The organism is Afipia massiliensis, assembly GCF_014203115.1.
GTDB classification, from domain to species: Bacteria; Pseudomonadota; Alphaproteobacteria; order Rhizobiales; family Xanthobacteraceae; genus Afipia; species Afipia massiliensis.
This window is the reverse complement of sequence record NZ_JACHIJ010000002.1, coordinates 340255-786396: the sequence shown is the minus strand read 5'-3', so window position 1 is coordinate 786396 and position 446142 is coordinate 340255. Positions and strand designations below refer to the sequence as shown.

Sequence of the window (446142 nt, the reverse complement as noted above, 5' to 3'; positions counted from 1 at the left end):
GAGATCCGGCCGCGTCGGCTTTGCCAGGATGTGAATCCGTTTGGTCGCACCTGTCCCGCTTTCAGTGTCGCCGATCACCCAGCGCACCGTGTCGCCCGCGGCGACCGGACCCGATCCCACCAGTTGCTCGCCATCCTGCAACGCGATGTCGGTGACTTGTCCCGGCGCGGTATAGACCTGATAGAGCGCGCCCTCGACAAAGGGATAGACCTGCACGGCGTTGAGATAGCCGTGACGTGTCGGCTGCACCCGCGCGGCGTCATTGGCCTTGGCGACCCGCTCCTTCGGATCCTTCGGCTCGGGTTTCGCCGTGGTCTTTCCCGGCAACGGCTTGAGCTGGCCGGGAAGGGGCAGGGGTTTCGGTAGTTCGACCACCTGGACAGGCTTCGGCGGGTCGGCCTGCAGCACCGCCGGCTCGAGATCGTCATAGCCGATCTGCGGCGGCTTCCAGGTGTTGGCGCAACCCGCGGCCGGCAACGTGCATATAATAATGTGAAGAAGGGTGCGGGGTCGCATCAGCCAAGCTCCTTTGACCAGTTGAGGGCGTGAATGAAGACCCCGAGCGGGTTGCGGCGCAGCTTTTCCGTGTCGCGCGGGGTCTCGATGACGATGGTGAGAATGGCGGTCCAGCGTTCGGTCGCGGCGAGAGAGCCGTTCTCGTAGCGGCGCTCAGTCCAGGCGATCCGGAACGAGTCCGATGAAGCCCGGATCACGCTGGAGACATCGACCGCGACCTGGCTCTTGCCGACCTTGGCGAAGGGATCGTTGGTGCGCGCATAGTCGTTGAGCGCCAGCGCGCCGCGATCGGTGACGAAGTCGTAGGCCGACAGCCAGTTCTGCCGCACGATGACGGGATCGACCGGGATCGCGCGCACCTGCTCGATGAAACGCGCCAGGTGCCAGGCGATCTGTGCATCGGTCGGCTTGTAGTCGGCGACCGCTGGTGCCACCGCCTGCGCCTGGCCGAACTGATCGACCTGCACCACCCAGGGCACGACGGTGCCGCGTGTCGCATGCCAGACCAGACCACCCGCGAGACCGGCCGCGAGCGCGAGATTGCCGAAGGCGATCAGCCGCCAGTTGCGGGCCTGGACTCGCGCCGAGCCGATGCGCTCGTCCCAGACCTGGGCTGCCTTCTGATACGGCGTCTCGGGCGCGGGCGTCTTGCCGTAACGGACACTCGGTCGGCGGAACAGAGTCATGCGCGGTCATCCTGATTGAGAGGAACGGAATTCGAGCCGCCGCCGTGGTCGCCGGAGCGCACGGCATGAATGGCGGCGGAGGCGCCATGCTTAATGGTCTGGCTGCCGGCCTGGCGCTGCGCCCAGGCAGGTGGGCCGCTTGAAGTCGACGCGGTTGAGGCCGGCGATAGTCCTGCGGCTGATGCCACGCCGCGTGTGCTGGCACCGATTGCACCGCCGGCAACGCCCACGGCGCCGCTTGCCGCCATTGCGCCGGCGACGCCAAGTCCGCCTGCGGCCACAGCAGTCCCGACCGCGGCGCCCGCGCCGAGCTGCGGCGCGCCCGACACAAGCCCCGCGGCGATCGAGGGCGCGAAGATGCCGAGCCCGAACAGCGCCAGCGCCGCCAGCATGATCGCGAGCGCGTCCTCGATGGTCGGCTGGTTGCCGCCGAATCCTTGAGTGAATTCGCTGAACAGAGACGTGCCGATACCGACGATAACGGCGAGCACCAGGACCTTGACGCCGGAGGCGACGACATTGCCGAGCACTTTTTCGGCGAGGAACGAGGTCTTGTTGAACAGGGCGAACGGGATCAGCACGAAGCCCGCAAGCGTCGTCAGTTTGAATTCGATCAGCGTCATAAAGAGCTGCACCGCCAGGATGAAGAAGGCGATGACCACGACCAGAAACGCCACCAGCAGCACGAAGATCTGGACGAAGTTGGTGAAGAAGGAGACGTAGCCCATCAGGCCGGAGGCGGCGTCGAGCAGCGGCTTGCCGGCGTCGACGCCGACTTGCGCCAGTTTCCCCGGCCGCAGAAAATCCGCCGACGACAGCGCCGAGCCCGACGCCTTGAGCCCCAATTGGGAGAAGCTCTCGAACACCACGCGGCACAGCGAATTGAAGTTGCCGATGATGAAGGCGAAGAAGCCGATATAGAGCGTCTTCTTGATCAGCCGTGCGATGACGTCTTCGTCCGCGGCCATCGCCCAGAACAGGCCGGCCAGCGTGATGTCGATCGCAATCAGGGTGGCGCTGAGATACTGGACATCGCTGCCGAGCAGGCCGAAGCCGGAATCGATGTAGCGGGTGAAGACGTCGAGGAAATGATCGATCACGCCGGTGTTGTTCATGGTTATTTCCCCGATGGTGTTGGCAGGATGCGCTTGCGGGCTTCCGCCCAGGCGCTTTTGCAGTCGGCGTCGTCGGCGGCGACCTTCGGGTCGAGCGCGCTGCAACGCACGAGCCGGCCATCGAGTGCGCTAGGCTCGGTGGCATGGCCAATCGCGGCCTCCGGCCCGCAGCGCAGCGGCACGCTGCAGCCCGCAACACAGGCAGCGAGAAGGATCGTAATGGCCACGCGGGTGCGCATTGGCGTTACCCTTCAATGAAACATCTGGACGGATTGCGGCTGATAGCCCCGGCCGCCAGTCAGGAAGCGGCGGACCTGTTCGCGCGCCTGGTCCTCGCCTGCTGCTTGCCGGGCTTGTTCGACCGACTGCGCCCGGCCTTGCGCCGCCATCAGCGCGGTGAGATCGGCGAGCTGCCGCGCCTGCACCGCGAGCAGTTGATTGCCGGCCTGGCTGACCTGCAGCACGCCGACCGCCGACTGGCTGGCACCGACCAAGGTGTCGGTGTGGGCTTGCGTCGCGGGAAGGTTATTCACCGTGGCGGCGCCGATGCTCATCGAATGCTGAAACGCCGACACCGATGTCTGCCAGCGGTCACGCGCGCCGTTGATCAACTGCTGATCGCTCTGCGATGCGCCAAAGCCCTGATACTTCTGAAACGTCTGCTCGATCGCCTGCACGTCATAGGCGATCTTGTCGACCTGCCGGAGCAGGTTCTGGGTCTGGGTGAAGGTGCGATCGATGTCGTTGAGCAGCGACGTCGGCAAGCTGGTCAGATGCCGCGCCTGGTTGAGCAGCATCTGGGTCTGGTTCTGGATCGCCGTGAGCTGATTGTCGATCTGCCTGAGCGTATTCGCCGCGGTCATCAGGTTCTGGCTGTAGTTCGACGGATCGAACACCGCGATCTGGGCTGACGATGGCGTGGCCGCGAAGAGGGAGGCGGCGAGAGCGGCGATTGCGGCAAGCGAACGGATGCGGGTCATGGGGATGGCTCCGGGGTGAAGGTGGGAAGGAGATCGGCCGCCCAGGCGTTGCCCTTGCGCCGCAGCCAGGCCGCGGCGAAGCCGTCGCGTCCGTGTTCGGCGACAAGTTCGGCAATGGTGACCTGGTCGGTCTTGGAGGAGGCCGCGACGAAGGCGAGCGCGGCGTCGCCGAGGCCCAATTCAAACAGCCGGTTGCCGCGGCGGGATTGGCAGTAGTAGTCGCGTTTCGGCGTGGCCCGGCTGACGATCTCGATCTGGCGGTCGTTGAGCCCGAAGCGGCGATAGACCGCCGTGATCTGTGGCTCGATTGCGCGCTCGTTCGGCAGGAACAGCCGGGTCGGGCAGCTCTCGATGATGGCGGCGGCAATCGCGCTATCCTCGATGTCGGCGAGCGACTGGGTAGCGAACACCACCGAGGCATTTTTCTTGCGCAGGGTCTTCAGCCATTCACGCAATTGCTGGGCGAAGCGGATGTCGTCGAGCGCTAGCCAGCCTTCGTCGATAATCAGAAGCGTCGGCGAGCCGTCGAGCCGGCCTTCAATGCGGTGGAACAGATAGGAGAGCGTGGCCGATGCAGCCGCGCTGCCGATCAGCCCTTCGGTCTCGAAGGCCTGCACCGGAGCATCGCCGAGATGCTCGGCTTCGGCATCGAGCAGCCGCCCGAACGGACCGCCGAGACAATAGGGACGCAGCGCCTGCTTCAGCGCACTGGATTGCAGCAGCACCGACAGACCCGTGAGGGTCCGCTCGCTTGGCGGTGCGGAGGCCAGCGAGGTCAGCGCCGTCCACAGATGTTCCTTGGCTTCAGGCGTGACGGTGATGCCCTCCCGCGCGAGGATCGCCGCGATCCATTCCGCCGCCCAGCCACGTTCGGCCGCATCATCGATGGCCGCCAGCGGCTGCAGGGTGACGGAGGCGGCGCTGTCGTCCGACAGCGCGCCGCCGAGATCGTGCCAGTCGCCGCCCATCCCGATCGCTGCGGCGCGGATCGAGCCGCCGAAATCGAACGCGAAGATCTGGTTGCGTTCGTAACGGCGGAACTGCAGCGCCATCAGCGCCAGCAGTACCGACTTGCCGGCGCCGGTCGGTCCGACGATCAGGGTGTGGCCGACATCGCCGACATGGAGAGAGAACCGGAACGGGGTCGCGCCTTCGGTCTTGGCGAAGAACAGCGGGGGTGAACCGAGATGCTCGTCCCGTTCCGGCCCCGCCCACACCGCGGACAGCGGAATCATGTGGGCGAGATTGAGGGTGGAGACCGGCGGCTGCCGGACGTTGGCGTAGACATGGCCGGGCAGGGAGCCAAGCCAGGCCTCGATCGCATTCACCGTCTCGACCATGCAGGTGAAGTCGCGGCCCTGGATCACCTTCTCGACAAGACGGAGTTTCTCATCGGCTGTGGCGGGGTCGGTGTCCGACACCGTGATGGTGGCGGTGACATAGGCCTGGCCGATCATGTCGCTGCCGAGTTCCTGCAAGGCAGCATCGGCATCGGCGGCCTTGTTGGCGGCGTCCGTATCCAGCAGCGTCGAGGCCTCGTTGGTCATCACCTCCTTCAGGATCGCCGCGACGCTCTTTCGTTTGGCGAACCATTGCCGGCGGATCTTGGTGAGCAGCCTGGTGGCATCCGTCTTGTCGAGCATGATGGCGCGCGTCGACCAGCGATACGGAAAGGCCAACTGATTGAGTTCATCGAGCACGCCCGGATAGGTCGCGGTCGGAAACCCGATCACACTGAGCGTGCGCAGATGCTGCGCCCCCAATCTCGGCTCAAGTCCGCCGGTCATGGGTTCATCCACCAGCAGCGCATCGATCTGCATCGGGATCTCGGGGACACGGACGCGATGACGTTTGGTCGAGATGCAGGCGTGCAGATAGGTCAGCGTTTCCGCGTCATCGAGCCACGCCGCGTCGGGCACGAAGCCTTCGATCAGTTGCAACACGCGAGAGGTGCGATCGACGAAGCCGCGCAGCACTTCATGGCCGTCGACGCCGGTGCGGGCACGGCCCTCGTAGAGCCAGGCCTCGGCGCGGGCGGCGTCCTCCGCCGGCGGCAGCCAGCACAGCGTCAGGAAATACGCGCTCTCGAAATGCGATCCCTGTTCCTCGAATTGCGCACGGCGTTCCATATCGACAAGCGCCGAAACCGCATCGGGAAAGCGGCTGTCGGGATAGCGGTTGGCGGGATTGCGCTGCGCCTCGACGAAGATCGCCCAGCCGGAGCCGAGCCGACGAAGTGCGTTGTTCAGCCGCGCCGTGGTGCCGACGAGTTCGGCGGGTGTTGCGCTGTCCAGATCCGGCCCGCGAAACCGCGCGGTGCGCTGGAAGCTGCCGTCCTTGTTGAGGACGACGCCGGGCGCAATCAATGCAGCCCAGGGCAGGAAGTCCGCGAGGAGAGCAGGGCGTTTGCGATATTCAGCGAGGTTCATCATCACAGCACCTCACGAGCCAAAATGCGCGGGGTAGCGCAGGTGACGGCGCACCACGTCGACGAATTGCGCGTCGCGCTTGGCGGCCCAGACCGCGGCCGCGTGACCGATCGCCCAGAGCAGCAGCCCCGGAATCCATAAGCGCAGGCCGAGACCGAGCGCGGCGGCCAGCGTGCCGTTGGCGATCGCTACCGTGCGGGGCGCGCCGCCGAGCAGGATCGGATCGCTGAGGGAGCGACGCACGGGCGCGGTGAAACCGGCGATGGGTTCATTGGGCTCGGCCATCAGATCACCGCCCCGCCGCCGAACGAGAAAAACGACAAGAAGAAGCTTGAGGCCGCGAAGGCGATCGAGAGCCCGAACACGATTTGGATCAGCCGCCGGAAGCCGCCCGAGGTGTCGCCAAACGCCAGTGTGAGACCCGTGGTGACGATGATGATCACCGCGATGATCTTCGCGACCGGGCCTTCGACCGATTGCAGGATCTGGTTGAGCGGCTGCTCCCACGGCATGTTGGAGCCGGCGGCGTGCGCAGGCAGCGTGGTCGCCGCGAACACAAGGATCGCCGGGAGGAGCGCGAGCAAATGACGAGACTTGGGGCGAATGGACATCATGTGCGGTCACTTTCGGGATTGGCTTCGTGGGTGCTGGAGAGGAGGACGTAGTCGCCGTTCGGCGCGAGTTCGCGCACGGCCGCCAGTTCAGCAACGCGGCGTTTGGAGCCGCGGCCGGCGAGCACGACGATGAGATTGATGGTCTCGGCGATCAGCGCGCGAGGCACGGTGATCACCGCTTCCTGGATCAGTTGTTCGAGCCGGCGCAGCGCGCCGATCGCGCTTCCTGCGTGAATCGTGCCGATGCCCCCGGGGTGTCCCGTTCCCCAGGCTTTCAGAAGTTCAAGCGCCTCAGCGCCGCGCACCTCGCCGACGGGGATGCGATCCGGCCGGAGGCGCAATGACGAACGCACCAGATCGGAGAGCGTGGCGACGCCGTCCTTGGTGCGCAGCGCGACAAGATTGGGCGCGGCGCATTGCAGCTCGCGGGTGTCCTCGATCAGCACCACGCGATCGGACGTCTTGGCGACTTCAGCGAGCAGCGCATTGACCAACGTGGTCTTGCCCGTCGAGGTGCCGCCGGCGACCAGGACGTTCTTTCGCTTCTCGACCGCGAGCCGCAGCAGCTCAGCCTGCTTCGGCCGCATGATGCCGGCCGCGACATAATCGTCGAGGGTGAACACCGCGACCGCCGGCTTGCGAATGGCGAAGGTCGGTGCGGCGACGACCGGCGGGATCAATCCCTCGAAACGCTCACCGGTCTCCGGCAGTTCAGCGGACACGCGCGGGGAGGCGGGATGGACTTCGACGCCGACATGGTGCGCGACAAGGCGCACGATGCGTTCGCCATCCGCAGGGGAAAGCCGCTCACCCGTGTCCTCGAGGCCGCCCTTCAGGCGATCGATCCAGAGCCGGCCGTCGGGATTGAGCATCACCTCGACGACGGAGGCGTCCTGCAGATAAGTCGCGATGGCTGGGCCAAGCGCGGTGCGCAGCATCCGCGCCCCGCGCGAGGCGGAGTCATTGTTGTGTCCGGTCCCAGCCATCGCGTCCCCCAAGAGGCGCGGCGAGAATTCGCCGAGCGCCGGGGATGAATACAAAAGGCATCATCGGGAGCGGAGCAACAAGCCAGTCGTGGCCGTCGTAGTCTGGCGTAGAATGACCTAGCAACGGCGAAATGGCTGAAATCGCTGCGTGCGTGCGCAGTGGATTGAGGGGACAACGCGCAACGGCATACGATGACGGGATGCGTGATGCGTGGAAGACACGGCGAAGTTTGAGGAGAACTACTTCAGCGCGGCATTCAGAAGATTGGCGAGCCGCACGGCCGCGAGAGCGGCTTGCTTGCGCGCAACCGCGCGCGCATTCGTCTCATAGTCGCGCGTGAGCAGAACGGACGTTTTGTCGAGCCCGATCGGCGGCGCATACACGAATTGCTTCGCAATCTCCGCGCTCTCTTGAATCCAGGCATCCGGATCGGAGATCTGCGCCGACGTCTCGTTCACGGCGACGCTCCCAAGCCCGTCCTTGTTGTCCGCGTCGAACACAGCACCGAAGGAAGATGTATAGCCGCCGAACATGCGGTCCCAATAGGCATGAAGAATGACGGTTTCGCCCGTCGCGGGGATCACGGACTCCGCGTTGCCGCCTGAATCTCCCTTCGGGATGGATTGGGTAAACCGCGAGACGGCATGAAGCGGCTGATGGGCGTCGCCGACAAGATGCAGAATCCAGGCAAGGTCATACGAGCGCACATCGTCGGAGGCGTTGGACGATGCTGGCAAGGCGGCAATCATCAGCTTGAGCTGGGTGACGAGATCGACGGGATCGGACGCTGGCCACGACGTTCCGTCGGGTGAGAAGTTGACGTCCTTGTAGTGCCAATAGGCATGCTGATAGTGGTCGGAATAGCCGATGTTCTGTCCGGCGGTCGGACTCGTGACGGCGTCGCGGGCGTATCCGTAAGGTTTGGTCTTGATGTCGTCGGCCCAGGTCGCCGCATGAATGAAGGCGTAGAGTTTCGCCGTCTTCTCGTCAGGCGCACCGGCAGTCCACTTTGGATAATCCGTGTTGAGCTTCAGCAGCGCGTCCGCCTTGTCCTTCACGGTGTCATCCAGTTTTTTGTAGGCGAGGTAGGCGATCTGCATGTGGCCGGCGTCCCACCAGGCGGCAGCGGGAGACGAGGCCACGGCTACGCAGACGGAAACAATGACGATCCGAATAAGCCAACGCATCGTCCTGCCTCTTCCATGTTGGGTGCGAGACGCAAACTCTATTCCAAGAATGATGCAGAATTCGGACAGCACTCGGGCGGAGAGATTGCGCGTCAGCGGAAGTCTCTCGGGTTGGGCTTGCGCCAGTTCTTCAGCGGCTTCAGTTCCGGCAGGTTCGCCGGGCGTTCGGGATAGTGAAACTCCTCGCCCACGAGCCAGCGACCTTCGAACCTGTCCCAGAACAGGATGGCATCCATCTGTTGTGCGAATTCATGGACGCGCCAGGCTCCGCCATTGTGAATGATCTCGCCGGTCGGATTGAATGGCAGACTGTTGAGACGGCAGAGTGCGTCGATCTCGCCCCAGTGGGTGCGAAGATAAGCGTCCTCCAGCGCGACATGATAGGGGCGGCTCGGCTTCTACCGGTATCCGCCGCCGCCGCGCTGAAAGAATCCGCGACGCTGCTTCAGGAATTCGGGCAGGCGCGCGATCGCATTCGCAATCCGCCGCGCCTCGTCAAAGCTCAGTCCAAGTGCGCCCAGATGGTAACACGACGAAGCCTCGCGATGATGGATCCATGCGACCTTCGTTCCGTTGGCGTCGGTGACCACGAATGTCTCGGCGTTTTCCTCTTCAACCCGCCAGGGCGGCGTAAACCGGCGTTTTTCGTTGCTTGACTCCATGAGAACAAAATAAGAACATAGGCCAAGCAAAGTCAATCAGGAACTCGAAATGTCAGAGGTGGCGGAAGCCGATTCCATGTCGGAATCGGAACGGCTCGACCTGGCCGTGGATCAGGCAATTGCGGCGCATGATGGCGATCCGCGACGCACGGTCCGGAGCCTGCTTCTGGTGCAGTGGCAGCTGGAGGCGAAGGTCTCGCAAGGCTTCATCAGGGGCGTCCGATACGGCCGCTTTCATTGTTACAACGGCTAGGTACTCGCGCCCGGCACCTTCCAACCCGATCTTAACGGTTAAGCGGGTATTGATTGTGATCGACAAACGACGTCATCGACAGCGCGATGTGGGAACGGTCATGGCCGAGACGCAAATCGAATGGACCGACGCCACCTGGAATCCGGTTGCTGGCTGCTCCATTGTCAGCGCCGGCTGCACCAACTGCTACGCCATGGAAATGGCGCGGCGCCTTCAGGCAATGAATGTCCCGAAATATAAGAGACTGACGCGCCGTAGTGGAAAACGAACCGTCTGGAACGGCGTGGTCCGCGAAGACAAGGCGGCCCTGGACATTCCGCTGCGCTGGAAGAAGCCGCGGAAAATCTTTGTCAACTCGATGTCTGACCTGTTTCACGACCGGGTGACCGACGCCTTCATCCTGAAAGTGTGGGCCGTCATGCGTGCCACACCCCATCATCATTATCAGATCCTGACCAAGCGTCCGGAGCGGATGGGAGCGCTGGTCCGCTCCAAGATCGGCGAAGTCCTGCCCAACGTGTGGCTCGGTACCAGCGTCGAGAATGCCGCCGTCACTGGCCGTATCGATCATTTGCGTACTGTCCCGGCGGCGATCCGTTTTATCTCATTTGAGCCGCTGATCGGCCCGGTGGGGGCGGTCGATCTCCGCGAGATCCATTGGGCCATCGTCGGCGGAGAGAGCGGAAGATCGGCCCGCCCGATCCGCGAGGAATGGATCGATGAAATCTTCGACCGGTGTGCGATGCACAACACCGCGTTCTTCTTCAAGCAGTGGGGGACATGGGGGAAAGACAACAAGCGCCGTTCCAAAAAGGCCAATGGGCGCGTATATCGCGATCAGGTCTGGGACGAAATGCCGAAGGCTTCGCTCGCGCTCTGAGAATGACGCCTCTGGATAGCAGGATTCATTCGGGGGCGAATGTCGAAAAAGCCGTATTTATGGGTTACGGGCGCGGTTCTTGAGGAGCACTCAAGACGCAAGCATAAGGTCATCGCCGAATACGTCGCGCGCTATCTGGCTGTGCGCTGCCAGCTTCCCCAGCAGTCCCGGTTTCGTCTTGCCATTGTCGATGGTTTTGCGGGCGGCGGCCGATACAAGTGCGGCAGCCCTGGGTCGCCGCTGATCTTCATCAACGAGCTTCGTGTCGCGACGGAGCAATTCAACATCAAGCGCCAGGCAGAGGGGATGTCGCCGCTCGACATCGAATGCCTGCTCATCCTGAACGACTTCGACAAAGAGACTGTCGAGTTGCTGAGAACGAATGCTGCTCCGCTGATTGCCGGAATCAAGGAGAGCGTGCCAAAGCTCCATCTTCGCATCGAGTACCGAAATCAGAAGTTCGACGAACTCTATCCCGAGGTGAAGCAGTTGCTGGAACGCGGTGGCTATCACAACGTCCTCTTCAACCTGGACCAGTGCGGAACAGGCAGTGTTGAAATCAACACAATCAGCGACATCGTCGCGTCGTTCACATCGGTTGAAATCTTCTACACGTTCGGCATTCAGACGCTGCTGACGTTTTTGCATCAGACGGATCGGGCCGCACTGGCCAGGCAACTCGCACCGTTTGGCGTCAGTCCGGATGATCTGTCGCAGCTCGATGGTCTGATGACCAAGGACGCCTGGCTTGGCGCAGCGGAACGCCTCGTGTTCGAGTCGTTTCGGCGTTGCGCGAACTATGTCAGTCCGTTTTCCATCCACAATCCTGACGGATGGCGCTATTGGCTCATCCACTTCGCAAATTCAGTTCGCGCGCGTCAGGAATACAACAATATCCTGCATCAAAACAGCAGCGCCCAGGCCCATTTCGGCCGATCCGGTTTGCACATGCTGTCCTACGACCCAAGTGAAGCCGACAGCATGCTTTATGTGTTCGATGAAGCGGGACGGGCGGAAGCGAAAAAGCAGCTTCACGATGATATTCCGCGGCTTATCACAAATTACGGCGATGCGCTTCTGGTTGGCGACTTTTACGCCAGCATCTACAACGCGACCCCGGCTCACATGCTCGATATCAATTCAGCGATCATCGAGAACCCGGATCTGGAGGTTATCACCGAACAAGGTGGCGGGGAGCGGCGCAAGGCCAACACGATCAGGACCAGCGACATCCTGCGCTTGAAACAGCAGCGCAGCTTCTTTCCCATCTTCTTTGATGATCAAAGCAAGAAAGGGAAGAAGTGACCCGTGCCATCGCGATCGCATGACGATTGGTACCTGAATGAATGACAATCGAAATACGCTTGCCCTTATCGCAGCTGCGGCGGTGCTGGCGCTTGTCTTGGGGTTTTCTTATGGCGCAACCTTCAATGGCGGGTGCGAGCAAATCAAGGACGCTCCGTTCGGCTGCATCGAATGGTGGTTTTCCCGATATCAGACACTGTTGGCGATGTTTGGCGCGATTTTCGTTGCTTGGCTTAGCGTTCAGCCTGTTCTGAAGCAGCTCAAGCTGTCCTCGGTGCAGACCGCCGTCGCCTTGCAGCAGGTTCACGCAGACCGTGAAAAACGGCTGGAGAATTGGCTCAAGCCAGAATTGGCCGCGCTCGAAAAACTGTCCGAAGACCTGGCGCGTGGCTATTATGAACGTGAGGATGACCATGGGGTGCTTCCTCACTGGGTATGGGATATGAACCAAACGGTCGACAGCACCCGCGATCGTTTAATTCGACGGCAGGACAGAAACTTCGGGCCTGCCGAGATAACAGGCGCCCGTCAAAACCTCATCGACATCCTCGGGCGGCTCAGCAAGTGCATGTCGGACTACAATGGGTCAGTCTATGCGGACGACCCGGAGTACGATCTCTCCGACGACGACCGGGCGAAGATCGACGCAGCCGAGGACGCGGCGCAGAAGGATCTGCCGATTAGGATTGATGAAACGTCCGTAGCTATCAATAAATTCGGCGAGGTTGTGGCAAAGGACCTCCGAGAGTTACGTATGAGGCGCCGGTTCTACGATCAGATGCTGGCGAGCGCTGATCTTTCCAGGCCGGAGGTGGAATAAGCGCGCTGGGACGTTCGGCTTTTGGCTGCAAGACGCATGCAGGGTCGTCGCTCGAGGTGTGAACATAACCACCACATCGAACAAATATCTATTTTAACAAGGTGGATGGTTAGCCAGACACGCGTTTGAGATATCGGCGCCCAGCTCCTGTGTCCGGGACAGCGTCGACCAGACGGTCAAACAAACCGGCGTCGCTGGTTAAGCGTCGAAAACTTCGCGGATCGAGGTCGGCGCTCACATAGGCTCGCGCCACGGCGAGGCGAAGCCTGCGACACGTGTCCCATTGGTCCCACCAATATAGATTCGGCAGGAAGCGGGACAGGGCATCGAACGCATCATAAGGTAGCCGGGACGACCAGATATCGGCATGGACGCTCTCGAACGCCACCTCGAACAAAGGCTCGCAGCCTGGACTCGGTCGGGCCAAGGCCAATGCGAGGAGATAACTCAGTAGTCGCTGCCGTGCCGGGCCACGAACGTCGTCTTGGGCCCGACGCAGTGTTTCAGCCCAGACGGCAGGTGAGGCCCGCAAACCCGACGTCACGTTCGATCCAAGCCATCCGACGAGGACGCCAAGCTCAGTCGTCGTTGCAACCCGATTCAGGATGTGGGCCGCCAGGTCCGGGCTGCGCTGCCGTACAGCGTCCGGCCAAACGTGCGGCAGCAGTGGTTTCGAGTGAGCCTGCTCGGCAACCAACGCCCCGAAAACCTGGTTCTCCGTCACTGAGAGAAACCGATCGGTAAAAGTCGCGGCCACATCGGCATTGTCAACACACAGAAGACGACCGAGGACTTTGCTGGCCAAATCTTCGCTGTCCGGTAACACGGTCAATAGGTCGAGGAGTTCGTCTGCAGGAAGAGTCCCGAGATCCGCGCTATCGAGCAAGGCCGGATTCTCCATAACCACGCGCTTGCGAACGACGGAATGATCGCGAGACAAGCCGATGAAGCTTGCCGGCTCCGCGGTCGCTGCGAGTGGTTTGAGTATCTTCTCAAAAGTTGCTTCGTCGCTGTTGGCGGCGCTTTCGGCCAAACCCAGCACGTCCGCGGCGCGGGCTGGCCACGAATCCACAAGCGCAGCAAAGGTCGCCTCAGGCACTGCAGGAAGCGCCTTCAAATCCGGATGCTCGACGACGTAGCGAAGGGCGTCGACGGCGCTGGCTGGCGGGAGAAGAGAATAGGGGCTCCGGCCGCAGGAAAGAAAATCATCCTTGAGCAGCTTGCCGTCGTCAGGCTCCGGCAGCACCTCGGCGACGAGGCCAAGTGTTCGGTCAAATGTTCTTGCGTCAAATGCCGGCACCCGGGTCGTCAAGAAGAGTTGGGCAAGAAACCGATACTTCTCGCGGCCACGCCGCATGTCCGAGCCGTAGCGCCACAAGAACCGCCGATATGGTGTGACCTCGAGTGCGGTCAGATCGTCGACAGCCGCGTCTTCCCAGTCCGCGCGCGCGTCAGCGCTGCTGGTCCGCGCGGGAGGTGATGAAGCCAAGGCGTCACGCGTGATCCGCAGATCAAAACGCGCAGCCGATGGTTCATTGGCAGGTCCGGCGGTTCGGAATGAAAAAGCTCGCCTCAGCCGCGGCCATTGCTGGGACCACGCGGCAAAAACAGCCGCGTCCAGCGGTTCACCCTGATCCATAACCACGCCACTTGCGCCCGGCGCGTAGAGCGCCCGGACCACGCTCAGGCCATTTTGGATTGAGAAAGGCGTCCTGACCGATGGTTCTGTTGGATCAATGGCGAGAGGCCCCGCATAGGATGAGTAGTTCGGCGAGACGCTGGGGCGAGTCAAAACAGAATTGAGAACGCCCAGATCGGGAAACCGGGCCATGTCCGCAAGAGCTATCAAGATCACATGGGTCCAGACGCATCCAGGGCGCGGCATTTCCGGTGCCGGCCAGGTCCGCATCAGCGCATAGACCTTGGCGGCTGATAGCGGCAGCCCGGTCCAATAGCTGTCGAACTGGCTTCCACTCAGCCCGGGGACCAGGTCGCTATGCTGCAACAACAGTGCTGCAGCATCATCCGGTAACTTATGCGAAGTCGACAGAAGACGATGCCCGTTGTCGTACCCGAACAAGCATTGGTGAAGCCTCACCGACGTATGGGGCTCAACCGCCAACTTCTTGATCTCCTGTCAGCCACAACAGTGGCGCCGTAATATCGTGGGCATCAGCTTCCGGACCGACGCACTCGATTCGGTGGCTTGGAGTCTGCTGTAACAGCGTGGTGCGTTGTGCGCCCGTCACATCGCCGCCCTGGGCGGAAACGCCGTAGACCCGCACATCGAAGCTCTCGGGATTGTTGAGAAGAAACTGATGCAGCAACGGAAGCTCGCGCTTCAGCCATTGTTCCGGCGATGGCTTTGGCTCCATGACGACATCCCAGGCCGATACGACCACTACCAAACGACGCTGACGTCGCGCAAAAGGTGGCCGGAGCAGGAACTGTAGCAAATCAACCAACCGCACCTGCTCTGGTACGACGTCGGCAGTCCAATCCTTCTCGATCGGCGTCTCACCTTGCTCGCCGGAATCCGCAAGGGCGGGCTGTATGTCCGCGAGAGTCAGGCCGTCGTTTGGACGGTTTGCGTTGACAAACAGGAGGATCCCGCCAGCGTCGGAAAATCCCTGGACATAGTCCGGCGTGCAGGTTCGCGTCGCGAACTGCTGCTTGAACGACTCCCCTGACAGATCTGGAAACCGCAAGATGACCTTTGTCCCGTTCGCGGGGACATGGCTGTGAATGACGATTTGCTTTTCGTCCTGCATCGAGGTCCGTGGCACTTCCTCGCAGCGGCGCCATGCCTCCACGATTCTGTTCAGGTACTCGTTGTCGCCAACAAGTTTGTCGAGAACGAGCTTGGTCTGGACCTCACCGGCGTCAAGCACATGCCACAGCGCTGCGAGATAAGTGGTCTTACCCGACCCTGGAAGGCCCAAAATCGAATGATACTGGTCATTCATGGCAGAAGTTCCATCGGTGTCCGATCCAGCAGCCGATCGAACTCGCTCTGCAAGACGATCGGACGCGGAACGTACCGCGCGCTGCGGGACTGCGGCGTCGTCCAGTCCTGGAGGAGGGCTTCGAGGCCGTGAGCGGGCGCAAGTCCACCGGTTGGATCACGCGCGGCAATGTCGTGAAAGGACAGGGAATGTAGCCTGGTGCCAAAGTCTGCCGTCAATCTCTGACAAAATGCGGAAATGCTGTCCCGGCAGGTTTGTGCCTCGCCACTCGCCGATATCAGATCGACCTTGGTCGTGACGATCTGCACGATGGAGGTGTCATCGATGGCTCCGTTATCGAGAAGAACGCGCAAGGTTTGACGAACGGAGTGCAAAGCGCCGTGACGTTCAACCGGATCTGCGACACGGCCTCCGTCAAGCAACAAGACAACCCTGTTAGCCTGGGCGATTTCCGGCAGGTTCTTGACCTCGGCCGCATTGTCTCGGGCCTTGCGGTATGTCTCCCCGGATCGATCCGACAGCAGAAGGTCTGTGCGTTTGCCGGGATCGCCGCTTGCGACCACGGCGAAGTGGAAATACCGCAGCCCATCCTGGAGCGAGGTATGCGCGGTCTCCGGGCTCAGCCGCCCGGAATCCACGCGGGCATGGTGCGAACGGCGCTCCAGCGCCACGAGGCTGCGACTTCCCGCAAAGCCCGATCCTGCGAAATCGCCTCTCAGAAACCTGTCGTAGAGAGCGGAGATGAGTGTGGTCTTGCCGCTGTGGCTGTCGCCGATGATGCAAACAAAGGTGCCATCCCGCCAACGCAGAAATTGATCGACGTCATCGGGCGTCAAGGCATCGCCCGCGGGAAGCTGGATGCGCTCGGCGGTAATGGCGGCGCTCTCCGTGGAATCGAGCTCGCCGTCATAGTCTTCGCTCGATTCAACGGCGTGAGTGCCGTAGTTGGGGCAAGACGCAAGCGGGTCGTGCCCGTCGGCGCATTTTCCGGTCGCTGCGACCTGACAGTCGGTTTTTCGACACGCTGTTTGCTGTACGCTGTCCGCCATGGTCGTGACTCATGCCAAATCGCGCAGGAGCAACCGCTCACGGTACACTTGAACGGCAATATCTAACGGCGAAAACTGAGATCCCGCCGCAAGTCCGGTTGCCCGGGCGTAGGCCGCATGCCAGGCCTGACCGGCGCCAATTTCTTTGGCCTTCGGGAACGCGCTCAAAACAGGGCATATTTCGGAGACGTTGCCGAGTTCTTCCCCAAGATCCAAAAGATCGAGTTGATCCTGAGGAAAGGCGTCGACGACGTCGCGAATGGCGATCTTCGACGCCATGTCTTTGTTCGTCGCGGCAAGCGTTCTTTGCAAGATCGCGGCCGTTGCTGCCGGACCGGTCGCCGAACGGCTCATGTCCGCCATGTCGATGCCGGCGAGCACGGCGGCGACGCCGGGGGTGAACTCAGAGAACGGCTTATCGAGCAATCGGCTCCATCCACCAACATGCCACCACAGCATCTCCACCTCTTCGCGGAGCCTCTGCACTTCCGCGGAGAGAGAAACCGTGACCCCGAACACCTGATTGGTGAGGGACTTGGTATTCGCCGTCGCCTCGTCACTCACCTGCTTCAGGAGATTCGAGGCCTTCCCGATTTCGGGCGCCTGGAGAAGAGCGTCAATCTCAGCCGGCAGCTTGCTCGCTGCAGGGAGCTTGATCTTTTTTGGGTCTGTTGGCGCCTGGTTGCTGGCCGCAACCGCCTTATCCCGAAGCACGAACTTCATCGCGTCGATCAGGTCCTGCCGAACCTTTGGCTCGCGCAGGCCGCCCGCGGCGGTCGTCAGTATGGCCAACGCCGCAAAGACCTTGCCGTCGCTGGCTGCTGACTCCAGCAAGCCGGCCGCCAGAACAGCGGCCTCCCTCGCGTTATCGATCAAGGAAAAGGACGTATCGGTCTCGCCGAAGGCGTCACGAAACCAATCCGTGCCGCCGGGGACGGGGAGGCCGAAATACAGACGCACAAGGTTGATCGCGGTGGCCGGATCAATAGCCTTGCGCAGTTTGTCGAATGGCTCCTGCCGCGTCTTGAGGATTTCAGGACCGACCGACAGGCCTGCCGCCCGATAATTGTCCGCAAAATTGAATTCAGTCACGTTGCTCCCCCCATTTTCCCAGCGATGTCAGCGACCCTTCGCGGCCACCTCTTTGATTTCACGGTCCAGGTCGCCGACAAGCCCGCGATCACGCGCGCGCACGAACACGCGCCTGAACCGCTCAAAGTCCGGCTGGTTAGCATCTTCCTCTTCAAGAAGATTGAGCTTGCCGGCGATTGCCGATTTCTGACTCAGCGTGAGTTTGAAAAATCGAACGCTGATATCCCGCAACGTGTCCATCGGATCGCTCCTTGCGGCTTCGGGTTTGATCGGCTCATCTGCCGCGACAGCGACAGATGGCGCAGTTGGCGCGGCGGGCGCTTGGCTCGGTTGAGGCGACGTCCAGGCGTCCAGCCGAATGCTCTGGCCAAAAAAGTCAGAGCCGCGATGAGTCTTCGCACGAAATTCGCCAGGCCTTTGCTGCCAGACCCTGACGTGCGAGCGAATGTTCAGCTTGCGCTCACCGTCCTGACCATCCACGCTGAGCTCGATCAGATTATATCCCGGCTCCCAACCTGGTTCGGTCCGGTCGGGATGGGCCGCGCTGGCTGCGATACGGACCCAGTCTTGTCCCATCTCGATGCGATTGGTGTGCTCATGTCCGAACAAGTGGATCCTGGCGACGTCGTTCAAAAAGTCGCGCAACACGTCTCCCTGTCGCAACCAGTTATAAGGATGGTGGCACATGACAAGGTGCTCGACGCCGCGCTCACGGATCAATTGTGTGCAAGCAGGGTCCACGAAGAGATCCCCGGCCTTGTCGGCGGCACTTGACACGAATGCCGAATTAAAGCCTGACACGCGCAGAATAGAGCCATCGTTTAACACAAGATCGCGATGCGCGATGGTGCGTTCGGGTGGTAACAGGTCGCAAAAGAATTGGCCTGCAAAGGTGTTATACGGTCCGATTGACTCGTATAACAATCGTAATGTTTCCGGGTCGCTGAGGAGGCCGCGAAGCACTCCATCCAACGCCGCCACACTCGCGCTCTTGATGTCGTGGTGTAGTGCTTGGATCAGGCGTCGTCCTGCGATGTTCCGAACAACGTCATGATTGCCGGGGATCGTGAACACCGCAGACAGCGTTGTTCCACACTGTGTGCAGAGTTTGTCGAGCCAATCCAACGCATAGGCGTACTCGTCGACGTCGCCGCCAAAGGCGATATCGCCGGACACCAGAACCGCCTCCGGCGTCGCTCCGATTTTTTGACATTGCGCCACCGCGTCCAGCAAGAGCTCGTTGCGCAAATGCGCGTTCGGGTCCATGGCGGTGCCAACTTCGCCCTTGCGAAAGTGAATATCCGACAGGTGAAGCAGAAGCACTGATCCACTCCCTATCGCAGCGACTGCGAAGTCAATCGCGGAGAGGGTGGAGCATCAGAGCAGGCAGACTTTTCGCCAGCAATCGCGATCCATAAAATCATCTTGCGTCATCCATGACCTGAAAGATTCAAGAAATATCGGGTATGCCGCAATTCGCCTGTTCTGGTCAGCGCGCCGCTCTCGACCAGATCCTGCAAATCGCGCGTCGCGGTTGCCCGCGAAGTCTTGCTGATATTGATGTAATTTTCGGCGCTAAGGCCACCCTTAAATCCGTCGATGCCTTCCCGGAATATGCGCACGATGACCTTCGATTGGCGTCCGTTGAACCGGTCGCGGAATTTTTCGTAGAATTTCGCCTTGGCGACATAAAATTCCACGCGCTTGAGCGTGTTGTCCTGCGCCTCAAGGATCATATTGGCGAAATAACTCATCCAGCCATCAATCGTCAGCTCTTTGTTATTTTCCTCCAATGCTTGATAGTAGTCGTTGCGCTTGCGTTCGATCGTGTACGCGATCGCGATGAGGCTCGGCTGGCCAAGGCTCTGCGCCAGCGATTTTTCGGCGAGCGCCCGGGCAATCCGCCCGTTGCCGTCTTCGAATGGATGGATGCACACGAAATAGAGATGCGTCAGTGCTGCTCGCGTCAGTGCGGGGAGGGCTTTTCCGCCCCCAGGGCTGGTGTCGTTGAACCACTGAACAAAGCGCTTCATCTCTTCCGGCACACGCGCGGAAGGAGGGGCCTCGAAATGGACTTTTCGTTTGTGGATCGGTCCGGACACCACCTGCATCGGCTCCGGATGGGTTCTATAGCCACCGATGACCTTGATCTCACCATCCCCCGCGAGCAGGGAGGCATGCCAGTCGAACATGGTCTGGTCTGTGAGAGGGACAGCAAAGCTATGGTATAAGCCTGCCATCATCTTTGAGATGCCGCGTTCTGCGGGTTTGACGCCCGGTTTCTCTGCACCGAGCCCAAACTGGGCGCGCAGTGACGACTGCACGCTATCCCGGTTGAGGATCTCTCCCTCGATCTCCGAGGTCTTGACCGCTTCCTCACTGATCAGTTCGATCTTGAGGCTTTCCTGATCGTCGGCGCTGACATGCTTATAGGCGCCGATGAACTGGCCGGATTGCAGCAGAAAGCGTTGTTCCAAAGCCTCCAGGGGCTTGGAATCGAACACAAAGTTCGGCCAGTTCGGATTTTCCCAGTTCCAGGTCATGAGCTATAGAAATTCCATCTATAGCTCACATCTAGCACAATTATGAGCTATAGCAAGCCGATCCTATAGCTCATCCTGGAACCCGGGCTTCCAAGGTGGGTGCTGGCGGCTGGGTTGATAGTCGGGTGCCATTCGGTTATATATCAACCTCGGTATCAACCCTAAGAATGGGCGCCAGCTCGATGAACACCGAGCACGAAACACCAGAAATCCAGCCACAGGCGATGGAACTCGATCCGGTCGTACGAGCGATTGCGGAAGCGCGCGCTCGGGATGCCGGAAAGACTCTATCGGAGTACCTCTCCGAGATATTGTTAGCCCCTGCTGTGGGACATACAGGGCCTCTAGTGCCGTTGCTCATTCCGTCTGCTTCCCGCTTTGCGCGGTCGCATGTCGGACTGCCTTGGGCGGTGACAGCGGCAGCAGGGGGCTCGCCCTTTGCTTCCGGCCCGGTCGAGGGGGGATTGATGGCCGTAACGCACGAAATCAGAGAGCGAGATCCAGCTCCCTTTGCTCCACGGCTGTTTCCGGAGATTGGCGGCAGTCCGGCGCTCAACCTTGTATTCGTCTTCAACTACCGGATTCAGAGTGCCGCGCTTTTGATGAGTGCGGCATTTCATGAGGCGGCTGTCGACGACTTTGATTTTGTCAGCCTGCGATCGTCATTCAACCATCGCCGCCAAGCCAAATCCACTTGGTATCGCAGCATCGTTCACAATGTCCTGGATTGCTCCAACCAGCTACGAAATGCCCTGATGCACCACTGGACGCCAACGCCACGCGCCGAACGGTTGGCGATCGATGCGTTCGTGGTTCTTAGTGATTTGACGCCGGCAGGTACGGAGCTTCTTCGTCTCTGCCGTTATGACCGGCCGCGAGCATTTTCTGAACTCGCCAAACATATCGACTTGGCCACGAACCAGTTCCGCCTTTCCGCCGATTTGTTGGCGGAAGTTGAGGGCGCGACACGAACGCCAGAATTATCTGACAAGGAACGGTTCTCCGTGATCAGTCGCTCAGTCTTGCGGCATGCTGGCGGCAGTCTGTCACTCACCGAAGCGGCAAAATTGCTTGGCGTGACCCGGCAGGCGCTTCACAAGCGAGTCAAGCTTGGGACAGCGCTCGGGCTCATGGAGGGCTCCGAGCTGACCTTGCCGAAATTCCAGTTCGTTGGCGAAGGAAAGAAGACAAAAATTGTCGAAGGACTTGGTCCGATCGTCAAGCTTTTCGACACCGCGAAAGCCGGACGTTGGTCGGCGCTGCAGTTCCTGACCGAGCGAGATCCAAACTTGGGCAGTACGCCGAGCCAGGCGCTCCAGGATGGCAGAGCCCGCGAAGCTCTGGATGCTGCCATCGCATACCTCGATGCAGGCGAGGTATGAATCTTGCCGCTGCCGTTCGCGCCCACGGCCCGCTTTCCTGCCGGACTGCTCCCTGAACGACTGGATGCGGGAGAAGTCATCGTGCGGGTCCATCGTGAGAAGCAGGGACCAATCTTCTTCGGCCCACCAGCAGGTAGTCCGCCGCAAAACCGCTTTGACGCGCCGAACGGAGAGTACCAGGTTCTGTACGCAGCGGAGCGGCTTGAAGGAGCGTTTGTAGAGACGGTGCTGCGGCGGCCAGCCCACCGCATCGTGAAGCGGTCATTCATTGAGGAGCGCATGTGGTCGCCGCTACGGCTCAATCGCCCCATCGTCCTGGCTAAAATCATGGACGAGGGTTTGCTGTTTCACGGAGTCGACGCGTCCGTGAGTGCAAATGATGACTATGGGCCGTCCCAAACACTGGCGCTGCAACTCTATCAGGATTTCCCTGAACTCGATGGGTTGGCCTATCGTTCCCGCCACAACAACGGTGAGATTTGCTACGCAATATTCGACCGGGTTCTTCCAACCGACCTAATTCAACTGGCGGGTCAACACTTCAGAGATCATCGCAAGCGTACCGACGAACTTGTGCGCCTCCACGGCGCTGTGCTTGACACGAGTCCCGATGTGTAGAGTATCGCCGCATCCAAATATCTGCGCTACATTTTGGGATACGCAGTGGGATACACGTCGATCGGGTTGATCTAAATTCGCTTGTTACTTCAATTACATGCGAATTAGTTTAAGGCGCTTCACCCGCTCCAAACTTCCCTGAAAATTGATACTCGCCGCGATCCGCGAGACCGCCTCACGAATCGTCGAGCTTGTTGAGGTCGCGCACCGACTGCATGATCGGCTCGAAATTCGATCGCGCGTCCAGCGCGTCGAACAGTTGGGCCGTATCTGACAATAGCGCGTGGGAGCGCTGAATCGCGATCCTCACGTCATCATGCGGCGTATCCGACAGGCGGCCGTGCCCGGACAGCAGGATTTTCGAGTCCAGCCCCTTCAAGCGCTCCAGCGACTGGATGTAGTCGCTGATGCTTCCCGACCCGAACACGCCGCCCATCACGCCGCCGGGCATCAACGTGTCGGCGGCGAACAGCAGCCCCTTGTCCTGATCGAACAGGCTGATGCACGCGGAGGTATGGCCCGGCGTATACATCACATTCAGCCTGAAGTTGCCGAGATCGATCAGGTTGCCTTCCTCAAGCCAGATGTCGACGTCGATCGGCATATTCGGCTCATTGAACATTTTGCGCAGCATCGAGAAGTCGTCGCGCAGCATGATCTTGTTCGCGGCCAGGCGATGCGCGGCGATGATCGTCTTCCCGGTGAAGTGGTAGGCCGCGCCGATATGGTCGAGATGCTCATGGCTGAGGATGACCATGTCGATGTCGGAAGGCTTTACGCCGAGATGCGCAAGGCATTCCAGCAGATGCGGAAAGTTCGAGGACAGGCCGACATCGATCATGATGGTCCGCTTGCTGCCGCGCACCAGATAGGCATTGGCGGCGCGGTTCTTGAACCGGATCTGATAGACGTCCTCGGCGGCCTGAATCAGCGAACAGACATCGTCGTTGCGAAGAATGGGAAAGGGTGAGGGCTTGCGGTCGCTCATGGCGTTGCGGCCTTGAAGGTGATCGCGTTCGAGGCCCGCAATCGCTTGCTGAGGGCATCCATGATCATCAGCGCGAAGGCCGGCTGCTGGCTGACGAGGTAGACGAAGCGGGCGTGATTGATCCGCATCACCTTCGTGCCGGACACGGCGGCAACCGCCGTTGCCGAGCGCGACGAGCCGTCGATGACAGCCATCTCGCCGAAGAACTCACCTTTGCCGAGGCTGACGATCACCGCTCGGCCTGCGCCCGTATCCTTGACGATGTCGATCTTGCCTTCGAGCACCACAAACAGCTCGCGCCCGGTCGATCCCTCCTCGAAAACGACTTCGGAGGCATCGTACTCGTTGATACATTTTTCGATTGTCATGGAACGCTCACAGCCTCTCGCCGCCGGTTCTGCCTAGATACTAGGCTGGAATTCGGCCGACGCAATCAGTCGCCTGCGGCAATCTTCCGGACGATCTTGAAAAAGGCCGTCATCGCGGGCGAGGGCGTGCGGTGACGCTGGGTGATGAGCCCGAATTCGATATCGATCGGGGTCGGGTTCATCACCAGGTGGGCTAGTTCGCCGCGGCGCCAATAGGGCTCAAGCAGCGGGATCGGCGCCCAGCTGATCGCATCGCTGGCGATCACAGCTCCACGCATTGCCGCAAAGCTCTCGACCCAGATTCGGGGGACGAAGCCGCCGGACTTCGGGACGGTCAGCGCACGATTGTCACCGGCGCTGTCCATGACGTCAGACGAGTAGTGCGACGGCCGAGGGCCGGCCAGTGGATAATCAGCGAGATCCATTTCTCCGATCACGCCGCGTTGCAGCAGCGGATGACCGGGTCGGCAGAACAACGCCACGTTGACGGTGATCAGCTTTTCGAAGGCGAGGTCATCGAGCCCTCGCACTTCGACGCGGTCGCCGATCGCGATGTCCGCGGTACCGTTGAGAACTTCCTTCACGGCGCGGCGGCTTTCGCTGGAGCGCAGGCGGCAACGGACATTCGGAAATTCCATGGCGAGCCGTCCGAGCGCCTGAGGCACCCAAAGCTCCGATGGAAACGTGCCTGCGACGACCGTGAGTTCACCGACCTCGAGCCCCTTCGCCAGTCGTATCTCGCGGGTGAGGTTGTCCATGCTGCGCGCGACCGGCTGACCCCACTCCAGCAGGATCTTGCCAAACATTGTTGGCTCGGGAACGCCCGTCCCGCGGTCGAACAGCCGGACGTCCAGTTCGGTCTCCAGCGCCTGGAGCGCGCGCGTCAGGGCGGATTGGGTGATGCCCAGCGCTTCCGCTGCCCGCCCGAAATGGCGGTGGCGTTCAAGCTCCGTGACGATCTCGATGTGTCTCAGAGTAATCACGATGCATATTTCTCATTAATATTTGAATTCCATGAATTTGACACATCAAGCGACGCTTTGCCATCCATTTGATGGGGCGATGACGCGATTCGCGTCGCGTCGATTTGCTTCGGTCGTTTTTGCGTGACCAGGAATCGGGGGCTTACTTTGCTGTCAGGTTGTCGTCTGGGTGTTCGCCCGTTTTCGCTCGCGCGCCGCGCGTTTTTTGGAATAGCCAGCATTGGCATCCTGTTTTGTGGGAGCGGTGAAGCCCGGGCCTCGGCAGGTTGCGACAGCGTGAATGCTGGAACATGGAACGTCACGCAAACTGATGGGCCGGCATTCTCCCAGAAAACGGTCACAGGCTTTGAGGTCGGCGACAAGATCACGTTCACCGTCACCGGCGTCAATGCGACGCTTGCGGCAAGCGCACAGTGGTGGATCACGTCGGTCTCGGTTCCCGGAACGCTGCTTGATCAATACGGCATCTACTCCAGTGGTACGGTGGTTCGCACCTATACGGTGACCGGCAACGGCGGCGACACTTCACTCAGGCAAACCTTCCGGTTTCAGGTTCAGAATATCGGGCAAACCATCAGCGTGACGGCCGCCTGCTTGCCGATCTACAGTGGCCCTACCAACAGCCAGAAACTGCGGGCGGTGCAGGTGCAGGGCTCGACGATGGTGGCTCAGGCCTCCGGTGCGGCGCTCACCGGTGCGGTTGATGGCGCGATCGGCGATGCCTTTGCCAATGGCGGCAGGCCGGTCACGTTCGGAGCGAACGGAATGTCGTTCAACTTCGCGGCTGAACCGGATGCGGGTGTCGGCACGCGATCCGATGTGACACGCCGCGCCGATGATGCTTTCGCAGCGCTGGCCTATGCCGGTGGTCCCACCAAGGCGCCGCGCGTGCCGACGCTTGAGCGGCAATGGAGCTTGTGGGCCGATATTCGCGGCACCGGCTGGGATCGCAACAATGCTGCCGGCGATCTTCGCGGTACGCAGATCAATGCCACCGCCGGTATCGGTTACAAGCTTCGCCCCGACGTTCTGGTCGGCGTGTTCGCCGGCTTCGAGAACTTCAGTTACGACTTCGTTTCGCTCGCGGGCAATCTCAAAGGCAGCGGCGGCACCGTTGGCGGCTACGCTGCATGGCGGATCACCCCGATGCTGCGCTGGGATGCCATAGCGGGCTGGTCGGGCCTTTCGTACGACGGCGTGGCCGGCACCGCGAGCGGCAGCTTCAACGGCTCGCGATGGATCGCGTCCACCGGGCTGACCGGCAACACCCGCGTCGCAGCTTTCGTCTTCGAGCCGTCTGCCAAAATCTACGCGTTGTGGGAGCACCAGGGCGCGTGGACCGACAGCCTCAAGGCGTCGCAGGCGTCTCGCGACTTCGCCACCGGCCGCATCTCGGCGGGCGGTCGCGTCATCGCGCCGTGGCAGGTGTCGGCCACGACGACGCTGTCACCTTATCTTGGCTTCTATGGTGACTGGCGCTTCGCGACGGACAATGCACTGCCGGTGGGTGTGCCGTTCATCGGCATCAGCGACGGCTGGTCCGGCCGTGTCACCGGCGGCGTCAATGTCGCCATGGCTGGTGGCGGATCGTTTGCGCTCGGCGGCGAATACGGCGGCATCGGTGCGAACTACGGCGTGTGGACCGCGAACGCGCGGGCCAACTGGCCGTTCTGACTTATCTGCGACAAGGCTTGAGGTTGCCTCGCATCAGCTTCCTGCTTCTGGTGGATAACAAAGAAGGCGCGGAGCGATCCGCGCCTTCGATGTTTTTTGCAGCGAAGGCTGGTTGCGCCGCTCGTTGGTTTTACGTTGCCGGACGTGCGGACTCTACGGAAGTCACGTCTGCTTCTGTGGCTGCTTCAGGATAGCGGCCGAGAGACAGGAACAAGGCTGCGGGGATCAATTGCAGCGCGGCCAGCAAGAACAGCGGCACCACGGCGCCGCCGTAGGCAGCTGATAGCTGCGCGAATGCAACTGGCCCGATCGCCGCGCCGATGAAGAATGCGAACAGAAACCAGCCAAATGTCTTCGAGACAGCGCGTGTGCCGAAGTAGCGGCTGGCGAGATAGGGCATAAGGTCCGTTTCGCCGCCGACCGCGATACCGCCAATCGCGGCCGCGACGAAGATCAGCGCCGGTGCCGTCGCTGTTGCATAGAGTCCGAAACAGGCCGCGGCGAGCGTGACCGTCAGGATGCCGACGACCGGGGCCTGCAGCTTGTCCAGCAGATAGCCGAACCCGATGCGCCCAAGCAGAACGGAGAGGCCCGACACGGCTTGTATCATCGCCACGTCGGCGAGGGGCATGCCCGCGGTCTCGGTCAGAATGAAGGCGATGTTGGCTGCGATCGCGTAAAGCGACAGGCCCATGATCGCGAAGCAGCCAGCGAGTTTCCAGAACGTCGCGGTGCGGACGATGGCGCGGACGTCCATGCCAGCGGCTTCGCGCTGCGCGCCAGGTGTTGTTTCGGTCGGTTGAGTGCCGTCCTGCTGCAGATCACCGGGTGCCGGACTATCCTTCACGAGGAGAGCGACAAGAGGCAGGCAGACGAGCAGTTCGACAGCAGCCAGTGAGAGCAGGGCGGCCGACCATCCGGACTGCGCGATGATTTTCTGCGCCAGGATGGGAATGAGGAACGAGCCGACGGCCTGCGCGCTGGCGGCAAGCCCCAGAGCCAGTCCCCGCCTGCGATCGAACCAGAGGGCAATGGCCCTCGCATAGGACACCACGTTGGTGCCGGCACTGACCAGACTGACCAGCGCAAAGGCGAGATACATCTCGGTCAGCGAATTTACGATCTGGCTCAAGAGAATGAGCGAGATCGCGAAGAGCGCGATGCTGCCCGTCGCAACCTTGCGGGACCCCCACCGGTCGAGCATCCACCCGCAAACCGGATACATCGCCGTCTGGACAAGCAGGAAAATCGTGGCGGCTTTGGCAAGCTCGGGTTGGGTCCAGCCAAACTGGCGTGCCCAAGCGCTGGCGAGGAGGGCAAAGCCCGCACCCATGAAAACGAGTGAACCGAAGGAAATTCCGATCCCCGATCCGATAACAACTTTCCATCCCGCATGGGATGTTGGCGCCGCCATAGTGATTCTTGCCTCAACCCTGAACTTAAGTGACGCTTTAGGGAAAGAGGCGGCTAGCGCAAGGTCCGCTTGTCGGTGGAGCCTGCGGCGATCCCACGCGGAGGCCGGCGTCCGATTTTCGCGGTCACGCCGGCTTCATGTTCGACATCACCATGGTGGCGACCTCAGTGTAGGTATTCACCAGCGGCCCGACGACCTTGTGCATCGCGTTCTTCGACACCAGCGTGTCGTGCATCACCAGATGGTCGATGCCGGTGGTCAGAAAGCAGATCACGGCGTCGCGCGGCGTCTCGATGATCGGCTCGCCCTTGACGTTGAATGACGTGTTGATCAGCACAGGCACACCGGTGAGGGCGTCGAATTCCTTCAGCAGCCGGTAAAGCGTCGGATTGGTTTCCTCTCGCACCGTCTGCACCCGCGCGGTGCCGTCGACATGCACGATCGCGGGAATTTTATCGCGCCATTCGGGACGGACATTCTTGGCGATCAGCATGAAGGGCGAGTCTTCCTCGCCCTCAAAGATTTCCTTCGCGCGCTCATGGAGCACGATGGGCGCGAACGGCCGGAACGGCTGGCGATGCTTGACGCGGCTGTTCAGGATGTCCTTCATTTCGGGCTTTCGCGGATCGGCCAGCAGGCTGCGATTGCCCAAGGCACGCGGGCCGAACTCGGACCGGTCCTGAAACCAGCCGATCACCTTCTGATCGGCGAGCAGTTTCGCGGTATCTTTCGCGATGTCGTTGCTTTTGGTTTGCGTGGTCTGGATACGAACCAAGAACTTGCTGGTTGAGTCGGCGACTTCCTGATCGGAGTAGCGCTTGCCGACATAGGAATGGTCCATCACAAAACTGCGGCGCTGCTTGAGGATTTCCACCCAGCCGTAATAGGCGCAGCCAATCGCGATGCCGTCGTCACCGGCCGCCGGCTGAATCCAGACGTTCTCGAAACCGGATTCTCGCGCGACGCGGCCGTTGGCGACGCAGTTCAGTGCGACACCGCCTGCGATGCAGAGATTTTTCGCGTCCGTGGTCTCACGCAGCCATGCCGCGCGGGCGAGAAGCACCTTCTCGGTGTCGTCCTGAACGCGCCAGGCGAGATCTTCCCAGTGCTTCATCAGCGGGCTGGTCTCCCACTTCTGGTCGCTGTCCATGATGTAGGGTTTGTTCAGTTCGGACGTCCAGCGCGGGACGGTGAGCGTGTTGTCCTTGATCTGCATCAGCGACGGGACGTTGCCGTGACGTCCGTAAGGCGCAAGTCCCATCAGTTCGCCGCACTTGTTCCAGTCGCCGAAGATGTAGGTGGAGGCGCGGCTGTAGAGTGCGCCGAGGCCGGGCATGTTGTAGAACTCGTCGCTGAGAAATCCGCGATCGGGCTCCATCCAGACCTTCTTGAGGCATTCGAGCTTCGAGCCCGAGAATTTATAGTAGCTCTCCGACTCGCGCGCCAAGGGCGTGGCGGCGTCGCTTTCGGGAAACGCTTCGTTGACGTCGGAGCGATAGCTGCCGACGCCATCGACGATCATCACGACGCCTTCCTCGAAAGGGGAGACGGCGAAGGCGCTGTAGGCGTGCGCGAGGTGATGCGAGATCGACACCACCTTGTCGGATCGCGACAGGAAGTGGGGATGGCTCTTGGCGTCCGCCCGTTCATATTCGGGCAGGAAGCCCGGCAGATCCTGGTACAGCAGCCGGTCTTCCATTTCAGGCACAGGCAGGATGTAGCAATTGCGGACCACCAGATCGACGTCGTCGAGCGTGATCCCTTCGGCGTCCAAGCAGTAATCGATGACTTCCTTGTAGAAGCCAGTGGCGTGCTTCTCGCGGGTGATGCGCTCCTTCGCGATTGCATAAGCGATCTCGCCATCCCGCAGCAGACAGGCGCTCACGTCGTGGTCGTAGGTGTTGAGGCCGAGAACGTAAGTATGTTTTTTGGGCATGGACCAACTTTCGGAGCGGCGGGCTTAAACGTTTAGTGGTGGGAATGGTTCGGAAGGTTCAACCGTGTCTCGCACTTGCGAAGATTTTCGTTCAGCATGATGAACACCCGTTCAGCATGGGTATGGCAGTATCGAGATTAGCATGAACAGATTGTGATGCTTTCTAAGTAAACGCCAACGCGATCGGGCCGAGGTTGCTTGACCCATGGGGCAGGTTGACCCTAGTCTGTTACCGGATGAATCGTGCGGTAGTCTTGTTTTTGACTATCTATTTTCCGAACGTGCCTGAACGGGACGCAGGCTCGCGGGTTTAATACGCGGAAGTGCTCCACTGCGTTTCCGGAATTGGAGGTGCCCTTTATGACTCAGATCAAGACGCGTTCGAACTTCTTGAAGCGTGCCCTTGCGGCTGCGGCCTTGGTGTTGGTCTATTCGATCAGCTTCGTAGGCACATCGTTTGTCGTCGCGACATCGACTTCGACTTCCGCGGAAGCGCGTGGCCGCGGTCGGGGTGGTGGCCGTGGGCGCGGCGTTGGTCGCGGCCGTGGTCGAGGCGGCGGTTGGGCTCGTGGCCGTGGTCGCGGTCGTGGCTACTATCGCGGCCGTGGCCGTGGTTATGGCTTCATTGCTCCGGGCTGCTACTGGAGCCCGCGCTGGGGCCGGACGATCTGCCCGTACTAAGAGTTACGCGCTCGCGTAAAGCGAGTTTGCAAACGAATACGAGGTGCGCCGGTTCTCCGTCGCACCTCGTTTCGTTTTTATGACGTGTTTGGATTCTGATCTTGAACCGGATCACCGTCAGGATTTACGAGAACCTGACGCACGCACCGCAAGCGGAGTCGCGGCATCGGTGCCGCCCCCGAGCGCAGCCCGCGCTGTGGACACAATCCGCCGGATGATGTCGTCGGTGTCGTTGAGATCGCACAATCCGCCTGACAGCTTCTTCAGCCGCTCGCTGTCCGTCACGGTTTGCCGGATCATCGCCAGCGCGAAATGCAGGCCCCAGTAGATGTCGACTTCGTCGCGATGGGGCAGGGCGAGACGCAATGCCGTCGCAAACCGCTGCAGATGCCGGAACTCGCGATCGACGATCTTCTTGATCGGCGGCACGGTCTCGACCGAGGCGCGGGTCATGAACCTGGCTGCGGCGGAGCGTTGAAGATCGGGGCTGAGGCACCATCGCAACGGCGGACCGACCAGCGCGCGCAGGATCGCATCGACGCTCGGACGGCCGCCGCCCTCCAGCTCCGCAGCCTTCAACTCGGCAAATCGCTCGCGGTTCAGAACGGTGGTGCGGCTGACGAACAGGTCGGCCAGCAGTTCATCCTTGGAGCCGAAATGATAATTCACCGCTGCGAGATTGACGCCGGCGGCGGCCACAATGTCACGCATCGTGACTTCGCCGAAGCTGCGCTCGGCCCAGAGCATTTCTGCGGCGGTGAGAATGGCGTTTTTCGTCTGATCGCTCGACATCGAAGCCAACGGTAAGAGGTGCCATGCAAAAGCGCGAAGGGTGTTCCGCGCTGCGAAACAAAATCATACATTTGTTTGATCGTCACTTGCCATTCAAACAAATGTATGAAATCAACCTAGCAGCAAGATTGCAGCGCGGCAAGACATCCATGCGACGATCAGACAACGTCAACACTGCTGACGTTGATTGTCGGGTAGACAGCCGGTCGCGAGTGTTGCAAGACCGTCGACAACCAACAACAAGAGAGGACCGTTCTATGGATTTCACCATGTCTGCGCGCCAAACCGAATGGCGCAACCGCGTTATCGCGTTCATGGACAAGCACGTTCGCCCTGCCGCTCCGATCTACAAGGAGCAGGACGCCAAGGGTGATCGCTGGAAGGTAATCCCGGTTCTCGAAGATCTGAAGAAGAAGGCCAAAGCCGAAGGCCTCTGGAACATGTTTATGCCGCCAAACGAGCATGAGGACGATGAATTCCGCGGCGCCGGCCTGACCAATCTTGAATATGCGCCGCTCGCAGAGCAGATGGGTCACTTCTACTGGGCGTCCGAAGTGTTCAATTGCTCGGCTCCGGATACCGGCAACATGGAAGTGTTCATGCGCTACGGCTCCAAGGAGCACAAGCGCCAGTGGCTGAAGCCGCTGATGAACGGTGAAATCCGCTCGGCGTTCCTGATGACCGAACCGGCGGTGGCGTCGTCTGACGCGACCAACATCGAAACCAGCATCAAGCGAGATGGCGATCACTACGTCATCAACGGCCGCAAGTGGTGGTCGTCCGGCGCAGGCGATCCGCGCTGCAAGATCGCGATCCTGATGGGCAAGACTGATACGAGCGCCGCGCGCCATCAGCAGCAGTCGCAAATCCTCGTGCCGCTCGACGCGCCCGGCATCACGATCGAAAAGATGCTGCCGGTGTTCGGCTTCGACGATGCACCGCACGGTCATGCGCAGATTCTGCTCGAGAACGTGCGCGTGCCTGCCAGCAACATTTTGCTCGGCGAAGGACGCGGTTTCGAAATCGCGCAGGGCCGTCTCGGTCCGGGCCGCATCCATCACTGCATGCGCACCATTGGCGTCGCCGAGGCCGCGCTCGAGAAGATGGTCAAGCGTTTGTCGTCGCGTACCGCGTTCGGCAAGAAGATCATCGAGCAGTCGGTGTGGGAACAGCGCATCGGCGAAGCGCGCACCAACATCGACATGACCCGTCTGCTCTGCCTCAAGGCGGCGGACATGATGGACAAGGTCGGCAACAAGGCTGCGCAAACCGAAATCGCGATGATCAAGGTTGCGGCGCCGAACATCGCGCTCAAGATCATCGACGACGCCATCCAGGCATTCGGTGCCGCGGGCGTGTCCGACGAAGCCGGTCTGGCGAAATCCTACGCCGGAATCCGCACGCTGCGTCTGGCGGATGGTCCCGACGAAGTTCACAACCGGGCCATTGCGCGGCTTGAGCTTCGGAAGTATTCCAATCAATAACTGAACTAAGAAGATTGGAAGACGGTATGGGTCTCGGTGTGAGAAACGACTCTGACTTCTCCGGTACAATGCCGGTCGAAGAGCGCCATCGTGTTGACGAAGCCAATCTCGCCAAGTGGATGGCCGAACACGTCGAAGGCTACGCGGGACCGTTAACGGTCACGCAGTTCAAGGGTGGTCAGTCGAATCCGACATACCGCCTCGACACACCGAAGACCGCTTACGTGATGCGGCGTAAGCCGTTCGGCAAACTTTTGCCGTCGGCTCACGCCGTGGATCGCGAATTCAAGGTGATCGCGGCCCTGCACGCGCAGGGTTTTCCGGTAGCGCGCGCTTACGCGCTCTGCATGGATGACGCGGTGATCGGCACGGCCTTCTACGTCATGTCGATGGAAGAGGGGCGCGTGTTCTGGAATCCGACGCTTCCGAGTCTTGAGCCCAAGGAACGTCACGCGGTCTTCACGTCGAAGATCGAGACATTGGCGAAGCTGCACAGTTACGATCCGGAGAAGATCGGGCTGGGCGACTTCGGCAAGCCCGGCAATTATTTCGCGCGTCAGGTCGATCGCTGGACCAAGCAGTATCGCGCGTCCGAGACCGATGTGATCCCTGAGATGGATCGCCTGATCGAATGGCTGCCGAAAACCGTGCCGCATCAGGCGCGTGTTTCGGTCGTGCACGGCGACTATCGCCTCGACAACATGATCTTTCACACGGACAAGCCGCAGGTGAAGGCTGTGCTGGACTGGGAGTTGTCCACGCTCGGCGATCCGATGGCCGACTTCGCCTATCTGCTCATGCAGTGGACGATGCCTGGACTCGATGGCGCCGATTTCAAGGCGCTCAACATTCCGACCATGGACGAGGCAGAGGCCATTTATTGCAAGGCGGCGGGCGTTCCTCCGATTGCGGACCTCAACTGGTACTTCTCTTACAACCTGTTCCGGCTCGCCGGCATCGTGCAGGGCATCGCCAAGCGTATTGTGGATGGCACCGCGGCGAATGCGAAAGCGCAGGAATCCGCCTCTCGCCGCATTCCGCTGGCGCAGGCGGCCTGGGCTTATGCCCAGAAGGCCGGCGCAAGCTAAGGTAACAACAACAGCTTCGGTGTGACGCGCGGTAGCGCGCGTCCGCTCAATTCAATCAAAAATTCTGGAGAACGTCATGGGTCGCCTCGAGGGCAAGTCCGTTATCATCACCGGCGCGGGCAGCGGCATTGGCCGCGCGGCATCGCTGATGTTCACCAAGGAAGGTGCAAAGCTGATCGCGGTCGACAAGACCGAGGGCGTCAACGAAACCGTCGAGCAGGTGCGCAAGGCCGGCGGCACCGCCGAGGCTGTGATTGCTGACGCTGGCATCGAAAACGATGTGAAGGCTTTCATCGCCAAGGCGATCTCGGCCTACGGCAAGCTCGACGCGATCTGGGCCAACGCCGGCATCGGCGGCGGTCTGATCCCGCTGGCAGAGCAGACGCCGGAGCACTGGCAGGAAGTTTTGCGCGTCAACCTGATCGGGCCGTTCCTCGCCGTGAAGCACTCCATTCCGCACATGGTGAAGCAGGGCCATGGCGCCATCGTCTGCACCGCGTCGGTTGCGGGCCTGAAGGCCAACGCCAGCGGTCATCCATATGCCGCCAGCAAGGCGGGCGTGATCAGCCTCGTGCAGACCACAGCCTATTCGCTCTCGGGCACCAACGTTCGCATCAACGCGGTGTGCCCCGGCTTGATCGAGACCGGCATGACCAAGCCGATTTTCGACGGCGCGAAGGAGCGCGGCACCGAAGGCAAGATCGGCCAACTCAACCCGCTGAAGCGTCCGGGCCAGCCGCACGAACTTGCGGCGATGGGTCTATTCCTCGCCAGCGACGAAGCTTCTTACGTCAACGGTCAGGCGTTCCCGGTCGACGGCGGTCTGACCGCGTCGATGCCGTACGCCGGGAAGCCGATCTGATGTCGAGCGCTCCCGCCAAGCCGTTCGTTGCGCAGCATGCCGTCCCGGTGGGCGTGACATCGACGCGCTGGTGGTGGGTGCGTCATGCTCCGGTGCGCGAGGACGGCGGCAACATCTACGGCCAATCCGACATCGGTTGCGATTGCAGCGACAGCGTTGTGTTCGCGGGTGTTGCGAAATTCCTGCCGAGGGATGCTGTCTGGTTTTCCAGCAATCTGAAACGCACGCACCAGACCGCCGCGGCGATCTGGGCGGCGGGGTTGCCGAAGCCCGATCAGATGCTTCACGAAAAGGCGTTCGCGGAGCAGGATCTCGGCGAGTGGCAGGGCATGAATCGCGCCGCGTTCTTTGCAGCGCGTCCAGCATCGATCGCCAGTTACTGGTTCGCGCCCGCGCATGAGCGCGCGCCGGGAGGCGAGAGCTTCAACGATCTGTCGGATCGGACGGTGGCGGGTATCCGGCGCATCAATGCCGCGCACGCTGGCAAGGACATCATCTGCGTATCGCATGGCGGTCCGATCAAGGCGGCGATCGCGCATGCGCTCGGACTTGAGGCGGGGGCGGGATTCGCGTTCACCATCGACAACTGCTCGGTAACGCGGCTGGATTATCTGGCGAGCGATAGCCACAGCGGCTGGCGGGTGCCGATGATCAACCAACAGCCCTGGATTGCCAGCCATGCGCATGATGCGATGCATCAGCCCGCTGGACCGGAAGTCACCAACAAACTCGGATAACAATAAGCGGCAGTGCCGCACGTATAGGGAGAGAACGCATGACTTTGTTCGATATGACCGGAAAGTCGGCCGTCATCACCGGCTCCACCAAGGGCATCGGCCGCGCCATTGCCGAGCGGATGGTGGAGCATGGCGCGCAGGTCGTGATTTCGTCGCGCAAGCAGGATCAGTGCGATCAGGTGGCGAAGGAAATCAACGACAAGTTCGGCAAGGGCAAGGCGATCGCGGTCGCCGCAAATATTTCGAGCAAGGAGAATCTCCAGAACCTCGTCGATGAAAGCACGCGCGCCTTCGGCAAGATCGACGTGCTGGTCTGCAATGCGGCCTCGAATCCGTATTACGGGCCGCTCGCTGGCATTTCCGACGATCAGTTCACCAAGATTCTCGGCAACAACATCGTCGCCAACAACTGGATCATCAGCATGGTGGTGCCGCAGATGATCGCGCGCAAGGACGGCTCGATCATCATCGTCTCCTCGATCGGCGGCCTGAAGGGCTCGACCATTCTCGGCGCCTACGCGATCTCGAAGGCGGCCGACATGCAGCTCGCGCGCAATCTGGCCTGCGAGTACGGCCCGCACAACGTGCGCGTCAATTGCATCGCGCCCGGCCTGATCAAGACCGATTTCGCCAAGGCGCTGTGGGACAATCCGGATAACCTGAAGGCATCCACCGCGCGCTCGCCGCTGCTGCGCATCGGAATTCCCGATGAAATCGCGGGTGCTGCGGTGTTCATGGGGTCGGCTGCCGGTAACTTCATGACCGGGCAGACGGTTGTCATCGACGGCGGCGCAACGATCAGCTGATCGCCTTAAGAATCAAAAAGCCGAACGCGAGTTGCCTCGCGTCCGGCTTTTTTCATGTCGCTTATTCCACAGCCGCGTAGACGAGGCTGCGCACCAGTGTGCGGAAATATTCGCGCTGGCCGGGGCCCTGCGACAGGAAGATCGCAAACAGATCTTCCTGCGGGTCGATCCAGAAGAACGTGCCTGCGACACCGCTCCAGAAAAACTGTCCGACGGAGCCCGCATAAGGAGCCATGCCCGCATCGGTGCGCACCGCGAAGCCGAGGCCGAAGCCATGGCCTGGCGGCAGCAGGTGCGACTCAACCTTGACGTTTGCTGCGAGATGATTGGACGCCATGAACGCGAGCGTCGTGCGCCCGATCACGCGGTTGCCGTCGAGCGTGCCGCCCTTCAGCAGCATCTGGCAGAAGCGCGCATAGTCCATCGCAGTCGAGACCAGTCCGCCGCCACCGGATTCCATCTTCGCGACTTCCAACGGATCGAACAGTGCGACCTTGTCGCCGGTCCATGGATCGGCCGGGAAGGGCTGCGCGATGCGCGACTTGTTGTCCTGCGCGGTATGAAATCCGGTCTCGTTCATTTGAAGCGGGGTGAGGATGCGCTCGCTCAGGAAGGCGCTCAGCGGCTTGCCGGACACAACTTCGATGACGCGGCCCAGAATGTCGGTGGAGCGGCTGTAGTTCCACTCCGTGCCCGGCTGGCACATCAGCGGCATGCTGGCGATCAGCTTGGCGTGTTCCTCGTTGGTGATGTCGCGGCGGAAGGTCTTTGCCTTCGCGTACATCCGCTGCACCATGCCGGCGCCGGTGATCTCGTATGAAATGCCCGAGGTGTGACGCAGCAGGTCCTGAATCGTGATCGGATGCACCGGCAGCGCGAATTCCAGCGCGCCGTTGCGCTCGACACCGACCTTCTGGCTGCCGAATTCCGGAATGTACTTGGCCAGCGGATCGTTGAGCAGGAGATGGCCGTCCTCGACCAGCATCATGATGCCGAGCGACACCAGCGGCTTGGTCATCGAGAAGATGCGGAAGATGCTGTTCGTCGCCATCGCCGTGCTGCCAGCGGGGTCCTGTTTGCCCTGCGCCTCGAACCAGCCGATCTGGCCTCGCCGCGCCACCATCGACACCACGCCCGGCGTCGTGCCCTTGTCGATCTCGCGCTGGAACGCGTCGCGCATCCGCTGTAGCCGCTGTGCGGAAAGGCCAATCGTCTCCGGCTTGGCGGAGGGAAGGGCTGGGGTTGCCTTGGCGGCGCTTGGCGTGGCGTGGACGTTCATGTTGCCTCCGGTTTTTTTGTTCTGAAATCAATGCCAGCCGAAGCTTGGCCCAGAACGCCTGACTTGAACAGAGTGTCATCGCAACGCAATACAATTATAAGTAGACAATCTGCTTTGCTCTCCCCTAACTTTCGCCTGGGCTGAGTAAAGCAAAAACAGCGGGGGCTGTATGTCGAGGATGATGGGGCTGGCACGGCTTGCCGTGCTTGCGGGAGCGCTTGCGCTCGCTGGCTGCAAGACAATCGAGAATTCTCTATCGCAAAACGACATAGCGGGCATGAAACTGACGGACATCTCCGTCAGCTTTGCTCCTGACGCAACCATCCAGTGGGACGATGGCATCCGGGCCTACGCCACGTCGAAATCGATCCCGGACGATCAGATTGCGACAGCGACGAACACACCTGAGGGCAAGGCCTACGTTCGGAATCTTCTGGCGCAACGGATCAAGGCTGGAGTCGACAAGACGATGGCCGGTCATCTGAACGGCTCGCGGCCTGTACGGCTTAACATCGTGGTCCACAGCTTCACGATTTCACCCGCGATCCAGCGAATTGTTGTCGGCGGAGGCCATGGCATGCTTGCCGACGCAAATCTGGTCGATGCACGAACCGGCGCCAGTATCGTGGCTTACCCGAAAATGAATGTTTTTCTTGTCGTCGGACAAGGGGTTTTAGGAACCGCGGTTCAGGCCGCGATCGATCATGCTTCCGAGCAGAGCACGGTCGATAAAATTGCCAGCCGCTACGGCGATAGCTATCGTGATTGGCTGCTTCGAAAATCCTGAGGGCCACTGTTTCGTTGGCCTTCCGCGAATATCTAGAGTGAAGGGTCAATGACGGACGCAGGTGCCAGGAAACTGGCGGAAGACGGCTGGACGATCGTCGAGGACGATGGATTTCTCAATCTGGTGGGGCCGCTCTGGCACCGCGCCAACGACACGACGGGCGAATACGCCATCGTTGCGCAGGCGAAACACAAGAACCGGCGTGGGTTCGTTCAGGGCGGGTTGCTGATGACGCTGGCGGACCGTTCGCTCGGCATGGCTGCGCGAGCCGGGAGCGGCTCTTCCGCCGTCGTCACGATCCAGATGGATACGCACTTCATCGATGCGGCCAAAATCGGAGAAATCCTGATCTCGACGCCGCGCGTGGTGCGCAGCACGCGCACGCTGATTTTCCTGAATACCGAACTGACGGCTGAGGGCCGCTGCGTCGTGATGGCAAGCGGCGTGTTCAAGATCATGAAGGGCGCGGGCTGACCGATCACAAGCTAGCGGCCGGAACGACAAAGGCCGCCCCACCAAGTGGAGCGGCCTTTATTGTGAAACACATCATTTAGAGGCGAACTTACGCCGCCCGCACTTCGCGCAGGAAGGCATCGACCTGCGCCTTCAGCGTTTCGCCGTTCATGGACAGTTCGGCGGCCGATGCGACGACCTGATCGGCAGCGACGCCGGTTTCCCGGGCCGCATCACGAACGCCGACGATGTTCGCCGAGACTTCGCCGGTGCCGCGCGCGGCCTCGGCAACGTTATGGGCAATCTCGCGGGTCGCCGCGCCTTGCTCCTCGACCGCGGACGCAATGGCGCTCGCGATCTCGTTGACCTTGCTGATGGTGTGGGTGATCCCGTTGATGGCCTCGGCGGACGTCTTTGTCGCGGACTGGATGGCGCCGACCTGCGCCGAGATTTCGTCGGTCGCCTTCGACGTCTGGCTTGCCAGTGCCTTCACTTCGGATGCGACGACGGCAAATCCCCGTCCGGCTTCGCCGGCGCGCGCCGCTTCGATGGTGGCGTTGAGCGCGAGCAGGTTGGTCTGTTCGGCGATCTCGCTGATCAGTTTCACCACGTCGCCTATCTTCTGGGCGGCCAGCGCCAGTCCCTGAACTTCCGCATTGGTGTCGTTCGCCTGCTTGGCGGCGTGACCGGCCACCTGCGCTGATTCATTGACCTGCTGGGCGATCTCGTTGATCGAGGCGTTGAGTTCCTCGATCGCGGCGGCGACAGCCTGGGCATTCTGCGATGCTTCTTCCGATGCATCGGCAACCGTCGCGGTCTGCTGCGTCGCTTCTTCCGCCGTGCGGGCCATATTTTCGGCCGTGCTGCGCAACTCGGTCGATGCCGCGCCCACCGCATTCACGACGCTGCCGACGCCTGTTTCGAACCGCTCGGCGAGGGCCAGCACGGTGCTGCGGCGTTCGGCCTCCGAGGCGACACGCTGTTCTTCCTGCGCGGCACGCAACCGGCCGGTTTCAATCAGGCTGTCCTTGAACACCTCGACAGCGCGCGACATCGAGCCGATCTCGTCGCGGCGATCTGCGCCCGGCACGATGATGTCGTGCTTGCCGGACGTCATCACGCGCATCGCGCCTTCGAGTGCCACGATCGGTCGTGCCAGTCCGCGACCTACCCAGGCGGCAATCAGGCCGGCGATCAACACCGCGGCAATGGCGCCGACTGCGAGCCACTTCGCGGAGTTGCTCGCGATCTCGGCGTAAGCCTTCGTGTTGCGTGCGATCTCGATGACGGCGACCGGCTGTCCGGAGAAATTCTTGATTTGGCCGAAGGTGGTCGAAACGGGCTCACCCTTGCGTTCTCCCGACACGATAACGGACTCGCCGGCAAGCGCGCGCTTGACGATGTCGCCGGAAGGTGCGGCTCCTCCGATGGTCGATGCGAGGGTCTTGACGTTGCCGTCATTGATCTGGTGGATCGCGACATCGACTGAAAAGCGGTCCTTCATCGATTTGACGAAAGCATCACCGAACGGCGCGCCCATATCGACCGTGCCCAGCAGGGTGTCACCGTCGAGGATCGGCGTGGTGCCGAAGATATTGAGGACGTCGCGCCCGGCCTCGACGCCGCCGACGGGCTTCTTGGTGGCGAACGCCTGCACGACCATCTTGCGACGGGCGGTGACGTCGTCGCCGAATGCGGTCGGGTTATGCAACCTCGCAAGGGTCACACCCGGCGGAATCTGGATCGTGATGAGTTCGACGCCGAGCGGCTTGATCGAATTCAGGGTGCTGGCGAGCAGTTTTAGCGTGGCATCCCGGTCGCGCGCCTTCACCACCGTCTTGAGTTCGGGCATGGTCGCGAGGGCATTCGCGACAACCTGAACCGTGCGCGTATCCGAGTCCATCGCGCTCATCATGTTGTCGTAGTCGGATTTCAGTTCGCGCTGAAGCGCCAGATCGACCGCGGTCTGTTGCTGCCAAAGGCCGAAGGCGGCGAGGCCGGCACAGGAGGCCGCCGCCACCAGTGAAATTGCGACCATTATCCGGGCAGAAACGGACCAAAGCTTACGCATCGTGTCTCCAAACAATCCTGAGCCAATGACAGAAAATCTGTTGGCAATAACCTAGGAAATTTGAATCAACATCGCGTTAAGGAGTGTCGTTAGGGCGGCTTCGCCGGGCACGCGATGTTCGCCAGGCAGACTTGGCGATTCCGTGAAGGCGCAACCATGCTTCGAAAAGCTAGTTTCTCGGCTCTGTGTCCGGCGCAATCATGCTCAGGTGAAAGACGAGCCCCGACGGCGGGTAGCGGAAGGTGCAATCGCCGCCGAGTTGCCGGCTGAGATTCGAAATCAGCCGCGTGCCGAAACCTTCTTCGTCGGGCGGCGCGACCGAGGGGCCGCCGCTCTCACTCCATATCAGGCTGACGGCGGTGCCTGCATCATCGGGCTGCGCCGTCCAACCGATGGTGACGCGGCCGCTGTCGTTCGCCAGCGCGCCGTACTTCATTGCGTTGGTGCAAAGCTCGTGCAGGATCATCGCCATCGGCACGGCCGTCGTTGGCGGCAGGTCCACCGGCGGTCCCGAAATCACGAAACGATGTCCTCGTTCCTCCTGTAGCGGGGCAATCGCGGCTTCCGCGATTTCAGACAGATCCGCGTGCTGCCAGTTCTTCCGGGTCAGGAGATCGTGGCCGCGCACCAGCGCCTGCAAGCGTTCGTGGAACTGGCGCAGGGCTTCCGGCCCCTGGCTGTGGCGAAAGCTCAAGGACGCGATCGATTGCACGGTGGCGAGGGTGTTCTTGACCCGGTGGGCGAGTTCATGAACCAGAATCTCGCGGCGTTCCTCGGCGGTGGCGCGCTGTTCCTCCCGCATGGCGTTTTCGTCCATCAGCCGGTCGAAGGTCTGCCCGAGCACGCCGATTTCGTCACTTCGGCCCACAATGCCGGTGCGGACGGCATCGTGACCGCGCCGCCAGGCTTCAGCCGTCGCCACCATGCGCATCAATGGCCTGCGGATGATGCCCTCGCCGACAAGCCAGGCCAGCAGGAACGCTACCGCGCTTCCCAGTGCAAACAGCGCAATGCTGTTGCGCACGGCACGGTCAATCGGCTCGAATGCTTCGCTGCGCGCGATGCCGCTACTGACGTAAAGCCCGAACGGGGTCACCGATGCCGGGATGTAGCCGATGATGCGGGGCACACCGTCGATACCGATGATGTCCTCGGTTCCAGGCGCCGCTGCACCGATTCTGCCGAGACTGTCGTCGATCTTCTTGCCGACATATTTTTCGGGGGCCGGTTCGCGTGACACCACGATGCCGTTGCGGTCGGCGATCAGGATGGTGCCGCCGCGTTGTACTCCGCGCTGCTTCAACTGCTTTCCCAGCCAATCAACATTGAGGCCGGCGACAATTGCGCCTGTAACCTTTCCGCCGCGAATGATGGGTGTCGCCAGTGGAATGACGTTGCGGTCGGACACCTGGCTGGCGATGAACGTCCCGATCGCGAATTTCTGCTGGCCTATGGCGGTGCGAAAATAGTCGCGGGTCGCGAGATTGGGGGCTGCCAGGCTTGGCTCGCTGAAACAGCGGATGTTGCCGTCCAGCCCGACGACCAGAATGGAGGTCAGCGGTTCGATATGGGGCCGGACCCGCATGATGTAATCGGTGCATGCCGTGCTGTTGAGCAGGTGGACCTCGTCGGCCTCCGCCACCGTGCGAAGCGCGCCCTGGATGCCGTCGAAAATCTGGCCCACCTCGGAGGCAACGACCTGCGCACTGCGCAGGGCGTCGGCGCGGGCTTCCGCGTACCGGGCGTTTCGCAGGTCAAATGCACCGTAACTGACCGCCGCGAGACCGGGCAGGGACGCAACGAGAGTAAGCGCCAGCAGCCGGTGGGTGAGCGACATGCGGCGTATGGCATTGCGAAGCGGCAAACCGTTTGTTTCCCCCACCGGTTGAGCTTTTCTTGAATGTACGCGGCGCGCCGGATGGCGGCAATCGCCGCAGGGCGGGTTCCGTGACCAAGCGAAAATCGCTGTGAGGGGGCGTGGACGGCGCGAAAATGGTTCGCTATAGAGGCGACTCTGTAGGAGCGTAGCTCAGTTGGTAGAGCATCGGTCTCCAAAACCGAGGGTCGCAGGTTCGAGCCCTGCCGCTCCTGCCAGTTTCTGGCACAATATCCGTACCTTGACCTGACGCCCGTCCCACAGTAGATAACGGCACCTGCTGTCGGCCCGTTTTGACGGATTTCCGGCGCGGCATTGAAATCCCCGGACAATCGAGCCCGCTTGGCGGCTCATCCTTCTAAAGAGGGTTGGGCGCAAGAAACTGTGGCGTGCGAGGGCTGTCCGGATCCCTGAAATAATTCAATCACGCCTGGAACGACGTTCCCGGCACTACGGATGCGGACCCGACGATGGCTTTCAGCCCGTTCAAATTCCTGCAGGAAGTGCGCTCGGAGACCGCCAAGGTCACCTGGCCGACGCGCCGCGAGACCATGATCACCACGATCATGGTGTTCATTATGGTCGCGGTGTCCTCGATTTTCTTCTTCGTCGCGGACCAGATCATTCGCGTCCTGATCACTTTCATTCTCGGCATTCAGGCCTGAGCGCGGAACCGAAACAATGAGCATGCGCTGGTATATCGTTCACGCCTATTCGAACTTCGAGAAGAAGGTCTCCGAATCCATTCGCGAGCAGGCCAAGCAGCGCGGACTGGAAGATCTGTTCGAGCAGGTGCTGGTGCCGACCGAGAAGGTCACGGAAGTGCGCCGCGGCCGCAAGATCGACGCTGAGCGCAAGTTCTTCCCGGGCTACGTGCTGGTGAAGATGAACCTCACCGACGAGGCGTTCCATCTCATCAAGAACACGCCCAAGGTAACGGGCTTCCTCGGCGCGGAAAACAAGCCGATGCCGATCTCGGAAGCTGAAGCCATGCGCATCCTGCATCAGGTGCAGGAAGGCGTGGAGCGGCCGAAGGCGTCGGTGTCGTTCGAAATCGGCGAGAACGTGCGCGTGGCCGATGGCCCGTTCGCGTCGTTCTCCGGTGTGGTCGAGGAAATCGACGAGGCGCGTTCGCGCGTGAAGGTCGCGGTGTCGATCTTCGGACGTGCGACGCCGGTCGAACTGGAATTCGGTCAGGTCGAAAAGGTCTGATCGTTTTCACCGTCACGGTGTGATGGTGATGAGAATGCCGTGGGAGGAGACAGCCGGTCGCCAGCCGCCTGTCGAACCGCACCACGGTCCTTAAGAAGGTCCGGAATGGTCCGGGTCGTTTGAAGGAGTGAAGTATGGCTAAGAAAGTGACCGGATACCTGAAGCTTCAGGTGCCGGCCGGTGCGGCGAACCCGTCGCCACCGATCGGTCCCGCGCTTGGTCAGCGCGGCCTCAACATCATGGAATTCTGCAAGGCGTTCAACGCGCAGACGCAGAAGGAAGAAAAGAACACCCCGATCCCGGTGGTCATCACCATTTATGCGGACCGGTCGTTCACGTTTGAAATGAAGACCCCGCCGATGTCCTACTTCTTGAAGCAGGCGGCGAAGATCCAGTCCGGTTCGAAAGCGCCGGGCCGCGACTCCGCAGGCAAGGTGACCCAAGCGCAAGTGCGCGAGATCGCCGAAAAGAAGATGAAGGATCTCAACTGTGACACCGTCGAAGCGGCCATGAAGATGGTTGAGGGCTCTGCCCGTTCGATGGGTCTCCAGGTAGCGGGGTAACGATCATGGCTGTTGGCAAGAAACTGGTCAAAGCCCGTGAGGGTATCGACCGCGAAAAGCTCTATCCGATCGCTGATGCGGTCAAGATGATCAAGGAACGCGCTTCGGCGAAGTTCGACGAAACCATCGAGATTGCGATCAACCTCGGCGTCGATCCGCGTCACGCTGACCAGATGGTCCGCGGCGTGGTGACGCTGCCGAACGGCACCGGCCGCACGTTGCGCGTCGGCGTGTTCGCCCGCGGCGCCAAGGCGGAAGAAGCCAAGGCTGCGGGGGCTGACGTTGTCGGCGCTGAAGATCTCGTTGAGAAGGTGCAGGGCGGCGCGATCGATTTCGATCGTTGTATCGCAACTCCTGACATGATGCCGCTGGTCGGTCGTCTCGGTAAGGTGCTCGGCCCGCGTGGCATGATGCCGAACCCGAAGATCGGCACCGTCACCATGGACATCGCCAACGCGGTCAAGGGCGCCAAGGGCGGCTCGGTCGAGTTTCGTGTCGAGAAGGCCGGCATCGTGCAGGCTGGCATCGGCAAGGTCTCGTTCTCGGAAGAGAAGCTCGTTGAGAACATCAAGGCGCTGGCCGACGCGGTTGTGAAGGCGAAGCCTGCTGGGTCGAAGGGCACCTACGTTCAGCGCGTTGCGGTCTCCTCGACGATGGGCCCGGGCGTCAAGGTCGAGCCGGGCAGCCTCAACTCCTGATCGGCATTGGCTTGAATGATTTGAAGGCGGAGCAGGGCTAACACCTGCTCCGCCTTTTTCTTTATGTTCCAGTGGAAGTTCAGCAATGCCCCATCAAGTCCTGATCTATTCGCGGTTTCCAAAAGCGCAGATGGTGCGCATCGGCGAGCGCTACGAGTTACTCGACGGCAAGGGCAGGCCACCGACTGCGACCTTCAGCGCCGAACAACTCAAGCCGATCCGCGCGATGATCACGGCGGGCGGGCAGGCGATTCCTCCGGCGGTGCTCGATATGCTGCCGTCGCTGGGCGCGATCATTTGCTACGGCACGGGTTATGACGGCGTCGATCTCGCGGAGACCGCGCGGCGCAAGATTGCCGTCGGCAACAGTCCTGCGGCGAACGCGGCTTCGGTTGCCGATCTTGCGATGACGCTGATGCTGGCGACGACACGACGATTGGTGCCCGCGGACGACTACGTGCGCAGCGGCGGATGGTCCGGCGCGAAACCGTCGCCATCGATGCGTCCGCCCCACGGCATGACCGGGCGAAAGATCGGGATCTACGGCATGGGCGAAATAGGCCGCAAGATCGCGGCGCGTTGCGCGGCATTCGAAACCGAAGTTGCCTACCACAGCCGCAGCAAGCACGACGTGCCGTATGCATATCACGCCAGTCTCGCAACGCTGGCGGAATGGGCCGACATTCTGATGGTGGCGGTGCGCGCAGGCGCGGATACACAGCATGCGGTCGATGCCGGCATTCTCAAGAAGCTTGGCCCGCTGGGAACCATCGTCAACATTTCGCGCGGCTCGGTGATTGATCAAGCGGCACTGGTCGCAGCGCTTGAAGGCAATGTGATTGCGGGTGCGGGTCTCGATGTGTACGAGAAAGAACCGCACGCGCCGGATGCGCTGACGACATTACCTAACGTGGTACTGACACCACACATCGGCGGCCACACCGTCGAGGCTCACATCGCCATGCAGGATTGCGTCATGGCCAATCTCGATGCCTTCTTTTCAGGCAAACCGCTGCGCTATTCGGTGACTGAGGCCGGGAAATAAATCTGTCATCATCGGGGACGCGGATGGGGACAGACATAAGGAACCAGAACACACATTGCGAGGGTTCGTTCCTCGCGTATCGAAAAATATCGCTTCGCCGCAGCGCACATTAGTTTGATTGCTGTTTAGAACGAGTCGAATGTAGGCTTCGCCTTCGATTTTCGAAGGAGATTCCGCGATGGCGGCATTCGTACTCAAGATCAACGGCGGCGAACATCGTGTGGATGTCGATCCGCAAACACCTCTGCTCTGGGCGATCCGCGACGGCGCGGGACTGATGGGCACCAAGTATGGCTGCGGCGTCGCGCAATGTGGCGCGTGCACCGTGCATGTCGATGGCCAGCCGGTGCGATCATGTTCGCTGCCGGTGTCGGCGGTCGGCGCTAGCGAAATCATCACCATCGAAGGCATCAAGAGCCGCGAAGCTCAGGCCGTGCAGAAGGCGTGGGTCGCACTCGATGTGCCGCAATGCGGCTATTGCCAGTCCGGACAGGTCATGAGCGCGGCATCGCTGCTCTCGCTCAATCCGAAGCCGACGGACGAGGACATCGATCTGGCGATGACCGGCAACATCTGCCGCTGCGCCACCTATGTCCGCATCCGCGCCGCGATCCACGACGCTGCCAAGTCGCTGGAGGGCTGAGCCATGAACGTACACATCAAAGACACAGTCACGCGCGCATCCGCTCTCTCGCGCCGCTCGCTTCTCAAGGCGGGAGCGGGACTCGCGATCGGCGTTTACATCGCAAGGAGCGGCAAGGCGTTCGCGCAAGGTGCGCCCGCTGCGGCGCAGGTCAACATCGTGCCGAACACGTTCCTCATCATCAAGCCGGACAACACGGTCACGGTGCTCTGCAAGCACATCGAATTTGGACAGGGACCGTTCACCGGCATGGCGACGCTGGTCGCCGAAGAGCTCGACGCCGACTGGTCGCAGATGCGCGCCGATCACGCGCCGTCCAATCCCGTGCTCTACAAGAATCTGGGGTTCGGCGTGCAGGGCACAGGCGGATCGAGCGCCATCTCCAATTCCTACGAACAGATGCGCAAGGTTGGTGCAGCTGCGCGTGAAATGCTGGTGGCCGCCGCCGCTAAGCAGTGGAATGTGCCTGCGTCCGAGATCACCGTCGAGAACGGCGTGATCAAGCATCCATCAGGCAAGGAAGGCCGGTTCGGCGCGTTTGCCGAGAAGGCGAACCAGTTGCCGGTGCCGGCCAATCCAAAGTTGAAGGATCCGTCGCAGTTCAAGTTGATCGGCAAGGAAGGCGCGGTCAAACGCCTCGACAGCGCGGAGAAATCGAACGGCACCGCGGTGTTCACGCTCGACATCAACGAGCCTGACATGCTGACGGTGGTGATCGCGCGGCCGCCGCGCTTCGGCGGTACGGTTGCGTCATTCGACGCGACAGCGGCCAAGGCCGTGGCCGGCGTGGTCGATGTGAAGCAGGTGCCAACCGGTGTCGCAGTCTATGCCAAAGGCTTCTGGCCGGCGAAGACCGCGCGCGATCTTTTGAAAATCACCTGGGATGACAGCAAAGCCGAGAAGCGCGGCACAGCGCAGTTGCTGACCGAGTTTCGCGGCCTGTCGAAGACGCCGGGCAAGACGGTGAAGACGGAAGGCGACTTCGACGCGGAAGTCGCCAAGCCGGGCAGCCGTATCATCGAGTCCGAATACGTCTTTCCGTATCTGGCCCACGCGGCGATGGAGCCGCTGAATGCGTTCATCCACTGGCAGGGCGATACGGCATCGTCGCGCTTCGGCAGCCAATTCCCGACACCGGATCACGCGACCATCGCGAGGATACTCGGTTTGCCGATGGAAAAGGTCCAGCTCAAGACCATTCTCGCCGGCGGCAGCTTCGGGCGACGCGCGCAGCAGACGGTCCATGTGGCCGCTGAACTCGCGGAAGTTGCGAAAGCCATCGGTCCCGGCAAGCCGATCAAGCTGGTATGGACCCGCGAGGACGACATGCGCGGCGGATACTACCGTCCGTTCAGCATTCACCGCATGCGCGGCGTGGTGCGCGATGGAAAGATCCAGGCATGGAGCGACACCATCGTCGGGCAGTCGATCATGAAGGGATCGCCGTTCGAGGCGATGACGATGAAAGACGGATTGGACGCGACTGCTTACGAAGGCTCGAATGAAATCCCCTACGACGTCGCCAACTTCAAGTGCGACCTGCATCAGGTCGACGTCGGCGTGCCGGTGCTGTGGTGGCGTTCGGTTGGGCACACGCACACCGGCTATGCCGTCGAAGCCTTCGTCGATGAGTTGCTGGAGGCGGCCGGAAAAGATCCGGTCGAGGGGCGTCTTGAACTGATGAGCAAGAAGCCGCGCCATGCCGGCGTGCTCCGCGCGGTCGCGGAACTGGCGGACTGGAAGAACGCAAAGCTCGAGCCTGGCCGCGCACGCGGCGTCGCGGTGGTCGAGAGCTTCAAGACATTCGTCGCGCAGATCGTTGAGGTATCGATGGGCGACGAAGGCCCCAAGGTCCACAAGGTCTGGTGTGCGGTGGATTGCGGCGTCGCCGTCAATCCGGACATCATCCGCGCGCAGATGGAGGGCGGCATCGGGTTCGGCCTCGGTCACATCCTCTATGCGGATGTGCCGATGGAGGATGGCCGCGTGGTGCCGGGCAATTTCGACACATACCGGTCGCTTCGCATCAACGAGATGCCTGCGGTTGAAGTCACCATCGTCAAGTCGAGCGAGAGCCCGACCGGTGTCGGTGAACCGGGTGTGCCGCCGATCGGCCCTGCGGTAGCCAATGCGATGGCCAAACTCGGTCAGGTGCGTCCGCGGCAATTGCCGATCGTGCCGGGAGCATCGGCATGAGGGTGCTCAGACAGGGCGGGATGGCGCTCGGCGCAGGCGCTTTTGCCGCAGCGTTGCTGGCCTTCGCCGGACCCGCATTTCGCGGCGAGGCGGATGCCGCGATGGAGCCGCCGGTCAATCCGGTCAAACTGAAGCCGGTGTCGGCCTTCGACGACATCAAGAGCAAGAACGAGCGCGCCGTCGCGCTGTTCGAGGAAGCCGGCAAGGTGATCATGTCGCCGCGCTGCATGAACTGCCATCCTGCGACGGAGCGTCCGACGCAGACCAACAAGATGACTCCGCATCAGCCGTTGGTGGTGCGCGGGGAAGGCGGCATGGGGGCTGCGAGCGGTCTCGCCTGCAACACCTGCCACCGTGAGACGAACTTCGATCCCGCCGGTGTGCCGGGTCATCCCCAGTGGCACCTCGCACCGCTGGAGATGGCGTGGCAGGGCAGATCGCTCGGTCAGATCTGCGAGCAGATCAAGGACCCGAAGCGCAACGACGGCAAGGACATGGCCGCGCTTGTGAAGCATATGGCCGAGGACAGTCTGGTCGGCTGGGCCTGGTCGCCCGGCGCCAACCGGACGCCAGCGCCCGGAAGCCAGAAGGAGTTCGGGGATTTGATCAAGGCCTGGGCTGCAGCGGGTGCTGCGTGTCCGAAAATTCCGGCGAGCAGTGGGAGAGGGTGAGCCTCTCTTGTGCTCGCCCCTAAGTTGCGGGATTGTCTCCCTCGGTCTGGGGAGATCAACAAAGTGCGGATTCTTGGAAGTGCGCTGCGGCGCGTGTTTGCGCTTGGCTTTTGTATTCTGCTTTCCGGTTGTATGACGCCGTGGCTAAAAGCGAGATATGAAACCGCCGATGCTGCTCAAGGCCTTGTTACTCCTGCTATAGTTGCCGATTGTTCTGAGAAGGTTGTAAAGGCTTTTCCCCATCTGACGATCGCCGGGCCGTTTGCGTTAAATGGATATGCGGCAGCAAGGGTCGCCAGTTCGAAGCCAACCCTTGAAGCCGTCCCCCAAAAAAATCTGGTGGCCCTCGTCGCGCGCACGACCAACAAGGGCCTTTTCGGCCAAGAAAACAAAGGGCATGCGGGCTGCTCCTATCTCGTTGAGAGCGGGCGCCTTGTGTTCCAGGAAGTGCACGGTATTGCCGCATTTATGCCACAAACAATCTATGTTCTAAGTACCGTTGTCAGACGGTAGCCAAGCATTATCGTCTTCTGGCCCGGAAAATGCTTTGGGAACTCAGAATCCCCTTGGCAAGGCGAACTTGACCCGTTAAACATTCCTTTCCGGGCGTGCTGGCTGTCGCTGGCGCGTCCGTGCTCGTTTTCCGAAAATCAAACCAATAGGAGTCCATTCCTCGTCGATCATTCCGCATGGATTGCTCACAGGAACGGAAAGCTTTTGTTTTGACTGACGAAAATGAGCCGGGGCTGTCTCAGGTGTCAAAAGCCGGAGAAAGCTCCATCCTGTCCAAGACTGCAGGTGCCTGGCCGAATCCCTTGTGGAAGCGGCTTCGCTTAATCTCCTGCACAGACGGGTGAAAACCGGATTTCGTGACCCACCCCCGATTCGGCGGTGGCTGCGGATTTGGTTCGAACCTCGACACCTCGTTCAGGCGAGCCGCAAGGCAAGCCAGGGCGAGAGGGCAGGCTTCCGAAAATGTCGTCGTGCCCGACGTGTTGAGAGATGAATGTCTCGAGGCTTAGCGGGCAGGACGATCGGTGCAACCCGGCGGTTCTGTCTCAAGCGGACCGCCAACCGGAAAGAGCTTGCTGTGGAACGAGCGGCAAAAAAAGAGGCGGTCGAAACGCTGAACGGGGTCTTCAAGGCCACGGGCGTTGCGGTCGTTGCTCATTATTCCGGCCTGACCGTTGCCCAGATGCAGACTCTGCGGACGCAGATGAAGCAGGCTGGCGCCTCGGTAAAGGTCTCGAAGAACCGTCTCGCCAAAATTGCTCTGGAAGGCACGGATGTTGTTTCCATCGGCTCCCTGTTGAAGGGGCCGACCGTGATCGCGACTTCAAACGATCCGGTTGCAGCACCGAAAGTTGCCGTCGAATTCGCCAAGGCGAACGAAAAGTTCGTCATCCTTGGCGGCGCGATGGGAACCACTGTCCTGAATCCCGACGCTGTGAAGGCTCTTGCCTCGCTGCCGTCGCTTGATGAACTGCGCGCGAAGATCGTTGGCCTCCTTGTGGCGCCTGCGACCAAGATCGCTCAGCTCTCCACCGCGCCTGCTGCGAAGCTGGCCCGTGTGGTTCAGGCCTATGCCTCCAAGAGTGAAGCGGCGTGATGCCATTCTCCATCTCAACTGGTTCGAACTGATACGCTAAGGAAAGACAAAATGGCTGATTTGCAGAAGATTGTAGACGACCTCTCGAGCCTCACGGTTCTCGAGGCTGCTGAACTCGCGAAGCTTCTCGAAGAGAAGTGGGGCGTTTCGGCTGCTGCCGCTGTTGCGGTTGCTGCTGCTCCGGGTGCTGGCGGCGGTGCTGCCGCTGCTGAAGAGAAGACCGAGTTCTCGGTTGTTCTCGCCTCGGCTGGCGACAAGAAGATCGAAGTCATCAAGGAAGTCCGCGCCATCACCGGCCTGGGCCTCAAGGAAGCCAAGGACCTCGTCGAAGGCGCACCGAAGCCCGTCAAGGACGGCGTTGCCAAGGACGAAGCCGAGAAGATCAAGGCTCAGCTCGAGAAGGCTGGCGCCAAGGTCGAACTCAAGTAAGTCGATATGTTCCCGGCCGGTCCTTCGGGGCCGGCCGGACACTTTAATGTGTGACGGTTCGATGATTTGACCCCCTCGAATCGCCGCGATTGCCGCCTACATAGGCGGAGGCACGAAAGGACGGATCGCCCTTTGAAACCCGGAACGAGTTCAAGGCGGGACGTCGGGAGACGAGAGATTTCGGGCTTTAATAAGCCGTAGGATTTGTTTGACGGGCAGGGCGCCACCAGCGCCCCGCGCGTCATTTTGCGTCTTGAGATTCGGATCGGGAAAGCCCGGAGCCAGAAGCTCGGATGCCGCGAAGCCCAGGCAGGTCGTTTGGGCAATTTGAAATTTACCCCGGGGGCGGTGCCCATCGCACTCCGGAAGATGCCGCCAATCAAGGGCGGCGAAATGAGAGGCCACGATGGCGCAGTCGCAGCAAACTTTTACTGGTCGCAAACGCGTTCGTAAGTTTTTCGGACACATCAAGGAAGTTGCCGAGATGCCGAACCTCATCGAGGTTCAGAAGGCGTCGTACGACCAGTTCCTGATGGTCGATGAACCTACCGGCGGACGGCTGGACGAAGGCTTGCAGGCGGTGTTCCGCTCGGTGTTCCCGATCAACGATTTCTCGGGCACCTCGCAGCTCGAGTTCGTCCGCTATGAATTCGAACAGCCGAAGTATGATGTCGACGAGTGTCGCCAGCGCGGCATGACGTTTGCTGCGCCGCTGAAGGTGACGCTGCGCCTCATCGTGTTCGATATCGACGAAGAAACCGGCGCCAAGTCCGTCAAGGACATCAAGGAGCAGGACGTCTACATGGGCGACATTCCGCTCATGACGATGAACGGCACCTTCGTGGTCAACGGCACCGAGCGCGTCATCGTCTCGCAGATGCACCGTTCGCCGGGCGTGTTCTTCGATCACGACAAGGGCAAGACACACTCATCGGGCAAGCTGCTGTTTGCCGCGCGCGTGATTCCGTATCGCGGTTCGTGGCTCGACATCGAGTTCGACGCCAAGGACATCGTGTTCGCGCGTATCGACCGCCGCCGCAAGATTCCGGTGACGTCGCTGATGTTCGCCCTCGGTCTCGATGGCGAAGAAATCCTGTCCACGTTCTACAAGAAGATTCAGTACAAGCGGATCAAGGAAGGCTGGCGCGTGCCTTTCGTCGCCGACCGTTTCCGCGGCTATTCGACGATCAATGACCTGATCGACGCCGACAGCGGCAAGGTCGTGCTCGAAGCCGGCAAGAAGCTGACCGTGCGCACGGCGCGTCAGCTCCAGGAAAAGGGCCTCAAGGCGCTGCGCCTGTCTGATGATGAACTCATCACCAACTATCTCGCGGAAGATCTCGTCAATCCGAAGACCGGCGAAATCCACGCCGAGGCGGGCGAGGAAATCACCGAGAAGCTGCTGAAGGCGCTGAACGAGCAGGGCTACAAGGAACTGCCCATCCTCGACATCGACCACGTCAACATCGGTCCCTACATCCGCAACACGCTGAACGCCGACAAGAACATGACGCGTGAAGACGCGCTGTTCGACATCTATCGCGTGATGCGTCCGGGTGAGCCGCCGACGATCGATTCGGCGCAGGCCATGTTCCAGTCGCTGTTCTTCGACTCGGAACGTTACGACCTCTCGGCCGTTGGCCGCGTGAAGATGAACATGCGTCTCGAACTCGATGCGCCGGACACCATGCGCACGCTGCGCAAGGAAGACATCCTGGCCGTCATCAAGACGCTGGTCGACCTGCGCGACGGCAAGGGCGAAATCGACGACATCGATCACCTTGGCAACCGCCGTGTGCGTTCGGTCGGCGAGTTGATGGAGAACCAGTACCGCATCGGTCTGCTGCGCATGGAGCGCGCGATCAAGGAGCGCATGTCGTCGGTCGATATCGACACCGTCATGCCGCAGGACCTGATCAACGCGAAGCCTGCCGCCGCCGCCGTGCGCGAGTTCTTCGGTTCGTCGCAGCTGTCGCAGTTCATGGACCAGACCAATCCGCTGTCGGAAATCACCCACAAGCGCCGTCTCTCGGCGCTTGGACCGGGCGGTCTGACGCGCGAACGCGCGGGCTTCGAAGTTCGCGACGTGCATCCGACGCACTACGGCCGTATCTGCCCGATTGAGACGCCGGAAGGCCCGAACATCGGTCTGATCAACTCGCTCGCGACCTTCGCGCGCGTGAACAAGTACGGCTTCGTGGAAACGCCTTACCGCAAGGTGAAGGACGGCCGCGTGACCGACGATGTGGTCTATCTCTCCGCGATGGAAGAGGGCCGCTACCGCGTCGCTCAGGCGAACGTGCCGCTCGATAACAAGGGCCGCTTCACCGACGATCTGGTGATCTGCCGCCACGCCGGCGAAGTTCTGCAGATCACGCCGGACAAGGTCGACTACATGGACGTGTCGCCGAAGCAGCTCGTTTCGGTCGCTGCGGCACTGATCCCGTTCCTCGAGAACGACGACGCCAACCGCGCGCTGATGGGCTCGAACATGCAGCGTCAGGCCGTGCCTCTGGTGCGCGCCGAAGCGCCGTTCGTCGGCACCGGCATGGAAGGTGTCGTGGCGCGCGATTCGGGCGCTGCGATCGCGGCCCGCCGCACCGGCGTGATCGACCAGATCGACGCGACCCGTATCGTTATCCGCGCGACGGAAGATCTCGATCCGACCAAGTCGGGCGTCGATATCTACCGCCTGATGAAGTACCAGCGCTCGAACCAGTCAACCTGCATCAACCAGCGTCCGCTGGTGAAGGTGGGCGATCAGGTGCGCAAGGGCGACATCATCGCTGACGGTCCGTCGACCGATCTCGGCGAGCTGGCGCTCGGCCGCAACGTGCTCGTCGCGTTCATGCCGTGGAATGGCTACAACTTCGAAGACTCGATCCTGCTTTCCGAGCGGATCGTGAAGGACGACGTCTTCACCTCGATCCACATCGAGGAATTCGAAGTCATGGCCCGCGACACCAAGCTCGGACCTGAGGAAATCACGCGCGACATTCCGAACGTTTCGGAAGAAGCGCTGAAGAACCTCGACGAAGCAGGCATCGTGTACATCGGTGCGGAAGTCCGCGCCGGCGACATCCTGTGCGGCAAGATCACTCCGAAGGGCGAAAGCCCGATGACGCCGGAAGAAAAGCTTCTGCGCGCCATCTTCGGTGAGAAGGCGTCCGACGTCCGCGATACATCGCTGCGCGTGCCTCCGGGCGTGCAGGGCACGATCGTGGAAGTCCGCGTGTTCAACCGTCACGGCGTCGACAAGGACGAACGTGCTCTGGCGATCGAGCGGGAAGAGATCGAGCGTCTCGCCAAGGACCGCGACGACGAACAGGCCATTCTCGACCGTAACGTCTACGGCCGTCTCGCCGAGTTGCTTGAAAACCGTCAGGGCATTGCTGGCCCGAAGGGATTCAAGAAGGACACCAAGATCACCCGTGCGGTGCTCGAAGAGTATCCGAAGTCGCAGTGGTGGCAGTTCGCGTCGCCGAACGACAAGCTGATGGCTGAAATCGAAGCCATGCGGAAACAGTACGACGAATCGAAGAAGGGCCTTGAACAGCGCTTCCTCGACAAGGTCGAAAAGCTGCAGCGTGGCGACGAATTGCCTCCGGGCGTGATGAAGATGGTCAAGGTCTTCGTCGCGGTGAAGCGCAAGATCCAGCCGGGCGACAAGATGGCCGGACGTCACGGCAACAAGGGCGTGGTGTCGAAGATCGTGCCGATCGAAGACATGCCGTTCCTTGAAGATGGAACGCATGCGGACATCGTGCTCAATCCGCTCGGCGTGCCTTCGCGCATGAACGTCGGCCAGATTCTCGAAACGCATCTCGGCTGGGCCTGCGCAGGCCTCGGCAAGCGGATCGGGCAGGCGGTTGATGCCTACTACGGTCACGGCAAGTCGGACATCAAGCCGCTCAAGGAGACCTTGAAGAAGGTCTACGGCGACGACGAGGTGATCAAGACGCTGAACGACGCAGAGCTGATGGAACTCGGCAAGAATCTGCGCGCTGGCGTTCCGATTGCAACGCCGGTGTTCGACGGCGCGAAGGAGAAGGACATCGAGGACATGCTCGAACTCGCCGGGATGAACAAATCCGGCCAGTCGACGGTCTACGACGGACGAACCGGCGATCAGTTCGATCGAAACGTGACGGTGGGCTACATCTACATGCTCAAGCTGCACCATCTCGTGGACGACAAGATCCACGCGCGTTCGATCGGTCCTTACTCGCTCGTCACCCAGCAGCCGCTGGGCGGCAAGGCGCAGTTCGGCGGACAGCGTTTCGGAGAAATGGAAGTGTGGGCGCTCGAGGCTTACGGCGCAGCGTACACGCTCCAGGAAATGCTGACCGTGAAGTCGGACGACGTGGCCGGCCGTACCAAGGTGTACGAGGCCATCGTGCGCGGCGACGACACGTTCGAAGCTGGTATTCCGGAATCGTTCAACGTGCTGGTCAAGGAAATGCGCTCGCTCGGCCTCAACGTCGATCTGCACAATTCCAAGCTTGCGACGCCGACCTCCGAGGCGGCCGAATAACAAGAATACTTCATGCCCGGCTTCATGCCGGGCATCTCGCCTTGCTCGGACGTTGAGCGGGGCGCGAGACGACAGACGATTTTCGAATTTGCTGCCGGTGACGATCGGCACGCGAGGAGAATACGATGAACCAAGAAATTATGAATCTCTTCAATCCGACGACTCCGGCCCAGGTCTTCGACCAGATCCGGATTTCGATCGCTTCGCCTGAGAAGATTCTGTCGTGGTCCTACGGCGAGATCAAGAAGCCGGAAACCATCAACTACCGCACGTTCAAGCCGGAGCGTGACGGCCTGTTCTGCGCGCGCATCTTCGGGCCGATCAAGGACTACGAATGTCTTTGCGGCAAGTACAAGCGCATGAAGTACAAGGGCATCATCTGCGAGAAGTGCTCGGTCGAAGTGACCCTGTCGCGCGTCCGACGCGAGCGCATGGGCCATATCGAACTGGCCGCGCCGGTCGCGCACATCTGGTTCCTGAAGTCGCTGCCTTCGCGTATCGGCCAGCTGCTCGATATGACGCTGAAAGACCTCGAACGCATTCTTTACTTCGAGTACTACGTCGTTCTGGAGCCGGGTCTCACCGCGCTCAAGGACCGTCAGCTGCTGTCTGAGGAAGAGTATCTCCGTGCCCAGGACGAGTACGGTCAGGACAGCTTCACCGCCATGATCGGCGCGGAAGCGATCCGTGAACTGCTGAAGGGGCTTGAGCTCGAGAAGCTCGATGGTCAGCTTCGCGCCGAGATGGCCGAGACTGAGTCCGACATCAAGCACAAGAAGCTCGCCAAGCGCCTGAAGATCGTCGAAGCGTTCCGCGTGTCCGGCAACAAGCCGGAGTGGATGATCATGACGGTGGTGCCGGTGATTCCGCCGGACCTGCGTCCGCTGGTGCCGCTCGACGGCGGCCGCTTTGCGACCTCCGACCTGAATGACCTGTACCGCCGCGTCATCAACCGCAACAACCGCCTGAAGCGGCTGATGGAACTGCGTGCGCCGGACATCATCATCCGCAACGAAAAGCGCATGTTGCAAGAGGCCGTCGACGCACTGTTCGACAACGGCCGCCGCGGCCGCGTCATCACCGGCGCCAACAAGCGTCCGCTGAAGTCGCTCGCCGACATGCTCAAGGGCAAGCAGGGCCGCTTCCGTCAGAACCTGCTCGGCAAGCGCGTCGACTACTCGGGCCGTTCGGTCATCGTCGTCGGTCCGGAACTGCGCCTGCATCAGTGCGGCCTGCCGAAGAAGATGGCGCTCGAACTGTTCAAGCCGTTCATCTACTCGCGGCTCGACGCCAAGGGCCTGTCCACCACCGTGAAGCAGGCGAAGAAGCTCGTTGAGAAGGAGCGTCCCGAGGTCTGGGATATTCTCGACGAGGTCATTCGCGAGCATCCGGTGCTGCTGAATCGCGCGCCGACCCTGCATCGTCTCGGCATTCAGGCGTTCGAGCCTGTGCTGATCGAAGGCAAGGCGATCCAGCTTCATCCGCTGGTCTGCGCGGCGTTCAACGCCGACTTCGACGGCGACCAGATGGCCGTGCACGTTCCGCTGTCGCTCGAAGCGCAGCTGGAAGCGCGCGTCCTGATGATGTCGACCAACAACATCCTGCATCCCGCGAACGGTCAGCCGATCATCGTGCCGTCGCAGGACATCGTGCTGGGTCTCTACTATCTCTCGATCCTGCGCGAAGGCCTGCAGGGCGAAGGCAAGGTCTACCGCGACATGGCGGAGATCGAGCATGCGCTGTTCTCGAAGGTCATCCACCTGCACACCAAGATCAAGTATCGGTGGACCGGTATCGACGAGGAAGGCAAGACGATCTCGAAGATCTACGACACCACCGCTGGCCGCGTCATGCTCGGGCAGGTTCTGCCGAAGCACGGCAAGGTGCCCTTCGACACCATCAACAAGCTGATGACGAAGCGCGAAATCTCCGGCGTGATCGATCAGGTGTACCGTCACTGCGGTCAGAAGGAGACGGTGATCTTCTGCGACCGCATCATGGCGCTCGGCTTCTACAACGCCTTCAAGGCGGGCATTTCGTTCGGCAAGGACGACATGGTCGTTCCGCACGGCAAGTGGAAGATCGTCGATGACACCCGCACGCTGGCGAAGGACTTCGAGCAGCAATACAACGACGGCCTGATCACGCAGGGCGAAAAGTACAACAAGGTGGTCGACGCCTGGGCGAAAGCCTCGGAGAAGATCGCCGAGCAGATGATGAAGGAAATTTCGTCCGTCAAGAAGAACGCGAAGGGCGAAGATTCCCAGATCAACTCGATCTACATGATGGCTCACTCGGGCGCGCGCGGTTCGCCGGCCCAGATGCGTCAGCTTGCCGGCATGCGCGGCCTGATGGCCAAGCCGGACGGCTCGATCATCGAAACGCCGATCGTGTCGAACTTCAAGGAAGGCCTTACGGTTATGGAGTACTTCAACTCCACCCACGGCGCCCGTAAGGGTCTCGCGGATACGGCGTTGAAAACTGCTAACTCGGGCTATCTTACCCGTCGTCTGGTGGACGTGGCGCAGGACTGCATCATCACGCAGGACGATTGCGGCACCAAGCTTGGCATCAAGATGCGCGCCATCATCGACGCGGGCACGGTCGTTGCCTCGCTGGCGTCGCGCATTCTCGGCCGCACCGCGGGCGAGGATCTGCGTGATGCCGCCACCAACAGGGTGGTGGTCAAGCGTGGCACGCTGATGGAGGAGACGCACGTCGACGCCATCCAGCAGGCCGGCATCCAGGAAGTGAAGATCCGCTCTGCGCTGACCTGCGAACTGGTCAACGGCATCTGTGGCAAGTGCTACGGGCGCGATCTCGCCCGCGGTACGCCCGTCAATCACGGCGAGGCTGTCGGCGTTATCGCCGCGCAGTCGATCGGCGAGCCGGGTACGCAGCTCACCATGCGTACGTTCCACATCGGTGGCGCGGCGCAGATCAACGAGCAGTCGTTCATCGAGTCGAACTTCGACGGCAAGATCGTCATCAAGAACAAGGCGATCGCGACCAACAGCGAAGGTTTCAACGCTGCCATGGTCCGCAACATGGTCATTGCGGTTGTTGATCCGGACGGCACCGAGCGTGCGACGCATCGCATTCAGTACGGCGCGCGCATGCGCGTCGACGACGGCGATATGATCAAGCGCGGCCAGCGCATCGCGGAGTGGGATCCATACTCACGCCCGATCCTGACCGAAGTCGAAGGCATCATCGCATTCGAGGATCTGGTCGAAGGTCAGTCGATCTCGGAAACGCTCGACGAATCCACCGGTATCGCAAAGCGCGTGGTTATCGACTGGCGTACGACCGGCCGTGGCGCGGATTTGCGTCCCGCCATCGTCGTCAAGGGCAAGGACGGCAAGGTGCTGAAGCTGGCGCGCGGCGGTGACGCCCGTTACATGCTCTCGGTCGATGCCATTCTGTCGGTGGACGTCGGCGCCAAGGTCAAGGCCGGCGACATTCTTGCCCGTGTTTCGACGGAAAGCGCCAAGACCCGCGACATCACCGGCGGTTTGCCGCGTGTTGCCGAGTTGTTCGAAGCCCGCAAGCCGAAGGATGCCGCCATCATCGCGGAAATCAGCGGCACGATCCGCTTCGGACGTGACTACAAGAACAAGCGTCGCATTTCGATTGAGCCTGTCGACAAGAACGAGGAGACTCGCGAGTACCTCATTCCGAAGGGCAAGCACATCCATCTGCAGGACGGCGACATCGTCGAAAAGGGCGATTTCATCGTCGAAGGCAATCCGGCGCCGCACGACATTCTGGCGATCAAGGGTATCGAGGAACTCGCTGCCTATCTGGTCAACGAAATCCAGGAAGTTTACCGGCTCCAGGGCGTGCTCATCAACGACAAGCACATCGAAGTGATTGTTCGTCAGATGCTGCAGAAGGTCGAGATCACCGATCAGGGTGAGACCGACATGATTTCGGGCGAGCAGATCGACAAGATCGAATTCGACCAGATCAACGCCAAGGCCAAGGACGAAGGCAAGAAGATCGCAACCGGAAACCCGGTGCTGCTCGGCATCACCAAGGCGAGCCTGCAGACGCGGTCGTTCTTCTCGGCGGCGTCGTTCCAGGAGACTACACGCGTGCTCACCGAAGCTGCCGTCAACGGCAAGGTGGACCCGCTCGAAGGCCTCAAGGAAAACGTCATCGTCGGCCGCCTGATCCCGGCCGGTACCGGCGCCTCGATGGCGAAGATCCGCGAAGTCGCAACCAAGCGCGACAAGCTGATCCTCGACGAGCGCGAGAAGCAGGCGGCGATCACGCCGGCTGCTCCGGAAGCGGAACCGCTGGCTTTGCCGCCTGCGGAATAGTTTCATGCCAGTTGGCGTGTCAGCCGTGAAGAAAGGCCGCCCCAGGGCGGCCTTTTTGTTTATGATGAGGAACTATTTCAGCGCGCCGAGTGTCTAACGTACTGTGACTGTCTTCCGGCTTTTCGCCGGTTCCACCAGATACTTGAAGATTTCAGTTTTGACGTTTCGCGACATCGAGGACCCATTTGCAGCAGCAAGACCGTCTCATTGCGGCGATTGAAGCAATCTACGCGGCGGCAGCCGAGCCATCGCGTTGGCCGTCAACTCTCGAGGTCGTCACGAGATGCTTCGACGATGTCGGGGCGATCCTTATTTACGGAAGGGACGACGGCAGCTTCGGCGTCATTGAATCGCCATCGCTCAGGGAGGTGAGCGCGGACTACGCCGCAGGCTGGAGCGATCGCGATCTTCGCGCGATCCGCGCGCGCGAACGGGGTTACTTCTTCAAACGCGACGTCATTACCGACCGCGACGTTGTGTCTCCCGAGGACGTCGAAAACGATCCTTTCTACAATGATTTTCTGCGGCGACACGGCTTGCGCTACTTTGCCGCCGCGACGGTCTCTCCGGACCCTCATATTGAAGTTGCGTTGAGCGTGCAGCGCGCGATCGGCCGCCCGGAATACTCGGAAGAAGAGTTGAACATGCTGGAGCGGCTTGCTCCGCATGTAGAAACGTCGCTGCGACTGAGCATTCACTTGATGGACTCACAAGCCGTTAATGCCGGTATGGGTACGGCGATGGCCCGGATTGGAATCGGCGTGTTTGCGCTGGATTCGATGGGCCGCGTGGTGTCGTCCAACGCGGCCTCTCAGGCGCTGCTCGGCGACGGATTGAACATCGTGAACGATCGTCTGGTGCTGGCGAATCCGGCAGCGAGCGGAGAGGCGGTGGCCGCGATCCGGAATGCTCTCGATGGCAACAGGATTATGCTGTCGCAGGAAACCAAACCGATCCTGGTCCATCGGCAGAACGCCAGCCGGCCGCTGGCGCTGTATGTGCTGCCGATCCCGGCGAAGAATGTGGGCAATGGTTTTCTGACACGGGCGCGGGCGATCGTGCTTCTGATGAACCCGACGGCGGACGGCGTTCCTGATCCGACGCTGATCCGCGATGTTCTCGGTGTGACGCTGGGGGAAGCCCGCATTGCCGCGCTGGTCGGCTCCGGCCTGTCGCCGAAGGATGCTGCGGAGCGGCTCGGCATCGCCGAAGAAACCGCGCGCTCGGTTTTGAAACGGGTGTTTTCCAAGGTCGGCGTGTCGCGCCAGAGCGAGCTCGCCGCCATGATGGCGAGACTCGTTATCAAGTAGAGGCTCATCAACGAGAGGCTTGGTGACTGAAGTCTCGTGTCGAATAAGCCCAAGTTGGCAGAACAACTCGCTCTTTTGGCGGGTACGTCGGACAGCTTTCACCCATTTGGGGGATGAAACATACCGTCACCGTCTTAGTCTGTGGCCATTCTGTGACCAACCAAGACGTGCACACGATTTGGGGCAGGGCATACAAAGGGCGCGATAATTTGAAGCCATAGGACATGATCGCCTCGCGGTGATTATTTTGGTGTTCGTGGCTCCGGATAGTGAGTTTCATCTTCCATGGGTCGGCTCTTGCCGGCCCATTTTCTTTGCCGGAGTATTCCGCTCCGCGGAACCGACATGGCTAATCCGCCCAAGCCCATGGCTTCTGATCCGGCGAATCCGGCCAAAATCGTCGGGAAATACCCCAGATTTCCGCACATTCAGCCTTTTTCGCTTCGGATCGTGGTTTGTTCATCTTCCCTTCAGATGAAAAACGCATTTGTTTAGGCAGAGTTAGACCGGCGGTATTTCAGGAACGCCGGCGAGGGGCGAAGGACAGCATGCTCGATCTGGCGATAGTCGGCGGTGGCCCAGGCGGGCTGATGAGTGCGTGGTACCTCAAGAAGAAGCTTGGGGCGCTCTGCCGTATCACCATCTACGAGGCCTCCGATCGGGTCGGCGGCAAAGTCCTGACGAAAAAATTCGACACCGCGCCTGCCATGTACGAAGCGGGCGTCGCCGAAATCTACGACTACTCCATGACGGGGCCGGACCCACTGCGTGAGCTGGTTCAGCATTTCGGATTGCAGACCATCCCGATGGACGCCGAGCAGGTGCAGATCGACGGCGAACTGCTGGACGACGTGCCGGGCATGCGCCGCAAGTACGGAGCGCAGACCGCGAAAGCCATCGAGGATTTCCGCAAGCTCTGCGCCGGCATGGTGTCGCCGATCGAATACTATGAAGGCGTCGGCGCGCACGACAACGAGCATCCCTGGGCGTACATCAGCGCCGAAGAACTGCTGGATCGCGAGGTGGCCGATCCGGTCGCCAAACGCTTCCTGAAGGTCATGGCGCGCTCTGACATCGCCACCGAACCACACAACACCAACGGCCTCAATGCGCTGAAGAACTTTGTGATGGATGTGGAGGGCTACATCGGCCTCTACTCGATCCAGAACGGCAACGAGCAGTTGATCCACAGCCTGCAGAGCGAGATCGAGGCTGACATCCAGTTGAACCACCGCGTGCTGAAAGTCGGCAAGGCAGACTCCGGGCGCTATGCCATCAACATGATGAACGGCAAGGGGCCGATCACCAAGGAGCACGATCTCGTGGTGATGTGCCTGCCGCATTCGTGGCTCACCACCATGCGCTGGGACGGCGAGCTGCTGCGCCATTCGATGGTGAAGCACATCGCCTATTTCGATCGTCCCGCGCACTATCTGCGGGTCTCGATCCTGTTCGACGAACCGTTCTGGGGCGACAAGGTGCCCGGCGCGTGGTGGATGTCCGAGGCGTTCGGCGGCTGCTGCGTCTATGTCGAAGGCGCGCGGCACGATGTCGGCCGCCACGGCGTGCTGAACTGGCTGATCCCGGGCTCCGATGCGCTGGCCTTCGCCAATCTCAGCGACAAGGAACTGATCGACGCGGCGATCAAGTCGCTGCCGAAGTCGTTCGGCAATGCGCGCGCGCATTTCCTGGAGGGCAAGACCCATCGCTGGCTGTCGTCGGTGAACAGCATTCCGGGCGGGTTGCCTGCGCGCGATGTGATGACCAATCATCACCCCGAGCCGCACGAGCATCCGGGTCTGGTCGTCGTCGGCGACTATCTGTTCGATTCGACGCTGAACGGCCTGCTGGATTCCTCGGACGCCGCCACCGACATCATCCTGACGCAGATGATCAAGCTGCGCTACGAGCGCGGCGAGGGCGGCAACGTGCCGTCCGACAAGATCGACCGCGCCTATTTCGACAACTATCGAAACCAGGGTCCCTACGGCGAGGTCTGGAGCAAGTTCACTGATCCGGACTATCTCACCAACCTGATCAAGATCGTCTGGAATCGTGCCAAGGGCTACAAGCTGCTGGTTGCGGGGTCGGCGAGCGGCGAACTGGTCGGCGCGCTGCGCGAACGCGGCATCGATGCCTGGGGCGTCGAGAACAACCGCTACATTCACGGCAAGACGCCGAAGGCGCTGCGCAAGTACAACAAGCTTGGCTCGCTCACGAAACTGCCGTTCAAGGCGGGCGAGTTTGACTTCGTGTTCGAAACCAGCCTGTGTCATGTATCTGACAAACAGGTGAAGCGCGCCGTGCGCGAGCTCAACCGCGTGGTGAAGACTGGTTTCGTGTTCGGATCGGTCACCAGCGACATGGTGCCCGCGCTGATCGATCGTTACGATCTGCTACGCGGTGTCAAGAAACTGGGTACCTGGTGGGAATGGTCCGAGCTGTTCTTTGGCAACGGTTTCGACCTGTCCATGCATCGGTGTGACACTACAGACGCGGTATGGGATGCGACGCTCGCAGCCAACAAGGGGCCGGGCGACTGGTACGCCGACGCGGACAGCCTGCGCTATTCGTTCTTTGACAAGATTGCGGACGACGACTAATCGCTAGTGTGGTGGTTCGCAAGTCCTCATCATCTCTACAGCACCTCCATTTGCGGACTTGCGAACCAAAACCACACTAGAATTATAATTTCTAGTGTCCTTTTGAATCCGAAGTTCGCTATGGAAGATGCTGCAAAGTGAAGCGAACTTCGGATTCAGGACACTAGGGACGCACCGGCCATCCGGCCGCTGCGACAAGTGATTGCGGCCGTTTGGCCGTGCAGCGACGGTTTTAGATGTCGACCAAGCCGCCCACCCCGGATACCGACAAGCCAGAGTCGGGCAAGCCGCTCGATGATGAAGCTGCGCGCCTTGCCGCAGCGGCCGATATTCCGGCACCGCCGGACCCGGACGACATCGACGACGATGACGACGACGAGGATCTCGTCGCCTATACCGCGAGCGAGGCCGCGGGCGCGTTCGCAACGCTGTGGCGGTTTACCTGGCCGCAACTGCGCAACTACAAGACCTGGCTCAGCTTCGTCGCGATCGGTCTTTTCATCGAGACGTTGTTCAACGTCATCATGCCGCTCAGCCTGAAGTTCCTGATCGACGACGCGCTCGGCGAGGAAGACTTCCAGGCGCTCTACACCATTCTGACCGTGCTGGCCGTCGCCGGCATCATCACCTCTATTGTGGCGGTCTGGTACGAGCGCTGGGATGCGCGGCTGGCCGCCGCCGTCATCTCCGATGTTCGCGGGCGGCTTTTCTCGCATGTCCAGAATCTGCCTGCCGCGTTCTTCGGACGCACCAAGCGCGGCGAGATCCTGTCGCGGTTCTCCGTCGACATGGCGGGCTACGAATCCTCGATCAAGCACTTCGCCAACGGCGCGATGCTGCCGTTCCTCGAACTGATAGCCGGCATCGGGCTGATGATCTGGCTGAACTGGCAGTTGGCGGCCGTGGCGCTGCTGATTTTCCCGATCACGCTGATCGGTCCGCGCATCCTGACCCCGAAGGCGGTGCAGGCGAACTACGAGCAGAAGGTCAACGAATCCGCGATCCTCGGCGTGGTGCAGGAGAATGTCGCGGCGCAGATGGTGGTGAAGGCTTTCGGCCTGCAGCGCAAGGCGTTTGGCTGGTTCACCTTCCGCAACAACGCGGCGCGCCGCTCGATGGCGGACGCGACGTTTCTCTCAACCATGGTGGAGCGCACCGTCACGGTGTCGGTGCTGCTGCTGCATCTGATCGTGCTGGCGATCGGCGCCTATCTCGCCACCATCGGCAAGATTTCGATCGGCACCTTCGTTACCTTCGAAAGCGCGTTCTGGGAAATTTCCTACAACATCGCGCATCTGATGCACTTTATTCCGGTCGCTATCCAGGCCGCCGCCTCTGTTCGGCACATGGAGGAACTCCTTGACGAGCCGACCTGCGGCGCCGACCGGCCCGGCGCGCCGGATCTGCCGCGCATCACCGACAACATCAACTTCGACCGTGTCGTCTTCAAGTATGAAGGAAGTGACGCCGCGGTGCTCGACGGTCTCTCGCTCAAGATCGGCGTCGGCAAGAATATCGCCATCGTGGGACCGAGCGGGTCCGGCAAGAGCACGCTGCTCAATCTCATTCTGCGTCTCTACGAACCGAGCGAAGGCAAGGTGACCATCGACGGCGTCGATATTCGCAAGGTGACGCGCGACTCGCTGCGCAACAGCATGGCTGTGGTGTTTCAGGAAAACATGCTGTTCAACATGTCGATCCGCGAGAACATCCGTCTCGGCAAGGAAGGCGCGACCGACGCCGAGGTCGTGGATGCGGCGAAGAAGGCCGAGATCCATCGCTACATCATGACGCTGCCGCAGAAGTACGACACGGTGGTCGGCGAGCGGGGCGACACGTTGTCCGGCGGCCAGCGCCAGCGCATCGCGATCGCGCGTGCCATCGTGCGCAACCCGTCGGTGCTGCTGCTCGATGAAGCGACGTCGGCGCTCGACCAGACCACGGAAGCCGCGATCAACCGCACGCTGTTGAAGGTCGCCAAGGGCCGCACCATGATCTTCTCGACCCACCGGCTGACGTCGGTAGTCGACATGGATGAAATCATCGTCATCAGCAACGGCCAGGCCATCGAGCGCGGCCCGCATGCCGAACTGCTCAAGGCTAACGGCATGTACCGGAAGCTATGGGACGACCAGCTTCACAAGTCGCATCATCCCACCGAGGATGACGACGACGATGATGACGACGATTGACCGGTGAGGGGCAGCCGTTACGGCTGCGCCGTCCGCCGGACCGACAGCGTTTCGCGCGTATGACGCAACGCGCCGACCACGGCGCGATGCAGGAAGCGGGTCCAGCGCCGCAGATGCCACGACAAACCGGTATCGATGGAAATCGAACGCAGGTCGTAGGCCTGACGCTGTGAGGAGGCGTCGTTGGCGCACTTTTCCGGATCGTCGTAGAACTGCGAGATCTTTGCTGTGTCCATGCCCGTGCTGGCCAGCCACGCCGGGATGTAGGCGTTGCACAGCCGTTGCACATCCATGAACACCTTGCCGGTTCCGGTGCCGGCAGCAGGGCACGATGTGCAGAACGCGTCGCCGACCAGAACGATGCCGGCCTGCCGGTGCCCCTTGGTGACGTACAGGTCCGCCGGGCGAATCTTGATCACACCATCGACCTTGAACTCGCCGGAGAGAGCGCGAAGGTTCGGCATCAGCTCGTGAATGGCATTCTCGGGCGTCTGGCGCATGCGCCGCAGCCACGGATCATCCATGCCGCGATAGACCATGAGGTTGGCGCGCATGGCGGAGCCGATCGGGAACAGCGTCAGATAGGACATCTGCGCCGCCGAGTTTTCCGTGAAATAGGTCAGGGCGGGAAATTCGAACGTGTCGCGGCCCACCGGTGCGACATTGAATCCGACGGTGATGGAATGACAGGGGCTAATGACCTCGCGCTCGATGCCGAGGGTGTGGCGCAGGCCGATGTTCAGGCCGTTCGCCAGCACGATCAGCCGCGCGGAAATTTCTTCGCCATTTGATAGCGTCAACGTCTGGCGATCGGGACTGGTTGCGACGGCTGTGACCTTGGCTTCGATGAAATCGACGCTGTCCGGAATCTGGCGGCGGACGGCGTTGACGAGGTCGTCGTAGATGATGCCGTGCTGATCACTGGGCTTTTTGTCGAGCAGGCGTCCCAGCCGGGCGGTCCAGGCGCTGCGGTCGAGCGTGGTGGCGGCAAGCACCGCATCCGAAATTCCGGTCTTGCGCAGGAGGTCGAGCTGATAGCCGCCGAGCTTTTCGCAGCGGAAGTCAGGCGGATAGATTTTGTGAGGATCGACCAGGATCGCGGAAATGCCGGCGCGGCCAAGCATCGCGGCGGCCGTCGATCCGGCAAGCCCGCCACCAATGATGGCGATGTCCGTATGCCGCATGTTTTTGGCCTCTTTCGAGGTACTTAGCACCGCGGCTGCAAACTCGACTAAAGCTTGAACGAAATATGGTGAACGGTTGGTTAAGCGAATGCTGCAGAAACACGTGTATTAACGATTAAAATGGTTGCGACTTGCCTGCGTCGTGCGGTCGCAGCACTAATGTTCCGGGGCGGCTTTTGGTTCTTGGATATCAGTCGTGCACCCGCAATCAGGTACCGCGAGAATGCGGCTTCGAGGCGCATTGGCGCAGGTTTGGCCCTCATGATTTCAGTTACCGTCGCAACGCCGGGCCAGGACCTCACCGCGCAGTGGAATGATCTCATTCGCCGCGCGCCCGGCAATGCATTCATGAATCCGGTGGCGCTCAAGGCTGCGTTCGACACCATGTTCGCGGCTGTTTATGTGCTGCTGGCATGGGAAGAGGGCGTCGAGTCCGCGCGGCTGGTGGGGCTTTGGGCCTTGCAGCATCGCAACGTCATGATGCTCTGGCCGGCGCTGCTCGAAGCCCGCCCGTTCAATTACGCATTTTTATCGACGCCGGTGATCGATTCCGCCTTCGCCGCCGAAGTCATGCCTGCATTCTTCGCCGCGATCCGCAAAAACCCCGCGCTGCCGAATGTGGTCAGCCTGAAGGAAATGGATGCGGACTCGCAGGCCTATGCGGCAATTCAAAAGACGATCGCGGACGAGCATCACGCGCATCTGACGCTCACCCGGAGTTTGCGGCCGTCGGTGTCGCGCGAAAAGGGCGTCAAGAATTCAGGCTCGACCCGCAAGAAGCTGCGACAGGACTGGAACAGGCTGTCCGCTCTGGGCAGGCTGGAGATGGTCAACGAGCGCACCGCGGACGCGACAAAGGCCGCTTACGAACAGTTTCTCGATCTCGAAAAGCGGAGCTGGAAGGGCGACAAGGGCACCGCGATCCTCTGCAGCGAGCGGGATACCGCATTCACCCGGCGGCTGATTGGCGACCTCGCGGCGGAGGGCAACGCCTCGGTGGCCCTGCTGCGCCTCGATGGGCGGGCCATCGCGGCCCAGGTGCTGATGTATTGCGGGACCACGGCCTTTACGTGGAAAATCGCGTTCGACGCCGAATTCGCCAAATATTCCCCTGGCGTGCTGCTGGTCGACAAAATGACCGAGCAGCTCTTCGCTGAGACCGATGTTCAGGCCATCGATTCGTGCTCGGCGGAGGGGAGTTTCATGGCCCAGATCTGGACCGGCCGGAAAACCATGGTCGACATGGTGGTCGACGTCGGCTCCACCCGTTCGCTGGTGTTCGGCATGGAGGCTGCCCGGCAGTACGGCTATGAGCGGCTGCGCGACCTGCGGGACTGGTTGCGATCGACCTCCCTAAGCCCGGCAAAGCGGCGGTTGGCGCCATCGTCATAGCGCGAGTGATTTACGCGAAAATCTGTATAAATAGTTGAAATATAACAGATTTATTCTGAATTTGACGCCGCAAGTCTGCCGGTGTGGCGCCCGTTGCCAGTCTGTCCCGCCCCAAACAGGCGCTCGGAAGCTCTCCGTCTGACCAGATCAGCAGCCTGTGGAATCAGCGGAATCGGCGCTGCGCGGATTCGCGCGGTATGTCATAAATAGCCCGTTCGGGTTTCGCTGAGAGTGCAAGAAGTGGCTCTGCCGCTTGCGCTTTTGCGATGTCGTTTAGTCTTGACTTGGCATCGCATGACTTATAAAACCCGGCCACTTCACGACAGGCGGTGAGCTTCTCTTACGTCGGAACGGACCACCATTTCACCCTACGGGATGAAACGGCACCAACCTCGACGAACGTCGCTCAAACGCTGTCGGCACTAGCCAGGCAATGCCAGGACAATATTTGGTCTTAAGAGCAATCGCTCCTGAGATCAGTCTCGGATGCATGATCTCGGTGAGCCGAACAGGCGAGCTGCGGTCCTCTGTGGCGTCAAGCGCTTTCCGTTCAGCAATGAATGGTTGGCGTGATTTCGTTTTGCGCGATCAAGCGCGCGAGGCGAGGTCAGTGGGCCGAAGACGTGAAGCGAGTGGGGCGGTGGCCCCGAACGAATTTGCGGAGCCGATAAGGTTTCGCGCGAACAAGGGTGAACGATGCCGACGATCAACCAGCTGATCGCGAAACCACGCGAAGCGCAGAAGTCGCGCAAGAAGGTGCCAGCGCTGCAGCAGTCGCCGCAGAAGCGTGGCGTTTGCACGCGCGTCTATACGACGACTCCGAAGAAGCCGAACTCCGCGCTTCGTAAGGTCGCCAAGGTGCGTCTGACCAACGGCTTCGAGGTCATCGGCTACATTCCGGGTGAAGGCCACAACCTTCAGGAACACTCGGTGGTCATGATCCGCGGCGGCCGCGTCAAGGATTTGCCCGGCGTTCGTTACCACATTCTCCGCGGCGTCCTCGATACGCAGGGCGTCAAGAACCGCAAGCAGCGTCGTTCGAAGTACGGCGCGAAGCGTCCGAAGTAATCGGGGATCTGATCGATGTCGCGTCGCCATTCTGCAGAAAAGCGTGAAGTGAACCCGGATCCGAAGTTCGGGAACATCATCATCACGAAGTTCATGAATTCGATCATGTATGACGGCAAGAAGTCTGCCGCCGAAAGCATCGTTTACGGTGCGCTCGAGATGATCGAGAACAAGACCAAGCAGGGCCCGCTGCCGGTGTTCGAGCAGGCTTTGGAAAACGTCATGCCGACCATCGAAGTGCGCTCGCGCCGCGTCGGTGGCGCCACCTACCAGGTGCCGGTTGAAGTTCGCTCTGTGCGCCGTCAGGCGCTGGGCATCCGCTGGATCATTACGGCCGCGCGTGGCCGCAACGAGAAGACGATGACCGAGCGGCTCTCCGCTGAGCTGCTTGATGCGTCGAACAATCGTGGCAACGCGGTCAAGAAGCGTGAAGACGTGCACAAGATGGCGGAAGCCAACCGTGCCTTCTCGCACTATCGCTGGTAACGGCGAAACGAACGGAAATTAAGGAAGCTCCTATGCCCCGCCTTCATGCCATCGAGGATTACCGGAATTTCGGTATCATGGCGCACATCGACGCCGGTAAAACGACGACGACTGAGCGCATCCTCTACTATACCGGCAAGAGCCACAAAATCGGCGAAGTGCACGAAGGTGCTGCGACGATGGACTGGATGACGCAGGAGCAGGAGCGCGGCATCACCATTACGTCGGCTGCTACGACCGCGTTCTGGGACGGCAAGCGTCTGAACATCATCGACACCCCCGGCCACGTCGACTTCACCATTGAAGTCGAGCGTTCGCTGCGCGTGCTCGACGGCGCCGTTTGCGTTCTCGACTCCAACCAGGGCGTCGAGCCGCAGACCGAAACCGTCTGGCGCCAGGGCGACAAGTATAAAGTGCCGCGCATCGTCTTCGCCAACAAGATGGATAAGACCGGCGCGGACTTCTACAAGTGCCTGCAGGACATCATCGATCGTCTCGGCGCGAAGCCGGTCGCGATCCAGTTGCCGATCGGTTCCGAGAACAACTTCAAGGGCATGGTCGATCTTGTCCTGATGAAGGCCTACGTCTGGAATAACGAGGCGCTCGGTGCGATGTACGACGTTGTCGACATCCCGGCCGATCTCGCCGACAAGGCGAAGGAATATCGCGAGAAGCTCGTTGAAGCCGCCGTCGAACTCGACGACGACGCCATGGCTGCCTATCTCGACGGCAAGGAGCCGGACGAAGCGACGCTGAAGCGGCTCATCCGCAAGGCGGTGCTGACCGGCGCGTTCTATCCTGTGCTGTGCGGTTCGGCCTTCAAGAACAAGGGCGTGCAGCCGCTGCTCGACGCCGTCGTTGCGTATCTTCCGTCGCCGGTCGACGTGCCTGCGATCAAGGGCACCGATGAAGACGGCAACGAAGTCGTGCGCAAGGCCGACGACAAGGAGCCGCTGGCTCTGCTCGCGTTCAAGATCATGGACGATCCGTTCGTCGGCACCATCACGTTCTGCCGCATCTATTCGGGCGTCCTCGTCAGCGGCACCGGCGTCGTCAATTCGACCCGTGATAAGAAAGAGCGTATCGGCCGTATGCTGTTGATGCATGCGAACAACCGCGAAGACATCAAGGAGGCCTATGCCGGCGACATCGTTGCGCTGGCTGGCCTCAAGGAAGCTCGTACCGGCGACACGCTGTGCGACTCCAACAATCCGGTCATCCTTGAAAAGATGGAATTCCCGGAGCCGGTGATCGAAATCGCGATCGAGCCGAAGTCGAAGGCCGATCAGGAGAAGCTGGGCGTCGCTCTGGCGAAGCTCGCGAACGAAGATCCTTCGTTCCGCGTGTCGACCGACCACGAGTCCGGCCAGACCATCCTGAAGGGCATGGGCGAACTCCATCTCGACATCAAGGTCGACATTCTCCGCCGCACCTACAAGGTCGATGCCAACATTGGCGCGCCGCAGGTGGCGTTCCGCGAGAAGATCACCAAGAAGGCCGAGGTCAAGTACACCCATAAGAAGCAGACCGGCGGTACCGGTCAGTTCGCTGAAGTGTCGATCGTGGTCGAGCCGAACGAGCCAGGTGCTGGTTACGAGTTCGAATCGAAGATCGTCGGTGGTTCGGTTCCGAAGGAATACATCCCCGGCGTCGAAAAGGGCCTCAACAGCGTGATGGGTTCGGGCGTCGTTGCCGGCTTCCCGGTGGTCGACGTCAAGGTCTCGCTCGTGGACGGCAAGTATCACGACGTCGACTCGTCGGCGCTCGCCTTCGAAATCGCGGCGCGTGCTGCGTTCCGTGAAGCGCTGCAGAAGGGCAAGTCGGTCCTCCTTGAGCCGATCATGAAGGTCGAGGTGGTGACGCCTGAGGATTACACCGGTTCGGTGATCGGCGATCTCAACTCTCGTCGTGGCCAGATCCAGGGCCAGGACATGCGCGGCAACGCCAACGTCGTCAACGCGATGGTGCCGCTCATGAACATGTTCGGTTACGTGAACAACCTGCGCTCGATGAGCCAGGGCCGCGCGACCTTCACGATGCAATTCGATCACTACGCTGAAGCGCCGGCCAACGTGTCGGCAGAAGTCCAGAAGAAGTTTGCTTGATTTCTTTGACGCAAGTCAAAGTTGAACGGAGAACGTCATGGCTAAAGCTAAATTTGAACGTAACAAACCGCACTGTAACATCGGCACCATCGGTCACGTCGACCATGGCAAGACATCGCTGACCGCAGCGATCACCAAGGTTCTGGCGGAAACGGGCGGTGCCACGTTCACGGCATACGACATGATCGACAAGGCGCCTGAAGAAAAGGCGCGCGGCATCACCATCTCGACCGCTCACGTTGAGTACGAGACGGCGAACCGCCACTACGCTCACGTCGATTGCCCCGGCCACGCCGACTACGTGAAGAACATGATCACCGGTGCTGCGCAGATGGACGGCGCGATCCTGGTCGTTTCGGCTGCTGACGGCCCGATGCCGCAGACCCGCGAGCACATCCTGCTTGCCCGTCAGGTCGGCGTTCCTGCGATCGTCGTGTTCCTGAACAAGTGCGACATGGTCGACGATCCGGAACTGCTCGAACTGGTCGAGATGGAAGTTCGCGAACTGCTCTCGAAGTACAACTTCCCGGGCGACGACATTCCGATCATCCGCGGCTCGGCGCTCGCAGCGCTCGAGAACAAGGATCCGGCTCTGGGCCACGACGCCGTTCTGGCGCTGATGAAGGCCGTTGACGAAAACATTCCCCAGCCGGCGCGTCCGATCGACCAACCGTTCCTGATGCCGGTCGAAGACGTGTTCTCGATCTCGGGCCGTGGCACCGTCGTCACCGGCCGTGTCGAGCGCGGCATCATCAAGGTTGGCGAAGAAATCGAAATCGTCGGTCTGAAGGACACCCAGAAGACCATCGTCACCGGCGTTGAAATGTTCCGCAAGCTGCTCGATCAGGGCCAGGCTGGCGACAACATCGGTGCGCTGCTTCGCGGCACCAAGCGCGAGGAAGTCGAGCGCGGCCAGATTCTCTGCAAGCCGGGTTCGGTCAAGCCGCACACCAAGTTCAAGGCTGAGGCTTACATCCTCACCAAGGAAGAGGGTGGCCGTCACACGCCGTTCTTCACCAACTACCGTCCGCAGTTCTACTTCCGCACGACCGACGTGACGGGCGTGGTTCATCTGCCGGAAGGCACCGAGATGGTGATGCCTGGCGACAACATTGCGATGGAAGTGCACCTGATTGTGCCGATCGCGATGGAAGAGAAGCTCCGCTTCGCGATCCGTGAAGGCGGCCGTACCGTTGGTTCGGGCGTCGTCTCCAGCATCATCGAGTAACAAACGATCCGTCGCATGCCCGGTCGGAAGACCGGGCATTCACGACCCTCTTGATAAAAACGTGGATGGCCGGGCTGACCGGTCGTGACGGACAAGAAAGACAGCGGCAATGAACGGCCAGAATATTCGCATTCGTCTCAAGGCGTTCGACCATCGAATTCTCGATACGTCGACCCGCGAGATCGTGAACACGGCAAAACGCACCGGTGCACAGGTTCGCGGACCCATTCCGCTTCCGACTCGCATCGAGAAGTTCACCGTCAACCGTTCGCCGCACGTCGACAAGAAGAGCCGCGAGCAGTTCGAGATGCGCACTCACAAGCGCCTTCTCGATATCGTCGATCCGACACCCCAGACCGTGGACGCGCTGATGAAGCTCGACCTGGCCGCAGGTGTCGACGTCGAGATCAAGCTGTAAGAATTTTTGTTAAGTTCGCAGATCGCGGACAGAAAGACAGGAAGCACGCCGATGCGCTCCGGAGTGATCGCACAAAAGGTCGGGATGACGCGGGTCTTTACGGAGACCGGTGAACATATCCCTGTGACTGTGCTCAAGTTGGGCAATTGCCAGGTTGTTGGCCATCGCACCACTGACAAGAATGGTTATGTCGCTTTGCAGCTCGGTTCGGGCTCGCGCAAAAGCGTCTATCTGCCGAAGGCTGAGCGCGGCCAGTTCGCCGTCGCCAAGGTCGAGCCAAAGCGCAAGGTCGCGGAATTCCGCGTCTCGGAAGATTCGCTGATCCCGGTCGGCGCTGAAATCCAGGCGGACCATTTCGTTGTCGGCCAGTTCGTCGACGTGACGGGCACCTCGGTCGGTAAGGGCTTCGCGGGCGGCATGAAGCGCTGGAATTTCGGCGGTTTGCGCGCAACCCACGGCGTCTCGGTCTCGCATCGTTCGATCGGTTCGACCGGCGGCCGTCAGGATCCCGGCAAGACCTTCAAGAACAAGAAGATGCCTGGCCATATGGGCGTCGATCGGATCACCACGCTGAACCTGCGCGTCGTCCAGACGGACGTGGCGCGCGGACTTCTGCTCATCGAAGGCGCCGTTCCCGGCTCCAAGGGTGGATGGATCACCGTGCGCGATGCCGTGAAGAAAGCATTGCCGAAGGATGCGCCGAAGCCCGGCAAGTTCAAGCTGGCTGGCGGAACCGACGCTGCTCCTGAAGCGGCACCGGCAGAGGAGGGCGCGTGATGGAATTGAAGGTCACAACCCTGGAAGGTAAGTCGGCTGGCTCCGTTCAGCTGTCGGACGAGATCTTCGGTCTCGAGCCGCGCAAGGATCTGATCCAGCGCGTCGTCAACTGGCAGCTCGCGAAGCGTCAGGCCGGCACCCACAAGACCAAGGGCCGCGCTGAAGTCTGGCGCACCGGCAAGAAGATGTACAAGCAGAAGGGCACCGGCGGTGCTCGTCACGGTTCGGCTCGCGTTCCGCAGTTCCGCGGCGGTGGCCGTGCGTTCGGTCCGGTCGTTCGCTCCCATGCGCACGATCTGCCGAAGAAGGTTCGCGCGCTCGGTTTGCGGCACGCCCTGTCGGCGAAGGCCAAGGACGGCGGTCTCATCGTGATCGAGAACGCGGATCTCAAGGAAGCCAAGACCAAGGCGCTGCTCGGACACTTCTCGAGCCTGGAGATCACCAACGCGCTCATCATCGACGGCGCCGAAGTGAACACCGGTTTCGCGACCGCTGCGCGTAACATTCCGCACATCGACGTGCTGCCGATTCAGGGCATCAACGTCTATGACATTCTGCGCCGTCAGAAGCTCGTTCTGACCAAGGCCGCTCTCGATGCGTTGGAGGCGCGCTTCAAATGACAACCGCTGATGTGCGCCACTACGACATCATCGTGGCTCCGGTCGTGACCGAAAAGGCAACCGTCGCTTCCGAGCACAACAAGATTGTGTTCAAGGTTGCGGCGAAGGCGACCAAGCCGCAGATCAAGGACGCGATTGAGAAGCTGTTCGACGTCAAGGTGAAGAGCGTCAACACGCTGGTTCGCAAGGGCAAGACGAAAGTCTTCCGCGGCCAGTTCGGTTCTCAGTCGGATACGAAGCGTGCGATCGTGACCCTCGAAGAAGGTCATCGCATCGACGTGACCACCGGACTGTAAGGCACACGACGATGGCATTGAAAACATTCAACCCCACGACGCCAGGCCAGCGCCAGCTGGTGATGGTCGATCGTTCGGCGCTGTACAAGGGCAAGCCCGTCAAGGCTTTGACCGAAGGCAAGCACTCGTCCGGCGGACGTGGCAATACCGGCCGCATCACCGTGCGTTTCCGCGGCGGCGGCCACAAGCAGACGTACCGCATCGTCGACTTCAAGCGTAAGAAGGTCGACGTGCCGGCCAAGGTCGAGCGTCTCGAGTACGATCCGAACCGCACCGCGTTCATCGCGCTGATCAAGTACGCCGATGGCGAGCAGGCCTATATCCTGGCGCCGCAGCGTCTGGCCGTTGGCGACACCGTTGTCGCCGGCAGCTACGTCGACGTGAAGCCGGGCAACGTCATGCCGCTCGGCAACATGCCGGTCGGCACCATCGTGCACAACGTCGAGCTGAAGATCGGGAAGGGCGGCCAGATCGCTCGCTCCGCGGGCACCTACGCCCAGATCGTCGGCCGCGACCATGATTTCGTGATCCTGCGCTTGAACTCGGGCGAACAGCGCCTGGTTCACGGCCGCTGCATCGGCACCATCGGCGCGGTGTCGAACCCGGATCACATGAACATCTCGATCGGCAAGGCCGGTCGTAAGCGTTGGATGGGCCGTCGTCCGCATAACCGCGGCGTCGTGATGAACCCAGTCGACCATCCGCACGGCGGCGGCGAAGGCCGCACCTCGGGCGGCCGTCACCCGGTTACTCCGTGGGGCAAGCCGACCAAGGGCAAGAAGACGCGTTCTAACAAGTCGACAAACAAGTTCATTCTCATCAGCCGCCACAAGCGGAAGAAGAAGTAAGGATCGCCGGACATGGTTCGTTCAGTCTGGAAAGGCCCGTTCGTTGAAGGCTCTCTGCTCAAGAAGGCAGATGCCGCGCGTTCGTCCGGCCGTCACGACGTTATCAAGATCTGGAGCCGCCGCTCGACGATCCTCCCGCAGTTCGTGGGGCTCACCTTCGGCGTCTACAACGGTCAGAAGCATGTTCCGGTCGCAGTGAACGAGGAAATGGTCGGTCACAAGTTCGGCGAGTTCTCGCCGACGCGGACCTTCCACGGCCATTCGGGCGACAAGAAAGCCAAGAAGTAAGGGCTTGAGGACTTAGTCATGAGCAAACCAAAGCGCGAACGGGTTCTCCCGGAAAACGAAGCCAAGGCGGTAGCCCGCATGCTTCGCGTCAGCCCGCAGAAGCTGAACCTTGTTGCGCAGCTGATTCGCGGCAAGAAGGCATCGTCTGCGCTCGCCGACCTGCAGTTCTCGCGCAAGCGGATCGCCGGCGACGTCAAGAAGTGTCTGGAGTCCGCGATTGCGAACGCCGAGAACAACCATGACCTCGATGTCGACGCTCTGGTCGTCGCAGAGGCGCATGTTGGCAACGGCATCGTGATGAAGCGTTTCGCACCGCGCGGCCGTGGCCGTTCGGGTCGTGTATTTAAACCGTTCTCGCAGCTGACGATCGTCGTTCGTCAGGTCGAGGCCGAGGCGAGCGCCTAAGGGCGGGAGAAGACGATGGGTCAGAAGATCAATCCAATCGGGCTGCGTCTGGGCATTAACCGGACTTGGGATTCCCGTTGGTTCGCCGGCAAGAACGAGTATGCGAAGCTCCTCCACGAGGACATCCGCATCCGCGCCATGCTGATGAAGGAACTGAAGCAGGCTGCGGTCGCACGTATCGTGATCGAGCGCCCGCACAAGAAGTGCCGCGTGTCGATTCACTCGGCGCGTCCGGGCGTCGTGATCGGCAAGAAGGGCGCTGACATCGACAAGTTGCGCCAGAAGGTTGCCGCGATCACCGAGTCCGACGTGGTCATCAACATCATCGAAATCCGCAAGCCGGAGCTCGATGCGACCCTGGTCGCCGAATCGATTGCGCAGCAGCTTGAGCGCCGCGTTGCGTTCCGTCGCGCCATGAAGCGCGCCGTTCAGTCGGCGATGCGTCTGGGCGCTGAAGGCATCCGCATCAACTGCTCGGGCCGTCTCGGCGGCGCTGAAATCGCGCGTATGGAATGGTATCGTGAAGGCCGCGTGCCTTTGCACACGCTGCGCGCTGACGTGGATTACGGTGTCGCCACCGCGTTCACGACCTTCGGCACCTGCGGCGTCAAGGTCTGGATCTTCAAGGGTGAAATCCTCGAGCACGATCCGATGGCTCAGGACAAGCGTATGGCCGAAGGCGACAGCGGACGTCCGCGTCGCGATGCGGCTTGATTGAAATTCGAAGAAGGTTTGAGGGCGTAAGCCATGATGCAACCAAAGAAGACAAAGTTCCGCAAGGCGCATAAGGGCCGTATTCACGGCGTCGCCTCGTCGGGCGCGACGTTGTCTTTCGGCCAGTTCGGCCTGAAGGCGATGGCGCCGGAGCGCATCACCGCGCGCCAGATCGAAGCCGCTCGTCGCGCGCTGACCCGTCACATGAAGCGTGCCGGCCGCGTCTGGATCCGCGTGTTTCCGGATCTGCCAGTCTCGAAGAAGCCCGCCGAAGTGCGAATGGGCTCGGGCAAGGGTACGCCGGAGTTGTGGGTTGCACGGGTGAAGCCAGGTCGTCTCATTTTTGAGATCGACGGCGTGACCCAGCAGACCGCGAAGGAAGCACTGTCGCTCGCCGCCGCCAAACTTCCGATCAAGACGCGCTTCGTTGCGCGCATTGCGGAGTAAGGAACCGATCATGGCCGATTTGAAAGTCGAAGATATCCGCGCGATGAGCCCCGATCAGATGGACGAAGCCGTCCTCAATCTGAAGAAGGAGCGGTTCAACCTGCGTTTCCAGCGCGCCACCGGGCAGCTCGAGAACACCTCGCGCCTGCGTGAGGCTCGCCGCGATATCGCACGCATCAAGACTGTCGCGGCGCAGAAGCGCGCCGCGCAGACCAAGAAGTAAGGGGCGAAAGATGCCGAAGCGTACTCTCCAGGGCGTCGTCGTCAGCGACAAGCAGGACAAGACCATTGTCGTGCGCGTCGACCGCCGCTTCACCCACCCGATCTACAAGAAGACGATCCGACGTTCGAAGAACTATCACGCGCACGACGAGAACAATCAGTTCAAGGCAGGCGACGTGGTTCGAATTGAGGAAAGCAAACCACTCTCGAAGTTGAAGCGCTGGACGGTAGTCCAGGCCGAAACAAAAACAGCTTAAGCGCAACAAGCGCATCAGAAAGAGGACGAGGTGCATCAATGATTCAGATGCAGACCAACCTCGACGTGGCCGATAATTCCGGCGCGCGCCGTGTCATGTGCATCAAGGTTCTTGGAGGTTCCAAGCGCCGGTACGCGACTGTGGGTGACATTATTGTCGTTTCCATCAAGGAAGCCATCCCTCGCGGGAAGGTGAAGAAGGGCGACGTGATGAAAGCCGTCGTCGTTCGCGTTGCGAAGGATATTCGCCGCGCCGATGGTTCCGTTATCCGTTTCGACCGCAACGCGGCTGTGTTGATCAACAACCAGTCCGAACCGGTCGGCACCCGTATCTTCGGGCCGGTGCCGCGCGAGCTTCGCGCCAAGAACCACATGAAGATCATCTCGCTTGCGCCGGAGGTGCTGTAATGGCTGCCAAGATCCGCAAGGGTGACAAGGTTATCGTGCTGAACGGCCGCGACAAGGGCCGGACTGGTGAAGTGTTCGAGGTGCGTCCCACCGAGAGCAAGGCGCTGGTGCGTGGCGTCAACCTGGTGAAGCGTCACCAGAAGCAGACGCAGGCCCAGGAGGGCGGCATCATCACCAAGGAGTCGCCGATCCACCTGTCGAACATCGCGATCGTCGGCAAGGACGGCAAGCCGACCCGCGTCGGCTTCAAGATTCAGAAAGATGGCACCAAGGTGCGCGTCGCCAAGCGCTCGGGAGCAGAGATCGATGGCTGAGACCGCATACGTTCCGCGTCTCCGGACGCAATTCGACAAAGAGATTCGCGGCAAGCTGGTTGAGCAGTTCGGTTACACGAACGCCCTGCAGGTGCCGGTTCTCGATAAGGTCGTGCTCAACATGGGCATCGGCGAAGCCGTCAACGACCGCAAGAAGGTCGAACTGGCTGCCGCCGATCTCGCGCTGATCGCCGGCCAGAAGCCGATCGTCACGCATTCGCGCATGGCAATCGCGACCTTCAAGCTGCGTGAAGGCCAGGCCATCGGCGCCAAGGTGACGCTGCGCAAGTCCAAGATGTACGATTTCGTCGATCGTCTTGTGAACATCGCGCTGCCTCGCGTTCGCGACTTCCGTGGCCTCAATCCGAAGAGCTTCGACGGCAGGGGCAATTACTCCCTCGGCCTCAAGGAGCATCTGGTGTTCCCGGAAATCGACTACGACAAGTCGGGCGAGACCTGGGGCATGGACATTACGATCTGCACCACCGCTGCCACCGATGACGAGGCGCGTGCGTTGCTGACCGCATTCAATTTTCCGTTCCGGCAGTGAGACACTGAACTAGTCAGCGTCTCAAACGCGGAAAGGTATGGAGACTACTCGTATGGCGAAGAAAAGTTCAGTCGAGAAGAATAACCGGCGTCAGAAGATGACGAAGAACGCTGCGGCCAAGCGCTCGCGCTTGAAGGCGATCATCGCCGACAAGAAGAAGCCGATGGAAGAGCGTTTTGCGGCGACGATCAAGCTCGCCGAGATGCCGCGCAATTCGTCGGCGACCCGCATCCGCAACCGCTGCGAAATCAGCGGCCGGTCGCGCGCGGTCTATCGCAAGAACAAGATGAGCCGCATCGCGCTCCGTGATTATGGCTCGAAGGGCCTGATCCCGGGTCTCGTGAAGTCCAGCTGGTAAGGAGGGTCGGACATGTCAACGCACGATCCCATCAGCGATCTGATCACCCGCATCCGCAACGCGCAGATGCGCTCCAAGTCCAAGGTTTCGACCCCGGGCTCGAAGATGCGCGCCAACGTTCTCGAAGTGCTGAAGGCCGAGGGTTATATCCGCGGCTACGCAGCGGTCGAGCATGCCGGCGGCCACAACGAGCTTGAGATCGAGCTGAAGTATTTCGATGGCGAGCCAGTTATCCGCGAAATCGAGCGGGTTTCGAAGCCAGGGCGTCGCGTGTACGCCTCGGTGAAGAACCTGCCGCGCGTGAAGAACGGTCTCGGCATTTCTGTGCTGTCGACGCCAAAGGGAATTATGGCTGACCACGACGCGCGTGACGCGAATGTGGGCGGCGAAGTTCTCTTCACGGTGTTCTAAGGAAGGAACGATTATGTCACGCGTAGGCAAACGACCCGTTCCGATTGTCTCGGGCGTCACCGCGAATCTCGAAGGCCAGACCGTCAAGATGAAGGGGCCGAAAGGCGCACTTCAGTTTGTCGTGCACGACGACGTGTCGGTTGAAATGAAGGACGGCGCGATCACCGTTGCGCCGCGCTTTGAGACCAAGCGCGCGCGTTCGCTGTACGGAACCGCTCGCGCTCAGATCGCGAATCTGGTCGAAGGCGTCACCAAGGGCTTCGAGAAGAAGCTGGAAATTACCGGCGTCGGTTACCGCGCCGCGCTGCAGGGCAAGAACCTTCAGCTCGCGCTCGGTTACAGCCACGACGTGATCTATCCGATCCCGGAAGGGATCACGATCACCGTGCCGAAGCCGACCGAAATCACCATCGTCGGCAACGACAGCCAGCGCGTCGGCCAGGTTGCCGCCGAGATCCGCAGCTATCGTCCGCCGGAGCCCTACAAGGGCAAGGGCGTGAAGTACGCCAACGAATTTATCTTCCGCAAGGAAGGCAAGAAGAAGTAACGGAGCCGGTCATGTCGAAACTCAAGGTCACGAATGCCCGGCGCAAGCAGCGCGTACGTCTCGCGCTGCGCCGGACAGCGAACGGACGTCCGCGCCTGTCGGTGTTCCGCTCGTCGAAGCACATCTACGCTCAGGTCATCGACGATCTGAAGGGCGAAACGCTGGCTTCGGCCTCGTCGCTGGAAAAGACGATGCGCGATGCCGGAAAGACCGGCGCCGACATCGATGCGGCGAAGGCTGTCGGCAAGCTGCTGGCGGAACGCGCTGTGAAGAACGGCGTCAAGGAAGTGGTTTTCGACCGTGGTGGCTATCTGTACCACGGCCGCGTCAAGGCGCTCGGCGAAGCCGCGCGGGAAAGCGGCTTGAGCTTCTAAGCTCAGCCTTTTGAATTTGGTTTGAACGGACACAAGGTCAGAGGCGCGAGCCTCACAAGGATTGGAAAACACCATGGCAGGTGAACGCGAACGCGGCGGACGCGAGCGGGGCGGTCGGGATCGGGAAGAGCGCGACAGCGAGTTCGTCGACAAGCTCGTCCACATCAATCGTGTTGCGAAGGTCGTCAAGGGCGGCAAGCGCTTCGGTTTCGCAGCTCTGGTCGTCATCGGCGATCAGAAGGGCCGGGTCGGGTTCGGTCACGGCAAGGCGCGCGAAGTGCCTGAAGCGATCCGCAAGGCGACCGAGTCGGCCAAGCGCAACCTGACGCGCGTTGCTCTGCGCGAAGGCCGCACGCTGCACCACGACATCGCTGGCCGTCATGGTGCCGGCCGCGTCTATCTGCGCGCCGCTCCCGCCGGTACCGGCATCATCGCGGGCGGCCCGATGCGCGCTGTGTTCGAGACGCTCGGCATTCAGGACGTGGTGGCGAAGTCGATCGGTTCGTCGAACCCCTACAACATGGTTCGCGCGACGTTCGACGCGCTGAAGCATCAGGATTCGCCGCGTTCGGTTGCGAACCGCCGCAACATCAAGGTTTCCACGTTGCAGTCCCGCCGCGTCGGCGGCGATGCGGAAGCTGTCGCGGAATAATTCACGCGCCGTTTTGGAGTTTAGACAATGGCCAAGGCCGCAACGAAAACCATCAAGGTCGAGCAGACCGGTAGCCCGATCCGCCGTCAGGCCGCGCAGCGTGCGACGCTGATCGGTCTGCGTCTCAACAAGATCGGCCGTGTCTCCGAGTTGCAGGATTCGCCTGCCATTCGTGGCATGATCGACAAGGTCAAGCACCTCGTCCGCGTCGTCGACGAGAAGTAAGGAAGCAAGCGATGAAGCTCAATGAGATCGCCGACAACAGCGGCTCGCGCAAGAAGCGCATGCGCGTTGGCCGTGGCATTGGCTCCGGCAAGGGCAAGCAGGCAGGTCGCGGCGGCAAGGGCCAGACCGCGCGTTCGGGCGTCCGCATCAAGGGCTTTGAAGGCGGCCAGATGCCGCTGCATCGCCGTCTGCCGAAGCGCGGCTTCAACAACATCTTCCGGCTCGACCTGACGGAGGTCAATCTCGATCGTCTTCAGGAAGCCATCGATGCCAAGAAGCTGGACGCCAAGGCGACCGTCAACGCGGAGACGCTGGTGAAGTCCGGTCTGCTGCGCCGTTCGAAGGACGGCGTGCGGCTCCTGGGCCGTGGCGAACTCAAGGCCAAGCTGAACATCGAAGTGCACGGCGCGACCAAGTCCGCGATCGAGGCAGTCGAGAAGGCCGGCGGTACGGTGAAGATCCTGGCGCCGGCGAAGGACGCAGCCGCGCAGAAGGCTGCAGCCAAGAAGCCGAACAGGAAGGCCTCGTAAAATTCGGTCATGCCCGGCCTTGTGCCGGGCATCCACGTCTTTACTTCTTTGATGGCCCAAAGGAAGGCGTGGATGGCCGGGACAAGCCCGGCCATGGCGAGTTGAAAGAACCGGGATCAAAAATGGCCTCTGCAGCAGAACAACTGGCAGCAAACCTCAACTTCTCGGCATTCGCGAAGGCTGACGAGCTCAAGAAGCGCATCTGGTTTACACTGGGTGCGCTGCTTGTTTATCGGCTGGGCACCTATGTGCCGCTGCCGGGCATCGATCCGAACATCTGGAGCCAGATCTTCAAGTCGCAGGCCGGCGGTATCCTCGGCATGTTCAATATGTTCGCCGGCGGCGGTATCAACCGCATGGCGATCTTTGCGTTGAACATCATGCCGTACATTTCGGCATCGATCATTCTCCAGTTGCTGACGACAGTGTCGCCGCAGCTCGAAGCTCTCAAGAAAGAGGGCGAGTCGGGCCGCAAGGTCATCAATCAGTACACGCGCTATCTGACCGTCGTGCTTGCGACGTTCCAGGCCTATGGCATCGCTGTTGGTCTTGAAGGCGCGGGTAACGTCGTTTCCGACCCCGGCATGTTCTTCCGTCTGTCGACCACGATCACGCTGGTCGGCGGCACCATGTTCCTGATGTGGCTCGGCGAGCAGATCACCTCGCGCGGCATCGGCAACGGCATTTCGCTGATCATCATGGCCGGCATCGTCGCCGAGCTGCCGTCGGCAATCGCCGGCACGCTCGAACTCGGCCGCCAGGGCGCGCTGTCGACGGTCCTGATTCTCGCGATCATCCTGATGGCCGTTGCGGTTATCGCACTGATCGTTTTTGTCGAGCGCGCGCAGCGCCGCCTGCTGATCCAGTATCCGAAGCGCCAGGTCGGCAACAAGATGTTCGAGGGTCAGTCCTCGCATCTGCCGCTCAAGCTCAACACCGCGGGCGTGATTCCGCCGATCTTCGCGTCGTCGCTGCTGCTGCTGCCGACGACCATCGCGCAGTTCAACGCTGGCAAGGGACCGGAGTGGTTCCAGTGGCTGACGACGCAGCTCAGTCACGGCCGTCCGCTGTTTCTCTTCCTGTATCTCGGGATGATTGTGTTCTTCGCGTTCTTCTATACCGCGATCGTGTTCAACCCGACCGAGACCGCAGACAATCTCAAGAAGCATGGCGGCTTCATTCCGGGCATCCGTCCGGGCGAGCGCACCGCCGAGTACATCGACTACGTGCTGTCGCGTATCACCGTGGTCGGTGCGATCTATCTCGCGATCGTCTGTCTGGTGCCTGAAATCCTGATCTCCTACGCGTCGGTGCCGTTCTATCTCGGAGGCACGTCGCTGCTGATTGTCGTCAGCGTGACGATGGATACGGTCGCCCAGGTGCAGGGCTATTTGCTGGCGCACCAGTATGAAGGGCTGATCCGTAAATCGAAATTGAGGGGCCGCCGTAAATGAGGTTGATTCTTCTCGGGCCGCCGGGGGCGGGCAAGGGAACGCAGGCGCAACGACTGGTTCACAAGCACGGTATCGTTCAGCTCTCCACCGGTGAGATGTTGCGTGCCGCGGTTGCAGCCGGAACGCCCATCGGCCTCAAGGCGAAAGACATTATGGCCAGCGGCGCGCTGGTGCCGGATGAAGTCGTGGTCGGAATCATTGCCGATCGCATCGAAGAACCGGACGCGAAGAAGGGCTTCATCCTCGACGGCTTTCCGCGCACCGTGCCGCAGGCGCAGGCGCTGGACGAACTGTTGAAGAAGAAGCACCTCAAGCTCGACGCCGTCGTCGAGCTGCGCGTGAATGAGAGCGCATTGCTGGAGCGCGTCGAAAACCGGGTCGCGCAGATGCGCGAGCGCGGTGAAGAGGTTCGCATCGACGATACGCCGGAGGTGCTTTCCAAGCGTCTGGCCAGCTATCGCGCTCAGACCGAGCCGCTGGTTCACTACTATTCGGAGAAGCGCAAGCTCATCACCGTCGACGGCATGATGACCATCGAGCAGGTGACAGTGGCCATCAACCGGGTTCTGTCCGCGCTGGAAGCGGCCGATTCGGCGGCCAAGGCCGCAAAGAAAACCGCCCGGAAAACCGCCAAGCCGGGCAAGGTGGCTGGCAAGGCCCCGGCAAAGACTGCCAAGAAAGCGGCTAAGAAGGCCGCCAAGAAGGCTGCCAAGGCACCCGCCAAGAAGGTCAAGAAGACCAAAAAGGCCGCGAAACCGGCCAGTAAGGCTGTTAAGAGCGGTAAAAAGACCGCTGCGAAGGCCAAAAGCCGAGCCTCCGGAACCAAGGCCGCGAAGACCCGAAAAGTGGCCAAAAAGGCCACTAAAAAGCGCGCTAAAGCTGTCAAACGGTTGACGAAACGCCGCTGAATACATTAATAAGCCCGCATCCAGTCGGATAGTTTCAGACGATGCCGGGCCCCGAAAAGAAAATGGGGAGGGCGTCGTGTTCGCGTTTGTGGACACCCGCCCGACACAGAGACCAATGAGACAAGCCAGTCCGTGACGGACGGTGACAGGAGCGAAGACCGTGGCCCGTATTGCAGGCGTCAACATTCCGACCAACAAGCGCGTTCTGATCGCGCTTCAGTACATTCATGGCATCGGCCAGAAGAACGCTGCCGAGATCATGGAGCAGGTCAAGATCCCGCTCGATCGCCGCGTGTCGCAGCTGAGCGACGCGGAAGTCTTGCAGATCCGCGAAATGATCGACCGCGACTATCTGGTCGAGGGCGACCTCCGCCGCGAAGTCGGCATGAACATCAAGCGCCTGATGGACCTCGGCTGCTATCGCGGCCTGCGTCATCGCCGCGGCCTTCCGGTGCGTGGTCAGCGGACCCACACCAACGCGCGCACGCGCAAGGGTCCTGCCAAGGCCATCGCCGGCAAGAAGAAGTAATTTTCGTTTCTACCAAACCGACCCGGTCGTCATGGCCGGGTGATCACCTGAAATTCCCCAGCGTCTGGCACCACGGACGCGCTTGAAGGAAATGACTATGGCTAAAGAAGCTACCCGCGTCCGCCGTCGTGAACGCAAGAACATCGCATCCGGCATCGCGCACGTGAATTCGTCGTTCAACAACACCACCATCACCATCACCGACGCGCAGGGCAACACCATTGCCTGGTCGTCGGCCGGAACGATGGGCTTCAAGGGATCGCGCAAGTCGACTCCGTATGCGGCGCAGGTTGCTGCCGAAGACGTGTCGAAGAAGGCGCAGGAACACGGCATGCGCACGCTGGAAGTCGAAGTCGCTGGTCCGGGTTCGGGCCGTGAATCGGCGCTGCGCGCTCTGCAGGCCGCAGGCTTCACCGTCACCTCGATCCGTGACGTGACCACGATCCCGCACAACGGTTGCCGTCCGCGCAAGCGTCGGCGCGTCTGATTGTTTGGACTGCCGCGGGCAATATGTGCCCGCGTTGCTTTTGAGATGCGATGACGCGGGTCGCTCCCGCGCCGCAAAACCTCCAACGCCAGTGATTTTGATGGCATGGGTGAACAAGTGACGATCCAGAAAAATTGGCAAGAACTCATTCGTCCGAACAAGCTCAACGTAACGCCTGGTTCGGATCCGACCCGTTTCGCAACCGTCATCGCTGAACCGCTCGAGCGTGGCTTCGGCCAGACGCTCGGCAACGCGCTTCGCCGCGTGCTGCTGTCGTCGCTGCAGGGCGCTGCCGTGCAGTCGGTTCACATCGACGGCGTGCTGCACGAGTTCTCCTCGATCGCCGGCGTGCGCGAGGACGTGACCGACATCGTGCTCAACGTGAAGGACATCTCGATCAAGATGCAGGGCGAAGGCCCGAAGCGCATGGTCGTGAAGAAGTCGGGCCCGGGCGTCGTGACCGCGGGCGACATCCAGACCGTCGGCGATGTCGTCGTGCTGAACCCCGATCTGCAGATCTGCACCCTCGACGAGGGCGCTGAGATCCGCATGGAGTTCACCGTGAACTCCGGCAAGGGCTACGTCGCCGCCGAGCGCAACCGTCCGGAAGACGCGCCGATCGGCCTCATTCCGGTGGACAGCCTGTTCTCGCCGGTTCGCAAGGTGTCCTACAAGGTCGAGAACACCCGCGAAGGCCAGATCCTGGACTACGACAAGCTGACGCTGACGATTGAAACCAACGGCGCGATCTCGCCGGACGACGCGCTCGCTTACTCGGCGCGCATCCTGCAGGATCAGCTCAACGTGTTCGTGAACTTCGAGGAGCCCCGCAAGGAGGTTGCTGCCGAGATCATTCCGGATCTCGCCTTCAACCCTGCGTTCCTCAAGAAGGTCGACGAGCTCGAACTGTCGGTTCGTTCGGCAAACTGCCTGAAGAACGACAACATCGTCTACATCGGCGATCTCGTGCAGAAGTCGGAAGCGGAAATGCTCCGTACCCCGAACTTCGGCCGCAAGTCGCTGAACGAAATCAAGGAAGTGCTCGCCCAGATGGGTCTGCACCTCGGCATGGAAGTGCCCGGTTGGCCGCCGGAGAACATCGACGAGCTGGCCAAGCGCTTCGAGGATCACTACTAAGCAGATCGGTGTGATGGCCGGATCACTTCCGGCCTTCACGCTTGATCTTTTACACTGGGCGAACGCAGGCAGCCCACCTGAGCAGCATGTCCGACGAACCGTCGCGGCAAGTCATCATTGAGGAAATAGATTATGCGTCACGGCAAGGTTCATCGGAAACTCAACCGCACTGCAGAACACCGCAAGGCCATGTTCGCCAACATGTGCGCCGCGCTGATCAAGCACGAGCAGATCGTCACCACCTTGCCGAAGGCGAAGGAGCTTCGCCCGATCGTCGAGAAGCTGGTCACGCTCGGCAAGAAGGGCGGCCTCGCGCTGCGCCGTCAGGCGATTAGCGAAATGCGCGACCGCGATCAGGTCAAGAAGCTGTTCGACGTTCTGGCGCCCCGTTACAAGGATCGTCAGGGCGGCTACACCCGCATCATCAAGGCTGGTTTCCGCTACGGCGACAACGCGCCGATGGCTGTGATCGAGTTCGTTGACCGCGACGTCGATGCCAAGGGTCAGGATTCGGGCCCGGTGCAGGAGACGTCGTCGGAAGCGGCGTGATCTCTCAATTAACTGCAAGAATTTCACGAGCGGCGCATTGCGCCGCTCGTTTTGTTTTGGCCGGTTGCATCGTCGCGGTCATGACCGGAGGGAGCATCGCTGTGTCCGTCGCCGATACCAGTTCGGATATTCTGATGGCCTCGGCGCGCGGGGACGCTGCGCAGGTGACGGCCTTGCTGTCATCTGGAGCGAACGTGGAGGCGCGCGATCGCGACGGCCGCACGCCGTTGCTGCTTGCCACTCATGGCAATCATGTCGAAGTGGCGCGGCTTCTGATTGCCGCCGGCGCCGACGTCAACGCGAGGGATTCGATGTCCGATACGCCGTTTCTCTATGCCGGCGCGGAAGGCCGTAACGAGATACTGAAAATGACGCTTCAGGCTGGAGCAGATCTGGCCAGCACCAATCGCTATGGCGGCACGGCGTTGATACCAGCCGCGCATCATGGACATCCGGAGACCGTGAAGATCCTTCTTGGCACCGGAATCAAGATCGATCATGTCAACCGGCTCGGCTGGACTGCGCTGATCGAGGCCGTGATCCTCAGTGACGGCGGCAAGATTCACACCGACATCGTGCGCTTGCTGGTCGAGGCCGGTGCCGACGTCAACATCGCGGATCGCGACGGCATCACGCCACTCGTTCACGCCCGCCGCCGCGGCTACACCGAAATGGCGACGATCCTGGAGCGGGCAGGCGGCAGGTAAGCTTGTGAGACGGTCATCAATCGGCAGAAGGCGGCGCCTCGTGCGCCGCTTTTTTTGTCGTGAGATGCTTTCCTGCGGGGCAACAATGCCATGAACCGCAGGACACGATCCTGCCGTGGCATTCGCGGATTCGACCGCCATATGGAGCTCCATAGCAAAGGAGCTCTCCATGAAAATCGATCTTTCAGGCACCACCGCAATCGTTACCGGCTCGACCGGCGGCATCGGGCTGGCCATCGCCCGGGGTCTTGCCGGGGCAGGGGCGAGCGTCGTGGTCAACGGCCGCACCCAGGCGAAAGCCGATGCCGCTGCTGCTGCCATCCTCAAGGCGGTGCCGGGAGCCAAGGCGCGCGGCGTCGGCGCAGACGTCTCAACCGCCGATGGCTGCGCCACGCTGGTCGCGGCCGTGCCGGATGCAGACATTCTCATCAACAACGCCGGCATCTTCGAGCCGAAGGACTTTTTCGAGATTTCCGATGCGGACTGGACTCGCTTTTTCGAGGTGAACGTGATGTCCGGCGTGCGGCTGTCGCGTGCCTACATGCAGGGGATGCTGAAGCGCAACTGGGGCCGCATCGTTTTCATTTCGTCTGAATCCGGGCTCAGTATTCCAAGGGAAATGATCCACTACGGCGTCACCAAGACGGCGCAGCTCGGCGTCTCGCGCGGGCTCGCGGAACTGACCAAGGGCACCAACGTCACCGTCAATGCGGTGCTGCCGGGGCCAACCATGTCGGAAGGCGTCGAGACATTTGTGAAGGATCTGGCGAAACAGAACGGTCAGTCAGTAGACGAGGCGGCCTCCCAGTTCGTCAGGCAGCATCGCGGCACCTCGCTGATCCAGCGCTTCGCCAGCGTCGACGAGATCGCCAACATGGTGGTTTATGTCAGTTCTCGCGAGGCCTCGGTCACCAACGGTGCAGCTCTACGGGCCGAAGGCGGAATCATCCAGACGATTGCGTAAGTAGAATAGCAATTCCGATTTTCCCGGTCGTCCGAAAGAATTTTCTCAGGGCGAACGCCGGCACGTCATGTCGCACGCGAAAGTCGGGGGAAGGAGTGCGCTGTCATACGCATGTAACACCTCTGTCGTATTTGTATGGCCATGCTCATGGCTGCATTGCAACACGCCTGCTCGTCTTGTTTGCGACAGCTCTCTTTCTAGATCGAGCGGACTCGCCGCCGGTCTCATTTACTGGCTGATTTCATCGTGTGGACTGCACTCTTGAACGACAGACCCGCCCACCTCTCGCCGCCGCGCTTTGAGCCGGGCGGCTGGATGCACTGGCCCGACAATGAGGATTACAGCCTTCAGTTCATGCGCGTGCTGGGGTCGGCGCAGGAGGGCGGCAGCACAATCTCGGAATGCTTCCTGACGGCGAGCCGGATCGCGGCCGGTGACGACGAGAGCTGGTATCGCGCCTGGAAGACCATTGCCGATACCAGCAAGGTGCGCGGCGACCACGCGCGCGCCGCCGGCAATATCCATTCGGCGCTCAGTAACTGGCTGCGGGCCTCCAACTATTACCGGACCTCGGAAGTCTTCCTGAAGCTTGACGATCGTCGCCGCGCCGATGTGCTCGAGCGGATGCGGGCCTGTTCGTATCTTGTCGTCACGCATCAGCCATCCGGCGGCGAGCTGGTCCGGATTCCCTGCTTCGAGGGCGGCTTCGTCGAAGCTTATTTCCTGCGCGCGCCCGGAGCGGATGCGCGGGCGCCCGTCGTTGTCTGCGTCGGCGGATCGGATCACTTCAAGGATGAGCATCTGCACACGCTGCTCCGGCAGGCTCATTCGCGCGGTCTGTCGCTGTTGCTGGCCGATTTGCCGGGGCAGGGCAGCGCACCCAGGATCAAGGGAATGGTGCGATACGAGATCGAGACGGCGATCAGCTGCTGCGTGGACTATCTGGTCGCGCGCGGCGATATCGACGAACAGCGGATCGCTATTTTTGGCGGCGGTCTGGGCGCGGCCTATGCCTCACGTGCGGCCGGTCTCGACGACCGGTTCGCCGCGGCGGTGTGCGATGCCGGAATCTGGGACATGCACCAGCGGGTGACGGCGTCGCAATGGATGCCCGGTGACGGCGGTCAGGACACCATCGGCGACGAAATTCGCAGGCTGAAGCGACATGGCGGCATCACCAGCATCAAATGTCCGATCCTGATGACCTTCGGCGAGCATGACTGGCTGGATACTCGCCATGCCGTCGCCCTGTGCGCCGCGCTGAAGGACGAAGGCGCTGATGTGACGCTGAAGGTGTTCGCATCCGCCGAGACGGCCTCGGCGCATGGCCAGTCCGATAATCCGACCATCGGCAACGAGTTTGTCTTCGACTGGATAGCGGCCCGTCTGGCACGGGCGCTTGTGCCCGCGGACGCCTGACGGTCAGTTCTCCGCGGCGATCATTTGCGCGGCCTTCGCGAGGCGGCTCTTGAGTGTCGAGAGCTTGTCGGTGAGGTCGCGGAACGTCTGCGTGGAGAAATCCGAGAAGACGAGATTGTCGGCGACCACCTGCTGCGAATAGAGGTTCGCGATCTGCTTGTGCGCCTTGTCGGTCAGCGACATCAGCACGACGCGGGCGTCTTCCTTGGATGCAACGCGGCGCATGAAGCCGTGCTTTTCAAGACTTTTCGTTTGAGTCGTGACGAAGGACGGATCGACGTGAAGTTTTGTCGAGACCTCCCTGACTGAAATCCCCTTGCCCTGATCGAGATCGTTGACCGCCATCAGGATCAGCCATTGTGGACAGGTGATGTCCAGCATTCGCGCCCAGTTGGAACGGATTTCCTCGAGATGGGTGTTGATCGAAATAACATCCCAGATGAACTGCCGGACCAGAGCGTCGTCTGGTCCCATCGGAGTCGCGTTGTGCGCCGTGCTGCGCGGGCTCGCAATATGACGCTGAGATGAAATTTTCTTGGCGGGGAGTCTGCCAGCCATTTATTTTCTACCTTGTCGAAGGAATGCAGGAAAATATGCCAGCCCTTCACTCATTGCAATCACCGGATCTGTCACCCCACTGACATGATGTTGCGAGGAAAGCACATGATCGCGGCCAAATAAAAGCATGAGTAAATCAATTATTTTAATCAGCTGATGCTTGCAGGCATTGTCGCCCCGTCAGCCGGAGACGTCGGGTGACTCGCTGGTGATCTCGCCCGAAGGCGAAGCAACCGGCGGTAAGCGGGGATCAAGGGGCTGTGGGGTGGCTAGCGCCACGGGAAGCGGACCTTTCCTCAATTGAACAATTTTGGAGGTTTTATGAGCAAGATTAAGAGCCTTATCCTGGGTTCGGCGGCCATGTTGGCTGCTGCCTCGGGTGCACAGGCGGCTGATCTTCCCGTCAAGGCGAAAGCGGTCCAGTACGTGAAGATCTGCTCCCTGTATGGAGCTGGTTTCTACTACATTCCCGGCACCGACACCTGCATCAAGCTGGGCGGCTACGTTCAGCTCGACGTGACGGTCAACGGCACTGCGCATCATCAGCCAGCCTGGAACAACAGCGGCAACACCGGCCTGCAGAACCGGGCGTCGGACTACTTCGTCACCCGCGCGCGTACCAGCCTGAACATCGACACCCGCACCGGCACCGAGTACGGCGTGGTCCGCACCTACTGGTCGAGCAACTTCCAGCACACCTCCGGCGAAGGCCCGTCTTCCGGTGTCCTCACCATGGACTTCGGCTTCATCCAGTTCGCCGGATTCACCCTCGGTAAGGCTATCTCCGCCTTCCAGACGCCTTGGGGCGGTTCGCCTGTCGGCCTCAACACCTCCAACCTGATCGGCGGCTACGACAACGCCACCGGCATCAACCAGATTGCCTACACCTGGCAGTTCGGCAACGGCATTTCGGCTCAGGTCGGCATCGAAGACAACCGCGTCATCAACCGCGCTCCGATCTTCAACGGCGCTATTGCCTCGACCGCGACCAACTTCTTCACCGGTGCCTACACCAACGCGTCCGGTGGAAACGTTTCGCCTGATTTCGTCGGTAACGTCCGCATCGACCAGGCCGCCTTCACGGCCCAGCTCTCCGGCGGTCTCCACAACATCCACGCCAACTACTACGGCACCACCGAACCAACCGGTCATCCAAGCGATGAATGGGGCTTCGCGATCGCGGGCGGCCTTCAGCTGAAGAGCCTGCCAACCGGTCCCGGCGACAAGCTTTCGCTGGAAGCCACTTACTCGGACGGCGCTCCGAAGTACGTGATCGGCGGCACCACGGGCAACAACTTCGACGCGTTCAACAACTCTGGCACGTCGAGCCCGGCGTTCTACCAGTCGTTCGCGTCGCTTGCGTTGTTCGACGGCGTCTACACCACCAACGGCTCGATCGAGAAGACCAAGGTGTGGGGCTTCCGCGGTGGTTACGAGCATAACTGGTCGCCAAACTGGCAGACCACCGTGTTCGGCAGCTACACGCATGTCGACTACAACAGCAACGCCACCACGATCTTCTGCACGAACACTGCTGCGTTCTACGCCGCGGGCAGCACCTGCAACCCGGACTTCAACATCTGGCAGGTCGGTTCGCGTACGGCCTGGACTCCGGTCCGCAACCTGACGTTCTCCGGCGAAGTGATGTACACGACACTCGACCAGAGCAACACGGGTGGCACCACTGCCGTGGCAGCGGGTGCAGCTGGTCTCTTCAAGCCAGCCGGTGCTTACGAGTTCAAGGATCAGGGCATCCTGTCCGGCAACTTCCGCGTCCGCCGCACCTGGTAATCGCTTAACGGCGATAATCACCTGAACAAAAAAGAACCCCGGCAGGCAACTGCCGGGGTTTTTCTTCGGCCTCACCACGAAAGCAGAAAGCAGTTTTTCCGAGAAGGTCATGCCCCGGACAAGAAGCGGGCGAGGCGCGATCGGCGATATCGAACAAACAGATCCCGCACCGCACACGCAAACGTGAGGGGAGATATGCGCGGATTGTTTGACTAAATAAGGTAATTAAGGCATGGTCCGCTTATAGCGCGGCGGCGCTGACCGCCGTTCCCGATTGCGGATACCGACACAGTTTCTCAGAAAATCTCCCGACCTCCGGCAATGCCCTGCCGGAGGTTTTTATTTGGCGGCGCCTGCGCGCGAGAACGGCTTACCAGCCTTCAAGCACCAGCTTGCCGGTGGAGCGTCCGCCTTCCAGCAATGTGTGCGCCTGCCTGAGGTTGGCCGCGTTGATCTTGCCGAGCACCTTGTCGAGCGTGGTGCGCAGCACGCCGTTGTCGATCAGGCTGGCGACATCGTCGAGCAGGTTATGTTGCGCGATCATGTCGTCGGTCTGGAACGATGAGCGCGTGAACATTGATTCCCAATGCAGCGATACGGCCTTGCCTTTCAGCAACATCACGTTCGGCGGCGTTGCGGGGTCGTCGATCAATCCGATCTTGCCTTGAGGCGCGACGATGTCGGCGAGTGCCGCGAAGTGCTGCTCGGTATTGGTCAGCGCCGCGATCAGCGCGACCGGCGGGATCTTGAGCGCATCGATCTGATCTTTCATCGACTTGGAGTGATCGATCACATGATGTGCGCCAAGGTCGAGACACCATTTGCGGGATTCGGGACGCGACGCCGTGGCGACCACGGTGAGGCCGGTGAGCCGGCGCGCAAGCTGGATCAGGATCGAGCCGACACCGCCGGCGCCGCCTATAATCAGCAGCGTGCGCGGATCTACGCTTTTGCCCGGCGCAACGCCGAGACGGTCGAACAGCAACTCCCATGCGGTGATCGACGTCAGGGGCAGGGCAGCCGACTGCGCGAAGGACAGCGTTTTCGGTTTGTGGCCGACGATCCGCTCGTCCACGAGATGAAATTCCGAGTTGGTGCCCTGACGCTGGATCGAGCCGGCGTACCAGACTTCATCGCCCGGCTTGAACAGCGACACGTCGGGCCCGACGGCATCCACGATGCCAGACGCGTCGAAGCCGAGAATCTTGGTATCGCCTGCCTTGGGTTCCGCGCGCTTGCGGACCTTGTAATCGACGGGATTGGCGGAAATCGCCTTCACCGCGACGCGGATGTCGCGCCCGCGCGGCTCCGGCTTGTCGGTTTCAAAATCGATCAGCGCATCCGGCGCATCGATCGGCAGCGATTTCCGGTAACCCACGGCTTTCATTGATCTGGCTCCATCTGGGACTTTTTTGGTCGGCAAGCCTAGCGTGGTGGTTCGCAAGTCCGCATCGCTCTTGCTGCGTATCCTTTTGCGGACTTGCGAACCAAAACCACGCTAGCAATCATAATTTCCTAGTGTCCTGTCGAAGCCGAAGTTCGCTACGGAAAGTGCTGTAAATTCAAGCGAACTTCGGCTTCGGGACACTAGGTGTCCCGCCCGCGTCCTATTTGCAAGTACTGTCATTTCGGGGATATAGTGACCATTCGGATACCAATGGAAAATCCCTTATGAAACGACAGGATTTCGGCTGTGCGCCCGGCTGTTCGGTGGAGGTCACGCTCGATCTGATCGACGGCAAGTGGAAGGGGGTCATCCTCTATCACCTGCAGGAGGGGCGGCTGCGCTTCGGCGAACTGCGCAAGCGGCTCCCGAACGTGACCCAACGGATGCTGACAAAGCAGCTTCGCGCCCTTGAGGAGGATGACCTGATCATCCGCAAGGTGTATGCCGAGGTTCCGCCGCGGGTGGATTATGAGCTGTCCGAGACGGGACAACGGCTGCGGCCGGTGATCGATGCGCTCAAGCAGTGGGGTGATGAGAATCGCGCCCGGATTGACGCCGCATCGGCAGGCAAGAAAGGCAACGCGCAATCAGGCGCGCCGCGTCCGTCGAGGCAGCCGCAGCCCGCGTAATTGAGACTTCTTTCGCCATATTGGCGCGATTTTATCTTTGGCATCAGGTTCAGGATTGTTTTCATGATCGTCGTCCGCGCGTTCATTGCGCTCTTCGTTTCCTCGCTTCTCGCCGCACCTGCCGTCGCGCAGGATCGTCTTGTTCCGCAGTCTCCGACGCAGCTTCGCTTGTCGTATGCGCCGATCGTTCAACGCGTGCAGCCGGCGGTGGTGAACGTCTATGCGGCAAAAGCCGCTCCGCGCAATCCAATGCTGGACGATCCGATGTTCCGCCGCTTCTTCGGCGTACCGGGCAAGCAGCCGGAGCAGATGCTGCGTTCGCTCGGTTCCGGTGTGATGGTCGATGCATCAGGTCTCGTGGTCACCAACAACCACGTCATCGAGGGTGCGGATCAGGTGAAGGTCTCGCTCTCCGACAAGCGTGAGTTCGAGGCCGAGATCGTGCTGAAGGACAGCCGCACCGATCTGGCGATCCTGCGCCTGAAGGACGTGAAGGAGAAATTCACGACCCTCGATTTCGCGAACTCCGACGACGCGCTGGTCGGTGACGTTGTCATCGCCATCGGCAATCCGTTCGGTGTTGGACAGACCGTCACTCACGGCATCATCTCGGCGCTGGCGCGCACGCAGGTTGGCATCACCGATTATCAGTTCTTCATCCAGACCGACGCGGCGATCAATCCCGGCAATTCCGGTGGCGCGCTGGTGGACATGACCGGCAAGCTGGTCGGCGTGAACACCGCGATCTTCTCGCGCTCCGGCGGTTCGCAAGGCATCGGCTTTGCGATTCCGGCCAATATGGTGCGCGTGGTCGTCGCCTCCGCCAAGGGCGGCGGCAACGCCGTGAAGCGTCCATGGCTCGGCGCGCGCCTGCAGGCGGTGACGCCCGAAATCGCAGAGACGCTTGGGCTGAAGCGGCCGACCGGCGCGCTGGTGGCCAATGTCACCACGGGAAGTCCGTCGGCAAAGGCCGGCTTGAAACTGTCCGACCTGATCGTGTCCATCGACGGTCAGGTGATCGACGATCCGAACGCGTTCGACTATCGCTTCGCGACGCGTCCGCTCGGCGGCACAGCGCAAGTCGAGGTGCTGCGCGGCGGCAAGCCGCTCAAGCTTGCGATCGCGCTGGAAACCGCGCCGGACACCGGTCGCGACGAGATCGTCATCAAGGCGCGCTCGCCGTTCCAGGGGGCGAAGGTCGCCAACATCTCGCCGGCGCTGGCCGACGAATTGAAGCTCGATTCAAGCATCGAGGGCGTGGTCGTGACGGATTTGCCCGACAATGCAATCGCGGCGAATGTCGGATTCAAGAAGGGTGATGTGATCGCCGCCGTGAACGGTCAGAAAATCGGCCGCACCGGCGATCTGGACAAGCTCGCGAGCGAAGGCGCGCGTCTCTGGCGCATCACGGTGATTCGTGGCGGCCAGCAATTGTCGGTTGTGCTGGGGGGATGAGCCCGAAGCGACCACAGCCTTCCGCGAACCTCTTCGCCGCAGCCGGCATGGAGCAGGACGCGCCGCGTCCGCTGCCGGACAAGCTGCGGCCGCGGACACTTGCCGACGTGGTCGGGCAGGATCACATCCTCGGGCCCGATGGCGCGCTGACACGCATGCTGGAAACGCGTACGCTTGGTTCGCTGGTGTTTTGGGGCCCGCCCGGCACGGGCAAGACCACGGTGGCGCGGCTGCTGGCGGATGCCACCGAACTTGAATTCGAGCAGATTTCCGCCGTGTTCTCCGGGGTCGCCGACTTAAAGAAGGTGTTCGATGCCGCGCGCGCCCGCCGCGAAATGGGCAAGGGCACGCTGTTGTTCGTGGACGAGGTGCATCGCTTCAACCGCGCGCAGCAGGACTCGTTTCTGCCGGTGATGGAAGACGGCACGGTGGTGCTGGTCGGCGCCACCACGGAAAATCCGTCGTTCGAACTCAACGCGGCGCTTCTGTCGCGTGCGCGGGTTCTGGTGTTTCAGTCGCTCGACACCGAGGCGGTCGAGAAGCTTTACGCGCGCGCGGAAGAAGTCGAAGGCAGGAAGCTGCCGCTCGACGCGGAAGCCCGCGCCGTGCTGGTGCGGATGGCGGATGGTGATGGCCGCGCTGCACTGACGCTGGCGGAAGAAGTCTGGCGGGCCGCGCGCGCCGACGAGGTGTTCAATGCCGCGCAGTTGCAGGAAATTCTCCAGCGCCGCGCGCCGATCTACGACAAGTCCGCCGACGGTCATTACAACCTGATCTCGGCGTTGCATAAATCCGTGCGTGGTTCCGACCCCGACGCCGCACTCTATTATCTCGCACGCATGCTGGATGCAGGCGAAGACCCGCTGTTTCTCGCGCGCCGTGTGGTGCGCATGGCGGTGGAAGACATTGGCCTTGCCGATCCGCAGGCGCTGGTGATCTGCAACGCGGCCAAGGACGCCTATGATTTTCTCGGCAGCCCCGAGGGCGAGCTCGCGATTGCGCAAGCGGTGATCTATATCGCCACCGCGCCGAAATCCAACGCCGGCTATGTGGCGTACAAGGCGGCCATGCGCACGGCGAAGGAGGGCGGCTCGCTCTTGCCGCCCAAGCACATTCTCAATTCGCCTACCAAGCTGATGAAGTCCGAAGGCTATGGCGGCGGCTACGAATACGATCACGACACGCCGGAAGCGTTTTCGGGGCAGGACTACTTCCCCGAAGCGCTCGGACGCCAGACATTCTACGATCCGCCGGACCGCGGCTTCGAGCGCGAGATTCGCAAGCGGCTCGACTACTGGGCGAAGCTGAGAAGGGAACGCAACGCTTGACCGATTTTAAGGTCGATCTCGACGCTTATTTTGCGCGCATCGGTTTCGATGGGCCGCGCACGCCGGCGCTCGACGTTCTGACGCGCATTATCCTGCTGCATCAGCGGGCGATCACGTTTGAAAACCTGAATTCGTTTGCCGGTCTGCCGGTGGTGATCGATCCCGCGACCATCGAGAACAAGATCATTCACGATGGACGCGGCGGCTATTGCCACGAGCAGAACCAGTATCTGCGTCTTGTGCTCAAGGCGCTGGGATTCGATGCGCGTCTGAGGATGGCGCGGGTCCGCTGGATGCAGCCGCCCGAGGCCATGCCGCAGCGTGGTCACATGACGCTGAACGTGGCCGTCAAAGGGATCTGGTATCTGAGCGATGTTGCGTTCGGGGCGATGACGCCGACAGCACCGCTGCGCCTCGACACGCCCGAGGAGCAGGCGACGCCGCACCAGACCTACCGCGTGGTCCCGATCGGTGACGCGCTTCATCTTGAAGTGAAGCTTGGCGACAATTGGCGGCCGGTCTACAGCTTCGACAGCGTCGATTATTATCCAGTCGATTTCGAAGCGGCCAACTGGCAGGTCTCGACCTATCCGGCCTCGGAATTTGTCAGAAATCTCGTTGTCGCGCGTCCGACCGCCGACCGTCGCCAGATTCTCAACAACACCCTGCTGTCGATCCGTCATCCCGATGGCGCCGTCGAGAAGCAGACGTTGTCCAATGTCGTTGAGCTGCGTTCGACGCTGACAACGATGTTCGGCATCAGGCTGCCTGCAGACATAAAAATCGATCACGCCCTTGAAGGGCTGTTTCAAACCGAGGGCCGATCATGAGCCGCCGCGTCAAAAAACCCCTCGCCAAGAAATCGGAGCGCGGCGACAAGCGCGGAGCGAAGCGCTCCACCGACAAACGCTCATCCGACAAACGCGGTTCGGGCAAGCCGTCGTTCGGCGACCGCGGATCGGACAAGCGCCCTGGCGCTGCGTTTTCGCCGCGCCGTCCGGCTGCGGAGTTTTCGCGTTCGGCGAAGCCGATGCGCGAGCCACGTCCTGAGCCCGTGAGAGAAGAGAAGCCCGCGCCGCCGCCGTTGCCGACGAAGGTGCAGACCGTGATCGTCACCGCCGACGAGAACAACATGCGCGTGGATCGCTTTCTTGAGCATCGCTTTCCGGGCCTGTCATTCTCCCATATCCAGCGCATCGTCCGCAAAGGCGAACTGCGCATCAACGGCAAGCGCGCCGACAGCAAGGATCGCCTTGAGGAAGGCCAGAGCGTTCGCATTCCGCCGCTGAAGCTCGACGCGCCGAAAGTCGGCGGTGAATTGTCGGAGGCCGCGACCAAGACGCTCGACGAATTGCGCAAGATGATCCTGTTCGAGGATGCCGACGTTATGGTGCTGAACAAGCCCGCCGGTCTCGCGGTGCAGGGCGGTTCCGGCATGACCAAGCATGTCGACCTGATGCTGGAAGCGATGCGCGACGCCAAGGGCCAGAAGCCGCGTCTGGTCCACCGTCTCGATCGCGAGACCTCCGGCTGTCTCCTGATCGCCAAGACGCGGTTTGCCGCGACAGCGCTCACGGGTTCGTTCCGTCATCGCTCCGCGCGCAAGATCTACTGGGCGCTGGTGGCCGGCGTGCCGAAGCCGAAGCAGGGCCGTATCTCGACTTACCTCGCGAAGGACGAGAGCGAAGAAGATTCCATCATGCGCGTCGCGGCGCATGGCGATGAGGGCGCGGCCCATGCGGTGACCTATTACGCGGTCGTGGAAGCTTCCGCGCAGAAGTTGTGCTGGGTGTCGCTGAAGCCGGTGACCGGGCGCACCCATCAGTTGCGCGCGCACATGGCGCATATCGATCACGCCATCGTGGGCGATCCGAAATACTTCAACAAGGAAAACTGGGAACTTCCCGGCGGCCTGCAGAAGCGGCTGCATCTGCTGGCGCGACGCATCGTGATACCGCATCCACGCGGCGGATTCATCGACGTCACCGCGCCGCTGCCGCCGCACATGCTGCAATCGTGGAACCTGCTCGGCCTTGAGGCAGATCGCTTCGATCCGATCGAGAACGCGCCGGAGGAGTGATCACTCAAGGGTGATCCTCTTGCCGCTGCTGTCCGGGGTAACGATATGATCGTGATGAAAAGAACCGCATTCGCAATCGTCCTCGCGTTGTCCGTGATCGTTTCCGGTTTTGCGCAGGCGCAGGTCTTTCCGCCGGGCGGCGTGAACAATCAGCCCGTGATTCCTTTTCCGGTCGCGCCGCCGCCACCGCCGCCACCGATCGTGGTGCCGACGGTGCCGCAGATGAATTCGCCACCGCCGTTCGCGTTGCAGAACACCACACCGGGATACGTGACTCAGGACACGCCGCCAAAGCGGGTGTTGAAGCGCGAGCGCCGTCCGTCGTTCAGCGACCGCGTCGCACGCTGTCTTGATGATGGCGCGGCATGGGGCCTGAATCCGAACCAGCGGGCGGCGTATTCGCGCCAGTGTGCTAACCAGTAGGACATGACCCCGAAAGTGGATACCGGTTTTCGGAAGAGGTCATGCCCAGAAAATTAGAAGGCTAGCGAGTGAATGCGCGAACTGTTCGATGAAGTTGCCGGCAAATCGCCGCTCGATCCGCGCGAGGCTTCGCGCAAGTCCTCGCGCACGCCGCTGCGCAAGCGCTTCTATACCAGCGCGGGTGTGACTGAGGGGCCGGACGGCTTCGCGGTGACGCTCGATGGCAAGCCGGTTCGCACCCCGGGCCGAAATCCGCTCGCAGCGCCGACGCGCGACCTCGCCGAGGCGATGGCGGCGGAGTGGGAGGCCCAGAAGGACGACATCGATCCGATGGCGATGCCGCTGACGCGGCTGGCCAACAGCGTGATCGACGGTGTCGCAAAGGATGTTCCAGCGGTAGCCGACGATGCCGCCAAGTATTTCGAGACGGATCTCTTGTTCTATCGCGCCGGTTTTCCCGAAGCCCTGATCGCGCGGCAGGCCGAGCACTGGGACCCGGTGCTGCGCTGGGCGGCTGATGTGCTCGGCGCGCACTTCATCCTGACCGAAGGCGTGATTCATGTGCGCCAGCCGGACACCGCCGTAGCTGCGGCACGCGGCGCATTGCCCACCGAGGCGTGGCCGGTCGGCGCGTTTCATGTGGTCACCACGATCACCGGCTCGGCGATGCTGGCGCTGGCGCTGAAGCATGGCGTGCTGGATGGGGCGCAGGTCTGGGCGGCAGCGCATGTGGACGAGGACTGGAATCGCGAGAAATGGGGCGCGGACGATGAGGTCGAGGCCCGGCGTGCTACACGGCTGAAGGATTTCGAGGCCGCAGCGCGGGTGCTGAAGGCGTTCTCATAGTCGGGACAACATCGTAAACGCGTAAGCCTCTCCGCTATGGGTTCGGTTAACAAGACGTTTACGACGCTGGGCTAGCTTGGCGGCCGAACAAGGCCCCCAGCATGTCGATCGCCATCAATCCCGTCTTTCCGGTTGTCGCAGCCCAGGGCGTGGCGGCAGGCGTTGCCTTGCAGCCGGGCACCGTGATCGCCGCGACCGTGCTGAAGCAGCTCGATGCCAATCTGGTCCGCATCGCGATTGCGAACCTGACCATCCAGGTGCTGTCCGAAGTGCCGTTGCAGCCCGGCCAGACGCTGCAACTGGCGGTGTCGCAGACGCCGCAGGGCGTGCGGCTTCAGATCGTGCCGGGCGAGGGTGATGCGCCGTCGTCCGCATCCACGGGTGCCGCGAAGGTGGATACCGTCAGCGTGCCAAAGGCCGACGTGCCGGTGCAAACCGCCGCAGCAGGCCGTGTGCTGACCAACCTTGAAGCACTTGCTGTCTCGGCTGCAGTGCAGACCGCTGCCGCGCGTCAGGGCAGCCTGTCGCCGCTGTTCGCAAATCTCGGTGTGGCCGCGTCATCGCAGACGTTGCCGCAGACCCTGCAACAGGCCGCCGCGCAATTGCTCGCGCAGCGCACGCCGCTCAGTGAGAATTTGACCGGCGACGCGCTGAAAACGGCGTTCCGCAATTCCGGTCTGTTCATGGAGCAAAGCCTCGCGTCATCGCAGGCTGCCAGCGGTTCCGATCTCAAGGCCGCTCTGATCGTGTTTCGCCAGACCGTCGCATCGTGGCTCGGCAACGCGCCTGCGCCGGGCGCTTCGCCGCAGACGGCGAACGTGCCGCCATCCGCCGCGCCGCCGTTGGCACCGGAAGCCGGCGACATTCTGCTGCCGCAGGCGCCGGTGCGCATGGCCGACGATGCAGCCGAACTCGACGGAAAAATTCGTATCTACGCGCCGAACGAACCGTTGCCGACGGCGGCAAACCGCGTTGCGGCGGCAAGCGCGGGACTGACCGCGCTTCAAGAGGTGTTGCAGGGATTTCCGAAGGGCGTGCAGGACGCAGTTGCAAATATGCTCGATGCGGAAGCGCGTGCGGGCGCTGCGCACGGGGCCGATGGCGAGGAGTCGATCGCGCGCACCACCGTACCGCCGCCGCCGTTTCGCGGCTCGGACACGAGCGCGCAGTCGGTCGCGCTCTCATCGCTCGCGCCGGACGATGCGCCGGCAACCATGGCGCATCGCCTGATCGAAGACACCGACGCCGCTCTGGCGCGGCAGACGCTGCTGCAGGCGGCGTCATTGCCCGTTGACGTGCCCGGCGCGCGGATCGATCCGACCGCGCCGCGCTGGAATTTCGAAATTCCGTTTGTCACGCCACAAGGCACCGCTGTGGCGCAGTTCGAGATTTCGCGCGATGGCGCGGGCAGCGAGGCTGAGGCGGCGAGCCGCGTCTGGCGTGCGCGGTTCTCGCTGAATGTCGAGCCGAGCGGGCCGGTGCATGCGCTGGTGTCGCTGAGCCATGGGCGAACATCGGTTCGGATGTGGGCTGAGCGGTCCGCGACGGCGGCGCAGTTGCGGATCAACGCGCCGCAACTGTCGCATGCGCTGCGCGAAGCAGCACTCGAGCCCGGCGACATCGTGATCGGCGAGGGCGCGCCGCCGAAGGCCGCGCCGCCGCCGGCCGGCCATTTTCTGGATCGTGCGCTGTGAACATCGACACCAAAAACCGGCTCGCAGTCGCGCTGCACTACGACAAGAAGGGGGCGCCGCGCGTTGTCGCCAAGGGCAAAGGCACGATTGGCGAGAAAATCATCGAGATCGCCAAAGAGAACGACATTCCCATTGAGGAGAATGAAGTGCTGGCGGGTGCGCTCTCCAATGTCGAGCTTGGCGAGGAGATTCCGGCCGAGCTTTACAAGGGCGTGGCCGAAGTCCTGATTTTCGTCATGCGGCTGACGGGACGGCTGCGCTAGGAAGCTGCTGCCATCTTTCGGCCGGTTCCTGCGCGAAGCTTTGGCCGCCTTGTTTGATTTGTGTGGGCGTCGGTCTTTGACCAAAAGCGTTTCCGGTAGTCGCCCATCGTCAATCCAGTGAATTCCTTGAAAAGCCGGCAAAAGGAACTCGCGTCCGTATACCCGACATCGAAAATGATCTGCTGGATGCGCGCATCGCTTGAGGCGAGCCGGTCGCACGAGGCCGCGAGCCGGATACGCTGAAGGTAGGTCGTCATCGGCTCACCGCAAGCCGCTTTGAATCTGCGCTTGAAGTTGCGCGAACTCATGCCCAGCAGGCCTGAGATCGATTCCACATCGATGTCGCGCCAGTAGTTCGTTTCCAGCCACTCCTGTGCTTTCAATATAGTTTTGTCGCCATGGGCCTTCTCGGGTTCGAACGCGAGATAAGGCGACTGCCTGTCACGGCCCGGATCGAAGACCAGCATCCGCGCGCATCGCAGAGCGAGAGACGAGCCACCGAAGCGGCGAATGAGATGAAGAGCGAGGTCGATGTAAGACACCGCCCCGCCGCTGCATACGATATTGCCGCTTTCTGTAATCAGATCGCTTTCGCGCAGAACGACTTCGGGGTAACGGGCGCGAAACGCGTGAGCCGCGCGCCAGTGTGTGGTCGCGACCTTTCCATCCAGAAGTCCGGCTTCGGCGAGTAGGAAACTTCCCGTGCACGACGTCGCAATGCACGAGCCGCCTCGCGACTGGGCGCGAAGCCAGGTCAGGACACTGTCGAATTCTTTCGCCTTGGAGATGATCGCTTCGCCCGGCGCGGTGGCAGGCATGATCGGTGCCAGCAGGATGATATCGGCGCCTTCGGCTTTCTTGAGATTGCCGTCGGCGTTGATCGTATGGCCGTTGTAGCTGCGCACCGACTCTCCGTCGGGCGACACGATGCTGATCTTGAACGAGATGCCCGATGTCGCTTTTTCCGTAGCGGCGCAGAAATTCGCGCAGGCGAATGCGTCGAGAAGACCATGCACGGTTGATCCGATGCATCCCGGAGCCGCAACGATGGCCACGCGTATGATTTTTGTCCTCATGTCCCAATCCGCATATCATATGTCATATGGGCCACTAGATCGTCCACGACTTCCGCGGTCAAGTTGAAACTCGATCGCTCAAACCGGAGAAGACTCGATGGACGCCCGAACAAAACAGCATCAACTCGACACGGCCGCCATGGCTGCAATTGTGGACGCACTTGCGAAAGCCAAAAGCCGTCAGGATATCGACGCAGCGATGGCGGTCTATCACCCGCAATGTGTTCTCGAAGCGCCGCCGTTTGGATCGCGGCGCGAGGGAAGCGCGCAAATCCACGCGAGCCTCGAGGGTTTCTTTTCGTTGTTTCCCGATTATGCCGTGAGTCTGCAGGGGCAAGCGGTCAGCGGAGACACGCTCGTTTCATGGGGATCGATTCACCTGACGCTGACGGGTACGCCGGGAGGGCAGGTGCCCAACGGCAAGCGGGCGACGGTGCCTGTGTTCATTCTCTTCCGCTTTCGCGATGATCGCGTCATTTGGGAGAGTTTCAATTTCGATCTGGCGAGTCTTTGCCGTCAGTCCGGCGTTTCGCTTGACGCATTTGCGTCGGCTTCAAACTAAGGGCCGCACATGATCGAGTTGTACACATGGAGCACCCAGAATGCCCGCAAGGTTACGATCATGCTGGAGGAGTGCGAACTCGCTTACAGCATCAGGCCGATCAACTTGTTCAAGAATGAGCAGAAGGACGAGGCCTTTCTCGCTATCAATCCCAATGGCCGTGTTCCCGCGTTGATCGATCCCGATGCGCCCAGCGGGCCCGTTGTTGTCGCGGAAAGCGGTGCCATCCTGATCTATCTCGCGGAGAAAACGGGCAAGTTTCTGCCGCCGTCCGGCCCCGAACGCTACGGCGCGCTGCATTGGCTGATGTGGCAGATGAGCGCTGTGGGTCCGGTGTTCGGCAATCTCGCGCATTTCGTCGCGGCGGTTGATCCGGACAGCCCACGCGTCAATGCTTATCTGCGCGCGACGATGGCCCCGGGCGTGTTCGCATATCCGCTTAAGCGCTTCGGCGACGAAGCGATGCGGCTGGTGTCCGTCCTTGAAAGGCAGCTCGAAGGCCGGGAGTTTATCGCAGGCGAACTGAGCATCGCGGATTTCGCGACCTATGCATGGTTTGAGAGCATATGGGCCGGATTCCGCGCGCGCCAGCCTGTCATCGATGATCTCAATCCCAACGTTGCAGCCTGGATGACTCGTCTGGCCACGCGCCCGCACACCAGGCGCGGAATGGAGCGCCTCGCGTGGGGCGTCGATCTTGAAAAGGAGTCGGCCTGACAGGCTGCCTGGCGATGTGGTTCAGATGAGGCTGCGTTAAGGCGCTGGCGCCGGTCCGAAGAACCCGATGATTTTCACCAGCCGTCCGTCGGGTCCGATCTCGCCGAAATCGATCGACGTGTCGCCGGCGGTGCCGTTGGCCTGCACCAGCCGCCACAGGAAACGCACCACATTGTGGTGGATGTCGATACCGCTCATGAATTCGAGCTGTGCGCCGGGCCGCCCGGCCTGAATCTTCGCGATGTGATTGTTCAACTCAACGCGTCCGCTGAGGTCGGCTCGGGGGTCGACATAGACGCCGCCGTCGGCCCAGCACTGCGCCAGCAGCTTCTGCCGGGCCGCGGCATCGGTCTCGTTCCACGCCGCCAGGTATTGCCTCACGACGGTTGCGATGCTGCCGGTGTCCATGCGTTTCCCTTTCGATTGCGCCAAGTCTATCGGGTCATGCAGGCCTGGAGCAACGTCATGATTTAACCATGAAGCGCGTCAATTTGACTGCGGTCCAATGTTTACAGGTGCCTTCCGTGATTCACCGTCGCCATGCGCTTTCACTCGTTGCCGCCGCCGCGGCTGTCATCCCGGTACGCGCGTTCGCGGATGTCGTGCCTCGATATGAGGTCCGCAAGAATCTTCAGAAGCATTTCACCGACGAGGGCACCGTGGGCGCTTTCGCTGCGTTTCGAACCGACGATCAGCAGGTGATTGCCAGCGACCATTCCCGCGCGCGCAACCCGGTTCTGCCGGCGTCCACCTTCAAGATTCCGAATTCGATCATCGCGCTGGAAACCGGCGTCGTCTCCGATCCGGACAAGGACATTTTCAAGTGGGACGGCATCAAGCGCAGCATCCCCGACTGGAACAAGGATCATACCCTGCGCACCGCTATCGCTGCCTCCGCAGTGCCGGTCTATCAGGAGATCGCGCGGCGGATCGGCAAAGAGCGCATGCAAAAGTACGTCGATATGTTCGAGTACGGCAATCGCAACATCGGCGGCGGCATCGATCGCTTCTGGCTGACGGGGGACTTGCGCATCTCACCGCTGGAGCAAATCGCATTCGTGGACAGGCTGCGTCGGCGCGCGCTGCCGGTATCGAAACGCGCGCAGGATCTGACAGCGGACATTCTTTCGGTGACCAAAGTTGGCGATAGCATCATTCGCGCCAAAACCGGGCTCATTGGCGTCGACGACAGAACGGCAGTCGATGGCGTCAAGGCGAGTGTCGGCTGGCTGGTCGGCTGGGCCGAGAAGGGCAGCGTGCAGACCGTGTTCGCGCTCAATCTCGATATCCGCGAGCCGAATCATACCGCCAGCCGGATGAAGATCGCGCAGCAATGCCTCGGCGACATAGGAGCCATCTGACATCTTGTCCGGTTTCGCGCCTGCTTGAAACCGGCTAGGCTCAAGCCCAAGAGTATAAAATCAAGAACATAAAATCAGGGAGCCAAGCATGTCGTCTTCAGCAGCCGCGAAAATCGTACCGGCCTCGTCGTGGAAAGACTTCGCCACCCGTTACAACGCCGCGTGGAATGCACACGACGTTCCGGCGATCATGGCGATGCATGTCGACGACACCAGCTACCAGCGCCACGGCAGTTCGAAAGTCTATAAGGGCAAGGACGCCGTCGCCGAGCAGTTCGGCAAGGACATCTCCGGATTGCCCGGAATCAAGTTCGAGCCGGTCGCGCTCTACGGCAGCGACGATCATTTCGTCTCGGAATCGATCCTCACCGCGACCTCGCCGGACGGCAAGCCGGTGACCATGGAATTGGTCGACGTCATCACGCTGCGCGACGGCAAGGTGGTGCACAAGTCGAGCTACTTCGTGCAGAGCCGCCCGCCGAAAGCGTAACGCGCATTTTCTGGCGGCGAGGGGCGCTCAGTCCTTCGCCGCGACTTGCGCCGCCAGCACAGCCTTGGTGGCCGCGAGATCGACCAGCGGATAGGTTTCGAACTGGGCGGGGATGATGTCCGCCCACTCGTTCAAAATCCGGTGCAACACCTCGTTGCTTTCCACATCGAAGATCGCGACCACACCGCGCCCGACCCGCGGATAGATGTGCTTGCAGATCCCCTGCGACTGATAGCCCGCCATCCAGGGCCAGAAGCCTTGCCGTGCCTTGGCGACGTCCGAGGGACGCTCCGCCCGCGGGTTGGATATGACGAGAAACAGCATGGCCTGACCTTCCGGTTGCGCGGTTATGGGATCAATCTCGGGCGGCTCGCCCGATCCGCCCAAGATGGGTGAAGGTGAATCCGGCGTCGTATTTCAGGCCGTAGCCGAGTGCGCGATCGAACCCGATATGCGCGCACCAGATCAGCGACAGGTGCATCGCCAGCGCCGAGGGCATGATCATGGCGACCATGCCGAGCAGCATCGGCAGGATTGCGGCGTGGGCTACATTGTAGCTTGCGGCTCCTGCGCGCGGGCCTGCGAGATATCCCAGAAAGCTGAGATCGGGCGCCAGCAGCAGGATCGCGAACATCCACCATGAGCCTTCGAAATAGCTGTAGAACACCATGCAGGCGACGGCGAGCGCCGCGCCTTCCAGCCGCAGCAGGGTGCGGACCCCGCCGGTGACCGCGCCATCGGCTGGTTTCGTGGTTGTGTCGGTCATGGCTAGCGAATCCCCTGCAAAGGACACTTTTACCACGCGGCGCAGGCCGCCCGGACCCGCCATTTTCGGGGGTATCGGGCCATTTTCCCCGGCCCAGATCGCGTGCTAGAACGCTGGCCAACCATTCAAGAACGGCGGCGCCCGCCGCCCAACACAAGATTCTGGGGCGAAATCCATGAAGCATATCCTCGAAGCACTCGACGAACGTCGCGCAGGCGCCAAAAAGGGCGGCGGCGACAAGCGCATCGAGGCGCAGCATGCCCGCGGCAAGCTGACCGCCCGCGAGCGCATCGAACTGCTGCTGGATAAAGGCTCGTTCGAGGAATTCGACATGTTTGTCGAGCATCGCTCGGTCGAATTCGGCATGGAGAAGAACAAGATCCCCGGCGACGGCGTTGTCACCGGCTGGGGCACGGTCAACGGCCGCACCACCTTCGTGTTCGCGAAGGACTTCACCGTGTTCGGCGGCTCGCTGTCCGAGACCCACGCGCTGAAGATCACCAAGCTGCAGGACATGGCGCTGAAGGCGCGTGCGCCGATCATCGGGCTGTACGATGCGGGCGGCGCGCGCATTCAGGAAGGCGTCGCGGCGCTGGCGGGTTACTCCTACGTGTTCCGCCGCAACGTGATCGCCTCGGGCGTCATTCCGCAGATCAGCGTCATCATGGGCCCGTGCGCGGGCGGCGACGTCTATTCGCCGGCGATGACCGACTTCATCTTCATGGTGAAGAACACCAGCTACATGTTCGTCACTGGTCCCGACGTGGTGAAGACCGTCACGAATGAAGTCGTGACGGCGGAAGAACTCGGCGGCGCGTCGGTGCACGCCACGAAATCATCTATCGCCGACGGCGCGTTCAAGGACGACGTCGAGACGCTGCTGCAGATGCGCCGGCTGATCGACTTCCTGCCGAGCAACAATACCGATGGCGTTCCCGAGTGGCCGAGCTTCGACGACATCGAGCGCGTCGATGAATCCCTCGACACGCTGGTCCCGGCCAATCCGAACCAGCCTTACGACATCAAGGAACTGATCCTGAAGGTGGTAGACGAGGGGGATTTCTTCGAACTCGCGGACACCTTCGCCAAGAACATCGTCACCGGCTTCGGCCGCATCGCAGGCAAGACGGTAGGCTTCGTCGCCAACCAGCCGATGGTGCTGGCGGGCGTGCTCGACTCCGACGCCTCACGCAAGGCCGCGCGCTTCGTCCGGTTCTGCGACGCGTTCAACATTCCGATCGTCACCTTCGTGGACGTGCCGGGCTTCCTGCCCGGCACCGCGCAGGAATACGGCGGGCTGATCAAGCATGGCGCGAAGCTGTTGTTCGCCTACAGCCAGTGCACCGTGCCGCTGGTCACTGTGATTACGCGCAAGGCTTACGGCGGCGCGTTCGACGTGATGGCGTCGAAGGAAATCGGCGCGGACATGAACTACGCCTGGCCGACGGCGCAGATCGCGGTGATGGGCGCGAAGGGCGCGGTGGAGATCATCTTCCGGCAGGACATTGGCGATGCCGAGAAGATCGCCGCGCGCACCAAGGAATACGAGGATCGCTTCCTGTCGCCGTTCGTCGCCGCCGAGCGCGGCTATATCGACGACGTCATCATGCCGCACTCGACCCGCAAGCGCATCGCCCGCGCGCTGGCGATGCTGAAGGACAAGCACGTCGACGTGCCGATGAAGAAGCACGACAACATTCCGTTGTGAGGCAATGCAGGCTTCAAACTTGATAGTCGTTGCTTCCAGATATGTTGCCGGTGCTTTGTTCATCGTGACGATCTGTTTTGAGATCGCGTCATTGCCACTGCTATTGGTCGGCACCGCCATTATGATGGGAGCGCCGAGTTTATCGAATGACACTTACTTTTTTTTATTCCTTACAATTCTTTCACCTCTTGTAGCGGCCGCGTTTCTAGCTTTTGTTTGGTCTCGTCTCGAAAGTCACCGTCAATTTTATCCCCATGCTGCATTGCTTCTCGGATTAGGATGGGTGACGTTCCTTATCTTCGCAGATAAATCGTCTGCTTTCGATTTTTTTGGTTCGTATGTACGATGGCGCGGAGAGCCAAGTCTCTGGTTGGCGCGCTTGTACAATGTTGTTGCAGGCCTATGGTGACGGAATTACGTAGTCGGCATAGCAAACAATGTCTGTCATATGTCCATGCCCCACATCCTCGTCGTTCGCGCCACCGTCCCCGATGAATCCAAACGCGCCGCGTTCGATGCGTGGTATTCGCGCGAGCATCTACCCGATGCCGTGAAGTCGTTCGGCTCCAAGCGCGCATGGCGCTACTGGATCGCCAACGATCCGGCCGTGCATCTGGCGATGTATGAATTTTCCGACCGTGCGTCGCTGGATGCGGCCGCAGGCGGCGAGGAGATGAAGCGCCTGATCCGCGACTTCGACCGCGACTGGCCCGAGGTGAAGCGCACGCGCGATATTCTGGTGCAGGCGGAAAGCTGGCCGGCATAGCCATCCCCTCGTCGTGGCCGGGCTTATCCCGGCCATCCACGACTTACTTCGGTTGCAGACAAGACGTGGATCACCGGGATAAGCCCGGTGATGACGACTTTAGCATCTGAATCAGGAATGCGGGCCCTCACATGCGCCCACGTCCCACCCTGCGGCGGCAGTGGAACTGTGCTAGGGCTTCGCCATGCAGCCCGCCGAATCGGTTCTTTTCTTCTTCGGATTGTTCGCCATGGTCGCCGAGGCCATGACGGCGGCGCTCGCGGCCGGGCGGCGCAAGATGGACTGGTTCGGCGTCGCGATGCTTGGATCTGTCACCGCGCTTGGCGGCGGCTCGTTGCGCGACATGCTGCTCGGGCATTATCCGCTGCTCTGGGTGAAACATCCGACGCTGCTGCTGCTGACCGGCGGCGCGGCGCTGCTCACCATTGCGCTGGCGCGTGTGGTGCATCGCTTTCACTATCTCTTTCTTGTGCTCGACGCGATCGGCCTCGTGGTCTTCACCATTATCGGCTGCAACGTGGCCATGAGCATGGGCCATCCGCTGACCATCGTGGTCGTGGCGGGGATGATCACCGGATGCGCCGGCGGCGTGCTGCGCGATATCCTTTGCACCGAGGTGCCGCTGCTGTTCCGCAGCGAGCTTTACGCCAGCGTGTCGCTGGTGACAGGCGCGCTCTATGTCGCGGGCACGCATTTCGGGGTCGAGCATGTCGCGGTGGTGATCGGCTCGGTGGCGTTCGGCCTGACGTTCCGCCTGCTTGCGATCCGCTACAAGTGGGAAATGCCGAAGTTCATCTATGAGCGCGAAGGGCCGCACTGAGCGTCCGGCCTGAGACGCGGCCGGCGGCCTGACACAGGCCGCTGGAATGCAGGCAGCTACGCCGCCTTGCCGCGCTTCTTCAGTTCTTCTTCCGCGCGTTTCTTCAGATCGGCTGCGCTGACGTCCTCGACATGGGTGCCAACAAACCAGCTGTTGCCTGCGGGGTCCTTCACGCCGCCGGAGCGGTCGCCGTAAAACTGGTTCGACGGCTCCATGATCGAGGCGCCGCCTGCCTTGATCGCCTTCTGGTAGGCGGCGTCCGCGTCAGGCACGTACAGATAGAGCATGGCCGGCGACGCCTTCACGAACTCCGAGGAGTCCGCGATCATGATCATCGAGTTTCCGATTTTCAGCGCGGCATGCATCACCTTGTTGTCGGGCCGCTTGGTCATTTCGTTGAACAGTTTGGCGTCGAACGCCTTTTGAAGAAAGTCGATGACCTTCTCCGCGCCGTCGACGATCAGATAGGGTGTGACGGTGTGATAACCGTCGGGAACGGGGTTGACCTTGGAAGCCATGAGCAAACTCCTCGTTTCGATGAGAGCGACGAGAAACAATTCGCGCCCGGATAAATAGATCCGGTCATGACGGGCGGCCCCGCCTGACCGTTACGGGTTGCTCCGCTGGAGCTTCGTCCGCAATTGCGATGGGACCGTGAACCAGCCGCACCATGCATGCCTCCGTCGGGCGTAGCGGGCCGCTGCCCCGAGCGGCCATCTCCACGGCGTCGGCGATTTCCTGCGTGATGGCCGATTGTTCCGACGGGGGAAGGGCGCTGATGTAGTCCAGCGCATCTTTCAGCGTGGCGATCGGACGGCCTTTCGCGGGAACGATCGGCTTGATGAAACGGCTATTCCACGGCACGGACGACTCCTGCGTCACATGGCCGGATTAAGTGCGTCGCCTGCGATTCGTTCCGAACCAATCGGCGTGTTGCGCGTTGTTCCGTATGCCGAAGAAAGCGTCACATCCCAAGAAAATGCCGGTGAAGCTGGCGATGACGATGCAACCACCCGATAACGGTCGCGGTGTTCCTCAGCCAATGACATCGCGGACGAATGTGGTCGGGCCGAGGGAACCGATGCGCAGCGACAAGGCTCAATGCGCGAAAGCGCGTGCAAGCGCGCTCGCAAGGCAGCGCGATGAACTGCGCAGAGGGCATCCCGCGCCGCGCGTGTGAGGCGTCATGAAAAAGCTTCTCGAATGGCTGGAAATGATCTGGAAAGGCGAGCGGCCTGTGGAACCGGAGGATCGTTAGCCTGTGCGCCGCACGCGCGCGGTAGTGCCTGCGACGATCTGCATGGTCACGCCGAGCAGCCAGCCGCATGCCAGCGCCACTGTCATCGCCGCTGTCGGGTCGGAATCGGTCACGATGGAATAGACCGAGATGAAGGCTGCTGTTGCGGCGAGGAAGGTTCCGGCCGCGCTCAGCAGTTCGACGGGGTCCATCGGCTGCATATCTTCGCCGGTGAGGCGCGCCTGCGGCAGCCGGCCCGTGCGATGCGGCGGGACATCAATGCCGAGATAGAAGCCGATGGCGCCAAGGACCATCAGGGTGAGACTCATGGTCACGGAACCCAGGAGTTCGACGCGCGCGCTCGAGACATGGGCGGCGACGAACAGGCCGCATGACGCGCCCGCCATGGACAGGCCGAGCCGTTCGATCACATGGGCGCATCTGCTGGTGCGGGAACGGTAGGCACGATGGGCGATGATGCTGTCTGCCATCTTTGACCACTCACGGAACAGTAAATCGTTCCCGTCATCGCCAAGGAAATCGCGCAAGGAAATCGCGGTTGATTTAGGCGCGGGCGAGGCGGTTCGGAAGATACCCATTCGATACCTTCGCCTTCACGCTTGACTTATCTGGGCACTAGGATTATATTCCTTGTGTCCCGCCTCACCATTGAGGGGCGGCTCGCGATCGTCACGATACGCGGGGCGGGATGCGGTGGCGCGGCAGCGTCAGGCGCGAGCGAGGATGGCGGGGCGCGTTCCTTGTACAAAGGGCGTGTGAGTCATCCGAAGCGGACGCAAGACGGACCACGCTGTGCGCGGGACTGCGAAGCGGTAACGCTTGGCATGAACGCGTAACTCCGCGCCGGCCCAAGTCGTGTGGTCCTGCGAAATCCGGTCTGCTCTTTTCACCTCCGACCGGAGGAGAAAAGTACCGCGGAGACGACGGCGTCAGCCCGAGGGCGTTGCCGGGGAGAGCACGAAGCAAGCCGGAGCACCACCGCGTGCGGAACGCCGGATGTATCCGGCGCGACCGTGGCGACTAACTCGTGTGCTTTCTACCTTTGCACACGAGGCTGCGGATGCGCTTGCGCATCCGGCGTTCCGCGCGCCCTCATCGGGCGCAAGACGCATAAGACGACCGGGCGCCCCCGCGCCGTCACAACAACAGGGGTGATGGCGCGTGGCTGTTTGAAAGTTGAATCGGGAATTCGGAGTGATGCACCGCGCTTCGCGATGCGCGCCAACGCGGATTGCGCACAACCTCTCAATACGCGCGATCGTCATCCTGAGGTGCGAGCACTTGCGAGCCTCGAAGGATGAGGGCTGCGACGCTTGACGTCCATCCTTCGAGGCTCGCCGCAAACACGGCTCGCACCTCAGGATGACGCGACGGAAGTGAGCCAACACCCACGATGTCGTCCCCGCGCAGGCGGGGACCCACTCCCTGGATCATCGATCTTGTCGCGGTCGCGGGTCAACTCTTCAGGAACCTGCCCGGTTCAGTTTCCATTCATGCGCGCTGCGGCTTGATGCGAACAGAACATCGGAGGTCGCATCATGGATCGTCGCGGTTTTCTCAAGTTCGCGTTTAGCGTCGCCGCCGCAGGTGCGGCAGCTGTAACCGCCGCGCGCGCCGCGCCGCTTGCCCCGCAAGCGCTCACCAAGCCGCTCGAACCGGATCAACTCCCGCAGAACGCCGTCGCCAACGATGACGATCTGAATGAGGCGAAGGTCGAGCAGGTCCGGTGGGGACGCCGCCGCGGCTGGGGTCGTCGTCGCTGGGGATGGCGTCGTCGCCGCTACTGGGGCTTTCGCCGCCGAAGGTACTGGCGCCGCCGCAGGTATTGGGGATGGCGCCGTCGTCGCCGCTACTATCGTCGCCGGTATTGGCGTCGCCGTTACTGGTGATGAGGTCATGCGAAGAGAGGCAACGGGTCGCATGCAGGAAATGGAACAATTTGGTTTCACACCGCGTTCGTTGATCTTGCGGGACAGTCGTGCCGTGAAACGTTCGCCTCACAAGGAGAAGAATTGATGGAACGTCGTGATTTTCTGAAGTTTGCGTTCGGCTTCGCCGCCGGCGCAGGTGCAATTGCCGCTGCGGCATCAGCGGCGAGTGCTGCGCCGATGCTGTCCCCGCATCATGATTTGATGAACGGCCCGAAGCCGGAGCCTGACGTGACGGCCAAGCCCGCGGTTGCGGATCAGGACGATCTCGCGGGTGCCGAACTTGAGCAGGTGCATTGGCGCCATCGCCATCACCGCCGCTATCACCGGCATCACCGCCGCCACTACCGTCGGCATTACCGCCGCTGGTAAGCAGCGGCTGAACGAACAAACCCCGGCTGCGATCGAGCCGGGGTTTTGTTTGACGGGTACAGTTTTGTGCTTATTCGCGCCGGCACCTGCCGGCGAGATTGCGCCGGTACCCGACCTGACACTTGCGGGCGAACAGCCGCATCAGTCTCGGTCCTTCCGGCTGCGGACGGCAGACCCCGCTGGAGAGGCGATGAAATCCGACGCCGCATCCGTCCTTTACCGCCACCACATCGCCGCGCGCGGCGGTGGCCGGCGAGGCGATCGGCATGGCCTGCGCGGCTCCCGCGCCGAGCATCGCAGTTGCGAGGACGACTGCCGCAGAAAACGCCTTCATCGTCGGCTCTCTCAGCGATCAGAGCTTCGGCGCGTTGCCGAGCGGGGTCTTGTTCAGGGCTTCGTTCTTCTCGGCCGCGAAAGCGTCCGAGTCGATCTTCGCCGCGCTGATGATCTGCTTGAAGTCGATCAGCGTGAATTCGGTCTTGCTGACGCGGTCCGGTGTGATGCCGGGCGAGATCTCGACGCTTACGACACCGTCGCAATTCGCGCCCTTGGTTTCAGCGGCCAGCTTGTCGAGCGTCTTGTCAGATGTCTGCGCGCGCTTCAGCACGGCCACGCAGCTTCCACGTCCGTTGGCGTCATTGAGCGCGACCGCCGCCTTGGGGTTGATCGGGGCGTTGAGGGCATCGAGTGCGGAAGCAGGGGTATACTTCTGCTTCACCGACATCAGCTTGCCGGCCTTGTAGAAATAATACATGCGTCCGTCGCCGATCAGGGTCGGGGCACCGTACTTCGCGGTCACGCGCTCGATCATTTCCGCCTTGGAAGGCTGCTTGCCGGAAGCAAAGCCCAGATCGCGCGCAATGTAGTAGGCGCGGTTGGCGCTCGCGGGAGACGAAAACACCGCCATCATCGATTCGCCGGGATGGTTGCTGGTCGCCGGAGATACGAATTTCATCGACGTGACATAGGTCACGTTGGTGCCGCCGAATTTCTGCTGCGCGGTCTCCGGCTTCACGCCCGGATGGTCTCTGAGGTAGGACTCGAAAATCGGAGAAGCCTTGCTGCCTTCGATGTTGCTCGACAGGCCGACGATGTCAGGCTGGAGCTTCGCGGAAAACGCTGTTTCGGGTGACTTCGGCCTGATTTCGTAAGCCCAGCCGGTGGCCGGAGCCGTGACCGAAAAAAACGCGACAAATGCGACTAACCCACTGCGAAACATGGAACACCCTGTCAGAAAATCGGGACATCAAAAGCGCGAAAAGCGCAGCGAATTACGCCAATTTTTGCTCGGCGCTGTCAACTGCGGATTGTTGCATTAATCGCCCGGCGCGCCGAACAATGCGTTAAAGCGCGCGGTACCTTTCGGCGAAAACGTCACGACGCGGTTGCCTTTTTCGCGCTTGGCCCAGTTCAATTCGTAGAATCGGGACAGGATCGCCGCGCCGAGCGATCCGGCGAGATGGCTGCGCCGCACGCTCCAGTCGAGACAGGTCTTGCACAGCGGACGACGCGATCCGCCGAGGGCCGGCAGGTCGATGCCGAAATCGGCGACGAACCGCTCACCCTGGGGCGTGAGCGCGACGTTGCCCTTCTGTGCGCGCAGGAGCTTCTTCTCCGTCATGGAATCGAGCATCCGGACGCCCAGATCGCCCGCAAGATGATCGTAGCAGACGCGGGCGCGCCGCAGCCCGGGATCGGCCGGTCCGGTCCGGACACGTAGGTGACCGGCGCGAGCGGCGAGCCCCATCAAGCCCTCGAGCACCGTGGCAACGTCGGGGCCGGAGAGCCGGAAATAGCGGTGTCGGCCCTGTTTCTCGAGGACGACGAGATGCCCCGCTTCGAGTTTGGCAAGATGCGAACTCGCGGTTTGCGGGGTGATGCCGGCTTCCTGCGCGAGTTCGGTCGCGGTGAGCGCGCGACCGCTCATCAGCGCGGTCAGCATGTTGGAGCGCGCGGGATCGCCGACAAGCGAGGCGATCATGGCCATGTCCGGTCCGGCTTTCATACTTCGATCATAATCGAAGCATTTACGTCAGGCAACGGTCTAGGTTCTTTCCGGGACAAGGAGTGCGCCATGACCGTTACCGTTTTCATTCGCTACCAGCTCGATCCGTTCAAGCGGCATATGTTTGAAGCCTATGCGCAGCGGTGGCTCACCATCATTCCGAAATGCGGAGGCGACCTGCTCGGCTACTGGATGCCGCACGAAGGCACCGACAACATCGCGTTCGGGCTGATCTCGTTTCCGAGTCTGGCGGAGTATGAATCCTACCGTGCGCGGCTGAAGGCCGATGGGGAAGGTGTTTCAAACTTCAATTTCGCGCAGGAGCACCGGTTTATCCTCTCGGAGGAGCGAACCTTTCTGCGGCAGGTGCAGGGCTGACACTCACGTCATGCTAATTGATTCCACATGGCATCAGCGGCATCGTCGGCCGCGGCGCCAAAGACATCGAAACAATATCGCCGGGAGGACAAGGAATGCCGGTCTCAATAGCCCAAAAGCGCGCGGATTTCAGAAAACTACACGAGAGCGGATGCTTCGTGCTGCCCAACCCATGGGACGTGGGCAGCGCCCAACTCTTGCAGGGAATGGGATTCAAGGCGCTCGCTTCGACGAGCTCGGGTTTTGCCTGGTCGATTGGGCATCCCGACAACAAGGTGACGTGCGACGACGTCCTGGCGCATCTGAAAACGCTGAACGATGCTACCGATCTGCCAGTGAACGCCGATTTCGAGGCGGGTTTTGCGCACGATCCGGCAGGTGTTGCGGCCAACGTCGCGCGTGGCGTCGCGACCGGCGTGGCCGGACTGTCGATCGAGGACTCGACCGGCGATGCGTCGGCTCCACTCTATGAGATGACGCTTGCGGTGGAGCGCATGCGCGCGGCCCGTTCCGCGATCGATGCGGCGGGCGGCGATGTCGTGCTGGTGGGGCGGTGTGAGAGTTTTCTCATCGGTCAACCCGATCTCAAGGCGACCATCGCACGGCTAATCGCCTACGCCGAGGCCGGCGCGGATTGCCTGTACGCGCCGGGCATCAGGACCAAGGAGCAGATCGCGGCGGTTGTGAAAGAACTGGCGCCGAAACCGATCAACGTCTTGTGGGGTGGCCCCGGCATGACGCAGGCAGAACTCGCCGATCTCGGGGTGAGACGCATCAGTGTTGGTGGCGCTCTCGCACGCACGGCGTGGGGCGCATTCCTGAAGGCTGCGCGTGAAATTGCCGAAAGTGGATCGTTCGCCGGAATGGCGCAGGCTGTGCCGCACGGGGAGATCAATGGCTTCTTTGCGAAAGCCGCCAAGGAGCGGAAATAGCAGACGGTCAATGACCTTAATAAAGAGCGGGCACCCGTTGGATGCCCGCTCTGATGTTCTGGTTCGTTGCCGTTATCTATTCGACGAATCCGCCGGAGCGCTGTTGTTCTGCGGAGCTGCCGGAGCGGGGTTAGCCGCTGGCGGAGAGGTCGGCTGTGCAGGGCGCATTGCCGAGCCGGTGGTCTGGCCAGCCGGAGCGCGAGGCGCCTGTGCTGTGCCGCTTGTCGACGGCGAAGCCGGTGTTGTTTGCGCGGTCGGCGTTGCATCGGGCGACGTGCTGGACGTGTTCAGCCCGTAGAACACCACGCCGAGAATTGCCACAAGCGCGATCGCGAACACCGCGATACGTCCTCCGCTGGCGGGACCTTCAGCCAGCTCTGGGTCCGCCTGAAGTTCGTTATCGAATTGTTCCGCCCGTCGGCGAAGCAATTCATCGTTGGTCGGAGCTGCGCTGTATGGATCGTTAGGGTTGCGCTCGATTGTCATGAATCAGTCCTCCAGTCGTTGCATCTTCAGAGACAATTGCCGGATGCCGGAGACGTTCCGTACCTCCGGCGGTCATTCGTTGCGGATTTTGGGAACTTTTCAGGTCACGCCTCACCGGTTAGCCGAACCCGTCGTCTGCCCCGTCGTGATCGCAGGGGTGCTGGATGTCTCATGCGGGGCTGGATTCATGCGCGAGAGGACAAGTGCGAGAACCACAAGCAGTACGATGCCGATAAGGGCCTTGATGGGTTTGCCCTGCTGATACTCGAATTCTTCGCTTGTCTGGACCTGTTCGTCGTAGCCGCCTTTTTTACCGTCCGACGACCAATCGTTTCCTGACATCAGGGCCATGATTCAGATCCTCCGCTTGTGTACGCAACCCGTTGAGACCGGGTTTGCGTTGGCAGAGGTCAACGGCTCACCCGCCGGGACCGTTCCGGCGGAGCCTTGCATCGGGGGCGGGGCAGCGTTGCGACAGGTAATCGCACTGCAGCGAACGGCCTTGTCTAAGGAAGCGGCAAACGGCCCGCAATCTCCTTTCGACCTCAGGCATAAAAGCGACACAACAGGTCGGGTTGGGCTGAAAAGCGAACCGAAAATTGCGTTTGGAAACAAAGGTCTGATGATTGCGATTTATGATGTGCTGGAAACAAAAAGCGACATAGACTGGTTCTAAGTAGACTCGTGACGTTGCAAACAAGAGCCCGGCAAAGAGGCAGTCGAATTATGGGAATCAATCAAGGGCCGATCAGTCTCGATCAGAAGTATACGCAGGCATCGGGGCACGTTTTTCTGACCGGCATTCAGGCTTTGGTCAGGCTGCCGATGGCGCAGGTCAGGCGCGATCGGGCGGCAGGGCTGAACACCGCGGGGTTCGTCACCGGCTATCGCGGGTCACCGCTCGGCGGCTACGACCAGCAACTTCACGCAGCGCGCAAACATCTCGCCCAGTACGACGTGAAATTTCAGCCGGGCGTCAACGAGGACCTCGCGGCCACCGCGATCTGGGGTTCGCAGCAGCTCAATCTGTCGCCGGGCGCGAAATTCGATGGCATTACCGGCATCTGGTACGGCAAGGGCCCCGGCGTCGATCGCTGCGGCGACGTGTTCCGCCACGGCAACGCGGCAGGTTCGGCCAAGAATGGCGGCGTACTCTGTCTGGCAGGGGACGACCACGGCGCCAAGTCCTCGACTGTGCCGCATCAGTCGGACCACGCCTTCATCTCTGCGTTGATGCCGTATCTCTACCCGTCGAGCATCCATGAGATGATCGAGATGGGCCTGCTCGGCATCGCGATGTCTCGCTATTCCGGCTGCTGGGTCGGCATGAAGGTCATCACCGAGACGGTGGAGACCACTGCGGAGATCGATCTCACCGACGAGATGACCCCTTTCATCATTCCGACCGACTTCGAGATGCCGCCGGGCGGTCTCAATCTCCGCTGGCCGGACGACCGCTACGCGCAGGATAAGCGCCTGCAGGATTATAAAGGCTTCGCTGCCGTCGCCTTTGCGCGTGCCAACAAGATTAATCGCGTCACGATGGATTCGCCGAACGCGCGGTTCGGCATCATGGCGTCCGGAAAGAGCTACGAAGACATCCGGCAGGCGCTACGCGAACTCGGCATCACGCCGGAGGTCGCCGCCAAGATCGGCCTGCGTCTTTACAAGATCGGGATGCCGTGGCCGCTGGAGCCCGAAGGCGTGCGGTCATTCGCCGTCGGCCTCGAGGAAATTCTCATCGTCGAAGAACGCCGCGAAATTGTCGAGAACCAGGTCAAGCAGGAGCTGTTCAATTGGCGCGACGATGTGCGTCCGCGCATCATCGGCAAGATGGACCATCACGACAAGCGCTTCCTGCCGTTCGCCGAAGAACTCAGCGTCGCGTCGCTGGCAAGTTCGCTGACCGAGCGGTTGCTGCAGCTCGACCTCAATCCTGAAATCGTGGCGATGCTGCGTGCCAAGGCCGATTGGTTCAACGGCCGTCAGGCGACACAGGTGCAGGCCATCGCGCCCGTGACGCGTACGCCGTATTTCTGCTCCGGCTGTCCGCACAATTCATCGACCAAGGTTCCGGAAGGCAGCCGTGCGATGGCCGGCATCGGCTGTCACTTCATGGCGCTGTGGATGGACCGCAACACCGAGACATTCACGCATATGGGCGGTGAGGGCGTGCCGTGGGTCGGTATCGCGCCATTCACCAACGAGAAGCACGTCTTCGTCAATCTTGGCGACGGCACGTACTTCCACTCGGGCAGCCTCGCGATCCGGCAGGCGGTCGCGTCCAAGGCGAACATCACCTACAAAATTCTCTACAACGACGCGACGGCGATGACCGGCGGTCAGCATGTCGACGGCGAACTCTCGCCGCAGCAGGTGACTTTCCAGCTTCACAGCGAGGGCATCCGCGACATTTATCTCGTGTCGGAGAATCCTGAAGCCTATCCGGCATCCGACATTGCGCCGGGCACCAAGGTTGCGCACCGCGATCAACTCGATGAAGTCCAGCGCACGCTGCGCGAAGTGCCGGGCTGCTCGGCCATCGTCTTCGTACAGACCTGCGCCGCCGAGAAACGCCGCCGCCGCAAGCGTGGGCTGATGGAAGATCCGTCAAAGCGCATTTTCATTAATTCGTCGGTTTGCGAAGGCTGCGGCGATTGCTCGGTGCAGTCGAACTGTATCTCGGTCGAACCCCTGGAGACTGAGCTGGGGCGCAAGCGCACCATCAACCAGTCGAGCTGCAACAAGGATTATTCCTGTGTAAAGGGCTTCTGTCCGTCCTTTGTCACTGTTGAGGGCGCCACGTTGCGTAAGCGTGCGCCGGTCGCCCTTGATGATTTCGGCGAACTGCCTGCGCCATCCAGCGTTCCGTCGCTCGACAGGCCGTACAACATTGCCGTTGGCGGCGTGGGCGGCACCGGCGTGCTGACCATCGGCGCGTTGCTCGGCATGGCCGCGCATATCGAAGGCAAGGCGAGCATGATCCTCGACATGTCGGGGCTTGCGCAAAAGGGCGGCGCCGTGCTGAGCCATGTGCGGTTGTCGAAGAACACTGCGGATGTCACTTGCTCGCGCATCGTCACCGGCACTGCCGACTTGCTGATCGCGGCCGATGAAGTGGTCGCCGTCGCCAAGGAGACGATTACGCTGGCCGAATCGTCGCGCACCTACGGCGTCATCAACACCCATCTCATTCCGATTGCGGATTTCATCCAGAATCGCGATTTTGATTTCCAGCGCGGCAAGGTCAACCGGGTGCTGGAAAATGCGCTCCGCAAGGACTCCGCGTTCCTCGATTTCACCAAGCCGGCCGAAGCGCTGCTTGGCGACTCGATCGCGACCAACATGATGATGATGGGTTATGCCTATCAGAAGGGTCTGTTGCCGGTCGGCGCAGAAGCCATCGAACAGGCGATCGAACTCAATGCCGTTTCGATCAAGATGAACACGCAGGCGTTCCGTCTTGGCCGCCTCGCGGCGCACGACCCCGTACGGCTTGCTGCAATGATGAAGGGTGACGAACCCGAGGCGCCGAAGACGCTCGATCAGATGTCGCTCGACGAGGTCATCGCGCACCGCACGCAACTGCTGACCGACTATCAGAACGCAGCCTATGCGGCGCGGTATCGCAGCCTTGTCGACCAGGTCCGGAAGGTTGCATTCGATGGCGGGTACGACGAGGCATTGCCTCGCGCTGTCGCAATCAACTACGCCAAGCTGCTGGCCTACAAGGATGAGTATGAGGTTGCACGCCTTTATACCGATGGAAAGTTCGCGGAAAATCTCGGCAAGCAGTTCGAGGGTAACTTCAAGATCAGCTTCAACCTCGCGCCGCCGATCCTGCACAGTGGCGTCGATGCACTGGGCCGTCCGCGCAAGCGCGAATTCGGCGCATGGATGTTGCCGGTATTCCGGACGATGGCGAAATTCCGCTTCCTGCGCGGCACAGCGTTCGATCCGTTCGGCTACAGCGAGGACCGCAAGCTCGAGCGTAATCTGATCAACGGTTACGAGCAGGACGTGGTGACGGCGGTGAAGCTGCTTTCGCCAAAGACCCACGACATCGCGGTCGAGTTGCTATCGCTTCCCGACCAGATTCGCGGTTACGGCCCTGTGAAGGAAGCCTCGGTCGCAAAAGCGAAGGCGCGATACGAGCAGCTTGCCAAGGACCTTGTCAATCCGCCGCCTTTGATCGTGCCGCAGATCGCTGCGGAATAGAACGCGGCAAACGCGATTGTTCGCCCTGCGGAATTCAAGATGCTTGCCAAGCCTGCATAAGCGGGCGAGATAATCCGCTGGAAGAGACGCCAGCGGAGACATCTTTTGACCATCAAGAACAAAGCCTACATCGCGGGGATCTATGAACATCCCACCCGGCACGCGCCGGACAAGTCGACCGCGCAATTGCACGCTGAATGCGCCAAGGGGGCGCTGGAAGATGCAGGCCTGACCAAGGCAGACGTGGACGGCTATTTCTGCGCAGGAGATGCGCCGGGCGGCGTCATGCCGATGGCCGATTATCTCGGCCTCAAGCTGCGACATCTGGATTCGACCGAGACCGGCGGATGTTCCTACATCATCGCCCTCGGGCACGCCGCCGAGGCGATTGCCGCCGGAAAATGTTCCGTGGCGCTGATCACGCTGGCGGGGAAACCGCGCACCGGTCCGATGCCGCCGCGCGCGTTTGGCCCCGAGGTCGACTTCGAAGCTGCGTATGGTGCAACCACCCACAACGCATATGGCATGTGCGCCATGCGCCATATGCATGAGTTCGGCACCACCAGCGAACAGCTCGCCTGGGTCAAGGTCGCCGCCTCGCATCACGCGCAGTACAATCCGCATGCGATGCTGCGTGATGTTGTCACCGTCGAGGACGTCATCAACTCGCCGATGATTTCCGATCCGCTGCATCGCCTTGATTGCTGTGTCGTCTCGGACGGCGGCGGCGCGCTGGTCGTGACCACGCCGGAGATCGCGAAGTCGCTGAAGCGACCGCTGGTGCGGATGACCGGTCACGGTGAATCGCTGAAAGGTCCGAACGGCGGCCGCAAGCTCGACCTGACCTATTCGGCGGGAGTGTGGAGCGGTCCTCCGGCGTTTGCAGAAGCAGGCGTCACGCCGAAGGACATCAAGTACGCGTCGATCTACGACAGCTTCACCATCACCGTGGTGGTTCAGCTCGAGGATCTTGGTTTCTGCGCGAAGGGCGACGGCGGAAAGTTCGTCGCCGATGGCAACCTGATTTCGGGCGTCGGCAAGTTGCCGTGGAATACCGACGGCGGCGGGCTGTGCAACAACCACCCGATCAACCGGGGCGGCATCACCAAGATCATCGAGGCGGTGCGGCAGTTGCGCGGTGAAGCGCATCCGAAGGTTCAGGTTCCGAATTGCGATCTCGCGCTGGTGCATGGCACCGGCGGATTGCTCGGTGTGCGGCATGCGGCTTCGACCGCTATTCTGGAGCGCGTGTGATGAGCGACAAACCGAAGTATCCCGCGCCTGTCGGCAACCCCGAGACAGTGCAGTTCTGGGACGCAGCCAAGCAGGGCAAGTTCCTGATCAAGCGTTGCACCGCGTGCCGCGAGCCGCATTATTTTCCACGCTCGATCTGCCCGGTGTGCTTCTCGGATCAGACCGTGTGGGAAGAAAGCAAGGGCGAGGGCGTCATCTACAGCTACAGCCTGATGCGAAAGTCGCCGACCGGGCCCTACGCCATCGGCTATGTGACGCTGGATGAAGGTCCGTCGCTGCTGACCAATTTCGTGGACTGCGATCTGACAGCGCTGAAAATCGGTCAGCGCGTGAAGGTCGTGTTCAAGCCGACGGACGGCGCGCCGCTGCCGTTCTTCACCCCCGTCGGATAACAATAACAACAGCGAGGAAATATGCCGATCAAGTACGATGAGGTGATGGCGCTCAAGAATGTCGGCCAGAAGTATTCATGGACCGACCGCGAAGTGATGCTTTACGCCTATGGCATCGGCATGGGTGCCGATCCGATGGACGAGAAGGAATTGTCCTTCGTCAACGAGGGATACTTCACGCCACGTGACCTCAAGGTCGTACCGACCTACGCGTCGGTGGCGGCCTGGGGCGCGAGCGCAGGTCCCATCGACGTCAACCGCGTCATGGTGGTGGACGGTGAGCGTGACATTACTTTCCACAAGCCATTGCCTGTCACGGCGAACATTACGGCGGACTCCAGCATCCTCGGCGTGTTCGACAAGGGCAAGGACAAAGGCGCGGTGATCCTGCGCAAGACCGTGCTCAAAAATGAGAAGGGCGAGGATCTTGCGACGCTGATCGCGTCGCAGTTCGCGCGCGGGGACGGCGGTTTTGGCGGTCCGTCCGACGGTCAGCCCGAGCCGCATGCGATCCCGAAGCGCGCCGCGGACATGACGGTCGATATTTCGACGCGGCCGGATCAGGCGCTGATCTACCGGCTTTGCGGCGACCGCAACCCGCTGCACAGCGATCCGGAATTCGCCAAGCGCGCGGGCTTCGACCGTCCGATCCTGCACGGCATGTGCACCTACGGCCTGAGCTGCCGAGCGGTGCTGCAAACCTATGCGGATTATGATCCGCTGGCGTTCAAGCAGCACGTCGTCCGCTTTTCCTCGCCGGTGTTTCCGGGAGAAACCGTCAGCTTCGACATGTGGAAAGACGGCAACGTCATTTCATTCGAGGGGCGCGTGAAGAGCCGCGGCGTCACCGTCATCAAGAACGGCAAGACCGTTCTCGCCTAAACAAGAAGAAACGGGAGGACTCGATGGGTTTGCTCGACGGCAAGGTTGCGATCATCACCGGAGCGGGTGGTGGCCTCGGCGAGGCCTACGCCAAGCTGTTCGCCCGCGAGGGAGCGGCGGTCATCGTCAACGACCTCGGTGGGCCGCGCGACGGCACCGGCGCCGACAAGTCGATGGCCCAAAAGGTGGTCGATGCCATCAAGGCGGAGGGCGGGAAGGCCGTCGCCAATGGATCGGACATCTCGACCATGGCTGGCGGCCAGTCGGTGTTCGACGATGCGATCAAGAATTTCGGCCGCGTCGACATTCTGGTGAACAACGCTGGCATCCTGCTCGACGGCACCTTCGCGAAAATGAGCGAGGAGAATTGGGACAGGGTCATGAAGGTGCACCTGAAGGGCACCTTCTGTGTCACTCTGCCAACCTTCAAATGGATGAAGGACAATGGCGGCGGCGTCATCGTCAACACGTCCTCCACCTCGGGCCTGCTCGGGAATTTCGGCCAGAGCAACTACGGTGCGGCCAAGGGCGGCATCTGGGGTCTGAGCAACGTGCTGACCATCGAGGGCCGCAAGCACGGCATTCGTGTGTGGACGCTGTCGCCGGGCGCACTGACCCGCATGACCGCGGACCTGCCGCGCTATATCGAGAATCCCAAGGCGGCGATGGGGCCAGACGAGATCGCGCCGGCTGTTCTCTATATGGTCAGTTCGCTGTCCGGCGAGCAGACCGGCAAGGTGCTCGGCGTTTCCGGGCCGCGCGGTGTGCGCGAGATGAAAATGCTGGAAATGGAGGGCTGGAAGCCCGGCGGTCCCTGGAAGGCGCAAGATATCGTGAGCCATGCCAAGGAGATTTTCTTCGACGAGCAGGATAGACTGGCGGCTCGCAGATTCTAATCCCAGAAAGTAACGGCATATGAAGCTGACCCATGAGGCGAGCGGGACGTTCGCGATTGCACCGACCCCGTTCTTTGATGACGGCCGTATCGACTATGACTCGATCGACCGGCTGACAGATTTCTATGCCGAGGTCGGCTGCAACGGCGTAACGGTGCTGGGCATTCTCGGCGAAGCGCCCAAGATGGAAGCCGATGAATCGCTTCAGGTTGCGACCCGTTTCATCAAGCGCGCAAAGGACAAGCAGATCATCGTTGGCGTGTCTGCGCCGGGCTTCGCCCAGATGCGTACGCTGGCACAGGCATCGATGGATGTCGGCGCCGCCGCCGTGATGATCGCGCCGCCGCCGCATCTGCGGACCGACGAGCAGATTCTTGGATATTTCCGGCAGGCGTCCGAGGCGGTCGGCAGCGATGTGCCGTGGGTGCTGCAGGACTATCCGTTGACTCTGACCGTCGTCATGACGCCGTCGGTGATCCGGAAGATCGTGATGGACAGCCCATCGTGCGTGATGCTCAAGCACGAGGATTGGCCAGGGCTGGAGAAGATTTCGACGCTGCGCGGTTTCCAGAAGGATGGCTCGTTGCGGCCACTGTCGATTCTGGTGGGCAACGGCGGACTGTTCCTCGATTTTGAGATGGAGCGGGGCGTCGATGGCGCAATGACCGGCTACGCGTTTCCGGACCTGCTGGTGGATGTCGTCAATCTCTCGAAGGCAGGCAAGCGTGATGCCGCACACGATCTGTTCGACGCGCACCTGCCGCTGATCCGTTACGAGCAACAGCCGGGTGTTGGCCTCGCTGTGCGCAAGTATGTCCTGAAGAAGCGCGGCAAGATCGCGTCGGACGCGCAGCGTAAGCCAGGATCGAGCATGAGTGCACTGGCGCGCAGCGAAGTCGACTATCTGCTGTCGCGCGTCGGGCGCGTCGATAAACGGGCAAATATTGCATGAGCAGCGACAACAAAGGCGTGCCGGACAAGTCGAAGGCCTTGCGGATAGCTTCGACGGTATTGTTGCTGCGTGAAGCCGCCGGCGGCATGGAAATCTTCATGGTGCAGCGTAATCGCCAGATCGAATTCAGTTCCGGCGCACTGGTGTTTCCGGGTGGCAGCATGGACCCAAACGATTATCAGATCGCAGCCGATCCGGCGCTCGTTGCCGATCGCGGCGGCCTCGATGTCGAGACAGCAGCCATCCGCATTGGCGGCATTCGTGAGACATTCGAAGAAAGCGGAATCCTGCTGGCGCGTCCACGAGGATCGTCCTCGTTGGCTTCTGCGGAAAAGGCCGCCGCGCTGGGTTCGCAACGTGAAGCACTCGATGAAGGCAAGGTCAGCTTTGCGGACATTCTGCGCCAGAACGATTTGACGCCTGCGATCGATCTGCTCGCGCTTTTTGCGCACTGGATCACGCCGGTGAATTTGCCGAAGCGCTTCGATACGCATTTCCTGCTGGCTTTGGCGCCACCTGACCAGATCGGCAAGCACGACGGCAGGGAATCCGTGGACTCCATCTGGCTGTCGCCAAAGGCGGCGCTCGATGCCGCGGCTTCGGGACGCTACAATCTTCCGTTCCCGACTATTCGTAACCTGATCAAGCTCGACACGCTTGGAACTGCGCAGGCCGCGATGGATTTCGCGCGCGCGACACCGGTAGTCACGGTGGTACCCGAGATGAGCAGGAACGAGAATGGAACCACGCGCCTGCGCATTCCCATGGAGGCGGGTTACGATGGGGATGTGTTCGACGTCGCCCGTCCATGACCGGGTTAGATACTCACCATTGAATCCATCGGCGACCGTCACCATTCTCATGGAACGCGAAGCGCGTCCGTGACGGGGTCCGATGAGATTTTGGAAGATGATTCTGACGGCTTTTCTGGTGCTTATATTCGCCCCCATCGGCGTCTCCGCGGCATCCTATTTTCTGAGCGACCGGGCATCGGCGAACTGGTACGCCGCCGACCGCTCCAGTGCGGGCGTTCTGCCGCAAGCCTCGGGCCATGCTGACGCGCTGGTTCGCATTTATGCGGCACGCACGGTGCGCTGGCGCGGCATTGTTGCCGTGCATTCCTGGATCGTGTTCAAGGACAAAGGCGCGTCGCGTTATAGCCGTTACGACTACACGGCGTGGGGTGAGCCGATCCGTGTCAACGGCTTCATCGCTGACGGGCGCTGGTTTGGACAGGTTCCTGATGAAGTCTTCCGCGCCGACGGCGAACAGGCAGCGCAACTCATTCCGAAAATCCGGGCAGCTATCGAAAGCTACAAGTATCGCAACCTTGGCGACTACCGCGCGTGGCCCGGTCCGAACTCGAATACATTCGTTGCAGCAATCATTGATGCCGTTCCCGAAATGCAAGCCGTGCTGCCGCCGACTGCGATCGGCAAGGACTTTCCCTATGACGGGGAATGGTTCGGCTGGACGCCTTCGGGCACCGGTCTGCGCGCTACGCTGGGCGGCTATTTCGGTGTTACGGTCGGGTGGCTCGAAGGCGTCGAGCTGAACGTGCTGGGTGCGGTTCTCGGCGTCGACATCCGCCGTCCCGCAATCAAGATTCCAGGCATTGGGCGCATTGGCATGAGCGCGATGCCGGCGTAGTCAGTCAGAGTGTAGCTGCGCACTGACTGGCTTGAGATTCGCTGATGACTTTCCCTCCACAACGGATTGTGTGTCTCACCGAAGAGACGGTGGAGACACTGTATCTGCTTGGCGAGCAAGACCGCATCGTCGGCGTGTCGGGATACGCGGTGCGGCCGCCGCAGGTGCGGCGTGAGAAGCCGCGCGTCTCGGCGTTCATATCGGCCGACGTTCCGAAGATTCTCGCGCTCGATCCCGATCTGGTTCTGGCGTTCTCGGATTTGCAGGCCGATATCGTCGCCGATCTGGTGCGGGCAGGGGTGGCGGTTCACGTCTTCAATCAGCGCGACATCTCCGGCATTCTGGCGATGATCCGCACGCTCGGCGGATTGATCGGTGAGGCGGCTAAAGCGGATGCGCTCGCATTGCAGTTCGAGCAGCGGCTTGCTGATGTTGCTGCGATTGGACGCGCCAGACCGATGCGTCCCAAGGTCTATTTCGAGGAATGGGACGACCCGTTGATCAGCGGCATCGGCTGGGTCTCGGAACTGATTGCAGTTGCAGGCGGTGACGATGTATTTCCGCAGCTCGCAAAGGCAAAGGCTGCAAAGGACCGCATCGTTGCGCCCGAGGCGGTGGTCGCAGCTAACCCCGACGTGATCCTCGCCTCGTGGTGCGGCAAGAAAGTCGTTCCGGATAAAATCCGCAAGCGGGCAGGCTGGAACGCAATCGCCGCCGTGCGTGATAATCGCATCGTCGAAATCAAATCGCCGCTGATCTTGCAGCCGGGACCAGCGGCCCTGACCGACGGTCTCGATGCGATCATGGCGGCGCTGCAAACGCCTTGACGCTTAGGCTGCGAGTGCCAGCTGCCTCTTTTGCCAAGCGCTAAAGAACCTTTTCAATCAGGCCAAATCGTAATAAAAATGGATTTATATAAGAAAATCTGATCGATATGGTATCGCTCAAGCAGCTCAAGTATTTCGACGCCGTCGCCCGGTCTCGCCATTTCGGCAAGGCTGCGGAACACTGCGCCGTGACCCAGCCTGCGCTGTCGATGCAGGTTCAGGAGCTGGAGAAGTCGCTCGGCGTCCAGCTTCTGGAGCGCAGCCGTAATGGCGTGATGCTGACCGAGGGCGGCAAGGAAATCGCGCAGCGGGCCGCGCGGGTTCTTGCCGACGTGCGTGACATCGTTGATTTCGCGCGGCGGCAGGGCAACGTCCTGTCCGGGCCACTTGGTTTCGGCGTCATTCCCTCGGTGGCGCCGTACATCCTCCCGCAGTTGCTGCCGATGTTTCGCGACTCGTTTCCGGACCTCGATCTGCATATCCGCGAGAGCCAGACCCAGTCGCTTGTCAGCGAGCTTGTCGACGGTCAGCTCGATGTGTTGCTGCTGGCGCTGCCGGTCGAGCATCCTGACATCGAGACGATCCGGCTGTTCGACGACCGTTTCCTGCTGGCGATGGCGGCCTCGCATCGCATGTCGGATCGCGTCAAGGCGACGCCCGATCTGCTGGAGGAGGACAGGCTGCTTCTTCTGGAAGAGGGGCACTGCATGCGCGATCAGGCTCTGGCTTTCTGCAGCCTGCGGCGGATCGAGAACATCAACACCTTCGGTGCATCGAGCCTGTCGACATTGGTGCAGATGGTGGCGAACGGTCTCGGCATGACGCTGCTGCCTGAGCTGGCCGTGCCGCTCGAAATCCGGCGGGGCGATATCCACCTGATGCGATTCGCCGATCCGGAGCCGCAGCGCGTGATCGGCCTTGCCTGGCGCAGGAGTTCGCCGCGGAAAAGCCATTTCATCGAACTGGGCCAGATGATTACGGCTGCAACGGCCCGGTCACATCCAAAGACCTGAAAAAGTGACGACTGGCGGTCTTCGGGGGTAGCTTTCACGTCCTGCTTGGCTATGGTGCGCGCCTCAGCGCTCGTAGCTCAGCTGGATAGAGCATCGGATTTCGATTCCGAGGGTCGGGAGTTCGAATCTCTCCGAGCGCGCCATTACACTTGGCGCGTGCGCCGCCGGGCTCCCTTATTGCTGGGACAGAATCCACTTCACCAGAGCTTCGGCCTCCTCCGGCGAAACGCTCGGTTGAGGAGGCATCGGTAGCTGACCCCAACTGCCGCCGCCGCCCTTCACGATCTTCTCGCTCAAGACCTTGATCGCGGATTCATCCTTGCCATAGCGCTCGGCCATGGCCTTGTAGGGCGGACCGATCATCTTCCGTTCGACAGAATGGCAGGCTACGCAGTTCTTGCTCTTGGCCAATTCGGCGCTTGCGAAAGCAGCCGACGATGTCAGAAGCGAGGCGAAAGAGGCTGCAGCGAGTTGGCGAAGATCAACCATGGAGCGGGATTCCCATCATGCGCGATCCGCGTCGGACGGTATCGCAGAACAGTGGTCGAAACAAAGCGAACAGCAACACGCACGATCATCATCGGCTCTCCGGTTAAATGGCCAAGCACGCGATGATCTGCGGGGCAGCTGCGAATACTGATCGCGCAATGTCGACGGACGCGGTCAGGCCGCGTCCGCAGACGAAAGGTCAGCCGCATCGCCGCAGCGGCAGGCGGGGCGCTGATCGAGCTCAAATGGGCTTGAGCTGGTAGACGTCGCCCTGGTCGGTGGCCACATACATGCTGCCGTCCGGGGCCTGCACGACGGAGCGGAAGCGTCCGGCCGGCATCGGCAGCGACACCGTCGTGCGCGTGGCGGACGAGCCGTCGGGCTTGATGTCGAGCACGTCGAGGCGGTTGCCGACCGGCGTTCCGTGGATGCCGATACCCATAAAGGTCACGACCATCCGGCCGTTCCACTCCTTCCACTGCGGGCCGTTCAGGAACACGCATGACGACATGCCCTGCGAAAGCATGTCGTTGTTCCAGGCCGGCTTCATGGCGTTGGGGTAGGTCTTGGTGTCGGTCATCGGCATGAACGCCGACCGCTCCTTCGGCTCCATCGCGCCCATCTGGTTCGGCGAGTATCCGCAATAGTTGTCGGGGCAGTCGCCGCGCCCGCCGATATTCGGGCGGGGATCCCATCCGGCGTTGCCGCCGGCCGTGAGCGCCGTCACCTCGTCGCTATGCCAGGGGCCGTTCTCCGCCGTGTAGGGCTGGTTGGTGCCGGGGCGGAAGCAGATGCCTTGCGGGTTGCGATGTCCGTAGGTGAAGACGCGCGCATCGAAGCCCTGTGGCGGGTTGTTGCCGGGTGCGGCCTTGCCGTCCCGATCGATGCGGAGCACTTTTCCGCCGATGCGGGTCGGGCTTTGCGGCACCTCGCCGTTATGGGTGTCACCCGTTGTCACGTACAGGAAGCCGTCCGCGGGACCGAAGCGGAGGCGTCCGCCGTTATGCGCGCCGGGATCGCCGAAAGGATGGTTGCTGGCCGCCGGCTTGTAGGCGATGTCGGTGACGATATCCTGCCGGTTCGAGACCTTGGTCAGATCGGGACTGACCGTCAGCCGCAGTACCCGATTGGTTCCTGGCGCGGTCATGCTCGACGCCGAGGACACGTAGATGAAGCGGTTGGTGGCGAAGTCGGGATCGATTGCCACACCGTACATGCCGGCCTGACCGCCACAGAAGAGGTCGGATGCGGTGTCAGGGTAGTTCTTGGAATCCTTGATGCCGAGCAGGGCGTTGATCTTGCCGGACGGTAGCCGGACCGAGAGTCCACTGCACTTCTCGGTGAAGAACATCGTGCCGTCGGGCAGGAAGGCCATGTCCCATGTCAGGTCACGTCCGGACATCACGGCGGTGCTGGTGAGTCCGGGAGTTCCGCTTGGGCTTTGGGCCGCCGCCGAGCCGGACAGGACGAATGAGGACAGTAACGCACAGGGCAATACGAAGCAGATACGTCGAGTCATCGATGTCTCCTCCGATTTGGTAAGTTTCACTCCCTGAAAAGGCGGGTCCGCCGGACATGAGCTGAAAGCATTGTTCGGCGGATCGATTGTTATGCGACGCCCAAGCTTGGGCAACATCGCTTCCCACCGAATGGCAGGCGCCAATTGCGTGAACAAGAGGCCTGCGCCTCTGGGTCAACGGTGATCGGGTCAATATTGGCGATGACGAGAAGGCTTGGCAAGAGGGTAGGCAACCGGTTGCAGCGCGAGATGTCGTTGTCCGAGAGCGCATCCAAAAAGCATGCCGAGATACCCTTTGCTTTCGCGGCTTTCACCTCTTTGCGCGCAGCCTTGATATCAGCGGGGAATTCCGCATTGCTATGAAGAGTAGCTATCGTTGCAGCGCCCATAATATGGGGCGGCGCTTCGCGGGGCGATAGTGAAATTCGGCGGCCTGCTTGAAAGAGGGATTGCAAAATGACGCGGGGCCCTTGGTTTATGGTGCTTTCTGTGTTGATCGCTGTGGTGATCACGCAAGTCTCTCTTTGGATGCGAAACATTAAGCCGGCGAAAAAAATTAGCCTTTGGGAGCACCTGTTATGGGAGAGGGCTCCCAAGGATGAGCAGACCAAAGCGTATTATAGGCAACGCCTTATGACGGGGATCATAGTGCTCCCGGCAACAGTGCTTGTGCTCTATGCCCTTACCGAAATGTACGGGCGATAAATTTCCAATCACTTTTCTCCAGCCGTTACGGTGTTAGACTAGCGTAGGGGCTTTCATCCCGGGTCGTGCCCGGAACGTGGCCGGAGTGGCGCCTGTGATCATTTGGCGCAGCATCGTTGTCTTGATGTCCGCCGAACTTTTGTTCGGAGCCGTCCGCGCATCCGCGCAACATCGGCACCCGCCGCAGGACGAGCCGATCCACGAGAAGTTTTATTCGACTTGGATGAGGCCGGATAACCCCAATCTATCGTGCTGCAGTCAACACGACTGCTATCCGACCGAAGCCCGCAACGAAGGTGGCGTCTGGTTTGCCAAACGCCGTGAAGACGGGAAGTGGCTTCGTGTCCCGCCTGAGAAAGTTGAAAAGAACCGAGACAATCCCGACGGGCGCAGCCATCTCTGCGCGCCCAGACCTGAGCGTGCGTATAGCGCGGACATCTTCTGCTTCACCGCAGGCAGCGGAATCTAGTTCGTCCTAAGCGGTGCTGTCCGTAACAGCCTTCTCAATGACAGCGGAAAATACAGGAACGGGCTGATCGAAACCTTTCAGTGTTCGCGCATCCAACTCAGCGAGAGGCACGCGCGATCCGACCGCATGAGCTGCGACGCGGTCGATCAGGATTTCGGAATCCTGCGCGCTCGAACACAGGCGCGATGCAAGGTTCACGACGTTGCCGATTGCGCTGTAGTGCAGGCGGCCCTCGGAGCCGATCTGGCCAACTGTAGCTGGTCCCATCGCGAGTCCGACGCCGAAGCCAAGTTGGTGATCTGGTGCGCGCCAGCCGGCCAGAAGTTTCTGCACGCTGATTTGCATATCGATCGCCATGGTGACGGCTTGCAGTGCGGGATCCGAACAGGCGACCGGCGCATTGACCAGCACCATCGCTCCATCGCCGGAAAAGTTGATCAGCGTTGCCTCATGGGCGCCCACGACCTTTTCGAGAACGTCGTAGTATTCGCGCAGCACACCCATGACGGTTTCAGGCTCCGCGCGTGCGGAGAAGGCGGTGAAGCCCCGCATATCGCAGAATATCACGACCACTTCGACGCGCCGTCCATCGAGAACGCGATCGTCACCAGTCCGGTCAACCAGTTCGGCGACTTGCGGCGCGAGGAAACGCTTGAGCCGATTTATGCGTTCGGAGCGCTCCTGCGACACCGCCAACTCAGCTGCCATCTCGTTGAATCGGGTCGCAAGCCGCTCGAATTCGTCACGTGTTGTCAGGCTGATGCGGTGGTCGAATTGTCCTGCGCCAATTCGGGCGACGCCGTCCTCCAACAGGCGTATCGGTCCAATCATGCGCTGGGTCAGCCAGTAGGCGAGCACGGCTGCGAGAGCCGCACCGGCAACGAGCAGTGCCGCCGTGCGCCACAGCGCTGCGTAGATCGGCGCGAATGCCTCGGCGAGCGGCTGCTTGACGATGACGCTCCAGTCGACGCCAGGGATCTGCACCATCGCCCCCAACACTGACCTTCCCATAACATCCTGGCCGGCGGCTGCCTGGCCGGGTCGGGCGAGGATGGCTGCGCGCAAGGCTTGGAGCGGTCGCTGCGCAGTTTCATCGGCCCGCAGCACAAGGCTGATGTCCGGGTGAGCGACGAGGCGTCCCGGACGGTCAAGCACGAACGCGTCGCCGGTCAGTCCGACCTTTATCCCCGAGACAACCTCCCAAATGAACTTGAGGTTGACCTCGGCGATGGCTATCCCATCCGCTTTACGGTTGCCTGCGATCGCGATGGTCATGAAGGGCTCGGAGCCGCCATGAAACGTCACCGGCCCGAACCAGATTCGATTTGAACGGGCTCCCGTTACAGCGGGTTTAGTGGAAAGGTCCTCACCGCCTTCGATCCTGTTCAGGCCAATGCGTGACACGAAGAGGCGTTCCTTTCCGGTCGCATCGACCAGAGTGAGGTTCTCCACCGCCGGGACCTGACGCAGCAGGCGCAAGGCGTCGAGCCTGCGCCTGTCGCCGGTGTCCTCCGACCATGGCAGTTGCACAGTCCACCCAAGCTGATCCCGGATTCCTTCGATGAAATCCTGGATATTGACGGCTGCATATCGGGCTTCCGCGTTCAGAAGGTCGTTCAGTCTCGCGCGCTGGTCGTGATAACCGAACCATGCTTCGCTTCCACCTGCGATCAGAAGCGGCACGATGGCCGCCGCAAAAAGTGCGCGGAAGTATTTCTTGAACAGTGACGTGCGTGGGACAACGAGCGGATTGGACATCGTGTTCGCCAGTGCGATGTCCGGCCGGCTCGTCATTCGATTACCCCATCGGCGCTACTCAGGATTGAGGGCGGGAAGGATATGCCGAGGGCGTTGGCGGCTTTCAGATTGATGAACAGTTCGACTTTGGTGACCCTCTGCACGGGCAAATCCGCGGGCCTTTCGCCCTTGAGGATACGGCCAGCGTACATCCCCGTGTGACGGTGCGACTGATTGAAATCACCGCCGTAACTCATCAGGCCGCCGGCGAGCGGAAAATCGCGGGATTGGGTCATCGCAGCCACGGTATGGCGGACGGCGAGCGCGGCAAGCTGCTGGCTGCGGTACGCGAAGTAGGGGTCGGAGCTGAAGACTAGTCCGCCCGCGCGCATCTCATGCACGGCGGTGAACATGCCGTCGAACTCTTGCTCGGCGCTGGTTTTCAGGACGACAAGCTCCAGTCCGAGGCTCGTTGCCGCGGTTTGGAGGTTCTTCAATTGCGAGTTTGAGGTGGGGCTTGTCGGATTGACCGCAACAGCGAATACCTTGGTGCCCGGGCGCATCTCATGCATGAACTCGAGGCGCTTGCGCGAGACCTCCACGCTCAGGCTCGACACGCCGGTGAGATTGCCTCCAGGCCGAGACAGGCTATCCACCACGCCGAGCGCAATGGGGTCGCCACCCATCTCGAAGACAATCGGGATCGTCGCAGTCGCCGATTTTGCCGCGAGTGCGACCTCGGCGCCGCCTGCCGCTACGATCACGTTCAACGGACGGCTGGCGAGATCCTTTGCGATCGCTGGAAGCCGGCTGTATTGACCTTCCGCCCATCGAAACTCGATCGCGACATTGCGCCCCTCGGTGTAACCGGCTTCTGCGAGGCCTTCGCGGAAGGCTCTGAGACGGCTGCTGTAGCGTTCCGGGTTTTCGGAGCCCAGATACCCAATAACCGGCATAGTCTGAGCGCGAGCCGGGAGCATCCATGCAACAGCGCCACCAACGAGTGCGATGAAATCGCGTCGCCCCATTCGATTGGTGGTTTCGGCAAGCGCTCGAGGCATGAAACGCACGGTTGTCCTCCTTCCAACCAACGTCGCCCAGTCACTTCACCACAGCATAGCCGCGTGGCCGAGGTTACGGAACTGGATATCGGGCTGCCCGAATACGCACTAATGACGTGCGGGTCCCGTTTGGCCAACCCGGCGCGACAGACGCGATGTAGGCCGTCTCCGCCTTGGCTCAGGGTCAGGAAAGCGACGTGCGTGCGCTGCAAGAGAAGAGGTGGGGTCTTCGTTGCAATGCGCAACACCGTTTCGTTGACGCTTCCTCTTTTGCGTCTAACATTCAACTAGGCCCGTGAGAGGCCATGGGAGGAATGCATGATGCTTCTTGCTAGCCCGTCTGCTCGCCGACAACTTTCAACAAATGCCGTAACCCAGCGCTCACCGCTGGGTTTTTTGATGATCGCGTCCGCCGTTGCGACCCTCGCCAGTTTCTCCGCAGCCTCGGCGCAATCGCCGGCGAAGGGATCGCCTGAACACATCAAGGCAGTCACTTCCGGGGTCGATCAAAACTCCATCAAGGCCAACACCGCGACATCGAATGACTGGCCGGCCGTTGGCCTCGATTACGGCGAGACCCGTTTCAGCAAGCTGAAGCAGATCAACACCGATAACGTCAAAAATCTCGGCCTGATGTGGACGTACAACCTTGAATCGTCACGCGGAGTTGAAGCCACGCCCGTTGTCGTCGACGGGATCATGTACGTGACCGCGTCATGGAGCGTCGTGCATGCCATCGACGTCCGCACCGGCAAGAACATATGGACCTTCGATCCGGAGGTGTCGCGCAGCATCGGCTATAAAGGTTGCTGCGACGTCGTGAATCGCGGCGTTGCCCTTCACAAGGGCAAGATCTTCGTCGGCGCCTATGATGGGCGGCTGATTGCTCTCGATGCCGTAACTGGCAAAAAGGTCTGGGAAAAAGACACGCTCATCGACAAGGAGCATCTGTACACGATCACCGGCGCGCCTCGCGTCGTGAACGGGAAGGTCGTGATCGGTAACGGCGGTGCGGAGTACGGCGCGCGAGGTTACGTCACAGCTTATGACGCCGAAACCGGCAACCAGGCCTGGCGATGGTTCGTCGTTCCCGGAGATCCGGCCAAGCCTTACGAAGATGAATCGATGGAGAAGGCCGCTAAAACGTGGGATCCGGCGGGCAAATACTGGATCAACGGCGGCGGCGGAACCGCATGGGACACCATCACCTTCGATCCCGAGTTGAACCTCGTCTATATCGGGACCGGCAACGGCTCGCCCTGGAATCGTCATCTCCGCAGCCCTGCGGGCGGTGACAATCTGTACCTCGCGTCGATTGTCGCGCTGAACGCAGATACCGGAAAATACGTCTGGCACTATCAGGAAACGCCGGGCGATCACTGGGACTATACCTCGACCCAGCCGATGATCCTTGCGGACATCAACATCGACGGCGCGCCGAGGAAAGTCATTCTTCACGCGCCGAAGAACGGCTTCTTCTTCGTCATCGATCGCACCAACGGCAAGTTCATCTCGGCGAAGAACTTCGTCGATGTGAACTGGGCCACGGGGTACGACGCCAACGGGCGGCCGATCGAGGTTGCTGCGGCGCGCGATCCGGAAAAGGGAATGGACAGCATCCCGGGCCCGTACGGCGCTCACAACTGGCACCCGATGTCGTTCAATCCGATGACCGGTCTGGTCTATTTGCCGGCGCAAAACGTGCCGCTGCATCTGACCCCGCAGAAAGACTGGAAGCATAACGCCAACAAGCCCGGCGATTTCGGCGGCAATGTCGGCTGGAACACCGGATTCATCCTGAACGCGACGCCGCCCAAGAGCCTGCCGTTTGGCCGGCTCATCGCATGGGACCCGGTAAAGCAGAAAGAAGCCTGGAAGCAGGAATATGTTGCTCCGTGGAATGGCGGCACACTGACGACCGCAGGCAACCTTGTGTTCCAGGGGACGGCTGACGGACGCTTCATCGCCTACAATGCAACGTCAGGCGAGAAGCTCTGGGAAAGCCCGACAGGAACGGGCGTCGTCGCGGCCGCCTCAACCTATATGCTCGACGGCGTACAATATGTGTCGGTTGCGGTCGGGTGGGGCGGCGTGTTCGGCGTCGCCGTGCGTGCGACCGAGAACAACAACCCGGGCAGGGTCTACACCTTCGCCATCGGCGGCAAGGCACCATTGCCGGAGATGACAAAGTACCAGATGGAGAGCCTTGTCGCGGGCGTGAAATACGATCCGGCAGATGTCGGGCCGGGGACGGCGCTCTACGTCAGCAGTTGCGTCACATGCCATGGCGTGCCGGGCGTCGATAAGGGCGGCAATGTCCGAAACCTCGGATATGTCGGCCCCGAGACGATCGCGAACCTGAAGAACTTTGTCTTCAAGGGTCCGCATGTCGACAAGGGCATGCCGGACTTCACTGGCAAGCTGAGTGAAGACGATGTCGTCAAGATCATCGCGTTCATTCAGGGCACGGCGGACGCAATTCGTCCGAAGTGAGTCGCCGCCTTCCGGCGCGTGGCGCGAGTCGTTTTGACTTTCGCTGCGTTCACCTACCGTCATTCCGGGTCTGCGCCAGGACGCAGCCCGGGATGACGAGGTGGCAGGATGATTGATAAGTCGGCAACAAATCCAAAGACTAAAAAACAAGTGTGCCCTGGCGCAGACTGTGCAAGCGGGTTGCGCGGTGACCCGGTCTAACCTATTGAAGCCGTCATGCGCTCCTAGCCCGGCTGGATAGAGCATCAGATTTCGATTCCGAGGGTAGGGAGTTCGAACCTCTCGGAGCGCGCCAGCGATCCTTATGAAACCGATGTCAAAGAACTCTTCTCCGGAACGAAACAGGCTACCCCCTCCCGCGCTCGCAAAGGCGATGCTGGCGTTGCAGATGCAGCAACTTGGGGAAGCAGAACAGCTCGCGTCGCAAGTCCTGAAATCCGATCGCAGCAACACGCTTGCCGCAGAAATCCTTGGGCGCGCTCTTCTGGCGCAAAATCGCCTCGACGAGGCCATCGTGCACCTGGCGAAATTCGCGCGCAGGACCGACGAGCCATCGATCGAAACCTTGCTTGCGGGCATGCTCGCCACTGTCGGCCGCCGAGACGAAGCGCTGGATCATTTGCGGCGCGCCGTCGCCCGACGACCTCACTACATTCCGGCGTTTGTCGAACTCGCACTCCAGTTGCGCAAGAGCGGACAATTTGACGAGGCGATGACCGTCACCGAGAGCGGGCTGACGTTCGAGCCGCAATCGGCCGATCTGCAACTTGCCTTGGGATACGCTCTGGCGGACCGCAACGAGCGTATCCGGGCGCAGGCGGTGTTTGCCAAAGTCCACGCGGCGGAGCCGACGCATCACGACGCTCTGCTGGCTCTTGCGGCGGCGGTGATATGGGACGGCGACTACGGACGGGCCGCGGACCTCTACCGCCGCGCGCTAGCTATGAAGCCCCTGGATGATACGCGGATCCGTCTCGGGAAATGCTTGCTTGAACTCCGGCAGCCGGAGGAAGCGGAAGCACTCTTTCGCACAGCCACCCACGGGTTGAGCAAGTTAGCCGCCCATGCAGTTATAGCGATGGTGTCTGTATCGCACGGGCGAATTTTCCTGCAGCCAAGCGCGACGCTGGATTTTTTACGCGTCCGGAACAACTGACCGTTACGAGTGGAGGGGATTTGACATTCGCTACCCGGCTGACCACGCCTTCGGTGAAGCGAATGTCAAATCCAAACCTCCACTCAAATGTATTTGGTCCTTTGATTCTAACATTCGCAAAAGAGTGCTGCTGCAACGGGATGCGAATGTTAGAATCGGATCACTAGACCCGAAACCGACGCCGGTAAACGCCGGTCTCGCGAGACATCAGGCCTATGAGATCGTGCGTGCGCTGCGTGTCCTCTTCCGTGAAAACCGCGGTTTGCAAACTCCATTTTTCCCGCTTCACCGGAAAGCATTGAGCGACCGGCGTTCCTTTCGGCAGTACGCCACTGAAATTGGTGTCGCGCCACCGCGCCGGAAAGTGAATCCAGCCATCGCGATAGTTGTCGCAATCGACCCATCCCGTCAGCGTCGTAAAAGGCAAATCGAACCTGTTGACGGGATGCGTGAACAGCAGGGAGTAACCCTCCGGCGCTTCGATGGTCCAGAGATTGTGAAACTTGATCACGAAGCGGTCGGGTTCGAAGAACGGCGTGCCCGTCAATTGAGTGCTGTCGTGCAGCCCCAGCGGAGAGCGCGGGAAATTGATCGTACCGCATGGCGGCAAATCATTGTCCCAGGTAAACTCGCCGTTCTCGAACTTGATATCGCAGATCAGCGGGATCAGAAAACCCGACGTCATCGCATCCACGAACGGCGGGCAACGCTTCACAGTGTCGTTCTGGCCCCCCATAATCTCGCTGGACACCTCTTGCGGCATGGTTTTCAGCCAGTCCGGCAAGCCCTGCGCCGCAGGGATCGGCGGCGGCAACAGACCTTCGAGTTCTTTCGGGCAGCGAAACGTCAGCAATTGCGAGGTGTCAGGCGGGGGCATAACGGCAACAGTCTCAAAATCATGAGGTGGAATGTAATCCAGCTTGATGTTATCATTCACATTGCTTGCTCGCTACTCCTATGCTGGCGCAATGCGGACCAGCAACGACGCGCCGCTTGGATTTGCACTGCATTCGAACGAAATCCGAAGGGCGGGCCATCCTCGCGCCACCCATCCCCCTTAACGAAATTCCAACACAACAAAGCCAAAGTTGGGCTTCATCTGTTTCGTCCCGTTTGACGCCAGGTCATTTCCGACATGCGATTTTGGGTTCCAGCTACGATTTTGATCGCGTTGAGCGGCCCCGCGCATGCGGACCTGCGCATCACGCGCGATCACGGCGGATATGTCGAAGAGTACAAGGCCAAGTACCAGCGCATCCGCGCGCGGGGTGAGCGCGTCATCATCGACGGCATCTGCAATTCGGCCTGTACGATGGTGTTCGGCATCGTGCCGATGAACAAGATCTGCGTGACGCCGCGCGCCAGCCTCGGCTTTCATCTGGCTTATTACGACAAGGCCTACACATTCGGCCTCAAGGTCAACAGCAGCGCGGGGACGACGGATTTGATGTCGTACTACCCTCAGACTGTGAAGTCGTGGATCAGCCGCAACGGTGGCCTCACCAACGAGATGAAGAAGATCAAGAACGGCAGGGATCTCTGGCAGATTGTTGATCCGTGTCCGGAAGAGTTCTTCTGAAATTTCCATCGTGCTGGGGCGTCTCGCCCAACTAAAATTGGAGTTGCAGTCTCGCAATCTCTCTCCATGTCGTCCCGGCGAAGGCCGGGACCCATACTCCCTGAATTATCGATTTGAGGGACATGCCGGAGCAGGCTTCGTACCATCATCACCTCGTTCGATGGTTATGGGTCCCCGCCTTCGCGGGGACGACATTGAGTGTGATGCGACAGCGCGCGTCACTCCCACTTGTCCGATTCGATTTTCAAACAGCCACGCCTCATCGTTCTCGCGTCACGCGCGAGGTGAGCTTTTAGTTTTGCCCCTCAAACGCGCGCGCGAGGCTTGCCTCGTTCGCGCCCCTTAAAAAGCGAGGGGCATGGAGCGCCGCGAGGCGCACCTTGTCTTGTTTCGCTTCCGGCACCGCGTGCGAGACGGTGAACCTCCGGAAGCGCATCGCCTTGCGGCGCTCCATCAGCGGCGATTTTGGGCGAGGGGACCGTACTTCCGGGTGAGGACGGACGCTTTCACGTCCCGATCCGGCCGGCTTTCGCCGCCTTCATCCTCGCCGCGTCCAGCCGCGAACGGCAGAGCCACGTAGTTGGCCCGGACGGTGACCCCAGCCTCCCGGACGACATGGCTGCGAACCACGCGCGCGGGCGCCGCATCCTGCTCCGCCTCATGAGCGCCCTCGAGAAGCGCCCCTCACGAGCAGGACGTCTCGAACATAAGAGCGGTTCGGGGTGCGGGGATTTCTGTCCCCATCACGAAATGTTTCTGGAGGGCGTCATTTCGGCGCGCGTCTTCGCGCGAGACGGAATAACGGATCGTCGTCCCCGCGAAAGCGGGGACCCATACTCCCTGGGTTCTCAATAAGCGCGAGATGCTGGAGCAATCTTCCTGCCATCACCACGACGTTCGGTGGTGATGGGTCCCCGCTTTCGCGGGGACGCCATCGCGTGTTGAGCGAGCGCTGCGCTATTACCGTTTCGAGCTTGACCTAGAACGTCACCACGCCGCGGATCGATTGGCCGCTCTTCATTAGATCGAAGCCCTTGTTGATGTCGCTCAGCGGCATCACGTGCGTGATCATCGGATCGATCTGAATCTTTCCCTGCATGTACCAGTCGACGATCTTCGGCACATCGGTGCGGCCGCGCGCGCCGCCGAAGGCGGTGCCTTTCCAGACCCGCCCGGTGACAAGCTGGAACGGCCGCGTCGCGATCTCCGCACCCGATGGGGCGACGCCGATGACGATCGATTGTCCCCAGCCGCGATGGCAGGCTTCCAGCGCCTGACGCATTACGGTGACGTTGCCGGTGCAGTCGAACGTGTAGTCCGCGCCGCCGATCTGGTCTTCCTTGGTCTTGGTCATGTTGACCAGATGCGCGACGAGATCCTTGCCGACCTCGGTCGGGTTGACGAAGTGCGTCATGCCGAAGCGTTCGCCCCGCGCCTTGCGGTCATTGTTGATGTCGACGCCGATGATCATGTCCGCGCCGGCGAGCCGCAGGCCCTGCAGCACATTCAATCCGATGCCGCCGAGGCCGAACACGATGGCTTTGGCGCCTTGTTCGACCTTGGCGGTGTTGATGACCGCACCGATGCCGGTGGTGACGCCGCAGCCGATGTAGCAGACCTTGTCGAACGGCGCGTCATCACGGATTTTCGCCACGGCGATTTCCGGCAGCACGGTGTAGTTCGCAAACGTCGAGGTGCCCATGTAGTGATGGATCGGCTTGCCGCCGAGGGAGAAGCGGGAGGTGCCGTCCGGCATCAGGCCCTGTCCCTGCGTGGCGCGGATCGCGGTGCAGAGATTGGTCTTGCGCGACAGGCAGGACGGGCACTGGCGGCATTCCGGCGTATACAGCGGAATGACGTGATCGCCTTTCTTGACGCTGGTGACGCCGCGACCCACGTCAACCACAACACCCGCGCCCTCGTGGCCGAGGATCGCTGGAAAGAGACCTTCCGGATCGGCGCCGGACAGGGTGAATTCATCGGTGTGACATATGCCGGTCGCCTTGATCTCGACCAGCACCTCGCCCTCACGGGGGCCTTCGAGTTGAACGGTGGTGATCTCGAGCGGTTTACCGGCTGCGATGGCGACGGCGGCGCGAACATCCATGAACTGAACCCTTGTGCTTTGCATGATGCCGGTCTGCGTTTTTTGAACGCGTGGCCCGGCATATTTGATGATTGCCCGACACCATAGGATCGGGCAAGCAGTTGCGCAAATGAGCCCGTCGCCGCCCGAGTCAACGTTCGAATCGATTGCCGCGCGGGCCGCGCCGGCGGTCTTCGTCGTGCTGTGGAGTACCGGATTCATCGGCACCAAGTATGTGCTGGCCGGAGCCGAGCCGCTGACCTATCTCGCGGTGCGCATGGTCCTTGCGGTGCTGCTGATGGGCGTGATTGCGGCCATTTACCGGGCGAAATGGCCGAACCGCATTGATGTGATGCACAGCGCGATCTCCGGACTTCTAGTCCATGGCTTTTATCTCGGCGGGACGGCGGTTGCGATTTTCCATTCCGTGCCGGCGGGATTGTCCGCGCTGATCCCGGGCCTGCAGCCGATCCTGACATCGACGCTCGCGAACCGCTGGCTCGGCGAGCGCGTGACGCCGCTGCAATGGACGGGGCTGTTGATGGGCCTTGCAGGAACGCTGATCGTTCTGCACGGCCGTTCGCTGTCGGGAGACGCGGGCTGGGGCTGGCTCGCCACCTGCGTCGCCCTGATCAGCATCACGCTCGGCACGCTCTATCAGAAGCGCTACTGCAGCCACATCGACTGGCGCTCCGGAAATTTCATTCAGTTCGTGTCGGCCGGTTTGCTGTTTGCTCTCGGCGCCTGGCTGTTCGAGACGCGCGTGATCGTCTGGAATCACGAATTCGTATTCGGGCTCTTGTGGCTGGTGGTCGTGCTGTCGGTCGGATCGATCGGACTGCTGTACTGGCTGATACGCCATTCGGCCGCCACGCAGGTCGCGAGCCTGTTCTACCTCGTTCCCGGCGTCACCGCGATCATGGCCTATGTATTGTTCGACGAGCGGCTGGACATGCTCTCGATCGCCGGCATGGTGATCTGCGCGGCGGCGGTGCTGCTCGTGAACAGGAGCACGACTGCCGCACGCAAGGCTTAAGGCGAGCAGGCTTAAGGTGAGCGCGTTTTGGCGTAAGCCGCGAGCGCACGGGCACGTGCGGCCTTGTGATCAACGATCGGTTCCGGATAGGTCTTTCCAAGCGTGACGCCGGCGGCCGCAAGCTCCATCGGTGTGGCGTCCCACGGCTGATGGATCAGCGTGGCCGGAAGACGCGCGAGTTCCGGCACCCACTTCGACACGTACGTGCCGTCTGGATCGAACTTCTCACCTTGCAGGATCGGATTGAAAACGCGGAAATACGGTGCGGCATCGGCGCCGGAGCCCCCGACCCATTGCCAGCTTGCGGGATTGCTGCCCGGGTCGGCATCGACCAGCGTATCCCAGAACCATTTCTCACCGTCGCGCCAGTCGATCAGCAGATGCTTGACGAGAAACGACGCCACCACCATGCGCACGCGGTTGTGCATGATGCCGGTGTGCCAGAGTTCGCGCATGCCGGCATCGACAATGGGATAACCGGTTCGGCCGTGCTGCCATGCGCGCAAGGCTTTCGCATCTCTGCGCCACGGAAATGCATCGAACGACGGCTGAAGATTCTTCTCCGCCAGTTGCGGAAGATCGAACAGCAAATGCCGCGAGAACTCGCGCCAGCCAAGCTCGCTCAGGAACTTTGCGGCACCGGAGGCGATGGCGGGTTTTCTCGCCGCGGCGAAATTGGCGGCATGCCAGACCTGACGCGGACTGATTTCACCGAACCGCAGATGTGGCGACAGCCTTGAGGTGCCGTCGCGATCGGGACGGTCACGCAACGATGCGTAGCCCGCGATGTCGTTGTCGAGAAAATCCTTGAGGCGCTCCTGCGCCGCGGCTTCGCCCGGCGTCCACGTCTCACGGAGCCCTGCGGCCCAATCGGGGCGCGTCGGCTCAAGATTCCACAACGCAAGATCGTCGCTGGCAACCTTTGGTCCGGCTTTTAGCGTCTTCGGTGCGGGCAGGGGTTGCGGCGGATCGCCCATACTCAGAACGCGTTTCCAGAATGGCGTGAACACGCGCAGGCCACGGCCTTCCTTGTTGCGGAGGCTCGTCGGCTTCACCAGCAGGTCGCTCGGAAAGCTGCGCGCTGCGACGCCGATCTCATCGAGTGCCGCACTGACGTCGCGCTCGACGGCGGCCTGGCTCGGGATATCGCTCTCGATCCAATGGACCGCAGATGCCTGAATCTCCTGCGCAAGGTCTGCGATGACTTTCGCGGCGGGCCCCCGGCGAAGCACCAATGTCTGACCGCGCGCCGTGAGGCTTTCTTGCAGGCTCCGTAGCGACTGCGCGAGCCACCAGCGTGACGCGCTGCCGATGGGACGTCCGTCCGGCGGGCACAGGGAGCCGCTCTCTTCGTCCATCACATAGAGGCAGAGCAGCGGTGCGCCGCTCGATGCGGCGGTGTGCAGGGCTGGATGGCCGGAGAGCCGCAGATCGTCGCGGAACCAGACGATTAAAGGGGGAGCTGAAGGACCTGTCATTGCGCCGGCGATCCTGACCCATAGCGGTGGTGCCGGAAAGCCCGTTAATCGGGCGGTAAATATATACTGTCAAAATTTATCGATTTTGAACGGAATGCATTTCGGAGACGACGCGATGGCACTCGGGTTGGGGAAGAATTCCGGCAGTTTCCTGAAGTTCAAGCTCGGAACCAAGGCAACGATCTGCGCGGCGGTCCTGATCGCGGCAACCACCTCAATGGTGGTCGGGGCGGCCTACTGGTCGCTGAGCAAGGAGTTCGAGGCCCGCGGCAAAGCCGAGATCGAAACCAGCCTTCGCACGCTGGCTCTGGCCTTTGCCGAGACCTACGGCGACGCCAGGGTCACCATCAAGGACGGGATCGTCAGCCGGGCCGAAATTCCCGCGATGCCGGAGTTCAAGGATCACAAGACGGTCGATCGCGCGACATCCTATGTCGGGGGGAATGCAACCCTGTTCGTGTATGACGACGCGAGCAAGCAGTTCATCCGCCGGACCACCAACGTCAAGAAGGAGAACGGCGACCGCGCTGTCGGAACCCAACTGGCGGCGGATCATCCGGGGCAGCCTGTCATCCGAAGCGGTCAGGCCTACAAGGGACCTGCGGTGTTGTTCGGCAGAAGTTTTATGACTGCCTATCAACCCGTGTTCGACGCCGCCGGGAAGATCGTCGGCATTCTCTACGTCGGGCTTCCGACCGAGCCGCTCGATGCCATGCTCCGGAACGCCATGATGATGATGACCATTGCTGCGGTGATCGGGGCTTTGCTCGTCCTCGCACTGACGATGCTGATCGTGCGCAGCGTCACGCGTCCGCTCCGGTCCGTCACGGATACTCTGACGTCGCTCGCGGAAGGCCAGCCCAATGTCACCATCGAGCATGTCGATCGCCACGACGAGATCGGCTCCATCGCCCGGACCATCGGTGTGTTCAAGACGAACTCGCTCGAACGCCGTCGGCTCGAAGCCGAACGCAAGACCGCAGAGGCGGAGGCCGCGCAGCGCCGAAAGGCGGAACTGCAAAGCTTCGTGGATGAATTCCAGTCCAACGTCGGCGGAATCATCGACAAGGTTCTGCATTCGTCCGGCGAATTCGAAAGCGCGGCACAAAAACTGACCGAAACAGCGCGCAGCACGGCGCATCTGTCGAAGTCGTCCGCCGACGCATCGACGCAGGCATCGGAGCACGTGCGCAACGCGGCGGCGGCATCCGAGGAACTGACCAGCTCAATCGCCGAGATCGGCCGCCGGGTTCAGGAGTCGAACGGGGTGGCCGCCAATGCGGTGAAGCAGGCCGCCGCAACCGACGAGCGGATGGCTGAGCTGTCGCGCGCGGGCGACCGCATCGGCGATGTGGTGAAGCTCATCACGTCGATTGCCGAGCAGACCAATCTTCTCGCGCTCAACGCCACCATTGAGGCGGCGCGGGCAGGCGAGGCGGGACGAGGTTTCGCGGTGGTCGCGCAGGAAGTCAAAACTCTGGCGGGGCAGACCGCGAAAGCCACCGACGAGATCAGCAGCCATATCGTCAACATGCAGTCCGCGACGCAGGAGTCGGTCTCCGCGATCAAGGCTATCGGCCAAACTATCGAACACATCAACAAGATCGCCACGTCGATTGCGGCGGCGGTGGATCAGCAAGGGGCTGCGACGCAGGAAATCGCGAAAAGCGTTCAGGCCGCCGCGACCGTCACGACCGAGGTTGCCGCCAATGTCGGGGAAGTCGCCCATGGCGCGAACCGGACCGGCGAGACATCGGACGATATCCTGAAGTCGGCGCAGGCGCTGAGCGGCGAGAGCCTGCACCTTCAGGCTGAGGTCGGGCGTTTCCTCGATGGTGTCAGGGCGGCCTGAGGTTTGGCCGCCTGAATTTGCGCCGCATGTGCAACCGGATCGGCAGCCGTACGTAGTTGTTGCTACAAGCCATTGCCGTCCGGGAGGATCACTTGAAGCGGAATGCCGTTCTCTACATCGCCACGTTGCTGGTGATGGTCCCGATCGATTTCCTGTTTCTGGGACTTGTCGCAAAGAGCTTTTTCACGTCGCAGGTCGGCGACATGCTGGGCACGGTCCGGCTTGCGCCGGCGATCCTGTTCTATCTGCTGTATGCCGTCGGTATTCTGATCTTCGTCAGCGCCGCGCCTGACGCGAACTGGCGGTTCACGCTGCTCTATGGCGCGCTGTTCGGATTTTTCTGTTACGCGACATTCGAGCTGACATCGTTGGCGCTGTTGAAGCACTGGACCTGGCCGGTGGTGCTGGTGGACGTCGCGTGGGGATCGTTCGTAACGGCGTTGTCGTCCACGCTCGGGCTGCTGATCGCAAACTGGCTGACGCCGCGCATGTGATGGCATGGCTGCGACACAAGAGACTTCAATAAAAAAGGGACGCGATGCGTCCCTTTTTCTCAGGCTGTTATAGCCGCGGGTTACTTCGGCTGCGGAACGATCCGGATATAAGGCTTCGGCGATTTCCAGCCGCCCGGATAGATCGTCTTGGCTTCGTCGTCGGTGACCGAACCAGCGATGATGACGTCTTCGCCCTGTTTCCAGTCGGCGGGGGTGGCGACGCGATGCTTGGCCGTCAGTTGCAACGAGTCGATCACGCGAAGGATCTCGTCGAAGTTGCGCCCGGTGGTCATCGGATAGACCAGCACCAGCTTCACCTTCTTGTCAGGGCCGATAACGAACACGGTGCGCACCGTGGCATTGTCGGCAGCGGTGCGGCTGTTGGCGTCACCCGACGTGCTCGCCGGCAGCATGTTGTAGAGCTTTGCAACCGCGAGATCGGTGTCGCCGATCATCGGATAGTTCGGCGCAAATCCCTGGGTCTCCTTGATGTCGGCGCCCCATCTGGTGTGGTTATCGACCGGATCGACGCTCAGGCCCATCAGTTTAACACCGCGCTTGTCGAATTCCGGCTTCAGCCGCGCCAGCGTCCCGAGTTCGGTGGTGCAAACGGGGGTGAAGTCCTTTGGGTGCGAGAACAGCAGGGCCCAGCTGTCGCCGATCCAGTCGTGAAATTTGATGCGTCCCTCGGTGGTGTCAGCCTCGAAGTCGGGCGCCACCGCGCCAATCTGAATTGTCATGTTTCTGGCCTCACGTACTTGGAGTTGCGAGGAAAATCTCGCGCTCGAGATATAGCGACGAAGATCCCAAAACGAAACCGTGTGGCGAAAAGGGCAATATCCTTCTCGCGCGCCACCGTGCTTCAGAAAATCTCTGCTGCTCTGGGGCGGATTAATGGATGTTCATAATCGTCGGCTGCGCGCTCACTTTTCTGCGATGTCTCGAATTTGACTTTGATGCGCCGCACCGCCGCCGGTTCCGATTGCCATTTGTGAACCTGGCGGGCGGTCAGTGCGACCAATCCGCAACCATAAGAGAAAGAAGCGTGCTCCGAATCGCTTTATTAACGCTTCGTTTACACCCGCGTGAAAAAGCTGCGGGATACAAAAAGAGAAAAGTAACATGACGTCCGCCTCGCTCATCTCGAACGCACCGCTTTCCGAACTGATCCGGAAAATCGAAACCGGCTCCATTGCCGACCGTGATGTATCCGCCACCGCACTCGCTTTCGTGCGCGATGGCGTGATCACGGGCGAGGGGCCCACAACCGCCGGACGGGTTCATTTCTCCAGGGCGCTGGACGCGGATGACGCAGCCTGGTGCGCGCGAATTCTCACCGCTGCGGCGAACACCAACGAGCCTGTCAGCCGCGCTGAAGCCGAAACACTTTTCGAGATCAATAAGGCCGCGACCGAGCGCAGCGACGATGGCCGTTTCGACGATCTTTTCGCCAAGGCGATCGTGCATCACGCAGCAGCAGCTTCCGGCCTGCCGGTTCCGCCGCGCTCCGTTGCCCTGTCACCCGACACCTCGATCGAGAGCTGGGCGCCCACCACGGCCGTCGGTGTGAACACCGAAGTGCTGGAGTGGATCGCGAAGCAGATGCGCGGTACGCGCCGCAACAACCGCGCGCTTGCAGCTCTGGTCGCCACCCTGATCGGCGCGGCGACCCTGCCGCTGGCCCATACGCTGCCGAACTTCCTCGACCTCGGAATGTAAGGCGCGCTCTTGCGTAAAAGCGGCAGGCGCTACCTTGCGCCTGCTGTCTTGACTGTCTCCGGAAGGCCGACCGTCCGCCCCGGAAATCCCGCCGCATCGAAATAGCGCTGATCCAGTACGCGCTGGAATTGCAGCACCGTGCGCAAGCCGTTGGCGGCGCGCGGGCCTGCGATTGTCCCGGTGAACCCCTTGGGCGTGACGCCGTTGGGCATGGCCTCCGTCAGCACCCGGCCGACGAGCGAGCCTTTCGGCTTGCGGTCGAGGCCGAGAAGCTTCGCGGCGGTGACTCCGACGTCTGCGTTGCTGACCGGAAGGGTATCGATGTAGCCGGTTTTGAAATCCGGCCCGATGGCCGCCATGAAGTTCATGGTGTCGCCGCGGCTGAAACTGCCGTGCATGCCCTGGCCCTGCCGCAGCACCGTGTCGGCGACCGAGACCGTACACAATGTCGGCTCGTCGCAGCCGGAGGTGTAGGAACGGAAACTGACGACAATCGACGGATGCGGAGTCACGGCCTTGCCGCGCAGGTTGAATACCGACAGCGGCAACGTTCCGGGAAATCGCCCCAGATCGTTCTCCACGAAAATGCCGCTGACGTAATCCTGTGAGAGAAGCGCCTTGACGATGCGCCCGGCAAGCTTGCGATCCTTCTGGCGACCCTTCTTGGGCAAATAGATCAAATCCGAACCGCCGTTGGTCGCGACCACGACGTCGGGCTTTTCAGGGTTTGCGCCGAGCAGGCCGCTGCCAAATCTCGGATGCGCGTTGTCGGGAACGCGCGCGTTCTTGTTGTTCGGATCGAACAGCGGAAGCTTGAGCGCCTTTGCAAGATCGATGGCGAGAAATCCCAAGGGCAGAAAGCCCTTCGGGGTGTCGTCATAGGTGATCTTCGTTGATGGGCTGGTCTTGCTTTCCTTCGAGATGGTCGAGAAACCGTGATCGGAGGCGACGATGATGTTCGTCGTGTCCGACAGGCCGAGCTCGTCGAGTGCGTTGCGGATCTGCGTGAGGTTGTCGTCGGCGTTCCTGATCCCTGCAAGCGAGGTGGGACCGTTGATGCCGGGCGTGATCGTGTTCAGGCTGTCGCCGTGGTTGTGCTGCGCGCCGTCCGGATCGCGTGACCAGAACACCAGCACGAACGGCTGGTTGCGCGCCTTGAACATCGGCAGAATGATTTTCGTGGTGACATCGGCGAAATAGGCTTGCTGCGCGACGTTGGCGACAAGCGTACCCGGCGTCTTGAAGTCTCCGGCCTTTCGGCTTTCACCGCGCGACGGCGTCACCAGTGGCAGATTGGCTTTTGTCAGCGCGTCCTTCATCTCCTGCGAGAGTGGCACGCCGTTTTTCTCGCCGGTCGTGTCGTCGATCACAATCGAATGCAGCCCCGGCTGGTCGGCGCGGTCGGTGTGGTCGAAGATCAGGGTCGGGCCAACCTTGCCCAGTGCGGCGGTGCTGTATCCCTTCTCGCGGGCGAGCTTCAGGATCGTCTCTTCGTTGAGAAAATCGCCGCCGAAATGCTCGTCGAGTTCGCCCAGCACCGCATTGTTCTGGAGGAACGGCACGACCGTTCCGTTGGCGTTCGCCACCGGATAGCCGGTATAGATCGTGTTGCTGAAATCGCCGGTGTCGCCGAGATAGTGTCCGGTGGCCATGGCCGACGCATTGGCGGTGGTAAAGGTCGGGAAAAGCGAGTGCGGATTGGCGAAATTGACGCCCTTGTCGCGCAATGCAGCCATGGCCGGCGCGGTTTCCGGTTTCACCATCAGTGCTCGCATGCCATCAGGTACGAAGAGAATGAGGTTGCGGGGGCGGTCATTTTGGGCGAAAGCCGCCATGCTCGACAGGGCGAGGGCGCAGGTAGCTGTCAATAGGATTGTGCAGCGCATTGGTTTCCCTGTCAGGGCCAGTTTTCTATTGAGACGACAAGCCGAAGGCCAGTAGATGTAGTTTCCCTGTGCAACGGAATTGTTACAATCCCCGGCACATGCCAAACAGGTGCCTCTGGCCCCGGGTCGGTCCTGCCCTCAAGACAAGAAGATCAAGTCAAACCCCATGTTCAAAAAGATACTGATCGCCAATCGCGGCGAAATCGCTTGCCGGGTCATCAAGACCGCGCGCCGGATGGGCATCAAGACTGTCGCTGTGTATTCGGACGCTGACCGCGACGCGCTCCATGTCGAGATGGCTGACGAAGCCGTCTTCATCGGACCGCCGCAGGCCGCCGAGAGCTATCTCGTCATGGAGAAGATTATCGAGGCCTGTCGCCAGACCGGGGCAGAGGCCGTGCATCCGGGTTACGGGTTCCTGTCCGAGCGCGAGGCGTTCCCGCGCGCGCTCGAAGCGGCGGGTATCGTGTTCATCGGTCCCAATCCCGGCGCGATCGCCGCGATGGGCGACAAGATCGAGTCGAAGAAGGCGGCGGCCAAGGCCAAGGTTTCGACCGTGCCGGGCCATCTCGGCGTGATCGATGACGAGGTGCATGCCGTCAAGATCGCCGACGAGATCGGTTATCCCGTCATGATCAAGGCGTCGGCCGGCGGCGGCGGCAAGGGCATGCGCATCGCGCATTCGAAATCCGAAGTCGCGGAAGGCTTCAACCTCGCCAAGGCCGAAGCGAAAGCGTCGTTCGGCGACGACCGCGTCTTCATCGAGAAGTTCATCGTTGATCCGCGCCACATCGAAATCCAGCTCATCGGCGACAAGCACGGCAACGTGATTTATCTCGGCGAGCGTGAATGCTCGATCCAGCGCCGCAACCAGAAGGTGATCGAGGAGGCGCCGTCGCCGTTGCTCGACGAGGCCACCCGCCGCAAGATGGGCGAACAGGCCGTCGCGCTCGCAAAGGCCGTGAGTTACGATTCCGCCGGCACGGTGGAATTCGTCGCGGGTCAGGACAAGAGCTTCTACTTCCTCGAAATGAACACGCGGCTTCAGGTCGAGCATCCGGTGACCGAACTCATCACCGGCATCGATCTGGTCGAGCAGATGATCCGCGTCGCAGCCGGCGAGAAGCTCGCGCTGGCGCAGAAGGACGTCACGCTGACCGGCTGGGCGGTCGAGTCGCGTGTTTACGCGGAAGATCCGTTCCGGAATTTCCTGCCGTCGATCGGGCGTCTCGTGAAGTATCGTCCGCCTGCGGAGAGCAAGGTGGGCGACATCACCGTGCGCAACGACACCGGCGTGCAGGAAGGCGGCGAGATTTCGATCTATTACGATCCGATGATCGCCAAGCTGGTGACCCACGCGTCATCCCGCGCCGCCGCCATTGAGGCGCAGTCGCAGGCGCTGGATGCGTTCTATATCGACGGCATTCGCCACAACATCCCGTTCCTGTCGGCGCTGATGAATCATCCGCGCTGGCGCGAAGGCAATCTGTCGACCGGCTTTATCGCCGAGGAATTTCCCAAAGGCTTTGGCCCGCGCACGCCGGAAGGCGAAACCGCGCATCGTATCGCCGCGGTCGGTGCGGCCGTCGATCACATTCTGGGCGAGCGCAAGCGGCAGATTTCCGGCCAGTTGAATGGCCGCGCCGTATCGCGCGAACGGCGACGCTCGGTCTGGCTCGACCGCAACGAAGTTCAGCTTGATGTCGCGCGCGACGGCGAGGGGATCGTTATTCGCCTGATCGCTGCCGATGGAAACCTCGGTCAGCCCGTGACGCTGCTCTCGAACTGGAAGCCCGGCGATCCGGTCTGGCAGGGCACTATTGCGGATCATCCTGTCGCCGTGCAGGTGCGGCCGATGCCGAACGGCTTCCGGCTCGCCTATCAGGGCTATGAACTCCCGGTGCAGGTGTTCACGGAAACCGAAGCCACTGCCGCGCGCCTGATGCCGGTGACGTCGGCTGCCGATACCGGCAAGAAGGTGCTGTGCCCGATGCCGGGACTCGTGATCTCGATCGCGGTGACCGAAGGACAGGACGTCAAGGCGGGCGAGACCCTTGCGGTGATCGAGGCGATGAAGATGCAGAACGTGCTGCGCGCCGAACGCGACGGCGTCGTAAAGAAAATCGCCGCCACGCCGGGCGCGACACTGGCCGTCGATGCGCTGATCCTCGAATTTGCGTGAGGGTGTGATGGCCCCGCAGGACAAGCGCGAAGCCTTTCGGGCCATCCTGTCGGGCAAGGACGTTATCAGGCCGGGGTCGGTTTATGATCCGATCTCGGCGCGCATCGCCGAAGATCTCGGGTTCGAGCTTGGACTGCTCGGCGGCTCTGCCGCGTCGCTGACGATTCTCGGCGACCCGGACCTCCTGCTGGTCACGCTGTCGGAACTGGCCGAGCAGGTGCGGCGCATCTGCCGCGCCGGAAAAATTCCCGTTCTGGTCGATGCCGATCATGGCTACGGCAATGCGCTCAATGTCCGGCGCACGGTGCAGGAGCTTGAGGCCGCTGGCGCAGCCGGTTTGACCATCGAGGATACGCTGCTGCCGCAGGCGTACGGGCAGGCCAAGCCGCAAGTCATCTCCATCAATGAGGGCGTCGGCAAGATGAAGGCGGCACTCGATGGCCGCTCCGATCTATCGCTGGTCATCGTCGGCCGCACAGGTGCTGCGTCGATCACCAACATCGATGACGCGGTGGCGCGTGCCAAAGCCTACGAAGCGGCAGGCGTCGATGCGCTGTTTTTCACCGGGTTGAAAACCCGCGCCGAACTTCAGGCAATTGCCGCCGCGACAAAACTGCCGATCATCATGGGCAGCGCTGACGGCGAACTCGCCGACACGGCCTTTCTCGCCGGTCAGCGCGTGCGCGTCGCCAATCAGGGACATGCGCCGATCGCAGTTGCGACGCAGGCGGTCTACGATACGCTGAAGGCGCTGCGCGACGGCACGCGGCCGAAGGACCTGAAGGGACTGCCCTCGGCGCAACTGACCAATCGCGTGATGCGCGATGCCGAGGTGAAGGCGCGCAGTGCGGATCTTCTGGGACTGAAGAAGTAGGGCATGATCCCGAAAAGCATGCCCTCGGGCTTGACCCGAGGGTGGGAACCGGTTTTCGGATAAGATTATGCTCCAATAGTCAGGGTGGTTCGATGGGCGACGTCATCCGCCACATCATCGTTCGAGGCAGGGTACAGGGCGTCGGATACCGCGCCTGGTTCGAAGACGAGGCCGTCGCGCGGGATCTTGCCGGATGGGCGCGCAACCGCAGGGACGGCACGGTGGAAGCGGTGCTCTCCGGTTCGGAAGACGCGGTCGCTGCTTTGATTGCGAAATGTCAGCACGGTCCCGGCATGGCGCGCGTGACGACTATCGATAATGAACCCGCGACTGAGGACATGCTGAATCTCCGCGCGTCGGGTGAGCGGTTCTCGGTGCTGCCGACAATCTGATCGTCGGCGCAGCTATCTCGCGCCGGCTTCCTTGCGGAATGTCGCGGCGAGAATACGCAGCGCCGCCCGTTTCGATGCGTCGCTGACGCGCGAGTAGAGCATCACCTTCGATGCGCTGAGCCGCGGCAACCCGAATGCCGGTCCGACATCGATCATGCCGGCGGGCGCGATCCTTTTCGCGAGCGGCGCGACCGCAAGGCCTGCGGCGGCCGCAGCCACGACAGCGCTTACGCCGCCGCCGATAAAGGCCTCGGTCCATTTGACGCGGGCCTTGTCGAGCGCGCGCGCCGCGGTGGCGCGAACGCCGCAAGGCGCGGCGAGCGTGGCGACGCGCAGTATGTCGCCCTTGGCCCAGTGGAAGCCGGGCGAGGCGAACCAGCCGAAGTCGTCGGTGCAGAGTATTTCCCCGCCGCGCCGGCTTCCTTCCTGACGCACCACGACGGCATCGAGTTCGCCGCTGTCGAAGGCATCCAGCAGCGTGCGCGAGAAGTCGATCGTCACTGCGAGCGTCAGCGACGACGATGCGCCGCGCAGCTTTTCGAGAATGGGCACCAGTTCGGGGCCCGCGGCGTGATCGCTGATGCCAAGCGTCAATTGCTGGCTCACGGGAGTGGACCCTGACAGTGCGCGGTCATGGGCGGCGATCAGCGCACGCGCATTGTCCTGAAAGGCCGCGCCGTCGGCGGTCAGCCGCACCGCGCGTGGCGAGCGCTCGACCAGCCGCTTGCCGAGCGTGGCCTCAAGGCGCTGCAGCTTCATGCTGACGGCGGCCTGCGTCGTGCCCAGCGCCTCGGCGGTACGGGTGAAGCTTTGCAGTTCGGCCACCAGCAGGAAGGCCTGAACGGTGGGAATATCAAGGGCGTTCATTTCATAATCACATATCGTTATGATTGATATATCTAATGATAAGATATCAATATGATGCGGCGAGGTCTAGCTTCTCTCCATGCGCTGCCGCGCAAATGTCAGGAGAAAGTCCATGCCCCTCATTACAGTCCAGTACACGTCACACCGGAACGCTCCGTCGCTGAAGGCCGATATCGCGTCCGCCATCAGCAAGCTGTCGGCTGACATCCTGCACAAGGACCCCAAGGTCACCGCGGTGATCGTGCAGTCCGTCGATGCGGCCGACTGGTTCGCCGGCGGGCAGTCGCTGGTCGAGCAGAAGCTGGCCAGCGTCTGGGTCGATATTCACATTTCCGACGGGACCAACAGCAAGGACGAGAAGGCCGATTTCATCGCCGCGACATTCAAGCGGATGGATGAGTTGCTCGGACCGCTGCACAACGAGAGCTACATCTACGTCCATGATGCGCGTGCGGATGCCTACGGCTTCGGCGGCCTGACGCAGGAACGGCGTTATATCGCCGGCAAGCTCGCGGCTGCGCCACGCAGCGCCGCGGCGTGAGAAAATAAAAAGCGGCTGGTGAGTGGAGCAGCCGCTCATCACTCGTCATGGCCGGGTCAAAGCCCGGCCAGGACGACGACAGACATTGCCGTGCTTCTCTCTCAGAGACTTCGATCAGTACCGATGTGAGGGGCAGCTTTCAGAATGCTGTTCCGCTGAACCAGAGCCAGATCATAGTCGGGCTTGAGCGCGATGGCGGAATCGAAGCTCGCGAGTGCTTCCGTATTCCGTCCAAGCTGCTGCAGGGCGAGGCCGCGGTTGTAGTAAAGTGTCGCGAGGTTCGGCTGCAGGACGATCGCCAGCCCGAGTTGCTGCTCCGCTGCCTCGAATCTGCGTTGCTGGAGCAAGGCGACGCCGAGCAGATAGGTCGCATCGGTGTGCTTCGGATCTGCTTCCAGAATGGCTCGATACACCCTTTCGGCTTTTGCGATCTGCCCGCGTTGATGGAGGTCCTTGGCCGCGTTGAGACTGGCCGGTCCCGCGCGCCGCAGCTCGACGTCGAGACTCTTCAGCAACCGCGACGCATCGGCATGATTGGGGTCGATATCCAGAATCTGGAGGCAGGCCTGCGCGGCGTCGTCAGGCTTGCCGTCTTCCTCCATTCGCTGCGCGCGCCTGAACACCACCGGCACGCTCAAGGGCTCAAGTGCGCCGCGCGGATTGCGCCGGTCATGCGTGCTCACGCGCAGGCACTCGACCCGGCGCTCGATGCCGCCGAAATCATACTTGTAAGGAAAGTCCCCGGTCTGGAGATCGTAGACCTTGAAGCCGTTCTGAATGCCCCAGCGGACGCAGTGCAGATGAAGCACGAAGCCGGGCGGGGGACGTTTGACGTTGATGTCGCGCCCGTTCAGCAGGCTGATCAGCGTGCGGTTCTTCCAGTCGATCAGGCTGGCCTGAATGCCGATCCGGTTCTCTCCCTGCCACAGGATCGGCAGGAACAGCGCGTTGTCCGCGAAACAGCACCGCAGCATGTTGCGGAAATTGCTCATCAGGCCGATGGGAAGTTTGGGATTGTACCGCGCGGCCAGCTTGGCGGCCCATTGCAACTCCCAGAACTTCAGGAGTACCTCGATGTCCGCTTCAATCGTCTCCGCTGTCGGCGTGGTGATCCTGTATTCGCCGTCTTCCGCCTGTCTCAACGCGGCGCGCGCATTCCGCCGCGCCTTCGCGTCGAGCCGCTCATAGAGGAAGGCATCCCAGTCGCTCGGCAAATTCACGTAAACGTAGATGTCGTGATCGATGCCGTCGCCATCATCCGGGCGTTGGATTTTTTCAGTGATGAAATCCGATGAAGGAAACTCATCCAGAAACATCTTGAGACGTTCTGGCGACGCGAAGATGTTTTCAAGATGGAGTTTTGCCCAGTTCAGCCGCCTGGTGTGGTTCGCGAATGCGAGGATGACGTCGCGCTCAAATCGCGGATCGCAAATGAAACCGGTATAGCCTGCGAAATATCCGCCGCCGGTGCGCAGTTCGTTGTGGAATTTGCCGTCGCGGCTCAGTTCAGTCCGCAATTGCAGCGGGAAGAACCCGACATAGTCGGTTGAGCTGGCGTCCGCTTTCGCAGCCAGCACGATCCACTGGCAGCCGAGCTTTTCGAACCACCCTGCGATCCATGTCCAGGACATGTAGAACTGCGCTTCGGGGTCCGCTTGATACACAGCCTCCCAATTGCTCCGGACGCGGAGCAATTTGTCCCGGGTCTTGATCACATCCACATGCATGGCGTTGACCTTTGCTCCTGGGAGCGTCGGCGCGCGAATGAGCGGTGTCTGCAGATAAGGGCTGTTCTTGCTGTGGTCCCTTGCGTAACGGCGTAATCGTTCCCCGATTACGCCATGGAAGGGCGGCCGTTGGCAAGGTTGTCCCGGCAGCCCTCAGGCTCCAAAGACGTCCTCGAAGGCCTGCCTCAGCGCCACGTCCACATCGGCCATCGTGACCGGCAGCCCGAGATCGACAAGGCTGGTGACGCCGTAGCGCGGGTCTCCGACGCCGCAGGGGACGATGCCCGAGAAGTGCGTGAGATCCGGCTCGACGTTGATCGAGATGCCGTGCAGCGAGACCCAGCGCTTCAGGCGCACGCCAATCGCGGCGATCTTGTCCTCATGGGAGGGGCCCTTGTCGGGCCGCGCCACCCAGACGCCGACACGATCCTCGCGCCGCTCGCCGCGCACGTTGAAGGCGGCCAGGGTGCGAATCGTGAACTGCTCGAGGCTGGCGACATAGGCGCGGACGTCGGGACGGCGGCGCTTGAGGTCGAGCATCAGGTAGACCACCCGCTGGCCGGGGCCATGATAGGTGAACTGTCCGCCGCGGCCGGTCGAGAACACCGGAAAGCGGGCGTCGATCAGGTCACCGGGCTTGGCGCTGGTTCCCGACGTGTAGAGCGGGGGATGCTCCAGCAGCCAGACCAGCTCGGGAGCATGGCCGGCGGCGATGTCCGCAGCCCGCTTTTCCATGACGTCGACGGCGTCCTGATAGGCCACCGGCGAATCGGTCACCCGCCATTCGGCGGGGGGGCCAGATTGGGCGAAAAACGACGTTAAAGCAGGGTCTTCGCGGCGCGCCTGGAGCACGTTAACCATTGGGTAACCATAACCGTGGTGATCTGCAGCTATCGTTCATTTGTGGATGCGGAAGTCAAAGTGCCAACCCTCGATAACGTCTCTGTCGACCTGATGGTGGTTCTCGGAACCACCTCGATGCCGGTCCATCAGGTGATGCGGCTGAGCCGCGGCGCCATCATCGAACTGGATGCGACCGAGCAGGACGAGGTCAAGGTGCTCGCCAACAACCTGCCGGTTGCGAGCGGCGTCGTGGTCGTCAACCGCAACCGCATCGCGGTCGAAGTCAAGCAAATGTTGCCCCGGACGCCTGATCACAGATAGCCCGGAAAAGCCTTGCCGAAGCATCGGTCTAGGCCTTGTCCCCCCATCCCCGATTTGTTACATGGGCGCCGGTTGATCCCGCGCCGGGTGCGAATCCGGGGCTGATCTTTTAGCGCTCGTGGCGGAATTGGTAGACGCGCTGCCTTGAGGTGGCAGTCCGTAACAGGGTGGGGGTTCGAGTCCCTCCGAGCGCACCACACCTCACAAAATACTCTTGAATTATTCAGCTTTCAGGTCTGACGCCTGCACGTTTCGGTGCGGGCGACGTTTCCGTTGATCCTCGACAGCTTTCTCATCGCATCGGCGGCCAGCACGCGGCGAAGATGGCCTCCAACTCGGCTACAGTTGCCCGTGGTTCGCAGCGACACGTCTGTCAGGATCGAACCTGGCGTTCTTTTTCCCAATGCGCGTTGCGGGCGCGAGTCGTCCTAAATCCACACCGCGCTTGAAATCTGGGGGTTACGCGCTTGAAACGCTCGCTTTCGCGGACGTGATGCCTTTGCGCGCCAGATCAGGTTCCATAGTGTCAGCGAATGATTTGGCAACCAGAGGGGTCATCAATGACAGCGCGCAAATGTTTCATCGTGGTCGCGGGCTTGATGGCGGCGAGCGTCGCCCATGCCGAAGACATTCCATCCAACGCAGAACTGTTCCGCATGCTCAAAGCGCAGCAGCAGACCATTTCCGAGCTGCGCACCGAATTGAAGCAGGCAAAGCAGGAGCGACGCGCCGCATCAACGAGAGAGGCCCGCGAGGTCGCAACGGTGGCCGCGCGAGCCGGACGCGACGCTGCGAAGGAAGCGGTGGCGGCAACCGCGCCCGCGCAGGCTTATGCGATGTACGCAAGGGCGCCCGCAGCGTCGCTGGCGGCGAGCCGCGGCGCCTATATCGGCGTTTTCGGTGGTGGGGGCAGCCGCGGCAGCAGCGGCGTAAGTCAGTTCGGCACCGCCTTTTTCCCCGAGATCGCCGGGGGCCCACAGGCCGTCAACGCCACGGGGCGGACCGACAGCGGCAGCGTCGGGTTCGGCGGCGCGCATCTCGGCTATGAATGGGCGTATGGCACGCATCTGCTGCCCGCCGTCGAGGTCGAGGGCTTCTATCTGGCGGGCAATCAGCGGCATGCGACGCTGGCGAACCCCACGGGGCTTGCTGAACAGTCGTTCGACAATACTTTCCCGACGCGCACCACCGTTGTTCTGGCGAATATGGTCGTCGGCTTTCGCACGCCTTATCAAGGCATCACGCCCTATGTCGGCGGCGGCATCGGGGCCGCCAACGTCTCCATCAAGGGCGCCACGTCCACCCAGATCGCCCCGCTGGAAGCCGGCATCAATCACTTCAACTCGAACTCCGACTCTTCCGTCTGGACCTTTGCCGCACAAGCAAAGGCCGGTGCCCGCCTCGCCCTTGGCGGCAGCGGCGCCTATCTGTTCGGCGAGTACCGCTATCTGTATGTCGGCGACGCCAATCACATGTTCGGCTCCACCGCGTATCCCTCCCATGCGCCGACCAGCCCGTGGACGACCAGCTTCGGCGGCACGTCCCATCATCTGGCCGCCGGCGGCATAGGATTTAACTTCTAGACTATCTGGCTCTAGCGCCTGCAGCTTGTGCGTAGGTGCGGGAATAGATGTTTCCGTTTTGGTCCTCGACAGCATTTTCATGGCATCTGCTGCCAGCACGTCGATTTGCTGATCGCGTATAGAGCGCAGCCAGAGCCGTCCAAATCACTACTCAGCAGATTTTTTGAGATCCTCGATATCGGGGGCCCCGTCAGGATCTTGGTCTGGATGGTCCCAAGGTTCATCCAAAACCTCTTCGGGTTCGTCGCCCGCTTCATTCTTTGTCGGCTTCTTCGGATCAATCATCTGACGCACCTGTGGTTAGCTGCGGTTAGACCAGCACGAACTGTGTCACTTTTCGCAGATCGTCCTCTGCCTTTCGCGCGGCCCGATAATCTTCAAGAAATTCGATATTCGAGTACGCACCTTGCTTCGCAAGCAGGTGATAGATGCTGCCGATATGCCTGAGCCAAAATTTCGGCGGCCCTTGCGGCAAGCGCCGGGCCTCCATGATCGTCTTCTTGGCGTGCGCCATGAGGTAGTCGGTGGCGTCTGACATGAATAGCGAACGGCCGAACTGGCATCCTGTTCCCTGTCATGCCCGCGTGGAACCCCTGAACACATTCGGCATTGTCTCTCCAAGGCAGTTCAACTCCATCGTGGCCGATGCCGCGCTGGAAGGAGGATTTTCAGATGGACACCACCACGCTTCTCATCATTGTGCTTCTCATTCTGCTACTTGGCGGCGGCGGCTGGTATGGCCGTGGACGCTGGTACTGAACGCAGGCGGCACCGCTAAGCTCTGGGAGGAGGGGCCGACCTGGCCCTTCCGCTCAAAACGATTGTTTGTGCGCGCCTTTGCCATAACCTGTCGAGCATGCGGCGACGTGGCGGTGACGCGCCGCCTTGAGGTGCGCTTCGAGTCCCTCCGAGCGGACCACTTCACAAAATTTCTTTGACGGTACTTTGTGTTTTCAGCTTCCGGGGTGTTTGGGTTCTATATTTCGATAATTCTAGAAATACAGTTGACTCACGTACGGAAGAGTGAAAGTTTGTGACCATGAAACTCGACGACGCATCCGCACACCTCGAAGCTCTGGGCAATCCAACCCGGCTCAAGATTTACCGCGCGCTGGTTCGCGCAGGGGACGCCGGCATGCCGGTTGGGCGCCTGCAGGACAAGCTGAAGATCGCGCCGTCGACCCTGTCGCATCATATCAAGACGCTGGTTGTGGTCGGGCTCGTCAGCCAGGTCCGCGAAGCGACGACTCTTGTTTGCCACGCAAACTACACGGTGATGCAGGAGCTGGTCGATTTCCTCGTGGCCGAATGCTGCGCGGACGCCGAGTGCAAGGATGCAAAGACCGCGGCGTGATTCTTTGTGGCTTCTATTTCGATAATTCTAGTTTGACGGGAGAAGATCATGAGTGACGCAAAGACAGTAGCCGTGATCGGGGCAGGGCCCGTTGGCCTTGCCGCAGCCGCGCATGTCCTTGAGCGGGGGATGACCCCGATTGTCCTGGAGGCCGGTGCCGACATTGGCCATGCGGTGCGTCAGTGGCGACACGTCCAGCTGTTCTCGCCGTGGGAGTATAACGTTGACGGCGCTGCACAGCGCCTGCTTGCTGCAACCGGCTGGAATTCGCCGGCGCCCGATCAGTATCCCACCGGTGGCGAACTGCTGGAGTTCTATCTGGAGCCTCTCGCCAACAGGACCGAACTCAAGCCGTACATTCACACATCGAGCCGCGTGACCGACATCAGCCGTGTCGGATTCGACAAGCTCAAGACAAAGGGCCGCGAGGCCGCGCCGTTCGAGATTCGCTACCAGAACGGTCAGGGACCGAAGACCGTGCGCGCTGACGCCGTCATTGATGCGTCGGGCACATGGCATGCCCCGAATCCTGCGGGCGCCAATGGGTTGAGCGCCATCGGTGAGCGGGAAAACCAGAACAGGATCGCTTACGGCATGCCTGACGTATGGGGAGCCGATCGTCAGCGTTATGCGGGAAAGCGGGTCGCCGTGCTTGGCGCAGGCCATTCCGCGATCGGAACGCTGACTGAACTTGCGCGGCTCAAGGCCCGTTCGCCGGGGACGGAAGTGATCTGGCTGCTGCGCGGTGACAATCCGGCAAAAGCTTTCGGCGGCGGTGCGAACGACAAGCTCGCCGCCCGTGGCGAGCTTGGTTCAGCGTTCGGTGCGCTGGTCGCCGCCGGAGAAATCCGGGTCGAGAAGGAATTTCGCGTGACGCATCTGAGCGCGGACAAGGATGGTTTGCGGATCGGCGGCGGCTCTGCCTGCTGCGGCCGCAATGTCATCGCCGACGAGCTGATCGTCGCGACCGGATTTCGTTCGGACCTGAGCTTTGTTCGCGAGTTGAGAATTCAGCTCGATGCCGCGATTGAATGTCCGGTTGCGCTCGCGCCGCTGATCGATCCCAACGAGCACAGTTGCGGGACGGTCAGGCCTCACGGCGCGCGCGAATTGGCGCAGGATGAACCGGGATTTTACTTTGCCGGTATGAAGTCTTACGGACGAGCGCCGACGTTCCTGATGCTGACGGGGTATGAGCAGGTCCGCTCGATCGCAGCCGAGATTGCCGGTGATCACGAAGCCGCGAACCGGGTTCAACTCGTCCTTCCTGAAACGGGCGTTTGCAGTCGTGCGCCGGCGGCTGGCGCGAGCGAAGGCAGTTGCTGCGGAGGAACCGCACCGGCGGGCGTCGATGCTTGCTGTGCGGACGATGCTGCGGCAAAGCAGGATGGCAAATCCGGCTGTGGTTGCGGCTAGTATCGACAGGTGCTGGGAGTGAAGAGACTGGAAGGACGCCCGGTGATCTGGGCGATGTGTCTGGCGCAACTCGGGAGCCTGCTTCCGCACGTTGTCGTGCCGTCCGTGCTCGCGCAGTTTCTCATTCCCGAATGGCGTCTCAGCGGTGCCGAGGCCGGACTTTTGGCAGGCTCCTATGCCGCCGGTTACATGCTTGCCGTTCCGGTCCTTGCCACGCTGACCGATCGCATCGACGCCCGCACGATCCTCATTGCCGGATCGCTGCTCAGCGCGGCCGCGACGATGATGTTCGGGATCTTCGCGCAAGGCCTATGGTCAGGGGCGGCCATCTGGGGTCTCGCGGGGATCGGCTTTGCCGGAGCCTACATGCCGGGCCTCAAGGCCCTGACCGATCGGCTCGCGCCCGGTGATTCATCGCGTGCCGTGACCTTCTACACGTCGGCCTTCTCGTTCGGCGTCGGACTCTCGTTCCTGGTCTCGCAGCTTGTTGCGGAACGCTGGGGCTGGCGCAGTGCATTTGTCATCACCGCTGCCGGTCCGCTGGCGATGGTTACGGTGTGTTTGTTTCTGCGGCCCGTGGCGCCGAAGCCTGCCTCGGGGCGGTTGCTCGATTTCGCCCCTGTGATTAGCAACAGACCGGCCATGGGCTATGTACTCGGTTACGGCGCGCATTGCTTCGAGCTCTACGGCATCCGGACATGGCTTGTTGCGTTCTGGACGTTTGTCGCCGTGCAGAATGCGGGCTCCGCGATCCTGTCGCCGATCGCGGTCAGCGTCGCCTTCTCGATCATCGCCATGCCGGCGAGCATTTTCGGCAATGAGATGGCGCTCAGGTTCGGCCGCCACCGTGCGATCATGGTCATCATGATCGCTTCGGCTGTTGTTGCCCTGGCGATTGGACTGTCGGCCGACAAATCGCCGTGGATTTTGTTGCCGCTGGTCGCGCTTTATGCGCTGACGGTTCCGGCTGACTCCGGCGCGCTGACGTCGGGCATGACCATGGCGGCAAATCCTGATTATCGCGGCGCCACCATGGCGATGCATTCAACGGTCGGGTTTGGCCTGTCGGCGCTCGGATCGTGGGGCGTGGGAATGGCGCTCGATCTTGCCGGTGGGCCGACCAGCGCTTCGGCATGGACCGCCGCATTCGCTCTGCTGGCTGCCGGGATCATGCTTGGACCTTTGGCGCTCACCTGGTCACGGCTGCAGCCGAAGCAATCCAGTTAGCCGGGGGCCCTTGGCTGATCTAGATCAGCTCAGGAATTTGCCCAAGTTCCTCAAGGAGCACGGCAACCTTTCGCAGGCTCGCACGATCGCGCGAGAAAGCGGCGTAGACATCCAGTTTCGGAAGACCCACTCCCGGCAGCATCTCGACGAGTCGTCCAGCGGCCAGATCAGGCGCGGCCAAATAGGACGGGACGAGAGAAATTCCGGCGCCGTCCAGAACCATTCTGTGAATGGCAAGCATGTCGCTTACGATCATGCGTGGAGAAATGTCGACGTCCATCGTGCGTCCTTGCCATGTCATGGTCCAGCTGATCCGGGGAGCATAGGTCCGCAGAGCGAGACAATCGTGGAGGGCGAGGCTGGAGGGATCGGAGATACGCCCGCGTCTTTCCGCATAGCTTGGCGCGGCGCAAAGATGCAGGCCAAATGAGCCGAGGCGCCGGGCGTCGATACCCGATTGCGTAGGTGCGGCGAGCCGGATGGCCACGTCAAACCCGCCGTCGAGAAGATCGACATAACGGTCCGAGAGATTCAGTTCAAAACGCAGGCCTGCGTGCCGCTGCGCAAGCCGTGTCAGGCTTGGCAAGACGCAGGCGCGGCCAAGTGCGGTCGGCATCGTGACGCGCAGAAGTCCTTCAGGTTCGGCGGTCTGGCTCTGAACCCTTGCGTCGGCATTCTCGAGACGCAGCAACACGTCGCGAAGCTCGCTGGCATAGGACTCACCGGCTTCTGTAAGGGCGACGCGTCGCGTGGTGCGCTCGACGAGACGATGACCGATGCGAGCCTCAAGACCGGCAATCCGTCGGCTGATCGTGGATTGCGTGACCCCAAGCTCCCGTGCTGCCGCGCCGAAGCCGTGCTGGTCAGCGAGAACAAGAAAGGCTTCTGCGTCCAGGAAGCTTGTCTTTTTCATGCGAAAAACGGATTTATCATATCCATAATAAGGTATATCAATTCGGAAAATGGATCAATATTCCTTGGATCGGCCTTTCAGGAGAACCGATCCATGATTTCCGTCACCGAAGCCCTGCTTGGACGCCGTTCCACGCGCGCCTTTCTTGATCGCCCTGTCGCCATGGAGGTTGTGCGCGACATTATCGAGACCGCGCGTCGCGCTCCGTCGGGAGGCAACCTTCAGCCATGGAAGCTCGCGGCGATGACCGGCGAAGACCTCAAGCGTCTCAAGGCATCCGTCCGCGAGAGTTTCGCGAGAAATCCAAAAGGAGAGGGACCGGAGTATCCGATCTATCCAAATCCTTTGAAGGAAACCTATGACGAGCGCCGCCGGAAGTGCGGCGAAGACATGTACGCCGCTATCGGGATTGGCCGGGAGAACAAGCAGGGACGTCTCCAGCAATTTGTCCGCAATTACGATTTCTTCGGTGCGCCTGTTGGCATGATCCTCGCGATGGATCGTACGATGGGATCCGCACAATGGACCGATGCTGGAATCTTTCTGCAATCGGTGTTGTTATTGGCACAGGAGCGTGGGCTTGCGACCTGCCCGCAAGCGGCTTGGGCCGTCGTTCACAAGACTGTACGGGCGCACCTCGCATGGCCTGATGAACTGGCGGTCATCTGCGGAATCTCGCTGGGTTATGCCGATCCGGCGCATCCGATCAACGCAGCGGTCATGGATCGTGCGCCATTCGATGACGTCGCACAATTGCGTGGGTTCACCGCGGCTTCTGCTCAGACCTTATCGTCGTTAGCCGGGCAACCGGCATAATCCTTCGTGGAACGCGCTGCCACAGCCAGTAGCACAGACGCTACGGATGATGTGGATCTGAGACCGCTCGGCGTCGTGCCGGGCGGTCGTTGTTGGAACGAACTCAGTGAATATTCGGCCCGAACGCGCGGCTGCCGGTCTTGATCGGCGCTGTCAGCGGACGGAACGCCCCTTCGCTTGCCCGAACAGGGTGGCTGCCCGGAAGACGTGCAAGGCTTCGCTGCCTGCTCGCGGCTGAGATGTCCGTGCGTGAGGCTTTTCCGTAGAGCGGCAGTTGCGGCGACGGCTGCAGCATCACGGCCGACGTCAGCAACGCTGGCTTCTGTTGCATCAGCCAGACCGAACGGATCGATCGCGGAGCGTCGTGCGGCGGGGTCTCTGGCGCACCGAACACGAAGCCGCCCGGCGTTTTCGCGGCGACGTTCGGGCCGTGAATCCAGTGGGGGACCCACTGCGCGGGGTCGGTGGGTGTCTTGGGTCGCTCCGGAGTCGCGGGAACGACGTGAACCACGCGATAGCCGCGCTCTTTCAATTGCTGAAGGATCACGGGCAGGGCGGCCTGGGTCCGCGCCTGAATGTCATGCAGCAGCAAAACGCCTTTGCCTTTTGCCTCCAGCCGCGACAGCGCGAAATGCGTGACCTGTGTTGGCGAAATCTTTCGCCAGTCGTCAGCGGGGAAATCGGCGCTCCAGTTCATGATCCCGCGGTTGCTGAGAGCCGCCTCGACGGCGTCGCTCCGGCGCAGGCCGGGAATGCGGAAGAACGGCGCAAGCTGGGAGGGATCGGCGAGGGCGGCGGCCACGTGCGCAACGCCGTCATCGATTTCGGCGGCCATGCGCTCCGGCGGCAGTTTGCCGAACTGGAAGGGGTGGTTCTCGCTGTGGGTGCCGATGGTGTGCCCCGCGTCATGGATGCGGCGCGCGTCCTGCGGAAACTCCTTCGCCATGCGCCCGACCAGGAAGAACGTCGCCTTCACGCATTGCGCGGCGAGAATGTCGAGGATGGCGTTGGTGTGCGCCGGGAGCGGACCGTCGTCGAAGGTCAGCACCACTTCACGATCCTGAAGCGGCAACGTCTCGCCGTATTGCATGGTGCCGATACGCGGGTGCTCCTTCGGGTCCACGACGATGGTGCGCGACGTGCCAAGTGCGTCCGGATTGCCGGGACAATCGGCGGCATGGGCCGCCGCCGTCCCCGGCGAAGCTGCAGCCGTGAGCAGGCTCAACGCCGTCAGGATCGAGGCGGGGCGTGCGGTGATGGTTCGGCGCATGGAAAACCTGTGAACATGGCGCGAGACTGATGGCTTACCGTCAGGGCTCTGAACGCCGGATTAATTCGGGCAGGCGGGACGCTATCGGTTGTTCATGGAGCTCTTGATCGCTTTCGAGGCGACCAGATGAACGACCTTGTAGCCGTTGCGCCGGAGATACAGCAGAAACGCCGGCAGCATCTTTGCGGTCTGCGCCTTGGTGTCATGGAGAAGGATGATGCCTTTGCCCTGGTGCTCGAGGCGCTCGGTCAGCAGGCGCAGCTGCTGGTCCGGCGTCATCGGATTCCAGTCGCTGGCCCACAGATCGGCGCCCAGAACCGCGATCCCGCGCGACTGAAGGCTGCTCAGCAACGCCGGCGTCGAGGCGAAGCCCGGAAAGCGGAAGAATGGCGTGGACGGGATACGCCTGGCTTCGCCGTGCAAGGCCTTCTCGTCGGCGGCGATCCCGCGATTGATTTCCTCGAGCGCCTGCGGGTAACCGATCCGGTCGAGCGGCTGGTGCGACCAGGTGTGATGGCCGATGCTGTGCCCGGCCGCCGCGATCCGTTTGACGATGTCCGGATTGGCTTCGGCATTCCTGCCGATCAGAAAAAACGTCGCCTGAACACATTCGCTGGCGAGCGCGGCCAGAACCTTGGTCGTGGTCGGAGGGAAGGGGCCATCGTCGAAGGTCAGCACGACCTCTCTGTCCGCCAGCGGCAGGGACTGCGGAAAGCTTTTAAGCCCGACACGAGGAAATGTCTGCGGGTCGATTGTCATGACACGCGAGGTGCCGAGCGCATCCTTGCGCGGACAGCCGGCGGCGTTGGCGATCGACGCCGATACGAAGAAGGAGAGCAACGCGGCTCTAAGAACAATCATGACAGATTCCAAATGCGGATTTGCGCGCCGCACGTTTAGCATTCCGTTCAGCAGTGTCGATTGGGTAATGCTGAAACGCACACGCAAATCAGCGTCGTCATCGGTTTGCGATGATGTTCAGTCTTATCGTTGATGCGTGGCGATGTGCTTATTTCAATGGCGATTCACGCTGCCCGTTTTCCGCATAGGTTCTCTGCGCTCAGCGGGTCACTGGCCACATCTGTGCCTCATTATCGCCACCTGCCGCAATAAAACCCGTTAGGTCGCTTGCCGCGAAACGCCGATGTTTCAGCGGTTCTTACTTTTGTTGCGATCAGGGCGATGTGCCGTGTGTGGCCGGCCCGACGCAAAATCTCCGGAGCTGAAAATTTTGATTAGAGCAGTTACCGCCGTGGCGGCGCTTTGTGCGTTGTCTTCAATGGCCGAAGCGCGCGCTCGCACGCCGGCCGTTTCGCCCGAATGCAACATCACCATGCCCTGCATCGGAGTCGACAATCCGGTCCACGCGCGTCAGCGAAGCCAGCGCAGTCAGCGCAATGCCGCGCCAGCATACTTTGCGGCGGAGTCGGCCACGCCTCGCCTGAGCAGGCGGCAGCAGCGGGCGCTGGAGCGCGCGCAGCGCAGCGTTGAGCGGACGCCGCGAGTGGCCGTCGAACGCGCTTCCCAGGCATCGGAAGGATATTCCTCAGGGCTCGTCGGTCCGCTGCAGGCCAAGCTCGCATCGATTCAGGCAGCCTGTCCGGGCACGCACGCGATCTCGGGGATTCGGCATACACGGATCGCGGGGACGCGGCGGATGTCGCTCCATGCGCAAGGCAAGGCCGTGGACGTGCGCGGCCCCTATGGCTGCATCTACGCGCAGCTCAAAGGCTGGAGCGGCGGTTACTCGACCGACGCGGGACGCGTGAAGCACATCCATATTTCCTACGACGCCGGCGGCGGCCGTGAAATGGGCCTGCGGTTCGCTCACGGTGGCGGACGCCGTTCGTGGCGCGAAGCCAACGCGCGTATGCGATAGCCTGACCTGCTCATGCCGTCCGGAAGGATCGACTTTCCGGACGGCAATATTTCTCTCGTTAACCTGCGATTAACCACGTTGGTCGACCCTCCTGAACTGCGGAGGGGTGCACATGCAGCGGCTACGGCTGAAGGCGGACGGGCGGATCGTTGAGGTGCTGGACGGGCGGGAAACGCCGCTGGTCCCCGACCTGACTGACAGCGCGCCGTCGCCCACAGCAGCCACCGTGCCGGTGGTGCGCGACCTGCGCCTTCGCGCCAAACTGACGCAAGCCGAATTCGCCGCGCGTCTCGGCGTTCCTCTAGAGACCATTCGGAACTGGGAGCAGGGCAAGCGCTCGCCGCGCGGGCCGGCGCGCGCGCTGTTGACCGTGATCGCGCATGAGCCCGATATGGTGTTTGCTGCGCTCGCGCGCAGGGGATGAGCGCGTGATGCGCTGAGGCATGACATGCAGACCGTTGAGGCGAATGGCGCGGACATTCCGGCGATAGGTCTCGGGACCTGGGAACTGCGCGGACGCGCTTGCGCGCGTCTTGTCGAACAGGCGCTGCGTCTCGGCTATCGCCATATCGACACTGCGCAGGCTTACGAAAATGAACGCGAAGTCGGCGAGGGTGTGCGCGCCTCCGGCATCAAGCGCTCCGATGTGTTCGTAACCACCAAAATCTGGACGACGCATTTTGCGCCCAACGACCTGTTGCGATCGACCAAGGAAAGCCTTGCACGCTTGCGCATGACGGAGGTCGATCTGCTTCTGCTGCACTGGCCCAATCCGCAGGTGCCGCTGGAAGAGACGCTGGGCGCGCTTGTGGAGGCACGGAAGCTCGGTCTGACCCGGCACATCGGGGTATCGAATTTCACGGTGGCGCTGATCGAGGAGGCTGTGGCAAAGGCCGCGGCGCCGCTGGTCTGCAATCAGGTCGAGTATCATCCGTATCTCGAGCAGCACAAGGTGCTGGCGGCCTGCCGCGCCAACGGTCTCGCATTGGTGGCGTACAGTCCGGTGGCGAAAGGCCGCGTCAAGAATGCCGAGGCGCTGCACCGGATCGGCGCGCGGTATGAAAAGACGGCAGCGCAGGTCTGCCTGCGCTGGCTGATCCAGCAGGATGTCGTTGCGATTCCGCGCACATCAAAAGTTGAGCGCCTGTCTGAAAATCTCGACGTCTTCGATTTCAATCTGACCGACGAGGAAATGGGCGAGATCTTTGCGATGGGGACGCGCGGCGGCCGCATCACCGATTTCGGTTTCGCACCCAAGTGGGATTGAGCGATCTCTTGATCTTCGCGTGATGATCGCCCATTCGGGATTTTCATGTTTTTCAGCCTCTCCAAGATACTCGGCTTCTTCGTCGTGCCATCGAATGCGGTGGCGATCCTCTGCGCGCTTGGTGCCGTGCTGCTCGCGACGCGATTCCGCAAAGCGGGATCGCGCATCCTTGCGCTCGGCGTCGTGCTGCTGTTGGTCTGCGGCTATTCATCGCTCGGCAATCTGCTGCTGTTGCCGCTGACCGAACGTTTCCCGGCGGGGAACGCGGGGGGGCGGGCGCCTGACGGGATCATTGTTCTCGGCGGCTCGATCGATCCCGAGCGCAGCCAGGCGCGCGGCTCGCTGGAGATGGACGCTTCGGCCGAGCGGATCTTGACGATGCTGCAACTGGCGCGACGCTATCCGGACGCCCGCATCGTGTTCAGCGGCGGCAGCGCCAACCTGATCGCGGAGCCGGTGCCGGAGGCGCCGATTGCCGGCGATCTGCTGGAGGACTTCGGAACGCCGCGCGCGCGCATCGTGCTGGAAAGCGATTCCCGCACCACCGCCGAGAATGCGACGTTCACGCGCAAGCTGGTTTCACCGAAGCCCGGCGAACGCTGGCTGCTCGTGACCTCGGCATTTCACATGCCGCGTTCCATCGGAGCATTCCGGAAAGCGGGTTTCGATGTCGAAGCCTATCCGGTGGACTGGCGCACGCGCGGCTGGAGCGATGCTTCGATGCCGTTTACGACATTGAGCGCGGGGCTCGCCCGCACTGATGTCGCTGTTCATGAGTGGGTGGGGCTGATCGCCTATTGGGCGACGGGCCGCAGCAGCGAGCTGTTTCCGGGGCCGCGCAAAGCTAATTAATCGTGCCGTGGCAGGCCGAGGCGATAGACCCCGCGAAAGTCGTTCGGGTCGGCGGGCTTGCCCTTGCGGTAGATCACAAGGCGACCGGCCTGCGCGAGCGCCACGGCGGACCTCCGGATCGGCACCAGCAACCCGTGCCAATCGTCCCCGGCCGCGATCGCATGAGCGATCTCAGGCGCACTGAGGGTCTTTGCGCCGGCGCTGGCCAGCACCGCGAGGATGGCGTCGTCCAGCGATCCGCCATCGGCGATCTTCGAATCGGGTTTGTTCATGCCCATGCCATGACGCATCGCAGTCCGCGCGGCAAGCCTGCTAGTGTGGTGGTTCGCAAGTAGTCTGCATGAGGCGAACTTCGGATTCAGGACACTAGAGCTATTTCGACATCGCCCGATAGGCGTCGGAATCGAACTGCCGCCGCCATATCACGATCACGATGGCCAATGTGGTTGCGATCAGCACCCACGGGCTGATGAACCAGCCGAGATAACCCAGCGCGAACAGGAAGGCCCGCTGGCCGCGATTGAAGTGCCGGCCTGCCGACTGGAACAATTTTGTGGTGCGCATGACATGCGACTGCGCTTCGGGCGTGTCGCGCTTGTCCGAGAACGGCATCGCTCCAAGCAGGATGGCGACGTAATTGAACAGGCGGTACGACCAGGAAAATTTGAAGAACGCATAGACGAAGATCACGACAAGTCCGACGCATTTGATTTCCCACAACGCGGGGGAACTGCGGATGCCGAACGGCAGGGTGGCGAGCACCGACATGGCTTCCTCGGTCGATCGCAGCAGCGTCAATCCGCCGCCGATCGCCAGCAGGGTCGTGGACGCAAAGAATGCCGTGCCGTTCTGCAGCGACGTCATGATCTGCATGTCGACCATCCGCGTTTCGCGGTCGAGAATTCGCCGCACCCAGACCTCGCGGTAAATGCTCATGCGGGCGTTCAGGCTGTTGCGGCCATGCCCTGTGCGCTCAAGCGTGATCGCGTAGACCATCCACGACAGAACGAAGAATGCGATCGCCACGATGTCGGCAGTTGCGAACAGGTTCACGACTCGATGCCTTCCGAATGATGGCCGTACGATAGAACAGGAAGCCGACGGGTGCGAAGCGGTTTTGGCGCCAGTGTGGTGGTTCGCAAGTCCGCATCATTTCTGCAGCCCCTTCATTTGCGGACTTGCGAACCAAAACCACACTAGAATCATATTTCCTAGTGTCCTTTTGAATCCGAAGTTCGCTACGGAAAGTGCTGCAAAATGAGGCGAACTTCGGATTCAGGACACTAGGGACGGGGCCGGTTGCCTGTCGCGCGCCGGTCATGGCAAGGTCCGCGCCGCAGGGAGATCTCAATCAATGTCTTTGACGCTCGTTATCGGGAACAAGAACTATTCCTCGTGGTCGATGCGGCCGTGGCTGGCGCTGAAAGCGACCGGAATTGCCTTCGATGAGGTTGTCATTCCGCTCTACACCGGCGATGCCGACAAGCAGCGCATTCTGGATGTGACCCGGTCGGGCAAGGTGCCGGCGCTGGTCGATGGCAACGTCACGGTCTGGGATTCGCTTGCGATCATCGAGTACGCCGCCGAGCGATTTCCGGACGCGCGCCTGTGGCCGCAGGACGTCGTCGCTCGCGCGCACGCGCGCTCGGTCTCCGCGGAAATGCATTCGAGCTTCATGGCGCTGCGCAACGAATGCGGCATGAACATTCATCGCCCGGTGCGTTCAAAACCTCTCTCTGACGATGCCAGGGCGAATATTGCGCGCATCCAGCAGATCTGGACCGAATGCAGGGCGCAATACGGCGGGCAGGGGCCGTATCTGTTCGGCGCGTTCAGCGGCGCCGATGCGATGTTCGCGCCGGTCATCCATCGCTTCCGGACCTACGCTATCGATGTGACGCCGCCGGTTCATGCGTACATGGACACGATGCTGGCGAATGCTGCTTTTCAGGAATGGACCAGCGGTGCGTTGGCCGAAACACTGGTCATCGAGAAATTCGAGATCGACTGAGCCGAGGACTGTTCGATGGGCATTCTGGATATGCTGACCAGCGTGATGGCCGCGAGGGCGGCGAAGGACCTGGACCCGGCTGCCATTCCGACCGTGCTGAGCGAGGTGCTCGGCAGTGGAAGCGAGGGCGGGCTGTCCGCCATTGTCGCGAAACTGCAACAGGGCGGATTTGGCGATCAGGTGGAATCCTGGATCGGCACCGGCAGCAACCTGCCGATCAGCGCGCAGCAACTCCAGGACGTGTTGGGGAACGCTGCCGTCAGGCAATTGGCGACGCGCTTCGGCATTCCGGTGGATCAGCTTTCGACGGTTCTGGCTCAGGTTTTACCGGGGGCCGTCGATCAGGCGAGTCCGAACGGTACGCTGCCGCACACGGCATGAGGTTGCCGGGCTAACGCACTGAACTTGCCGGTAAATCGCTCGGAGATGCCGGGAAGGCGAAATTGCGGCGTTGCACCCGGCTGGACCCTGCCTTGAGGTCTGCGCAAGGCCTCAAAAACTGCTTTAAGATATTGGAATATAATAGCTATTTTGCCATCACCCGTGTGCCGGTTTATCTGGCCAAATGAAGGTCCGGCATGCTATACCTCTGCCGGGCGTCAAACTGGCTTTGCCGGTATACCGGCAGGCCGCCAAAATGCGCGTATCGCGTGATGGAGCAGGGTGTTGAAGCACAAATACATCGTTGGAGAGACTGTCTATTTCACGGCAAGCAACGTGGCTCGGCCAGCCGCGAGCGGGACCTACGAAGTGATCCGCCTGCTGCCGACGGACGGTGACGACTGTCAGTACCGCATCAAGAGTTCGACCGAAGCCTTCGAGCGCGTGGCGAAGGAAAGCCAACTCGCAGTCGCCTAACATATTTCCGCGACGGAATTTTGCCGCGGTTGCGGCGCTTGGTCTGTTCGTTGTGAAGGGGACCTCGCATGGACCGCGTCTGGGCATCATCGATCGATAATTTTTGGCAATCGGCGAACCTGCCGATGTGGCTCACCATCGCCGCAGTGGGGTTCTTTGCGATCGTCCTCCTGATCACGCTGTTTCGCGCCGAGCGATCGGTCGCGAACGGCGCGCTGACTGTTATCACGCTGCTGGCGATAGGCATTGCAGTGACCGCGATGATGCGCGCGGCTGGAAGCAGCGGTTCCTCCGTCAAGCCTGCCGGACAATTGAATGCGTCGCTTCCGGCGCTGGCGTGCCTTGACGGGCTTGCCGGCGAGAGTGTCGAAGCAGCCTGTGAAAAGGTGTTGTTCGCGTCGGCTGATTCGGTCGCCGCAGGGGTTTCCTACACGGCAGCGCAGGTCACACGGCTCGCCGCCTTCGGCAATGCCGCCGCCGCCAACAAGGCGATAACGCCGGAACTCAATGCCCTGCGACGGACCATCGAGCGCGATCGCTACGGGCTGGTCGCTCAGGTGCTCAAGACGCGCGAGGGCTGCACGCTGACGGCATCTTGCCCGTTCTTCCAGTCGCTCACCAATTCGGGACAGATTTCGTCCAACATGAGCGAAAATCTCTACGACGGGTTTGTTACCCGCTACGCCGCGTCGTGGAATGCTCCGGCAGCCTTGGCCGCCGGTACCGCCACTGCCCCCATCGCGGCGCTGGGCACCGTGCCGCCGCCGGGGAAGCCCGTGTCGGGTGATTTCCCAAGCGCGGCGTCGATCCCTCCGATCAACATCATGACGCCTGAGCCGTCTGCTCAGGGCTCCCAGGCGGAACGACGTCCACCGGAACCCGGTGCTTCGCCGCCTCCGCGCAGCGCGCCTGCTGCGGTGATCAACCCTCAGCCGGCACCGACCGCCGCGAAGAAGCCTGCGCCACAGCCGCAGCAGAAATCGCGTGCACAAGCTCCCGTGCAGCTTGCGCCTCCCGCTGCGACCGATGATAACTGATCGCTCTTCCTCCATTTGAAGCGTGATGCTGAGGCATCGCGCTGGCGACCCCGAATATGCCGCTTCATCTCGTCAAGCTCAGCGTCGGTGCCACGTCCATCAAGGATCTCAGGGGCTGGATCGCTGAACGTGTGAAGCAGGCCAAGGCGAAGGGCCTGCCGCCGCGCCATATCCATGTGACGCGGATGTCGCCCAAGCGCGTGGACGAACTTCTCGACGGCGGATCGATCTATTGGGTCATCAAGGGCGAGATCGCCGCGCGCGAGAAAATCCTCGGCATCGAACCGTTTCGCGACAAGGACGGCATCGGGCGATGCCGCCTTGTGATGGAGCCCAAGCTGATTGCCGTGTCGCCGCGGCCGATGCGGCCGTTTCAGGGCTGGCGCTATCTCGATCCGAAAAGCGCGCCGCCCGATCTCGGCAAGGCCGCTGCCAGCGTGGCCGCGATGCCTGAGCCGCTGCGCCGCGAACTGCGCGAGCTTGGGCTGCTCTAGAGCGTGATCGTCATCCTGAGGCGCGAGTTCTTGCGAGCCTCGAAGGATGGCGGGAAGGGATTCGCCGTCGCCCTTCGAGGCTCGGGCGTTGCCCTCGCACCTCAGGGTGACGGCGCAATGATCAGCCTAAAGCCATCTTGCTCTAGATCACGCCTTGATATTGTCGATCAGCCGCGTCGTACCGATTTTCGCCGCCACCAGCAGCCGGACCGGTCCATCGTTCAACGATGCGATCGGCGCGAGCGTCTCGGCGTGCCGCGCCTCGAGGTAATCGAGCGCAAATCCAGCCTGCCGAATGAGGTCCGCGCCATCGGACAATGCGGCCTTGATGTCGTCGCCGGCGCGCATCCGCTTCGCGGTCGCCTTGAGCGTTCGATGCAGCACCGGCGCCGTCCGGCGTTCTTCCGGCGAGAGGTAGACGTTGCGTGACGACATCGCGAGGCCGTCGCGCTCGCGGATGATCGCGCCGCCGATCACCTTGACGCCAAGGTCGAGATCGCGCGCCATGCGCGTGACTACCTTGAGTTGCTGAAAGTCCTTCTCGCCGAACAGCGCCATGTCCGGGCGCACCTGCGTGAACAGCTTCGCGACAACGGTTGCCACGCCGCCGAAGAAGTGCGGACGGAATTGATCCTCAAGTCCGGCAAGCGCCGGGCCTTCGGGCGCAACGCGGGTCGCGAACCCGTCCGGATACATCGTTTTCACATCCGGATTCCAGACCAGATCGACACCCTCTGCCGTGAGACGCGCGATGTCTTCCTTCCAGGTGCGGGGATATGAGCCGAGATCTTCGTGGGCCGCGAACTGCGTCGGGTTCACGAAAATCGATACGGCGACTTTGCGTGCCCGTTTTTTCGCGAGCCGGACCAGCGATACATGGCCGTCATGGAGCGCTCCCATGGTCGGCACAAGCGCGAGCGTGGCGTTGCGCTTGCAAAGGTCGGCGCGGGCGCGGTGAAGGGATGAAAGCGTGCGGGCGATGATGGGGGTGCGGGTCATGCGTGCCGGTGTTTGCAACGGGTGATCGTCAGTGGGCGCAGTCTTAACAAAGGCGGTGGTGCGCGCCAACGACCACGCGCGGCCTTCTGCATGATCGGCCTGCGGATTCATCATGAACGCGGAGCCCATCGGAATTTCACTTGATTCTTTCTGGGCTTGGCTGAAGATATCCACAGGGGATTTGCATGCTATTGCAGACGAGTCAGGGGCAGTCCGGGTCGGCGCATGTCGTCGTGCTCGGCAACGAGAAGGGCGGGTCGGGCAAGTCCACCACTGCGCTTCACGTTGCGGTCGCGCTGCTGAAGGCCGGGCAGCGCGTTGCCACCATCGACCTCGACTCCCGACAGAAGAGCTTCACCCGCTACATCGAGAATCGCCGCGCCTGGGCCCAGCGCACCGGGCTCTCTCTTGAGGTGCCGCACCACTGCTGTGTTGCCCTCGGCTCCAGCATGCAGATCGACGACAACGAGATGTCGGAGTTCGAGCAGTTCTCGGCAGCGGTCAGCGCAGTGGAGCGGACCTACGACTTCATCGTGATCGATACGCCGGGCACCGACAGCTACCTGATGCGTCTGGCGCATTCGATGGCTGATACGCTGGTAACGCCTATAAATGACAGCTTTCTGGATTTCGACGTGCTTGGCTCGGTCGATCCGGCTACTTACTCCGTGATCGGCGAAAGCCACTACGCGACCATGGTGAAGGTGGCGCGCAAGCAGCGCCGCGATCTCGATGGCGCGACCACGGACTGGATCGTTGTGCGAAACCGCCTGTCGATGCTGGGCTCTCGCAACAAGCAGCTCATCGCCGAAGGGCTCGACCAGCTCTCGTTCCGGCTCGGTTTTCGGCCGGTCGATGGCTTCGCCGAGCGTGTGGTCTATCGCGAGTTCTTCCCGCGGGGCCTGACCGCCCTTGACGACCTGGACGAGGCCACGCTGGGTACCCGCCCGAACATGGCCCATGTGACCGCCCGCGAGGAGGTGACCAGCCTGCTGCGGCACCTGAAGCTCCCGATCGATGAGCGGGGCCGCCGCCGGGCCGCGACCCGGGCCGAATGGTTTGCCCAGGTCGACCGTCCACTGGAAAATCACGGGCTCACAGCCTAATTAAAGGGCTGTGCCAGCTTGGTTCTTCGGCGGGTTCCTGCGCCCGGTTCCATTCGATGAAGCACAAATTTTGCTGAAAAATCTGAACTTTTTGCGAGTTTGGCGCTTGGTTCTTTACGCGCCATAGCCCAAACGGTGCGTTTTGGGTCCGATGGCATGTTTGATGCATTGCACAAAATAACTGGTCTATGTCAGACACATGTCGGGAAATTAAGCTTGGTTTGTCGCCAACCTGTCATCATCTAACTAGACAAGGACGAAGGATTCTAAAACACTGTGTTGTGACAGGGCGGTCTGGAGGGGTTTGGATCGGCCTGGCAATTTCGAGGGCGAGATGAAGCGCGGAATTTTTATCCTGCTTGGTCTGTTTGCGATCGTTGTCGTCGCATACTTCACCGCGAGCAAATGGGCGATCCGTCACGAGACGCTGACGTTCTACGATTCAACGCGTGATCGTCCGATTGAAGTTGCGATCGCTGTACGCCGCGACAAGGAGATGCAGGCGAACGCCGGCATGCTCACGCTGCCCGTAGCTATCGTCAATCACGGCAATACCGTGAAATTCACCGAGTATTCCTTCCTCGCCAACGTGCTCGCCGCGCGCGGATACTTTGTTTCGAGCATTCAGCACGATCTGGCGAGCGATGCGCCCTTGGTCACCAAGGTCGGCGAACTGTATGTCGGACGCCTGCCGGTCTATCAGCGCGGCGTGGCGAACATCGAGTTTGCCGTGAAGCAGGTCCAGAAGATTCAGCCTAACGCGGACTACGATCATTTGACCCTCGTTGGACACTCCAACGGCGGCGACATCTCGATGTACTACGCCAAGATGCATCCGGAGAACGTGAAGAAGATCGTCACACTCGACAATCTTCGCGTGCCGTTCCTCACCGACGGCAAGTTCAAGATTCTCTCGTTCCGTTCGAAGGACCCCCGGTTCAAGGCCGATCCTGGCGTCGTGCCTGATGACGATACGTGCGAACAGTCGGGCATCACCGTGGTCAACACGGGCTTCCAGCATACCGACATGAGCGATCGCGGGCCTGACAATGTGAAGACATCGATTCAGGGCGTCCTCGACAAGTTCCTGGAAGGCGAGAGCAAGCTCGCGCCGGTGGACACCAAGAAGATCGTGGTGCCGAAGCCCGGCCCGTCGGCATCGGTGCCGACCAAGCCCGGTTCGGTGGCGCAGTTCCAGTTCGCTCCTACCCCTTAACTCTTGACCGCAGATGTTCACGCCGGACCTGTTTCCGGCTGTCGCACATTCGCGTGAGAGTTTTCCATAGCTGTCGACGTATCTCAAACCGCCATAATTCACTGGTGGCATGACTTCTGCTTGTTTGAGCACCCAATCAATGAGGTGACAGTCATGGGCATCAGCAGTTTCCCCCAGTCTCCGGCGCTCGCGCCATCAGCAGATGCGCGGCTACCGCCCGTCGTCAGTGACGACGAATGTCTGTCGCGTCTGGCGCGTGCCGTTGCCGAACATGACGATCGCCGGCTGCGCGAGGTGGCGCAGCTTATCGGACGGCTCGCGGTGCCGATCGAGTAGGGACCGGCCTTCGCCGGCAGGTTTCCGCGGCCAATGAATTGACCAACTGTCCGTCGCGCTCCACATAAGACTCGCACTCAACCGCGAGATCAGATGACGCGCGATCCGACCATTCCCAAAACCGGCGAGCAGCCTGTCGCAGGCCGTGCCCGCACTGTGCCGGACACGCAGACGTCCGCCGCGGACATCGCGGCGTTCGTCGCGAAAGCGCGTGCGATGACACCGGGCAAGGGAGGCTCGGGCCGGCTGGTCTTCGCCCTCGATGCCACCATGAGCCGCCAACCGACCTGGGACATGGCGTGCCAGCTTCAGGCGGATATGTTCCGCGAGGCGGGCAGTATCGGTGGCCTCTCGGTTCGTCTCGTCTACTATCGCGGTCTGAATGAGTGCCGCGCCAGCCAATGGATCTCCGACACCGCGCACCTTGCCACGCTGATGGGCAAAATCGACTGCCGGGGCGGGCAGACGCAGCTTGGCCGCGTACTTTCCGATGCGCGGCGCGAGGCTGTCGCGTCGGGCGTGCGTGCCATTGTGTTTGTCGGCGACGCGATGGAAGAGAACGTGGACGCGCTGTGCGTCACCGCGGGTGAACTCGGCCTGCTGAAGGTGCCGTGCTTCATGTTCCAGGAGGGCAACGATCCGGCGGCGGAGGCTGCGTTTCGCGAGATCGCGCGGCTGACGGGCGGCGCGTGGTGCCGTTTCGACATGGGTTCGGCGGCGCAGTTGCGCGAACTTCTCCGCGCGGCGGCAGCCTATGCGGCCGGCGGACGCGATGCGCTGTTGCGGCTGGCGAAGAATACCTCTGGAGCGGCGGCGCTGCTCGGGCAGATGAAATAGCGGAGGCGCGGCTGCTGCGCTCGCGGGTGGGTCCGCTGGGCCAGCGGCAAAAATTCGCAGATGTGCGCGTTCCTCAAAGCACGCTAGACACATACATGAAGCATATGCCGGTCTCGCCGCACCTCGCGCGCGCCGCCGTATTTGAACGCAAAGATTGATTGACCCATGCCGACCCTGATCGCAGGCATCGTCGCCGTCGCGCTGCTCTACGTCGCCCTCAACATCATCAAGGGCGCCGATCCGAAATGGCTTGCGAAAGTCGTTCGCGGCGGCGGGGGCATTGTGACGCTGGCCGCGGCGCTGTTTATCGGCGCAAGGGGCGAGCTTGCGGTGGCGATCCCGCTCGGAATTTTCGGCGCCGGTCTGCTCGGCTGGTCGCCGTTCGGCGCCCAGCTCGGTTCAGCCTGGGGCAACTACGGTCCCGGTGCGTGGAAATCAAACGGGCAGAAGTCCAAGGTACGATCCCAGTTTATAGAGATGACGCTCGACCACGACACCGGGGCGCTTGAGGGGCTTATTACCGCCGGCCCCGAAACGGGGCGCGTACTGGAGGACTTCACGCTCGATGAGCTCATTGCTCTGGCGCGGGGGTTCGATGCCGAGAGCTGGGCTCTTCTGGAAAGCTATCTGGATCGCCGGTTTCCCGCCTGGCGTGAGCACGCGCAGGGCGAGGGGGCAGGCCGGAGTGGAGGCGAGGATCGCCGTGCGGCGCCGAGCGGAAAAATGACGGCGGAGGAGGCCTATCAGATCCTTGGCCTGAAGCCGGGCGCGGGGCGCGATGAGATCAGCCGGGCGCACCGTGGGCTCATGAAGAAACTTCATCCCGACCAAGGGGGCTCGACGTATCTCGCTGCCCGTGTGAACGAGGCCAAGGACACTCTTCTTCGCAATCATCGCTGACTCCAGCACGCAACATCACGCTACAAACTGCGAGCAGCCTTTCCGTCTCTGTGTTGAATGCCCCTGCGGACGCCCGCCGTTGTCCGGCGTGATCGATCCTGCAATTAATGTTTTAGAGACCAAGTCTTGAAAAAGGGTTGTCACGCGCGAGCCCGGCCTCAAAAAGTTACCTCGTGATCGCGGTGCGATACGCACGCAAGGTGGGTGCGAACGTCACATCCGCTCACGCACAAAGAAAAAGCCCGCGGCTGAACCGCGGGCTTTGTTTCATCCGGAACTGGGATCGGCCGATCAGTTCCTGATGGCGATGCACGAAATATCGGAGCGCTTCAGCGTGCGGCATGCGGCTTCGGCGGAATCCTGATTGAGACCGGCAAAGCGTGCGCGGTAGAGCGTCTTGTTGCCCTTCGACACCGTCTCGGTGAACTGTTCTGCGTCGCTGAGGAGCTTGCTTGCGCTGCCGCGCGCGGCGTGGAGGCGCTGACGGGCTTCGCTCTCGCTCTCGAGAGCACCGACCTGGATGATCCAGCCCGAGCGGGCGACGGTCTTGATCGCGCCGTTGTGCTGGATGGTCTGCGTCGGCTGGGCGGGCGGCAAGGCGGCTTGCTGGACCGGCTGCGGAGCGGGCTGCTGTTGCGGCACTGCGGATGTCTGAAGGGCGACGGCCTGCGCGCCCAGGGTCGTGGGCGGCGCGCCGCGCGCGGGATCGGCATAGGCCAGCGTCTGCGCTTGCGGTGCCGATGACGAGGCGGGAGCTGAACCGATAATGCCCTGTCCGATACCGTTGCTGGTGTTGGGTTGGGCGGGTAGCGGGGCGGGGAAATCACTGCGTGTCTGCGTGTAAGTCGCTGGCCATGGTTCTGCACGGCGTTCGGCTTTTGATGCAGCCGGAGCGTCGGTCTTGACCTCGGCCTTGGCCACGACGGCCTTCGACGTTTCTGCGACATCGGCGTTGCGCGGCGCGGGAATAGCATTGGTCGCTACCGGCGCAGGTGCGTTCGGCGTTGCGGAAGCCACCTTGGTCTGTCCCATGCGGACCTGAACCGTTTTGACGCGCACCGGCGTCATCGGCTCAGCCGATCCGGGAATAATGGACAGAGGCGATGAAATCACGCCGCTGGTGAGCGGAGCGGGCGCGGGCTTGTCCTGCGCTTCAGCAACGGGTTTCGCGGGAGCTGGAGCTGCCGCCACTGCGCGCGGCGTGGGAAGCGGAACGGGTTCCGGCGTGGTGGAAGCAACCTTGATCGCGCCTTGCGACTGAACCATCGGGGCGGGGCGCTTTGCCTCGGTCTCATCGGTATCGTCTGCGCTGGCGATCTTGGTGTCGCCGCCGCGTTCGGTGATTGCAGCGACGGTGCGCCGGGTCGCGGCTTCATCGAGATGTTCAGCGAGCAGGTTACGCATGATGGCGTCGCGCGAACCCCCGCTGCGTCCGCCCATCACGACGCCAACCACATAACGGTTGCCGCGCTTCATCGAGGTGACGAGGTTGAAGCCGGAGGCGCGGGTATAACCGGTCTTGATGCCGTCAACGCCTTCGACGCGGCCGAGCAGCTTGTTGTGATTGCGGATCGAGCGTCCTTTGTAGTTGAACGCCTCGGTGGCGAAGTAGCGATAGTATTTCGGGAAGCGGTCCTGAATGGCGCGGCCGAGCGTGGCCTGATCGCGCGCGGTGGTGACCTGCTCGCCGTCCGGAAGGCCTGAAGCGTTCTTGTAAACGGTCTTGCTCATGCCGAGCGCGCGCGCCTTGCGCGTCATCGCCTTGGCGAAATCGTCCTCGTCGCCGCTGATGGCTTCGGCGATCACTGCGGCTGCGTCATTGGCGGAGCGGGTCACGAGGCCTTTGATCGCGTCTTCGACGCGGATCGTTTGACCGGGGCGCAAACCGAGCTTGGTCGGCGCCTGCTGCGAGGCATGGACCGACACGTCCAGCGGCGTATCGAGCTTCATCTTGCCGCTCTCCAGCCGTTCGAACAGCATATAGAGCGTCATGATCTTGGTGAGCGAGGCGGGGTGGCGCAGGCTGTCGGCGCTGGTGGCCTGGAGCGTGCTGCCGGAATTGGCGTCTACGATGATGGAGGAGAAAGAGGGGCTGTAGCTCGATGCTGCAGCGTGGCGCTGCTTGTGACGCCGCCGGGCGTCTGCGGTGTCGATCGTGAAGGTGACCGCCACGGAGATGGTGGCGACGCCGAGAAGGCAAAGGCGGAGCGCGCGCAGAGACGCTGACGATTTGACCCCAAGCATGAATTTCCCCGTCCGATTCCCAGTTATTCGCCTCGTTCTGAGGCCAAATTTGGTCCGGCCGCAGCCAATCTTCGGGCCACGTCGTCCACGCGAAGCAGCGGCTCCAATGGGCCGGTGCCGGACAGTCGGCGATCCGGCTAAGGTGTTGGACCCGCGCAGCTTTTCGTATTCGTCGGAAAATGCGAAAAGCGCAGGGAATCAAATTAGGTGGCGACGGTTTCGAAAGGGTTAAGCAAGGGTTTCCGGCGTTCGCAGGTTTTGTCTCAGATTTAAGACGATTGTGCGACGCACAAGATTCTTGACTTTTATTGTGCGCTGCAGTACTACCAAAGTCGTGGTTAGGGAGCCGGGCATCCGGCGCGTGCAGGTCAACAAGTCTGGGAAAAGGATACCGGTAAATGGTCAAGGTTGAAGAGTTTCAGCAGTACGGCAAAGAGCAGTTCGACGCCGCGGTTGCATCCGCCAACACCTTCTCGAGCGGCCTTCAGTCGATTGCGACTGCCTACGGCGAGTACGCCAAGAAGTCGTTCGAAGACACCAAGAGCTTCGTTGAGAAGCTGTCGGGCGTGAAGTCGATCGAAAAGGCCATCGAACTGCAGACCGAATACGCCAAGACGTCTTATGAGACGTTCGTTGCCGAGTCGCAGAAGATCGGCGAACTTTACACCGACCTCGCCAAGCAGGCTTTCAAGCCTTTCGAGAACGCCGTCGTGAAGGCGACCACTCACTAATTCAAGGCTCTCGACCAACAGAAAAGCCCGGCTCACCGCCGGGCTTTTTTATTGCGGTGGACAATCCGCCGCTCGTTACTTGGCGATGCGCAGTTTCGTCAGCGAGTTTCCGATTGAATCGAAAGCAGCTGCGATGCCGCTTGCGCTGGTCGATGAGTAGAAATTACCGGCGTCGGCGCAGTATTTCAGAACTGAGGATTCCGGGCCGCCATCGGTGTTGACCTGAATGGTGTAGATCAAGGTCGTTCCGTTGGCCCTGTTCTTGATATTGTCGCAGAGAATTTTTTGTCGCGCATCGATCTGCGATGCCGACGAGTACCAGCGATTTTGCGTATTCTCTCCATCCGAAAGCAGGATGATCGCATCGGTATATTTGTAGTTCGAATCCTTGGCAGGCGTCGGGAACGGATCTGTCGATTGCAGCAGCATCCACGCCCAGTGCATGCCGATGCCCTGGTTGGTGTTGCCGGACGCGACGAGGTTGTTGATCTTGCCCTTGACGGTGCTGTCGTCCGTCGACCCGTCGGATTCGTTCGCGTTAAACACTGACATCATCGGCAGGATCGACGAGCCGCAGGCGGAATACTCCTCACCAAGAAACAGGGTCGCCGGAGTGTCGGTGGTCGGTGCGTCCTTCGTCGTGTCATAAGATTGGGTGCGATCCGTCACGCAGCCTTTCCATTTGTTGAGATTGCTGGCAGTCCATACCTTGCCGGCTGCGACACACGAACTCTTCGTCGTCTTGGACGACTGGCTGCAACTGCCATAACTTGCGTCCCAGTCAAGCCAGGTCGCGTTCTTGTTGGCGGTGCCGACATTGACCATCACGTTGAAGGGGATGATTGACAGATACACATCGTCGACAGTCTTCGACGACGTCTTGAGTGTGTCCACCAGACCCTTGGCTGCTTTTTTCATGGCGTCGAGCTTGCCGGCGCTGTTCATCGATCCGGTGATGTCCAGCGCCATGGCGACGCGCATCCTGGTGTTACCCCAGACCGTCGTCGAACTGGTGCCGAAATCGAGATTCGGATAGCCGACGACCTTCATGATTTCGGTCTTCATGTTGGCCGAACCCGTCAGAACGACCTTGGATCCATCTTGGGCGCTCTTCGTATAAGTCGCCGTTATCACGACATTCTGCGCTTCCGGGTGCTTGTAGAGCGCCTTGAAATATTCGTTCGCCTTCTGGCTGATCTGCTCGGTGGTGAGCCCCGCTGCGTCCCTGGAAATCATCAGGGCGGCGGTATCGAGGGCAGCCTGCATGGCGGTGCGGGCATTGCTGACGCGGGCATAGTCGACCGCAGCGCCGACGAAGCCCAGCAGTGGCAAGACTACGATGCCGAACAGCACGGCGACGTTGCCGTCTTGCGCGTGGCGGAAGCGTCCGATCAATCCACGGGCGCGATTGAAAATCGATGCATCGTTCATGACGTCACCAGAGGAATGAGGCTCTGGGACGCGGGATAGGCTGCAGGCGTGAAGAGGTAGTAAAATGCTGCGGTGAATCACGGGTACACCTGAGACGAAGGCGGCTGCGGATGGACGCGCCGCTGCTTCATGGTGAAGGCCGGGTTTCCCGCTTCGTTCCAATTTTATCGATTCACCAGCGGCGCAAGCCGGGCCAGAGGTGCGGGAACGTGTGAAAATGGGTGCAATGTTCATGGCGGTCACCAAAAATGGGTCCTGCCATGTCGTAGAAGGGGGCCATGAAGGGGCGGTAAAAGTTGCGGCCAATCTACGTAAAATGCCCCACAAAATGGCCGTTTCGGCCCCTCAATCGGTGCGTATTGTCAACAGCGCCTCAACACCCCATAACGAAACTGGTCTGAAATTTGGGCGTTTGCGTTAACCACCAGCGATTGCCGCAATGCTGTCTGCGGTTCACCCGGCGCGGTTTCAGCCGGTAACGGCATGCTTGCGGGCGGGCGCACGGCGACCCATATTGTTAATGTGATCCGACGGCGTCTCGTCGCCGGAATGTTGCTTTTTGCGGGAATTTCGAACTCTCAAGCCATGCTGCACTCGTCTTCATATCCGGAACCTGTCGCGGCGCCTGAGGTGTCCGGCGAACAAGCCGCCAGCGTTCGCCCGCACATGAGCAAGGATGACAACGGCAACGAGGGGCGGGGCGGTCCTGGCACGTCCGTCATCACCAAGGTCAAGCCGAAGACCAAACGTCCAAACCTCTATCGCGTCCTGATCCTGAACGACGACTACACTCCGATGGAGTTCGTTGTTCATGTTCTAGAGAAATTCTTCAACAAGGACGTTGAAGCCGCGACAACGATCATGTTGCATGTGCATCACCACGGCATCGGCGAGTGTGGCGTTTTTACGTATGAGATCGCGGAAACCAAGGTGACGCAGGTCATGGACTTTGCGCGAAAACATCAGCATCCTTTGCAATGCGTGATGGAAAAGAAGTAGCATTTGAGTCTCGTTCGGCGTGGGAACCGAGTGAGGCGACGAGAATTGATCAACTGGACCAAGACGACGGACGATCACTACAGACGATCAGTGAAGTGGCGGGGGCCATAAGGGACGCGAATGCCGACTTTCTCTCAGAGCCTTGAACAATCCCTGCACCGTGCGTTGGCGATCGCGAACGAGCGCCACCATCAGTACGCGACGCTTGAGCATCTGCTGCTTTCGTTGATCGACGACTCGGACGCCGCCGCCGTGATGCGTGCATGCAGCGTCGACCTCGACAAGTTGCGCGGCAGTCTCGTCAACTACCTCGAAACCGAATTCGAAAATCTGGTCGCCGAAGGCTCCGACGACGCCAAGCCGACAGCCGGGTTCCAGCGCGTCGTGCAGCGCGCAGTAATTCATGTGCAGTCGTCCGGCCGCGAAGAGGTCACCGGCGCCAATGTGCTGATCGCGATCTTCGCGGAGCGCGAAAGCCATGCCGCGTATTTCCTGCAGGAGCAGGATATGACGCGCTATGACGCGGTGAACTACATCAGCCATGGCATTGCCAAGCGGCCCGGCGTCTCCGAGGCGCGGCCGGTGCGCGGCGTCGACGAGGAAGCCGACGCCAAGGGCAACGACGATTCCAAGAAGAAGGGTGAGGCGCTCGAGACCTATTGCGTCAACCTCAACAAGAAGGCGCGCGACGGAAAGATCGATCCCGTCATCGGCCGGCACGCGGAAATCAACCGTGCCATCCAGGTGTTGTGCCGCCGCCAGAAGAACAATCCGTTGTTCGTCGGCGAGGCGGGCGTCGGCAAGACCGCGATCGCGGAAGGTCTCGCCAAGCGCATCGTCGATAGCGAAGTGCCGGAAGTGCTGGCAGCGTCCACCGTGTTCTCGCTCGACATGGGCACGCTGCTCGCGGGTACGCGCTATCGCGGCGATTTCGAAGAGCGCCTCAAGCAGGTCATCAAGGAACTGGAAGCGCACCCGAATGCGATCCTGTTCATCGACGAAATCCATACCGTGATCGGCGCAGGGGCAACCTCCGGCGGCGCGATGGATGCGTCCAACCTGCTGAAGCCCGCGCTGGCGTCCGGCACGATCCGCTGCATGGGCTCGACCACCTACAAGGAATATCGGCAGCACTTCGAGAAGGATCGTGCGCTGGTGCGCCGGTTCCAGAAGATCGACGTCAATGAGCCGACCGTTGAAGACGCCATTGGCATCCTCAAGGGCCTCAAGCCGTATTTCGAGGAATATCACAAGCTGAAGTACACCAACGACGCCATTGAGGCGGCGGTGAACCTGTCGGCACGCTACATTCACGACCGCAAGTTGCCGGATAAGGCGATCGACGTGATCGACGAATCCGGCGCGGCGCAGATGCTCGTGCCGGAGAACAAGCGCAAGAAGACCATCGGCATCAAGGAAATCGAAGTGACCATCGCAACGATGGCGCGGATTCCGCCGAAGTCCGTCTCCAAGGACGACGCCGAGGTGCTCAAGCATCTCGAGACGACCTTGAAGCGGACCGTGTTCGGTCAGGAGAAGGCCATCGAGGCTTTGGCCGCGTCGATCAAGCTCGCCCGTGCGGGCCTGCGCGAACCGGAGAAGCCGATCGGCTCTTACCTGTTCTCGGGACCGACCGGCGTGGGCAAGACCGAAGTCGCCAAGCAGCTCGCGGCGTCGCTGGGCGTGGAGCTGATCCGCTTCGACATGTCGGAGTACATGGAGCGCCATACGGTATCGCGTCTGATCGGCGCGCCTCCGGGCTACGTTGGCTTCGACCAGGGCGGTCTGCTGACAGATGGCGTGGACCAGCATCCGCATTGCGTGGTGCTGCTCGACGAAATCGAAAAGGCGCATCCGGATCTCTACAACGTGCTGTTGCAGATCATGGATCACGGCAAGCTGACCGATCACAACGGCAAGTCGGTCAACTTCCGCAACGTCATCCTTATCATGACGACCAACGCGGGCGCCGCCGACATGGCGAAGGCCGCATTCGGCTTCACGCGCAGCAAGCGGGAAGGTGAGGATCAGGAGGCGATCAACCGGCAGTTCGCGCCGGAGTTCCGCAACCGTCTCGATGCGATCGTGTCGTTCGCGCATCTCAATCCTGAGGTGATCGGAATGGTGGTCGAGAAGTTCGTGCTTCAGCTCGAAGCCCAGCTTGCCGACCGCGACGTGACCATCGAGCTGTCCGAGCCTGCGAAGGCGTGGCTGGTGAAGGAAGGTTACGACGAGCAGATGGGTGCGCGGCCGATGGCCCGCGTCATTCAGGAGCACATCAAGAAGCCTTTGGCCGACGAGGTGTTGTTCGGCAAGCTGAAGGGTGGCGGTCACGTCCGCGTCGTCCTGGTGAAGGACGAGGCGAGCGGAACGGACGCCGAGAAGATCGGTTTCGAGTTCATCGAAGGGCCGGTGACCCCGAAGCCCGAAAAGCTGCCCGGCACCCGCAAGCGCGCCGCGCCGCGCAAGCCGAAGGGTGGCGGCGATGGTCCGAAAGGCCCGGCCAAGCCGCCGCTCATGAAGGTCTGAGCGGAGCCAACGCGATATAGAGCAAAGCCCGGCGATCTCACGGTCGCCGGGTTTTTGTTTGTCTGCGAGTAGCTCAGAACCGTTTCAACGCGGTGAGAAGAGGCTCGAGCTTCGCATTGATTGCTTCGCCGGCCTCGGAGGCAACCGTCCATGCCGCCAATCCGGCCAACACCGTGACAATGAAGTACTGAGCGGTTGCCACGGCAATCAGCGGTTTCAGCAGTCCCCGGCTTATTCGTTTGAGCGGGCCTATTCGTTTGAAATCATCGCGGGATAGTTCCTGCGGAGTATCAATTTGAACGTCGGGATGGTCGTCTGCGGCGAGCGCCGGAGATTCCAGATCATTCGGTAGATCCGGCAAAGCGAGATCGCGGGTGTCCACGGACGGTGTATCCATCGCTCCGTCCGGCGCCGCCTCGATATGCACGACCACGTCACTCATCCCGTCACACTTCATCCTTTGCTAACCATAGGCTGGCCGCCCGGTGGGGGCTATGAAGGGCGATGGAAAGACTCCGTTAAGGTAAACGAATCCGGCGCATACATGCGAGATGAGCGGCAGTTCTCATCCGATAGATAAGCGATCTACGGCAAGTTCTGTGAGTGCCGCGATTTTCCGGACTTCGCTTATGCGTGTTCTTGCTCGATCCGCTTTTCGACATCGTCGTGTGGCAGTTGGTGGTGATGAGACGACGGTTCCCGTTGCGTTGGACACTGTGCCTCGCTGTCAGCATGATGCTGACGGTTCAGGTTGCGCGTGGTGACGACCCCGTGCCCACGGCGAAGCCAGACACTCCGCAGGAGACATCCGAACCTAAGACTCAAGGTCAGGAAAGTCCGCCAACTCCTCCTGTTACCACCGAAACAAAACCTGCTGCCGAGGTGCCGCCACCGGCTCCGCCTGCGAAGGATGCAAAGGACGCCAGTACGCGCGAGGCGATGTGCCTGATGATCGAATCCGCAGCGACCGCTCATAATCTGCCGCTGGAATTCTTCGCGCGCGTGATCTGGCAGGAGAGCCGCTTTCAGCCGGACGCGGTGGGGCCGCTCACACGCAGCGGCCAGCGCGCGCAGGGCGTTGCGCAATTCATGCCCGGCACCGCGAACGAGCGCCGGCTGCTCGATCCATTCGATCCCGTGCAGGCCCTGCCCAAGTCGGCGGAGTTTCTGAAAGAGCTGCGCGAACAGTTCGGCAATCTCGGTCTTGCCGCGGCGGCCTACAATGCGGGTCCGCGCCGCGTGCAGGAATGGCTGGCGGGCACCGGCTATATGCCTTCCGAGACGCGGAACTACGTTTACGCGATCACCGGCACGCCGGTGGATGACTGGGCCGCCGCCGGGAAGAACGGCGCGGTCAAGGACCGCGCGCCGCCGACAGGCTGCCGCGAACTCATGGCGCTGCTGAAACGTGCGCCAAACCCGTTCATCGCCGAATTGGAGCAGCGGGTGAAGCTCGGCGCGGCAATGGCATGGGGTGTTCAGCTTGCCGCCGGGTTCTCGCGTGACAGGGCGCTCGCGATGTATGCCCGCTCCATGAAGCGCCTGAGTGCGATCATTGGAGATCGCGATCCCAGTCTCTTGAGCTCGATCTTCCGGAGTCGCGGCACGCGGCCGTTCTATCAGGTGCGCGTGGGAGCCGACACGCGCGCCGCCGCCAACGAATTGTGCGATCGCATCCGGCGGGCTGGGCAGGCGTGCATCGTGCTGAAGAACGCGCAAGGGCGTGGTTAACCGGCACCGGGTTCTGAACGCGGGCGAGAATTCCGGAAATCTCTTGAAACGGTTAACGTCGCAGATCAATCGCTTGCAAAAGAAACCCAATATTTGCAGGCATTATTTGAATCGGTGCGGCAAGATTTATGCTCAACGAAATGCTAACGCGGTCATGACGTTTTTCGTTTAAGTTTTGTGAAACCGTTTTCCAATCATCTGACCGGATGCAGCGAACTGTTCGCGGCATTTCGTGAGGAGGCCGTCGTGCTGACGTTTGGGATTATCGGTATTGCATTCGCAACCTTGTGCGTTCTCGGTTCGCTGTCGTCGTCCGCGCGCGAGCCGTCGATCTGATCTCTTGCCGCGATATGTCGCAGTCACCAATTCGGCGGCGCCGTCGACACGCGGCGCGCACCCTTGCAAGTTGCCGCGTTTTAGCGGTGCGGCCTCCCGAAATTGGCGGCCCCGGTCCCTTGACGAGGGGGGCATTTCACCCGCGAGATGAATCAAACGATTCATCCGGTGTTGCACCCCTTGGCACTTCCAGCCCTTGATTCTCCGAAATGGCACAGCCCGCTCGCAGCATTCGCGTTCGGGGTGAAATCCGCACTGTCGTCGATTCTGGCGCTGGTGCTGTTCGGCACCTTCATCGGGGTGGGTGCATTCGCCCATGACACAGGCTTCACGCTCGGCTGGGCGCTCGCCACCACGGTTCTGGTCTGGGCCGGCCCCGCGCAAATCATCCTGATCTCGACCTCCCATGCGGGAGCGACGCTGCTGGAATCGGCCCTGGCGGTGACCATCAGCGCGATCCGCCTGCTGCCGATGGTGGTCTCGGTCTTGCCGCTGCTGCGAACGCCGCAAACGAAAATGCGCCAGCTGGCGCTGCCTGCTCATTTGGTGGCGGTGACAGTCTGGGTCGAGAGCTTTCGCCTGTTGCCACATGTGCCGCGCGAACGGCGGATCGCATTCGTGAACGGGCTTGGCGGCGCGCTGGTGTTCCTGAGTTGCGTGGCGACCATTCTCGGATACGGCCTGGCGGCAAGTCTGCCGCCGATCCTGGCCGCGGGGATTCTGGCGCTGACGCCGCTGACGTTCCTGCTGTCCACGGCGCGCAATGCACACAAGCTGGTGGACAAGCTGGCGCTGGCGCTCGGGCTGGCGCTCTATCCGCTGGTGCAACTGCTCCACACCGGCGTCGACATCATGATCTGCGGCCTGACGGCCGGCACGATTTCCTATGGCGTGCATCGCTTAAGGAGGCGCGCATGAGCGGTCTGCTTGGAGATTCGCACGCCATCGCGCTGCTGCTGTTCGCGGGCTTCCTGTCGAACGAGGTCTGGCGGGTGCTTGGCCTGGTGATCGGCGGCGGCATCGACGAAGGTTCGGAATTCCTGATCTGGGTGAGGGCGGTCGCCGCCGCGATCCTCGCCGGCGTCATCGCGCAGATCCTGATTTCACCGCCCGGCGCGCTCGCGACGGTGCCGGACATTGTGCGATATGGCGCTGCCGCCGTCGGGTTTGGCGTCTATCTGGCGATGCGCAAATCGGTTTTCGCCGGCGTCATCGCCGGTGAAATCGTCGTGCTCGCGGGCAAGTGGTGGATGGGTTAGGCCATGATCCCGAAAAGTGGAAACCGGTTTTCGGAATAGATCATGCCCCAAAGAAGATTCAGCCCTTCAGCGCCGCGATCAGCCGCGTGGCATGATCTTCCAGCACCTTGACGTCTTCCTTGCGGGTCGCAGGAGGAAGCAGCACAACGCCTTCGACACGCGGCATGACGTGCATGTGAAGGTGATAGACGACCTGGCCGCTGGCCGGCTCGCTGAACTGCTGCAAGGTAATCCCGTCAGCCTTGAAGGCCTTCATGGCCGCAACCGCGATTTTCTTCGCCGTCCGCGCGACATGGGCGAAACTCTCCGGCGAGATGTCGAGAATGTTGCGGGCCGGCTCCTTCGGGATCACCAGGGTATGTCCGGGACAGCGCGGCATGATGTCCATGAAGGCGAAGGTATGTTCGTCCTCATAGACTTTGTGACAGGGGATTTCCCCGCGCAGGATTTTTGCGAAGATATTGTTGGTGTCGTATGCGGTCATGGTCGGTCCCGGAAAAGTTGCGGGTCACAATCGCCGTCCGGTGCGGCGCGGTCAAGCCGGGTTGTGTGAGCGGCGCGCATGTCAGGAATCCACTGTGCGCTCGGGGATTCCGGTCGCCGGTTAGTCTTCCCCGTCCGGCTTGCGAAACGGCCCGGCTTCGGTCAGCTCCCGGACCGCTTCCTGCACGTAGGTTCGCTCACGCGCGAGATAATCGCGGATAGCGCGGCGCAGCGACGGGTCGGCGATGTAGTGCGCGGAGTAGGTGGTTTGCGGCAGGTAGCCGCGGTCGATCTTGTGCTCGCCCTGCGCGCCGGCCTCGACGCGCTTCAATCCGCGCCGGATCGCGAAGTCGATGGCCTGATAGTAGCAGACCTCGAAATGCAGGAACGGATGATGCTCGATTGCGCCCCAGTGGCGGCCGAACAGCGTGTCGGAGCCGATGAAATTGATCGCGCCCGCGATCCATTTGCCGTCGCGCTTTGCCATCACCAGCAGCACGTCTTTCGCCATGGTCTGGCCGACCATGTCGTAGAACGCGCGGGTGAGATAGGGCCGCCCCCACTTGCGCGATCCGGTCTCCATGTAGAACTCGAAGAACGCGTCCCATGCATCCGGTGTGATGTCGCTGCCGGTCAGGGGATGAACGGTGATGCCGTTCGCCAACGCATCGCGGCGCTCGCGGCGGATGCCCTTGCGATGGCGCGAGGCGAGGGTCGCGAGGAAATCCTCGAACGTCCCGTAGCCTTCATTGCGCCAGTGGAACTGCTGGTCGGTGCGTTGCAGGAAGCCTTGTTTGGCAAGGAACGCCCATTCGTCTTCCTGCGCGAAGGTGACGTGGACAGACGACGCATGGGTCGCGCCGCACAGCGCGATCAGTCCGGCCGCGAGGTGTTCGCGTACGCGCGCAGCCTCGTCACCCAGGCGCACCAGCAGGCGAGGTCCGGTTGCAGGCGTGAACGGAACGGACGCCTGCAGCTTTGGATAATAGCTGCCGCCGGCCCGCGCATAGGCATCGGCCCAACCGTGGTCGAACACGTACTCGCCTTGCGAGTGATTTTTCAGGTAGCAGGGCACGACGCCCACGACGTCGCCCGCGATACGTGCCACCAGATGACGCGGCGCCCAGCCGGTCCGCGCGATCGCTGAGCCCGACGTTTCCAAAGCTGCAAAAAAGGCGTGTGAGACAAAGGGATTGTACGCGCCATCTGTATTGGCGCAGGCGTTCCATTCGCCGGCCGGGATCTGGCCGATCGAGGATACCGCTTCAAGCGTGATCTCGCAGGAATCCGTCAAAGGGAAGGCGCACCGTGGCCGTGAGAAAACCGAAACCGTTCAGCAGTATAGATCGGCCTTCGTGCGGATGACTTCAAGTCTCTGGCATCGCGCCTTTCGGCTTACTCCGGGATGAAACCTTCGAAGGTCATCTGGTCGGCGTAACGGGCGGTGCGTGCGCGCTGTTCCGGCGTCCGCACCGTCCATGTGATGAGCGCACAACCGAAGATGTTGCGCGCAATCCATGGCGCAGGTGCGGGCAGATCATCGACCCGATAACTGACGAAATGCGGTTGCGTGCGGAAACCGTGGCGCAGGCCGGTCATCTCGCGGATTTTTCCGGGCGGCAACTGCTTCCATTCGCCGTCGGTGTAGTGGCGTTCCGCGACAATGCCGCGCGGCAGGTCCGGCATCAGGTCGCGGATCGCGGTCACCTGATCGGGGTCGAAGGACATCGCCGCCACCGGGCCGGTGTAGGATGCCAGCACTTCGGCCATGCGGGTCACCAGCCGTCGGTCGCCGTTGAATCGGCTCTTGATCTCCAGCACCAGCGGCACGCGTCCGGCGACGCGCGCGCAGAGATCGCCGAGCGTCATCATGTGATCGGATGTGTGCTTGAATCCAACTTGCCTGAGTTGATCCGCTGTAAGCGCCAACAACTCGCCGGTCCCCTGGGTGAGGCGGCCCAGCTCATAATCATGATGCACCATCGCCTCGTTGTCGGCGCTGGGTTGCAGGTCGACCTCAATAGCGAAATTGCCGGCGACCGCAGCATCGATCGCCGAGGGCATGTTTTCAATGATGCCCCGCGTACGATCGTGCAGGCCGCGATGGGCGATCGGCCGCGCCGTCAGCCAGCCGGGTGCACGCGCAGCCATTAGCTTACTATCTTGAGCATGATCTTGTCCGAAAACCGGTGCCCACTTTTCGGGATCATGCTCACGAAACTTCGAAGATACCTTCGACTTCGACCGCGGCGTCCGAGGGCAGGGCGGCCACGCCGACGGTGGTACGTGCATGCCGGCCCTTGTCGCCGAATGCGGCGACCATCAAATCCGATGCGCCGTTGAGCACCTTCGGCCCATCGAGGAAATCCGGCATCGCATTGACGAAGCCGCCGAGACGCACCACGCGCGCCACCTTGTCGAGATCGCCGAGCGCCATCTTGACCTGCGCCAGCAGATTGATCGCGCATCCCCGCGCGGCGGCGGCGCCTTGCTCGACGGTCACACTTGCGCCGAGCTTGCCCTTTGCGATCAGCTTGCCTTCCGGCGTGTTGCAGACCTGGCCCGAGACGAACAGCAGATTCCCGGTGCGCACGAATCCGACGTAGTTCGCCACCGGCGGATTAGGCTCGTGCAACACGATGCCCAGCGCGTTCAACTTCTGCTCGACCGTTCCCGCCATGTCAGTCCCCGATGTTGTTCTGATGTTTGCCCGCAGACGATGTTTGGCATTGTCACCAATAAACCGGGCGCGCCATATTTCACCCATCGTGCCGTCACATGCAAGCGCGCAAGGTGCGTGATTTAGGCCGGATATTTTGAGCGATTCCGCGACTTTGCCCCGGTTGCGGCGCAATGCTGCGGCTATTATTCTTCGATTCTCACGCTTTCAAGGAGACGCCATGCGTCGCGCGCGCCGGATTTCAGGTTGTGGATCGCTTGCCCTGCTTCTGTCAGCCGCTTTTCTCGCGCCGGGCACAACCGGAGCACAGGCTGCACCCAGCGTTGCTTTTCTCGCGCATCAGGCGGTCTACGATCTGAGCCTGAAGACATCGCGGGGCAATGCCAGCGTCAACAATGCGACCGGCCGCATCCTGTACAACTTCGCGGGCAGTGCCTGCGAGGGCTACACCACCGAATTTCGGCAGGTGTCGCGGCTCGACGCCGGCGAAAGCAAAACCACGTTGAGCGACCTGCGTTCCACCAGTTGGGAAGACGGCGAGGGCAAGAGCTATCGCTTCAAGATCGAGACCCGCATGAACGACGCCGACGTGACGTCGGTCGATGGTATCGCGGAGCGTGAGGGCACGACGGTCAAGGTCAAGTTGAAGAAACCCAAGGCCAAGACCTTCACCATTGAAGGGGCTGTGTTTCCGACGGAGCAGGTCAAGCTGATCATTGAGGCTGCGCGCCAAGGCAAGTCGGTGCTCGAACTCGTGATCTATGACGGATCGGACGACGGCGAGAAGGTCTACAACACGCTCACGGTGATCGGACAACCGATTCCGGGAACGAAAGCCCCGGCGAAGCCGGATGCCACGACGGACAACGAGAAGTTCAAATCGCAGACGCGGTGGCCGGTCACGGTCAGCTATTACGATCGTGCGACGAAATCCAATGCCGGCGAGCAGACCCCGATCTACGCGATGTCGTTCGAATTGTACGAGGACGGCGTCTCGCGTGCACTGTCGCTGGATTACAACGATTTCGTCATCGCGGGCGCGATGGGCAAGATCGATGTCAAGGAAACCAAGCCCTGCAAGTGAGGCGGTTGATTCCTCGTCGTAGGTTAAGTTCATCGTCATGCCCGGCCTTGTGCCGGGCATCCACGTCTTCTCTTTGATAGGCAGGCAAGACGTGGATGGCCGGCAGAGGCTAGCGGAAGCGACGCCGTTCTTCGAACGGCTGTGCCCGGCCATGACGGCATTCTTCAGGCCGTCATTCCGGCTTCGCAGGTCCGTCATATGCAATCCCGCGCATCACGGCGGCGTTGCCGAATTTCTTGCGGACATTGTCCATCGCGCGTTCGGCGTGGGCCGAACGCCGGTCCAGCAAATCCTGATCGTCGGCCTCGGCGCCGGGTTTGAGCGCGCTGACGCCGGCGCCGATCAGCCGGAACGCGGTGCCGTCGATTTCGCGGCTGAGCATTTCGCGCACGGTCGCGAAGATGCGGGTCGCGAGTTGCGTGGGGACCTGAAGCGACTGCGAGCGGGTGCGCTGCTTGAAGTCGGCGGTTTTCAGCTTCAGCGTGATGGTCGAGCCGGAGAGGTCTCCGCTCTTGAGGCGCGAGGACACTTTTTCGCACAGCCGCCACAGGATTTTCTCCAGCGTCGGAAAATCCCGCACATCGGACTCAAGCGTCGTTTCATTTGAAATTGTCTTGGCGCCGCGATCGGCAACCACCTTGCGGTCGTCGATGCCGCGCGCCAGTCGCCACAGCCGCCGTCCCTCGGGGCCGAATTGCTTCATCAGGTCGTTTTCGTCGGCGCGCTGCAGATCCTTGATCAGGCGGAAGCCGCGCTGCGAGAGTTTTTCCTGCGAGGCGGGGCCAACTCCGTAGATGAAACCGACTGGCCGCTCGGCGAGCATCTCGCGCGCTTCCTCCTGGTCGAGCGCTGCGAAGCCGCGCGGCTTGTCGAGGTCGGATGCGATCTTGGCGAGAAACTTGTTCACGGACAGGCCGACCGAGACGGTGATGCCGATGTCGCGCTCGACTTGCGTAGCAAACCGCGCAAGCACCTTGGCGGGGATCATGCCGTGCACCAGTTCGGTGCCGCTGAGATCAAGGAACGCTTCGTCGATGGAGAGGGGCTCGACCAGCGGGGTCAGCGCCATCATCGCATGGCGGACTTCGCGCCCGACGCGAACGTACTTCGCCATGTCGGGCCGTACCACCACAGCCGATGGGCAAAGGTCGAGTGCCTTGAACATCGGCATGGCCGAGCGCACGCCGTAGGTGCGGGCGATGTAGCAGGCCGCCGACACCACGCCGCGCTTGCCGCCGCCGATGATCACAGGCTTGTCGGCGATGTCCGGGTTGTCGCGCTTCTCCACGGTTGCATAGAACGCATCGCAATCGATATGCGCGAGTGTCAGCGCGCCGAGGGTGCGATGGCGGATAAGGCGGGGGGAGCCACAGTCGGCGCAACGCATTGTCCGCGTCGCGGCGTCCGCCAGGCAGTCGCGGCAAAATCCTGTCAGGTCGGTTGGCGGACGGTCGCTCAAGGCGTCACTCCCAACGTCACTCCCAGCGTGGGTCCAGTACCTCGCGCGCGTTGGCGACGGCCTGCGGCGTCAGCTGCGATGCGTCGGCAAAGGCCTTCACGGTTGCGTCATCACGCACGATGAAATCGAGCACGCCGGCGAGGAATTTCGGGTCGGCAGCCGAGGTCCGAAGGGTCTGCGGGCCAATACCGCTCTCGGTCAGGAACATCCCTAGTCGTTCAGGGTCCGAAGCCAGGAAGGAGAGGGCCTGAATCGCAACAAATTCAGCGACTTCCTGAGGGGTTGAAGGGCCTTTTGTCATTGATCGCGTTTGCCTTTCCGTAACCTATGGTCTCTATTTTGAGCCCATCATGCCCGAGTCACGGTGGCGTGGCGAATTCAATGGTTTCAGCACGTACGGGCATTTTACGGGAATTGGAGGGCCAGGATGGCCAAAACCGTCCTGATCGTGGAAGACAACGAGCTCAATATGAAGCTCTTTCGCGATCTGCTGGAGGCCCATGGGTATCAGACAGTCGGCACGCGCAACGGGGTTGAAGCACTCGACCTTGCCCGCAAGCACCGGCCCGATCTCATCCTCATGGATATTCAGCTTCCCGAAGTTTCCGGTCTCGACGTGACACGCTGGATCAAGGCGGATGTCGAATTGCGTGCGATCCCTGTGGTCGCGGTGACGGCTTTTGCCATGAAAGGCGATGAGGAACGTATCCGTGAAGGCGGGTGCGAAGCGTATTTGTCCAAACCGATTTCGGTTGGGAAGTTTATTGAGACGGTTCGACGGTTTGTCGGCTAGGAGAGTTTGATGTCCGCGCGCGTTCTGGTCGTTGACGACGTTCTCGCCAACGTGAAGCTGCTCGAGGCACGTCTGTCCGCGGAATACTTCGACGTGGTGACGGCGAATTGCGGCACGCAGGCGCTTGAAATCTGCGAGCGCGCGGAATGCGACATCGTGCTGCTCGACGTGATGATGCCCGACATCGATGGATTCGAGGTCTGCCGCCGCCTGAAGTCGAATCCGAAAACCCATTTCATTCCGGTCATCATGGTGACGGCGCTCGACAGCCCGTCCGACCGCGTGCGCGGGCTCGACGCCGGCGCCGACGATTTTCTCACCAAGCCGGTCTCCGACGTCGTGATGATCGCGCGTGTGCGGTCGCTGACGCGGCTGAAGATGATGACCGACGAGTTGCGCATGCGCGCGATCACATCGCTGGAAATTGGCGTCAACGCCCCCGAGCGCGATGCGGTCGCTGACACCGGCAGGGGTGGGCGCGTGTTGCTGGTCGATGACAGGCCATCGTCCTACGAGCGGCTTGCTCCCGTGCTGGCCACCGAACACAGCGTCGATGTCGAAGCCAATCCCGCCGAAGCGTTGTTTCATGCCGCCGACGGCAATTACGATCTGCTGATCGTGTCGCTGGGTCTGGAGAATTTCGACGGATTGCGGCTTTGCAGCCAGGCGCGTTCGCTGGAGCGGACGCGCAGCGTGCCGATTCTCGCCATTGCCGATGCCGACAACAATGCGCGGTTGCTGCGTGGGTTGGAGATCGGCGTCAACGATTACCTGCTGCGTCCGGTGGACAAGAACGAATTGCTGGCGCGCGCGCGCACCCAGATCCGCAAGCGCCGCTACACCGATCACCTGCGCGACAATGTGCAGAACTCCATCGAAATGGCGATCACCGATCCGCTGACCGGGCTGCATAACCGCCGCTACATGGAAAGCCATCTCTCCACATTGGCAGAGCAGGCGGCGATGCGAGCGAAGCCGCTGGCCTTGATGATGCTCGACATCGACTACTTCAAATCAATCAACGACAACTACGGCCACGATGCCGGCGACGATGTGCTGCGCGAATTCGCGGTGCGCATCCGCAAGTCGATTCGCGGCATCGATCTGGCCTGCCGTTACGGCGGCGAGGAATTCGTCATCGTGATGCCGGAGACCGACCTGCACGTGGCGGGAATGGTCGCCGAGCGGCTTCGCCGCTCCATCGCCGGGGAGTCGTTCGCCGTTGAGAAGGGCGCAAAGCGCATCGAGGTGACCATTTCGATCGGCATCTCGACCCTGGAAACCAAGGGCGAGGCCATCGGCGCTGTCCTCAAGCGCGCCGACCAGGCGCTGTACCGCGCCAAGCATGACGGCCGTAACAGGGTCGTGGCGGCTGCAGCCTGACACCCGTCAAATCCCGCATCAAACGCAAAACGGGGCCGAAAGGCCCCGGTTTCGTTCGTAAGCAACTGAAATAGTTACTTGATCTTGGCTTCGCGGAACTCGACGTGCTTCTTCGCGACCGGGTCGTACTTCTTCTTCACGAGCTTGTCGGTCATCGTGCGCGAGTTCTTCTTGGCGACGTAATAGAAGCCGGTATCCGCGCTGGAAACGAGCTTGACCTTGATGGTGACCGCTTTGGCCATGTTCAGAACCTCGAATGTCAGGAATCACGAGCAGACCCGACAAATCGAGCTGCATTTGGGCCGCAACCTAGCTTCGAACGCCCCAAAGTCAAGGTTTTAGGGCGCATTATTCCGAAAAGCGGGCCACGGTTTTCGGATCAGATTCTGACCGGGCGGGGTCCCTGGAAAGCCCGGATTCTGCGGCGCGAAACGGGCGCCCAAGGCAGGGTCAGCCGCGTTTGCAGCCTCCACAGGCTCGAAAATCCGGATTTGGGACCCCAAAGCAGGCCGAGATTTTGGACGCGCGCGGAGGCGCTCCAAGCCGGGCACGGGCTACCCGCCCTTGAAATCCTTCGGGGAGAAGCTGAGGTCGAGCATGCGCCACTGATCGTAGCGATCCGGGGCGAGCATGGCGTAAGGCTGGCACTTTGCCAGCGCATCCATCGCGCTGCGCATCAGGGCGGGACCTTTTTCGGATGCGCTTGCTTCGATCAGGAGCGGTTCCGCTGCGAGCCTGCCGTCGCGCTGAAAGGCCACGCGCAGCACGATGCGGACATTGTCGGAAGGCGCCACCGATTTCGGCAGAACTGAACAGGACTTGAGATGGGCGCGCAATGCCGCGGCATCCTCGACCTTGATGTTCGCGGCGGCCGTTGCCTTGGCGTCGAAGTCACCAACCGCTCCGGCGTCCGGCAGGGTGAACATCATGCCGAACTTGCTGGTGATGTCGGGCGCAGCCGTCGGCACTTCCGGCTGGGATGGTGCCGGCGGCGGTTGTGATTGCGGATGAGACTGCTGTTGAGGTGGCTCGGCGGGTTTGGCCTGCTCGGCAGGTTTTGGCTGTTCGGTGGCCTGTTGCTGGAGCGCGGCCTGCTGCGACTCCTGTTTCGGATTTGAAGCCGGGCTTGGAGCGGGGGCGGGTGTTGGCGTCTGCTCTGGCGCAGCTTGCTGCTGCGACTCCTGCGCCTTCTGCTCTTGAGATTTTTCGTCCAGCTTGGGGAAGTCGTAGTTGTCAGGCTCCTTTGGAAGCGGCGGCGCTTCCTCGGGCGTGACGATATCGACGGTAATGGCTTCCGCGGTCGTCGGGTCGAACGGACGCACACCCGCGAGCACAAGACACGCAGTCAGAGCCGCAACATGTGCGGCGACCGATATTGCGGCGCCGGTACGCATACAAGTGTGGTTCGCTCATCCCTGGCGGGCGTTCCGCCGCCGTCAGTGGGTAGCATATCAGTCCGCGCGGGGGCTTGAAACCACAACCCGTTAGGGTTCGCTCAACACCGAGGCAATCATCGCGCCGACGGCCATGTCGTCCTGTTGCCCAAAGCCGTGATGATACACGGTGCCATTCCGGCGGATCAGGATCATGGTCGGGGTTCCGCGCATGCCATAACTGGCCATGGTCACGGGAATCGGCGTGTCTTCGCCGGGTGTGTCCACACCGATCGGGAAGGTGAGCTTGTTCTCGTGAACGAACGCCTTCAATGACACCGGTTTCATGGCTTCGTGGTGTTCGAAAACGGAATGCAGACCGATAACCTGCAAGTCCGTGTTCCTGAACATATCGTGCGCGCGTTGAGTTTGCGGCGTGCCGTGCGATACGCAGCCGGGGCAGAGCATCTGGAAGGCGTGAAGCAGAACGGGACGCCCGCGAAGGCCCGCAAGCGTGAGCGGCGCGGCTGCATTGAGCCACTCCGAGACTGACAGTTCCGGTGCAATGGCGGTCGTCATGACAACTTCAGGCCTCTGCAATTACGGCGCGGATGCAGGAGGACTGTTCCACCGGAGGCAGAATCAGATGACGTCCCGCTGCATCTTGCCGCCGTAGAAATGGAAGAACGGCACCTCCGCCGCATGAGACAGCGGTCCCATGGCGAGGCGCTTGTCCAGCTCGCGCAGCACCATCTTCGTCATCTGATGCAGATCCGCGAGAGACAGTGAACCAAGCTCGACCCAAACGAGTTCGACAAGTTCGGCATCCGCATGGACGACGCCTTCAACCCGGTGCGCGATCGATGATGCGTCGGCGGTAAAAAACCGCGTGTCGAATCGCCGGACCCGGCCGGGCGGGGTGATGGCGCGGGCAATCAGGAACAGTCCGGACGGATCGGGCAGCAGTCCGGCGTCGGCGAACGGCTTCCATTCGCCGGCCAGCTTCGCCGCGGCGCCATTCATGCGTGCGACCTGCCGTCCAAGGCAAAGCCCTGTTTCCTCGCAGGCTTCACGAATGGCAGCGACGGCCAGCGCGCGGGCGCGGGCAGGCGCGATCTTCGGGCTGCCGCCTGTCAGCTTTTTTTCAAGGGCTTTGGGGATTTCCGCCGCGACGGGGATGCGGTTGTCGGTTGCATCGACGCGTCCGCCGGGGAACACGAATTTGCCCGGCATGAAGATGACCTTGTCATGCCGCTTGCCGACCAGAACCTTGGGCACGCTTCCGCTGCGATCGACAAGAATCAGCGTCGCGGCATCTTTCGGGCGGCGGTAAGGATGACTGTCGTCTTCCTTTTCTTCTTTCTCAGGCTCGCTCATTTCACCACGTTCAGCTTCGCAATTGTGCCTTCCTCGACGCCCTCTGGCCGGCTTTCATCAAAGCCATGCATGCGGAACGCCCACTGCAATCCTACCACGGCACCCTTGACCGGTTGCAACAGCAACAGCGATGAGACCAGCGTGAAGGGGAGATAGAACGCCAGCTGCAGCAGCATCGATGGCGCATAGTTGGTTTCGATCCAGAGCGCGATCGGCACAATGATGTGCCCGACGATAACGATCACGAGATAGGCCGGCAGATCGTCGGCGCGGTGATGGCTCAGATTCTCTCCGCATGCCGGGCACTTGTCGGCGACCTTCAAGAAGGCGCGGAAGATCTTGCCTTCGCCGCAGCTCGGGCAGCGGCATCGCAAGCCGCGCGCCATCGCCTGCCAGAGATCGCGCTTGGGCAACGATTGAGATGTCGACGTCCAGGTCGCGGCAGGCATCGTGCGGCTTTCCATAATCAATGGCTCCTTTGAAGGGCGCTAGCCCTTCTTCTTCGATTTGCGCGCCTTGCGGGAAGGCTTGCGCGATTTCTTTACGTCCTTCTTGCCGCGGCCTGGCCGGGTCTTGCCGCCTGTGTGCGGCTTCCCGGCTCGGTTATCGCGCATGCGGCCACCGCGCGGAGCGGTCCGTCCTTCGGACAGCAATTCGAACCGCAGCGCGCCAGCCACCGGGGCAGCTTCTACCAGACGAACCTGCACGACGTCACCCAATCGATGCATGGCACCGCTGCGAGATCCGATCAGGGCGTGGCGGGTCTCGTCGTAGTTGTAATACTCGCTTCCCAGTGTGCGCACGGGAATGAGGCCGTCCGCGCCCGTATCGCTCAGTTTTACGAACAAACCCGCACGGGTGACGCCGGAAATGCGCCCTTCGAACGTCGCGCCGATGCGATCTGCAAGGAAATGCGCGATCAGCCGGTCGGCGGTCTCGCGTTCCGCTTTCATGGCGCGGCGTTCGGTGAGCGAAATTGCCGCAGCCACCTCGCTCAGTGTTTCAAACGTCTCGGTGTCGGGCAGCGCGCCTTCGCCGAGCCCGAGTGCGCGGATCAGTGCGCGATGCACGACAAGATCGGCGTATCGCCGGATCGGCGAGGTGAAATGAGCATAGCGCCGCAGGTTGAGGCCGAAATGGCCGTAATTGTCGGCGGAATATTCCGCCTGCGCCTGCGAGCGCAGCACGACCTCGTTCACCAGCGGCTCGGAGTCATGGCCTTTGACATGGGCCAGGACGCGGTTGAACAGCGTCGGGCGCAATGCGCCGGTCTTCGCAAAGGAGATGTCGAGGGTCTTGAGAAATTCCTGAAGGTTATGAACCTTCTCCACCGTCGGCTCATCGTGTACGCGATAGATCAGCGGCAGCGCTTTCTTCTCGAGCGTTTCCGCCGCCGCGACGTTGGCGAGAATCATGAATTCTTCGATCAGCCGGTGCGCGTCGCGCCGTTCCGGCGTCACCACGCGGTCCACCGTGCCGTCGGCCTTCAGCAGGATCTTGCGTTCCGGAAGGTCGAGGTCGAGCGGATCGCGCTCATCGCGCGCGCGTTTCACCAGCGCATAGGCGTCGTAGAGCGGCTTCAGGATCGAATCGAGCAGGGGGCCGGTGGTGTCGTCGGGCCGCCCGTCGATGGCGGCCTGCGCCTGCGCGTAGTTCAGCTTCGCCGCCGAGCGCATCAGCACCCGGTGGAAGGTGTGCGAGCGCTTGCGGCCATCCTTGTCGATCACCATGCGCACCGCCAGCGCGCCGCGCGGCTCGCTGGGCTTCAGCGAACACAGATCGTTCGAGATGCGCTCGGGCAGCATCGGCACGACGCGGTCGGGGAAATACACCGAGTTGCCGCGCTTGAGTGCCTCGCTGTCGAGCGGCGATTGCGGCCGCACGTAGAACGCGACATCGGCAATGGCGACGTTGACGATATAGCCGCCCTTGTTGCTCGGATCGTTGTCCAGTTCGGCATGGACCGCGTCGTCGTGGTCCTTCGCGTCCGGCGGATCGATGGTAACCAGCGGAACGTCGCGCCAGTCCTCGCGTCCGGCAAGCGTCGCGGGTTTCGCAGCCTCGGATTCTCGGATGACGTCGGCAGGAAATTCCTGCGGGATTTCGTGGGCGTGGATCGCGATCAGGCTCACAGCCTTCTCGGTCTTCAGCGAGCCGAGGCGTTCCTTCACCCGGCCGGACGGCAATCCATAGCCGCGCGAGCGCATCAGTTCGACGCTGACCAGATCGCCGTCCTGCGCGCCGTTTGCATCGGCGGCAGTGATCGCGAGTTCCCGGCCGACCTGCTTCTTGTCGATCGGAATCAGGCGCCCGTCGCCATTCGGCAGCGTGCGGAAAATTCCGAGCACGCGGTTTCTGGCTTTATCGAGCAGCTTGATGACCCGGCCGCGGTAGGTCTTCTCGTGTTTGTTGTCGGGCTTCTCGATACGCAGCAGCGCGCGGTCGCCGACGCCCGCGGCGGTGCCGGGTGCGGCCTTGCGCGGGACATGGATGCGAATGACCGGGGCAGGGCCGTCGGTTTCTTCAAGCCATTCGGCAGGCGTGGCGATCAGTTCGCCGTCGCTGTCGCGGCTTGTGATGTCCGCAACGATGGTCGGGGGGAGAGCCTTGACCTCGTGGACCTTCTTGCCCTGCTTGGCGATCAGTCCTTCGTCGGCGAGTTCACGCAGAATGCGTCGCAGCGCCGCGCGGGATTCGTTCTTCAATCCGAAATGTCGCGCCAGTTCGCGTATGCCGGCTTCACCGGGGTGCGTCTTGACGAACGCGACAATGCTCTCTCTGTCGGGAAAGGCAGTTGTCGCGTCGGTTTTCTTTTTCATTATCCGCGTGCTTTACCGGCGCTCTTCTTTTCCGCGACCTTCGCGACCTTGGCAGCCGCAACCTTCGCAACGTCCGCCTTGGCTTTAGCATCCTTCAGCAAAACCGGCTCGGCTGCGGCTTTCTTTGGCGCAGCTTTTTTCGCGGCCGCTTTCTTCTTGGCGGCGGGCTTCTTCGGAGGCTTTTCGGATTCAGCCGCACCATTCGCGCTGGCCGCGGCCTTGGCGGGCTTCTTCTTCGCGGTCTTCTTGGCCGCACGCTTCGGCTTGCCGCCGCCCTTGGCCGCGCGCTCCTCGATCAGGGCGATGGCTTCCGGCAGTGTGATGGTTTCTGGCGTCTTGTCGCTCGGGATCGTGGCGTTGATGCCGTCGATGGTCACGTAAGCACCATAACGGCCGCTCTTGACCATGATGGTGCCGCCGCGTGCGGGATACTCGCCGAGCGGCTTGCCGGGGTCCGCACCGAAACGGCGGCTCGGACCCTTGGCGATCTTCTCCGCGATCAGCGTCACAGCCCGGTTGAGGCCGACGTGGTAGACATCGTCACCCGCTTCCAGACTTGCGTAAGTCTTGCCGTGGCGGACGAACGGACCGAACCGGCCGATGCCGGCTGTGATCACTTCGCCGTCTTCCGGATGCGGCCCGATATCGCGCGGCAGCGACAGAAGCTTGAGCGCAAGTTCGAGTTCAACGTCGGCAGGCGACATGTTCTTCGGAATGCCCGCACGCTTCGGCTTCTCGTCCTCGCCGTAGTCCTTAGGCTCGCCGAGCTGAATGTATGGACCAAAACGTCCGGCCTTGACCGCAACTTCAAGACCCGAGACCGGGTCCTTGCCCAGCGGACGATCGCTCGATCCGCTCGATGCGGCGAGGGGCCGTGTGTAGCGGCACTCGGGATAGTTCGAGCAGCCGACGAAAGCGCCGAACTTGCCGGCCTTCAGATTGAGTTTGCCGTTGCCGCAACTCGGGCACTGGCGGGGATCGCCGCCATCGGCGCGCGGCTCGTAGATATGTTCGCCGAGCATCGCGTCGAGCACGTCGAGCACTTCGGTGACGCGGACGTCCTTGATGTCGTTGACGGCGCCGATGAAGTCCTTCCAGAAATCCGCCAGAACCTTCTTCCACGAGATTTCATTGTTTGAAATCTTGTCGAGCTTTTCCTCGAGGTCGGCGGTGAAATCGAATTCCACATAGCGCGCAAAATAATTCTCGAGGAAGGCCACCACGACGCGGCCCTTGTCCTCGCCGTGCAGGCGCTTCTTCTCGAGCTTCACATAGCCGCGATCTTTCAGCACCTGAATGATCGACGCATAGGTGGAAGGGCGGCCGATGCCAAGTTCTTCCATGCGTTTCACGAGCGAGGCTTCCGAGAAACGCGGCGGCGGTTCGGTGAAATGCTGACTGACGTTGAGGCTTTCGCGCTTGAGCGCTTCGCCCTGGTTGATGACGGGGAGGCGCTTGCTATCTTCGTCATCGCCGTCGTCGTCGCGGCCTTCCTGATACACCGCGAGGAAGCCGTCGAACTTGACGACCTGACCGGTGGCGCGCAATTCGAGCACGCGCACACCCGCCTTCGCCGTGATGTCGACGGTGGTGCGCTCCATTTCGGCGGATTCCATCTGGCTCGCGACCGTGCGCATCCAGATCAATTCGTAGAGCCGCGCCTGATCGTTATCGAGCCTGGCCTTGAGCGAAGAAGGACGGCGCGAAAGATCCGTCGGGCGGATGGCTTCGTGCGCTTCCTGCGCATTCTTCGCCTTCGAGGTGTACTGGCGCGGGGAATCCGGCACGTAAGCCTTGCCGTAGTCCTCGCCGATCACCTTGCGGACCTGCGTGATGGCGGACGGATCGATCTGAACGCCGTCGGTACGCATATAAGTAATGAGACCGGTGGTTTCGCCGCCGATGTCGATGCCTTCATAAAGACGCTGGGCGATGCGCATGGTGTGCGCTGGCGCAAAGCCGAGCTTGCGGCTGGCTTCCTGCTGTAGCGTCGATGTGGTGAACGGCGACTGCGGATTGCGGCGCGCCGGCTTGGCTTCCACCGCGGAGACGGTGAAGTTCGCGGCTTCGATCGCTTTCTTGAAATCCTCGGCTTCCGCACCGGTGCCGATATCGAGGCGCTGCAGTTTCCTGCCGTCGGCGCCGACGAGGCGTGCCTCGAAGGATTCGCCACGGGGTGTCGCCAGCGTGGTGAGCAGCGACCAGTATTCGCGCGGGACAAATTTCTCGATTTCGAGTTCGCGGTCGCAGACCAGCCGCAAGGCGACGGACTGCACGCGGCCGGCTGAACGCGCGCCGGGCAGTTTGCGCCAAAGAACAGGAGAGAGGGTAAACCCGACCAGATAGTCGAGCGCGCGGCGCGCCAGATAGGCGTCGACCAGCGCACCGTCGATCTCGCGCGGATTCTTCATGGCCTCGGTGACGGCCTGTTTGGTGATGGCGTTGAAGACCACGCGCTCGATCTTCTGGTCCTTGAGCGCACGCTTCTGCTTCATGATCTCCAGGACGTGCCAGGAGATCGCTTCGCCTTCTCGATCAGGGTCGGTTGCGAGGATCAGCTTGTCCGCGCTCTTGAGCGCCTTGGCGATATCGTTGAGACGGCCGGCCGCCTTGGGGTCATTTTCCCAGATCATCTGGAAATCGGCCTCCGGATCGACCGATCCATTCTTGGCCGGAAGGTCGCGGACATGGCCATACGAGGCCAAAACCTCGTAGCCGGAGCCCAAATACTTGTTGATCGTCTTGGCCTTCGCAGGCGACTCGACAATGACGAGATTCATTTGATTCCAATAACTTATAGGGGATACGCGGGCCGGAATCGCAAGATTCCATCAGGCTGGCTTGCCCGATACATGGGTAAAAGGGGGTCCGCTGTCAAATAGGGATCTGGTGAGGGGGCCGGTTTCTAGGTCCAGATTCGCGCGTAGATTGCATAATATGAGTACTTGTAGTTGTGCACTTTATGCGTGTATGGTCATAAAATACGCTTAAAAAGACTAGATTCCCTTGGTTTTTGAAGGGATGCCGGATGGCCGCTCGCGATAGTCGCGCCGATGTGTTGCTGACCGATTCAAGTGCCAAGGACGGCGGTCCAGCCGAGGCGGCAGGCGTCATTTCGGAGGCTATTGCGGAACTGGCGCAGCTCTCGCGCCGCCATCGTCTCGACATGCTGGCGCACCTGCTCGATATGGCGCAACTCGAAGCGGATGAGTTCGTCAGGCGGCGACTGACGTCCGGCGAATTCTAGGCTGGCGCCGGAGCCACGACCTTGGTGTCGGTCTGATCCAGCAAGCGGCCGTCCTGGGCTCGGATCTGCAATTTGCCGAGCGGTAATCCGTTCTTTCGATCGACCAGCGAACTGCAAGTTTCGCCCGGTTTAAAGGCATATTCTTCACCCCACTGCCGCAAGGCGACCAGCACCGGAAACAGCGCGCGGGCTTTCTCCGTCGGCACATAATCTTGATAGGCGCTGCCGTCCGAAGCCGGCTGCACCTCGAGGATCCCTTGCGCCACCAAAGAGCGCAGCCGCACTGTCAGGATATTCTTCGCAACACCAAGATTTTTCTGAAACTGGCTGAAGCGCCGCGCGCCGATCAGCGCATCGCGGATGATCAGCAGCGACCACCAGTCGCCGATGGCGTCCAGCGTCCGCGCGATGGGGCACAGATCGCCCTGAAGACTCTTTCGTTTCACCGCTTGACCCTCCGGTCACGACATTGTGGTTGCATTATAGAACTAGAAGCATTATCCAGCAAGAATAGTTTTATTATGAAACCAGAAACCAAGCCAATCAAAACAGGAGCGTTCCATGAGGCTTAAGGGCAAAACGGCATTCATTACGGGCGGCAACAGCGGCATCGGCCTCGCCACCGCGAAGTTGTTCGCGGCTGAAGGGGCGCGCGTGGCGATCACGGGGCGGGATCAGGCCAGACTCGATTCCGCAGTGGCGGAACTGGGGCCGAACGGTTTCGGCATCAAAGCCGACGCCACCGATGTCGCGCAGCTCGAAGATGCAGTGGCGCAGGCGGTGAAAAAATTCGGCAAGCTCGACATCGTGTTTGCCAATGCGGGCATCGCGGGCAACACGCCGGTGGGCGGCACGACGCTCGCGGCGTTCGAGAATGTCATCAAGACAAACCTCACGGCCGTGTTCTTCACGGTGCAGGCTGCCGAGCCGCATCTCAACGACAATGCGTCGATCATTCTCAACGGGTCGGTGATTTCGGTGCTCGGCAATCCGGGCTACTCGGCTTATGCGGCGACCAAGGCCGGCGTGCGTGCGATGGCGCGCGTGATGGCGTCCGAACTTTCGCCGCGGGGCATCCGCGTCAATGTCGTTGCACCGGGCGGCACGCGCACGCCGATATGGGGACCGGGCATTGCGACACCGCAGGCGGAGCAGGCGCTTGAGGCGCGTATCTCACGTTCGACACCGCTCGGCCGGATGGGCGAAGCCGATCACATCGCCAAGACCGTACTGTTCCTCGCATCCGATGATGCTGCGCATGTGCAGGGTCAGGAAATTTTCGTCGATGGCGGATCGACATCGTCTCCCGCCGGGGCACCGATTTATCGCGGGTAATGTTCCGCGCGATTCCGGATGGCCTTCAGCACGCAAGGCCATCCGGAATAGCCTCTCGCAGGAACCTGCGCGTTCTCACATGCGTTATCGCCGTGAAGCCCAAAGCCGGGGGCGGATCGAACGGCGGGACAACGCATGTTCCAGTTCCTTCAAGTCTTCACGCTGGTTCTCGTCGCATCCACGCTTTCGTTCTCGCTGGCCCATGTCGGCGAATGGCCGGGAAAGTTGCGTTTGAATCGGGACGACTATTTCACCACGCAAACGATCTACTATCCGGGTTTCACGATCGGCGGCATCAGCGAGCCAGTCGCGATCCTCTTCTTGACTGCCCTTGTCGTTTCAACCCGGTGGGAAAGCCCGGCGTTCGGCTGGCTGCTCGCCGCGCTGGCTTCAATGATCGTGATGCATCTCGTTTTCTGGCTGGTGACGCAACCGGTCAACAAGATCTGGCTACGGGACCAGGAATTGGCGGAGGCCGGTACCGCTTTCTTTAATCAGAAGAAAAAACCGGATCCGGCCAAATCTGCCGATTGGACGAAGCTGCGCGACCGATGGGAGTATTCCCACGCCGCCCGGGCGCTGTTCGCACTGCTCGGATTGATCTTTCTCGGGATCGCGATCACATCGCAGTCCGCCTGATTACAGCAGCGACACCATCCCACCGCCGTGACGTTCCAGCCGTCCCGCGAGTTCAAGCTCCAGCAAGACGGTGCGCACCACAGCGGCCGAAACATCCGTCATGCGGATCAGATCGTCGATGCCGATAGGCGATGGACCGAGCAGGCTGACGATGCGCGCGCGGTCGTTGGCCGCAGGCTCATCGTCCATCGCCGGGTGCTGATCGGATTCGCTCATCGGCAATTCGACCGGACGCCCCATGATCGGCTGAACCGCGTTGATGACGTCGTCGGCTTCCGTCACCAGTGTCGCGCCCTGCTTGATGAGGTCGTTGGTGCCGGCGGCGCGCGGATCGAGCGGCGAGCCGGGCACGGCGAACACCTCGCGGCCCTGTTCGTTGGCGAAGCGAGCGGTGATCAGAGAACCTGAACGATGCGCGGCCTCGACAATCACGACGCCGAGCGCGACGCCGGAGATCAGACGATTGCGCCGGGGAAAATCCCGCGCACGCGGGCCGTGGCCGAGCGGCATCTCGGAAATTGCGCCGCTTCCGGACGAGATGATCGCCGCCAGCAGATCTTCATGTTCAGCCGGATAGATCTTGTCATGACCGCCTGCGAGCACGGCGACGGTGCCGGTCTCGAGCGTCACGCGATGCGCGGCCTGATCGATGCCGCGCGCTAGTCCCGAGGCGATGGCAAATCCCGCGCTGCCGAGGTCGCGCGCGATGGTTTGCGCGAACTTGAGTCCCGCGCCGGACGCGTTGCGCGAGCCGACGATGCCGATCATGGGCTGGGTCTGGACGTTGAGGACGCCGCGCACACCGAGCAGCGGCGGAGAGTCGTCGATCAGCGCGAGGCGCGGCGGATAGCCGTATTCACCCGGCGCGAGCAGGGCGACGCCGATCCGCCGGCTGTTGTCGATCTCGCGCTCCGCCTCCAGCTGCGTGCAGATGCGGCCAACCCTGGACGCGCCGCCGCGTTGCGCCAGACCGGTCAGGCGGTCGAGTGCCGCGCGTGCACTGCCGAAATGATTGACGAGGGAGCGGAAGGTGCGCGGCCCGACATTGTCGGAACGGATCAGCCGCAGCCAGTCGATGCGCTGTGCGTCGGTCAGTCTGGTCGTGGCTGGAGTCTTGATGTCCACGCGGCCCCCGTGGACGGGGAGTGTGATGCAAGTTTGGGAACGAGACAACCGACGTTCGTCATGCCCGCGCTTGTCGCGGGCATCCACATCTTCTCATCTATCAAGGGTAAAGACGTGGATGGCCGGGACGAGCCCGGCCATGACGATTGAGCGATGATTTGTAATCGCGCCCGAGTGCTTGATTATTTGGGGGTACAACAATAAATTGAACGTCGGGTTTTCCACTATGCGAGGAAACATGCCCCGCAAGAAAGATAAGTCGGTGATATTCGACGACGACAATCCGGAATGGACGAAGGAAGATTTCGCTCGGGCGACGAAGTTTCCGCCGGGCACGAAACTCGCCGACGCTGTGGCCATCATCATGCGTCAGCGCGGACGGCCGAAACTCGACAAGCCGAAAGAGGCGATCAAGCTGCGGCTCGATGCCGATGTTCTGGAAGCCTACCGCAAGACCGGCGATGGCTGGCAGACGCGCATCAATGCGGATTTGCGCAAGGCGAGGAAGCTGAAGGCAGGTTAACCCAGCATTCTTATCCAGAAAGGAAATTGCCGCGTGCCAACGATACGAGAGACAATTGCACCTTGCTCAGCTTGTGTGAGAAGCACGAACTATAAAGTCTGACTCAACAATCAGGATTTCTTCCCGATCTTGCCCTCGGTCCCGTTCATCAGCCGCGTGATGTTGGCGCGGTGCATGATCCACAGCACAGCGGTCAATCCCGCGAACACGGCAGCGAGCGCCGTATGTTGCGACCAGAGCAGCATGACCGGCACCACGACACTGGCGACGAGGGCCGCCAGCGACGAGTAGCGGAAGATCAGCGCCACCGCGATCCAGATCGCGCAGAACGCCAGTGCGGCAGGCCAGAACAGGCCAAGCAGGATGCCGATGTAGGTGGCGACGCCTTTGCCGCCCTTGAACTTGAGCCACACCGGAAAAAGATGCCCGACGAAGGCGCCGACGCCGGCGGCAATCGCGGCGTCAGGCCCGCCGAAATATCCGGCGGCGATCACGGCGACCGTACCCTTGAGCATGTCGCCGATCAGCGTCGCGGCTGCGAGGCCCTTGTTGCCGGTGCGCAGCACATTGGTTGCGCCGATGTTGCCTGAGCCGATCGAGCGCAGGTCTTGCGTTCCGGCGAGCTTGGTGAGGATCAGCCCGAAGGGGATCGAGCCGCACAGATAGCCGAAGGCCAGCGCCAGCAGGAGAGTGCCGATCATGTTGCCTCACTTCTCTTCTTCAAGACGCGCGCCCGAACGCAAAACCGGTGTCCACTTTTGCTGGGCGCGCTTATCAAAAACACGAGCGGACGCGCAGGCCGCGTTCACACATGCTCATAAACGGTGCGGCCGTCGACAATGGTGCGTGCGACGCGGCCGCTGAAGCGCGCTTCGTCGAACGGCGTATTCTTGCACTGCGATTTCAGGTCCGCAGGATCCAGCACCCATGGCGTATCGAGATCGATCACGATCACATCGGCGGGCGAACCCGGGCGCAGCGAACCGCCGGGTAGGCCCAGCAGTTCGGCAGGGCGGGTGGACATGGCGCGGATCAGCGTCTTGAGGTCGACTTCACCGGAATGAACCAAGCGCAAGCCTGCCGACAGCATGGTCTCGAGACCAATGGCGCCGTGAGCTGCTTCCGCGAACGGCAGACGCTTCACCTCGACGTCCTGCGGATTGTGATCCGACATGATGACGTCGATCAGGCCGGAGGCGAGGCCTGCCACCAGCGCGGCGCGATCCTGTTCGGTGCGCAGCGGCGGCGACAGCTTCAGGAAGGTGCGATAGGGGCCGATGTCGTTTTCGTTCAGCGTGATGTGGTTGATCGAGGCTGAGGCGCTGACGCCGAGACCGGCGTCCTTGGCGCGCTTGAGAACGTCGAGGGAGTCCGTGCAGGTCAGCGAAGCCGCGTGGTAACGCCCGCCGGTCAGCGCCACGAGGCGCATATCGCGTTCCAGCACCACGGCTTCCGACGCGTTCGGAATTCCGAACAGGCCCAGCCGCGAGGCGAATTCGCCCTCGTTCATCACGCCTTCACCGACAAGGTTCGGATCTTCGGTGTGATGCACGATCAGCGCATCGAAATCGCGGGCGTAGGTCAATGCACGACGCATCACCAGCGCATTCATCACGCTCTTGTCGCCGTCGGTGAAAGCGACCGCGCCTGCCGCCTTGAGCAGGCCGATCTCGGTCATTTCCTCGCCCTTCATGCCCTTGGTCAGCGCGGCCATGGGATGGATGTTGACGATGGCGGTGTCGCGGGCGCGGCGCAGGATGAAATCCACCGTCGCGGAATTGTCGATCACCGGCTTGGTGTCGGGCTGGCAGACAATGGTGGTGATGCCGCCCGCAGCCGCTGCGAGACTTGCGGACGCAAAGGTCTCGCGATGGCCTGCACCCGGCTCACCGACGAAGGCCCGCATATCCACGAGGCCGGGGGCCACGACCTTGCCGGCGCAATTAACAATGTCTGTGCCTTCGGGCACGCCGGCAGCACCAATGCCCCGCCGCGCGTCGCGGATGGTGCCGTCGGCAATCAGCACATCGCCGGGGCCGTCGAGATCGCGCGAGGGATCGATCAGGCGGGCGTTGGCAAGCAGGATGGGGCGGCGATCTGTGCGCATGTGCTTCACGCGTTGGGCAGGTTGCGGGCGAGCGCTTCAAGCACCGCCATGCGCACCGCCACACCCATTTCGACCTGTTCGCGGATCAGCGACTGCGCGCCGTCCGCCACGATGGAGTCGATCTCGACGCCTCTGTTCATCGGCCCGGGATGCATCACCAGCGCTTCGGGCTTGGCATAACCGAGCTTCTTCTGGTCGAGGCCGTAGTAGTGAAAGTATTCCGAACTTGACGGCACGAACGAGCCGTTCATGCGCTCGCGTTGCAGCCGCAGCATCATGACGATGTCCGCGCCTTCGAGTCCCTCGCGCATGTCGCGCGCAACCTCGACGCCCATGCGCTCGATGCCGGGCGGCAGCAGGGTCGAGGGCGCAACCACGCGCACGCGCGCGCCCATCGCGTTCAGCAGGATGATGTTGGAGCGGGCGACGCGCGAATGCAGCACGTCGCCGCAGATCGCCACTAGCAGGCCCTCGATGTGGCCCTTGTTGCGGCGGATGGTGAGCGCGTCGAGCAGCGCTTGCGTTGGATGTTCATGCGCGCCGTCGCCGGCATTGATGACCGAGCCGTCGACTTTCTGGGCGAGCAGTTCCACCGCGCCGGACGCATGATGGCGCACCACCAGAATGTCCGGGTGCATGGCGTTGAGCGTCACGGCCGTGTCCATCAGCGTCTCGCCCTTGCGGATCGAGGAGGACGACACCGACATGTTCATGACGTCCGCGCCGAGCCGCTTGCCCGCAATCTCGAACGAGGATTGCGTGCGCGTCGAGGCTTCGAAGAACAGATTGACCTGGGTGCGGCCGCGCAGATTGGTGCGCTTCTTGTCCACCTGCCGGTTCAGTTCGACGAACTCTTCGGACAGGTCCAGAAGGCCGCTGATGTCGGCCGCGGAAAGGCCCTCGATACCCAGCAAATGCCGGTGTCCGAGGACAAAACTCGATTTCGATGCAGTTGTCATTAAAGCAAGAGCTATAGGCAGACTTGCCCGGGTGAGCAAGGTGGATTCGGCGGTTGCGGAGTTTTCCCCCGCTCATGTCCGGGCAGGGTAAATGCTTCATTTTTGGGAAGAATCGAGGGTGTCGCGATCCCTCCATTGTCATGCCCGGCTTTATGCCGGGCATCCACGTCTTTAGGATGTAGCCAAGACGTGGATGGCCGGAACAAGTCCCCGGCCATGACGAAAACCCCGAATGTGGAACGATGAAACACGCCTTCGCAGCAATGTTGGCAGCAGGTGGCATGCTCGCTGCAATCGCCGGTATTGCGCTTGCCGCCCAGCCGCTGCCCGCCGGTTTCGTCTATCTGCGCGATATCGATCCGACCATCCTTCAGGACATGCGTTACGCCACGGCGAACAATTTCGTCGGGCGTGTGCTGGACGGCTACGAGGCCGGCGAGTGCATCGTCACCCGCAGCGTCGGCGCCGCGCTGAAGCGGGTGCAGCAGGACCTCGTGCCGCGCGGACTCTCGCTGAAGATGTATGACTGCTATCGCCCGCAGCGCGCGGTCGATGATATGTATGCCTGGGCGCAGGATGGCCATGAGACGGCGGCGCAGCGCCGTTACAATCCGAAGATGCGCAAGGAGGATCTGTTCCGGCGCGGCTATATCGCGAGGCATTCCGGCCATTCGACCGGCAAGGCGGTGGATCTCACGCTGGTGCAATTGCCCGTGCCGAAGGTCGTGCCGTTCGATCCGACAGCTGCCTATGCCGATTGCACCGGATCGCAAAACCTTCGCGCGCCGGACGCGAGCGTCGATATGGGCACCGGCTACGATTGCTCGGACGAAAAGGCGCATACCGGCTCGAAGACGATCACACCGCAGCAGCGCACATGGCGCGAGACGCTGGTGAGCGCGATGGCGAAGCATGGGTTCGTGAATTTCCGGTTGGAATGGTGGCACTTTTCGCTGCCGGGGCCGGGCAATGCAGCGTTCGATTTCCCGGTGGCGAAGCGATAATTGCGGCGCGCGTGGGGTTGAATTTTGGCGGCTCAATCATAGCTTTGCCGAAGAGGCGCGCGACCCAGCGCGCCTGACTTGGAAAGGCCTCGTCATGAGCAGAGGCGGTATTACAGTCACGGCGATTCTCTTCGCGATCCTTGCGGCGACGGTCTGGTGGGCATGGCAGGGTTGGACCGCACACGCCGACGTGCAGATGTCGATCCACGGCTATATCGCGTTGGGACTGGGAGTTTTCTTCTCGCTTCTCATCGGGTTCGGTTTGATGGCGCTGACGTTCTACTCAAGCCGCCAGGGCTACGATGACCTGCCGCAGGCCAAGGAACCTCCTGGCGGCGGCAAAGAACCGACTCCGCGCAACATTCCGTAATCGAAGTGACGTGAAACACGCCGCGTTCCGGTATAGCCTGTCGTTCTCAATTTTCGGGAACGACTCATGGCGCAATCATCCCTGTCCGCAACGACCGAGGTTTTCAACCAGTCGCCTCCGTTTGAGGATGTCGATCTGTTCTCCCTCGACCGCCCGCTCGCGGAGGCCGTGACGGTCAATGGCGGAGAGGCCGCAACAGCGGAGCTTGCCGATTTCGGCAGGCATTGGGGCTCGGCAGCGATGGCGCAGCGCGGCCGCGTCGCCAACGAAAACACACCGAAGCTGAAGACCTTCGATGCGCGTGGCTTCCGCCGCGACGAGGTTGAATTCCATCCAGCCTATCATGAGTTGATGGCGAACAGCGCCCACGCCGGAATCCACAATTCCACATGGAATGAAAACGGCGAAGCGGCAGGCGGCGCATCCGAAGTTGTGCGCGGCGCGAAATTCTTCATCGCGGCGCAGGTCGAGACCGGGCACCTGTGTCCGATCACCATGACGCGCGCCGCAGTCGGTGCGCTGTCGGTCGATCCTGCATTGCGCGCGAAGGTGATGCCGGTACTTGGCACGCGCTCCTACGATCCGGCCTTTGCACCGTGGTGGACCAAGCGCGGCATGACTATGGGCATGGGCATGACCGAGAAGCAGGGGGGCACCGATGTGCGCGCCAACATCACGCGCGCGGTGCGTGACGGCGACGCATACCGTATCACCGGGCACAAGTGGTTCATGTCGGCACCGATGTGCGACGCGTTCCTCGTTCTCGCGCAGGCGGAAGGCGGACTGACCTGTTTCTTCATGCCGCGCTTCGCGCCGGACGGCTCGGTCAACGGGATTCAATTTCAGCGCCTGAAGGACAAACTCGGTAACCGCTCTAACGCGTCGTCGGAAGTGGTGTTCGAGAACGCCCACGCGCTGCGGCTCGGCGAAGAGGGGCGAGGCGTGCCGACGATTATCCAGATGGTTTCGCTGACCCGGCAGGATTGTTCGCTGGCATCGGCGGGTCTGATGCGTTCGGGGCTGGCGCATGCGCTCCACCACGCACGCCACCGCAGCGTGTTCCAGAAACATCTAGCTGATCAGCCGCTCATGCGCAGCGTGCTCGCCGACATGGCGCTGCATGTGGAAGCATCCACGGCGCTGGTGATGCGCCTGTGCCGATCGTTCGACCGCGCGCCCACGGACAAGGCGGAGGCGGCGTATATGCGGCTGCTGACGCCGGTGGTGAAATACTGGACCTGCAAGAGCGCGCCGGGATTTCTCTACGAGGCGATGGAGTGCCTCGGCGGCAACGGTTACGTCGAGGAAGGCATCCTGGCGCGGCATTACCGGGAGTCGCCGGTCAATGCGATCTGGGAGGGCTCCGGCAACGTGATGTGCCTTGATGTGCTGCGCGCCTTGTCGCGCGAAGCCGATGCCGCGGCCGATGTGCTGCGCGGCCTTGTCGAACAGACCAAGGGATTGCCGGGTGTGGTCGAGGCGGTCGGCTTCATCGCGAAGTCGTTTCGCCAGCCCGACGCAGAGCGCGTCGCGCGGCTCGCGGTGGAGAAGCTCGCGCTGGTCGCAGCCGCCGCCGCGCTCAATGAAGTCTCGCCGAAGCACGCCGAACTATTCGCGGCGACGCGGCTCGATGCCGATCACGGCGCTCTCTACGGCGCGGTCGACCTTGCCAATGATGACATTGGCGGTCTGCTGGACCGTGCCTTGCCGGCGTGACCAGTTCGTCGCTGCGAGATCACTTCGCTTCGCTCGCAATGACGGAATGGATCATTAATGACTGCACCTCAAAATCAGCTCTGAGGCGACCAATAAGCTGGAGATCGGACCATGACTGCCGCTGAAAGCCCTGCCGGCCTTGCGCCTGTCTCGCCGCCGGGCAAAAGCCGCGAGCCGCGGGTCTGGAAATTCATCGGCACCAGTCTTTGGGGCATCGCGCTGTTCGGCGCGATGTTCGCCGGGCAGGTCGCGGTGGTTGGATGGTTTCTGATCAGCAGTGGCGAGCCGCTCGATACCAGTTCGATGACCGCACTACTCACCAACGGGCGCATCATTTCGCTCTCGGTCATCATGGGATTGCCGGCCATTCTCATCATGTTGTGGATCGCGACGAGGCTGTCGCGGACGCCGTTTGCCGACTATCTGGCTCTGCGCTGGACATCATGGCGCATGCTCGCAGTCGGTGTGGCAAGCTTGGTTCTGCTGATGGTGGTGTGGGAGATCATCAGCCGCGTCGCGGGACGTGAATCCTCGCCGGGTTTCATGACGGACGTGCTGAAAACGGCGCGGGCGGACGGCGCGCTATGGCTGCTGGTATTCGCGTTCTGCGTGGCCGCGCCGATCACGGAAGAGTTCTTCGCGCGCGGATTTCTCTATCGCGGCTGGTCGGAATCTTTTTTGGGGATCGGCGGAGCGATCCTGCTGTCGTCAGTGGTCTGGACCCTGATGCACATGCAGTACAGCTGGTTCTTTCTGGCGCAGGTGTTTTCCATCGGATTGCTGCTCGGCTATTTGCGCTATCTGAGCGGCTCGACGTGGCTGGTGGTGGTCCTGCACGGCCTCAACAATCTGGCTGCAACGGTGCAGACCATCTGGCTGGCGAACAATTCCTGAAAGTCAGGTCACCAGCGCGATGGCGATGGGCATGGTGACGATGGCGAGCGCCGTCTGCAACGTCAGGATCTCGGCAACCAGCGGTGCGTCGCCTCCCATCTGCCGTGCCAGTACATAGGCGCTCGACGCGGTCGGCACAGAGGCGCAGCAGGCGACAATCGCGAGGTTCGCGCCCGAAAGCCCGAACAAAAGACCGAGCGATATGGCCATGGCGGGCATCACCATCAGTTTCAGAACACACGATAGGATCGCGGGCGCGCCGGGGCGCAGGACGCCCCTCAGTTGAAGCCCCGCGCCGACAACAAGCAGTCCGAGCGCGAGCGAGGAGCGGCCGAGCGCATCGATGAATTCATCGATCCATGTCGGAAGAACCAGGCCAATGAGGTTGGCGGCCAGTCCTAGCGCGCAAGCCCAGATGAAGGGATTCTGCGCAATGGTGAGAAGAATGCGCCCCCATGACAGTCGCGTCGGCGCGGCGTAGTGCGCCAGCACCCAGACCGCCATGATGTTCAAAATCGGAATCATCGCCACCATCGCGACAGAGGCGAGGGTGAGTCCGATGTCGCCAAACAGATTTCCGGCGACGGCCAGCGCGACATAGGTTTGCCACCGGCAGGAGCACTGGAAGATCGAGGTAAATGAAGGGCCGCTCACGCCAAGCCGCCTCATCAGAACCGGCCGCAATGCGAGACAAAGCGTCGCCATCAACAGCACGGCAATCAGCAGGGCGCCGCCGACACCGAACAGCGGAACCTCTGAAAGCTTGGCGCGGCTGAGTGTCCGAAACAGAAGTGCAGGGAACAGCACGTAGTAGACGAGTTGCTCGGTGCCGGCCCAATGGGATTCTTCCTTCAGAAGAACGCGGCGCAGAACGAAGCCCATCACGATCAGCAAGAAGATCGGCACGATTGCCGCAATGATTGTCAGCATCGGTCAGTCTTCTCCCGTTGCTTTGCGCAACGTTGCGAGCCGATCCAGCGCACCCTGCAGGATGAAGATCGCCGCGTGTTCGTCGATCACCTTGGCGCGCTTGGCGCGGCTCATGTCCATCCCGATCAGTTCGCGCTCGACCGCGACAGTGGACAGGCGTTCGTCCCACAGGCCGATGGCAAGTTCGGTCAGTCTGGCGAAGTTCCGCGCGAACGCGCGCGTCGATTGCGCGCGCGGGCCTTCGCTGGCGTCCATGTTGATCGGCAGGCCGAGAATAAAGCCCACGACCTGGCGTTCGCCGGCCAAGGCCAGCAGCCGCGCGGCGTCGGCGGTAAAGGCCTTGCGCTGGATCGTCTCGATGCCGGTCGCGAGCTTGCGGTCGGGGTCGGACACGGCAACGCCAATGGTCTTGGTGCCGAGATCGAGCCCGATCAGGGCGCCTCGTGCAGGCCAGAGCGCGGCGGCTTCGATCAGCGGCAGAATGGGTGCAGGCATGGCCTTCGCTTAACACGCGCGATACAAACCTTGCAAAGCCGATAGGGCGATGGCGATGGGCCGGCGCGATATGGCCGTGATCGCGTTGCGGCGCTCGAACATGCAGGCTGGCGGATCGCGAAGGTTGAATTGGCAGCGGCCCATGGATTTGCCAGATATCGGCTCGATGATGCGCAATTGACGACGGAGACGAACGATGTGGCCGAATCGCAGACTGCTGGATCTCTTCAAGATCGAAATTCCCATCGTTCAGGCGCCGATGGCGTCGGCGATGGACGCCGACCTTGTCATTGCCGCCAGCGAGGCGGGCGCGCTCGGATCGCTACCGTGCGCGACGATTTCGGGCGAAAAGGCCCGCGAGCAGGTCGGCATCATCCGCCAGCGCGTCACCGCGCCGCTCAACATGAACTTCTTCTGCCATATGGCGGTGGCGGCCGACGCGGCGCGCGAGGCCAACTGGCGCAAGCGGCTTGCCTCCTACTACAAGGAATTGGGGCTTGATCCGGATGCCGAGGTGCCGGGCGCCAACCGCGCGCCGTTTGACGAGGCGATGTGCGCCCTGGTCGAGGAGACAAAGCCCGAGATCGTCAGCTTCCATTTCGGGCTGCCCGGAAAGGACATGCTGGCGCGGGTAAAAGCGGCTGGCTGTGTCGTCGTTGGCAGCGCGACCACTGTGAAGGAAGCGGTCTGGCTCGAGCAGAACGGCGCCGATGCCGTCATCGCGCAGGGCGCCGAGGCTGGCGGTCATCGCGGGATGTTCCTGACCCAGAACATCGCTTCGCAGCCGGGCACGATGTCGCTGGTGCCGCAGGTGGTGGACGCGGTGAAGGTGCCGGTCATTGCGGCTGGCGGAATCGCGGACGGGCGAGGGATCGCTGCGGCGTTCGCGTTGGGTGCGGCGGGGGTGCAGATTGGTACGGCCTATCTGCGGACGCCGGAATCCAAGGTCAGCGCTTTGGGGCAGGCGGCATTGGCAGCCGCGGCGGACGATGCCACCGTCATCACCAACGTCATGACGGGCCGCCCGGCTCGCGGTGTCGCCAATCGCCTGATGCGCGAGGTCGGTCCGGTATCTCCGGATGCGCCGGCGTTCCCGCACGCGGCGACGGCGTTGGCGCCGTTGAAGGGCGCTGCGGAGAAACTGGGACGGGTGGATTTCACCAATCTCTGGGCTGGCCAGTCGGTGGCGCTTGGGCGTCAGATCGGTGCGGCCGAGCTCACGCGCGCGCTGGCGGCAGAAACTTTCGAATGCCTTGAGCGGTTGAAGGAACAAAAATGATTCTGAATTGTTGTTCAGCGGGATGATGTCTGCATTCGCTCCGGGCGGTTGCAACTTGCTATCTAGGTTTCGTATTCCGCTGGGACTTCCATTGAATCATCAAAGTTCGCCAGATTTCGAAGGCCGCAGCCAAATTCGCTGCGTCCAGCAAATAGGAATGCTGAAGTTGTGGGAGCGCTTGAAAGGCGCTGCCGAACTGCCTGACGTGGCAGCGGTGCAAGGCTACGACCTTGAGCGTGTCCGCGACAAGCTGATGCTGCTCGATGTGGTCTGGCGCGACGGCGAGCCGTCCTACCTGATCCGGTTTCAGGGCGCGGACTTCAGCAAGATGCACAACCGCGATTGCACCGGCCTGTTCCTCGACGAGGTGATGGCGCCTGCGGTGCGCGAGCGCGGCCTTAAGGCATACCGGATGGTGGTGGATCGGCGCATTCCGGCGTTCACATCGACACCGGTGCGGAATTCGGACGGCGAGACGGTGCACTACGAGCGCCTGCTGTTGCCTTTCACCACGACCGGGCCTGGCGTCGAACACATTCAGTGTGCGATCACGTTGTTCGCCGAGGAGAACCATTCTCCGTTCGACGTGATGCGGGAGGGGCGTTCGCGGGTGACGTGATGTGTTCCGGTATTCGCGTCGGGAAATTCTCCAAGCTATTGACATTATTTCACTAATTTATTGGTCGCCTCGCTTTCGCGACTTATTTGGCGTTGGCGATCCCCGCCGAATGTTCTATGAGGGCGGCTGAATAGAGCCGTCCGGAGTCGTTAGAATATGTCAGTCGATGCCGCCACCGTCCGCCGGATCGCGCACCTTGCGCGCATCGCCGTCAAGGAAGACGAAGTCTCGCATCTGCAGGGCGAACTGAACGCGATGCTGGCCTTCGTCGAGCAGTTGACTGAGGTGGATATCGACGGCGTCGAGCCGATGACTTCCGTGACGCCGATGGAAATGAAGAAGCGCGCGGACGTGGTCAGCGACGGTGAGATTCCCGCCAAGGTTCTCGCCAACGCGCCCGCGACCGAAGATCACTTCTTCCTGGTGCCCAAAGTCGTCGAATAACCCGAGGCGGATGCCATGTGCCTGTTGTGCAGCGACGAGAAGGCTTACGCGGCCTACATGACTTATCTCGACGAGATGGAGCGGCAGGGAAAGAATGTCGATCCCGACAAGGCCATCGACGCGGTAATCGACATGCTCGAAGCCGAGGCATCCAAAGCCAAAAAGAACAAATCTCCCTTTCACTGCGACCCGATTGAAGAATGAATGACTGATCTGACTTCACTGACGCTCGCCGATGCCCGCGAGGGGCTGACGCAGAAATCCTTCACTGCGCTTGAACTGACCGACGCGCATCTGGCCGCGATGGAAAAGGCGCGCGTGCTCAATGCCTATGTGCTGGAGACGCCGGAGCAGGCGCGCGCGCAGGCGCGTGCAGCAGATGCGACCATCGCCAAGGGTAATGCGGGCCCGCTCGCCGGAATTCCTCTCGGGGTGAAGGACCTGTTCGCCACCACCGACGTGCGCGCAACGGCGTGCTCGAAGATTCTCGGCAACTTCATTCCCCCTTACGAATCCACCGTCACCTCTCAGCTCTGGCGCGACGGCGCAGTGATGCTCGGCAAGCTCAACTGTGACGAGTTCGCAATGGGATCGTCGAACGAGACCTCGGCGTTCGGTCCGGTGGTCAATCCGTGGCGGCGCGAAGGTTCAGACACCAATCTCGTTCCCGGCGGCTCGTCGGGCGGCTCGGCGTCGGCGGTCGCGGCCAATCTTTGTCTCGGTGCAACCGGCACCGACACCGGCGGTTCGATCCGTCAGCCCGCCGCGTTCACCGGCATCGTCGGGATCAAGCCGACTTACGGCCGCTGCTCGCGTTGGGGCATCGTGGCGTTTGCCTCGTCGCTCGATCAGGCCGGACCGTTCGCGCGCACGGTGCGCGACACCGCGATCCTGATGCGTTCGATGGCCGGTCACGATCCGAAGGATACAACGTCGGTGGATCGTCCCGTGCCGGACTATGAGGCAGCCATCGGCAAGTCGGTAAAGGGCATGAAGATCGGTATTCCGAAGGAATACCGCCTCGACGGCATGTCCGGCGAAATCGCCAAGCTCTGGGCGCAGGGCGCCGACTGGCTGAAGGCCGCAGGCGCTGAGCTTGTCGAGGTCTCGCTGCCGTACACCAAGTACGCGCTGCCGGCTTACTACGTCGTCGCGCCCGCTGAAGCGTCATCCAACCTCGCGCGCTATGACGGCGTGCGTTACGGCGCGCGCGTCAACGGCAAGAACATTGCGGAGATGTATGAGAACACCCGCGCTGCGGGTTTCGGTCCCGAGGTTCGCCGCCGCATCATGATCGGCACCTACGTGCTCTCGGCCGGTTACTACGACGCCTATTATCTGCGTGCGCAGAAGGTCCGCACGCTGATCAAGAAAGACTTCGAGGATGTGTTCGCCAAGGGAATTCACGCCATCCTGACGCCCGCGACGCCGTCCGCTGCGTTCGGCATCGGCGAAAAGGGCCAGGCCGATCCGATCGAGATGTATCTCAACGACATTTTCACGGTGACCGTGAACATGGCCGGACTGCCCGGCATCGCTGTGCCTGCGGGTAAGGACGGGCAGGGGCTGCCGCTTGGCCTGCAATTGATCGGCCGTCCGTTCGACGAGGAGACGCTGTTCTCGCTCGGCGAGGTGATCGAGCAGTCGGCTGGGCACTTCACCGCGAAAAAGTGGTGGGTTTGATGTCGTCCGGGCAGCAAAGTCTGTCAGGCCTGCGGCATACAATTGACCGGATCGATCGCGACATCGTCGCGCTGCTTGCCGAACGGGTCAGGTGCCTCGACCAGGTGATCGCCGTGAAGACCCGCGATGGCCTCCCGGCTGCCATTCCGGAACGGGTCGAGGAAGTTGTCGCTCACGTGCGCGCGGAGGCTGATGCTGTGGGTTTTCCGCCGGATATCGCCGAAAAGCTCTGGCGTAATCTGATCGACTGGTCGATCGCCTACGAGGACCGGCATCTCGGTGGAACCGCAAGCCCGGCCAAAGCGAAATCATGACGCCGAGTTTAAAGAAGCCTGTTTTTGAATTGCATTCGTCTCCTGATCTGGCCATGTTTTGTCCATGAGCGCCAATGACGGCACAACGCCTCCGGAACAGGTCGATCAGCTTCTGAGTTCGCCATCGCTGGTCCGGGCCATCGAGGGCGACAGCTACAAGCATCTGCTCGACAGCGTTCCCGTCGCAGTCGCGGTATCGCGCGGCTCTGAAAAAAATCAGCACATCGCTTATGCCAACGCGGCCTTCGAAACCGTAACTGGAATGGCGGTTGCGGATGTCGAGGGCAAGCCGTGGTCCGTGCTCGACGTCTTTCAGAACGAGGACGATCCGTTACAGACCCTGGGTCAGGCGATCGCGGCGGGTGAAGACTTTCTCGGCGTGTTCCGGCCGGTTCAGGGCGGCGACAGGATCGTCATTGTTCAGGCTTACGCCTCCGTGATCGAAAGCGACGACGGCGTGGAGAATTTCCGGATCGTGGCGCTGGTCGATGTTGGCGGACGCGAGCGCGCGCAGCTCGAGCAGTACGAAATCCAGATCCGCGAGCGCGACACGCTGATGCGCGAGTTGCAGCACCGCGTGAAAAACAACCTTCAATTGATCACTGCGCTGATCCGCCTGGAGGCGCGATCCGCAACCGAAGGCGAAACCGTCGCGCTGGCGCGGCTTGCGAGTAGGATCGATGCGCTGACTGTGTTGTATCGCACACTGTCGGCCGAGGACGCCGGGGACGATATCGACCTTGGACAATATCTGGCCGATGTCGCTGGCGCAGTGATGGCCGCCAATGCGACGGCCGACATCGAGTGCGACGTTCAGACCGGTTACTGTCCGCTGTCGATCAATGTGGCGATGCCGGTCGGCCTGCTGGTCAACGAGATGCTGACCAACGCGCTGAAATACGCATTCACAGGCCGCAGCGCAGGTGTCCTGAAGGTGATCTGCAAACTTGAAAACGAACGCGTGACCGTTGTCGTTTCCGATGACGGTGTGGGGATAGGGGAGGGCGTTGTGTGGCCTTCGCCGCGGAAGCTGGGTGCGCTGATCCTGCAAACTCTGAAAGAGAATGCAAAGAACGTCCAGTTCGACGTCGCCAGCATGCCGGGGCAGGGAGCCTTCTTCACGCTGATGTTCGACCAGAAGTCTTCGAAGAAGCTTGCGAGCTGATTCCGCGCAACCCCCGCCTTGCATTCACCATTTTGCGGGCAGAAGGCCTGACGCAGCGGTATGTGTTCCTTAACCTTCGGCGTCGATAACGGCCGGTGGGATCGGTGATTATGCGTTGGGTGCGGCCTCTCGCCAGTGTTGCGTTCGTGTCCGGCGTTCTGCTGGGCTGCGCGTCGATTCAGAATGCTCCAGTCAATCTGCCGGGATCCGACAACCTCGCTGACAGAGGAAATATCGGCTTCGGCGAGACGACGAGCCATGAGGACACGGTCGTTGGACTGTCCTTTTCAGGCGGCGGAACCCGCGCCGCCGCGTTTTCCTTTGGCGTGCTGCAGGAGATGGAGCGCATTCCGGTCCGCGGCGCGCGGGGATCGATGATCGATCGGGTCGAATTCATCTCCGGTGTGTCCGGCGGTTCGGTTACGGCGGCCTATTACGGTTTGCGGAAGCGGGCTGCTCTTGCCGATTTTCGTGAGCGGTTCCTGTTGCGCAATGCGGAGGAGGGACTGCAGACAAATCTCACTCTGGCTACTCTCTCCCGCGCTGTTGCCGGCGGCATCAACGACTCCACGGGATTTCCGCGCTGGCTCGACGCCAATCTGTTTCAGGGAGCGACGTTTCGCGATCTGGGCCTCACGACGCGGCCGCAGGTCTGGATCAATGCCTCCGACATTTATAACAGGACGCCATTCGTGTTCGGTTCGGTGGCCTTCGGCGCCATGTGCAGCAATCTGTCCGAGTATCCGCTGGCGAACGCGGTTGCGGCTTCGGCGGCGGTCCCCGTGGCGTTTGCGCCGGTCGTGATCCAGACGTTCCCCGGAAAGTGCAACGATCGGCTGCCGCCGTGGATCGTGCGCGCACGGGACAATTCCAACGCGCCTCCGATGCTCAACTCGTTTGCCAAGGCGATCAGCCGCTATCACGACGGCTCTATGCCTTACATCAAGCTGCTCGATGGCGGCCTGGTCGACAACTATGGCTTGGCCGGCATGACCATCGCACGGCTGTCGTCAGATACGCCGTATGGACCGCTCAGCCCGCGACAGGCGGTGAAGCTGCGGCGTGCTCTCATTCTGGTGGTCGACGCCAAGACGGGTTTGTCCGGCAACTGGATCAATACCATTGAAGGCCCGAGCGGCGCTGATCTTGTGAAGGCAGCGGCCGACACCGCCATCGATGCCAGCGTCGCCGGCAGTTTCACCGCGTTCAACGCGACGATGATGGACTGGCAGGGCTCGCTGATCAGATGGCGTTGTGGATTGTCGGTCGCGGATCGCGCGAAGTACGGAGTAGGCCCGGGCTGGAATTGCCGCGATCTGAAATTCTATGTCGGGCGGATCGGCTTCGATCAGCTCGACCAGGCGCGCGCGGCAGACCTTGAACGAATCCCGACGCGCTTCCAGCTTCCGCCCGAACAGGTCGACAGCGTCATTGCCGCGGGCGGCGATGCGCTGCGGGCAAGTCCGACGTTCCGCAGTTTTGCGGCGGGTTTATAAGAGGGCAGTCCGGCGATCGTCATCTTTTCGAGGTAGGCTATGGGGCCGTTTCATTGCAAGCTTGAGCGCGCAAGACCCAGCTGAACGATGGACGTCGTACTTCGTGCAGGAGGACAGATGCCACTCGACCCCTCTAAGGCTTCCGTCGATACCGTTCACGATACACTTCTGGTCGACCTCGCGCTTCAGGGCGGCGGTTCTCATGGCGCCTTCACCTGGGGCGTGCTCGACCGGCTCCTTGAGGAGCCGTGGCTACGGATCGATGGTATTTCCGGCACCTCCGCCGGTGCGATGAATGCCGTGGTGCTGGCGGACGGATACGCTGCAGGCGGACCGGAGGGCGCGCGTACGGCCCTCGAACTGTTCTGGCGACGTGTCTCGCACGCCGCCCGGTTTAGTCCCATTCGGCGCAGCCCCCTGGATATTCTGCTGGGCAGATGGACGCTCGACAACTCGCCATTCTTTGTTGCCTTCGATATGGCCGCGCGGCTGTTCTCGCCTTACGACCTGAACCCGCGAGGCGCCAATCCGCTCAGGGAAATTCTAGCTGAGTGCGTTGATTTCGAGCGGGTTGCGAAGTCGTCCATTCGCCTGTTCGTCACAGCGACCAACGTTCGCACGGGGCGCGGACGTGTCTTTCGCAATGCCGAGATGACTCCTGACGTCCTGCTCGCGTCGGCCTGTCTGCCGACGTTGTTTCAGGCGATCGAGATCGACGGTGAAGCCTATTGGGATGGCGGCTACTCGGGCAATCCGACCATCACCCCATTGGTGCGGGAGTGCAAATCGCAGGATACGCTGCTCATCGCGGTCAACCCGGTCGAACGCGAGGGTACACCACGTTCGGCGCGCGAGATTCTCGATCGGCTGAACGAGGTTTCCTTCAACGCCACGCTGCTGAAGGAACTGCGCATGATCGCCTTGCTGCGGCAAGTCGTCGATGCCGGCACCGGGGAAGGGGCGTTGTGGGCAGGGATGCGTATCCACCTGATCTCCAGCACAGCCATCGACAAGCTTGGTGCGTCATCGAAATTCAACGCGGAATGGGATTTCCTGACCATGTTGCGCGACGAGGGACGACGTTCAGCCGAAACCTTTCTGACTGCTCATGGGTCGGATGTGGGCAAGCGATCCACACTCGATCTGGATCGTCTGCTGGACGAGGTCTGAACCATGGGCCTCCTGGGAATTCTCCTTGCGCTCGGATTGCTGATCTGGCTCGCCTATCGCGGCTGGAGTGTGCTCCTGCTTGCGCCTGCGGCGGCGCTTGTCGCGGCGGCGGTGTCACGAGAGCCGTTGCTTGCCCATTGGACCCAGACCTTCATGGGCAGTGCGGCGCAGTTTCTCGCACAGTTTTTTCCGCTGTTCCTGTTGGGCGCACTGTTCGGCAAGTTGATGGACGACAGTGGTTCGGTCGAGGCGATCGCGCGGTTCATGACCGAGAAGCTGGGTCCGAGCCGCGCCATGCTGGCGGTGGTGCTTGCGGGCGCCGTCGTGACGTATGGCGGCGTAAGCCTGTTCGTCGCGTTCTTCGTGCTGGCGCCGATGGCCCAGGCACTCTTCCGCGCGGCCAACATTCCGCGGCGGTTGATGCCGGCCGCGATCGCACTCGGCACCTCGACATTCACGATGACGGCATTCCCGGGCACGCCTGCGATTCAGAACGCGATTCCGATGCCGTTCTTCGGTACGACGCCGTTTGCCGCGCCGGGCCTCGGCATCATTGCCTCGGTCATCATGCTGGGATTTGGCTTGTGGTGGCTTGCCCGTGCCGAGGCGGCTGCGCGCCGATCCGGCGAGGGCTATGGCGACGGTGCCGATGCGGCTCCAAAGCTGGCCGCCGACGATCAGAAAATTCGTGAGCGAGCGACGACTGCGCGGGAATTTGACCCTGCGGAAATCGGTCACGGCCACCATACCGATGCCGTGGTGCCGATCGGTGTGGCTGTGCTGCCGCTTGCCGTGGTGGTGAGCGTCAATCTTCTCATGTCGCTGGTCATCCTGCCAAGGCTCGACTTTTCGTTTCTGGCGGAAGAGCGCTGGGGCAGTTCTTCGTTGTCTGCGGTGGCCGGCGTTTGGTCGGTCGCGGTCGCACTTGCGGCTGCGATCGTGACGCTGATCGTAGTCAATCGCCAGCGCTTGCCGGCCTTGCGGCTCAGCATGGACGCAGGGGCCAATGCGTCGGTCCTGCCGGCCTTCAGCGTGGCCAGCCTTGTGGGTTTCGGAGCCGTTGTCGCAATGCTGCCGGCGTTTGCGGCGGTACGCGACTGGGTGCTTTCAATTGGAGGCGGGCCGCTGGTTTCGCTTGCCGTTGCGACCAACGTGCTTGCGGCTCTCACCGGCTCGGCGTCGGGCGGCATGACGATCGCGCTCGATGCGCTCGGCAGCACTTACATGCGCATCGCGGCGGAACAGGGCATCGATCCGGCGCTGATGCACCGGGTGGCGGCAATTGGCTCCGGCACGCTCGACAGCTTGCCGCATAACGGTGCGGTGGTGACATTGCTCGCCGTCTGTGGATCGACGCATCGCGAAAGCTATCTCGATATTGTCATGGTCGGCATCGCTGGTGCGCTGATTGCGCTGGCCGCGGTGATCGCTCTGGGGTCGATGTTCGGGTCGTTCTAGGCGAGATCGAGACCGGGTGGAGCCTCTCTCGACGCGGTGCCACAGGGCTGCTAAAAACTCTCATCCAACAAAGAAAAGCTCAAATATTTCAACGCTTTTCGATGTGAATCGCTATGAACGCGTCCTTATCCAGAGCCGTCCCATGAACGCACCTGTCAAACCTTCAAAGCTCATCAAAGGCGCCACTGGCGATTGGGAAATGGTCATCGGGCTGGAAATCCACGCCCAGGTGACCTCGAACTCCAAACTGTTCTCGGGCGCCTCGACCGAATTCGGCGGCGCGCCGAACGATCACGTCTCGCTGGTCGATGCGGCAATGCCCGGCATGCTGCCTGTCATCAACGAGGAATGCGTGGCGCAGGCGATCCGCACCGGCCTCGGCCTGAAAGCGCAGATCAACCTGAAGTCGACCTTCGACCGGAAGAACTATTTCTATCCGGATCTGCCGCAGGGCTACCAGATCAGCCAGTACAAGTCGCCGATCGTCGGCGAGGGCGAGGTCGTTATCGAACTGCGCGACGGCCAAAGCATCACGGTGGGTATCGAGCGGCTTCATCTCGAACAGGATGCGGGCAAATCGCTGCACGACCAGCATCCAACCATGTCGTTCGTGGATCTCAACCGCTCCGGCGTGGCGCTGATGGAAATCGTCTCCAAGCCGGACATGCGGTCGTCGGAAGAGGCGCAGGCCTACGTTGCGAAGGTGCGGAGCATTCTGCGTTACCTCGGCACCTGCGACGGCGACATGGAGAAGGGCAACCTGCGCGCGGACCTCAACGTCTCGGTCCGCAAGCCCGGCGATCCGTTCGGCACCCGCTGCGAGATCAAGAACGTCAATTCGATCCGCTTCATGGGCCAGGCAATCGACTACGAGGCGCGTCGCCAGATCGGTATCCTGGAGGACGGTGGCAGCATCGATCAGGAAACCCGGCTCTACGATCCGAACAAGGGCGAGACCCGCTCGATGCGCTCCAAGGAAGAAGCGCACGACTATCGCTATTTTCCGGACCCCGACCTGCTGCCGCTGGAATTCACCGCGGCCTATGTGGACGCGCTGAAAGCGAAACTGCCCGAACTGCCCGACGAGAAGCGCGAGCGCTTCATGGCCGACTTCGGCCTGACGCCTTACGACGCCAGCGTGCTGGTCGCCGAGCGCGAAAGCGCGGACTTTTACGAAGCGGTGCTGGGCAAGCTCGCGGACAAGGCGCGCGACGGCAAGCTGGCCGCCAACTGGGTCATCAACGAACTGTTCGGTCGTCTCAACAAGGAGGGGCAGGATATTTCTGCCTCGCCGGTCTCGGCGGAGCAGATGGCCGCGATCATCGGCCTGATCGGAGAAGGAACCATCTCCGGAAAGATCGCAAAGGACCTGTTCGAGATCGTCTGGACCAAGGGCGGCGATCCGCGCGCACTGGTCGAGAGCCTCGGCATGAAGCAGGTCACCGATCTTGGCGCTATCGAGAAGGTGGTCGATGACATCATCGCCGCAAATCCGGACAAGGCGGAGCAGGCGCGCGCCAAGCCGCAGCTCATGGGCTGGTTCGTCGGCCAGGTGATGAAGTCGTCCGGCGGCAAGGTGAACCCGCAGGCAGTGAACGACCTTCTCAAGGCCAAGCTCGGCATCTGAACATCGTTAACGCGATGATGCCGGGTGCGCGCGGCGAGCTTGCGCGCGCTCTCCGGTCATCTCGTTTTCGGTTTTCGATGCGACGATGAGCGCGCAGCATCGGTACGCCGGCGGCGAAAACCTCTCGCGACGTGGAATCGATTTGCGAATCAGATTCGCAAAAGCGTCCGGAAAAGTTCTCCGGTGCGAGCGCTGATCGCGCCAAAACCAAATTTTCCAGAAAATATTTTTGTTGCCAAAATTTGCGACTCAGAGTCCGCGAAACGCACTTTTCGCCAGCCGCAGAGTTATCCGCGGTTTTAAAGGCGTTACGATGCGTGTTGTGTTGCGATGAAAGAAACCACTGCGGCACAGTCGTTTCTTTGATGCGTGATGTTGCGTCGCTCAGGCGTTTCGTGCGCGCGATGCAGTGTCACGCAGAGGCGTTGCAACGCTTCCGTTTCGTGTTTGCAGCGCGCGCTGCGCCTTGTGCGTAAACACTTCCTTAAGCGGGACACTGTTTTTTTGAGTGCGTTGGTGTAATCCAGATGAAGTGCATTTCGATTCCCGAGTGCACACAGCGATTAAGCCATCTCACGAACTTAGGAGGGCAACATGGCCAAGAAAGCGAAGAAGGCGAAGAAGGCGAAGTCGGCAGTGAAGAAGACTGCCAAGAAGACCCGCAAGGTCGCCAAGAAGAAGAAGTAAGGCTACGCCTTATGGAATTGCCGGCACATGATGCCGGCATCGTCACAAGAGCCGCCAGGCTGATCTGTTCGCAAGAACGAGTTTGAACCGGCGGCTCCAGTCGACGAAAGAGGGTGTCGGCGAGACATCAGGCGAGACGGTCTGACCATCGTTCCCGCAAGGGGCCGGTCAGGCAGAAGAGTTCAAGAGCTCTTCGTTCGTTGCGGGGGATGACCTCGCAGTTTCCCGGCGGTCTGCCTCGGCAGGCGGCCCGGTGAAATCTCAGTCCTGACGTGTTCACCGACGCCCTCGTTTTTTTGAGCCGCACTGTCCATGCCTCCCTCGAGTGCATCCGGCGGCGATCTCTCCAAGACCAGAAAACAATCTCCGACTCTCTGACGTGACGTTGTCCGCGCGGGCAATGACCGCATCCGGCGTGTGTCTCGTCGATAAGAGTCCCGGCTGTGAACACCGGCGACCGCCTCGGTCAGCATCCTGCACTCAGCAAGCGCGACCATGCGCGTCACGCTGACTCTTGTCCGCGCAATGGTTATCGCTTCGCCAAAGACGAAGGTGAATCGATTGTCACGATTGCCGAGAAATGCTTGAAAACATGGGATTTCTGCGATTCGACGCGCGGCGCGCGAGCGCTGCGTTCACGTTCGATTCATCGCGATGCTTAAACTGCCATTCAAATTTTACGGGTCATATGATCCCAACAAGCCGGCAAACGGCGAACGCGTATTCCGCAGAATTGGCAAACCGGTTTTGCGGAATACGCGCCAACAAAAGCAACGGTCGCATCAAGCAGAATATCGACAGGAGCCGCGCTCGCCGCGGCGGGAAATCGGAGAGCCAGGATGTTTCAGGGAACGATCGATACCGGCACCGCGCTGCCGGTCGAGGAGGCGGCGAACGGAGACATCCTGTTCGACCTCGGCATGATCTATTCGAGCGGGCGAAACGGCCTGATCGATCTTGTCGCCGCACACAAGTGGTTCAACCTGGCTGCGCTCAAGGGCAGGGTGGATGCCATCTCGCTGCGCCGGGAAGTCGCCGGGCTGATGTCCGATGTCGAGATCGCAACAGCTCAGCGTGAAGCGCGGGCGTGGATGGCGATGCACTAAGAGACATGGCTGCCGGTTTTGACCTGCTGAGCGCATTGGCTTCGAGCGCCGCGCCTGCGTGATACGATCCCTACCACAGACGCTTGTTAGCGAAGGCGTGCCCCGAGCCGGATAATGCTCAAATGAAGCCGCCTTGGCTTCATCCGAGAAAGCCACGTAGGTCACGAGCCGCCAAGGCATGAACTTCGATGTATGCGTAGATTTTCCAGCATTGTGTTCGGCGGTGCGCCGTTTCAAATCTGAGGTTACGCCGACATAGCGCTGATTTTCGGCGGTATCGCTCTCCAGCAGATAGACGTACCACATGGAATTAGCCCTCCTTCGCCGAGGCTTCGGAGGGCATCCTGCTTCGTCCCGCCGGATGCCAATCCTGCGAAGCGCGTAGCGCGAAGCAGGATGGCGGAGACGGAGTCCGCCCGGCGGGCTTCTAGCCTAATTTACCCTAATTGAAAAAACCCATCGTTCCCATGGACTTATCCCGGCTTCTATGCCTTAGCGGTTATGGGGGGAAATAGCCCCTTCAGGATGCAATGTATGGGTACAAAAATGGGTAGGGTTTTTCGATGCTTCATCGGCTGACAGCAACTCAGTTGAAATCATTCACTGAGCGAGGTCGGTATGCTGACGGTGGTGGCCTCTGGTTTCAGGTTTCCGCGTTCAACACGCGCGCGTGGATATTTCAGTACCGCATCGGTGGCCGGGTCCGTCAGAAAGGACTCGGCCCTTATCCTCAGGTCGGCTTGGAGAAAGCACGCAAAAAGGCTGGGAAGTGCCGGGACCAACTAGACGACGGCATTGACCCGATTGCGGACACGAAAGCCCAAGCCCGCAAAAAGACCACGTTCAAGCAGATGGCCACGGCCTATGTTGAGGCACAGGCACCCGGCTGGCGAAACGCGAAGCATCGCCAGCAATGGACCAACACCCTCACGACCTACGTCTACCCGGACATTGGCGATGAGGCGGTATGCGATGTCGATAAGACCAAAGTCCTGAAGGTGCTGAAGCCGGTTTGGGCCAAGACGCCAGAAACGGCCGAACGCATCCGTGGCCGCATCGAAAAGATACTCGATTACGCAAAATCGAACGGGGCGCGGGAGGGGGACAACCCGGCCGCGTGGCGCGGAAACCTTGCTCATGATTTTCCGGGCCGGTCGCGGCTGGCAAGGGTCAAGAACCACGAGGCGATGCCATATACTGCCGTACCCGGCTTCATGACCGAACTGCGCAAGCGTGACAGCATCAGCGCTCGCGCCTTGGAATTCACGATCCTCACCGCCGCGCGCACCGGCGCTGTGATCGGGGCAACGTGGCACGAACTCGACCTAGCCGAAAAACTCTGGACGGTTCCGCCGGATCGCGCGGGGGTGAAAATCGAGGGCAACAAACCGAAGGTCGTTCCGCTTTGCGACCGTGCCATCACCATCTTGAAGGCGTTGCCGCGTGAGGACGGCAACCCGCATGTTTTCGTCGGCGGCACGCGAGGCAAGGGCATCTCGAATATGGCCATGCTCGAACTCGTGCGCGGCATGGTGCGCAAGGGCATGACGGTCCACGGATTTAGGTCCAGCTTCAAAGACTGGGCGGCGGAATGCACCCGTTACGAAAACATCGTAAGCGAGGCCGCGCTCTGGCACGCGGTCGCCGACAAAGTCGAGGCCGCGTACCGGCGCGGTGACTTGTTGGAGAAGAGGCGCAGACTCATGCGTGACTGGATGAACTATTGTGCTCAGCCACCGGCAAAGCGCGATGGCGTTGTGACCCCGCTGCGTAAAGGGGACTTAGCGTGATGGCATCGAGGTACGAAGAGATTCTAAGCAATCGCAAAAATAACCGCGTTGTGAAACGCTCGGAAGGCGGCTTTGCTGTGAAGCGCCCGACCCGAACCAAGCCCGGCGATCATCTGTCATGGCTGGTCATACGCGCCAGAGACGGCAAGTGGGACGACCTTGTTGAATACATCAACAGCGACGCCCCCCTCACGCCGCAAGGCCGTGCTGCTGTCGCCTTGCTGCTGAAGGAATTTCTCGAACGCCGCCATGGTGGACCGTCCGGCACTCCCACCGATGAGCAAGAGGCCATTGAAGTCGCGGTTTGGTTTATGTGCGCCGCGCGAGATATTTTCACTGATCGATACGGTCGCGAACGACTGAATAGCGATGAGATAAAAGAACTAGCCCGCGTGACGGCGGCCAAGACGAGCGCGGAGTTTTCGAAGCTGAACGCGCCATTGGAGGCCACCGACCTGATCGGCCTGCCCGGTGCGTCGAAGAAATCGCCGTATAAAGTCGGCCCGACCAAGCACGCGGAATATCTTGTTTGCCGTGAGTTGCGCTTCGCGGCGCGTCCCCTCGTTGACGAACTGGTCGAAGCACTCGCCGTGTTCACCGGAAATAAGCCCGTTAAAGTCTAGGAGTCTGCGGGCTTAGTACCGGCTAGACCTCGTTATCGTTCACGAGGTTTGGCGCGATGGGTTCACCAGAAGTTCAGCAGCAGGCGACCCGACTGGTGCGAATGCAACAGGTCGTCGATATGACCGGCATACCTGCGCCTAGCCTCTACGTGATGATGGCCGCCGGTGCTTTTCCGAAGCAGATTGCGCTCAGCGTCAACCGCGTAGCTTGGATCGAAAGCGAAATTCAGGACTGGATCAGGGAGCGCATCGAGAAGTCGCGCGCGCCATCATCTGATGAACCTCAAACATTGAAGCGTGGTCGCCGCCCGCCGAAGGCTGCGCGCGATGATGCACGCCCGGCGCGCGTCCCGCGCCGTACGAACTCAACCAGCGCCGATGGGCGGCGCAAAGCGAGGTAACTGAAATGAAAAACCTACCAAGCTATATCGCGACGGCAAGTTCGTGAGAATTCTCGACGAGTCCGAGGGCAATTATTTTTGCCGCGATGGCGAGTCGATCAGAGCCGAGATGACTCTCATGGACGCCATGCCGGTCTTCGATAGTGCGGGCCACCGGCCGGGTTCGTTGTCCCTCACCGATGCTGAGCTAGACCGGCGCGCGGATATGTACGATGCGCAGAAGGCTCGCATCTCCAGCCGCAGTTCGATGACGCTGCCGCTGGCGAAGACCACAGGGCGGTGTCCTCGTTCATAGAAACAACACCCTGAGTCTGCGGCCTACCTTTCGGGGCGCGGCAGGCAGCGAGCGCGGTTTGGTTTCCTTTCTCGCGCTCCGGCACGGCGGCGCGGCTGTTGGGTGCCGCCCCCAGCGTGCACCCAGCAGTTGAGGCTTTCGACGGAGGTTGCATTCTGACACAGCCGCGACGGCCGTTTTCCGGCAAGAGGGCGGGCACTGCCGCCCCTGAACGCGAAATGCTTACCGTGGGCCGCGACAGGGGCGACAAAACGGGTTCCAAACCCCGGCCAAAAGCCGGGGCTTCACGGGCGGCCCCCTCGGGGCCGAATTACAACCGGTCCAAAAGGCCCTTCAAATGCGCGCGGCGGCGGTCAACCCGGCTAGTTCCCCAAGGCCCCCGCGTCCGGTTGGCCGTTCGACTCGCCCTGACGCCGCCGCTTTCCTAGTCGCGCTCGCGCCGCTCGACGTTTACGTTTACGCGCACTCGGGCCGCATTCTGTTCAAGCGGTCGCTGACAACCGAAGAACAGCAGCATCTCGCGGATAACTGTCAAAGCCTCGACGTGCATCGGCATGGGCAATGGATAAAGGATGCGAGCGGCGCATTCCGGCAGTTGAACATCTTCCCCTTCAAAGAACAGGTTCAACTTGTCGGCGCAAACCGCGTGGCGCTCGAATACCTGGCCTCACGCGATGACCGCATTCCGAAAGGCGACGGCGCGTTGCCGAAGCGTGACCGTCAACCGCCGCTCATCATCTATCTCGAAATCGCGCTCGACATCATTCTGGCGAACGAACAGATCCTGCGCGAGGCGTTCGCTGCGTTCAAGCGATGCTTCGTCCAGCTTTGGAATGGCAAGAACGAGGCCATCGAGTTTGACAACGGCGGCATGTCGACCGGCCGCCGATGGAACGGCAAATATCTCAGCGGATACATCTCAAAACCCAGCCCCGTCACCGGCGAGGTCGATTGCCTGCATATCGAGTATCGGATTTGCTCTGCCCGCGCCGTGCGCGCCGTTGGCATTGCCAGCATCGCGGATTTGCTCGCGTTCGACTTCCGCGCCTTCTGGCAGAAGCACCTCGTGTTACGCGATGTCGATATCGCCCGGCTAGGTCGCCATAGCCTGAACAAGCGTTTCGGGAAGCGGCGGCAAGAACCGGGACCCGACGACCGCCGTACCGGGCAAGTTCTCTGGCGCGCGTATGCATACGATAAATCCGGCAGCTTGTGCGTTCAGGCGCTGATCCAGAACTACGGCTCAGGGCCGTTTCTCAAGAACATCCCCATTGCTCATTTTCTGCCGTCTAGCGGTGAAAATGCTCTCGTTTCCTGAGTCGCCTGTATCTACGGTAATAAAAGCAGAGTTGTTGTAAAGCCGGACATACACCCCCCGCCGCCATCATCGATGCGCGACTGAGTCGCTGAGTCGATGCTCATCGAGCGGTCGGGCAGGGGGCCAGGAGTTGTACTTTCGCCAGCATTAGCCCCTCCAGGGCTACCAATAGGGGAAAAGGCCCCCTTTCTGTTGCGTGAAAACCACACAACCGTGTCCAAATCCGAGCAATTGCCAATCAATTCTTGTGCAACAAGGCATTCATCCGGCATCTTTGTGGAAGCGACGGAGGGGGGCATCCCGAGGTCGTCCCGTTTGGGAGTTTCGCTTAAGTCGCTCGCGTTCAGCGGGAGTGTCCGAAAGCGCGAGGCGACCGGGCGGTTAGCGGGGATTAAGGGAACCAACCAAGTGGTGTGACTTACACCACCGGCCCGGGACCTTCCCTAGAGAGCAAAACTTGGAGGTTTTATGAGCAACATTAAGAGCCTTATCCTCGGATCGGCTGCGGTTATCGCAGCGTCCGCTGGAGCACAGGCAGCCGATCTTCCCGTCAAGGCGAAAGCCGTTCAGTACGTGAAGATCTGCTCCCTTTACGGCGCCGGTTTCTACTACATCCCCGGCACTGACACCTGCATCAAGCTGGGCGGCTACGTCCAGGCTGACTGGAACATCAACGGCAATAACTACGGCAAGCCAGCTTGGGACGAAGCCTCGACCAACGCTATTGCTGGCACTTACGGCAGCGGAAGCCGCAACAGCGACTACTTCACCACCCGCGCTCGCGTTCAGCTGAACATCGACACCCGCACCGCCACCGAATACGGCGTTGTTCGCACCTACTGGTCGAGCAACTTCGAACATTCGAGCGGCTTCGGCCCGACGTCGGGCAACCTGACGATGGACTACGGCTTCATCCAGTTCGCCGGTTTCACCCTCGGTAAGGCAGTCTCTGGCTTCCAGACCCCATGGGGTGCTTACGGCGCCAACAACAACACCTCGTTCGTGCTCGGCGGCTACGACAACGCGACTGGCATCAACCAGATCGCCTACACGTGGCAGTTCGGCAACGGCGTGTCGGGTCAAATCGGCATTGAAGACAACCGCGTCATCAACCGCGCTCAGCTGATCAACGCTTCGCTGGCGGCCAATACTGGTGCTGGCAGCGCGATTGCTGTGACCGGTGCCTACACCAACTCGTACGGCGGCAACGTGTCGCCTGACATCACCGGTAACCTCCGGATCGATCAGGCTGCCTTCACCGCTCAGGTGTCGGGTGCTCTGCACAACCTTCACGCCAACTACTATGCTGGCCCAGCGGGCGCAGCTCCGGTTGAGCCGAACGGTCATCCGTCGGATGAATGGGGTGGAGCGGTGTCGGTTGGCATCCAGTTGAAGAACCTGCCGACCGGCCCTGGCGACAAGCTGTCGTTGGATGCTACCTATGCTAACGGCGCGATGAAATACCTCATCGGCGGCGTGACCGGCAACAACTTCGACAAGTTCAGTGGTGATACGAACTTCGCTGGCAGCTACCAGAGCCTCGCTGTTCTGTCGCTCGCCGACGGTGTGTACACCACCGGCGGCAGCATCGAGAAGACCTCGGGCTGGGGCTTCCGCGGCGCTTACGTCCACAACTGGACCCCGAATTGGGAAACCAGCGTGTTCGGCAGCTACACGAACATCGACTACAACAGCAACGCTTCAGCTGGCATCTGCGCTGCGCAGCTGGGACAGTCTGTGAAGGTCAACGGTTACACCTGTAACCCTGACTTCAAGATCTGGCAGGTTGGTACCCGTACCGCCTGGACTCCGGTCAAGAACCTGACGTTCTCGGGCGAAGTGCTCTACACCGAGCTCGACCAGTCGAACACTGGTTCGCAGGTTCTTGCTGCAGGCCAGGGTGGCGGCAACGCTGCCTTCAAGCCAGGCGCCACCTACGACTACAAGGATCAGGGCATCTGGGTTGGCAACCTCCGCGTTCGCCGCACCTGGTAATCGCAATCGCCTAACGGCGATTACGACCTGAACTAAAAGACCCCCGGCAGGAAACTGCCGGGGGTTCTTTATTTCATTAGGGAGATACAGACTGAACTAGTCGCGAGTCAGCTTCAGCTCACGTCGAATTAGCCGTGTGCTGAACACCTCATCGATGCGTCGAACCATTTCGCCGACGTTGATTAGAACGACGATCGGCGGCCTTGCAGTGGCCGTCCGTAAGGTTAGCGTTTCGGTTGAGGGCAGGTGATCCAGCGTCCCAGCTCCGCTAGGATCTTCGCCTGGTTCGAATACAAGCCAATCAGATAGCTCTTTGCGGTTGGCTCGAACAGCGAAATCGGACGCTAGTTTTACTGCGGTAGAAGCCTTAATCCCGGTTCGTACAAAGGCAGCCAAGAATGCCAACTCGATTACGTTCAGGCGACTTACAGAGCGCCGCGCGCCCGTGCGTGTCGATTTGAAGCGAGTAAGGAGTTCTGGGCGCTGCAGCCAATTATCGATGTCCTTGGACCTAGCGCCCACTAACTCTGACAGCTCGGAAGCGCTCGCCCTTAATTCGAACTCCTGATTGCTCATGCAGGTCCTTCGCTGTGGCAGTAGGGCTGGAAATCGACGCGGGCGTGCATCTGAAAATGTGGGAAGCCGGCTAAACTAGCCTGAAAGTAGCCTGAGTCGCTTGGGGAGGAAGAGATCCGGCGCGGTTAGTCACCCTATACGTCGCCGCGCATGGGTAGAAACATTGGTAGTGCAGCGCCTCGTGCTAACTTCTTGATATAGCTATAGTTTTATAGGTGTTGGCGGAGACGGAGGGATTCGAACCCTCGATACCCTTTTCAAGGTATGCTCATTTAGCAAACGAGTGCCTTCAGCCGCTCGGCCACGTCTCCACAGGCTCGATATGCCTCACACGATGACGCGCCGCAAGTCGCGGATGACTTTTATAAAGCCTGTGTTTGCCTCAGGCTCCTTCAAATCGTTCTCCTGCCTTTATAATGTCGCGACCATCGCACTCGGTAGGCGTGTCCCGTCGCGGTTGCGCCGTAATTGGTGAGAAGAGCGGCCACTGTGACGTTCCAAAAGCGGGAACAAAGCTTGTTCGGGCGACGGTTTCACCAGGATTGAGCGCCGAGACACAGGGCATCGAAGGCCGTTTTTCAGGTGCTTCGATTCGCGCAATTCACAGCCGCAACGCACCTGATGCCGTGTGCGCTGCCATAATGACCATTTCATGGAACATTCTGGGGTGGTTGCAAAAGCTAAATAGTATCAACAGCTTGTGTGGGATGCCAGCAACAGGTTGCGTGCCATTTGTGCAACATCTCCTTAAAAACGGCCGGAACCGCACCGTTTCAAGGCGGTCTTTTGTTGTGTGTTCACGACTGTTGGGCAATGGTCATCGAAGCGACGGAGGGGGGCATCCCGAGGTCGTCCCGTTTGGGAGTTTCGCTTAAGTCGCTCGCGTTCAGCGGGAGTGTCCGAAAGCGCGAGGCGACCGGGCGGTTAGCGGGGATTAAGGGAACCAACCACGTGGTGTGACTTACACCACCGGCCCGGAACCTTCCCTAGAGAGCAAAACTTGGAGGTTTTATGAGCACCATTAAGAGCCTTATCCTCGGATCGGCTGCGGTTATCGCAGCGTCCGCTGGAGCACAGGCAGCCGATCTTCCCGTCAAGGCGAAAGCCGTTCAGTACGTGAAGATCTGCTCCCTTTACGGAGCCGGTTTCTACTACATCCCCGGCACCGACACCTGCATCAAGCTGGGCGGCTACGTCCAGGCTGACTGGAACATCAACGCCGGCAACTACGGCAAGCCAGCATGGGATGAAGGCGGGTTCCGCGCTAACGGTACCGGCAGCCGCGACAGCGACTACTTCACCACCCGCGCTCGCGTTCAGCTGAACATCGACACCCGTACCGCCACCGAATACGGCGTTGTTCGTACCTACTGGTCGAGCAACTTCGAACATTCGACCGGCTTCGGCCCGTCGTCGGGCAACCTGACGATGGACTACGGCTTCATCCAGTTCGCCGGCTTCACCCTCGGTAAGGCGGTCTCTGGCTTCCAGACCCCATGGGGTGCTTACGGCGCCAACAACAACACCTCGTTCCTGCTCGGCGGCTACGACAACGCGACTGGTATCAACCAGATCGCCTACACGTGGCAGTTCGGCAACGGCGTGTCGGCTCAGGTCGGCATCGAAGACAACCGCGTCATCAACCGCGCTCAGATGCTCGATACCTCGATCACTCTGACCGCTGCTCAGGCAGCTTTGGCCTTGGGTCAGGGCGCTTATCCGAACTCCTACGGCGGAAACGTTTCGCCTGACTTCGTCGGCAACATCCGTGTCGACCAGGCTGCGTTCACCGCTCAGTTGTCGGGTGCTGTGCATAACCTTCACGCCAACTACTATGCGAACGGCGCGTCGGCTGCCACTGTTGAAACCAACGGTCATCCCGAAGATACGTGGGGCTTCGCGATCTCTGGCGGCATTCAGCTGAAGAACCTGCCGACCGGCCCTGGCGACAAGCTGTCGTTGGACGCGACCTATGCTGACGGCGCGATGAAGTACCTCATCAGCGGCGTGACCGGCAACAACTTCGACCACTTCAGCGGTGGTTCGGGTGCCAACTACAACAGCTTCGCCGTTATGTCGCTGTTCGATGGCATCTACGGCGCAGGCACGAAGATCGAGAAGACCACTGGTTGGGGCTTCCGTGGCGCTTACGTTCACAACTGGACCCCGAACTGGGAATCCAGCTTGTTCGGCAGCTACACGCGCATCGATTACAACAACAATGCGTCTGACCTCTACTGTGCACGTTATGCTGCTCAGGTTGTCGTCGGAACGCCGCGTGCGAACTGCAACCCTGACTTTGCCATCTGGCAGATCGGTACGCGTACCGCATGGACTCCGGTTCGTAACCTGACGTTCTCGGGCGAAGTGATGTACACCAACCTCGATCAGTCGATGAGCGGCACGGTTGTTGCTGCTGCCAACACCATGGGTGCCTTCAAGCCGGCTGGCAACTACAACTACGAAGATCAGGGCATCTGGTCCGGCAACCTCCGCGTTCGCCGCACCTGGTAATAGTAACCGCCTAGTGGCGATTACGACCTGAACTAAAAGACCCCCGGCAGGAAACTGCCGGGGGTTTTCTTTGTCTTGCGTCATTCCGGGCGCCCGCCACGCATACCGCGTCGTCCCCGCGAAAGCGGGGATCCATAACCACCGAAGGTTATTGGGCTGAGATCGCTTACTCAGGGAGTATGGGGTCCCCGCTTTCGCGGGGACGACAAAAGGATCTGGGCCGATGGCAGGTTTTAAGACGCCGTCGCCCCATCACACCGCGCGCAGAACGCGACGATGCGGTCCATCGTGGGGTTGTCGGCCAGCAACGGCGCGTGACCCTGATCTGCGACTGTCACGAGCTCGATGTCCGGTCGCCGCGCGATCATGTCCTGAACGCCCTGAAGCGAGAGCAGGTCGGACAGGCCGCCATGGATCAGCATCACTGGAACGCCCGCGAGCTTGTCGAACAATTCCCAGACCTGCGGCAGCGGATTAGCCGGGTCGAGTCCGTCAAGCGTATGCGCGAGTTTCAGGTCGTAGGTCCGCTCCAAGCCGCCGCCGGCCTTTTCCCGGAACGCGCGCCGCGCCCATGCCATCCACTCGGCATCGCTCAGCGACGGAAACACGCTGCCGAACAACTCCTTCAGGCCGCCCGCCGCCTCATCCCAGGTTTGCCTCGGGGGCGGATTGGCGATGTAGCCCTTGATCTTCATCAGGCCGTCGATCTCCAGCGCCGGGCCGATGTCGTTCAGGATAACGCCGGCCAGCAGTTGCGGCTGCGCCGCCGCCAGCGCCATCGAGATCAGGCCGCCGCGCGAGGTACCGAGCAGAATGGCGCGGGAAATTCCGAGCGAAGCCGCGATCGTCAGGACGTCGCCAAGCTCAACCGGGACCGTGTATTTGGCGGGGTCCGGGTCGTAATCCGACAGGCCACGGCCGCGATAATCGACCGCCACCACCTTGCGGGGCGCAGCCGGATTGGTGGCAATGGCGCGCGCGATGTCGTCGAAATCGTCAGTGGTTCGCGTCAGGCCGGGCAGGCAAAGCACCGGCAATGCCGTGCCGTTGTCCGGACCGATGACCTTGGCATGGAGCTTCAGCCCGTCGGCCGACTGGCAGTACACGTCGCGGAATGATTGGGGCATTTGCCGTCACCCTGAGGAGCCGTAGCGCAGCGAAGGCCTCGAAGGGCGACGCGCCATGCTGAGAGATGGATGGGCCGTTCATCCTTCCAGGCTCGCCGCATATGCGGCTCGCACCTCAGGATGACGGAGTGGAAACTAACGGCCCAAATCTATTCCACACCCGCGCCGCGGCGCAAATCGGCCTCGATCAGCAGCTTGCTGCCGCCGCCGAACCGCGAGCGGTACACCTGCACGTTTTCCATGATGCGCTGGACGTAGTTGCGGGTTTCGGAGAACGGGATTTTCTCGACCCAATCGACCGCGTCGACCTTGGGATCGCGCGGGTCGCCGTAGCGCTCGATCCATTTGCGTACGCTGCCGCGCCCGGCATTGTAGCCTGCGAAGGTCATGATGTAGGAGCCGCGATAATCGTCGATCAACCCGCCGAGTTCAGCGGCGCCGAATGCGGCGTTGTAGGACGGGTCGGTTTTCAGCTTGTTGAGATCGAACGTCGTGCCGTATTTCTTGGCGACGTATTTGCCGGCGCCTGCCGTCACCTGCATGAGGCCGTAGGCATTGGCAGGGGACACGATTGTCGGATGGAACGCGCTTTCCTGCCGGGCAATGGCGAAGACGATTGCCTTCTCGACCGCGGGGCCAAAGTCCTTGTAGGGCGGAATGCCGCTCACTGGATAAGCGTAGTGATCGAACGGCATGCCGCGATTCAGCGCGGCTTTGCCGACCATCAGCATGCCCCGCGCATCGTCGTGACGCTGAGTCAGTTCGCAAAGCGCAAGCAGGCCGTCCATGTCGGCGCGTTCGCCCATGTCAGCGAGAATCGGGATCGCGATCTCGCGCTCATCCAGCGCGTAGAGAAGCTCGACGGCGCGGACGACCTCCAGCCGCTCGCCGCCGCGCGAGCGGCCGGGCACGCCGTTCAGCGCGATTTGCGGCAGTCCCAGCTTTGCGCGCGCGAGCTGGCCATAATAGCTGGTCGACTGCGCCGCAGCTGATTCATACGCGGCGCGCGCCTCTTGCGACCGCCCCGCGGCTTCCGCGGCACGGCCCTGCCAGTAACCGGCGCGGGCGAGGGCGGTCGGATTGACGCTGCCGACGCCGATCCGCGCGAAATGCTGGGCCGCGAGGTTTGGATCGTTGAGGAATCGCAGTGCGATCCAGCCGGCGGTGAATTCCTGTTCGGTCTTGTAGATGTCGCGTGCCGGCAGCGACGCATCGCGCGCGACAGCATAGGCGATGCGCGGCTCGTTGGTGTCGAGCAGTTTGCGCGCCAGCAGCCGCCGTTCGATCCACCATTCGTCAGCATTGACCAGCCGGGCCGGATCGCGCGGCGCGGCCTGCATGGCACGCGCGGCTTCCAGGAATTTGTCCTCGCGCCGCAGCCATTGTGCCTTGCTGAAAAGATACAACGGATCGTTGTGCAGATCGTTCGGGACGGCATCCAGCAGGGCCTTCGCGTTCGAGGCCTTCTTGTTAAGCGCGGAGCGGGCCTTTGCGAGCGCGACATGACCGCTTCCGAGTCGCTTGGCGGAGCGTAATGCGGACTCGGCGTTGTCGCCGCTGTACAGCAGCATATCCATCCGGACCTTGATGTCGCCGGATGTCAGCAGCGTGCCGAACCTGTCGAACGCTGTTTCCTCAGTGTCGGACGAGAAGGAATCGCCGCGCCACGCAGCGCGTACGAGCCGTTCCGCGCCGGGCCGGTCGCCGCGCGCCAACAGGGCGCGCGCCAGCATAAATCGTCCTTTGCCGGAGATCGGCTGTTCGCCGCCGAGAAACGCCAGGACAGCGGCATCGTCGCGCTTGTCGTCCCACAAAGCCGCTTCGCCGCGCCGCCGCAGGAATGTCACGCTTGGCCAGGTCGGGTTCTCGGTGATGAAGGCCTTGTAGCGGTCGGACGACGCGTTGTTGTCGTCGCTGCGCAGGATCATCCACTCGGAGAGCTTGCGCGCGACGGGATCCGAGATCGAGGCCTGAAGCTGCGTGGCATCGGCCGGTTTCCGCTTGCGCACCAGCTCGATGATCTGCTCGAGCGTTTCCATGTCGGCCTTCGAGGTGGACGATGACGTGGACATCGCCAGAGGCACGGCAGGCTTTCGGGGCGGTGCAGGGCGCGCGGCCAGAGTTTTGGGCGCAGGCGCGGCTGGGTCAGCTTTCGCGGCCGACGGAGCTGGTGGTTGGGCGGGCTTCGCCGGTGTGGTTTGCGGCGTCACATTGCGAGACACCGGACGCGGCTTCGGTAAAGGAACTGCGGACGCTGCATATGAAATCAGCGCAAAACCGCCTGCGCCGAGGAGAACAGCGGTCCAGCGCGCCAAACGGGGGAGCCCCGCGGATGAAGGTGCAAATGGCATCACGGGCGGCCTGTGCGGCGAATCATCAAGAGCCTTCACCCAAGGTGTAGTGCATTGAATATGTGGACAAAACATCAAATGTGTTAGAACAGGCACAATGCCGCAACACCGCGGCAAAATCGCGGCTAACGCAGGGTCATCCAGGCGTCGGGGCGCGGTATGGGAGTGCCCGGGACTTTCATCGCGCTTCGGGACTCGGTATCAATCAATCATAAATCGCAGCATGCGACGCGTTCGGAGACTGACAATGGCAACCAAGACGAATTTCAGGGGGTCCCTTACCGCCTTGGTGACGCCGTTCAAAAACGGAGCGCTGGACGAGGCCGGTCTGCGTGAGCTCGTGAATTGGCAGATCGAGCAGGGTTCGCATGGCCTCGTTCCGGTCGGCACCACCGGCGAAAGCCCGACACTCAGCCATGAAGAGCACAACAAGGTCACTGAGTGGTGCGTCGAGGAGGCGAAGGGCCGTGTTCCGGTCATCGCCGGTGCGGGCTCAAACTCCACGCGCGAAGCTGTCGCTCTGGCGAAGCATGCCGAGAAGGCAGGCGCTGATGCCGTGCTTGTGGTGACGCCTTACTACAACAAGCCCACGCAGGAAGGGATGTATCATCACTTCAAGGCGGTGAACGATGCGATCGGTATTCCGATCATCATCTACAACATCCCGCCGCGCTCGGTGGTCGATCTCTCCGTCGAGACCATGACGCGGTTGTTCGAGTTGAAGAACATCGCCGGCGTGAAGGATGCCACCGCCAATCTCGCCCGCGTTTCGCAACAGCGCCACGCGATGGGGCCGGACTTCATCCAGCTCTCGGGCGAGGACATGACCGCGCTCGCCTATATGGCGGCGGGCGGGCACGGCTGCATTTCGGTCGTCGCCAACGTGGCGCCGAAGCCCTGCGCGGAATTGATGTCCGCCGTGATGAAGGGCGACTATGCGGCCGCGCTCAAGATTCAGGATCGGCTGACGCCGTTGCACGACGCCATCTTCAAGGAGCCGGGCCTTGCAGGCGCCAAGCATGGCCTCAAGCTGCTGGGTCGCGTGCAAGAGGAAGTGCGTCTGCCGCTGATGACGGTGACGCCGCCGACCGGCAAGATTATTCGCGACGCGATGGTGTACGCCGGGTTGCTCAACTGACGACGCAGCAGAAAAGGGAAATTGCCGATGCTTGAGGAGTTCAAGAAATTTGCCTTGAAAGGCAACGTCGTCGATCTCGCGGTCGGCGTCATCATCGGCGCGGCGTTCGGGGGGATCGTCACCTCGATGGTCGGCGACCTCATCATGCCGATCATCGGCGCGATCACCGGCGGACTGGATTTCTCGAACTACTTCACCGGCCTTTCCAAGTCGGTCACGGCCACCAACCTCGTCGATGCCAAGAAGCAGGGCGCGGTGCTGGCATGGGGCAACTTCCTCACCCTGACGCTGAATTTCCTGATCGTGGCGTTTGTGCTGTTCCTTGTGATCCGCCTGATGAACCGCCTGAAGGCGAAGCAGGAAGCGGCTCCCGAACCGGCGGCCATGAGCAAGGACCAGCAACTGCTCACTGAAATCCGTGATCTTCTGAAGTCGAAGTAAATCACTATATACCAACCAGACATTCTGACGGCGCAAAGTCTTCCCGCGCCGTCAGGCAGCACTGAAGGATTGCGTGTTCACGCGAGCCGAATTTTTCGCGTGGATATGCACCGAGGCACCTGATGGCCGAGAAGAAAGAACCCACGATCAAGGTCATCGCCGAGAACCGCAAGGCGCGGTTCAACTATGCCATCGAGGATACCGTCGAGGCAGGCATCGTGCTGACCGGCACCGAGGTCAAGTCGTCACGCAGCGGCAAGACAACAATTGCCGAGTCCTACGCGGACTCCAAGGATGGGGAAATATGGCTCGTTAACGCCAATATTCCTGAATACCTGCAAGCCAACCGCTTCAATCATGAACCAAAGCGGGACCGCAAGCTGCTGCTGCACAAGAAGCAGATCAACAAGCTAATCGGCGCGATCGAGCGCGAGGGGATGACGCTCATTCCGCTCAAGATGTATTTCAACGAGCGCGGCAAGGTGAAGCTTCAACTGGCTCTGGCAAAGGGCAAGAAGCTGCACGACAAGCGTGATACCGAGAAGAAGCGGGACTGGGCGCGCGAGAAGGGCCGCCTGCTGAGGGCGCGAGGATAACGCCGAAAGTGCGAAGCGGTTTTCGGGCAACGTCATCCTCTAGGATATGAAGGATAGCGCGATGAACCAGCCGAACCTGATGGATGTGGACTGGAGCAAGATCCCGGCGCCGATCGATGACGGCGCGGCGAAGCATCTGGTCGGCATGGAAATGCCGCCTGTCGTGCTGCCGGCGACCGATGGGTCATCGATCAAGCTCGCGTCGCTGCCGGGCCGGGTGGTGCTGTTCGCCTATCCGCGCACCGGTGAGCCCGGCAAGATCGGGCTTGTCGACGACTGGGACATGATCCCCGGCGCACGGGGTTGTACGCCGCAGACCTGTTCTTTCCGCGATCTGTTCAAGGATCTGATGGATGCGGGCGCGCAGCATGTGTTTGGGATTTCGACGCAGGACACAGCTTATCAGCGCGACATGGTCGAGCGGCTGCATGTGCCGTTTCAGGTTTTGTCTGACGGCGATCTTGCGTTGACGCGCGCACTCCGGCTGCCGTCGATGGATGTTGCGGGATTGACGCTGATCAAGCGGCTCGCGCTGATCATCGATGATGCGACGATCACCCACGTATTCTATCCGGTGTTTCCGCCGGACCGGAACGCAGGCGACGTGCTGGCCTGGCTGCAGGCCAACCCGGTTTAACGCAGCTAGATTCTCGTCATCCTGAGGTGCGAGCCGTCTTCGGCGAGCCTCGAAGGATGAGATTGCATGCGGTCATCCTTCGAGGCGCGCAAGAAAGAGCGCGCACCTCAGGATGACGAAGCCATCGCTCGGTTGCGAACGACCTTAGCTGAGATGTTTCCGTACGCCGATGAACACCGCCCTGAACATCTCGGGCGTCAGGCGGCGGGTGTTCGTGTTGTAGCGCGAGCAGTGATAGCTATCGAACAGCCGGATCGATCCTGCCTGATGCTCCGCGCCATGGGCGAACGGCGCATCGGGCGCGCGGATGCCGAGCGTCTTCAACGTTGAATCGTGTGCGACGCGGCCCAGCATCACGATTGCGCGGAGGCGCGGCATCTCGTCGATCGCGGCTTTCATGAACGGGCGGCAGGTGCTGATTTCAGCGGGCAGGGGTTTGTTCTGTGGCGGAACGCAGCGCACCGCATTGCCGATGCGACAATCAACCAGCGTCAGGCCATCGTCGGGCCGCGCCTCGTATGACCCGCGCGCAAAGCCGAGTTCGATAAGCGTCCCGTAGAGAAGATCTCCGGCGAAATCGCCGGTAAAGGGCCGCCCCGTGCGATTGGCGCCCTGAAGACCCGGCGCGAGGCCGACGATCAGAAGCTGCGCGTCGGTCGGCCCGAACGAGGGAACGGGTGAGTTGAACCAATGCGTATGCTGCGCGCGATTGGCGTCGCGATAATCTTTCAGGCGGGGGCAGAGAGGACAATCCGGACGTGGTTCGTTCGACTGCCCTGAAACAGAAGAGGAAGGGCCGGCACTGCTGCGCCGGCTCTCCTTGGTTTTCTGCTCAATCGTCGAATTCGTCATCGCCCCTTGGCGCCATTGAGCTGGTCGTCGTTCGCTGCAGGAATTGCGGCGTGTGCTGACGAGGTTCGCGGGGTTCGCGAGGAGCAGGGCGCTCGCTCGGATCGCGGCCAAGCTTGGATTGTAGCTGGACCAGATCCGTAAAGACATCCGCCTGGCGGCGCAATTCGTCAGCGATCATCGGCGGCTGGCTCGAGATGGTGGAAACCACCGTGACGCGGACGCCGCGGCGCTGTACGGCCTCGACCAGCGAACGGAAATCGCCGTCACCCGAGAACAGCACCATCTGGTCGATGTTTTCGGCCAGCTCCATGGCGTCGACAGCGAGTTCGATGTCCATGTTGCCCTTCACCTTGCGGCGTCCGGACGCGTCGATGAATTCCTTCGTCGCCTTGGTCACGACGGTATAGCCGTTGTAATCGAGCCAATCGATCAGCGGCCGAATTGATGAGTATTCCTGATCTTCGATGATGGCGGTGTAGTAGAACGCCCGGACCAGAGTGCCACGGCTCTGAAATTCAAGAAGCAGCCTTTTATAATCAATGTCGAAACCAAGCGTCTTCGCTGTTGCGTATAGGTTTGCACCGTCAATAAACAGCGCGATCTTGTTCGTGGCAGAAGGCATCAGTTTTTTCTCGCATCGTTGTTATCGTATATATTCTTGGCGCGTATCCATCACCGCGCATTCCCATTCAATTTCAGTTGTTATTCGCCAGAGAGTTTAGAGAAGATAAAGGTCAGAAATATTGTTTGCGGTGGTGGCGCCGCACCGCGAAGCATTTCTGATGAAGCAATGAAGCGAATTCTTGTCCATGGGACTAATTGACCCTCAGCCATGCTTCCGCAGGGGTCATCCGAAACGGCCATTTTACGTGCCTTTTCGAAATTGATGCTTGCGGAAAGGCCCGGGTCGCTATACCTAGCGCGCATAGCGACATATTTTCTGACCCAGACCCGGAGCGACAGCCGATGGCGCGCGTCACTGTTGAAGATTGTATCGATAAGGTCGACAACCGCTTCGACCTCGTACTGCTGGCCGCGCACCGTGCGCGGATGATTTCTTCAGGGTCGCCCCTGACCATCGACCGCGATAATGACAAGAATCCAGTCGTTTCGCTACGCGAAATTGCTGACACGACCATTTCTCCAGAGGATTTGCGCGAGGAACTCGTTCATTCCCTGCAGAAATTCGTCGAAGTCGATGAGCCGGAACCCGATACGGTACCTCTGATCGGCTCCGCAGGAGCCTCCGTGGACGCCGACGACACCGAAGTTGCCGTCGAGCGCATGACGGAAGAAGAGCTTCTGAAGGGCCTGGAAGGCCTTGCTCCGCCCGAGGAGCAACCCGAGGAAGACGAATAAGCCCGTCTTTCGGACTGACTTTCCGGCGCTCGAACGCCGTTTTTCTCAAAGGCCCGGGCGGATCGTCCGGGCCTTTGCATTTATTGACATTTTTAGCGTCTTCCTTGCGATTACCGACGAACCGGCGATATTGTGAATGACGGTTCCTTTTTCGGAATCGGCAGTCGAGGCGAGCAAGCGGATGGCGATCGGGCGGCAAAACCAGCCCCAAATGCAGGCGGCGACCGAAGCGGTCGCGGCGGTTCCGTCTGTGTCCCCAGCGGCGGCTGTACCGGCCAAGAAGCCGGTCCGGACCAAAATGATGCGCCAATACGACCTGGTGGACCGGGTCCGGGCCTACAATCCGAACACCGACGAGGACTTGCTCAACAGAGCTTACGTCTACGCCATGATGGCCCACGGGGAGCAGAAGCGCGCCTCTGGCGACCCGTATTTTTCCCACCCGCTCGAGGTTGCGGCGATCCTCACCGACCTGAAGCTGGATGACGCGACCATTGTCGCTGCGCTGCTTCACGACACGATCGAGGATACCGAATCGACCCGCTCCGAGATCGACCAGATGTTTGGTCAGGAGATCGGCGCGCTGGTGGAGGGGCTGACCAAGCTGAAGCGGCTCGAGCTGGTCTCGCGCGAAGCCAAGCAGGCCGAAAATCTGCGCAAGCTGCTGCTCGCGATCGCCGACGACGTGCGCGTTCTGCTCGTCAAGCTCGCCGACCGGCTGCACAACATGCGGACGCTGGAATTCGTGCCGCCGGCCTCGCGACACCGGATCGCGGAAGAGACGCTCGATATCTATGCGCCGCTCGCGGGCCGCATGGGTATGCAGGAAATGCGCGAAGAGCTCGAGGACCTGTCGTTCAAGGTGATCGATCCCGATGCGCATGCTGTGGTTGTGCAGCGGCTGGATGCGCTTGAAGCACGCGACCGCAACATGATCGGTGAGATCGAAGCGCAACTGTCCGCCAAGCTCACCAAGAACGGCGTCAACGCGCACGTGAGAGGCCGGCGGAAGCAGCCATTCTCGATCTGGGTGAAGATGGAGCGCAAATCCGTTGGCTTCGAGCAGTTGTCCGACATTTTCGGATTTCGCATCGTCGTCAACAGCATTGCGGAGGTCTATCGGACTGTCGGCATCGTGCATACGACCTGGCCGGTGGTGCCTGGACGGTTCAAGGACTACATCTCGACGCCGAAGCAGAACGATTACCGCTCGATCCACACCACGGTGATCGGCCCCGGAAAGCAGCGTGTCGAACTGCAGATTCGCACCGAGGAAATGGATCGCGTCAACGAATACGGCATCGCCGCGCATGCCTTCTACAAGGACGGCGTCGGCTCGCCCACCGAGCGGCTCGAGCGCGAATCCAATGCGTTCGCGTGGCTGCGGCACACGGTTGAAGTTCTTTCGGAAAGCGCCAATCCGGAGGAATTCCTCGAACACACCAAGATGGAACTGTTCCACGATCAGGTGTTCTGCTTCACGCCGAAGGGCAAGCTGATCGCGCTGCCGCGCCATGCCAACGTGATCGACTTCGCCTATGCCGTGCATACCGACGTCGGCAACAGCGCGGTCGGCTGTAAGATCAACGGCAAGTTCGCGCCACTGTCATCCGAATTGCAGAACGGCGACGAGGTCGAGGTGCTGACCTCACAGGCGCAGTCGGCCCCGCCGACGGCGTGGGAGTCCCTTGCGGTCACCGGCAAGGCGCGAGCCGCGATCCGCCGCGCCACCCGCACGGCCGTTCGCGATCAGTATGCAGGACTTGGGCGGCGAATTGTCGAGCGCTTGTTCATGCGCGCGAAGATCGTCTATGCCGACGACAAGTTGAAGGGTGCGTTGCCGCGGCTGGCGCGCTCCTCCATCGATGACGTCATGGCGGCAGTCGGGCGCGGTGAGATGAAGGCATCGGACGTCGCACGTGCGATGTACCCGGACTACAAGGAAGAAGCGCGGCTCAGCGGCAAAAAGAGCGGCGCTGCAAAGCCGAAGCCTGTGGGCGACGCCAAGGCGTCGAGCGCGATACCGATCCGCGGCATCAACAGCGATCTGCCGGTGAAGTTCGCACCGAACGGCGGCGCCGTGCCGGGCGACCGTATCGTCGGCATTGTCACGCCGGGCGAGGGGATCACGATCTATCCGATCCAGTCCCCGGCGCTGAAGGATTTCGAGGAGGAACCCGAACGCTGGCTCGATGTCCGCTGGGATACCGACGAAGCCGCGCCGCGGCGTTTTCCGGCACGCCTGCATGTGCAGAACGTGAACGAACCGGGCAGCCTCGCCCAGGTGGCGTCGGTGATCGCCGAACATGACGGCAATATCGACAACATCAGCATGAGCCGCCGCTCACCGGATTTCACAGAGCTCACCATCGATCTTGAGGTCTATGACCTGAAGCATTTGAACGGTATCATCGCTCAGCTTCGCGCCAAGGCGGTTGTCGCCAGCGTCGATCGCATCAACGGCTAATCTCATCGTTCTTTGGATTGTCCATGCCAGCTATTCCGCCGCTGCGTCTCGGGGTTAATGTCGATCACGTTGCGACCTTGCGCAACGCGCGTGGAGGCCGTGCACCGGACCCGGTGCGTGCAGCGCTGCTAGCCATCGAAGCGGGTGCCGACGGCATCACCGCGCATCTGCGCGAAGACCGCCGTCATATTCGCGACGACGACATGGCGCGGCTGAAAGCCGAAATCTCCAAGCCGCTGAACTTCGAGATGGCCGCAACCGCCGAGATGCTGCAAATCGCACTCGCGACCAAGCCGCATGCGGTCTGCCTCGTGCCGGAGCGGCGCACTGAGGTCACCACCGAGGGCGGGCTGGATGTCGTCGGGCAACGCGACGCACTCGGTCCCTTCATTGCGCGCCTGGGTGACGCCGGAATCCGCGTCTCGCTGTTTATCGCCGCCGATCCGGCCCAGATCGAGATGGCGGCAAAACTGAAATCGCCGGTGATCGAGATTCACGTCGGCGCGTGGTGCGATGCTGTGGTCGAGGGACAAAAGCAAAAGGCCGAGGCTGAATGGCAGCGCATTGTCGCCGGCGCGAAGCTTGCGCAGTCCGCCGGGCTTGAAGTTCATGCCGGACACGGTCTCGATTACGTGACGGCGGAAACCATCTCGGCGCTGCCGCAGATCGTCGAACTCAACATCGGGCATTTCATGATGGGCGAGGCGATGTTCGTCGGTCTGGCGCAGACCATTCGCGACATGCGCGCGGCGATGGATCGTGGCCGGAAATCGCTTCGGGGTCATCGCTAGTGTGGCAGTTCGCAAGTCCGCGCTGTCATTGTCGCATGCTTCGACGCGGACTTGCGAACCAAAGCCACACTCGAATCTTATTTTCTAGTGTCCTTTCGAATCCGAAGTTCGCTAAGGAAGGTGCCGCAAAATGAGGCGAACTTCGGATTCAGGACACTAGGCCATGATCATCGGCATCGGGTCGGACATTATCGACATCACTCGGATCGAAAAGGTGATCGGGCGCCACGGCGACCGGTTTATCGATCGAATTTTCACCGAGGCGGAGCGGGCCAAGGCCGAACGCCGCTCCAAGATGCCCAAATTGATCTGGGCAACGTACGCCAAGCGATTCGCAGCCAAGGAAGCCTGCTCGAAGGCGCTCGGCACTGGCATCCGGCGCGGGGTGTGGTGGCGGGACATGGGCGTGGTCAACATGCCGGGCGGCCGCCCGACCATGAAACTGACCGGCGGCGCGCTGGCGCGGCTGGAATCCCTGATCCCGCCGGGCCATGAGGCGCGGATTGACCTCACCATTACTGATGACTGGCCGTTGGCCCAGGCGTTCGTCATCATTTCGGCCGTTCCGGCGGCGAAAGCCTGATCGGCGCTAAAACCCGGTTCCCGACCGCCTGAAAATCTAAAATTCACTGAACTGTCAGACAATTAGCAAGTTTTCATGAGCCCGTTGATTGCACCCCTTGCGACAACGGTCTAAAACCCGCGCGGGTGATTTGGGCGGCGTCTTCGCCTCTGGTGGGCATCAAAGGTCCAGTTCCGAGGCATGAAAAATCAGGATTCGAAAGAGCAGATGAGCGTGACAGCACCGGCCAAATCCGAAGGCGGCGTCGGCGAGACCGTCCGCGTCGTCATTCACGCGCTCATCATCGCGCTGGTGATCCGCACCTTCCTGTTTCAGCCCTTCAACATTCCGTCCGGATCGATGAAGGCGACGCTGCTGGTCGGCGACTATCTGTTCGTTTCGAAATACTCTTACGGCTACAGCCACTATTCGATCCCGCTGTCGCCCCGGCTGTTCACCGGCCGCATTTTCGGCTCCGATCCTGATCGCGGCGACATCGTCGTGTTCCGTTTGCCGAAGGACGACACCACCGACTACATCAAGCGCGTCATCGGGCTCCCCGGCGACCGCGTCCAGATGAAGGAGGGGCTGCTCTACATCAATGACAAGCCGGTGCAGCGCGAACGGCTGCCGGATTTCGTCGGCGAGGACCCTTGCGGCTCTGACGCAACGGCGCGGGTCAAGCAGTGGAAGGAAACGCTGCCGAACGGCGTGAGCTACAAGTCGCTCGATTGCGTCGATAACGGCTTCTACGACAACACCAACGTCTACACCGTGCCGCCCGGCCACTTCTTCATGATGGGCGACAACCGCGACAACTCCACCGACAGCCGTGTCCTGTCGGCGGTGGGTTATGTGCCGTCCGAAAATCTGATCGGCCGCGCGCAGATGATCTTCTTCTCCATTGCCGAAGGCGAACAGGCCTGGCAGTTCTGGCGCTGGCCGGTTTCGGTGCGCTGGAATCGCATTTTCTCCATTGTGCGATGAGCGGCGAACCCGCAATCGTCAAAACTCCCGAAACGACTGACGACGCCGCGACCGCTGGTGTCGCAGAGGTCAAGCCTGCCAAGAAGACTCGCCGCCCGAGTGCGAAGGCGGCGGCCAAGGTCGTCGAGCAGCGCATCGGCCACATCTTCGCTGATCCCGCGCTGCTGGCGACGGCGTTCACCCACGTCTCGGCGCTGAAGTCCGCGCGCCGTGCCGACAGCTATCAGCGGCTGGAATTTCTCGGCGATCACGTGCTCGGCCTCATTGTTTCGGATATGCTCTATCGGGCGTTTCCGAAGGCCGACGAGGGCGAATTGTCGAAGCGTCTCGCCGACCTGGTGCGCCGTGAAGCCTGCGCCGATGTCGCCAAGTCGCTCGGGCTGGACGAGGCCATCAAACTCGGGTCGGTGGGCGCGGGCGCCGGAGCGCGGTTGCGCAATTCGGTGCTGGGCGACATCTGCGAAGCGGTGATCGGCGCGGTGTTTCTCGACGGCGGTTACGCGGCGGCGTCCCAATTCGTGGAACGCAACTGGACCGAGCGGATGCGCAAGCCGGTGCGTCCGCTGCGCGATCCGAAAACGATCTTGCAGGAATGGGCGCAAGGCAAGGGATTGCCGACGCCGGTTTATCGCGAGGTCCAGCGTACCGGGCCGCATCATGATCCGCAGTTTCGCGTGGCGGTCGAGTTGCCGGGACTAACCCCGGCGGAAGGTGTCGGCGGCAGCAAGCGCGCCGCCGAAAAGCTCGCAGCGACAGCGCTGCTGAAGCGGGAAGGCGTAACGGGCGGCAACGATGCCTGACGAACTGCAAGATAATTCAACCCGCGAGACTCGCTGCGGCTTCGTCGCGCTGATCGGTGCGCCGAACGTCGGCAAGTCGACGCTGGTCAATGCGCTGGTCGGCTCGAAGGTCACCATCGTCTCGAAGAAGGTGCAGACTACGCGCGCGCTGATCCGCGGCATCGTGATCGAGGACAATGCACAGATCATTCTGGTCGACACGCCGGGTATCTTCACGCCCAAACGGCGGCTCGACCGCGCCATGGTGTCCACCGCGTGGAGCGGGGCGCACGACGCTGACCTCGTCTGCGTGCTGCTCGACGCCCGCGCCGGCATCGACGAGGAAGCCGACGCCATCTTCACGAAGCTCGCGTCCGTCAATCACCCGAAGATTCTGGTGCTGAACAAGATCGATCTTGTTCCGCGCGAGAAGCTGCTGACGCTCGCGATGAAAGCCAATGAGCGGCTAACCTTCGATCAGACGTTCATGATTTCCGCGATGTCCGGCGACGGCGTTGACGACCTGCGCCGTGCACTGGCGAAGGACGTGCCCGCAGGGCCTTTCCATTATCCAGAAGATCAGATGTCGGACGCGCCGCTGCGGCATCTCGCGGCTGAAATCACGCGCGAGAAAATCTACCGCCACCTGCATCAGGAACTGCCGTATCAGTCCACGGTCGAAACCGACTCATGGACCGACCGCAAGGACAAGTCGGTGCGGATCGAGCAGACGATCTATGTGGAGCGCGATAGCCAGCGCAAGATCGTGCTCGGCAAGGGCGGGGCGACGATCAAGGCCATCGGCGCGGATTCGCGCAAGGAGATCGCGGAGATTGTCGGCCAACCGGTGCATCTGTTCCTGTTTGTGAAGGTCAGGGATGGCTGGGGCGACGATCCGGAGCGTTACCGCGAGATGGGTCTGGAGTTTCCCAAGGAATGATCAACGATCCCGGCGCCAGCGTTCCCAAAAACATCTTCTACTTCCAGGTGCTGTTGTATCTGTCGCTGCTCATCGACGTGCTCTCCGCTGCGTTTCTGGATCGCATCCCGGATGACGTCACCGAGTCGACGAAGCTGGCAGTCAATTTCATCGCAGTCATGATGACGCTGGGATTTGTGCAACTCGTCTGGCTCGCCGCGCACCGGCGCAAGAAATGGGCGCGGACGGTCCTGCTTGTGGCGCTGATGCTGTCTGTCGCCTCCATCGTCACCACGGTGGGTGAAGCCGGCATGCAGTTCAGCACCTTCGTGGACGTGATCTCGACGGCATTGACGGCTTTCGGCCTGTATTTCTCTTTCACCGGCGATGCCCGGGACTGGTTCCGGCAACCTGTGTGACCTCACTTTCCCGGCCGATGTCGCTGCGAACGTGCGCAGAATCCTGTAAGCTCCGGCCATGGAATGGACCGACGAGGGTATTGTCCTGGGCGTGCGGCGGCATGGCGAATCCAGCGCCATAGTCGAACTGCTGACGCGCAGCCATGGTCGCCATCTCGGGCTGGTGCGCGGTGGTTCCGGCTCGCGAATGCGTCCGCTGCTGCAGCCCGGAAATACCGTGAGTGCGGTCTGGCGCGCCCGTCTCGACGAGCACCTCGGATACTACACTCTTGAAGGCGTGCGGCTGCGCGCCGCGACGATGTTCGGATCCTCGCATGCGGTCTACGGCGTGACGCATCTGGGGTCGCTGGTGCGGCTACTGCCCGAGCGCGATCCGCACGAAGACATCTATGAGATGCTGGAATCCATTCTCGACGATTTCGATGACGTCGCCACGGCCGGCGTGCAACTGGTGAGGTTCGAACTCGCGATGCTGACCGAACTTGGCTTCGGCCTCGATTTGTCATCCTGCGCGGCGAGCGGAGCGATGAACGACCTGATTTACGTCTCGCCGAAATCGGGTGCCGCGGTTTCGCGGCAGGCGGGCGAGCCGTGGCGCGATCGGCTGCTACGGTTGCCGCCATTCCTGCGCGAGAGCGACGACGGGACCAACGGCTGGTCCGGGCAGGACATCGAGGACGGGTTTCGGCTGACCGGGCTGTTCCTGCTGCGCAATGTGCTGGAGCCGCGCGGGCAGGGTCATTCGGATGCGCGGGACGGCTTTATCGCAGCGGTGATACGGCCACGGGCGAGGGCCGTCGCCGAATAGAAAGCAGGCCGGACATTGTCCGGCCTGCTCCTTGAATCATTACCGATGATGGTGATGATGAGGGCGGTGGTGCCGGTGATGGTGCCGATGATGGTGCCGATGATGGTGATGATGGCGCCGGTGGTAATGCGGGCGTACGTCGCGGCAGGACTTGACCCAGCGGTGGCCGACCCTTCGTGTGGTGCAGACAAGGCGGACTTCTTCGGTCTGCTGCGTGACGCCAGCCAGCGGGGCAGGGAGGCTCATGGCCTCGGCGCGGCTGCCGCCCAACGACACGGCCCCGGTCAACGCGGCCAGTGCCGCAACTGCGATAATGAATCGACGCATTCTTTTTTCCTTCCTTGAAGCCCTCCGGCACTTTGCCGTCGGGCACTGTACCCGGCCTGGGCCGGTGTTATGGACCGCTGGGCGATCTATAAACGCCCACGGGCAGAACGCAGCAATGTGGCAGAAGAATTACGAACGGCGAGTGACCGTCTAATTCATCTATTGTTCATCGCGCGCAGCGGAGTTAACCCCTTTCCATGGGTAAAAGACTGATTCCACCGGAGCCGATGGAGATTCAGGAGGTCGCACTCCGCGAGGCGCTCGAGGAGCGCTATCTCGCCTATGCGCTCTCGACCATCATGCACCGCGCGCTGCCGGATGCGCGCGACGGCTTGAAGCCGGTTCACCGCCGCATCCTGTACGGTATGCGGTTGCTGCGGCTCGACCCCGGTACGCCGTTCAAGAAATCCGCCAAAATCGTCGGCGACGTGATGGGCTCGTTCCATCCGCACGGCGACCAGTCGATCTACGACGCGCTGGTGCGCCTCGCGCAGGATTTCTCCTCGCGCTATCCGCTGGTGGACGGCCAAGGCAACTTCGGCAATATCGACGGCGATAACCCGGCGGCCTACCGATATACCGAAGCGCGCATGACGGAAGTCGGGCGGCTTCTGCTGGAAGGCATCGACGAGGACGCGGTCGAATTCCGCGCCAACTACGACGGGCAGTCGAAAGAGCCGATCGTTCTCCCCGGTGCGTTTCCGAATTTGTTGGCGAATGGCTCTCAGGGCATCGCTGTCGGCATGGCGACCTCGATCCCGCCGCACAACGCGGCGGAGCTCTGCGACGCGGCGCTGCATCTGATCGACAAGCCCGCCACCAAGTCGCGCGGCCTGCTGAAATATGTGAAGGGTCCGGACTTTCCGACCGGCGGCATTGTGGTGGATTCCCACGAGAGCATAGCCGAGGCCTATGCGACAGGGCGTGGTTCGTTTCGCGTCCGCGCGAAGTGGGCCCAGGAAGAGGGCGCGCGCGGCACCTGGAATATCGTCATCACGGAAATTCCGTGGCTGGTGCAGAAGTCGCGGCTGATCGAGCGCATCGCTGAACTTCTCAACGAGAAGAAACTGCTGCTGGTCGGCGACGTTCGCGACGAGTCGGCGGAAGACGTGCGAATCGTCATCGAGCCGAAGTCGCGCAACGTCGATCCAGAAGTACTGATGGAAACGCTGTTCAAGCAGACCGAGCTTGAAAGCAAGATTTCGCTGAACCTCAACGTGCTGGTGAAAGGCCGGGTGCCGAAGGTGCTCGGTCTCGCCGAGTGCCTGCGCGAATGGCTCGACCACCTGCGCGACGTGCTGGTGCGGCGGGCGAACTATCGCAAGAACCAGATCGAGCATCGCCTCGAGGTGCTCGGCGGTTACCTGATCGCCTACCTGAACCTCGACAAGGTGATCAAGATCATCCGCACCGAGGATGAGCCGAAGCCGGTGCTGATCAAGACCTTCAAGCTGACCGACCTTCAGGCTGACTCCATTCTCAACATGCGCCTGCGCAACCTGCGCAAGCTCGAGGAAATGGAGATCCGCGGCGAGGACAAGGCACTGCGGGCCGAACTGAAGGACCTCAAGGCCCTTGTTGCGTCGGAAGACGAGCAGTGGAAGAAGGTCGGCGAACAGGTGAAGAAGGTGCGCGACACCTTCGGTCCCAAGACGCCGCTCGGCAAGCGGCGCACGCAATTCGCCGACGCGCCCGAGCATGATCTCGCCGCGATCGAGGAAGCGCTGATCGAGCGCGAGCCGATCACAGTCGTTGTCTCCGACAAGGGCTGGGTGCGTACGATGAAGGGGCATGTCGAGGATCTGTCGAACCTTGCCTTCAAGACCGATGACAGCATGGGCTTCTCGTTCTTCGCCGAGAGCACGTCCAAGCTGACGTTGTTTGCGACCAACGGCCGCTTCTATACGCTCGACGCGCAGAAGCTGCCGGGTGGGCGTGGTCATGGCGATCCGATCCGCATGACCATCGACATGGAAGGCGATGCCAACATCGTGTCGATGTTTGTGCAAAAGAGCGGCCGGAAATTCCTCGTGGCCAGCAGCGACGGGCAGGGCTTTGTCGTCAACGAGGACGATTGCATCGCCAACACCCGCAAGGGCAAGCAGGTTCTGAATGTCACCGCGCCCAACGAGGCGGTGGCGCTCACGACCGTAAGCGGTGACACCGTCGCGGTGATCGGCACCAACCACAAAATGGTGATCTTCCCGCTGGAGCAGGTGCCGGAGATGGCGCGGGGACGCGGCGTGCGCTTGCAGAAGTACAGCGGCGGCAAGCTGTCGGATGTGATGACGTTCACCGCGAAGGACGGCATGACCTGGAAGGATTCGGCGGGCCGCGATCAGGGTTCGACGTGGAAAGAACTCGCCGACTGGCGCGGCAACCGCGCGGACGCCGGCCGTCTGGCGCATGGTTTCCCGAAGTCGAACAAGTTCGGCAAGGTGATCGAGTAAAGCGCTGCCGCTGTTGCGGATGCTTTCGATAGCGATACATTCCTCGCGAAAGTTCTTGGTGCGAGGTCTACGTAAATGGTCCGCTACAATGAAATCCGCGACGGCGAAGTCGCCGTCGATCCGCCGGCGCCGACCGATGCCGGCCTCGTTTTCATTGGCCGCATCCACACGCCATGGACCGACAGGCTGATGACGCCGCGACAGGGCCGTCACGATGGCCCCATTTGCAGGATCGAGATATTCGAGCCGTGGGTGCCGGCGCTGAAAGGACTCGACCGGTTCACGCAGGTCGAGGTGATCTACTGGCTGCACGAGTCGCGCCGCGATCTCGTTCTGCAAAGTCCGGCGAGCGATACCAACACGCACGGAACGTTCGCCTTGAGGTCGCCGGTGCGGCCCAATCCGCTCGGCACTTCCGTCGCCAAACTCGTCGGCATCGAAGGCAACACCGTTCTGGTGCGCGGGCTCGATTGCCTCGACGGCACGCCGCTGGTCGATCTCAAGCCGGACCGCTGCCAGTTCACACCGATTGCGCCGCCGCAGCCGGGAGATTTCGAGACGGGCGCGTAGGCGGGCAACTGCTGTTGCAACTCACTTGCAACTAGCTGCAAAGCCGTGCATATTGGCGATATGGACGCACGTTCTCCGTCATTGCCGCCTGACCAGGCCGCTGCCCTGCCTGTTCCGGGCGGGTGGCGGAAGCCGCGCGGCGAGCCTTCGCTCACCGGAATGTTCGCCTCCGTCCGGGTAGCCAAGACCGGCTCGTTCTGGCGCAAGCTCGCAGCCTTCATGGGGCCGGGCTATCTGGTCGCCACGGGCTACATGGACCCGGGCAACTGGGCGACGTCGCTCGCTGGCGGTTCCAAGTTCGGTTACGCGCTGCTCGCGGTTGCGCTGATTTCCAACATCATGGCGATCATCCTGCAGGCGCTGTGCGCACGGCTCGGCGTCGGATCGGGCCGGGACCTTGCCCAAGCCTGCCGCGATGCGTTCCCGAAAGCCTTGGCATGGCCGCTATGGCTGCTGGCCGAAATTGCAATCGCGGCGACGGATCTCGCGGAAATCATCGGCACCGCCATCGGGCTCAATCTGCTGTTCGGTATTCCGCTCGAGATCGGTGTCATCGTTACGGCTCTGGATGTGTTTCTCATTCTCGCGCTGCAGGCGATCGGCTTCCGATGGATCGAAGCCTTCATCGTCGGCATGCTCGGAATCATTTCCGCATGCTTCGCAATTCAGATCGCGATGGCCGATCCGAACTGGGGCGAAGTGATCCGGGGCTTCGCGCCGACAACGCAGATTGTCGCCAACCGCGACATGTTGTATCTCGCGCTCGGCATCCTCGGCGCGACGGTGATGCCGCACAATCTGTATCTGCACTCGGGCCTGGTGCAGACGCGCGCCTACGGCGACAGCGTTCCGGAGAAGAAGGAAGCGATCAAGCTTGCGACCATCGACTCCACGATCGCGCTGTGCCTTGCGCTGCTGATCAATGCATCGATCCTCATTCTTGCGGCATCGACCTTCTACAAGGCAGGCAAGACCGATGTCGCCGAACTGGAGCAGGTGCACTCGTTTCTGGCGCCGCTGCTGGGATCGACACTGGCGCCGACGCTGTTTGCTATCGCGCTGTTGTGCTGCGGCCTGAGTTCGACGGTGACGGCAACGCTGTCGGGCCAGATCGTGATGGAAGGCTTCATCAACATCCGCCTCGCGCCGTGGCTGCGGCGGCTGACCACGCGCATGGTGGCGATCATTCCGGCGGCGCTAGTGACGCTGTGGTACGGCGAAAAGGGAACCGCGCAGCTTCTGATCTTCAGTCAGGTGATCTTGAGTTTGCAGTTGCCCTTCGCGATCATCCCACTGGTGATGTTCACGGCGAGCAAGGCGAAGATGGGCGAATTCGTAGCACCCCGCTGGCTGACCGCCGCCGCCGCGCTGATCGCCGCTGTCGTCGTGACGCTCAACGTGAAGCTGCTGATCGACTTCGCACTGGGCTGATCGCGGTTACTGGCCGCCGGTCTTTTTATCGAAGCGTTCGCGCGCGGTCTGGATCTTCGCCAGATGTGCGAATGCCCATGAGCCGAGGTGCTGCACCGGTTCCTTGAGTGAGTGGCCCAGCTCTGTGAGTTCGTAATCCACACGCGGAGGAATGGTCGGAAAGATCGTTCGCGTGACGAGGCCGTCGCGCTCCAATCCTCTGAGCGTCAGCGTCAGCATCCGCTGCGAGATGCCACCCACCATGCGCTTGATCTCATTGAAGCGGCGCGGGCCGTCGCTGAGCAGCATGATGATCAGCACGCTCCATTTGTCGCCGATGCGCGACAGGATGGACCCCACCGCGAGGCAATTGCCTGGCAGATGATGGTCGGGCGGGGCGGTTACATCGGTGTGCTCGGGTGTCACGGCTGTGCTCGGGTTCAGAAAATGTGCCTTCTTGTGCGTTTATCAAAGGTCACCATTAGTGTCCAGGTATCAATCTGATACTAGAGCTAAAGGGGAACCTATGAAACTGCTCCATATCGACGCCAGCATCCTCGGCGGCAATTCCGTCTCCCGGCAACTCTCGGCTGCGGCCGTCGAGCGCCTGCGCAAAACCACGCCCGATCTGGATGTCACCTATCGCGACATCAGCGCGACGCCGTTCTCGCATCTGAGCGGGGAACATCTCGCGGCGGCCCATGGCGCGACGCCAGAAACGCCGGCCGTGCGCGACGACATCGCAGCCAGCGCCGCCGCGCTGGATGAATTCCTTGCCGCCGACATCGTTGTCATCGGGGCGCCGATGTACAACTTCACCATTCCGAGCCAGCTCAAGGCCTGGATCGATCGCATCCTCGTCGCAGGAAAGACCTTCAAGTACTCGGAGAAGGGCGTTGAGGGGCTCGCTGGCAACAAGCGCGTGATCGTCGCCATTTCGCGCGGCGGCTTCTACGGCGCAAGTACGCCGGCCGCGGCGGGCGAGCATCTGGAAACCTATCTGCGCTGGGTGTTCGGTTTCATCGGCATCACCAATCCCGAGATCATTGCGGCCGACGGAATCCAGATCGGTCCCGAGCAGCGTGAGAAGGCTGTTGCGGGTGCGTTGCGCGCCGCGCATGCATTGCAGGGTGCTACCGGTCAACGGGCGGCGTAAAGCGGCACCGCCTGAGCAACTGTGCCGTCATCCAGAGGTGCGAGCCGCGCTTACGGCGAGCCTCGAAGGATGACGGTTAGCAACCGCCGCCGTCGTCATCCTTCGAGGCTCGCAAGAGCTCGCGCCTCAGGATGACGGCGGCGCTGGTTTGCAGTTGAAGGAGAGCAAGCTAGTCCTGCGGCTCAGGCGCCATCGAGCCGGTGGCTTCGACGCGCAGCCAGCCGCTGGGCGCCAGCCGCTGCTGCGGCAGGAAGCGGGCCTTGTAGTCCATCTTGCGCGAACCATCGATCCAGTAGCCGAGATAGACGTAAGGCAGGCCGAGCCGCCGCGCGCGGGCGATGTGGTCGAGGATCATGAACGTTCCCATCGAGCGGCCTTCCTCGCCGGGCTCGAAGAACGAGTACACCATCGACAACCCGTCGCTGAGAATGTCGGTGAGCGCCACCGCGATCAGGTCGCCACCCTTGCCGGTAACGCCGCTGTCAGCGGTGCGGCGGCGATATTCGATGATGCGGGTCGAGACGTGGCTGTCTTCGACCATCATCGCGTAGTCGAGCACGGTCATGTCCGCCATGCCGCCGTCGCGGTGGCGGGCATCGAGATAGGCGCGGAAAACCGAGTACTGTTCGGAGGTCGGCACCGCCGTGCGCAACTCGCTGACGATGTCAGCGTTGCGCGCCTGGATCTTGCGGAAATTGCGCGAGGGGCGGAATTCGTTAGCGATGACGCGCACCGACACGCAGGCGCGGCACTGATCGCAGGCAGGACGGTAGGCGATCGACTGGCTGCGGCGGAAGCCGCCATGGGTGAGGAGGTCGTTCAGTTCACCGGCCTTGTCGCCGACCAGATGCGTGAAGACTTTGCGCTCCTGCTTGCCCTCCAAGTAGGGGCAGGGTGAGGGCGCCGTCAGATAGAATTGCGGCGTATTGCGCGAGTGTTGCGTCACGGGGTGCCGTGTGTCTCCGGTCTGCGCGATTCCTTTTACAGCATCGCGCCGCGGGGGGCAGGGGTCAACGAGTTTGAACGCGCCGTCGCGAGAATGATCCGGGTTTCTCGCAGCAAATGACACCGAACCCGGACAGACCACACGGATGTGATCTACCCGGGCTGGAATTCGTCTAAACGCGCGTGGTCTGGACCGCCGATGCCTGGACGCTGCTGTTGATGAACACCGTGCCAAGCACGATGTCATGCAGCAGCCGACGGCGGCCATTGAACAAGCCGACCAGCAGGACCAGCGGGGTCAGGAACGAGACTGACACCCAGTAGAGCACCGCGTGAACCGCGCCGAGGATGAAGTAGGGCCGCTCGCCAGTCCATGTCCGCATCTCGATGTCCATCATGCGCATGCCCACGGTGGCGCCGTTCGGCCCGCCAAGCGACATGCCGTAATAGAGCAGCGCCCAGATCACCGAGAACGGCGAGATCAGCCAGAACAGGAACCAGCCCAGCCCCAGCGTGACGATGCCGAACAGGGTGACGAAGATGACCGCGAGGATGATCGGGATCGACAGGATCACGAGGTCGATCAGAAACGCGAAGAACCGCTTGGTCAGCACGCCGCGAAACAACTCGGGCTGCAACCACGGATCATAGGCCTGCTGCGCGCTCGCGCTGGCCGATGGATTGTTGCGCCAGGTCGCACCTGATGTCGCGTCGCCAGTGTTTCTCGTGTTAGACATTGAAACCCTCCTCGCCGGTCCTGAAAGTTCCACTGGACCGCTTGCTGCGCACATGGCCCCGCCGAATTACGTGCGCAAGATGGCTTAGGCTCACATGGAGAAAAAGTTATCCCGCTGGTCGCGGAACCGCTGTCAGCGTCCAGCCTTGAGCTTCTCCGCCGCGGCCGGCGCAAAATAGGTCAGCACGCCGTCGGCGCCGGCGCGCTTGAATGCGACAAGGCTTTCCATCATCGCGCGCTCGCCGTCGATCCAGCCGTTATTGGCTGCGCCCGCGATCATCGCGTACTCGCCAGACACCTGATAGGCGAAGGTCGGCATCGCGAAGGTGTCCTTCACACGCCGCACGATATCGAGATAGGGCATGCCGGGCTTGACCATCACCATGTCCGCGCCTTCGGCGATGTCGAGTTCGACCTCGCGCAGCGCTTCGTCGGAATTCGCCGAATCCATTTGATAGGTGCGCTTGTCGCCGGTCAGCGTTTTCGCCGAGCCGATAGCGTCGCGGAACGGGCCGTAGAATGCTGAAGCATATTTCGCGGCATACGCCATGATCTGCACATCGCCGAAGCCTGCATTGTCGAGGCCGTTGCGGATCGCTCCGACGCGGCCGTCCATCATGTCGCTTGGGGCGATGATGTCGCAGCCGGCCTCGGCCTGCACCAGCGCCTGACGGACGAGGATTGCGACCGTCTCGTCATTCAGGATTCGGCCGTCCTGCAACAGCCCGTCATGGCCGTGGCTGGTGAACGGATCGAGCGCCACGTCGCACAGCACGCCGAGATCAGGAAATTCCTTCTTGATCGCGCGCACCGACTGGCAAACCAGATTGTTGGCGTTCAGGGCCTCGGACCCGGTCTCGTCGCGCAGCGAAGGCTCCGTGTAGGGAAACAGTGCGATGCAGGGAATGTCGAGCTTCATGGCGCGCTCGGCGTCGCGGACGCACTGATCCACGCTGAGGCGATCGACGCCGGGCATCGAGGCAATCGGCGCGCGCAGGTTGTTGCCGTCGACAACGAACAGCGGCCAGATCAGATCGTCGGTGGTGAGCACGTTCTCGCGCACCAGCCGCCGCGCCCATTCGGACTTGCGGTTGCGGCGCATGCGGGTGGTCAGATCGAGGGAAGGGGCGGCGGTGGCCGCGTCCCGCGGACCATCCCGCAATTCAATCGGACGCCCAAACTTGATCGCCATCTTGATACCACTCCCGCAAATAGATGTCGCCAGATGTAGCATCTGCCGGGGCTCCCGTCACGGCACGGAGGCGTCATCGGGCGGATTGATTTTAGGTTTGTAAAGGATCAAACAGGCGCCATGAACAAGGACACCCGGCAATCGATGGCCGCCCGCATGGGCCGAGGGACCAGAGGCGCGAACGACGACGTTCCGCGCGATCAGGTCAATCTGGTCACGGCGATGACGTCGCCGGACGCGGAGACGGGCGAAAGCACATGGACCACACGGCTCGTGCTGTTCCTGCGCGTGATGGCCGTGCTGTCGATGATCAAGGGACTCTATCACTGGGCGCAGATCACCGGCTTCATCGGCGGCGATGAGAGCGCGTTCGAGGCGCAGACCACGCAGTGGCAAACCGCCACTGTCTATTTCGCGGTGATCGAACTGGTCGCGGCGGTGGGGTTGTGGCTTGCAACCCCATGGGGCGCGGTCGTGTGGCTCACGACGATCGTCTCAACCGCCGTGATCGAGCTGATGTTTCCCACGATCTACGGTGGCAACCTTTTCGCGGTTCTCGTCTCGCTGATCCTGCTCGCGGCCTATCTCGTCCTGGCGTGGTTTTCGGCGCGGGAGAGGCCGCCATAGCGCATCGCGGCACGGTACTCGCCTTGATGTTTTACGAAGTCTTTCAAATTTGAACGAACGTGTGCTGGAATGCGACAGCGCTTGTGACGAAGCGTGAACATCGGGCTGTTTGGGTGAATCAAAACTAACAAAAAGCCCTTATTTTATCGATGTAACATACGATTCACCGTTTCAAATAAACCATCTCTTTATGCTGTTATTTAAGCTGATCTTCAAACGCCTCCCTTAGTTTGCACCTATCAGGCGAGACAAAAGTTTCGTCGAATAAGTCGTAAAAACGACAACAGGGGAAGTGTCATGATCAAAGCCGCCGCTACGGCAGTTGAACCTGCTCGCGACAACGCCGCTGCACCCGTGCAGCCGCTCTATCTCGAAGCTCTTACGCTGGTCGAACGTCTGCATCGCCGTCTGCTCGACGTCATCAAGGACGAATTCGATCGCCGCGGTCGCAACGACATCAATTCAGTGCAGGCTTTGCTGCTCTACAACATCGGCGACAAGGAATTGACCGCCGGCGAGCTGCGCACGCGCGGCTACTACCTCGGCTCCAACGTCTCGTACAATCTGAAGAAGCTTGTCGAGATGGGCTTCCTCGATCATCAGCGCTCGCGCGTTGATCGCCGCTCGGTTAGGATTCGTCTGACCGCGCAGGGCCAGGAAATCCGCCACATCGTCGACGCGCTGTATCAGAAGCACGTCAAGACGGTGGAGCAGGTGGGTGGCATCTCGAACGCAGAGTTCGCGACGCTGAACAAGTCGCTGCATCGCCTCGAGCGCTTCTGGACCGACCAGATCCTGTATCGGCTCTGAGCCTTTTACAAATTCGGGTTAGCCGGCTGATGCAAAAAGATCGGCGGCCCATCGTTCTTCCTTGCAGTTTTATGCCGGTGCCCTCCGGCTGTTACCGAAGTGCGCGAAAGATGCACGCGGAAGAATTCCGCACGAGCTTCCCCTGGTGTGGGATATGCGACTTAAGAGCGCGATCAATAAAAGATCGCGCTCTTAAACTATTTTAAGGGCGCATGATCTTTGCGCCGAACCGCTCACACTTCGGCGGATCATGCGCTGCGCCTTCGGGCGCCTTTTCGCGTTTTGGTTTCGAGAATCGACTCGTAAACGAGTCCTGAATCCTCCCCCGCCAAAGTCAAAAATATCGTCCGAGACTCTTGCGCGGACTCTTTCCATCATCCTCAAATCATGAGGCCGATTCTCAAATTCGCCGGCGACCGGCTGCAGGTCGCACTGATGCTCGTGCTGCTGGCCGCGTGCTCGCTGAACGTGATGTTCCTTTACGCGCGGCTGTAGGCGCGCGCGTCGCCCGTTTGGGCGGTCTCCCTCCAAATACCGGCTCGGCGGCCGCCTTCGGTGCGAATTATGTTGCCCAACCCGGGCAGTTCCGGACCCGGAATGTGGGCAAAAAGGCCAGCAGCGGGGCTCGAGCCGGGGGCAGGCGCAGCTAAAACCGCGCCTGCGGAGCGGCCTGGCGGCCTGGCGGCGTGCCGGTTGGCACCCGGCCCACGGGGGCGGCGCGGAACAGGGCTGTCCGGCATAAATAGCGGCCCACGGGCTTGGAACTTGGCCACCCCCGCCAGATATGGTATCTCGCGGCTGCCGCCCTTGATGCCACCCGTAACCGTCCGTAGCCGTCTCGAAAGGCTGCGGCGGTGGAGATATTTCATGAGCTCATCTGCCAAGACTGCTTCCGCTCCCGACTCGTTCTTCACGGCCTCGCTCGCGCAGGCCGATCCTGAGATCGCGAATGCGATCAAGGGTGAGCTCGGTCGCCAGCAGCATGAGATCGAACTGATCGCATCTGAGAACATCGTCAGCCGCGCCGTTCTCGAGGCGCAGGGCTCGGTGATGACCAACAAGTACGCGGAAGGCTATCCGGGCGCGCGCTACTACGGCGGCTGCGAGTTCGTGGACGTCGCAGAAAATCTCGCTATCGAGCGCGCCAAGAAGCTGTTCGGTGCGGGCTTCGCCAATGTGCAGCCGAATTCCGGCAGCCAGATGAACCAGGCGGTGTTCCTCGCGCTGTTGCAGCCCGGCGATACTTTCATGGGTCTCGATCTCGCTGCGGGTGGCCATCTCACCCACGGCGCGCCGGTTAACATGTCCGGCAAGTGGTTCAAGCCGGCGCATTACACCGTGCGCCGCGAAGACCAGATCATCGATATGGATGCGGTGGCGAAGCAGGCGGAAGAGATCAGGCCGAAGCTGATCATCGCCGGTGGCTCGGCCTATTCGCGCGCGTGGGACTTCAAGCGTTTCCGCGAAATCGCCGACAGCGTCGGCGCGTATCTGCTGGTGGACATGGCGCATTTCGCCGGCTTGGTTGCCGGTGGTGTGCATGCCTCGCCGGTGCCGTATGCGCACGTCACCACGACGACGACGCACAAGTCGCTGCGCGGGCCGCGCGGTGGTTTGATCCTCAGCAATGACGAGGCGATCGCCAAGAAGCTGAACTCGGCGATCTTCCCCGGCCTGCAGGGCGGCCCGCTGATGCACGTGATCGCCGCCAAGGCTGTCGCCTTCAAGGAAGCGTTGCAGCCGGACTTCAAGATCTACGCCAAGAACGTGGTCGAGAACGCCAGGGCGCTCGCGGAGACGCTGCGCTCCAACGGGTTCGAGATCGTCTCGGGCGGCACTGACAATCACCTGATGCTGGTTGATCTGCGGCCGAAGGGCCTCAAGGGCAACGTGTCCGAGAAGGCGCTGGTCCGCGCCGGTCTCACCTGCAACAAGAACGGCATCCCGTTCGACCCCGAGAAGCCGTTCGTCACCTCCGGCCTTCGCCTCGGCACCCCGGCTGCGACCACGCGCGGCTTCGGCGTCGCCGAATTCAAGCAGGTCGGTGCGCTGATCTCGGAGGTGCTCAACGCCGTCGCCCAATCGGGCGAGGGTTCGGCACCTCTGGTCGAGGCATCGGTCAAGGAGAAGGTGAAGGAACTCACCAACCGCTTCCCGATTTACCAGTAAGGCAGGTCCATGCGCTGCCCAAGCTGCAACAGTCTCGATACGCAGGTGAAGGATTCACGGCCGACTGAAGATTCGGCCGTGATCCGGCGGCGGCGCGTCTGCATGGCGTGCAATTTCCGCTTCACCACCTTCGAGCGCGTGCAGCTTCGCGAACTCACCGTCATCAAGCGCAACAGCCGCCGCGTTCCGTTCGACCGCGACAAGCTGGTGCGCTCGCTGCAGATCAGCCTGCGCAAGCGTCCGGTCGATCCAGAGCGCGTCGAGAAGATGGTGTCGGCGATTGTGCGCGAGCTTGAAAGCGGCGGCGAGGCGGAGATTTCCTCGGAGGTCATCGGCGAGACTGTGATGGAGCACCTGCGCCAGCTCGACGACGTTGCCTATGTCCGCTTCGCCTCGGTCTATCGAAACTTCCGCGAGGCCAAGGATTTCGAGGCCGTGCTGGGCGAACTGTCGGGCGAGGACGAACCGCCGCGGCCGGCGGTCGCGCGCAAGTGATTTTTTCACGGCGCGGCGTTCGCTAATCCGCTAGCTTGATCGCTGTGCCGGATACCCTGATCCCAATGTCCTCTGACTTCATGTCTGATGATTTGCGTTACATGCAGCTTGCGCTGGCGCTTGGCCGGCGCGGGCAGGGCCGCACCTGGCCGAACCCCGCCGTCGGCGCCGTCATCGTCAAGGACGGGGTCATCGTCGGACGCGGCTGGACCCAGCCCGGCGGGCGGCCCCATGCTGAGCCCGAGGCGCTGAGACGCGCGGGCGAGGCGACACGCGGCGCGACGCTCTATGTCACGCTGGAGCCGTGTTCGCATTTCGGGAAATCGCCGCCCTGCGCAGATGCAATCGTTGAGGCAGGAATCGCGCGCGTTGTGTCCGCCATCGAAGATCCAAATCCCGACGTTGGCGGGCAGGGACACGCGCGGTTGCGCGCCGCCGGCATCGCTGTCGAGGTTGGTCTTTGTAAGGACGAGGCCGCCCGCGATCATGCCGGACACTTCCTGCGCGTCGGCGAGAAACGCCCGTTCGTCATTCTGAAGCTGGCGGTATCTGCTGACGACAAGATCGCGGCGGCGGGCCACCGACCTGTCGCGATCACCGGCGAGGCAGCCAAGGCACGGGTGCATCTGCTGCGCGCGCAGAGCGACGCCATTCTCGTCGGCATCGGCACGGTGCTCGCCGATGACCCGCTGCTCACCGTGCGCCTGCCGGGGCTGGAAGCACAATCGCCGGTGCGCGTGGTGCTCGATCGTGCACTGCGATTGCCGGGGTCCAGCAAGCTGGTGCACTCCGCACGTCAGACACCGTTGTGGGTGATGACATCCGATCTGTCCGAGGCCCCAGCGGCGATGAAGCTGGGCGCGGCTGGTGCGCAGGTCATCCGCGTCCCTGTGACGACCACGGCGCCGCCGGGCCTCGATCTCAAGGCTGCTTTAAGGGTACTAGCCGGGCGCGGCATTACGCGGCTGATGGTGGAAGGCGGTGCGCGGGTGGCGTCGTCGTTCCTGAGCGCTGCTCTCGTGGACGAGGTCTGGCTGCTGCGCGGGCCGGCGGCCATCGGCATGGATGGTATTCCGGCGCTCGATACGCAGCCATTGTCGGTCATCGCCCAGTCGCCTCGCTGGCGCGCGCGTGCTACCGAGGCCTTGGATCAAGATACTCTGACAGTTTACGAGCGACGCCCCTGATCCGGAAAAGTGGGCACCGGTTTTCCGATCAGATCAGGGGCAAACAAAGAGAAAAGTATGTTCACCGGCATCATCACGGACCTTGGCGAAATCACCAGCATCACGCCGACGGCGCAGGGGCAGTTGCATCGGTTGCGGATCGCGTGCCGCTATGACCAGACCACCATCGCGGACGGTGCGTCGATCGCCTGCAATGGCGTGTGTCTGACCGTGGTTCAATCCGGTGTCGATCAGGGAAAGACATGGTTCGATGTCGATGCCGCTGCTGAAACATTGCGGCTGACAACAGCAAAGGGGTGGGGCAAGGGGACGCGCCTCAATCTCGAACGCGCGCTGAAGATCGGCGATGAACTTGGCGGCCACATCGTTGCCGGGCATGTCGACGGTGTCGCGACGATTATCGTGCGCGAGGATCTGCCGGACATGGCAAGGTTCGAGCTGCGCGCGCCGCGCGAGCTTGCGAAGTTCATTGCGGCGAAAGGCTCGGTGGTGCTCGATGGCGCTTCGCTGACGGTCAATACCGCCGTTGACGATGTATTTTCCGTTCTCATCATTCCGCATACGCTGCAGGTCACGACGCTGAGCGACTGGCGCGTGGGGTCGGAAGTCAATCTCGAAATCGATCTGATGGCGCGTTACGCCGCGCGATTGATCGAGATGAAATAGGAATCTGCCGGAGCCCCGGATGGCGCAGGCAGGCGAGGCAGAGCGACGGGATTGGCATGCGTAAGCAACTCACCGATCAGCAGGTCGAGGTCTTCCGGGAACGGCTGTTGCGCGTGGCCGAGAAGCTTTTTGCCAAACATGGCGTCTCCGGCGTTTCGATGCGCCAGATCGCACAGGCGCTCGGCTACAGCCAGACTGCGGCCTACCGCTATTTCGCCAACAAGGACGAAATCCTCGTGGCGATGCGGGCAGCAGCCCTCGATCGTTTCTGCGGCCATCTTGAAGCGGCGTTCGATCCGGCAAGAGATGCGCGCAAGAATGCGCGTGCAGTCGGGCAGGCCTTTCTCGATTTCGCGCTGAAACATCCCGACACCTACCGGCTGATCTTCTTCACGGACAATCTCGAAGAGGCGATTGCGCCGCAGTTCTCCGCGACGATGACGCGCTTCCGCGCCACCATGACCACCTATGTGCAGGCGCTTGTCGATGCCGGGCATATCGAGGGTGACGTCAGAACATTGGGGGAGTCGTTTTTCTCCGCCGCGCACGGCATCGTCATGATGCACATGAGCGGCCTGTTGCGGACGATCCGCGAGCGGGACAACCTGCATCTTGCCTCCATGCGCCTGATCGCCAGCGGCGCGGGAATGTCGGATGTCCAGCAGACCAGCCCGAAAAAACCGGTCAGGATTGTTGCGAATGCGCGTGCTCTGCGCAAAACTTAACGCTGTTAAATTAATTAAATAGCGTGCCGCCCAAAATCGGGACGCGCTCCGTCGCAATCGACTGAGAAAAGTCCAAACGGGGGAGTCAGATGCCGCTTTTCAGCGATTATCCGGTTGCTACGCTCAAGGACGTCATCAAGTTCGAAACCGAGAAGACGCTTGAGCAGCGCTACGATGCGCGCAGCGTCTACGATATTTTCGCCAAGAGCGCGGCGCAGTATCCTGACCGCACCGCGCTGACCATGCTGATGACAGGCGCCGACGACGAGACGCCGCGTCTCGTCACGTATCGGCAGATGCTCGAGGGTGTCACCCGCGCGGCGAATTGTTTCGCTGACCTTGCGGGAAGTGGTGCCGGCGTTGCCTATATCCTGCCGAGCTTGGTGGAAACGCATTTCACGCTCTGGGGGGCGGAAGCTCAAGGCTACGCGGTGCCGATCAACTTCCTGTTGCAGGCTCAGAACATCGCGGATCTCGTCCAGGCGTCGGGTGCAAAGATTCTCGTGGCGCTGGGTCCGCATCCGCAGCTCGACATCTGGCAGAAAGCGGTCGAGGTCGGAAAGCTGCTGCCGGACATCAAACTTGTGCAGGTGTCGCTCTCCGATGCGCCTCTGCCGGAGGGCGTATTGGGATTTTGGCCCGGCTTGAATGCGCATGAAGGCAATACGCTAATCTTTGGCAAGGCGAGGGGTGGCGATGATGTCGCCGCTTACTTCCACACCGGCGGCACCACCGGCTCGCCAAAGCTCGTCACCCACACTCATCGCATGCAGATTGCTGCTTCGTTCGGCGGAGCCGTGCTGCAGGATCTGAGTGAGGCTGATGTTATTACCAACGGTTTGCCGCTGTTTCATGTCGCCGCGACGATTTCGTGCGGGCTGTCGTTTTTCATCGCGGGTGCAAACATCCTCGTTCTGTCGCCGGCGGGCATGCGCAATCCCGCCATCATCAAGAATTTCTGGAAGATCGTGGAGCGCTACCGCGCGACCGTAATTGGTGGCGTGCCCACCGCGCTGGCGGCGTTGCTCAATGTGCCGGTCGATGCCGACATCTCGTCGGCGCGCTACAGCATTTCCGGCGCATCGTTGCTGCCACGGGCGGTCGCGTTGCAGTACCAGAAGATGACCGGCACCACGATCCACGAAATCCTCGGCATGACCGAGACCGGCGGGCTGGTGTCCATCGATCCCGCCGCTGCGGAGCCCGTGCTTGGTTCGGTCGGCATTCGGCTGCCGTATACGCAGGTCGTCGTTCGGAAGCTCGGCGCTGACGGTTCGCTGGGCGAGGCCTGCGCGCCGCACGAGGTCGGCGTCATGACCGTGTCCGGCCCGAACGTCACGCCCGGTTACAAGGACCGGAGCCAGAACGGCGACGCGCTGCGCGACGGTTATCTCGACAGCGGCGATCTGGCCTACACCGACGAGCAGGGGCGGTTGTTCATCGCCGGGCGCTCGAAAGATCTCATTATCCGCAGCGGCCACAACATCGATCCCGTTTTGATCGAGGACGCATTGCAGTCCCATCCAGCGGTCGCTCTTGCGGCGGCCGTTGGGCAGCCTGACAAGTATGCCGGCGAGCTGCCGGTGTGTTACGTCGCCCTCAAGCCGGGCGCGCAGGTGACCGCCGACGAACTGAAAGCCCATGCCGAGCCGCTGATCGCGGAACGCCCGGCATGGCCGAAGCAGATCATCGTGATAGACGCGATCCCGGTGACCAGTGTCGGCAAGATCTTCAAGCCGCAGTTGCGCACCGACGCTGTCCAGCGGCTCGTCGCCCAGGTGGTTGCGGAAGCCGCTGGGGCGGCCGACGCCGAGATCAATGTCACGGCGGGCGGCAAGCGCGGTATCGACGTCACCGTGACGTTGCCGCGCGCGATGGCTGACCGGCACGCCGCGGTTGAGAAGGCGCTGGACGGGTATCTGTTCGATTACAAGGTGACACAGGCCAATTGAGGCCGGATTCGGAGCTGCATCCCTGCCGTGAAAAGGGGCTGTTGTGCTTGGCTTTGTGGCGCTCAGCGACTACAAACGCGCAAACACCGAAACCCCTTTGACTGGATGGAATGATGGCCGAACCGCGCCGCGCAGAACTCAAGGATCAAACCGACATCAGCGGCGCGACCGTCGTCATCATCGAAGCCCGGTTCTACGACGATATCCAGGAAGCGCTGCTTCAGGGTGCGATCAAGGAGCTGGTGGCCGCGGGCGTCGGCTACGATGTGATCAGCGTTCCGGGCGCTCTCGAAATTCCGGCAGCGATTGCGATTGCGCTCGACGCGTCGAAGAAGAACGGCCGTCAGTACGATGGCGCCATCGCGCTGGGCTGCGTGGTGCGCGGCGACACCATCCACTTCGAGATCGTGTCGATGGAATCGTCGCGGGCGCTGATGGACCTCGCCGTGGCGCGCAGCCTGCCGCTCGGCAACGGCATCATTACCGTGAATACGACGGAGCAGGCGTGGGAACGCGCCCGCGCCGACAAGCTGAACAAGGGCGGCGACGCGGCTCGCGCGGCGCTCACCATGATGCGTATCAAGAAGCGTTTGGCGAAACCGCTATGAGCGACGCCAAGAAAGCCGGCGACAAGGGACCGGGCGACCGCAAGGCCAACCGGCGCGGTGCTGCGCGCCTTGCCGCTGTGCAGGCGCTGTATCAGATGGATATCGCAGGCGCCGGCATCGAAGACATCTTCGCCGAGTTTGAAAGTCATTGGCTTGGCAGCGAAGTCGAGGGCGATACCTACCTGCCAGCGGAAGCGGCGTTCTTCAAGGATGTCGTCGCGGGTGTGGTGCGCGACCAGAGCAAGCTCGATCCGCTGATCGACAAGGCGCTCGAAAGCGGCTGGCCGCTGAAGCGCATCGACGCGATCCTGCGCGCGACACTGCGGGCGGGGGCCTATGAACTCGAACACCGCAAGGATATTCCGGCGCGTGTCGTGGTGTCGGAATATGTCGATGTGGCTCATGCCTTCGTGGACAAGGACGAAACCGGCATGGTGAATGCTGTGCTCGACCAGATTGCGCGGCAGTTTCGTGCGCCGGAATTCGCGCGGACGGGGCAATAGCAATGACGACGCCGGGTGCCGGAGCATCGGGCGAGGACGACCTGATCGCGCGCTACTTCCGTCCGCTCGCGACCGATCCCGGCGCGTTCGGTCTGATCGACGATGCGGCGCTGCTGAATCATGCGGGTGACGATCTTGTCGTGACGACGGACGCCATCGTTGAAGGCGTCCATTTTCTTCCCGGCGATCCGCCCGACACCATTGCGCGCAAGGCGTTGCGTGTGAATCTGTCGGATCTGGCGGCCAAGGGTGCCGTCCCTGCAGGCTTCGTCCTGACGCTGGCGCTGCGCGAAGCGAAAGAGCAATGGCTTGCGCCGTTCGCGCGTGCGCTTGGCGAGGATGCAGCGACGTTCGGTTGTCCGGTGCTGGGGGGCGATACGGTGTCGACGCCGGGGCCGCTGATGATTTCGATTACAGCGTTCGGCCGCGTGCCGCCGGGCCGAATGGTTCGCCGCACCGGTGCGAAGCCCGGCGACCGGATCGCGGTGACCGGCACCATCGGCGATGCCGCGCTGGGTCTGCGTATTCTCAAGGGGCAGGCGGGCGAGGGGCTCGATACGTCGTCACGCGAATTTCTGATCCAGCGCTACCGCGTGCCGCAGCCGCGCAATGCGCTTGCTGTGGCGATCCGCGAACATGCCAGCGCAGCCATGGACGTGTCGGACGGACTGGCGGGCGATCTCGCCAAGCTCTGCACCGCATCGGGGATTTCTGCATCCATCGACCTGATGGCTGTTCCGCTCTCGGAGCAGGCGCGCGCGCTGGTCGCCAAGAGTAGCTCGAGTATCGAAGCCATCGTGTCGGGCGGCGACGATTACGAGGTCGTCTGCGCAATCCCGGAGAATCGGTGGGATTCGTTTCTCGCCGCTGCAAGGCAGGTCAATGTGCAGCTCAGAGGCATCGGCAAGGTCGAGGCCGGTGCGGCTGCGCCCCGGTTCCTCGATGCAGCTGGCAAGCCAGTGGCGCTGAAACGCCTGTCCTACAGCCACTTCTGACGTTTTTCGCACTGCAAACAAACGTCCTGTGCGGCATTCCTTGAATCGCCCGAAAAAGGGGCTTGCGGGGTCTTGGCGGCGTTGCGTCAGGGATATGATTTTGGCAATGTCCGCGCCGAATTGAGGCAGCATTTCGCCTTTTGACGAAAGCATGCCTCCTTTTTTGCGCGCCCGGCCACCCTGTACGGCCTGTGGGGCGTTACTGGGGAAACAGCAGGGATCTGAGGCAAAAATCAATGACAGCATTATGGTTGATCGTGCTCGCGGGAGCGCTTTCCATCGTCTACGCCGCGTGGGCAACTTCGTCGGTGCTCGCGGCTGATGCGGGCAACGCCCGCATGCAGGAAATCGCAGCGGCGGTGCGCGAAGGCGCGCAGGCTTATCTCAAGCGCCAGTACATGACGATCGGTATCGTCGGCATCGTGATCTTCGCGCTGCTGGCGTACTTCCTCGGCATCCTCGTCGCGATCGGATTCCTGATCGGTGCGGTGCTCTCGGGAGCTGCCGGCTTCATCGGCATGAACGTGTCGGTGCGTGCCAACGTCCGCACCGCGCAGGCGGCGACCAAGTCGCTGGCCGGCGGTCTTGAACTCGCGTTCAAGGCGGGCGCGATCACGGGCATGCTGGTGGCAGGTCTCGCGCTGCTCGGCGTGACGCTTTACTTCATGTATCTCACGCAGGTTCGCGGGCTGGCTGTGAATGACCGTATCGTGGTCGATTCGCTGGTGGCGCTCGGCTTCGGCGCATCGCTGATCTCGATCTTCGCCCGTCTCGGCGGCGGCATCTTCACCAAGGGTGCGGACGTCGGCGGCGATCTCGTCGGCAAGGTCGAAGCCGGTATTCCGGAAGACGATCCGCGCAATCCGGCCACCATCGCAGACAACGTCGGCGACAATGTCGGCGATTGCGCCGGCATGGCGGCCGATCTCTTTGAAACCTACGCAGTGACGGCAGTCGCGACCATGGTGCTCGCGGCGATCTTCTTCGCTGGCGCGCCTGCGCTGCTGCCCAACATGATGATCCTGCCGCTCGCTATCGGCGGCATCTGCATCCTGACCTCGATCATTGGCACCTTCTTTGTGAAGCTCGGCGCCAGCCAGTCGATCATGGGCGCTCTCTACAAGGGCCTGATCGCCACCGGCGTTCTGTCCCTGTTCGGCGTTGCCTTCGTGATCCATCAGCTGATCGGATTCGGTCCGCTCGCGGGCGTGAAGTACACCGGCCTTGCACTGTTCGAGTGCGGCGTCGTCGGTCTCGTGGTGACGGGTCTCATCATCTGGATCACCGAGTACTACACCGGCACCGATTTCCGGCCGGTGAAGTCGATCGCGCAATCGTCGGTGACCGGCCACGGCACCAACGTGATCCAGGGTCTCGCGATCTCGATGGAGTCGACCGCCGGTCCGGCGCTCGTCATCATCGCGGGCATCCTCGTCACCTACAGCCTCGCGGGCCTGTTCGGCATCGCGATCGCGACCACCACCATGCTTGCTCTGGCTGGCATGATCGTCGCGCTCGACGCTTTCGGCCCGGTCACCGACAATGCCGGCGGCATTGCCGAAATGGCCGGCCTGCCGAAGGAAGTGCGCAAGGCCACCGACGCGCTCGACGCGGTCGGCAACACCACCAAGGCCGTCACCAAGGGCTACGCCATCGGTTCGGCTGGTCTGGGCGCACTGGTGCTGTTCGCGGCGTACAATGAAGATCTCAAGTTCTTCATCGCCAACGCTGCGAAGTATCCGTACTTCCAGGGTGTCATTCCTGACTTCTCGCTGAACAATCCGTACGTCGTGGTTGGCCTGCTGTTCGGCGGTCTGCTGCCGTACCTGTTCGGCGCGATGGGCATGACCGCAGTTGGTCGTGCCGCCGGTGCGATCGTGGAAGAGGTTCGTCGCCAGTTCCGCGAAAAGCCGGGCATCATGAAGGGCACGGACAAGCCGGATTATGGTAAGGCCGTCGATCTTCTGACCAAGGCTGCGATCAAGGAAATGATCATCCCGTCGTTGCTGCCGGTGCTGTCGCCGATCTTCGTCTACTTCGCGATCTATGCGATTGCGGGCGGCGGCGCGGCCGGCAAGTCGGCAGCGTTCTCGGCGGTCGGCGCGATGCTGCTCGGCGTGATCGTCACCGGCCTGTTCGTTGCTATCTCGATGACCTCGGGTGGCGGCGCATGGGACAACGCCAAGAAGTACATCGAGGACGGCCATCACGGCGGCAAGGGTTCGGATGCTCACAAGGCAGCCGTGACCGGCGATACCGTCGGCGACCCCTACAAGGACACGGCTGGTCCGGCCGTGAACCCGATGATCAAGATCACCAACATCGTGGCCTTGTTGTTGCTGGCGATTTTGGCGCACTGATCGCCACAATCCTGAAATCGAAGAACCCCGCGGCTCACGCTGCGGGGTTTTTCTTTGCGCGGATGCCACAGGTGATTGTTGCGATTTGATGACAGGTTGAATCGTTATCCACGCCGAAAATTTTGAAAGGCGATGAAACCCGATCGCGATTGCGGGCGTTGTCTCCGGTTAAACAAGGGAGGCTACACATGGCAGCAGACGACGGCGATCCGTTCGAGCAGGGGAAGCTCGCACGATTCAACAACGAGCCGCACGACAATCCCTATCCGGAAAATACCGAGCAGCATCAGCGGTGGGAGGCCGGTTATAGATTCGTTGAACAGGGTTTGATGTCAGTCTGACTTTACGCTTTGTGAAACAGGAAACGGCCGCCTTGCGGGGACTTCGCAAGGCGGCCGGTTTGTTTTGGAAAAACTGCGTCGCGTGGAGCGTCAGTTGACGTCCATCTTCAGACCTTCCTTGTTGATGATGCCCGCGAATTTTTTGATCTCGGCATCGATAAAGGCCGAGTACTGCTCGGGCGTTCCGTAGTCGGTCACGGCGCCCATCGCGGCGATGTTCTTCTTGATGTCCTCGCGTGCCAGCATCTTCTTGATCTCGGCGTTGTACGCATCGACGATCGGCCGCGGTGTTCCAGCTTGCATGAACATTCCGAACCAGGACGAGACGTCGAAGTTGGCGAGCTCCGGCGCGCTTTCGCGCATGGTCGGAATATTCGGCGCCTTGAAACTGCGCTCCGGCGTCGTCACGGCCAGCGCGACGAGTTTGCCGTCTTCCGCCTGTGGTAGCGATGGATAGAGGTTGTCGAACAGGATCGCCACGTCCCCGCCCAGCGCCCCGGTGAGAGCGGGGCCAGCGCCCCGGAACGGAATGTGCGTCATCTTCACGCCGGTCAATTGCATGAACCAGACGGCGGTCAGGTGCGGGCTTTGCCCGACCCCCGACGTGCCGTAGTTCAGCTTGTCCGGATTGGCCTTGAGATAGGCGATCAGTTCCTTGATCGATTTGATCCCGCTGGAGGGATGCGCCGACACGATATTTGGAATCCGGATCGCGTTGGTCACCGGCTGCAGTTGATCGGCCTTGTAGGGCAGGGACCGGAAGATGCTGAAGGCCACCGCGTTCGGCCCCGGATTGCCCACGAGAATCGTGTTGCCGTCGGGTTTCTGCTGAACGAAAAACGAGGTGCCGATAGTGCCGCCGCCGCCGGACTTGTTTTCGACGACCGCCGATATGCCCCACGCCGCCTGCAGGTGTTGTGCGAGGTAGCGGCCGATCACGTCCGTGCTGCCGCCGGGCGCTGCCGGCACGATGATCCGCACCGTGTCGGTTGGACGCCAGTCGGCGGATCGCGCCGGGCGCGGCCAGAGCGGACTTGTGGAAAGGGCCGCGGCGCCTGACAGCACGGAGCGGCGGGATAGTGAACGCGTCATCGGTTATCCTCCCAGATACATCTCGTTTGCGAGATCTTGTTGGAAGGAAGCGTAGCGGGCAGGTTCCGTAACGGCAAGCGCAGCCGTTACGCTGCAAAGCTCGGGTATTTCGCTCAGCAGAATACCGGCAGTTGAACTGCCGGCGCGACCAGCGACATCAGTTCGGGCTGAGAAGCTTGAAGATCGGTGTGAGGTAGCTCATTTCCTGACCGCTGGTCGGGGTGGTGCGGCTGATGAAATCGAAGATCTTGCCGTCCTGGAGTCCGTAGTTGGCCACGCGCTGGACCGTGCGGTTCTTGTCGAAGTAAATCGCGATCACCCGCTGATCGATGACGCTCTGTTGCATGAATGCGACTTTGCGTTCCGAGCGCTGGGAAATGTAATAGAAAACCTCGCCGCTCAGGGTGGCGACGGTGGAGGGTGTTCCCATCACGATCAGAACCTGATCCTGGCTGGCGCCGATAGGAATTTGCTCAAGCGCTCCGGGGGGCAGGATGTAGCCCTTCTGGAACTGCTCGCCGGTGCAGGCGGCCAGCGCGGCGCACACAAGCATCATCGCAGCCGCCGCACGCAGGCGCGCCGCAAACCGTCGCTCTCCGGCGATCTGAAGACCGGGCTGTCTGAAAACCGTCATGTCGCGCGTGGCCTTCCTCTTGCCTCTTGCATCAGCCGAAGCGTTGACGTACCGGGCAGAGCTTCTGATTTCAACACACCGGGGGCCGACTGGACGATCTGGATCGTCGCCGGCTTCGACGTGGAAACGAAAAATGCTTTGGCCGTTCAATCGCTTCAGGAACCCCACCGTCCCGCGCGGCACCATTGAAGCCATCTATGGCATGATCGTGGCGCAAGCGCGAGAACCGGCGTTTTACGCAAGCCTTGGCGTGCGCGACACGGTTAATGGCCGATTCGACATGCTGATCCTGCACCTGTGGCTGGTGCTGCGCCGGTTGCAAGCGGTGGAGGGTGGAAACAGTATGTCACAGGCGCTTTTCGACCATTTCTGCGCTGACATGGACGGCAACCTTCGCGAGATGGGGGTTGGCGACCTGACCGTTCCGAAACGCATGCAGGCTTTCGGGGAGGCGTTCTACGGACGCTCGGCCGCCTACGATCTCGCTTTTGAGGCGGGTGACGAGGAATTGGCGCAGGCGTTGTCCAAGAATGTCTTCAACGGCGAGGCCGCGGATGGCGCGAGAGTGCTGGCCGCCTATGTTCGTGAAACCAGCGATAGCCTCACAAAATCGGCTGACGAGGCCGTTCGCAAGGGGGCGTGGGCGTTTCCAAGGCCTGCGGCCGCCTCCCAAGGCGGAGCATCATGAGCAAGGCGAGTCATATGCCGAATAGCGATCTTCCCTGGAGCTTCCCGGTTCTGGTGGCCCAGTTGCCGGAGGCGGGGCTGCATCAGGTGCTGGAGGCCACCCCGGCTCAACGCGGTCTACTGGCCGCCACCGCCGGCGTGAATGCGGTGCTGCGGGCCGTGGCGACGCTCGACGTCATTCCCGAGGCGGGAGGTATCGTGAATGTCACCGGCACGGTCAGAGCGCGGGTGGAGCAAACCTGCGTTGTGTCGCTCGATCCAGTCGAGAACGATATCGAGGAAGCGATTACTGCGGTCTTCGCGCCGCCGTCGCAAATTGCCGTTAGTCCGAAATCCGTCCAGAAGGAGCAGGGTGAGGATGCCGAAATCTCCAATCCTCCGGAGCCCATCGTCCATGGCGCCATCGACCTCGGCCAACTGGCGGCTGAGTTTCTGGTTCTGGGAATAGATACCTATCCGCGCAAGCCGGGCGTGGCATTCGCTCCGCCTGAGACCCCTGAGGATCCCGACGAGCACCCCTTTGCGGCCCTGAAGGCGCTCAAGGAGAAGCCGGACGGTGCAAAGGGTAAAAAACCCAAGGGAAAATGACACGGCTGCAGCGGGCGCTTGACCGAAGCCGCAGCTTGGGTCAAGCCGTTGTATCGCACCACAAAAACGCTATTGTCGCTGCCCCGGCTGGGGTTGCGCTGTCAGTGGCGTAGACTTCCGCCCACCGCCGTCGGAGACGATGGCTTCCAGCTCGCGGCCAGTCGCTTCGAGGCCGCAACGATCAGGTTTCCGGGACGCTTATGCCGCAGAAGGTTCGAATCGCGCTTGACGCCATGGGCGGCGATTTCGGTGCATCGATTATCGTTCCAGGCGCGGCGCTCGCGTTGATGCGCCACAGCGACGTCGAATTCCTGCTGTTTGGCGACAGCGCGCTGATCAATGCGCAGCTCGATGCACATCCCGCGCTCAAGGCCGTCTCGCGGGTCTTTCACGCCGACATTGCGATCAGCATGGACGAGAAGCCCAGCCAGGCGCTGCGCCGGGGCCGCAAGTCCTCTTCGATGTGGCTGGCGATCGACGCCGTGAAGAGGGGCGACGCCGACGTCGTGGTGTCCGCCGGCAACACCGGCGCGCTGATGGCGATGTCGCGGCTCAATCTGCGGATGATGCCCGGCATCGACCGACCGGCCATCGCTGCGGTATGGCCGACGGTGCGCGGTGAGTCCGTTGTGCTCGATGTCGGCGCCTCGATCGGCGGCGATGCCCGCCATCTCGCGTCGCTCGCGATCATGGGCAGTGCGATGGCAAGCGTTCTGTTCGATCTTGAACGTCCGACGGTGGGCCTGCTCAACATCGGAGTCGAGGAAGTGAAGGGCGTGGAGGAAGTGCGCGGGGCTGCCGAACTGCTCCGGGCCATGAACCTGTCGCAGCTCGACTTCATTGGCTTCGTCGAGGGCGACGGCATCGGCAGGGGGGCAGCCGACGTGATCGTGACCGAGGGGTTCAGCGGCAACATCGCCCTGAAGACCGCTGAGGGTACGGCACGGCAGATCGCGGAATATCTGCGCAGCGCCATGAGCCGGACCTGGCGCTCCAAGCTCGGTTATATTTTCGCGCGAGGCGCCTTCAACGCGTTGCGGGATAAAATGGACCCCCGCAAAGTTAACGGCGGCGTCTTCCTTGGGCTGAACGGAGTGGTCATCAAGAGCCACGGCGGCACTGACGCTGAGGGCTTTGCGTCGGCAGTTGATGTTGGTTACGACATGGTCCGCTACGATCTCCTGCCCAAGATCAATCAAACACTCAACCGCGACGGCCACGCTCTTTCGATCGTGCCGAATGCGCAGGAGGCTGTCTCGTGACTGTGATGCGTTCGGTTGTGCTTGGCTACGGTTCTTACTTGCCGGAGCGCATTTTGACCAATGCCGAACTGGCGAAGATGGTCGATACGTCGGACGAGTGGATCGTCCAGCGCACCGGGATTAAAGAACGCCATATTGCGGCCGAGGGAGAGTTCACCTCCCATCTGGGCCTGAAGGCTGCGCAGGCAGCGCTCGCCAATGCCGGGATCGACGCGCAGTCGATCGACCTGATCGTGCTGGCGACCTCGACTCCGGACAACACTTTCCCGGCGACGGCTGTTGCGATTCAGCACGGTCTTGGCATCAACCACGGCGCCGCGTTCGATCTGCAGGCTGTCTGCACGGGTTTCATTTTCGCGCTGGCGACGGCTGACAATTTCCTGAAGAGCGGCGCGTTCAAGCGTGCGCTGGTGATCGGTGCGGAAACCTTTTCGCGCATCCTGGACTGGAACGATCGCGGGACCTGCGTTCTGTTCGGCGACGGTGCGGGCGCGGTGGTGCTTGAGGCGCAGCCGCAGGCGGGAACCACTGCCGATCGCGGCATTCTGACCACGCATCTGCGTTCCGACGGCCGTCACAAGGACAAGCTGTTCGTCGATGGCGGGCCGTCCAGCACCCAGACCGTAGGCCATCTGCGGATGGAGGGCCGTGAGGTGTTCAAGCACGCCGTCGGCATGATCACCGACGTCATCGTCGACGCGTTTCAGGCGACAGGCACGACGGCGAACGATGTTGACTGGCTGGTTCCGCATCAGGCCAACAAGCGCATCATCGATGCATCGGCCAAGAAGCTGCATATTGCGCCGCAGAAGGTGGTGCTGACCGTCGACCGTCACGGAAACACCTCAGCCGCTTCGATTCCTCTCGCGCTCGCCGCCGCCGTCGATGACGGGCGCATCAAGAGGAACGATCTTTTGATGCTGGAAGCGATGGGCGGCGGTTTCACATGGGGCTCAGCGCTCTTGCGCTGGTGAGACTTTTGCTAAAGTCTGATGCAAATTGAAACAACTTCATGCTGTTGCATCGATGAGCAAGGTTGACCCTCGGTCGCTAAGCTCATAATTTCAGAACATAATATTTTTCGCCGTGAGCGGGGCAGGCGATGACCGGAACCGGGAAGACAGTCACACGCGTTGATCTGTGCGAAGCCGTCTACCAAAAGGTAGGGCTTTCGCGCACGGAGTCGTCTGCGTTCGTGGAACTGGTGCTGAAGGAGATTACCGACTGCCTCGAGAAGGGCGAGACGGTGAAACTGTCATCTTTCGGCTCGTTCATGGTGCGCAAAAAAGGCCAGCGTATCGGCCGCAATCCGAAGACCGGAACGGAAGTGCCTATCTCGCCGCGCCGGGTTATGGTGTTCAAGCCATCCGCGATTCTCAAGCAGCGTATCAACGGAAATGGCAGCGGCAGTGACGGCGCCAACGGCGCTGACGACTGACGTTAGGACGGCGGCTTTCAACGGGGAGCCTGCACTTGGACAAGGCGCCGGACGCGTTTCGGACAATCAGCGAGGTTGCTGATGACCTCGATGTGCCACAGCACGTCCTGAGGTTCTGGGAAACGCGCTTCAACCAGATCAAGCCGATGAAGCGGAGTGGCGGTCGCCGCTATTACCGCCCCGATGACGTCAACCTGTTGCGCGGCATCCGGCGGCTGCTGTACGGCGAAGGATACACCATTCGCGGGGTGCAGCGCATTTTGCGCGAGCACGGGATCAAATCGGTCCAGAGCCTGACGGACGGCTCGGCCGATCACGCCACTGCCTTGTTCGACGGACCATCGTTTGACGGGGAGAAGGACGATCACGCCCCGGATCTGACAAGTCCCGATATCGACGGTGATGGCGAGTTGGATTCTCACGAATCCATCAATGGGCCGGAAAGGGATTATACATCCCCGCTGGCGTTGCGGGACCTTGGACCGCCGCTGTCGGACATGGCGCCGCCGAAGGCGGTGATGCCCAAACCTGTGCAGCCGGTTCCGGCAAACGGGCCGTCAGGTGCCGAGGCCTACGCCCCGCCGAGCGTCCGGAAAAGCGCCAGGCCGACCGATCGCGGCAAGCTTCAGGAAGCACTCGACGACCTGATCGGCGCACGCGCGCTGATCGACCGGGTGCTGAAGGACAACTGAGAACATCGCGCGAGCGTGAGCTCTCCCCGAACACATAATCATGAGCCGATGATTGTCAGCCGTGATCACCAGCCAACAATCGTGAGCGGATGATCACGCCTCCTGGAAAGAATAGATCTTGATTCCGATCTCCGGGCTGCAAACAGCGATGCTGTTTCCATGCACCGCGAGGCCCTTTGGACCGCCTTCCATCTTGTTGTCCAAGTTGACCGACCGAAAGGTCTTTTCGTCGCCAACAATCGTTTGTGCCGACGGCACCTGGCTCCATCGCAAGCCGAAGTGACTTCGTCGCGGCTCATAAACGCTGAAGAAGTTTCCCCCGGCGTTGGTCACAATCAGATGGTTGGTTCGTGGAGTGAATGCGACCGAATGGGGATAACGCAAACTCTCGTCATTGATGATCGCGATGGGCTCCGCCCCGTACCTTAGCTTGCCACCCGTGAGAAGCCGGTTGCGCCGTTGAAAAATGCTCACGGATCCGTTGCCGTGGTTTGCAATGGCAAGCCATCGTCCGCATTGCGAGAAAGCAAGGCCATCCGGGTAGAAGATGCTCCAATGCGCCAGTTCGAATTCGGGTCTCAATGCGTAGCGAACGGGGGCACTTGAAATTCTTGGATAGAACGAAATGCTGCTCGAACCCAGATTGCATGCTGCAAGATAGTCGTTGACCGGCGGGACGAAAGAAACGCCGTCCGAGTGTGTGAGCTTTGCTTCTGCTCCGCTGATTTCAAAGACCGGTTCGGGGCCTTTAACGCCGTTTGCTCGAAACAGCGCGAGCGCTCCGGTTCGCTGTGCCACTGCCAGCAATTCGTCAGACCCGCACATCGAAAACGAGAGATCATGGGGGTAATCGAGGCCGCCCAGCCGGATGTACGGTGTTTCTTCAAAAGTTCCGTTTTCTGTTCGCCGATACAGCAACACCGCATTCGTATCTGCGGTGGCAACCCCAAGCGTGTCGCCCGATGTCGAAAAGGCCAGTCCTTCAAATCGCTCTGATTTTCCTTCCGGCCACAAATTTTGAACGGAATCCGGCGTTTCATTGATCTTGAGTTTGAAGCTTGGTGACGATGACGATACGCTGCTCAGTTCGTCTATTTTTTCGCGCAGACGATTCGTGATGACCCCCGGCAATGCCCGCAGCATCTGGCGTGGCGCCCGGATTCTCGCAATATCGTGCTTCAGTCTTTCAATTTCGGCTGTCTGGTTCTGGTACTCTGCAATGCTTGCCGTCTGCGCGCGCCTGAGACTTTGCGTTGCATGCTCCGCTGCCGCCCACCGGCTGATCTGGTGGGACAGCGCGGATCGTACCGCGGCAGAGGCAGTTTCATAGAGCGGCACGATCGCGACATTTTCCCTGACTAGGTCGAGCCGTGTCTTGCCGGTCAGACCTGCGAAATGATGAATGACAGGATCGGTTGCCATGGCGATACCGGGGATCGAATTCCAGATCGGATCGAGATGTCCGATATGCGCGCGATCAAGCTCGTTGGCGACGTTGGGGCCGTTGCCGAGTGGCTCATTGTAACCGAGCATTGTGAGAAGAGCGGCTTGTTCGAGCCACGGATGGGTCATCTTTCCACGCAGGGCGAGCAGGCGCGTGAAAAATTCCAGCGACCATTCAGATCGACGGATCAAATAGACGCCGGCGTTGTAGTGTGGCGGAAAGGGCGCTCCGTCGAGCAGCGTGGTCTCCGGTCCATGCCAGGACACCAGAAGATCAGCGTCCGGTTGGGCGTCCTTCAGAATATCGCGATCGGTCCGCAGGATCAGCGCGTCGATGTCCAGCCACAGAACAAAATCAAAATCGCGTCGCAGGGCGGCTAGGATCGCCGGAACCTTCATCCAGGAGTCCGTGATCTCCGAGCCATCCGGCCTGTGGATGATCAACTCATATCCATGGCGGGCTGCAAACGCCTCCATTCGTGGAAGCGTCAGGGTGGCGAGCTTGGCAAATTCGTCACCTTGGTATGCCGTTACGATGCAGCAGCGGGGCATTGAACAGAGTTTCCTGTTGGGTCGCAGGCGCGGTGCAACCGGGCGAGGTCAGTATGCACAGTGAAGGAGTTTTCAGAAGCAACAATCGGCGACGGTTCAGCAACCGGTACTGCGGCGGCAAGGACTAGTTTGCACTCTAACCTAGAAGGCGACGCAACGCCTTCGCAAGTCGGACCGATCTCGTGCGTTCGAGAGCCTGCATTGCGCTGCGGAGTTGCTCGTGCTCGGACAGGTAATAGTCCCGTTCTTCGGCCCATTGCCCTGTTGGCTCCAATTTACCAACGTAGGACCGGCAGAACTGGATTTGCTCGTGACGCAGAACATCCGGATCGAAAGCGCGTCCGGCACTTTCCTGGATGACAGAGCTATAAATATCCTCGAGTTGCAGGATTGTCCGATCCAGGTCGGCATCTTGCCTCACACGCTGACTTACTGCTTCAGAATTTGGCGCATTGTATGCGCGGATCGCATCGGTCAGCGCCGCTAGCGTCGGTTGCTCAACAAGCATGCCTCCCCCGAAGTTGAGGCGTCGTCCCAGATCATAGTTTGCGGTCGTGACGAGCCCGCCAAAGCCACGGCCGTCAATAAGAACGACGGCGGCGCCGGAGGCCATGGCCTCCAATGCAGTGCGGGCTGTGGCGAATACGATGTCAGCTTCGGCACATCGTTGCTCGATGTTATCAACCGGCTTCCCGACGCCGTGTCCGTAAGCCTCAAATTGCAAACCTGCCTGCTGACACGCTTCGGCGATGACTGTTTCCGGACCGCTGTGCTTGACCAGCGAGAGCGCGCGCAGCGGTTTGGCGGGAAGGGTGTGTGGGCGTTGTTGAAGGCGACGAAGATCTACGGCGTTATGTAATATCTCGATCTTGTCGGCGGGGATCCCGTCGGATTTTACAAGGCGGGCCTTGCAGGTTTCATCTACTGCAAACGTGCGCAGAACTTGTGAGAAACGCGGCGCCGCGTCAAACCAAGCTGATGCGCTATGGCAAATCCAGATGGCCGGCGTCTTTGGAAAAGCGATGATCGCTTCACCCGTAGTTGGGGTGTGATGTCCATGGATAACATCGGGCACATACTGGAGCTTTGAGAGGTTGTCGACGACGGCAATCCCGCGATCTTTCATTTCCTCAGCAAGCGCACCGATCGTTGGCGCATAGACGGCCACCTCGTGTTGCCGTTCTGAAAGGCGGAGTGCCAAATCCCGCACGACAATTTCGGTGCCGCTTCGTATCGCCAGACGTATATTTGTAATCAGAATTTTCAAACGGCTAACTTTTCAATCCATCAATTACGAGGCTATGCGCTGCGAGCGGGGTCTGGCGCGCAAAAATCGACCCAGGCACCTTTGCGCACGCGCCACCCAAGGTCGTCGCTGAAAAGCTTCAATGGCCGGAGAATCCTGTCTCCCGGATGCCCGGTCCCAACTCTGGCCCTTACGATGCCGGGGCACGTCGACGCATAGGCCATGAAATCGAAGCACGCAATCGCCATAAAGGTTCGACCGCGGTGCTGCTCGCTGATCCACACGGAGAACGCGTGCAACTCGGTGCCGTGCCGCTGGAAAAAACAGTGGCCGATAACTTTGTCATCCATTTTGTACAAGATGCCGTCGTAACCCCTTTGATTCAGCGCTCCGAACAGCTGAGAATCTGGAATGTCCGGAATCGGGCCAACCAGGCGAGCGAATTGGCTGTCCGCGTTTGGATGCCGGCTCCACCAGCCGATGTGCGCTGCGGCTTCCGTTGCGTGCTCTCCCTGCGCGATCAGGATACTAGCTAGGTGAGGGAGGCAATGTGGAGACGGCAAGCCGCACAGTTCCGCAAGCCATCGCGTGGAAAGCGCGGCGGCATCCCTCTCTGCCGTTGCTGGGAATGGCTCGGCATATTGCTGAGCTGTGCCAGTTTTGTTCATATGAATCTAACAGGCACCGAAAAACGATCCTTGACCGAGCCGTTATCAACTCGATAAAGACGTGTTAATTCGCGCGAGAATAGTGACTCATCGGTTCGCGGGCGAGTCCTTTTCCGCCATCGAGGTTCTCAAATTCAAATTGTCGTCGCAGAAGAATCCGCAAGCAAGTGGACCAGAGAACGCGCGGCTCTCGTAATCGCGCATCCGGGTCACGAGCTTCGCATTCATCATTGGCTTGAGCGCGCGCGTCCTGTGACGTTCGTTCTCACCGATGGCTCCGGACACACCGATCATTCACGTCTCGCTTCCACCACGGTCGTACTGAAGAGCGCCGGAGCCAGAAGCGGCTCGATCTATGGTGCGATGTCTGACCGGCAGCTCTATCAGGCTCTTCTTTCCGGCGAGTATGATGTGTTCGAACGGCTGGTCGAGGAACTCGCGTCTGCGCTGCTGCGCGAGCGTGTGACTTATGTGGCGGGTGACGCAGTCGAGGGTGTCAATCCCGGTCATGATGTGTGTCGCATCCTGCTTAACGCAGCGCTTCTGCGCATCGATCAGCGAGGCGGTCCCCGGCTGACAAACCTGGAGTACCCGGTCGAGGCGCCGCCGCAGGAATGTCCGGCCGAAGATCTCAGCGAGGCGATCGTCCTGAAGCTGGATGACGATGCGTATGCGCGTAAGATGGATGCGGCCCGGTCCTATCCCGAGATGGCAAAGGAAATCGAGCGGGTCTTCAAGGTTCACGACGTTGATGTTTTCCGGGTGGAATGCCTCCGGCCTGTGCGTTACGGCCTCGATATCGGAAATCGCTTTTCACACCCGTGCGTCTATGAATCGTATGGCGAGAAGCAGGTGTCGGCGGGAATTTACACAGAGGTGGTTCGCTTTCGCGAGCATCTCGCGCCGCTGGCGGAGCATCTTGCCATTCACTGCGGCGCGACCAGTTAGATTGCCGCTCACTCCGGTAGGTCAATCTCGATTGACGTTCACCATCCTCTCTCAAGGATAGCAGGATCGCGATTGCGTTCCGCGGCCCCACGATCCCGCGCGTTGCGGTGTTCGAAGTTGTGCGAGATGTCCTTACATCTGAAACCGACGTGCCGCGACAGTTCGTAGTCGCCCCGTCAGGAGTTGATGTGGGTTCGTAAGGATTTGATTTTATTTGGAAAATGGTCGGAGCGAGAGGATTTGAACCTCCGACCCCTAGTCCCCCAGACTAGTGCGCTAACCGGGCTGCGCTACGCTCCGAACCGTGCCAAGAGGCCCCGATCCTGTAGCCTCCTTCAGGCCCCCGCGCAAGAAGGGGAGGACCTGCGATTTGTGGTGCCGCAGCCCCCTTTCCGGGGCACTGAAACCCGATTGCACCCGGCTCATATCGCCGCATTCGCAGCACGGCCGATGAATGATCTAAAATTCCTGCGATTCGCCGGAGAGCTTCCATGAACGAGACCTTGATTTCCGCCTGCCAGATGTTTCTCATCCCGGCAACGATCCTCTTCGCCGCAGTCGGTGTCGCGAACAGCCAGGGCCTGAGGCTGCTTGTTTGCCTCTTGGGGTTGGCGACCGCAGGGCTGTGGATCTATCGCGTCTGGTACTGGGCAGGCCTGTCGCTGATCGACCGCTGGACGGCGCTTGGACTGGCCGGCCTTTACGGCCTCGCATGGGTTTTTACGCTTCTGATCCAGCTCAAGAACACGGTCAGCCCGGGATACAATCGGCGCTGATCCGCCGCAGGGTGAACTCTTTCCCGGGATTATCTAAGCTTCCCCCGGGCGGCGACGGGGAGGATGCCGACGATCTCATCGCCCCGGACCATGACGACTTCATCGGACATGTTCACGACGACGCAGACATGGTTCGGCACGATACGGACGACGTCGCCCACCGCCGGCCGCGTGTTGCTTTTTGCCAGATCGAGAAAGCCGTGCTCTTCAGCAAAGCGGGCGATCCGTGCTTCCGGATGTTCGAGGATCAGCCCGTAACCCTCGAGCCCGCCCGTGTCGGCCGTAAGCGTCTTTGAACCTGCATCGAGAATCCCGCGATCGGGCGCGGCGCGGCTGACTACGGTTGAATAGACGTGCAGGGCGCAATCGTCCCACGTGGCCACGCCGGCGGCGACCTGCATACGATCGTTGTAGATGTAAGTGCCGGGCCGATGCTCGGTCGCGCCCCTGAGCTTGCCGACGTTTTTCAGGTTTGGCGATCCGCCGGTTGATACGATGGCCGGATCGAGCCCCAACTGTCGAAGGCCAGTCAATGCGTCGTCATGGAAGCGTTGGGCTTCGGTCCAGCCTGTTTCGGTCGGGTACATCAGCAGCCCGGCGAACGAGAGTCCCGGCGTGCCGGCAATCTGGCTGGCCAGCGCGATGACCTCCGCAGGCGTCTCGACGCCAGCACGTTTGCGGCCGGTGTCGCACTCGATCACGACCGGCAGGGCGCGTCCTGCAACCGCCGCCGCGGCCGGCAATCCGGCAATGACGACAGCATTGTCCGCCGCGACTGTGACGTTCGTCTTGGCCAGTAGCGCGCCGAGACGCGCCATTTTTTCATCACCGATGAGGTTGTAGCTGATGAGGATGTCGTCGATACCAGCTTGCGCCATCACTTCCGCTTCGCCCAGCTTCTGGCAGGTGATGCCTTTCGCTCCGGCCTTGATCTGAAGCTGCGCGAGGAGGGGGCTTTTGTGGGTCTTGATATGGGGCCGGTTGGCGACGCCGGCGTCGTCGCAGATTTTCTGAGCGCGCGCGATGTTGCGTTCGACGCGATCCATGTCGATGACAAGGGCAGGCGTTCCGTATTCACGGGCGATTTTCAGGGCGAGCGGGCTGGTCAAGATTTCATCCCCTTCTAGCAAGGTCTTGCGAGATACCTGCGAAGCTTGCCTTGTCGCCTAGAGAAGCTCCAGCCCGTTCAGCGCGGCTCCCTGCCTGTCCTTTTCGGACAGAATGGGAGAGACAGGTGTCGGTGATGGCAATGAGATGGCTGGCCACTCGATTGCAACGTCCGGATCGTCGAACCGGAGGCATCGCTCATGTTCCGGATACCAGTAGTCCGTCACCTTGTATTGGAAATCGGCGGTCTCAGAAAGAACGAGAAAGCCGTGCGCAAAGCCTTCGGGAATCCAGAGCGCCCTTCCATTGGTTTCCGAAAGATGCGCGCCAACCCATTTGCCGAAAGTGGGCGAGCCCCGTCGAATGTCGACCGCCACATCGAAGACTTCGCCTGACGTCACGCGGACAAATTTCCCCTGCGGGCGCGAGACCTGATAGTGCATGCCACGCAGAACTCCCCGAGCAGAGCGGGAGAAGTTATCCTGTACAAAACTGACGTGAGAGCCGGTCGCTTCAGAGAACACTTTCGCGTTGAAGCTTTCGAAGAAGAAACCGCGCTTGTCCTGAAACATCTTCGGCGCAAACATGATCACATCCGGAATGGCCAGTGCGGAGGCGATCATCAGAAAATTCCATGGGATAGCAGGCTGTAAAGGTACTGGCCGTAGCTGTTGTTTTTCAGCGCGGCCGCAAGCTCTTCAAGCTCCGCGTCGCTGATCCACCCGTTTCGCCACGCAATTTCTTCCGGGCATGACACTTTCAATCCCTGTCTTTTTTCAAGGGTAGCGATGAACTGGCCGGCCTCGAGAAGGGTTTCATGCGTTCCCGTGTCGAGCCATGCGTGTCCGCGCCCGAGAATTTCCACCGAGAGCTGCTTCTTGTCCAGGTAGAGCTGATTGAGGTCGGTAATCTCAAGCTCGCCGCGCCGCGAGGGCCTGAGCGTCTTTGCAAGAGCTGCGACTTGAGCATCGTAAAAATACAGACCGGTCACAGCATAATTGGATTTGGGGCGGGCCGGCTTCTCCTCAAGCCGCAAAGCTTTCCCGGAGGGGTCGAACTCGACGACGCCGTAATCCTCGGGGTTGTGGACGTGATACGCGAAGACTGTTGCACCGGTGTCACGCTGGGACGCTTTGGCAAGAAGGTGGGAGAAATCATGTCCATAGAAAACGTTATCGCCGAGCACAAGCGCGCTTGGCGCGTTGCCGATGAACTCTTCTCCGATCAGGAACGCCTGAGCCAATCCGTCTGGCGAAGGCTGCACGGCATACTGAATGTTAAGTCCCCATTTTTCACCGGTGCCCAGCAGCTGCTCGAACCGTGGAACATCCTGCGGGGTGGAGATGATCAGAATATCCCGGATATTTGCCAGCATCAGCGTCGACAGCGGATAGTAGATCATCGGCTTATCGAAAATCGGCAGCAATTGTTTGGAGACTGACAGTGTCGCCGGATGGAGACGGCTTCCTGTGCCACCGGCCAGTACGATACCCTTGCGCTTCATAGTGGTCTCGATCTCACGGCTTCTTGATTGTTATTGAGTAACGGGCGCCCATCATCGTGCCGAGTAATTCCGGCCAAGCCAATCGCGATAGCTTCCTGCAACCACGTCCTCGGTCCAGGCGGAGTTGTCGAGATACCAGCGCACCGTTTTGCGAAGTCCCGACTCGAAGGACTCGCGAGGATGCCAGCCGAGCGCCTGGCGAATCTTCGCGGTATTGACGGCGTATCGGCGATCATGTCCGGGCCGGTCAGCCACGAATGTGATCTGCTGGCGGTATGAGCCGTTCGCAGAGGGGCGCTCCTGGTCGAGCACATCGCAAATCGTGTGCACCACATCGAGATTGCTTTTCTCGCTGTCTCCACCGATCGCATAGGTGTGTCCAGGCAATCCGTCGCGGAGAACGGCGCGAATGGCGGCGCAATGGTCGGTCACATAGAGCCAATCGCGAATCTGCAGGCCATCGCCATAAACCGGCAGAGGCTTGCCGGCCAGCGCGTGGTGAATCATCAGCGGAATAAGCTTCTCGGGAAACTGGTAGGGGCCGTAGTTGTTGGAGCAGTTGGTGATGATGACGGGCAGGCCGTAGGTGTGATGCCATGCGCGCGCGAGGTGATCGGACGCAGCTTTTGAAGCGGAATAGGGACTGTTGGGTGAATAGGGGCTCGCTTCGTTGAATGGAGCGGACTCTGCCGACAGAGATCCATAAACTTCATCGGTTGACACATGAAGAAAGCGGAAAACGTCCTTGTCGCGATGCGGCAGCCCGGTCCAGTACTCACGCACGGTTTCGAGCAAGCGGAATGTGCCGACGATGTTGGTCGTAATGAAATCTTCCGGACCCAGAATTGAACGATCGACGTGAGACTCGGCTGCGAAGTTGACGATCGCCCGTGGCTTTATTTTCGACAGTAGAGATCTGACGAATTCCACGTCACCGATGTCGCCGTGGAAGAACGAGTGCCGCTCGTTGGCTTGCAGGCTTGCGAGATTGTGGAGATTGCCGGCGTAAGTGAGTTTATCGAGTGTAACGATTGGCGTGGGCTCGTTAGCGTGCCAGTCGAGAACGAAATTCGCGCCGATGAACCCTGCGCCGCCCGTAACAAGAATGGGATGATTTTCGTCTGCTCGCAGGGAGGTCACGACAGCCATTTCAATGGGTCCTCGAAGATTGCAGCCATGGCCATAGGCTGCAACGCCGCTCATCAATACCAGCTATACGGCTCAAAGCGTTGCGTACTCGACGCAGGGTTGTAGTGCGCGCTCCCGACTACGTCAATGATCTGAAGGATTTACAAGGGTAAGTATTAGCGCGGGCCAGACGCACGCGCATCGTCAGAGCGAAGCTGTAGGCGATTGGGAATGTAAGTTCACGCGGCCGAGAGCGTCCTTAACATGGCTCAACAGTGGGCCGTCGCCGCAAGCGATTTCAGTTCTCTCCTGGTGATCCGGCGCAAGGAAAAACCTTCGTGTTGTACGCCTGCTGATCGACATCGGATGCCCGCACCACTGAAAATTCGCCGAGGTCCTGCTTCCAGGCTCGTGCAATGGCGTATACGCGGCAGCGGCTACATGCCTCGTCTGCAACGAAGGTGACATGAACGCTGTTTCGTAAAGCACCGGCCACCTGAACGATGTGGGACCACGTCTGATTGCGGCCGATGAGTCCGGGCCCTCTCAGGAAAAGATTTCGTGCCGGATCGGGCGCGTTGCCCTGTGCCGACCAGCGAATCCGCTCAAAATGCGGAAGTGGAGCTGAGCCGAATACGCGACCTGCGATGTACTCACCCCATCGTTCGATGAACTTGCGGTGGTTGCGATGAATGATGGCTGTCCGGCGAGGGCTGCTCCAGAGCGTCTTCGACGTCGCACTTTCCTTGTGTATGACGGCGGTGCCCGCGCAGTAGTAAGTGAACAATCCCATTGCCCGAAGGCGCAGCATCAAATCAACATCTTCAAAGTATCCGGGATCGAACAACGGATCGAAGCCGCCTGCCTCCAGGAAGGTGTCACGGCGCAGCAACAAGCAAGCGGCGGAGCAGTAATCGACGATATGCAATCCTGGGTCGGACAAGACATTGGCCGGGGACCGGGCCAGGCCATGGCGAATTGTCCAGCCATCCGGGCGAACATACCCTCCGGCCTCCTGTAGCCGGCCATCTGGATATCTAAGCTCTGCACCTACGGCCCCCGCGCGATGCGCGGTCTCCAGCGCGTGCAGGAGCGGTCCAATGTATCCCGGCGTTACCACGACGTCGTTGTTCAGGAGCAGAACAAGCTGCCCGCGCGCGGCCTCAACTCCAATGTTGTTGGCTTCTCCAAAATAAAGATTCTGATTGAGCTCGATCAGCCGGGCGTTGTGAAGATTGCAGGCGCGCCGAACGATCGATTTTTCATCGGGATTGCTGCCATTGTCGACGACGACAATTTCGTACTCGACCCCAAGCGTATGGGTTCGGATGCTCGCTAGGCATTCCTGCGTCATCCTCCCGAGATTCCAGTTCAATACGACGATCGAAAGGTAGGGTGGATTTTCTTTAGTGTTTTCGCTCATCACCATATTCATGCGTGATTGCGATCGCGCGATCGACGCCACCTCCATTTGTCGGCAACCTGCCGATATCGATGTACAATTCGCCAACTTAGAGACGACATCGAATCATGCAGAAGGGCCGTCGCAAGATTCATCCTTGCTTCGAGCTCCGCATTGCGGTCCTTTAGCGCGGCAATTTCTTCTCGTTGATCCATTAGATGTCCGCCTTCTTCCGGGACGTGACCCTATCGAACGGGCTTGGATAGTACGATCTTTCAGATCGATCGTAATCCAGTGAATTGGAACTTCCACAGGTGCCGCAGACGTACTCTTGAGCTGCTGGAAGCTGCTCCGGGGACATCCGCGCATTCGCACTATTCAGGCCTTAGGCACCTAGTGAGCCAATGTGCTTCCAGGCTCGTAGATGCACCAACCGGAAGTCCGCGGCTAGCGCAAAAAAGGGATGGAGGGGTTCCCCGGGTAGGTGAATTGAATCAACATTGAAAGGAAGTTTGTGAATGCTGGTTCTAGGCGAAGCCTTGGGATGATGGCTTAGAAGCAAGCGGTGGTGCATGTTCGTCGTCATCCGGTTACCGGATAAGGCCGATGCCAGAAGCGGGGCCAATCGATCAACTGCTCCTCATCTTTTCACAAGAGGTTGATTCGATGACTAAATCCGTCGCTCAAAATTCATCCTTATTCGAGGCCTATGATGGGAACCGATTCCATTCGTCCGAGGTTAGCGACCCGGGCTTCTGCATCGTTTTTCGTGGTGCGGAATTGTCATAATGCGAGGTGCAATGTTTTTGTTTGAAGCAATCGGTCGTCGTATGGCGATGGCCTCTCTTCTTTCGTTGTCATTGCTCTCCGTTGGAGCGCAGGCGCAGTCGGCGCAGCCGTTCGCCGGAATGTCAGGCGTCTGGTCAGGCAAGGGGACAATCTCGTTCGAGGGCGGCGCGCGTGAGGCCATCCGTTGCCGCGCAACCTATGCCGTCCGAGAGGACGGCAACGCTCTTCAGCAAATCCTGCGTTGCGCAAGCGACAGCTACAAGATCGAGTTGACCAGCAACGTCGTTGCCAATGGCGGGAAATTGTCCGGGACCTGGAGCGAATCCACCCGGAATGTCAGCGGCGACGTTCAGGGCACAACGGCCGGCGGACGGTTTCAGGTCGTCGTGAGTGCCGGCACGTTCTCGGCGGACCTTGTGGCGACAACAAAAGGAAATTCCCAAACGGTTGTGATCCGCTCATCAGGAAGCGAGTTCAAGGGCGCCAATATCACGCTGACGCGGACCTGATTCAAATCACGCGCGGTTCAGATTAGGAGCGGCAGATTCTCCCTGAGAGTTTGCCGCTCTCTTTATTGTCCCTGCAGCGATGCCGACGGCGAGGACATAGAGCCAGCCCTGATAGAAGTCGCTGAGATGCGAGTTGAAAAGCGAGCTCAGGATATTCTGAACGACTGCTGCCAGTCCGATCCAGGCGACCACACCTTCGCCGCGAAATGTCAGCAGGTGAACGATCCACATCGCGTAGAGTGCCAGTCCTCCGACAAGTCCCCACTGGATGACAAATAGAAGAGTCTGATTATGCGGGTTTCCGATGATGCCCGTGGGCAGGCTGGTCTTGCCACCGGCATCACGCACGAACAGGGGTTTCGCTGAACCAGTGCCATGACCGATGATCGGAGCGGCTTTTATGAACTCGATCGATTTACTCCAAAGCTCAAGTCTTTGACCCACGGACGTCGGTCCTTGGTCGGTTTTTGGCGTCCGGTATTCGGTAAACGCGGCGGAGACCTTATGCTGCAGGTTTGGAGAAATCGCCCAGAGGCCGGCGATGGCGGCAAGAAGGACAGGAAATGCGATCCAGAATGTCCTGCGGTCAAGATAGCGATATGCAAACAGCGCCGCGAGGACAGGTGAATACACCAGTGCGGTTCGCGAGACGTTGACGAAAGCGAGATTCGCCAGCAGCGCGATGGCGATGAGCGCAGCTGAAATGGCAATTGCCTGCTGCCGTTTTCGTAAACTTTCCACAGCCACGGCAGCGAGCGCGAATGCGCAGAACACGAAGCCCTGACTTTGGTCGATGTAGTTTTTCACCGGTACGCCCGGCTGATCGACCTTGTAGTGGATCGACAGACCCGGCCAAAACAAGACGATCCACGAGTACAGCATCAGAACCGTGCAAGATGCGACAAAGGCGTAGAAGACGTATCGACCGCGATCGGATTGGCTGAAGCAGTAGATCAATATCGGAATGCCGAGAAGTTTTCCCATCGGCGTCAGGCCGCGAAGCCTTTCCGGCCAGGTAATCTCGACGGCCCAGAGGACTCCGAGCAGGGCGACGAAACATAGCCCCAGCGCTGCCATGCTTGCGGGGTGTTTCAGCGAGCGAAAGAAGGCCGATGGTTTTACTGTCGTCAGAAAGCCGATCAAAAAGGCCAGCGCGCACGATGAAGCCACGGACGTTGACCATGGCAAAGCAGCCGCAGCGATAATGGCGAAATTCTCGGTGCCTTTTTGCCGTGCCGCCTGCGCGAGCGGTCGAATCGGACCGGTCCATACGAAAAAGCCGAGCCAGACATCGGTCAGTTCCCGCTTGATGACGGCGTACATTATGCCTCTTTGTTGCTATTTTTTAGGTGCGGGTGGTGGAAAATATGCGATATAGCTCAAGGTGATAACTTCTGTGTGGCGGTCATGGCCGTCTTCGAATCGGACTGTATCCGGAAGCTGGATGAGCGCAATCGACCGCTATATCGTGCGAACGACGTTGCTGGCGTTCTTGTTGATTGTCGTCTCATTGACGGGAGTCATATGGATCACGCAAGCGCTGCGCGGCATCGATTTGATGACAGGGCAGGGCCAGTCGATACTGGTGTTTCTCGGCGTTACGGGACTGGCCATACCGCTGTTGGCGATGATCATTTCGCCGATCGCGCTGCTTATTGCGGTCATGCACACTCTCAACAGGCTTGCGACCGACTCCGAAATCATCGTGATGAACGCCGCAGGGCTGTCGCCCGGCAGGCTTCTCCGTCCGTTTCTGTTTGCGACATGCGTGGTCAGCCTGCTTGTCGCGTTTCTCTCGCTTTATCTGGCGCCTGAATGCATGCGCGCCTTGCGGCGATGGCAGACCGAGATCGGCGCCGACGTCCTCACCAATATCCTCCGGCCCGGTGAATTCCAGAAGCTCGGCCCGTTGACGATCCGCATCCAGGGCCGGCAGCCCGGCGGGCTTCTCGTCGGGATTTTCATCGATGACCAGCGCAATCCATCGGAACGGATCGATATTCTCGCGGATCGCGGCACGGTTCAGAAGAATGAACGGGGCTCGTTTCTCATTCTTCAGGACGGCAATCTCCAGCGTTTCGAAACCGGCAAACGCGAGCCTGCTCTTGTTGCATTCGCCAGCTACGCGTTCGATCTGTCCCAGTTCTCGAATGCCGTCCAGAGTGTGACGTACGGCCCGCGCGAGAGGTCGATGGGTGATCTGATTTCGCCGCCGCCTGACGACCCTGTCTTCAAGCGGATTCCGGGAGAATTTCGGTCCGAACTACATGATCGGATTTTTGCGCCGATCTATCCCTTCGTCTTCGTCTTGATGGCATTTGCCATTCTCGGCGCTCCGCGTACGACGCGGCAGAATCGCAACTTTGCCATCGGGGTTCTTGTGGTCGGCATTCTCGTTCTGCGTATCGCAGGCTTCGGCCTTTCGACTATGTCAACGTCGCAGCCTGCTGCTGTATTCGTTCAGTACTTCATGCTGGCGGCGGTCAGCGTCGGCAGTGTCTGGATGATCATGCGTGGCGTGATCGTAGACGCCCCCGCAAACCTGTTGGGATGGATCAATGGTCTGCTCAGCCGCCGCGTGTCGCTTAGGCCGCAGTAGCGTGGCGGGAAGCTCGACTCAGTATGATTTAACTGCCGATGATGGCATGATGATGCAAACGGCACGTTCGCGATAATGAAGGTCATAGGATTAAATGAAGAAAACCGCGCTTATTACAGGTATCACCGGCCAGGACGGCGCATACCTTGCGGAGTTATTGCTATCCAAGGGATATTCGGTCCATGGGATCAAGCGGCGCACATCGCTTTTCAACACTGACCGCATTGACCATCTCTATCATGATCCGCATGACAAGGGTTACGATCTCACGCTTCATCATGGCGATCTGACGGATTCGTCGAGCCTCATTCGCATCGTGCAGGAAGTCCAGCCGGACGAAATCTACAACCTCGCCGCACAGAGTCATGTCGCGGTGTCGTTCGAGGAGCCTGAGTACACCGCCAATTCGGATGCGCTGGGGCCGCTGCGGATACTCGAAGCGATCCGCATTCTTGGACTTGAAAAGAAGACTCGATTTTATCAAGCTTCAACGTCCGAGTTGTACGGACTCGTCCAGGAAATCCCCCAGAAGGAAACGACGCCCTTTTACCCGCGATCGCCTTACGCTGTCGCGAAGCTGTACGCGTACTGGATCACCGTGAACTACCGCGAGGCTTACGGTCTGTTCGCCTGCAACGGCATTCTCTTCAATCATGAATCCCCAATCCGCGGCGAGACCTTCGTCACCCGAAAAATTACGCGTGCGTTGGCTCGCATCAAGCTCGGTCTTCAGGAGAAGGTTTATCTCGGCAACCTGAATGCGCTTCGCGATTGGGGGCACGCGCGTGACTATGTCGAGATGCAATGGCGGATGTTGCAGCAGGATGTAGCGGAGGATTATGTCATCGCGACCGGCGAACAGCACTCGGTTCGCGAGTTTCTGGAAGTCGCTGCAAGAGAGGTCGACATCGCCATTCGTTGGGAAGGCGAGGGCGTTGACGAAAAGGGGTACGAGGTTGCGACGGGACGATGTATCGTCGAAGTCGATCCGCGATACTTCCGGCCCGCGGAGGTGGAGACGCTTTTGGGCGATCCGACAAAGGCATACCAAAAACTCGGGTGGTCACCGACGACATCTTTCGTCGAACTGGTCACCGAGATGATGAGAGAGGATTTGAAGGCTGCACAACGTGACGAACTCGTGAAGCAGCACGGCTTTAAGCATTTCAACTACAATGAATGATTTCTGAAACGAGATACGCCTCACCAATTTCTGCATAGCTGAGCAACAGTTCTTCAGAACTTTCTTATGTCTGGGCGACATTGCTGCAGCTATAAGTTGTTTGGAATCGAGGATTCTTTTTGAGTAAAGTTTTAGTCACAGGGGCTTCCGGCCAGGACGGCTACTATCTTATCAACCTGCTTCGCCAGCAGGGGTGTATCGTGCACGCCCAGTCGCGCCGTCAGACTCATCCAAATTTGCATCGGGACGGGACGTCCTGGCACGTTGGTGATCCTGCGGATCGTGACTTCCTCGACTCGCTGATTGCGACTGTAATGCCGGACGAGATTTACAATCTCGCCGCTGTCTCGCGTCCGATCCAGAGCTGGGGCTCGCCACGGGAGACGGCCGACGTCAATGCGTTTGTCCCGCAGGATATTTGCGAGCTTCTGCTCAAGCACAAGCCGGGCTGCCGTTTATTTCAGGCCTCGTCGTCCGAGATCTTCGGAGATGTGGCCGATCACGCTCAAAACGAGCAGACGTTATGCGCTCCCAAGTCGCCTTATGGCGCTGCGAAGCTCTATGCTCATCGGATCGTCGGTGCGTATCGGGCACAATACGGATTGCATGTTTCGACCGGCATTCTGTTCAATCACGAGAGTCCGAAGCGTCCGCTCTCGTACGTGTCGCAGAAGATCGCCTATGCCGCCGCCGCTGTGTCACTCGGCTTGAGCGAAACGCCCGAAGCCGACGAGCGCGGCCGGCCGATACTGCTAGACGGGAAAATGGCCTTGGGTGATTTGAGCGTGCGGCGGGATTTCGGTTTTGCCGGCGACTATGTGGAAGCAATGCGGTTGATCGTTCAGCATCCCACAGCTGATGATTACGTTATCGGCACAGGTCGGGACCATTCGATTGAGGATTTTTGCCGCCAGGCATTCGGCCTGGTCGGTCATAAGTGGACGGACCACGTCGTTGTGGATCCCGGACTTATCCGCAAGGTCGATAGTCGCTATACACGCGCGGACACCGCCAAAATCCGTTCCGTGTTGAACTGGCAGCCAAATGTCGATTTTCATGCGCTTGTTTCGATGATGGTGAAAGCACAGACTGCCTTCATCAAGGATGGTATATCGTTGGGTGAAAAGCCGGACGGTGGCTGCCGCAGCGTTGAATCCTGATGCGAATCCTTCATGCCTACAAAGTCTATCTTCCCAATGTCTACGGCGGTATCCCGTCTGTTATAGCGATGTTGGCGATGCTCCAGCGGCTGGGTTTCAAGACGGACGTTCTTGTCGCTTGTCAGCGCGGCATTGGACGCAAGTATGAATTCGAGGGAGTGAACGTCGAAGCGGTCTCGTCCATCGGGACGGTCATGTCTACGCCATTGGCGCCGACTTTTCCGTTCAGGCTCGTCGAGCGAGCGCGGTCAACTGATATTGTGGTTCATCACGCGCCCTTTCCGTTGACGGATATCGGGGTTCTGCTGATGCCAAGGGACACGGTCCTGATCGTGCATTGGCATGCGGAGGTGATCGGTCGGCCGTGGCTGATGCGGATTTTGGCGCCGTTCATTCGGAATTCACTCAAGCGAGCCGACAAGATTATCGTTTCCGATCGTGTCATCGTCGACAAATCCCCCTTCCTGAAAGCATTTTTTGAGAAATGCATCGTCGTTCCATACGGGTGCGACAATGAGTACTGGGAAAAATTGAACCCGGGAGAGCAACAGGCTGTCGACGACCTGCAAAGGAAACATCCCAGGCTTGTCGTCGCCGTCGGCCGGCTCGTCAGCTATAAGGGCTACGAGGTCTTCCTTCGCGCGATGCGGAATGTGGATGCACACGCTGTGATCATCGGCGAGGGGCAGCTTAAGCCTAACCTCATCAAACTTGCGGAAGAGCTCGGTGTCCTTGACCGGGTAAAATTCTTGGGCGTGCTCGAGTCCCACGAGGTCAAGCAGTACATTCACGCTGCCAAGGTGTTTGCGTTTCCGTCCGTTACAGAAGCCGAGGCTTTCGGCATCGTCCAACTGGAGGCCATGTCTGCAGGCAAGCCAGTCGTGAACACGGCTCTTGCAACGGCGGTCCCGAATGTGGCGCGGGATGGCATGGAGGGGCTTACCGTGCCACCCGGCCAGCCGGTTGCGCTTGCGGAAGCGCTCCGTCGTCTGTTGGACCAGCCTGGCTACGCGGCTAGTTTGGGCAAGGCCGGGAAAGAGCGCGTCCGCGCTGAATTCAGCCAAACTCTGTTTCTAAGCCGCATGCAAGAAGTCTATAAGGAAGCCCTTCAACGTCGTTGCGCGACTCGGTGAGCAATGGCGAAGTGCACGAGGCGCGGGGCGGGTAAGCGTTGATGTTGATGGCCAGGCAAGGGCAGGCGCGCAGTCAGGCGGGAATGGCGTTGCAGGATGCCATTGACGGCCTTTCATTGTGGACGCTTTGGGGAAAGCTCGGCTGGAACGATATCCTGCAGCGTTACCGGCGCTCGCTGCTTGGTCCGCTTTGGCTGACGGCAAGCATGGCCATCATGGTTGTGTCGCTGGGTATTGTTTACTCAAAGATATTTAAGTCCGAGCTGCGCGACTTTATGCCGTTTCTGTGCGCGGGATTGCTGATCTGGGGTTACATCAGCTCGATCCTGTCTGAAGCCGGCTCGCTTTTCACGGGAGCTGAGTCCTACATCAAGCAAATTCGGCTGCCGTTCTCGGTCTACGTGCTGCGCTTCATGTGGAGCAAAGTCATTATCTTTGCCCACAATTTTGTAATCTATTTCGGTGTCCTCATCTACTTCCAGATATGGCCCGGCAGCGTCGCGCTCTACGCGATTCCGGGGTTCATGCTGGTGACCATCAATGGTGCGCTGGCCAGCATGTATCTCGGCATGATGTCTGCACGCTTTCGCGATATTCCGCAGGTCATCGCAAGCTTCATTCAGATTCTGTTCTTTATTACGCCGATCATGTGGAAGCCTGAATTACTGGGCGACCATGCAAACCTGATGACGTTGAATCCGTTTTTTCATCTTGTCGAAATCGTCCGCGCGCCTTTGTTGGGGCAATTGCCGTCCGCGGAGAACTATTATGCCGTTGCTTTGATTACCGTGTTGAATGTGGCATTCGCGATTGCGTTCTTCGTCCGTTTTCGCGCTCGCATCTCGTATTGGGTGTAGGCCGATGTCGCAGTCACAAGAGACCGGCGCAGAACAGGCGATCCTTCGCCTGGACAATGTGAATGTGTCTTTCCCGGTTTATCATGGAGGATCGCGCTCCCTGAAAAAGGTGATCCTGTCGCGGAGCTCGGCCGGCCGTATCGCCCGCGATGCCAACGATCGCATCACCATCGATGCGTTGCGCGATGTTTCCTTTTCCCTCGATCGAGGGGACCGGCTCGCTCTGATCGGTGCGAATGGCGCGGGAAAGACGACGCTGCTGCGGGTCATGGCGGGGATTTACGAGCCATTTGCCGGTACCGTACACATTCGTGGCCGGATCTCGCCAATGTTCGATAACGGTCTTGGCATCGACAGCGATCTGAGTGGTTACGATAACATTCGCATGCGCGGATTGCTGCTCGGTCTTTCTTCAAGGGAGATCGAGCGCCTGTTGCCGCTTATCGTCGATTTCACCGAGTTGGGTGATTATCTTGATATGCCCGTGCGGACGTATTCATCGGGAATGATATTGCGGCTGACGTTTGCGGTTGCGACCTGTTACGAGCCCGAAATCCTGCTGATGGACGAGTGGATTTTGGCGGGCGACGCTCATTTCATGATCAAGGCGAGAGAGCGCATTGACTCCTTCGTTCAGAAGGCGAGCGTTCTCGTGCTGGCGTCCCACAATCTGGAATTGTGTCGCCGCTGGTGCAACAAGGGCCTTTGGATGGATCGAGGAAGTATCAAGGCCTTCGGCGCGGTCGAGGACGTTATCGCTGCGTATCAGTCTGTCGCATAGCGAGGATTGGAATCGTTAACGCGTCACTGGGTAGCCTGATGGACGGCTGGGTCATAATTCGAAAGAAGTTTGGGACGTTGCATGCTATCATCAGGCAGTAAGCTTCCCGGTATTGTTTGAGTTATTCAATGACGCTTTGGTTTGATGTGACGGATATCCGCGATTGGGAGCATCCGTACCTGACGGGAATTCAGCGGACCGTCGTGAATGTTCTGTCGGAATTGCTGGAATCTCGGGATGACATTCGCCTTTTTGCCTTTGTTCGCTCTGAACGAGCGCTTCAGCAAGTGGATGTCGATATGCTTCCGCTTGCCGTTCTGAAGTACATTCGATCTTCGCGCACGGGTGAGGAGGGTGCTCTTAACGCAGCAGCTATCGCGGCAGGAATTGGTTCGCGTTCTCGCCACTTCTCAAAAGTTAGCCTCCGGCGGCGAATAAAGAAATGGATCGGAAATGAGGCGATCCAGGCGCTGAGAGATTTCCGGAGCGGCGGAAAGGCAGTTGCTCGCATCCTTTGGCGGAAGATCAATTTCGCAGCTCCGGCCTCGAGCTCTCGTCCGGCTGTTGCTCCGCTGCAGATTTCTCCCGACTCTATTTTATTCCGGCCGGGCGATATCTGTCTTTCTCTATCCGCGACGTGGGGATTGCCGCATTACGGCGAAGTGATCGCGGCGAACAAAATTCGAGGCAGAACGAGGTGCATCAATCTCATCTACGATCTTATCCCGGCGCTTTTTCCGCAATGGATGCTGCCGGGGTATTCGGATGTCGTTGCCTTCTGGGCACAGCAGCAGATGGATAATGCCGATTTGATTCTTACAATCTCAAATTTCCAGAAGAGCGAAATTTCGAAATATATGGAGACTGAAAGGATATCGCCTCGGCCCATCGAAGCCGTCCGCCTGGGCGACAATCCGAATTTCATGGCGAATATCGCGGCCGATAAACCATTGCCGTTGCCGCGTTATATCCCAGATCGCAAGTTCGTTATCTGCGTCTCATCGCTTGATGTGCGAAAGAACCAGAGCTTGCTTTATCAGGTTTGGCGTCGTCTGGCTCAAGAGCTTGGACCGGATTGCCCCCAGTTGCTTCTGATCGGCATACAGCAGTTGTACGTCTCCGATCTGCTGCATCAGATGCGTACAGATCCATTGGTGAGCAGACTCATCATTCACATGGACGACGTGGTGGACGAAGAACTTGCATGGTACTATCGGCACTGTGAGTTTACCATCTATCCTTCAGTCTACGAAGGTTGGGGGTTGCCGATCTCAGAGAGCTTGTCTCTCGGAAAGTACTGCATTGCTGGCAACAGGACTTCATTGCCCGAGGCGGGAGGCGATCTGGTCGACTATTTCGATCCGTTCGATTTCATCGGTTGTTACAAGCTCGTTTACAGGGCCGTGACAGATCCGGATTATGTCAAACGCTGCGAACAGCGGATAAGAGAAAACTACGTGCCCTATACATGGACCATGACAGCGGCACATATTTCGGAGATCGTCGATCGGGTCGCGGATCGGCGGGAAGGTGCCTGACGACGGATTTCAACGCCTTGTTGGTCATCTGAATTTGAATGGTCTGTTTCAATTGCATAATCTGAGTTTCAATTAACACTCTGAGAAACACGAAAGTCTTTTCACACAGATGCTCATAGGCTTTGAATCCAGCATCTTGAACCGCTCGATGACGGGCGTGGCAAACTACACATTCAACATTGTTCGTTGCGTCATGGAAATCGCGCCGGATCTCGGCTTTGCCGGGTTTCGTGGGTTTGATTGGCGCAAGTTTGATCGTGCCGCGGTGCAGGAGATCGCGCGCTCGCAACATAAACTCCATGATGTCGCGCAGCCGCACGCAGCTTCGTTTGCACGTATCAAGAATCTCATGCTCGATAGGGCCGCTGGTTGGCCCGGTTCCCGCACAGCGGGCGCGATTTATCGCGAGATGCGGAGATTGCGATTTTCAGCGTCGGTGCGGAAGCAGCCCCTCGATCTTTTTCATGCGTTCAACTTCCGGCCGCTGGCCGATCCGGGAGTACCGATGCTGCCGGTGATTTATGATCTTTCGACATTCCGGCATCCGGAATTTCATCCGCCGGACCGGGTCAGGTGGCTTGAACCGCTGCGCGATCTGGTCGAGCGCGCCCCTTTGGTACAGACTATTTCTGATTTCAGCCGGCGCGAGATCGCGGATATCTTCGGCTACCCTCTGGCGAAGATATTTGTAGCGCCCCCGGCTGCCGCCCCCGTGTTCCTGCCGCTGGGCCGCGACCTGACGCAATCGGCCCTCGATACGCTGGATCTGACGTACGGTGAGTTCTTTCTCGTTGTGGGAACGCACGAGCCGCGAAAAAATATCCGGACGGCTGTACTCGCCTATGAGCGGTTGCCGCAAGCGGCGCGCGCGCGGTACCCGTTGATTCTTGCAGGCGGAAAGGGGTGGGGCAATCTCGATCTGCCCGCGCAAACCGAAAGCCTCGTCAGGGGTGGATCGGTCAGATTTGTTCATGGCGTTGCCGATCCGCAGTTGCGCGGCCTTTACGAGGGAGCCCGTCTGCTGCTTGCGCCTTCGCTTTATGAAGGTTTTGGGATGCCCGTCGTGGAGGCGCTGGCATGTGGTACGCCGGTGGCGCATAGCGCCGATACGTCAATGGACGAGATTTCGGGAAATATGGATCGGCGAGTTGCCGCTCTGGACGTGGAAGGCTGGACCTGCGCCCTCAAGGACGCGCTCGAGAGTGACGATCACGCCGATCTCGCGCGCCGGGAGGCACGGATCGCGCGCGCGCGTCAATTCGACTGGCGGCAGAGTGCTGAAGCGGTGATCGACGCCTACCGGCGCATCTTGAGCTGATATCGTATGCCGCCAACCGGCATCAGCGCTGGCAATCCTGCGGTGCGATGAAGTGGTACGGAAACGTGCGCTGCTTTCCAGTCCATGTCCGTCTGAGCGGAATGGTGACGCTGCTCTCAGCCGAATAGGTTTTGCCCGGCAGGAATTTGAGCATCCGTTCCTTGAACTCGGGATCGGTGTCCATCACAACGGCACCTTTGGCGCGTAACCTGCTGTCGTCGTACCAGGTTGCTCCGGCGATTTCCCGATACGCCAGTGTGGTGACATCGCGTCCAGCCTCGATCCCGACGCCGTAAACACCTTGTCTGCCGCCGATGAAATACGCCGGGCCGCACGCATACTTGCTGTGCCAGTCCTTGAGAATAAGACGCGCGGCTTCGGCGCTAGGTTCCTGCATTGCGCTGTGGCTCGCAAATCCGGTGAAGATAATTGCGACGGCTATACCGGCGATGAGATAGAGCCCGCCGATGAAGGGAACCACACGGGTGTCGAACCAGCGTTTGCAATGCTCGCTCCATCCGATCAGCGGAGCGACCGCGAGGAACGTCAGCATGATGTAGGGCGCGGCAAACCGCGCCAGAAAATTGAGTCCGGTGAGCATCACGAGAATGATGAGCATGATGTGGGCAGATACGGCTGTGAAAAACAGAAACTGTGCGGGCGTACGATCCCTCTGCGGGGAGCCAATCGTCAGGTAACCTTTCCAGAGACTGATTGCGACAATTGCGTATCCCGGGATTGCAAAAGTCAGGTAACCCACCGCGAGCTCCGCGACGCCGTTGATCCTTTGGAAAAATGGATTCTGAAAGTCGAAATGATCGAGGCCATATTCAAACGCTGCGCGGTGTCTGAGAACGGCGACGGCGTGGGGCAGGACCAGCGCCGCGCCCGTAGCGATTGCCGCGTAGAAGCCGGGGCGCCTCAGGACAATCCGATATGCAGGCAGCAAAAGAATGCTGCTCGCCATTCCGAAGAACAGCACCACGGCATTGTATTTCGTGAGCGCAGCGACCGCTGACCAGAAGCCGAATGCGATCCAGTATCGCAGACGATTGGACCGGGCCGCCTGAAGGAAATAGAAAATGACGGCGGGCCACGACGTGAGTTGGAGAATGTCGGCATTGAGCGCGAAGGAGAGGGGTGCAAAAACCGCATAGGATGACGTGCCATAGAGGAACGTGAACAGCAGCGCGTTGTCGCGCGTCGTGGCGAGCAGCAGCGTGCGATAGCAATAGATCAATCCAACCGCGATCAGGATCTGTCCGGCGAGGACCATGACCACGGCGGAGGTGCCGAACAGCCTGTCAACGATGCCGCCAACCCACACCATCATCGGCGGGTGGAACGGCGTCACGATTGGAAATTCGCGGCCCCAAGCGATCAGTTCTCGCGTGTCGTACATCGCCGTCGGAAATACGAGGACGGTCAGCAGCACCGGCAGCAGCAGCGCCAGCCCAAGAACGCCGAGCGCGCGGCGGCGTCCCGGGCCGGAAATTTCCTGGATTGGCATGATAACGATGAGCCTCGATGTCCGGGAGATTCGCTCTGCGGCACGTGTGCAATTATAGCAAGCCGAACTACCGGGTTGGAAACCGGAGGGATAGATGCTGCGGTATCTTGGCAGGATTGACCCTGCCGGGAATAGTCGGATAGGGCTAGACCTTACGTCACAACTGGTGAGATGCCGCCGCCATGGCCTCGTTTCTTGATACGTGGCTCGATGGTGTGGAGGACGGCTGGGGCATCCCGGTTCTGCTCGCGGTCTTTGTGACGCTATGGACCGCGTTCCTCGCAATTGCCTACCTGAACGGGGATCTGCATCCCGACGTTATCGAGGCATGGACGATCGGGCAGACGCTGGACTGGGGTGGCGCCAAGCATCCACCACTGATGGGCTGGGTGACGCACGCCTGGACGCTGGTTTTTCCGGTCGCCGATTGGTCCTTTCATCTTCTGGCCATGGCGAATTCAGCCCTGGCGCTCTGGATCATCGATCTCACGACGCGCCGGTTCACGAAAGGCGACAAGCGCGCGATTGTCCTGCTGCTGCTGATGCTGCTGCCGATCTATCAATTCCAGGCGCAGCGCTTTAACGCGAACTCGGTGCTGTTCGCGGTCTGGCCGCTTGCGATCTATTTTTTCCTGAGATCGTTCGAGACCCGCAGTGCCGGGTGGGCGGCTGCTGCTGGATTGGCCGGTGCTCTGGCGATCCTCGGAAAGTACTATTCTGCATTTCTGATCGTCGGGTTCATCTTTGCAGCCGTCTTGCATCCCGCGCGCCGGGCCTATTTGACCTCGGCCGCCCCATGGATTTCCGCAGCGGCCGGACTGTTGCTGCTGACCCCACATGTCCATTGGATGCTGACATCCGGGACCAGCCCCCTCGGCTACGCGCTGGCGACCCACGGCGGCCTGACCACGGGGCGGGCCTTTCTGTCGGGCTTGACCTTCCTGCTCGGGCTGGCGGCCACCCTGACCCTGCCGGGGCTCGTATGGGCCGTTATGATCCGCACACGGGCAGGGGACTATCTCAGGGGCTTCAGGCCGATGGATCCCGGTCTTCTTCTGCTGCTGTTGATCGCCATAGGGGCAATCATTGTCCCGCCGGTCGTCAGTCTCCTGCTCAGAAATTCGCTGACCGCTGTCTGGGCGTCGCCCGGGCTATTTGCGTTCGTGCTGGTCGCCGTCTGTGTTGCTCGGTTTTCAGTGGATCGGAAGGAGACGCGAAGGCTGGCGGCAGGCGTCCTTGCCGTCACCGTGGTGGCGGTTCTGCTTGCTCCCGCGCATGCGTACTATCGGAACGGCCATCCCTTCCGCGAGGGGCGCAACTACTACAGCCGCGCTACGGCAGAGGTCATGCAACGCTGGCGGCAGCTATCGCCAAGCCCCCTGAAGGCTGTCAGCGGCGACAAGCTGGCGATGGCTATGGGGTTCTACTCTCCGGACCACCCGGCCTTCGCCGTGCCATTTAACCAGCAATACGTCTGGCAAATGCCGTCCGAGGCGGCGTTACGTGAGGGGTGGGCGACCATGTGTCTGCCTGACGAGGAAACATGCCTCCTCTGGTTAAAGCAGATCGCGGCAACGGCGCCGGGCGCCGTCACCTTCGATTTCGTTGTCCAACCGAAGCTGTGGGGAATGGCGGGCGTTCCGGCGCGGATTGCCGCGCTCCTCGTTCCGCCAAACACGGCGCGCTGACGTGCGCGGGCTGGCCGAGCAGGTTTCTTCAATCATGGTCCGCTAAGGATTTGCGGCTGTTTCGCGGTTACGCGGCGCGGGCCTTCGAACGCGCGGGCTTAGCCTTGGCAGTCTTAACCGGCTTCGGCGGCACAGGCTTCGGGCGCGCTCCCGGGCCGGGGTGGACGTGGACTTCCTTTGCCAGCAACGGCTCGCCGCATTCGGAACAGGTCATGACCGGATTGAAGTGATGCCCGCACTTCTGATGTTCGTGAAGCAGCGGGCGACCGCGTTCATCCACCATGTGGATGTCGCCCCAGTGAACGATCGCCATCATGATCGGGTAGAGGTCGAGCCCCTTCTGGGTCAGGATATACTCATGCCGCTTGGGCGACTCCTGATAGGCAACACGGCGGAGCACGCCGAGGCGGACCAGTTTTTTCAGGCGTTCGGCCAGGAGATGACGGGTAATACCGAGGGCGGACTGGAAGGCCTCGAAGCGGCGGGTCCGCAGGAAGCATTCCCGCAGGATCAGCAGACTCCAGCGATCACCAATGACCCCGATGGTGCGGGCCATGGAACATGGCTCTTCCTCAAGTTCGTCCCATCTCATGGTCGTCTCCGGTTCGCAAATCAGGCAGATCGTCAGATATCTTTATAGCTGGCCCGGATACCATTCTAAATAGGCACTGAGTTGGACAAAAGTCCTATTCCAGGCTTTTCTGGGCAAAATTGGTGCATCCGGGCGGTTCGAATTGACAGTTCAATTTTAGAACCCTATGAATGGCCAACGCTCCGGACAACGTCGGCGGTCTGAAAATGCGCCGGACAAGAGTGTACGCCAGACAGAAAATTACAGAGGAGAAGCGCGGTGGCCAGTCCCTTGAAGGTCGAGTTTCAGTTCGATTTCGGTAGCCCCAACGCCTATCTGGCAGAATATGCGATTCCGGGTATCGAAAAGCGCACCGGCGTCAAGTTCGACTATGTCCCAGTGCTTCTCGGAGGCATCTACAAGGCGACCAACAACATGTCGCCGTTCGATTCGCTGCGCGGCATCAAGAACAAGCCGGAGTACAACGCGCTGGAAACCCAGCGTTTCATCCGCCGGCACAACATCACCAAGTTCAAGCAGAATCCGTTTTTCCCGGTCAACACGCTGATGTTGATGCGGGGCGCAGTCGCAGCCCAATTCGAAAACGTATTCGAGCCATACTTCCGCGCCGCCTATCATCACATGTGGGAAGAGCCGAAGAAAATGGACGACGTGGAAACCTTCCGCCAGGCGTTCATTTCATCCGGCATCGATATCGACAAGCTGATTGCGCGTGCGCAACAGGACGATGTGAAGAAAAAGCTGATCGACGTCACGACCGATGCGGTGAACCGCGGCGCGTTCGGCTCACCGACTTTCTTCGTCGGCACGGAAATGTTCTTCGGCAAGGACCAGCTTCGCAATGTCGAGGACTCAATTGTCGAGCAGCTTGGCGCGGCGAAGGCCAAATCCGCCTAAGACCACAGGTCTTTCACTGAAAGACTTCTTCTGAATGCAGCGGGCGAGGCGAGCAGCAGGGCCTTCCGCGACTTCATATAGGGAAGAAACAGATGTCCGGTCCTTTGAGTGGCGTGCGCGTGCTGGATTTGACCGGCGTGGTGTCCGGTCCATTTGCGACAATGTTTCTCGCGGACCAGGGCGCGGATGTCCTGAAGATCGAGCCGATCGGTGGCGATATCACCCGCCGTAGCCGCGCAATTATCGACAAGGCCGGCGAGTTCTCCGCGCTGTTCATTTCGTCGAACCGGGGCAAGCGTTCGCTGTCCATCGATATGAAAAGCGACATCGGGCGCGAGGTGCTGGCGAAGCTGGTCGCGCAGAGCGACGTGCTGGTGCAGAATTTCCGCCCGGGTGCGATGGACCGGCTCGGACTCGGGCCTGAGGAATTGCGCAAGAAACATCCGCGTCTGATCTATGTCTCGATTAGCGGTGTTGGCGACAGCGGACCTTACGTGAAGAAACGGGTCTACGATCCCATCATTCAGGGCTTGTCCGGGTTCGCGGACATCCAGTCGCAGCCGGTGACCAACCGTCCGCAGATGATCCGCACGATTGTCGCGGACAAAACCACGGCGGTGTTTACCGCGCAGGCGGTATCGTCGGCGCTCTATGCCCGCGAGAAGACCGGGAAGGGCGATCACATCCAGGTTGCGATGCTCGACACCATGATTTCGTATCTGTGGCCGGAAGGCATGATGCAGTACACGGTGGTGGGCGCGGAAGTAGCTGCGGGCGATCCCAACGACCGCCCCGATCTCGTGTTCAAGACGCTTGATGGCTACATGACCTGCGGCACCATTTCGGACTCCGAGTGGCAGGGCTTCTGCAAGGCTTCAGGTGATCCGGAACTGGCAAAGGACGAGCGCTTTGCCACCCCAACCAAACGCAACCAGAATGCGACTGCGCGCATCAACAAGATGCAGGAATACATTGGTCAGCGCACCACGGCCGAGTGGCTGGAGCGGCTCGATGCAGCCGATGTACCGTGCGCGCCGATCCTGCGCCGTGGCGAGATCATCCAGAATGAGCAGGTGGTTGCACGCGGCCTGATTGAGGAATTCGAGCAGCCGACAGTTGGCCGGGTGCGTCAGCCGAAGCCGGCGGCCCGGTTCGAGATCAATGAGGCGGTGATCGGCGGTCCGGCGCCGCGCGTCGGCGAACACTCACGCGCGGTGTTGCGTGACCTCGGCTATGCCGATGCAGCTATCGACAGCATGGTTGCGGCTAAGGCGGTCAGGATTGCAAGCTAACGAAAAGAGGCCGACATTTTTGTCGGCCTCTTTTGTAATGACTTCAAATGTCAGGCCGGCCGCCTGACTGGCTCTCCGGGGGCAGGCGGGACATTCGCGGCGGTACCGCGCACATAGCCCGGACGTGTCTTGATGCGCTCGAGGTACGGATGAGCGTTGTCGCAGATGCCGACGCCGTAGGCGATTGCCCATTCGAGACATGTCGTCAGCAGAATGTCTGCGCTGGTGAATTGATCGCCCATCAGAAAGGTTCGTCCGTCGTCGAGTGCGACCTCGACGTGGCGCAACTGCTCGCGAAAGTATTCTCCGGCCTTGGCGACGACTTCGGGTGCAACGCCGTAAATCGGCCCGAGCGCATTGGCGCTGTGCCGGCGCATCACATACAGGCTGGTGGAATCAAGTTCCGTGACGATGAAGAAACACCACTCGAGCCACTTGGCGTATTGCTGCTTCTCCTCGGGAATCAGCGATTTGTCGGGTGTTGAATAGGTCTGCGACAGATACGCGACAATCGCCGCGCTTTCGCCGATGGCGAAATCGCCATCCTGCAGCAGCGGGACCTTCTGGCGTGGATTGAGCTTGGTGTACTCTGCAGTCTTGGTTTCGCCGGTGCGGGGACCGATGGCGTAGGTTTCGTACTTCAGCCCCAATTCTGCCAGTGCCCAGTGTGGCCTGACGGTCCGGCTGGTTCCGACGCCCCAGAGGGTGAGGTTCGGGGCGCTCGCCATATCACCAGGTCTCCACGGAGGGACGCAGATCGAGTTCGTGAGTCCAGCCGTCGCGCTTCTGTTGATGTGCGAACCAATATGCGTCCGCAATGGAATCCGTCTTGGTCAAGCTGTCGGCGGGAATATCGCCGGCGTCGATACCCTTCGCGGCCTTCATGCGCTGATGGATCGCCTCGCTATCGACGGCGGCGTCAATCAGCAGGTGAACGACGTGAATGTTCTTAGGCCCGAGTTCTCTGGCCATCGACTGGGCCACGGCGCGCAGCGCAAACTTCGCTGACGCGAAGGCTGCAAAGCCCTTTCCGCCACGCACGCTCGCAGTGGCGCCTGTGAACAGAATGGTGCCGCGTCCGCGTTGCATCATGTATTTCGCCGCTTCGCGTCCAACCAAGAATCCGCCGTAGCAGGCGAGTTCCCATGCCTTGAAGAAAAGCTTCTCGGTGGTTTCAAGCAGCGGCTTGTTGACGTTGGATCCTGCGTTAAACAGGCAGACCTCGATCGGGCCGATTTCCTTCTCGATGCGCGCAAACATGGCCTGCACATCGGCTTCCTGACGGGCGTCAACGCTGATAGCGTGAACCTCACATCCTTCCGCCTTCATTTCGTCGACGAGGCCCTGGGATTTGACTGCTTCGCGGCGCGCGACACAGACCTTGTATCCGCCTCTGGCAAATCGCCGCGCGACCGCCGCGCCGATGGCGTCGCCCGCACCAACCAGCAAAACAACGCCACCTTGAGCCACGCCAACCTCCATATATAGTTCTTATTTGGTACTTTCTCTCATAGCCGCCTTAAGGTGTGTTGTAAACGGCAATTGCCGCAATTTGGCACTGAGCATGATGCGAGAATGATCTTCGGAGAGTTTAATTTCTGTGCATTGCACCAATGCGATTGACTAGTTCTAAAAAAGAACGTTACTTTGCGCCGGTCGAAAGGCCGCCCCGTGAAGCGGCCGGACATTGCCGGGGAGGTTGAATTGGACAGCGCAGCGGACGAAGTCGGCGATAGCGAAATTCATGAGATCCTGCATGGTCTGCCGGAGCGGTTGCATCAGGCGATGGACCGCGCAGTTGCGCAGACGCCGGATTATCCGGCTTTGATCGACGATTCGCGAACGTGGTCTTACCGTCAACTGGCAGATGCAGTTGAATCGACGGCATCTGCCTTGCAGTCGCTCGGTGTACGGCCCGGCGATCGCATGATGCTCGTTAGCGAAAATTGCACCGAGATGGCGTGTCTGATGCTGGCTGCAAGCCGGCTGGACGCTTGGGTGATCGTCGCCAATCCCAGACTGTCGCCGCGGGAACTGGATCAGATTCGCGATCATAGCGGCACGCGCCGCATGTTCTTCACGACAAAGGTTTCCGCCGAGGCCGCAGCCCACGCGGCCCGTCTCGACGCCATCGTCAAAGATGTTGGCCCTCTTGCCGGCATCGGCATGACCGCGCTGAACGAAGCCACCGAACCCGAGCCGGTTCACGCCGACTCCACCAGGCAGGTCGCCGTCCTTATCTACACTTCGGGCACCACGGGCACGCCCAAGGGCGTGATGCTGACTCACGGAAATCTGTTGTTCAGCGCGAAGGGCACCGCGCTGCTCAGGAACATGACCAGCAAGGACAAAGTCTACGTTGTGCTGCCGATGACGCACATTGTCGGTGTGTCGCTCATCGTGATGACGCTATTGACGGGTGCCACAGCGCGGCTCGTCAGCAAGTATGACCCGGCGGCGTTTGCCAGGCACATTGCGGAAGAGGGAATTACGACCGTCAACGGTGTTCCGGCGACTTATCAGCGCCTGCTCGAGTACAAACAAGTCGCGGGCCTCTCGAAGCTGGACAGGGGCTCGCTGAGATTGATTGCCGTGGCTGGTGCGCCGCTCGACCTCGATCTGAAAACTCGGGTCGAGGCAGAGCTTGGTATCCCGCTCCTGAACGCCTACGGGATCACTGAGACATCGCCCGGCATTTCCGGTGTGCGGCTGGAATCACCACGAACAGACCAGTCTGTCGGCGCGGTGATGCCGGGTGTTGAGAGCCGCATCGTCGGCCGTGACGGCAAGATCATCACCGATGGATCGGTGGGTGAGTTGCACGTGCGTGGCCGCAACGTCATGCTGGGATACTATCGAGCGCCCGATCTGACTGCCAAATCCATCGATGCAGACGGCTGGTTCCTCACGGGCGATCTCGCCCGCTTAGAGGGAGGTGCGCTGTTTATTGTAGGCCGTAGCAAGGAAATGATCATCCGCTCCGGCTTCAACGTGTATCCCGCTGAGGTCGAGGCGGTACTCAACTCGCACGACGCCGTTGTTCAGTCCGCTGTGGTTGGGCGCCCGGTCGATGGCAACGAGGAGGTCGTCGCGTTTGTCCAGCTGCTGAATAGCTCCAAGGTTACGCCCTCCGAGCTGATGGCATATGTCAGCCCGCAGCTCACATCGTACAAGCGGCCGTCTCAGATCATCGTGCTTGAGGCGTTGCCCGCGACATCCACAGGTAAAATTCTCAAGCACAAGCTCGCGGAATCCATTCGCAATACGTGACGCGAGCGTTCGCGCGGTCGAGCGCGAGACTGGTCGCAATTTTCGGAATCTCACATCTAGGAGGAAGCCTTGCAGAAACGAAACGCGACCGTGGCCGTGATCGGTGCCGGTGATTTCATCGGCGGCGAGATCGCCAAGAAATTTGCATCGGAGGGGTTCACTGTCTTTGCGGGTCGACGTCAAGGCGAGAAACTCGTCCCCCTCGTCAAGGAGATCGAGGCCGCAGGCGGTACGGTATTCGCTCGCTCGCTCGATGCGCGCAAGGAAGAGGAGATGATTTCATTCATCTCCGATGCCGATAAACATGCGCCGCTTGAAGCGTGCATTTTCAACATCGGCGCGAACGTCAATTTCCCGATTCTCGATACGACGGAACGCGTTTTCCGGAAGGTCTGGGAAATGGCCTGCTATTCCGGATTCCTCGCAGGGCGCGAAGCCGCCCGCGTGATGCTGCCGCGTGGCAAGGGAGCTATCTTCTTTACCGGGGCAACCGCGAGCTTGCGTGGCGGGTCGGGTTTCGCCGCCTTCGCCAGCGCAAAGTTCGGTCTGCGTGCCGTCGCGCAGTCGATAGCACGCGAGCTTGGACCGAAGAACATCCATGTCGCGCATCTCATCATCGATTCCAGCGTCGATACCGAATGGGTGCGCCAACTGATTGCCAACCGCGAAGGCAAGGAAGCGATCGAGAACCTCGATCCAAATCGCCTGATGCGTCCCGCGGCTGTCGCTGAAACCTATTGGCAGCTCTATCAGCAGCCACGGGACGCCTGGACGTTCGAAACCGAAATCCGCCCCTTCGGCGAGAAGTGGTAACGGGAGCTGTCCGATGGAGCTGAAGCTATCCAGCGCGGATGCGGCGTTCCGGGATGAGGTGAGGGCGTTTATCGCGGAAAACTATCCGCAGGAAATGCGTGTGCCGAACCCGGAAACGGATCTGACCAAGGAGCAGTCGATGCTCTGGCACAAAATTCTCCACAAGAAGGGATGGATCGCGCCGTTGTGGCCGAAGGAGTATGGCGGACCCGGCTGGTCGATCACCCAGCGCTTTATCTGGGAGCAGGAAACCACGCGCGCCGGTACGCTGCCGCCGCTCGCGTTCAGCGTCACGATGGTGGGGCCGGTTATCTACACTTACGGCAGCGACGAGCAGAAGCGGAAGTTCTTGCCGCGTATTCTGTCGGGCGAGGACTGGTGGTGCCAGGGTTACTCGGAGCCGGGCTCGGGTTCTGATCTTGCGTCGGTCCGCACCAAGGCGGTGCGTGAGGGTGACCATTACATTGTCAATGGTCACAAGACCTGGACCACGCTGGCTCAGCACGCCGACTGGATCTTCTGCCTGGTTCGCACTGATCCCAGCGCCAAGCCGCAGTCGGGCATTTCCTTCCTGCTCATCGACATGAAGACACCGGGAGTCACCGTTCGCCCGATCATCACCATCGACGGCTCGCACGAGGTCAACGATGTTTTCCTCGAGAACGTGCGTGTACCGGTCGAGAACCTGATCGGCGAAGAGAACAAGGGCTGGACCTACGCGAAGTTCCTGCTCGGCAATGAGCGCACCAGCATGGCCGGCATCGGCCGTTCGACCCGCTACCTGAATAAGCTCAAGAAGATCGTGAAGACCGAGATCGGCGAAGACGATTCAGCCTTCGGCGAATTCACCAAGGACATCGCTCGCGTCGAACTCGACGTTCTCGCGCTTGAGGCCACCGAACTTCGCGTGGTCGCGCAGATGTCACGCGGGATCAATCCGGGGCCGGCTGCATCGCTGTTCAAGATCAGGGGCACGGAGATCTTCCAGCGCATCACTGATCTGACGCACAGGGCCATCGGTAACTACGGTCTCGCGCTTCGCGAGCATCCGGTCAGCGCCAATATCTTCATGCCGGGGCCGGACGATGGTCACACCGCGCCGGAGAAGTACCTGAATTCGCGCAAGCTCAGCATTTACGGCGGATCGAACGAGATCCAGCGCAACATCATCGCAAAAGCGGTGCTTGGTCTGTAATCGCATCGCACGAGGCATCCGGTGGATATTGAGTTTACGGAAGAACAGGAACTCCTGCGCAGCAGCATTCAGAAGCTGCTGCGTGATCAGTACGATTTCGACACGCGCCGCAAGATCATCGCGACGGAAGAGGGCTGGAGCAGAAAGCACTGGAGCGCCTTCGCAGAACTCGGTTTGCTGGCGGCTCCGTTTGCCGAAGCAGCCGGCGGTCTGGGCGGGGGACCACTGGCGACGATGATCGTGATGCAGGAGTTCGGTCGGCATCTCGTTGTCGAGCCCTTCTTCGAGACCGTCGTGCTGGCAGGCGGGTTGATCGAACACGCAGGGTCCGACGCGCAGCGCGACGAATTTCTGCCGCCGATCATGGCGGGTGAGGCGATCTGGGCGCTGGCTTGGACCGAGGGAAAGTCGCGCTATGATCTCAACAATGTTTCGACGACCGCGAAGCGCAGTGGTGACACATATGTTCTGAACGGCGTGAAGGCCGCGGTGATCGGCGCGCCATGGGCTGACAAGCTGATTGTATCGGCCCGAACCCTGGGTGGCCCGCGCGACCATGCCGGTGTCAGCCTGTTCATCATGGATCGTCAATCGGCGGGACTTCATCTGCAAAGCTTCAAGACCATCGACGGTCGGCGTGCGGCTGAAATCACCTTGAAAGATGTCAGCGTTCCTTCAAACCGGCTGCTCGGGGCGGAAGGAAAGGGTGTTGCGGCTCTGGAAGCGTGCCGCGACCGTGCCATCGCAGCGCTGTGCGCCGAGGCTACCGGTGCCATGGGCGAACTGAATGCGGCGACGCTGGAGTACACCAAGACGCGCAAACAGTTCGGTGTGGCACTGGGCACATTCCAGGTGCTGCAGCACCGGATGGTGGACATGTTCATTGCCCTGGAGGAGGCGACGTCGCTGTCTCAGCACTTGAACCTGACCATAGCTGAAGGGGATGAGCAGGCCTCCAAACTTGCTTCAGGTGCGAAATCGAAGATCGGCGAGGCGGCCCGCTATGTCGGCGAACAGGCGATCCAGCTCCATGGCGGCATGGGCATGAGCGACGAACTGAACGTCGGTCACTATTTCAAGCGCATCGCATCGATCAACATCCAGTTCGGCGACCCGACCTATCACCTGCTGCGCTACGCCCGCGCAAGCTGACCTTCGATCGCAATACTGCGGAATTTTCGGCATGGCAGCCTTGCCGAGGTCAAGTGCGCTTCTATTGAATGATGATTATCATATAATGTGGACATTCACACAGAGTCCGCGCACAAACCTGATTGGGTCGGCTCACATCCCGGAGGTCACCGAATGGTAGATGCAGTTATTGTTTCCACAGCCCGCACCGGTATCGGCAAGGCATATCGGGGCGCACTGAACAACACTGAAGGCCCGACGATGGCGGGCCATGTCATGGCTGAGGCGGTGAAGCGTGCCGGGATCGAGCCGGGCGAGGTCGAGGACGTGGTGATGGGCTGCGCCATGCAGCAGGGCACCATGGTGATGAATGTTGCGCGCAAGGGCGCGATACGCGCCGGGCTTCCCGTGACTGTCGCCGGTACCACAATCGATCGCCAATGCGCGTCCGGCCTTCAGGCGATTGCTGTTGCAGCACGGTCTGTCATGCTCGACGGCGTAGAGATAGCCATTGGCGGCGGCATTGAGTCGATCAGCCTCGTGCAGAACGATCACATGAACAGGTTTCATACGGTCGACGACGAGTTGATGGCGATGAAGCCGGATATATACATGTCGATGCTGGAGACCGCAGAAGTTGTCGCGGCGCGTTACAACATTCCTCGCGACAAGCAGGACGAATACAGCCTCGAATGCCAGCGCCGGACCGGCGCAGCCATTCAGGGCGGCCGGTTCAACGACGAAATTGTGCCATTCAAGACCAAGATGGCGGTGATGGACAAGGAGACCAAGCAGGTCTCGTTCAAGGACATTACATTGACCAAGGATGAGGGACCGCGCCCGGATACCACAGCCGAAGGGCTGGCCAGCATCAAGCCGGTGTTTGAAGGCAAGACCATCAGCGCGGGTAATGCCAGCCAGTTATCGGACGGTGCGTCGGCCTGCATCATCATGAGCGACAAGATCGCCGCAAAGAAGGGGCTCAAGCCGCTTGGCATTTTCCGTGGTTTTGTCGCCGCGGGCGTCGAACCGGATGAGATGGGTGTCGGCCCGGTGGCTGCGATCCCCCGTCTTCTGAAGCGGCACGGTCTCAAGATCGACGATATCGATCTGTGGGAACTGAATGAAGCCTACGCTGTTCAGGTCATCTATTGCCGGGATAAGCTGGGGATCGACCCGGAAAAGCTCAACGTCAACGGCGGCTCGATCTCGATGGGCCACCCCTACGGGATGACCGGCGCGCGTCTGGCCGGTCACGTTCTGATTGAGGGCCGCCGTCGTAAGGCCAAGTACGGCGTGGTGACCATGTGCATCGGTGGCGGGATGGGCGCGGCGGGACTTTTCGAAATCTTGCAATGAGCGCACTGCGGCGTTGGTCTCCCTGACTTGCGTCTTAGACTGGCCCGGCTACCGAAAGGTCGCCGGGCCTCTTTCATCGAGGGCGCATAAACGCAAAATATTTCACGCCTGCCCGAACAAAACTCCGCTTGATGCGTTGCAAGGTGTCGATCAATATTTGGCATCGATCCCAAACGATTGGGTGCGAACGTGTTGCGACGCAAGAGCATTGCTTTATCGCTGATCTCGCTCACCATGGTTTCCGGCGGGCTCGCCTTGGACCAAACGACGACGCTGCCGCCCGGCGCACAAACCGCGCAAACCGACAAACAGGACGCGGCTACTCAGGCCACAGGCGCGATTCCGTCGAAGTCTGAGCCGATCAATGCCGCGCCGGTCCAGCCGGCAGAGGCGACGTCCGCTCCAGCACCAGTTCCGTTATCCCAGGCGGAGCAAAAAGCTGCCGATAACAAGGCCGCCCTTGACGCGCTGCTTGCAGAAGCGACGGCGTTGAAAACGAGTTATGAAAACTTAAGGCGAAGCAGGAATAAGACGCCGGTATCGCTATCGACATTCCGGAGCATGGAATTGCGCCTTCAAATGGCCGCCGCTGCAGATCCGGCAAATGCGCCGGCGCTTGATATGGCCAATGCCATGCGCATGATCCAATACGCAATTCTTCAGCCATCCGTTCAGATTGCCGCCGTCGCCAACCGTGAACTTTATGCCCACGAGATGGGGCAGCGGATGCGGGATGACGGAATGAAGGTCGTCGCTTCAGGCCGCGGAAACAGCACGGTCCGCTTTGTGTCGCCGCAGATGACTCGGCAGATGGCCATGCAATTGGTCGAGACAGCGAAGATTCCGGAGCAGGCCAGGGCCTTGCAGTTCAGACGGGTGGTCTTCAGCAGCGGGCGCCGCTCCTGGACCTACGACGTCGCGCGCGGAAGGCTGCGCTGAATCTCCGGTGGCCGTATCTCATGCGGTCGTGAAAAAAAGGCCGGTCGATGAGACCGGCCTTTTTGTTGTCGTGTGTTCTGTTCAGCTTACGCTTCGAGCACGGCAACGATTTCAAGCGTACGCGGATTCACGACGATGATTTCGTCGTTGACGAGGAAGAACTCGTATCCGCGCCAGGCGGGATAGATCGTGATGACCTCAGCAGGAAGCGGGTAGAAGGAGACCGTCCGCGGAACCCGCGTGCCGACCGAGATCGAGAAATTGACATTCGTCACAGGCTTGATGTTCTGCTTGGTAATCGACGTGCGGATCGTCGTGCGCTGTTCGGTTGACAGCTTCGCGCCGGCGCCGGCCTGTCCTGTCGTTGCGCCGGCCTTGCCTTCGCCGGCATTCTTCTGGTCGGCCTTCATGCCGTCCTTCTCCGCGGCGTCCTTCCGGTCGGCCTTCATGCCGTCCTTTTCCGCGGCGTTCTTCCGGTCGGCTTTCATGCCGTCCTTCGACTTGTCCATGTTCGTCTCGGACGCTGCCTTGCCTCCCTTCGGATCGCGGGTCGTTTCCGCGCCCTTCGACTTCATTCCGTCCTTGTCTTGCGCGCGCTGACCCTTCATCTCGTCGGCCGGTGCTTCGCGATTCATCGGCGCAGCCCTTTCAGCAGGTGCGCCTGCGGACGGTGCGGGCTGCGATGTGGCAGGAGCGTTCGGCGCATTGGTCGGCGCCTGCGCCGAGGCCAACCCCGCGCTGCCGATCAGGGCGGCCGTCGCGACGGTCATCAAAAGCTTGGTCTTCATGTCATCCTCCTCGTTATCTGCCCGGGGCTTTAACGAGGAGCGACCAGCTCTGTTCCGCCTAGAAACACGATGTTGCGTGAACAGCCGTTCATACGGAACATTTTGTGGAACAGGCGCGGATTTTTTTCAGATCACAGGGCGTCCGATGTTCGTGCGCGATACGTATAGGCATGAGCCGCCGCGAACATCGCCCACATGATACCCAGCATCATCCAGAAATGGCGCCAATGGTCGATATCGATGACGAAGGCTTCGCAGACGGTGCCAAAGAAGGCTGAAAAGATCGCGAGATATGTCCGCTGCCAAGGCACGCGCACGAAGACCAGCTTGAAACCCATGATCACGGTGATGAACACGAGCGCGGGAAAGCAGACCCCTGCGATCCAGCCACCCGACATGAACGCATTCAGGAAAGAGTTGTGGGTGTCCTCGGGAAAGAAATTCGAGAATTGAAGCGGGCCGATCCCGAGCGGAAGTTCGAGGGCCATCTGGAAGCCGAGCGCGTGGCGCCCGAAACGTCCGAAGCGGCCGCTGTCGTAGGTTTGACTAAAGCTGGCGCGTTCCTTGAAAAGGCCGCTGACAGAGTCGAACGACAGCAACAGGACGAGAAGCAATGCCGCGCAGATAGCCGCCGCGATCGCAACGGTCACGATGCGGGTGCGCTGAGCCTGCGAAGGCGTGGTGAGATACATCAGGATCAGCATGAAGCCCGAGCAAGCCACCAACTGGCCCCAGGACGCGCGCGAGAAGGCGAGCAGCACGGCGAGACTGACAATTCCCAGCCCAATCGCGCTGCGGAATGATTTCCAGAAGGACTGCGTTACGACTGTTTGCAGCAGGAAAAGCGCCGGCAGGATCAGGTAGGCGCCCAGCACGTTGGGGTCCTTGAACGTCCCGCGCGCACGGCTGTACAGCGTGAAGAGATCGTAGCCGCCGCTCCCCGCGAGGTGGAAGTATCCGGCGATGCCGGCGAGGGACGCGATCAGGGCCCCAAGGATCAGGCCGCGGCGAAGGGACTCAAGCCTGTCGGCGGTGTCCTCGGACAGAACCATCGCAAAGAACAGGGCTGTGATGGCGAGATACCAGGACGTGAGAATCCAGTTCAGAACTTCCTTTTTGTCCAGCAAGTAGATGGAGCAGATCGTATAGCCCATGTTGAGAAGGAACAGAAGGATCAAAAGCGGAATGAAGACCGGGCGCATCCGCAAGCCGGTGGCAAAGAAGAAAATGACCGACGCCAGCGTGACGAGTTCATAAGGACTTGGTTCGATGAAAACGATCGCTCCACCGACGCCGACGGCCCACATCAACGCACGCTGGATCGCCGCGATGCGGGGCGGCGTCACGGTGGCCGGGAGAACGTAGTTTGTCGCGGCAAGTGAAGCCATGCGAACCGGAATCCTCTTCGCGCCTTCTGCGCGTCAGGTCAGTGATTTGAGCACGACGCCAGAAAGCGCTTCGCGCTTCCAGCATCCTGCTCAGTAGGCGTTCTCACCCTTGATGAGTGCGAACGGCGTCTTGAAGAGGATGTAGAGGTCGAACAGGACCGACCAGTTCTCGATGTAGTAAAGATCGAACTCGACACGTTTCTGGATCTTTTCGTCGGTATCGACCTCGCCGCGCCATCCGTTGATCTGCGCCCAGCCGGTGATTCCGGGTTTGACGCGATGGCGTGCGAAGTAGCCGTCGACGGCCTCGTCGAACAGGCGGCTCTGCAGCTTGCCCTGCACCGCATGCGGGCGCGGACCGACCAGCGAGAGATTGCCTTTGAAGACGACGTTGAACAACTGCGGCAACTCGTCGAGACTGGTCTTGCGAATGAAGCGGCCGACCCGGGTGACACGCGTGTCTCCCTTGGTCACGACCTTCGAGGCCAGTGGGTCGGCCTGATCGTGAAACAGCGAGCGAAACTTGAAAACATCGATACGTTCGTTGTTGAAGCCGTAGCGCTTCTGGAGGAACAGCACCGGACCCGGGCTGTCGAGTTTAATCGCCAGCGCGACGAGCGCCATGACCGGCGCAAGCAGGACGAGGATGATCGCGCCGACGACGCGATCGAACGCCGACTTCAAGACCATGTCCCAGTCGGTGATCGGTTGTTCGAACACGTCGAGGGTCGGGACCTTGCCGAGATACGAGTAGGAGCGCGGACGGAAGCGCAGCTTGTTGGTGTGCGCCGACAGCCGGATATCGACGGGCAGTACCCACAGCTTCTTCAGCATTTCCAGAATGCGGGTTTCGGCCGAAATAGGCAGCGCAAACAGCACCAGATCGATCCGGGTGCGGCGCGCGAATTCAACGATGTCGTCTATTTTTCCGAGCTTCGGCTGACCGGCGCAGGTGTCCAGCGCGCGAGAATCGTTGCGGTCGTCGAACACGCCGAGAATTTGAATATCGGAATCGTCCTGCGCCTTGAGCGCGCGGATCAGATTTTCACCGTTCTCGTCGGAGCCGACGATGATCGTCCGCCGATCGAGGCGTCCTTCGCGTGCCCAGCGGCGAACCAGCGCGCGCAGCACAAACCGTTCCGCGAACAGTGCGGATAGTCCGACAAAGAAAAACGCCGAGAGCCAGACACGGGAGATCGTGCCGCCGAGTTTTGCGAAAAACGATGCGCCGATGAACAGCAGGAAAACGAGCGCCCATGACGATACCATGCGCGTCATCTGGCGAAGCTGTCCGCGAAAAACTTGTACGTCGTAGATTTCAGCGGCCTGAAAGCTGATCACCGCGCATGCGGCAACGCCGAACACGGCTGCGGTATACTGCCATGAGAAACTCGTGCCGGGCATCACGTACCACAGATACAATCCGAGCCCGACAGCGCTCAGCAGCAGAAAATCCAGGATTCTGACGACACCGCTGATGACGACGGTCGAGTAGGCCTTGCTGACCTTCTCATTGGTCACCGCGAGGGCGGCTGGCGACAGTCGTTTGCGGCGTTCCTGCCGAGGCGCGCCATCGGCAGCGCTTATCGTGGCTGCGCCCGCCGCAGCGTTCATCATTGTTCGGACGTCGATCGGTTCCACGGCAAAATTTCCGTTGCTATGCCGTCATGTAGCGACAGGCCAGGAGGAACCAAAGGTTCCCAGCCTCTTGCGTAGCCAACAAATCGGAAGAATTAGTTATCTCAATAAAGATAGGTTAACGCGCGTTGAACGCGTCGCGGTAGCCGTTGAGCACTCCGTCGACCATCGCCTTCTGGGAGAAGTGAACAAAGATGCGTTCCCGCAGGTTCCGGGCGCGTTCGCGGGTCGCATCCATGTTCGCCAATGCGCTCTCGATCGAATCGGCCATCGCGCCGATGCTGTTGGCCACGAAGAGTCCGCCGGTGTGAGGACCGAGGATCTCCGGAATACCGCCGACGCTGGCGGCGATCATTGGGATGCCGGCGGCTGCGGCCTCGATAACGACGTAAGGCATCGAGTCGCCGCGCGAGGGGACAACTAGCAGCTTGCCCTTGGAGAAACCGAAGCGAGCCCTCACATGGCCGATGAACCGTACGGCGTCGCTGACATTCAGGCGGCTGACGAGCGCCCTGAGGGCCTCGGTCTCTTCGCCGTCGCCGGCGAGTGTCAGTGTGATGGGTTTGCCGTCGGCCCGAAGCCGGGCAACGGCCTCAATCAGCAAATCCGCGCCCTTGATCTCGCGGAATTCACCGACATAGACGAGATCGGTCGCGTCCTCCGAAACCGGGACCGGATCGAATTCGGATGCGGTCACGCCGTTGAACACGCAGCGGATCAGGCCTGCGGGCTTGCCGATCACGCGCTGATAGGTGTCGCGCGCAAACGCGCTTTCGAACAGAAACAGTTCGGTCCGGTTCATCAGCGCGCGCTCCATCCGCGCATAGACGCCGCCCTTGAGCGTAGCCGGTGGATAGTGCAGGGACCCGCCGTGCGGGGTGTAGACCCGGATCGCCTTCTTCGATTTGCCCTTCAAGCGCACGAAGGCACCGGCCTTCGCGCCATGCCCGTGCAGCACATCCAGCTTGAGCGATCGGGCAAGCCGAAGGAAATGCAAGGACGTCACGCTATCGATGGGATGGGGCTCGCGGCGGATCGCAAGGCGATAGACGCCGAGCTTGAGCTTGGGGCCGATCTCTTTCAGTGCGGCGTCTGCGCGCTCGCCGCCGGTGAGGCTGTCAGCCAGTATGCCGACTGCATGCCCGCGCTCGGCTTGCCCGACGGCAAGATCCAGAATGTGACGGAAAATCCCACCAACCGGCGCACGGACGGCGTGCAGAATGCGCAGCGGGGAATCGGGCGTGTCAGGCATCGTCAGAACCAGCGTTCGGCGACAACGACCGTGTCCCCGGGTTTCAGGAGCGTACCAGGCGGTACGACAGCCTGAGCGGTACCAGCTTCGCCCATCCGGGTTAATTTGATGCTGCTTCGCAAGGCGCGCGGCGTGAAGCCGCCCGCAATGGCGACTGCGCTCTCAATCGTCATGTTCGGGACATACGGATATTGGCCGGGCGCGGCGACTTCACCCAAAATGAAGAATGGCCGGTACGTTTCAACCTCCACCGCGACATATGGTTCGCGCAGATAGCCGTTCTTCAAGCGGGACGTGACTGCGGCGGCGAGTCCGTTCGGCGTCAGCCCCCGAGCCCGAACCGCGCCGATCAGCGGCATCGTGATCGAGCCGCCTGCATCAACGGCGTATGTGTTGGTAAGGCCTTCCTGACCGTAGACGACGATGCGCAGCCGATCACCGGCGTCGAGGCGATAGGGTTCATCGCGAGCGGCATAGCTGTAGACAGGCGGGGCCGGCGTTGTTGCGACACTCACGGCACGTATGGGCTGGACCGGACCATAGGCAACCGCATCAAGGCTGCCGTTGTCGATAACCGCCACCGGCGCAGCCGTCCGCATGCAGCCCGACACCACGAGCGCAAGGAGAAGACAGGCGAGGCGCGCGCGGCTGCGCTGCATGGGAAAATCCAAGTAAGTATAGATTCTGATTAAGGACTTTCATGGTTAATAAAGCGTAACGCGCGTGCTGCATTGCAGCCAAAAGCAAGGTCGCGAGCGCTGCGATTAACCCGGCAGCAACCTTAATAGACTGTAATCGCGCCGGAGAAGACCGGCATTCGATTCAGTGCAGTAGCGTTCGGTGGAGAGTGTTCGATGCGTTTTTCGTTGTGGCGTGACTGGATGAGCAAGATGCCGTTCCGGGCCACGGCTGATGTCGCGCCGGATTCTGCGTCAGTCGTCGCCACGCCCACGCCCACGCCCACGCCTGCGCCTGCGCTTACGCCTGTGGCGCTCGCCGCCAGTCCCGAACTCGGCGACATCGATCTCCGTGCCATCTGGGAAACGATGGTCCGCAAGCGGATGTGGATTATTGTGCCCACCGCGCTCGCGTTCGCGCTGTCGCTGTTTGCCGTCAACATGATTACGCCGCGATACAAGTCCGAGGCGCGCATCCTGATTGACGGACGGGAGAACGTCTTCCTGCGTCCGAATAGCGAGCGCTCGGAAGACCGCGGCAGCCTCGATGCCGAAGCAGTGACCAGTCAGGTTCAGTTGTTGCTGTCGCGCGATCTTGCTCGCGAAGTGATCAAGGCGAACAAGCTCGCCGAACTGCCTGAGTTTGATCCGGTGCTGCGTGGCATTTCGCCGCTCAAGACGCTTCTTGGTTTGTTCGGCCTCGGCCGCGATCCTTTCAAGATGACTCCCGAGGAGCGCGTGCTGGAGGCGTACTACGACCGGCTGACAGCCTTTGCTGTCGACAAGTCGCGCGTGATGGTGATCGAATTTCAGTCGCGCGATCCGGAACTCGCCGCGCGTGTCACCAATTCCATCGCCGATGGCTATCTGGTGCTTCAGCAGGCGGCGCGGCAAAATCAGGCGAAGGCCGCCTCGCAGTGGCTGCTGGTCGAGATCGAGAGTCTGCGCAAGAAGGTCGCGGATGCCGAGGCGCGGGTCGAGGAATTTCGCTCCAAATCCAATCTCTTCGTCGGCACCAACAACACCACACTGTCGAACCAGCAACTCGGCGAGTTGAACACCCAGCTCAACAGTGCACGGGCGCTGAAGTCCGATGCTGAATCGAAATCACGTTTGATCCGCGAAATGCTTCAGAGCGGCAAGCCGATCGAGGCATCCGAAGTTCTCAATTCCGAACTGGTGCGCCGTCTGTCGGAGCAGCGCGTCACCCTTCGGGCGCAGTTGGCGGAACAATCATCGACGTTGCTCGGTGGACACCCGCGCATCAAGGAATTGAAGGCACAGATACTTGATATCGATCGCCAAATCCGCGAGGAGGCGAGCAAGATTTCCCGTTCGCTGGAAAACGATGCCCGGATCGCCAGCGCTCGAGCCGACGGCCTCAACGGAAGCCTCGACCAGCTGAAGCGTCAGGCGACATCGACCAATGGTCAGGATGTCCAGTTGCGGGCCTACGAGCGCGAGGCGAAGGCGCAGCGCGACCTGCTGGAATCGTATCTTGCGAAGTATCGCGAGGCGACCACCCGCGAGAACATCGACGCCGTCCCGGCCGACGGCAGGATCATTTCCCGAGCCATCGTGTCGAATACGCCTGCTTTTCCGAAAAAGCTTCCGACCGTGCTGATAGCGACCTTGGCGATGCTGATGCTGACCGGCGGTTACATTGCCACGGGAGAGCTGTTGCGCATGACGGTGCCGCGCCCGGTTGCCGCCGTGCGGCCCCCGATGGTGCCCTTACGTGATACGCATCCGCAAATGCCGGCGGGCATCATCGAAATCGAACGTCTGGTCGCGATGTTGCGTCAGGGTGGTGACGCCTCTCGAAAAGTCACAGTCATCGGCGCCCATCAGGATGAAAGCGTGACATTGGTTGCGCTGACGCTGGCGCGGCTGCTGTCGCGAAGCTCGAAAGTCGTGCTGGTCGATCTTGCAATGGCGTCCCCGACGCTGGCCGCGGTGTCCACCGACCCGGCGTCGCCCGGACTGACGGAGTTGATGCAGGGTTCAGCTTCGTTCAGCGAAATCATCACCAAGGATCGCCTGTCCGGCGTTCATATTGTAGGTGCGGGGCGCGAAACCTCTCAGCGCCAGCTGCTGCAGCTACCGAGGATCAACCTCGCGATCGATGCGCTGTCGCGGGCTTATGACTTTGTCGTGCTGGATGCGGGCACTGCGACAGACCTGCCTGCAAGTGTCATCGCTGCGCAGGCTCATGCCGTCATCATCCCCGATCCGGCAATCACTGCGTCCGCGCGCGATGTAATGAAAAGCCAGCTGCTCGCGTCTGGCTTTGTCGGCGTGACCATTCTCGATACGCCTTTGAAGGCAATGGACCTCGGCACGCCGGGCGAACGGGTCGCGGCGGCCTGAGCTTTCGCGTCGGGATTACGATGAGCGCGAGATGGCGTTGCGCAGAAGCTGCGCCATATGCATGAGTGCGGGATTGTGTTTCACAAGCCGTTTGGCGTGGGTCAGCGACGACATGCCGAGCGCCGCGAACTTGCCTCGCGCGGTCAGCGGAATAAAGGCATCGGTTAGCGGTTCGTCGTCCTTGCAGAACGTCATCTTGTACTCGTCCGATCCGACGCCGAAATCGAGCGAGCTGTAGCCGAGATCGCCGAAGTGATCGAGCATGTAGCGCAGCAAAATCAGGCCGGGGCTGTAGCGAGCATTCTCAGAGATCGTATACGTGTTGAACATGGTCGAAAATCGCTCGCCGTCCGCCACGCAGGCGAAGATCGAAATCAGTTCTGCGTCGCATTCCAGTGCGTGCAGTTCGATGGCGCGTCCGCCGTTCGGAAGCTTCGCCAGGCACGCGTCACGAACGAACGCCTTGGTGGCTGGATCGGAAAAGATGTCCGGCAATTTTGAAAGCGCCATCCGCTGCGGCTTGATGACAAAAAAGCTGTCCAGCAGGCGGTTGATGTCGTCGTCGGTCGTCGCGACGAAATAACGATAGCCCGGAAGGGCCTGAAGCTTGCGCTCCTTGTTGCGCAATCGCCGCCTTGTCGATGTGGAGACGCGTTCTTCCGGCTTGCAACCGGGAACCATGGTCATCATGGGGCAGGGATTGGTCGACGGCTGCGCGGCAAGCGATGCCAGCGGGTTCGCGATATTGCGCCATCGTTTCGGCTGCTGCGTGAAGGCCAGCACGTCGACGCCATCCGGCTGCATACGAATGGCCGCGATCAGCGCGTTGAGTTCGGCTGCGGAGATTGTTTCCGCGAAATCGCGACGCCATAGCGCCATGTTGAACGTCGGGTGCTTGCCGCCCATGAAGCGGGCCACCTTCGCGCCGTTCTCTCGGTAGATAACGAGCGGGAGCAGCAGCAACGGCTGATTGTTCGCATCGCTGGCAGCGACGACGAAGGGCGCGGCGCCTTCATGCTTGCCAACGCTTTGCTGCCAGGCATCGAGAATCTCGAAGCGCTGATAGGGTGTGAGGAGAAAATCGGCTCCTTCAAAAGCTCTCCAGTTCGTCTCGGCCGCAGCCATGTCGCGAATGACGTCGACGCGCGCGATGCGGCCTGCAACGGGATGCGCCGGAGAGTTTGCGTCGGAGCCGTGAAGTTCTGCAGCCATGGCCATCAGAGGACCTGAATTCTTGGGCATTTCGAGATTTGCGGCTTTGGCCGACCTTATTCAAAGAAATGTCAACAAAGAGTAATGAGAATAGGGGCGTGACCGGACACCGGCTCGCGAGAAGGATGACCACGTGCTGTTTCGGAGGGGGATGCTGGCGAATATGGGGCTGGAGTTGGCCTATTTCAGCGGCCTGTCGCATATCTTCGAACGAAGAACCGCCGGGGCCGGCGCCATCCTCAAATTCGAACACGTCAGGCCGCGGCGCGGCGATCCGTTCCAGCCGCTACGATCGCGCGACATCACCCCTGAATTCCTCGATCGCGCCATCTCGGCGCTGAAACGCTGGAATCTTGACTTTGTGTCCATCGATGAGGCGGCTGAACGCTCCCGGCAGGCTGCCCTTGCGCGCCGCTTCGTGTGTTTGACGTTCGATGGCGGCCATCGCGATTTCATGACCTTCGCCTATCCGGTGCTGTCGTGTCACCGCGTGCCGTTCGCGCTGTATATTCCTACCGGCTTTATCGACGAGATCGGCAAGGCGTGGTGGCTCGCGCTGGAGCAAGTTGTCGCGCGCAATGCCCGGATCGCGCTCCTGATGGATCGCACCGAACAGCATTTCTTCGCCGCCACCCTTGCGGAGAAGTATCAGCTTTATGACGTGTTGCACGCCTGGATGATGACCCTGTCGCCGGATGATGTTGCAATTGCAATCGGTGATCTGTGCGGCCGTTACGGCGTGGACCTCAACGCAGCCTCACAGGGCGCAGCGATGAACTGGCAGGATCTCGTCAAGTTGGCGCGTGATCCACAGGCGACGATCGGAAGTGCGACCGTCAACTATCCAAACCTCGCGCGGACAAAGGGCACAACGGCCCTCAGGGAAATGACCATGGGCCGGACGGTGCTGGAAACCGCGCTCGATGGTCCGTGCCGGCATTTTGCCTATCCGTTTGGCGGACGGGATTGCTTCGGTCCCCGCGAAATGATGTTGGCGCGGGAGGCGGGGTTTGCCAGCGCGGTGTCTGCAGGGCAGGGCGTCGTGCGGTCAGACGGTCAGTCCGATCTGATGGCTTTGCCGAGGATTGCGTGGGATGGCCGGCGAAACTCAATCCGGGCACTGCGCGTGGTTCTTTCGGGCCTCACCAGCAGGACACCGAAAACGCAAACGCCCGAACTTGCCGCAAACTACGGCTGAGGATCCGGCCGCGACATCCAGGCGATCAGCGGCATCGCGGGCAGGACCCAGCCGAGACCGGCGACCACGTAGAAGATCGCCTGAGCCAGTTTCGATGCTGCCAGCCAGGGCGTCTGGGCGATTGCCATGCCCGCCAGCGACCAGACAATGACCAGCACCAAAAGGCCGATGGTTCCGATGAATTTTCGTTTGCGGATTGTCATAACAGAATTGTGCTGGAGGCTGTAAACACGCGGCTTGCGTGAAAGAGTGCGGCGACTATAAGGACCGCGCGAATTCATTCAAGGCTGCATTTTCGGATCATGACGTCTATCGCAACCGACATAGAGAGCAGGGCCGCAGGCATGCGGAGCGTCCGCGCGTGGCTGATCGTTGTCGCAGCTCTCGTCGTCTGCACGCTGATGGTCGGCGGTGCGACGCGGCTGACGGAATCCGGCCTGTCGATCGTCGAATGGAAGCCGGTTACCGGCACCATTCCGCCGCTTACGGACGCCGAATGGAGCAGGCAGTTCGAGGCCTACAAGACCATTCCGCAGTATCGGGAGATGAATCGCGGAATGAGCCTTGCCGAGTTCAAGACCATCTTCTGGTGGGAATGGGCCCATCGGCTGCTGGGGCGGCTGATCGGCGCGGTGTTCCTGCTGCCGTTTCTCTGGTTCCTGTGGCGCGGATTTCTGTCATCCGAACTCAAGCGCAGATTGTGGGTCATCTTCGTGCTTGGCGGCGCGCAGGGCGCGGTGGGCTGGTGGATGGTGACGTCGGGTCTCTCCGGACGTGTCTCCGTGTCGCAGTACCGGCTGGCCATACACTTTATGCTGGCTGTCTTTATTTTCTCCGCGATCGTGTGGACGTTACGTCAGCTTCAGGGGCGTCCGTCGTCAGTTGCGCCCATGCGGGTGAAAGTCACCGGCAGAATTCTGCTGGCGCTGCTGTTCCTTCAGTTCTATTTCGGCGCGCTTGTTGCCGGGCTGCGCGCTGGCCGTGTGTTCAATACTTGGCCGCTGATCGACGGTGCGTTTATCCCGTCGACCGCACGGCTGTTCTTCGAGCAGCCGTGGTGGCGGAATTTCTTCGACAATACACTGACGGTTCAATTCACTCATCGCATGATCGCCTATGCGCTCGTTGCTCTGGCAATTGTCCACGCGATCGACGCGGTTCGGTCCCGCGCAAGTCCCGCTGTTATCTCAGGCGCGCTCTGGATTATGGCGACGATGGTTTTTCAGGCCATCGTCGGCATCCTGACGCTGCTCAATCAGGTCCCGATCGATCTGGGATTGGCCCATCAGGCCGTCGCGATCGTGGTTCTCACGCTCGCGCTGTTTCACGTCGAGCGGCTGGGCGGGGCGCTGCCGGACAGGACGCCTGCCAAGCTTCGCCTTGTCACCGGCGACGGCGGCTGAATCGAACTATTCTAAAAGTGTGGAAATGCCAGAAATCACGGATTACGAGGCATTTCCTCGATTCTTGAGTCCGGTCACGATTTGGTGCGGCTCAAGCGGTCTTTAACTTCAATTTTCACCGCGATAGAACGAACCCACCACAAGGGTCGAAGGTCTTTCATGTCCAACGCATTCGTTCAGGCTGCCGTCATTCTGCTGCGTGAGGGACTCGAGGCCATGCTCGTGATCGCAGCGCTCGCGGGTTATCTCAGAAAAGTCGGTGGCGCTCATCGGGTAACCGCGCTTTATACCGGTGCGCTCGTGGCTGTTGGCGCCAGCTTCATTGCAGCGTGGCTGTTCGCAGTTCTCAACTCCGGCGATCACAACGATATCCTCGAGGGAGTCGTGATCCTTTTTGCTGCGGCGTTGATGCTCTACGTCAGCGGCTGGCTGATGGTGAAGCAGGACCCGCGCGGCTGGCAGGATTACCTTGCTACCAAGGCGGACAACGCGCTCTCTCAGGACACAGCGTGGGCCGTCGGCGCGCTCGCATTCTTTGCCGTATTTCGCGAAGGCGCCGAGACGGTGCTTTTCATAAATGCGCTGGCGGTGACAGAAGGTGGCTGGAGCGCCGGGTTGTTCGCAGGTCTCGGAGCCGCAACCGTTGCCCTTGCGGTGCTGTTCTACTTTATCAACCTGATCGCGCAAAAGATTCCGCTTCGCCCGCTGTTCATCGTTACATCGGCGTTTCTGTTCGCGATGGGTATCAAGTTCATCGGCGAGGCTATTCAGGAATTCCAGGAACAAAGCCTCGTGTCTGTCACCGAATTGAAGAATTTTGGCTGGCTCCAATCCCTCGGGCTCAATGCCACCCTTGAGGCCGTATCGATACAGCTTCTTGTCATTCTTTTCGCGCTGGCGACATTCTCGATCGTGCAGCGTAACGCCCGGCTGACCCGCGAGGACAAGGCTAAAGCCGTAGTGGAGACCGCGAAGACCTGATTTTTCAGAAATCCATTTGCTCTCTCCAATTGAAAACGCGGCGCCATGCCCGGCGCCGCGTTTTGTATTTTGGTCAGCTTGAGGTTCGTTACGCCTTCAGGGCCTGGTCAAGATCTGCGATCAGGTCTTCCTTGTCTTCAAGGCCGACCGACAGTCGCACCACATCGACGCCAGCGCCGGCTTGCGCCTTTTGCGCATCGCTGAGCTGGCTGTGCGTGGTCGAAGCCGGGTGGATGATCAGCGAGCGTGTATCGCCGACATTAGCCAGATGCGAGAACAATTTGACGTTCGAAACGAGACTGATGCCTGCGTCGTAGCCGCCCTTCAGGCCGAACGTGAACACAGCGCCCGCGCCCTTCGGTGAATACTTGCGAGCGAGGTTGTGATAGCGGTCGCCGGGCAAGCCAGCGTAATTCACCCACGCCACGGCAGGATGCGTGGACAACCATTCCGCCACCGCCTTGGCATTGTCGGAGTGCCTTTGTACGCGAAGCCCAAGCGTTTCGATGCCGGTGAGGATCAGGAATGCGTTGAAGGGCGAGAGCGCGGGACCGAGATCGCGCAGGCCGAGAACGCGCGCGGCGATGGCGAAAGCAAAGTTTCCGAATGTCTCCTGCAGCTTGATGCCGTGATATTCGGGACGCGGCTCGCTGAGGGCCGGATAACGGCCGTCACGTGACCAGTCGAACGTGCCCGCATCGACAATGATGCCGCCGATGGAGTTGCCATGGCCGCCAAGGAACTTCGTCAGCGAGTGAACGACGATGTCGGCGCCATGATCGATCGGCTTGATGAGGTAGGGAGAGGCGAGTGTGTTGTCGACGATCAGCGGCACGCCGGCCTTGCGTGCGATAGCCGCGATGGCCTCGATATCAGTTACTGTGCCGCCGGGATTGGCGATGGACTCGATGAAAATCGCTTTCGTCTTGGGCGTCAGCGCCTTCTCGAAAGTTGAAACATCGTCGGTATCGGCCCAGACCACGTTCCAGCCGAAGCTCTTGAAGGCGTGGCTGAACTGGTTGATCGAACCGCCGTAAAGCCTGCGGGCCGCAATGAATTCGTCGCCTGGCTGCAGCAAGGTCTGGAACACGACCACCTGCGCCGCATGCCCCGACGCGACCGCAACCGCAGCCGTACCGCCTTCAAGCGCGGCGACGCGCTCTTCGAGGACGGCATTGGTCGGGTTGCCGATGCGGGTGTAGATGTTGCCAAACGACTGCAACCCGAACAGCGATGCTGCGTGGTCGGCGTCGTTGAACACAAAAGATGTGGTCTGGTAGATGGGCGTTGCCCGCGCGCCAGTGGTAGGGTCCGGCTGCGCGCCAGCGTGAATGGAGAGCGTGGAGAAGCCCGGCAATCTTTCCGTCATGAGGTGTCCTTCTGAGCGCCGCGAATGGGCGTTGAGATAAATATGCTGCGGGTGGACGCGTCCGCCGTCAAGCCGTCAGCGGCGATCGGCCTCAACTGACAATGAACCTGAAGCTTTCGAAGTTACCCTGAAATGAACGTGCTGCGCCGCGCCGGATTTAGGGCAGGTCGTTCTTGTCCTTGGCGGCGCGGTCGGCAGCCGTTGTTGCGCCGCCGCTTACGCTGCTGCGGTTGAGTGACAGCCGCATGTTGCTGGTGGGAATCGGAGCGCGCTTGGAGCTGATGGTGCGGGAGTTGACGCCTAGCCACTGGATTTCCGATGTGAGGCGCGCGTACTCGATTTTCGGACAACGGTTCATCACCACCTTGACGCCCGCGGCTTCCGCTTTCGTTGCAGCGGCGTCGTTGCGAACGCCGAGCTGCATCCAGATCACCTTCGGCAACACCGGCAACGCCAGGGCCTCATCGACGACTGCCGCCGCGGCATCCGAATTACGGAATACATCGACCATGTCGACGGGCCGGCCGATGTCCTTCAGCGATCCGACGAACGGTTTCCCGACAAGGTTCTTGCCGACCTGACCCGGATTGATCGGGATCATATCGTAACCGCGTTCGACCAGATACTTGAAGGCAAAATAGCTCGGCCGCACGTTGACCGGTGAAGCGCCGACCATGGCGATCGACTTCACGCTGGTCAGGATCGAGCGAATGTAATTGTCGTCGTAAGCGTCGTGGTTCATTCTTGTAAGTTCACTATTCTGGCCGACGGCGTCAGCGGTCTTCCCACTTCGGATCGCGTTTTTCGATGAAAGCACCGATGCCTTCCTGTGCATCGCGCGCCATCATGTTATCGGCCATCACCTGTGAGGCGTAGGTATAAGCGTCCGCAAGGTTCATGTCAGCCTGCCGGTAGAAAGCTTCCTTGCCGACCTTCAGTGTGTAGGCCGATTTCACCGCGATCTTGTTGGCCAGATCAATTGCGGCATCGCGCTCGGAACCCGGCGGCACCACGCTGTTGACCAGTCCAAGTTCGAGCGCGCGCTGTGCGGAGACATGCTCACCGGTAAGGAGCATGTGCATCGCGTGTTTCCGGGGAACGTTGCGTGTGAGCGCAACCATCGGTGTCGAACAGAACAGGCCGATATCGATGCCGGGCGTACCAAACGTGGCCTGTTCGGATGCAACTGCCAGATCGCAGGTCGCCACCAGTTGGCAGCCCGCCGCTGTCGCGACGCCTTGCACAGCGGCAACTACAGGCTTGGGCAAGCGAACGATGGCCTGCATCATGTCGCTGCATGATTTCATCATGTGCGAAAAATACGCTCTGCCTTTGTCCGCGTCGCTGCGGCGAGCCGTGAGTTCCTTGAGGTCGTGACCGGACGAATAGGCCGGCCCCTTTGCGGCGATGACGACCGCGCGAATGCTTTTGTCGTCGCGAGTGGCATCGATGGCTTCGTGGAGCGCCGCAATCATCGCTTCCGACAATGCGTTGCGCGTTTTGGGTGAATCGAGCGTGAGCACGGCAATGCTGCCGACTGTCTCGCGCACAAGCGGCGAGGGTGGCTGCGATTGAGCACGTGATGTTTGCGCTGTCATGGTCTTTAGACTCAGATTCCAGGTTCGCTTTTTAGGTTCCGTCAGGCTCGCTATCGTGCTCACCCTAAGATACAAAACCGTCACATACGAGAGCAGTGCAGGACATACGTTCCATGAACAAGCCGAAGATGACCGTGGCAGAACTCGAAGCGTTTCTCCACAAGGAGTTTCCGCAGGCTTTCGCCAGCGGCGAAATCCTGATCGAGAGCGCTGACGGCGCGACCTGCCTGCTGCGGCAGCCTTACAGCGAGCGGATGCTTCGTCCAGGCGGCACGGTCTCTGGTCCTACGCTGATGGCGCTGGCTGACTTCGCGATGTACGTCGTGCTGCTCTCGGCGATTGGCCCTGTTGGGCTCGCGGTGACGACCAGTCTCAATATCAATTTCCTGCGCAAGGGGCAGCCCGGTCAGGACGTACTGGCGGCCGCCAAGCTGATGAAGCTGGGCAAGCGCCTCGCTGTCGGGGAAGTAAGCCTGTTATCAGGGACTTCGCCAGATCCGATCGCGCATGTGACCTCCACATACTCCATTCCGAATACTTAGTGATTTTAATGGTATTATCGCACCATATTTGTAAGCTAGTGTTTTTGCTGTCTAATTTTTCGCCAAATGACATTGACGCGCGCGGGCGGGTTATCTAGAAACGCGCCAGTTTGGCGATTGCGCCGAACGTACAATTTCACGGACTCCTCACATGAAGACGTTTTCGGCAAAGCCAGCCGAGGTCAACAAGAAGTGGATACTGATCGACGCCAAGGGTCTGGTCGTCGGTCGCCTCGCCACCTTGGTCGCCATGCGTTTGCGCGGCAAGCACCTCCCGACCTACACCCCCCACGTCGATTGCGGTGACAACGTCATCATCATCAACGCGGCTCACGTCGTCCTCACCGGACGCAAGCGTGAGAACAAGGTGTACTACAACCACACCGGTTTCATCGGCGGCATCAAGGAACGCACTGCGAAGTCGATCCTCGAGGGTCGTTTCCCAGAGCGCGTCGTCGAGAAGGCCATTGAGCGCATGATCCCGCGCGGTCCGCTGGGCCGTGTGCAGATGGGCAACCTGCGCGTTTACGGCGGTGCTGAACATCCGCATGAGGCGCAGCAGCCGGAAACGTTGGACATCGCATCGATGAATCGCAAGAACATGAGGGCCGCATAATGTCCGATACCATGCAGTCTCTCGATCAACTGTCCGCGTTGAAGACCGCGGCGCCAGATGCTCCGAAGTACGAAAAGAAGGTCGACAAGCAGGGCCGCGCCTATGCCACCGGCAAGCGCAAGGACGCTGTTGCACGCGTCTGGATCAAGCCTGGCTCCGGCAAGATCGTCGTCAACACCCGCGAGGTCGAAGTTTACTTCGCTCGTCCGGTGTTGCGCATGATGATTCAGCAGCCGATCGTCGCCGCTGCCCGTCAGGACCAGTACGACGTGATCTGCACCGTCGCAGGTGGCGGTCTGTCGGGTCAGGCTGGCGCCGTGCGTCACGGTATCTCGAAGGCTCTGACCAACTTTGAGCCGGATCTGCGCGGCGTCCTCAAGAAGGGCGGCTTCCTGACCCGCGACTCGCGCGTCGTCGAACGTAAGAAGTACGGCAAGGCAAAGGCCCGCCGGTCCTTCCAGTTCTCGAAGCGCTAATCGTTTCGTTCAAATTTCCGCAATCGCGGGACAAAAGGGCGCCTTCGGGCGCCCTTTTTGCTGTTCCAGATACAGCCGAATTGCAGCGATTTTTCCCGAAAATTTTGTGACCGCCGCAAACGGAGTGCCAAGACACCATTGCTAGCCTCCACGATGGCTGAGGGGGCTATTCCGGCTCCGTCTTATTTTAGCGCTGCATAGAAAATGCCAGCTGGCACACATTTGTCTTTGGACATTTCGACGCTCTATCTCGTGGCTACGCTGGCGGCGGCGTCGCTTGGCGTGATGCTGCTGTTCTTCTGGCGTCAGGAGAAGATCGCGGCGCTCGGTTGGTGGGGCGCGGCCTATATTCTCGGCGCGGCATCGGTGGCGCTGTGGACATTGGGCGGCGCTGAACTGGGCTGGGAGCTTTCGCTCGCGGTCAACGCCGTTGGTTTTATCGCCTGCGGTCTGGTGTGGGACGCGGCGCGGGCCTTTCACGGCCGTCCTGCCAGCTGGATCGGCGTGATCGCCGGGCCAGCGCTCTGGATCGCGGCGGTTGTGGCGCTCGATCCGATCGATCCGGAAATCCGGATGATGCTCGGCGCCGGCATCGTCGCCGTCTATGCCGCACTGACGGCCGGCGAGTTGTGGCGCGAGCGGCGCAAGAGCCTGCGCGCACGCTGGCCGGCGATCGTCGTTCCCGTGATGCACGGCGTCGTTCTGATGCTGCCGATCGTCCTGGGCGACATGTTCCGGCCCGGCAGCGCAACGAGCATGGGGCAGGTCTGGGTCGCGGCGTTTGCTGCTGAACTGGTGCTCTATGCCGTCGGAACGGTGTTCATCATTTTCATGCTGGTCTCCGAACGCACGGTCAGCGCTCACAAGACCGCGGCCTCGGTCGATCCGCTCACGGGCCTGCTGAACCGGCGTGGCTTTGGCGAAGCGACATCGCGCATGATCGAGCGCGAGGCCAAGGCGGGACGTCCCGTGACGGTGATGATCTTCGACATCGATCACTTCAAGTCGGTCAACGACCGCTTCGGCCATGCCGCAGGCGATGACGTGCTGCAGGTGTTCGCCAACGTCGTCGTCGGATCATTGCGTATCACCGATCTCGTCGGCCGGGTCGGCGGCGAGGAATTCGCGGCGCTGTTGCCGTGCTCGATCGAGGAAGCGTTGCTCGCGGCCGAGCGGGTGCGCGAAGCCTTCGAGACGTCAGGTGTGGCAATCGATGATGCTCCGCTGGAGACCACGGTGAGCATCGGTGTTGCTGGCGGTCCTGCGAACACCGAGCTTGAAGTGCTGATGGCGTCGGCCGATACCGCGCTCTATCAGGCCAAGCGCGGCGGCCGCAATCGCGTGGAAGCCGCGATGGAGCAGCCGCTGTCTCTCGAGAACGCCCGGAGGAATCTCGCGACAAACGTCGTTCGGCAGCCTGCCGACGGCGAAGTCGGCCGCGCAGAGCCCGCGATGGAAATTCGCATCTAACGTCAGATGGGTTGCTAACCATCTGTTTACCATGCGCGCCTTACCATGTCGCATGACCATCGCAAGCAGTCACGATTCCCAATCCGATCTCACCGCCCTTGAGGCGAGCGCTGCGTCCGCGCGCGCCGGCTTCGCCTGCATGTTCTCGACGTCGGATGAATACGAGAACGCCCTGATCTCCGCGCGCCGTGCCGAGGGCCGCTACGGATCGTCGTTCGACTGGCAGCCGGTGGTGCTTGGCGGCTGTACGTTGGTGCTGCTGGGCGTGCTGGTCACCTTCCTCTGAGGGCTGATAGCTTCGCGGTATCGACACGACAGGGCACCCTTGGTGCCCTTTGTCTTTTCCGGCCGGTGATTTTGCGCTAGAGCCGCTGGGTAACCAGAAAGGGCGGAAGACCATGATCACCGAAATCGCACAGATCGAAATCAAGCCGGGCAGCGAGAAGGATTTCGAGGCGGCCATCGCCAAGGCGCAGCCGATTTTCAAGCGCTGCAAGGGCTGGAAGAGTTTCGAACTGCATCGGTCGATCGAGAAGCCGTCGCGCTATCGGCTTCACATCAAGTGGGAAACCCTCGAAAATCATACGGTTGATTTTCGCGAGTCCGCCAACTTCACCGAATGGCGCGCGCTGGTCGGTCCGCATTTCGCCTCACCGCCGGACGTCGAGCACACCAACACGGTGACGAGCTTCTAGTTCAAGTTTGTAGCCTCAAACCGTCATTGCGAGGAGCGTCAGCGACGAAGCAATCCAGTCTTCCTTGTTGCTCTGGATTGCTTCGCTTCGCTCGCAATGACGAAGGCGTTCTCGTCACGCCATCTTGAATTCCGGCGGGCGCTCCTCGTCGTCTTCGCGCAGATACGTGATGATGACTTTCACGATGGCCATCAGCGGCAGCGCCAGCGCCAGTCCCCACAGCCCGAACACGACGCCGAGCAGGATCTGGAACGCGAACAGCGTCGCGGGCGGGATATCGAGCGCCTGCCGCTGGATGATCGGCGTCAGGATGTAGCTTTCCAGTGCGTGTACGCCGAGGAACAGCACGAAGGCGCTGAACGCCGCGACCCAGCCCGAGGCGAGGCTTGCGAGCACAATGATCAAGCCGCCGATCAGCGCGCCGACGGTCGGAATGAACGCGAGCAGTCCGGCCTGAATGCCGAGGATGAAGGCGCTGTCGATGCCGATGATCGACAGGCCGATCCATGTCACGAGGAACACCGCCGCCATCGTGATCATCTGCGCGATCAGCCAGCGCTCCAGCGTGTCGCTGATCCGGTCGACCACGACGGTCACATTGGCGCGGTGTTTCTTTGGCGACAGCGCCAGCAAGCCTCTGCGATAGACGCTTGGCTGGGCTGCGAAGGACAGGCCGAGGAACAGCACGATGAAAAAGTTTCCGACGGCGCTGACCGTGCCGAGCAGCAGCTTCAGCGTCTGGCTGACGATGGCGCCGCCACCGGAGGCGAGGGCGCCGGCGCTGGGCAGGTTTTTAGGCAGGCCAGGCGGAGGGGTGGGGGCGGCGGTCGACGGCGTATCGGCGGTGGCGACCGCTGTCGCGGTGGGGCTGCCAAGCTCGAGATAACTGGTGTCCACGCCATGCTGTTCAAGGAAGCTTTTGACGGTCGCGAGCTGCGACTTGAGGGTGTTGCTCAGGACGGCGGCCTGCCGGGCGATAGTCGAGCCGCCGAGAAACACCACACCGGACAACAGGCCCGCCAGCACAACACACACAAGTGCAAGACGTAGCGCATGCGGTCCGCCCATCACCTTTTGCAGGAGATGCGTCATGGCGGTGAGCGCAACGCCGAGCAGGATGCCTGCGAACACCAGAAACAGCGTCGCCGCATAGTACCATGTGAACAGCAGGAAGGCCGCGAAGGCGACGATGCCGATGCCCCCCACGGCAATCGACCAGGCAAGGTCGCCACGGGTCTGAGCTCGGGTCTCGATAGGGGCTGACACGTGCGGTCCTCTTGCGTTATTCCGGCGCCAGTCTTTCCCGAAAGGCCGCGCCGGATCAAGAGAAGATGGCGTGACAGCCGCGCGGCCAGCGCTTAATCCAGATCGCCGTGCAGCCGGACTGCGCAGAATCAAAGGTCTCGCCGCATGAACTTCAGGAAATGGATCGGCCTCGCCGTGCTGCTGGCGGCGCTGGTGATCGGCGAGCGGATCTATCTTTACCGGCCAGACCACAAGTACCGCCTCACCGTCGAGGTCGAGACGCCCGGCGGCATCCGGTCGGCATCCGGCGTGTTCTCGGTGCATCCCAACCGTGCCTATGGCGGCTCGGGAAGCGGACCGGCCGGCCCCCGCGCCAAGGGCGACGCGGTGTTTGTCGATCTCGGCAACGGGCGAAATCTCGCAATGCTGCTGCTCCACGGGATAAATCCGGCCGAAACCGACGGCATGAGCTATCTGCCCATGCGTGCGTTCGCCGCGGCGGGACGGCGGATCGATTTCCGCGATGTGAAACGGCAAACCGACAGCGTCCCCGTCGCGGGTGAACTGATCCCGACGCTGGTGACGTTCGCGGATGTCGCGAACCCAGCGTCCGCGCGCGCGGTCGATCCTGCCAATCTGCCCGCGGCATTCGGGCAGGGGTTCAGGCTGCGCAACATTTCGCTCCAGATCGTGCCGTCCGGACTCTGGCCGCTGGATTTCGGCGGCGTGCTGGGCGAGCCGGTGACGCGGCAGATTCAGACGCAACTGCCGTGGTCGAACGATCCGGCGAAAGCGGCTGCGGCGCTAAGCGCGGCGGGGATCGTCGCCGTGCCGCCGGCGGACGCGGGCTTCATTCCGGTGCAGGCATTCCGGCGCGAATAGCGGGCGTGGTCGGCTTCTTTACACACACGCATTTGCTTCGTCGTTGCCGCGAACACTTTCTCCGGTTGTCCCCGCGCATCTCTCTCCGCGTCGTCCCCGCGAAAGCGGGGACCCATACTCTCTAAATTCTCGATTTGTGCGAGATGCTGGAGCGATCTTCTGGCCATCACCATGACGTTCGGTGGTTATGGGTCCCCGCCTTTCGCGGGGACGACATCGAATGTGTGGCAAGCAACTGCACCTCATTTTTAGATCGTCATGGCCGGGCTTGTCCCGGCCATCCACGACCGGGCTTGTCCCGGCCATCCACGACTTACTTTAGTTTAAGAAGAGAAGACGTGGATCACCGGGACAAGCCCGGTGATGACGATCGTGGGCGTTGCGATAACGCGCGCTACTTCGACTTCCCGATTCAGTTTTCAAACAGCCACCTTCAAACAGCCACGCGCGTTCGTTCTCGCGCATTGCGCGAGGTGAGCTTTGGTCTCCCCCTGAAAATGAGGGGCATGGAGCGCCGCGAGGCGCACCTTGTTGTTGTATCGCTTCCGGCATCGCTGGCGAGGCGATGTGTATCCGAAAGCGCATCGCCTTGCGGCGCTCCATTGCGGCGATTTTGGGCGAGGGGACCGTACTTCCGGGTCAGGACGGATGCCGAGCATCCTTATCCGGCCGGCTTTCGCCGCCTTCATCCTGTCCGCGTCCAGCCGCGAACGGCAGAGCCACGTAGTTGGCCCGGACGGTGACCCCAGCCTCCCGGACGACGTGTGTGCGAGACACGCGCGCAGGCGCCGCATCCTGCTCCGCTTCAAAGCGCCCTCGAGAAGCGCCCCTCGCGAACAGGACGTGTCGAACATAAGAGAGGTTCAGAGCGCGGGGATTGGTATGCCCATCACGAAATGTTGCGGGAGAGCTATTGGCTGGAAAACCTCTCCGCGTCGTCCCCGCGAAAGCGGGGACCCATACTCCCTGAATTATCAATTTGAGGGAGATATTGGAGCAATCTTCTCGCCTCCACCACGTCGTTCGGTGGTTATAGGTCCCGGCCTTCGCCGGGACGACGAGTGTGTGTTGCGAGTCGTCTCGCTCATTGCACCGGCCTTGTGCCGGTGATCCCGATCAATTTGGCAGGGTGCCTTAAAGATCGGGATGCCCGGAACAAGTCCGGGCATGACAGCGTGAGCGTCGATGGCGGAGCGATTTGCTCACGCCGTCTTCGTCTTGCGGCCATCCTGGATCGCGCGCCAGACCTTTTCGGACGTCAGCGGCATGTCGATCTCCGTCACGCCTTCATCGGACAACGCATCGAGCACTGCGTTGACGATGGTGGCGAGGCTGCCTGCGCAGCCGGCTTCGCCGCAGCCCTTGGCGCCGAGCGGATTCGATGTCGCCGGCGAAGGATGACTGTCGAGCGTCATCGACGGAATATCGCCGGCGCGCGGCAGCGCGTAATCCATGAACGAGCCCGTCACCGGCTGGCCGTTGTCGTCGTAGGTGACGCATTCCATCAGCGCCTGCCCAATACCCTGCGCGACGCCGCCATGAATTTGCCCGGCGACGATCATCGGATTGACCACGGTGCCAAAGTCATTGACGCCGCTGTAGCCGACGATCTGCACGATGCCGGTGTCCGGATCGACCTCGACCTCGGCGACATGGCAGCCGTTGGGGAATGTCGAGGGAATGCCCTGGGAGGTGTGATCGACATCGAGCGAGGAGGGCGCGCCATCGGGCATTTTCGAATCCCGGAGCTTTGCCGCCAATTCCATGATGCCGATGCCGCGGTCGGTGCCGGCGATGGTGAATTGTCCATTGGCGAACTCGATGTCGCCCTCCGAGGCTTCCAGCACATAGGCCGCCGCATGCTTGCCCTTTTTGATGACCAGCTTCGAGGCCTCGACGATGGCTGTGCCGCTTGCGGTAATCGAGCGCGAGCCGCCGGTGCCGTTGCCCGTATGGACGATGTCGCTGTCGCCCTGCGTCAGCTTCACGGCGTCGAACGGCACACCGAGATGCGTCGCCAGCACCTGTGCGTAGGGCGTCGCATGGCCCTGACCGTAATCGAGCGTGCCGGTGATCAGCCGCACCGATCCATCAGTCTCAAAGACGATCTTGCCGAGTTCGGCGCTGGGTGGTGCTGTGATTTCGAGATAGGAGCCGACCGCAATGCCGCGCAGCTTGCCGCGCTTACGGCTCTCTTTCTTCCGCTTGGCGAAGCCCGCGACGTCAGCCTGTTCCACCGCCTTGTTGAACACGCCGGGGAAATCGCCGCTGTCATAGGTCAGGCCGTTCGCGGCAGCGAAGGGAATGTGCGACGACTTGATGAAATTGCGTTTTCGCAATGCCAGGCGGTCGAGGCCCATTTCGTCAGCGGCGCGATCGATCAGCCGCTCCATGAAATAGTTCGCCTCCGGACGGCCAGCGCCGCGATAGGCGCCCATCAGCGTGGTGTTGGTCAGCACACACTTGATGTCGACGCCGATCAGCGGCGTGCGATAGACGCTGTTGATGTTCTTGGCGATGTTGAGCGACAGCGGCAGCGGCGCGACGCCCGTGATGTACGCGCCGAGATTGCCATAGCCGCGCACGCGCACGCCGAGGAATGCGCCGTCCGCAGCGAGCGCGAGTTCGCAGTGCACATCCTGTGCGCGGCCGTGGCTGTCGGACAGAAAGCTGGTCGAGCGCTCGTCGGTCCATTTCACCGCGCGGCCGAGTTCGCGCGCGGCGTGCAGGATGCAGATGTATTCAGGATAGTTGGTGTTCTTCATGCCGAACGATCCGCCGACATTGCGGGTGCGCAGATGGACCTTGTCGTTCGGCACGTTCAGCGTTTTCGCCAGCGACAGACGGTTGCCGGCAACGCCCTGGGTTGGGACTTCGATGGTGAAACGCTGGGTCTTCCTGTCGTAGCTCGCCAGTCCCGCGCGGGGCTCCATCGCGACGACGGCGAGGCGGGTGTTGACGATATCGAGGCGCGTGACATGCGCGGCGTTTGCGAACGCGGCATCGAGTGCCGCGTCATCGCCGGAATGATAATCGAGCACGACGTTGCCGGGGATGTGATCATAAAGCAGCGGCGCGCCGGGCTTCGCGGCGTCCTCCGCGCTCGTGACCGAGGGCAGCGGCTCGATGTCGACGACGACCGCTTCACCGGCGTCGCGCGCCTGCGCCAGAGTTTCAGCCACGACGAACGCAACCGGATCGCCGACAAAGCGCACCTTGTCGGTCATCAGCGGCAGGCGATTGGTTTGCAGCAGCGGTGAGCCGTCGCGGTTCTTCAGCGGCAGGCCGACGCTGAAAGGCGTGTATCCGGCGCTCGCGAGATCCTTGCCGGTCCACACACCAAGCACGCCGGGCATCGCGCGCGCTGCCTCGACATCGATGTTCTTGATGAGGCCGTGAGCGTGGCTGCTGCGGACGATCCAGGCATAAGCCTGACCCGGCAGGTTGATGTCGTCGGTGTAGGTTCCCTTGCCCCGCACCAGCGTGTCGTCTTCCTTGCGCCGGACGGGCTGCCCGACGCCGAATTTTTGCAGTGCGATATCATTCTCGGCCGAGATTCCGGATGGGTGATCGAGCATGGGAAATCCGCTGAAAATGACGGTCTGGCGACAGAAAAGGCCGTTCGGGACACTGACAGTCCTTGAAGTAGGTCAGCAAAAACAGAACCGCAATGTTCGATTGGGTATGCTGCGGTTGCGCCGCCTACGTACGCTGTTAGACTTTGTTTGAACAGAGTTGCCGCGGCGCGGGGCTGACGCCGCAGGGATGGAATTGCATGACTGAGGATGTGCGGCTGCACGACGGTTCCGGACCGTCTGTCAGCCCGCCAGCAGCAATGGCTGAAGAGGCGCACGGACGCGGGGAGACTCGCGTTCATGGCGCTGCCTATGCCGCGCTCGATCTCGGAACCAACAATTGCCGGCTGCTGATCGCGCGCGTCTCGAACGACGGATTCCGCGTGATCGATTCGTTTTCGCGCATCATCCGGCTCGGCGAGGGCATCTCGACATCGGGCCGCATCAGCGACGCCGCGATCTCGCGCGCGGTCGGCGCGCTCGGCGTGTGCGGCGACAAGATTCGCGCCAAGGGCGCGAAGCGGTTGCGCACGATTGCCACCGAGGCGTGCCGCGCCGCCGACAATGCCGACGCATTTCTCGACCTGATCGCACGAGAAACCGGGATCAACCTCGAAGTCATCGACCGCGAGACGGAGTCGACGCTGGCGGTGATCGGCTGCTCGCCGCTGCTCGATACCCGCGCGAAGGGCGCGATCCTGTTCGACATCGGCGGCGGCTCGACGGAAGTGGTGCGGATCGAACGTCCGGCCGGAAGCCCGCACGCGGCGCCGGTGAAGGGACCATGGGTCTCGCTGCCGCTCGGCGTGGTCACGCTGGCGGAGCGTTTCGGCGGCATGCATGTGACGCGCGAATCCTACGGCACGATGGTCGATGAGGTCGCCAGTCATCTCGCGCCGTTTGCCGCACAGCATGGCCACGATCTGTCCGGCATGCATCTGCTCGGGACCTCTGGCACCGTCACGACCGTGGCGGGCATTCACCTTGGTCTGTCGCACTATGACCGGCGGCGGGTGGACGGTTTGTGGATGAACGACGCCGACATGGACCGCGCCATCGCGCGGCTGCTCGACATGACCTATCAGGACCGTGCGCGAAACGCTTGCATCGGCACCGAGCGGGCCGATCTCGTGCTGGCCGGATGCGCCATTCTCGATGCGATCCGCAAGGCGTTTCCGCTGCCGCGCCTGCGGGTCGCGGACCGCGGTCTGCGCGAAGGCATGCTGGTCGAGATGATGCGGGCGGACGGCGCGATCCCTGCGTCCTGAGTTCCTTTAGATTCCGTGACGCCGCGGCGAAAACGTCGTAAGGGATGCGCAAGCGCATCAATTTCGGGCATGATCCTTGCCGAAAACCGGTTCCCACTTTTCGGGGATCATGCCCCTGGAAAGCACTTCCCATGGCGAAAGACACCACCGGACGACTGCATGTGACGGTGAAGTCCGGCGGCAAGCGCAAGCTGTCGTCGAAACTCTGGCTGGAACGTCAGCTCAACGATCCTTACGTCATGCAGGCCAAGCGTGACGGTTTTCGCTCGCGCGCGGCTTACAAATTGCGTGAGATCGACGACAAGCAACGGTTTCTCAAGCAGGGACAGGTCGTGGTCGATCTCGGCGCCGCACCCGGCGGATGGAGCCAGATCGCGGCTAAGCGCGTCGGCTCGGTCGAGGGTAGGGGTAAAGTAGTTGCCATCGACCTGCTGGAAATGCCGGAACTGCCCGGTGTGCTTTTCGCGCAAATGGATTTTCTCGACGGTCGCGCACCCGAGAAGCTGCGGGCGATGATCGGCGGCGGTGCGGATGTCGTGATGTCGGACATGGCGGCGAACACCACGGGCCATCGCAAGACCGACCAGTTGCGCATCATCGGCCTGGTCGAGAGCGCGGCAGCGTTCGCCTGTGAAATCCTCAACCCGGGCGGCACGTTTCTGGCGAAAGTCTTTCAGAGCGGCGCAGAAGCAGATCTGGTGGCGCAGCTCAAACGCGATTTCACCACGGTGAAGCATGTCAAACCCGCCGCCAGCCGGCAGGATTCATCCGAGCGATATGTGATGGCGCTGGGATTTCGCGGTTCAAATACACCGCAATAAGCTCGTCTATCCCAGTTTCTGGTCGCGCGCGTCGTGGGTTGATTCCGCGGCGGCGGCTTCCGCGGCTTGCGGGCCTTCCATCGCCGGAACTCTGTGCCCCGAGATTTCGTGGCCCGCATCTTCGGGCAATTTCCAGAATGAGTAAGCCGACAGCGCTGACAGCACGGCGACGATCAGGAACGCCGGCCAGAAGTCGTTCGCGCTGAGTTCCACGGAATGGTTCGCGGCCATCGTCGCCTCGACCGCGAACGCGCCGACCGCGACGCCTGCCGAAATCGCAAGCTGCTGGTTGACGCTGACAAGCGTGGTTGCGCGGCTCATTTCGTCGGGCGAGACTTCCGCATAAGCCATGGTGTTGATCGCGGTGAACTGCAGCGAGCGGAAGAAGCCGCCGACAACCAGAATGATCATGATGAGCAGCAGCGGCGTCGCAGGCGTGAACAGCGCACACGCGGCGAGAAAGAACGAGCTCACCACGGCGTTGATGACCATGATGTTGCGGAATCCGAAGGTGCGGATGATCCGCGCCGCCAGCGCCTTCATCCCGAGCGCACCGACGGCCGAGGCAAATGTCACCATTCCCGACTGGAACGGCGAGAGGCCGAAGCCGACCTGCATCAACAGCGGCAGCAGGAACGGCAGCGCGCCGATCCCAAGGCGATACATGAAGCCGCCGGTGAGACTCGCGCGCAATGTCGGATGCTTGATGAGGGTGAAATCCAGCACCGGCGAGGCGGTGCGTTTCGCATGCCAAAGATAGAAACCCATTGCGATGCCGCCACCGACGATCAGCGCCGTCACGACTCCCCACGACAGCAGGCCAAGCCCTGCGACCGACAGGCCGAAGGCAAGACCGGCGACGCCCAGTCCTGCGAGCACCAGTCCCACGACGTCGAAGCGCTCGGGATTTTCGCTCTTGATGGGATCGATGTATTTCAGCGCGAGCCAGATGCCGAGCAGCCCGATCGGAATGTTGATCAGGAAGATCCAGTGCCATGAGAAGTAGGTGGTGATGAAGCCGCCGAGCGGCGGCCCGATCACCGGACCGATCAGCGCGGGGATGGTGACCCACGCCATCGCGTTGACCAGCGCGCTCTTGTCGATGGAGCGCAGCAGCACGAGCCGCCCGACCGGCGTCATCATCGCGCCGCCGATGCCCTGGATGATGCGCGCGATCACGAAATGGGTGATCGACGTCGACATGGCGCAGCCGATCGAGCCGACCATAAACACGGCGATGGCGACGCTGAACACGGCGCGTGCGCCGAAGCGGTCGGCGGTCCAGCCGCTCGCCGGAATGAACACCGCAAGCGACAACAGGTAGGAAGTAATCGCGAGCTTCAGCGTCAGGGGACTGGTGCCGATGTCCGCGGCGATGGCCGGCAGCGACGTCGCGATCACCGTGGAGTCCATGTTTTCCATGAACAGCGCACAGGCGACGATCAGCGGTATCAGGCGTTCCTTCTGCATCGGCTCGGCTTTGTGGAAGGATCTGCGGATATGGCAGGCTTAAAGGGGTGAACACTCCCCAGATAGGCCAGTCTTGCGAGGCAGGGTCAATAAACTCGTCGTGAACCGCCCCTGTGTGGAAAAGACCGCTGTTAGATAGGCTATTGCAGATGTCCCATGCGCAAAACCCGCCAATTTTCGTGCGAAATGCTTTGAAACGTCATCCCGGCATGCTATCGACCACCGCCAACCCCATTGATGGGCTTCGATTCGAGCGACGCGCCAGCGGACCGCTCGATTTTGCACATCCTGAGGTTTTTACCGCAGCCACGGGCTGCCGAACGGAGTTGGCAATGGCAAAGCAGTTGGGTCAGGGTATTCGCGAAGCCTTCACATTTGACGATGTGTTGCTGAAGCCAGGTCTGTCCGACATCCTGCCGTCCGATGCCGACGTCCGCACCTATCTGACACGCGCGATCCCGCTCAATATTCCGATCATCGCCTCGGCGATGGACACCGTTACCGAAGCCGGCATGGCGATTGCGATGGCGCAGGCGGGCGGCATCGGCGTGATCCATCGGAATTTCGAAGGTGACGGTCAGGCCGCGCAAGTGCGCCTGGTCAAGAAATTCGAATCCGGCATGGTGGTGAATCCGCTGACCATCGGTCCCGACGCCAAGCTGGTCGATGCGCTGACGTTGATGAAGGATCATGGAATTTCCGGCGTTCCGGTGGTGACCGGTGCTGGCCCCGGCAAACCCGGCAAGCTGGTCGGCATCCTCACCAACCGCGACGTGCGCTTCGCCACCGATCCGGAGCAGAAAGTCTCCGAACTGATGACGCATGAAAACCTCATCACGGTGAGGGAGGGCGTTAGCCAGATCGAAGCCAAGCGGCTGCTGCATCAGAACCGCATCGAAAAGCTGCTCGTCGTCGATGAGCAATATCGCTGCGTCGGCCTCATTACAGTGAAAGACATGGAAAAGGCGGTGGCCTATCCGCTGGCTTCGAAGGATGCGCAGGGACGTCTGCGCGTTGCCGCCGCCACCACGGTTGGAGACGCCGGCTTTGCGCGCACCGAGCGGCTGATCGAGGCGGGGGCCGACGTCATTGTCGTCGATACCGCGCATGGTCATTCCATGCGCGTGCTGGAAGCGGTCAACCGCATCAAGCGTCTTTCGAACGCCGTGCAGGTAATCGCGGGCAATGTCGCGACCACCGAAGCCACGCAGGCGCTGATCGATGCCGGTGCGGACGCCATCAAGGTCGGCATTGGTCCGGGTTCGATTTGCACCACGCGCATCGTCGCCGGAGTCGGTGTGCCGCAGCTCACCGCAATCATGGATTCTGTCGAGGCCGCGAAGAAGGCGAACATTCCGGTGATCGCCGACGGCGGCATCAAGTTTTCCGGCGATCTTGCCAAGGCGCTCGCGGCCGGCGCGGATGTCGCGATGGTCGGCTCGCTTCTGGCGGGCACCGATGAGACGCCGGGCGAAGTGTTCCTGTGGCAGGGCCGGTCCTACAAGGCCTATCGCGGCATGGGCTCCGTCGGCGCGATGGCGCGCGGCTCGGCCGATCGCTACTTCCAGCAGGACATCAAGGACACGCTCAAGCTCGTGCCGGAAGGCATCGAAGGGCAGGTGCCTTACAAGGGACCGGTCGCCAACGTTCTGCATCAGTTGGCCGGTGGTCTCCGCGCGGCGATGGGCTATGTCGGTGCGAAAAACCTCGAGGACTTCCACACCAAGGCGGAGTTCGTGCGGATCACCGGCGCGGGCCTGCGCGAAAGCCACGTCCACGATGTGACCATTACCCGCGAAAGCCCGAATTATCCGGGCGGTGGCTAGACACCTTCGTCCAATTTCGGCCCCAACGGCCTGTCAAAACAGGCTACGATTGCGCGGCATCATTTGTGCTCCGCGCAATACGGCCTGCGCGCGCAGTTCGTGCGTGCGCTTCAAACGCATTTAAAGCTCATTGAACCGGCAGCGAATCCGGACGCAATGTTCGCAACATCTCAGAAAAGAAGAACATCATGGTTGACTGGACAGACGACAGGATCACGGCGCTCTCGGATCAGGATCTGAAGAACCTGCTGACCAATGCGGAGCGCAAATCGGTCGCCGACATCGTGGCAAAATGCCAGACCGAGCTTGAGAAGCGCAACGCCGCCAAGCCGCGCAAGGCATCGAAGCCGCGCTCCGAACTGAAAGAGTTCGAGCATGATATGTCCGCACAACTTGCCGAGATCGGCAAGGAGGTTGCGGGCAAGTACGATCTCTCCGAGGAAACCGCGAAAGCGAAGTCCGAAGGCGTGAAGGGCTTCAAGGCGCACCGGCTGCTGGATTCGAAAGGCTACGCCAAGCTCGGCGGCATGCAGCGCGATGGCTCGGTCGCCATCGAGCGCTACATTTCCTATCGCCGCGGCGACAGCACGGCCTATCTCGGGGTCTTTCTGCCGAAGGATGCGCCGGCGGAAGATCACGAATTCCATGTGATCGCTCCCAAGGCGTTTCTCGAGGACGGAAAGCCGGTGGCTGACATTCGCCCCTCTGCGACGGAGAAGCAGAAGCAGCCTGCCGACAGCGGCCTCGCCTTCAAGGATCTGCCGAGTGCAGCCGCAGCGTTCGACAGGGCGCTGGCGAAGCTGACGGCCTGACCCGGCGCCAGCCTCCGGATCAATTCTGTTTTAAACGAACGTCAGGCATGGATGCCATGTTGCTCGGCGCGCGCCGGGCCGCATGGTCATGCGCTGTTCTCTCAGCTAAATAGCGCTCACGTTCATAAGAAACCGAGGAAACATTATGTCCCAGTCAGCCAAGCGTATCGTCCTTGCATCCCGTCCGGTCGGTGAGCCGAAGCCCAGCGATTTTCGCCTTGAAGATTATGCCGTGCCGACGCCGGGGGACGGGCAGCTCCTGTTGCGCACGATCTGGCTGTCGCTCGACCCTTACATGCGCGGTCGCATGGATGATGGTCCGTCTTACTCCGCGCCGGTTCCGATCGGCGGCGTGATGGAAGGCGGCACGGTGTGCGAGGTCATGGCCTCGAACAATCCGGGCTTTGCGAAAGGCGACATCGTTCTCGCGCATGCCGGATGGCAGCAGTATGGACTCTCCGACGGCAAGGGATTGCGCAAGGTCGATCCGAAGGTCGCGCCGATCTCCACAGCGGTCGGTGTGCTCGGCATGCCGGGCATGACGGCCTATACCGGCCTGCTTGAAATCGGCAAGCCGAAGCCGGGTGAAACGGTTGTCGTGGCGGCGGCATCCGGCGCGGTAGGTTCGGCGGTCGGACAGATCGCGAAGATCAAGGGCGCGCGCGCCGTTGGCATCGCGGGCGGCAGGGAGAAATGCGATTACGTCAAGAACGAACTCGGCTTTGACGAGTGTCTCGACCATCGCGATCCCGATCTCGCAGCGAAGCTGAAAGAAGCCTGCCCGAAGGGCATCGACGTCTATTTCGAAAACGTCGGTGGCAAGGTGTTCGAAGCGGTGTTTCCGCGTCTCAACGACTTCGCGCGTATCCCGGTGTGCGGCCTGATCGCTGATTACAGCACGATCTTCGGCAAGGACACGCCGGCGCCGAAATGGGCCAATTCGATCATGCGCGCCATTCTCGTCAAGCGCCTGAACTTCCGCGGCTTCATCGTTCGCGATTTCGCTGCGATGTATCCGGACTTCATCCGCGAGATGCCGCAGTGGCTGCGCGAGGGCAAGCTCAAGCATCGCGAGTTTGTCACCGAAGGTATCGAGAGCGCGCCGAACGCGTTCATGGGGCTGCTCAAGGGCGCGAACTTCGGCAAGCAGCTCGTGCGCGTCGCGCCTGACAAGGCCTGAGCGGTGTCGTGATCTTTCGGCGGCAAGTTACGCTGCCGTCGAGGGCTCAAGAACCGAGAACAGATCGATATTGATCTGTCCTGCCGCGCGAACGTGGCGGACTTCGAATCCGTCGGGCTGGAAGACATATTCCACCAGCCCGACTTCCTTCACGCCGATCAGTTCCTGTTTCGCGTTGGAACGGATCACGAAGGACGACGACGGCGCCCAGATGTGGCGCACGTTGCGGAACGTCGTATCGCGGCGCTGGTGCACGTGGCCGCAGGCGACCAGCTGTAAATTCACGCCATCGAACATATGCACCAGATCGCTGCGCGCGGGCATCGGCACGTAGCGGAACGATGTTGCTGCGGTCTCCGCGTCGTCAGGCGCGTCCTTGTAGAGCGGCTTGTGGATGAACAGCGCCACCGGCTTGCCTTGTGCGGCGGACAGTTGTTCGGCCAGCCATTCGCGTTGCTCTGCCTCGCAGGCGAGGGACGTGTTCATCACCAGCGAGTTCAATCCAATGAAGCACCAGCCCGCCGCATCGAACTGCCAGCGGTCTTCGCCGAACACCGTGATGAAATTCTGCCGGTTCGCCTCGGATACACGCTGCGTGGGCTGCATGCCGATCAAGGTCGGGTTGTCGCCGATGTCGTGATTGCCGGGGAGATACCGGCAATCGACGGGCAGCACGTCGTGCAGGGCCCTTGCGAAGTCGAGATCGTCCGGATGATCCGGGCCGTCGAAGGCGACATCGCCGCTGTTAATGATGAGGTCGGGCCGGTTGTCATCGATGTGCTGGCTGACCCGATGGAAATTCTCGACGAACTCGGGAAACCGGGCGCCGAGATGCGTGTCGGTGATTTGCGTGAGGCGGAAGCTGGACATGGCGTGCTCCTTTGCGGAGCAATCTACACAGCGCGCATGTCAATGAGATGGCTCGCTGCACCAGCGACCACGTTTAAAACAGTCGTCTATCTTTTTCGGGTTCTGCCGCCAAAACGGCGGATAAAAGGAAAATTGTTAGGTGATTCAAATGAAGGGTCGTGAATAATTTTCAGGTCATGCAAATTCTCTCAACCGGTGCCTCACAGCACGCGGTAACGGATGGCGAAGCTGTCGTCGGGCACGCTGCGCGCGGTCTCGGTGGATGCGATGCGGTCAACCAGGTGCCACGGTCCGAACTCATCGGACGGACTCGGGTTCGGCGGCAGCCGCAGTTTGAAAGCGCGTTGCGCCTGACCGGGCAGGCTGAGCACGACCATCCTGTCCGAGGTGCGGAATTTCAGCGGAACGGAGCCGCGCAACACGGCGCGCCCGTCTTCCGTCGCGCGCAGGCCATCGTCGATCCGCGCGAGCGTCTGGTTCTGGTCGGTGAGCAATTCGACCTGCGCTTCGCGCTTCAGGTCGGCGCTTGTTGCCGTCCGCGGCAGTCGGATTTCAAATTCCACTGCGGGCGCCTTGGCCATGAGTCCGAGATGCTTGAGCGCGGCGGTGCGCAGGCTGGTGCCGCCGGCCGCCAGCGCGCCGACCATGAGCACGACACCGAGGCTGCGGACGGCGACGCCGCGGAATGTCCGGTCATCGCCCTTGAGGGTGAGCGTGAGGGCAACCGCCGTGATAAATCCCGCCACGCCGGCCAGCGGGCCGATGACAATGAACGCAGCCAGGTTGTCCGAACCGGAGCCGAGCGAAGCCGCGATCATCGCGGCAGCGGCCCAGCTTCCGAGGGCTCCCAGCACACCGGCAAGAATCGAGATCACATAAAGCATCGCAGCACCCGAGCACGGCTCCACTCGACCTATGGAGCGGAACCTTCTGGGCATTGGTCGTTTCTGTCTGTGATCGGGTTCACAGATCCCGGAGACAATTGTCAGGGGGAGAGGGGGCCGGTATAGCGGTGAGATAACATTCGCATTGGGGGATTTTATTATGACAGTTCAGATGGTTCTGCTGCCGGTCTTCGTGCTGGTTCTGCTGTCCTTCATCCTGATGTTCAGGATGTTTACGGTCCGCACAGGTGCGATCAAGAACCGCGAGGTCCGGGTCTCGGAGGTCGCAGTCGGCCAGAAAGCCTGGCCGACCAAGGCAGCGCAGGTCAGCAACGCTTATTCCAACCAGTTCGAACTGCCGGTGCTGTTTTTCGTGCTGATCGCCCTTGCGCTGCCGTTGCGGCAGGCCGATCTCATCATCGTGCTGTTGTCATGGGTTTTTGTGGTGACGCGCTACATTCACGCCGGCGTCTATGCTACCTCGAACAACCTGAAGGCGCGGTTCTCGGCATTCGCCGCCGGTGCGCTTGTCCTTCTCATCATGTGGGTCTATTTCGCGCTCAAGCTGTTGCTCGCGATCTGACGACCGCCACTTCTGAAAGACCATCATGACGCCTGCCGCGCGGCTCTCCGCAGCTATCGAGATTCTTGGCGCCATCGACGCGCAGCGTATTCCAGCGCCGAACGCGCTGAAGGAGTGGGGCACCGCGCACCGCTTCGCGGGCTCCGGCGATCGTGCCGCCATCGCGGGGCTGGTGTTCGATGTGCTTCGCCGCAGGGCATCGTCGGCATGGTTGATGGATGCCGATACGCCGCGCGCGCGATTGCTGGGCATGCTCAAGCTCGAGCGCGGGCTTGATGCCGACGCGGTCGCGGCCCTGTGCGACGGCGGGCGCTTCGCGCCCGAGCCGCTGACGGACACTGAACGCGCCGCGTTGACCTCGCGCAGCCTGAAGGACGCCCCGGCGCACATTGCCGGTGATTATCCGGAATGGCTCGACCCCCAGCTTGCCGCCGTGTTCGGCGATGAGCGGGCGGAGGAAGCTGTCGCCATGGCCAGCCGTGCGCCGCTCGACCTGCGCGTCAACACGCTGAAGGCCAAGCACGAGAAGGTGCTGGCGTCGATGGCGCATCTCGGCGCGAGGGCGACGCCGTGGTCGCCATGGGGATTGCGGATCGATCTCGGCGCGGATGCGCGCAATCCGGGCATTCACTCCGAGGAAGCCTTCATCAAGGGCGGCGTCGAGGTGCAGGACGAAGGCTCGCAGCTTGCCGCATGGCTGAGCGGCGCGAAGCCCGGCGAGCAGGTGATCGACATGTGCGCGGGAGCAGGCGGCAAGACGCTGGCGCTGGCCGCGATGATGCAGGGCAAGGGGCGGCTGATTGCAACGGATCACGACAAGCGGCAGCTTGCGCCGATCCACGAGCGGCTGTCGCGCGCGGGCATTCACAATGCCGACGTGCGCACGCCGAGAGGGCCGGACGATACGCTCTCCGACATCAGGGAGTCGGCCGATCTCGTCGTGATCGACGCGCCTTGCACCGGCACCGGCACGTGGCGGCGCAACCCGGACGCGAAATGGCGTATGCGCCCCGGCGCGCTGGAAGTTCGCATTAAGGACCAGATCGCCGTGCTGGATCGCGCGGCCAGTCTGGTGAAGCCCGGCGGCCGGATCGCCTACATCACGTGTTCGGTGCTGCCGCAGGAGAACAACGAGCAGGTCCGCACCTTTACGGAGCGGCAACCGGAATTCACGGTGGTTCCGCCGTCGCAAGTGGCGTCGGTGCTGTGGGACAAGGCCGATGATTTCATCGCCGCCACGCTGCAATCGCCGGAAGGGCTTTTGATGACCCCGCGCCGGACCGGAACAGACGGGTTCTTTGTCTCGGTTCTGCGCAAGGCGGGATAGGAAATTCAGTGTCGTCCCGGCGAAAGCTGGGACCCATATTCCCTAAGCGTGGTTGCTTAGGTGTGATGTCCGACGAACCTCATGGGATTAGGTAGTTATGGGTCCCGGCCTTCGCCGGGACGACCGTGGGGGACATGTGTCACCGCCACCTCCAAAACCTGCCGATAAGCCCGTTTTTGCAGGCATTCCGGGGTTGCGACTCCGCCGCCTGTCGCGTATTTCCTCTCCATGACAGCACACAGCCAGACCGCCCCAGCGACGCCCGATGTGGCGGCCGCTCACGAGAAGATTCTCATCGTCGATTTCGGCTCCCAGGTGACGCAGCTCATCGCGCGGCGTGTCCGCGAGGAGGGGGTCTACTCCGAGATCGTGCCGTTCCAGAAGGCCGAAGCGGCCTTCAGGGCGATGCAGCCCAAGGCCGTGATCCTCTCCGGCGGGCCGGCCTCCGTGCTCGATCAGGACGCGCCGTCCGCGCCGATGTCGATCCTGACCGCTGGCGTGCCGGTGCTGGGCATCTGCTACGGCGAGCAGACCATGGCGCAGCAACTTGGCGGCACCGTCGAAGCCGGACACCATCGCGAATTCGGCCGCGCGCTGATCGAAGTGACCGACAACTGCGCGCTGTTCGACGATGTCTGGAAGATCGGCGAGAAGCATTACGTCTGGATGAGCCATGGTGACCGCGTCACCAAGCTGCCGGACGGTTTTCGTGGCGTGGCGAAAGCGCCGGGTTCGCCGATCTCGGTGATCGCCGACGACAAGCGCAAGTTCTACGCGATGCAGTTTCATCCCGAGGTGGTGCATACCCCGGACGGCGCGAAGCTGATCAAGAATTTCGTGCGCAAGGTCGCGGGGCTGAAAGGTGACTGGACCATGCGCGCCTTCCGCGAGGAAGCGATCGAGAAGATCCGCGCGCAGGTCGGCAAGGGCAAGGTGATCTGCGGCCTGTCGGGCGGCGTCGATTCATCCGTGGCCGCGATCCTGATTCACGAAGCCATCGGCGACCAGTTGACCTGCGTGTTTGTCGATCACGGTATGCTGCGCAAGGACGAAGCCAAGACCGTCGTCGATCTGTTCCGGCATCACTATAACATTCCGCTGGTGCACGTTGACGCGTCGAAGACATTCCTCGGCGAGCTTGACGGCGTCACCGATCCGGAAGTGAAGCGCAAGACCATCGGCCGCCTGTTTATCGATGTGTTCGATGAAGAGGCCAAGAAAATCGGCGGCGCGGATTTCCTCGCGCAAGGCACGCTCTATCCCGACGTGATCGAAAGCGTGTCGTTCACCGGCGGGCCGTCGGTCACCATCAAGTCGCATCACAATGTCGGCGGTTTGCCCGCGCGCATGAACATGAAGCTGGTGGAGCCGCTGCGCGAACTGTTCAAGGACGAAGTGCGCGCGCTGGGCCGCGAGCTCGGTTTGCCGGATGTGTTCGTCGGCCGTCATCCGTTCCCGGGTCCGGGTCTGGCGATCCGCTGCCCCGGCGAGATCACGCGCGAGAAGCTCGACATCCTGCGCGAGGCCGACGCGGTCTATATCGACCAGATCCGCAAGGCGGGTCTTTACGACACCATCTGGCAGGCGTTTGCGGTGCTGCTGCCGGTGAAGACCGTCGGCGTGATGGGCGATGGCCGTACATATGATTTTGTTGTCGGCCTGCGTGCGGTGACATCGACCGACGGCATGACCGCCGATTTCTATCCGTTCGATATGAAATTCCTTGGCGAGACGGCGACCCGGATCATCAACGAGGTGAAGGGCGTCAACCGCGTCGTTTACGACGTGACGTCAAAGCCGCCGGGGACGATCGAGTGGGAATAGGCGCCGGCGCGTCACCGCGACGGGAAGCCCTGTAGGAAGTAGACAAGCGGATGGCGCCCGTAAAAGTCGATCCCGAGAAAGTTCGCGCGTTCAAGGACGCCGCGAGCTTTTACAAGTGGCTTGCGAAGCACCACGACAAGGACGACGAGGTCTGGATCAAGATCCACAAGGTGGATTCGGGTCTCAAATCGATTACTCCCAAGGAGGCCATCGATGTCGTGCTCTGCTGGGGCTGGATCGACGGCCAGCGCAAGGGGTTTGACGACCAGAGCTTTCTGCAGCGCTATTCACCGCGCAGCAAGAAGGGCACCTGGAGCCAAATCAACGTCGACAACGTCGCGCGCCTCATCAAAGAAGGCATGATGACTGAGCACGGCTTGAAGCATGTCGAGGCTGCGAAAGTCGACGGGCGCTGGGACCGCGCCTACAAGAGCGGCAAGGACATGAAAATCCCCGCCGATCTGCAGGTGGCCATCGACGCCGAGCCCAAAGCCAAGGCTATGCTGGCGAAACTCAGCGAGCAGAATCGTTTCGCACTGGCTTTCCGCACCCACAACATGAAGACCGAAGCCGGACGAAAGAAGAAGGTCGAGGCGTTCGTTGAAATGCTCAAGCGCGGCGAGACGATTTACCCGCAGGGCAAGAAGTGAGCGCGTCAATCAAGGCTTAGGCGATTTAGCCAGTCTTCGAGCTTCGCTTTGGCCGGCGTACGGCTCGCAGCTTGCCGCTCGGTCCGCCGCCGCAGAAGAACTGATCGCCGCCGTCGGACTCGAGTCCCGAGATGCCCGTTCCCGACGGCATGGCGAGTTCTTCGAGAACGTCTCCGGTTTGAGGATCGATGCGCCGCAGTTCGCTGTCGTTACCTTCCCAGGTGCCGTGCCAGAGCTCGCCGTCGACCCAGGTGACGCCTGTGACAAAGCGGGTTGACTCGATAGTGCGCTGGATCGCTCCCGTCTCGGGGTCGATCTGATGGATTTTCTTTTCCCGGTACTGTCCGACCCAGAGCGAGCCTTCGGCCCATGCCATCCCGGAGTCGCCGCCGTTACCGGGCGCAGGGATTGTCGCAATCACGCGACCCGACTTCGGGTCAACCTTCTGGATATTCTTCTCGAAGAGCTGAAACAGGTACCGGCCGTCGAAGGCGGTGCCCGCGTGCGCGGGCATATCGATCGTGTGCACGGTCTTGCCGCTCTCGGGGTCGAGAGCGTTCAGCCTGTCGCCGGACGCAAACCAGACCCTTTGACCATCGAACGTGACGCCATGCACTTCCTCCACGCCGGGAAAGGGGCCGTATTCGCGAATGATTTCTGCTGCTGCTCGCTTCATGTTTCCATCTCCATTTGCTTCGATGCAGCCAACCTAGTCACCCGGCAGAGCGGCAGGGAGTAACAATGCGGTCGTGAATCCCGCCACAGGCGGGGTCATCCAGCGGCGTGCGCGCGCACGGCCGAACGATTGCACCTTGCCGGCTTCCGCGAGTTCATCGAGCGCGCGCTGCACGGTGCGCTGGCTGGCGCTGAGCGCAAGCGCGAGCGCTGAGCTCGACCACGACTCGCCGTCGGCGAGGAAAGCGAGCACCGACCCGTGCTCTTCTTCGACCGGCGTTGCCAGCACGACGACATCGCGTGCACGCAGAGGCGCCAGCGCGAACCCGTCTTTCGTCGCAGTTATGTCGGCCAGCGGCCGCAGCGCCTTGCGAAGCCGCCCGATCTCGACACGCAACCGCGCGCGATGCGATTCATCGGCGTGCTTCGCTCTGAATGTCCGCGCGAGCAGCTCGCTTCGCGACACGTCCTTTGGCCACGCTTCGGCGAGCGCGCGGGCAAGCGTGAACAAAACCGGACGCCTTGCGAGCGAGACCGTCGTGCCCGCGTTGCGCACGGCATACCGGCACGCATCCACGACGAGCGCTTTTGACGCCAATAGCGCTTCGACCTCTTCGAGCAGGAGCGGGCGCTCCTCGCCGCGCGCGATGAGCCGCGCCGCAGGCGTGTTCAGAACGCGGGACGCGCTTTCGATCTCTGTCAAAAGCGCGGGGATACGGGCGTCGCGTGCCGCGCGTTCGGCGCGAACGAGCGCGGCGCGTGCTTCCTTCGTGCGGAGGCGGCGCATCGCAATCCCGGCAACCACCAGTTCGTGAGCGGCCAGCCATGCCGGCGGAAAGGGCGACGGGTCGAGTTCGGCAAGTGCATGCTCGGCTTCATCGAGGCTTCCGATCAGGAGAAGACGGCGGACCTCAAGGTGGCGCGCATGTGCGGCATTCACCCAGTCGCCGTGCTTTTCGAGCGCCATGCGCGCCGCTTCGAGCGGCTTCGTCGGCCAGCCCAGATCCCGCGACACCAGCGCAATTTCGGCCTCGGCAACGACGCACCTTGCGCGGGCCACAGCCTCTTTTGGGCCGAAGGCGCGTGCGGCCTTTTGCAGGAGAATTCTCGCGCGGACGAGATCGCCGAGCTGAGCCATCGCGATGCCCCGGAGCGCAAGGGCAGGCGGGTCGTTGCGCAGTGCAACCCGGTTCAGTGCTCCGAGGGGATCACCGGTTGCGAGTGCGCGGGCCGCCGCCGTGATCAGCGAGTCCATCTGAATCCCGCCAAACTTGTCACTCCCACCGTTCGATATCCGCGCCTTAAGCCTATCCCGGAACACGAACGATCGGCAGTGAACGGCGTTACGTTCCTGCCGCGAGAGACGCGCTCATTCGGAGGTTCCGATGACCACGATTACATCACCTAAGGCCCGGAAAGAAGGACAGCACGTCATGAACACACCACCGATTGTATCGCCGCGAGAGTGGGAGGCTGCGCGCGAGCAGCTTCTCGTGAAGGAGAAGGCCCAGACGCGGGCGCGTGACGCGCTGGCCGCCGAACGCCGGCGGATGCCGTGGATGGCCGTTGAAAAATCATACACGTTCGACGGGCCGAGCGGAAAAATGAGCCTGCTCGATCTGTTCGCAGGCCGCCGTCAACTGATCGTCTACCGCGCGTTCTTTGAGCCCGGCGTGCACGGCTGGCCGGAGCATGCCTGCATTGGCTGTTCCCTGGGAGCGGATCAGGTCTCCAACCCCGTCCACCTGAACGCCCGCGACACGACGCTTGTGTATGCCTCGCGCGCGCCGCAGGCCGACATCGCGCGCCTGAAGGCGCGGATGGGGTGGGAGAGAATCCCTTGGGTGACCATCACCGACAGCTTCGACGCAGACTTCGGCGTCGATGAGTGGCACGGCCACAACGCCTTCATCCGCGACGGCGAGCGTATTTTCCGCACCTACCTGATCAACACGCGCGGCGACGAGGCGATGGGCACCGTCTGGAGCTACCTCGATATGACCGCGCTCGGGCGTCAGGAGGAGTGGGAGGACTCGCCGAAGGGCTATCCTCAGGAACGGCCGTACAAGTGGTGGAACTGGAACGACAGCTACGTTCCCGGCGCAGCGCCTGACCCGAAGTGGGTCGCGGTGTCGGACGCCGGAGAGGAAGCGTTCCGGAACAAAGACGGCGGCGCGACAACATGAGCGCGACCTGTTCAGGCGCACCCGACGGCAGGCGGCTGCGCCGGAGCGCAGGTGCGTTCCGGGCCGCCGAGTGGCTGAGCCTCGCGGCCGCGCCGACCTTCGCGATCATGGCGCTGCTGACGGGCGTTGTTGGTGAAAGTGCGCCGGCGATCCTTTGCGCGCACGATGCGTCACCGCTGAGTGGCATGGTCGCGATGTATGGGCTGATGAGTGCCTTTCATTTGACGCCTTGGCTGAAGCTGATCTCCGGCCGGTAACACCGATGTTGCGATAGCGGCTAACCAATCCGTGATTGGATGAGATCGATCGTTCGCGGTAATCCATCCCGCGATGGAATAACAAGGTCTCCGAGGCGCGAGCCACGGCAATGAGGAATGGATTGATGACGATCTCGACACGGCGCACGGTATTGGCGGGAGCGTTACCGATGGCTGCAGCGCTCGTGCTGTCGCGCTATTCGGTTGCGGCCGAGAGCCTGCCCAGGATGACCGTCAATCGCGACCCGGCGTGCGGCTGTTGCGGCGATTGGATCGCGCACGTGAAAGCTGCGGGTTTTTCAGTCGATGAAGTCGAAATTGCCAATCTCGCGCCACTCAAGACGAAGCTCGGCGTGCCGGTAGAGCTTTCCTCCTGTCACACGGCGGAAATCGGCGGCTACGCCATCGAAGGACATGTGCCGGCCGATGCGATCAAACGCTTGCTTGCCGAGCAGCCGCAAGCGAAAGGCTTGGCCGTCGGCGGCATGCCGGTCGGTTCTCCGGGGATGGAAGTCGCGGGAACTCCGCCCGAGGCTTACGACGTCGTCCTGTTCTCGGCCGACGGGCAACGCGTGTTCGCGCGCTATCGCGGAACGCAGGCGATATGAACTAAATCGCCGTCGCCTGCTGATACAACATCATCATTTACCTTGATCGGCGCATGAGGGGAAATCCCTCATGTGCGCTGTGCCGACCTGCACCTATCTTCATCAAACAGCCAACGCGAGTGATGGAGGAAATCATGGCCACCGCGAAATCCGAAGACAAGCGCCCGACGCAGGATCCGGCCGAGAACAACGCCTTCTTTCCTTCCCCATATTCTCTAAGCCAATTCACCTCGTCGAAATCCGATCTCGACGGCGCCAACTATCCCAATGCCTACAAGGGCGGCCGCTGGAAGATTTTGATGATCGCCGCGGACGAGCGCTACCTGCTCATGCAGAACGGCACGATGTTCTCGACCGGCAACCACCCCGTCGAGACGCTGCTGCCGATGTACCATATGGACAAGGCTGGCTTCGAATTCGACATCGCGACACTGTCGGGCAACCCGGTGAAGATGGAGCTTTGGGCGTTCCCGAAAGAGGACGACGCGGTACGGAGCATTTATGACAAGTATCTCGAGAAACTGAAGAAGCCGCTGAAGCTCGCGGATGTGATCGAGAAAAATCTTGGCGGCAACTCCGATTACATCGCGATTTTCATTCCCGGCGGGCATGGTGCGCTGATCGGCCTTCCGCAGAGCGAGGATGTGAAGACCGTCCTGAAGTGGGCCATGGACAAGAACAAGCACGTCATTTCCCTCTGTCACGGTCCCGCAGCGTTCCTGGCAGCGGGTGTCGGGGAAGCGAACGGCGACTATATCTTCAAGGGATACAAGATTTGCGCGTTCCCGGACTCAATCGACAAGCAGACGCCGGAGATGGGCTACATGCCCGGAGGGTTGCCGTGGTTCTTCGGCGAAAAACTGAGCAAGCTCGGTATCGAGATTCTGAACAGCGACATTACCGGCAAGGCGTATCAGGACCGGAAACTGATCACCGGCGACAGCCCATTCGCCGCCAACAATGTGGGCAAGGTGTCTGCCAAGGCGCTTCTCGCGGAAGTCGGCGCAGGCTGATCGGATTAACTGAGACAGGGATTGCGTTTCCGCAGTTCCTGTCTCAGTGCGCCACTCGCCGCTTCCGTTTGAGATGAGGGGAAATTCCTCATAAAGTCAGATAGGCCACCGGTTCCCAATCGGAGACGTCCAGTCATGGATCACCACCTCCGAGCCATCCTGGAGATCGAGAAGAGCGACGGTCTGCCGTCGATCGAGGAGGCGGTGCGAACCGTTGCGCAGCCACTCGGTTATGATCGCTTCGTCATGTTCTCTGCTTCGCCGGCGCGCGACGAGTTGGTCGACAAAATCTACTGGATGGAGGGCGACTGGTTCGGTGATGGCACGATCGTGGACTCCGAAACCTATCTCCACCGCTGCCCTGTGACACGTCACGCTCTCGATACGGACGAACCCTTCTTCTGGACGAAGACTATTTCGGAGCGCGGCGAGAAATATCGCGTGGTTCGAACACCGCGCGGGACCGGCATCCATGGGCTGCAGGTTCCGATCTTCGGGCGCACCGGCCTGGAAGGCGCGATGAGTTTCGGAGGCAAGCGAATCGACGGATCGGCGCAGACCCGTCTTGTGCTGACGCTTGTCGGCACGGTGGCGTTCCATTCAGCCCGCCGGCTGATGGAGGCGCGCGAACAGGATGTCGCCGGGAACCTCTCTCCGCGCGAGCGCGAGGTGTTGCGCTGGACCGCCGCCGGCCGTCGTCAGGCGGATATCGCGGAGACGCTCGGCCTGTCTGAGCGGACGATTGAAAATCATCTGCGCCGCGCGCGCCTCCGTCTCGGTGCAACAACGACGGCGCAGGCCGTTCGAACTGCCATCCGCAGCGGAGAGATCGAAGGGTGATGGAGATGATTACCCCGCGCCACTCACCATCTCCCGCGCGATGCTCACGAAGCGTTCGATGGTCGGCGTGGTGTCTCCCGTGCGCCATGTGATCCCGGTCTCCAGGATCGGAGCGGTGCCTGCCAGATCGATGTAGCTAACGCCGGTGCGTGCGAGGTTGCGCAATGACGCGGGCACGAGTGCGATACCCATCCCGGCAGAGACGAGGCTGATGATGGTTTGCATCTGGATCGCTTCCTGTGCGATCCGCGCCTGTCCGCCGTGCGCCGCGTAATACTCGGTCACGAGATCATGGAATGCCGGCGCGCTTTGCCGGGGAAAGATGATCAGCGGCGCGCCGACGACGGATTCCGGCGCGAGCCGGTCCGCCGCCAGCGAGAGCGTCCCGTCGGCGATCCAGCTTTCCGGCACGGCGGCGATCAGCGGTTCAGTGACGAGCGGCAGATAGGAGAGCGGCTTGGGAAATGCCGCGCTCGGCGGAGGGATCACCAGACCGACGTGGCCGTTGCCCTCAAGCAGGTTTGCGATCTGCACGTTGCTGGTCGCTTCGGTCAGCGAGATTTCGACATTTGGAAACAGCGACGCGTAGCGGCGCACCAGCAGGGGCAGGATGCTGTAGTCGGCGGTGCTGACGAACGAGAGCGCGAGATGGCCGGCGGTGCCGTCGCGCAACTGATGCGCGATCCCGGGCAGGGCTTTCACGCCGTCGAGCGCGCCGCGGACATGTGAGAGCCACTCCGCGCCGAACGGCGTCAGCGCGACGCTGCGTTTGGTCCGTACGAACAGCGGTGCGCCAAGCTCGCGCTCCAGGGTCATGATGGATTGGCTGAGCGGCGGCTGGGTCATGCCGAGCCGTTCGGCGGCGCGGCCGAAATGCAGCGTGTCGGCCACGGCCGCGAAGTGCCTGAGCTGGCGGATGTCCATTTAATACTCTGAGTGACCTAGTTCCTTCCTAATAATATATTTTACAGGGCTGCATAACCCCCTTATTGGAAGCATTCCAATCTAGGGGAACAAGAACATGCCGGTATACCGCTCCAGAACCTCGACCCATGGCCGCAACATGGCCGGCGCCCGCGGCCTTTGGCGCGCGACAGGCATGAAGGACGAGGATTTCGGCAAGCCGATCATCGCCATCGCCAACAGCTTCACCCAATTCGTGCCGGGCCACGTCCATCTGAAGGATCTGGGGCAGCTCGTCGCCGGCGAAATTGAATCCGCAGGCGGCGTCGCCAAGGAGTTCAACACCATTGCGGTCGATGACGGCATCGCGATGGGCCACAGCGGCATGCTCTATTCGCTGCCGAGCCGCGAACTGATCGCCGACGCTGTCGAGTACATGGTCAATGCGCATTGCGCCGACGCACTGGTCTGCATTTCCAATTGCGACAAGATCACGCCCGGTATGCTGATGGCGGCGATGCGGCTTAACATCCCGACGGTGTTCGTTTCCGGCGGTCCGATGGAAGCCGGCAAGGTCGTGGTGAAGGGCAAGAAGCGTTCGGTCGATCTGATCGACGCGATGATCGTCGCCGCCGACGACAGCTACACCGATCAGGAAGTCGCTGCAGTCGAGCGCTCGGCGTGTCCGACCTGCGGCTCCTGCTCGGGCATGTTCACCGCCAACTCGATGAATTGTCTGACCGAGGCGCTGGGCCTGTCGCTGCCGGGCAACGGCTCGGTGCTGGCGACGCATGCCGATCGCGAGCGGCTGTTCCGCGAAGCGGGTCATGTGATCGTCGATCTCGCGCGCCGCTGGTACGAGCAGGACGACGCGACCGCGTTGCCGCGCACGATCGCCAACTTCGCTGCGTTCGAGAACGCGATGAGCCTCGACATCGCAATGGGCGGATCGACCAACACCGTACTGCATCTGTTGGCTGCGGCGCAGGAAGGCGAAATCGATTTCACCATCGCCGACATCGACCGGCTGTCGCGCCGCGTGCCATGTCTCTGCAAGGTCGCGCCCGCCAAGAGCGACGTTCATATGGAAGACGTGCACCGCGCCGGTGGCGTCATGGCTATTCTGGGCGAACTCGAACGCGCCGACCTGATCGATACCAGCCTGCCGACCGTGCATGCGCCGACCATGGCCGATGCGCTCAACCGCTGGGACATCGGACGCACCAACAGCGAGTCCGTGCGCAACTTCTTCCGCGCAGCACCCGGTGGCGTGCCGACGCAGGTGGCTTTCAGCCAATCGGAACGCTGGGACGACCTCGACACAGATCGCGAGAAGGGTGTGATCCGCTCGGCGGATCATCCGTTCTCGAAGGACGGCGGGCTTGCGGTGCTGTTCGGCAACATCGCGCCGGAAGGCTGCATCGTGAAAACCGCCGGCGTGGATGAATCGATCCTCACGTTCCGCGGCAAGGCGCATGTCTTCGAAAGCCAGGACGACGCGGTCTCCGGCATCCTCGGCAACAAGGTCAAGCCGGGCGACGTGGTTGTGGTGCGCTATGAGGGACCGAAGGGCGGCCCCGGCATGCAGGAGATGCTGTATCCGACGAGCTATCTGAAGTCGAAAGGGCTCGGCAAGGTTTGCGCGCTGGTGACCGACGGCCGGTTCTCAGGCGGAAGCTCGGGTCTCTCGATCGGCCACGTTTCGCCGGAAGCGGCGGAGGGTGGATTGATCGGTCTGGTGGAGACGGGCGATCCGATCCTGATCGACATTCCGAACCGCATCATCAGCGTCGAACTCGATGACAGCGTTCTCGCGGCGCGGCGCGCGGCGATGGAAGCCAAGGGCAATGCGGCGTGGAAGCCGGTTGACCGGAAGCGCGTGGTGTCGCCAGCGTTGCGCGCGTATGCGGCGATGACGACCAACGCCTCGCGCGGCGCCGTTCGCGACGTGTCTCAGGTCGAGAAATAGTTGCTGACACTTGCTTCAAGCGCTGATGCGAGCGGCGTCAGCGTTTGAGCAATTCATAAACAACCGGGTTGTCGGCGCACGCACTGAGGCCGCATTCCAGCAGCGTCGAGATTACATTCAGCGCCGTCAGGCCGATGACGAGCCATACCGCCGTGCGCGCAAACGCCGACGCGGGAGGCGCGGTGCGGGTACCGTCGAACTGCTTGTCGAACAGCAGGATCGCCGAGATCAACACGATGGCCGCGACAAAGCCCAGCAGCGCCCACGTATAGTAATGATAGCCGAGCATCGCCGAGCCGTAGCCGGCGTCGCCCGGCATGATGTGCAGTAGAACCTGACGCGTCGAGACCATCGCGCCGATGAGAGCCGCCAGCAGCGAAAGTGCGTAGTGGCTGGGGCGTGGTCCGAAGCGGATATTCAGGATCGGTCCGATGGCCAGTGCCGTGAACATGATGCGCTGAAGCAGACACAGCGGGCAGGGGAGTTCATTCAGCATGAACTGCGCGGCGAACGCTGCCGCCAGCACGGCGGCGACAGCGTAGAGACTGAGTGCGTTGAGAGTGACGGCGCGTGCGGGAGTCATCAGAACGACAGCTTCAGCGTATCGGTCGCGTGATGGAGATAGGTCGCGACACACGCAATGAGCACGACGGCGGACAAGGCGAGTGTCAGCGAGCGCGAGCCGCGCCATGCGACGAGCATGACGACAGTGACGGCGAGAAACAGCGCGGTGAATTCCATCGTATCTTCCTGAGCGAAATGCCGCGTTACTTTACGGTAGATTCGTCGATCCACCAGCGGCGTTTCGCTCAGCTTTTTTCGTCTATTCGGTGAAGATTACCCCTTCACGTACGCAGCCAGTTTCCCGAGCGTCTGCATACCGAGTTCGACCGCGCCGAACTTCATGACGGCGTTTCGTGCTTCCACAGACGGGAAGATCGATGTCATGGTCAGCAGCGTGCGGTTCGCGCCCAGCGCTGCGAACGTGACCGCGACTTCGAAGGCACGCGGATCGTTGTCGATATCCGAGTCGTGCAGGTAGGCGAGGCGCTCGCCCGGCAGGATCTCGCGATACACGATGCGGTTCGGATAATCTGTGCCGTCCGGGCCGTGCATGGTGAAGCGAAACAGGCCACCGACACGGCAGTCCATTGCGAGCACTGTGACGGTGAAGCCGTTCGGGCCATACCAGATCTTCAGCGCCTCGGAGTCGGTGAAGGCGCGGAACAGAACCTTTGGCGGCGCGTCGAATTCGCGTTCCATGGTGATGGTCGGTTTGTCCGCAGGCGTGCTCGCCTTCACTTTGAGAGTCGTCGTCATGTGTCAGTTTCCTTTGACTGAATGTCTTTGAGATACAGGTCGAGCTTGCCGAAGCTCTCCTCCCAGAACCGTCGATATTGATCGAGCCATTCGGTCGCTTCCTTCAGCGCCTTCGGTTCCAGACGGCAGGGCCGCCATTGCGCCGAGCGGCCGCGCGTGACGAGGCCGGCCGTTTCCAGAACTTTCAGGTGCTGGGAGACGGCGGGGAGGCTCATGTCGAACGGCTTCGCCAGTTCCTGCACGGAGGTCTCGCCGAGCGCGAGGCGGGCGAGGATTGCCCGCCGCGTTGGATCGGCGAGGGCCTTGAAGGTTGCGTCGAGGGCGTCTGCTGGCATGGTTCAACCTGTATTTAAGTATATGCTTAAATAAGATCTCGCGAGCAGATCGTCAAGCCGGAAAAACCCGCTTGCATTCCGGACCGCGTGAAACCAATGTTCGCGTTTTGTTCCGTTGCGTCATGAGGTGCGGACCATGTCCGAACAACTTGTTTTTCCGGGATTTCCGATGCCGCGCGCGATGACCGATCGCCTGTTCTTTGCCGTTGTCCCGCCGGCTGTCGAGCAGGGCAGGATCATGCAGCGTATCCAGCTTTTGCGTGCGGAGTTAGGACTGACGGGTCAGCCGCTTTTGGCGTCGTGCCTTCACATTTCGCTGCACGGCCTCGGCGACTATTGGGCCGGTTTGCCGGAGGCATTGGTGGAGGCAGCGATGAGGGCCGGGGGCAATGTTTCAACGCCGCCGTTCGAAATCAGCTTTGAGCGGGCAATGAGCTTTTATCGCAGACAGAGAACGCGGGCATTTGTGCTGCGGACGCGCGACGACACGGCTGCGCTCTCATGTCTTCATCGCGCGCTCGGCGACTGCATGAAGGCCCAAGGTCTGGGCAATCGCGTCGCGTCGCATTTCACGCCGCACATGACGCTGCTCTATGACGTGCGCTTGGTGGACGAGCATGTGATCGAACCGCTTCGGTGGGATGTGACCGAACTCGTTCTGGTCCACAGCCTTCTCGGCCGGCGAAAGCACGTTCATCTCGCGCACTGGCCGCTGCGAAGCTAAGTTGCCGCCCTAGAATTTGATCAGGGGGCTGACTTGCCGATCGTCATCTACGGAATCAAGAACTGCGACACGATGAAGAAGGCCCGCGCGTGGCTCGACAAGCACGGTGTCGAGTACAACTTTCACGATTACAAAACAGCGGGCATCGACAAGGACCGCCTCGCGCGCTGGAGTAAAGTGGCCGGTTGGGAGGTTCTGCTGAACCGGGCCGGCACCACGTTCCGGAAATTGCCGGACGCCGACAAAGCCAGTCTGACCGAGAAAAAGGCGATGGCGCTGATGCTCGCGCAGCCTTCGATGATCAAGCGTCCGGTTCTGGAAATCGGCGGCAAGCTGCTGGTCGGCTTCAAACCCGAGAGCTACGCGGCCGCGATCAAATAGCGTTGGGAAACAGAGTCCGGTGCGAACCGGCTAGTGTCCTGTATCCGACGTTTGCTTCGTTCTGCAGCGCCTTCCGAGCAAACGTCGGATACTAAAGGACACTAGCAAATTACAGTTCTAGTGATCCTTTGGTTCTGACATTCGTAAACGTGCCTGCGAAGGATATAATACGAATGTCAGAACCGGATCACTAGGCGAACTCGATCGTGTCGCCGGGCGCGATGCGGCCGGGCAGCTTGTGGAACAGATCGCGGTCGATCACGGAACGCAGAACGGGAACAGGCAGAACGTCGTTGCCGCGCATAAGGTTTCTGATTTCGAAACCGCCCTCGTCGCTGATCGTTTTCAATGAGGCGAGGATGCGGTTGACGCCGGCACCGTCGGAAAACGGCATCAACAATCGTTCGTAATCGACCTTGCGGCCGTAAAGGTCGCTGACCTTTGAGATGGTGTAGACCGGCAGCCGCCGCCGTACGCACTCATAATAGATGGGCATGACGATCGGCTCGAGCTTGGCGCCGAGATACTCGTCGAGGTAGCGGCCCTTGCCGGTGGTGCCATAGGCGCTCGACATCCGGGTGCCGTCACTATCGATGGTGAACCGTGGAATCTCTCCGGCACCATGCACGGTGTAGTAGACGAGGTCGTCCGCTTCATCGGCGATGCGCTCTGGCTGATAGTCGCCAAGTTTCGGCAGCCGATCCTGCCGGGCATACAAACGCAGCCAGCAGTTCAAGAGCTCGCGCTGCTTGATCGATTTCACAATGGCCGGACTGGCGCTTTCGAATTCCATGACGATGTCCCGAAGCGGTGTTGGGAAATGTCCTTGCCAGCAATCATCGGGCTTTGGTCGAAATTTTTCATGAAAAGGGAACTCTGCCGAATATTAGGCTTAACAAGCCGTTTCACGGCTTCTGCCAGCCACAGCCGCTAGAGCCCTAGGCATCGGTGGACATTATGAATTTTGCACGCTACGCATAAACGATGGGCAGCAATGCAGCTTGCGCATCACTCAAATTTCGATACATATTCCGGCCGGTCGCCGGGGTCGAAGGCTTCGGAAGGGCGCAAGGGGCGGCGCCAAATAACGGTCACACGCGAATGGCTTGCGTGAAGGCTGACAGGGGGAAATTTGCTTGTCTGATGAGTTCATTCTTGAGACCTCCGGGTTGACCAAGGAGTTCGCGGGCTTTGTGGCCGTGAGCGACGTCAATCTGAAGGTGCGCCGCGGCAGCATTCATGCGCTGATCGGCCCGAACGGGGCCGGCAAGACGACGTGCTTCAATCTGCTGACAAAGTTCCTGAAGCCGACCCGCGGGCAGATTCTGTACAAGGGACAGGACATCACCGCGATGGCGCCCGCCGATGTGGCGCGGCTCGGGCTGGTACGGTCGTTCCAGATTTCGGCGGTGTTTCCGCATCTCACCGCGCTGGAGAACGTGCGGGTGGCGCTGCAGCGCCAGCACGGCAGTTCATTCGATTTCTGGCGGTCGAAGTCGGTTCTCGATCGTTTCAACGGACGCGCGGAGGAATTGCTCGAAGACGTCGGCCTGAGCGACTTCGCCAAAACGCCCGCGGTGGAAATGCCTTACGGCCGCAAGCGCGCGCTGGAGATCGCCACCACGCTGGCGCTCGATCCGGAGATGATGCTGCTCGACGAGCCGATGGCCGGCATGGGCCACGAGGACATCGACAAGGTCGCGGCGCTGATCAAGCGCATTTCGCAGAAGTACACGATCCTGATGGTCGAGCATAACCTCAACGTCGTCGCCCACCTGTCCGACACCATTACCGTGCTCACGCGCGGCAAGGTGCTTGCGGAAGGCAACTACGCAACGCTCACCAAGGATCCGCGGGTGAAAGAAGCCTATCTGGGAGCAGGCCATGAGTAATGTTGCTGGCTCGCCGGTCCTCTCGGTCAAGAATCTCGAAGCCTGGTACGGCGAGTCTCACATCCTGCACGGGATGAACTTCGAGGTTCGTCCGGGCGAGGTGGTGACGCTGCTCGGGCGCAACGGCGCCGGCAAGACCTCGACGCTCAAATCGGTCATGGGCATCATCGGCAAGCGCACCGGGTCGGTGTCGTTCGAAGGCAAGGATCTGATCCGGCTGCCGGCCGAGAAGATCGCGCGCCTCGGCGTTGCGTTCTGTCCCGAGGAGCGCGGTATTTTCGCCAGCCTCGACGTCAAGGAAAACCTGCTGCTGCCGCCGATCATCCGCAGCGGCGGCATGACCCTCGATCAGATCTTCGAACTGTTTCCCAACCTCAAGGAGCGTCTCGGCAGCCAGGGCACCAAACTGTCCGGCGGCGAGCAGCAGATGCTGGCGATTGCCCGCATCCTGCGCACCGGCGCGCGCTTCCTGATGCTGGACGAGCCGACCGAAGGTCTGGCGCCGGTCATCATCCAGCAGATCGGCAAGATGATCGCGCGGCTGAAGGCCGAAGGCTTCACGATTTTGCTCGTCGAGCAGAACTTCCGCTTTGCCTCGACCGTCGCGGATCGCTTCTACATCGTCGAGCACGGCAAGATCATCGACACATTCGCAAACTCAGAACTCCAGGCCAACATGGAGAAGCTCCACACCTACCTCGGTGTGTAAGGACGCAATCTAGTTCGAGTAACGGCAAACGCCGCCGATAGAGCGGCATCCAGGAGGGAAGATAATGAAGAACACAATTTCGGCACTTATGCTGAGCACCGCGCTGATGATCGGTGCGGGGACCAGCGCTTTCGCGCAGGACAAAACCATCAAGATCGGAAACCTGACCGACATGTCCGGCCTCTACGCCGACGTGGGCGGACCGGGTTCAACCCTTGCTGCGCAGATGGCCGTCGAAGATTCCGGTCTCACCAAAAAGGGCTGGAAGATCGACGTGATCGCCGCCGACCATCAGAACAAGCCTGACGTCGGCACCACGACGACCCGGCAATGGCTCGATGTCGAGAAGGTTGACGTCGTCGTCGACGTGTTGAACTCGGGCGTCGCGCTCGCGGTCAAGAACGTCGTCACCGAAAAGAACGCCATCATGATCAACTCCGGCGCGGCGTCGTCGGATCTGACTAACTCGCAGTGCTCGCCGAACGTCGTGCACTGGGTCTACGACACCTACATGCTGGCCAACAGCACCGGCACCGCGCTGGTGAAGGCGGGCGGCGACAGCTGGTTCTTCCTCACGGCGGACTATGCCTTCGGCGCAGCGCTTGAGCGCGACACCACGACGGCTGTGACAAAGGCGGGCGGCAAGATCCTCGGCAGCGTCAAGCATCCGTTGAACTCGTCGGACTTCTCGTCGTTCCTGCTGCAGGCGCAGGCCTCGAAGGCAAAGATCGTCGGCCTGGCCAACGCAGGCGGCGACACCACGAACTCGATCAAGCAGGCGGCTGAATTCGGCATCGTCAAGGGCGGCCAGCGGCTGGCCGGCCTCCTGATGTTCATCAGCGACGTCAACTCGCTCGGTCTGAACGTTGCGCAGGGTCTGAACTTCACCGAGACGTTCTACTGGGATCTGAACGACGGCACCCGTGCGTTCTCCAAGCGCTTTTCGGAGCGTTCGAAGAACAAGGCGCCGCCGACCATGGTGCAGGCGGGCGTCTATTCCGGTCTCATACATTACTTCAAGACGCTCGAAGCCATGGGCGGCAACTCGCACGACGGCGCCAAGATCGTCGCCAAGATGAAGGAAACGCCGACGGATGATCCGCTGTTCGGCAAGGGCTCGATCCAGCCGAACGGACGCAAGATCCATCCGGCTTATCTCTTCGAAGTGAAGAAGCCGTCCGAGTCGAAGGGACCGTGGGACTACTACAAGCTGGTCGGCACCACGCCTGCCGAGCAGGCCTTCCGCCCGCTCTCGGAAAGCGTTTGCCCGCTGGTGAAGAAGTAACAAGCAATCGCCCGGCGGCTTGACGCCGCCGGGCATTCTCTCAATACCGCTCTCAATCGCGCGCGAAAGAATCGATACGATGCAAGCTCTGTACGCCCAGCTATTGGTTGGATTGATCAACGGCTCGTTTTACGCGCTGCTGAGCCTCGGGCTGGCCGTGATCTTCGGGATGCTCAACATCATCAATTTTGCGCACGGCGCGCTCTATATGATGGGTGCGTTTGTTGCCTACTTCCTGCTGAATCTCGCAGGCCTGAATTACTGGTGGGCGCTGATCCTGGCGCCGGTGATCGTCGGCGGCTTCGGCATCCTGCTCGAGCGCACGATGCTGCAGTGGCTGACCGGTCTCGACCACCTCTATGGATTGCTGCTGACGTTCGGTCTGGCGCTGATCATTCAGGGCGTGTTCCAGAACTACTTCGGGTCGTCCGGATTGCCTTATGCCATTCCTGACATTCTCAAGGGCGGCGTCGATGTCGGCTTCATGTTCCTGCCGATCTATCGCGGCTGGGTGGTCATCTTCTCGCTCGTGATCTGTATCGCCACCTGGTACCTGATCGAGCGCACGCGGCTCGGTGCCAACCTGCGCGCCGCCACCGAGAACCCGACGCTGGTGCGCGCCTTCGGCATCAACGTGCCGCGCATGATCACGCTGACCTATGGTCTCGGCGTCGGTCTCGCCGCACTGGCCGGCGTGCTCTCGGCGCCGATCAATCAAGTGCGGCCGCTGATGGGCGCGGATCTGATCATCGTGGTGTTCGCGGTGGTTGTGATCGGCGGCATGGGCTCGATCATGGGCTCGATCATCACCGGCTTCGCGCTCGGCGTGATCGAGGGCCTGACCAAGTATTTTTATCCCGAGGCGTCCAACACCGTGGTTTTCGTGCTGATGGTGCTGGTGCTCCTCGTAAAGCCGACTGGACTGACGGGGCGGGCGAACTGATATGACGACAATCACTGACAACGCCGTTCCCGTGAAGGGCCGCACCGCCGACGAGATGATCGCGTTCGCGGTCATGACCGTCCTGCTGGTCATCGTGCCGCTGACCGGGATCTACCCCTATTTCGTGATGCAGGCGCTGTGCTTTGCGCTGTTCGCCTGCGCGTTCAACCTGCTGATCGGCTACAGCGGCCTGTTGTCGTTCGGGCACGCCATGTTCCTCGGCACCGCGGGCTACGTCACCGCGCATGCGCTGAAGGTCTGGGGCGTGTCGCCCGAGATCGGCATCATCCTCGGTGTCGCCGCGTCTGCCGCGCTCAGCGTCATCACCGGCCTGATCGCGATCCGCCGCCAGGGCATCTACTTTGCGATGATCACGCTGGCGCTGTCGCAGCTGCTGTTCTTCATCTACCTGCAGACGCCGTTCACCCACGGCGAAGACGGCATCCAGGGCATTCCCCAGGGCATGATGTTCGGGGTGTTCGACCTGTCGAAGCCGACCACGCTCTATTACGTCGTGCTGACGATCTTCCTGCTCGGATTCCTGCTGATCTACCGCGCGATCAACTCGCCGTTCGGCGAGGTGCTCAAATCGATCCGCGAGAACGAGCAGCGCGCCATCTCGCTGGGCTACAAGACCGACCAGTACAAGCTCTTGGCGTACATCCTGTCCGGCACGCTGGCGGGTCTCGCCGGCGCGGTGAAGGTGTTCGTGGCGCAGAACGCCTCATTGACCGACGTGCACTGGACCATGTCCGGCGAAGTCGTGCTGATGACGCTGGTCGGCGGCCTCGGCACCGTGTTCGGGCCGGTGGTGGGCGCCTTCGTCATCATCGCCATGCAGCAGTATCTGGCCGGCTTCGGCCAGTGGGTCACGGTGATCCAGGGCGCGATCTTCGTGATCTGCGTGCTCACCTTCCGCCGCGGCATCGTCGGCGAAATCGCCCATTTCTTCAAACGTTCGCTGTAACCGGCAGATTCTACGGCCTTTCTCGCCGCGATAAAACGGTGGATGACCGGCGCTTTTGCGCCGGCAGCCGACTGTTGGTTTGTGAAACGGTTTATGACAGAGATGTGACGCGTTCTGTCATGCCGGAGAAAGATCATGCTTGGGTTGTTTCGTAAGCTGCTGCCTCGGGAGGAGCGGTTTTTCGACCTGTTCGCCCGGCATTCCCAGTCTGTGGTGCAGGGCGCCGAGGCGCTGGAGGGGATGCTGCGCGGCGGCGAGGAGACCCCGGTTTACTGCCAGCGCGTCAACCAGTTCGAAAACGACGCCGACCAGGTCACGCGGGAAGTCCTGACCGCGGTTCGCCGGACCTTCATCACGCCGTTCGATCGCGGCGATATCAAGAACCTGATCACCGCGATGGACGATGCCATCGACCAGATGCAGCAGACCGCCAAGGCGGTGATGCTGTTCGAGGTGCGGACCTTCGAGCCGCCGATGCGCGAGATCGGCTCCATCCTCGTTCAGTGCGCCAATCTCGTCGGTCGCGCGCTCCCGCTGATGCAGTCGATGGGCCCGAACGTCACGACGTTGACGGCGCTCACCGAGGAAATCACGCGGCTGGAAGGCCGCGTCGATGACCTGAACGACATCGGCCTGAAGGAACTCTTCATCAAGCACCGCGACGGCAGCGCGATGGACTTCGTCGTCGGCGCGGAAATCTACAAGCATCTCGAGAAAGTGGCCGACCGCTTCGACGACGTCGCGAACGAGATCAACAGTATCGTGATCGAGCAAGTTTAAGGTCAGGACCACACAGTGGATGCTTCGCTCGCTTTTCCCATCCTGGTCGGACTGATCGGTGTTGCGCTGCTGTTCGATTTTCTCAACGGACTGCACGACGCCGCCAATTCCATCGCCACCATCGTTTCGACCCGCGTGCTGCGACCGCAATATGCCGTTGCGTGGGCGGCGTTCTTCAATTTCATCGCTTTCCTGTTTTTTGGCCTGCATGTCGCGCAGACCATCGGCACCGGCATCATCCACCCCGGCGTGATTGATGCCCAGGTGATTTTCGCGGCCTTGATCGGGGCGATCGTCTGGAACCTGGTGACGTGGGCGCTCGGAATGCCGTCGAGCAGCTCACATGCGCTGATCGGCGGATTGCTCGGAGCAGGCATCGCCAAGGCCGGATTCTCCGTCATGGTCTGGAGCGGCCTGTCGAAAACACTGCTGGCGATCGTGCTCTCGCCGTTCGTCGGATTTCTGCTCGCGCTGCTTCTGACGGCGATCGTATCATGGGCCGCGGTGCGGTCGACGCCGTTCGCGGTCGATCGTGCTTTCCGGATTCTGCAGTTTGTCTCGGCTTCGCTGTATTCGCTCGGTCACGGCGCCAACGACGCGCAGAAGACCATGGGCATCATCGCGGTGCTGCTCTACTCGCAGGGCTATCTCGGGGGAGAGTTCAGCGTTCCGTTCTGGGTGGTGATTTCTTGCCAGGCCGCGATGGCGCTGGGAACGCTGATGGGCGGCTGGCGCATCGTGCGCACCATGGGACTGCGGATCACCAAGCTCAATCCGATGCAGGGATTCTGCGCCGAGACAGGCGGGGCGGCCACGTTGTTCGCGGCGACGTTCCTCGGCATTCCGGTCTCGACGACACATACCATCACCGGCGCGATTGTCGGTGTCGGCGCCGCACGGCGGCTGTCCGCCGTGCGCTGGAACGTGGCAAGCTCCATCGTGACGGCGTGGATCTTCACGATTCCGGCGGCAGCGCTGGTTTCAGCCGCGACTTACTATGCCGTGACGCTGGCGGGCTGGCGCTGATCTCTCTTACGCGACTATCTTGAGTCCGATGATTCCCGCGACGATCAGCCCGATGCAGACGAGCCGCACAACGGTTGCCGGGTCGCCCAGCAGCCAGATGCCGAGTATGGCGGTTCCGACTGTGCCGATACCGGTCCAGACGGCGTAGGCCGTGCCGACCGGCAACGTCTTCAGCGACAGGCCGAGCAAGAGGACGCTGGCGATCATGCTGATGATGGTCAGCACCGAGGGCATCAGTTTTGTGAATCCATCGGTATATTTGAGCCCGATAGCCCAACCGATTTCGAGCAAACCCGCAACAAACAGCATGGTCCATGCCATGGCTAAATCCTCCATAACAGGGCCGTCCCTGCGGGTATGTGAGTGAATTGAAGCCGTCCTCGTGGACCGAATATGCATTACTGTGGAAAAGGATGCAAGTGCATGAAGTTCAAATACCCTTGATCCTGCCGCGTTTCTTTGCGACACGCTCGCATCATGTCCGACACCGCTACCATTGCCGCCGAGTCTGCCTCGCTGACGCCGCTTGCCGAAGAAGTGGCGCGACGACGCACATTCGCGATCATCTCGCATCCTGACGCCGGCAAGACCACGCTGACGGAAAAGCTGCTGCTGTTCGGCGGCGCGATCAATCTCGCGGGGCAGGTCAAGGCCAAGGGCGAGCGGCGCAACACGCGCTCCGACTGGATGAAGATCGAGCGCGAGCGCGGCATCTCCGTCGTCACCTCGGTGATGACGTTCGAATTCCAGAACCTCGTGTTCAACCTGCTCGACACCCCGGGCCACGAAGACTTCTCTGAAGACACCTATCGCACACTGACCGCGGTCGACTCCGCCGTGATGGTGATCGACGCAGCGAAGGGCATCGAGGCGCGCACTCTGAAGCTGATCGAGGTGTGCCGTCTGCGTGACATCCCGATCATCACCTTCGTCAACAAGATGGACCGCGAGAGCCGCGACGTGTTCGATCTGCTCGACGAGATCGAGAAGACGCTGGCGCTCGACACCACGCCGATCAACTGGCCGGTCGGCCGCGGCCGCGATTTCATGGGCACCTATGACATCGAAACCGGTGGCATCCGCCTGCTGGAGGGCGGCGGCGCCAAGACCGGCGCAGCGGAGAAAATCGAGATTTCTGATTTGGCCGGACGCAACGCCAATCTCGATGCCGGCGAGATCGCCGACGAACTCGAACTGGTGAAGGAAGCCTCGAAGCCGTTCGACCTGCAGTCGTTCCGCGAGGGCCACATGACGCCGGTCTACTTCGGCAGCGCGCTGCGCAATTTCGGCGTCGGCGATCTGCTCGAAGGTCTCGGCCGCTATGCGCCGTCGCCGCGTGCGCAGGACGCCGACAAGCGCAAGGTCGAGGCTGACGATCCGAAGATGAGCGCGTTCGTTTTCAAGATCCAGGCGAACATGGACCCGAACCACCGCGACCGTATCGCGTTCGCGCGGCTGTGCTCGGGCAAGCTGACGCGCGGCATGAAGGCCAAGCTGGTGCGCACCGGCAAGAACATGAGCCTGTCGTCGCCGCAGTTCTTCTTCGCGCAGGACCGCGCCATCGCGGACGAGGCTTACGCTGGCGACGTGGTCGGCATTCCCAACCACGGCACGCTGCGGATCGGCGACACGCTGACCGAGGGCGAGGACATCACGTTCGTCGGCGTTCCATCGTTCGCGCCGGAAATCCTGCGCCGCGTGCGCCTGACAGACGCGATGAAGGCCAAGAAGCTGAAGGAAGCCTTGCAGCAGATGTCGGAGGAGGGCGTCGTGCAGGTGTTCCGTCCGCGCGACGGCGCGCCTGCGCTGGTCGGCGTGGTCGGCTCGCTGCAGCTCGACGTGCTCAAAGCGCGCCTCGACGCTGAATACTCGCTGCCGGTGGATTTCGAGATCAGCGAATTCCAGCTCGCGCGCTGGATTTCATCCGATGACCGCAAGAAGCTCGAGGTGTTTGTGTCAGCCAACAACTCCGGCGTCGCCGACGACGTCGATGGCGATCCGGTGTTCCTGGCCAAGAACGAATTCTATCTCGGCTACACGCGCGAGCGCGCCGAGGGCATCGTGTTCTCGAGCATCAAGGACGTGAAGAAGAAGGCGTGAATGCCGCGCGCATTTGCACCTCCACCACCGGCCGCTACAACGTAGCCAGGTTTGCCTTCACGGCGCCCTCGTTCCACTCCAGACCAACGCCCGCCACATCGGGAATATGAAGCAGTCCGTCCCGGATGTCATAGGGCTTCTGTAAAATTGGATCGGCCCAATCCTGCCATTCAAGCCAGTGCGCGGTTTCGGTGACTCGCATGACGTGTGCCGCGACCTCCGGGTAAAGGTGGGTGGACATCGGTATTCCGGCTGCCCCCGCGATAGCGGCTGCTCTCAACCAGCCAGTCACGCCACCGATGCGCATGAAGTCTGGCATGACGAGGTCGCACGCCTTTTTCTGCAACGCCGTGTGCAGATCGCGCGGGCCGTAGAAATTTTCACCGATCTGGATTGGCGTTTGTAGTTCGGCGGCTAGCTGCGCATAGCCATCGAGATTGTCGTAGACGATTGGTTCCTCAATCCACGCCAGACCCGCATCGTCAATCATGTGACAGCACTGCAAGGCTTCTCCGAGGTGCAGGCCCTGGTTGAAATCGGCCATCAATTCTATGTCGGGGCCGACAGCGGCTCTGATGGCATGAATCGCAGCCAGATCGTCTCCCGCGCGGTCGCGGCCAAGCCGCAACTTGAGAGCAGTGAAGCCTCCTTCATCGCGTAAAGCGATCGCATCCGCGGCCACAACGTCCGGCGGCTGAAGCCACAATCCGTTGCTGTTATATGCCTTCACAGGGCCGACCGAACCGCCCAGCAGAACGCAAAGCGGGACGCCGCTTGCTTTTGCCAACGCATCCCAGGCCGCCATATCGAGGCCGGAGACGGCAATCATGGACATGCCCTGATAGCCCACAAAATGCAGCGACTTCCGCGCGAGGTCGTAAAGTTCGACTGGCGCAACACGGCGGCCTTTGAGCATGTCGCCGAAATCATGCAACACCGGGATCAGATATCGCATCGTCTTGACGGTGTAGGGCTCAAGATAGCTCCGCCCGACAATGCCTTCGTTTGTATAAAGATCGATCAAAATCAGCGGCCATTCCGTGATCGTTGCAATGCGCGCAACAACCGGGCGCTTCAGCTTGAGGACAACCGCTCGCGCGCTGATAGACTTGAATGTAAGCGGTGCAAGTTGCATTGCAGACACCTCCCGATCTGTCTAGGCGAGGATTCCGCGCAGATGAATTAAGAATGAGCCCGCGTTCAGCCCGCCCGCTTCTCCACATTCGCCTTGATATTTCCCAGTCCCACCGCGGCTTCCGCATCCATCGCTGCGATCTGTTCGTCCGTCGGAGGCTTCTTGCGCGCAGGGTTGCGCAGGGTGCGGGTGAACTTCGTGCCGCCATCGACGTCCTCGCAGGTGTATTGAACGACGATGGGGCCGATGAAATCGGTCTCGGCCTGTACGATCCACAGCTTCGGGCTGACGCAACTGCGCACGATCCAATTCAGCGAAACTTCTCCAGAGCGGATGTGCCATTTTTCGTGAAACAGCTCGCCCGTCTCAAGCGGTCGGTTCTCGCTGTCGATGTGATGCGATGCCGCCAGCCACTCCGGCCAGGATTGCGGATTGGTGACGTAGTCGAACACCGCCTTCGCCGGAGCGTTGATGATGATGTCGTGGCTGCGCTCGAAGGCGACGGTGGCAGGGGCGTTCATGGCGTTCCTCTTTGTTTTGTCGTTGTCGGTAACTAACACTCGGTGTCGTCCCCGCTCAGCGGGGACCATACTCCCTGGATCATCGGTTCGGCAGAGATGCTGGAGCGGCCTTCTTGCCATCGTCGCGTCGTTTAGTGGTTATGGGTCCCCGCTTTCGCGGGGACGACGAGTTGAGAGGGTAGAGCTTTCTAGTTGATCCGAATATCTCCGCGCTTGATGACATCGGACCACAGCTTGATCTCGGCGTCCATCCGCGCGCGCAAAGCGCCCGGCGTCGAGGGCGTCGGTTCGATCTGCTGCGTCTCCAGCCGCTCGCGCACGCTTGGCTTGGTCAGGATGTCGTGCACCTCGTCGTTGATCTGTTTGATCATGGCGGGTGGCGTGCCTGCGGGAGCGATCAACGCATTCCACGCATCGGATTCGACGTCGATGCCGCTTTCCTTCAGCGTCGGCACGTCGGGCAGGAAACGCGAGCGCTGCGCGGTCGCGACCGCGAGAATCTTCACCTTGCCGCCTGCGAGTTGCGGCGTCACCGCGATGGCGGGCAGGCACGCGGCCTGCACATCGCCGCGGATCACGGCGGTGATCGCCTGCGGCGAGCCACCATAGGGGATATGCACCATCGCGGCGCCCGCGCGCTGCGCGATGGCTTCCATGGTCAGGTGCGACAGCGAACCTGCGCCGATCGAGCCGAACGCGAATTTTGCCGGATCGCGCTTCACGGCGGCGACGAACTCCGCCACCGAATTGAGATTCAGGCTCGCGGGCACCACCAGCACGCTCGGCAGCGAGGTGAGCATTGTGATGGGCGCGATATCCTTCGCGGGATCGTAGGGCAGCTTGGAGAACAGCAGCGTGTTGATGGCAAGCGGCCCGCCGAGGCTGATGCCGAGCGTGGCACCATCGGGCGCGGCCTTGGCGACGGCGTCGGTGCCGATATTGCCGCCGGCACCCGGCTTGTTCTCGACGATGAAGCTCGCGCCCGGATGGCGCGCCTGCAGGTCGTCAGCGACGATCCGCCCGACCAGATCCGGCGTCGAGCCCGGCGCATAGGGCACGATGATTTTCACGATTTTCGGCGGCCACGCCGGCTCCGCCGCATGGGCGTTCGAGGCGTGCGCGGCGAGAGCCAGCGCGAGTGCGGCGATTGCAAGGGATTTCATAAGGCCAGGGAAGATTTGGAGCAGGGTTGCGATGCGGAAGCGGCATTGCGCGCCGCACCCTAAAAGTGATACCGGGGCACAGCGCCGCCGGACTTTAACAGGGTCCCGCGCGCGGTGGAAACTCCCGGAAGGCGGTGCCGAAAACCGCTGCGGGCAGGTCGGGACGGAGGCGGCACATGGGCTTGTTGATCCTCATCGCCGGATTGGCGCTGTTTCTCGGCGTCCATACGCTGACCACGTTGCGTGGTCCGCGCGCGGCGGCCATCGCGCGGCTCGGCGAGGGCGGTTACAAGATTCTCTATACGGTGGTGTCGTTCGCAGGGCTCGCGCTGATCGTGTGGGGCTTCAGCCGCTATCGCGCGACGGAGTGGATCAACGTCTGGTATCCGCCGGTCGCCATGCGGCACCTCGCGCTGGCGTTGATGCTGCCGGCGGTCATCCTCGTGGTGGCGTCCTATATCCGCGGCAACATCTACCTGAAACTGAAGCATCCGATGCTGGCCGGCGTGAAGCTGTGGGCGCTGCTACATCTGATGTCCAATGGCGATCTGGGATCGATCATCCTGTTCGGGTCCGTGCTCGCATGGGCCGTGTACGACCGCATTTCGCTCAAGCGCCGCGAAGATCCTGGCGCGCCGCCCATTCCGGTCGGCGGTGTCGGCAACGATCTGATCGCGGTCGCGGTCGGCGTCGTGGTCTACGCGGCGCTGGCCTTCGCATTCCATCCTCTCGTGATCGGCGTCCCTGTGATTGGAGCTTAAGACATGTCCGTGCAAACAGCGGTGAAGCGCAAGACCGCGCCCGATATCCTCAAGCGCAAGGGCGGCGACCCGATCGTGATGCTGACGTCGTATCACGCGCATACCGCAGCACTGGTCGACCGGTATTGCGATGTCATCCTGGTCGGCGACTCGCTCGGCAACGTGATGCACGGTTTCGAGACGACGGTGCCGGTCACCCTCGACATGATGATCCTGCAAGGCCGCGCGGTGATGCGCGGCTCGAAAGAGGCGCTCGTCGTGGTGGACATGCCGTTCGGATCGTATGAGGCCTCGAAGGAGCAGGCGTTTCATTCGGCCGCGCGTGTGCTGAAGGAAACCCATTGCGGCGCCGTGAAGATGGAAGGCGGCGTGCGCATGGCGGAGACCATCGAGTTTCTCACCACGCGCGGGATTCCGGTGATGGGCCATATCGGCCTCACGCCGCAGTCGATCAACACGCTCGGCAGCTTCAAGTCGCAGGGCAAGGACGAAGCCATCAAGATCGCGGCGGGCGAGAACGGCAGTGGTCCGTTTCAGCAGGATGCCATCGCGGTTGCCCAGGCCGGTGCCTTCTCGATGGTGGTGGAAGCCGTGGCGGAGCCGCTGGCGCGACGCATCACCGAGATCGTGCAGGTCCCGACCATCGGCATCGGCGCAAGCAATGCGTGCGACGGCCAGGTGCTGGTGCTGGAGGACATGCTCGGCCTGTCGCCTTGGGTGCCGAAGTTCGTCAAGCGCTATGGCAATCTCGGTCCCGGCATCGAGGCTGCCATCCAGGACTATGCGAAAGAAGTCCGCTCGCGCGCATTCCCGGGGCCGGAGCACGTCTACGGCATCAAGCCGAAGGGCTGAGACTCTGCCGCACAACCTGCGACACAACAAAAAGCCCGGCGCAATGCCGGGCTTGAGTTTGTGAAGTTGGAGAAACGATGAAGACGTCCGGCGCGACCATGAGGCCGCGCCGCTCAATAATCAGAACTTGTAGTTCACACCCGCACGCACGACATGAATCTTGTTGTCGAACGTGGTCAGGTAGTTGAAGCCGGGTGTAATTGTCGGATTGGCAACGGTCTCGTCGCCAAAATCGTAGTAGAGATACTCGGCGCGCACGGTCCAGTTGTTCGAAACCGCGTACTCCACACCGCCGCCGGCGACCCAGCCTGACAGAGTCACGTTGGTGCTGATCGGATTGTTGGTGCCAAAGCCGGTAAAGTCGGTGCGGTAGTTGACGTCGGCCCATGCCGCGCCGCCGGTCCCGTACACCAGCCAGCGATCCCACACCCAGCCGAGCCGGCCGCGGATGCTCGCCATCCAGTCGATACTGCGATCGGCGAGATGGTTGAAGCCGAACGGAGCGATCGGGGCACCACCGACGGTGATGAGTGCACTGGCGTTGTTGCGGATTCCCGTTCCGGAAATATCGCCCTCGATGCCGAGGAGCCAGTTCGGCGCGAATTGCCAGTTGTAACCAATCTGACCGCCGCCGACGACGCCACTGCCGTCGGTCCCCAGAAGGCCGGGATCGAAAGCGGGGAACAACTGGTTGGTGGCCACGACATTGGTGTCGCTGAATCCGCCGCCGACATGGAGACCTGCGTAGAAGCCGGTCCAGCTCCAGACAGGAGCAACAATCGGTGGAGGGGCCTTGTACCGCGGCGCCATGTCCGCGGCAGATGCACTGGTGATTGTGAAGGCCACGAAGGCCGCTGTCGCAAGTAATTTCCGCATGATGCACTCCCCATTAAAAAAATGTCTGAGTTTGGCAGTCGAGCCGGAAATGCCCTTAAGAAAATACCACCACAAAAAGCCGGCGATGGCTGTCACCGGGAAGTCACGCTCCGAGAGCGATTTAGCGAGAGGTAGGTCAGTATTGCTGGCTTAAAGACGCGACGCAGACGATGACACGATGCGTCTCTTCCCGCTCGCTGTGAGGGCTATGAGGAAATGAAAACCGGCGCGCTCGCGGGCGAAAGTCTTTGAAGCTGAAGATTCATCGCGCGACGTTTGCGACACTGTTTTCAAACGTCGCTCGACCGCACACAACCTGCGCTGCGATTTGAACCCATTGAAGCGCTTGCGCGACCCATCGTTGGAGCAGCTTCGCTCTCAACGGGAATGTTTGCATGGACGGTTGCTTTGTCGTCACGCGCGGGTCGCGGATGAGCGCGATCAGGGCGTATATCCTGACCGAGATAGACAATCCGTCGCTATGTCTCGCAGACGTCGCGGCACAGCAGGGCATTTCGTCAAGCTACGTCAGAAAGCTGTTCGCTGCCGAGGGCGCGAAGTTCGCGACGTACGTTCTCGATATTCGCATCGAAAAAGTATTACAGATCCTGACCGATCCGGAGTCGCGCAGTCACTCGATCAGCGCCATCGCGCTGAAGTGCGGGTTCAACGATATCTCTTATTTCAACCGGGTCTTCCGCAAGCGCTACGGCTGCACGCCGTCCGATCTGCGCTATGGGCGGCGCGGACTCGACGTCTGGCTTACTGCGACCGGCTGAGCTGCTCTTCGGTCACGATCCGCTCGACGTTCTCGGTCTTGCTTCGGATGCGATAGCGCAGGCGTCCGTCCGCCTCGATCGGCATGCAGCCCACGATCGTGTAGACGTCCGACTGGACTTTCTCGGCGCGGCCTTGGGGGCCCTGACCTTGGTGACGAACGTCTTCGTTTATCGAAAAGTTGTGTGCCATGGAATCTCCTGATGCCGCGGGTTGTAGCAGCCAGCCGGGGTAAAGCAACGATGGGGACGCGCGCACGTTCCAAAACAGTGTTAACGCTTTGATCCGGCTGACTTTGCCTTGTCGCCGCCATACCGGTACTGTATCCGCCACCGTCACATAGGGGAGCCGCGCCAACCGCGTGGCAGACGACGGGTTCACACGTTTTCCAAACATACCGGGCGGGACAGTTAAGTGTCTGAAATATTTAATGAAATAGATGAAGACTTGCGCCGGGAGCAGTTCAAGAAGCTCTGGGAGCGATATTCGATCTTCATCATCGCCGCTGCGATTCTCATTGTCGCCGGCGTTGGCGGCTGGCGTGGCTACCAATACCTCGAAGCCAAGAAGGCCGCGGAGGCCGGATCGGCCTTCGAGGCTGCCATCGGGCTGTCCGAGCAGGGCAAGAAGACCGAGGCGGAGGCGGCTTTCGCGAAGATCGCGGCTGACGGTTCCAGGGGCTATCGCGGGCTGGCGCGTCTGCGCGCCGCTGCGGATGCCGCTGCTGCCGATCCGAAGGCTGCGGCCAAGCTTTACGACGGCATTGCTGCCGATCCGAGCATCGCGGTGACGGAACAGGATCTCGCGCGCATTCGCGCCGCAAGCCTGATGATGGAAACCGAGCCCTACGCGGAGATGCGTCAGCGGCTTGAGCCGGCAACCGGCGAGGGGCGGACCTTCCGGCATACCGCGCGCGAACTGCTCGCGTTGTCGGCGTACCGTGCGAATGACGCCACCGCCGCGCGCCAGTGGCTCGACATGATCGGCAACGATGCCCGCACGCCGGCGAGCATGCGCAGCCGCGCCGAAGCATTGCAGGCCCTGCTGCCGCCCGCAGCGAAAAGCTGAAGCGAGACATCGATGCGCCGCCCGCAACGCTTGATTGCCGCCACTGTTCTTGCCGCGATGTCGGTCGCGCTTGCCGGCTGTTCCAGCGGCAGCTTCGATCCGACCGACATGATGGACTGGTTCGACACCAAGAAGAAAGTTCCCGGCGAGCGCCGGCCGGTATTTCCTGAGGGCGTTCCGGGCGTCGAGCAGGGCGTGCCGAGAGACCTGTACAAGGGCTCGCGTCAGGATCTGGCGCCGGCGGCCGAGGCTCCGCCGCCTGCGCCGGAGCCCCGAAAGCCGGCCGCACGGTCTGCGGCCCGCGAAGCCGAGCCGTTCCCGACGCCCGTAGACGATGCCAGCGCGCCTCCGCCGAAGATGAAGAAGCCGAAGCGAACCCGCATCACGGCACCGGATGCTGACGCAGAGCCAGCACCCGCGCCGCAGCGGCAGCAGCAGGCCGCACCACCGCCGCAGGCGGCACCGCAGCAACAGCCATCTTCTTTCCCCGCGCCGTTGCCGAGCGGGGGTTTCGCGCGCTGATTTAAGCCTTCACCACGGTCCCTCGGACAATCCTTGGGACCGCGCATTTTTATCCCCTTTATTGACATGAAGTCCGTAAAGGGCGAACGGATCACTCATGTCCTTCACCATTGCCATCATCGGCAGGCCCAATGTCGGCAAGTCGACCCTGTTCAACCGGCTGGTTGGGCAAAAGCTCGCGCTTGTCGATGACCAGCCGGGCGTGACGCGCGATCGCCGCGAGGGCGAAGGGCGTCTGGGCGATCTCGAATTCACGCTGATCGATACGGCCGGTCTCGACGAAGGCCCGAAGGGCTCGCTGACCGCACGGATGCAGGAGCAGACCGAGGCGGCCATCGCCCTGGCCGACGCGTTGATGTTCGTGATCGATGCGCGCGCGGGGCTGACGCCGAACGACCGCGCTTTCGCCGATTTCGCGCGCCGCGCCAACAAGCCGGTGGTGCTTGTCGCCAACAAGAGCGAGGGCAAGGCGGGCGAGGCCGGTGCGATGGAAGCCTACGCGCTTGGGCTCGGTGATCCGATTCCGATTTCCGCCGAGCACGGCGAAGGGCTGAGCGATCTCTACGACGCGCTGCGGGTGCTGATGCCGGAGCCGGTCGAAGACGATGACGAAGAGAACGATCCGGATTCTTTCGAGAATGTGGACGGCGAGGACGAAAGCCTTTCGACGCGCCCGATCCGTGTCGCGGTGCTTGGCCGCCCCAATGCCGGCAAGTCGACGCTGATCAATCGCCTGCTCGGCGAAGAGCGGCTGCTGACCAGTCCCGAAGCCGGAACGACGCGCGATTCTATCGCCGTCGACGTGACGTGGAAGGGCCGCGAGTTTCGCGTGTTCGACACCGCGGGTCTGCGGCGGCGCTCGCGCATCGAGGACAAGCTGGAAAAGCTGTCGGTGTCCGATGCGCTGCGCGCGGTGCGGTTCGCTGAAGTCGTCGTGCTGATGATGGACTCGCAGAGTAAGTTTGAAGAGCAGGATCTGCGGCTCGCCGATCTGATCGAGCGCGAAGGCCGCGCCCTCGTGATCGCGGTCAACAAGTGGGACCTGATGGACCGTGCGCCGAGCCAGATCGCGAGGCTGCGCGAGGACGCCGATCATCTGCTGCCGCAGGTGAAGGGCATGCCGGTGGTTGCGGTGTCCGGCATGATGGGCGAGGGCATCGACCGATTGATGAGCGCTATCGAAGATGCCTACGGCGTCTGGAACCGGCGCACGTCGACGGCGTCGCTCAATCGCTGGTTCGAGCAGGCGGTCCAGAACAATCCGCCGCCGGCCGTGTCAGGCCGCCGGCTCAAGCTCAATTACATCACGCAGACCAAGGCGCGTCCGCCGAGCTTCGTGGTGTTCTGCTCGCGCGCTGACGCCGTGCCGGAATCCTATCTGCGCTATCTGGTCAACAGCCTGCGCAGCACGTTCGACCTGCCCGGGACGCCGATGCGCATTACGCTGCGCGAGAAGGAAAATCCGTTCGCTCATAGAGCGAAGCGGAAGTCCTGAGCCGCCGGACCGACCGCCCAGCGTTCGGGTTCAGCGCGCGGTCAGTTCACCCGCGTCCACGTGGTGGATTTGCAAATCATGCCGCCCATGGCGCAGCCTGCGGTGGTGAGCGTGCTTCCCGACAGCGACATCTTGCCGGCATAGGTCTTGCCGTCTTCCGGATTGAACGCGGAGCCCTTCCACGCATCCGTGCCGTCCGGCTTCATGTCATAGAAAATGCGCTGGCCGACCTTGGCAGGTGTTTCGATGCCCGGCTTGAGCCAGACGAGCGAGCCGCAATACGCCCCGCCGCCGCATGGTCCGATCTTGACGCGGGATGCGCCGGTGTCGCGCAGCCACGTTCCGCTCGGGTCGCCCGCGAATGCAGGTGTGGCAATGAGTGCGAAAGCTGCAACTGCAACTGCAATTCTGAATGTCATTCCGTTCCCCTCTGATGTGCGCCCGCCTCTTTGTGCCGGTTCGCGCAAATTGAATAGGGGGACCCGACGAGAGTCAATCGCGGCCGGCTGGGCGCGATCACGCCACCGGCGTGCGGAAGCTCTTAAGCGACTTGGTCGGATAGTCGAAAAACTTTCCGGTCTCGGTCCATGATGGCGCGCACATCGGCACGATGAATTCCGCCGCCTGCTCGGGCGTGTCGAGGATCATCGGGTCTTCGCCGGGCATGACGGTCGCGCGCATGCGGGTGCGGATCGGCCCGGGGCTGAACAGGTTGACCCGGATCGGTGTGGTCGCGGTTTCGTTCGCCCACACCCGCACGAGGGCATCGAGCGCCGCCTTCGAAGCCGCGTAGGGACCCATATAGGCGGTCGCCTTGCTGGCGATGCCCGAGGTGATGAACACCGCGCGTCCGGCGTCGGACTTCTGCAGCAACGGCTCCATGCAGCGGATCAACTGGAAGTTCGCGGTGGTGTTGACCGCGAACATGTTGTTCCAGAATTTCGGCTCGGTATGGCCGAGCGGCGACGACGTCCCCGCGACGCCGGCATTGCCGATCAGAATGTCGAGCTTGCCGTGGCGTTCGTTCAGCGCTGCGCCCAGACGCGCGATGCCGTCGAGATCGGTCATGTCCAGCGGCACCAGCGTGGCGCTGCCGCCGTCGGCGCGGATGGCGTCGTCGAGTTCCTCGAGCCCGCCCTGTGTGCGCGCAACGGCAATGACATGCGCGCCTGCGCGCGCCAGCGCCCGCGCCGTGGCGTAGCCGATGCCGCGCGATGCGCCGGTGACGAGAGCGATGCGGGAGGCGAGAGGTTTGGTCATTCTTCAACTCATCCAACGAGCGTCATGCCCGGGCTTGTCCCGGCATCCACGCCTTTGCGACAGGGTTTTATAGACGTGGATGGCGGGGCGAAAGGGCGTTCACGCCCGTCTTCGACGGGCTATGCCCTGACCTGAAAAGACGATTGCGCCGGTCTTGCTCGGCGCGCCTCGAAAGCGGGCCCCGATCCGTGCTACACGGCCGGCATGACCCTGAACTCTCCACCCGCCGGACGCCCTTGGCGGGCCATGTCGGTTACAGACCTTCCGGCCGTCAACGCGCTGGCCACCCGCATTCATCCGGACTATCCGGAGGATGCTGCGGTGTTTGCCGAGCGCCTGCAGCTCTATCCTGCGGGCTGCCGGGTGCTGGAGGGCGAACGAGGCCTCGTCGCCTATGTCGTCAGCCATCCGTGGCGGCATCTGGAACCGCCGCAGCTGAACGCGTTGCTCGGCGCACTGCCGCCAGAGCCATCGACGTTTTACATCCACGATCTCGCGCTGGCGCCGGAGGCGCAGGGCACCGGAGCGGGAGCCGATATCGTTGCGTTGCTCGCGGATCATGCGTCCGCCAGCGGCCTTTCCAGCATGTCCCTGATCGCGGTCAACGGTTCGGCGGGGTTCTGGCAACGCCAGGGATTTGAGGCGGTGCATGATCCGCTGCTGGACGCCAAGTTGCGTAGCTATGGGGACGACGCGCGCTTCATGGCGCGAACGCTTGGGGCCGCCGGCTGGCATCCGTCGTCGAAAGAGATCGGGGCATTGTACGAACGTCACGCCACGGCGTTCGACCGGGATCGCGGCAAGCGGCTGGTCGAGCGCGCGTGGTTCGAACGGTTCAGGCAGGTGATGCCGGAAGGCGCGGACGTGCTCGATCTTGGATGCGGATCGGGCGAGCCGGTCGCGCGCTACCTGATCGAGGCGGGACATCGCGTCACCGGTGTCGATTCATCGCCCACGCTAATCGGCCTGTGCCGTTCGCGCTTTCCGAACGAGACATGGATCGCAGGCGACATGCGCGAGGTGTCGCTGTCGCGCCGCTTCGGCGGCATCGTGGCGTGGAACAGCTTCTTCCACCTGACGCCGGACGATCAGCGCCGGATGTTCAAGATCTTTCGCGATCACGCGGAGCCCGGCGCCGCGCTGATGTTCACCAGCGGGCCCGGAGCGGGCGAGGCGATCGGCGCGTATCAGGGCGAAGCGCTCTATCACGCCAGCCTCGCTACTGCGGAATATGAGGTGCTGCTCGCCGCGCACGGCTTTTCAGTCGTGCAGCACGTCGTCGAAGATCAGGAGTGCGGCGGCCTGACGGTGTGGCTTACGCGGATGCTACCCGGCTGAACCGGCCCATCCGCGAGAACTCCGGACTTAGCTCGCTTCGGCCAGCAGCGAGAGCTGGCGCGGCTGCGGCTCGACTTGATTCTGGTCGGTGAGATTGGTCGGATAGGCGCCGGTGAAGCAGTGATCCGAGAATTTCGGATTGGCGGGATCGCGGCCCGGCTCGCCCATGGCGCGGTACATGCCGTCCACTGACAGGAACGCCAGCGAATCCGCGCCGATGATGTCGCGCATTTCCTCGAGGCTGTGGGTGGCGGCGAGCAGTCCGCCGCGGTCCGGCAGGTCGATGCCGTAATAATCGGGATGCAAGATCGGCGGCGAGGCGAGGCGGAAGTGGACTTCCTTCGCGCCGGCGTCACGCATCATGCGCACGATCTTTTTCGAGGTGGTGCCGCGCACCAGCGAATCGTCGATCAGGATGATGCGCTTGCCCTCGATGGCCGCGCGATTCGCCGAATGCTTCATGCGCACGCCGAGTTCGCGCACGCTTTGGGTCGGTTGAATAAAGGTGCGGCCTACATAGTGATTGCGGATAATGCCGAGTTCGAACGGCACGCCCGAATGCTGGCTGTAGCCGACGGCGGCGGGTACACCGGAATCCGGCACCGGCACCACGACATCGACATCGACGTGGCTTTCGCGCGCGAGCTGCGCGCCGAACGCCTTGCGCACTTCATAAACCGAGCGACCCCCGACGATGGAGTCCGGCCGCGAGAAATAAATGTATTCGAAGATGCAGGGGCGGGGCGGCTGCGGCGGGAACGGCTTGTGGCTTTCCTTGCCGTTCTCGTCGAACACGATCACTTCACCGGGCTCGATGTCGCGCAGGTATCGCGCGCCGATGATGTCGAGCGCGCAGGTTTCCGACGCGAGGATGGGACAGCCATCGAGTTCGCCGAGCACCAGCGGGCGGATGCCGAGCGGGTCGCGCGCGCCGATCAACTTCTTATTGGTCAGGGACACCAGCGCATAGCCGCCTTCGATGGCGCGCAACGCCTCGATGTAGCGCTCGATGAACCGGCCGCGCTTGGACTGCGCGACCAGATGCAGGATCACTTCGGTATCGGAGGTGGACTGCATGATCGCGCCGTGGCGAACCAGTTCGTGGCGCAGCGTCAGGCCGTTGGTGAGGTTGCCGTTGTGGGCGACGGCGAAGCCGCCGGCATTCAGTTCGGCGAACAGCGGCTGCACGTTGCGCAGGATGGTGCCGCCGGTGGTGGAATAGCGGGTATGGCCGACGGCCATGTTGCCTGGCAGGCGCGCGATCACTTCGGCGCGGGAGAAGGTGTCGCCGACGAGGCCGAGGCGGCGTTCGGAATGGAAGCGATCGTTGTCGTAGGTGACGATGCCGGCGGCCTCCTGGCCGCGATGCTGAAGCGCGTGAAGGCCGAGCGCGGTGATGGCGGCGGCTTCCGGGTGTCCGAAGATGCCGAACACGCCGCACTCTTCGCGAAGCGTGTCGCCGTTCAGATCCTTGTCCAGATCATGGTCGAGATCGTAGTCGGATTTGGAGGGGGGAGTGGGAGACTGATCGCCAGAAGGGGTTTTCATATGGTTCACCGCACCCTTGTCTGAAGCAGGACTAGAACCAAGCCTAGCGTCCTGCGGCTTTGCCTTCGATCAATTGCTTCATCCCGTCACGGGATGATTTTCCGTACCCGCCGTCGTTCCCCACCGTTGCTGTTGTGCGCGGTTCGGGAGCAGCATCGGTCTGCTCCTCGTCGCCCTTTTTCTTGAACCTCTTCAAGATGGTGTTCTCGGGGTCGTCCGGCAAGAGCGTCATCAGCCAATCGCCGGTTCCCTGCAACATCACCCGCGACTTGGCGCTACGGACCCAATCGGGCTGTTGTTTGTCCGGCACCAGCCAGGCGAAGAACAAAAACGCCACCACCATGATCAAGAGTCCGCGAGCGAGGCCGAACAGGAAGCCGAGGGTGCGGTCGAGCGCGCCGATCCGCGAATCCAGGATCATGTCAGAGATGCGCACGGTGATGATCGAGACCACGATCAGCGTCAGGATGAACACGCCGGCGACAACGGCCACTGCGGCCACAGTCTCGTTGTTGAAGTAGGTCTTCGCGGTCGGCAGCAGCTTCTGGTAGGCGTAGAGCGTCGTCAGGGCGGCTGCGCCCCACGCGGCGATCGACAGGATCTCGCGCATGAAGCCGCGGATCATCGCCAGAAGGCCCGACAACAACATCACGGCAAGAACGATAATGTCGAGAAGCGTTATCGGCATCGGATGGTCAGGTCCGCTTTCAGTTTCAGAACTGCGAATCGGGTTGCTCAATCCCCGGATAGCTGACGGCCATATCGCACGTCCCGCAAGAGCCGGGAACCCGCAAAAAGCCTGACATCAACGGCAAAACTGCATCGCTGCTATTGATCGCCCGTTGCGGTTAACGGTCCGTAGCGGGCGGGCCTGCAGCTCTTGCGATGTCGGCGGTTGTATAGCGTCAGGTCACACGAGCGTCACGTCGGGTTTGGTGCTCATCGGGCTTGAATCGGCCCTCTGCGGCGGATTTTCCCGAGGCTGTGGCTTTACGGCCCCTTGCCGCGATGTCTGCCACCAGCGAGGTGAGCGATCCCACCGTGTTGAGGGTCAGTCCGGCGTCGCCCACGGCATCGCCGCGGGCTGTTTCGGGGAGAATTGCGCGGCCGAAACCGAGCTTGGCGGCTTCCTTGAGCCGCGCGGAGGTTTGCGCCACCGGCCGAACCGCGCCGGACAGCGAGATTTCGCCGAAATAGACCGCATCGACCGGCAGCGGCGCATTGGCGAGCGATGACACCAGTGCCGCCGCCGCCGCCATATCGGCTGCGGGCTCGTTGATGCGCAGGCCACCGGCGACATTGAAATAGACGTCGTAGCCGGAGAGCTTGACGCCGCAATGCGCCTCCAGCACCGCCAGCACCATCGACAGGCGGCTGGACTCCCAGCCCACCACCGCGCGGCGAGGCGTGCCGAGCGTGGTCGGCACCACCAGCGCCTGTAACTCCACAAGCACCGGGCGCGTGCCCTCAAGACCGGCGAACACGGCGGTGCCGGGACTGCCGAGATCGCGTTCGGAGAGAAACAACTCGGACGGATTGGAGACTTCGCGCAGGCCGAGCCCCGTCATCTCGAACACGCCGATTTCGTCGGTGGGGCCGAAGCGGTTCTTCACCGCGCGCAGGATTCTGAATTGCTGAGAGCCTTCGCCCTCGAAGCTCATCACCGCGTCGACCATGTGCTCGACCACGCGCGGGCCGGCGATCTGGCCGTCTTTGGTGACGTGGCCGACCAGGATCAGCGCCGCTCCGGATTTCTTGGCGAAGCGAATAAGCGCCTGCGCCGAGGCGCGGACCTGCGTCACGGTGCCGGGGGCGGATTCCACCGTGTCGGTCCACATGGTCTGGATGGAGTCGATCACCACCAGACGCGGCGGAGTTCCTTCCGACAGCGTGGCGATGATGTCTTCGACCGAGGTCTGCGCGGCCAGTTGAACGGCGGCGTCCGCAAGGCCGAGACGTGCGGCGCGGAGCCGGACCTGCGCCACGGCTTCTTCGCCGGAGATATAGACCACGCGATGTCCCGCGCGGGCCATCAGGCTCGTGGCTTGCGTGAGCAGTGTCGATTTTCCGATGCCGGGATCGCCGCCGACCAGCAGCACCGAGCCGCGCACGAAGCCGCCGCCGGTGACGCGATCAAGTTCGGTCATTCCGGACGACAGGCGAGGCGCTTCTGGACTTGAGCCGGTGAGGGTTTCCAGCGCGAACGGACGGCCCTTGCGCTTGGGGCGCAGGTTGGCGGGCATGGACGTGGCGCCGGTGGTGTCTTCTTCCGTTAGCGTGTTCCACTCGCTGCAGGACTCGCACTTGCCCTGCCACTTGTTATAGGCGGCACCGCAATTCTGGCAGACGAAGGAGAGGGCGTTTTTCGCCATGAACGGTGCAACCGGGGGCCAGAAGAGCGGGAATCGTATGTTCTTCTTTTGTTCCTTAAATCGGCGTGGAAGTCAACCCAGCCAGTCTTCGTTCTCACCGCGCGTCGATTACCAGTTCGGTGCGCACACACCGCACGTCGACTTCGAATTCCATCCCGATCACCGGCGGCCATGCCGGATACCAGGCGAGGCCGATCTGACTGATGTTGTCCTCGGCGAATACGGTGTCGAGCAGGGGGCGGATGTCGTGGACGGTGTAGATTTGAGCCGCGGTGACGGCGGTCCAGTCGCATCCCAGCGCCTCGACGCGGTCGCGCATCGCGTTCATGACGAAGCGCGCCTTGATCTCCAGCCCCTTCAGCGAGACGTCGCGGCCGCCGACGATGCGGTCGGTGGTGACGCCATCGCGGATTTCAGGCTTGCCCGAGATCAGGAAATCGCCCGATGCGCCCGCTTCGGGGACCGTATAGGTGAAGGCGAAGAACATCGCCTCACTGGGGACCTCGGTGATCGGCGCAAGGTTGCTGCGCGCGAGCGGATTGATGTCGCCGGCCTTGCATCCCCACTGATGCAGCGTCTTCAGATATTCGCCGTTGAAGGCCTGAAACTGTTCGACGGTCATGGCGGCGGGTGAGCGCAGTTCGCAGGCGGCGAGCGCTGTGACCGGACGGCTCTCGCGTTCGAGGTGCGCCTTGATGAAGGCGAAGCCATCAGCCATCGGGATCGGACGCGCGAAGCGCACCCGGCGCAGCGCGTAGCCGGGCATCGGGGCGACGCCGCTCGAGAACGGCCCGCCGGGCGAGACGATGAACTTGTAGTTACCGGGTTTGAATTCCGTGACGTCGGTCATTTTACTGGCCGCCTTTGTAGACACGAGTGTAGCGCTTGCCGAGGCTGGTCAGCACTTCATAGCCGATGGTGCCGAAGTGATGCGCGAGTTCATCGACCGTGATGTCCTTGTTGAGCAGCGTCACCAGCGCGCCGCGCCGGGTCGCGCCGGGCGGCAGGGCCGTGATGTCGATCGCCATCAGGTCCATCGAGATTCGTCCGGCGATCGGACAGCGCTTGCCTGCGACCATCGCTTCGGCGCTGCGCATGTTGTCGATGCTGCCCGCCGCGCGGAAATATCCGTCGGCGTAACCGGCAGTGACGATGGCCAGCTTTGTCGGCTGCCGCGCGGTCCAGGTGCCGCCGTATCCGACGTGCTCACCCTTCTCGATATTTCGGACCTGCGCCACGCGCACCTTGAGATCGACCACCGGCAGCACCGGTGTATCGGCTTCCGGTGTCGGGTTGACGCCGTAGAGCGCCGCACCCGGCCGCACCAGATCGAAGTGGAATTGAGACCCGAGAAAAATGCCGGAGGAATTCGCCAGCGAGGCGGGGACGCCGGAAAACAGCGATGCGATTTCGCGGAACGCCGCCACCTGCCGTCCATTCGCCGGATCGTGCAGCATCTCGGCGCTGGTGAGATGGCTCATCACCAGTGAGATGCCGTGGTTGCCGCCCTTGATCCGCGGCAGCAGCGCCTGCGCTTCCATGACGCGGAAGCCGAGGCGGTTCATGCCGGTATCGATGTGAATGGCTGCCTGACCTTCCCAGCCGCTGGTCTTGCGGAACGCGTCCCATTCAGCGAGTTCGGTGGCGTCGCCGATCACCGGGCGGCAATCGATCTTCGCGTACTGGTCGCCCGCGCCCGGAAAGAATCCGTCGAGCACGTAAATCGCAGAGGTCGCAGTGACCTCGCGGGCCGCGCGCGCCTCATCGAGGGTTGCGACGAAGAACGTCCGGCAACCGGCCTTCGCCAGCGCGCGGGTCACCTGCGTAATGCCGCAGCCATAGGCATCGGCCTTCACGACAGCGGCGCAATCCGCAGGCACGGCCTGACTGCCGAGCTTGCGCCAGTTGGCGACGATAGCGTCGAGGTCGATGGTCAGGACGCCGGTCGCGCCGGCAGGCAAGGGCGCTTCTGCGGCAACTGCAGCGGTGGTGTCGGGAGACTTGAGGTCGGAAGCAGGAGTCATTGGCTCAGCAAAGGGTTCGCAGCGAGTTTGATTCAGAAAACTCTAGCACACTCTTTGCGCGCGGAAGTACCGCCGATCAGCCAAATCGCTCAGGCAACTGGGCATCCGGCGCGAGATCACCGAAGCGCGTGACGCTGGCATCGAACTGCAGGTTGATGGTGCCGGTGGGGCCGTGACGCTGCTTGCCGATGATGACTTCGGCCTTGCCGTGCACCAGCGACATGTCGAGTTGCCACTTTTCGTGTTCGGGGGTGCCGGGGCGCGGCTCCTTGCTCTGCAGATAGTATTCCTCGCGATAGACGAACAGCACGACGTCGGCGTCCTGTTCGATCGATCCCGATTCACGCAAGTCGGAGAGTTGCGGGCGCTTGTCGTCGCGGCTTTCGACCTGACGCGACAGCTGCGACAGCGCGATGATCGGAACGCTCAGTTCCTTGGCCAGAGCCTTGAGGCCGGTGGTGATTTCGGTGATTTCCTGCACGCGGTTGTCGGAGCGGCGGCCCGAGCCGGACAGAAGCTGAATGTAGTCGATGATCAGAAGATCGAGACCTTTCTGCCGCTTCAGCCGCCGCGCGCGGGCGGTGAGCTGCGAGATCGACAGGCCGCCGCTGTCATCGACATAGAACGGCAGGTTCTGCATCTCGATGGAGTGGTCACGGATCTTGTCGAAGTCGGATTCGCTGATGCCGCCGCGTCGGATCGAACTCGACGAGATGCCGGTGCGCTCGGCGAGAATACGTGTGGCGAGCTGCTCCGCCGACATTTCGAGCGAGAAGAAGCCGACGATGCCACCATCGACGGACTTCATCTGCCCGTCGGCCTGCACTTCGCCGCGCCATGCTCGCGCAATGTTGAAGGCGATGTTGGTTGCCAGCGCGGTCTTGCCCATTGCCGGGCGGCCGGCGAGGACGATCAGGTCGGACGGCTGCAGGCCGCCCATCTTGGTGTCCATTTCGCGCAGGCCGGAGGCCAATCCCGACAGGTTGCCGTCGCGGCTGTAGGCGGCGGCAGCCATATCGACCGCAACCGTCAGCGCCTGCGAGAATTTCTGAAAGCCGCCATCGTAACGGCCGGACTCGGCGAGATCGTAAAGCTTTTTCTCGGCGTCCTCGATCTGCGCGCGGGGTGCAAAGTCCACCGGCGCGTCGAACGCGACATTGACCATGTCTTCGCCGACGCGGATGAGGTCGCGCCGGATCGAGAGATCGTAGACGGTGCGCCCGTAGTCCTGCGCGTTGATGATGGTCGTCGCTTCGGCGGCGAGGCGGGCGAGGTATTGTCCGACCGTCATGCCACCGATGTCGGTATCGGCGGGAACAAATGTCTTCAGCGTCACCGGAGTGGCGATCTTGCCGGCGCGGATCAGGCTGGCGGAGGTCTCGAAGATCAGCGAATGGATCGGCTCGAAGAAGTGCTTCGGCTCAAGGAAATCCGAGACGCGGTAGAACGCATCGTTGTTGACGAGGATGGCGCCGAGAAGTCCCTGTTCGGCCTCGATATTATGGGGCGCAACCCTGTATGCCGGCGTGCCGGCTTCCGGCGCGAGCTTGATAATGTTCGAATCGGTAATCGCCATGAGTATTGAATGTTCTTCTAATCGGACCAAAGCAGGGCAAGGCAGGAGACTGACCCAACTCATAGGCCTGTCCGTTCGTCGCTCAAAATGATTCAAGCAAGCTATCCCCCACCAACACGCCGCAGTGGAGAAGATGGCGGAAACGCTTGATTTGCGCTGCGCGATCGTTTCGCGCATGTCATTCAGCGAAACGTCCGGGCGGCTGTTTCAGGCTTGCTTCAAACGATTGCCCGAAGCTGCTGACATACAAGACAGATGATCAGCCGCATGGCTCTGACGTCAGGGAGTTCCACCGAAAGAACTTCGCAAAAAAGAACGCCGCCTCCAATTGGGAAGCGGCGGTATCATAAGAAATGGAGGAAAGGGACAGGATTCGAACCTTCGACACGGTTTCCCGTGTGCCGCGTTAGCGGTGCCTTAAGCCACTCAGCCACCTTTCCAAGACTTCAAAACTTTAAAGACTTCAAAACTTGGAGGCCCAGCCTGGATTTGAACCAGGATATGAAGCGTTTGCCGCGCTCCCGCGTAGACTTTCCGCCACCGGGCCATGAATCGAGCGTGCACCAACAGCTGGACCCGCGCAATTACAGATCGAGTCGTTGGTTAATGTGCGTCAGCGAAAGGGCGATATATCGGATTGAGCTGCCTGCGGATTCACCATAGGTTTCGGCGGCGCGTGGCGATCCTGACTAACGGGCCGGGATCTAAGGAGCTTCTTTCCCCTAAACGAGAGGTTCAAGATGGTTACGAGCGTGAAGCAGCTGATGGCTGAAGCCAACGCAGCAGTTCCGAAGATCACTCCGGCCGAGACACGCGAGATGATTGCTAAAGGCAATACGCTGGTGGTCGACGTACGCGATGCGCACGAGGTGGAGAAGAGCGGCAAGATTGCCGGGGCGGTCAATGTCTCGCGCGGCATGCTGGAATTCCGCGCCGATCCTGAATCGCCTTATCACGACAAGAATTTCGCCAAGGACAAAACTGTCATCGTTTATTGCGCGTCCGGTGGCCGATCCGCGCTGAGCGGCAAGGCGCTCAAGGATTTGGGTTACGGCGAAGTCTTCAACGCCGGCGCCTTCAAGGACTGGGCGGAAAGCGGTGGGGCCGTCGAAGCCTGATCCCGGCGCTGCGTCCGGATCGCTAGATCGGCTTATTCGCCCGCGAGCCGCAGCACCGGACGCTTCGTCGCCTCGACTTCGCGCAGCCGTTGTTCCTCGCGGGCGATGTAATCGCGCGTGATCGGAACCACACCCTGCCGTTTGCTGAGCTGAATCTGGAACACCATCATGCTCTGCTTGCGAAACGACATCTCGGACGACGCAAGGTAGAATTCCCACATCCGCACAAAGCGTTCGTCGTACAGCTTAGCAGCTTCCTGGCGGCGGGCGAGGAAGCGCTCGCGCCACGCCTTCAGCGTTTCAGCGTAGTGCAGCCGCAGGACTTCAACGTCATTGACCAGAAGTCCGGCCCGCTCGATCGCGGGCAGCACCTCGGACAATGCCGGAATATAGCCGCCGGGGAAAATGTACTTTGCGATCCACGGATTGGTGATGCCGGGGCCTTCCGATCGCCCGATCGAATGCAGCACCATCACGCCGTCGTCGGCGAGCAGTTCCGCACAGCGCTTGAAGTAGGTGTCGTAGTAATCGACGCCGACATGTTCGAACATGCCGACGGAGACGATGCGGTCGAACGGACCGGGTGTCTCACGATAATCCTGCAGACGGAATTCGGCGCGGCCGGTCAGGTTCAATTCACCGGCGCGCGCGTTCGATACGCCGAGTTGTTCCTCCGACAGGGTGACGCCGGTCACCTTCGCGCCGGTCATTCCCGCAAGATAAAGGCCGAGACCGCCCCAGCCGGAGCCAATGTCGAGCAGGCGGTGATCCGGCTTGACCAGCAGTTTGGCGGCGAGGTGGCGCTTCTTGGCGAGTTGCGCGTCGTCGAGCGACGACTCCGGCGTCTCGAAGTAAGCGCAACTGTACTGCATGTCGGCGTCGAGGAAGAGGCGATACAGCCGCCCGTCGAGATCGTAGTGGCTAGCGACGTTGCGCTTCGAACGCTCGGGTGGATTGAACTGCTGCCAGTGCCGGATCAGGTAACGGAGCCACCAGCGCACCCTCGACCAGCGCGGCACCATGTCGGGCTGGTTAAGCGCGATGGCCAGGAGGTCCGCGATCGAGCCGTTTTCGACGATGAAGTCGCCGTCCGTATAAATCTCTCCGATGGCCAGCTCCGGATCGAGCAGCAGATGCCGCTGGGCCTCCGCTGTCAGGAATCTGACCGAGACGGGCCGGCCCGTTCCGTCGCCGCAGGTAAAGGTGGCGCCGCTTGACGTCGTGAACGTCACCGAGCCCCGGCGGATGAACTGGCTCAGGAAAAACCGCAGCAGGCGATCCATCGAACGCATGTCCAACGATCCAATGTGGTCTCACATGCAGATAAATGTTGGTATTTTTTGTTCCGGTTTCAATCGTATTTTGACGTAGGCTGGGGTCGTGGAAGGCTGATCTGCATTTTTGTCTGGTGAGTCGATGGCGGCATGCCGAAAGGGCGGCTGCCAACAGGCTCACGCAGTTGCGAAATCTCGGTACTTCCATTCGCGGCATAATCCGCTAAAGGTGACCGCGAGGCTGAGGGCAGGGCTGGGGCCGCCATCTGACCTTTGCTGGCTTAGATCTGGAGACCTTGGATGTTGAGCCGAGCGCTCATTTTGGCGGCGGTGGCTTTTGTGTTGGGCTGTTTCGGGGCGACCTCGGCGGACGCGCAGAATCTTGAAGCCGGCAAGCCTCCCTCCCAGATTTTCTCCAGCACCTGCTCGCTCTGCCACAAGAGTTCGCGCGGATTGCTGAAAAGCGTCTCGCCCGGATCGCTGCCGGGCTTCCTGCGCCAGCACTACACCACGAGCACCGACATGGCCGCGGCCATGAGCGCCTATGTCCTCTCCAATGGCGCCGCCAATGCAGCACCCGGCGGGGGCAATCTGACGAGACAAGGGCAGGAGGCGAAAGGCGGCCGACCGGGGCAGGAGCCAGGTCCCGAGCAGGCAGCGAAGGGCCGCAAACCGCCGACACAGGAAGCCGCACGACCGGACGCCGACGGATTGCAGAGCGGTGCGCCTGACTCTCAGACGATGACGGCCCGCCAGAAGGCTGCGGCCGAGCGGAGAGCGGCCAGGCAGGCCGCGCGCGAGGCCGCCAGGGCCGCGAAAGACCCCGCGCCGCCGAAGATCGAAGACCGGCACGGAGTGCCGAAGGACGAGCCCGCCGCGGATGCCGCCAAGCAGGACGCAGGCAAGACCGAACCTGCCAAGGACTCCGACAAGAGCGAAACCGCGAAGGTCGAGGGAACGCGTCCGGACCCGGTGCCTGCTGTGACGCCTGCGCCGAAGGACGGTGCGAAACCGGCCGAAGTAGCTGCCGCGCCTCCGAAGGAAGATGTCCCGTCGGGGCCGTTGACCATCGACATCGGCCCTGCACCGCCACCGCCGGCTCCGGTGGTGCCGGTCGGGCCGCCGCCGGTTCCCGCCGGTAACCCTGAACCGCCGATCTCCCGCTAAATCCCCAATCTGGGTAGCGCATGCGGATCTGCCCGCGCGATGGCTCTTGTCTCGACCGGAGTAAAACTCTAGAGTAATACTCTAGTCATCACGAGGGCAGTCATGGCGGGTGCGCGCGACGATCTGCTGACAGCGGCTTTGGCGGTGTTCGACCGGGACGGCTTTGAAGGCGCGACGGTTGCCGCGATCCGGGAGCGGGCCGGTGCGTCCAACGGCAGCTTTTTCCACTTCTTCGGCTCCAAGCGTGAACTGGCCGGCACGCTGTTTCTCGAGGTGCTGCGGCGCTACCACATCGCCATGCTCGATGTGATCGACCCGCCGCCCGGCGCGGAGGAAGGCATCGCGCGTTTGATCCGCACGCATCTGGCGTGGGTGATGGACAATCGCCGCGAAGCCAATTTCCTGTTCGAGATATCGCGCAGCGAATGGGCGCAGGATGTGCGCGACGCGCGCGAGGCGCGGAATGCAACAGTCGCGGAGGGTGTCGAGGCGTGGCGCGCGCCGCTGGTCGCGAGCGGTGAGTTACGGCCCATGCAGGCTTCGCTGTTCTTCAGCCAGATCATCGGCCCGGCGCAATTCGTCTGCCGCGCGTGGCTATCGGGCCGCGATCCTTCCGATCCGCGCGGCCACGCCGATGAGCTGATTGCGTGCGCTGTCCGCGCATTGACGGCAAAGGGAGAGCGATAATGCTTCAGGCAGATACAGAGTTCACACCGATCGCGGCGCACATCCGCAACAACGTCATGCGTCAGGGGTTCATGACTCATGTCGGCGCCGAGGTGACCGATCTCACGCGCGGCGGCTGTGTGCTGTCAGTAGACCGCCGGCCGGAGCTGTTGCAGCAGAACGGGTTCTTCCACGGCGGCGTGACGGCGTTCCTGATCGACAACGCGACCACGATCGCGGCTGCGACCGTGAAGGGTCAGGCGGCGCTGACCGCAGAATACAAGTTGAACCTGCTTGCGCCTGCGTCTGGGGACCGGCTGATCTGCCGCGCGCGCGTGGTGAAGCCGGGACGGCAGGTGTCGGTCGTCGCTGCCGACGTGTTCTGCGTCATCGACGGCGCGGAGAAGCACACCGCGACCGCGCTGGCGTCGATTGCGATGATCGATCAGGCCGTCGCGCCGAAGGTCGTCAGCTAGGTCTGTTATCGGCTCCGGGAGTTATCGCAAAACAAAAGCCCGGTCTCGATGAGACCGGGCTTGTGTCGCTGATTGTCATTGCGAGGAGCGTAGCGACGAAGCAATCCAGTTTGTTTGAAAATTCTGGATTGCTTCGCTTCGCTCGCAATGACGGATTGGAGCCTTACTTCTCTTCGGCAGGAGTTTCTGCCGGTTCGGCAGCTTCGTCGTGCTGCGCTTCCGGATCGAAGAACTCGCCGGCGGCGGCGATGGCTTCGGCAGCTGCGTCGCGATCTTCCTGACGGCTGTTGACGTCTTCGCCGCGGTTGATGCGCTCGGCTTCCGCTTCGGAGCGAGCAACCGTCGTCGATACGTGGACTTCGACTTCAGGATGCACAGCGATGGTGATCTTGTGCTGGCCGATGGTCTTGATCGGCGCGTCGAGCAGCACCTGCTGACGGTTCAGCGAAACGCCGTCGGCTTCGAGGGCGGCCATGATGTCGCGCACCGACACCGAGCCGTAAAGCTGGCCGGTTTCCGACGCCTGACGGATGATGACGACGTTGCGGCCGTCGATCTTCTCGGCGACCTTGGTGGCTTCACCCTTGGCCTGAATGTTCTTGGCCTCGAGATCGGCCTTCATGCCGTCGTACTTCTCGCGGTTTTCCTTGGTCGCGCGCAGCGCCTTGTTGCGCTTGAGCAGGAAGTTACGGGCGAACCCGTCCTTAACTTTGACCACATCGCCCATCTGGCCGAGCTTGGCCACGCGTTCCAGCAGAATGACTTCCATTTGAGTTCTCCGTTGAGTCTGAGTTGAGTTGATGTTGCGTTCAGGTTGAAGATCAGGAACTCGGCAGGGGCGGTGGCCCGCGTCGGTTCCAGTAGGCTTGTCGAATTCCAAGAACAGCATCGGCGAGGCCGAGGCCGATCATTCCAATCAGCGGCCAGCCGATGAACAGAGTCCCGGCATAGGCGGCGCCGAGCACGAAAGCGCGGCCCGAAAACGCCTGCGTCACGGTATGCAGCACCGCAAACCCCGTGATCGCGTAGGCCATCAGCAGTGCCGCGCTGACGATCTGTGCCAGCATCGCCAGCAGCCCGCCGGTAAAGCAGAGCACGACTGCGGCCAGCAGCGCGCCCAGCACCATCCTCGGCAGTGTGGTGGTGCGCAGGTCGGGCCATGGTCGCATCAGGCGGCCGGATGTGGTCGTGATCTTGGCGGAGAGCCACAGATTGAGTGTCAGCGTCACCATCGCGATGATCGTTGCGGCACCTGGCGCAACCGCCACCAGTGCGTCGACCACCCGTTCGCTTTCACCTGCAGGCGTGACAGCCCCGCGCCCGATGATGCGCAGCAGGCCGCGGCGCAGCGCGCCGTTGATACTCTCTGCGTCGCTGCCCAATGTGAGCAGTGCGCTGATCGTGGTGAGGGTGGCGAATGCCGCGATCCACATCAGGATGCGACCGGTCGGATACCAGTCGAGCGCCGGTGCGAGATTTGCCAGTTGTGGATCGTTCGAGACCGGACGCGCCAGCAGAGTCAGATATCCAAGCCACCATGCGGGCAGGGCGATGCTCAGCGCGAACGCTGCCATATAGGGGAAACCGAAAATGCCACCGAGGCCGAGCGCAGCGACAATCCCGCCGATCAGTGCGGTGGCCGATCCCCAGCCCAGCGCAGCGACCATTAACGGCAGCGGCGCAAGGTAAAACAGCACAATCGAGATCAGCGCGCCGGACACTATCGACGCGAACATCAATGCCGACGCAAGGCCGGCCGCGACTGCTATGAGGATGCTCGTCATCATCAGCTGTCCCGCTCCTTTCGAGCGGTTAGAGGCCCCTAAGACCCCAACCATCCACCGTGGGACGACCCCGCAGTGTTATGAGATTAAAATCAAGAGAGTTGCGAGCGCGCGGAGGCCGCGCGCTCGCTGTATCGTTTAGCGGATCACGTAAGGCAGAAGGCCGAGGAACCGCGAGCGCTTGATGGCGCGGGCGAGCTCACGCTGCTTCTTTGCCGACACGGCCGTGATGCGGCTCGGCACGATCTTGCCGCGCTCGGACACGTAACGCATCAGCAGCTTCGAATCCTTGTAGTCGATCTTCGGCGCGTTCGGGCCCGTGAACGGGCACGTTTTACGGCGGCGGAAGAACGGACGGCGTGCACCTGCTTCAGCCATGTGTCTTACTCCTCAACCGCTGCAGTTGCGTCTTCGTCGCGCGGACGGCGCGGACCACGATCACCACGGAAACCACCGCCTTCGCGGTCGCCGCCACGGAAGCCACCGCCTTCGCGGTCGCCACGGAAGCCGCCGCCACCGCGCTCGTCGCGGTCACGCTCGGCCTTGCGCATCATGGCGGAGGGGCCTTCCTCCAACTCATCGACGCGGACGGTGATGTAACGGATGACGTCTTCGTTGATACGTTCCTGACGCTCGATCTCGGCGACCACCGCTGCGGGGCCGTCGATGTTGAGCAGCATGAAGTGAGCCTTGCGGTTCTTGTTCATGCGGTAGGTGAGGGAGCGCACGCCCCAGTTCTCGGTCTTGGTGACCTTGCCGCCGAGACCTTCGATCACGCCGGTAATCTGCGTGGTGAATTCTTCGACCTGCTGGGCGCTCGCATCCTGACGCGCGAGAAAAACATGCTCGTAAAGAGGCATGGGAGTCCTTTCCAATGTTAGCGCGGTTCCTGGCGGCAAGCCCTTCGAGACCCTTCGGAAAGGACTCGATATTGCTCAGAAGGCGGAAGCACGGGACGACGGACCGACTGGCCCTGCCGCATCAATCAAACTGGAATGTCAGACTGGTGAGACCGTCCGTTCAGCTCCCGGCCGGGATCCACGGATGGCACGGTTATAAGGATTCTGAGGGTGTTTGCAAGACGCTGGACGCGCCGGACAGCCGCCAAATCTGCCTTGATCTAGTTGTTTGTATGACATACAATTAGATCGCTTCGAATGGTCCCGGATGACCCGGCTGCGAGAGCGCGAGATGAAAGCCATATCTCCCAAGGGTGGTATTCGCGATCCAAAGCACGCATCCCGTGCGACCCGCACGGCGGGGCGGCAAATGCGGTCGCGGCTGCTCGATGCGGCCAGCAGGCTGTTCAAGGAACGTGGGGTGGCGGGCGTTTCGATCGCCGACATCGCAGCAGCGGCAGACGCCTTCCCGAGCCAGATCACGTACTACTTCCGCACCAAGGAGGCTCTGTTCGTCGAGGCAGCCTGCCGAGACGTGCTGTATGTCGCCCGTGCCGCCGAGCAGAACGCCGGCAAGCAGCTTTCACCGAATGACTACACCCGTTCGCTGGTCGAAAGCGTGATGCGGACGGACGCCGTCGGATTCTTCGTCGAAGCGATGACGTTGACCCGCCGCCGTCAGGATCTCGCTCCGCTGGTGGAGCGCACCGTCGAGCGGCTGCACTCCGAAGGGTTGCGGGCCTACGCCGCGGAGATGATCGCGCGCGGATGGCATTCGCGCCTCGATCCGGAAACGAGCGCGCGGCGCTTCTGGGCGATCACGATCGGTGTGACCATCGAGGGACACGCGATGGGGCGATCCTCCGAGGATCTCGTCGCCGAGATGCTGCGCCTGCTTGGACCCCAGGCCGATGTCGCCGCCGATGGCGCGCGGCTCCGGCTCGTCGGCGCGGCGGATTCCGCCGAACAACCGTCATCCGATAACAAGGAGAAACGCCAATGACTGCTCCACGCATCCGTGCACGTGACCTGATGACCGAGCAGGAATTGATGGAGGTGCGCACGCGTTCGACGTGGAAGGGTGTTGCGCTGATCGCTCATGCGTGGGCGCTGATCCTTGGATCGATTGCGATGGTTGCAGTCTGGCCGAATCCATTCACGTTTCTGCTGGCGGTCGGCATCATCGGCTCGCGTCAGCTTGGCCTTGCGATCCTGATGCACGACGGAGCCCATGGCAGTCTCGCGAACGGCGACAAACTGAACATGTTTCTCAGCCAGTGGTTCTGCGCCTATCCGGTTTTCGCGGAGACGCGGGCCTATCGCCGCTATCATCTTCAGCATCACGCCCACACGCAGCAGGACAACGATCCGGACCTGATCCTGTCCGCGCCGTTTCCGATCACGCAGCCCAGCTACCGGCGGAAATTCTGGCGCGATATCACCGGCCAGACCGGCTACCAGCAGCGCAAGGCGCAGTTTCTGAATGCGATTGGCGAGTCCACATGGCCGTTGCGGCAGCGCGCTGCGAATTTCTGGGAGAAGCTCGGCCCGCAGATCGTGGTCAATGCGATTTTGTTCGCAGGACTCGCGGCGGCAGGCGTGTGGTGGGCCTATCCGTTGCTCTGGCTCACCCCTCTGATGACATGGATGATGGTGATCACCCGCGTCCGCAACATCGCGGAACACGCCGTCGTGCCGGACAGCAACGATCCGCTACGCAACACGCGCACCACGCGTGCAGGCTTCCTCGAACGGCTGTTCGTCGCGCCGTATTACGTCAACTACCATCTCGAACACCATCTGCTGTTCTACGTGCCTTGCTACAACCTGCGTCGCGTGCACGAAATCCTGACGCGCGGTCCGCATGCCGGGCGGATGGAAGTGCAGCCGAGCTACGCCGCTGTGCTGCGGCTCGCGACGTCGCGTCCGAAGGATCAGGATCGGCCGGGCGAGCTTGTCAGCAACGTGCGGCGCGCGCGTACCGGCGCGGTGGTTGACGGCAACCAGGCGGCGTCAGGCTTTTAGCCTCGGACAGCGGGTTAACGGCTTAGCCTCGGACAGCGGGTTAACGGCTTAGCCTCGGACAAGCGGCTTAACGCTGTTCCGATGTCGAATGCGGCCTCGCCAGACCTGTCGTTCCAGGCGGTGCCTTGTCCGTGGTGGCGACGACGGTTGGGCTGGTGTCGATCGCGGTCACCAGCGCTGCTCCGAACACCGCAAGGAGAACGGCCGCGAAGATCAGGACAGGTGCCAAGGCTAATGTTTGTGGCTTGCGAGGGTTTTCTTCCATGTGCGCACTCCACTGAGCGCCCCAACGGAAAACGCGCACGCGGGGTCAGAGTTCCATCTGATCGACAGGTCCGCGGCTGATCGGGCTTGCGCAACACAGCCACGACGGGTGTCACACCCCGAAGACACTCCGCACCCCGTTCGCCGCTCCATCCGGCAGTCTCCGGGCCAGTCGTCCAGCCATCGGAAAACGCGCGAGGATAGCCAGCATTCTGAGGGGGATTTTTTGCCGCATCGAGAGGTGGCCGCTCAACTCCCACAGATGAGAGCAGGCGATCACCACGCGCTCGTGATTATCCAGAGTAATTCCGCTGCGAAGATCCGCCAGGACGCTCCGTACGAACCGGGGCGCAAAAAACTGCCGGGCAAAAAAGCGGTGCAGTTCGGGTTCATCCGGGAACGTGGCAACGAGTTTGCTGAAATACTTCATGCGCGATTGCGCCATCAGTTTTCCATATGACGTCGATGCGGTGTGAATGCGCCATATCGTCAATGGCTGGTCGATATAGACGCTGCGATAGCCGCGGCAGAACATCCGCAGGAAAAGATCGTCGTCTTCATAGCCCATGAACTGTTCGTCGAAGCCTCCCACTGCGTCGAACGCGTCCCTTGATATCAACGATGCCCCCGGCAGGATGAACATATCCTGTTGGAGGCAGCACTGCAGGGTCCGCTTGGGATGTTCGTTTTTCTGGGTATCGAGAACCGAATGGCACACCATCCGGCCGTTGCCGTTGATCTCATCGAGATTTGAATAGGTCCAGCCAAGCGGCAACCGCGATTTCCGCAAAAACGGTTTCTCAAGCTCTGTCAGATGATCCGCATACCAAATGTCGTCCTGGTCGAGGAAAGCGATCAGGTCCGCCGCCGAATGCCGCACGCCAAAATTCCGCGCCGATCCCTGGCCGCCGTTCTTTTTTGAGAGGAGCCTTATCGTCGGATTGGCTGCGGCCATGCTTGCGACAATGGAGGGGCCGCTGTCGGTTGAACCATCGTCAACAACGATAATCTCGTCAGCCTTGCGTTCCTGCGCCAGGACGCTTTCGAGCGCGGTGCGAATATAGCTGGCACCGTTGTAGAGCGGAATGACGGCTGCGATTTTGTATCCATCCACGGCGGCATCCATGCCATGCCCTGCGTGTCCCGTCGCGACATCGAGGCCAAGGCCCGTGTCCGCAGTCGAAACGGTTTTCCGCGAACGCTTCTCCGTATTGTGATACGCCAGCAGGACCTGGCTATTGAGCCGCTCAAGCATCGCGTCGAGATGCCGAAGCATTGCCGGATCAAGCCAGCCCCCGGCGGCCGCGCTCCGGAGCTGGTCGGTGGCGAAGGCGCGTGCCACGCGACCGGTGAACGTTTCGAAATACGGTTCGAACGCACGTTCCAGGCGGCGCACGAGTTCTTCATTCCTGCACGAGTAGGCAATCAGCAGGCCAGGATCAAAGCCTGTGGGTGAAAGCCCATGCCATTCCCAGTCCAAAATCGACAGTTTTGGAGCGGTCAGATTGCTCCAGTTCAGATCATTGTGAGACAGCCGCCATTCGCTCTGCGGAAACTCATGCTCGATCTGATTTGTATCGGAAAGCCATTTTTGCAAAGCTTCGGGCGAAACATGAATTTGCGCGGATGTCTTGCTGGCCAAACCATCGAGCGCTTGTTTGAGATCGCCGATCCAGTCGTCCGTAACGCTGGCGGCAGATGGGCCTGCCCACGGATTCGCTTCAACGGCGGCGTCAGTGAGCGTGATAAGCCGTGCAGTCCAATGAATGTTTCCGTTTACCCAATCGTTTCGCTCGACAAGTACAGGTTTTGGAATGCCGGTTATCTTATCCGCCGCAATGTCGGCCTTAAGCAGCCGGTTGTCGATTGACTCTGCTCCGGCGACTCTGAGCCACAACTGGCGGCCGTCTGCCGTTTCAACACGCCCTCCGGCAGTGCGTCCGGCGTAGCCACCATTGATGTCCGCTGTGACCGGCCGAACATTCAGGCGACGGCATGCCTCATGAAATCTTTCAACGATCCCCCTTGTTTCAAAACCGAGTTCATTCGGGGCAATATTCACCGGTCGCCAGTTCATTTTTATGCTTTCGGAAAAATAACTTGCAAAATAAGCGCATGGTATCACGGAGGTTGGCGGCTAATGCCGAGCATTGTGAGGCAAATAGAGGCACGCAATACACCCTTTCAGGTGGGACGTCGTGGTTTCTGATGTCGCAGTAAATTCGGCAATGAGCCGGTAATTCGGGTGGTTCATTGGCCGACTGGCCTGTTGACCGGGCGGTCAGGGGCCTGCAACGCGCCGGCTCATATCGGCTCCGCCGCGCCGCAGCTTGACACCCGCCGTCCCGGCGGTGTCTTACGGCCTATCTTTTAAGGGGACCTCCATGACAGCAGCATTCACCTTTCCGGGACAGGGATCGCAGACGGTCGGCATGGGCAAAGCGCTCGCCGATGCATTTCCGGCAGCCAGGGCCGTATTCGACGAAGTCGATGCGGCGTTGGGACAAAAGCTGACGGCGATTATCTGGGAGGGACCTGCGGAAACGCTGCAGCTCACCGAGAACGCCCAGCCGGCGCTGATGGCGGTGTCGCTGGCGACGCTACGCGTGCTGGAGACCGAGGCGGGCATCGACATCGCGCGCGACGCGGCGTTCGTCGCGGGGCATTCACTCGGCGAGTATTCCGCGCTGGCGGCTGCTGGCAGTTTCTCGATCAGCGACACGGCGAAGCTGCTGCGCACGCGCGGTCTCGCCATGCAGAAGGCCGTACCGGTGGGCGTCGGCGCGATGGCTGCGCTGCTTGGCCTCGATTATGAGGCTGCGGTTGCGGTGGCGGAAGAAGCTGCGCAGAACGAGGTCTGTCAGGCCGCCAACGACAATGGCGGCGGGCAGGTGGTCGTCTCGGGCGACAAGGCTGCCGTCGAGCGAGCACTTGAGATCGCCAAGACCAAGGGCGCCAAGCGCGCGATGCTGCTGCCGGTATCCGCGCCGTTCCATTGCCGCCTGATGCAGCCTGCGGCGGACGCGATGGCGCAGGCGCTGGCCGGTGTGACCATCAACAAGCCGAAGGCACCGCTGGTGTCCAACGTGCTGGCCTCCGCGATCACCGATCCGGACGAAATCCGCAAGCGGCTGGTCGAGCAGGTCACCGGCACCGTGCGCTGGCGCGAGAGCGTTGCGTACATGGCCAGCAACGGCGTGACGCACTTCCTCGAGATCGGTGCCGGCAAGGTGCTGTCCGGTCTGGTCAAGCGTATCGCCGATGGCGCGGTGGGCGTATCGGTCGGCGGACCGGGCGATATCGAGGCTGCGAAGGCGGCGATCGCGGCGGCGAAAATGAGTTCCTAACGCTTGTCGGTTGATGATCCGGAAGGGCTTGTTTTTGCACCTTACAAAACCGGAAATCTCGCATATATTGGTACTGTCGCAAGACGATGGCGCTGAATCTCAACGCGGACAATAAGTAGACCCGGGGGGCAGTACCCCGGCGCCTCCACCAGAAGCGGTTAGACTGAAGGTTCGATTGTGAACCGTTTCTGATGGGGGCGAAATAGGTTCGATGCTTGTTATGAAGCCTTGAAGTGTGCCCGGCATGATACCGCCGTTATCGGGTCAAAACCTAAATGCAAACGATAACGTTCGCATGAATGAAGTGCGCCTCGCGGCGTAACCATTCGGGGTAGGTCCACCTAGCAACAGAACGGCCATGGCCGCGTCACCTTCGGGTGACGCGGCTTTTATTTATCTCGATGGCGGCAAGCGAACCGCGTTCGCGTTTGCCGCGAGCAGGGCCAGATCGCTTTCATCCTTGAGGTCCACGCCGGTCAGCCTGCGCGTGAGCGATTCGCGCACCAGCCACGCGAGCTTGAACGCGGCGGCGGCGTAGCTCAGTCCTTCGGGCCGCACGTTGGAAATGCAGTTGCGTCCGGCATCGTTGCGCCCGCGGAACGGTGCGTGGGTGATGTAGATGCCGAGGCTATCCGGCGAACTCAGGCCCGGTCGCTCGCCGATCAGCATGATCGATAGCTTCGCCTGCAACAGTTCTGCGATCTCGTCGGCCAGCGCCACGCGCGCCTGCGCGGCGATGACAACCGGCGCTCGCTTCAGTTCATCCGCAAGCAGCGGTTTCAACGCGGCGAGCAGAGGCGCGGCGTGACGGTCGACCGCCAGCGACGACAGCCCGTCGCCGATCACGATGCAGATGTCGCTCGGTTTGAACGGAGCGGTGCGCAGTTTTGCAATCTCGTCCGGATCGATCACACGCCCCAGATCCGGCCGCCGCAGATAGGTGGTGCGGTCCGGCGCGCGGCTATGGACATGCGCAACGGTCCATCCTTGCGCGTGTAATGCTGCTTCGAGTTTTGGTACGTCGAGCGCGGCATGAATCGCATCGCGTGCCATCGCATGCGCCCAGCCAAAGCGTAACACCTCGTCGGTCGGCATGCCCGCACCGACGCGCCCAAGCGCCAGCCGCGCCGGCGTGACGCTGCGCCACTCGCTCCAGGGACTTTCCGTGACGTTGCTCTCGGTGTCTTTCCTATCCGTCATGCGACCAGCGACTTGAGATTGCCCATGCCGCCGAGCAGCGCGTTGGGTGAGGGGGGGCGCAACCGCCCGTCGGCGTCGGTGATCTGCATGCGCTGCAGCCACGCTTCAAACTCGGGCGCGCGCTTGAGGCCCATGGTTTCGCGCAGGAATAGGGCATCGTGAAACGACGTGCTCTGGTAGTTGAGCATGACGTCGTCCGCGCCGGGAACGCCCATGATGAAGCTGATGCCTGCGGCCCCGAGCAGCACCAGCAGCGTGTCCATGTCGTCCTGATCGGCTTCGGCGTGGTTGGTGTAGCAAATGTCGCAACCCAGCGGCAGACCGAGCAGCTTGCCGCAGAAATGATCCTCCAGACCGGCGCGGATGATCTGCTTGCCGTCGTAGAGATATTCGGGGCCGATGAAACCAACCACGGTGTTGATCAGCAGTGGCTTGTAGCGCCGCGCCAGCGCGTAGGCGCGCGCCTCGCAGGTCTGCTGGTCGACGCCGAAGTTCGCGTCCGCCGACAGCGCGCTGCCCTGACCGGTTTCGAAGTACATCACGTTGTCGCCGACGGTGCCGCGCTTCAGCGACAGGGCGGCATCCCGTGCTTCATCCAGAAGCTCGGGCGTCACGCCGAAGGAGAGGTTGGTCTTCTCGGTGCCGCCGATCGATTGGAATACGAGATCCACCGGTGCGCCGGCCTCCGCCAGATGGATGGTGTTGGTGACGTGGGTGAGCACGCAGCTCTGCGTCGGGATTTCGAAACGCTGAATCACCTCGTCCAGCATGCGCAGCAGGTTGCCGAGCACCGGCATGCTGTCGGAGACGGGATTGATGCCGATCACGGCGTCGCCCGATCCCATCAGCAGGCCATCGAGGGTCGATGCCGCCACGCCGCGCAAATCGTCGGTAGGGTGGTTCGGTTGCAGGCGCACCGACAGATGTCCTTCGAGCCCGATGGTGTCGCGGAAGCGGGTGATGACGCGGCACTTGCGCGCCACCGCGATCAGGTCCTGATTGCGCATGATCTTGGAAACGGCTGCGACCATTTCCGGCGTGAGGCCCGGCGCCAGCGCTGCGAGCGCCTCGGTCGTGGCCTGTTCGGACAGCAGCCAGTTGCGGAAATCGCCGACGGTCATGTGCGACACCGGCGCGAACGCGGCCGCATCGTGGCTGTCGATGATCAGCCGCGTGATGTTGTCGTCCTCGTAGGGAACCATCGCCTCGGTGAGGAACTGCTTGAGCGGTACGTCCGCCAGCACATGACGCGCCGCCATCCGTTCCTGCGCCGTGGCCGCGCCGATGCCTGCGAGGGTATCGCCCGAGCGCGCGGGGCTGGCATAGGCCATCACCTGCTTGAGGTCGTCGAACGCGAAGAGCTGTGACGCGATGGCGGTGCGATAGCGCATCGGTGTCTCTCTCCGCTGCTTCCTTGAGGGCGTGACGGACAGGATACCATCAAACCCGGTCGTGGCGTAGGAGCCGCCGGTTCGCCCTGAAAACAGGCAAGGGCAGTGCCGCGGGACCGCGCAGCCGACCGGCAGGGGCGTTTTTGTGGCAGGAGACCGGGCAGGGGTCATTGACGAACGGCGTTTTCTTGCGGCAAACGAAGCGCAATCTTTGACCCATACCCGGGACTTCTCCCAAGGGGGCAACATGTTCGATTTGACAGGCAGGACGGCGCTCGTGACCGGAGCGACCGGCGGCATCGGCGGCGCGATCGCGCGGGCGTTGCATGCACAGGGCGCCACGGTCGCGATCTCGGGCACCCGGCGCGAGGCGCTCGATACCCTCGCAGGCGAACTGAAAGAGCGCGTGCATGTGCTGCCGTGCAATCTCTCTGACATGACCGAGGTCGAAGCACTGGTTCCCGCCGCTGAAAAGGCGATGGGTCAGCTCGATATTCTCGTGGCCAATGCGGGCATCACGCGGGACAACCTTTTTGTCCAGTTGCGCGACGAGGACTTCGACGACGTCATCCGGGTGAATCTCACCGCGACGTTCCGGCTGGCGCGCGCCGCGACCAAGCTGATGATGCGCAAGCGGTTCGGCCGAATCATCGCGATCACCTCGGTGGTCGGCGTGACCGGCAATGCCGGGCAGGGGAATTACGCGGCATCCAAGGCCGGCCTGATCGGAATGATGAAGTCCGTGGGCGCGGAATACGCCCGCCGCAATGTGACAGCCAACTGCATTGCACCCGGCTTCATTGCGACGCCCATGACGGACGTTTTGAATGAAAAGCAACGCGAAGGGGTGCTGGCCAAGGTGCCCGCCGGGCGGCTCGGAACGCCGGAAGATATCGCTGCGGCGGCGGTCTATCTCGCATCCAACGAGGCGGCCTACGTGACTGGCCAGACCATCCATGTCAACGGCGGTATGGCCATGATTTAAGGCCCGTTTCGCGGGGATTTTGTCAAGCGGGACAGGCCGGTGGACGGGAGCCGGGGCCTTGTGGTCAACTCCGGGGAAGTATGGTAACCGAACGGCACTCGGTTGGGGAAAACGCCATTGCAGGATCGCCAAACCCCGTATATTGCCGTTCCGGCGCCAGCCGCCGTTTTCGGTCACTTCGCCGCTATGGCGAAGGTACGGGGACGCGTGGTACGGACGGCACGAATTCGCATTTTTTCGCACCGCGAGGGGCTCGTATCGTTTTGCGGTCGAGTTTAATGGAACAAGCACGAGGTTAAACGATGAGTGAGATTGGCGAGCGAGTTAAGAAGATTGTGGTCGAGCACCTTGGTGTCGAGCCAGAGAAGGTTGTGGATGCTGCCAGCTTCATCGACGATCTCGGCGCAGACAGCCTCGATACCGTCGAACTCGTGATGGCGTTCGAAGAGGAATTCGGCTGCGAAATTCCAGACGATGCCGCGGAAACCATTCTCACCGTGGGCGACGCCACCAAGTTTCTCGAGAAAAACGCAAAGAGCTGACGCCACCGCGCAGCCATGACGACGAGCGGCGGGTTGTAATCGAACGACCCGCCGTCTTGCTGTCATAGCGGCGTTTGTTGGCGTTCGCCGATCGTACCGGAGAAGAACGTATGCGGAGGGTTGTCGTCACGGGTCTGGGCATGGTTTCGCCGCTCGCGAATGGTGTCGAGCAGACCTGGAAACGCATCCTCAATGGCGATAGCGGCGCTAGCCGTATCGAGAAGTTCGAAGTTTCCGATCTGACCTGCCAGATCGCATGCATGGTTCCGCGCGGCGACGGCACCAACGGCACCTTCAATCCTGACGACTGGATGGAGCCGAAGGAGCAGCGCAAGGTCGACGATTTCATCATTTTCGCGATGGCGGCCGCGAGCCAGGCGCTCGACGACGCCAACTGGCATCCGGCCACCGAGGAAGACCGCTGCGCTACCGGCACCATGATCGGTTCCGGCATCGGCGGCATCGAGGGCATCGGCGAAGCCGCCGTGATCCTGAAGGAGCGTGGGCCGCGCAAGCTGTCGCCGTTCTTCATTCCCGGCCGTCTGATCAATCTCGCGTCGGGTTACGTTTCGATCAAGCACGGTCTCAAAGGCCCGAACCATGCGGTTGTGACCGCTTGCTCGACCGGCGCACACGCCATCGGCGACGCCAGCCGCCTGATCGCCTTCGGCGATGCCGACGTGATGGTCGCGGGTGGCGCCGAGTCCGCCGTCAACCGCCTCGCCATGGGCGGTTTCTGTGCGTTGCGCGCGATGGCCACCAAGTACAACGATAATCCGACCATCGCCTCGCGTCCTTATGACAAGGATCGCGATGGCTTCGTGATGGGCGAGGGCGCCGGCGTCGTGGTGCTCGAGGAATACGAGCACGCAAAAAAGCGCGGCGCAAAGATTTACGCCGAGGTCGTGGGCTATGGCCTGTCCGGCGATGCTTATCACATTACCGCTCCGGCCGAAGACGGCGACGGCGCGTACCGCTGCATGAGCGCTGCGATGAAGCGTGCGGGCGTGACGGCCTCCGACATCGACTACATCAACGCACACGGAACCTCGACGCCGCTCGGCGACGAGATCGAGCTTGGCGCAGCGCAACGTCTGCTTGGCAATGCGGCGTCGAAGGTTTCGATGTCATCGACCAAGTCGTCCACCGGCCATCTGCTCGGTGCGGCAGGCGCCATCGAAGCGATTTTCTGCGTTCTCGCGATTCGGGATAATGTCGCGCCGCCGACGATCAATCTCGACAATCCCTCCGTCGAGACGGCGATCGATCTCGTCCCGAACAAGGCAAGGCCACGCGAGATCAACGTGGCCCTGTCGAACTCATTCGGATTCGGCGGCACCAACGCTTCGCTGGTCGTCCGGCGTCTGGCAAACTAAGCGTCTCGAGCTAAAGAGAAGACTTAAAGGCTGTAGAAATGAGGCAAAACTGTCTTCACGGTTTTGCCTCATTCGGACATAATTTCTCTCACGACTGCGCGTATAATTACTGAATCAATAATATTTAAACCGCCGGCAGAATTCAGGTTGCTTCGATGAGCCAGAGACCTCCCATTGCGCCCCGCAGTCCGCGCGCGGCGCTCGAGCCCGAACAGGTGCCGCAGCCGCCAAAGCATTCGCAGCGCGCACGAAGCACGCTCGTTGTGGTCGGGAACGCGATCTTTACGTTCCTGATTGTCGCAATGTTGCTGGCTGGCGGCGTCTTCTTCTACGGCAAGAAGACGATCGAGGCCAAAGGCCCGCTGGCGGAAGACAAGGTCGTCAACATTCCCCCGCGCGCGGGCATGACCGATATCGGCGACATCCTTCAGCGCAACGGCGTGATCACGGCCGACCGCTGGACATTCATCGGCAGCGTCCTGGCGCTCAATGCGCGGTCGGGTCTGAAGTCCGGCGAGTATCTGTTCCAGAAGAACGCCAGCCTGCGCGACGTCATCGGCACCATTGTCGAAGGCAAGGTGGTGCAGCATTCCATCACCATTCCGGAAGGCCTGACGTCTGAGCAGATCGTCGCCCGGCTTCAGGAGAACGATATTTTCGCGGGCTCGCTGAAAGAGCAGCCGCGCGAAGGCACACTGCTGCCCGACACCTACAATTTCCCGCGCGGCACGCCGCGCGATCAGGTGATCCACCGCATGCAGCAGGCGCAGAAGAAGGTGCTTGCCGAAGTCTGGGCGCGCCGCAATCCCGACATTCCTGTCCGCTCGCCCGAGCAACTCGTCACGCTGGCGTCCATCGTCGAAAAGGAAACCGGCCGGGCCGACGAGCGCAGCCGCGTCGCCGCCGTTTTCACCAACCGTTTGCGTCAGCGGATCAAGCTTCAGTCCGATCCGACCATCATTTACGGCCTGGTCGGCGGCAAGGGCACGCTCGGCCGGCCGATCAAGCGCAGCGAGATCACGCAACCGTCGCCGTACAACACCTATGTGATCGACGCACTTCCGCCGGGACCGATCGCCAATCCCGGCCGCGCATCGCTCGAAGCCACCGCCAATCCGGCGCGGACCCGCGATCTGTTCTTCGTAGCGGACGGCACCGGCGGCCATTCGTTCACCGAAACCTACGACCAGCACCAGAAGGGCGTCGCCAAGCTGCGCGCGATGGAGCGCCAGCAGCAGAACGACACGGTGGATGCCGACGACCAGCCTCCGGTTGCTGCTGTGCCGGCGCCCGCAACAGGCGCGCCTGCGGCGGCTCCCGCCAAGCCGAGCGCGCCTCCGAAGGCCGCTCCGAAGGCCGCAGCCCCGAAGGCCTCGGCGCCCGCCAGCATCATCGCCAACGAGCCGGTGGCGGACGCGGCCTCGCGCAAACGCACCGCAAAGCGCGCCCCGGCTGCGGCACCCGCCGAGCCGGAGCCCGAAGAAGAGAAGACGCAGTAGCGCGGCCCTCTCTTGCGTGCCTTGCCGATTTCAGGGACAAGCTCAGTCCTGACGTGAGCCGGTTGACCGGCTCGCAATCTGCATTGTTCTGAACACCAGAGACGGAGACACTTTCGCGATGGCGCTGTCGAGCATGACCGGCTTTGCGCGAAGCCACGGCACCAGCGGACCCTATGCGTTCGAATGGGAATTGAAATCGGTCAACGCCAAAGGCTTTGATTTCCGGCTACGGGTGCCCGCAGGGTGGGACGACGTCGAGACCGCAGCCCGCAAGCGCGCCACCGAACTGCTGTCGCGCGGCACCGTCTACGCCAACCTCACAGTGAAACGCACCGGTGCGGCGTCGGTCGTGCGCATCAACGAGGACGTTCTGTCCTCGATTCTGAAAGTCGCGGGCGAGATTTCCGCGCGCACCGATGCCGTCGCGCCAAGCGTCGATGGATTGCTCGGGATCAAGGGCGTCCTCGAAGTCGTCGAGCCGGAGAGCGACGAGACTGAAATGCAGACCGCACGCGCCGCCGTCTCGGCGTCGTTCGAGCAGGCGCTGCAAAGCCTGATCGACATGCGCAAGCGCGAAGGCACATCCCTCGGCCAGATACTGACCCAGCGGATGGACGAGATCGAACGTCTCGCGCAGCGGGCGGAAGCGGCGCCCGGCCGAAAGCCCGAGGCGATCCGTGCGCGGCTCGCCGAGCAAATCGCGGTATTGCTTGAGACATCGGATCGCTTCGACGCCGACCGGCTCAGCCAGGAAGCGCTGATGATCGCGGCCAAGGCCGACATTCGCGAAGAACTCGACCGCATCGCCTCGCATATCGCGCAGACCCGCGAACTGCTCGGCAAGGGCGGGGCGGTGGGACGGCGTCTCGATTTTCTGGCGCAGGAATTCAACCGCGAGGTCAACACCACCTGCTCGAAGTCGAACGATATCGAACTGACCAACACCGGGCTTGAGATGAAGAGTGTTGTCGAGCAGTTTCGCGAGCAGGTCCAGAATCTGGAGTAAGCGGACATGGCGGCGGGGGGCACCTTGAGAGACGGTGAGCGGCGCGGGCTGATGTTCGTGCTGTCGTCGCCATCGGGCGCAGGCAAATCCACCCTGGCGCGTATGCTGATCGACAAGATCCACGATCTGCGGATGTCGGTGTCGGTGACAACGCGCGCGAAGCGTCCCGGCGAAGTTGACGGCGAGCATTATTACTTCATCGACAAGCCGAAGTTCGACGCCATGGTGAAGGGCAACGAACTGCTCGAACATGCGCCGGTGTTCGACAATTTCTACGGCACCCCGCGCAAGCCGGTGGAGGATGCGCTGACCTCAGGTCAGGATGTGCTGTTCGATATCGACTGGCAGGGCACGCAGCAATTGCGCGAGAAGGCCCGCGCCGATGTCGTCAGCGTTTTCATTCTGCCGCCGTCGGCAGCGGATCTTGAGAAGCGGCTGCATACCCGCGCGCAGGATTCGGATGAAGTTATCCGCGGCCGCATGAGCCGCGCTAGCCACGAACTCAGCCACTGGGCGGAATACGACTACGTCGTCACCAACAGCGATCTCGACGAGGCGTATTCGCAGGTCGTGACCATCCTTAAGGCCGAGCGGCTCAAGCGCGAACGCCAGACCGGCCTGTCGGCCTTCGTCCGCGAATTGCAAAAGCAATTGGACAAGTAAGCGGCGGGTTGTGCCCGCCGCTTATGAAGCAGGCAGCTTACGCCGCCGAACGCTTCGAGGCGCGCGACAGCAATTGCTCGATCTCGTCGGCGGTATCGTCCAGCATGCGCGGCTCTTCCAGCACGCGGGGCTGGGGCAGGGCGTGCGCGTGGTTGAGCGGTATCACGAGCGGTGGATTGTCCTGCAGAAGTGTCTCGTTGGACACGTTCAGGTCCCAGATTGGGCGGCGCTGACCGTAGGTGCGGTCGTCTTCACGCGGCTTCGGCCGGAAGTACTTGAACAGCAACGGGCCGAGGATCGCGGCGAGCGCCAGCACGCCGACGAGAATGCTCAACAGTATCCTGATAGACATGCCCTCGGTTTCCGCAGCGGCCGTGGATTGCTGTGGTTGCGGCGACGCTGCGCCTGTCGTCATCGCAGGCGCGGGCGACGGGGCCGGCGTTGCAGCGGCGGTGGCGAGACGCTCCGCCGTGAGAGCCGGAGTTGCTTGCGCAGGTTGCGGCATAGCGGCGGGCTGGTCGCTGGCAGTAGCGGCTGCGGCTGGGTCGGGCCAGCGCGTCGCGACGTTCCAGCCTTGCTTGTTTGCGCCCGGAGCAGGAGCGGGCTGTATCGCAGCCGCTTGGTTATCGTTGCGGACATCGGCGTTGGCGGAAGGGCCCGGCATCGGCGGCCACGTTGTTTCCGCAAGCGACGGATCTTCATCCGGCGTTCCTGCGGTCAACTCCGCCCGCGCATTCGCAATGGATTTTTGCATCGGCTTCTTCGCGGCGTCCTGCTTTGATGCAGGCGCGATCTGTGTCGGAGGAGGCACATCCTTTTCAGCGGTGTCTGATGACGTTGGCGCAGTCGCCGCTGTCTTTTTCGTCTTCGCGCCCGCCTCTCCGAGATACCAGCACTTGCGCTTGGTGCCTTTCTCGACGCGGTAATACCAGTGTGCGCCCGCCGGTGTCGTGGCTTTTGGACCGGCGAGGCACTCGTCGGCGGCATTGGCGGCGCTTCCGGATGCCGCGCTGGCGGCGGTTCCCGCTGCCGCACTGGCGGGATTTGCCGATGCCGATGTGATGCCGAAAGTTGAAACGCAGCCGGTGATGGCGGCAAAAGCAATTGCGGCGGTGCGGTTTGACATTCTGTCCCCCTTACGCAACACGAACTCATTCTCGCGTTAGCTTCTCGGTGACAAGTTGGGTCGGAATAGGCCGCAAATCCGGACAGGCTAAGGCTTAATTCGGGCGGGCGCGCAGGCGGCCATTTGCTCAATTCTGGCTGGCATTCGGGAACCTGCATGGCGTAACGAGAGCATGTGCTGCGCGTCGCGCTGAATATTTGAGGACTCGATCGTTGATCCCCTGGACCCTGCTGGATACCGCGCAAATTCCCGGCGGCGGCGAGCTTCGCCTGATGCGCCGCGGAACTGAATTCTCCATCAAGCTCGGCCAGAACGAACTGATGAACAGCCGCCTCAGCGGCTCGGAGCAGGCGCTGGCCACGCTCGCGTGCAGACGTATCCAGACACGCGAACGGCCACGCATGCTGATTGGCGGTCTCGGCATGGGATTTACGCTGCGTGCGGCGCTTGCCGTGCTTGGCTCCAAGGCCGAGATCGTTGTCGCCGAACTGGTGCCGTCCGTCGTGGCGTGGGCGCGAGTCGAGATGGCGGAGATGTTCGGCAGCAGTCTGACGGATCCGCGCGTCACGATCCGCGAAGAGGATGTCAGCCAGATCATCCGGTCCGCACGTGCGACTTACGACACCATCCTGCTCGACGTCGATAACGGCCCGGAGGGCCTGACGCGCGAGTCCAACGATGCGCTGTATGATCTGAAAGGGCTGACTGCGGCGCGCGCGGCGCTGCGGCCCGGCGGCGTTCTGGCCGTGTGGTCGTCAGGACCCAACCCGCGTTTTACCCAGCGGCTGCGCAAGGCCGGCTTCGATGTGAACGAGGTTCCGGTTCGAGCCAACGGACCACGCGGCGGCGCGCGCCACGTGATCTGGACTGCGGTTCGGCCCGATTAGTCCGATGCTGGACGTCAGTTTTTCAGCATGATACGGCCGACGACCTTGCCGGCGCGCAACTGATCGATCCACTTCTGTGCATCGGCCATCGGCTCTTCCTGCATCGGCGTCGGCTTGATCTTGCCGGAACGGGCCAGCGCCATCAGCTCATGGCTTTCCGCGAGCGTGCCGACCATGAAACCTTCGATGGTCATGCGCTTGTAGATCCATTGCACCATCGGCACGCTGAAGTTTCCGCCCATCAGGCCCGACACCACGATCTTGCCGCCGCGCGCAAGCACCGCCATCGCGAATGCCATGGACTTCTCGTTGCCCGCGAAATCGACCACTTCATCGAACCCGCCGTCGGTTTCCTTCAGGATGCGCTTGACGATGTCGGCTTCGGACGGATCGTAGGCCACCGATGCGCCGTTCTTGAGCGCGGTCTCGCGTGCGGCGGGGCTCAGGTCGGCCACCGAGATTGGCTGCTTGAACATCGCACCGGCAAACGAAAGACCCATCATGCCGACGCCGCCAAGGCCGATCAGCAGGATGTTGCGCTGGCGCGGACGATCGACAAGGCGCTTGAGCGCGCCATAGGCCGTGACACCCGAGCACATCAGGGTCGCCGCGATGTTGACCGGCAGCGGATCGTACTCGAGCAGATACTTCGCATCCGGCACCAGAACGTGGGTGGCAAAGCCGCCGTCGATCGAGACGCCGAGGAAGCGCTGCTTGGCGCACAGGTTTTCGTCGCCGTTCTGACAGTCGCGGCACTGGCCGCAGCCGATCCAGGGGAAAACGGCGCGCTTCGCGCCGATCAGCGCCTTGTCCACATCGGGACCGACTTCATCGACGACGCCTGCGATCTCATGCCCGAGCGTAAACGGCAGAACCATGCCGCGTGTGGTGTCGAGCTTCTTGCCGCCGCCCAGATCCGCATAACCGTCCTGGATGTGCAGGTCCGAATGGCACAGGCCGCAGCGCTCGATGCGCACCAGAACTTCCCGGCCTTGCGGCTTCGGGGTCTCCACGATGGTTTCGCAGAGCGGAGCATCGAACTTCACAAGAGATTGGCGGCGCATCTGGGCCATTGGGCTTTCTCCGTTACGGTGTTTTTGATTTTGCGGCTGCTATATCAGCCAATTCGCGCGCCATGGCAACAAAGCCGGACACCGGAATAGTCTCGGCCCGGCGGGTCGGTTCGACGCCTGCCGCGGCGGCAAGGGCGGCCGGATCGGCGCCGAGCGATTTGAGGCTCTGCCGCAGCATCTTTCTGCGCTGGCCGAATGCCGCCGCGGCGACCCGCTCCAGCGCACGCCGGTCGCAGGGCTCGGGCGCGGGGCGCGGGATCAGCCGCACCACGGACGACGTGACTTTGGGCGGCGGCACGAAGGCGCCGGGCGCGATATCGAACAGGATCTTGGTTTCGGCGCGCCAGTTCGCCAGCACGCCGAGCCGCCCATAGGCATCGTCGTTTTCGCGCGCAACGATGCGCTCGGCGACTTCGCGCTGAAACATCAGCACCATCATGTCGTACCACGGTGGCCACGGCTCGGCGCACAGCCAGTCGATCAGCAATACGGTGGCGATATTGTAGGGCAGATTGGCGACGATCTTGGCGCGCTCGCCGTTGAGGTGCGGGCTCGGATCGAATGTCATCGCATCGTCGTTCACGATGGTGAGGCGGCCGGGGTAACGCTGCGCGATTTCCTCAAGGGCAGGGATCGCGCGCTCGTCGCGCTCCACAGCGATCACGCGCTTGACGCCCTGTGCAAGCAACGCGCGGGTCAGCCCTCCGGGGCCGGGGCCGATTTCGACAATGGTGGCGTCTTCCAGCGGTGCAGCTGCACGCGCGATGCGTGATGTCAGGTTGAGATCGAGCAGGAAATTCTGGCCAAGCGATTTGCGCGCGGAGAGTTCAAAGCGGCGGATTACGTCGCTGAGCGGCGGCAGGTCGTCGATGGCGGTCATGTGCTTGATGCCGCCGCCATTTGCGCGGCAAGGCGAAGCGCCGCGATCAGGCTGGACGGATTGGCGCGGCCGGTGCCTGCGATATCGAATGCGGTGCCGTGATCCGGCGAGGTGCGGATGAACGGCAAGCCCAGCGTAACGTTGACGCCGTCGTCGAATGCGATGGTCTTGATCGGGATCAATGCCTGATCGTGGTACATGCAGATTGCGCAATCGTAGGTTTTTCGCGCGGCTTCGTGAAACATCGTGTCGGCTGGCAGCGGGCCGCGCACGTCGATGCCGTCCTGCTGGAGTATGGCAACGGCCGGTGCGATGATCGATTGATCCTCGGTGCCGAGGGTGCCGTCCTCGCCGGCATGCGGATTGAGCCCGGATATCGCAAGGCGCGGGCGGGCAATGCCAAGCCGCGCTTTCAAGTCCGCCGCGACGATGCGTCCGGTCCGAACAATCAGATCGCTGGTGAGTTGCGCGATGGCGTCGCGCAGCGGCAGATGGATTGTTACCGGCACGACGGCAAGCTCGTGCGACCACAGCATCATCACCGGATGCGGCACAGTGCCGTTCACGGCTGCGGAAAGCTGCGCGAGAAATTCGGTATGACCCGGGTGGGAAAAGCCCGCGCGATAAAGCACGCTCTTGGCGATCGGATTGGTGACCACCGCGCTGGCGCGTCCGGAAATCACATCCGCGACGGCATGACGGATCGATGCGATGGCCGCCGGTGCGCTGCTGTCGTCGGGATGGCCGGGTTTCGCAGTTGCCGCGATGCCTGTTTTGACGATCGGAAGCGCATCGGCGAAGAGTTCGGCGGCATCCTCGGCGCTCGCATCGGCGACTGCGATAGTTGCGCCCAGCACGCGGGCGCGCTCCGTGATGAACGCGCTGTCGCCGATCAGGTAGAATGCGGGAAGGTCGAGTTCGCGGCGATTCAGCCATGCCGCGATCGCGATATCGGGACCGATGCCTGCGGGCTCGCCGAGCGTCAGCGCCAGCGCTTTGCTCATGGCGGCTCTGATCATGGCAGCGCTGTCGCGGTTGAGCTCATTTATTTGCGTATCTCGATCATCGCGCCCTTGCGGACTTCCTGAAGATACGACTTGGATTTGGCTTCGTACTTCTGGTTGTAAATTTTCTCGCGCGCCGCGCGCTTGGCCGGTGTGTCCGCCTTGGTCGGCTTGCGGCTGCACAGCGCCACCATTTCGACGCCTTGCTTGGTGACTTCCGGCGGAGTCAGTTTGCCCACAGGTGTTTTGTCGAGCAGTTCACGCAAGGCCGGCGGCAGATCCGCCGAGGTCTTGGTCAGTTGATCGCGGATCGCGGCATCGCGCATCGAACGGAACAGCGACTGCGCTTCATCGCAACTCTGGATCCGGCTGCGAAGCAATTCCGCTTCCTTGCGGCGTGCTTCGATGGCGCTCGACGGCGAGCCGCGCGGCACGATCAGGACGATCGGACGAACGAGATACTCGAAGCTTTCGCCTTCCTTGGTGTCGGACGGTTCGATGCCGGCGAGGTCCTTCTCCGGCACCAGCAGGTTCGACTGAAACCGCCCGCGTACCAGGTTGCCCCATGTCATGTCGGCTTTGATGCGGTTTTTGAGCGTCTCGGGACGGATGCCGTGGCCCTCCAACGTTTTCGACAACTGCTCGGGATTCATGCGCATGCGCGACGCCATGTTGCCGTACGCGCCGTCGATGTCCGACGACGACATGTCGAGGCCGTATCGCTTGGCTTCCTTGACCTTGAGCTTGTCGTCGATCAGTTCTTCGAGCGCTTCCTGCCGCGAGACCGCTTTCTGCGTCGTAAGCTTGGTCAGCTTGATGCGCTGCTCGATATCGAAATTGGTAATGGCCTCGCCATTCACCATCGCTGCGACGGATTGCGCCATGACAGTCGAGCCGAAACTCGACACGGCGAGCAGGGCGGCCGCGAGCGAAGCTGTTCGTGCGTAGCGAAGAAAAGTAGCAATCATATTCAAACCCGTCATCAAACCGGTCTCGGCGGAGGCTGGAGATTCCAGCGCGTATTCAGCAACATCAACCCCGAGTTTACGGCGTTAATACGCGCATCCGATGAACTCCCGGCGGTTCCCGTGACTATACGGCGCGCGCCCTGAAACCTGCAAATCGAGTTGGCTGCACCACCCCGCTACCGGAATATTACTGAGCAGCGCTAAACGACGTGCCGCCGATGGTGCGCAGGCCGATCTGCAACATGATGCGGTGATCGGTGACGGGACTCGTGTAGCTCTTCGAGGTATATGCGTAGTCCGTGATGTAGTTGGCTGCAATGATGAAGCAGTCGTCTACGTAGCCCGCGCCGACGATGTACTGATTGATCGTCTGGTTCGAGATGTCGTAGCGCAGTGCGCCTGACAGCATCCAGTTGGTGGCCACCTTGACCGATCCGGTTGCCACGACGCCTTCGCGGCGCGTGAGGAAGCCGAGTTCAGGTTGTGCGTCGTAGTTGCCGTACAGCAGGCTCACCCCGAAGCGGTCGAAATTAGCCCGGCCTTCGAGTTCGAAACGCCGCACAGTTCCCGTTGCCTCGTCGAGTCGGGTGCGGGCGATCAGACTGTAAATTCTGTTGGGCTGATAGGCGATGCGAGCGACATAGTCGGAGCGGGCGGTTTCAAGGCCACTGCCGATGCCGGTGTTGGTGGGATCCTGCACGGCGAACGAGTTCAGGCCGAACAGTTGATAGGACTGTCCGAACAACACATTGACGAAGCCGCCACGGTCGAACTGCGTCGTCGCCTGGACGCCAACGTTGGCGCGGCCGCCGCCTTCGACGCGATCGTAGCCGGAGAATTTATCGACGCGGAACAGATTGCTGTCGTCAAACGTGAAGCTCTGTGCGTCTTCGTTGGGAAGGCGGCCGGCGCTCGGTTCGTTCGGCCGGATGATCAACTGGCCGATCGGTTCGATCGTCGTCGTGCCCCATGGCTGCACGTTGATGAATGGATAGCGATACTCAAGTCCGACCGTCGGCATCAGGCGCGCTGTCTGCGTCGAGCCGATCGGCAGGTAATTGGAAACGCCAGGCTGGTTGTCGATGTTGGCGCTGATCACGTCACCGCGTAGCGACGCGAACGGCGTGAAGATCTGCCCAATGGAATCGGTGAACGACCGGCGCCATTCCACCTCGGCTGTAAGCCGCGTGTAGTCGCCGGGAATACCGCGCAGGAGGCATTGCGATCGGGTTCTCGCCAGCGGGTCGGCCGAGGTCGGCAGGCAATACCCGGCGGCGAATGCTGTCGGGTTGATCGCGTCAAACGAGGCGGTCTGGCGGCTCAGGCTGGTGAAGTTCGCCTTATAGCTGAACTCGCCGCCGAGAACGTTGCGGTTGAGCACGTTGGAATAATCGATCACCGGATGAACGATCGGAATTGTGCTTTGATCGTCGGCGGCCGAATAGCCGAGGAAGTGCATCACGCGCGCGTCGAAATAGCTGCGGTTGCCGACGCCGGTAAGATAGATTTGCGACAGGCCCGTGTCCGGGGTCAGCAGGAACGCGTTGAGCGCGTTCTTGTATGGGCCCAAGCCGTAGTCAAAGAAGAACGATTTATCCGAGACGGCGACCGCATCCCAACCCCAGACCCATTTGTCGTTCAACGCGAACTGGCCTTTGGTATCAATGCCGCCGCGGAACTCGCGATCGCCGGGTTCGCCGTTGAACTGCTTTTGATCGTTCTGGCGAATGCCATAGCCACGGATTTCGTAAGCGCCATTGATCAGGCGCTGACGGAATTCGCCCTGCAACAACAGGCCCTGCTTGGTGGTGTAGCGCGGCGACACGGTCGCGTCGTAGTCCGGAGCCAGCGCGAAGTAATAGGGCACCTCGATGCCGACACCGTAGCGCGTGCTCGACGAATAGTTCGGAATCAGGAAGCCGCTCTTGCGCTTGACCGTCGGGTCCGGCGTCGAGAAGAACGGCAGATACGCGATCGGTTGGCCGAAGAATTCGAGGCGCGCGTCCTCGAAGTACAGCATCTTCTCGGTCTGGTTGTGGATGATGCGCGCACCCTTGACCTGCCACAGCGGCGGTTTCTTCGGATTGTCCTTACAGGCTGCGCAGGCGGTGTAGACGCCGTTCTGGAAAATCGTGACCTCGCCGCCGGTGCGATCCGCGCGCGTCGCCGCCATGCGGGTCTGATCGGCGGTGTCGAGCCGCAGCGAATCGACGAAGCCGTCACGGTAATCGTCCGACAGGTCGAGCAGGTTGGCGTAAGTGATCTTGCCGTCAGGGTCGGTCAGCCGGACGTTGCCTTCGGCATGCAGGCGCTTGGTCTTCTGGTCATAGATGACCTTGTCGGCCTCGAGCGTCGATCCGTTGTAGTAGATCTGGACGCTGCCGACCGCCGAGACGCGCGAATTGTTGTAGTCGTAGTTGACCTCGGCGGCCTGCACGAGCATCTGCCCGTCATTGGCCTGCTGGGCGGGCTTCTGCCTGGGCGGCTTGGGCGGCTGGGGATTGTATCGGAAGGATTGCTGGGCCGATGCGGGTGTCACACCCGCGTTACCGAAGCCGGCTGCCAGGCCAAGCCCCAGAACTGCAGACATGACCAAGCTTTGACGGCGCAAACGAATGCGCCGCCTGAACGCAGGCGTCCGTCCTTGGAGGGCGGCGACAACGGCCACTACCCGTCCTCCTGGTACAGCAAAGCCAAAAATCCCGAGAGGCCGCCCACGCAAACGGGCAACCACGCGGCAGCGAGCGGATGCATCAACTCGGCCTTGCTTAAATCTTCAGTTACTTTCGAGAGGACATAGAGCAGAAACCCTGCTGCAACGCCACTCAAAACCATCTTTTGCACGCCGCCGAAGCGGAAGAACCGCAAACTCACAGCGGCTGCGAGCATCACCATTGCAGCCAATAAAAATGGGCGCGCGATGAGCTTCTGGTACTGCAGGCGGTAACCGGCTGTGGCCTGGCCGGAGTTCTCGGACGACCTGATGTAGTCCGGGAGTTGCCAAAATGACACGGTTTCGGGAGTGGAGAAGCTGTTCCGGACCTGGGCCGGGGTGAGGCTCGTGACCAGTGTGAAGGTATCTTGCTCCTCTGGCGGGCTATCGAGCTTGTACCTGCGTACCTGTTTGAACACCCACTGGCCGGGTTCAAGGGTGGCTTCCTTCGCCTCGATTCGTTCCCTGAAAACGCCGGACGTGTCGTATCTGAATACCGTGATGCCGGTCAGGAGCGCGCCTTGTCCCTGGCTCCGGGCGGCGTTGATGATGCTCTGTCCTTCGCTGGTCGATTGATTGAGCCAGAAGCCTGCGCCATCCGGGTTCGCTGGCGCACCATCGGTGAAGATCTTGGTCTCCATGCTCTTGGCGCGTTCGAGCATCTCCGCCGACATCGGATTGTAGAGCACAGTTGCAAGGACACCGAGGATGAGTGCGCTGAGCAGAGCAGGAGTTATGAACTGCCAGGCCGAGATGCCGGAGGCGCGCGCCACAACGAGTTCAAGCCGCCGCGACAAGGCGAGGAACGACACCATTGCACCGATCAGAATGCAAAACGGCATCAGTTTCTCGAGCGACAGCGGCACGCGAAACAGCGCGGTCTGCGCGACAAAGAGACCCGACAGATTCGGCACGCTTCCGGCGCGGCGCATCAGTTCGATGTAGTCGACGGTAATGACCAGCACGAAGATCGCGCCGAAGGTCATGACCGATGCGATCACGAAACGGGCGGCGAAATAGCGTGCGAGAATTGTCGTCACCATGCGCGCTTCCGCCTCACGCCAACGCCCACCGCCGGACGAGCCGTGCGGTCGCGATAGTCCGGGCGGACGACGGCATTGCCGTCCGGGCAACAGTGGTATCGATCGAGCCCATCGGGCAGTTGTATCCCCAACTCCAGCCGGATTTCGTGAGCGCGCCCAAACCTCTTGCGAAGTTCCCCCAGGCGCGGAATCGAGCTTTCCGGCACATTCTTATTTCATAGCATCCCTTTGATTGGTCAACAAAATGGCCGACCTGAGGCTGGGTGCCAACTGTGGTTAATAAAACATCATCGTTGCTTTGGGGCCACTCCGGGGGCAACCGGCTGCTGCCGTAGGCGGGCTTGATTGCGGCGCGCTTGGCAGCGCACGCCGGAACGCGTCATAGTGCGCCGTCTCATGTCCCGAATCTGAGCGTCCGCCGGATTCTGGTCCCTTTGCTGCGCAAGCCGCGACTATCTGGAGGATTTGCTTATGACCGACGCCGTGAAGGTCGGCTTCGTACCGTTTTCCGCTGCCCCACGCGGCGTTCTGGTGGTGTTCTGCGACGAAACGCTCAAGTTCGGGCCCGCGACGATCAAGGCGCTGGGGCCGGCGGCAAACGCGGTCAAGCGCGCGGCGGCCACAAACCAGTTCAAGGCGAAAAGCGGCTCCACGATGGATATCCTGGCGCCGGAAGGCCTCAAGGCCGGTCGCCTGATCGTCCTCAGCGCCGGCAAGACGGCTTCGCTGAAGGACAGCGACTTCCTGAAATTCGGCGGCAAGATCGCCGCCAAGATCACCGCCGGCACGGAGGCCGTTACGATTCTCGCCGAGCTTTCGTCGGGCGCGATGAAGGGATCGCAGGCCGCCTCGATCGCGTCGGGCGTCCGGCTGCGCGCCTATCGGTTCAACCGCTACAAGACCACGAAAAAGGACGGCGACAATGCGCCGCTGCGCGCGCAGTTCTCGGTTGCGGTCGCCGATGTCGCCGCGGCACGCAAGGCGTTTACGCCGGAGAATCATATTGTGGACGGCGTGCTGGTCGCGCGCGATCTCGTCAATGAACCGCCGAACGTGCTGTTCCCCGCGGAATTCGCGCGGCGTGCAGCACTGCTGCGGAAACTCGGCGTCAAGGTCGAGATTCTCGACGTCAAGGCGATGACGAAACTCGGCATGGGCGCGCTGCTCGGCGTCTCGCAAGGTTCGGAACACGACGGCCGCATGGTCATCATGCGCTGGAACGGCGGCAAGGCCGGTGAGCAGCCGATCGCTTTCGTCGGCAAGGGCGTGTGCTTCGACACCGGCGGCATTTCGATCAAGCCGGCCGGCAGCATGGAAGACATGAAGGGCGACATGGGCGGCGCGGCCTGCGTCGTTGGCCTGATGCACGCGCTGGCCGCACGCAAGGCGAAGGTGAATGTGGTCGGCGCGATCGGCCTCGTTGAAAACATGCCGGACGGCAACGCGCAGCGGCCTGGTGACATTGTTACGTCGATGTCGGGACAGACCATCGAGATCATCAACACCGATGCCGAAGGCCGCCTCGTGCTGGCCGACGTGCTTTGGTATGTGGCGAAAAAGCACAAGCCGAAGTTCATGGTCGATCTGGCGACGCTCACCGGCGCGATCATGGTGGCGCTTGGCGTTGATTATGCTGGCATGTTCTCGAACGACGACAAGCTCGCGGAGCGTCTGACAGCTGCGGGGAAGGAGACCGGCGAGCGCGTGTGGCGCATGCCGCTCGGTCCCGAATACGACAAGCAGATCGACTCGCAGTTCGCCGACATGAAGAACACCGGCAGCCGCAACGGCGGTTCGATCACTGCTGCGCAGTTCCTGCAGCGTTTCGTCGACGATACGCCGTGGGCGCATCTCGATATCGCCGGTACGGCGATGGGGGTTCCCGCGTCGGATCTGAACCGCAGCTGGGGATCGGGATACGGCGTGCGCTTGCTGAACAAGCTGGTGGCGGACAACTACGAGGCGAAGCGCTGAAGGCCCTTCGGCGTCATTGCGAGGAGCACTTGCTACGAAGCAATCCAGTTCTTGCTGTTTCCAAGGCTGGATTGCTTCGCGGAGCCTGTCATCGGGCGGCGCTTTGCGCCGACCCGTTGGCTCGCAATGACGACTTGCAACCTGGCGGCACGCGATGACCGAAGTCCTGTTCTATCATCTGCAAGATACGGCACTTGAGAAGGTGTTGCCGCCACTGCTTGAGAAATCGCTTGAGCGCGGATGGCGCGTCGCTGTGCAGACCGGATCGGAGGAGCGTGCGGAAGTGCTCGACGCGCATCTGTGGACGTATCGTGACGATTCATTTTTGCCGCACAGCACATGGCGGGAGAGCGACGTCGCGAACCAGCCGATCGTTCTCACTGTTGATGACGGCAATCCGAACAATGCCAATGTCAGGTTTATCGTCGATGCTGCGGGTCTGCCCAAGGATTGCGCGACATATGACCGCGTGGTTCTCGTTTTCAACGGCGACGACGATGAAGCTCTCAGCGTCGCTCGCGCGGCTTGGGCGGACGGCAAATCGCGCGGTCTGGATCTGACCTACTGGCAGACCGATGAACGCGGCAAATGGCAGAAGCGGGCGTAAGCCGAAGCACGATGACAATTGCGTAACGCGGCTTCTCTCGCCGTGCCGCGCGCCGGTCCGCGTTAACAATACAGTCTTTTTTCGTTGACCAGACCGGCGGTTAGCCACCATGGTGCCGCAAAGGGGTGGTGGAAGGCCAGACGAGCGCAGTGATCGGCGAGTGTTCCATCTTGTCGCCCAAAGACGCGCAAATGATTCTTTAGGCATTTGCTTTAAGTGATGTCCTGGTTCCGAAACGCGCAGCAAGCGCTGAAGTTGGTGTGAGAACGAATTTGAGCGTCCTGCGTAAAAGCATCCATGTCCGGCAGTTGGCGGCCCTTGTGATCCTGGCCCCCATGATGGCTGGCTGCGGCGGGATTTCCGACTTCTCGCTCAAGGACCAGGAATGGTTCGCGCGGCCCGGCAGGATTTTCAAAGGTGGCAATAGCGCGATTGAAACGCCGCCGCTGAGTTCGTCGAAGGAAGTCTCGCAGAGCGACCTGATTTCGTCAGATGGTCAATGTCCGGGCATGCCTGCAGCCGGCGCGCCTGCCGATGCCAACGCATCGTCGGAAGGTCAGGTCTCCGTGGCTCCGGTCGCGCTGGGGCATACCGAATGCGATGTCGCGCGTGCGATTCCTGTCGCGCCCGACAACGTCAACCTGTCGAACAATGCGCGCGGTGATCGCGTCGCGCTCATTACCTGGCGGAGCGGACCGCGCCCCGGCGCCTATACGTTCACGTCCGGCCGCCTGACGTCGATCGAACGTGTCGATGTGCCGCCGCCCGAGAAGCCCGCGCGCGGGACCAAGAAGCGCTCCTAAATTTTCAGCCTGCCGCTTCATCGTAGGACGAGCTTGCTTCCAGCCACTCGTCTTCCGCGCGTTGCAGTGCATCCGCCGCGCTTGCGCGGGCCTTGGTGAGTTGCGTCGCCTGTTTCGGATCGCGCTTGAACAGATCGGGCAGGGCGAGCGCGGCATCGATCTTCTCGATGATGCCGGTGATCCGCGCGATCTCGCTTTCCGCGTTCGAGATTTTCTGCTTGAGCGGGACGCGTTTTTCCTTGGGACGCTGCGGTTTGTCGCGGCCGTTGCCACGCTCATTGCCGGTGCGGTCGCGGCTTGAAGCGCGCATGCCGCGCGCGGTCAGCACCGAGCGGCGATAGTCGTCGAGGTCGCCGTCGTAGGGCGTCACGGCGCGGTCGGCCACCACCCACAACTGATCGGCGCAGGCCTCGATCAGGTAGCGATCATGCGAGACCATGATGATCGCGCCGGGGAAGTCGTTGATGGCTTCCGCGAGCGCTGCGCGGCTGTCGATATCCAGATGGTTGGTCGGCTCGTCGAGGATGATCATGTTCGGGCCGTAGAATGTCGCAAGCCCGAGCAAAAGCCGTGCCTTCTCGCCGCCGGACAGCGAACTGACCTTCGTGTCCCCAGCCTTGCCGGAAAACCCGATGGCGCCGGTGCGCGCGCGCACTTTGGTTTCGGTCTCGTGCGGCATCAGCCTGCGCAGATGATCGTAAGCCGAGCCCTCGAGATCGAGTTCGTCGGTCTGATGCTGTGCGAAGTATCCAACCGACAGCTTGTCGGCGCGCACGACCTTGCCGGAAAATGGTGGCAGCTTGCCGGCGAGCAGTTTCACCAGCGTCGATTTGCCGTTGCCGTTGGAGCCGAGCAGCGCGATGCGGTCATCGTCGTCGATGCGCAGCGTGACGTTATTGAGCACCGGCTTTGCCGGATCGTATCCGACCGACACGCCGTCCACTGCGATGATGGGCGGCGACAGGATTTTGTCAGGCGTCGGAAACGTGATCTCGCGAACGTCCTGCGTCACGAGAGCCGTGACCGGCTTCATCCGCTCCAGCATTTTCACGCGCGATTGCGCCTGCTTTGCTTTCGAAGCCTTCGCCTTGAAGCGATCGACGAACGCCTGCAACCGCTTGCGCTCGTCCATCTGCTTCTTGGCATGCTTGGCGTCGAGCATCTCGCGGGTGGCGCGCTGTTCCTCGAACGACGAATAGGTGCCCTTGTAGAGCGTGAGCTTGCCGCGATCGAGATGTAGGATCTGATCGACGGACGTATCGAGCAGGTCGCGGTCGTGGCTGATGACAATCACGGTGCGTGGATAGTTAGCAAGATGATCCTCGAGCCAGAGCGTGCCTTCGAGATCGAGGTAGTTGGTCGGCTCGTCGAGCAGAAGAAGGTCAGGTGCCGCGAACAGCGTCGCCGCCAGCGCCACGCGCATGCGCCAGCCGCCGGAGAATTCCGAGCACGAGCGCAACTGATCGGCGGCGGAGAAACCGAGGCCGGAGAGAATGGCCGCGGCGCGGGCCGGGGCGGAATGCGCGTCGATGTCCACGAGCCGGGTCTGGATGTCAGCGATGCGGTGCGGATCGTGGGCGGTGTCCGCCTCATGCAGCAGCGCGGCGCGTTCTAGATCCGCCTTGAGAACCACGTCGATCAGGCTCTCCGGGCCATCGGGCGCCTCCTGCGCGAGGCTGCCCACGCGCCAGCGCGGCGGAATCGAAATTGAGCCGGTTTCCGTCGGCAATTCGCCCCGAATGGCGTGAAACAGCGTCGATTTGCCGACGCCGTTGCGGCCAACGAAGCCAACGCGCGCGCCCGGCACGATTTGCACCGTGCTTTGGTCGATCAAAAGGCGTCCGGCGATCCGGATGGAGATGTCATTGATGGAGAGCATAGCGGGCTTTTACGAAACAGGCCGCCGAACGCAACTGCTTTGTCAGGTCGAATTGTGACGGATCGCGGCGCTTTTGGCGTGCGCGACCCGGCTATTGGAGGAAACGCGCTAGCGCGTTTGCATGTCCGGCACCAGCGAGGGAGCCTTTTCGCCATCGAGCTCGGGCAAACGTGCGATCACCGCGCGCAGGCGCTGCGACATGTCCGGCGACTCGCGATTGAGCGCATCGCGCAGCTTTTCGCCGATGCCTTGCCAGACGGCCTCGCAGTGGATGTGATCAAGATGGACATCAGGAGCGTTCAATCGAGTCGCCATGATCTATTCCAATCCGGCTGTTCCAATTCGCTTCAAGTTCTAATCAATACCACGGGATAATGCGGTGGCCGTGGATGAGTTCGCGCCTTCTTCGCGCATGGTTTGAAATCGGTAAAAATCTAATGCCGGGAACCGGGAACTTGCGATGAGGACGAAGAAAGCCCCCGAACAGTGTCACCTGCCGGGGGCCTGAAGTCTGGGAGAAGCGGATTGCGATCTGCTTAGTAGCAGACGTTCACCACGCGATAGCGCAGGCCATACGGCGTATCGACCAGGCGCTTCACGTAGCAGCCGCCGTAGCCGCCGCCGTAACCGCCGGCGAAGAAGCCGTACCCGCCACCCCAGTGGCCGTGGCCGTGATGGTGACCATGATGATGGTGATGATGCCAGCCCTTGCCCTTGGCTGAAGCGGCGGTGGGAAGCATGGCGGTGGTGGACAGAGCAGCGACAGCAGCCAGTCCAAGAACGAGTTTGCGCAACATGACAAGTCTCCTTCGGTTTGGCGCGGGGCGCCTTGATGTGTCCCTGCATGTCTGTCGATGCGTGCCCGCGGATGGTTCGATCCGCCGGTGCGACAAAAAAGACCGGCCGCTTTTGGCGGCCGGTCAAGTCCGGGAACCGGATTCGGAGAAGTCCGGGAAGCTTGATCAGTAGCAGCGATTTACCAGCCGCTCCCGATAGCCGTAGGGCGTGGGAACCAGGCGGCGAACATAGCAGCCGCCGTAACCGCCACCCGCAAAGTAGCTCGGAGCGCCCCAGCCGCGACCGCCCCAGCCACGATGATGATGGTGGTGATGACCGCCATGCCAGCCGCTATGTCCACCGTGCCAGCCGCCGTGTCCGCCGCCACCCAAGACACCGACGCTGCGCCATTCCCGCGCCGAGGCAGCGGAGGGCGTCAATGCAGCCGCACCGAGAGCTGCTGCCGCGATGCATACAAGTGCGAGTTTGCGAAACATGTCATCTCCTTGAGTTCACTGCGAGGCGTGGGCAGGATTCGCGAAACCTCGCTGCTCTCATAAAGTTAGACCCGCGATCCTGAACCTGACCGTGCTGGCCGGGTCAGTCAGCGTTCATGTTGATGAAATCGGAGTAAGCCTTGGAAGTAAGCCTTGGCATGGGTTGATAAAATCGAAGCAGGGCTTGGCAGGAGCGCGCTGCGGGGGTATCGGGGGCGTGATGTCGTCCATCCCGGGCGGGCTCTGGTATACCAGCTTGCCGTCGCATCACCGCGCCGTTATAAGCGCGGCAACCCTTCCAACAGACCTGCTTTCCAAGGACAGTTATCATGGCGATTGAGCGCACCTTTTCGATTATCAAGCCGGACGCGACCGCGCGTAATCTGACCGGCGCCGTCAACGCCATCATCGAAAAGGCCGGACTGAAGATCGTTGCGCAAAAGCGCATCCTGATGACCCGCGCCCAGGCCGAGACGTTCTACGCCGTGCACAAGGCGCGCCCGTTCTTCGGCGAACTGGTCGATTTCATGATTTCCGGCCCGGTGGTGGTCCAGGTCCTCGAAGGCGAGGGCGCCA

Annotated in this window: 454 protein-coding genes, 8 tRNA genes, 1 other RNA gene and 1 pseudogene (2 of these 464 cut by a window edge); 290 read left to right on the top strand and 174 right to left on the bottom strand. The window is 61.4% G+C overall.

The window, feature by feature from the left end:
- The 12 genes from trbG to HNQ36_RS26110 form a co-directional block, all read right to left on the bottom strand.
- Positions 1 to 516, bottom strand: the 5' portion of a protein-coding gene (gene trbG, locus HNQ36_RS08700; RefSeq protein ID WP_024921571.1) for a P-type conjugative transfer protein TrbG. It extends 471 nt beyond the left edge of the window; the window shows 516 of its 987 coding nt (coding positions 1-516); it begins with the start codon at positions 514 to 516; its stop codon lies off the left edge, out of view.
- Complete coding sequence (gene trbF, locus HNQ36_RS08695) at positions 516 to 1202, bottom strand: conjugal transfer protein TrbF (RefSeq protein ID WP_024921570.1); 687 nt, start codon at positions 1200 to 1202, stop codon at positions 516 to 518. Before trbF ends, trbG begins: the two co-directional genes overlap by 1 nt.
- Positions 1199 to 2317: a P-type conjugative transfer protein TrbL gene (trbL, locus tag HNQ36_RS08690; protein ID WP_184083863.1), complete on the bottom strand. Its 1119-nt coding sequence runs from the start codon at positions 2315 to 2317 to the stop codon at positions 1199 to 1201. The genes trbF and trbL overlap by 4 nt, the downstream gene beginning before the upstream one ends.
- Before the next feature lie 2 nt (positions 2318 to 2319).
- Complete coding sequence (gene trbK-alt / locus HNQ36_RS08685) at positions 2320 to 2556, bottom strand: putative entry exclusion protein TrbK-alt (RefSeq protein ID WP_184083861.1); 237 nt, start codon at positions 2554 to 2556, stop codon at positions 2320 to 2322.
- Between the two features lie 12 nt (positions 2557 to 2568).
- Positions 2569 to 3297, bottom strand: coding sequence for a P-type conjugative transfer protein TrbJ (gene trbJ / locus HNQ36_RS08680; RefSeq protein WP_184083859.1), 729 nt, complete (start codon positions 3295 to 3297; stop codon positions 2569 to 2571).
- Positions 3294 to 5729, bottom strand: coding sequence for a conjugal transfer protein TrbE (gene trbE, locus HNQ36_RS08675; RefSeq protein WP_184083857.1), 2436 nt, complete (start codon positions 5727 to 5729; stop codon positions 3294 to 3296). The genes trbJ and trbE overlap by 4 nt, the downstream gene beginning before the upstream one ends.
- 9 nt (positions 5730 to 5738) lie before the next feature.
- On the bottom strand, positions 5739 to 6011 hold the full coding sequence (locus HNQ36_RS08670) for a VirB3 family type IV secretion system protein (RefSeq protein ID WP_184083855.1): 273 nt from the start codon (positions 6009 to 6011) through the stop codon (positions 5739 to 5741).
- The gene (locus HNQ36_RS08665) at positions 6011 to 6337 is read right to left on the bottom strand and encodes a TrbC/VirB2 family type IV secretion system protein (RefSeq protein WP_184084144.1); all 327 of its coding nucleotides are present in this window, start codon (positions 6335 to 6337) and stop codon (positions 6011 to 6013) included. Before HNQ36_RS08665 ends, HNQ36_RS08670 begins: the two co-directional genes overlap by 1 nt.
- Positions 6337 to 7326 carry a P-type conjugative transfer ATPase TrbB gene (gene trbB, locus HNQ36_RS08660; protein WP_184083853.1) on the bottom strand — a complete coding sequence of 330 codons (990 nt, stop codon included), beginning with the start codon at positions 7324 to 7326 and terminating at the stop codon, positions 6337 to 6339. Before trbB ends, HNQ36_RS08665 begins: the two co-directional genes overlap by 1 nt.
- A gap of 240 nt (positions 7327 to 7566) precedes the next feature.
- Positions 7567 to 8514 carry a S1/P1 nuclease gene (locus HNQ36_RS08655; protein ID WP_210311952.1) on the bottom strand — a complete coding sequence of 316 codons (948 nt, stop codon included), beginning with the start codon at positions 8512 to 8514 and terminating at the stop codon, positions 7567 to 7569.
- 92 nt (positions 8515 to 8606) lie between these two features.
- Positions 8607 to 8750, bottom strand: a complete 144-nt coding sequence (locus HNQ36_RS26115) for a hypothetical protein (protein WP_246395317.1) — start codon at positions 8748 to 8750, stop codon at positions 8607 to 8609.
- A gap of 162 nt (positions 8751 to 8912) precedes the next feature.
- Entirely contained in the window at positions 8913 to 9176 is a 264-nt protein-coding gene (locus HNQ36_RS26110) for a hypothetical protein (protein WP_246395316.1), read from the bottom strand.
- Between the two features lie 49 nt (positions 9177 to 9225).
- Here HNQ36_RS26110 and HNQ36_RS25930 point away from each other — a divergent pair, with 49 nt between their 5' ends.
- The 4 genes from HNQ36_RS25930 to HNQ36_RS08635 all read left to right on the top strand — a co-directional run bounded on the left by HNQ36_RS25930 (position 9226) and on the right by HNQ36_RS08635 (position 12434).
- Entirely contained in the window at positions 9226 to 9429 is a 204-nt protein-coding gene (locus HNQ36_RS25930) for a hypothetical protein (RefSeq protein ID WP_210311951.1), read from the top strand.
- A 100-nt stretch (positions 9430 to 9529) separates the two neighbouring features.
- Positions 9530 to 10309: a phage Gp37/Gp68 family protein gene (locus HNQ36_RS08645; RefSeq protein ID WP_184084139.1), complete on the top strand. Its 780-nt coding sequence runs from the start codon at positions 9530 to 9532 to the stop codon at positions 10307 to 10309.
- Between the two features lie 39 nt (positions 10310 to 10348).
- A complete protein-coding gene (locus HNQ36_RS08640) occupies positions 10349 to 11614 on the top strand; it encodes a three-Cys-motif partner protein TcmP (protein WP_184083851.1) in 1266 nt (421 codons plus the stop codon).
- Positions 11615 to 11651: 37 nt separating this feature from the next.
- The gene (locus HNQ36_RS08635; protein WP_184083849.1) at positions 11652 to 12434 is read left to right on the top strand and encodes a hypothetical protein; all 783 of its coding nucleotides are present in this window, start codon (positions 11652 to 11654) and stop codon (positions 12432 to 12434) included.
- A 109-nt stretch (positions 12435 to 12543) separates the two neighbouring features.
- On the opposite strand, the gene HNQ36_RS08630 is transcribed toward HNQ36_RS08635, so the two are convergent.
- The 6 genes from HNQ36_RS08630 to HNQ36_RS08605 all read right to left on the bottom strand — a co-directional run bounded on the left by HNQ36_RS08630 (position 12544) and on the right by HNQ36_RS08605 (position 20084).
- Positions 12544 to 14556, bottom strand: a complete 2013-nt coding sequence (locus HNQ36_RS08630) for a GAP1-N1 domain-containing protein (protein ID WP_184083847.1) — start codon at positions 14554 to 14556, stop codon at positions 12544 to 12546.
- Entirely contained in the window at positions 14546 to 15400 is an 855-nt protein-coding gene (locus HNQ36_RS08625) for a TRAFAC clade GTPase domain-containing protein (protein WP_184083845.1), read from the bottom strand. The genes HNQ36_RS08630 and HNQ36_RS08625 overlap by 11 nt, the downstream gene beginning before the upstream one ends.
- Positions 15397 to 16449 (bottom strand): TRAFAC clade GTPase domain-containing protein, encoded by a 1053-nt coding sequence (locus HNQ36_RS08620; protein WP_184083843.1) that lies wholly within the window; start codon positions 16447 to 16449, stop codon positions 15397 to 15399. Before HNQ36_RS08620 ends, HNQ36_RS08625 begins: the two co-directional genes overlap by 4 nt.
- A 9-nt stretch (positions 16450 to 16458) precedes the next feature.
- Positions 16459 to 17541, bottom strand: a complete 1083-nt coding sequence (locus tag HNQ36_RS08615) for a GTPase-associated system all-helical protein GASH (protein ID WP_184083842.1) — start codon at positions 17539 to 17541, stop codon at positions 16459 to 16461.
- Positions 17542 to 17568: 27 nt separating this feature from the next.
- Entirely contained in the window at positions 17569 to 18864 is a 1296-nt protein-coding gene (locus HNQ36_RS08610; protein WP_184083840.1) for a metallophosphoesterase, read from the bottom strand.
- A gap of 107 nt (positions 18865 to 18971) precedes the next feature.
- Positions 18972 to 20084, bottom strand: a complete 1113-nt coding sequence (locus tag HNQ36_RS08605; RefSeq protein WP_184083838.1) for a Fic family protein — start codon at positions 20082 to 20084, stop codon at positions 18972 to 18974.
- A gap of 182 nt (positions 20085 to 20266) precedes the next feature.
- On the opposite strand from HNQ36_RS08605, the gene HNQ36_RS26105 reads away from it, so the two are divergent.
- Together HNQ36_RS26105 and HNQ36_RS08595 are read left to right on the top strand one after the other, a co-directional pair.
- Positions 20267 to 21466 carry a helix-turn-helix domain-containing protein gene (locus HNQ36_RS26105; RefSeq protein ID WP_246395315.1) on the top strand — a complete coding sequence of 400 codons (1200 nt, stop codon included), beginning with the start codon at positions 20267 to 20269 and terminating at the stop codon, positions 21464 to 21466.
- A gap of 3 nt (positions 21467 to 21469) precedes the next feature.
- The gene (locus tag HNQ36_RS08595) at positions 21470 to 22084 is read left to right on the top strand and encodes an RES family NAD+ phosphorylase (protein WP_184083836.1); all 615 of its coding nucleotides are present in this window, start codon (positions 21470 to 21472) and stop codon (positions 22082 to 22084) included.
- Between the two features lie 175 nt (positions 22085 to 22259).
- Here the strand turns inward: HNQ36_RS08595 and HNQ36_RS08590 are convergent, their stop codons facing one another.
- The 3 genes from HNQ36_RS08590 to HNQ36_RS08580 form a co-directional block, all read right to left on the bottom strand.
- Positions 22260 to 23072: an MBL fold metallo-hydrolase gene (locus HNQ36_RS08590; protein ID WP_184083834.1), complete on the bottom strand. Its 813-nt coding sequence runs from the start codon at positions 23070 to 23072 to the stop codon at positions 22260 to 22262.
- Positions 23069 to 23440, bottom strand: a complete 372-nt coding sequence (locus HNQ36_RS08585; protein WP_184083832.1) for a Crp/Fnr family transcriptional regulator — start codon at positions 23438 to 23440, stop codon at positions 23069 to 23071. Before HNQ36_RS08585 ends, HNQ36_RS08590 begins: the two co-directional genes overlap by 4 nt.
- A 65-nt stretch (positions 23441 to 23505) precedes the next feature.
- A complete protein-coding gene (locus HNQ36_RS08580) occupies positions 23506 to 24423 on the bottom strand; it encodes a LysR substrate-binding domain-containing protein (protein ID WP_184083830.1) in 918 nt (305 codons plus the stop codon).
- A 276-nt stretch (positions 24424 to 24699) separates the two neighbouring features.
- Here HNQ36_RS08580 and HNQ36_RS08575 point away from each other — a divergent pair, with 276 nt between their 5' ends.
- The gene (locus HNQ36_RS08575) at positions 24700 to 26097 is read left to right on the top strand and encodes an autotransporter domain-containing protein (protein ID WP_184083828.1); all 1398 of its coding nucleotides are present in this window, start codon (positions 24700 to 24702) and stop codon (positions 26095 to 26097) included.
- Between the two features lie 130 nt (positions 26098 to 26227).
- On the opposite strand, the gene HNQ36_RS08570 is transcribed toward HNQ36_RS08575, so the two are convergent.
- The 3 genes from HNQ36_RS08570 to HNQ36_RS08560 all read right to left on the bottom strand — a co-directional run bounded on the left by HNQ36_RS08570 (position 26228) and on the right by HNQ36_RS08560 (position 30920).
- Positions 26228 to 27511, bottom strand: coding sequence for an MFS transporter (locus HNQ36_RS08570; protein WP_184083826.1), 1284 nt, complete (start codon positions 27509 to 27511; stop codon positions 26228 to 26230).
- A gap of 124 nt (positions 27512 to 27635) precedes the next feature.
- The gene (locus tag HNQ36_RS08565) at positions 27636 to 29447 is read right to left on the bottom strand and encodes a carbamoyltransferase family protein (RefSeq protein ID WP_184083824.1); all 1812 of its coding nucleotides are present in this window, start codon (positions 29445 to 29447) and stop codon (positions 27636 to 27638) included.
- Positions 29448 to 30245: 798 nt separating this feature from the next.
- Positions 30246 to 30920 carry a TetR/AcrR family transcriptional regulator gene (locus HNQ36_RS08560; RefSeq protein WP_184083822.1) on the bottom strand — a complete coding sequence of 225 codons (675 nt, stop codon included), beginning with the start codon at positions 30918 to 30920 and terminating at the stop codon, positions 30246 to 30248.
- Positions 30921 to 31177: 257 nt separating this feature from the next.
- On the opposite strand from HNQ36_RS08560, the gene HNQ36_RS08555 reads away from it, so the two are divergent.
- From HNQ36_RS08555 to HNQ36_RS08535, 5 genes are all read left to right on the top strand, one after another.
- A complete protein-coding gene (locus HNQ36_RS08555; RefSeq protein WP_184083820.1) occupies positions 31178 to 32404 on the top strand; it encodes an acyl-CoA dehydrogenase family protein in 1227 nt (408 codons plus the stop codon).
- Positions 32405 to 32430: 26 nt separating this feature from the next.
- The gene (locus HNQ36_RS08550) at positions 32431 to 33492 is read left to right on the top strand and encodes a phosphotransferase family protein (protein WP_184083818.1); all 1062 of its coding nucleotides are present in this window, start codon (positions 32431 to 32433) and stop codon (positions 33490 to 33492) included.
- A gap of 76 nt (positions 33493 to 33568) precedes the next feature.
- Positions 33569 to 34354, top strand: coding sequence for an SDR family NAD(P)-dependent oxidoreductase (locus HNQ36_RS08545; RefSeq protein ID WP_046826861.1), 786 nt, complete (start codon positions 33569 to 33571; stop codon positions 34352 to 34354).
- Positions 34354 to 35091 (top strand): histidine phosphatase family protein, encoded by a 738-nt coding sequence (locus HNQ36_RS08540; protein ID WP_184083816.1) that lies wholly within the window; start codon positions 34354 to 34356, stop codon positions 35089 to 35091. The genes HNQ36_RS08545 and HNQ36_RS08540 overlap by 1 nt, the downstream gene beginning before the upstream one ends.
- Before the next feature lie 38 nt (positions 35092 to 35129).
- The gene (locus HNQ36_RS08535; protein WP_046826859.1) at positions 35130 to 35897 is read left to right on the top strand and encodes an SDR family NAD(P)-dependent oxidoreductase; all 768 of its coding nucleotides are present in this window, start codon (positions 35130 to 35132) and stop codon (positions 35895 to 35897) included.
- Between the two features lie 61 nt (positions 35898 to 35958).
- Here HNQ36_RS08535 and HNQ36_RS08530 read toward each other — a convergent pair whose 3' ends face one another.
- Positions 35959 to 37176, bottom strand: a complete 1218-nt coding sequence (locus HNQ36_RS08530) for a serine hydrolase domain-containing protein (RefSeq protein ID WP_184083814.1) — start codon at positions 37174 to 37176, stop codon at positions 35959 to 35961.
- Positions 37177 to 37345: 169 nt separating this feature from the next.
- Between HNQ36_RS08530 and HNQ36_RS08525 the strand changes: the two genes are divergently transcribed.
- On the top strand, positions 37346 to 37963 hold the full coding sequence (locus HNQ36_RS08525; protein WP_184083812.1) for a hypothetical protein: 618 nt from the start codon (positions 37346 to 37348) through the stop codon (positions 37961 to 37963).
- A gap of 48 nt (positions 37964 to 38011) precedes the next feature.
- Positions 38012 to 38437 (top strand): PaaI family thioesterase, encoded by a 426-nt coding sequence (locus HNQ36_RS08520; protein ID WP_184083810.1) that lies wholly within the window; start codon positions 38012 to 38014, stop codon positions 38435 to 38437.
- A gap of 88 nt (positions 38438 to 38525) precedes the next feature.
- Here HNQ36_RS08520 and HNQ36_RS08515 read toward each other — a convergent pair whose 3' ends face one another.
- Both HNQ36_RS08515 and HNQ36_RS08510 read right to left on the bottom strand, forming a co-directional pair.
- The gene (locus HNQ36_RS08515) at positions 38526 to 40487 is read right to left on the bottom strand and encodes a methyl-accepting chemotaxis protein (protein WP_184083808.1); all 1962 of its coding nucleotides are present in this window, start codon (positions 40485 to 40487) and stop codon (positions 38526 to 38528) included.
- A 169-nt stretch (positions 40488 to 40656) separates the two neighbouring features.
- Positions 40657 to 42324 (bottom strand): sensor histidine kinase, encoded by a 1668-nt coding sequence (locus HNQ36_RS08510; RefSeq protein ID WP_184083806.1) that lies wholly within the window; start codon positions 42322 to 42324, stop codon positions 40657 to 40659.
- A gap of 181 nt (positions 42325 to 42505) precedes the next feature.
- On the opposite strand from HNQ36_RS08510, the gene HNQ36_RS08505 reads away from it, so the two are divergent.
- The 17 genes from HNQ36_RS08505 (at position 42506) to HNQ36_RS08425 (ending at position 66393) form a co-directional block, all read left to right on the top strand.
- A tRNA-Trp gene (locus HNQ36_RS08505) sits at positions 42506 to 42581 on the top strand.
- A gap of 252 nt (positions 42582 to 42833) precedes the next feature.
- Positions 42834 to 43028, top strand: a complete 195-nt coding sequence (gene secE, locus HNQ36_RS08500) for a preprotein translocase subunit SecE (protein ID WP_040425885.1) — start codon at positions 42834 to 42836, stop codon at positions 43026 to 43028.
- A gap of 16 nt (positions 43029 to 43044) precedes the next feature.
- The gene (gene nusG / locus HNQ36_RS08495) at positions 43045 to 43575 is read left to right on the top strand and encodes a transcription termination/antitermination protein NusG (protein ID WP_006021087.1); all 531 of its coding nucleotides are present in this window, start codon (positions 43045 to 43047) and stop codon (positions 43573 to 43575) included.
- A 134-nt stretch (positions 43576 to 43709) separates the two neighbouring features.
- The gene (gene rplK, locus HNQ36_RS08490) at positions 43710 to 44138 is read left to right on the top strand and encodes a 50S ribosomal protein L11 (RefSeq protein WP_046826852.1); all 429 of its coding nucleotides are present in this window, start codon (positions 43710 to 43712) and stop codon (positions 44136 to 44138) included.
- A 5-nt stretch (positions 44139 to 44143) separates the two neighbouring features.
- Positions 44144 to 44836, top strand: a complete 693-nt coding sequence (gene rplA / locus HNQ36_RS08485) for a 50S ribosomal protein L1 (RefSeq protein WP_046826851.1) — start codon at positions 44144 to 44146, stop codon at positions 44834 to 44836.
- Between the two features lie 85 nt (positions 44837 to 44921).
- Positions 44922 to 45881 carry a 2-hydroxyacid dehydrogenase gene (locus HNQ36_RS08480; RefSeq protein WP_184083803.1) on the top strand — a complete coding sequence of 320 codons (960 nt, stop codon included), beginning with the start codon at positions 44922 to 44924 and terminating at the stop codon, positions 45879 to 45881.
- A 178-nt stretch (positions 45882 to 46059) separates the two neighbouring features.
- Positions 46060 to 46524, top strand: coding sequence for a (2Fe-2S)-binding protein (locus HNQ36_RS08475; protein WP_184083801.1), 465 nt, complete (start codon positions 46060 to 46062; stop codon positions 46522 to 46524).
- Positions 46525 to 46527: 3 nt separating this feature from the next.
- Positions 46528 to 48720: a xanthine dehydrogenase family protein molybdopterin-binding subunit gene (locus HNQ36_RS08470; protein WP_184083799.1), complete on the top strand. Its 2193-nt coding sequence runs from the start codon at positions 46528 to 46530 to the stop codon at positions 48718 to 48720.
- Complete coding sequence (locus HNQ36_RS08465; RefSeq protein WP_184083797.1) at positions 48717 to 49391, top strand: Isoquinoline 1-oxidoreductase subunit; 675 nt, start codon at positions 48717 to 48719, stop codon at positions 49389 to 49391. Before HNQ36_RS08470 ends, HNQ36_RS08465 begins: the two co-directional genes overlap by 4 nt.
- A 63-nt stretch (positions 49392 to 49454) precedes the next feature.
- Positions 49455 to 49904, top strand: a complete 450-nt coding sequence (locus HNQ36_RS08460; protein WP_184083795.1) for a hypothetical protein — start codon at positions 49455 to 49457, stop codon at positions 49902 to 49904.
- A gap of 577 nt (positions 49905 to 50481) precedes the next feature.
- A complete protein-coding gene (gene rplJ, locus HNQ36_RS08455; RefSeq protein WP_046826846.1) occupies positions 50482 to 51000 on the top strand; it encodes a 50S ribosomal protein L10 in 519 nt (172 codons plus the stop codon).
- Between the two features lie 51 nt (positions 51001 to 51051).
- Entirely contained in the window at positions 51052 to 51429 is a 378-nt protein-coding gene (gene rplL / locus HNQ36_RS08450; protein ID WP_046826845.1) for a 50S ribosomal protein L7/L12, read from the top strand.
- A 406-nt stretch (positions 51430 to 51835) separates the two neighbouring features.
- Positions 51836 to 55963: a DNA-directed RNA polymerase subunit beta gene (gene rpoB / locus HNQ36_RS08445; RefSeq protein ID WP_184083793.1), complete on the top strand. Its 4128-nt coding sequence runs from the start codon at positions 51836 to 51838 to the stop codon at positions 55961 to 55963.
- A 125-nt stretch (positions 55964 to 56088) separates the two neighbouring features.
- Positions 56089 to 60288, top strand: a complete 4200-nt coding sequence (gene rpoC, locus HNQ36_RS08440) for a DNA-directed RNA polymerase subunit beta' (RefSeq protein ID WP_184083791.1) — start codon at positions 56089 to 56091, stop codon at positions 60286 to 60288.
- A gap of 185 nt (positions 60289 to 60473) precedes the next feature.
- Entirely contained in the window at positions 60474 to 61598 is a 1125-nt protein-coding gene (locus tag HNQ36_RS08435; protein ID WP_184083789.1) for a helix-turn-helix transcriptional regulator, read from the top strand.
- A gap of 548 nt (positions 61599 to 62146) precedes the next feature.
- On the top strand, positions 62147 to 64201 hold the full coding sequence (locus HNQ36_RS08430; protein WP_184083787.1) for an FAD-dependent oxidoreductase: 2055 nt from the start codon (positions 62147 to 62149) through the stop codon (positions 64199 to 64201).
- 236 nt (positions 64202 to 64437) lie between these two features.
- On the top strand, positions 64438 to 66393 hold the full coding sequence (locus HNQ36_RS08425; protein ID WP_184083785.1) for an ABC transporter ATP-binding protein: 1956 nt from the start codon (positions 64438 to 64440) through the stop codon (positions 66391 to 66393).
- 17 nt (positions 66394 to 66410) lie between these two features.
- On the opposite strand, the gene HNQ36_RS08420 is transcribed toward HNQ36_RS08425, so the two are convergent.
- Complete coding sequence (locus HNQ36_RS08420) at positions 66411 to 67577, bottom strand: FAD-dependent oxidoreductase (protein WP_184083784.1); 1167 nt, start codon at positions 67575 to 67577, stop codon at positions 66411 to 66413.
- A 261-nt stretch (positions 67578 to 67838) separates the two neighbouring features.
- On the opposite strand from HNQ36_RS08420, the gene HNQ36_RS08415 reads away from it, so the two are divergent.
- The 35 genes from HNQ36_RS08415 (at position 67839) to HNQ36_RS08245 (ending at position 91670) form a co-directional block, all read left to right on the top strand.
- Positions 67839 to 68969 (top strand): GNAT family N-acetyltransferase, encoded by a 1131-nt coding sequence (locus HNQ36_RS08415; protein WP_184083782.1) that lies wholly within the window; start codon positions 67839 to 67841, stop codon positions 68967 to 68969.
- A gap of 696 nt (positions 68970 to 69665) precedes the next feature.
- Positions 69666 to 70037 carry a 30S ribosomal protein S12 gene (gene rpsL, locus HNQ36_RS08410; protein ID WP_046826837.1) on the top strand — a complete coding sequence of 124 codons (372 nt, stop codon included), beginning with the start codon at positions 69666 to 69668 and terminating at the stop codon, positions 70035 to 70037.
- 15 nt (positions 70038 to 70052) lie between these two features.
- Complete coding sequence (gene rpsG, locus HNQ36_RS08405; protein WP_046826836.1) at positions 70053 to 70523, top strand: 30S ribosomal protein S7; 471 nt, start codon at positions 70053 to 70055, stop codon at positions 70521 to 70523.
- 32 nt (positions 70524 to 70555) lie between these two features.
- On the top strand, positions 70556 to 72628 hold the full coding sequence (gene fusA / locus HNQ36_RS08400) for an elongation factor G (protein ID WP_184083779.1): 2073 nt from the start codon (positions 70556 to 70558) through the stop codon (positions 72626 to 72628).
- A gap of 37 nt (positions 72629 to 72665) precedes the next feature.
- Positions 72666 to 73856 (top strand): elongation factor Tu, encoded by a 1191-nt coding sequence (tuf, locus tag HNQ36_RS08395; RefSeq protein ID WP_184083777.1) that lies wholly within the window; start codon positions 72666 to 72668, stop codon positions 73854 to 73856.
- Between the two features lie 109 nt (positions 73857 to 73965).
- Positions 73966 to 74274, top strand: a complete 309-nt coding sequence (rpsJ, locus tag HNQ36_RS08390; RefSeq protein WP_002712302.1) for a 30S ribosomal protein S10 — start codon at positions 73966 to 73968, stop codon at positions 74272 to 74274.
- 51 nt (positions 74275 to 74325) lie between these two features.
- Positions 74326 to 75051 (top strand): 50S ribosomal protein L3, encoded by a 726-nt coding sequence (rplC, locus tag HNQ36_RS08385; protein ID WP_019196581.1) that lies wholly within the window; start codon positions 74326 to 74328, stop codon positions 75049 to 75051.
- Entirely contained in the window at positions 75051 to 75671 is a 621-nt protein-coding gene (gene rplD, locus HNQ36_RS08380) for a 50S ribosomal protein L4 (protein ID WP_184083775.1), read from the top strand. The genes rplC and rplD overlap by 1 nt, the downstream gene beginning before the upstream one ends.
- Complete coding sequence (locus HNQ36_RS08375; RefSeq protein ID WP_046826833.1) at positions 75668 to 75967, top strand: 50S ribosomal protein L23; 300 nt, start codon at positions 75668 to 75670, stop codon at positions 75965 to 75967. Before rplD ends, HNQ36_RS08375 begins: the two co-directional genes overlap by 4 nt.
- An 11-nt stretch (positions 75968 to 75978) precedes the next feature.
- Entirely contained in the window at positions 75979 to 76815 is an 837-nt protein-coding gene (gene rplB / locus HNQ36_RS08370; RefSeq protein WP_046826832.1) for a 50S ribosomal protein L2, read from the top strand.
- Positions 76816 to 76827: 12 nt separating this feature from the next.
- Complete coding sequence (gene rpsS / locus HNQ36_RS08365) at positions 76828 to 77103, top strand: 30S ribosomal protein S19 (protein ID WP_002712297.1); 276 nt, start codon at positions 76828 to 76830, stop codon at positions 77101 to 77103.
- An 18-nt stretch (positions 77104 to 77121) separates the two neighbouring features.
- Positions 77122 to 77508 (top strand): 50S ribosomal protein L22, encoded by a 387-nt coding sequence (rplV, locus tag HNQ36_RS08360; RefSeq protein WP_046826831.1) that lies wholly within the window; start codon positions 77122 to 77124, stop codon positions 77506 to 77508.
- 15 nt (positions 77509 to 77523) lie between these two features.
- A complete protein-coding gene (gene rpsC, locus HNQ36_RS08355; RefSeq protein ID WP_019196585.1) occupies positions 77524 to 78222 on the top strand; it encodes a 30S ribosomal protein S3 in 699 nt (232 codons plus the stop codon).
- 33 nt (positions 78223 to 78255) lie between these two features.
- Complete coding sequence (gene rplP, locus HNQ36_RS08350; protein ID WP_019196586.1) at positions 78256 to 78669, top strand: 50S ribosomal protein L16; 414 nt, start codon at positions 78256 to 78258, stop codon at positions 78667 to 78669.
- Positions 78670 to 78679: 10 nt separating this feature from the next.
- Positions 78680 to 78892: a 50S ribosomal protein L29 gene (gene rpmC, locus HNQ36_RS08345; RefSeq protein WP_019196587.1), complete on the top strand. Its 213-nt coding sequence runs from the start codon at positions 78680 to 78682 to the stop codon at positions 78890 to 78892.
- A 10-nt stretch (positions 78893 to 78902) separates the two neighbouring features.
- Positions 78903 to 79148: a 30S ribosomal protein S17 gene (gene rpsQ / locus HNQ36_RS08340; protein WP_019196588.1), complete on the top strand. Its 246-nt coding sequence runs from the start codon at positions 78903 to 78905 to the stop codon at positions 79146 to 79148.
- Between the two features lie 38 nt (positions 79149 to 79186).
- Positions 79187 to 79555: a 50S ribosomal protein L14 gene (gene rplN, locus HNQ36_RS08335; RefSeq protein ID WP_002712291.1), complete on the top strand. Its 369-nt coding sequence runs from the start codon at positions 79187 to 79189 to the stop codon at positions 79553 to 79555.
- Positions 79555 to 79869: a 50S ribosomal protein L24 gene (gene rplX, locus HNQ36_RS08330; protein WP_046826830.1), complete on the top strand. Its 315-nt coding sequence runs from the start codon at positions 79555 to 79557 to the stop codon at positions 79867 to 79869. The genes rplN and rplX overlap by 1 nt, the downstream gene beginning before the upstream one ends.
- On the top strand, positions 79862 to 80419 hold the full coding sequence (gene rplE, locus HNQ36_RS08325) for a 50S ribosomal protein L5 (RefSeq protein WP_046826829.1): 558 nt from the start codon (positions 79862 to 79864) through the stop codon (positions 80417 to 80419). The genes rplX and rplE overlap by 8 nt, the downstream gene beginning before the upstream one ends.
- Positions 80420 to 80471: 52 nt before the next feature.
- The gene (gene rpsN, locus HNQ36_RS08320) at positions 80472 to 80777 is read left to right on the top strand and encodes a 30S ribosomal protein S14 (protein WP_046826828.1); all 306 of its coding nucleotides are present in this window, start codon (positions 80472 to 80474) and stop codon (positions 80775 to 80777) included.
- A gap of 12 nt (positions 80778 to 80789) precedes the next feature.
- Positions 80790 to 81188, top strand: coding sequence for a 30S ribosomal protein S8 (gene rpsH, locus HNQ36_RS08315; protein WP_019196592.1), 399 nt, complete (start codon positions 80790 to 80792; stop codon positions 81186 to 81188).
- A gap of 13 nt (positions 81189 to 81201) precedes the next feature.
- Complete coding sequence (gene rplF, locus HNQ36_RS08310) at positions 81202 to 81735, top strand: 50S ribosomal protein L6 (RefSeq protein ID WP_019196593.1); 534 nt, start codon at positions 81202 to 81204, stop codon at positions 81733 to 81735.
- A gap of 11 nt (positions 81736 to 81746) precedes the next feature.
- The gene (rplR, locus tag HNQ36_RS08305) at positions 81747 to 82109 is read left to right on the top strand and encodes a 50S ribosomal protein L18 (RefSeq protein WP_184083773.1); all 363 of its coding nucleotides are present in this window, start codon (positions 81747 to 81749) and stop codon (positions 82107 to 82109) included.
- Between the two features lie 73 nt (positions 82110 to 82182).
- Positions 82183 to 82761: a 30S ribosomal protein S5 gene (rpsE, locus tag HNQ36_RS08300; RefSeq protein ID WP_006021054.1), complete on the top strand. Its 579-nt coding sequence runs from the start codon at positions 82183 to 82185 to the stop codon at positions 82759 to 82761.
- Positions 82762 to 82788: 27 nt separating this feature from the next.
- Positions 82789 to 82986 (top strand): 50S ribosomal protein L30, encoded by a 198-nt coding sequence (gene rpmD / locus HNQ36_RS08295; protein WP_046826826.1) that lies wholly within the window; start codon positions 82789 to 82791, stop codon positions 82984 to 82986.
- An 11-nt stretch (positions 82987 to 82997) separates the two neighbouring features.
- Positions 82998 to 83516 carry a 50S ribosomal protein L15 gene (gene rplO / locus HNQ36_RS08290; protein ID WP_046826825.1) on the top strand — a complete coding sequence of 173 codons (519 nt, stop codon included), beginning with the start codon at positions 82998 to 83000 and terminating at the stop codon, positions 83514 to 83516.
- Between the two features lie 122 nt (positions 83517 to 83638).
- The gene (gene secY, locus HNQ36_RS08285) at positions 83639 to 84970 is read left to right on the top strand and encodes a preprotein translocase subunit SecY (protein ID WP_046826824.1); all 1332 of its coding nucleotides are present in this window, start codon (positions 83639 to 83641) and stop codon (positions 84968 to 84970) included.
- Positions 84967 to 85878 carry an adenylate kinase gene (locus HNQ36_RS08280; RefSeq protein WP_184083770.1) on the top strand — a complete coding sequence of 304 codons (912 nt, stop codon included), beginning with the start codon at positions 84967 to 84969 and terminating at the stop codon, positions 85876 to 85878. Before secY ends, HNQ36_RS08280 begins: the two co-directional genes overlap by 4 nt.
- A gap of 160 nt (positions 85879 to 86038) precedes the next feature.
- On the top strand, positions 86039 to 86407 hold the full coding sequence (rpsM, locus tag HNQ36_RS08275) for a 30S ribosomal protein S13 (protein ID WP_046826822.1): 369 nt from the start codon (positions 86039 to 86041) through the stop codon (positions 86405 to 86407).
- A gap of 97 nt (positions 86408 to 86504) precedes the next feature.
- Positions 86505 to 86894 (top strand): 30S ribosomal protein S11, encoded by a 390-nt coding sequence (rpsK, locus tag HNQ36_RS08270; RefSeq protein ID WP_002715392.1) that lies wholly within the window; start codon positions 86505 to 86507, stop codon positions 86892 to 86894.
- Positions 86895 to 86999: 105 nt separating this feature from the next.
- Positions 87000 to 88031 (top strand): DNA-directed RNA polymerase subunit alpha, encoded by a 1032-nt coding sequence (locus HNQ36_RS08265; protein WP_046829479.1) that lies wholly within the window; start codon positions 87000 to 87002, stop codon positions 88029 to 88031.
- A 132-nt stretch (positions 88032 to 88163) separates the two neighbouring features.
- Entirely contained in the window at positions 88164 to 88580 is a 417-nt protein-coding gene (gene rplQ, locus HNQ36_RS08260; protein WP_046826821.1) for a 50S ribosomal protein L17, read from the top strand.
- Positions 88581 to 88660: 80 nt separating this feature from the next.
- Positions 88661 to 89287: an ankyrin repeat domain-containing protein gene (locus tag HNQ36_RS08255; protein ID WP_184083768.1), complete on the top strand. Its 627-nt coding sequence runs from the start codon at positions 88661 to 88663 to the stop codon at positions 89285 to 89287.
- A 169-nt stretch (positions 89288 to 89456) separates the two neighbouring features.
- A complete protein-coding gene (locus HNQ36_RS08250; RefSeq protein WP_184083766.1) occupies positions 89457 to 90251 on the top strand; it encodes an SDR family NAD(P)-dependent oxidoreductase in 795 nt (264 codons plus the stop codon).
- Positions 90252 to 90512: 261 nt separating this feature from the next.
- On the top strand, positions 90513 to 91670 hold the full coding sequence (locus tag HNQ36_RS08245; protein ID WP_246395314.1) for an alpha/beta hydrolase family protein: 1158 nt from the start codon (positions 90513 to 90515) through the stop codon (positions 91668 to 91670).
- 3 nt (positions 91671 to 91673) lie between these two features.
- Here the strand turns inward: HNQ36_RS08245 and HNQ36_RS08240 are convergent, their stop codons facing one another.
- Positions 91674 to 92228, bottom strand: coding sequence for a MarR family transcriptional regulator (locus HNQ36_RS08240; protein WP_246395313.1), 555 nt, complete (start codon positions 92226 to 92228; stop codon positions 91674 to 91676).
- Positions 92229 to 92549: 321 nt separating this feature from the next.
- Here HNQ36_RS08240 and HNQ36_RS08235 point away from each other — a divergent pair, with 321 nt between their 5' ends.
- On the top strand, positions 92550 to 94019 hold the full coding sequence (locus HNQ36_RS08235; RefSeq protein ID WP_184083764.1) for a porin: 1470 nt from the start codon (positions 92550 to 92552) through the stop codon (positions 94017 to 94019).
- Positions 94020 to 94389: 370 nt separating this feature from the next.
- On the opposite strand, the gene HNQ36_RS08230 is transcribed toward HNQ36_RS08235, so the two are convergent.
- Positions 94390 to 95406: a zinc-binding alcohol dehydrogenase family protein gene (locus tag HNQ36_RS08230; RefSeq protein ID WP_184083762.1), complete on the bottom strand. Its 1017-nt coding sequence runs from the start codon at positions 95404 to 95406 to the stop codon at positions 94390 to 94392.
- 284 nt (positions 95407 to 95690) lie between these two features.
- Here HNQ36_RS08230 and HNQ36_RS08225 point away from each other — a divergent pair, with 284 nt between their 5' ends.
- The 9 genes from HNQ36_RS08225 (at position 95691) to HNQ36_RS08185 (ending at position 104184) form a co-directional block, all read left to right on the top strand.
- Positions 95691 to 96095: a winged helix-turn-helix transcriptional regulator gene (locus HNQ36_RS08225; RefSeq protein ID WP_184083760.1), complete on the top strand. Its 405-nt coding sequence runs from the start codon at positions 95691 to 95693 to the stop codon at positions 96093 to 96095.
- Between the two features lie 63 nt (positions 96096 to 96158).
- On the top strand, positions 96159 to 97550 hold the full coding sequence (locus tag HNQ36_RS08220) for a Do family serine endopeptidase (protein ID WP_184083758.1): 1392 nt from the start codon (positions 96159 to 96161) through the stop codon (positions 97548 to 97550).
- A complete protein-coding gene (locus HNQ36_RS08215) occupies positions 97547 to 98878 on the top strand; it encodes a replication-associated recombination protein A (protein WP_184083756.1) in 1332 nt (443 codons plus the stop codon). The genes HNQ36_RS08220 and HNQ36_RS08215 overlap by 4 nt, the downstream gene beginning before the upstream one ends.
- Positions 98875 to 99708, top strand: coding sequence for an arylamine N-acetyltransferase family protein (locus HNQ36_RS08210; protein ID WP_184083754.1), 834 nt, complete (start codon positions 98875 to 98877; stop codon positions 99706 to 99708). The genes HNQ36_RS08215 and HNQ36_RS08210 overlap by 4 nt, the downstream gene beginning before the upstream one ends.
- Complete coding sequence (locus HNQ36_RS08205; RefSeq protein WP_184083752.1) at positions 99705 to 100958, top strand: RluA family pseudouridine synthase; 1254 nt, start codon at positions 99705 to 99707, stop codon at positions 100956 to 100958. Before HNQ36_RS08210 ends, HNQ36_RS08205 begins: the two co-directional genes overlap by 4 nt.
- Before the next feature lie 45 nt (positions 100959 to 101003).
- The gene (locus tag HNQ36_RS08200; RefSeq protein ID WP_184083750.1) at positions 101004 to 101381 is read left to right on the top strand and encodes a hypothetical protein; all 378 of its coding nucleotides are present in this window, start codon (positions 101004 to 101006) and stop codon (positions 101379 to 101381) included.
- Between the two features lie 72 nt (positions 101382 to 101453).
- Positions 101454 to 102227 (top strand): ATP12 family chaperone protein, encoded by a 774-nt coding sequence (locus tag HNQ36_RS08195; protein ID WP_184083748.1) that lies wholly within the window; start codon positions 101454 to 101456, stop codon positions 102225 to 102227.
- A 101-nt stretch (positions 102228 to 102328) separates the two neighbouring features.
- Positions 102329 to 103921, top strand: coding sequence for a flagellar hook-length control protein FliK (gene fliK / locus HNQ36_RS08190; RefSeq protein ID WP_184083746.1), 1593 nt, complete (start codon positions 102329 to 102331; stop codon positions 103919 to 103921).
- A complete protein-coding gene (locus HNQ36_RS08185) occupies positions 103918 to 104184 on the top strand; it encodes an EscU/YscU/HrcU family type III secretion system export apparatus switch protein (RefSeq protein ID WP_184083744.1) in 267 nt (88 codons plus the stop codon). Before fliK ends, HNQ36_RS08185 begins: the two co-directional genes overlap by 4 nt.
- Here HNQ36_RS08185 and HNQ36_RS08180 read toward each other — a convergent pair.
- Positions 104181 to 105260 (bottom strand): GlxA family transcriptional regulator, encoded by a 1080-nt coding sequence (locus tag HNQ36_RS08180; RefSeq protein ID WP_184083742.1) that lies wholly within the window; start codon positions 105258 to 105260, stop codon positions 104181 to 104183. The two genes, HNQ36_RS08185 and HNQ36_RS08180, sit on opposite strands and share 4 nt — an antisense overlap.
- A 97-nt stretch (positions 105261 to 105357) precedes the next feature.
- On the opposite strand from HNQ36_RS08180, the gene HNQ36_RS08175 reads away from it, so the two are divergent.
- Positions 105358 to 105822, top strand: a complete 465-nt coding sequence (locus tag HNQ36_RS08175) for an ester cyclase (protein ID WP_246395312.1) — start codon at positions 105358 to 105360, stop codon at positions 105820 to 105822.
- A 9-nt stretch (positions 105823 to 105831) separates the two neighbouring features.
- Positions 105832 to 106539, top strand: coding sequence for a glutathione S-transferase family protein (locus HNQ36_RS08170; RefSeq protein WP_184083740.1), 708 nt, complete (start codon positions 105832 to 105834; stop codon positions 106537 to 106539).
- A 36-nt stretch (positions 106540 to 106575) separates the two neighbouring features.
- On the opposite strand, the gene HNQ36_RS08165 is transcribed toward HNQ36_RS08170, so the two are convergent.
- Entirely contained in the window at positions 106576 to 106947 is a 372-nt protein-coding gene (locus HNQ36_RS08165; protein WP_184083738.1) for a nuclear transport factor 2 family protein, read from the bottom strand.
- Positions 106948 to 107063: 116 nt separating this feature from the next.
- Between HNQ36_RS08165 and blaOXA the strand changes: the two genes are divergently transcribed.
- On the top strand, positions 107064 to 107900 hold the full coding sequence (blaOXA, locus tag HNQ36_RS08160; protein WP_184083736.1) for a class D beta-lactamase: 837 nt from the start codon (positions 107064 to 107066) through the stop codon (positions 107898 to 107900).
- A gap of 88 nt (positions 107901 to 107988) precedes the next feature.
- Entirely contained in the window at positions 107989 to 108390 is a 402-nt protein-coding gene (locus HNQ36_RS08155; protein ID WP_184083734.1) for a nuclear transport factor 2 family protein, read from the top strand.
- 27 nt (positions 108391 to 108417) lie between these two features.
- Here HNQ36_RS08155 and HNQ36_RS08150 read toward each other — a convergent pair whose 3' ends face one another.
- Entirely contained in the window at positions 108418 to 108714 is a 297-nt protein-coding gene (locus HNQ36_RS08150) for a DUF3303 family protein (RefSeq protein WP_184083732.1), read from the bottom strand.
- Between the two features lie 31 nt (positions 108715 to 108745).
- Entirely contained in the window at positions 108746 to 109156 is a 411-nt protein-coding gene (locus HNQ36_RS08145) for a DUF4260 domain-containing protein (protein ID WP_184083731.1), read from the bottom strand.
- Positions 109157 to 109331: 175 nt separating this feature from the next.
- Between HNQ36_RS08145 and HNQ36_RS08140 the strand changes: the two genes are divergently transcribed.
- The 3 genes from HNQ36_RS08140 (at position 109332) to HNQ36_RS08130 (ending at position 112450) form a co-directional block, all read left to right on the top strand.
- Complete coding sequence (locus tag HNQ36_RS08140) at positions 109332 to 110864, top strand: acyl-CoA carboxylase subunit beta (RefSeq protein ID WP_184083729.1); 1533 nt, start codon at positions 109332 to 109334, stop codon at positions 110862 to 110864.
- 454 nt (positions 110865 to 111318) lie between these two features.
- Complete coding sequence (locus HNQ36_RS08135) at positions 111319 to 111630, top strand: hypothetical protein (protein WP_184084131.1); 312 nt, start codon at positions 111319 to 111321, stop codon at positions 111628 to 111630.
- Between the two features lie 184 nt (positions 111631 to 111814).
- Positions 111815 to 112450: a trimeric intracellular cation channel family protein gene (locus HNQ36_RS08130; RefSeq protein WP_184083726.1), complete on the top strand. Its 636-nt coding sequence runs from the start codon at positions 111815 to 111817 to the stop codon at positions 112448 to 112450.
- Positions 112451 to 112506: 56 nt separating this feature from the next.
- On the opposite strand, the gene HNQ36_RS08125 is transcribed toward HNQ36_RS08130, so the two are convergent.
- The 3 genes from HNQ36_RS08125 to HNQ36_RS08115 all read right to left on the bottom strand — a co-directional run bounded on the left by HNQ36_RS08125 (position 112507) and on the right by HNQ36_RS08115 (position 114178).
- Positions 112507 to 112968, bottom strand: a complete 462-nt coding sequence (locus tag HNQ36_RS08125; protein ID WP_184083724.1) for a VOC family protein — start codon at positions 112966 to 112968, stop codon at positions 112507 to 112509.
- Between the two features lie 64 nt (positions 112969 to 113032).
- The gene (locus HNQ36_RS08120; RefSeq protein WP_184083722.1) at positions 113033 to 113314 is read right to left on the bottom strand and encodes a hypothetical protein; all 282 of its coding nucleotides are present in this window, start codon (positions 113312 to 113314) and stop codon (positions 113033 to 113035) included.
- Between the two features lie 390 nt (positions 113315 to 113704).
- A complete protein-coding gene (locus tag HNQ36_RS08115; protein WP_184083720.1) occupies positions 113705 to 114178 on the bottom strand; it encodes a hypothetical protein in 474 nt (157 codons plus the stop codon).
- 1068 nt (positions 114179 to 115246) lie between these two features.
- Here HNQ36_RS08115 and HNQ36_RS08110 point away from each other — a divergent pair.
- Complete coding sequence (locus tag HNQ36_RS08110) at positions 115247 to 115597, top strand: twin-arginine translocation signal domain-containing protein (RefSeq protein WP_184083718.1); 351 nt, start codon at positions 115247 to 115249, stop codon at positions 115595 to 115597.
- Positions 115598 to 115723: 126 nt separating this feature from the next.
- On the top strand, positions 115724 to 116008 hold the full coding sequence (locus tag HNQ36_RS08105) for a twin-arginine translocation (Tat) (RefSeq protein ID WP_184083715.1): 285 nt from the start codon (positions 115724 to 115726) through the stop codon (positions 116006 to 116008).
- Between the two features lie 70 nt (positions 116009 to 116078).
- Here the strand turns inward: HNQ36_RS08105 and HNQ36_RS08100 are convergent, their stop codons facing one another.
- From HNQ36_RS08100 to HNQ36_RS08090, 3 genes are all read right to left on the bottom strand, one after another.
- Entirely contained in the window at positions 116079 to 116342 is a 264-nt protein-coding gene (locus tag HNQ36_RS08100) for a GCG_CRPN prefix-to-repeats domain-containing protein (RefSeq protein WP_184083714.1), read from the bottom strand.
- A gap of 18 nt (positions 116343 to 116360) precedes the next feature.
- The gene (locus HNQ36_RS08095) at positions 116361 to 117227 is read right to left on the bottom strand and encodes a hypothetical protein (RefSeq protein ID WP_184083712.1); all 867 of its coding nucleotides are present in this window, start codon (positions 117225 to 117227) and stop codon (positions 116361 to 116363) included.
- A 96-nt stretch (positions 117228 to 117323) separates the two neighbouring features.
- Positions 117324 to 118013, bottom strand: coding sequence for an ArsR/SmtB family transcription factor (locus HNQ36_RS08090; RefSeq protein WP_184083710.1), 690 nt, complete (start codon positions 118011 to 118013; stop codon positions 117324 to 117326).
- Between the two features lie 69 nt (positions 118014 to 118082).
- On the opposite strand from HNQ36_RS08090, the gene HNQ36_RS08085 reads away from it, so the two are divergent.
- Both HNQ36_RS08085 and HNQ36_RS08080 read left to right on the top strand, forming a co-directional pair.
- Complete coding sequence (locus tag HNQ36_RS08085) at positions 118083 to 118391, top strand: NIPSNAP family protein (RefSeq protein ID WP_184083708.1); 309 nt, start codon at positions 118083 to 118085, stop codon at positions 118389 to 118391.
- A 95-nt stretch (positions 118392 to 118486) separates the two neighbouring features.
- Complete coding sequence (locus tag HNQ36_RS08080) at positions 118487 to 119323, top strand: isocitrate lyase/PEP mutase family protein (protein WP_046826794.1); 837 nt, start codon at positions 118487 to 118489, stop codon at positions 119321 to 119323.
- Between the two features lie 72 nt (positions 119324 to 119395).
- On the opposite strand, the gene HNQ36_RS08075 is transcribed toward HNQ36_RS08080, so the two are convergent.
- Positions 119396 to 119809, bottom strand: a complete 414-nt coding sequence (locus HNQ36_RS08075) for a hypothetical protein (RefSeq protein ID WP_184083706.1) — start codon at positions 119807 to 119809, stop codon at positions 119396 to 119398.
- A 111-nt stretch (positions 119810 to 119920) separates the two neighbouring features.
- The gene (locus tag HNQ36_RS08070) at positions 119921 to 120160 is read right to left on the bottom strand and encodes a hypothetical protein (protein WP_184083704.1); all 240 of its coding nucleotides are present in this window, start codon (positions 120158 to 120160) and stop codon (positions 119921 to 119923) included.
- Between HNQ36_RS08070 and HNQ36_RS08065 the strand changes: the two genes are divergently transcribed.
- From HNQ36_RS08065 to HNQ36_RS08010, 12 genes are all read left to right on the top strand, one after another.
- Positions 120159 to 120485, top strand: a complete 327-nt coding sequence (locus HNQ36_RS08065; RefSeq protein WP_184083702.1) for a hypothetical protein — start codon at positions 120159 to 120161, stop codon at positions 120483 to 120485. The two genes, HNQ36_RS08070 and HNQ36_RS08065, sit on opposite strands and share 2 nt — an antisense overlap.
- 50 nt (positions 120486 to 120535) lie before the next feature.
- The gene (locus HNQ36_RS08060) at positions 120536 to 124027 is read left to right on the top strand and encodes an indolepyruvate ferredoxin oxidoreductase family protein (protein ID WP_184083700.1); all 3492 of its coding nucleotides are present in this window, start codon (positions 120536 to 120538) and stop codon (positions 124025 to 124027) included.
- 105 nt (positions 124028 to 124132) lie between these two features.
- Complete coding sequence (locus HNQ36_RS08055) at positions 124133 to 125281, top strand: thiolase domain-containing protein (RefSeq protein ID WP_046826789.1); 1149 nt, start codon at positions 124133 to 124135, stop codon at positions 125279 to 125281.
- Entirely contained in the window at positions 125281 to 125673 is a 393-nt protein-coding gene (locus tag HNQ36_RS08050) for a Zn-ribbon domain-containing OB-fold protein (RefSeq protein WP_184083698.1), read from the top strand. The genes HNQ36_RS08055 and HNQ36_RS08050 overlap by 1 nt, the downstream gene beginning before the upstream one ends.
- Positions 125674 to 125694: 21 nt before the next feature.
- A complete protein-coding gene (locus HNQ36_RS08045; protein WP_184083696.1) occupies positions 125695 to 126555 on the top strand; it encodes a MaoC family dehydratase in 861 nt (286 codons plus the stop codon).
- A gap of 23 nt (positions 126556 to 126578) precedes the next feature.
- The gene (locus HNQ36_RS08040) at positions 126579 to 127451 is read left to right on the top strand and encodes an SDR family oxidoreductase (RefSeq protein WP_184083694.1); all 873 of its coding nucleotides are present in this window, start codon (positions 126579 to 126581) and stop codon (positions 127449 to 127451) included.
- A 19-nt stretch (positions 127452 to 127470) separates the two neighbouring features.
- Positions 127471 to 128403 (top strand): dihydrodipicolinate synthase family protein, encoded by a 933-nt coding sequence (locus HNQ36_RS08035; RefSeq protein ID WP_184083692.1) that lies wholly within the window; start codon positions 127471 to 127473, stop codon positions 128401 to 128403.
- Positions 128400 to 129215, top strand: coding sequence for an NUDIX hydrolase (locus HNQ36_RS08030; RefSeq protein ID WP_184083690.1), 816 nt, complete (start codon positions 128400 to 128402; stop codon positions 129213 to 129215). The genes HNQ36_RS08035 and HNQ36_RS08030 overlap by 4 nt, the downstream gene beginning before the upstream one ends.
- A 97-nt stretch (positions 129216 to 129312) precedes the next feature.
- Complete coding sequence (locus HNQ36_RS08025) at positions 129313 to 130053, top strand: DUF3750 domain-containing protein (protein WP_184083688.1); 741 nt, start codon at positions 129313 to 129315, stop codon at positions 130051 to 130053.
- Between the two features lie 44 nt (positions 130054 to 130097).
- Positions 130098 to 130880 carry a cobalamin-binding protein gene (locus tag HNQ36_RS08020; protein ID WP_184083686.1) on the top strand — a complete coding sequence of 261 codons (783 nt, stop codon included), beginning with the start codon at positions 130098 to 130100 and terminating at the stop codon, positions 130878 to 130880.
- A gap of 107 nt (positions 130881 to 130987) precedes the next feature.
- Entirely contained in the window at positions 130988 to 131893 is a 906-nt protein-coding gene (locus HNQ36_RS08015) for a LysR substrate-binding domain-containing protein (RefSeq protein WP_184083684.1), read from the top strand.
- A gap of 66 nt (positions 131894 to 131959) precedes the next feature.
- Positions 131960 to 132036: transfer RNA gene (locus tag HNQ36_RS08010), tRNA-Arg, on the top strand.
- Between the two features lie 31 nt (positions 132037 to 132067).
- Here the strand turns inward: HNQ36_RS08010 and HNQ36_RS08005 are convergent.
- The 3 genes from HNQ36_RS08005 to HNQ36_RS07995 all read right to left on the bottom strand — a co-directional run bounded on the left by HNQ36_RS08005 (position 132068) and on the right by HNQ36_RS07995 (position 134413).
- On the bottom strand, positions 132068 to 132382 hold the full coding sequence (locus HNQ36_RS08005; RefSeq protein ID WP_184083682.1) for a c-type cytochrome: 315 nt from the start codon (positions 132380 to 132382) through the stop codon (positions 132068 to 132070).
- 241 nt (positions 132383 to 132623) lie between these two features.
- A complete protein-coding gene (locus HNQ36_RS08000; RefSeq protein WP_184083680.1) occupies positions 132624 to 133901 on the bottom strand; it encodes a PQQ-dependent sugar dehydrogenase in 1278 nt (425 codons plus the stop codon).
- A gap of 89 nt (positions 133902 to 133990) precedes the next feature.
- The gene (locus HNQ36_RS07995) at positions 133991 to 134413 is read right to left on the bottom strand and encodes a hypothetical protein (protein WP_184083678.1); all 423 of its coding nucleotides are present in this window, start codon (positions 134411 to 134413) and stop codon (positions 133991 to 133993) included.
- 287 nt (positions 134414 to 134700) lie between these two features.
- On the opposite strand from HNQ36_RS07995, the gene HNQ36_RS07990 reads away from it, so the two are divergent.
- Positions 134701 to 135075 carry a hypothetical protein gene (locus HNQ36_RS07990; RefSeq protein WP_184083676.1) on the top strand — a complete coding sequence of 125 codons (375 nt, stop codon included), beginning with the start codon at positions 134701 to 134703 and terminating at the stop codon, positions 135073 to 135075.
- A 6-nt stretch (positions 135076 to 135081) separates the two neighbouring features.
- Here the strand turns inward: HNQ36_RS07990 and HNQ36_RS07985 are convergent, their stop codons facing one another.
- Both HNQ36_RS07985 and HNQ36_RS07980 read right to left on the bottom strand, forming a co-directional pair.
- Complete coding sequence (locus HNQ36_RS07985; RefSeq protein ID WP_184084129.1) at positions 135082 to 136833, bottom strand: adenylate/guanylate cyclase domain-containing protein; 1752 nt, start codon at positions 136831 to 136833, stop codon at positions 135082 to 135084.
- 32 nt (positions 136834 to 136865) lie between these two features.
- Positions 136866 to 137840, bottom strand: a complete 975-nt coding sequence (locus HNQ36_RS07980; RefSeq protein WP_184084127.1) for an ABC transporter substrate-binding protein — start codon at positions 137838 to 137840, stop codon at positions 136866 to 136868.
- 432 nt (positions 137841 to 138272) lie between these two features.
- Between HNQ36_RS07980 and HNQ36_RS07975 the strand changes: the two genes are divergently transcribed.
- The 3 genes from HNQ36_RS07975 to HNQ36_RS07965 all read left to right on the top strand — a co-directional run bounded on the left by HNQ36_RS07975 (position 138273) and on the right by HNQ36_RS07965 (position 141522).
- Positions 138273 to 140366, top strand: coding sequence for a PQQ-dependent dehydrogenase, methanol/ethanol family (locus HNQ36_RS07975; RefSeq protein WP_246395311.1), 2094 nt, complete (start codon positions 138273 to 138275; stop codon positions 140364 to 140366).
- A 218-nt stretch (positions 140367 to 140584) separates the two neighbouring features.
- Positions 140585 to 140661 (top strand) — tRNA-Arg (locus tag HNQ36_RS07970).
- Between the two features lie 78 nt (positions 140662 to 140739).
- Entirely contained in the window at positions 140740 to 141522 is a 783-nt protein-coding gene (locus HNQ36_RS07965) for a tetratricopeptide repeat protein (protein WP_184083672.1), read from the top strand.
- Between the two features lie 163 nt (positions 141523 to 141685).
- Here HNQ36_RS07965 and HNQ36_RS07960 read toward each other — a convergent pair whose 3' ends face one another.
- A complete protein-coding gene (locus tag HNQ36_RS07960; RefSeq protein ID WP_184084125.1) occupies positions 141686 to 142399 on the bottom strand; it encodes a hypothetical protein in 714 nt (237 codons plus the stop codon).
- Between the two features lie 258 nt (positions 142400 to 142657).
- On the opposite strand from HNQ36_RS07960, the gene HNQ36_RS07955 reads away from it, so the two are divergent.
- Complete coding sequence (locus HNQ36_RS07955) at positions 142658 to 143101, top strand: hypothetical protein (protein WP_184083670.1); 444 nt, start codon at positions 142658 to 142660, stop codon at positions 143099 to 143101.
- A 292-nt stretch (positions 143102 to 143393) separates the two neighbouring features.
- Here the strand turns inward: HNQ36_RS07955 and HNQ36_RS07950 are convergent, their stop codons facing one another.
- Both HNQ36_RS07950 and HNQ36_RS07945 read right to left on the bottom strand, forming a co-directional pair.
- Positions 143394 to 143555 carry a hypothetical protein gene (locus HNQ36_RS07950; protein WP_184083668.1) on the bottom strand — a complete coding sequence of 54 codons (162 nt, stop codon included), beginning with the start codon at positions 143553 to 143555 and terminating at the stop codon, positions 143394 to 143396.
- 525 nt (positions 143556 to 144080) lie between these two features.
- Positions 144081 to 145208 (bottom strand): S-(hydroxymethyl)glutathione dehydrogenase/class III alcohol dehydrogenase, encoded by a 1128-nt coding sequence (locus HNQ36_RS07945; protein WP_184083666.1) that lies wholly within the window; start codon positions 145206 to 145208, stop codon positions 144081 to 144083.
- Positions 145209 to 145317: 109 nt separating this feature from the next.
- Here HNQ36_RS07945 and HNQ36_RS07940 point away from each other — a divergent pair, with 109 nt between their 5' ends.
- The gene (locus HNQ36_RS07940; RefSeq protein ID WP_184083665.1) at positions 145318 to 146223 is read left to right on the top strand and encodes a DMT family transporter; all 906 of its coding nucleotides are present in this window, start codon (positions 145318 to 145320) and stop codon (positions 146221 to 146223) included.
- A gap of 11 nt (positions 146224 to 146234) precedes the next feature.
- Here HNQ36_RS07940 and HNQ36_RS07935 read toward each other — a convergent pair whose 3' ends face one another.
- A complete protein-coding gene (locus HNQ36_RS07935; protein WP_184083663.1) occupies positions 146235 to 147701 on the bottom strand; it encodes a cryptochrome/photolyase family protein in 1467 nt (488 codons plus the stop codon).
- A 115-nt stretch (positions 147702 to 147816) separates the two neighbouring features.
- On the opposite strand from HNQ36_RS07935, the gene HNQ36_RS07930 reads away from it, so the two are divergent.
- Complete coding sequence (locus tag HNQ36_RS07930) at positions 147817 to 149553, top strand: methyl-accepting chemotaxis protein (RefSeq protein WP_184083661.1); 1737 nt, start codon at positions 147817 to 147819, stop codon at positions 149551 to 149553.
- A gap of 92 nt (positions 149554 to 149645) precedes the next feature.
- On the top strand, positions 149646 to 150047 hold the full coding sequence (locus HNQ36_RS07925) for a DUF2177 family protein (protein ID WP_184083659.1): 402 nt from the start codon (positions 149646 to 149648) through the stop codon (positions 150045 to 150047).
- A gap of 80 nt (positions 150048 to 150127) precedes the next feature.
- On the opposite strand, the gene HNQ36_RS07920 is transcribed toward HNQ36_RS07925, so the two are convergent.
- Positions 150128 to 150787: a peroxiredoxin gene (locus tag HNQ36_RS07920; RefSeq protein ID WP_184083657.1), complete on the bottom strand. Its 660-nt coding sequence runs from the start codon at positions 150785 to 150787 to the stop codon at positions 150128 to 150130.
- A gap of 183 nt (positions 150788 to 150970) precedes the next feature.
- Positions 150971 to 151171 (bottom strand): hypothetical protein, encoded by a 201-nt coding sequence (locus HNQ36_RS25925; protein ID WP_210311948.1) that lies wholly within the window; start codon positions 151169 to 151171, stop codon positions 150971 to 150973.
- Between HNQ36_RS25925 and HNQ36_RS07910 the strand changes: the two genes are divergently transcribed.
- Positions 151170 to 151766, top strand: a complete 597-nt coding sequence (locus tag HNQ36_RS07910) for a hypothetical protein (RefSeq protein ID WP_184083653.1) — start codon at positions 151170 to 151172, stop codon at positions 151764 to 151766. The genes HNQ36_RS25925 and HNQ36_RS07910 overlap by 2 nt on opposite strands.
- Positions 151767 to 151795: 29 nt before the next feature.
- On the opposite strand, the gene HNQ36_RS07905 is transcribed toward HNQ36_RS07910, so the two are convergent.
- Entirely contained in the window at positions 151796 to 153652 is a 1857-nt protein-coding gene (locus HNQ36_RS07905; RefSeq protein WP_184083651.1) for an alkaline phosphatase family protein, read from the bottom strand.
- A gap of 166 nt (positions 153653 to 153818) precedes the next feature.
- Here HNQ36_RS07905 and HNQ36_RS07900 point away from each other — a divergent pair, with 166 nt between their 5' ends.
- From HNQ36_RS07900 to HNQ36_RS07890, 3 genes are all read left to right on the top strand, one after another.
- Positions 153819 to 155834, top strand: coding sequence for an acetyl-CoA carboxylase biotin carboxylase subunit (locus HNQ36_RS07900; protein ID WP_184083649.1), 2016 nt, complete (start codon positions 153819 to 153821; stop codon positions 155832 to 155834).
- A gap of 7 nt (positions 155835 to 155841) precedes the next feature.
- Positions 155842 to 156708, top strand: coding sequence for an isocitrate lyase/PEP mutase family protein (locus HNQ36_RS07895; RefSeq protein ID WP_184083647.1), 867 nt, complete (start codon positions 155842 to 155844; stop codon positions 156706 to 156708).
- Between the two features lie 92 nt (positions 156709 to 156800).
- Positions 156801 to 157100 (top strand): acylphosphatase, encoded by a 300-nt coding sequence (locus HNQ36_RS07890; protein WP_184083645.1) that lies wholly within the window; start codon positions 156801 to 156803, stop codon positions 157098 to 157100.
- A 12-nt stretch (positions 157101 to 157112) separates the two neighbouring features.
- Here the strand turns inward: HNQ36_RS07890 and HNQ36_RS07885 are convergent, their stop codons facing one another.
- On the bottom strand, positions 157113 to 157967 hold the full coding sequence (locus HNQ36_RS07885) for a LysR family transcriptional regulator (RefSeq protein ID WP_184083643.1): 855 nt from the start codon (positions 157965 to 157967) through the stop codon (positions 157113 to 157115).
- Between the two features lie 112 nt (positions 157968 to 158079).
- Here HNQ36_RS07885 and HNQ36_RS07880 point away from each other — a divergent pair, with 112 nt between their 5' ends.
- Positions 158080 to 158508: a tautomerase family protein gene (locus HNQ36_RS07880; RefSeq protein WP_184083640.1), complete on the top strand. Its 429-nt coding sequence runs from the start codon at positions 158080 to 158082 to the stop codon at positions 158506 to 158508.
- Positions 158509 to 158609: 101 nt separating this feature from the next.
- Here the strand turns inward: HNQ36_RS07880 and HNQ36_RS07875 are convergent, their stop codons facing one another.
- Both HNQ36_RS07875 and lipB read right to left on the bottom strand, forming a co-directional pair.
- Positions 158610 to 160235, bottom strand: coding sequence for a GNAT family N-acetyltransferase (locus HNQ36_RS07875; RefSeq protein ID WP_184083638.1), 1626 nt, complete (start codon positions 160233 to 160235; stop codon positions 158610 to 158612).
- Positions 160236 to 160388: 153 nt separating this feature from the next.
- On the bottom strand, positions 160389 to 161096 hold the full coding sequence (gene lipB / locus HNQ36_RS07870) for a lipoyl(octanoyl) transferase LipB (RefSeq protein WP_184083636.1): 708 nt from the start codon (positions 161094 to 161096) through the stop codon (positions 160389 to 160391).
- A gap of 60 nt (positions 161097 to 161156) precedes the next feature.
- Here lipB and HNQ36_RS07865 point away from each other — a divergent pair, with 60 nt between their 5' ends.
- The 3 genes from HNQ36_RS07865 to HNQ36_RS07855 all read left to right on the top strand — a co-directional run bounded on the left by HNQ36_RS07865 (position 161157) and on the right by HNQ36_RS07855 (position 162982).
- On the top strand, positions 161157 to 161399 hold the full coding sequence (locus tag HNQ36_RS07865; RefSeq protein WP_040425918.1) for a FliM/FliN family flagellar motor switch protein: 243 nt from the start codon (positions 161157 to 161159) through the stop codon (positions 161397 to 161399).
- Positions 161400 to 161511: 112 nt separating this feature from the next.
- Positions 161512 to 161596 (top strand) — tRNA-Leu (locus HNQ36_RS07860).
- 363 nt (positions 161597 to 161959) lie between these two features.
- Complete coding sequence (locus tag HNQ36_RS07855; RefSeq protein WP_246395310.1) at positions 161960 to 162982, top strand: outer membrane protein; 1023 nt, start codon at positions 161960 to 161962, stop codon at positions 162980 to 162982.
- Positions 162983 to 163129: 147 nt separating this feature from the next.
- Here the strand turns inward: HNQ36_RS07855 and HNQ36_RS07850 are convergent, their stop codons facing one another.
- Entirely contained in the window at positions 163130 to 163267 is a 138-nt protein-coding gene (locus tag HNQ36_RS07850) for a hypothetical protein (RefSeq protein ID WP_184083634.1), read from the bottom strand.
- Positions 163268 to 163292: 25 nt separating this feature from the next.
- Complete coding sequence (locus HNQ36_RS07845) at positions 163293 to 163520, bottom strand: hypothetical protein (RefSeq protein ID WP_184083632.1); 228 nt, start codon at positions 163518 to 163520, stop codon at positions 163293 to 163295.
- Between the two features lie 501 nt (positions 163521 to 164021).
- Between HNQ36_RS07845 and HNQ36_RS07835 the strand changes: the two genes are divergently transcribed.
- Genes HNQ36_RS07835 through HNQ36_RS07825 form a run of 3 tightly spaced genes read left to right on the top strand, consistent with a single transcriptional unit; the run spans position 164022 to position 166979 of the window.
- Positions 164022 to 164336, top strand: a complete 315-nt coding sequence (locus HNQ36_RS07835; RefSeq protein WP_046829469.1) for an ArsR/SmtB family transcription factor — start codon at positions 164022 to 164024, stop codon at positions 164334 to 164336.
- A 48-nt stretch (positions 164337 to 164384) separates the two neighbouring features.
- Positions 164385 to 165752: an NAD(P)-binding domain-containing protein gene (locus HNQ36_RS07830; RefSeq protein ID WP_184083628.1), complete on the top strand. Its 1368-nt coding sequence runs from the start codon at positions 164385 to 164387 to the stop codon at positions 165750 to 165752.
- A 54-nt stretch (positions 165753 to 165806) separates the two neighbouring features.
- Entirely contained in the window at positions 165807 to 166979 is a 1173-nt protein-coding gene (locus HNQ36_RS07825; RefSeq protein ID WP_184084121.1) for an MFS transporter, read from the top strand.
- A gap of 19 nt (positions 166980 to 166998) precedes the next feature.
- Here HNQ36_RS07825 and HNQ36_RS07820 read toward each other — a convergent pair whose 3' ends face one another.
- Positions 166999 to 167892 carry a LysR family transcriptional regulator gene (locus tag HNQ36_RS07820; protein ID WP_184083626.1) on the bottom strand — a complete coding sequence of 298 codons (894 nt, stop codon included), beginning with the start codon at positions 167890 to 167892 and terminating at the stop codon, positions 166999 to 167001.
- A 93-nt stretch (positions 167893 to 167985) separates the two neighbouring features.
- Between HNQ36_RS07820 and HNQ36_RS07815 the strand changes: the two genes are divergently transcribed.
- Entirely contained in the window at positions 167986 to 168708 is a 723-nt protein-coding gene (locus HNQ36_RS07815) for a nitroreductase (RefSeq protein WP_210311947.1), read from the top strand.
- A gap of 103 nt (positions 168709 to 168811) precedes the next feature.
- On the opposite strand, the gene HNQ36_RS07810 is transcribed toward HNQ36_RS07815, so the two are convergent.
- Positions 168812 to 169978, bottom strand: a complete 1167-nt coding sequence (locus HNQ36_RS07810) for a polysaccharide deacetylase family protein (RefSeq protein WP_184083624.1) — start codon at positions 169976 to 169978, stop codon at positions 168812 to 168814.
- A gap of 81 nt (positions 169979 to 170059) precedes the next feature.
- A complete protein-coding gene (locus HNQ36_RS07805) occupies positions 170060 to 170839 on the bottom strand; it encodes a polysaccharide deacetylase family protein (RefSeq protein WP_184083622.1) in 780 nt (259 codons plus the stop codon).
- Positions 170840 to 171311: 472 nt separating this feature from the next.
- On the opposite strand from HNQ36_RS07805, the gene HNQ36_RS07800 reads away from it, so the two are divergent.
- The 4 genes from HNQ36_RS07800 (at position 171312) to HNQ36_RS07785 (ending at position 173976) form a co-directional block, all read left to right on the top strand.
- Complete coding sequence (locus tag HNQ36_RS07800) at positions 171312 to 171857, top strand: hypothetical protein (RefSeq protein ID WP_246395309.1); 546 nt, start codon at positions 171312 to 171314, stop codon at positions 171855 to 171857.
- 112 nt (positions 171858 to 171969) lie between these two features.
- Entirely contained in the window at positions 171970 to 172281 is a 312-nt protein-coding gene (locus HNQ36_RS07795) for a helix-turn-helix domain-containing protein (RefSeq protein WP_184083618.1), read from the top strand.
- A gap of 24 nt (positions 172282 to 172305) precedes the next feature.
- Positions 172306 to 173124, top strand: a complete 819-nt coding sequence (locus HNQ36_RS07790) for an aldo/keto reductase (RefSeq protein WP_184083616.1) — start codon at positions 172306 to 172308, stop codon at positions 173122 to 173124.
- A gap of 45 nt (positions 173125 to 173169) precedes the next feature.
- A complete protein-coding gene (locus HNQ36_RS07785; protein ID WP_184083614.1) occupies positions 173170 to 173976 on the top strand; it encodes a YdcF family protein in 807 nt (268 codons plus the stop codon).
- On the opposite strand, the gene HNQ36_RS07780 is transcribed toward HNQ36_RS07785, so the two are convergent.
- Positions 173973 to 174248 (bottom strand): DUF3253 domain-containing protein, encoded by a 276-nt coding sequence (locus tag HNQ36_RS07780; RefSeq protein ID WP_430641353.1) that lies wholly within the window; start codon positions 174246 to 174248, stop codon positions 173973 to 173975. The genes HNQ36_RS07785 and HNQ36_RS07780 overlap by 4 nt on opposite strands.
- Before the next feature lie 100 nt (positions 174249 to 174348).
- Positions 174349 to 175029, bottom strand: a complete 681-nt coding sequence (locus HNQ36_RS07775; RefSeq protein ID WP_184083610.1) for a DUF599 family protein — start codon at positions 175027 to 175029, stop codon at positions 174349 to 174351.
- A gap of 301 nt (positions 175030 to 175330) precedes the next feature.
- Between HNQ36_RS07775 and HNQ36_RS07770 the strand changes: the two genes are divergently transcribed.
- The 5 genes from HNQ36_RS07770 (at position 175331) to HNQ36_RS07750 (ending at position 178376) form a co-directional block, all read left to right on the top strand.
- On the top strand, positions 175331 to 175987 hold the full coding sequence (locus HNQ36_RS07770; protein ID WP_184083608.1) for a glutathione S-transferase family protein: 657 nt from the start codon (positions 175331 to 175333) through the stop codon (positions 175985 to 175987).
- Positions 175988 to 176002: 15 nt separating this feature from the next.
- Positions 176003 to 176368 (top strand): YidB family protein, encoded by a 366-nt coding sequence (locus HNQ36_RS07765; protein WP_184083606.1) that lies wholly within the window; start codon positions 176003 to 176005, stop codon positions 176366 to 176368.
- A 285-nt stretch (positions 176369 to 176653) separates the two neighbouring features.
- Entirely contained in the window at positions 176654 to 176845 is a 192-nt protein-coding gene (locus HNQ36_RS07760) for a hypothetical protein (RefSeq protein ID WP_006020957.1), read from the top strand.
- Between the two features lie 68 nt (positions 176846 to 176913).
- The gene (locus HNQ36_RS07755) at positions 176914 to 177882 is read left to right on the top strand and encodes a hypothetical protein (RefSeq protein ID WP_184083604.1); all 969 of its coding nucleotides are present in this window, start codon (positions 176914 to 176916) and stop codon (positions 177880 to 177882) included.
- Between the two features lie 56 nt (positions 177883 to 177938).
- Positions 177939 to 178376, top strand: a complete 438-nt coding sequence (locus HNQ36_RS07750) for a DUF1489 family protein (RefSeq protein ID WP_184083602.1) — start codon at positions 177939 to 177941, stop codon at positions 178374 to 178376.
- A 147-nt stretch (positions 178377 to 178523) separates the two neighbouring features.
- On the opposite strand, the gene panC is transcribed toward HNQ36_RS07750, so the two are convergent.
- A complete protein-coding gene (gene panC / locus HNQ36_RS07745) occupies positions 178524 to 179375 on the bottom strand; it encodes a pantoate--beta-alanine ligase (protein WP_184084117.1) in 852 nt (283 codons plus the stop codon).
- Positions 179376 to 179560: 185 nt separating this feature from the next.
- Between panC and HNQ36_RS07740 the strand changes: the two genes are divergently transcribed.
- The 5 genes from HNQ36_RS07740 (at position 179561) to HNQ36_RS07720 (ending at position 183770) form a co-directional block, all read left to right on the top strand.
- Complete coding sequence (locus HNQ36_RS07740; protein ID WP_046826747.1) at positions 179561 to 180481, top strand: division plane positioning ATPase MipZ; 921 nt, start codon at positions 179561 to 179563, stop codon at positions 180479 to 180481.
- Positions 180482 to 180815: 334 nt separating this feature from the next.
- Positions 180816 to 181697 carry an alpha/beta fold hydrolase gene (locus HNQ36_RS07735; RefSeq protein ID WP_184083600.1) on the top strand — a complete coding sequence of 294 codons (882 nt, stop codon included), beginning with the start codon at positions 180816 to 180818 and terminating at the stop codon, positions 181695 to 181697.
- 153 nt (positions 181698 to 181850) lie between these two features.
- The gene (locus HNQ36_RS07730; protein ID WP_184083598.1) at positions 181851 to 182033 is read left to right on the top strand and encodes a hypothetical protein; all 183 of its coding nucleotides are present in this window, start codon (positions 181851 to 181853) and stop codon (positions 182031 to 182033) included.
- 93 nt (positions 182034 to 182126) lie between these two features.
- Entirely contained in the window at positions 182127 to 182870 is a 744-nt protein-coding gene (locus HNQ36_RS07725) for a hypothetical protein (RefSeq protein ID WP_046826744.1), read from the top strand.
- A 165-nt stretch (positions 182871 to 183035) separates the two neighbouring features.
- The gene (locus HNQ36_RS07720; RefSeq protein WP_184083596.1) at positions 183036 to 183770 is read left to right on the top strand and encodes a DnaJ domain-containing protein; all 735 of its coding nucleotides are present in this window, start codon (positions 183036 to 183038) and stop codon (positions 183768 to 183770) included.
- 291 nt (positions 183771 to 184061) lie between these two features.
- Here the strand turns inward: HNQ36_RS07720 and HNQ36_RS07715 are convergent, their stop codons facing one another.
- On the bottom strand, positions 184062 to 186014 hold the full coding sequence (locus HNQ36_RS07715) for a D-alanyl-D-alanine carboxypeptidase (protein WP_184083594.1): 1953 nt from the start codon (positions 186012 to 186014) through the stop codon (positions 184062 to 184064).
- A 398-nt stretch (positions 186015 to 186412) separates the two neighbouring features.
- Between HNQ36_RS07715 and HNQ36_RS07710 the strand changes: the two genes are divergently transcribed.
- The gene (locus HNQ36_RS07710; RefSeq protein WP_046826741.1) at positions 186413 to 186745 is read left to right on the top strand and encodes a phasin family protein; all 333 of its coding nucleotides are present in this window, start codon (positions 186413 to 186415) and stop codon (positions 186743 to 186745) included.
- Positions 186746 to 186820: 75 nt separating this feature from the next.
- Here HNQ36_RS07710 and HNQ36_RS07705 read toward each other — a convergent pair whose 3' ends face one another.
- Positions 186821 to 188176 carry a TadE/TadG family type IV pilus assembly protein gene (locus HNQ36_RS07705; protein ID WP_184083592.1) on the bottom strand — a complete coding sequence of 452 codons (1356 nt, stop codon included), beginning with the start codon at positions 188174 to 188176 and terminating at the stop codon, positions 186821 to 186823.
- A gap of 666 nt (positions 188177 to 188842) precedes the next feature.
- On the opposite strand from HNQ36_RS07705, the gene clpS reads away from it, so the two are divergent.
- Positions 188843 to 189175: an ATP-dependent Clp protease adapter ClpS gene (gene clpS / locus HNQ36_RS07700; RefSeq protein ID WP_046829466.1), complete on the top strand. Its 333-nt coding sequence runs from the start codon at positions 188843 to 188845 to the stop codon at positions 189173 to 189175.
- 120 nt (positions 189176 to 189295) lie between these two features.
- Complete coding sequence (gene clpA / locus HNQ36_RS07695) at positions 189296 to 191704, top strand: ATP-dependent Clp protease ATP-binding subunit ClpA (RefSeq protein WP_184083590.1); 2409 nt, start codon at positions 189296 to 189298, stop codon at positions 191702 to 191704.
- A gap of 73 nt (positions 191705 to 191777) precedes the next feature.
- Here clpA and HNQ36_RS07690 read toward each other — a convergent pair whose 3' ends face one another.
- Positions 191778 to 192146 (bottom strand): hypothetical protein, encoded by a 369-nt coding sequence (locus tag HNQ36_RS07690; RefSeq protein WP_184083588.1) that lies wholly within the window; start codon positions 192144 to 192146, stop codon positions 191778 to 191780.
- Between the two features lie 242 nt (positions 192147 to 192388).
- Here HNQ36_RS07690 and HNQ36_RS07685 point away from each other — a divergent pair, with 242 nt between their 5' ends.
- The 4 genes from HNQ36_RS07685 (at position 192389) to HNQ36_RS07670 (ending at position 195030) form a co-directional block, all read left to right on the top strand.
- Entirely contained in the window at positions 192389 to 193435 is a 1047-nt protein-coding gene (locus HNQ36_RS07685; RefSeq protein ID WP_430641358.1) for a transglycosylase SLT domain-containing protein, read from the top strand.
- 177 nt (positions 193436 to 193612) lie between these two features.
- On the top strand, positions 193613 to 193771 hold the full coding sequence (locus HNQ36_RS07680) for a hypothetical protein (protein WP_184083584.1): 159 nt from the start codon (positions 193613 to 193615) through the stop codon (positions 193769 to 193771).
- 180 nt (positions 193772 to 193951) lie between these two features.
- Positions 193952 to 194689: an AzlC family ABC transporter permease gene (locus HNQ36_RS07675; protein ID WP_246395308.1), complete on the top strand. Its 738-nt coding sequence runs from the start codon at positions 193952 to 193954 to the stop codon at positions 194687 to 194689.
- Positions 194686 to 195030: an AzlD domain-containing protein gene (locus HNQ36_RS07670; RefSeq protein ID WP_184083580.1), complete on the top strand. Its 345-nt coding sequence runs from the start codon at positions 194686 to 194688 to the stop codon at positions 195028 to 195030. The genes HNQ36_RS07675 and HNQ36_RS07670 overlap by 4 nt, the downstream gene beginning before the upstream one ends.
- 58 nt (positions 195031 to 195088) lie before the next feature.
- On the opposite strand, the gene HNQ36_RS07665 is transcribed toward HNQ36_RS07670, so the two are convergent.
- From HNQ36_RS07665 to HNQ36_RS07650, 4 genes are all read right to left on the bottom strand, one after another.
- The gene (locus tag HNQ36_RS07665) at positions 195089 to 195514 is read right to left on the bottom strand and encodes an HIT family protein (protein ID WP_184083578.1); all 426 of its coding nucleotides are present in this window, start codon (positions 195512 to 195514) and stop codon (positions 195089 to 195091) included.
- Between the two features lie 120 nt (positions 195515 to 195634).
- Positions 195635 to 196807 (bottom strand): GNAT family N-acetyltransferase, encoded by a 1173-nt coding sequence (locus tag HNQ36_RS07660; RefSeq protein ID WP_184083576.1) that lies wholly within the window; start codon positions 196805 to 196807, stop codon positions 195635 to 195637.
- 101 nt (positions 196808 to 196908) lie between these two features.
- Positions 196909 to 197664, bottom strand: coding sequence for a glycerophosphodiester phosphodiesterase (locus HNQ36_RS07655; protein WP_184083574.1), 756 nt, complete (start codon positions 197662 to 197664; stop codon positions 196909 to 196911).
- Between the two features lie 61 nt (positions 197665 to 197725).
- Entirely contained in the window at positions 197726 to 198193 is a 468-nt protein-coding gene (locus tag HNQ36_RS07650) for a RidA family protein (protein ID WP_046826733.1), read from the bottom strand.
- 220 nt (positions 198194 to 198413) lie between these two features.
- Between HNQ36_RS07650 and HNQ36_RS07645 the strand changes: the two genes are divergently transcribed.
- Entirely contained in the window at positions 198414 to 199277 is an 864-nt protein-coding gene (locus tag HNQ36_RS07645) for a cell envelope integrity EipB family protein (RefSeq protein ID WP_246395307.1), read from the top strand.
- A 172-nt stretch (positions 199278 to 199449) separates the two neighbouring features.
- On the opposite strand, the gene HNQ36_RS07640 is transcribed toward HNQ36_RS07645, so the two are convergent.
- Both HNQ36_RS07640 and HNQ36_RS07635 read right to left on the bottom strand, forming a co-directional pair.
- Positions 199450 to 200736, bottom strand: a complete 1287-nt coding sequence (locus HNQ36_RS07640; protein WP_430641352.1) for a DNA polymerase IV — start codon at positions 200734 to 200736, stop codon at positions 199450 to 199452.
- Between the two features lie 16 nt (positions 200737 to 200752).
- Positions 200753 to 201037, bottom strand: coding sequence for a DUF3572 domain-containing protein (locus HNQ36_RS07635; RefSeq protein WP_040425411.1), 285 nt, complete (start codon positions 201035 to 201037; stop codon positions 200753 to 200755).
- 126 nt (positions 201038 to 201163) lie between these two features.
- Here HNQ36_RS07635 and HNQ36_RS07630 point away from each other — a divergent pair, with 126 nt between their 5' ends.
- Positions 201164 to 201529: a response regulator gene (locus HNQ36_RS07630; RefSeq protein WP_019196738.1), complete on the top strand. Its 366-nt coding sequence runs from the start codon at positions 201164 to 201166 to the stop codon at positions 201527 to 201529.
- Between the two features lie 9 nt (positions 201530 to 201538).
- Entirely contained in the window at positions 201539 to 202912 is a 1374-nt protein-coding gene (locus tag HNQ36_RS07625) for a PleD family two-component system response regulator (protein ID WP_184083572.1), read from the top strand.
- Positions 202913 to 202986: 74 nt separating this feature from the next.
- Here HNQ36_RS07625 and rpmG read toward each other — a convergent pair whose 3' ends face one another.
- The 7 genes from rpmG to topA form a co-directional block, all read right to left on the bottom strand.
- Positions 202987 to 203154 (bottom strand): 50S ribosomal protein L33, encoded by a 168-nt coding sequence (rpmG, locus tag HNQ36_RS07620; RefSeq protein ID WP_002712167.1) that lies wholly within the window; start codon positions 203152 to 203154, stop codon positions 202987 to 202989.
- A 312-nt stretch (positions 203155 to 203466) separates the two neighbouring features.
- Complete coding sequence (locus tag HNQ36_RS07615; RefSeq protein ID WP_184083570.1) at positions 203467 to 204306, bottom strand: cell envelope biogenesis protein TolA; 840 nt, start codon at positions 204304 to 204306, stop codon at positions 203467 to 203469.
- Positions 204307 to 204396: 90 nt separating this feature from the next.
- A complete protein-coding gene (locus HNQ36_RS07610) occupies positions 204397 to 204864 on the bottom strand; it encodes a peroxiredoxin family protein (protein WP_184083568.1) in 468 nt (155 codons plus the stop codon).
- Positions 204865 to 204927: 63 nt separating this feature from the next.
- Positions 204928 to 205662, bottom strand: a complete 735-nt coding sequence (locus tag HNQ36_RS07605) for an NUDIX hydrolase (RefSeq protein ID WP_046826727.1) — start codon at positions 205660 to 205662, stop codon at positions 204928 to 204930.
- Positions 205659 to 206126: a DUF983 domain-containing protein gene (locus tag HNQ36_RS07600; RefSeq protein ID WP_184083566.1), complete on the bottom strand. Its 468-nt coding sequence runs from the start codon at positions 206124 to 206126 to the stop codon at positions 205659 to 205661. The genes HNQ36_RS07605 and HNQ36_RS07600 overlap by 4 nt, the downstream gene beginning before the upstream one ends.
- Before the next feature lie 24 nt (positions 206127 to 206150).
- Positions 206151 to 208481, bottom strand: coding sequence for a ribonuclease R (rnr, locus tag HNQ36_RS07595; RefSeq protein ID WP_184083564.1), 2331 nt, complete (start codon positions 208479 to 208481; stop codon positions 206151 to 206153).
- Positions 208481 to 211261, bottom strand: a complete 2781-nt coding sequence (topA, locus tag HNQ36_RS07590; protein WP_184083562.1) for a type I DNA topoisomerase — start codon at positions 211259 to 211261, stop codon at positions 208481 to 208483. The genes rnr and topA overlap by 1 nt, the downstream gene beginning before the upstream one ends.
- Before the next feature lie 248 nt (positions 211262 to 211509).
- Here topA and HNQ36_RS07585 point away from each other — a divergent pair, with 248 nt between their 5' ends.
- Positions 211510 to 211728 (top strand): hypothetical protein, encoded by a 219-nt coding sequence (locus HNQ36_RS07585; protein WP_184083560.1) that lies wholly within the window; start codon positions 211510 to 211512, stop codon positions 211726 to 211728.
- Here the strand turns inward: HNQ36_RS07585 and HNQ36_RS07580 are convergent.
- A complete protein-coding gene (locus tag HNQ36_RS07580) occupies positions 211725 to 212174 on the bottom strand; it encodes a winged helix-turn-helix transcriptional regulator (protein WP_184083558.1) in 450 nt (149 codons plus the stop codon). The two genes, HNQ36_RS07585 and HNQ36_RS07580, sit on opposite strands and share 4 nt — an antisense overlap.
- Positions 212175 to 212289: 115 nt before the next feature.
- Here HNQ36_RS07580 and HNQ36_RS07575 point away from each other — a divergent pair, with 115 nt between their 5' ends.
- Positions 212290 to 213063, top strand: a complete 774-nt coding sequence (locus HNQ36_RS07575; protein ID WP_184083556.1) for an SDR family NAD(P)-dependent oxidoreductase — start codon at positions 212290 to 212292, stop codon at positions 213061 to 213063.
- Positions 213064 to 213198: 135 nt separating this feature from the next.
- Positions 213199 to 213702: an anthrone oxygenase family protein gene (locus HNQ36_RS07570; RefSeq protein ID WP_184083554.1), complete on the top strand. Its 504-nt coding sequence runs from the start codon at positions 213199 to 213201 to the stop codon at positions 213700 to 213702.
- Here HNQ36_RS07570 and dprA read toward each other — a convergent pair whose 3' ends face one another.
- Positions 213703 to 214827 carry a DNA-processing protein DprA gene (gene dprA, locus HNQ36_RS07565; protein WP_184083552.1) on the bottom strand — a complete coding sequence of 375 codons (1125 nt, stop codon included), beginning with the start codon at positions 214825 to 214827 and terminating at the stop codon, positions 213703 to 213705.
- 238 nt (positions 214828 to 215065) lie between these two features.
- Here dprA and HNQ36_RS07560 point away from each other — a divergent pair, with 238 nt between their 5' ends.
- Positions 215066 to 215350 (top strand): BrnA antitoxin family protein, encoded by a 285-nt coding sequence (locus HNQ36_RS07560; RefSeq protein WP_184083550.1) that lies wholly within the window; start codon positions 215066 to 215068, stop codon positions 215348 to 215350.
- Between the two features lie 110 nt (positions 215351 to 215460).
- Here HNQ36_RS07560 and plsY read toward each other — a convergent pair whose 3' ends face one another.
- The 3 genes from plsY to HNQ36_RS07545 form a co-directional block, all read right to left on the bottom strand.
- Positions 215461 to 216051, bottom strand: coding sequence for a glycerol-3-phosphate 1-O-acyltransferase PlsY (gene plsY, locus HNQ36_RS07555; RefSeq protein ID WP_184083548.1), 591 nt, complete (start codon positions 216049 to 216051; stop codon positions 215461 to 215463).
- Between the two features lie 104 nt (positions 216052 to 216155).
- Positions 216156 to 217457: a dihydroorotase gene (locus HNQ36_RS07550; protein ID WP_184083546.1), complete on the bottom strand. Its 1302-nt coding sequence runs from the start codon at positions 217455 to 217457 to the stop codon at positions 216156 to 216158.
- A 5-nt stretch (positions 217458 to 217462) separates the two neighbouring features.
- Positions 217463 to 218416: an aspartate carbamoyltransferase catalytic subunit gene (locus HNQ36_RS07545; RefSeq protein ID WP_046826716.1), complete on the bottom strand. Its 954-nt coding sequence runs from the start codon at positions 218414 to 218416 to the stop codon at positions 217463 to 217465.
- Positions 218417 to 218679: 263 nt separating this feature from the next.
- Here HNQ36_RS07545 and HNQ36_RS07540 point away from each other — a divergent pair, with 263 nt between their 5' ends.
- The 4 genes from HNQ36_RS07540 (at position 218680) to HNQ36_RS07525 (ending at position 222400) form a co-directional block, all read left to right on the top strand.
- Complete coding sequence (locus HNQ36_RS07540; protein WP_246395306.1) at positions 218680 to 219420, top strand: M15 family metallopeptidase; 741 nt, start codon at positions 218680 to 218682, stop codon at positions 219418 to 219420.
- Between the two features lie 94 nt (positions 219421 to 219514).
- Positions 219515 to 219790, top strand: a complete 276-nt coding sequence (locus HNQ36_RS07535) for a hypothetical protein (protein ID WP_184083542.1) — start codon at positions 219515 to 219517, stop codon at positions 219788 to 219790.
- 66 nt (positions 219791 to 219856) lie between these two features.
- Positions 219857 to 221506, top strand: a complete 1650-nt coding sequence (locus HNQ36_RS07530; protein ID WP_184083540.1) for an acyl-CoA dehydrogenase family protein — start codon at positions 219857 to 219859, stop codon at positions 221504 to 221506.
- Positions 221507 to 221617: 111 nt separating this feature from the next.
- Positions 221618 to 222400 (top strand): CPBP family intramembrane glutamic endopeptidase, encoded by a 783-nt coding sequence (locus HNQ36_RS07525; RefSeq protein WP_184083538.1) that lies wholly within the window; start codon positions 221618 to 221620, stop codon positions 222398 to 222400.
- 3 nt (positions 222401 to 222403) lie between these two features.
- Here the strand turns inward: HNQ36_RS07525 and HNQ36_RS07520 are convergent, their stop codons facing one another.
- Together HNQ36_RS07520 and ruvX are read right to left on the bottom strand one after the other, a co-directional pair.
- The gene (locus HNQ36_RS07520; protein WP_184083536.1) at positions 222404 to 223330 is read right to left on the bottom strand and encodes an AEC family transporter; all 927 of its coding nucleotides are present in this window, start codon (positions 223328 to 223330) and stop codon (positions 222404 to 222406) included.
- Positions 223331 to 223333: 3 nt separating this feature from the next.
- Entirely contained in the window at positions 223334 to 223825 is a 492-nt protein-coding gene (ruvX, locus tag HNQ36_RS07515) for a Holliday junction resolvase RuvX (RefSeq protein WP_184083534.1), read from the bottom strand.
- A 196-nt stretch (positions 223826 to 224021) separates the two neighbouring features.
- On the opposite strand from ruvX, the gene HNQ36_RS07510 reads away from it, so the two are divergent.
- The 13 genes from HNQ36_RS07510 (at position 224022) to HNQ36_RS07450 (ending at position 236873) form a co-directional block, all read left to right on the top strand.
- Positions 224022 to 225104: an NAD(P)H-dependent flavin oxidoreductase gene (locus HNQ36_RS07510; protein ID WP_184083532.1), complete on the top strand. Its 1083-nt coding sequence runs from the start codon at positions 224022 to 224024 to the stop codon at positions 225102 to 225104.
- Between the two features lie 157 nt (positions 225105 to 225261).
- Positions 225262 to 225723 (top strand): PAS domain-containing protein, encoded by a 462-nt coding sequence (locus HNQ36_RS07505; protein WP_184083530.1) that lies wholly within the window; start codon positions 225262 to 225264, stop codon positions 225721 to 225723.
- A gap of 156 nt (positions 225724 to 225879) precedes the next feature.
- Positions 225880 to 226167 (top strand): Asp-tRNA(Asn)/Glu-tRNA(Gln) amidotransferase subunit GatC, encoded by a 288-nt coding sequence (gene gatC, locus HNQ36_RS07500; RefSeq protein WP_046826708.1) that lies wholly within the window; start codon positions 225880 to 225882, stop codon positions 226165 to 226167.
- Positions 226168 to 226182: 15 nt separating this feature from the next.
- Positions 226183 to 226371, top strand: a complete 189-nt coding sequence (locus HNQ36_RS07495; protein ID WP_019196767.1) for a hypothetical protein — start codon at positions 226183 to 226185, stop codon at positions 226369 to 226371.
- Complete coding sequence (gene gatA / locus HNQ36_RS07490) at positions 226372 to 227850, top strand: Asp-tRNA(Asn)/Glu-tRNA(Gln) amidotransferase subunit GatA (RefSeq protein WP_184083527.1); 1479 nt, start codon at positions 226372 to 226374, stop codon at positions 227848 to 227850.
- Positions 227850 to 228164, top strand: a complete 315-nt coding sequence (locus HNQ36_RS07485) for a chorismate mutase (protein ID WP_184083525.1) — start codon at positions 227850 to 227852, stop codon at positions 228162 to 228164. Before gatA ends, HNQ36_RS07485 begins: the two co-directional genes overlap by 1 nt.
- A 64-nt stretch (positions 228165 to 228228) precedes the next feature.
- Positions 228229 to 229329 (top strand): sensor histidine kinase, encoded by a 1101-nt coding sequence (locus tag HNQ36_RS07480; protein WP_184083523.1) that lies wholly within the window; start codon positions 228229 to 228231, stop codon positions 229327 to 229329.
- Positions 229330 to 229439: 110 nt separating this feature from the next.
- A complete protein-coding gene (locus tag HNQ36_RS07475) occupies positions 229440 to 230825 on the top strand; it encodes a patatin-like phospholipase family protein (protein WP_184083521.1) in 1386 nt (461 codons plus the stop codon).
- 117 nt (positions 230826 to 230942) lie between these two features.
- Positions 230943 to 231995, top strand: a complete 1053-nt coding sequence (locus tag HNQ36_RS07470; protein WP_184083519.1) for a patatin-like phospholipase family protein — start codon at positions 230943 to 230945, stop codon at positions 231993 to 231995.
- A 3-nt stretch (positions 231996 to 231998) separates the two neighbouring features.
- Entirely contained in the window at positions 231999 to 233453 is a 1455-nt protein-coding gene (locus tag HNQ36_RS07465) for a GntP family permease (RefSeq protein ID WP_184083517.1), read from the top strand.
- A gap of 142 nt (positions 233454 to 233595) precedes the next feature.
- On the top strand, positions 233596 to 235080 hold the full coding sequence (gene gatB, locus HNQ36_RS07460; protein WP_184083515.1) for an Asp-tRNA(Asn)/Glu-tRNA(Gln) amidotransferase subunit GatB: 1485 nt from the start codon (positions 233596 to 233598) through the stop codon (positions 235078 to 235080).
- 1130 nt (positions 235081 to 236210) lie between these two features.
- Positions 236211 to 236429 (top strand): hypothetical protein, encoded by a 219-nt coding sequence (locus HNQ36_RS07455; RefSeq protein ID WP_184083513.1) that lies wholly within the window; start codon positions 236211 to 236213, stop codon positions 236427 to 236429.
- A gap of 177 nt (positions 236430 to 236606) precedes the next feature.
- Positions 236607 to 236873, top strand: coding sequence for an SEL1-like repeat protein (locus HNQ36_RS07450; protein ID WP_046826702.1), 267 nt, complete (start codon positions 236607 to 236609; stop codon positions 236871 to 236873).
- 171 nt (positions 236874 to 237044) lie between these two features.
- Here HNQ36_RS07450 and HNQ36_RS26640 read toward each other — a convergent pair.
- Positions 237045 to 237179, bottom strand: a pseudogene (locus HNQ36_RS26640) (GIY-YIG nuclease family protein); the annotation flags it as partial.
- Between the two features lie 257 nt (positions 237180 to 237436).
- Here HNQ36_RS26640 and HNQ36_RS07440 point away from each other — a divergent pair.
- The 6 genes from HNQ36_RS07440 to HNQ36_RS07415 all read left to right on the top strand — a co-directional run bounded on the left by HNQ36_RS07440 (position 237437) and on the right by HNQ36_RS07415 (position 243295).
- Entirely contained in the window at positions 237437 to 238663 is a 1227-nt protein-coding gene (locus HNQ36_RS07440; protein ID WP_184083511.1) for a tyrosine-type recombinase/integrase, read from the top strand.
- 77 nt (positions 238664 to 238740) lie between these two features.
- A complete protein-coding gene (locus HNQ36_RS07435) occupies positions 238741 to 239286 on the top strand; it encodes a hypothetical protein (protein ID WP_184083509.1) in 546 nt (181 codons plus the stop codon).
- 56 nt (positions 239287 to 239342) lie between these two features.
- Positions 239343 to 239687, top strand: coding sequence for a helix-turn-helix transcriptional regulator (locus tag HNQ36_RS07430; protein ID WP_184083507.1), 345 nt, complete (start codon positions 239343 to 239345; stop codon positions 239685 to 239687).
- Between the two features lie 109 nt (positions 239688 to 239796).
- On the top strand, positions 239797 to 239982 hold the full coding sequence (locus HNQ36_RS07425) for a hypothetical protein (RefSeq protein ID WP_184083505.1): 186 nt from the start codon (positions 239797 to 239799) through the stop codon (positions 239980 to 239982).
- Positions 239983 to 240319: 337 nt separating this feature from the next.
- Positions 240320 to 241300: a hypothetical protein gene (locus tag HNQ36_RS07420; RefSeq protein ID WP_184083503.1), complete on the top strand. Its 981-nt coding sequence runs from the start codon at positions 240320 to 240322 to the stop codon at positions 241298 to 241300.
- A gap of 468 nt (positions 241301 to 241768) precedes the next feature.
- Entirely contained in the window at positions 241769 to 243295 is a 1527-nt protein-coding gene (locus tag HNQ36_RS07415) for a porin (RefSeq protein ID WP_184083501.1), read from the top strand.
- Positions 243296 to 243391: 96 nt separating this feature from the next.
- Here the strand turns inward: HNQ36_RS07415 and HNQ36_RS25920 are convergent, their stop codons facing one another.
- Both HNQ36_RS25920 and HNQ36_RS07410 read right to left on the bottom strand, forming a co-directional pair.
- Positions 243392 to 243871 carry a hypothetical protein gene (locus tag HNQ36_RS25920; RefSeq protein WP_210311946.1) on the bottom strand — a complete coding sequence of 160 codons (480 nt, stop codon included), beginning with the start codon at positions 243869 to 243871 and terminating at the stop codon, positions 243392 to 243394.
- A 219-nt stretch (positions 243872 to 244090) separates the two neighbouring features.
- Positions 244091 to 244182: transfer RNA gene (locus HNQ36_RS07410), tRNA-Ser, on the bottom strand.
- A 700-nt stretch (positions 244183 to 244882) separates the two neighbouring features.
- Between HNQ36_RS07410 and HNQ36_RS07405 the strand changes: the two genes are divergently transcribed.
- Complete coding sequence (locus HNQ36_RS07405; protein WP_184083500.1) at positions 244883 to 246385, top strand: porin; 1503 nt, start codon at positions 244883 to 244885, stop codon at positions 246383 to 246385.
- Positions 246386 to 246618: 233 nt separating this feature from the next.
- On the opposite strand, the gene HNQ36_RS07400 is transcribed toward HNQ36_RS07405, so the two are convergent.
- A complete protein-coding gene (locus HNQ36_RS07400) occupies positions 246619 to 247512 on the bottom strand; it encodes an alpha/beta fold hydrolase (RefSeq protein WP_184083499.1) in 894 nt (297 codons plus the stop codon).
- 149 nt (positions 247513 to 247661) lie between these two features.
- Complete coding sequence (locus HNQ36_RS07395) at positions 247662 to 249863, bottom strand: lytic transglycosylase domain-containing protein (RefSeq protein ID WP_184083498.1); 2202 nt, start codon at positions 249861 to 249863, stop codon at positions 247662 to 247664.
- Positions 249864 to 250110: 247 nt separating this feature from the next.
- On the opposite strand from HNQ36_RS07395, the gene dapA reads away from it, so the two are divergent.
- The 4 genes from dapA (at position 250111) to HNQ36_RS07375 (ending at position 252675) form a co-directional block, all read left to right on the top strand.
- A complete protein-coding gene (gene dapA / locus HNQ36_RS07390; RefSeq protein WP_184083497.1) occupies positions 250111 to 251001 on the top strand; it encodes a 4-hydroxy-tetrahydrodipicolinate synthase in 891 nt (296 codons plus the stop codon).
- A gap of 27 nt (positions 251002 to 251028) precedes the next feature.
- Entirely contained in the window at positions 251029 to 251442 is a 414-nt protein-coding gene (gene mscL, locus HNQ36_RS07385) for a large conductance mechanosensitive channel protein MscL (RefSeq protein WP_046826697.1), read from the top strand.
- Between the two features lie 122 nt (positions 251443 to 251564).
- Positions 251565 to 252038 (top strand): SsrA-binding protein SmpB, encoded by a 474-nt coding sequence (gene smpB / locus HNQ36_RS07380; RefSeq protein WP_046826696.1) that lies wholly within the window; start codon positions 251565 to 251567, stop codon positions 252036 to 252038.
- 61 nt (positions 252039 to 252099) lie between these two features.
- Positions 252100 to 252675, top strand: a complete 576-nt coding sequence (locus tag HNQ36_RS07375; RefSeq protein ID WP_184083496.1) for a peroxiredoxin — start codon at positions 252100 to 252102, stop codon at positions 252673 to 252675.
- A 144-nt stretch (positions 252676 to 252819) separates the two neighbouring features.
- Here HNQ36_RS07375 and HNQ36_RS07370 read toward each other — a convergent pair whose 3' ends face one another.
- Both HNQ36_RS07370 and HNQ36_RS07365 read right to left on the bottom strand, forming a co-directional pair.
- Complete coding sequence (locus tag HNQ36_RS07370; protein ID WP_184083494.1) at positions 252820 to 253527, bottom strand: uracil-DNA glycosylase; 708 nt, start codon at positions 253525 to 253527, stop codon at positions 252820 to 252822.
- On the bottom strand, positions 253508 to 254149 hold the full coding sequence (locus tag HNQ36_RS07365) for a LabA-like NYN domain-containing protein (protein WP_019196784.1): 642 nt from the start codon (positions 254147 to 254149) through the stop codon (positions 253508 to 253510). The genes HNQ36_RS07370 and HNQ36_RS07365 overlap by 20 nt, the downstream gene beginning before the upstream one ends.
- 344 nt (positions 254150 to 254493) lie before the next feature.
- Between HNQ36_RS07365 and rpoZ the strand changes: the two genes are divergently transcribed.
- The 13 genes from rpoZ (at position 254494) to HNQ36_RS07300 (ending at position 267396) form a co-directional block, all read left to right on the top strand.
- Entirely contained in the window at positions 254494 to 254886 is a 393-nt protein-coding gene (gene rpoZ / locus HNQ36_RS07360; RefSeq protein WP_006020886.1) for a DNA-directed RNA polymerase subunit omega, read from the top strand.
- A gap of 211 nt (positions 254887 to 255097) precedes the next feature.
- Positions 255098 to 257353 (top strand): RelA/SpoT family protein, encoded by a 2256-nt coding sequence (locus tag HNQ36_RS07355; protein WP_430641357.1) that lies wholly within the window; start codon positions 255098 to 255100, stop codon positions 257351 to 257353.
- A gap of 23 nt (positions 257354 to 257376) precedes the next feature.
- Positions 257377 to 258144, top strand: a complete 768-nt coding sequence (locus tag HNQ36_RS07350) for a pyridoxine 5'-phosphate synthase (RefSeq protein ID WP_184083492.1) — start codon at positions 257377 to 257379, stop codon at positions 258142 to 258144.
- A gap of 163 nt (positions 258145 to 258307) precedes the next feature.
- Positions 258308 to 258727 carry a holo-ACP synthase gene (gene acpS, locus HNQ36_RS07345; protein ID WP_184083490.1) on the top strand — a complete coding sequence of 140 codons (420 nt, stop codon included), beginning with the start codon at positions 258308 to 258310 and terminating at the stop codon, positions 258725 to 258727.
- 207 nt (positions 258728 to 258934) lie between these two features.
- The gene (gene lepB / locus HNQ36_RS07340; protein WP_184083488.1) at positions 258935 to 259693 is read left to right on the top strand and encodes a signal peptidase I; all 759 of its coding nucleotides are present in this window, start codon (positions 258935 to 258937) and stop codon (positions 259691 to 259693) included.
- Positions 259690 to 260493: a ribonuclease III gene (rnc, locus tag HNQ36_RS07335; RefSeq protein WP_184083486.1), complete on the top strand. Its 804-nt coding sequence runs from the start codon at positions 259690 to 259692 to the stop codon at positions 260491 to 260493. Before lepB ends, rnc begins: the two co-directional genes overlap by 4 nt.
- Entirely contained in the window at positions 260486 to 261412 is a 927-nt protein-coding gene (gene era, locus HNQ36_RS07330; protein ID WP_184083484.1) for a GTPase Era, read from the top strand. Before rnc ends, era begins: the two co-directional genes overlap by 8 nt.
- The gene (locus HNQ36_RS07325; RefSeq protein WP_184083482.1) at positions 261409 to 261810 is read left to right on the top strand and encodes a hypothetical protein; all 402 of its coding nucleotides are present in this window, start codon (positions 261409 to 261411) and stop codon (positions 261808 to 261810) included. The genes era and HNQ36_RS07325 overlap by 4 nt, the downstream gene beginning before the upstream one ends.
- 58 nt (positions 261811 to 261868) lie before the next feature.
- Positions 261869 to 262618: a DNA repair protein RecO gene (gene recO / locus HNQ36_RS07320; protein ID WP_184083480.1), complete on the top strand. Its 750-nt coding sequence runs from the start codon at positions 261869 to 261871 to the stop codon at positions 262616 to 262618.
- Between the two features lie 15 nt (positions 262619 to 262633).
- The gene (locus HNQ36_RS07315) at positions 262634 to 262963 is read left to right on the top strand and encodes a hypothetical protein (RefSeq protein WP_184083478.1); all 330 of its coding nucleotides are present in this window, start codon (positions 262634 to 262636) and stop codon (positions 262961 to 262963) included.
- Between the two features lie 179 nt (positions 262964 to 263142).
- Positions 263143 to 265395, top strand: a complete 2253-nt coding sequence (parC, locus tag HNQ36_RS07310) for a DNA topoisomerase IV subunit A (protein ID WP_184083476.1) — start codon at positions 263143 to 263145, stop codon at positions 265393 to 265395.
- Between the two features lie 75 nt (positions 265396 to 265470).
- Positions 265471 to 265965 (top strand): tRNA (N6-threonylcarbamoyladenosine(37)-N6)-methyltransferase TrmO, encoded by a 495-nt coding sequence (gene tsaA, locus HNQ36_RS07305; RefSeq protein ID WP_184083474.1) that lies wholly within the window; start codon positions 265471 to 265473, stop codon positions 265963 to 265965.
- Between the two features lie 60 nt (positions 265966 to 266025).
- Positions 266026 to 267396: an Nramp family divalent metal transporter gene (locus HNQ36_RS07300; protein WP_184083472.1), complete on the top strand. Its 1371-nt coding sequence runs from the start codon at positions 266026 to 266028 to the stop codon at positions 267394 to 267396.
- Positions 267397 to 267402: 6 nt separating this feature from the next.
- Here the strand turns inward: HNQ36_RS07300 and HNQ36_RS07295 are convergent, their stop codons facing one another.
- Entirely contained in the window at positions 267403 to 267801 is a 399-nt protein-coding gene (locus tag HNQ36_RS07295) for a winged helix-turn-helix transcriptional regulator (protein ID WP_184083470.1), read from the bottom strand.
- A gap of 100 nt (positions 267802 to 267901) precedes the next feature.
- On the opposite strand from HNQ36_RS07295, the gene HNQ36_RS07290 reads away from it, so the two are divergent.
- Positions 267902 to 268531: an FMN-dependent NADH-azoreductase gene (locus HNQ36_RS07290; protein ID WP_184083468.1), complete on the top strand. Its 630-nt coding sequence runs from the start codon at positions 267902 to 267904 to the stop codon at positions 268529 to 268531.
- Between the two features lie 169 nt (positions 268532 to 268700).
- Here the strand turns inward: HNQ36_RS07290 and HNQ36_RS07285 are convergent, their stop codons facing one another.
- From HNQ36_RS07285 to hemB, 3 genes are all read right to left on the bottom strand, one after another.
- Positions 268701 to 269477 (bottom strand): arginyltransferase, encoded by a 777-nt coding sequence (locus tag HNQ36_RS07285; protein ID WP_184083466.1) that lies wholly within the window; start codon positions 269475 to 269477, stop codon positions 268701 to 268703.
- 172 nt (positions 269478 to 269649) lie between these two features.
- Entirely contained in the window at positions 269650 to 270213 is a 564-nt protein-coding gene (locus tag HNQ36_RS07280; protein WP_184083464.1) for an RDD family protein, read from the bottom strand.
- Positions 270214 to 270345: 132 nt separating this feature from the next.
- Positions 270346 to 271404: a porphobilinogen synthase gene (gene hemB / locus HNQ36_RS07275; RefSeq protein WP_046826680.1), complete on the bottom strand. Its 1059-nt coding sequence runs from the start codon at positions 271402 to 271404 to the stop codon at positions 270346 to 270348.
- A gap of 120 nt (positions 271405 to 271524) precedes the next feature.
- On the opposite strand from hemB, the gene HNQ36_RS07270 reads away from it, so the two are divergent.
- From HNQ36_RS07270 to HNQ36_RS07210, 13 genes are all read left to right on the top strand, one after another.
- Positions 271525 to 272031, top strand: a complete 507-nt coding sequence (locus tag HNQ36_RS07270) for a DUF6163 family protein (protein ID WP_184083462.1) — start codon at positions 271525 to 271527, stop codon at positions 272029 to 272031.
- Between the two features lie 297 nt (positions 272032 to 272328).
- Entirely contained in the window at positions 272329 to 272841 is a 513-nt protein-coding gene (gene ldtR / locus HNQ36_RS07265) for a transcriptional regulator LdtR (RefSeq protein ID WP_184083460.1), read from the top strand.
- A gap of 867 nt (positions 272842 to 273708) precedes the next feature.
- Complete coding sequence (gene glyA / locus HNQ36_RS07260) at positions 273709 to 275010, top strand: serine hydroxymethyltransferase (RefSeq protein WP_184083458.1); 1302 nt, start codon at positions 273709 to 273711, stop codon at positions 275008 to 275010.
- Positions 275011 to 275019: 9 nt separating this feature from the next.
- A complete protein-coding gene (gene nrdR / locus HNQ36_RS07255; RefSeq protein WP_184083456.1) occupies positions 275020 to 275505 on the top strand; it encodes a transcriptional regulator NrdR in 486 nt (161 codons plus the stop codon).
- A gap of 80 nt (positions 275506 to 275585) precedes the next feature.
- The gene (gene ribD / locus HNQ36_RS07250) at positions 275586 to 276692 is read left to right on the top strand and encodes a bifunctional diaminohydroxyphosphoribosylaminopyrimidine deaminase/5-amino-6-(5-phosphoribosylamino)uracil reductase RibD (protein ID WP_184083454.1); all 1107 of its coding nucleotides are present in this window, start codon (positions 275586 to 275588) and stop codon (positions 276690 to 276692) included.
- 57 nt (positions 276693 to 276749) lie between these two features.
- On the top strand, positions 276750 to 277358 hold the full coding sequence (locus HNQ36_RS07245) for a riboflavin synthase (RefSeq protein WP_184083452.1): 609 nt from the start codon (positions 276750 to 276752) through the stop codon (positions 277356 to 277358).
- A gap of 56 nt (positions 277359 to 277414) precedes the next feature.
- Positions 277415 to 278083, top strand: a complete 669-nt coding sequence (locus HNQ36_RS07240; RefSeq protein ID WP_184083450.1) for a TetR/AcrR family transcriptional regulator — start codon at positions 277415 to 277417, stop codon at positions 278081 to 278083.
- An 89-nt stretch (positions 278084 to 278172) separates the two neighbouring features.
- Positions 278173 to 280035 carry an acyl-CoA synthetase gene (locus tag HNQ36_RS07235; protein ID WP_184083448.1) on the top strand — a complete coding sequence of 621 codons (1863 nt, stop codon included), beginning with the start codon at positions 278173 to 278175 and terminating at the stop codon, positions 280033 to 280035.
- Positions 280036 to 280148: 113 nt separating this feature from the next.
- On the top strand, positions 280149 to 280643 hold the full coding sequence (gene ribH / locus HNQ36_RS07230) for a 6,7-dimethyl-8-ribityllumazine synthase (RefSeq protein ID WP_184083446.1): 495 nt from the start codon (positions 280149 to 280151) through the stop codon (positions 280641 to 280643).
- Positions 280640 to 281146 carry a transcription antitermination factor NusB gene (gene nusB / locus HNQ36_RS07225; protein ID WP_184083444.1) on the top strand — a complete coding sequence of 169 codons (507 nt, stop codon included), beginning with the start codon at positions 280640 to 280642 and terminating at the stop codon, positions 281144 to 281146. The genes ribH and nusB overlap by 4 nt, the downstream gene beginning before the upstream one ends.
- Positions 281147 to 281148: 2 nt before the next feature.
- On the top strand, positions 281149 to 282141 hold the full coding sequence (thiL, locus tag HNQ36_RS07220) for a thiamine-phosphate kinase (RefSeq protein WP_184083442.1): 993 nt from the start codon (positions 281149 to 281151) through the stop codon (positions 282139 to 282141).
- Between the two features lie 236 nt (positions 282142 to 282377).
- The gene (locus HNQ36_RS07215; RefSeq protein WP_184083440.1) at positions 282378 to 284501 is read left to right on the top strand and encodes a sodium-translocating pyrophosphatase; all 2124 of its coding nucleotides are present in this window, start codon (positions 282378 to 282380) and stop codon (positions 284499 to 284501) included.
- A gap of 188 nt (positions 284502 to 284689) precedes the next feature.
- Positions 284690 to 284842 (top strand): hypothetical protein, encoded by a 153-nt coding sequence (locus HNQ36_RS07210; RefSeq protein WP_009736618.1) that lies wholly within the window; start codon positions 284690 to 284692, stop codon positions 284840 to 284842.
- Positions 284843 to 284932: 90 nt separating this feature from the next.
- Here HNQ36_RS07210 and HNQ36_RS07205 read toward each other — a convergent pair whose 3' ends face one another.
- Complete coding sequence (locus HNQ36_RS07205) at positions 284933 to 285934, bottom strand: Bug family tripartite tricarboxylate transporter substrate binding protein (RefSeq protein ID WP_184083438.1); 1002 nt, start codon at positions 285932 to 285934, stop codon at positions 284933 to 284935.
- A 157-nt stretch (positions 285935 to 286091) separates the two neighbouring features.
- Complete coding sequence (locus HNQ36_RS07200) at positions 286092 to 286568, bottom strand: outer membrane protein assembly factor BamE (protein WP_184083436.1); 477 nt, start codon at positions 286566 to 286568, stop codon at positions 286092 to 286094.
- Between the two features lie 133 nt (positions 286569 to 286701).
- Here HNQ36_RS07200 and HNQ36_RS07195 point away from each other — a divergent pair, with 133 nt between their 5' ends.
- The 6 genes from HNQ36_RS07195 to HNQ36_RS07170 all read left to right on the top strand — a co-directional run bounded on the left by HNQ36_RS07195 (position 286702) and on the right by HNQ36_RS07170 (position 291235).
- The gene (locus HNQ36_RS07195; protein WP_184083434.1) at positions 286702 to 287256 is read left to right on the top strand and encodes a ubiquinol-cytochrome C chaperone family protein; all 555 of its coding nucleotides are present in this window, start codon (positions 286702 to 286704) and stop codon (positions 287254 to 287256) included.
- Positions 287253 to 287843, top strand: coding sequence for a YceD family protein (locus HNQ36_RS07190; RefSeq protein ID WP_184083432.1), 591 nt, complete (start codon positions 287253 to 287255; stop codon positions 287841 to 287843). The genes HNQ36_RS07195 and HNQ36_RS07190 overlap by 4 nt, the downstream gene beginning before the upstream one ends.
- Before the next feature lie 200 nt (positions 287844 to 288043).
- Positions 288044 to 289105, top strand: a complete 1062-nt coding sequence (gene plsX / locus HNQ36_RS07185; protein WP_184083430.1) for a phosphate acyltransferase PlsX — start codon at positions 288044 to 288046, stop codon at positions 289103 to 289105.
- A complete protein-coding gene (locus HNQ36_RS07180; RefSeq protein ID WP_347339949.1) occupies positions 289102 to 290079 on the top strand; it encodes a beta-ketoacyl-ACP synthase III in 978 nt (325 codons plus the stop codon). The genes plsX and HNQ36_RS07180 overlap by 4 nt, the downstream gene beginning before the upstream one ends.
- Positions 290080 to 290207: 128 nt before the next feature.
- Positions 290208 to 290543, top strand: a complete 336-nt coding sequence (locus HNQ36_RS07175; protein ID WP_184083428.1) for an integration host factor subunit alpha — start codon at positions 290208 to 290210, stop codon at positions 290541 to 290543.
- Positions 290544 to 290578: 35 nt separating this feature from the next.
- Positions 290579 to 291235: a MerR family transcriptional regulator gene (locus HNQ36_RS07170; RefSeq protein ID WP_184083426.1), complete on the top strand. Its 657-nt coding sequence runs from the start codon at positions 290579 to 290581 to the stop codon at positions 291233 to 291235.
- Positions 291236 to 291328: 93 nt separating this feature from the next.
- Here HNQ36_RS07170 and HNQ36_RS07165 read toward each other — a convergent pair whose 3' ends face one another.
- The 3 genes from HNQ36_RS07165 to HNQ36_RS07155 all read right to left on the bottom strand — a co-directional run bounded on the left by HNQ36_RS07165 (position 291329) and on the right by HNQ36_RS07155 (position 295144).
- Complete coding sequence (locus HNQ36_RS07165) at positions 291329 to 293230, bottom strand: putative nucleotide-diphospho-sugar transferase (protein ID WP_184083424.1); 1902 nt, start codon at positions 293228 to 293230, stop codon at positions 291329 to 291331.
- Positions 293231 to 293366: 136 nt separating this feature from the next.
- Entirely contained in the window at positions 293367 to 294497 is a 1131-nt protein-coding gene (locus HNQ36_RS07160; RefSeq protein ID WP_184083422.1) for a glycosyltransferase family 4 protein, read from the bottom strand.
- A 32-nt stretch (positions 294498 to 294529) separates the two neighbouring features.
- Positions 294530 to 295144, bottom strand: a complete 615-nt coding sequence (locus HNQ36_RS07155; protein WP_184083420.1) for a hypothetical protein — start codon at positions 295142 to 295144, stop codon at positions 294530 to 294532.
- Between the two features lie 252 nt (positions 295145 to 295396).
- On the opposite strand from HNQ36_RS07155, the gene HNQ36_RS07150 reads away from it, so the two are divergent.
- Positions 295397 to 296092 carry a hypothetical protein gene (locus HNQ36_RS07150; RefSeq protein ID WP_184083418.1) on the top strand — a complete coding sequence of 232 codons (696 nt, stop codon included), beginning with the start codon at positions 295397 to 295399 and terminating at the stop codon, positions 296090 to 296092.
- A gap of 222 nt (positions 296093 to 296314) precedes the next feature.
- Here HNQ36_RS07150 and HNQ36_RS07145 read toward each other — a convergent pair.
- A tRNA-Pro gene (locus tag HNQ36_RS07145) sits at positions 296315 to 296392 on the bottom strand.
- A 191-nt stretch (positions 296393 to 296583) separates the two neighbouring features.
- On the opposite strand from HNQ36_RS07145, the gene HNQ36_RS07140 reads away from it, so the two are divergent.
- Positions 296584 to 296868 carry a hypothetical protein gene (locus tag HNQ36_RS07140; protein WP_184083417.1) on the top strand — a complete coding sequence of 95 codons (285 nt, stop codon included), beginning with the start codon at positions 296584 to 296586 and terminating at the stop codon, positions 296866 to 296868.
- 29 nt (positions 296869 to 296897) lie between these two features.
- Here HNQ36_RS07140 and HNQ36_RS07135 read toward each other — a convergent pair whose 3' ends face one another.
- From HNQ36_RS07135 to HNQ36_RS07115, 5 genes are all read right to left on the bottom strand, one after another.
- Positions 296898 to 297977, bottom strand: coding sequence for a D-TA family PLP-dependent enzyme (locus tag HNQ36_RS07135; protein WP_184083415.1), 1080 nt, complete (start codon positions 297975 to 297977; stop codon positions 296898 to 296900).
- 57 nt (positions 297978 to 298034) lie between these two features.
- On the bottom strand, positions 298035 to 298598 hold the full coding sequence (rfbC, locus tag HNQ36_RS07130; RefSeq protein ID WP_184083413.1) for a dTDP-4-dehydrorhamnose 3,5-epimerase: 564 nt from the start codon (positions 298596 to 298598) through the stop codon (positions 298035 to 298037).
- The gene (rfbA, locus tag HNQ36_RS07125; protein ID WP_184083410.1) at positions 298598 to 299479 is read right to left on the bottom strand and encodes a glucose-1-phosphate thymidylyltransferase RfbA; all 882 of its coding nucleotides are present in this window, start codon (positions 299477 to 299479) and stop codon (positions 298598 to 298600) included. The genes rfbC and rfbA overlap by 1 nt, the downstream gene beginning before the upstream one ends.
- Positions 299480 to 299530: 51 nt before the next feature.
- Positions 299531 to 300628 carry a dTDP-glucose 4,6-dehydratase gene (gene rfbB, locus HNQ36_RS07120; protein WP_184083408.1) on the bottom strand — a complete coding sequence of 366 codons (1098 nt, stop codon included), beginning with the start codon at positions 300626 to 300628 and terminating at the stop codon, positions 299531 to 299533.
- A gap of 277 nt (positions 300629 to 300905) precedes the next feature.
- Positions 300906 to 302078: a glycosyltransferase family 2 protein gene (locus HNQ36_RS07115; protein WP_184083405.1), complete on the bottom strand. Its 1173-nt coding sequence runs from the start codon at positions 302076 to 302078 to the stop codon at positions 300906 to 300908.
- A gap of 731 nt (positions 302079 to 302809) precedes the next feature.
- On the opposite strand from HNQ36_RS07115, the gene HNQ36_RS07110 reads away from it, so the two are divergent.
- Positions 302810 to 303307, top strand: a complete 498-nt coding sequence (locus HNQ36_RS07110; RefSeq protein WP_184083403.1) for a hypothetical protein — start codon at positions 302810 to 302812, stop codon at positions 303305 to 303307.
- A 6-nt stretch (positions 303308 to 303313) separates the two neighbouring features.
- Here the strand turns inward: HNQ36_RS07110 and HNQ36_RS07105 are convergent, their stop codons facing one another.
- A complete protein-coding gene (locus HNQ36_RS07105) occupies positions 303314 to 304630 on the bottom strand; it encodes an O-antigen ligase family protein (protein ID WP_184083401.1) in 1317 nt (438 codons plus the stop codon).
- Positions 304631 to 304751: 121 nt separating this feature from the next.
- Between HNQ36_RS07105 and lptF the strand changes: the two genes are divergently transcribed.
- The 8 genes from lptF to HNQ36_RS07065 all read left to right on the top strand — a co-directional run bounded on the left by lptF (position 304752) and on the right by HNQ36_RS07065 (position 313876).
- Positions 304752 to 305906, top strand: a complete 1155-nt coding sequence (gene lptF / locus HNQ36_RS07100) for an LPS export ABC transporter permease LptF (protein WP_184083399.1) — start codon at positions 304752 to 304754, stop codon at positions 305904 to 305906.
- A 94-nt stretch (positions 305907 to 306000) separates the two neighbouring features.
- On the top strand, positions 306001 to 307089 hold the full coding sequence (gmd, locus tag HNQ36_RS07095) for a GDP-mannose 4,6-dehydratase (protein WP_184083397.1): 1089 nt from the start codon (positions 306001 to 306003) through the stop codon (positions 307087 to 307089).
- Between the two features lie 119 nt (positions 307090 to 307208).
- On the top strand, positions 307209 to 308249 hold the full coding sequence (locus HNQ36_RS07090; RefSeq protein WP_184083395.1) for a GDP-mannose 4,6-dehydratase: 1041 nt from the start codon (positions 307209 to 307211) through the stop codon (positions 308247 to 308249).
- Positions 308249 to 309382: a glycosyltransferase gene (locus HNQ36_RS07085; protein WP_184083393.1), complete on the top strand. Its 1134-nt coding sequence runs from the start codon at positions 308249 to 308251 to the stop codon at positions 309380 to 309382. Before HNQ36_RS07090 ends, HNQ36_RS07085 begins: the two co-directional genes overlap by 1 nt.
- Before the next feature lie 41 nt (positions 309383 to 309423).
- Positions 309424 to 310239, top strand: coding sequence for an ABC transporter permease (locus HNQ36_RS07080; RefSeq protein WP_430641351.1), 816 nt, complete (start codon positions 309424 to 309426; stop codon positions 310237 to 310239).
- Positions 310240 to 310243: 4 nt separating this feature from the next.
- Positions 310244 to 311020, top strand: coding sequence for an ABC transporter ATP-binding protein (locus HNQ36_RS07075; protein WP_184083391.1), 777 nt, complete (start codon positions 310244 to 310246; stop codon positions 311018 to 311020).
- 128 nt (positions 311021 to 311148) lie between these two features.
- Positions 311149 to 312558 carry a glycosyltransferase family 4 protein gene (locus HNQ36_RS07070; RefSeq protein ID WP_184083389.1) on the top strand — a complete coding sequence of 470 codons (1410 nt, stop codon included), beginning with the start codon at positions 311149 to 311151 and terminating at the stop codon, positions 312556 to 312558.
- Positions 312559 to 312706: 148 nt separating this feature from the next.
- A complete protein-coding gene (locus HNQ36_RS07065) occupies positions 312707 to 313876 on the top strand; it encodes a glycosyltransferase family 4 protein (protein WP_184083386.1) in 1170 nt (389 codons plus the stop codon).
- Between the two features lie 22 nt (positions 313877 to 313898).
- Here HNQ36_RS07065 and HNQ36_RS07060 read toward each other — a convergent pair whose 3' ends face one another.
- The gene (locus HNQ36_RS07060; RefSeq protein WP_184083384.1) at positions 313899 to 315386 is read right to left on the bottom strand and encodes a glycosyltransferase family 39 protein; all 1488 of its coding nucleotides are present in this window, start codon (positions 315384 to 315386) and stop codon (positions 313899 to 313901) included.
- 182 nt (positions 315387 to 315568) lie between these two features.
- On the opposite strand from HNQ36_RS07060, the gene HNQ36_RS07055 reads away from it, so the two are divergent.
- Positions 315569 to 317074, top strand: coding sequence for a glycosyltransferase family 39 protein (locus HNQ36_RS07055; RefSeq protein ID WP_184083382.1), 1506 nt, complete (start codon positions 315569 to 315571; stop codon positions 317072 to 317074).
- 67 nt (positions 317075 to 317141) lie between these two features.
- On the opposite strand, the gene HNQ36_RS07050 is transcribed toward HNQ36_RS07055, so the two are convergent.
- The gene (locus HNQ36_RS07050) at positions 317142 to 317666 is read right to left on the bottom strand and encodes a winged helix-turn-helix transcriptional regulator (RefSeq protein ID WP_184083380.1); all 525 of its coding nucleotides are present in this window, start codon (positions 317664 to 317666) and stop codon (positions 317142 to 317144) included.
- 258 nt (positions 317667 to 317924) lie between these two features.
- Here HNQ36_RS07050 and HNQ36_RS07045 point away from each other — a divergent pair, with 258 nt between their 5' ends.
- Together HNQ36_RS07045 and HNQ36_RS07040 are read left to right on the top strand one after the other, a co-directional pair.
- Positions 317925 to 318563: a DsbA family protein gene (locus HNQ36_RS07045; protein WP_184083378.1), complete on the top strand. Its 639-nt coding sequence runs from the start codon at positions 317925 to 317927 to the stop codon at positions 318561 to 318563.
- 92 nt (positions 318564 to 318655) lie between these two features.
- Positions 318656 to 319855, top strand: coding sequence for a CaiB/BaiF CoA transferase family protein (locus HNQ36_RS07040; RefSeq protein WP_184083376.1), 1200 nt, complete (start codon positions 318656 to 318658; stop codon positions 319853 to 319855).
- Between the two features lie 50 nt (positions 319856 to 319905).
- On the opposite strand, the gene HNQ36_RS07035 is transcribed toward HNQ36_RS07040, so the two are convergent.
- Both HNQ36_RS07035 and HNQ36_RS07030 read right to left on the bottom strand, forming a co-directional pair.
- A complete protein-coding gene (locus tag HNQ36_RS07035) occupies positions 319906 to 320583 on the bottom strand; it encodes a glutathione S-transferase family protein (RefSeq protein ID WP_184083374.1) in 678 nt (225 codons plus the stop codon).
- Between the two features lies 1 nt (position 320584).
- On the bottom strand, positions 320585 to 321337 hold the full coding sequence (locus tag HNQ36_RS07030) for an SDR family NAD(P)-dependent oxidoreductase (RefSeq protein ID WP_184083372.1): 753 nt from the start codon (positions 321335 to 321337) through the stop codon (positions 320585 to 320587).
- Between the two features lie 222 nt (positions 321338 to 321559).
- Here HNQ36_RS07030 and HNQ36_RS07025 point away from each other — a divergent pair, with 222 nt between their 5' ends.
- From HNQ36_RS07025 to HNQ36_RS07000, 6 genes are all read left to right on the top strand, one after another.
- Complete coding sequence (locus HNQ36_RS07025; RefSeq protein WP_347339948.1) at positions 321560 to 323125, top strand: class I adenylate-forming enzyme family protein; 1566 nt, start codon at positions 321560 to 321562, stop codon at positions 323123 to 323125.
- Positions 323126 to 323194: 69 nt separating this feature from the next.
- On the top strand, positions 323195 to 323938 hold the full coding sequence (locus HNQ36_RS07020; protein WP_046826624.1) for an SDR family NAD(P)-dependent oxidoreductase: 744 nt from the start codon (positions 323195 to 323197) through the stop codon (positions 323936 to 323938).
- A 13-nt stretch (positions 323939 to 323951) separates the two neighbouring features.
- Positions 323952 to 325133, top strand: a complete 1182-nt coding sequence (locus tag HNQ36_RS07015) for an acyl-CoA dehydrogenase family protein (RefSeq protein WP_184083370.1) — start codon at positions 323952 to 323954, stop codon at positions 325131 to 325133.
- A 21-nt stretch (positions 325134 to 325154) separates the two neighbouring features.
- Positions 325155 to 326285, top strand: a complete 1131-nt coding sequence (locus HNQ36_RS07010) for an acyl-CoA dehydrogenase family protein (protein WP_184083368.1) — start codon at positions 325155 to 325157, stop codon at positions 326283 to 326285.
- 153 nt (positions 326286 to 326438) lie between these two features.
- Complete coding sequence (locus tag HNQ36_RS07005) at positions 326439 to 327623, top strand: acetyl-CoA C-acyltransferase (RefSeq protein ID WP_184083366.1); 1185 nt, start codon at positions 326439 to 326441, stop codon at positions 327621 to 327623.
- A 189-nt stretch (positions 327624 to 327812) separates the two neighbouring features.
- The gene (locus HNQ36_RS07000) at positions 327813 to 328562 is read left to right on the top strand and encodes a hypothetical protein (protein WP_347339947.1); all 750 of its coding nucleotides are present in this window, start codon (positions 327813 to 327815) and stop codon (positions 328560 to 328562) included.
- An 86-nt stretch (positions 328563 to 328648) separates the two neighbouring features.
- Here HNQ36_RS07000 and HNQ36_RS06995 read toward each other — a convergent pair whose 3' ends face one another.
- The 5 genes from HNQ36_RS06995 to HNQ36_RS06975 form a co-directional block, all read right to left on the bottom strand.
- Positions 328649 to 329350, bottom strand: a complete 702-nt coding sequence (locus HNQ36_RS06995; RefSeq protein WP_184083365.1) for a DUF1236 domain-containing protein — start codon at positions 329348 to 329350, stop codon at positions 328649 to 328651.
- Between the two features lie 131 nt (positions 329351 to 329481).
- Positions 329482 to 330738, bottom strand: coding sequence for an O-antigen ligase family protein (locus HNQ36_RS06990; RefSeq protein WP_184083363.1), 1257 nt, complete (start codon positions 330736 to 330738; stop codon positions 329482 to 329484).
- A gap of 90 nt (positions 330739 to 330828) precedes the next feature.
- Positions 330829 to 332379 carry an undecaprenyl-phosphate glucose phosphotransferase gene (locus tag HNQ36_RS06985; RefSeq protein WP_184083361.1) on the bottom strand — a complete coding sequence of 517 codons (1551 nt, stop codon included), beginning with the start codon at positions 332377 to 332379 and terminating at the stop codon, positions 330829 to 330831.
- Positions 332380 to 332494: 115 nt separating this feature from the next.
- Positions 332495 to 333628 (bottom strand): glycosyltransferase family 4 protein, encoded by a 1134-nt coding sequence (locus HNQ36_RS06980; RefSeq protein ID WP_184083359.1) that lies wholly within the window; start codon positions 333626 to 333628, stop codon positions 332495 to 332497.
- A 2-nt stretch (positions 333629 to 333630) separates the two neighbouring features.
- Positions 333631 to 334287, bottom strand: a complete 657-nt coding sequence (locus HNQ36_RS06975; RefSeq protein ID WP_184083357.1) for a polysaccharide biosynthesis/export family protein — start codon at positions 334285 to 334287, stop codon at positions 333631 to 333633.
- A gap of 195 nt (positions 334288 to 334482) precedes the next feature.
- Here HNQ36_RS06975 and HNQ36_RS06970 point away from each other — a divergent pair, with 195 nt between their 5' ends.
- Positions 334483 to 336675: a GumC family protein gene (locus HNQ36_RS06970; RefSeq protein WP_184083355.1), complete on the top strand. Its 2193-nt coding sequence runs from the start codon at positions 334483 to 334485 to the stop codon at positions 336673 to 336675.
- A 15-nt stretch (positions 336676 to 336690) separates the two neighbouring features.
- On the opposite strand, the gene HNQ36_RS06965 is transcribed toward HNQ36_RS06970, so the two are convergent.
- Positions 336691 to 337893 carry a GNAT family N-acetyltransferase gene (locus tag HNQ36_RS06965; protein WP_184083353.1) on the bottom strand — a complete coding sequence of 401 codons (1203 nt, stop codon included), beginning with the start codon at positions 337891 to 337893 and terminating at the stop codon, positions 336691 to 336693.
- A 145-nt stretch (positions 337894 to 338038) separates the two neighbouring features.
- On the opposite strand from HNQ36_RS06965, the gene HNQ36_RS06960 reads away from it, so the two are divergent.
- Positions 338039 to 339085, top strand: a complete 1047-nt coding sequence (locus HNQ36_RS06960) for a polysaccharide deacetylase family protein (protein WP_246395304.1) — start codon at positions 338039 to 338041, stop codon at positions 339083 to 339085.
- Here HNQ36_RS06960 and HNQ36_RS06955 read toward each other — a convergent pair.
- The gene (locus tag HNQ36_RS06955; protein ID WP_046826613.1) at positions 339076 to 339288 is read right to left on the bottom strand and encodes a DUF2842 domain-containing protein; all 213 of its coding nucleotides are present in this window, start codon (positions 339286 to 339288) and stop codon (positions 339076 to 339078) included. The genes HNQ36_RS06960 and HNQ36_RS06955 overlap by 10 nt on opposite strands.
- 99 nt (positions 339289 to 339387) lie before the next feature.
- Here HNQ36_RS06955 and HNQ36_RS06950 point away from each other — a divergent pair, with 99 nt between their 5' ends.
- Positions 339388 to 340488 carry a COX15/CtaA family protein gene (locus tag HNQ36_RS06950; protein ID WP_246395303.1) on the top strand — a complete coding sequence of 367 codons (1101 nt, stop codon included), beginning with the start codon at positions 339388 to 339390 and terminating at the stop codon, positions 340486 to 340488.
- A gap of 111 nt (positions 340489 to 340599) precedes the next feature.
- Complete coding sequence (locus HNQ36_RS06945; protein ID WP_347339952.1) at positions 340600 to 341469, top strand: FTR1 family iron permease; 870 nt, start codon at positions 340600 to 340602, stop codon at positions 341467 to 341469.
- Positions 341470 to 341557: 88 nt separating this feature from the next.
- Here HNQ36_RS06945 and HNQ36_RS06940 read toward each other — a convergent pair whose 3' ends face one another.
- From HNQ36_RS06940 to HNQ36_RS06930, 3 genes are all read right to left on the bottom strand, one after another.
- Complete coding sequence (locus HNQ36_RS06940) at positions 341558 to 342838, bottom strand: O-acetylhomoserine aminocarboxypropyltransferase (protein WP_184083350.1); 1281 nt, start codon at positions 342836 to 342838, stop codon at positions 341558 to 341560.
- A gap of 157 nt (positions 342839 to 342995) precedes the next feature.
- Positions 342996 to 343580 carry a CoA-binding protein gene (locus HNQ36_RS06935; RefSeq protein WP_184083348.1) on the bottom strand — a complete coding sequence of 195 codons (585 nt, stop codon included), beginning with the start codon at positions 343578 to 343580 and terminating at the stop codon, positions 342996 to 342998.
- Positions 343581 to 343611: 31 nt separating this feature from the next.
- Positions 343612 to 344436 carry an enoyl-CoA hydratase gene (locus HNQ36_RS06930; RefSeq protein ID WP_184083346.1) on the bottom strand — a complete coding sequence of 275 codons (825 nt, stop codon included), beginning with the start codon at positions 344434 to 344436 and terminating at the stop codon, positions 343612 to 343614.
- Positions 344437 to 344549: 113 nt separating this feature from the next.
- On the opposite strand from HNQ36_RS06930, the gene HNQ36_RS06925 reads away from it, so the two are divergent.
- From HNQ36_RS06925 to HNQ36_RS06900, 6 genes are all read left to right on the top strand, one after another.
- Entirely contained in the window at positions 344550 to 344978 is a 429-nt protein-coding gene (locus tag HNQ36_RS06925; protein WP_046826607.1) for a PaaI family thioesterase, read from the top strand.
- A 151-nt stretch (positions 344979 to 345129) separates the two neighbouring features.
- Positions 345130 to 345594 (top strand): 50S ribosomal protein L13, encoded by a 465-nt coding sequence (gene rplM / locus HNQ36_RS06920; protein ID WP_184083344.1) that lies wholly within the window; start codon positions 345130 to 345132, stop codon positions 345592 to 345594.
- Complete coding sequence (gene rpsI / locus HNQ36_RS06915) at positions 345594 to 346070, top strand: 30S ribosomal protein S9 (protein WP_046826605.1); 477 nt, start codon at positions 345594 to 345596, stop codon at positions 346068 to 346070. The genes rplM and rpsI overlap by 1 nt, the downstream gene beginning before the upstream one ends.
- A 204-nt stretch (positions 346071 to 346274) precedes the next feature.
- Positions 346275 to 347540 carry a GGDEF domain-containing protein gene (locus HNQ36_RS06910; RefSeq protein ID WP_246395302.1) on the top strand — a complete coding sequence of 422 codons (1266 nt, stop codon included), beginning with the start codon at positions 346275 to 346277 and terminating at the stop codon, positions 347538 to 347540.
- A gap of 52 nt (positions 347541 to 347592) precedes the next feature.
- Positions 347593 to 347826 carry a hypothetical protein gene (locus HNQ36_RS06905; RefSeq protein WP_184083342.1) on the top strand — a complete coding sequence of 78 codons (234 nt, stop codon included), beginning with the start codon at positions 347593 to 347595 and terminating at the stop codon, positions 347824 to 347826.
- Between the two features lie 112 nt (positions 347827 to 347938).
- Positions 347939 to 348235, top strand: coding sequence for an antibiotic biosynthesis monooxygenase family protein (locus tag HNQ36_RS06900; RefSeq protein WP_184083340.1), 297 nt, complete (start codon positions 347939 to 347941; stop codon positions 348233 to 348235).
- Between the two features lie 114 nt (positions 348236 to 348349).
- Here HNQ36_RS06900 and HNQ36_RS06895 read toward each other — a convergent pair whose 3' ends face one another.
- Positions 348350 to 349501 carry an AI-2E family transporter gene (locus HNQ36_RS06895; RefSeq protein WP_184083338.1) on the bottom strand — a complete coding sequence of 384 codons (1152 nt, stop codon included), beginning with the start codon at positions 349499 to 349501 and terminating at the stop codon, positions 348350 to 348352.
- A gap of 144 nt (positions 349502 to 349645) precedes the next feature.
- On the opposite strand from HNQ36_RS06895, the gene HNQ36_RS06890 reads away from it, so the two are divergent.
- Complete coding sequence (locus HNQ36_RS06890; protein ID WP_184083336.1) at positions 349646 to 350362, top strand: hypothetical protein; 717 nt, start codon at positions 349646 to 349648, stop codon at positions 350360 to 350362.
- A 1202-nt stretch (positions 350363 to 351564) separates the two neighbouring features.
- Here HNQ36_RS06890 and HNQ36_RS06885 read toward each other — a convergent pair.
- Positions 351565 to 353940, bottom strand: coding sequence for a xanthine dehydrogenase family protein molybdopterin-binding subunit (locus HNQ36_RS06885; protein WP_184083334.1), 2376 nt, complete (start codon positions 353938 to 353940; stop codon positions 351565 to 351567).
- 197 nt (positions 353941 to 354137) lie between these two features.
- Here HNQ36_RS06885 and HNQ36_RS06880 point away from each other — a divergent pair, with 197 nt between their 5' ends.
- Positions 354138 to 355205: a Ppx/GppA phosphatase family protein gene (locus tag HNQ36_RS06880; protein ID WP_184083332.1), complete on the top strand. Its 1068-nt coding sequence runs from the start codon at positions 354138 to 354140 to the stop codon at positions 355203 to 355205.
- Between the two features lie 131 nt (positions 355206 to 355336).
- Positions 355337 to 356026: an RlmE family RNA methyltransferase gene (locus tag HNQ36_RS06875; protein ID WP_184083330.1), complete on the top strand. Its 690-nt coding sequence runs from the start codon at positions 355337 to 355339 to the stop codon at positions 356024 to 356026.
- Positions 356027 to 356032: 6 nt separating this feature from the next.
- Here the strand turns inward: HNQ36_RS06875 and HNQ36_RS06870 are convergent, their stop codons facing one another.
- Entirely contained in the window at positions 356033 to 357496 is a 1464-nt protein-coding gene (locus HNQ36_RS06870) for a DHA2 family efflux MFS transporter permease subunit (RefSeq protein ID WP_184083328.1), read from the bottom strand.
- A gap of 332 nt (positions 357497 to 357828) precedes the next feature.
- Here HNQ36_RS06870 and guaB point away from each other — a divergent pair, with 332 nt between their 5' ends.
- From guaB to HNQ36_RS06855, 3 genes are all read left to right on the top strand, one after another.
- A complete protein-coding gene (gene guaB / locus HNQ36_RS06865) occupies positions 357829 to 359322 on the top strand; it encodes an IMP dehydrogenase (protein ID WP_184083326.1) in 1494 nt (497 codons plus the stop codon).
- Between the two features lie 188 nt (positions 359323 to 359510).
- Positions 359511 to 360134: a hypothetical protein gene (locus HNQ36_RS06860; protein WP_184083324.1), complete on the top strand. Its 624-nt coding sequence runs from the start codon at positions 359511 to 359513 to the stop codon at positions 360132 to 360134.
- 145 nt (positions 360135 to 360279) lie between these two features.
- Positions 360280 to 361314, top strand: coding sequence for an NADP-dependent oxidoreductase (locus tag HNQ36_RS06855; RefSeq protein WP_184083322.1), 1035 nt, complete (start codon positions 360280 to 360282; stop codon positions 361312 to 361314).
- Between the two features lie 27 nt (positions 361315 to 361341).
- Here the strand turns inward: HNQ36_RS06855 and HNQ36_RS06850 are convergent, their stop codons facing one another.
- The gene (locus HNQ36_RS06850) at positions 361342 to 362184 is read right to left on the bottom strand and encodes a metallophosphoesterase family protein (RefSeq protein ID WP_184083320.1); all 843 of its coding nucleotides are present in this window, start codon (positions 362182 to 362184) and stop codon (positions 361342 to 361344) included.
- Positions 362185 to 362384: 200 nt separating this feature from the next.
- Positions 362385 to 363122 carry a hypothetical protein gene (locus HNQ36_RS06845; RefSeq protein WP_246395301.1) on the bottom strand — a complete coding sequence of 246 codons (738 nt, stop codon included), beginning with the start codon at positions 363120 to 363122 and terminating at the stop codon, positions 362385 to 362387.
- A 106-nt stretch (positions 363123 to 363228) separates the two neighbouring features.
- On the opposite strand from HNQ36_RS06845, the gene HNQ36_RS06840 reads away from it, so the two are divergent.
- The 4 genes from HNQ36_RS06840 (at position 363229) to HNQ36_RS06825 (ending at position 367452) form a co-directional block, all read left to right on the top strand.
- Positions 363229 to 363651 (top strand): MAPEG family protein, encoded by a 423-nt coding sequence (locus HNQ36_RS06840; RefSeq protein ID WP_170978703.1) that lies wholly within the window; start codon positions 363229 to 363231, stop codon positions 363649 to 363651.
- Between the two features lie 25 nt (positions 363652 to 363676).
- Entirely contained in the window at positions 363677 to 364978 is a 1302-nt protein-coding gene (locus tag HNQ36_RS06835; protein WP_184083318.1) for an RsmB/NOP family class I SAM-dependent RNA methyltransferase, read from the top strand.
- Between the two features lie 228 nt (positions 364979 to 365206).
- On the top strand, positions 365207 to 366802 hold the full coding sequence (gene guaA, locus HNQ36_RS06830) for a glutamine-hydrolyzing GMP synthase (protein ID WP_184083316.1): 1596 nt from the start codon (positions 365207 to 365209) through the stop codon (positions 366800 to 366802).
- Between the two features lie 50 nt (positions 366803 to 366852).
- The gene (locus HNQ36_RS06825) at positions 366853 to 367452 is read left to right on the top strand and encodes a YdeI/OmpD-associated family protein (protein ID WP_184083314.1); all 600 of its coding nucleotides are present in this window, start codon (positions 366853 to 366855) and stop codon (positions 367450 to 367452) included.
- A 25-nt stretch (positions 367453 to 367477) separates the two neighbouring features.
- Here HNQ36_RS06825 and HNQ36_RS06820 read toward each other — a convergent pair whose 3' ends face one another.
- Together HNQ36_RS06820 and HNQ36_RS06815 are read right to left on the bottom strand one after the other, a co-directional pair.
- Positions 367478 to 368128, bottom strand: coding sequence for a Vgb family protein (locus HNQ36_RS06820; RefSeq protein ID WP_184083312.1), 651 nt, complete (start codon positions 368126 to 368128; stop codon positions 367478 to 367480).
- 33 nt (positions 368129 to 368161) lie between these two features.
- Positions 368162 to 369382: a helix-turn-helix domain-containing protein gene (locus HNQ36_RS06815; RefSeq protein WP_184083310.1), complete on the bottom strand. Its 1221-nt coding sequence runs from the start codon at positions 369380 to 369382 to the stop codon at positions 368162 to 368164.
- A 178-nt stretch (positions 369383 to 369560) separates the two neighbouring features.
- Here HNQ36_RS06815 and HNQ36_RS06810 point away from each other — a divergent pair, with 178 nt between their 5' ends.
- From HNQ36_RS06810 to HNQ36_RS06790, 5 genes are all read left to right on the top strand, one after another.
- Positions 369561 to 370313 carry a DUF899 domain-containing protein gene (locus tag HNQ36_RS06810; protein ID WP_210311945.1) on the top strand — a complete coding sequence of 251 codons (753 nt, stop codon included), beginning with the start codon at positions 369561 to 369563 and terminating at the stop codon, positions 370311 to 370313.
- Positions 370310 to 370570 (top strand): hypothetical protein, encoded by a 261-nt coding sequence (locus HNQ36_RS06805; protein ID WP_184083306.1) that lies wholly within the window; start codon positions 370310 to 370312, stop codon positions 370568 to 370570. Before HNQ36_RS06810 ends, HNQ36_RS06805 begins: the two co-directional genes overlap by 4 nt.
- Before the next feature lie 125 nt (positions 370571 to 370695).
- Positions 370696 to 371178, top strand: a complete 483-nt coding sequence (locus HNQ36_RS06800) for a DUF411 domain-containing protein (protein ID WP_184083305.1) — start codon at positions 370696 to 370698, stop codon at positions 371176 to 371178.
- Between the two features lie 134 nt (positions 371179 to 371312).
- Positions 371313 to 372191 (top strand): glyoxalase III HchA, encoded by an 879-nt coding sequence (gene hchA / locus HNQ36_RS06795; protein WP_184083302.1) that lies wholly within the window; start codon positions 371313 to 371315, stop codon positions 372189 to 372191.
- Between the two features lie 135 nt (positions 372192 to 372326).
- Positions 372327 to 373031: a PA1136 family autoinducer-binding transcriptional regulator gene (locus HNQ36_RS06790; protein ID WP_184083300.1), complete on the top strand. Its 705-nt coding sequence runs from the start codon at positions 372327 to 372329 to the stop codon at positions 373029 to 373031.
- Positions 373032 to 373040: 9 nt separating this feature from the next.
- Here the strand turns inward: HNQ36_RS06790 and HNQ36_RS06785 are convergent, their stop codons facing one another.
- On the bottom strand, positions 373041 to 373955 hold the full coding sequence (locus HNQ36_RS06785; RefSeq protein ID WP_184083298.1) for a LysR family transcriptional regulator: 915 nt from the start codon (positions 373953 to 373955) through the stop codon (positions 373041 to 373043).
- A 97-nt stretch (positions 373956 to 374052) separates the two neighbouring features.
- Between HNQ36_RS06785 and ilvD the strand changes: the two genes are divergently transcribed.
- On the top strand, positions 374053 to 375903 hold the full coding sequence (gene ilvD / locus HNQ36_RS06780) for a dihydroxy-acid dehydratase (RefSeq protein WP_184083296.1): 1851 nt from the start codon (positions 374053 to 374055) through the stop codon (positions 375901 to 375903).
- A 37-nt stretch (positions 375904 to 375940) separates the two neighbouring features.
- On the opposite strand, the gene HNQ36_RS06775 is transcribed toward ilvD, so the two are convergent.
- The 4 genes from HNQ36_RS06775 to HNQ36_RS06760 form a co-directional block, all read right to left on the bottom strand.
- On the bottom strand, positions 375941 to 376486 hold the full coding sequence (locus HNQ36_RS06775) for a disulfide bond formation protein B (protein WP_184083294.1): 546 nt from the start codon (positions 376484 to 376486) through the stop codon (positions 375941 to 375943).
- Positions 376486 to 376644: a DUF5993 family protein gene (locus tag HNQ36_RS06770; RefSeq protein WP_170978704.1), complete on the bottom strand. Its 159-nt coding sequence runs from the start codon at positions 376642 to 376644 to the stop codon at positions 376486 to 376488. Before HNQ36_RS06770 ends, HNQ36_RS06775 begins: the two co-directional genes overlap by 1 nt.
- A gap of 96 nt (positions 376645 to 376740) precedes the next feature.
- Positions 376741 to 377223: an SRPBCC family protein gene (locus HNQ36_RS06765; protein WP_184083292.1), complete on the bottom strand. Its 483-nt coding sequence runs from the start codon at positions 377221 to 377223 to the stop codon at positions 376741 to 376743.
- Positions 377220 to 377558 carry an ArsR/SmtB family transcription factor gene (locus HNQ36_RS06760; protein WP_184083290.1) on the bottom strand — a complete coding sequence of 113 codons (339 nt, stop codon included), beginning with the start codon at positions 377556 to 377558 and terminating at the stop codon, positions 377220 to 377222. The genes HNQ36_RS06765 and HNQ36_RS06760 overlap by 4 nt, the downstream gene beginning before the upstream one ends.
- Before the next feature lie 136 nt (positions 377559 to 377694).
- Here HNQ36_RS06760 and HNQ36_RS06755 point away from each other — a divergent pair, with 136 nt between their 5' ends.
- Together HNQ36_RS06755 and HNQ36_RS06750 are read left to right on the top strand one after the other, a co-directional pair.
- Positions 377695 to 378282: a 2'-5' RNA ligase family protein gene (locus HNQ36_RS06755; protein ID WP_184083281.1), complete on the top strand. Its 588-nt coding sequence runs from the start codon at positions 377695 to 377697 to the stop codon at positions 378280 to 378282.
- Between the two features lie 33 nt (positions 378283 to 378315).
- A complete protein-coding gene (locus tag HNQ36_RS06750) occupies positions 378316 to 378663 on the top strand; it encodes an ArsC family reductase (protein WP_184083279.1) in 348 nt (115 codons plus the stop codon).
- 190 nt (positions 378664 to 378853) lie between these two features.
- On the opposite strand, the gene HNQ36_RS06745 is transcribed toward HNQ36_RS06750, so the two are convergent.
- Positions 378854 to 379456, bottom strand: coding sequence for a PAS domain-containing protein (locus HNQ36_RS06745; protein WP_184083277.1), 603 nt, complete (start codon positions 379454 to 379456; stop codon positions 378854 to 378856).
- Between the two features lie 343 nt (positions 379457 to 379799).
- Between HNQ36_RS06745 and HNQ36_RS06740 the strand changes: the two genes are divergently transcribed.
- From HNQ36_RS06740 to HNQ36_RS06710, 7 genes are all read left to right on the top strand, one after another.
- Positions 379800 to 380555, top strand: a complete 756-nt coding sequence (locus HNQ36_RS06740) for an ABC transporter ATP-binding protein (protein ID WP_046826574.1) — start codon at positions 379800 to 379802, stop codon at positions 380553 to 380555.
- A complete protein-coding gene (locus HNQ36_RS06735) occupies positions 380548 to 381264 on the top strand; it encodes an ABC transporter ATP-binding protein (protein WP_046826573.1) in 717 nt (238 codons plus the stop codon). Before HNQ36_RS06740 ends, HNQ36_RS06735 begins: the two co-directional genes overlap by 8 nt.
- A gap of 64 nt (positions 381265 to 381328) precedes the next feature.
- On the top strand, positions 381329 to 382549 hold the full coding sequence (locus tag HNQ36_RS06730) for an ABC transporter substrate-binding protein (RefSeq protein ID WP_184083275.1): 1221 nt from the start codon (positions 381329 to 381331) through the stop codon (positions 382547 to 382549).
- A 79-nt stretch (positions 382550 to 382628) separates the two neighbouring features.
- On the top strand, positions 382629 to 383492 hold the full coding sequence (locus HNQ36_RS06725; RefSeq protein WP_046829442.1) for a branched-chain amino acid ABC transporter permease: 864 nt from the start codon (positions 382629 to 382631) through the stop codon (positions 383490 to 383492).
- A 1-nt stretch (position 383493) separates the two neighbouring features.
- Complete coding sequence (locus HNQ36_RS06720) at positions 383494 to 384459, top strand: branched-chain amino acid ABC transporter permease (RefSeq protein ID WP_184083273.1); 966 nt, start codon at positions 383494 to 383496, stop codon at positions 384457 to 384459.
- Between the two features lie 135 nt (positions 384460 to 384594).
- Complete coding sequence (locus tag HNQ36_RS06715) at positions 384595 to 385239, top strand: DUF47 domain-containing protein (RefSeq protein ID WP_184083271.1); 645 nt, start codon at positions 384595 to 384597, stop codon at positions 385237 to 385239.
- 15 nt (positions 385240 to 385254) lie between these two features.
- Positions 385255 to 386265 (top strand): inorganic phosphate transporter, encoded by a 1011-nt coding sequence (locus tag HNQ36_RS06710; protein ID WP_046826569.1) that lies wholly within the window; start codon positions 385255 to 385257, stop codon positions 386263 to 386265.
- A gap of 6 nt (positions 386266 to 386271) precedes the next feature.
- On the opposite strand, the gene sugE is transcribed toward HNQ36_RS06710, so the two are convergent.
- Entirely contained in the window at positions 386272 to 386586 is a 315-nt protein-coding gene (sugE, locus tag HNQ36_RS06705; protein ID WP_046826568.1) for a quaternary ammonium compound efflux SMR transporter SugE, read from the bottom strand.
- A gap of 156 nt (positions 386587 to 386742) precedes the next feature.
- Here sugE and HNQ36_RS06700 point away from each other — a divergent pair, with 156 nt between their 5' ends.
- A complete protein-coding gene (locus HNQ36_RS06700) occupies positions 386743 to 388365 on the top strand; it encodes a peptide chain release factor 3 (protein WP_184083269.1) in 1623 nt (540 codons plus the stop codon).
- A gap of 34 nt (positions 388366 to 388399) precedes the next feature.
- Here the strand turns inward: HNQ36_RS06700 and HNQ36_RS06695 are convergent, their stop codons facing one another.
- From HNQ36_RS06695 to HNQ36_RS06685, 3 genes are all read right to left on the bottom strand, one after another.
- Positions 388400 to 389500: an enolase C-terminal domain-like protein gene (locus HNQ36_RS06695; RefSeq protein ID WP_184083267.1), complete on the bottom strand. Its 1101-nt coding sequence runs from the start codon at positions 389498 to 389500 to the stop codon at positions 388400 to 388402.
- 65 nt (positions 389501 to 389565) lie between these two features.
- Complete coding sequence (locus tag HNQ36_RS06690; RefSeq protein WP_184083264.1) at positions 389566 to 390021, bottom strand: SRPBCC family protein; 456 nt, start codon at positions 390019 to 390021, stop codon at positions 389566 to 389568.
- A 188-nt stretch (positions 390022 to 390209) separates the two neighbouring features.
- Positions 390210 to 391184 (bottom strand): Bug family tripartite tricarboxylate transporter substrate binding protein, encoded by a 975-nt coding sequence (locus HNQ36_RS06685; protein ID WP_184083262.1) that lies wholly within the window; start codon positions 391182 to 391184, stop codon positions 390210 to 390212.
- A gap of 176 nt (positions 391185 to 391360) precedes the next feature.
- Between HNQ36_RS06685 and HNQ36_RS06680 the strand changes: the two genes are divergently transcribed.
- Both HNQ36_RS06680 and panB read left to right on the top strand, forming a co-directional pair.
- Positions 391361 to 391945, top strand: a complete 585-nt coding sequence (locus tag HNQ36_RS06680; RefSeq protein WP_184083260.1) for an NnrU family protein — start codon at positions 391361 to 391363, stop codon at positions 391943 to 391945.
- Between the two features lie 3 nt (positions 391946 to 391948).
- Entirely contained in the window at positions 391949 to 392797 is an 849-nt protein-coding gene (gene panB / locus HNQ36_RS06675) for a 3-methyl-2-oxobutanoate hydroxymethyltransferase (protein ID WP_184083258.1), read from the top strand.
- 120 nt (positions 392798 to 392917) lie between these two features.
- On the opposite strand, the gene HNQ36_RS06670 is transcribed toward panB, so the two are convergent.
- Positions 392918 to 393673 (bottom strand): outer membrane protein, encoded by a 756-nt coding sequence (locus HNQ36_RS06670; RefSeq protein ID WP_184083256.1) that lies wholly within the window; start codon positions 393671 to 393673, stop codon positions 392918 to 392920.
- A 395-nt stretch (positions 393674 to 394068) separates the two neighbouring features.
- Between HNQ36_RS06670 and HNQ36_RS06665 the strand changes: the two genes are divergently transcribed.
- Positions 394069 to 394452: a helix-turn-helix transcriptional regulator gene (locus HNQ36_RS06665; protein WP_246395300.1), complete on the top strand. Its 384-nt coding sequence runs from the start codon at positions 394069 to 394071 to the stop codon at positions 394450 to 394452.
- Here the strand turns inward: HNQ36_RS06665 and HNQ36_RS06660 are convergent.
- Positions 394436 to 394642 carry a hypothetical protein gene (locus tag HNQ36_RS06660; RefSeq protein ID WP_184083254.1) on the bottom strand — a complete coding sequence of 69 codons (207 nt, stop codon included), beginning with the start codon at positions 394640 to 394642 and terminating at the stop codon, positions 394436 to 394438. The genes HNQ36_RS06665 and HNQ36_RS06660 overlap by 17 nt on opposite strands.
- Before the next feature lie 222 nt (positions 394643 to 394864).
- Here HNQ36_RS06660 and HNQ36_RS06655 point away from each other — a divergent pair, with 222 nt between their 5' ends.
- The 3 genes from HNQ36_RS06655 to der all read left to right on the top strand — a co-directional run bounded on the left by HNQ36_RS06655 (position 394865) and on the right by der (position 397535).
- A complete protein-coding gene (locus tag HNQ36_RS06655; protein WP_184083252.1) occupies positions 394865 to 395518 on the top strand; it encodes a tetratricopeptide repeat protein in 654 nt (217 codons plus the stop codon).
- A gap of 12 nt (positions 395519 to 395530) precedes the next feature.
- Positions 395531 to 396040, top strand: a complete 510-nt coding sequence (locus HNQ36_RS06650) for a hypothetical protein (RefSeq protein WP_184083250.1) — start codon at positions 395531 to 395533, stop codon at positions 396038 to 396040.
- Between the two features lie 97 nt (positions 396041 to 396137).
- Positions 396138 to 397535, top strand: coding sequence for a ribosome biogenesis GTPase Der (der, locus tag HNQ36_RS06645; protein ID WP_184083248.1), 1398 nt, complete (start codon positions 396138 to 396140; stop codon positions 397533 to 397535).
- Positions 397536 to 397576: 41 nt separating this feature from the next.
- Here der and HNQ36_RS06640 read toward each other — a convergent pair whose 3' ends face one another.
- Both HNQ36_RS06640 and HNQ36_RS06635 read right to left on the bottom strand, forming a co-directional pair.
- Positions 397577 to 397954 carry a DUF2147 domain-containing protein gene (locus HNQ36_RS06640; RefSeq protein WP_184083246.1) on the bottom strand — a complete coding sequence of 126 codons (378 nt, stop codon included), beginning with the start codon at positions 397952 to 397954 and terminating at the stop codon, positions 397577 to 397579.
- Positions 397955 to 398051: 97 nt separating this feature from the next.
- Positions 398052 to 398795, bottom strand: coding sequence for an SDR family NAD(P)-dependent oxidoreductase (locus HNQ36_RS06635; protein WP_046826555.1), 744 nt, complete (start codon positions 398793 to 398795; stop codon positions 398052 to 398054).
- 246 nt (positions 398796 to 399041) lie between these two features.
- Here HNQ36_RS06635 and HNQ36_RS26540 point away from each other — a divergent pair, with 246 nt between their 5' ends.
- On the top strand, positions 399042 to 400133 hold the full coding sequence (locus HNQ36_RS26540) for a GNAT family N-acetyltransferase (RefSeq protein WP_184083244.1): 1092 nt from the start codon (positions 399042 to 399044) through the stop codon (positions 400131 to 400133).
- A 27-nt stretch (positions 400134 to 400160) separates the two neighbouring features.
- Here the strand turns inward: HNQ36_RS26540 and purF are convergent, their stop codons facing one another.
- The 8 genes from purF to HNQ36_RS06590 form a co-directional block, all read right to left on the bottom strand.
- A complete protein-coding gene (gene purF / locus HNQ36_RS06625; RefSeq protein ID WP_184083242.1) occupies positions 400161 to 401681 on the bottom strand; it encodes an amidophosphoribosyltransferase in 1521 nt (506 codons plus the stop codon).
- 43 nt (positions 401682 to 401724) lie between these two features.
- Positions 401725 to 402369: a CvpA family protein gene (locus HNQ36_RS06620; RefSeq protein WP_046826553.1), complete on the bottom strand. Its 645-nt coding sequence runs from the start codon at positions 402367 to 402369 to the stop codon at positions 401725 to 401727.
- A gap of 217 nt (positions 402370 to 402586) precedes the next feature.
- Entirely contained in the window at positions 402587 to 404053 is a 1467-nt protein-coding gene (gene radA, locus HNQ36_RS06615) for a DNA repair protein RadA (protein WP_184083240.1), read from the bottom strand.
- Between the two features lie 94 nt (positions 404054 to 404147).
- Positions 404148 to 404903, bottom strand: coding sequence for a 2-amino-5-chloromuconate deaminase CnbZ (gene cnbZ, locus HNQ36_RS06610; RefSeq protein WP_184083238.1), 756 nt, complete (start codon positions 404901 to 404903; stop codon positions 404148 to 404150).
- A 1-nt stretch (position 404904) separates the two neighbouring features.
- Complete coding sequence (alr, locus tag HNQ36_RS06605) at positions 404905 to 406077, bottom strand: alanine racemase (protein ID WP_184083236.1); 1173 nt, start codon at positions 406075 to 406077, stop codon at positions 404905 to 404907.
- Between the two features lie 76 nt (positions 406078 to 406153).
- Positions 406154 to 407653: a replicative DNA helicase gene (locus HNQ36_RS06600; protein ID WP_046826549.1), complete on the bottom strand. Its 1500-nt coding sequence runs from the start codon at positions 407651 to 407653 to the stop codon at positions 406154 to 406156.
- Positions 407654 to 408007: 354 nt separating this feature from the next.
- Positions 408008 to 408093, bottom strand: a tRNA-OTHER gene (locus HNQ36_RS06595).
- Positions 408094 to 408124: 31 nt separating this feature from the next.
- Positions 408125 to 408200 (bottom strand) — tRNA-Cys (locus HNQ36_RS06590).
- A gap of 193 nt (positions 408201 to 408393) precedes the next feature.
- Between HNQ36_RS06590 and HNQ36_RS06585 the strand changes: the two genes are divergently transcribed.
- Positions 408394 to 408771, top strand: a complete 378-nt coding sequence (locus tag HNQ36_RS06585) for a rhodanese-like domain-containing protein (protein ID WP_184083235.1) — start codon at positions 408394 to 408396, stop codon at positions 408769 to 408771.
- A gap of 32 nt (positions 408772 to 408803) precedes the next feature.
- On the opposite strand, the gene HNQ36_RS06580 is transcribed toward HNQ36_RS06585, so the two are convergent.
- Positions 408804 to 410063, bottom strand: coding sequence for a cyclopropane fatty acid synthase (locus tag HNQ36_RS06580; RefSeq protein WP_283814013.1), 1260 nt, complete (start codon positions 410061 to 410063; stop codon positions 408804 to 408806).
- A gap of 282 nt (positions 410064 to 410345) precedes the next feature.
- Here HNQ36_RS06580 and HNQ36_RS06575 point away from each other — a divergent pair, with 282 nt between their 5' ends.
- From HNQ36_RS06575 to HNQ36_RS06565, 3 genes are all read left to right on the top strand, one after another.
- Positions 410346 to 411212 carry an NADH-quinone oxidoreductase subunit E gene (locus tag HNQ36_RS06575; protein ID WP_184083234.1) on the top strand — a complete coding sequence of 289 codons (867 nt, stop codon included), beginning with the start codon at positions 410346 to 410348 and terminating at the stop codon, positions 411210 to 411212.
- Between the two features lie 102 nt (positions 411213 to 411314).
- Positions 411315 to 411899, top strand: a complete 585-nt coding sequence (locus tag HNQ36_RS06570; RefSeq protein WP_184083233.1) for a TetR/AcrR family transcriptional regulator — start codon at positions 411315 to 411317, stop codon at positions 411897 to 411899.
- Positions 411899 to 412354, top strand: coding sequence for a PaaI family thioesterase (locus HNQ36_RS06565; protein WP_184083232.1), 456 nt, complete (start codon positions 411899 to 411901; stop codon positions 412352 to 412354). The genes HNQ36_RS06570 and HNQ36_RS06565 overlap by 1 nt, the downstream gene beginning before the upstream one ends.
- 163 nt (positions 412355 to 412517) lie before the next feature.
- Here HNQ36_RS06565 and rplI read toward each other — a convergent pair whose 3' ends face one another.
- The 4 genes from rplI to rpsF form a co-directional block, all read right to left on the bottom strand.
- On the bottom strand, positions 412518 to 413123 hold the full coding sequence (rplI, locus tag HNQ36_RS06560; protein ID WP_184083231.1) for a 50S ribosomal protein L9: 606 nt from the start codon (positions 413121 to 413123) through the stop codon (positions 412518 to 412520).
- Between the two features lie 52 nt (positions 413124 to 413175).
- Positions 413176 to 414141 carry a DUF2232 domain-containing protein gene (locus HNQ36_RS06555; protein ID WP_184083230.1) on the bottom strand — a complete coding sequence of 322 codons (966 nt, stop codon included), beginning with the start codon at positions 414139 to 414141 and terminating at the stop codon, positions 413176 to 413178.
- A gap of 135 nt (positions 414142 to 414276) precedes the next feature.
- Positions 414277 to 414516, bottom strand: a complete 240-nt coding sequence (rpsR, locus tag HNQ36_RS06550; RefSeq protein WP_002711478.1) for a 30S ribosomal protein S18 — start codon at positions 414514 to 414516, stop codon at positions 414277 to 414279.
- A gap of 5 nt (positions 414517 to 414521) precedes the next feature.
- On the bottom strand, positions 414522 to 414998 hold the full coding sequence (gene rpsF / locus HNQ36_RS06545; RefSeq protein WP_184083228.1) for a 30S ribosomal protein S6: 477 nt from the start codon (positions 414996 to 414998) through the stop codon (positions 414522 to 414524).
- A gap of 331 nt (positions 414999 to 415329) precedes the next feature.
- On the opposite strand from rpsF, the gene HNQ36_RS06540 reads away from it, so the two are divergent.
- Both HNQ36_RS06540 and HNQ36_RS06535 read left to right on the top strand, forming a co-directional pair.
- Positions 415330 to 416040 carry a TetR/AcrR family transcriptional regulator C-terminal domain-containing protein gene (locus tag HNQ36_RS06540; RefSeq protein ID WP_184083226.1) on the top strand — a complete coding sequence of 237 codons (711 nt, stop codon included), beginning with the start codon at positions 415330 to 415332 and terminating at the stop codon, positions 416038 to 416040.
- Complete coding sequence (locus HNQ36_RS06535; protein ID WP_184083224.1) at positions 416037 to 417062, top strand: fatty acid desaturase family protein; 1026 nt, start codon at positions 416037 to 416039, stop codon at positions 417060 to 417062. The genes HNQ36_RS06540 and HNQ36_RS06535 overlap by 4 nt, the downstream gene beginning before the upstream one ends.
- Before the next feature lie 67 nt (positions 417063 to 417129).
- Here HNQ36_RS06535 and HNQ36_RS06530 read toward each other — a convergent pair whose 3' ends face one another.
- Together HNQ36_RS06530 and HNQ36_RS26090 are read right to left on the bottom strand one after the other, a co-directional pair.
- Positions 417130 to 417327 carry a hypothetical protein gene (locus HNQ36_RS06530; protein WP_184083222.1) on the bottom strand — a complete coding sequence of 66 codons (198 nt, stop codon included), beginning with the start codon at positions 417325 to 417327 and terminating at the stop codon, positions 417130 to 417132.
- 111 nt (positions 417328 to 417438) lie between these two features.
- Complete coding sequence (locus HNQ36_RS26090) at positions 417439 to 419403, bottom strand: glycosyltransferase family 2 protein (RefSeq protein WP_246395299.1); 1965 nt, start codon at positions 419401 to 419403, stop codon at positions 417439 to 417441.
- A gap of 307 nt (positions 419404 to 419710) precedes the next feature.
- Between HNQ36_RS26090 and fabD the strand changes: the two genes are divergently transcribed.
- Together fabD and ssrA are read left to right on the top strand one after the other, a co-directional pair.
- Complete coding sequence (fabD, locus tag HNQ36_RS06520) at positions 419711 to 420673, top strand: ACP S-malonyltransferase (RefSeq protein ID WP_184083220.1); 963 nt, start codon at positions 419711 to 419713, stop codon at positions 420671 to 420673.
- A gap of 37 nt (positions 420674 to 420710) precedes the next feature.
- Positions 420711 to 421037: a transfer-messenger RNA gene (ssrA, locus tag HNQ36_RS06515) on the top strand.
- A gap of 29 nt (positions 421038 to 421066) precedes the next feature.
- Here ssrA and eutC read toward each other — a convergent pair.
- Positions 421067 to 421873 (bottom strand): ethanolamine ammonia-lyase subunit EutC, encoded by an 807-nt coding sequence (gene eutC, locus HNQ36_RS06510; RefSeq protein ID WP_184083218.1) that lies wholly within the window; start codon positions 421871 to 421873, stop codon positions 421067 to 421069.
- Positions 421870 to 423264 carry an ethanolamine ammonia-lyase subunit EutB gene (locus HNQ36_RS06505; protein ID WP_184083216.1) on the bottom strand — a complete coding sequence of 465 codons (1395 nt, stop codon included), beginning with the start codon at positions 423262 to 423264 and terminating at the stop codon, positions 421870 to 421872. The genes eutC and HNQ36_RS06505 overlap by 4 nt, the downstream gene beginning before the upstream one ends.
- Before the next feature lie 247 nt (positions 423265 to 423511).
- Here HNQ36_RS06505 and fabG point away from each other — a divergent pair, with 247 nt between their 5' ends.
- From fabG to gmk, 6 genes are all read left to right on the top strand, one after another.
- The gene (fabG, locus tag HNQ36_RS06500) at positions 423512 to 424249 is read left to right on the top strand and encodes a 3-oxoacyl-[acyl-carrier-protein] reductase (protein WP_184083215.1); all 738 of its coding nucleotides are present in this window, start codon (positions 423512 to 423514) and stop codon (positions 424247 to 424249) included.
- A gap of 302 nt (positions 424250 to 424551) precedes the next feature.
- On the top strand, positions 424552 to 424791 hold the full coding sequence (locus HNQ36_RS06495) for an acyl carrier protein (protein ID WP_006020277.1): 240 nt from the start codon (positions 424552 to 424554) through the stop codon (positions 424789 to 424791).
- Positions 424792 to 424901: 110 nt separating this feature from the next.
- Entirely contained in the window at positions 424902 to 426167 is a 1266-nt protein-coding gene (gene fabF, locus HNQ36_RS06490) for a beta-ketoacyl-ACP synthase II (RefSeq protein ID WP_046826533.1), read from the top strand.
- 155 nt (positions 426168 to 426322) lie between these two features.
- A complete protein-coding gene (gene mltG, locus HNQ36_RS06485; protein ID WP_184083213.1) occupies positions 426323 to 427666 on the top strand; it encodes an endolytic transglycosylase MltG in 1344 nt (447 codons plus the stop codon).
- A gap of 118 nt (positions 427667 to 427784) precedes the next feature.
- Positions 427785 to 428672, top strand: a complete 888-nt coding sequence (locus HNQ36_RS06480; RefSeq protein ID WP_184083211.1) for a YicC/YloC family endoribonuclease — start codon at positions 427785 to 427787, stop codon at positions 428670 to 428672.
- 6 nt (positions 428673 to 428678) lie between these two features.
- The gene (gene gmk, locus HNQ36_RS06475; RefSeq protein WP_184083209.1) at positions 428679 to 429335 is read left to right on the top strand and encodes a guanylate kinase; all 657 of its coding nucleotides are present in this window, start codon (positions 428679 to 428681) and stop codon (positions 429333 to 429335) included.
- Positions 429336 to 429372: 37 nt separating this feature from the next.
- Here gmk and HNQ36_RS06470 read toward each other — a convergent pair whose 3' ends face one another.
- Positions 429373 to 430461, bottom strand: coding sequence for a hypothetical protein (locus HNQ36_RS06470; protein WP_184083207.1), 1089 nt, complete (start codon positions 430459 to 430461; stop codon positions 429373 to 429375).
- A 212-nt stretch (positions 430462 to 430673) separates the two neighbouring features.
- Here HNQ36_RS06470 and HNQ36_RS06465 point away from each other — a divergent pair, with 212 nt between their 5' ends.
- Positions 430674 to 431348, top strand: coding sequence for a spermidine synthase (locus HNQ36_RS06465; protein ID WP_184083205.1), 675 nt, complete (start codon positions 430674 to 430676; stop codon positions 431346 to 431348).
- A gap of 14 nt (positions 431349 to 431362) precedes the next feature.
- Here the strand turns inward: HNQ36_RS06465 and HNQ36_RS06460 are convergent, their stop codons facing one another.
- The 6 genes from HNQ36_RS06460 to lptG form a co-directional block, all read right to left on the bottom strand.
- The gene (locus HNQ36_RS06460) at positions 431363 to 432421 is read right to left on the bottom strand and encodes an alcohol dehydrogenase (RefSeq protein ID WP_184083203.1); all 1059 of its coding nucleotides are present in this window, start codon (positions 432419 to 432421) and stop codon (positions 431363 to 431365) included.
- Between the two features lie 13 nt (positions 432422 to 432434).
- Positions 432435 to 433301, bottom strand: a complete 867-nt coding sequence (gene rsmA / locus HNQ36_RS06455) for a 16S rRNA (adenine(1518)-N(6)/adenine(1519)-N(6))-dimethyltransferase RsmA (RefSeq protein ID WP_184083201.1) — start codon at positions 433299 to 433301, stop codon at positions 432435 to 432437.
- The gene (gene pdxA / locus HNQ36_RS06450) at positions 433298 to 434305 is read right to left on the bottom strand and encodes a 4-hydroxythreonine-4-phosphate dehydrogenase PdxA (protein ID WP_184083199.1); all 1008 of its coding nucleotides are present in this window, start codon (positions 434303 to 434305) and stop codon (positions 433298 to 433300) included. The genes rsmA and pdxA overlap by 4 nt, the downstream gene beginning before the upstream one ends.
- Positions 434306 to 434346: 41 nt before the next feature.
- A complete protein-coding gene (locus HNQ36_RS06445) occupies positions 434347 to 435273 on the bottom strand; it encodes a peptidylprolyl isomerase (RefSeq protein WP_184083197.1) in 927 nt (308 codons plus the stop codon).
- 187 nt (positions 435274 to 435460) lie between these two features.
- The gene (locus HNQ36_RS06440) at positions 435461 to 437863 is read right to left on the bottom strand and encodes an LPS-assembly protein LptD (protein ID WP_246395298.1); all 2403 of its coding nucleotides are present in this window, start codon (positions 437861 to 437863) and stop codon (positions 435461 to 435463) included.
- Between the two features lie 77 nt (positions 437864 to 437940).
- Entirely contained in the window at positions 437941 to 439029 is a 1089-nt protein-coding gene (gene lptG, locus HNQ36_RS06435; RefSeq protein ID WP_184083193.1) for an LPS export ABC transporter permease LptG, read from the bottom strand.
- A 471-nt stretch (positions 439030 to 439500) separates the two neighbouring features.
- Here lptG and HNQ36_RS06430 point away from each other — a divergent pair, with 471 nt between their 5' ends.
- The 3 genes from HNQ36_RS06430 (at position 439501) to HNQ36_RS06420 (ending at position 442413) form a co-directional block, all read left to right on the top strand.
- Complete coding sequence (locus HNQ36_RS06430; protein WP_184083191.1) at positions 439501 to 441003, top strand: leucyl aminopeptidase; 1503 nt, start codon at positions 439501 to 439503, stop codon at positions 441001 to 441003.
- A 154-nt stretch (positions 441004 to 441157) separates the two neighbouring features.
- The gene (locus tag HNQ36_RS06425) at positions 441158 to 441610 is read left to right on the top strand and encodes a DNA polymerase III subunit chi (RefSeq protein ID WP_046826523.1); all 453 of its coding nucleotides are present in this window, start codon (positions 441158 to 441160) and stop codon (positions 441608 to 441610) included.
- 272 nt (positions 441611 to 441882) lie between these two features.
- Complete coding sequence (locus HNQ36_RS06420; protein WP_184083189.1) at positions 441883 to 442413, top strand: hypothetical protein; 531 nt, start codon at positions 441883 to 441885, stop codon at positions 442411 to 442413.
- Between the two features lie 4 nt (positions 442414 to 442417).
- Here HNQ36_RS06420 and HNQ36_RS06415 read toward each other — a convergent pair whose 3' ends face one another.
- The 4 genes from HNQ36_RS06415 to HNQ36_RS06400 form a co-directional block, all read right to left on the bottom strand.
- A complete protein-coding gene (locus HNQ36_RS06415; RefSeq protein WP_184083187.1) occupies positions 442418 to 444292 on the bottom strand; it encodes an ABC-F family ATP-binding cassette domain-containing protein in 1875 nt (624 codons plus the stop codon).
- Positions 444293 to 444400: 108 nt separating this feature from the next.
- Positions 444401 to 444607 carry a hypothetical protein gene (locus HNQ36_RS06410; RefSeq protein WP_184083185.1) on the bottom strand — a complete coding sequence of 69 codons (207 nt, stop codon included), beginning with the start codon at positions 444605 to 444607 and terminating at the stop codon, positions 444401 to 444403.
- 221 nt (positions 444608 to 444828) lie between these two features.
- Positions 444829 to 445089 carry a hypothetical protein gene (locus HNQ36_RS06405; protein ID WP_184083183.1) on the bottom strand — a complete coding sequence of 87 codons (261 nt, stop codon included), beginning with the start codon at positions 445087 to 445089 and terminating at the stop codon, positions 444829 to 444831.
- 165 nt (positions 445090 to 445254) lie between these two features.
- Positions 445255 to 445566, bottom strand: a complete 312-nt coding sequence (locus HNQ36_RS06400) for a sulfur globule protein precursor (protein WP_184083181.1) — start codon at positions 445564 to 445566, stop codon at positions 445255 to 445257.
- Between the two features lie 329 nt (positions 445567 to 445895).
- Here HNQ36_RS06400 and ndk point away from each other — a divergent pair, with 329 nt between their 5' ends.
- Positions 445896 to 446142 carry the 5' portion of a nucleoside-diphosphate kinase gene (ndk, locus tag HNQ36_RS06395; RefSeq protein WP_184083179.1) on the top strand. Its footprint extends 176 nt past the window's final position, so only the first 247 of its 423 coding nucleotides appear in the window; its start codon is at positions 445896 to 445898; its stop codon lies off the right edge, out of view.

What these genes read in the sequence shown, in the direction of transcription:
- trbF (WP_024921570.1), bottom strand. Translation starts at nt 1,202, where the DNA reads ATGACTCTGTTCCGCCGACCGAGTGTCCGTTACGGCAAGACGCCCGCG.
- trbL (WP_184083863.1), bottom strand. Translation starts at nt 2,317, where the DNA reads ATGAACAACACCGGCGTGATCGATCATTTCCTCGACGTCTTCACCCGC.
- trbK-alt (WP_184083861.1), bottom strand. Translation starts at nt 2,556, where the DNA reads ATGCGCACCCGCGTGGCCATTACGATCCTTCTCGCTGCCTGTGTTGCG.
- trbJ (WP_184083859.1), bottom strand. Translation starts at nt 3,297, where the DNA reads ATGACCCGCATCCGTTCGCTTGCCGCAATCGCCGCTCTCGCCGCCTCC.
- trbE (WP_184083857.1), bottom strand. Translation starts at nt 5,729, where the DNA reads ATGATGAACCTCGCTGAATATCGCAAACGCCCTGCTCTCCTCGCGGAC.
- HNQ36_RS08670 (WP_184083855.1), bottom strand. Translation starts at nt 6,011, where the DNA reads ATGGCCGAGCCCAATGAACCCATCGCCGGTTTCACCGCGCCCGTGCGT.
- HNQ36_RS08665 (WP_184084144.1), bottom strand. Translation starts at nt 6,337, where the DNA reads ATGTCCATTCGCCCCAAGTCTCGTCATTTGCTCGCGCTCCTCCCGGCG.
- trbB (WP_184083853.1), bottom strand. Translation starts at nt 7,326, where the DNA reads ATGGCTGGGACCGGACACAACAATGACTCCGCCTCGCGCGGGGCGCGG.
- HNQ36_RS08655 (WP_210311952.1), bottom strand. Translation starts at nt 8,514, where the DNA reads ATGCGTTGGCTTATTCGGATCGTCATTGTTTCCGTCTGCGTAGCCGTG.
- HNQ36_RS26115 (WP_246395317.1), bottom strand. Translation starts at nt 8,750, where the DNA reads ATGGATGCCATCCTGTTCTGGGACAGGTTCGAAGGTCGCTGGCTCGTG.
- HNQ36_RS26110 (WP_246395316.1), bottom strand. Translation starts at nt 9,176, where the DNA reads ATGGAGTCAAGCAACGAAAAACGCCGGTTTACGCCGCCCTGGCGGGTT.
- HNQ36_RS25930 (WP_210311951.1), top strand. Translation starts at nt 9,226, where the DNA reads ATGTCAGAGGTGGCGGAAGCCGATTCCATGTCGGAATCGGAACGGCTC.
- HNQ36_RS08645 (WP_184084139.1), top strand. Translation starts at nt 9,530, where the DNA reads ATGGCCGAGACGCAAATCGAATGGACCGACGCCACCTGGAATCCGGTT.
- HNQ36_RS08640 (WP_184083851.1), top strand. Translation starts at nt 10,349, where the DNA reads ATGTCGAAAAAGCCGTATTTATGGGTTACGGGCGCGGTTCTTGAGGAG.
- HNQ36_RS08635 (WP_184083849.1), top strand. Translation starts at nt 11,652, where the DNA reads ATGAATGACAATCGAAATACGCTTGCCCTTATCGCAGCTGCGGCGGTG.
- HNQ36_RS08625 (WP_184083845.1), bottom strand. Translation starts at nt 15,400, where the DNA reads ATGAATGACCAGTATCATTCGATTTTGGGCCTTCCAGGGTCGGGTAAG.
- HNQ36_RS08620 (WP_184083843.1), bottom strand. Translation starts at nt 16,449, where the DNA reads ATGGCGGACAGCGTACAGCAAACAGCGTGTCGAAAAACCGACTGTCAG.
- HNQ36_RS08605 (WP_184083838.1), bottom strand. Translation starts at nt 20,084, where the DNA reads ATGACCTGGAACTGGGAAAATCCGAACTGGCCGAACTTTGTGTTCGAT.
- HNQ36_RS26105 (WP_246395315.1), top strand. Translation starts at nt 20,267, where the DNA reads ATGAACACCGAGCACGAAACACCAGAAATCCAGCCACAGGCGATGGAA.
- HNQ36_RS08590 (WP_184083834.1), bottom strand. Translation starts at nt 23,072, where the DNA reads ATGAGCGACCGCAAGCCCTCACCCTTTCCCATTCTTCGCAACGACGAT.
- HNQ36_RS08585 (WP_184083832.1), bottom strand. Translation starts at nt 23,440, where the DNA reads ATGACAATCGAAAAATGTATCAACGAGTACGATGCCTCCGAAGTCGTT.
- HNQ36_RS08570 (WP_184083826.1), bottom strand. Translation starts at nt 27,511, where the DNA reads ATGGCGGCGCCAACATCCCATGCGGGATGGAAAGTTGTTATCGGATCG.
- HNQ36_RS08565 (WP_184083824.1), bottom strand. Translation starts at nt 29,447, where the DNA reads ATGCCCAAAAAACATACTTACGTTCTCGGCCTCAACACCTACGACCAC.
- HNQ36_RS08560 (WP_184083822.1), bottom strand. Translation starts at nt 30,920, where the DNA reads ATGTCGAGCGATCAGACGAAAAACGCCATTCTCACCGCCGCAGAAATG.
- HNQ36_RS08555 (WP_184083820.1), top strand. Translation starts at nt 31,178, where the DNA reads ATGGATTTCACCATGTCTGCGCGCCAAACCGAATGGCGCAACCGCGTT.
- HNQ36_RS08550 (WP_184083818.1), top strand. Translation starts at nt 32,431, where the DNA reads ATGGGTCTCGGTGTGAGAAACGACTCTGACTTCTCCGGTACAATGCCG.
- HNQ36_RS08545 (WP_046826861.1), top strand. Translation starts at nt 33,569, where the DNA reads ATGGGTCGCCTCGAGGGCAAGTCCGTTATCATCACCGGCGCGGGCAGC.
- HNQ36_RS08540 (WP_184083816.1), top strand. Translation starts at nt 34,354, where the DNA reads ATGTCGAGCGCTCCCGCCAAGCCGTTCGTTGCGCAGCATGCCGTCCCG.
- HNQ36_RS08535 (WP_046826859.1), top strand. Translation starts at nt 35,130, where the DNA reads ATGACTTTGTTCGATATGACCGGAAAGTCGGCCGTCATCACCGGCTCC.
- HNQ36_RS08530 (WP_184083814.1), bottom strand. Translation starts at nt 37,176, where the DNA reads ATGAACGTCCACGCCACGCCAAGCGCCGCCAAGGCAACCCCAGCCCTT.
- HNQ36_RS08525 (WP_184083812.1), top strand. Translation starts at nt 37,346, where the DNA reads ATGTCGAGGATGATGGGGCTGGCACGGCTTGCCGTGCTTGCGGGAGCG.
- HNQ36_RS08520 (WP_184083810.1), top strand. Translation starts at nt 38,012, where the DNA reads ATGACGGACGCAGGTGCCAGGAAACTGGCGGAAGACGGCTGGACGATC.
- HNQ36_RS08515 (WP_184083808.1), bottom strand. Translation starts at nt 40,487, where the DNA reads ATGCGTAAGCTTTGGTCCGTTTCTGCCCGGATAATGGTCGCAATTTCA.
- HNQ36_RS08510 (WP_184083806.1), bottom strand. Translation starts at nt 42,324, where the DNA reads ATGTCGCTCACCCACCGGCTGCTGGCGCTTACTCTCGTTGCGTCCCTG.
- secE (WP_040425885.1), top strand. Translation starts at nt 42,834, where the DNA reads ATGGCTTTCAGCCCGTTCAAATTCCTGCAGGAAGTGCGCTCGGAGACC.
- nusG (WP_006021087.1), top strand. Translation starts at nt 43,045, where the DNA reads ATGAGCATGCGCTGGTATATCGTTCACGCCTATTCGAACTTCGAGAAG.
- rplK (WP_046826852.1), top strand. Translation starts at nt 43,710, where the DNA reads ATGGCTAAGAAAGTGACCGGATACCTGAAGCTTCAGGTGCCGGCCGGT.
- rplA (WP_046826851.1), top strand. Translation starts at nt 44,144, where the DNA reads ATGGCTGTTGGCAAGAAACTGGTCAAAGCCCGTGAGGGTATCGACCGC.
- HNQ36_RS08480 (WP_184083803.1), top strand. Translation starts at nt 44,922, where the DNA reads ATGCCCCATCAAGTCCTGATCTATTCGCGGTTTCCAAAAGCGCAGATG.
- HNQ36_RS08475 (WP_184083801.1), top strand. Translation starts at nt 46,060, where the DNA reads ATGGCGGCATTCGTACTCAAGATCAACGGCGGCGAACATCGTGTGGAT.
- HNQ36_RS08470 (WP_184083799.1), top strand. Translation starts at nt 46,528, where the DNA reads ATGAACGTACACATCAAAGACACAGTCACGCGCGCATCCGCTCTCTCG.
- HNQ36_RS08465 (WP_184083797.1), top strand. Translation starts at nt 48,717, where the DNA reads ATGAGGGTGCTCAGACAGGGCGGGATGGCGCTCGGCGCAGGCGCTTTT.
- rplL (WP_046826845.1), top strand. Translation starts at nt 51,052, where the DNA reads ATGGCTGATTTGCAGAAGATTGTAGACGACCTCTCGAGCCTCACGGTT.
- rpoB (WP_184083793.1), top strand. Translation starts at nt 51,836, where the DNA reads ATGGCGCAGTCGCAGCAAACTTTTACTGGTCGCAAACGCGTTCGTAAG.
- rpoC (WP_184083791.1), top strand. Translation starts at nt 56,089, where the DNA reads ATGAACCAAGAAATTATGAATCTCTTCAATCCGACGACTCCGGCCCAG.
- HNQ36_RS08430 (WP_184083787.1), top strand. Translation starts at nt 62,147, where the DNA reads ATGCTCGATCTGGCGATAGTCGGCGGTGGCCCAGGCGGGCTGATGAGT.
- HNQ36_RS08425 (WP_184083785.1), top strand. Translation starts at nt 64,438, where the DNA reads ATGTCGACCAAGCCGCCCACCCCGGATACCGACAAGCCAGAGTCGGGC.
- HNQ36_RS08420 (WP_184083784.1), bottom strand. Translation starts at nt 67,577, where the DNA reads ATGCGGCATACGGACATCGCCATCATTGGTGGCGGGCTTGCCGGATCG.
- HNQ36_RS08415 (WP_184083782.1), top strand. Translation starts at nt 67,839, where the DNA reads ATGATTTCAGTTACCGTCGCAACGCCGGGCCAGGACCTCACCGCGCAG.
- rpsL (WP_046826837.1), top strand. Translation starts at nt 69,666, where the DNA reads ATGCCGACGATCAACCAGCTGATCGCGAAACCACGCGAAGCGCAGAAG.
- rpsG (WP_046826836.1), top strand. Translation starts at nt 70,053, where the DNA reads ATGTCGCGTCGCCATTCTGCAGAAAAGCGTGAAGTGAACCCGGATCCG.
- fusA (WP_184083779.1), top strand. Translation starts at nt 70,556, where the DNA reads ATGCCCCGCCTTCATGCCATCGAGGATTACCGGAATTTCGGTATCATG.
- tuf (WP_184083777.1), top strand. Translation starts at nt 72,666, where the DNA reads ATGGCTAAAGCTAAATTTGAACGTAACAAACCGCACTGTAACATCGGC.
- rpsJ (WP_002712302.1), top strand. Translation starts at nt 73,966, where the DNA reads ATGAACGGCCAGAATATTCGCATTCGTCTCAAGGCGTTCGACCATCGA.
- rplC (WP_019196581.1), top strand. Translation starts at nt 74,326, where the DNA reads ATGCGCTCCGGAGTGATCGCACAAAAGGTCGGGATGACGCGGGTCTTT.
- rplD (WP_184083775.1), top strand. Translation starts at nt 75,051, where the DNA reads ATGGAATTGAAGGTCACAACCCTGGAAGGTAAGTCGGCTGGCTCCGTT.
- HNQ36_RS08375 (WP_046826833.1), top strand. Translation starts at nt 75,668, where the DNA reads ATGACAACCGCTGATGTGCGCCACTACGACATCATCGTGGCTCCGGTC.
- rplB (WP_046826832.1), top strand. Translation starts at nt 75,979, where the DNA reads ATGGCATTGAAAACATTCAACCCCACGACGCCAGGCCAGCGCCAGCTG.
- rpsS (WP_002712297.1), top strand. Translation starts at nt 76,828, where the DNA reads ATGGTTCGTTCAGTCTGGAAAGGCCCGTTCGTTGAAGGCTCTCTGCTC.
- rplV (WP_046826831.1), top strand. Translation starts at nt 77,122, where the DNA reads ATGAGCAAACCAAAGCGCGAACGGGTTCTCCCGGAAAACGAAGCCAAG.
- rpsC (WP_019196585.1), top strand. Translation starts at nt 77,524, where the DNA reads ATGGGTCAGAAGATCAATCCAATCGGGCTGCGTCTGGGCATTAACCGG.
- rplP (WP_019196586.1), top strand. Translation starts at nt 78,256, where the DNA reads ATGATGCAACCAAAGAAGACAAAGTTCCGCAAGGCGCATAAGGGCCGT.
- rpmC (WP_019196587.1), top strand. Translation starts at nt 78,680, where the DNA reads ATGGCCGATTTGAAAGTCGAAGATATCCGCGCGATGAGCCCCGATCAG.
- rpsQ (WP_019196588.1), top strand. Translation starts at nt 78,903, where the DNA reads ATGCCGAAGCGTACTCTCCAGGGCGTCGTCGTCAGCGACAAGCAGGAC.
- rplN (WP_002712291.1), top strand. Translation starts at nt 79,187, where the DNA reads ATGATTCAGATGCAGACCAACCTCGACGTGGCCGATAATTCCGGCGCG.
- rplX (WP_046826830.1), top strand. Translation starts at nt 79,555, where the DNA reads ATGGCTGCCAAGATCCGCAAGGGTGACAAGGTTATCGTGCTGAACGGC.
- rplE (WP_046826829.1), top strand. Translation starts at nt 79,862, where the DNA reads ATGGCTGAGACCGCATACGTTCCGCGTCTCCGGACGCAATTCGACAAA.
- rpsN (WP_046826828.1), top strand. Translation starts at nt 80,472, where the DNA reads ATGGCGAAGAAAAGTTCAGTCGAGAAGAATAACCGGCGTCAGAAGATG.
- rpsH (WP_019196592.1), top strand. Translation starts at nt 80,790, where the DNA reads ATGTCAACGCACGATCCCATCAGCGATCTGATCACCCGCATCCGCAAC.
- rplF (WP_019196593.1), top strand. Translation starts at nt 81,202, where the DNA reads ATGTCACGCGTAGGCAAACGACCCGTTCCGATTGTCTCGGGCGTCACC.
- rplR (WP_184083773.1), top strand. Translation starts at nt 81,747, where the DNA reads ATGTCGAAACTCAAGGTCACGAATGCCCGGCGCAAGCAGCGCGTACGT.
- rpsE (WP_006021054.1), top strand. Translation starts at nt 82,183, where the DNA reads ATGGCAGGTGAACGCGAACGCGGCGGACGCGAGCGGGGCGGTCGGGAT.
- rpmD (WP_046826826.1), top strand. Translation starts at nt 82,789, where the DNA reads ATGGCCAAGGCCGCAACGAAAACCATCAAGGTCGAGCAGACCGGTAGC.
- rplO (WP_046826825.1), top strand. Translation starts at nt 82,998, where the DNA reads ATGAAGCTCAATGAGATCGCCGACAACAGCGGCTCGCGCAAGAAGCGC.
- secY (WP_046826824.1), top strand. Translation starts at nt 83,639, where the DNA reads ATGGCCTCTGCAGCAGAACAACTGGCAGCAAACCTCAACTTCTCGGCA.
- HNQ36_RS08280 (WP_184083770.1), top strand. Translation starts at nt 84,967, where the DNA reads ATGAGGTTGATTCTTCTCGGGCCGCCGGGGGCGGGCAAGGGAACGCAG.
- rpsK (WP_002715392.1), top strand. Translation starts at nt 86,505, where the DNA reads ATGGCTAAAGAAGCTACCCGCGTCCGCCGTCGTGAACGCAAGAACATC.
- HNQ36_RS08265 (WP_046829479.1), top strand. Translation starts at nt 87,000, where the DNA reads ATGGGTGAACAAGTGACGATCCAGAAAAATTGGCAAGAACTCATTCGT.
- rplQ (WP_046826821.1), top strand. Translation starts at nt 88,164, where the DNA reads ATGCGTCACGGCAAGGTTCATCGGAAACTCAACCGCACTGCAGAACAC.
- HNQ36_RS08255 (WP_184083768.1), top strand. Translation starts at nt 88,661, where the DNA reads ATGACCGGAGGGAGCATCGCTGTGTCCGTCGCCGATACCAGTTCGGAT.
- HNQ36_RS08250 (WP_184083766.1), top strand. Translation starts at nt 89,457, where the DNA reads ATGAAAATCGATCTTTCAGGCACCACCGCAATCGTTACCGGCTCGACC.
- HNQ36_RS08240 (WP_246395313.1), bottom strand. Translation starts at nt 92,228, where the DNA reads ATGGCTGGCAGACTCCCCGCCAAGAAAATTTCATCTCAGCGTCATATT.
- HNQ36_RS08235 (WP_184083764.1), top strand. Translation starts at nt 92,550, where the DNA reads ATGAGCAAGATTAAGAGCCTTATCCTGGGTTCGGCGGCCATGTTGGCT.
- HNQ36_RS08230 (WP_184083762.1), bottom strand. Translation starts at nt 95,406, where the DNA reads ATGAAAGCCGTGGGTTACCGGAAATCGCTGCCGATCGATGCGCCGGAT.
- HNQ36_RS08225 (WP_184083760.1), top strand. Translation starts at nt 95,691, where the DNA reads ATGAAACGACAGGATTTCGGCTGTGCGCCCGGCTGTTCGGTGGAGGTC.
- HNQ36_RS08220 (WP_184083758.1), top strand. Translation starts at nt 96,159, where the DNA reads ATGATCGTCGTCCGCGCGTTCATTGCGCTCTTCGTTTCCTCGCTTCTC.
- HNQ36_RS08215 (WP_184083756.1), top strand. Translation starts at nt 97,547, where the DNA reads ATGAGCCCGAAGCGACCACAGCCTTCCGCGAACCTCTTCGCCGCAGCC.
- HNQ36_RS08205 (WP_184083752.1), top strand. Translation starts at nt 99,705, where the DNA reads ATGAGCCGCCGCGTCAAAAAACCCCTCGCCAAGAAATCGGAGCGCGGC.
- HNQ36_RS08200 (WP_184083750.1), top strand. Translation starts at nt 101,004, where the DNA reads ATGATCGTGATGAAAAGAACCGCATTCGCAATCGTCCTCGCGTTGTCC.
- HNQ36_RS08195 (WP_184083748.1), top strand. Translation starts at nt 101,454, where the DNA reads ATGCGCGAACTGTTCGATGAAGTTGCCGGCAAATCGCCGCTCGATCCG.
- fliK (WP_184083746.1), top strand. Translation starts at nt 102,329, where the DNA reads ATGTCGATCGCCATCAATCCCGTCTTTCCGGTTGTCGCAGCCCAGGGC.
- HNQ36_RS08180 (WP_184083742.1), bottom strand. Translation starts at nt 105,260, where the DNA reads ATGAGGACAAAAATCATACGCGTGGCCATCGTTGCGGCTCCGGGATGC.
- HNQ36_RS08175 (WP_246395312.1), top strand. Translation starts at nt 105,358, where the DNA reads ATGGACGCCCGAACAAAACAGCATCAACTCGACACGGCCGCCATGGCT.
- HNQ36_RS08170 (WP_184083740.1), top strand. Translation starts at nt 105,832, where the DNA reads ATGATCGAGTTGTACACATGGAGCACCCAGAATGCCCGCAAGGTTACG.
- HNQ36_RS08165 (WP_184083738.1), bottom strand. Translation starts at nt 106,947, where the DNA reads ATGGACACCGGCAGCATCGCAACCGTCGTGAGGCAATACCTGGCGGCG.
- HNQ36_RS08155 (WP_184083734.1), top strand. Translation starts at nt 107,989, where the DNA reads ATGTCGTCTTCAGCAGCCGCGAAAATCGTACCGGCCTCGTCGTGGAAA.
- HNQ36_RS08150 (WP_184083732.1), bottom strand. Translation starts at nt 108,714, where the DNA reads ATGCTGTTTCTCGTCATATCCAACCCGCGGGCGGAGCGTCCCTCGGAC.
- HNQ36_RS08145 (WP_184083731.1), bottom strand. Translation starts at nt 109,156, where the DNA reads ATGACCGACACAACCACGAAACCAGCCGATGGCGCGGTCACCGGCGGG.
- HNQ36_RS08140 (WP_184083729.1), top strand. Translation starts at nt 109,332, where the DNA reads ATGAAGCATATCCTCGAAGCACTCGACGAACGTCGCGCAGGCGCCAAA.
- HNQ36_RS08135 (WP_184084131.1), top strand. Translation starts at nt 111,319, where the DNA reads ATGCCCCACATCCTCGTCGTTCGCGCCACCGTCCCCGATGAATCCAAA.
- HNQ36_RS08130 (WP_184083726.1), top strand. Translation starts at nt 111,815, where the DNA reads ATGCAGCCCGCCGAATCGGTTCTTTTCTTCTTCGGATTGTTCGCCATG.
- HNQ36_RS08125 (WP_184083724.1), bottom strand. Translation starts at nt 112,968, where the DNA reads ATGGCTTCCAAGGTCAACCCCGTTCCCGACGGTTATCACACCGTCACA.
- HNQ36_RS08115 (WP_184083720.1), bottom strand. Translation starts at nt 114,178, where the DNA reads ATGGCAGACAGCATCATCGCCCATCGTGCCTACCGTTCCCGCACCAGC.
- HNQ36_RS08110 (WP_184083718.1), top strand. Translation starts at nt 115,247, where the DNA reads ATGGATCGTCGCGGTTTTCTCAAGTTCGCGTTTAGCGTCGCCGCCGCA.
- HNQ36_RS08105 (WP_184083715.1), top strand. Translation starts at nt 115,724, where the DNA reads ATGGAACGTCGTGATTTTCTGAAGTTTGCGTTCGGCTTCGCCGCCGGC.
- HNQ36_RS08100 (WP_184083714.1), bottom strand. Translation starts at nt 116,342, where the DNA reads ATGAAGGCGTTTTCTGCGGCAGTCGTCCTCGCAACTGCGATGCTCGGC.
- HNQ36_RS08095 (WP_184083712.1), bottom strand. Translation starts at nt 117,227, where the DNA reads ATGTTTCGCAGTGGGTTAGTCGCATTTGTCGCGTTTTTTTCGGTCACG.
- HNQ36_RS08090 (WP_184083710.1), bottom strand. Translation starts at nt 118,013, where the DNA reads ATGAAAGCCGGACCGGACATGGCCATGATCGCCTCGCTTGTCGGCGAT.
- HNQ36_RS08085 (WP_184083708.1), top strand. Translation starts at nt 118,083, where the DNA reads ATGACCGTTACCGTTTTCATTCGCTACCAGCTCGATCCGTTCAAGCGG.
- HNQ36_RS08080 (WP_046826794.1), top strand. Translation starts at nt 118,487, where the DNA reads ATGCCGGTCTCAATAGCCCAAAAGCGCGCGGATTTCAGAAAACTACAC.
- HNQ36_RS08075 (WP_184083706.1), bottom strand. Translation starts at nt 119,809, where the DNA reads ATGACAATCGAGCGCAACCCTAACGATCCATACAGCGCAGCTCCGACC.
- HNQ36_RS08065 (WP_184083702.1), top strand. Translation starts at nt 120,159, where the DNA reads ATGATTCAGATCCTCCGCTTGTGTACGCAACCCGTTGAGACCGGGTTT.
- HNQ36_RS08070 (WP_184083704.1), bottom strand. Translation starts at nt 120,160, where the DNA reads ATGGCCCTGATGTCAGGAAACGATTGGTCGTCGGACGGTAAAAAAGGC.
- HNQ36_RS08060 (WP_184083700.1), top strand. Translation starts at nt 120,536, where the DNA reads ATGGGAATCAATCAAGGGCCGATCAGTCTCGATCAGAAGTATACGCAG.
- HNQ36_RS08050 (WP_184083698.1), top strand. Translation starts at nt 125,281, where the DNA reads ATGAGCGACAAACCGAAGTATCCCGCGCCTGTCGGCAACCCCGAGACA.
- HNQ36_RS08045 (WP_184083696.1), top strand. Translation starts at nt 125,695, where the DNA reads ATGCCGATCAAGTACGATGAGGTGATGGCGCTCAAGAATGTCGGCCAG.
- HNQ36_RS08040 (WP_184083694.1), top strand. Translation starts at nt 126,579, where the DNA reads ATGGGTTTGCTCGACGGCAAGGTTGCGATCATCACCGGAGCGGGTGGT.
- HNQ36_RS08035 (WP_184083692.1), top strand. Translation starts at nt 127,471, where the DNA reads ATGAAGCTGACCCATGAGGCGAGCGGGACGTTCGCGATTGCACCGACC.
- HNQ36_RS08030 (WP_184083690.1), top strand. Translation starts at nt 128,400, where the DNA reads ATGAGCAGCGACAACAAAGGCGTGCCGGACAAGTCGAAGGCCTTGCGG.
- HNQ36_RS08025 (WP_184083688.1), top strand. Translation starts at nt 129,313, where the DNA reads ATGATTCTGACGGCTTTTCTGGTGCTTATATTCGCCCCCATCGGCGTC.
- HNQ36_RS08020 (WP_184083686.1), top strand. Translation starts at nt 130,098, where the DNA reads ATGACTTTCCCTCCACAACGGATTGTGTGTCTCACCGAAGAGACGGTG.
- HNQ36_RS08015 (WP_184083684.1), top strand. Translation starts at nt 130,988, where the DNA reads ATGGTATCGCTCAAGCAGCTCAAGTATTTCGACGCCGTCGCCCGGTCT.
- HNQ36_RS08005 (WP_184083682.1), bottom strand. Translation starts at nt 132,382, where the DNA reads ATGGTTGATCTTCGCCAACTCGCTGCAGCCTCTTTCGCCTCGCTTCTG.
- HNQ36_RS08000 (WP_184083680.1), bottom strand. Translation starts at nt 133,901, where the DNA reads ATGACTCGACGTATCTGCTTCGTATTGCCCTGTGCGTTACTGTCCTCA.
- HNQ36_RS07985 (WP_184084129.1), bottom strand. Translation starts at nt 136,833, where the DNA reads ATGTCCAATCCGCTCGTTGTCCCACGCACGTCACTGTTCAAGAAATAC.
- HNQ36_RS07980 (WP_184084127.1), bottom strand. Translation starts at nt 137,840, where the DNA reads ATGGGGCGACGCGATTTCATCGCACTCGTTGGTGGCGCTGTTGCATGG.
- HNQ36_RS07975 (WP_246395311.1), top strand. Translation starts at nt 138,273, where the DNA reads ATGATCGCGTCCGCCGTTGCGACCCTCGCCAGTTTCTCCGCAGCCTCG.
- HNQ36_RS07965 (WP_184083672.1), top strand. Translation starts at nt 140,740, where the DNA reads ATGCTGGCGTTGCAGATGCAGCAACTTGGGGAAGCAGAACAGCTCGCG.
- HNQ36_RS07960 (WP_184084125.1), bottom strand. Translation starts at nt 142,399, where the DNA reads ATGCCCCCGCCTGACACCTCGCAATTGCTGACGTTTCGCTGCCCGAAA.
- HNQ36_RS07955 (WP_184083670.1), top strand. Translation starts at nt 142,658, where the DNA reads ATGCGATTTTGGGTTCCAGCTACGATTTTGATCGCGTTGAGCGGCCCC.
- HNQ36_RS07950 (WP_184083668.1), bottom strand. Translation starts at nt 143,555, where the DNA reads ATGGAGCGCCGCAAGGCGATGCGCTTCCGGAGGTTCACCGTCTCGCAC.
- HNQ36_RS07945 (WP_184083666.1), bottom strand. Translation starts at nt 145,208, where the DNA reads ATGGATGTTCGCGCCGCCGTCGCCATCGCAGCCGGTAAACCGCTCGAG.
- HNQ36_RS07940 (WP_184083665.1), top strand. Translation starts at nt 145,318, where the DNA reads ATGAGCCCGTCGCCGCCCGAGTCAACGTTCGAATCGATTGCCGCGCGG.
- HNQ36_RS07935 (WP_184083663.1), bottom strand. Translation starts at nt 147,701, where the DNA reads ATGACAGGTCCTTCAGCTCCCCCTTTAATCGTCTGGTTCCGCGACGAT.
- HNQ36_RS07930 (WP_184083661.1), top strand. Translation starts at nt 147,817, where the DNA reads ATGGCACTCGGGTTGGGGAAGAATTCCGGCAGTTTCCTGAAGTTCAAG.
- HNQ36_RS07920 (WP_184083657.1), bottom strand. Translation starts at nt 150,787, where the DNA reads ATGACAATTCAGATTGGCGCGGTGGCGCCCGACTTCGAGGCTGACACC.
- HNQ36_RS07910 (WP_184083653.1), top strand. Translation starts at nt 151,170, where the DNA reads ATGACGTCCGCCTCGCTCATCTCGAACGCACCGCTTTCCGAACTGATC.
- HNQ36_RS25925 (WP_210311948.1), bottom strand. Translation starts at nt 151,171, where the DNA reads ATGTTACTTTTCTCTTTTTGTATCCCGCAGCTTTTTCACGCGGGTGTA.
- HNQ36_RS07905 (WP_184083651.1), bottom strand. Translation starts at nt 153,652, where the DNA reads ATGCGCTGCACAATCCTATTGACAGCTACCTGCGCCCTCGCCCTGTCG.
- HNQ36_RS07900 (WP_184083649.1), top strand. Translation starts at nt 153,819, where the DNA reads ATGTTCAAAAAGATACTGATCGCCAATCGCGGCGAAATCGCTTGCCGG.
- HNQ36_RS07895 (WP_184083647.1), top strand. Translation starts at nt 155,842, where the DNA reads ATGGCCCCGCAGGACAAGCGCGAAGCCTTTCGGGCCATCCTGTCGGGC.
- HNQ36_RS07890 (WP_184083645.1), top strand. Translation starts at nt 156,801, where the DNA reads ATGGGCGACGTCATCCGCCACATCATCGTTCGAGGCAGGGTACAGGGC.
- HNQ36_RS07885 (WP_184083643.1), bottom strand. Translation starts at nt 157,967, where the DNA reads ATGAACGCCCTTGATATTCCCACCGTTCAGGCCTTCCTGCTGGTGGCC.
- HNQ36_RS07880 (WP_184083640.1), top strand. Translation starts at nt 158,080, where the DNA reads ATGCCCCTCATTACAGTCCAGTACACGTCACACCGGAACGCTCCGTCG.
- HNQ36_RS07875 (WP_184083638.1), bottom strand. Translation starts at nt 160,235, where the DNA reads ATGCATGTGGATGTGATCAAGACCCGGGACAAATTGCTCCGCGTCCGG.
- lipB (WP_184083636.1), bottom strand. Translation starts at nt 161,096, where the DNA reads ATGGTTAACGTGCTCCAGGCGCGCCGCGAAGACCCTGCTTTAACGTCG.
- HNQ36_RS07855 (WP_246395310.1), top strand. Translation starts at nt 161,960, where the DNA reads ATGACAGCGCGCAAATGTTTCATCGTGGTCGCGGGCTTGATGGCGGCG.
- HNQ36_RS07850 (WP_184083634.1), bottom strand. Translation starts at nt 163,267, where the DNA reads ATGATTGATCCGAAGAAGCCGACAAAGAATGAAGCGGGCGACGAACCC.
- HNQ36_RS07845 (WP_184083632.1), bottom strand. Translation starts at nt 163,520, where the DNA reads ATGTCAGACGCCACCGACTACCTCATGGCGCACGCCAAGAAGACGATC.
- HNQ36_RS07835 (WP_046829469.1), top strand. Translation starts at nt 164,022, where the DNA reads ATGAAACTCGACGACGCATCCGCACACCTCGAAGCTCTGGGCAATCCA.
- HNQ36_RS07830 (WP_184083628.1), top strand. Translation starts at nt 164,385, where the DNA reads ATGAGTGACGCAAAGACAGTAGCCGTGATCGGGGCAGGGCCCGTTGGC.
- HNQ36_RS07825 (WP_184084121.1), top strand. Translation starts at nt 165,807, where the DNA reads ATGTGTCTGGCGCAACTCGGGAGCCTGCTTCCGCACGTTGTCGTGCCG.
- HNQ36_RS07820 (WP_184083626.1), bottom strand. Translation starts at nt 167,892, where the DNA reads ATGAAAAAGACAAGCTTCCTGGACGCAGAAGCCTTTCTTGTTCTCGCT.
- HNQ36_RS07815 (WP_210311947.1), top strand. Translation starts at nt 167,986, where the DNA reads ATGATTTCCGTCACCGAAGCCCTGCTTGGACGCCGTTCCACGCGCGCC.
- HNQ36_RS07810 (WP_184083624.1), bottom strand. Translation starts at nt 169,978, where the DNA reads ATGCGCCGAACCATCACCGCACGCCCCGCCTCGATCCTGACGGCGTTG.
- HNQ36_RS07805 (WP_184083622.1), bottom strand. Translation starts at nt 170,839, where the DNA reads ATGATTGTTCTTAGAGCCGCGTTGCTCTCCTTCTTCGTATCGGCGTCG.
- HNQ36_RS07800 (WP_246395309.1), top strand. Translation starts at nt 171,312, where the DNA reads ATGCCCTGCATCGGAGTCGACAATCCGGTCCACGCGCGTCAGCGAAGC.
- HNQ36_RS07795 (WP_184083618.1), top strand. Translation starts at nt 171,970, where the DNA reads ATGCAGCGGCTACGGCTGAAGGCGGACGGGCGGATCGTTGAGGTGCTG.
- HNQ36_RS07790 (WP_184083616.1), top strand. Translation starts at nt 172,306, where the DNA reads ATGCAGACCGTTGAGGCGAATGGCGCGGACATTCCGGCGATAGGTCTC.
- HNQ36_RS07785 (WP_184083614.1), top strand. Translation starts at nt 173,170, where the DNA reads ATGTTTTTCAGCCTCTCCAAGATACTCGGCTTCTTCGTCGTGCCATCG.
- HNQ36_RS07780 (WP_430641353.1), bottom strand. Translation starts at nt 174,248, where the DNA reads ATGAACAAACCCGATTCGAAGATCGCCGATGGCGGATCGCTGGACGAC.
- HNQ36_RS07770 (WP_184083608.1), top strand. Translation starts at nt 175,331, where the DNA reads ATGTCTTTGACGCTCGTTATCGGGAACAAGAACTATTCCTCGTGGTCG.
- HNQ36_RS07765 (WP_184083606.1), top strand. Translation starts at nt 176,003, where the DNA reads ATGGGCATTCTGGATATGCTGACCAGCGTGATGGCCGCGAGGGCGGCG.
- HNQ36_RS07755 (WP_184083604.1), top strand. Translation starts at nt 176,914, where the DNA reads ATGGACCGCGTCTGGGCATCATCGATCGATAATTTTTGGCAATCGGCG.
- HNQ36_RS07750 (WP_184083602.1), top strand. Translation starts at nt 177,939, where the DNA reads ATGCCGCTTCATCTCGTCAAGCTCAGCGTCGGTGCCACGTCCATCAAG.
- panC (WP_184084117.1), bottom strand. Translation starts at nt 179,375, where the DNA reads ATGACCCGCACCCCCATCATCGCCCGCACGCTTTCATCCCTTCACCGC.
- HNQ36_RS07740 (WP_046826747.1), top strand. Translation starts at nt 179,561, where the DNA reads ATGCTATTGCAGACGAGTCAGGGGCAGTCCGGGTCGGCGCATGTCGTC.
- HNQ36_RS07735 (WP_184083600.1), top strand. Translation starts at nt 180,816, where the DNA reads ATGAAGCGCGGAATTTTTATCCTGCTTGGTCTGTTTGCGATCGTTGTC.
- HNQ36_RS07730 (WP_184083598.1), top strand. Translation starts at nt 181,851, where the DNA reads ATGGGCATCAGCAGTTTCCCCCAGTCTCCGGCGCTCGCGCCATCAGCA.
- HNQ36_RS07725 (WP_046826744.1), top strand. Translation starts at nt 182,127, where the DNA reads ATGACGCGCGATCCGACCATTCCCAAAACCGGCGAGCAGCCTGTCGCA.
- HNQ36_RS07720 (WP_184083596.1), top strand. Translation starts at nt 183,036, where the DNA reads ATGCCGACCCTGATCGCAGGCATCGTCGCCGTCGCGCTGCTCTACGTC.
- HNQ36_RS07715 (WP_184083594.1), bottom strand. Translation starts at nt 186,014, where the DNA reads ATGCTTGGGGTCAAATCGTCAGCGTCTCTGCGCGCGCTCCGCCTTTGC.
- HNQ36_RS07710 (WP_046826741.1), top strand. Translation starts at nt 186,413, where the DNA reads ATGGTCAAGGTTGAAGAGTTTCAGCAGTACGGCAAAGAGCAGTTCGAC.
- HNQ36_RS07705 (WP_184083592.1), bottom strand. Translation starts at nt 188,176, where the DNA reads ATGAACGATGCATCGATTTTCAATCGCGCCCGTGGATTGATCGGACGC.
- clpS (WP_046829466.1), top strand. Translation starts at nt 188,843, where the DNA reads ATGAGCAAGGATGACAACGGCAACGAGGGGCGGGGCGGTCCTGGCACG.
- clpA (WP_184083590.1), top strand. Translation starts at nt 189,296, where the DNA reads ATGCCGACTTTCTCTCAGAGCCTTGAACAATCCCTGCACCGTGCGTTG.
- HNQ36_RS07690 (WP_184083588.1), bottom strand. Translation starts at nt 192,146, where the DNA reads ATGAGTGACGTGGTCGTGCATATCGAGGCGGCGCCGGACGGAGCGATG.
- HNQ36_RS07685 (WP_430641358.1), top strand. Translation starts at nt 192,389, where the DNA reads ATGAGACGACGGTTCCCGTTGCGTTGGACACTGTGCCTCGCTGTCAGC.
- HNQ36_RS07670 (WP_184083580.1), top strand. Translation starts at nt 194,686, where the DNA reads ATGAGCGGTCTGCTTGGAGATTCGCACGCCATCGCGCTGCTGCTGTTC.
- HNQ36_RS07665 (WP_184083578.1), bottom strand. Translation starts at nt 195,514, where the DNA reads ATGACCGCATACGACACCAACAATATCTTCGCAAAAATCCTGCGCGGG.
- HNQ36_RS07655 (WP_184083574.1), bottom strand. Translation starts at nt 197,664, where the DNA reads ATGGCTGCGCGTGCACCCGGCTGGCTGACGGCGCGGCCGATCGCCCAT.
- HNQ36_RS07650 (WP_046826733.1), bottom strand. Translation starts at nt 198,193, where the DNA reads ATGGCGGGAACGGTCGAGCAGAAGTTGAACGCGCTGGGCATCGTGTTG.
- HNQ36_RS07645 (WP_246395307.1), top strand. Translation starts at nt 198,414, where the DNA reads ATGCGTCGCGCGCGCCGGATTTCAGGTTGTGGATCGCTTGCCCTGCTT.
- HNQ36_RS07635 (WP_040425411.1), bottom strand. Translation starts at nt 201,037, where the DNA reads ATGACAAAAGGCCCTTCAACCCCTCAGGAAGTCGCTGAATTTGTTGCG.
- HNQ36_RS07630 (WP_019196738.1), top strand. Translation starts at nt 201,164, where the DNA reads ATGGCCAAAACCGTCCTGATCGTGGAAGACAACGAGCTCAATATGAAG.
- HNQ36_RS07625 (WP_184083572.1), top strand. Translation starts at nt 201,539, where the DNA reads ATGTCCGCGCGCGTTCTGGTCGTTGACGACGTTCTCGCCAACGTGAAG.
- rpmG (WP_002712167.1), bottom strand. Translation starts at nt 203,154, where the DNA reads ATGGCCAAAGCGGTCACCATCAAGGTCAAGCTCGTTTCCAGCGCGGAT.
- HNQ36_RS07615 (WP_184083570.1), bottom strand. Translation starts at nt 204,306, where the DNA reads ATGCGTACCGGCGCCGCAATATCGGTCGCCGCACATGTTGCGGCTCTG.
- HNQ36_RS07610 (WP_184083568.1), bottom strand. Translation starts at nt 204,864, where the DNA reads ATGACGACCGCCATTGCACCGGAACTGTCAGTCTCGGAGTGGCTCAAT.
- HNQ36_RS07605 (WP_046826727.1), bottom strand. Translation starts at nt 205,662, where the DNA reads ATGAGCGAGCCTGAGAAAGAAGAAAAGGAAGACGACAGTCATCCTTAC.
- HNQ36_RS07600 (WP_184083566.1), bottom strand. Translation starts at nt 206,126, where the DNA reads ATGGAAAGCCGCACGATGCCTGCCGCGACCTGGACGTCGACATCTCAA.
- rnr (WP_184083564.1), bottom strand. Translation starts at nt 208,481, where the DNA reads ATGAAAAAGAAAACCGACGCGACAACTGCCTTTCCCGACAGAGAGAGC.
- topA (WP_184083562.1), bottom strand. Translation starts at nt 211,261, where the DNA reads ATGAATCTCGTCATTGTCGAGTCGCCTGCGAAGGCCAAGACGATCAAC.
- HNQ36_RS07585 (WP_184083560.1), top strand. Translation starts at nt 211,510, where the DNA reads ATGGCCGCTCGCGATAGTCGCGCCGATGTGTTGCTGACCGATTCAAGT.
- HNQ36_RS07575 (WP_184083556.1), top strand. Translation starts at nt 212,290, where the DNA reads ATGAGGCTTAAGGGCAAAACGGCATTCATTACGGGCGGCAACAGCGGC.
- HNQ36_RS07570 (WP_184083554.1), top strand. Translation starts at nt 213,199, where the DNA reads ATGTTCCAGTTCCTTCAAGTCTTCACGCTGGTTCTCGTCGCATCCACG.
- HNQ36_RS07560 (WP_184083550.1), top strand. Translation starts at nt 215,066, where the DNA reads ATGCCCCGCAAGAAAGATAAGTCGGTGATATTCGACGACGACAATCCG.
- plsY (WP_184083548.1), bottom strand. Translation starts at nt 216,051, where the DNA reads ATGATCGGCACTCTCCTGCTGGCGCTGGCCTTCGGCTATCTGTGCGGC.
- HNQ36_RS07550 (WP_184083546.1), bottom strand. Translation starts at nt 217,457, where the DNA reads ATGCGCACAGATCGCCGCCCCATCCTGCTTGCCAACGCCCGCCTGATC.
- HNQ36_RS07545 (WP_046826716.1), bottom strand. Translation starts at nt 218,416, where the DNA reads ATGACAACTGCATCGAAATCGAGTTTTGTCCTCGGACACCGGCATTTG.
- HNQ36_RS07540 (WP_246395306.1), top strand. Translation starts at nt 218,680, where the DNA reads ATGTTGGCAGCAGGTGGCATGCTCGCTGCAATCGCCGGTATTGCGCTT.
- HNQ36_RS07535 (WP_184083542.1), top strand. Translation starts at nt 219,515, where the DNA reads ATGAGCAGAGGCGGTATTACAGTCACGGCGATTCTCTTCGCGATCCTT.
- HNQ36_RS07530 (WP_184083540.1), top strand. Translation starts at nt 219,857, where the DNA reads ATGGCGCAATCATCCCTGTCCGCAACGACCGAGGTTTTCAACCAGTCG.
- HNQ36_RS07525 (WP_184083538.1), top strand. Translation starts at nt 221,618, where the DNA reads ATGACTGCCGCTGAAAGCCCTGCCGGCCTTGCGCCTGTCTCGCCGCCG.
- HNQ36_RS07520 (WP_184083536.1), bottom strand. Translation starts at nt 223,330, where the DNA reads ATGCTGACAATCATTGCGGCAATCGTGCCGATCTTCTTGCTGATCGTG.
- ruvX (WP_184083534.1), bottom strand. Translation starts at nt 223,825, where the DNA reads ATGCCTGCACCCATTCTGCCGCTGATCGAAGCCGCCGCGCTCTGGCCT.
- HNQ36_RS07510 (WP_184083532.1), top strand. Translation starts at nt 224,022, where the DNA reads ATGTGGCCGAATCGCAGACTGCTGGATCTCTTCAAGATCGAAATTCCC.
- HNQ36_RS07505 (WP_184083530.1), top strand. Translation starts at nt 225,262, where the DNA reads ATGCTGAAGTTGTGGGAGCGCTTGAAAGGCGCTGCCGAACTGCCTGAC.
- gatC (WP_046826708.1), top strand. Translation starts at nt 225,880, where the DNA reads ATGTCAGTCGATGCCGCCACCGTCCGCCGGATCGCGCACCTTGCGCGC.
- HNQ36_RS07495 (WP_019196767.1), top strand. Translation starts at nt 226,183, where the DNA reads ATGTGCCTGTTGTGCAGCGACGAGAAGGCTTACGCGGCCTACATGACT.
- gatA (WP_184083527.1), top strand. Translation starts at nt 226,372, where the DNA reads ATGACTGATCTGACTTCACTGACGCTCGCCGATGCCCGCGAGGGGCTG.
- HNQ36_RS07485 (WP_184083525.1), top strand. Translation starts at nt 227,850, where the DNA reads ATGTCGTCCGGGCAGCAAAGTCTGTCAGGCCTGCGGCATACAATTGAC.
- HNQ36_RS07480 (WP_184083523.1), top strand. Translation starts at nt 228,229, where the DNA reads ATGAGCGCCAATGACGGCACAACGCCTCCGGAACAGGTCGATCAGCTT.
- HNQ36_RS07475 (WP_184083521.1), top strand. Translation starts at nt 229,440, where the DNA reads ATGCGTTGGGTGCGGCCTCTCGCCAGTGTTGCGTTCGTGTCCGGCGTT.
- HNQ36_RS07470 (WP_184083519.1), top strand. Translation starts at nt 230,943, where the DNA reads ATGCCACTCGACCCCTCTAAGGCTTCCGTCGATACCGTTCACGATACA.
- HNQ36_RS07465 (WP_184083517.1), top strand. Translation starts at nt 231,999, where the DNA reads ATGGGCCTCCTGGGAATTCTCCTTGCGCTCGGATTGCTGATCTGGCTC.
- gatB (WP_184083515.1), top strand. Translation starts at nt 233,596, where the DNA reads ATGAACGCACCTGTCAAACCTTCAAAGCTCATCAAAGGCGCCACTGGC.
- HNQ36_RS07450 (WP_046826702.1), top strand. Translation starts at nt 236,607, where the DNA reads ATGTTTCAGGGAACGATCGATACCGGCACCGCGCTGCCGGTCGAGGAG.
- HNQ36_RS07440 (WP_184083511.1), top strand. Translation starts at nt 237,437, where the DNA reads ATGCTTCATCGGCTGACAGCAACTCAGTTGAAATCATTCACTGAGCGA.
- HNQ36_RS07430 (WP_184083507.1), top strand. Translation starts at nt 239,343, where the DNA reads ATGGGTTCACCAGAAGTTCAGCAGCAGGCGACCCGACTGGTGCGAATG.
- HNQ36_RS07425 (WP_184083505.1), top strand. Translation starts at nt 239,797, where the DNA reads ATGACTCTCATGGACGCCATGCCGGTCTTCGATAGTGCGGGCCACCGG.
- HNQ36_RS07420 (WP_184083503.1), top strand. Translation starts at nt 240,320, where the DNA reads ATGCGCGCGGCGGCGGTCAACCCGGCTAGTTCCCCAAGGCCCCCGCGT.
- HNQ36_RS07415 (WP_184083501.1), top strand. Translation starts at nt 241,769, where the DNA reads ATGAGCAACATTAAGAGCCTTATCCTCGGATCGGCTGCGGTTATCGCA.
- HNQ36_RS25920 (WP_210311946.1), bottom strand. Translation starts at nt 243,871, where the DNA reads ATGAGCAATCAGGAGTTCGAATTAAGGGCGAGCGCTTCCGAGCTGTCA.
- HNQ36_RS07405 (WP_184083500.1), top strand. Translation starts at nt 244,883, where the DNA reads ATGAGCACCATTAAGAGCCTTATCCTCGGATCGGCTGCGGTTATCGCA.
- HNQ36_RS07400 (WP_184083499.1), bottom strand. Translation starts at nt 247,512, where the DNA reads ATGCCCCAATCATTCCGCGACGTGTACTGCCAGTCGGCCGACGGGCTG.
- HNQ36_RS07395 (WP_184083498.1), bottom strand. Translation starts at nt 249,863, where the DNA reads ATGCCATTTGCACCTTCATCCGCGGGGCTCCCCCGTTTGGCGCGCTGG.
- dapA (WP_184083497.1), top strand. Translation starts at nt 250,111, where the DNA reads ATGGCAACCAAGACGAATTTCAGGGGGTCCCTTACCGCCTTGGTGACG.
- mscL (WP_046826697.1), top strand. Translation starts at nt 251,029, where the DNA reads ATGCTTGAGGAGTTCAAGAAATTTGCCTTGAAAGGCAACGTCGTCGAT.
- smpB (WP_046826696.1), top strand. Translation starts at nt 251,565, where the DNA reads ATGGCCGAGAAGAAAGAACCCACGATCAAGGTCATCGCCGAGAACCGC.
- HNQ36_RS07375 (WP_184083496.1), top strand. Translation starts at nt 252,100, where the DNA reads ATGAACCAGCCGAACCTGATGGATGTGGACTGGAGCAAGATCCCGGCG.
- HNQ36_RS07370 (WP_184083494.1), bottom strand. Translation starts at nt 253,527, where the DNA reads ATGACGAATTCGACGATTGAGCAGAAAACCAAGGAGAGCCGGCGCAGC.
- HNQ36_RS07365 (WP_019196784.1), bottom strand. Translation starts at nt 254,149, where the DNA reads ATGCCTTCTGCCACGAACAAGATCGCGCTGTTTATTGACGGTGCAAAC.
- rpoZ (WP_006020886.1), top strand. Translation starts at nt 254,494, where the DNA reads ATGGCGCGCGTCACTGTTGAAGATTGTATCGATAAGGTCGACAACCGC.
- HNQ36_RS07355 (WP_430641357.1), top strand. Translation starts at nt 255,098, where the DNA reads ATGCAGGCGGCGACCGAAGCGGTCGCGGCGGTTCCGTCTGTGTCCCCA.
- HNQ36_RS07350 (WP_184083492.1), top strand. Translation starts at nt 257,377, where the DNA reads ATGCCAGCTATTCCGCCGCTGCGTCTCGGGGTTAATGTCGATCACGTT.
- acpS (WP_184083490.1), top strand. Translation starts at nt 258,308, where the DNA reads ATGATCATCGGCATCGGGTCGGACATTATCGACATCACTCGGATCGAA.
- lepB (WP_184083488.1), top strand. Translation starts at nt 258,935, where the DNA reads ATGAGCGTGACAGCACCGGCCAAATCCGAAGGCGGCGTCGGCGAGACC.
- rnc (WP_184083486.1), top strand. Translation starts at nt 259,690, where the DNA reads ATGAGCGGCGAACCCGCAATCGTCAAAACTCCCGAAACGACTGACGAC.
- era (WP_184083484.1), top strand. Translation starts at nt 260,486, where the DNA reads ATGCCTGACGAACTGCAAGATAATTCAACCCGCGAGACTCGCTGCGGC.
- HNQ36_RS07325 (WP_184083482.1), top strand. Translation starts at nt 261,409, where the DNA reads ATGATCAACGATCCCGGCGCCAGCGTTCCCAAAAACATCTTCTACTTC.
- recO (WP_184083480.1), top strand. Translation starts at nt 261,869, where the DNA reads ATGGAATGGACCGACGAGGGTATTGTCCTGGGCGTGCGGCGGCATGGC.
- parC (WP_184083476.1), top strand. Translation starts at nt 263,143, where the DNA reads ATGGGTAAAAGACTGATTCCACCGGAGCCGATGGAGATTCAGGAGGTC.
- tsaA (WP_184083474.1), top strand. Translation starts at nt 265,471, where the DNA reads ATGGTCCGCTACAATGAAATCCGCGACGGCGAAGTCGCCGTCGATCCG.
- HNQ36_RS07300 (WP_184083472.1), top strand. Translation starts at nt 266,026, where the DNA reads ATGGACGCACGTTCTCCGTCATTGCCGCCTGACCAGGCCGCTGCCCTG.
- HNQ36_RS07290 (WP_184083468.1), top strand. Translation starts at nt 267,902, where the DNA reads ATGAAACTGCTCCATATCGACGCCAGCATCCTCGGCGGCAATTCCGTC.
- HNQ36_RS07280 (WP_184083464.1), bottom strand. Translation starts at nt 270,213, where the DNA reads ATGTCTAACACGAGAAACACTGGCGACGCGACATCAGGTGCGACCTGG.
- hemB (WP_046826680.1), bottom strand. Translation starts at nt 271,404, where the DNA reads ATGGCGATCAAGTTTGGGCGTCCGATTGAATTGCGGGATGGTCCGCGG.
- HNQ36_RS07270 (WP_184083462.1), top strand. Translation starts at nt 271,525, where the DNA reads ATGAACAAGGACACCCGGCAATCGATGGCCGCCCGCATGGGCCGAGGG.
- ldtR (WP_184083460.1), top strand. Translation starts at nt 272,329, where the DNA reads ATGATCAAAGCCGCCGCTACGGCAGTTGAACCTGCTCGCGACAACGCC.
- glyA (WP_184083458.1), top strand. Translation starts at nt 273,709, where the DNA reads ATGAGCTCATCTGCCAAGACTGCTTCCGCTCCCGACTCGTTCTTCACG.
- nrdR (WP_184083456.1), top strand. Translation starts at nt 275,020, where the DNA reads ATGCGCTGCCCAAGCTGCAACAGTCTCGATACGCAGGTGAAGGATTCA.
- ribD (WP_184083454.1), top strand. Translation starts at nt 275,586, where the DNA reads ATGTCTGATGATTTGCGTTACATGCAGCTTGCGCTGGCGCTTGGCCGG.
- HNQ36_RS07245 (WP_184083452.1), top strand. Translation starts at nt 276,750, where the DNA reads ATGTTCACCGGCATCATCACGGACCTTGGCGAAATCACCAGCATCACG.
- HNQ36_RS07240 (WP_184083450.1), top strand. Translation starts at nt 277,415, where the DNA reads ATGCGTAAGCAACTCACCGATCAGCAGGTCGAGGTCTTCCGGGAACGG.
- HNQ36_RS07235 (WP_184083448.1), top strand. Translation starts at nt 278,173, where the DNA reads ATGCCGCTTTTCAGCGATTATCCGGTTGCTACGCTCAAGGACGTCATC.
- ribH (WP_184083446.1), top strand. Translation starts at nt 280,149, where the DNA reads ATGGCCGAACCGCGCCGCGCAGAACTCAAGGATCAAACCGACATCAGC.
- nusB (WP_184083444.1), top strand. Translation starts at nt 280,640, where the DNA reads ATGAGCGACGCCAAGAAAGCCGGCGACAAGGGACCGGGCGACCGCAAG.
- thiL (WP_184083442.1), top strand. Translation starts at nt 281,149, where the DNA reads ATGACGACGCCGGGTGCCGGAGCATCGGGCGAGGACGACCTGATCGCG.
- HNQ36_RS07215 (WP_184083440.1), top strand. Translation starts at nt 282,378, where the DNA reads ATGACAGCATTATGGTTGATCGTGCTCGCGGGAGCGCTTTCCATCGTC.
- HNQ36_RS07210 (WP_009736618.1), top strand. Translation starts at nt 284,690, where the DNA reads ATGGCAGCAGACGACGGCGATCCGTTCGAGCAGGGGAAGCTCGCACGA.
- HNQ36_RS07205 (WP_184083438.1), bottom strand. Translation starts at nt 285,934, where the DNA reads ATGACGCGTTCACTATCCCGCCGCTCCGTGCTGTCAGGCGCCGCGGCC.
- HNQ36_RS07200 (WP_184083436.1), bottom strand. Translation starts at nt 286,568, where the DNA reads ATGACGGTTTTCAGACAGCCCGGTCTTCAGATCGCCGGAGAGCGACGG.
- HNQ36_RS07195 (WP_184083434.1), top strand. Translation starts at nt 286,702, where the DNA reads ATGCTTTGGCCGTTCAATCGCTTCAGGAACCCCACCGTCCCGCGCGGC.
- HNQ36_RS07190 (WP_184083432.1), top strand. Translation starts at nt 287,253, where the DNA reads ATGAGCAAGGCGAGTCATATGCCGAATAGCGATCTTCCCTGGAGCTTC.
- plsX (WP_184083430.1), top strand. Translation starts at nt 288,044, where the DNA reads ATGCCGCAGAAGGTTCGAATCGCGCTTGACGCCATGGGCGGCGATTTC.
- HNQ36_RS07175 (WP_184083428.1), top strand. Translation starts at nt 290,208, where the DNA reads ATGACCGGAACCGGGAAGACAGTCACACGCGTTGATCTGTGCGAAGCC.
- HNQ36_RS07165 (WP_184083424.1), bottom strand. Translation starts at nt 293,230, where the DNA reads ATGCCCCGCTGCTGCATCGTAACGGCATACCAAGGTGACGAATTTGCC.
- HNQ36_RS07155 (WP_184083420.1), bottom strand. Translation starts at nt 295,144, where the DNA reads ATGAACAAAACTGGCACAGCTCAGCAATATGCCGAGCCATTCCCAGCA.
- HNQ36_RS07140 (WP_184083417.1), top strand. Translation starts at nt 296,584, where the DNA reads ATGAACGAGACCTTGATTTCCGCCTGCCAGATGTTTCTCATCCCGGCA.
- rfbC (WP_184083413.1), bottom strand. Translation starts at nt 298,598, where the DNA reads ATGATCGCCTCCGCACTGGCCATTCCGGATGTGATCATGTTTGCGCCG.
- rfbA (WP_184083410.1), bottom strand. Translation starts at nt 299,479, where the DNA reads ATGAAGCGCAAGGGTATCGTACTGGCCGGTGGCACAGGAAGCCGTCTC.
- rfbB (WP_184083408.1), bottom strand. Translation starts at nt 300,628, where the DNA reads ATGGCTGTCGTGACCTCCCTGCGAGCAGACGAAAATCATCCCATTCTT.
- HNQ36_RS07115 (WP_184083405.1), bottom strand. Translation starts at nt 302,078, where the DNA reads ATGGAGGTGGCGTCGATCGCGCGATCGCAATCACGCATGAATATGGTG.
- HNQ36_RS07110 (WP_184083403.1), top strand. Translation starts at nt 302,810, where the DNA reads ATGTTTTTGTTTGAAGCAATCGGTCGTCGTATGGCGATGGCCTCTCTT.
- HNQ36_RS07105 (WP_184083401.1), bottom strand. Translation starts at nt 304,630, where the DNA reads ATGTACGCCGTCATCAAGCGGGAACTGACCGATGTCTGGCTCGGCTTT.
- lptF (WP_184083399.1), top strand. Translation starts at nt 304,752, where the DNA reads ATGAGCGCAATCGACCGCTATATCGTGCGAACGACGTTGCTGGCGTTC.
- gmd (WP_184083397.1), top strand. Translation starts at nt 306,001, where the DNA reads ATGAAGAAAACCGCGCTTATTACAGGTATCACCGGCCAGGACGGCGCA.
- HNQ36_RS07085 (WP_184083393.1), top strand. Translation starts at nt 308,249, where the DNA reads ATGCGAATCCTTCATGCCTACAAAGTCTATCTTCCCAATGTCTACGGC.
- HNQ36_RS07080 (WP_430641351.1), top strand. Translation starts at nt 309,424, where the DNA reads ATGTTGATGGCCAGGCAAGGGCAGGCGCGCAGTCAGGCGGGAATGGCG.
- HNQ36_RS07075 (WP_184083391.1), top strand. Translation starts at nt 310,244, where the DNA reads ATGTCGCAGTCACAAGAGACCGGCGCAGAACAGGCGATCCTTCGCCTG.
- HNQ36_RS07070 (WP_184083389.1), top strand. Translation starts at nt 311,149, where the DNA reads ATGACGCTTTGGTTTGATGTGACGGATATCCGCGATTGGGAGCATCCG.
- HNQ36_RS07065 (WP_184083386.1), top strand. Translation starts at nt 312,707, where the DNA reads ATGACGGGCGTGGCAAACTACACATTCAACATTGTTCGTTGCGTCATG.
- HNQ36_RS07060 (WP_184083384.1), bottom strand. Translation starts at nt 315,386, where the DNA reads ATGCCAATCCAGGAAATTTCCGGCCCGGGACGCCGCCGCGCGCTCGGC.
- HNQ36_RS07055 (WP_184083382.1), top strand. Translation starts at nt 315,569, where the DNA reads ATGGCCTCGTTTCTTGATACGTGGCTCGATGGTGTGGAGGACGGCTGG.
- HNQ36_RS07050 (WP_184083380.1), bottom strand. Translation starts at nt 317,666, where the DNA reads ATGAGATGGGACGAACTTGAGGAAGAGCCATGTTCCATGGCCCGCACC.
- HNQ36_RS07040 (WP_184083376.1), top strand. Translation starts at nt 318,656, where the DNA reads ATGTCCGGTCCTTTGAGTGGCGTGCGCGTGCTGGATTTGACCGGCGTG.
- HNQ36_RS07035 (WP_184083374.1), bottom strand. Translation starts at nt 320,583, where the DNA reads ATGGCGAGCGCCCCGAACCTCACCCTCTGGGGCGTCGGAACCAGCCGG.
- HNQ36_RS07030 (WP_184083372.1), bottom strand. Translation starts at nt 321,337, where the DNA reads ATGGAGGTTGGCGTGGCTCAAGGTGGCGTTGTTTTGCTGGTTGGTGCG.
- HNQ36_RS07015 (WP_184083370.1), top strand. Translation starts at nt 323,952, where the DNA reads ATGGAGCTGAAGCTATCCAGCGCGGATGCGGCGTTCCGGGATGAGGTG.
- HNQ36_RS07005 (WP_184083366.1), top strand. Translation starts at nt 326,439, where the DNA reads ATGGTAGATGCAGTTATTGTTTCCACAGCCCGCACCGGTATCGGCAAG.
- HNQ36_RS06995 (WP_184083365.1), bottom strand. Translation starts at nt 329,350, where the DNA reads ATGAAGACCAAGCTTTTGATGACCGTCGCGACGGCCGCCCTGATCGGC.
- HNQ36_RS06990 (WP_184083363.1), bottom strand. Translation starts at nt 330,738, where the DNA reads ATGGCTTCACTTGCCGCGACAAACTACGTTCTCCCGGCCACCGTGACG.
- HNQ36_RS06980 (WP_184083359.1), bottom strand. Translation starts at nt 333,628, where the DNA reads ATGCCTGACACGCCCGATTCCCCGCTGCGCATTCTGCACGCCGTCCGT.
- HNQ36_RS06975 (WP_184083357.1), bottom strand. Translation starts at nt 334,287, where the DNA reads ATGCAGCGCAGCCGCGCGCGCCTCGCCTGTCTTCTCCTTGCGCTCGTG.
- HNQ36_RS06970 (WP_184083355.1), top strand. Translation starts at nt 334,483, where the DNA reads ATGCGTTTTTCGTTGTGGCGTGACTGGATGAGCAAGATGCCGTTCCGG.
- HNQ36_RS06965 (WP_184083353.1), bottom strand. Translation starts at nt 337,893, where the DNA reads ATGGCCATGGCTGCAGAACTTCACGGCTCCGACGCAAACTCTCCGGCG.
- HNQ36_RS06960 (WP_246395304.1), top strand. Translation starts at nt 338,039, where the DNA reads ATGCTGGCGAATATGGGGCTGGAGTTGGCCTATTTCAGCGGCCTGTCG.
- HNQ36_RS06955 (WP_046826613.1), bottom strand. Translation starts at nt 339,288, where the DNA reads ATGACAATCCGCAAACGAAAATTCATCGGAACCATCGGCCTTTTGGTG.
- HNQ36_RS06950 (WP_246395303.1), top strand. Translation starts at nt 339,388, where the DNA reads ATGACGTCTATCGCAACCGACATAGAGAGCAGGGCCGCAGGCATGCGG.
- HNQ36_RS06940 (WP_184083350.1), bottom strand. Translation starts at nt 342,838, where the DNA reads ATGACGGAAAGATTGCCGGGCTTCTCCACGCTCTCCATTCACGCTGGC.
- HNQ36_RS06935 (WP_184083348.1), bottom strand. Translation starts at nt 343,580, where the DNA reads ATGAACCACGACGCTTACGACGACAATTACATTCGCTCGATCCTGACC.
- HNQ36_RS06930 (WP_184083346.1), bottom strand. Translation starts at nt 344,436, where the DNA reads ATGACAGCGCAAACATCACGTGCTCAATCGCAGCCACCCTCGCCGCTT.
- HNQ36_RS06925 (WP_046826607.1), top strand. Translation starts at nt 344,550, where the DNA reads ATGAACAAGCCGAAGATGACCGTGGCAGAACTCGAAGCGTTTCTCCAC.
- rplM (WP_184083344.1), top strand. Translation starts at nt 345,130, where the DNA reads ATGAAGACGTTTTCGGCAAAGCCAGCCGAGGTCAACAAGAAGTGGATA.
- rpsI (WP_046826605.1), top strand. Translation starts at nt 345,594, where the DNA reads ATGTCCGATACCATGCAGTCTCTCGATCAACTGTCCGCGTTGAAGACC.
- HNQ36_RS06910 (WP_246395302.1), top strand. Translation starts at nt 346,275, where the DNA reads ATGCCAGCTGGCACACATTTGTCTTTGGACATTTCGACGCTCTATCTC.
- HNQ36_RS06905 (WP_184083342.1), top strand. Translation starts at nt 347,593, where the DNA reads ATGACCATCGCAAGCAGTCACGATTCCCAATCCGATCTCACCGCCCTT.
- HNQ36_RS06900 (WP_184083340.1), top strand. Translation starts at nt 347,939, where the DNA reads ATGATCACCGAAATCGCACAGATCGAAATCAAGCCGGGCAGCGAGAAG.
- HNQ36_RS06890 (WP_184083336.1), top strand. Translation starts at nt 349,646, where the DNA reads ATGAACTTCAGGAAATGGATCGGCCTCGCCGTGCTGCTGGCGGCGCTG.
- HNQ36_RS06885 (WP_184083334.1), bottom strand. Translation starts at nt 353,940, where the DNA reads ATGCTCGATCACCCATCCGGAATCTCGGCCGAGAATGATATCGCACTG.
- HNQ36_RS06880 (WP_184083332.1), top strand. Translation starts at nt 354,138, where the DNA reads ATGACTGAGGATGTGCGGCTGCACGACGGTTCCGGACCGTCTGTCAGC.
- HNQ36_RS06875 (WP_184083330.1), top strand. Translation starts at nt 355,337, where the DNA reads ATGGCGAAAGACACCACCGGACGACTGCATGTGACGGTGAAGTCCGGC.
- HNQ36_RS06870 (WP_184083328.1), bottom strand. Translation starts at nt 357,496, where the DNA reads ATGCAGAAGGAACGCCTGATACCGCTGATCGTCGCCTGTGCGCTGTTC.
- guaB (WP_184083326.1), top strand. Translation starts at nt 357,829, where the DNA reads ATGGCAAAGCAGTTGGGTCAGGGTATTCGCGAAGCCTTCACATTTGAC.
- HNQ36_RS06860 (WP_184083324.1), top strand. Translation starts at nt 359,511, where the DNA reads ATGGTTGACTGGACAGACGACAGGATCACGGCGCTCTCGGATCAGGAT.
- HNQ36_RS06855 (WP_184083322.1), top strand. Translation starts at nt 360,280, where the DNA reads ATGTCCCAGTCAGCCAAGCGTATCGTCCTTGCATCCCGTCCGGTCGGT.
- HNQ36_RS06850 (WP_184083320.1), bottom strand. Translation starts at nt 362,184, where the DNA reads ATGTCCAGCTTCCGCCTCACGCAAATCACCGACACGCATCTCGGCGCC.
- HNQ36_RS06845 (WP_246395301.1), bottom strand. Translation starts at nt 363,122, where the DNA reads ATGCCCAGAAGGTTCCGCTCCATAGGTCGAGTGGAGCCGTGCTCGGGT.
- HNQ36_RS06840 (WP_170978703.1), top strand. Translation starts at nt 363,229, where the DNA reads ATGACAGTTCAGATGGTTCTGCTGCCGGTCTTCGTGCTGGTTCTGCTG.
- HNQ36_RS06835 (WP_184083318.1), top strand. Translation starts at nt 363,677, where the DNA reads ATGACGCCTGCCGCGCGGCTCTCCGCAGCTATCGAGATTCTTGGCGCC.
- guaA (WP_184083316.1), top strand. Translation starts at nt 365,207, where the DNA reads ATGACAGCACACAGCCAGACCGCCCCAGCGACGCCCGATGTGGCGGCC.
- HNQ36_RS06825 (WP_184083314.1), top strand. Translation starts at nt 366,853, where the DNA reads ATGGCGCCCGTAAAAGTCGATCCCGAGAAAGTTCGCGCGTTCAAGGAC.
- HNQ36_RS06820 (WP_184083312.1), bottom strand. Translation starts at nt 368,128, where the DNA reads ATGAAGCGAGCAGCAGCAGAAATCATTCGCGAATACGGCCCCTTTCCC.
- HNQ36_RS06815 (WP_184083310.1), bottom strand. Translation starts at nt 369,382, where the DNA reads ATGGACTCGCTGATCACGGCGGCGGCCCGCGCACTCGCAACCGGTGAT.
- HNQ36_RS06810 (WP_210311945.1), top strand. Translation starts at nt 369,561, where the DNA reads ATGAACACACCACCGATTGTATCGCCGCGAGAGTGGGAGGCTGCGCGC.
- HNQ36_RS06805 (WP_184083306.1), top strand. Translation starts at nt 370,310, where the DNA reads ATGAGCGCGACCTGTTCAGGCGCACCCGACGGCAGGCGGCTGCGCCGG.
- HNQ36_RS06800 (WP_184083305.1), top strand. Translation starts at nt 370,696, where the DNA reads ATGACGATCTCGACACGGCGCACGGTATTGGCGGGAGCGTTACCGATG.
- hchA (WP_184083302.1), top strand. Translation starts at nt 371,313, where the DNA reads ATGGCCACCGCGAAATCCGAAGACAAGCGCCCGACGCAGGATCCGGCC.
- HNQ36_RS06790 (WP_184083300.1), top strand. Translation starts at nt 372,327, where the DNA reads ATGGATCACCACCTCCGAGCCATCCTGGAGATCGAGAAGAGCGACGGT.
- HNQ36_RS06785 (WP_184083298.1), bottom strand. Translation starts at nt 373,955, where the DNA reads ATGGACATCCGCCAGCTCAGGCACTTCGCGGCCGTGGCCGACACGCTG.
- ilvD (WP_184083296.1), top strand. Translation starts at nt 374,053, where the DNA reads ATGCCGGTATACCGCTCCAGAACCTCGACCCATGGCCGCAACATGGCC.
- HNQ36_RS06775 (WP_184083294.1), bottom strand. Translation starts at nt 376,486, where the DNA reads ATGACTCCCGCACGCGCCGTCACTCTCAACGCACTCAGTCTCTACGCT.
- HNQ36_RS06770 (WP_170978704.1), bottom strand. Translation starts at nt 376,644, where the DNA reads ATGGAATTCACCGCGCTGTTTCTCGCCGTCACTGTCGTCATGCTCGTC.
- HNQ36_RS06765 (WP_184083292.1), bottom strand. Translation starts at nt 377,223, where the DNA reads ATGACGACGACTCTCAAAGTGAAGGCGAGCACGCCTGCGGACAAACCG.
- HNQ36_RS06760 (WP_184083290.1), bottom strand. Translation starts at nt 377,558, where the DNA reads ATGCCAGCAGACGCCCTCGACGCAACCTTCAAGGCCCTCGCCGATCCA.
- HNQ36_RS06755 (WP_184083281.1), top strand. Translation starts at nt 377,695, where the DNA reads ATGTCCGAACAACTTGTTTTTCCGGGATTTCCGATGCCGCGCGCGATG.
- HNQ36_RS06745 (WP_184083277.1), bottom strand. Translation starts at nt 379,456, where the DNA reads ATGGAATTCGAAAGCGCCAGTCCGGCCATTGTGAAATCGATCAAGCAG.
- HNQ36_RS06735 (WP_046826573.1), top strand. Translation starts at nt 380,548, where the DNA reads ATGAGTAATGTTGCTGGCTCGCCGGTCCTCTCGGTCAAGAATCTCGAA.
- HNQ36_RS06730 (WP_184083275.1), top strand. Translation starts at nt 381,329, where the DNA reads ATGAAGAACACAATTTCGGCACTTATGCTGAGCACCGCGCTGATGATC.
- HNQ36_RS06725 (WP_046829442.1), top strand. Translation starts at nt 382,629, where the DNA reads ATGCAAGCTCTGTACGCCCAGCTATTGGTTGGATTGATCAACGGCTCG.
- HNQ36_RS06720 (WP_184083273.1), top strand. Translation starts at nt 383,494, where the DNA reads ATGACGACAATCACTGACAACGCCGTTCCCGTGAAGGGCCGCACCGCC.
- HNQ36_RS06715 (WP_184083271.1), top strand. Translation starts at nt 384,595, where the DNA reads ATGCTTGGGTTGTTTCGTAAGCTGCTGCCTCGGGAGGAGCGGTTTTTC.
- sugE (WP_046826568.1), bottom strand. Translation starts at nt 386,586, where the DNA reads ATGGCATGGACCATGCTGTTTGTTGCGGGTTTGCTCGAAATCGGTTGG.
- HNQ36_RS06700 (WP_184083269.1), top strand. Translation starts at nt 386,743, where the DNA reads ATGTCCGACACCGCTACCATTGCCGCCGAGTCTGCCTCGCTGACGCCG.
- HNQ36_RS06695 (WP_184083267.1), bottom strand. Translation starts at nt 389,500, where the DNA reads ATGCAACTTGCACCGCTTACATTCAAGTCTATCAGCGCGCGAGCGGTT.
- HNQ36_RS06690 (WP_184083264.1), bottom strand. Translation starts at nt 390,021, where the DNA reads ATGAACGCCCCTGCCACCGTCGCCTTCGAGCGCAGCCACGACATCATC.
- HNQ36_RS06685 (WP_184083262.1), bottom strand. Translation starts at nt 391,184, where the DNA reads ATGAAATCCCTTGCAATCGCCGCACTCGCGCTGGCTCTCGCCGCGCAC.
- HNQ36_RS06680 (WP_184083260.1), top strand. Translation starts at nt 391,361, where the DNA reads ATGGGCTTGTTGATCCTCATCGCCGGATTGGCGCTGTTTCTCGGCGTC.
- panB (WP_184083258.1), top strand. Translation starts at nt 391,949, where the DNA reads ATGTCCGTGCAAACAGCGGTGAAGCGCAAGACCGCGCCCGATATCCTC.
- HNQ36_RS06670 (WP_184083256.1), bottom strand. Translation starts at nt 393,673, where the DNA reads ATGCGGAAATTACTTGCGACAGCGGCCTTCGTGGCCTTCACAATCACC.
- HNQ36_RS06665 (WP_246395300.1), top strand. Translation starts at nt 394,069, where the DNA reads ATGGACGGTTGCTTTGTCGTCACGCGCGGGTCGCGGATGAGCGCGATC.
- HNQ36_RS06660 (WP_184083254.1), bottom strand. Translation starts at nt 394,642, where the DNA reads ATGGCACACAACTTTTCGATAAACGAAGACGTTCGTCACCAAGGTCAG.
- HNQ36_RS06650 (WP_184083250.1), top strand. Translation starts at nt 395,531, where the DNA reads ATGCGCCGCCCGCAACGCTTGATTGCCGCCACTGTTCTTGCCGCGATG.
- der (WP_184083248.1), top strand. Translation starts at nt 396,138, where the DNA reads ATGTCCTTCACCATTGCCATCATCGGCAGGCCCAATGTCGGCAAGTCG.
- HNQ36_RS06640 (WP_184083246.1), bottom strand. Translation starts at nt 397,954, where the DNA reads ATGACATTCAGAATTGCAGTTGCAGTTGCAGCTTTCGCACTCATTGCC.
- HNQ36_RS06635 (WP_046826555.1), bottom strand. Translation starts at nt 398,795, where the DNA reads ATGACCAAACCTCTCGCCTCCCGCATCGCTCTCGTCACCGGCGCATCG.
- HNQ36_RS26540 (WP_184083244.1), top strand. Translation starts at nt 399,042, where the DNA reads ATGTCGGTTACAGACCTTCCGGCCGTCAACGCGCTGGCCACCCGCATT.
- purF (WP_184083242.1), bottom strand. Translation starts at nt 401,681, where the DNA reads ATGAAAACCCCTTCTGGCGATCAGTCTCCCACTCCCCCCTCCAAATCC.
- HNQ36_RS06620 (WP_046826553.1), bottom strand. Translation starts at nt 402,369, where the DNA reads ATGCCGATAACGCTTCTCGACATTATCGTTCTTGCCGTGATGTTGTTG.
- radA (WP_184083240.1), bottom strand. Translation starts at nt 404,053, where the DNA reads ATGGCGAAAAACGCCCTCTCCTTCGTCTGCCAGAATTGCGGTGCCGCC.
- cnbZ (WP_184083238.1), bottom strand. Translation starts at nt 404,903, where the DNA reads ATGACCGACGTCACGGAATTCAAACCCGGTAACTACAAGTTCATCGTC.
- alr (WP_184083236.1), bottom strand. Translation starts at nt 406,077, where the DNA reads ATGACTCCTGCTTCCGACCTCAAGTCTCCCGACACCACCGCTGCAGTT.
- HNQ36_RS06600 (WP_046826549.1), bottom strand. Translation starts at nt 407,653, where the DNA reads ATGGCGATTACCGATTCGAACATTATCAAGCTCGCGCCGGAAGCCGGC.
- HNQ36_RS06585 (WP_184083235.1), top strand. Translation starts at nt 408,394, where the DNA reads ATGGTTACGAGCGTGAAGCAGCTGATGGCTGAAGCCAACGCAGCAGTT.
- HNQ36_RS06580 (WP_283814013.1), bottom strand. Translation starts at nt 410,063, where the DNA reads ATGCGTTCGATGGATCGCCTGCTGCGGTTTTTCCTGAGCCAGTTCATC.
- HNQ36_RS06575 (WP_184083234.1), top strand. Translation starts at nt 410,346, where the DNA reads ATGTTGAGCCGAGCGCTCATTTTGGCGGCGGTGGCTTTTGTGTTGGGC.
- HNQ36_RS06570 (WP_184083233.1), top strand. Translation starts at nt 411,315, where the DNA reads ATGGCGGGTGCGCGCGACGATCTGCTGACAGCGGCTTTGGCGGTGTTC.
- HNQ36_RS06565 (WP_184083232.1), top strand. Translation starts at nt 411,899, where the DNA reads ATGCTTCAGGCAGATACAGAGTTCACACCGATCGCGGCGCACATCCGC.
- rplI (WP_184083231.1), bottom strand. Translation starts at nt 413,123, where the DNA reads ATGGAAGTCATTCTGCTGGAACGCGTGGCCAAGCTCGGCCAGATGGGC.
- HNQ36_RS06555 (WP_184083230.1), bottom strand. Translation starts at nt 414,141, where the DNA reads ATGATGACGAGCATCCTCATAGCAGTCGCGGCCGGCCTTGCGTCGGCA.
- rpsR (WP_002711478.1), bottom strand. Translation starts at nt 414,516, where the DNA reads ATGGCTGAAGCAGGTGCACGCCGTCCGTTCTTCCGCCGCCGTAAAACG.
- rpsF (WP_184083228.1), bottom strand. Translation starts at nt 414,998, where the DNA reads ATGCCTCTTTACGAGCATGTTTTTCTCGCGCGTCAGGATGCGAGCGCC.
- HNQ36_RS06540 (WP_184083226.1), top strand. Translation starts at nt 415,330, where the DNA reads ATGAAAGCCATATCTCCCAAGGGTGGTATTCGCGATCCAAAGCACGCA.
- HNQ36_RS06535 (WP_184083224.1), top strand. Translation starts at nt 416,037, where the DNA reads ATGACTGCTCCACGCATCCGTGCACGTGACCTGATGACCGAGCAGGAA.
- HNQ36_RS06530 (WP_184083222.1), bottom strand. Translation starts at nt 417,327, where the DNA reads ATGGAAGAAAACCCTCGCAAGCCACAAACATTAGCCTTGGCACCTGTC.
- HNQ36_RS26090 (WP_246395299.1), bottom strand. Translation starts at nt 419,403, where the DNA reads ATGAACTGGCGACCGGTGAATATTGCCCCGAATGAACTCGGTTTTGAA.
- fabD (WP_184083220.1), top strand. Translation starts at nt 419,711, where the DNA reads ATGACAGCAGCATTCACCTTTCCGGGACAGGGATCGCAGACGGTCGGC.
- eutC (WP_184083218.1), bottom strand. Translation starts at nt 421,873, where the DNA reads ATGACGGATAGGAAAGACACCGAGAGCAACGTCACGGAAAGTCCCTGG.
- HNQ36_RS06505 (WP_184083216.1), bottom strand. Translation starts at nt 423,264, where the DNA reads ATGCGCTATCGCACCGCCATCGCGTCACAGCTCTTCGCGTTCGACGAC.
- fabG (WP_184083215.1), top strand. Translation starts at nt 423,512, where the DNA reads ATGTTCGATTTGACAGGCAGGACGGCGCTCGTGACCGGAGCGACCGGC.
- HNQ36_RS06495 (WP_006020277.1), top strand. Translation starts at nt 424,552, where the DNA reads ATGAGTGAGATTGGCGAGCGAGTTAAGAAGATTGTGGTCGAGCACCTT.
- fabF (WP_046826533.1), top strand. Translation starts at nt 424,902, where the DNA reads ATGCGGAGGGTTGTCGTCACGGGTCTGGGCATGGTTTCGCCGCTCGCG.
- mltG (WP_184083213.1), top strand. Translation starts at nt 426,323, where the DNA reads ATGAGCCAGAGACCTCCCATTGCGCCCCGCAGTCCGCGCGCGGCGCTC.
- HNQ36_RS06480 (WP_184083211.1), top strand. Translation starts at nt 427,785, where the DNA reads ATGGCGCTGTCGAGCATGACCGGCTTTGCGCGAAGCCACGGCACCAGC.
- gmk (WP_184083209.1), top strand. Translation starts at nt 428,679, where the DNA reads ATGGCGGCGGGGGGCACCTTGAGAGACGGTGAGCGGCGCGGGCTGATG.
- HNQ36_RS06470 (WP_184083207.1), bottom strand. Translation starts at nt 430,461, where the DNA reads ATGTCAAACCGCACCGCCGCAATTGCTTTTGCCGCCATCACCGGCTGC.
- HNQ36_RS06460 (WP_184083203.1), bottom strand. Translation starts at nt 432,421, where the DNA reads ATGGCCCAGATGCGCCGCCAATCTCTTGTGAAGTTCGATGCTCCGCTC.
- rsmA (WP_184083201.1), bottom strand. Translation starts at nt 433,301, where the DNA reads ATGACCGCCATCGACGACCTGCCGCCGCTCAGCGACGTAATCCGCCGC.
- pdxA (WP_184083199.1), bottom strand. Translation starts at nt 434,305, where the DNA reads ATGAGCAAAGCGCTGGCGCTGACGCTCGGCGAGCCCGCAGGCATCGGT.
- HNQ36_RS06445 (WP_184083197.1), bottom strand. Translation starts at nt 435,273, where the DNA reads ATGATTGCTACTTTTCTTCGCTACGCACGAACAGCTTCGCTCGCGGCC.
- HNQ36_RS06440 (WP_246395298.1), bottom strand. Translation starts at nt 437,863, where the DNA reads ATGTCTGCAGTTCTGGGGCTTGGCCTGGCAGCCGGCTTCGGTAACGCG.
- lptG (WP_184083193.1), bottom strand. Translation starts at nt 439,029, where the DNA reads ATGGTGACGACAATTCTCGCACGCTATTTCGCCGCCCGTTTCGTGATC.
- HNQ36_RS06430 (WP_184083191.1), top strand. Translation starts at nt 439,501, where the DNA reads ATGACCGACGCCGTGAAGGTCGGCTTCGTACCGTTTTCCGCTGCCCCA.
- HNQ36_RS06425 (WP_046826523.1), top strand. Translation starts at nt 441,158, where the DNA reads ATGACCGAAGTCCTGTTCTATCATCTGCAAGATACGGCACTTGAGAAG.
- HNQ36_RS06415 (WP_184083187.1), bottom strand. Translation starts at nt 444,292, where the DNA reads ATGCTCTCCATCAATGACATCTCCATCCGGATCGCCGGACGCCTTTTG.
- HNQ36_RS06410 (WP_184083185.1), bottom strand. Translation starts at nt 444,607, where the DNA reads ATGGCGACTCGATTGAACGCTCCTGATGTCCATCTTGATCACATCCAC.
- HNQ36_RS06405 (WP_184083183.1), bottom strand. Translation starts at nt 445,089, where the DNA reads ATGTTGCGCAAACTCGTTCTTGGACTGGCTGCTGTCGCTGCTCTGTCC.
- HNQ36_RS06400 (WP_184083181.1), bottom strand. Translation starts at nt 445,566, where the DNA reads ATGTTTCGCAAACTCGCACTTGTATGCATCGCGGCAGCAGCTCTCGGT.